Origin of the sequence: Streptomyces sp. NPDC088910, assembly GCF_044749865.1 — a bacterium.
Classification (GTDB): Bacteria; Actinomycetota; Actinomycetes; order Streptomycetales; family Streptomycetaceae; genus Actinacidiphila.
On the sequence record NZ_JBIVIV010000004.1, the window covers coordinates 1 to 461373 of the forward strand.

The 461373-nt window shown below is 72.4% G+C and carries 344 protein-coding genes, 8 tRNA genes, 5 pseudogenes and 1 riboswitch; of the genes and pseudogenes, 250 read left to right on the plus strand and 107 right to left on the minus strand.

The annotated features are described in order from the left end of the window. A pseudogene (locus ACIP4Z_RS11095) lies at positions 1–239 on the plus strand (cation:proton antiporter); the annotation flags it as partial. Between the two features lie 33 nt (positions 240–272). Here ACIP4Z_RS11095 and ACIP4Z_RS11100 read toward each other — a convergent pair. Then, positions 273–671 (minus strand): metalloregulator ArsR/SmtB family transcription factor, encoded by a 399-nt coding sequence (locus ACIP4Z_RS11100; RefSeq protein ID WP_188283553.1) that lies wholly within the window; start codon positions 669–671, stop codon positions 273–275. Positions 672–816: 145 nt separating this feature from the next. Between ACIP4Z_RS11100 and ACIP4Z_RS11105 the strand changes: the two genes are divergently transcribed. Continuing rightward, entirely contained in the window at positions 817–1587 is a 771-nt protein-coding gene (locus ACIP4Z_RS11105) for a hypothetical protein (RefSeq protein ID WP_401306621.1), read from the plus strand. A 42-nt stretch (positions 1588–1629) separates the two neighbouring features. Here ACIP4Z_RS11105 and ACIP4Z_RS11110 read toward each other — a convergent pair whose 3' ends face one another. Next, positions 1630–2067: a Sec-independent protein translocase TatB gene (locus tag ACIP4Z_RS11110; RefSeq protein ID WP_401306624.1), complete on the minus strand. Its 438-nt coding sequence runs from the start codon at positions 2065–2067 to the stop codon at positions 1630–1632. Positions 2068–2248: 181 nt separating this feature from the next. Here ACIP4Z_RS11110 and tatA (ACIP4Z_RS11115) point away from each other — a divergent pair, with 181 nt between their 5' ends. Next, positions 2249–2527 carry a Sec-independent protein translocase subunit TatA gene (gene tatA / locus ACIP4Z_RS11115; protein WP_391048331.1) on the plus strand — a complete coding sequence of 93 codons (279 nt, stop codon included), beginning with the start codon at positions 2249–2251 and terminating at the stop codon, positions 2525–2527. Positions 2528–2589: 62 nt separating this feature from the next. Here the strand turns inward: tatA (ACIP4Z_RS11115) and ACIP4Z_RS11120 are convergent, their stop codons facing one another. Continuing rightward, positions 2590–2841 (minus strand): hypothetical protein, encoded by a 252-nt coding sequence (locus tag ACIP4Z_RS11120; RefSeq protein WP_391048328.1) that lies wholly within the window; start codon positions 2839–2841, stop codon positions 2590–2592. 206 nt (positions 2842–3047) lie between these two features. Here ACIP4Z_RS11120 and ACIP4Z_RS11125 point away from each other — a divergent pair, with 206 nt between their 5' ends. The 5 genes from ACIP4Z_RS11125 (at position 3048) to ACIP4Z_RS11145 (ending at position 9866) form a co-directional block, all read left to right on the plus strand. After that, positions 3048–4706 (plus strand): LCP family protein, encoded by a 1659-nt coding sequence (locus ACIP4Z_RS11125; RefSeq protein ID WP_401306628.1) that lies wholly within the window; start codon positions 3048–3050, stop codon positions 4704–4706. A 152-nt stretch (positions 4707–4858) separates the two neighbouring features. Beyond that, positions 4859–5434: a TerD family protein gene (locus ACIP4Z_RS11130; RefSeq protein WP_188283548.1), complete on the plus strand. Its 576-nt coding sequence runs from the start codon at positions 4859–4861 to the stop codon at positions 5432–5434. Between the two features lie 169 nt (positions 5435–5603). After that, complete coding sequence (locus ACIP4Z_RS11135; protein ID WP_355333158.1) at positions 5604–6449, plus strand: undecaprenyl-diphosphate phosphatase; 846 nt, start codon at positions 5604–5606, stop codon at positions 6447–6449. A gap of 137 nt (positions 6450–6586) precedes the next feature. Beyond that, positions 6587–6782, plus strand: a riboswitch (cobalamin riboswitch). 164 nt (positions 6783–6946) lie between these two features. After that, complete coding sequence (gene metE, locus ACIP4Z_RS11140) at positions 6947–9256, plus strand: 5-methyltetrahydropteroyltriglutamate--homocysteine S-methyltransferase (RefSeq protein WP_401306631.1); 2310 nt, start codon at positions 6947–6949, stop codon at positions 9254–9256. Positions 9257–9512: 256 nt separating this feature from the next. Then, the gene (locus ACIP4Z_RS11145; protein ID WP_401306634.1) at positions 9513–9866 is read left to right on the plus strand and encodes a hypothetical protein; all 354 of its coding nucleotides are present in this window, start codon (positions 9513–9515) and stop codon (positions 9864–9866) included. A gap of 36 nt (positions 9867–9902) precedes the next feature. Here the strand turns inward: ACIP4Z_RS11145 and ACIP4Z_RS11150 are convergent, their stop codons facing one another. The 3 genes from ACIP4Z_RS11150 to ACIP4Z_RS11160 form a co-directional block, all read right to left on the minus strand. Further along, positions 9903–11000: a Gfo/Idh/MocA family oxidoreductase gene (locus ACIP4Z_RS11150; RefSeq protein ID WP_391048319.1), complete on the minus strand. Its 1098-nt coding sequence runs from the start codon at positions 10998–11000 to the stop codon at positions 9903–9905. Further along, on the minus strand, positions 10997–11863 hold the full coding sequence (locus tag ACIP4Z_RS11155; RefSeq protein WP_401306638.1) for an alpha/beta hydrolase: 867 nt from the start codon (positions 11861–11863) through the stop codon (positions 10997–10999). The genes ACIP4Z_RS11150 and ACIP4Z_RS11155 overlap by 4 nt, the downstream gene beginning before the upstream one ends. 138 nt (positions 11864–12001) lie before the next feature. Next, entirely contained in the window at positions 12002–14236 is a 2235-nt protein-coding gene (locus ACIP4Z_RS11160; RefSeq protein WP_401306641.1) for a hypothetical protein, read from the minus strand. A 198-nt stretch (positions 14237–14434) separates the two neighbouring features. Here ACIP4Z_RS11160 and ACIP4Z_RS11165 point away from each other — a divergent pair, with 198 nt between their 5' ends. The 3 genes from ACIP4Z_RS11165 to ACIP4Z_RS11175 all read left to right on the plus strand — a co-directional run bounded on the left by ACIP4Z_RS11165 (position 14435) and on the right by ACIP4Z_RS11175 (position 19837). Next, positions 14435–15463 carry a substrate-binding domain-containing protein gene (locus ACIP4Z_RS11165; protein ID WP_391048314.1) on the plus strand — a complete coding sequence of 343 codons (1029 nt, stop codon included), beginning with the start codon at positions 14435–14437 and terminating at the stop codon, positions 15461–15463. 163 nt (positions 15464–15626) lie between these two features. Beyond that, on the plus strand, positions 15627–18686 hold the full coding sequence (locus ACIP4Z_RS11170) for a glycoside hydrolase family 2 TIM barrel-domain containing protein (protein WP_401306644.1): 3060 nt from the start codon (positions 15627–15629) through the stop codon (positions 18684–18686). An 86-nt stretch (positions 18687–18772) separates the two neighbouring features. After that, positions 18773–19837, plus strand: a complete 1065-nt coding sequence (locus ACIP4Z_RS11175; protein WP_401306647.1) for a LacI family DNA-binding transcriptional regulator — start codon at positions 18773–18775, stop codon at positions 19835–19837. A gap of 60 nt (positions 19838–19897) precedes the next feature. On the opposite strand, the gene ACIP4Z_RS11180 is transcribed toward ACIP4Z_RS11175, so the two are convergent. Further along, on the minus strand, positions 19898–20194 hold the full coding sequence (locus ACIP4Z_RS11180) for a hypothetical protein (RefSeq protein ID WP_401306650.1): 297 nt from the start codon (positions 20192–20194) through the stop codon (positions 19898–19900). Positions 20195–20538: 344 nt separating this feature from the next. Here ACIP4Z_RS11180 and ACIP4Z_RS11185 point away from each other — a divergent pair, with 344 nt between their 5' ends. The 9 genes from ACIP4Z_RS11185 to ACIP4Z_RS11225 all read left to right on the plus strand — a co-directional run bounded on the left by ACIP4Z_RS11185 (position 20539) and on the right by ACIP4Z_RS11225 (position 36380). Next, positions 20539–22797 carry an alpha-galactosidase gene (locus tag ACIP4Z_RS11185; RefSeq protein WP_401306653.1) on the plus strand — a complete coding sequence of 753 codons (2259 nt, stop codon included), beginning with the start codon at positions 20539–20541 and terminating at the stop codon, positions 22795–22797. A 19-nt stretch (positions 22798–22816) separates the two neighbouring features. Next, a complete protein-coding gene (locus ACIP4Z_RS11190; protein WP_401306655.1) occupies positions 22817–25735 on the plus strand; it encodes a hypothetical protein in 2919 nt (972 codons plus the stop codon). A 53-nt stretch (positions 25736–25788) separates the two neighbouring features. Then, positions 25789–27090 carry an enolase C-terminal domain-like protein gene (locus tag ACIP4Z_RS11195; RefSeq protein WP_401306658.1) on the plus strand — a complete coding sequence of 434 codons (1302 nt, stop codon included), beginning with the start codon at positions 25789–25791 and terminating at the stop codon, positions 27088–27090. Positions 27091–27196: 106 nt separating this feature from the next. Then, entirely contained in the window at positions 27197–28540 is a 1344-nt protein-coding gene (locus ACIP4Z_RS11200) for an ABC transporter substrate-binding protein (protein WP_401306661.1), read from the plus strand. A gap of 38 nt (positions 28541–28578) precedes the next feature. Next, on the plus strand, positions 28579–29478 hold the full coding sequence (locus tag ACIP4Z_RS11205; RefSeq protein ID WP_355333125.1) for a sugar ABC transporter permease: 900 nt from the start codon (positions 28579–28581) through the stop codon (positions 29476–29478). Continuing rightward, positions 29475–30434 carry an ABC transporter permease subunit gene (locus tag ACIP4Z_RS11210; RefSeq protein WP_391161104.1) on the plus strand — a complete coding sequence of 320 codons (960 nt, stop codon included), beginning with the start codon at positions 29475–29477 and terminating at the stop codon, positions 30432–30434. The genes ACIP4Z_RS11205 and ACIP4Z_RS11210 overlap by 4 nt, the downstream gene beginning before the upstream one ends. Next, complete coding sequence (locus ACIP4Z_RS11215) at positions 30431–34573, plus strand: hypothetical protein (protein ID WP_401306665.1); 4143 nt, start codon at positions 30431–30433, stop codon at positions 34571–34573. Before ACIP4Z_RS11210 ends, ACIP4Z_RS11215 begins: the two co-directional genes overlap by 4 nt. After that, a complete protein-coding gene (locus ACIP4Z_RS11220; RefSeq protein WP_401306668.1) occupies positions 34567–35439 on the plus strand; it encodes an NAD-dependent epimerase/dehydratase family protein in 873 nt (290 codons plus the stop codon). Before ACIP4Z_RS11215 ends, ACIP4Z_RS11220 begins: the two co-directional genes overlap by 7 nt. A 107-nt stretch (positions 35440–35546) precedes the next feature. Beyond that, entirely contained in the window at positions 35547–36380 is an 834-nt protein-coding gene (locus ACIP4Z_RS11225; RefSeq protein WP_401306671.1) for an SDR family NAD(P)-dependent oxidoreductase, read from the plus strand. A 130-nt stretch (positions 36381–36510) separates the two neighbouring features. Here ACIP4Z_RS11225 and ACIP4Z_RS11230 read toward each other — a convergent pair whose 3' ends face one another. Continuing rightward, the gene (locus ACIP4Z_RS11230) at positions 36511–37590 is read right to left on the minus strand and encodes a phosphotransferase family protein (protein ID WP_401306674.1); all 1080 of its coding nucleotides are present in this window, start codon (positions 37588–37590) and stop codon (positions 36511–36513) included. Between the two features lie 155 nt (positions 37591–37745). On the opposite strand from ACIP4Z_RS11230, the gene ACIP4Z_RS11235 reads away from it, so the two are divergent. The 6 genes from ACIP4Z_RS11235 (at position 37746) to ACIP4Z_RS11260 (ending at position 43888) form a co-directional block, all read left to right on the plus strand. Next, entirely contained in the window at positions 37746–38774 is a 1029-nt protein-coding gene (locus tag ACIP4Z_RS11235) for an ABC transporter ATP-binding protein (protein ID WP_401306677.1), read from the plus strand. Then, a complete protein-coding gene (locus ACIP4Z_RS11240; RefSeq protein WP_401306680.1) occupies positions 38771–39586 on the plus strand; it encodes an ABC transporter permease in 816 nt (271 codons plus the stop codon). Before ACIP4Z_RS11235 ends, ACIP4Z_RS11240 begins: the two co-directional genes overlap by 4 nt. Positions 39587–39762: 176 nt before the next feature. Beyond that, complete coding sequence (locus tag ACIP4Z_RS11245; RefSeq protein ID WP_401306683.1) at positions 39763–41121, plus strand: sensor histidine kinase; 1359 nt, start codon at positions 39763–39765, stop codon at positions 41119–41121. Continuing rightward, positions 41118–41723: a response regulator transcription factor gene (locus ACIP4Z_RS11250; RefSeq protein ID WP_355333104.1), complete on the plus strand. Its 606-nt coding sequence runs from the start codon at positions 41118–41120 to the stop codon at positions 41721–41723. Before ACIP4Z_RS11245 ends, ACIP4Z_RS11250 begins: the two co-directional genes overlap by 4 nt. Positions 41724–41875: 152 nt before the next feature. Beyond that, complete coding sequence (locus ACIP4Z_RS11255; RefSeq protein ID WP_391048284.1) at positions 41876–43006, plus strand: YhjD/YihY/BrkB family envelope integrity protein; 1131 nt, start codon at positions 41876–41878, stop codon at positions 43004–43006. 39 nt (positions 43007–43045) lie between these two features. Then, positions 43046–43888 (plus strand): DUF1206 domain-containing protein, encoded by an 843-nt coding sequence (locus ACIP4Z_RS11260; RefSeq protein ID WP_355333099.1) that lies wholly within the window; start codon positions 43046–43048, stop codon positions 43886–43888. A 79-nt stretch (positions 43889–43967) separates the two neighbouring features. Here ACIP4Z_RS11260 and ACIP4Z_RS11265 read toward each other — a convergent pair whose 3' ends face one another. After that, on the minus strand, positions 43968–44144 hold the full coding sequence (locus tag ACIP4Z_RS11265; protein ID WP_355333097.1) for a hypothetical protein: 177 nt from the start codon (positions 44142–44144) through the stop codon (positions 43968–43970). Positions 44145–44257: 113 nt separating this feature from the next. Between ACIP4Z_RS11265 and ACIP4Z_RS11270 the strand changes: the two genes are divergently transcribed. Then, the gene (locus ACIP4Z_RS11270) at positions 44258–44698 is read left to right on the plus strand and encodes a type II toxin-antitoxin system PemK/MazF family toxin (RefSeq protein WP_401306688.1); all 441 of its coding nucleotides are present in this window, start codon (positions 44258–44260) and stop codon (positions 44696–44698) included. 48 nt (positions 44699–44746) lie between these two features. Here ACIP4Z_RS11270 and ACIP4Z_RS11275 read toward each other — a convergent pair whose 3' ends face one another. The 5 genes from ACIP4Z_RS11275 to ACIP4Z_RS11295 form a co-directional block, all read right to left on the minus strand. After that, entirely contained in the window at positions 44747–45751 is a 1005-nt protein-coding gene (locus tag ACIP4Z_RS11275; RefSeq protein WP_401306691.1) for a YdcF family protein, read from the minus strand. Positions 45752–45817: 66 nt separating this feature from the next. Continuing rightward, the gene (locus ACIP4Z_RS11280; RefSeq protein ID WP_355333091.1) at positions 45818–46483 is read right to left on the minus strand and encodes a response regulator transcription factor; all 666 of its coding nucleotides are present in this window, start codon (positions 46481–46483) and stop codon (positions 45818–45820) included. Continuing rightward, positions 46480–47586, minus strand: a complete 1107-nt coding sequence (locus ACIP4Z_RS11285) for a histidine kinase (RefSeq protein WP_401307274.1) — start codon at positions 47584–47586, stop codon at positions 46480–46482. Before ACIP4Z_RS11285 ends, ACIP4Z_RS11280 begins: the two co-directional genes overlap by 4 nt. Positions 47587–47693: 107 nt before the next feature. After that, positions 47694–48218, minus strand: coding sequence for a hypothetical protein (locus tag ACIP4Z_RS11290; RefSeq protein ID WP_391048280.1), 525 nt, complete (start codon positions 48216–48218; stop codon positions 47694–47696). A gap of 204 nt (positions 48219–48422) precedes the next feature. Beyond that, positions 48423–48507, minus strand: a tRNA-Leu gene (locus ACIP4Z_RS11295). Positions 48508–48752: 245 nt separating this feature from the next. Between ACIP4Z_RS11295 and ACIP4Z_RS11300 the strand changes: the two genes are divergently transcribed. Continuing rightward, on the plus strand, positions 48753–50090 hold the full coding sequence (locus ACIP4Z_RS11300; protein ID WP_355333086.1) for a M20/M25/M40 family metallo-hydrolase: 1338 nt from the start codon (positions 48753–48755) through the stop codon (positions 50088–50090). 146 nt (positions 50091–50236) lie between these two features. Then, positions 50237–50470, plus strand: coding sequence for a chaplin ChpH (gene chpH, locus ACIP4Z_RS11305; RefSeq protein ID WP_355333084.1), 234 nt, complete (start codon positions 50237–50239; stop codon positions 50468–50470). 120 nt (positions 50471–50590) lie between these two features. On the opposite strand, the gene ACIP4Z_RS11310 is transcribed toward chpH, so the two are convergent. Then, positions 50591–50779, minus strand: a complete 189-nt coding sequence (locus tag ACIP4Z_RS11310; RefSeq protein WP_188283518.1) for a DUF5703 family protein — start codon at positions 50777–50779, stop codon at positions 50591–50593. A 47-nt stretch (positions 50780–50826) separates the two neighbouring features. Here ACIP4Z_RS11310 and ACIP4Z_RS11315 point away from each other — a divergent pair, with 47 nt between their 5' ends. Then, complete coding sequence (locus ACIP4Z_RS11315; RefSeq protein WP_391161087.1) at positions 50827–51435, plus strand: hypothetical protein; 609 nt, start codon at positions 50827–50829, stop codon at positions 51433–51435. Positions 51436–51619: 184 nt separating this feature from the next. On the opposite strand, the gene ACIP4Z_RS11320 is transcribed toward ACIP4Z_RS11315, so the two are convergent. Next, positions 51620–53881: a helix-hairpin-helix domain-containing protein gene (locus tag ACIP4Z_RS11320; RefSeq protein ID WP_401307277.1), complete on the minus strand. Its 2262-nt coding sequence runs from the start codon at positions 53879–53881 to the stop codon at positions 51620–51622. Between the two features lie 337 nt (positions 53882–54218). Continuing rightward, positions 54219–55199 (minus strand): aldo/keto reductase, encoded by a 981-nt coding sequence (locus ACIP4Z_RS11325; RefSeq protein ID WP_355333079.1) that lies wholly within the window; start codon positions 55197–55199, stop codon positions 54219–54221. A 248-nt stretch (positions 55200–55447) separates the two neighbouring features. Here ACIP4Z_RS11325 and ACIP4Z_RS11330 point away from each other — a divergent pair, with 248 nt between their 5' ends. Further along, positions 55448–56503: an LLM class F420-dependent oxidoreductase gene (locus tag ACIP4Z_RS11330; protein ID WP_401306699.1), complete on the plus strand. Its 1056-nt coding sequence runs from the start codon at positions 55448–55450 to the stop codon at positions 56501–56503. A gap of 186 nt (positions 56504–56689) precedes the next feature. On the opposite strand, the gene ACIP4Z_RS11335 is transcribed toward ACIP4Z_RS11330, so the two are convergent. Then, positions 56690–57319, minus strand: coding sequence for a hypothetical protein (locus tag ACIP4Z_RS11335; protein WP_355333075.1), 630 nt, complete (start codon positions 57317–57319; stop codon positions 56690–56692). Between the two features lie 194 nt (positions 57320–57513). Here ACIP4Z_RS11335 and ACIP4Z_RS11340 point away from each other — a divergent pair, with 194 nt between their 5' ends. The 5 genes from ACIP4Z_RS11340 (at position 57514) to ACIP4Z_RS11360 (ending at position 64337) form a co-directional block, all read left to right on the plus strand. Further along, on the plus strand, positions 57514–58233 hold the full coding sequence (locus tag ACIP4Z_RS11340) for an MSMEG_4193 family putative phosphomutase (RefSeq protein WP_391048270.1): 720 nt from the start codon (positions 57514–57516) through the stop codon (positions 58231–58233). Positions 58234–58335: 102 nt separating this feature from the next. Then, the gene (locus tag ACIP4Z_RS11345; protein WP_355333071.1) at positions 58336–58926 is read left to right on the plus strand and encodes a DUF3090 domain-containing protein; all 591 of its coding nucleotides are present in this window, start codon (positions 58336–58338) and stop codon (positions 58924–58926) included. After that, entirely contained in the window at positions 58890–59813 is a 924-nt protein-coding gene (locus tag ACIP4Z_RS11350; RefSeq protein ID WP_401306704.1) for an SCO1664 family protein, read from the plus strand. Before ACIP4Z_RS11345 ends, ACIP4Z_RS11350 begins: the two co-directional genes overlap by 37 nt. Positions 59814–59930: 117 nt before the next feature. Further along, positions 59931–61160, plus strand: a complete 1230-nt coding sequence (mshC, locus tag ACIP4Z_RS11355) for a cysteine--1-D-myo-inosityl 2-amino-2-deoxy-alpha-D-glucopyranoside ligase (RefSeq protein ID WP_391161082.1) — start codon at positions 59931–59933, stop codon at positions 61158–61160. A gap of 123 nt (positions 61161–61283) precedes the next feature. Then, positions 61284–64337, plus strand: coding sequence for an NPCBM/NEW2 domain-containing protein (locus ACIP4Z_RS11360; protein WP_401306707.1), 3054 nt, complete (start codon positions 61284–61286; stop codon positions 64335–64337). 59 nt (positions 64338–64396) lie between these two features. On the opposite strand, the gene ACIP4Z_RS11365 is transcribed toward ACIP4Z_RS11360, so the two are convergent. Further along, positions 64397–65512: a PAC2 family protein gene (locus tag ACIP4Z_RS11365; RefSeq protein ID WP_401306710.1), complete on the minus strand. Its 1116-nt coding sequence runs from the start codon at positions 65510–65512 to the stop codon at positions 64397–64399. 281 nt (positions 65513–65793) lie between these two features. On the opposite strand from ACIP4Z_RS11365, the gene ACIP4Z_RS11370 reads away from it, so the two are divergent. From ACIP4Z_RS11370 to ACIP4Z_RS11400, 7 genes are all read left to right on the plus strand, one after another. Next, on the plus strand, positions 65794–67119 hold the full coding sequence (locus ACIP4Z_RS11370) for an L-fuconate dehydratase (protein ID WP_401306713.1): 1326 nt from the start codon (positions 65794–65796) through the stop codon (positions 67117–67119). Then, positions 67116–67925, plus strand: coding sequence for an SDR family oxidoreductase (locus tag ACIP4Z_RS11375; RefSeq protein WP_391048258.1), 810 nt, complete (start codon positions 67116–67118; stop codon positions 67923–67925). The genes ACIP4Z_RS11370 and ACIP4Z_RS11375 overlap by 4 nt, the downstream gene beginning before the upstream one ends. A gap of 143 nt (positions 67926–68068) precedes the next feature. Beyond that, a complete protein-coding gene (locus tag ACIP4Z_RS11380; protein ID WP_355333054.1) occupies positions 68069–69106 on the plus strand; it encodes a sugar ABC transporter substrate-binding protein in 1038 nt (345 codons plus the stop codon). 3 nt (positions 69107–69109) lie between these two features. Further along, positions 69110–70696 (plus strand): sugar ABC transporter ATP-binding protein, encoded by a 1587-nt coding sequence (locus ACIP4Z_RS11385; protein ID WP_401306718.1) that lies wholly within the window; start codon positions 69110–69112, stop codon positions 70694–70696. Beyond that, positions 70693–71730 (plus strand): ABC transporter permease, encoded by a 1038-nt coding sequence (locus ACIP4Z_RS11390; protein WP_188282963.1) that lies wholly within the window; start codon positions 70693–70695, stop codon positions 71728–71730. Before ACIP4Z_RS11385 ends, ACIP4Z_RS11390 begins: the two co-directional genes overlap by 4 nt. 28 nt (positions 71731–71758) lie before the next feature. Further along, positions 71759–72748, plus strand: coding sequence for an aldo/keto reductase (locus tag ACIP4Z_RS11395; RefSeq protein ID WP_401306721.1), 990 nt, complete (start codon positions 71759–71761; stop codon positions 72746–72748). A 4-nt stretch (positions 72749–72752) separates the two neighbouring features. Then, positions 72753–73607, plus strand: a complete 855-nt coding sequence (locus ACIP4Z_RS11400) for an amidohydrolase family protein (RefSeq protein WP_401306724.1) — start codon at positions 72753–72755, stop codon at positions 73605–73607. A 143-nt stretch (positions 73608–73750) separates the two neighbouring features. Here the strand turns inward: ACIP4Z_RS11400 and ACIP4Z_RS11405 are convergent, their stop codons facing one another. Further along, a complete protein-coding gene (locus ACIP4Z_RS11405; RefSeq protein ID WP_355333046.1) occupies positions 73751–74422 on the minus strand; it encodes a FadR/GntR family transcriptional regulator in 672 nt (223 codons plus the stop codon). Positions 74423–74568: 146 nt separating this feature from the next. Beyond that, positions 74569–75414 carry a DUF6597 domain-containing transcriptional factor gene (locus tag ACIP4Z_RS11410; protein WP_401306727.1) on the minus strand — a complete coding sequence of 282 codons (846 nt, stop codon included), beginning with the start codon at positions 75412–75414 and terminating at the stop codon, positions 74569–74571. 146 nt (positions 75415–75560) lie between these two features. On the opposite strand from ACIP4Z_RS11410, the gene ACIP4Z_RS11415 reads away from it, so the two are divergent. Continuing rightward, positions 75561–76136 carry a TIGR03086 family metal-binding protein gene (locus tag ACIP4Z_RS11415; protein ID WP_391161069.1) on the plus strand — a complete coding sequence of 192 codons (576 nt, stop codon included), beginning with the start codon at positions 75561–75563 and terminating at the stop codon, positions 76134–76136. Beyond that, entirely contained in the window at positions 76133–77020 is an 888-nt protein-coding gene (locus ACIP4Z_RS11420; protein ID WP_401306732.1) for a hypothetical protein, read from the plus strand. The genes ACIP4Z_RS11415 and ACIP4Z_RS11420 overlap by 4 nt, the downstream gene beginning before the upstream one ends. Here ACIP4Z_RS11420 and ACIP4Z_RS11425 read toward each other — a convergent pair. From ACIP4Z_RS11425 to ACIP4Z_RS11440, 4 genes are all read right to left on the minus strand, one after another. Next, complete coding sequence (locus ACIP4Z_RS11425; protein WP_355333038.1) at positions 77017–78624, minus strand: glycerol-3-phosphate dehydrogenase/oxidase; 1608 nt, start codon at positions 78622–78624, stop codon at positions 77017–77019. The genes ACIP4Z_RS11420 and ACIP4Z_RS11425 overlap by 4 nt on opposite strands. A gap of 8 nt (positions 78625–78632) precedes the next feature. Continuing rightward, complete coding sequence (gene glpK / locus ACIP4Z_RS11430) at positions 78633–80210, minus strand: glycerol kinase GlpK (RefSeq protein WP_401306735.1); 1578 nt, start codon at positions 80208–80210, stop codon at positions 78633–78635. A gap of 70 nt (positions 80211–80280) precedes the next feature. Then, complete coding sequence (locus ACIP4Z_RS11435) at positions 80281–81069, minus strand: MIP/aquaporin family protein (protein ID WP_401306738.1); 789 nt, start codon at positions 81067–81069, stop codon at positions 80281–80283. Between the two features lie 189 nt (positions 81070–81258). Next, positions 81259–82023, minus strand: a complete 765-nt coding sequence (locus ACIP4Z_RS11440; protein WP_355333031.1) for an IclR family transcriptional regulator — start codon at positions 82021–82023, stop codon at positions 81259–81261. 329 nt (positions 82024–82352) lie between these two features. Here ACIP4Z_RS11440 and metH point away from each other — a divergent pair, with 329 nt between their 5' ends. From metH to ACIP4Z_RS11480, 8 genes are all read left to right on the plus strand, one after another. Further along, positions 82353–85841, plus strand: coding sequence for a methionine synthase (metH, locus tag ACIP4Z_RS11445; RefSeq protein ID WP_355333029.1), 3489 nt, complete (start codon positions 82353–82355; stop codon positions 85839–85841). A 155-nt stretch (positions 85842–85996) separates the two neighbouring features. After that, positions 85997–86698 carry an HAD-IA family hydrolase gene (locus ACIP4Z_RS11450; RefSeq protein ID WP_391129323.1) on the plus strand — a complete coding sequence of 234 codons (702 nt, stop codon included), beginning with the start codon at positions 85997–85999 and terminating at the stop codon, positions 86696–86698. A gap of 332 nt (positions 86699–87030) precedes the next feature. Continuing rightward, entirely contained in the window at positions 87031–88590 is a 1560-nt protein-coding gene (locus ACIP4Z_RS11455) for an ABC transporter substrate-binding protein (protein WP_355333024.1), read from the plus strand. A 115-nt stretch (positions 88591–88705) separates the two neighbouring features. Next, on the plus strand, positions 88706–89725 hold the full coding sequence (locus ACIP4Z_RS11460) for an ABC transporter permease (protein ID WP_223187295.1): 1020 nt from the start codon (positions 88706–88708) through the stop codon (positions 89723–89725). Next, positions 89725–90768, plus strand: coding sequence for an ABC transporter permease (locus tag ACIP4Z_RS11465; RefSeq protein WP_355333020.1), 1044 nt, complete (start codon positions 89725–89727; stop codon positions 90766–90768). Before ACIP4Z_RS11460 ends, ACIP4Z_RS11465 begins: the two co-directional genes overlap by 1 nt. After that, positions 90765–91865: an ABC transporter ATP-binding protein gene (locus ACIP4Z_RS11470; RefSeq protein ID WP_401306745.1), complete on the plus strand. Its 1101-nt coding sequence runs from the start codon at positions 90765–90767 to the stop codon at positions 91863–91865. The genes ACIP4Z_RS11465 and ACIP4Z_RS11470 overlap by 4 nt, the downstream gene beginning before the upstream one ends. Beyond that, positions 91849–93201 (plus strand): oligopeptide/dipeptide ABC transporter ATP-binding protein, encoded by a 1353-nt coding sequence (locus ACIP4Z_RS11475; RefSeq protein WP_401306748.1) that lies wholly within the window; start codon positions 91849–91851, stop codon positions 93199–93201. Before ACIP4Z_RS11470 ends, ACIP4Z_RS11475 begins: the two co-directional genes overlap by 17 nt. A 26-nt stretch (positions 93202–93227) precedes the next feature. Further along, entirely contained in the window at positions 93228–94826 is a 1599-nt protein-coding gene (locus ACIP4Z_RS11480; RefSeq protein WP_355333012.1) for an ABC transporter substrate-binding protein, read from the plus strand. Between the two features lie 113 nt (positions 94827–94939). On the opposite strand, the gene ACIP4Z_RS11485 is transcribed toward ACIP4Z_RS11480, so the two are convergent. Both ACIP4Z_RS11485 and ACIP4Z_RS11490 read right to left on the minus strand, forming a co-directional pair. Then, positions 94940–95611 (minus strand): response regulator, encoded by a 672-nt coding sequence (locus ACIP4Z_RS11485; protein WP_188282977.1) that lies wholly within the window; start codon positions 95609–95611, stop codon positions 94940–94942. A gap of 19 nt (positions 95612–95630) precedes the next feature. Beyond that, positions 95631–96515 carry a RecB family exonuclease gene (locus ACIP4Z_RS11490; RefSeq protein ID WP_401306752.1) on the minus strand — a complete coding sequence of 295 codons (885 nt, stop codon included), beginning with the start codon at positions 96513–96515 and terminating at the stop codon, positions 95631–95633. A gap of 91 nt (positions 96516–96606) precedes the next feature. Between ACIP4Z_RS11490 and ACIP4Z_RS11495 the strand changes: the two genes are divergently transcribed. From ACIP4Z_RS11495 to ACIP4Z_RS11505, 3 genes are all read left to right on the plus strand, one after another. After that, a complete protein-coding gene (locus ACIP4Z_RS11495) occupies positions 96607–97875 on the plus strand; it encodes a site-2 protease family protein (protein ID WP_391161052.1) in 1269 nt (422 codons plus the stop codon). A 100-nt stretch (positions 97876–97975) separates the two neighbouring features. Further along, complete coding sequence (locus tag ACIP4Z_RS11500; RefSeq protein WP_355333006.1) at positions 97976–98896, plus strand: tRNA (adenine-N1)-methyltransferase; 921 nt, start codon at positions 97976–97978, stop codon at positions 98894–98896. Positions 98897–99127: 231 nt separating this feature from the next. After that, positions 99128–99694, plus strand: coding sequence for a hypothetical protein (locus tag ACIP4Z_RS11505; RefSeq protein ID WP_391161047.1), 567 nt, complete (start codon positions 99128–99130; stop codon positions 99692–99694). Positions 99695–99752: 58 nt separating this feature from the next. Here ACIP4Z_RS11505 and ACIP4Z_RS11510 read toward each other — a convergent pair whose 3' ends face one another. Further along, positions 99753–100106, minus strand: coding sequence for a ferredoxin (locus tag ACIP4Z_RS11510; RefSeq protein ID WP_355333001.1), 354 nt, complete (start codon positions 100104–100106; stop codon positions 99753–99755). 236 nt (positions 100107–100342) lie between these two features. Between ACIP4Z_RS11510 and arc the strand changes: the two genes are divergently transcribed. The 5 genes from arc (at position 100343) to prcA (ending at position 105741) form a co-directional block, all read left to right on the plus strand. After that, entirely contained in the window at positions 100343–102109 is a 1767-nt protein-coding gene (arc, locus tag ACIP4Z_RS11515; protein WP_355332999.1) for a proteasome ATPase, read from the plus strand. 93 nt (positions 102110–102202) lie between these two features. Further along, positions 102203–103714, plus strand: a complete 1512-nt coding sequence (gene dop, locus ACIP4Z_RS11520) for a depupylase/deamidase Dop (RefSeq protein WP_355332996.1) — start codon at positions 102203–102205, stop codon at positions 103712–103714. A gap of 144 nt (positions 103715–103858) precedes the next feature. Next, on the plus strand, positions 103859–104077 hold the full coding sequence (locus ACIP4Z_RS11525; protein WP_188282985.1) for a ubiquitin-like protein Pup: 219 nt from the start codon (positions 103859–103861) through the stop codon (positions 104075–104077). Beyond that, positions 104078–104923 (plus strand): proteasome subunit beta, encoded by an 846-nt coding sequence (gene prcB / locus ACIP4Z_RS11530; RefSeq protein ID WP_355332993.1) that lies wholly within the window; start codon positions 104078–104080, stop codon positions 104921–104923. A gap of 71 nt (positions 104924–104994) precedes the next feature. Further along, on the plus strand, positions 104995–105741 hold the full coding sequence (gene prcA, locus ACIP4Z_RS11535) for a proteasome subunit alpha (RefSeq protein ID WP_188282987.1): 747 nt from the start codon (positions 104995–104997) through the stop codon (positions 105739–105741). 58 nt (positions 105742–105799) lie between these two features. On the opposite strand, the gene ACIP4Z_RS11540 is transcribed toward prcA, so the two are convergent. Beyond that, positions 105800–106864 (minus strand): LacI family DNA-binding transcriptional regulator, encoded by a 1065-nt coding sequence (locus ACIP4Z_RS11540; RefSeq protein WP_401306760.1) that lies wholly within the window; start codon positions 106862–106864, stop codon positions 105800–105802. A gap of 132 nt (positions 106865–106996) precedes the next feature. Here ACIP4Z_RS11540 and ACIP4Z_RS11545 point away from each other — a divergent pair, with 132 nt between their 5' ends. From ACIP4Z_RS11545 to ACIP4Z_RS11600, 12 genes are all read left to right on the plus strand, one after another. After that, the gene (locus tag ACIP4Z_RS11545; protein WP_401306763.1) at positions 106997–108253 is read left to right on the plus strand and encodes an MFS transporter; all 1257 of its coding nucleotides are present in this window, start codon (positions 106997–106999) and stop codon (positions 108251–108253) included. Between the two features lie 9 nt (positions 108254–108262). Beyond that, the gene (gene pafA / locus ACIP4Z_RS11550) at positions 108263–109624 is read left to right on the plus strand and encodes a Pup--protein ligase (RefSeq protein ID WP_355332986.1); all 1362 of its coding nucleotides are present in this window, start codon (positions 108263–108265) and stop codon (positions 109622–109624) included. A 205-nt stretch (positions 109625–109829) separates the two neighbouring features. Further along, complete coding sequence (locus tag ACIP4Z_RS11555; RefSeq protein ID WP_355332984.1) at positions 109830–110840, plus strand: FKBP-type peptidyl-prolyl cis-trans isomerase; 1011 nt, start codon at positions 109830–109832, stop codon at positions 110838–110840. Positions 110841–110879: 39 nt separating this feature from the next. Further along, on the plus strand, positions 110880–111251 hold the full coding sequence (locus ACIP4Z_RS11560) for an FKBP-type peptidyl-prolyl cis-trans isomerase (protein ID WP_188282992.1): 372 nt from the start codon (positions 110880–110882) through the stop codon (positions 111249–111251). Positions 111252–111371: 120 nt separating this feature from the next. Beyond that, positions 111372–112310, plus strand: a complete 939-nt coding sequence (locus ACIP4Z_RS11565; RefSeq protein WP_355332982.1) for a WYL domain-containing protein — start codon at positions 111372–111374, stop codon at positions 112308–112310. A gap of 141 nt (positions 112311–112451) precedes the next feature. Next, positions 112452–113378, plus strand: coding sequence for a WYL domain-containing protein (locus tag ACIP4Z_RS11570; RefSeq protein WP_355333585.1), 927 nt, complete (start codon positions 112452–112454; stop codon positions 113376–113378). 12 nt (positions 113379–113390) lie between these two features. Then, complete coding sequence (locus tag ACIP4Z_RS11575) at positions 113391–113645, plus strand: hypothetical protein (RefSeq protein WP_355332980.1); 255 nt, start codon at positions 113391–113393, stop codon at positions 113643–113645. Positions 113646–113772: 127 nt separating this feature from the next. Then, a complete protein-coding gene (locus tag ACIP4Z_RS11580; protein ID WP_355332978.1) occupies positions 113773–113976 on the plus strand; it encodes a hypothetical protein in 204 nt (67 codons plus the stop codon). 247 nt (positions 113977–114223) lie between these two features. Then, positions 114224–114511, plus strand: a complete 288-nt coding sequence (tatA, locus tag ACIP4Z_RS11585) for a Sec-independent protein translocase subunit TatA (RefSeq protein WP_188282996.1) — start codon at positions 114224–114226, stop codon at positions 114509–114511. Positions 114512–114579: 68 nt separating this feature from the next. Next, on the plus strand, positions 114580–115509 hold the full coding sequence (gene tatC, locus ACIP4Z_RS11590) for a twin-arginine translocase subunit TatC (protein WP_355332976.1): 930 nt from the start codon (positions 114580–114582) through the stop codon (positions 115507–115509). An 82-nt stretch (positions 115510–115591) separates the two neighbouring features. Beyond that, positions 115592–116488 (plus strand): diacylglycerol kinase, encoded by an 897-nt coding sequence (locus ACIP4Z_RS11595; protein WP_401306771.1) that lies wholly within the window; start codon positions 115592–115594, stop codon positions 116486–116488. A 142-nt stretch (positions 116489–116630) separates the two neighbouring features. Then, positions 116631–119486 carry a DEAD/DEAH box helicase gene (locus ACIP4Z_RS11600; RefSeq protein WP_355332972.1) on the plus strand — a complete coding sequence of 952 codons (2856 nt, stop codon included), beginning with the start codon at positions 116631–116633 and terminating at the stop codon, positions 119484–119486. A gap of 139 nt (positions 119487–119625) precedes the next feature. Here ACIP4Z_RS11600 and ACIP4Z_RS11605 read toward each other — a convergent pair whose 3' ends face one another. The 5 genes from ACIP4Z_RS11605 to ACIP4Z_RS11625 form a co-directional block, all read right to left on the minus strand. Continuing rightward, positions 119626–120189, minus strand: coding sequence for a hypothetical protein (locus tag ACIP4Z_RS11605; protein ID WP_401306775.1), 564 nt, complete (start codon positions 120187–120189; stop codon positions 119626–119628). 76 nt (positions 120190–120265) lie between these two features. Continuing rightward, positions 120266–121906 carry an allophanate hydrolase gene (gene atzF, locus ACIP4Z_RS11610; RefSeq protein ID WP_401306778.1) on the minus strand — a complete coding sequence of 547 codons (1641 nt, stop codon included), beginning with the start codon at positions 121904–121906 and terminating at the stop codon, positions 120266–120268. Between the two features lie 211 nt (positions 121907–122117). After that, positions 122118–125714 (minus strand): urea carboxylase, encoded by a 3597-nt coding sequence (gene uca / locus ACIP4Z_RS11615; RefSeq protein WP_401306781.1) that lies wholly within the window; start codon positions 125712–125714, stop codon positions 122118–122120. Further along, a complete protein-coding gene (locus ACIP4Z_RS11620) occupies positions 125711–126472 on the minus strand; it encodes an urea amidolyase associated protein UAAP2 (protein WP_401306784.1) in 762 nt (253 codons plus the stop codon). Before ACIP4Z_RS11620 ends, uca begins: the two co-directional genes overlap by 4 nt. Then, complete coding sequence (locus ACIP4Z_RS11625; protein WP_401306787.1) at positions 126469–127338, minus strand: urea amidolyase associated protein UAAP1; 870 nt, start codon at positions 127336–127338, stop codon at positions 126469–126471. Before ACIP4Z_RS11625 ends, ACIP4Z_RS11620 begins: the two co-directional genes overlap by 4 nt. Positions 127339–127571: 233 nt before the next feature. Here ACIP4Z_RS11625 and ACIP4Z_RS11630 point away from each other — a divergent pair, with 233 nt between their 5' ends. Next, positions 127572–128144 (plus strand): TetR/AcrR family transcriptional regulator, encoded by a 573-nt coding sequence (locus ACIP4Z_RS11630; RefSeq protein WP_401307280.1) that lies wholly within the window; start codon positions 127572–127574, stop codon positions 128142–128144. Between the two features lie 42 nt (positions 128145–128186). Here the strand turns inward: ACIP4Z_RS11630 and ACIP4Z_RS11635 are convergent, their stop codons facing one another. Beyond that, positions 128187–128627, minus strand: coding sequence for a VOC family protein (locus ACIP4Z_RS11635; protein WP_391046260.1), 441 nt, complete (start codon positions 128625–128627; stop codon positions 128187–128189). Between the two features lie 189 nt (positions 128628–128816). Between ACIP4Z_RS11635 and ACIP4Z_RS11640 the strand changes: the two are divergent. Together ACIP4Z_RS11640 and ACIP4Z_RS11645 are read left to right on the plus strand one after the other, a co-directional pair. Continuing rightward, positions 128817–129599, plus strand: a pseudogene (locus ACIP4Z_RS11640) (DUF1731 domain-containing protein); the annotation flags it as partial. Between the two features lie 64 nt (positions 129600–129663). Then, positions 129664–130443 (plus strand): SDR family NAD(P)-dependent oxidoreductase, encoded by a 780-nt coding sequence (locus ACIP4Z_RS11645; RefSeq protein ID WP_401306790.1) that lies wholly within the window; start codon positions 129664–129666, stop codon positions 130441–130443. Between the two features lie 67 nt (positions 130444–130510). Here the strand turns inward: ACIP4Z_RS11645 and ACIP4Z_RS11650 are convergent, their stop codons facing one another. Further along, a complete protein-coding gene (locus tag ACIP4Z_RS11650; protein WP_401306793.1) occupies positions 130511–130756 on the minus strand; it encodes a hypothetical protein in 246 nt (81 codons plus the stop codon). 135 nt (positions 130757–130891) lie between these two features. Between ACIP4Z_RS11650 and ACIP4Z_RS11655 the strand changes: the two genes are divergently transcribed. Next, positions 130892–131431, plus strand: coding sequence for a GNAT family N-acetyltransferase (locus ACIP4Z_RS11655; protein WP_401306796.1), 540 nt, complete (start codon positions 130892–130894; stop codon positions 131429–131431). A 79-nt stretch (positions 131432–131510) separates the two neighbouring features. Here ACIP4Z_RS11655 and ACIP4Z_RS11660 read toward each other — a convergent pair whose 3' ends face one another. Continuing rightward, positions 131511–132017, minus strand: coding sequence for a putative immunity protein (locus ACIP4Z_RS11660; protein WP_401306799.1), 507 nt, complete (start codon positions 132015–132017; stop codon positions 131511–131513). Positions 132018–132114: 97 nt separating this feature from the next. Next, positions 132115–133674 (minus strand): amino acid permease, encoded by a 1560-nt coding sequence (locus ACIP4Z_RS11665; protein WP_401306801.1) that lies wholly within the window; start codon positions 133672–133674, stop codon positions 132115–132117. 154 nt (positions 133675–133828) lie between these two features. On the opposite strand from ACIP4Z_RS11665, the pseudogene ACIP4Z_RS11670 reads away from it, so the two are divergent. Then, positions 133829–134158 (plus strand): annotated as a pseudogene (locus ACIP4Z_RS11670) (PadR family transcriptional regulator); the annotation flags it as partial. Further along, positions 134158–134426: pseudogene (locus tag ACIP4Z_RS11675) on the plus strand (ABC transporter permease); the annotation flags it as partial. The pseudogenes ACIP4Z_RS11670 and ACIP4Z_RS11675, both read left to right, overlap by 1 nt. A gap of 282 nt (positions 134427–134708) precedes the next feature. Here ACIP4Z_RS11675 and ACIP4Z_RS11680 read toward each other — a convergent pair. Further along, positions 134709–135647: a siderophore-interacting protein gene (locus tag ACIP4Z_RS11680; protein ID WP_401306804.1), complete on the minus strand. Its 939-nt coding sequence runs from the start codon at positions 135645–135647 to the stop codon at positions 134709–134711. Between the two features lie 362 nt (positions 135648–136009). Between ACIP4Z_RS11680 and ACIP4Z_RS11685 the strand changes: the two genes are divergently transcribed. From ACIP4Z_RS11685 to ACIP4Z_RS11700, 4 genes are all read left to right on the plus strand, one after another. Beyond that, positions 136010–137695 carry a cellulase family glycosylhydrolase gene (locus ACIP4Z_RS11685; protein WP_401307283.1) on the plus strand — a complete coding sequence of 562 codons (1686 nt, stop codon included), beginning with the start codon at positions 136010–136012 and terminating at the stop codon, positions 137693–137695. A 279-nt stretch (positions 137696–137974) separates the two neighbouring features. Continuing rightward, complete coding sequence (locus ACIP4Z_RS11690; RefSeq protein ID WP_401306807.1) at positions 137975–139681, plus strand: nitrate/nitrite transporter; 1707 nt, start codon at positions 137975–137977, stop codon at positions 139679–139681. Positions 139682–139876: 195 nt separating this feature from the next. Then, complete coding sequence (locus ACIP4Z_RS11695; protein ID WP_391046297.1) at positions 139877–140923, plus strand: LuxR C-terminal-related transcriptional regulator; 1047 nt, start codon at positions 139877–139879, stop codon at positions 140921–140923. A gap of 168 nt (positions 140924–141091) precedes the next feature. Next, positions 141092–145273 (plus strand): carboxypeptidase regulatory-like domain-containing protein, encoded by a 4182-nt coding sequence (locus ACIP4Z_RS11700; protein WP_401306811.1) that lies wholly within the window; start codon positions 141092–141094, stop codon positions 145271–145273. Positions 145274–145348: 75 nt separating this feature from the next. On the opposite strand, the gene ACIP4Z_RS11705 is transcribed toward ACIP4Z_RS11700, so the two are convergent. From ACIP4Z_RS11705 to ACIP4Z_RS11715, 3 genes are all read right to left on the minus strand, one after another. Beyond that, positions 145349–146008, minus strand: a complete 660-nt coding sequence (locus ACIP4Z_RS11705) for an alpha-ketoglutarate-dependent dioxygenase AlkB family protein (RefSeq protein ID WP_401306814.1) — start codon at positions 146006–146008, stop codon at positions 145349–145351. Next, on the minus strand, positions 146005–146706 hold the full coding sequence (locus ACIP4Z_RS11710) for a FadR/GntR family transcriptional regulator (RefSeq protein ID WP_401306817.1): 702 nt from the start codon (positions 146704–146706) through the stop codon (positions 146005–146007). Before ACIP4Z_RS11710 ends, ACIP4Z_RS11705 begins: the two co-directional genes overlap by 4 nt. 167 nt (positions 146707–146873) lie before the next feature. Then, entirely contained in the window at positions 146874–147659 is a 786-nt protein-coding gene (locus ACIP4Z_RS11715) for a polysaccharide deacetylase family protein (RefSeq protein ID WP_355332910.1), read from the minus strand. Between the two features lie 429 nt (positions 147660–148088). Here ACIP4Z_RS11715 and ACIP4Z_RS11720 point away from each other — a divergent pair, with 429 nt between their 5' ends. Genes ACIP4Z_RS11720 through ACIP4Z_RS11745 form a run of 6 tightly spaced genes read left to right on the plus strand, consistent with a single transcriptional unit; the run spans position 148089 to position 153659 of the window. Next, the gene (locus ACIP4Z_RS11720; protein WP_401306821.1) at positions 148089–149744 is read left to right on the plus strand and encodes an ATP-binding protein; all 1656 of its coding nucleotides are present in this window, start codon (positions 148089–148091) and stop codon (positions 149742–149744) included. Further along, complete coding sequence (locus tag ACIP4Z_RS11725) at positions 149741–150163, plus strand: roadblock/LC7 domain-containing protein (protein ID WP_355332904.1); 423 nt, start codon at positions 149741–149743, stop codon at positions 150161–150163. Before ACIP4Z_RS11720 ends, ACIP4Z_RS11725 begins: the two co-directional genes overlap by 4 nt. Further along, positions 150160–150525 (plus strand): DUF742 domain-containing protein, encoded by a 366-nt coding sequence (locus ACIP4Z_RS11730; protein ID WP_355332902.1) that lies wholly within the window; start codon positions 150160–150162, stop codon positions 150523–150525. Before ACIP4Z_RS11725 ends, ACIP4Z_RS11730 begins: the two co-directional genes overlap by 4 nt. Then, the gene (locus ACIP4Z_RS11735; protein ID WP_401306826.1) at positions 150500–151126 is read left to right on the plus strand and encodes a GTP-binding protein; all 627 of its coding nucleotides are present in this window, start codon (positions 150500–150502) and stop codon (positions 151124–151126) included. Before ACIP4Z_RS11730 ends, ACIP4Z_RS11735 begins: the two co-directional genes overlap by 26 nt. Further along, on the plus strand, positions 151126–152427 hold the full coding sequence (locus ACIP4Z_RS11740) for a cytochrome P450 (RefSeq protein WP_401306829.1): 1302 nt from the start codon (positions 151126–151128) through the stop codon (positions 152425–152427). The genes ACIP4Z_RS11735 and ACIP4Z_RS11740 overlap by 1 nt, the downstream gene beginning before the upstream one ends. Continuing rightward, complete coding sequence (locus ACIP4Z_RS11745; RefSeq protein ID WP_401306832.1) at positions 152424–153659, plus strand: cytochrome P450; 1236 nt, start codon at positions 152424–152426, stop codon at positions 153657–153659. The genes ACIP4Z_RS11740 and ACIP4Z_RS11745 overlap by 4 nt, the downstream gene beginning before the upstream one ends. Before the next feature lie 76 nt (positions 153660–153735). On the opposite strand, the gene ACIP4Z_RS11750 is transcribed toward ACIP4Z_RS11745, so the two are convergent. Continuing rightward, positions 153736–154674, minus strand: a complete 939-nt coding sequence (locus ACIP4Z_RS11750; RefSeq protein ID WP_355332893.1) for a 5'-3' exonuclease — start codon at positions 154672–154674, stop codon at positions 153736–153738. A gap of 48 nt (positions 154675–154722) precedes the next feature. On the opposite strand from ACIP4Z_RS11750, the gene ACIP4Z_RS11755 reads away from it, so the two are divergent. Continuing rightward, the gene (locus ACIP4Z_RS11755) at positions 154723–155472 is read left to right on the plus strand and encodes a helical backbone metal receptor (RefSeq protein WP_401306835.1); all 750 of its coding nucleotides are present in this window, start codon (positions 154723–154725) and stop codon (positions 155470–155472) included. A 15-nt stretch (positions 155473–155487) separates the two neighbouring features. On the opposite strand, the gene ACIP4Z_RS11760 is transcribed toward ACIP4Z_RS11755, so the two are convergent. Further along, the gene (locus tag ACIP4Z_RS11760) at positions 155488–156609 is read right to left on the minus strand and encodes a TDT family transporter (RefSeq protein ID WP_391046319.1); all 1122 of its coding nucleotides are present in this window, start codon (positions 156607–156609) and stop codon (positions 155488–155490) included. Between the two features lie 70 nt (positions 156610–156679). Here ACIP4Z_RS11760 and ACIP4Z_RS11765 point away from each other — a divergent pair, with 70 nt between their 5' ends. Together ACIP4Z_RS11765 and ACIP4Z_RS11770 are read left to right on the plus strand one after the other, a co-directional pair. Then, on the plus strand, positions 156680–157639 hold the full coding sequence (locus ACIP4Z_RS11765; protein ID WP_391046321.1) for a LysR substrate-binding domain-containing protein: 960 nt from the start codon (positions 156680–156682) through the stop codon (positions 157637–157639). A 148-nt stretch (positions 157640–157787) separates the two neighbouring features. Continuing rightward, the gene (locus tag ACIP4Z_RS11770; protein ID WP_355332884.1) at positions 157788–158780 is read left to right on the plus strand and encodes a DUF2510 domain-containing protein; all 993 of its coding nucleotides are present in this window, start codon (positions 157788–157790) and stop codon (positions 158778–158780) included. Positions 158781–158858: 78 nt separating this feature from the next. On the opposite strand, the gene ACIP4Z_RS11775 is transcribed toward ACIP4Z_RS11770, so the two are convergent. Further along, on the minus strand, positions 158859–160061 hold the full coding sequence (locus ACIP4Z_RS11775) for an amino acid deaminase/aldolase (RefSeq protein WP_355332882.1): 1203 nt from the start codon (positions 160059–160061) through the stop codon (positions 158859–158861). A gap of 165 nt (positions 160062–160226) precedes the next feature. Between ACIP4Z_RS11775 and ACIP4Z_RS11780 the strand changes: the two genes are divergently transcribed. The 4 genes from ACIP4Z_RS11780 (at position 160227) to ACIP4Z_RS11795 (ending at position 164285) form a co-directional block, all read left to right on the plus strand. Continuing rightward, positions 160227–161327, plus strand: a complete 1101-nt coding sequence (locus ACIP4Z_RS11780) for a hypothetical protein (protein WP_401306841.1) — start codon at positions 160227–160229, stop codon at positions 161325–161327. Continuing rightward, positions 161324–162559: a type VII secretion-associated serine protease mycosin gene (mycP, locus tag ACIP4Z_RS11785; RefSeq protein WP_355332876.1), complete on the plus strand. Its 1236-nt coding sequence runs from the start codon at positions 161324–161326 to the stop codon at positions 162557–162559. The genes ACIP4Z_RS11780 and mycP overlap by 4 nt, the downstream gene beginning before the upstream one ends. A 9-nt stretch (positions 162560–162568) precedes the next feature. Further along, on the plus strand, positions 162569–163303 hold the full coding sequence (locus ACIP4Z_RS11790) for an SseB family protein (RefSeq protein WP_355332873.1): 735 nt from the start codon (positions 162569–162571) through the stop codon (positions 163301–163303). Between the two features lie 223 nt (positions 163304–163526). Beyond that, the gene (locus ACIP4Z_RS11795; protein ID WP_355332870.1) at positions 163527–164285 is read left to right on the plus strand and encodes an MIP family channel protein; all 759 of its coding nucleotides are present in this window, start codon (positions 163527–163529) and stop codon (positions 164283–164285) included. A gap of 64 nt (positions 164286–164349) precedes the next feature. On the opposite strand, the gene ACIP4Z_RS11800 is transcribed toward ACIP4Z_RS11795, so the two are convergent. Further along, entirely contained in the window at positions 164350–164703 is a 354-nt protein-coding gene (locus ACIP4Z_RS11800) for a DUF1844 domain-containing protein (RefSeq protein WP_188281368.1), read from the minus strand. A 360-nt stretch (positions 164704–165063) separates the two neighbouring features. Between ACIP4Z_RS11800 and infC the strand changes: the two genes are divergently transcribed. From infC to ACIP4Z_RS11845, 9 genes are all read left to right on the plus strand, one after another. Continuing rightward, positions 165064–165729: a translation initiation factor IF-3 gene (gene infC / locus ACIP4Z_RS11805; RefSeq protein WP_355333576.1), complete on the plus strand. Its 666-nt coding sequence runs from the start codon at positions 165064–165066 to the stop codon at positions 165727–165729. A gap of 110 nt (positions 165730–165839) precedes the next feature. Beyond that, positions 165840–166034 (plus strand): 50S ribosomal protein L35, encoded by a 195-nt coding sequence (gene rpmI / locus ACIP4Z_RS11810; protein WP_327291998.1) that lies wholly within the window; start codon positions 165840–165842, stop codon positions 166032–166034. Between the two features lie 98 nt (positions 166035–166132). Continuing rightward, complete coding sequence (gene rplT / locus ACIP4Z_RS11815; RefSeq protein ID WP_018564305.1) at positions 166133–166516, plus strand: 50S ribosomal protein L20; 384 nt, start codon at positions 166133–166135, stop codon at positions 166514–166516. A 106-nt stretch (positions 166517–166622) separates the two neighbouring features. Next, complete coding sequence (locus tag ACIP4Z_RS11820; protein WP_401306848.1) at positions 166623–167480, plus strand: TrmH family RNA methyltransferase; 858 nt, start codon at positions 166623–166625, stop codon at positions 167478–167480. A 209-nt stretch (positions 167481–167689) separates the two neighbouring features. Further along, on the plus strand, positions 167690–168745 hold the full coding sequence (locus ACIP4Z_RS11825) for an ATP-binding protein (protein WP_355333574.1): 1056 nt from the start codon (positions 167690–167692) through the stop codon (positions 168743–168745). A 186-nt stretch (positions 168746–168931) separates the two neighbouring features. Beyond that, complete coding sequence (gene pheS / locus ACIP4Z_RS11830) at positions 168932–170062, plus strand: phenylalanine--tRNA ligase subunit alpha (protein ID WP_391046334.1); 1131 nt, start codon at positions 168932–168934, stop codon at positions 170060–170062. Beyond that, positions 170062–172587: a phenylalanine--tRNA ligase subunit beta gene (gene pheT, locus ACIP4Z_RS11835; protein ID WP_401306852.1), complete on the plus strand. Its 2526-nt coding sequence runs from the start codon at positions 170062–170064 to the stop codon at positions 172585–172587. The genes pheS and pheT overlap by 1 nt, the downstream gene beginning before the upstream one ends. Before the next feature lie 263 nt (positions 172588–172850). Next, positions 172851–174005 carry a PP2C family protein-serine/threonine phosphatase gene (locus ACIP4Z_RS11840; RefSeq protein ID WP_401306855.1) on the plus strand — a complete coding sequence of 385 codons (1155 nt, stop codon included), beginning with the start codon at positions 172851–172853 and terminating at the stop codon, positions 174003–174005. 60 nt (positions 174006–174065) lie between these two features. Further along, positions 174066–174662 (plus strand): hypothetical protein, encoded by a 597-nt coding sequence (locus ACIP4Z_RS11845; RefSeq protein WP_401306858.1) that lies wholly within the window; start codon positions 174066–174068, stop codon positions 174660–174662. 547 nt (positions 174663–175209) lie between these two features. Here ACIP4Z_RS11845 and ACIP4Z_RS11850 read toward each other — a convergent pair. Beyond that, positions 175210–175848: a TetR/AcrR family transcriptional regulator gene (locus ACIP4Z_RS11850; RefSeq protein ID WP_355332851.1), complete on the minus strand. Its 639-nt coding sequence runs from the start codon at positions 175846–175848 to the stop codon at positions 175210–175212. A gap of 116 nt (positions 175849–175964) precedes the next feature. Here ACIP4Z_RS11850 and ACIP4Z_RS11855 point away from each other — a divergent pair, with 116 nt between their 5' ends. The 9 genes from ACIP4Z_RS11855 to ACIP4Z_RS11895 all read left to right on the plus strand — a co-directional run bounded on the left by ACIP4Z_RS11855 (position 175965) and on the right by ACIP4Z_RS11895 (position 186459). Then, entirely contained in the window at positions 175965–176927 is a 963-nt protein-coding gene (locus tag ACIP4Z_RS11855; protein ID WP_401306861.1) for an ABC transporter permease, read from the plus strand. Positions 176928–177063: 136 nt separating this feature from the next. Further along, positions 177064–177819, plus strand: coding sequence for an ABC transporter ATP-binding protein (locus tag ACIP4Z_RS11860; RefSeq protein WP_401307287.1), 756 nt, complete (start codon positions 177064–177066; stop codon positions 177817–177819). 343 nt (positions 177820–178162) lie between these two features. Continuing rightward, positions 178163–179770 (plus strand): ABC transporter substrate-binding protein, encoded by a 1608-nt coding sequence (locus tag ACIP4Z_RS11865; RefSeq protein WP_391160979.1) that lies wholly within the window; start codon positions 178163–178165, stop codon positions 179768–179770. 4 nt (positions 179771–179774) lie between these two features. Next, positions 179775–180815 carry an ABC transporter permease gene (locus ACIP4Z_RS11870; RefSeq protein WP_355332846.1) on the plus strand — a complete coding sequence of 347 codons (1041 nt, stop codon included), beginning with the start codon at positions 179775–179777 and terminating at the stop codon, positions 180813–180815. Positions 180816–180817: 2 nt separating this feature from the next. Next, positions 180818–182527 carry a dipeptide/oligopeptide/nickel ABC transporter permease/ATP-binding protein gene (locus ACIP4Z_RS11875; protein ID WP_401306865.1) on the plus strand — a complete coding sequence of 570 codons (1710 nt, stop codon included), beginning with the start codon at positions 180818–180820 and terminating at the stop codon, positions 182525–182527. Continuing rightward, positions 182524–183417, plus strand: a complete 894-nt coding sequence (locus ACIP4Z_RS11880) for an ABC transporter ATP-binding protein (RefSeq protein ID WP_401306868.1) — start codon at positions 182524–182526, stop codon at positions 183415–183417. Before ACIP4Z_RS11875 ends, ACIP4Z_RS11880 begins: the two co-directional genes overlap by 4 nt. Positions 183418–183447: 30 nt before the next feature. Further along, on the plus strand, positions 183448–184932 hold the full coding sequence (locus tag ACIP4Z_RS11885) for an amidohydrolase (protein WP_401306870.1): 1485 nt from the start codon (positions 183448–183450) through the stop codon (positions 184930–184932). Positions 184933–184940: 8 nt separating this feature from the next. Next, positions 184941–185807 carry an alpha/beta fold hydrolase gene (locus tag ACIP4Z_RS11890; RefSeq protein ID WP_391046357.1) on the plus strand — a complete coding sequence of 289 codons (867 nt, stop codon included), beginning with the start codon at positions 184941–184943 and terminating at the stop codon, positions 185805–185807. Continuing rightward, positions 185800–186459, plus strand: a complete 660-nt coding sequence (locus ACIP4Z_RS11895; RefSeq protein WP_355332832.1) for an FMN-binding negative transcriptional regulator — start codon at positions 185800–185802, stop codon at positions 186457–186459. Before ACIP4Z_RS11890 ends, ACIP4Z_RS11895 begins: the two co-directional genes overlap by 8 nt. Before the next feature lie 24 nt (positions 186460–186483). Here ACIP4Z_RS11895 and ACIP4Z_RS11900 read toward each other — a convergent pair whose 3' ends face one another. Then, positions 186484–187968 carry a helix-turn-helix domain-containing protein gene (locus tag ACIP4Z_RS11900; protein ID WP_355332829.1) on the minus strand — a complete coding sequence of 495 codons (1485 nt, stop codon included), beginning with the start codon at positions 187966–187968 and terminating at the stop codon, positions 186484–186486. 74 nt (positions 187969–188042) lie between these two features. Here ACIP4Z_RS11900 and ACIP4Z_RS11905 point away from each other — a divergent pair, with 74 nt between their 5' ends. The 3 genes from ACIP4Z_RS11905 to ACIP4Z_RS11915 are packed head-to-tail and all read left to right on the plus strand — an operon-like array spanning position 188043 to position 191916. Further along, the gene (locus ACIP4Z_RS11905; protein WP_391046362.1) at positions 188043–189149 is read left to right on the plus strand and encodes a DUF917 family protein; all 1107 of its coding nucleotides are present in this window, start codon (positions 188043–188045) and stop codon (positions 189147–189149) included. Further along, the gene (locus ACIP4Z_RS11910) at positions 189146–190723 is read left to right on the plus strand and encodes a hydantoinase/oxoprolinase N-terminal domain-containing protein (protein ID WP_391160967.1); all 1578 of its coding nucleotides are present in this window, start codon (positions 189146–189148) and stop codon (positions 190721–190723) included. Before ACIP4Z_RS11905 ends, ACIP4Z_RS11910 begins: the two co-directional genes overlap by 4 nt. Next, positions 190720–191916 (plus strand): M20 family metallopeptidase, encoded by a 1197-nt coding sequence (locus ACIP4Z_RS11915; RefSeq protein WP_401306876.1) that lies wholly within the window; start codon positions 190720–190722, stop codon positions 191914–191916. Before ACIP4Z_RS11910 ends, ACIP4Z_RS11915 begins: the two co-directional genes overlap by 4 nt. Positions 191917–191920: 4 nt before the next feature. Here ACIP4Z_RS11915 and ACIP4Z_RS11920 read toward each other — a convergent pair whose 3' ends face one another. Further along, complete coding sequence (locus ACIP4Z_RS11920; RefSeq protein WP_401306878.1) at positions 191921–192109, minus strand: Lrp/AsnC ligand binding domain-containing protein; 189 nt, start codon at positions 192107–192109, stop codon at positions 191921–191923. On the opposite strand from ACIP4Z_RS11920, the gene rocD reads away from it, so the two are divergent. The 3 genes from rocD to ACIP4Z_RS11935 all read left to right on the plus strand — a co-directional run bounded on the left by rocD (position 192027) and on the right by ACIP4Z_RS11935 (position 195582). Beyond that, complete coding sequence (gene rocD, locus ACIP4Z_RS11925; protein WP_401306880.1) at positions 192027–193328, plus strand: ornithine--oxo-acid transaminase; 1302 nt, start codon at positions 192027–192029, stop codon at positions 193326–193328. The two genes, ACIP4Z_RS11920 and rocD, sit on opposite strands and share 83 nt — an antisense overlap. Before the next feature lie 188 nt (positions 193329–193516). Beyond that, positions 193517–194755 carry a CoA transferase gene (locus ACIP4Z_RS11930; RefSeq protein ID WP_391160958.1) on the plus strand — a complete coding sequence of 413 codons (1239 nt, stop codon included), beginning with the start codon at positions 193517–193519 and terminating at the stop codon, positions 194753–194755. Between the two features lie 2 nt (positions 194756–194757). After that, positions 194758–195582 carry a hypothetical protein gene (locus tag ACIP4Z_RS11935; RefSeq protein WP_401306884.1) on the plus strand — a complete coding sequence of 275 codons (825 nt, stop codon included), beginning with the start codon at positions 194758–194760 and terminating at the stop codon, positions 195580–195582. Here ACIP4Z_RS11935 and ACIP4Z_RS11940 read toward each other — a convergent pair. Next, positions 195579–197531, minus strand: coding sequence for a helix-turn-helix domain-containing protein (locus ACIP4Z_RS11940; RefSeq protein WP_401306887.1), 1953 nt, complete (start codon positions 197529–197531; stop codon positions 195579–195581). The two genes, ACIP4Z_RS11935 and ACIP4Z_RS11940, sit on opposite strands and share 4 nt — an antisense overlap. A 211-nt stretch (positions 197532–197742) precedes the next feature. Between ACIP4Z_RS11940 and ACIP4Z_RS11945 the strand changes: the two genes are divergently transcribed. Together ACIP4Z_RS11945 and ACIP4Z_RS11950 are read left to right on the plus strand one after the other, a co-directional pair. Continuing rightward, on the plus strand, positions 197743–199011 hold the full coding sequence (locus ACIP4Z_RS11945) for a hydroxymethylglutaryl-CoA reductase, degradative (protein WP_401306890.1): 1269 nt from the start codon (positions 197743–197745) through the stop codon (positions 199009–199011). Continuing rightward, the gene (locus tag ACIP4Z_RS11950) at positions 199008–200009 is read left to right on the plus strand and encodes a hydroxymethylglutaryl-CoA lyase (protein WP_401306893.1); all 1002 of its coding nucleotides are present in this window, start codon (positions 199008–199010) and stop codon (positions 200007–200009) included. Before ACIP4Z_RS11945 ends, ACIP4Z_RS11950 begins: the two co-directional genes overlap by 4 nt. A 62-nt stretch (positions 200010–200071) precedes the next feature. Here the strand turns inward: ACIP4Z_RS11950 and ACIP4Z_RS11955 are convergent, their stop codons facing one another. Continuing rightward, positions 200072–200929 carry a 3-hydroxybutyryl-CoA dehydrogenase gene (locus ACIP4Z_RS11955; RefSeq protein WP_355332800.1) on the minus strand — a complete coding sequence of 286 codons (858 nt, stop codon included), beginning with the start codon at positions 200927–200929 and terminating at the stop codon, positions 200072–200074. A 117-nt stretch (positions 200930–201046) separates the two neighbouring features. Next, the gene (locus ACIP4Z_RS11960; protein ID WP_401306896.1) at positions 201047–203797 is read right to left on the minus strand and encodes a cellulose binding domain-containing protein; all 2751 of its coding nucleotides are present in this window, start codon (positions 203795–203797) and stop codon (positions 201047–201049) included. A 259-nt stretch (positions 203798–204056) separates the two neighbouring features. On the opposite strand from ACIP4Z_RS11960, the gene ACIP4Z_RS11965 reads away from it, so the two are divergent. Continuing rightward, entirely contained in the window at positions 204057–205325 is a 1269-nt protein-coding gene (locus tag ACIP4Z_RS11965) for a family 10 glycosylhydrolase (protein ID WP_391161382.1), read from the plus strand. 150 nt (positions 205326–205475) lie between these two features. Here ACIP4Z_RS11965 and ACIP4Z_RS11970 read toward each other — a convergent pair whose 3' ends face one another. Further along, a complete protein-coding gene (locus ACIP4Z_RS11970) occupies positions 205476–207323 on the minus strand; it encodes a helix-turn-helix domain-containing protein (RefSeq protein WP_401306899.1) in 1848 nt (615 codons plus the stop codon). A 238-nt stretch (positions 207324–207561) separates the two neighbouring features. Between ACIP4Z_RS11970 and dnaK the strand changes: the two genes are divergently transcribed. From dnaK to ACIP4Z_RS12010, 8 genes are all read left to right on the plus strand, one after another. Next, on the plus strand, positions 207562–209463 hold the full coding sequence (dnaK, locus tag ACIP4Z_RS11975; RefSeq protein WP_401306902.1) for a molecular chaperone DnaK: 1902 nt from the start codon (positions 207562–207564) through the stop codon (positions 209461–209463). Between the two features lie 9 nt (positions 209464–209472). After that, positions 209473–210072, plus strand: a complete 600-nt coding sequence (locus tag ACIP4Z_RS11980; RefSeq protein ID WP_401306905.1) for a nucleotide exchange factor GrpE — start codon at positions 209473–209475, stop codon at positions 210070–210072. A gap of 7 nt (positions 210073–210079) precedes the next feature. After that, positions 210080–211057, plus strand: coding sequence for a DnaJ C-terminal domain-containing protein (locus ACIP4Z_RS11985; RefSeq protein WP_401306908.1), 978 nt, complete (start codon positions 210080–210082; stop codon positions 211055–211057). Then, positions 211054–211443 carry a chaperone modulator CbpM gene (locus ACIP4Z_RS11990; RefSeq protein WP_391160944.1) on the plus strand — a complete coding sequence of 130 codons (390 nt, stop codon included), beginning with the start codon at positions 211054–211056 and terminating at the stop codon, positions 211441–211443. The genes ACIP4Z_RS11985 and ACIP4Z_RS11990 overlap by 4 nt, the downstream gene beginning before the upstream one ends. Further along, a complete protein-coding gene (gene clpB, locus ACIP4Z_RS11995; protein ID WP_391160942.1) occupies positions 211434–214058 on the plus strand; it encodes an ATP-dependent chaperone ClpB in 2625 nt (874 codons plus the stop codon). Before ACIP4Z_RS11990 ends, clpB begins: the two co-directional genes overlap by 10 nt. After that, on the plus strand, positions 214058–214585 hold the full coding sequence (gene trxA / locus ACIP4Z_RS12000) for a thioredoxin (protein ID WP_355332781.1): 528 nt from the start codon (positions 214058–214060) through the stop codon (positions 214583–214585). Before clpB ends, trxA begins: the two co-directional genes overlap by 1 nt. Further along, a complete protein-coding gene (locus tag ACIP4Z_RS12005; RefSeq protein ID WP_401306912.1) occupies positions 214585–214848 on the plus strand; it encodes a UBP-type zinc finger domain-containing protein in 264 nt (87 codons plus the stop codon). Before trxA ends, ACIP4Z_RS12005 begins: the two co-directional genes overlap by 1 nt. A 105-nt stretch (positions 214849–214953) precedes the next feature. Further along, positions 214954–216630 carry an FAD-dependent oxidoreductase gene (locus ACIP4Z_RS12010; RefSeq protein WP_401307290.1) on the plus strand — a complete coding sequence of 559 codons (1677 nt, stop codon included), beginning with the start codon at positions 214954–214956 and terminating at the stop codon, positions 216628–216630. 134 nt (positions 216631–216764) lie between these two features. Here ACIP4Z_RS12010 and ACIP4Z_RS12015 read toward each other — a convergent pair whose 3' ends face one another. Next, positions 216765–218786 carry a beta-galactosidase gene (locus ACIP4Z_RS12015; RefSeq protein ID WP_401306915.1) on the minus strand — a complete coding sequence of 674 codons (2022 nt, stop codon included), beginning with the start codon at positions 218784–218786 and terminating at the stop codon, positions 216765–216767. 710 nt (positions 218787–219496) lie between these two features. On the opposite strand from ACIP4Z_RS12015, the gene ACIP4Z_RS12020 reads away from it, so the two are divergent. From ACIP4Z_RS12020 to ACIP4Z_RS12065, 10 genes are all read left to right on the plus strand, one after another. After that, the gene (locus ACIP4Z_RS12020) at positions 219497–221158 is read left to right on the plus strand and encodes an ABC transporter substrate-binding protein (RefSeq protein ID WP_401306918.1); all 1662 of its coding nucleotides are present in this window, start codon (positions 219497–219499) and stop codon (positions 221156–221158) included. A gap of 5 nt (positions 221159–221163) precedes the next feature. Further along, complete coding sequence (locus ACIP4Z_RS12025; protein ID WP_391161381.1) at positions 221164–222207, plus strand: ABC transporter permease subunit; 1044 nt, start codon at positions 221164–221166, stop codon at positions 222205–222207. Between the two features lie 6 nt (positions 222208–222213). Next, on the plus strand, positions 222214–223113 hold the full coding sequence (locus tag ACIP4Z_RS12030) for an ABC transporter permease (protein ID WP_401306921.1): 900 nt from the start codon (positions 222214–222216) through the stop codon (positions 223111–223113). Further along, the gene (locus ACIP4Z_RS12035) at positions 223113–224171 is read left to right on the plus strand and encodes an oligopeptide/dipeptide ABC transporter ATP-binding protein (protein WP_391046414.1); all 1059 of its coding nucleotides are present in this window, start codon (positions 223113–223115) and stop codon (positions 224169–224171) included. The genes ACIP4Z_RS12030 and ACIP4Z_RS12035 overlap by 1 nt, the downstream gene beginning before the upstream one ends. After that, on the plus strand, positions 224168–225301 hold the full coding sequence (locus ACIP4Z_RS12040; protein ID WP_401306924.1) for an ABC transporter ATP-binding protein: 1134 nt from the start codon (positions 224168–224170) through the stop codon (positions 225299–225301). Before ACIP4Z_RS12035 ends, ACIP4Z_RS12040 begins: the two co-directional genes overlap by 4 nt. Continuing rightward, complete coding sequence (locus ACIP4Z_RS12045; protein WP_391046419.1) at positions 225301–226341, plus strand: substrate-binding domain-containing protein; 1041 nt, start codon at positions 225301–225303, stop codon at positions 226339–226341. Before ACIP4Z_RS12040 ends, ACIP4Z_RS12045 begins: the two co-directional genes overlap by 1 nt. Positions 226342–226484: 143 nt before the next feature. Then, complete coding sequence (locus ACIP4Z_RS12050; RefSeq protein WP_401306928.1) at positions 226485–228086, plus strand: FAD-dependent oxidoreductase; 1602 nt, start codon at positions 226485–226487, stop codon at positions 228084–228086. Beyond that, complete coding sequence (locus ACIP4Z_RS12055; protein ID WP_401306931.1) at positions 228083–230287, plus strand: glycoside hydrolase family 3 N-terminal domain-containing protein; 2205 nt, start codon at positions 228083–228085, stop codon at positions 230285–230287. Before ACIP4Z_RS12050 ends, ACIP4Z_RS12055 begins: the two co-directional genes overlap by 4 nt. 317 nt (positions 230288–230604) lie before the next feature. Then, complete coding sequence (locus tag ACIP4Z_RS12060) at positions 230605–232296, plus strand: right-handed parallel beta-helix repeat-containing protein (RefSeq protein ID WP_401306934.1); 1692 nt, start codon at positions 230605–230607, stop codon at positions 232294–232296. Between the two features lie 138 nt (positions 232297–232434). Beyond that, positions 232435–234717: an FAD-dependent oxidoreductase gene (locus tag ACIP4Z_RS12065; protein WP_401306937.1), complete on the plus strand. Its 2283-nt coding sequence runs from the start codon at positions 232435–232437 to the stop codon at positions 234715–234717. A 24-nt stretch (positions 234718–234741) separates the two neighbouring features. Here the strand turns inward: ACIP4Z_RS12065 and ACIP4Z_RS12070 are convergent, their stop codons facing one another. Together ACIP4Z_RS12070 and ACIP4Z_RS12075 are read right to left on the minus strand one after the other, a co-directional pair. Further along, positions 234742–234963, minus strand: a complete 222-nt coding sequence (locus ACIP4Z_RS12070; protein ID WP_355332750.1) for a hypothetical protein — start codon at positions 234961–234963, stop codon at positions 234742–234744. 167 nt (positions 234964–235130) lie between these two features. After that, positions 235131–236762 (minus strand): FAD-dependent monooxygenase, encoded by a 1632-nt coding sequence (locus ACIP4Z_RS12075; RefSeq protein WP_401306940.1) that lies wholly within the window; start codon positions 236760–236762, stop codon positions 235131–235133. Between the two features lie 303 nt (positions 236763–237065). On the opposite strand from ACIP4Z_RS12075, the gene ACIP4Z_RS12080 reads away from it, so the two are divergent. The 3 genes from ACIP4Z_RS12080 (at position 237066) to ccrA (ending at position 242262) form a co-directional block, all read left to right on the plus strand. Next, complete coding sequence (locus tag ACIP4Z_RS12080) at positions 237066–237827, plus strand: thioesterase II family protein (RefSeq protein ID WP_401306943.1); 762 nt, start codon at positions 237066–237068, stop codon at positions 237825–237827. A gap of 252 nt (positions 237828–238079) precedes the next feature. Further along, complete coding sequence (locus ACIP4Z_RS12085; protein WP_391160922.1) at positions 238080–240893, plus strand: AAA family ATPase; 2814 nt, start codon at positions 238080–238082, stop codon at positions 240891–240893. Between the two features lie 28 nt (positions 240894–240921). Next, positions 240922–242262, plus strand: coding sequence for a crotonyl-CoA carboxylase/reductase (ccrA, locus tag ACIP4Z_RS12090; RefSeq protein ID WP_355332739.1), 1341 nt, complete (start codon positions 240922–240924; stop codon positions 242260–242262). A 77-nt stretch (positions 242263–242339) separates the two neighbouring features. Here ccrA and ACIP4Z_RS12095 read toward each other — a convergent pair whose 3' ends face one another. Then, positions 242340–242792, minus strand: coding sequence for a nuclear transport factor 2 family protein (locus ACIP4Z_RS12095; protein ID WP_401306948.1), 453 nt, complete (start codon positions 242790–242792; stop codon positions 242340–242342). A gap of 170 nt (positions 242793–242962) precedes the next feature. Further along, positions 242963–244153, minus strand: coding sequence for a cytochrome P450 (locus ACIP4Z_RS12100; protein ID WP_401306951.1), 1191 nt, complete (start codon positions 244151–244153; stop codon positions 242963–242965). Positions 244154–244576: 423 nt separating this feature from the next. Between ACIP4Z_RS12100 and ACIP4Z_RS12105 the strand changes: the two genes are divergently transcribed. The 11 genes and pseudogenes from ACIP4Z_RS12105 to ACIP4Z_RS12155 all read left to right on the plus strand — a co-directional run bounded on the left by ACIP4Z_RS12105 (position 244577) and on the right by ACIP4Z_RS12155 (position 307543). Next, a complete protein-coding gene (locus ACIP4Z_RS12105; protein WP_401306954.1) occupies positions 244577–260080 on the plus strand; it encodes an SDR family NAD(P)-dependent oxidoreductase in 15504 nt (5167 codons plus the stop codon). 88 nt (positions 260081–260168) lie between these two features. Then, positions 260169–277244, plus strand: a pseudogene (locus tag ACIP4Z_RS12110) (SDR family NAD(P)-dependent oxidoreductase); the annotation flags it as partial. A gap of 21 nt (positions 277245–277265) precedes the next feature. Then, entirely contained in the window at positions 277266–280757 is a 3492-nt protein-coding gene (locus ACIP4Z_RS12115) for a type I polyketide synthase (protein WP_401307294.1), read from the plus strand. Positions 280758–280862: 105 nt separating this feature from the next. Next, positions 280863–285881, plus strand: a complete 5019-nt coding sequence (locus ACIP4Z_RS12120; protein ID WP_401307296.1) for a type I polyketide synthase — start codon at positions 280863–280865, stop codon at positions 285879–285881. 61 nt (positions 285882–285942) lie between these two features. Further along, a complete protein-coding gene (locus ACIP4Z_RS12125; RefSeq protein ID WP_401306957.1) occupies positions 285943–291570 on the plus strand; it encodes a type I polyketide synthase in 5628 nt (1875 codons plus the stop codon). A 57-nt stretch (positions 291571–291627) separates the two neighbouring features. Further along, positions 291628–298269 (plus strand): SDR family NAD(P)-dependent oxidoreductase, encoded by a 6642-nt coding sequence (locus ACIP4Z_RS12130; RefSeq protein WP_401307299.1) that lies wholly within the window; start codon positions 291628–291630, stop codon positions 298267–298269. A gap of 294 nt (positions 298270–298563) precedes the next feature. Then, positions 298564–302688 carry a type I polyketide synthase gene (locus tag ACIP4Z_RS12135; RefSeq protein ID WP_401306960.1) on the plus strand — a complete coding sequence of 1375 codons (4125 nt, stop codon included), beginning with the start codon at positions 298564–298566 and terminating at the stop codon, positions 302686–302688. A 216-nt stretch (positions 302689–302904) separates the two neighbouring features. Then, positions 302905–303678 carry an alpha/beta fold hydrolase gene (locus ACIP4Z_RS12140; protein ID WP_355332712.1) on the plus strand — a complete coding sequence of 258 codons (774 nt, stop codon included), beginning with the start codon at positions 302905–302907 and terminating at the stop codon, positions 303676–303678. A 187-nt stretch (positions 303679–303865) separates the two neighbouring features. Next, positions 303866–305329 (plus strand): FAD-dependent oxidoreductase, encoded by a 1464-nt coding sequence (locus ACIP4Z_RS12145; RefSeq protein WP_355332709.1) that lies wholly within the window; start codon positions 303866–303868, stop codon positions 305327–305329. A gap of 59 nt (positions 305330–305388) precedes the next feature. After that, on the plus strand, positions 305389–305940 hold the full coding sequence (locus tag ACIP4Z_RS12150; RefSeq protein ID WP_355332707.1) for a transcriptional regulator: 552 nt from the start codon (positions 305389–305391) through the stop codon (positions 305938–305940). Between the two features lie 10 nt (positions 305941–305950). Continuing rightward, on the plus strand, positions 305951–307543 hold the full coding sequence (locus tag ACIP4Z_RS12155) for a DHA2 family efflux MFS transporter permease subunit (RefSeq protein ID WP_391160909.1): 1593 nt from the start codon (positions 305951–305953) through the stop codon (positions 307541–307543). Between the two features lie 77 nt (positions 307544–307620). Here the strand turns inward: ACIP4Z_RS12155 and ACIP4Z_RS12160 are convergent, their stop codons facing one another. Continuing rightward, positions 307621–308427: a M15 family metallopeptidase gene (locus ACIP4Z_RS12160; RefSeq protein WP_401306966.1), complete on the minus strand. Its 807-nt coding sequence runs from the start codon at positions 308425–308427 to the stop codon at positions 307621–307623. 122 nt (positions 308428–308549) lie between these two features. On the opposite strand from ACIP4Z_RS12160, the gene ACIP4Z_RS12165 reads away from it, so the two are divergent. Further along, positions 308550–309119 (plus strand): dihydrofolate reductase family protein, encoded by a 570-nt coding sequence (locus ACIP4Z_RS12165; protein ID WP_391046467.1) that lies wholly within the window; start codon positions 308550–308552, stop codon positions 309117–309119. Positions 309120–309153: 34 nt separating this feature from the next. Here ACIP4Z_RS12165 and ACIP4Z_RS12170 read toward each other — a convergent pair whose 3' ends face one another. The 8 genes from ACIP4Z_RS12170 to ACIP4Z_RS12205 all read right to left on the minus strand — a co-directional run bounded on the left by ACIP4Z_RS12170 (position 309154) and on the right by ACIP4Z_RS12205 (position 318511). Then, positions 309154–309735, minus strand: coding sequence for a hypothetical protein (locus tag ACIP4Z_RS12170; protein WP_391046469.1), 582 nt, complete (start codon positions 309733–309735; stop codon positions 309154–309156). After that, positions 309732–310598, minus strand: coding sequence for a hypothetical protein (locus tag ACIP4Z_RS12175; protein ID WP_401306970.1), 867 nt, complete (start codon positions 310596–310598; stop codon positions 309732–309734). The genes ACIP4Z_RS12170 and ACIP4Z_RS12175 overlap by 4 nt, the downstream gene beginning before the upstream one ends. Then, positions 310595–312202: an AMP-binding protein gene (locus ACIP4Z_RS12180; protein ID WP_401306973.1), complete on the minus strand. Its 1608-nt coding sequence runs from the start codon at positions 312200–312202 to the stop codon at positions 310595–310597. Before ACIP4Z_RS12180 ends, ACIP4Z_RS12175 begins: the two co-directional genes overlap by 4 nt. Positions 312203–312213: 11 nt before the next feature. Then, positions 312214–312573 carry a DoxX family protein gene (locus ACIP4Z_RS12185; protein WP_188280096.1) on the minus strand — a complete coding sequence of 120 codons (360 nt, stop codon included), beginning with the start codon at positions 312571–312573 and terminating at the stop codon, positions 312214–312216. 179 nt (positions 312574–312752) lie between these two features. Then, positions 312753–313067 carry an acyl carrier protein gene (locus tag ACIP4Z_RS12190; RefSeq protein WP_188280097.1) on the minus strand — a complete coding sequence of 105 codons (315 nt, stop codon included), beginning with the start codon at positions 313065–313067 and terminating at the stop codon, positions 312753–312755. Positions 313068–313118: 51 nt separating this feature from the next. Then, complete coding sequence (locus ACIP4Z_RS12195) at positions 313119–314846, minus strand: acyl-CoA dehydrogenase (RefSeq protein WP_401306976.1); 1728 nt, start codon at positions 314844–314846, stop codon at positions 313119–313121. After that, the gene (locus ACIP4Z_RS12200; protein ID WP_401306979.1) at positions 314843–316768 is read right to left on the minus strand and encodes an acyl-CoA dehydrogenase family protein; all 1926 of its coding nucleotides are present in this window, start codon (positions 316766–316768) and stop codon (positions 314843–314845) included. The genes ACIP4Z_RS12195 and ACIP4Z_RS12200 overlap by 4 nt, the downstream gene beginning before the upstream one ends. A gap of 3 nt (positions 316769–316771) precedes the next feature. Then, positions 316772–318511 carry a fatty acyl-AMP ligase gene (locus tag ACIP4Z_RS12205; RefSeq protein ID WP_401306982.1) on the minus strand — a complete coding sequence of 580 codons (1740 nt, stop codon included), beginning with the start codon at positions 318509–318511 and terminating at the stop codon, positions 316772–316774. Between the two features lie 500 nt (positions 318512–319011). Between ACIP4Z_RS12205 and ACIP4Z_RS12210 the strand changes: the two genes are divergently transcribed. After that, a complete protein-coding gene (locus ACIP4Z_RS12210) occupies positions 319012–319746 on the plus strand; it encodes a hypothetical protein (protein ID WP_355332681.1) in 735 nt (244 codons plus the stop codon). Positions 319747–320356: 610 nt separating this feature from the next. After that, positions 320357–321664, plus strand: coding sequence for a methyltransferase (locus tag ACIP4Z_RS12215; protein ID WP_401306985.1), 1308 nt, complete (start codon positions 320357–320359; stop codon positions 321662–321664). A 105-nt stretch (positions 321665–321769) separates the two neighbouring features. Here ACIP4Z_RS12215 and ACIP4Z_RS12220 read toward each other — a convergent pair whose 3' ends face one another. The 6 genes from ACIP4Z_RS12220 to ACIP4Z_RS12245 form a co-directional block, all read right to left on the minus strand. Further along, positions 321770–321976 (minus strand): hypothetical protein, encoded by a 207-nt coding sequence (locus tag ACIP4Z_RS12220; RefSeq protein WP_391046484.1) that lies wholly within the window; start codon positions 321974–321976, stop codon positions 321770–321772. Between the two features lie 174 nt (positions 321977–322150). Further along, the gene (locus ACIP4Z_RS12225; RefSeq protein WP_401306989.1) at positions 322151–323908 is read right to left on the minus strand and encodes a thiamine pyrophosphate-dependent enzyme; all 1758 of its coding nucleotides are present in this window, start codon (positions 323906–323908) and stop codon (positions 322151–322153) included. A 110-nt stretch (positions 323909–324018) separates the two neighbouring features. Next, positions 324019–325599 (minus strand): glutamate synthase-related protein, encoded by a 1581-nt coding sequence (locus ACIP4Z_RS12230; protein WP_391046486.1) that lies wholly within the window; start codon positions 325597–325599, stop codon positions 324019–324021. A gap of 105 nt (positions 325600–325704) precedes the next feature. Continuing rightward, positions 325705–326841: a glutathione-independent formaldehyde dehydrogenase gene (locus ACIP4Z_RS12235; protein ID WP_401306993.1), complete on the minus strand. Its 1137-nt coding sequence runs from the start codon at positions 326839–326841 to the stop codon at positions 325705–325707. Between the two features lie 173 nt (positions 326842–327014). Next, the gene (locus tag ACIP4Z_RS12240; protein ID WP_401306996.1) at positions 327015–327722 is read right to left on the minus strand and encodes an HAD family hydrolase; all 708 of its coding nucleotides are present in this window, start codon (positions 327720–327722) and stop codon (positions 327015–327017) included. A 45-nt stretch (positions 327723–327767) separates the two neighbouring features. Continuing rightward, positions 327768–328274, minus strand: a complete 507-nt coding sequence (locus ACIP4Z_RS12245) for a DUF6328 family protein (RefSeq protein ID WP_355332664.1) — start codon at positions 328272–328274, stop codon at positions 327768–327770. Between the two features lie 147 nt (positions 328275–328421). On the opposite strand from ACIP4Z_RS12245, the gene ACIP4Z_RS12250 reads away from it, so the two are divergent. Beyond that, positions 328422–329387 carry a TIGR03557 family F420-dependent LLM class oxidoreductase gene (locus ACIP4Z_RS12250; protein ID WP_391046494.1) on the plus strand — a complete coding sequence of 322 codons (966 nt, stop codon included), beginning with the start codon at positions 328422–328424 and terminating at the stop codon, positions 329385–329387. 57 nt (positions 329388–329444) lie between these two features. Here the strand turns inward: ACIP4Z_RS12250 and ACIP4Z_RS12255 are convergent, their stop codons facing one another. Beyond that, positions 329445–329984, minus strand: a complete 540-nt coding sequence (locus ACIP4Z_RS12255) for a GNAT family N-acetyltransferase (protein ID WP_401307000.1) — start codon at positions 329982–329984, stop codon at positions 329445–329447. A 104-nt stretch (positions 329985–330088) separates the two neighbouring features. Here ACIP4Z_RS12255 and argC point away from each other — a divergent pair, with 104 nt between their 5' ends. The 7 genes from argC to argH all read left to right on the plus strand — a co-directional run bounded on the left by argC (position 330089) and on the right by argH (position 337949). Further along, entirely contained in the window at positions 330089–331117 is a 1029-nt protein-coding gene (gene argC / locus ACIP4Z_RS12260) for an N-acetyl-gamma-glutamyl-phosphate reductase (RefSeq protein ID WP_391046499.1), read from the plus strand. 144 nt (positions 331118–331261) lie between these two features. Continuing rightward, positions 331262–332422 (plus strand): bifunctional glutamate N-acetyltransferase/amino-acid acetyltransferase ArgJ, encoded by a 1161-nt coding sequence (argJ, locus tag ACIP4Z_RS12265; RefSeq protein ID WP_391160883.1) that lies wholly within the window; start codon positions 331262–331264, stop codon positions 332420–332422. Further along, positions 332419–333417 carry an acetylglutamate kinase gene (argB, locus tag ACIP4Z_RS12270; RefSeq protein ID WP_391046502.1) on the plus strand — a complete coding sequence of 333 codons (999 nt, stop codon included), beginning with the start codon at positions 332419–332421 and terminating at the stop codon, positions 333415–333417. The genes argJ and argB overlap by 4 nt, the downstream gene beginning before the upstream one ends. Then, a complete protein-coding gene (locus tag ACIP4Z_RS12275) occupies positions 333414–334619 on the plus strand; it encodes an acetylornithine transaminase (protein WP_391046505.1) in 1206 nt (401 codons plus the stop codon). The genes argB and ACIP4Z_RS12275 overlap by 4 nt, the downstream gene beginning before the upstream one ends. Before the next feature lie 16 nt (positions 334620–334635). Next, positions 334636–335169 carry an arginine repressor gene (locus ACIP4Z_RS12280; RefSeq protein ID WP_188280110.1) on the plus strand — a complete coding sequence of 178 codons (534 nt, stop codon included), beginning with the start codon at positions 334636–334638 and terminating at the stop codon, positions 335167–335169. Between the two features lie 114 nt (positions 335170–335283). Further along, complete coding sequence (locus tag ACIP4Z_RS12285; RefSeq protein ID WP_355332643.1) at positions 335284–336480, plus strand: argininosuccinate synthase; 1197 nt, start codon at positions 335284–335286, stop codon at positions 336478–336480. Next, positions 336477–337949: an argininosuccinate lyase gene (gene argH, locus ACIP4Z_RS12290; RefSeq protein ID WP_401307007.1), complete on the plus strand. Its 1473-nt coding sequence runs from the start codon at positions 336477–336479 to the stop codon at positions 337947–337949. The genes ACIP4Z_RS12285 and argH overlap by 4 nt, the downstream gene beginning before the upstream one ends. Before the next feature lie 263 nt (positions 337950–338212). Here argH and ACIP4Z_RS12295 read toward each other — a convergent pair whose 3' ends face one another. Then, entirely contained in the window at positions 338213–338881 is a 669-nt protein-coding gene (locus ACIP4Z_RS12295) for a lysophospholipid acyltransferase family protein (RefSeq protein WP_355332639.1), read from the minus strand. 259 nt (positions 338882–339140) lie between these two features. On the opposite strand from ACIP4Z_RS12295, the gene ACIP4Z_RS12300 reads away from it, so the two are divergent. The 3 genes from ACIP4Z_RS12300 to ACIP4Z_RS12310 all read left to right on the plus strand — a co-directional run bounded on the left by ACIP4Z_RS12300 (position 339141) and on the right by ACIP4Z_RS12310 (position 341720). After that, positions 339141–340322: a glycerophosphodiester phosphodiesterase gene (locus ACIP4Z_RS12300; RefSeq protein WP_355332636.1), complete on the plus strand. Its 1182-nt coding sequence runs from the start codon at positions 339141–339143 to the stop codon at positions 340320–340322. 104 nt (positions 340323–340426) lie between these two features. Then, positions 340427–341008: a sigma-70 family RNA polymerase sigma factor gene (locus ACIP4Z_RS12305; RefSeq protein ID WP_401307011.1), complete on the plus strand. Its 582-nt coding sequence runs from the start codon at positions 340427–340429 to the stop codon at positions 341006–341008. 205 nt (positions 341009–341213) lie between these two features. Then, a complete protein-coding gene (locus ACIP4Z_RS12310; RefSeq protein WP_355332631.1) occupies positions 341214–341720 on the plus strand; it encodes a GNAT family N-acetyltransferase in 507 nt (168 codons plus the stop codon). Between the two features lie 29 nt (positions 341721–341749). On the opposite strand, the gene ACIP4Z_RS12315 is transcribed toward ACIP4Z_RS12310, so the two are convergent. Beyond that, entirely contained in the window at positions 341750–342298 is a 549-nt protein-coding gene (locus tag ACIP4Z_RS12315; protein WP_401307014.1) for a hypothetical protein, read from the minus strand. Further along, the gene (locus tag ACIP4Z_RS12320; protein WP_401307017.1) at positions 342291–342659 is read right to left on the minus strand and encodes a hypothetical protein; all 369 of its coding nucleotides are present in this window, start codon (positions 342657–342659) and stop codon (positions 342291–342293) included. Before ACIP4Z_RS12320 ends, ACIP4Z_RS12315 begins: the two co-directional genes overlap by 8 nt. A 448-nt stretch (positions 342660–343107) precedes the next feature. On the opposite strand from ACIP4Z_RS12320, the gene ACIP4Z_RS12325 reads away from it, so the two are divergent. From ACIP4Z_RS12325 to ACIP4Z_RS12335, 3 genes are all read left to right on the plus strand, one after another. Then, entirely contained in the window at positions 343108–344196 is a 1089-nt protein-coding gene (locus ACIP4Z_RS12325; protein ID WP_401307019.1) for a methionine ABC transporter ATP-binding protein, read from the plus strand. Beyond that, positions 344193–344903 (plus strand): methionine ABC transporter permease, encoded by a 711-nt coding sequence (locus tag ACIP4Z_RS12330; RefSeq protein ID WP_355332624.1) that lies wholly within the window; start codon positions 344193–344195, stop codon positions 344901–344903. The genes ACIP4Z_RS12325 and ACIP4Z_RS12330 overlap by 4 nt, the downstream gene beginning before the upstream one ends. 106 nt (positions 344904–345009) lie before the next feature. After that, positions 345010–345861, plus strand: a complete 852-nt coding sequence (locus ACIP4Z_RS12335; RefSeq protein WP_391126216.1) for a MetQ/NlpA family ABC transporter substrate-binding protein — start codon at positions 345010–345012, stop codon at positions 345859–345861. A 41-nt stretch (positions 345862–345902) separates the two neighbouring features. Here the strand turns inward: ACIP4Z_RS12335 and ACIP4Z_RS12340 are convergent, their stop codons facing one another. Then, positions 345903–346688 carry a methyltransferase domain-containing protein gene (locus ACIP4Z_RS12340; RefSeq protein WP_391126213.1) on the minus strand — a complete coding sequence of 262 codons (786 nt, stop codon included), beginning with the start codon at positions 346686–346688 and terminating at the stop codon, positions 345903–345905. A gap of 185 nt (positions 346689–346873) precedes the next feature. Here ACIP4Z_RS12340 and ACIP4Z_RS12345 point away from each other — a divergent pair, with 185 nt between their 5' ends. The 5 genes from ACIP4Z_RS12345 (at position 346874) to ACIP4Z_RS12365 (ending at position 355195) form a co-directional block, all read left to right on the plus strand. Beyond that, positions 346874–347530, plus strand: coding sequence for a GNAT family N-acetyltransferase (locus tag ACIP4Z_RS12345; protein WP_401307025.1), 657 nt, complete (start codon positions 346874–346876; stop codon positions 347528–347530). A 169-nt stretch (positions 347531–347699) separates the two neighbouring features. Beyond that, positions 347700–348923: a precorrin-6y C5,15-methyltransferase (decarboxylating) subunit CbiE gene (gene cbiE, locus ACIP4Z_RS12350; protein WP_401307028.1), complete on the plus strand. Its 1224-nt coding sequence runs from the start codon at positions 347700–347702 to the stop codon at positions 348921–348923. Between the two features lie 293 nt (positions 348924–349216). Next, positions 349217–352663 carry a nicotinate-nucleotide--dimethylbenzimidazole phosphoribosyltransferase gene (cobT, locus tag ACIP4Z_RS12355; protein ID WP_401307031.1) on the plus strand — a complete coding sequence of 1149 codons (3447 nt, stop codon included), beginning with the start codon at positions 349217–349219 and terminating at the stop codon, positions 352661–352663. 414 nt (positions 352664–353077) lie between these two features. Then, positions 353078–354319: a uroporphyrinogen-III C-methyltransferase gene (gene cobA / locus ACIP4Z_RS12360; RefSeq protein WP_355332608.1), complete on the plus strand. Its 1242-nt coding sequence runs from the start codon at positions 353078–353080 to the stop codon at positions 354317–354319. A gap of 54 nt (positions 354320–354373) precedes the next feature. Further along, positions 354374–355195, plus strand: a complete 822-nt coding sequence (locus tag ACIP4Z_RS12365; RefSeq protein ID WP_355332605.1) for an RNA methyltransferase — start codon at positions 354374–354376, stop codon at positions 355193–355195. 76 nt (positions 355196–355271) lie between these two features. Here the strand turns inward: ACIP4Z_RS12365 and ACIP4Z_RS12370 are convergent, their stop codons facing one another. The 3 genes from ACIP4Z_RS12370 to ACIP4Z_RS12380 all read right to left on the minus strand — a co-directional run bounded on the left by ACIP4Z_RS12370 (position 355272) and on the right by ACIP4Z_RS12380 (position 359422). Beyond that, positions 355272–356417 carry an acyl-CoA dehydrogenase family protein gene (locus ACIP4Z_RS12370; protein WP_401307036.1) on the minus strand — a complete coding sequence of 382 codons (1146 nt, stop codon included), beginning with the start codon at positions 356415–356417 and terminating at the stop codon, positions 355272–355274. Then, on the minus strand, positions 356414–357619 hold the full coding sequence (locus tag ACIP4Z_RS12375; protein ID WP_401307039.1) for an acyl-CoA dehydrogenase family protein: 1206 nt from the start codon (positions 357617–357619) through the stop codon (positions 356414–356416). The genes ACIP4Z_RS12370 and ACIP4Z_RS12375 overlap by 4 nt, the downstream gene beginning before the upstream one ends. Before the next feature lie 462 nt (positions 357620–358081). Then, complete coding sequence (locus tag ACIP4Z_RS12380; protein WP_401307042.1) at positions 358082–359422, minus strand: serine/threonine-protein kinase; 1341 nt, start codon at positions 359420–359422, stop codon at positions 358082–358084. A gap of 241 nt (positions 359423–359663) precedes the next feature. On the opposite strand from ACIP4Z_RS12380, the gene ACIP4Z_RS12385 reads away from it, so the two are divergent. Together ACIP4Z_RS12385 and ACIP4Z_RS12390 are read left to right on the plus strand one after the other, a co-directional pair. Continuing rightward, positions 359664–359897, plus strand: coding sequence for a hypothetical protein (locus ACIP4Z_RS12385; RefSeq protein WP_188285447.1), 234 nt, complete (start codon positions 359664–359666; stop codon positions 359895–359897). 354 nt (positions 359898–360251) lie between these two features. Next, positions 360252–360455: a hypothetical protein gene (locus ACIP4Z_RS12390; protein WP_355332595.1), complete on the plus strand. Its 204-nt coding sequence runs from the start codon at positions 360252–360254 to the stop codon at positions 360453–360455. A gap of 293 nt (positions 360456–360748) precedes the next feature. Here ACIP4Z_RS12390 and ACIP4Z_RS12395 read toward each other — a convergent pair. The 5 genes from ACIP4Z_RS12395 to ACIP4Z_RS12415 all read right to left on the minus strand — a co-directional run bounded on the left by ACIP4Z_RS12395 (position 360749) and on the right by ACIP4Z_RS12415 (position 361217). Continuing rightward, a tRNA-Val gene (locus tag ACIP4Z_RS12395) sits at positions 360749–360820 on the minus strand. A 38-nt stretch (positions 360821–360858) separates the two neighbouring features. Beyond that, positions 360859–360930 (minus strand) — tRNA-Val (locus ACIP4Z_RS12400). 32 nt (positions 360931–360962) lie between these two features. Beyond that, positions 360963–361034: transfer RNA gene (locus ACIP4Z_RS12405), tRNA-Val, on the minus strand. 1 nt (position 361035) lies between these two features. Next, positions 361036–361109: transfer RNA gene (locus ACIP4Z_RS12410), tRNA-Cys, on the minus strand. A 35-nt stretch (positions 361110–361144) separates the two neighbouring features. Then, positions 361145–361217, minus strand: a tRNA-Gly gene (locus tag ACIP4Z_RS12415). 222 nt (positions 361218–361439) lie between these two features. Between ACIP4Z_RS12415 and ACIP4Z_RS12420 the strand changes: the two genes are divergently transcribed. The 3 genes from ACIP4Z_RS12420 (at position 361440) to ACIP4Z_RS12430 (ending at position 364277) form a co-directional block, all read left to right on the plus strand. Then, positions 361440–362519 carry a chorismate-binding protein gene (locus ACIP4Z_RS12420; protein ID WP_401307046.1) on the plus strand — a complete coding sequence of 360 codons (1080 nt, stop codon included), beginning with the start codon at positions 361440–361442 and terminating at the stop codon, positions 362517–362519. After that, on the plus strand, positions 362516–363337 hold the full coding sequence (locus ACIP4Z_RS12425) for an aminodeoxychorismate lyase (protein WP_355332590.1): 822 nt from the start codon (positions 362516–362518) through the stop codon (positions 363335–363337). The genes ACIP4Z_RS12420 and ACIP4Z_RS12425 overlap by 4 nt, the downstream gene beginning before the upstream one ends. A 94-nt stretch (positions 363338–363431) precedes the next feature. Next, entirely contained in the window at positions 363432–364277 is an 846-nt protein-coding gene (locus ACIP4Z_RS12430; protein WP_401307050.1) for a GNAT family N-acetyltransferase, read from the plus strand. A gap of 93 nt (positions 364278–364370) precedes the next feature. Here the strand turns inward: ACIP4Z_RS12430 and ACIP4Z_RS12435 are convergent, their stop codons facing one another. Then, positions 364371–364961, minus strand: a complete 591-nt coding sequence (locus ACIP4Z_RS12435; RefSeq protein WP_391046552.1) for a DsbA family protein — start codon at positions 364959–364961, stop codon at positions 364371–364373. 168 nt (positions 364962–365129) lie between these two features. Here ACIP4Z_RS12435 and ACIP4Z_RS12440 point away from each other — a divergent pair, with 168 nt between their 5' ends. Then, complete coding sequence (locus tag ACIP4Z_RS12440; protein ID WP_391046554.1) at positions 365130–365579, plus strand: hypothetical protein; 450 nt, start codon at positions 365130–365132, stop codon at positions 365577–365579. Between the two features lie 112 nt (positions 365580–365691). Continuing rightward, on the plus strand, positions 365692–365928 hold the full coding sequence (locus ACIP4Z_RS12445) for a hypothetical protein (RefSeq protein WP_355332579.1): 237 nt from the start codon (positions 365692–365694) through the stop codon (positions 365926–365928). A 64-nt stretch (positions 365929–365992) separates the two neighbouring features. Here ACIP4Z_RS12445 and ACIP4Z_RS12450 read toward each other — a convergent pair whose 3' ends face one another. Beyond that, on the minus strand, positions 365993–366550 hold the full coding sequence (locus tag ACIP4Z_RS12450; protein ID WP_355332576.1) for a CGNR zinc finger domain-containing protein: 558 nt from the start codon (positions 366548–366550) through the stop codon (positions 365993–365995). Between the two features lie 303 nt (positions 366551–366853). Further along, positions 366854–367267, minus strand: a complete 414-nt coding sequence (locus ACIP4Z_RS12455) for an SsgA family sporulation/cell division regulator (protein WP_003959770.1) — start codon at positions 367265–367267, stop codon at positions 366854–366856. 189 nt (positions 367268–367456) lie between these two features. On the opposite strand from ACIP4Z_RS12455, the gene ACIP4Z_RS12460 reads away from it, so the two are divergent. The 4 genes from ACIP4Z_RS12460 to ACIP4Z_RS12475 all read left to right on the plus strand — a co-directional run bounded on the left by ACIP4Z_RS12460 (position 367457) and on the right by ACIP4Z_RS12475 (position 368698). Next, the gene (locus ACIP4Z_RS12460) at positions 367457–367870 is read left to right on the plus strand and encodes a TIGR02611 family protein (RefSeq protein ID WP_391160845.1); all 414 of its coding nucleotides are present in this window, start codon (positions 367457–367459) and stop codon (positions 367868–367870) included. 78 nt (positions 367871–367948) lie between these two features. Then, positions 367949–368020, plus strand: a tRNA-Val gene (locus tag ACIP4Z_RS12465). A 97-nt stretch (positions 368021–368117) separates the two neighbouring features. Continuing rightward, the gene (locus ACIP4Z_RS12470) at positions 368118–368588 is read left to right on the plus strand and encodes an SRPBCC family protein (RefSeq protein ID WP_355332571.1); all 471 of its coding nucleotides are present in this window, start codon (positions 368118–368120) and stop codon (positions 368586–368588) included. Positions 368589–368626: 38 nt separating this feature from the next. Beyond that, positions 368627–368698: transfer RNA gene (locus ACIP4Z_RS12475), tRNA-Val, on the plus strand. A 105-nt stretch (positions 368699–368803) separates the two neighbouring features. On the opposite strand, the gene solA is transcribed toward ACIP4Z_RS12475, so the two are convergent. From solA to ACIP4Z_RS12495, 4 genes are read right to left on the minus strand one after another with little or no spacing between them, the layout of a single operon-like run. Next, positions 368804–369940, minus strand: coding sequence for an N-methyl-L-tryptophan oxidase (solA, locus tag ACIP4Z_RS12480; RefSeq protein WP_401307056.1), 1137 nt, complete (start codon positions 369938–369940; stop codon positions 368804–368806). 28 nt (positions 369941–369968) lie between these two features. After that, on the minus strand, positions 369969–370724 hold the full coding sequence (locus ACIP4Z_RS12485; RefSeq protein ID WP_401307301.1) for an amino acid ABC transporter ATP-binding protein: 756 nt from the start codon (positions 370722–370724) through the stop codon (positions 369969–369971). Positions 370725–370744: 20 nt separating this feature from the next. Continuing rightward, positions 370745–371728 carry an amino acid ABC transporter permease gene (locus ACIP4Z_RS12490; protein WP_401307059.1) on the minus strand — a complete coding sequence of 328 codons (984 nt, stop codon included), beginning with the start codon at positions 371726–371728 and terminating at the stop codon, positions 370745–370747. After that, a complete protein-coding gene (locus ACIP4Z_RS12495; RefSeq protein ID WP_401307061.1) occupies positions 371715–372605 on the minus strand; it encodes an ABC transporter substrate-binding protein in 891 nt (296 codons plus the stop codon). Before ACIP4Z_RS12495 ends, ACIP4Z_RS12490 begins: the two co-directional genes overlap by 14 nt. A 364-nt stretch (positions 372606–372969) precedes the next feature. Between ACIP4Z_RS12495 and ACIP4Z_RS12500 the strand changes: the two genes are divergently transcribed. Then, complete coding sequence (locus ACIP4Z_RS12500; RefSeq protein ID WP_401307064.1) at positions 372970–374403, plus strand: hypothetical protein; 1434 nt, start codon at positions 372970–372972, stop codon at positions 374401–374403. A 60-nt stretch (positions 374404–374463) separates the two neighbouring features. Here ACIP4Z_RS12500 and ACIP4Z_RS12505 read toward each other — a convergent pair whose 3' ends face one another. Together ACIP4Z_RS12505 and ACIP4Z_RS12510 are read right to left on the minus strand one after the other, a co-directional pair. Further along, positions 374464–375942, minus strand: a complete 1479-nt coding sequence (locus tag ACIP4Z_RS12505; RefSeq protein WP_401307066.1) for an amidohydrolase — start codon at positions 375940–375942, stop codon at positions 374464–374466. Between the two features lie 104 nt (positions 375943–376046). Continuing rightward, the gene (locus ACIP4Z_RS12510; protein ID WP_401307069.1) at positions 376047–377732 is read right to left on the minus strand and encodes a PucR family transcriptional regulator; all 1686 of its coding nucleotides are present in this window, start codon (positions 377730–377732) and stop codon (positions 376047–376049) included. Between the two features lie 167 nt (positions 377733–377899). Here ACIP4Z_RS12510 and ACIP4Z_RS12515 point away from each other — a divergent pair, with 167 nt between their 5' ends. The 3 genes from ACIP4Z_RS12515 to ACIP4Z_RS12525 all read left to right on the plus strand — a co-directional run bounded on the left by ACIP4Z_RS12515 (position 377900) and on the right by ACIP4Z_RS12525 (position 381880). Beyond that, positions 377900–379105 (plus strand): CaiB/BaiF CoA transferase family protein, encoded by a 1206-nt coding sequence (locus tag ACIP4Z_RS12515; RefSeq protein ID WP_401307072.1) that lies wholly within the window; start codon positions 377900–377902, stop codon positions 379103–379105. A 164-nt stretch (positions 379106–379269) separates the two neighbouring features. After that, complete coding sequence (thrS, locus tag ACIP4Z_RS12520) at positions 379270–381252, plus strand: threonine--tRNA ligase (protein ID WP_391160829.1); 1983 nt, start codon at positions 379270–379272, stop codon at positions 381250–381252. A gap of 70 nt (positions 381253–381322) precedes the next feature. Further along, on the plus strand, positions 381323–381880 hold the full coding sequence (locus ACIP4Z_RS12525) for an HIT domain-containing protein (RefSeq protein WP_188285222.1): 558 nt from the start codon (positions 381323–381325) through the stop codon (positions 381878–381880). Positions 381881–381960: 80 nt separating this feature from the next. Here ACIP4Z_RS12525 and ACIP4Z_RS12530 read toward each other — a convergent pair whose 3' ends face one another. Both ACIP4Z_RS12530 and ACIP4Z_RS12535 read right to left on the minus strand, forming a co-directional pair. Continuing rightward, the gene (locus ACIP4Z_RS12530) at positions 381961–383646 is read right to left on the minus strand and encodes a hypothetical protein (RefSeq protein WP_355332546.1); all 1686 of its coding nucleotides are present in this window, start codon (positions 383644–383646) and stop codon (positions 381961–381963) included. A gap of 183 nt (positions 383647–383829) precedes the next feature. After that, the gene (locus ACIP4Z_RS12535; protein ID WP_401307077.1) at positions 383830–386064 is read right to left on the minus strand and encodes an elongation factor G-like protein EF-G2; all 2235 of its coding nucleotides are present in this window, start codon (positions 386062–386064) and stop codon (positions 383830–383832) included. A 286-nt stretch (positions 386065–386350) separates the two neighbouring features. Between ACIP4Z_RS12535 and pgsA the strand changes: the two genes are divergently transcribed. The 15 genes from pgsA to ACIP4Z_RS12610 all read left to right on the plus strand — a co-directional run bounded on the left by pgsA (position 386351) and on the right by ACIP4Z_RS12610 (position 401967). Then, the gene (gene pgsA, locus ACIP4Z_RS12540) at positions 386351–387019 is read left to right on the plus strand and encodes a phosphatidylinositol phosphate synthase (RefSeq protein ID WP_355332539.1); all 669 of its coding nucleotides are present in this window, start codon (positions 386351–386353) and stop codon (positions 387017–387019) included. Then, the gene (locus ACIP4Z_RS12545) at positions 387016–388164 is read left to right on the plus strand and encodes a phosphatidylinositol mannoside acyltransferase (protein WP_401307080.1); all 1149 of its coding nucleotides are present in this window, start codon (positions 387016–387018) and stop codon (positions 388162–388164) included. The genes pgsA and ACIP4Z_RS12545 overlap by 4 nt, the downstream gene beginning before the upstream one ends. Then, positions 388161–389321 (plus strand): glycosyltransferase family 4 protein, encoded by a 1161-nt coding sequence (locus tag ACIP4Z_RS12550; protein ID WP_355332534.1) that lies wholly within the window; start codon positions 388161–388163, stop codon positions 389319–389321. The genes ACIP4Z_RS12545 and ACIP4Z_RS12550 overlap by 4 nt, the downstream gene beginning before the upstream one ends. Positions 389322–389323: 2 nt before the next feature. Further along, positions 389324–389872, plus strand: coding sequence for a hypothetical protein (locus ACIP4Z_RS12555; RefSeq protein WP_355332532.1), 549 nt, complete (start codon positions 389324–389326; stop codon positions 389870–389872). A gap of 176 nt (positions 389873–390048) precedes the next feature. Next, positions 390049–390957, plus strand: a complete 909-nt coding sequence (gene pdxS, locus ACIP4Z_RS12560) for a pyridoxal 5'-phosphate synthase lyase subunit PdxS (protein ID WP_355332529.1) — start codon at positions 390049–390051, stop codon at positions 390955–390957. Between the two features lie 7 nt (positions 390958–390964). Further along, on the plus strand, positions 390965–391558 hold the full coding sequence (gene pdxT / locus ACIP4Z_RS12565; protein ID WP_355332527.1) for a pyridoxal 5'-phosphate synthase glutaminase subunit PdxT: 594 nt from the start codon (positions 390965–390967) through the stop codon (positions 391556–391558). Between the two features lie 66 nt (positions 391559–391624). Further along, the gene (locus ACIP4Z_RS12570; protein ID WP_188285213.1) at positions 391625–392377 is read left to right on the plus strand and encodes a YebC/PmpR family DNA-binding transcriptional regulator; all 753 of its coding nucleotides are present in this window, start codon (positions 391625–391627) and stop codon (positions 392375–392377) included. Between the two features lie 175 nt (positions 392378–392552). Next, positions 392553–393092, plus strand: a complete 540-nt coding sequence (ruvC, locus tag ACIP4Z_RS12575) for a crossover junction endodeoxyribonuclease RuvC (protein WP_188285212.1) — start codon at positions 392553–392555, stop codon at positions 393090–393092. Continuing rightward, a complete protein-coding gene (ruvA, locus tag ACIP4Z_RS12580; protein ID WP_401307087.1) occupies positions 393089–393700 on the plus strand; it encodes a Holliday junction branch migration protein RuvA in 612 nt (203 codons plus the stop codon). Before ruvC ends, ruvA begins: the two co-directional genes overlap by 4 nt. Before the next feature lie 84 nt (positions 393701–393784). Next, positions 393785–394849 (plus strand): Holliday junction branch migration DNA helicase RuvB, encoded by a 1065-nt coding sequence (gene ruvB, locus ACIP4Z_RS12585; protein ID WP_355332520.1) that lies wholly within the window; start codon positions 393785–393787, stop codon positions 394847–394849. Between the two features lie 163 nt (positions 394850–395012). Beyond that, positions 395013–395486, plus strand: coding sequence for a preprotein translocase subunit YajC (gene yajC, locus ACIP4Z_RS12590; RefSeq protein ID WP_355332517.1), 474 nt, complete (start codon positions 395013–395015; stop codon positions 395484–395486). A gap of 78 nt (positions 395487–395564) precedes the next feature. Beyond that, positions 395565–397331, plus strand: a complete 1767-nt coding sequence (gene secD, locus ACIP4Z_RS12595; protein ID WP_355332515.1) for a protein translocase subunit SecD — start codon at positions 395565–395567, stop codon at positions 397329–397331. Continuing rightward, the gene (secF, locus tag ACIP4Z_RS12600) at positions 397331–398527 is read left to right on the plus strand and encodes a protein translocase subunit SecF (RefSeq protein ID WP_391046599.1); all 1197 of its coding nucleotides are present in this window, start codon (positions 397331–397333) and stop codon (positions 398525–398527) included. Before secD ends, secF begins: the two co-directional genes overlap by 1 nt. Before the next feature lie 169 nt (positions 398528–398696). Beyond that, a complete protein-coding gene (locus tag ACIP4Z_RS12605; protein WP_355332509.1) occupies positions 398697–399257 on the plus strand; it encodes an adenine phosphoribosyltransferase in 561 nt (186 codons plus the stop codon). Between the two features lie 220 nt (positions 399258–399477). Continuing rightward, the gene (locus tag ACIP4Z_RS12610) at positions 399478–401967 is read left to right on the plus strand and encodes a RelA/SpoT family protein (RefSeq protein WP_391046604.1); all 2490 of its coding nucleotides are present in this window, start codon (positions 399478–399480) and stop codon (positions 401965–401967) included. Positions 401968–402071: 104 nt separating this feature from the next. On the opposite strand, the gene ACIP4Z_RS12615 is transcribed toward ACIP4Z_RS12610, so the two are convergent. Further along, complete coding sequence (locus ACIP4Z_RS12615; RefSeq protein WP_188285205.1) at positions 402072–403301, minus strand: DUF349 domain-containing protein; 1230 nt, start codon at positions 403299–403301, stop codon at positions 402072–402074. 143 nt (positions 403302–403444) lie between these two features. Beyond that, the gene (locus tag ACIP4Z_RS12620) at positions 403445–404299 is read right to left on the minus strand and encodes a peptidylprolyl isomerase (protein WP_355332507.1); all 855 of its coding nucleotides are present in this window, start codon (positions 404297–404299) and stop codon (positions 403445–403447) included. Positions 404300–404565: 266 nt separating this feature from the next. Here ACIP4Z_RS12620 and ACIP4Z_RS12625 point away from each other — a divergent pair, with 266 nt between their 5' ends. From ACIP4Z_RS12625 to ACIP4Z_RS12635, 3 genes are all read left to right on the plus strand, one after another. Beyond that, complete coding sequence (locus ACIP4Z_RS12625) at positions 404566–405276, plus strand: MBL fold metallo-hydrolase (RefSeq protein WP_391046608.1); 711 nt, start codon at positions 404566–404568, stop codon at positions 405274–405276. Continuing rightward, the gene (gene hisS / locus ACIP4Z_RS12630; protein ID WP_391046610.1) at positions 405273–406559 is read left to right on the plus strand and encodes a histidine--tRNA ligase; all 1287 of its coding nucleotides are present in this window, start codon (positions 405273–405275) and stop codon (positions 406557–406559) included. Before ACIP4Z_RS12625 ends, hisS begins: the two co-directional genes overlap by 4 nt. A 101-nt stretch (positions 406560–406660) precedes the next feature. Continuing rightward, positions 406661–407311, plus strand: coding sequence for a vitamin K epoxide reductase family protein (locus ACIP4Z_RS12635; RefSeq protein ID WP_401307097.1), 651 nt, complete (start codon positions 406661–406663; stop codon positions 407309–407311). Positions 407312–407336: 25 nt separating this feature from the next. Here the strand turns inward: ACIP4Z_RS12635 and ACIP4Z_RS12640 are convergent, their stop codons facing one another. From ACIP4Z_RS12640 to ACIP4Z_RS12650, 3 genes are read right to left on the minus strand one after another with little or no spacing between them, the layout of a single operon-like run. Beyond that, positions 407337–408167 carry a 3-oxoacyl-ACP reductase gene (locus ACIP4Z_RS12640; protein WP_401307100.1) on the minus strand — a complete coding sequence of 277 codons (831 nt, stop codon included), beginning with the start codon at positions 408165–408167 and terminating at the stop codon, positions 407337–407339. Positions 408168–408173: 6 nt separating this feature from the next. Next, positions 408174–409535, minus strand: coding sequence for an aldehyde dehydrogenase family protein (locus ACIP4Z_RS12645; protein WP_401307103.1), 1362 nt, complete (start codon positions 409533–409535; stop codon positions 408174–408176). An 11-nt stretch (positions 409536–409546) separates the two neighbouring features. After that, entirely contained in the window at positions 409547–410920 is a 1374-nt protein-coding gene (locus ACIP4Z_RS12650) for a glutamine synthetase family protein (protein ID WP_355332496.1), read from the minus strand. 72 nt (positions 410921–410992) lie between these two features. Here ACIP4Z_RS12650 and ACIP4Z_RS12655 point away from each other — a divergent pair, with 72 nt between their 5' ends. From ACIP4Z_RS12655 to ACIP4Z_RS12665, 3 genes are all read left to right on the plus strand, one after another. Further along, positions 410993–411826 (plus strand): FadR/GntR family transcriptional regulator, encoded by an 834-nt coding sequence (locus ACIP4Z_RS12655; RefSeq protein ID WP_401307106.1) that lies wholly within the window; start codon positions 410993–410995, stop codon positions 411824–411826. A 278-nt stretch (positions 411827–412104) separates the two neighbouring features. After that, positions 412105–412827, plus strand: a complete 723-nt coding sequence (locus ACIP4Z_RS12660; protein WP_401307109.1) for a gamma-glutamyl-gamma-aminobutyrate hydrolase family protein — start codon at positions 412105–412107, stop codon at positions 412825–412827. A 9-nt stretch (positions 412828–412836) separates the two neighbouring features. Beyond that, positions 412837–414198: a replication-associated recombination protein A gene (locus tag ACIP4Z_RS12665; protein ID WP_355348717.1), complete on the plus strand. Its 1362-nt coding sequence runs from the start codon at positions 412837–412839 to the stop codon at positions 414196–414198. A gap of 12 nt (positions 414199–414210) precedes the next feature. On the opposite strand, the gene ACIP4Z_RS12670 is transcribed toward ACIP4Z_RS12665, so the two are convergent. Then, on the minus strand, positions 414211–414930 hold the full coding sequence (locus tag ACIP4Z_RS12670; RefSeq protein ID WP_355348848.1) for a DUF2470 domain-containing protein: 720 nt from the start codon (positions 414928–414930) through the stop codon (positions 414211–414213). Between the two features lie 133 nt (positions 414931–415063). Here ACIP4Z_RS12670 and rpsD point away from each other — a divergent pair, with 133 nt between their 5' ends. Continuing rightward, entirely contained in the window at positions 415064–415678 is a 615-nt protein-coding gene (gene rpsD / locus ACIP4Z_RS12675) for a 30S ribosomal protein S4 (protein WP_188285197.1), read from the plus strand. Between the two features lie 182 nt (positions 415679–415860). On the opposite strand, the gene ACIP4Z_RS12680 is transcribed toward rpsD, so the two are convergent. Next, positions 415861–418023 carry a regulator gene (locus ACIP4Z_RS12680; protein WP_355348721.1) on the minus strand — a complete coding sequence of 721 codons (2163 nt, stop codon included), beginning with the start codon at positions 418021–418023 and terminating at the stop codon, positions 415861–415863. A 291-nt stretch (positions 418024–418314) separates the two neighbouring features. Here ACIP4Z_RS12680 and ACIP4Z_RS12685 point away from each other — a divergent pair, with 291 nt between their 5' ends. From ACIP4Z_RS12685 to ACIP4Z_RS12755, 15 genes are all read left to right on the plus strand, one after another. Continuing rightward, positions 418315–418794, plus strand: a complete 480-nt coding sequence (locus ACIP4Z_RS12685; protein ID WP_401307113.1) for a DUF948 domain-containing protein — start codon at positions 418315–418317, stop codon at positions 418792–418794. 6 nt (positions 418795–418800) lie between these two features. Beyond that, positions 418801–419106, plus strand: a complete 306-nt coding sequence (locus ACIP4Z_RS12690; protein ID WP_188285194.1) for a DUF6167 family protein — start codon at positions 418801–418803, stop codon at positions 419104–419106. After that, a complete protein-coding gene (alaS, locus tag ACIP4Z_RS12695) occupies positions 419106–421775 on the plus strand; it encodes an alanine--tRNA ligase (protein WP_391160801.1) in 2670 nt (889 codons plus the stop codon). The genes ACIP4Z_RS12690 and alaS overlap by 1 nt, the downstream gene beginning before the upstream one ends. Before the next feature lie 44 nt (positions 421776–421819). Then, positions 421820–422284 (plus strand): Holliday junction resolvase RuvX, encoded by a 465-nt coding sequence (ruvX, locus tag ACIP4Z_RS12700; RefSeq protein ID WP_355348851.1) that lies wholly within the window; start codon positions 421820–421822, stop codon positions 422282–422284. 102 nt (positions 422285–422386) lie between these two features. Beyond that, positions 422387–424321, plus strand: a complete 1935-nt coding sequence (gene mltG / locus ACIP4Z_RS12705) for an endolytic transglycosylase MltG (protein ID WP_401307117.1) — start codon at positions 422387–422389, stop codon at positions 424319–424321. A gap of 18 nt (positions 424322–424339) precedes the next feature. After that, complete coding sequence (locus ACIP4Z_RS12710) at positions 424340–425188, plus strand: shikimate dehydrogenase (RefSeq protein ID WP_401307120.1); 849 nt, start codon at positions 424340–424342, stop codon at positions 425186–425188. Between the two features lie 136 nt (positions 425189–425324). Next, positions 425325–426509, plus strand: a complete 1185-nt coding sequence (gene aroC, locus ACIP4Z_RS12715; RefSeq protein ID WP_355348737.1) for a chorismate synthase — start codon at positions 425325–425327, stop codon at positions 426507–426509. Continuing rightward, positions 426506–427021: a shikimate kinase gene (locus ACIP4Z_RS12720; RefSeq protein WP_355348740.1), complete on the plus strand. Its 516-nt coding sequence runs from the start codon at positions 426506–426508 to the stop codon at positions 427019–427021. The genes aroC and ACIP4Z_RS12720 overlap by 4 nt, the downstream gene beginning before the upstream one ends. Continuing rightward, positions 427018–428124, plus strand: a complete 1107-nt coding sequence (aroB, locus tag ACIP4Z_RS12725; RefSeq protein WP_355348743.1) for a 3-dehydroquinate synthase — start codon at positions 427018–427020, stop codon at positions 428122–428124. The genes ACIP4Z_RS12720 and aroB overlap by 4 nt, the downstream gene beginning before the upstream one ends. Next, complete coding sequence (gene aroQ / locus ACIP4Z_RS12730; RefSeq protein ID WP_401307125.1) at positions 428121–428561, plus strand: type II 3-dehydroquinate dehydratase; 441 nt, start codon at positions 428121–428123, stop codon at positions 428559–428561. Before aroB ends, aroQ begins: the two co-directional genes overlap by 4 nt. 129 nt (positions 428562–428690) lie before the next feature. Beyond that, the gene (locus tag ACIP4Z_RS12735; RefSeq protein ID WP_188285186.1) at positions 428691–429395 is read left to right on the plus strand and encodes an AAA family ATPase; all 705 of its coding nucleotides are present in this window, start codon (positions 428691–428693) and stop codon (positions 429393–429395) included. A gap of 155 nt (positions 429396–429550) precedes the next feature. Continuing rightward, on the plus strand, positions 429551–430654 hold the full coding sequence (locus ACIP4Z_RS12740) for a M24 family metallopeptidase (RefSeq protein ID WP_401307129.1): 1104 nt from the start codon (positions 429551–429553) through the stop codon (positions 430652–430654). Positions 430655–430709: 55 nt separating this feature from the next. Beyond that, positions 430710–431276 (plus strand): elongation factor P, encoded by a 567-nt coding sequence (efp, locus tag ACIP4Z_RS12745; RefSeq protein WP_188285184.1) that lies wholly within the window; start codon positions 430710–430712, stop codon positions 431274–431276. A gap of 2 nt (positions 431277–431278) precedes the next feature. Further along, positions 431279–431704 (plus strand): transcription antitermination factor NusB, encoded by a 426-nt coding sequence (gene nusB / locus ACIP4Z_RS12750; protein ID WP_188285183.1) that lies wholly within the window; start codon positions 431279–431281, stop codon positions 431702–431704. A gap of 108 nt (positions 431705–431812) precedes the next feature. Further along, the gene (locus ACIP4Z_RS12755; protein ID WP_401307134.1) at positions 431813–433276 is read left to right on the plus strand and encodes a pyridoxal phosphate-dependent decarboxylase family protein; all 1464 of its coding nucleotides are present in this window, start codon (positions 431813–431815) and stop codon (positions 433274–433276) included. Positions 433277–433436: 160 nt separating this feature from the next. On the opposite strand, the gene bldD is transcribed toward ACIP4Z_RS12755, so the two are convergent. Further along, a complete protein-coding gene (gene bldD, locus ACIP4Z_RS12760; RefSeq protein WP_033174517.1) occupies positions 433437–433937 on the minus strand; it encodes a transcriptional regulator BldD in 501 nt (166 codons plus the stop codon). A gap of 185 nt (positions 433938–434122) precedes the next feature. On the opposite strand from bldD, the gene pyrR reads away from it, so the two are divergent. The 14 genes from pyrR to ACIP4Z_RS12830 all read left to right on the plus strand — a co-directional run bounded on the left by pyrR (position 434123) and on the right by ACIP4Z_RS12830 (position 451030). Then, a complete protein-coding gene (gene pyrR, locus ACIP4Z_RS12765; RefSeq protein WP_355348764.1) occupies positions 434123–434788 on the plus strand; it encodes a bifunctional pyr operon transcriptional regulator/uracil phosphoribosyltransferase PyrR in 666 nt (221 codons plus the stop codon). Positions 434789–434868: 80 nt separating this feature from the next. Further along, positions 434869–435879: an aspartate carbamoyltransferase catalytic subunit gene (locus ACIP4Z_RS12770; protein ID WP_355348767.1), complete on the plus strand. Its 1011-nt coding sequence runs from the start codon at positions 434869–434871 to the stop codon at positions 435877–435879. Positions 435880–435881: 2 nt separating this feature from the next. Beyond that, positions 435882–437180, plus strand: coding sequence for a dihydroorotase (locus tag ACIP4Z_RS12775; RefSeq protein WP_401307139.1), 1299 nt, complete (start codon positions 435882–435884; stop codon positions 437178–437180). Next, a complete protein-coding gene (locus ACIP4Z_RS12780) occupies positions 437177–437839 on the plus strand; it encodes a hypothetical protein (RefSeq protein WP_401307142.1) in 663 nt (220 codons plus the stop codon). The genes ACIP4Z_RS12775 and ACIP4Z_RS12780 overlap by 4 nt, the downstream gene beginning before the upstream one ends. Beyond that, on the plus strand, positions 437836–438969 hold the full coding sequence (carA, locus tag ACIP4Z_RS12785; protein ID WP_401307145.1) for a glutamine-hydrolyzing carbamoyl-phosphate synthase small subunit: 1134 nt from the start codon (positions 437836–437838) through the stop codon (positions 438967–438969). The genes ACIP4Z_RS12780 and carA overlap by 4 nt, the downstream gene beginning before the upstream one ends. Then, positions 438962–442279 (plus strand): carbamoyl-phosphate synthase large subunit, encoded by a 3318-nt coding sequence (carB, locus tag ACIP4Z_RS12790; protein WP_355348779.1) that lies wholly within the window; start codon positions 438962–438964, stop codon positions 442277–442279. Before carA ends, carB begins: the two co-directional genes overlap by 8 nt. 84 nt (positions 442280–442363) lie before the next feature. Beyond that, positions 442364–443473 (plus strand): quinone-dependent dihydroorotate dehydrogenase, encoded by a 1110-nt coding sequence (locus ACIP4Z_RS12795; RefSeq protein WP_401307150.1) that lies wholly within the window; start codon positions 442364–442366, stop codon positions 443471–443473. Between the two features lie 17 nt (positions 443474–443490). Next, complete coding sequence (gene pyrF, locus ACIP4Z_RS12800; RefSeq protein WP_391046719.1) at positions 443491–444330, plus strand: orotidine-5'-phosphate decarboxylase; 840 nt, start codon at positions 443491–443493, stop codon at positions 444328–444330. 388 nt (positions 444331–444718) lie between these two features. After that, positions 444719–445042, plus strand: coding sequence for an integration host factor (locus ACIP4Z_RS12805; RefSeq protein ID WP_093712873.1), 324 nt, complete (start codon positions 444719–444721; stop codon positions 445040–445042). Between the two features lie 73 nt (positions 445043–445115). Next, positions 445116–445739 carry a guanylate kinase gene (gmk, locus tag ACIP4Z_RS12810; RefSeq protein WP_355348790.1) on the plus strand — a complete coding sequence of 208 codons (624 nt, stop codon included), beginning with the start codon at positions 445116–445118 and terminating at the stop codon, positions 445737–445739. Between the two features lie 49 nt (positions 445740–445788). Further along, positions 445789–446061, plus strand: coding sequence for a DNA-directed RNA polymerase subunit omega (gene rpoZ, locus ACIP4Z_RS12815; protein ID WP_033174507.1), 273 nt, complete (start codon positions 445789–445791; stop codon positions 446059–446061). Positions 446062–446217: 156 nt separating this feature from the next. Continuing rightward, the gene (gene coaBC / locus ACIP4Z_RS12820; RefSeq protein ID WP_391046660.1) at positions 446218–447444 is read left to right on the plus strand and encodes a bifunctional phosphopantothenoylcysteine decarboxylase/phosphopantothenate--cysteine ligase CoaBC; all 1227 of its coding nucleotides are present in this window, start codon (positions 446218–446220) and stop codon (positions 447442–447444) included. A gap of 145 nt (positions 447445–447589) precedes the next feature. Further along, positions 447590–448807: a methionine adenosyltransferase gene (gene metK, locus ACIP4Z_RS12825; RefSeq protein WP_401307156.1), complete on the plus strand. Its 1218-nt coding sequence runs from the start codon at positions 447590–447592 to the stop codon at positions 448805–448807. An 84-nt stretch (positions 448808–448891) separates the two neighbouring features. Further along, positions 448892–451030: a primosomal protein N' gene (locus ACIP4Z_RS12830; RefSeq protein WP_401307159.1), complete on the plus strand. Its 2139-nt coding sequence runs from the start codon at positions 448892–448894 to the stop codon at positions 451028–451030. A 465-nt stretch (positions 451031–451495) separates the two neighbouring features. Here the strand turns inward: ACIP4Z_RS12830 and ACIP4Z_RS12835 are convergent, their stop codons facing one another. After that, positions 451496–452050, minus strand: a complete 555-nt coding sequence (locus ACIP4Z_RS12835; protein ID WP_355348803.1) for a hypothetical protein — start codon at positions 452048–452050, stop codon at positions 451496–451498. Between the two features lie 280 nt (positions 452051–452330). On the opposite strand from ACIP4Z_RS12835, the gene def reads away from it, so the two are divergent. The 5 genes from def to ACIP4Z_RS12860 all read left to right on the plus strand — a co-directional run bounded on the left by def (position 452331) and on the right by ACIP4Z_RS12860 (position 457184). Further along, on the plus strand, positions 452331–452903 hold the full coding sequence (gene def, locus ACIP4Z_RS12840) for a peptide deformylase (RefSeq protein ID WP_355348806.1): 573 nt from the start codon (positions 452331–452333) through the stop codon (positions 452901–452903). Positions 452904–452995: 92 nt separating this feature from the next. Then, positions 452996–453928 carry a methionyl-tRNA formyltransferase gene (gene fmt / locus ACIP4Z_RS12845; RefSeq protein WP_391160780.1) on the plus strand — a complete coding sequence of 311 codons (933 nt, stop codon included), beginning with the start codon at positions 452996–452998 and terminating at the stop codon, positions 453926–453928. Positions 453929–454035: 107 nt separating this feature from the next. Beyond that, positions 454036–455481: an RsmB/NOP family class I SAM-dependent RNA methyltransferase gene (locus ACIP4Z_RS12850; protein ID WP_401307164.1), complete on the plus strand. Its 1446-nt coding sequence runs from the start codon at positions 454036–454038 to the stop codon at positions 455479–455481. A gap of 141 nt (positions 455482–455622) precedes the next feature. Beyond that, positions 455623–456039 carry a YciI family protein gene (locus tag ACIP4Z_RS12855; RefSeq protein WP_355348815.1) on the plus strand — a complete coding sequence of 139 codons (417 nt, stop codon included), beginning with the start codon at positions 455623–455625 and terminating at the stop codon, positions 456037–456039. Beyond that, the gene (locus tag ACIP4Z_RS12860) at positions 456039–457184 is read left to right on the plus strand and encodes an RNA polymerase sigma factor (protein WP_401307167.1); all 1146 of its coding nucleotides are present in this window, start codon (positions 456039–456041) and stop codon (positions 457182–457184) included. Before ACIP4Z_RS12855 ends, ACIP4Z_RS12860 begins: the two co-directional genes overlap by 1 nt. A 17-nt stretch (positions 457185–457201) precedes the next feature. Here the strand turns inward: ACIP4Z_RS12860 and ACIP4Z_RS12865 are convergent, their stop codons facing one another. After that, the gene (locus ACIP4Z_RS12865; RefSeq protein WP_401307170.1) at positions 457202–459352 is read right to left on the minus strand and encodes an MMPL family transporter; all 2151 of its coding nucleotides are present in this window, start codon (positions 459350–459352) and stop codon (positions 457202–457204) included. A 182-nt stretch (positions 459353–459534) separates the two neighbouring features. Between ACIP4Z_RS12865 and rpe the strand changes: the two genes are divergently transcribed. Next, the gene (gene rpe / locus ACIP4Z_RS12870) at positions 459535–460209 is read left to right on the plus strand and encodes a ribulose-phosphate 3-epimerase (protein WP_355348824.1); all 675 of its coding nucleotides are present in this window, start codon (positions 459535–459537) and stop codon (positions 460207–460209) included. Positions 460210–460347: 138 nt separating this feature from the next. Continuing rightward, positions 460348–461361 (plus strand): sugar-binding domain-containing protein, encoded by a 1014-nt coding sequence (locus ACIP4Z_RS12875; RefSeq protein WP_391160773.1) that lies wholly within the window; start codon positions 460348–460350, stop codon positions 461359–461361. Positions 461362–461373 lie beyond the last annotated feature (12 nt).

Here is a 461373-nt window from a genome sequence, read left to right on the forward strand (position 1 = left end):
TCGGGCCGCTGGCCACCGCGTATGTGCTGATCCTGGTCGTCCTCGGCCCGCTCACCGCCCGCTGGACCGAGCCGATCGCCCGCAAACTCACCGAGTCCATCCGCCGCCCGGAACCCGCGCCCGCCGCTCCCGCGGTCGAGTTGGTCAAGTCGGTGGAGCCGGTCGAGTCGGTGGAGCCGGTGGAGCCGGTCGAGATCGACGTGGACGCGGATGCCGATCCGGCGCCCAGCCGTACGTGACCTCCGCGCGGCAGGGGGCCGGGGCGTGGCCTGTCAGGCCCCCAGCCCGCGGACGTCACGCGAGGGGGCGGAGCGGCGGTCGAGCTGACTGACCATCACCCGCACCACCGTGACGACATCGGGATCGTCCACCAGATAGACCTGCCGTCGGCCCTCGCGCCGTGAGTGCACGAGCCCGGCGAGCTTGAGCTTGGCCAGGTGCTGGCTGACCGCGGGCAGGGTCGCGCCGACCCGCTCGGCCAGCCCCGTGACGTCGCAGTCGCCCTCGGACAGGATCCAGACGATCTGGAGTCGCATGGTCGACGCCAGCAAGCCGAAGGAAGCGGCGGCGTTCTGGAACAACTCCGGGCTGGGGTCGCCGAACTCCGCGGCAGACCTCGTCACGTGAACCTCCCTGACCGCAGCGGCTTTTCCGAGCACCAGAGTACGCATGCGGCGCCCGCGGTCCGCGCCGCTGGCATGATACTCTCAGTCAGTTGCGTAATTATGCAATCATGCAACTGGGATGATTATCCTGATGCGTACGCGCGGGCAGACAAGGTGACGTGCCGCGCGTCGACACACCGGGGCGGGGATGATGGACAGCGGCAAGTGGCCGGACGACATCTACCGGGCTGACTTCGCCCAGGTTCTCGATCAGGCGCTGCGCGGCGAACGCGTCCGGCTCGCGCTCCGCGCCCTGCCGGGCGCGCCCAACACCGAGCAGTTGCGGACGGCCGCCCTGGCCGACGCCGACGCCATCGGTGCCACCGCCGCGCCCGAGTACGAGCGGTACACCGGCCTGCGCGCGCACTCCCGCGGCCGGGTCCGCCCGGTCGTGCGCGCGGTCGGCGGCCCCGGCGTCCTCGCCACCCTGGCCGTCCTGGTCCCGATGCTGAGCGGTATCGCGGCGGCGATCTTCCTGGTGCTGGGGTACGGGATCAGGGCCGTCGCGAGCGGCGTGGGAATCAGCGCCCCGCTGATCGACATCGGCTTCCTGTGCGCGGCGGTCTTCGGCGTCAGCCTGCTGATCGGCCTGGCCGGACTGGCGCTGACCGCCCGGCGCGACGGCGCGGTCACGCGCGAGAGCCGGGACGTGGCCGAGGCCCACGAGGCGTGGCGGCAGGCGCTGCTGGTGCGGGGCGTACTGCCGTATCTGCTCGACCGGTTGGCGCGCGAGGCGGGGGCCGCCGCTCCCCGCGCGGTCGGCCCGCCGCCGGTCGGCGTCGACCTGGTACGCCAACGGCCGCGCCTGGGCTACAGCAGCCCGGGCTTCAGCTCGGGCGACGGCGTGAGCCTGGTGCGACAGCGGCCCCGGCTCGGCTACAGCAGCCCCGGCTTCAGCAGCCCGAACGACGGCGAGCGGTGACAACGGCCTGACCCGCCAAGGCGCTTGATCCCGGCGCCCGTCCTACGTGGCCTCGGTGTCGTACGCGACGGGCTGGTACGCGACCGGCTCGGACCCGTCGGCCGCCCGCGCGGCGACCGGCGCGGCGGACGGCTTCGTGAGGTCCACGCCGTCGCTGAGCGTCCGCGCCGCCTCGCGCAACTCCTCGGCCTCGCCGTCCAGTCGCAGGCTGTCGCGGATCTCGCGCAGGCCGAGCGCGTCGTCGTCGCCGAGCAGATTCTTGGCGATGAACGTCCGCGGGTTCAGGTCCTCGAATTCGAAGTCCTTGAACTCCGGGCCGAGTTCGCGCCGCACCTCCTCCTTGGCGTCGTCGGCGAAGGAGCGCACCGCGCGGATGAGGTCTCTCGCCCGCGTGATCATGTCGGGCAGTTTGTCGCCGAAGACCAGTGTGGCCAGGACGAGCAGCGTCAGCAGCTTGAGCGGGCCGATGTCGAAGATCACCTTCGGTCACCTCCGAGAAGGGTGCGCGCACGGGCGGGGACGGTCCGGACGGGGGCCCGTGCGGGCATTGCGCCTCGGTACCGCTACTCTCATAATTGCGCAATGTAGCAACTGTTGGGGTCCGGGCGGCACATCGCCGTCCGGCGACGGCGGACCGACGCATGTGGAAGCGGAGACGTTGATGCTCAGAAACGGACTGGAGCCCTGGCACCTGCTGGTGGTGGCGCTCGTGGTCATCGTGCTGTTCGGCTCCAAGCGGCTGCCGGACTCCGCGCGGGCGCTGGGCAAGTCGCTCCGCATCCTCAAGAGCGAGACCAAGGCGTTGAAGGACGACCCCGGTCCTGGCACGGCGACGGCCGGGACGAGCGCGGACCCCGCGGTCCGTACGGTCAAGTCCGCGCCTGGCGAGACCGTCGGTGCGCGCCCTGTGCGCGAACCCGAACGCGCGCCGCGGGACTGACTGACCTCCCTCCCGCGGCGCGCCGCGGGCCCGCGTGATCCGGGGCGCGGGCCCGTACGACATCAGGGGCTGGCGTGGTCCCAGCCGTAGCGCAGTGGCTGACCGTGCTTGAGGCGGTAGACGTACAGCGCCTCGACGCGCAGCCCCCGCCCGTCGCCGTCGGCCTCGTCCTCCGCCTGGCATCCGGATGTGACTTGGAGCACGCGGGGCGGGCCTGTCACCCGTACCCGCATGCCGTCCGCCGGGCCTCCGTCGAGATGCGCCCACTCCCAGGCCACAGGTGTCCTTCCGGTTCGTCGTAGCGTTTCTGGCATAGCAGACACTTTAAAGGTTGCGTAAACCAGGAACTGTGTCCGGTGGGGAAGCCGGCCGCGGGTGCGACGCTCACGGATACCCCACAGAGCCATGATTTACCCTTGCCGCGTTGCGCAACCATGAAGCCTTGGGTGAAGCGCCGCTTCACCCGCCGAATCCGGCCGCACCACCCCACGGGGGCCGCCCGGGAGAGGGAGCACGGGAGATGACCGAGCCCTGGAGCGGCCGGGCCGCGGCGCGGGCGGCCGCTCGCGCCGAGAGCGGGCGGTCCCGGCCGTCGGGCCGCGGGGGCAGGCGCGCCAGGCAGGCCGGCCGGGGCCGGCGGTTCCTGAAGATCGGCGGCATATCCCTGGCCGTGCTCCTGCTGGTCACCGCGGGCGGCGGCTACTGGCTCTACCAGCACCTCAACGGCAACATCACCAGCGTGTCCCTGACCGACGGCGCGGGCAAGGACAGCGCGGGCCAGGAGAAGGCCGACGCCTTCGGGCGCACGCCGATCAACATCCTGGTGATGGGCAGCGACGGCCGGACCACCGAGGCCGACTGCAAACTGGGCGGCGGCTGCGCAAAGACCGGCGTCCAGACCGGGGGCAACGCCGATGTCGAGATGGTCGTGCACATCTCCGCCGACCGCTCCAACGCCACCGTGATGAGCATCCCGCGCGACACCCTCACCGACGTGCCCGCCTGCGAGAATCCCAAGACCGGCGCGTCCACCCCTGGCTACCACGGCATGATCAACAGCGCCCTGACGTACGGCCAGGCGTGCCAGGTGGCCACCGTCCACAAGTTGACCGGAATTCCGATCGACCACTTCATCCAGGTCGACTTCTCCGGCGTCGTCAGCATGTCCGACGCCGTGGGCGGGGTGTCGGTCTGTGTGGACGCCGACGTGTACGACACCTACTCGCATCTGAAGCTCTCCCGGGGCACCCACACCCTCAAGGGCGTCGGGGCGCTGGAATTCCTCCGCTCGCGGCACGGCTTCGGCGACGGCAGCGACCTCGGCCGTACGTACGCGCAGCACATCTATCTCAGCTCGCTGATCCGCAAGTTCAAGAGCGCGGGCACCCTCACCAACCCGGCGGCCGTCTACAAGCTCGCCAACGCGGCGACCAAGGCGCTGACCGTCGACACCGGCCTCGGCAGCATCAGCAAGCTGATCGGCCTGGCTTCCGACCTCGACAAGGTCCCGTCCAAGCGGATCACCTTCACCACCATGCAGACCGGGCCCGACCCGACCGACCCCAACCGGGTGGTGGTCGGACCCGGCGCGAAGACGCTGTTCGCCACCATCGCCAACGACCAGTCGCTGACCACCGCCTCGGGCGGCACGTCCGCCGCGGCCTCGGCGACCGCGTCGGCGAGCCCGACCGCGACGTCCGTCCCCGCCTCGGCGATCACCGTGCGGGTGCGCAACGGCACCGGCATCGGGGGCCGCGCGTCCGAGATCGTCGACACCTTGACCGGCAAGGGCTTCAACCCGGCCACCGCGGGCGGCAACGCCCCGGCGCCCGCCGCCACCACGACTTTGACCTACGGCCCCGGCCAGCGGTCCGAGGCGGGGACCGTCGCCCGTACGCTCGGCATCGCGACGTCCCACCTCAAGGAGGGCGCCGTCGCCGGGCTCACCCTCGTGATCGGGGCGGACTGGCCGAGCGGCACCACCTTCCCCGGCGGGAAGTCCTCCGCGCCGCCCGCCGACACCAAGGTGGCGCTGGGCAACTCCCACGCCCAGACCGCCGACGACTCCGACACCTGCGCCAAGGTCAGCCGCTACCGGACCGTCCAGATCAACCGGGTCCCGATGACGCCGACCCAGGCGTACGCCGCCGCCCGTTCCAAGCCCGACTCGGACGACTGACCCGCGCACACACCCGTAACGCTTAAGCTGTTACGCAACCGTGGAACTGTCGTGGCGCGCACGCCGTTGACCTGGCAGACGCGCGCGGACGACGACATACCGGCGATCGACAACCGACTACCGACAACCCCCAAGCAACCGGAGGTAATTTCGTGGGCGTGACTCTGTCCAAGGGCGGCAATGTCTCTTTGAGCAAGGAAGCTCCCGGACTCACCGCGGTCACCGTCGGCCTGGGGTGGGACGTACGGACCACCACGGGCGCCGACTACGACCTGGACGCGTCCGCGCTGCTGTGCGACGTGGGCGGGAAGGTCCTCAGCGACCAGCACTTCGTGTTCTTCAACAACCTCGGCAGCCCCGACGGCTCCGTGGTGCACAGCGGCGACAATCTGACCGGTGGCGGCGACGGCGACGACGAGCAGATCAAGGTCAGCCTCGCCACCGTGCCCCCGCAGGTCGACAAGGTCGTCTTCCCCGTGTCGATCTACGACGCCGAGAAGCGCGGCCAGAGCTTCGGCCAGGTGCGCAACGCGTTCATCCGGATCGTGAACCAGGCCGACGGGCGGGAGCTGGCCAGGTACGACCTGACCGAGGACGCCTCGACCGAGACGGCTATGGTCTTCGGAGAGCTGTACCGCAACGGCGCGGAGTGGAAGTTCCGCGCCATCGGCCAGGGGTACGCCTCGGGCCTGGCGGGCATCGCCACCGACTTCGGCGTCAACATCTGACGTGGGTGCCGGCGTCACCACCTCTGACGCCGGCCGCCGCGTCGGCCGCTGACGTCCTCGGCCGGGCCGGGGCCGCCCGCATTCCCTTCGGGCGGCCCCGGCCCGGACTCCGCACGTCGTCGCCCGCTTCACCCACCCTTCCCTCGAACTCTCCCCGGAGCACCCCGCCGTGTCCTGGTTCACCGCCGCTGTCCTGGGCCTTGTGCAGGGTCTGACCGAATTCCTGCCAGTGTCGTCGAGCGCGCACATACGCGTGGTCTCCGTCCTCGCCGGATGGGACGACCCCGGAGCGGCCTTCACCGCGGTCACCCAACTGGGCACGGAGACCGCCGTGCTGATCTACTTCCGGCGCGACATCGCCACCATCGTCAAGGCGTGGACCGCGTCGCTGTTCCACCCCGAGCGCCGCAAGGACCACGACGCGCGGATGGGCTGGTTCGTGATCGTCGGTACGGTCCCGATCGCCGTCCTGGGCGCGGCATTCCAGCACACCATCGAGAACGGCCTGCGCGACCTGCGGATCACCGGCACCGTCCTGATCCTGTTCGGACTCGTCCTGGCGGTCGCCGACCGCACCCGCGCCGTGCGCCGCCCCAAGCCGATCACCGAGCTGACCTTCCGGCACTCCCTCTGGTACGGCCTGGCGCAGTCGCTCGCCCTGATCCCCGGCGTCTCCCGCTCCGGCGGCACCATCAGCGCCGGACTGTTCCTCGGCTACAGCCGCGAGGCCGCCGCGCGCTACTCGTTCCTGCTGGCCATCCCCGCCGTGCTGGCCTCCGGCGGCCTGGAGCTGTTCAAGCTCGGCAGCGGCCCGGCGCCCGCCTGGGGCCCGACGATGCTGGCGACGGTCATCGCCTTCGCGGTGGGCTACGCGGCCATCGCCTGGTTCCTGAAGTACATCTCCCACCGCAGCTTCACGCCGTTCGTGATCTACCGGGTGCTGCTCGGCGTGGTCATCATCGCGCTGGTGGCGACGGGCGCGGTCGCGGCGGGCGCGGGCGCCACCTCCGGCTAGAGCGCGCACCGGGCCAGGAGCGGGCCAGGGCCGCGTCATGGCCGGCTCAGGACCGGTTCAGGACCGGGGCCGCCGTCCGGAATGTGGTCCGACGTGACCGGAGCGTGGTCCGCGCTCTAGCCTGGCCGGTGCGACAGGTTCGCGTCCGTCAGCCAGGCGGTCGCGTCGTAAGAGGGAACCCGGTGCGAATCCGGGACTGCCCCGCAGCGGTGAGTGGGAACGACCGCCGTCATACGCACTGGGTCCGGACCTGGGAAGCGACGGTCAGTAGGTGTCCGCCTCAGGCGGACGTGCCCGCGAGTCCGAAGACCTGCCCGTCGCCCGTACGCGACCGTTCGCGTACGGATATCCCGGTGACCTCGTGGGCGGGTCGGCGTGCATATCGGACGGACCGGTGCCATTGCGGGGCACTGTGGGTCCGTCGGGTCTGTCACCTCCCTTTCGCGCTCGCGTCCCGTCGCCGGGAGGCCAGGAGTCATCTCGCGAAGGAGATTTCCGTGACAGCGAAGTCCGCAGCCGCGGCAGCACGGGCCACCGTGTACGGCTACCCCCGCCAGGGTGAGAACCGTGAACTGAAGAAGGCCGTCGAGGGCTACTGGAAGGGCCGCGTCACCGCCGACGCCCTCCGGCAGACCGCGGCGGACCTGCGCCGCTCGACCTGGCGGAAGCTGGCCGAGACGGGCGTCCACGAGGTGCCGACCGGCGACTTCTCGTACTACGACCACATGCTGGACACCAGTGTCATGGTCGGCGCCGTCCCCCCGAGGCACCGGTCGGCCGTCACCGCGGACGCGCTCGACGGCTACTTCGCGATGGCCCGCGGCACGCAGGAGGTGGCGCCACTGGAGATGACCAAGTGGTTCGACACGAACTACCACTACCTGGTCCCCGAACTGGGCCCCGACACCGTCTTCACCGCCGACTCCGCCAAGCAGGTCGCCGAGTTCAAGGAAGCCGCCGCGCTCGGCCACACCGCCCGGCCCGTCCTGGTCGGCCCGGTCACGTATCTGCTGCTCGCCAAGCCCGCCCCCGGCGTCGCCGCCGACTTCGAGCCGCTGACGCTGCTCGACCGGCTGCTGCCCGTCTACGCCGAAGTCCTCGCCGACCTGCGCGCCGCGGGCGCCACCTGGGCACAGCTCGACGAGCCCGCGCTCGTCCAGGACCGCACCCCGGCCGAACTGAACGCCGTCGCCCGCGCCTACCGCGACCTCGGCGGCCTCACCGACCGGCCGAAGCTGCTGGTCGCCTCGTACTTCGACCGGCTCGGCGAGGCGCTGCCCGTCCTGGCCAAGGCCCCGGTCGAGGGTCTGGCGCTGGACTTCACCGACGCCGCCGCCGCGAATCTGGACGGCCTCGCCGCCGTCGGCGGACTGCCGGGCAAGCGGCTCGTCGCGGGCGTCGTCAACGGCCGCAACATCTGGATCAACGACTACGAGAAGTCGCTGGCCACCCTCGCCACCCTCCTCGGCTTCGCCGACCGCGTCGACGTGGCCGCGTCCTGCTCGCTGCTGCACGTCCCGCTCGACACCGCGCCCGAACGCGACATCGACCCCCGGATTCTGGGCTGGCTCGCCTTCGCCGCGCAGAAGACCACCGAGATCGTGACGCTCGCCAAGGGCCTGGCCGAGGGCACCGACACCATCGCCGCCGAGATCGCCGCCAACCGCGCCGCCCTGGCCTCCCGCGCCGCCTCCCCGATCACCCGCGACCCGGCCGTACGCGCCAGGAGCGCGGCCGTCACCGACGCCGACGGGCGCCGCTCCCAGCCGTACACCGAGCGCGCCGCCGCCCAGCGCGCCCGGCTCGGCCTGCCGCTGCTGCCGACCACCACCATCGGCTCGTTCCCGCAGACCGACGACCTGCGCGCCGCCCGCGCCGACCTGCGGGCCGGCCGGATCGACACCGCGGGGTACGAGGAGCGGATCAGGGCCGAGATCGGCGAGGTCGTCTCCTTCCAGGAGAGGACCGGCCTCGACGTGCTCGTGCACGGCGAACCCGAACGCAACGACATGGTGCAGTACTTCGCCGAGCAGCTCACCGGCTACCTCGCCACCCGGCACGGCTGGGTGCAGTCCTACGGCACCCGGTACGTGCGCCCGCCGGTCCTGGCCGGGGACATCTCCCGGCCGGAGCCGATGACGGTGCGCTGGACGTCGTACGCCCAGTCGCTCACCGACCGCCCGGTCAAGGGCATGCTCACCGGTCCCGTCACCATGCTGGCCTGGTCCTTCGTCCGCGACGACCAGCCGCTCGGCGACACCGCGCGGCAGGTCGCGCTCGCCCTGCGCGACGAGGTCACCGACCTCGAAGCCGCGGGCACCTGCGTGATCCAAGTCGACGAGCCCGCGCTGCGCGAGACCCTGCCGCTGCGCGCCGCCGACCGGCCCGCGTACCTGGACTGGGCCACCGAGGCGTTCCGGCTCACCACCGGCGCCGTCGCTCCCGGCACCCAGATCCACACCCACATGTGCTACGCCGAGTTCGGCGACATCGTCCAGGCCATCGACGACCTCGACGCCGACGTCATCAGCCTGGAGGCCGCCCGCTCCCACATGCAGGTCGCCACCGAACTGGCCGCGCACGGCTACCCGCGCGAGGCGGGACCCGGCGTGTACGACATCCACTCGCCGCGGGTGCCCGACGCGGCGGAGGCGGCCTCGCTGCTGCGCGAGGGCCTGCTCGCCATCCCCGCCGAGCGGCTGTGGGTCAACCCCGACTGCGGCCTGAAGACCCGCGGCTGGCCCGAGACGAAGGCGTCGCTGGAGAATCTGGTGGCGGCGGCCCGTACGGTGCGCGCCGAGCTGTGAGGCTCCGGCCGACGGCCGCGTGACGCGGCCGGGACGGCCGGGAGGGACGCGCGGAGCCTTCGCCGTCTCTCCCGGCCGGGCGCGCCGCCGCCTGTCCCGGCTCGACGCGGTGTGCGTACGGCGCGTGCGGCGTATGCGACGCGTACGGCGCGTATGGCCCCTACGGCCCGTGTGGCGAGGCCCTCCCGGCTCCCCGCGCGCACGCCGGGCCTACAGTCATGTGCGGTGGTGGTTCGTCGGCGGGGGGAGTACGGCGATGCGCGGCGCGACATGGGGATGGCGGACCGTCCAGGGCCTGTACGTGGCGGTCGTGGCCGTCCTGGCGGTGCTCGGCGCCGTCACCGGGACGAGCCTTCCGTACCTGCTGGCCGTGGCCGTGACCCTGCCCTTCGGGATCGCGGCACTGGTCCTCGTCTACGGCGGCTACGCGCTGCTCAAGGGGGTCGGCGGGCTGTGGGCGTCCACCACGAACGCCGACGGCGACGACGCCGCCTGGCTCAGCGCGGGCAGCGCGACGCTCAACGTCGTCCTCCTGATCGCCGCGGCCCTCGCCAACGTCCTGCTCCTCGAGTACCTGCGCCGCCGGAGCCCGCGCACCGCCCGGCGGTGAGGGCGCGGCGCGCGGGCCGGGGGAGCGCGGGAGCCGTCAGGAAGAGGGCGGGGCGCCCCACCAGGACCGGTGGAAGGGGTCGTCCGCGCCGATCGAGCCCCGCGGGACCGGGCGGCCGGTCGCGGCCGACTTGTAGAGGGCGGTGACGAATTCGGTGGTGCGGCGCGCGTCGGCCGCTGTGTGCTCGGGCGGCTCGCCCCGCCGCATCCGCGCGACCAGGTCCGCGAGCTGCGGCGCCTGGTGCGCGGGCACCTCGGCGCCGATGGTGTCCCAGCCGGGCGTGGACGGCGGCCGGTCGGGCGCGGGGGTGAACGTCCAGTGCTCGTTGCCGTACGCGTACAGGTGGCGCAGCTCCGTACTGGCCCGCGCGCAGTCGATCCGCAGATACGACTCCTGGCGCGCCGACACGACGCTGTTCACGATCGACGCCTGCGCGCCGGAGGCGAAGGCGACATGGGCGAGGGACACGTCCTCCGTCTCGATGTCCCGGTCGACCGTCGCGATCCGCGCGCTCACCTCCGCCCAGTCGGGCATCAGCCACAGCATCAGGTCCATGGCGTGGATGCCCTGCGTGACGGTGGCACCGCCCAGTTCGGTGGCGCGCCGACCGCGCCACGGGGCCGCGTAGTAATCCGCGCCCCGGTACCAGGTGGTCTGGCACAGCGCCAGCAGCGGCGGCCCGAGCACACCGTCGCGCAGCAGACCGCGTACGTGCGCGGCGCCCGACCCCGCCCGCCACTGGAAGACCGGCGCGCAGCAGCGGCCCGTCGCGCGCTCCGCGGCCAGAATCCGGTCGTGGTCGGCCAGCGAACCGCACAGCGGCTTCTCGCAGTAGACCCAGGCACCCGCCTCCAGCGCGGCCACCGTCAGATCGGTGTGGGTGAACGACGGGGAGCAGATCACCACCAGGTCGGGCCGTTCGACGGCCAGCAGTTCCAGCGGGTCGTCGTAACCGCGCGCGATGCCGTGCCGCGCCGCGAAGTCCCCGGCCCGCGCCGGGTCGGAGTCCGCGACCGCCACCAGGTCGAGCTGCCCGGACAGCGCCCGGATCGCGGGGACATGAGCGTCGTCGGCGATGCTGCCCGCGCCGATCAGCGCCGTACGGTACGGAAGGTCTCCGGCCGGCCGGGTCATACGTTGCCCCCCTGGGCCGTCATGCCGCGCGCGAGCCACCGCGCGGTCACCGCGATCGCCTCGGGCTCGTGCTCGGGGGAGTGGAAACCGTGGCCGGCGCCGGGCAGCGGGCGGAATTCCCAGTGCGGGACCGTCGCCGCGACGTCACGGGCGATGTCGAAGGAGACGCAGTCGTCGCGGTCCCCGTGCAGGACGAGGGCGGGCGGGCCGCCCGCGGTGTAGGCGTCGATCGGCCGGTGGGCGGCCAGCTCCGCGAACAGCACCCGGCCCAGGGCGAACCGGCCGCCGATCAGCAGCTCCCCGTGCTCGGCGAGGCCCTTCAGCGGACCCGGTCCGAAGTTCGCCAGCCCCCAGGGGAGTTCGGGTTCGAGGAAGGTCCGGCGCAGGTCGAGGACGGGATTCCACAGCACCAGGCGGGCCAGCCGCCCGCCCAGCCAGGGCATCGACAGGCCGGTGGACACGGCGCCGAAGCTCGCCGCCACCACCGCCAGCGGACCGGGCAACTCCCGCTCGGCGTAGGCCGCGACGGCCGCCAGGTCCAGCATCTCCCCGGCGATCGTCACACCTTGCGGAGCGCCGCCGCTTTTCCCGTGCCCGCGGAAGCTGAACCGCAGCGCGGTCAGGCCCTGTTCGGCCAGCCGCTGGGCGAGCCGTACGAACGCCCCGCCCTCGTCCAGATCCGCGGAGATTCCGTGGACCAGGAGCACCGTGCCCTCGGGGCCCGTTCCGGACCTGGTCCCTGGCCTGCTCCCGGCCCCTGTTCCGGCCCCTGTACCGGGGGCTCCGGACGCGGGGCGGTGCACGACGGCGTCCAGCTCGACGCCGTCCGATGCGACCACCCGCACCCGTTGTCCGTCCGTCACGGAAACTCCCTGTCTGCTCGATGTGTTGACGTCATCCCCACGGACCGACATGTGACGACGTGCAGCGGCTGGTACCGGCGCGCTTCGGCGCGGACGGGCGGCACCCCTCCGGCCGCCCGTCCGCGCACCCGCGCGTCCCTACGGCGTCCAGCGGTACAGCAGCACCTTGTTGAACAGGTCGTCCTCGACCTGGACCAGATAGTCGCCGTTGGACCTGCGGCTCGCGGTGATGCCGTACGGCACGTCGACCCACCCCGTACGTTCCACACCGCCGACGTTGGCGCCGGGCTGCCAGGTCCCGACCGGGCTGGCGTCGGCGGCCCTCCACACCCAGATCTGCCCGCGCGTCGCGATACCGGAGATGAAGATGTAGTCGCCCGCGAAGGCCAGACTCACCATCGTCACGATCGGGTTGGCGGCGGTGTCCCAGGGCAGCAGCAGCGTCCAGGTCGGGGTGCGGTTGCCGGTGCTCCACTTGTCGTAGCGCACCAGGACCTTGCCGCACTCCTTCCAGTGGGCGTTGTCGAAGACCTGGTCAGGGGTGTAGCCGACCATGTACATCACGTCGGTGGCCACGTCGTAGTGCAGACGGCGGACGACGCTGAACGGCGCGGGCAGCGCGATCGTCTCCCGGCTCGCATACGTGTAGACCGGGTTGCCCTGCGCGTCGAAGCCCTGCAACGGGTAGCGGCGCAGGTCGCGGTCGCCGCCCTCCCAGATGTCGCCCCGGTCGTCGACGTACCAGACCCAGCAGTTGCCCGGGGAGTTGCTGCCGTCGCCCGGCTGGATGAACTCCCCGGCCTCGAACGCGCCGTTGCCGCTCAGGTCGCGCCAGATCCACTGACCCGAGGCGGGCTGGTTCGGCGGCCAGTTGGGGTCGTCGCCCGGATCGGCGCCCGACCAGTGCGCCTTGAAGATCGCCCCCGACGGCTTCGCGATCTCGCCCTGGAAGCGGTAGATGAGCAGGTGACCGCAGTACATGCCCGTCACGTACATGTACATCTGCCCGTTGAGCCGCTTCAGGAAGGGCGAGGTGGCGTGGTGGTGATGGCCGGGCAGGAACAGCCGCGCGTCCTGCGGGTAGTTGACGGAGTCGAGGGTGTAGCTGCGCCAGGTCGCGTCGGTGCCGGGCTGCCGCGCGTAGTTGACGGTGTAGTGATTCTGCTTGGTGTAGACCTCGACGCCGTCGGAGGCCGGGTCGAAGTCGGCGGAGTCCACGAAGGCGCTGCCCTGGAGCTGCCACACCACGGCCCCGGCCGCGGTGAACTTCCGCAGCCAGGTGCCGAATTCGTACATCGCGACATAGACGTTGCCCGCGGCGTCGCCGCCGACGCCGACGATGCCGAAGAACTTGTCCGCGGTGACCCGGCCCGGTGTCCCCGCGCCGATGCCGCCCGCCTGGCCGAGGCTGCGGGCCCGGGTGGGCGTACCGGACAGGCCGGTGTACGTGTGGACTTGGCGCAGCGGGCCGTTGTCGCCGACGAGGAGGTCGCCGTGGACGTCCACGGCGAGCGAGGTGGGCAGCCAGTCGGCGGAGGGGCCGCTGATCGTTCCGGCCAGCGCCGCGCCGGTGTTGGAGAAGTGCAGGATCTGCGCCGGGTGCGCGGGGTCGGCGTGCCAGAAGTGGCCGTCGTTGGCGTCGCGCGTGACATTCGCGACCACCCAGATCTCGCCGTTGGCGCCGATCGCCACCGCGCCGGGCTTGTTGACGCTCCAACTGCGCAGCAGCGCACCGCTGGCGGCGTCGAAGACCTTGACGAGGTTGGCCGCCCGGTCGGTGGCGACCACCTGCGTCGCCGAGGCCGCGGCGGCGGCGGGCGAACTGCCCACGGCGTAGGTCAGCGAGGTGGCGGCGCCGTTCAGGCCGAAGCGCGTCAGGCCGTTGCCGACGCTGAGATAGACGTACGAGTCGTTGACCGCCACCGCGTCGCCGTTCGCGCCGTGGCAGTTCCCGATGAGATGGCCGTCCTTGTAGATGCCGGCGTAGTTCCCGCCCTCGTCCCAGAAGCTGACGGTGTAGACGGTGCCGTCCTTGGCGACGGCGATGTTGAAGACGAAGTCCTGCACCCACTCGGTGGCCCCGGAGAAGGTGTTCCCGGTCCAGGAAGTGACCACGTTCGGCAGGGTGTTGGTCGGGATCGCGGTGGCCGCCGGGGGCGCGGCGAGCGGTCCTGACGCGCCGGTGGGCGCGGCGGGCGGCGGGGCGGCGGCCCGCGCCGCGGAGGTGACAGCGGCCGGAAGCGCCACGGCGGCTCCGGCGACGATCGCGGCGTTCCTGCCGTAGGCCAGCATCCGCCGGCGGGAGACGGCGCCGGTACCGCGCGGGATGCGACGGGGTGCGGGGGGATTGTCTGCGGGTTCCTGCTCGCTCATGTTCGGGGTCCTCCGTCGTGGGGCCGACACCTTCGAGCCGGTCTGGCGGTACACGAGTGACCGTTCACTTGACGGGAGGTAAAGCTAGGACTCGCCGCACCCGGCGTCAATGGCGCGTACCTCTTCCGCTCGGCGGCGATCGGTTCTACGATGAGTGACGCGTCATGTGAACGGTCACTGAAGAATCGAGGATGCCCCGTGTCGGACCGGCCGACTCTGCGTACCGTCGCGGCCGAGGCGGGTGTCTCCCACCAGACGGTCTCCCGCGTGATCAACGGCGACCGTACGGTCACCGACGCCGTACGCGACCGGGTGCTGGTCGCCATGCGGACGCTCGACTACCGGCCGAGCGCCGGTGCCCGCGCCCTGGCCAGCGGCCGTACCGAGGTGATCGGCGTCGTCCTGCCGCACAACCCCGGATTCGCCTTCTCCAACGACCACTTGATCCGCCTGGTGCAGGGCGCGGACCAGGAACTGACCTCGCGCGGCTACGGGTTGCTGCTGTCCACCCGCGAGGTGGCCGACGAACCCGCCTCCGCCTACCGCCGGTTCGTCCAGCGCCGCCAGGTCGACGGCCTGCTGGTCGAGGCCGGAACCGGCGGGGAGTCGCTGCCCGCCCTGCGGTCCGCCGGATATCCCACCGTGGTCATCGGCTACACCGCCGAAGACCTCACCTGCGTCCACCCCGACGACGAGGGCGGCGCCTACGCCGTCGCCCAGCACCTGCTGGCCCTCGGCCACCGCCGCATCGGCGTGGTCAACGGCCCCCGGGAGAACCGGCTCGCGATGGCCGCCCGGCTGCGCGGGCTGCACCGCGCCCTGGCCGACGCGCACCGCACTGTCCCCGACGACCTCATGGAGCACGGCGACTTCACCGCCGCGTCCGGCTACGCGGCGGCCGAACGGCTCATGGCCCACCCGGAACCGCCCACCGCGATCTTCGCCTTCAACGACGGCATGGCCCTGGGCGCGCTGCGCTGGCTGCGCGAGCACGGACACGCCCTGCCCGCCGACGTGTCCGTGGCGGGCTTCGACGACACCGAGGCCGCCGACCTCGTCGACCCGACGCTGACCAGCGTCAACCTGCACAGCGTCGACGTGGGCCGGCGCGCCGCACAGATCCTGCTCGACCTGCTGGACGGCCGCCCGCCGGCCCAGCGCGAGAACGTCATGCCCAGCACGCTCAAGGTCCGCGCTTCCACAGCGCCGCCGCGCGCGGCCGGTTGAGCACCCGCCGCCCCGCGCGATCCCGCCCCGCGTCAGCCCCGCTTCGCGCAAGCCCGCCGTACATCGGCCCCGCCCCGCGCGGTCCCGCCGCCTGACGCGTCAGCCCCGACTCGTACACCCCGAGGTGTACGCCCCAGACCCCCGGAAAGGACCGGTCGCACCGATGGACCACGCCCAGAACCGGAGCGAAAGCCCGGACGCCTGCGCCTACGTCGAGGACGTATCACCCGGCAACGGCCGGCTGCGGCCCCGCGCGTCGTTCGACTCCGACGCACCCGCCCTCGACCTGAACGGCGACTGGAGCTTCCGGCTCGGCGACGGTCTCCACGACGTGACCGTGGGCTTCGAGGCCCCGGAGTTCGACGCCGCCGAGTGGACGACCGTCCCCGTGCCCTCGTCCTGGCAGATGGACGGCGTCCCCGGACCCGGCCGCTTCGGCACACCCGCGTACACCAACGTCACCTTCCCGATCCCCGTCGACCCGCCGCGCGTGCCCGACGAGAACCCGACAGGCGAGTACCGCAGGGAGTTCGACGTCGCGGAGGGCTTCGCCGACGGCGGCACTGCGGTGCTCCGCTTCGAGGGCGTCGACTCCGCCTTCGCGGTCTGGCTCAACGGCCGGCCGCTCGGCGACGGCAAGGGCAGCCGGCTGCCCACCGAATTCGACGTCACCGACACCCTGCGGACCGGCCGCAATGTGCTGGCCGTACGGGTCCACCAGTGGTCGTCCGCCAGCTACTTGGAAGACCAGGACATGTGGTGGCTGTCGGGTGTCTTCCGCCCCGTACGGCTGCTGGTCCGGCCGGTCGGCGGCATCGCCGACTTCTTCGTGCACGCCGACTACGACCACCACTCCGGCACCGGCACCCTGCGGGTCGACGTCGACGGCGCGGGCGACGCGCGCCTGAGCGTCCCCGAACTCGGCATCACCGACGCCGATCCCGCCGGTCCGCACACCGCGCCGGGCGTCACTCCCTGGAGCGACGAACAGCCCCGGCTCTACGCGGGCGAACTCGTCACGGCCACCGAACGCGTCCCGCTGCGTATCGGCTTCCGCCGGGTCGTGGTCGAGGACGGCGTCGTCACCGCCAACGGCAGGCCGCTCGTCTTCCGCGGGGTCAACCGGCACGAATGGGACCCGGTCAGGGGCCGCGCGCTGACCCGCGAGACGATGCTCGCCGACGTGCTGCTGATGAAGCGGCACAACATCAACGCCGTGCGGACCAGCCACTATCCGCCCGCCGCCGCCTTCCTCGACCTCTGCGACGAACACGGCCTGTGGGTGGTCGACGAGTGCGACCTGGAGACCCACGGCTTCTCGGAGAACGGCTGGCGCCGCAACCCCTCAGACGAGCCCGAGTGGCGCCCCGCGCTGCTCGACCGGGCCGAGCGGATGGTCGAGCGCGACAAGAACCACCCCAGCGTCGTGATGTGGTCGCTCGGCAACGAGTCCGGCGTCGGCGCGAATCTCGCGGCCATGGCCGAGTGGATCCGCGACCGCGACCCCGACCGGCTGATCCACTACGAGGGCGACTGGGACGACTGCGCCTACACCGACGTGTACTCGGTGATGTACCCCGACTACGCGTTCGTGGCGGCGGTCGCCGCGCGCCAGGAACCGCTCACCGGCGACCCGGCCAACGACGCCCGCAGGCGCGCGATGCCGTTCCTGCTGTGCGAGTACGCCCACGCGATGGGCAACGGCCCCGGCGGACTGCGCCAGTACCAGGAGCTGTTCGAGAGCAGCCCCCGGCTGGCGGGCGGCTTCGTCTGGGAGTGGATCGACCACGGCGTCGCCCAGCGCGACGAGGAGGGCACGCTCTTCTACGCCTACGGAGGCGACTTCGGCGAGCCCGTCCACGACGGCAACTTCGTCGCCGACGGTCTGGTCTTCCCCGACCGCACCCCCTCTCCCGGACTCCTGGAGTACGCGAAGGTCATCGAGCCGGTCAGGATCACCGCCCGCCGCGACGGCGGCGGAGTCGAGATCCGCAATCTGCACCACACGCGGGACACCGGTTACCTGCGCTGGGTCTGGCTGCTCGAAGTCGACGGCGAGCAGGCGGGGGAGGGCGCGTGGGAGGTGCCGGTGACCGGCCCCGGCGACACCCGCCGCGCGGACTGGCCCGACAGCCTGGCCAAGGCGCTCGCCGCGGCGGGACCGGGGGAGCGCTGGGTGACCCTCAGCGCGCAGCTCGGCGCGGACGAGTCGTGGACCGGAGCCGGGCACACCGTCGCCTGGTCCCAGTTCGCCCCGGACGGCAACGGCGCGACCACGCTGACGGCGGGACCCGCGGGCGCGGCTTCCACCACGACCACGCTGACGGCGGGACCCGCGGGCGCGGCTTCCACCACGACCACCCCTCAGGCGCGCCGCCGCGGAACGATCAGCCTCGGCGCCGGACAGTTCGACGCGGCCGACGGACGGCTGCTCCGCCTCGGTGACCTGGCGCTCGAAGGCCCCCGCGTTGACCTGTGGCGGGCCCCGATCGACAACGACGGCCGGTCGCCGCTCCTGGCCGCCTGGCACCGCAGCGGCCTGCACCGGCTCCGGCACAAGGTGCTGGAGATCTCGGCGGGCGGGGCGAGCCTCACGGTGAGGACCAGGATCGCCCCGGCGGGCCTGGACCTCGCGATGCTGGCGGACTACCACTGGACCACCGGGCCCGGGGACCGGCTCGTGCTCACCGTCGACACCCGGCCCGTCGGCATCTGGGAGGTACCGCTGCCCCGGCTCGGCGTCGCGCTGACCCTCCCGGCGGCGCTCGACCGGCTGAGCTGGTTCGGCCTCGGTCCCGGCGAGTCCTACCGGGACAGCGAGGAGGCCGTCCGCGTCGGGCGGTACGCGACCACGGTCGCCGAGGCGCAGACGCCGTACGTGTACCCGCAGGAGAACGGCAACCGGCGGCATGTGCGCTGGGCCCGCCTCACCGGTCCCGAAGGCGACTCCGCGGGGCCCGGTCTGGAGATCACCGGCAGCCCCTGGTTCGACCTGACCGCGCGGCCCTGGTCCACCGCGGCCCTGGCGGCGGCCAGGCACACCGCCGACCTCAGGCCCGACGGCCGTATCCACCTCAATGTCGACCTCGAACACCACGGCCTCGGCAGCGCCTCCTGCGGACACGCGTTGCAGCCCCGGCACCATCTGGCCGCCGTACCGGGCCGCTTCACGCTCGGGTTCGGTCTGACGGAAGGGGAGGCGGCAGCCGATGGCGTAGGGTGATTTCGGCGACCCCGGCGGCGGTATGATCCGAGCGTGAGACAACGTTGGCCCTCCCCTCGGCGCCGCGTCGCCGAGGGGAGCAGCACGTGAGTACACCGAGCCCGAGCGCGGCCCCGCGGCGGCCGACGATGACCGACGTCGCCCGGGAGGCCGACGTCAGTCTCAAAACGGTCTCGCGTGTGGTCAACGGCGTGTCCACCGTCGATCCGGAGATGGCCGAGCGGGTCAGGGCCGCCGTGGTGCGGCTCGGCTTCCGCCGCAACAACATGGCCAGGGACCTGCGCACGCAGTCCACCTCGGCCACGGTCGGCCTGCTCATCGAGGACCTGGCCAACCCGTTCTACGCGGGCATCGCCGCCGCCGCGGCGCAGTGCGCCCTGGAGAACGACACCCTGCTGATCACCGCCAGTTCCGAGGAGGACGCCGAGCGGGAACGCCGACTGCTGTTGCAGATGTGCGAGCGACGCGTCGACGGGCTGCTGGTCGTACCGGCCGGCAGCACCGCCGACCACGTCTACCTGCGCGCGGAGATCGACATGGGCACCCCCACGGTGTTCCTCGACCGGCCGCCCACCAACCTGCGCGCGGACACCGTGCTCATCGACAACGCGGCGGGCGCGCGGTCCGCGATCGAGCACCTGACGGCCCGCGGCCACGAGCGGATCGGCGTGGTCTCGGACTGGCTGAGCATCCACCCCATGGTCGAGCGGCTGTCGGCCGCCGAGACCGCGCTGGAGCGGGCCGGGCTGCCGTACCGCCCCGACCTGATCAGATACGGCCTGCACACCGTGCGCGACACCGAGGCCGCCGTCGAGCGGATGCTCACCGGGCCGCAGCCGCCGACCGCGCTGTTCGCGCTGAACAACCGGCTCACGCTCGGCGTGCTCGGCGCGCTGAACCGGCTCGGCGGCGAGGCCGGCGCGGGCGGCGCGGGCAGCGCCGTCGAAGTGGTGGGCTTCGACGACTTCGAGACCGCCGCGCTGATGGCCCACCCGCTGACCGTGGTGTCCTACGACGCCCGCGCCATCGGCCGGATCGGCGCGGAACTGCTCTTCAGGCGGATCGCGGGGGACAAGTCGCGGCCCCAGACGGTGGTCATCCCCACCACCCTGGTCGAGCACGGTACGGCGCGGCCGGGCGCCGGACGGTGACCGGCGCGGGGGCCCCGCCGAGTCCCGCGCGGGACTGAACCGGGCCGCTGACGGTCCTGTTCAGGCCCCGCCCCCCACGCCCACCCCCGCACTCACCCCCGCGAACGTCCCCGCCGCCACGTAACCGGCGCGGTCCCGTACCGCGACCGCGCCGAGACTCATGCCGGTACGGGCCGCCCCGTGCACCGGTCCCCGGCCGGCGAGGGCGGCGCGCCACAGTGCGCCCAACGGGATGTCCACCCAGTCCAGTTCGCCGACGCGGTGGTCCACGACGGGACCCTCGCCGACCCCGACCCCGGCCCCGGCCCCGCCGGGGACGGAGATGTCCGGCGCGTGCGGGTAAACGGCTTGTGACACGGTCGCTCTCCGGATCTGTGCGCGGGATTTCTCTGTCACTCGCGCGAAAACTCTAGGCAACGTTGTCTCAGGTGGCTAGGGTTCAGCACGACCGCCTGCGGAGGGCGGCCGGGTCGGACCTGCTGCCCCGGTGCTCCTTCCGGTATGCGTGGTTGATCTGTCGACAGCCGTCAGGACGTAGCTGACCAGGCACGAAGGCGCCACCTGTCGGTGAGCGCGCACGGCCGGAGCCGTGGCGCGGGCGTCGTGATCCCTCCAACCCCCTGGGGAACGCCGCTTGTCTCGTCAGGCAACGTTGTCTCAGCTGGTCAGACATGTTTCCCCGACCTCGGAAAGGAGCGGTGATGGCCGACTTCGCCAGTCCGGCGCGGTTGTGGGCCGCACGCGACGCCCTGCGTGTGCGGGGCGCCTCGGTCAGCCTGCTGACGGACGGCGCGCGGCTGAGCGTCGAGCCCGCGGGCGGTCACGTGGCCGGTGCGGACGGGGGCGCCGGGCGTCCCGTGGACGCCGACGTGCTCGAACTGCGCGCCGACGCGGCCACAACGGCCGTACTGCGGCTGGACGTTCCGCTCGGCGACGCGGCGGGTTACTGGCATCCGGGGGCGGGCTGGGACCGGCACCTGGTGGCGGACTGGGCCAACCCCTGGCGCACCGTCGGCCTGGTCGACTCCGCGCCGCTGGGCTGCCTGTACGACACGGCGGGCCGCGCGCTGCTGGCCTTCGCGTCCGACCGGATCGCGGCCACCACGCGGGTCAGATTCGGTGTCGGCGAGGAGTCGGCCCGCTTCGGGGTGTGGCTCTCGATGGACCTCGCGGCGGGGGAGACCTGTCGGATTCGCGTCCAGGCCCCGGGCCGCCCGTGGGCCGAGGCCGTACGGGAGGTGACCGGCGGTCTCGCGGACGCCGCGCCGCTGCCCGTACCCGACGCGGCCCGCGCCCCCGCGTACTCGACCTGGTACTCGATGCACCGCGAGCTGACGGCGGCGGGCGTCGAGGCCGAAGCCGTGCTCGCCGCCGAAATGGGCTGCGGGGTGCTGCTGTTGGACGACGGCTGGCAGCTCCACGCGGACGGTCCCGGCTACTCCGGCAGTGGCGCGTGGACCCCGGACCCGGCCAAATTCCCCGACTTCGCCGCGCATGTGAGGACCGTGCAGGGCCTGGACCTGCGGTACGTGGCCTGGATCGCACCCCTGCTGGTCGGCGAACGCACCCCGGCGTACGAGGAGTTGGCGCGGGTCGCGCCGCACGAGGTGACGCGGCTCGGCTGCCGGGTCCTCGACCCGCGCCGCCCGGCCGCCCGGCGCTTCGCCGTCGACTCCTGCGTCGACCTCGTCCGGCGCTACGGCCTGGACGGGCTCAAGATCGACTTCCTGGACTTCGCGATGGCGTACGCGGCCGAGGAACTCGCGGGCGGGGACCACGCGGCCGAGGTCCACGCGGTCGAGGTCCACGCGGTCGAGGTCCACGCGGTCGAAGTCCACGCGGTCGGAGTTCACAAGGTCGAGGTCCATGGGGCCGACCGGCCGACTGCCGAAGAGGACGCCGCAGAAGAGAACGTCAGGACCGGCCGCGATGACGGCACCGGTGCGGGCCGTGGTGCCTCCACAGACGCCGGTACCGGTGTCGCCACCGCCGCCGGACCTGACACCGGCGGAGGCACCGGCACTGGCACCGGCACCGGCACCGGCACCGGTAAGGACACCTGCCGAGGTGTCACCGCGGAGGCGCCCGCCGATCTCGACGTCGCGGACGTCGCCGATGTGGGCCTGGGCATACGGCTGTTGCTCACCGAACTGCGCGAGCGGCTGCGTGAACTGCGCGGCGACGAGCTGCTGATCGAGCTGCGACAGCCCTACACCGGCCCGGGCATGCGGCGCTTCGGCAACATGCTCCGGGCCGCCGACTGCCCGGCGGACGCCACCGCGAACCGGGTCCGCACGCTGGACACCGGCGTGCTCGCCGGATCGGCGGCGGTCCACTCGGACATGCTGATGTGGGACCCGGCCGCCCCGGCGGAAGCGGCGGCCCGACAGCTGCACTCCGCGCTGTTCTCGGCACCGCAGATCTCCGTCGCGCTGGCCGGACAGAGCGCGGAGCACCGCGCGATGACCGCCTTCTGGCTCGGCGTCCGGCGGACGTACGCCGATGTCCTCGGCCGGGGCGAGATCCGCGCCGGACGCCCCGACCAGCTCCACCAGACGGTGACGGCCGCCCTGGGCCGGCGCGCCGTCATCGCCTGCTACGCCGAACACCACGTCGTCCCGCTCCAGTTGGCGGAGTTCACCGAGGTCGCCCTGGTGAACTCCACCGCCGGGTCGCGCGTGGTCCTGGACATCGAGGACCCCGGCGTCGAGCGGCCGGGCGTGGCGGGCGTGGCGGGCGTGGCGGACATGGCGGGCGAGGCAGGCGGGTCGGGCCTGGACATCGACGCTCCTGGCGTCGCCGGGCCCGGCGTCCGCGTCCGGCTGGACGTCTTCGACGCCTGCGGCAGACCCGCCGCCTCGGGCCCGCGCACGCTCGGCCCCGGACTCACCCCGATCGCCGTCCCGCCCTCCGGCCTGTGCGTCATCCGGCCGGTGGCACCCGAACAATCCCCGCGCTGAACCCTGGAGAGGACCGACCGTGACAGACAGCCACGCCAGATCCGACCGCACCACCCCGGCGACGCCGACCTCGGCGACGGCCACCCCCGCGGAGGTCTCCCGGCGCAAGGTCGTGGGCTACGGAGCAGCCGCCGTCGCGGGCGCCGCCGCCGCGAGCGCCATGGACTGGGGCCTGGCGCCGAGCGCCCGCGCCGCGGCGCCCGAGGGCACGGCGGCAGCCGCCGCGCTGCCCGTGGTCGCCTTCGGATTCTCCGACCCGACCGGCCTCTACCCGGTGACCGGTACGGCGAAGGCCGCCCCCGACCTCCTCGTGGTCTTCAACCCCACGACGGCGCTGAGCGGTTCGGTCACCTGGTCGGTCGCCGCCCGCGCCGGGGCGCCGCTGAACAGCGGCACCACCGCGTTCACCGCCCCGGCCGGTACGCAGACCACCACCACGATCCCGCTGGGCTCGTACGATCCCGACCACTACGCCGTCACGGCCACCGTCACCAACGCCTCCGGTGCCCAACTGCTGTCGCAGACGCTCGGGTTGGGCGTGATCCGGCCGACCGTTGCGGGCCGCAGGCCGAACTCGGCGTTCGGGCTGGGCATCCGCTCGGAGTCGACTCCCGCCATCACCCGGCAGATCGCCCAGCGCATCGGCGTCAAGTGGTGCCGGGGCATCGACGCCGTGCAGCCGGACACCGTCTGCCCGTCCCCCGGCGTCTTCTGGCAGCAGCCGCAGATCGACGCGGCGCGGGCCGAGATCGCCGACTGGCACGCCCACGGCATCGAGGCCCTCGCCGGCATCAACTACAACATGTCGTGGAATGTGCAGCCCGGCCCGGACGGCAAGCCGGTGAAGACCTACCAGAACCGGCCCAAGGACCTGGTCGCGCACGCCGAGATGGTCTACCACTGCATCGCGCCGCTCCAGGACCTGGTCCCCAACTGGGAGGTGTGGAACGAGCCCTGGGTGCACGGCTGGGCGTGGATGACCGGTGACGCCCAGGACTACCGAGACATGTGCAAGCTGATCTGGGACCGGGTGAAGCCCGAGTTCCCCGACGTGAATCTGATCGGCGGCGGCTCGGTCACGTACAACCGCGACATCGTGTACGCGCGGGGCTCCAAGGACACCGGCTACATCGACGGCTCGGTGAACCACGCCTACGGCTACCCCGACGCCACGCAGTACGCGATGACCAAGACGCAGGTCAAGATGGACCGTCTCTGGTCGCGCACCCAGGGCCGCGCCGGGCAGTGGCAGACCGAACTGGGCAACGCCGACGCCAACTTCACCCATCTGCCGGCCGGACAGGCCGGGTACGGCGTGGCCCGCACGGTGGCGCCGACGTACCTGCTGCACATGCTCGCGGGCGCCGAGGAGGACTCGCCGATCCGGATCTTCTGGTTCTCGCTGTCCTACGACAAGACCTACTCCGGCGTCGAGTTCAACATCTACGACATCGCCACGAAGTCCCCCAAGCCCGCCGTCGTCGCCTACGCGACCATGACGAGCCTGCTCGAAGACGCCACGCTGGAAGAGGAGTTGTACCCGAACGCCAAGTCGACGTGGGGCTTCCTGTTCCGCGGCGCCGACGGCAAGGGCCGGGCCGCCGTCTACGCCGACCAGCTCTGGGACGGCACGATGGAGGACCAGAGCGCCGGGTACAACGGCACCGTCACCCTCAACGGCGCGCAGGGCGTGCGGGTCTACGACTACCTCGGCCGCCGCCTCGCCGACGGGGCCTCGTCGTCCGTCACGCTCCAGGTCAAGCCGTGGGAAGTCCTGTACTTCGACAGCGATCTGAGTCCCGAGGCGCTGAAGTCGGTGCTGACCACGGGTGCCGCCTTCGACTACGACACCCCGCTGAAGGTCGAGGTCCAGTCCTTCACCAGGCCGCTGGGCGCGAGCAGCACCATCGACGTCCTGGTGGAGAACGTCTCGCCGCAGACGCAGAACGCGAAGGTCGTGATCACCCCGCCGTCCGGCTGGCAGGTGTCGCTGTCGGTCTCGCCGTGGATCAGCCTCAAGCCCGGCCAGACGAAGACGCTGACCTTCCCCGTGACGTCGTTCACGGCCAACTCCGCGAACCAGTACGAGATCGGCTACGACATCACGGTGCCGCGCGGCTCGGCGCAGGTGCACCAGACCGGGACGCGGAAGGTGCAGCTCACGTATCTGCCGTTCCGTCAGATCACCGTCGGCGGAAGCGCCAGCCAGTGGAACGACGTCGTCCCGGTGACGATGACCAGCACCGGCGCGGCCGGTGACACCAAGACGTACAGCCTCCAGGCCGCCTGGGACGACGACTTCCTGTACTTCAGGGCGCTGATCGAGGACGACGTCCAGCTCTCCAACGTGCCCTTCGCGGCGAACGAGTACCTCTTCCCGTTCAAGGCGGACAGCATCCAGCTCGGCTTCGACGCGGTCGCCCACAAGACCGAGGATCTGCTGGTCGGGGACGCGCACTACGAGAAGTGCCTGCGGTCGCTCTCCCACCTGTACGTCGTCACGCTCGCCACCGGAGGCGTCCCCGAACTGCACCGGCAGCTCGCGCCCGGCACCAACTACCAGACGTACTACCCGACCAACGCGACGCTCCCGACACCGCTGGGCCCGATGGACGCGAAGGCGGACAGCGGCACCGAGGGCCGGGTGCTGGTGTCGCGGGACGACGTCAACAAGGTGACCAGGTACGAGATCGCGCTCGCCTGGAGCCAACTCCCCGAGGTGGCCGCCGCGGTGAAGAGCGCGCAGCCCGGCGCCGTCACCCCGATGTCCTTCGCCTTCCAGGTGACGGACGCGGGAACCGGCGGTCACGGCGCCACGTACTGGACGACCGCTGCGGAGCCGCCCACGTCCGGCTGCTACAACTTCGCGCCGTTCTGGGGCACCGGCGCCCAGTTCACCGGCGGTCGCGTGGACACCCGCTGGGGCATCGGCAGTTGACCGTCCCGCGCACCCCGTAACGCCTCTTCGCACAGAACCAGGAGCACCCTCCCGTGACCGACCACGCCGCCGATTCCGCCGGACCCGTCAAGGAGTCCGTGCCCGCAGAGCCGCCGTGGGCGCAGCCGTCCGGAGTCCGTATCACCGGGGTCAGGACGATCCTGACCGCTCCCGCGGGCACCACGCTCGTCGTGGTGCGGGTCGACACCAGCGAGCCCGGCCTGTACGGACTCGGCTGCGCGACCTTCACGCAGCGGGCGAAGGCGGTCGCCACGGCGGTCGACGAGTACCTGGCGCCGCAGCTCATCGGCCGCGACCCGGCGGACATCACGGACATCGCGTCGACCCTGCACGTCAGCGGCTACTGGCGGTCGGGGCCCGTGCTCAACAACGCGCTGTCCGGCGTGGACATGGCCCTGTGGGACATCAAGGGCAAGCAGGCGGGACTTCCGGTGTGGCAGCTCCTCGGCGGGCGCTGCCGCACCGCGGTCCCGGTGTACGCGCACGCCGCGGGACGGGACGCGGCGGAGGTCACCGACGAGGTGCTGGCCCTGATGGCCGAGGGGTACGGGCACGTCCGCTGCCAGGTCGCCGTGCCCGGCGCGGGCACCTACGGGGCGCCGGCCGCCGCGGCCACGGCCGGCGCCGCCAAGGCGCTGACCCCCAACGCCTGGGACCCGGCGGCCTATCGGCGCACGGTGCGCGGCCTCTTCGAGCACCTGCGGGAGCACGCGGGCTCCGAGGTCGAGCTGATCCACGACGTGCACGAGCGGGTGCACCCCACCGACGCCGTACGGATCGCGGCGGACCTGGAACCGTACGACCTGTTCTATCTGGAGGACCCGGTCGCGCCCGAGGACATCGAGTGGCTGCGCGTCCTGCGCGGACGCTCGGTGACCCCGATCGCGATCGGCGAGCTGTTCACCAACCCGGCCGAGTACCGCCCGGTCGTCATGGAGCGGCTGTGCGACTTCATCCGGGTCCACGTGTCGGCGATCGGCGGCATCACCCCGGCGTGGCGGCTCGCCGCCGCCTGCGAGATGTTCGGCGTGCGCACCGCCTGGCACGGTCCCGGCGACGTCTCGCCGGTCGGGCACGCCGCCAACCTCGCCCTCGACCTGGCCGCCCCCAACTTCGGCATCCAGGAACAGCATCTGTTCGGCCCGGCCGCGCGGGAGGTCTTCCCCGGCTGCCCCGAGATCCGCGACGGCCACCTGTGGCCGAGCGACGCGCCCGGTCTCGGCGTCGACCTCGACGAGCGGCTGGCGCTGAAGTACCCGCCCAAGGGCGCGGCGGAGCCCGGCCAGGCGTGGAAGCCGCCGCGGCGGGCCGACGGCGCGCTCCAGCGCCCCTGACGCGCGCCCGCCCGCCCGGCACCGATCCCGCACCGCACTCGAACCGACCCCGCACCGCCCCCGCATCGCACTCGAACCGAACTCGAAACGAAGGAGCCCCACCCTCATGCGACCCCGTACCTTCGTCACGCTGCTGGCGGCGACCGCCTGCGTGTCGGCCGCGCTCACCGGCTGCGGCTCCTCCTCGTCCGGCGGCGGCGCCACGACCACCCTGACCGTCGCCGAGTGGACCAACCCGGGCGCGATCGAGTTCACGCAGGACCTCAACGCCAAGTTCGAGAAGGCCCATCCGGGCGTGAAGGTCAAGCTCCAGCAGGCGCCGAACAACAACGGCGCCTGGCAGCAGCTCTGGAACAGCCTGCTCCAGTCCAAGTCCGTTGACGTACTGGCCCTTTCCGCGCCCACCCAGGCGGGCTTCGCGCCCAGCTACACCAGCCTCAAGCCCGCGGGCGCCGCCGCGCTGATCGACGCCGGGCAGATGACCGACCTGTCGGCGCAGCCGTTCATGAAGAACTACGACGCGACGGCCCAGGCCGCCGCGGTCGGGCGCAACGGGAAGGTCTACGGCGTCATGGCCGCGCAGTACGCCGCCGCCGGGTCGATCTGGTACAAGAAGGATCTTCTCGACAAGTACCACATGGGTGTGCCCACCACCTTCCAGGAGTTCCTCGACGACTGCGAGACGCTGAAGAAGGCGGGCAAGACCCCGATCTTCGTGGCCGCGAAGGACAACATGCAGGGCGGGGTGTGGCAGGGCTCGGTGAACCAGACCCTCATGCAGGGCCGCCCGGCCTCGGACTCGGTCAAGGTGTCGAGCGAGCGGGCCGACGCGTTCTGGAAGGGCACGCAGTCCTGGACCGACCAGGTCTACAAGGACGCGGCAGGCCGCTACGAGAAGGTCATGAAGTACATCGAGCCCAACGCGGCCGGTGTCGCCCAGCTCACCGCGCCCGGCGTCTGGGCCGCGAAGTCCGACGACTACCCGTTCCTGCTGGACGGTTCGTGGGACGGCGCGCTCATCCAGAAGGCCAACCCCACGCTCAACCTCGGGTTCTTCACCATGCCCGGCACCGACACCCCGGCGGCCAACCGCCTCATGCTCAAGCCCGACCTGACCTGGATGGTCCCGACGACCGCCAAGCACAAGGACCTGGCCATGGAGTGGCTGACGATGTTCTCCGACCCGGAGAACTACAAGGAGTGGCTGACCAAGACCGGCTCCATCTCCACCCAGCCCGCGCTGAAGAACACCGGACTGCCGTGGATGGACTGGCAGAACGCCCACATGGACGACGCCTTCCAGCAGCTCAGCAACCCGTGGGTGCCCGCGGGCGCGCCCGTGGACGCGGGCGGTCCCGACTTCTCCAAGATGACGCCGATCGGCGGCGACAGCGCCGACACGATCCTCAGCCGCTCGGCGAGCGCGTACCGCAAGTCGGTCGGCAACTGACCACCGCCTCCCAGGCACCATGAGAAAGGAGGCGCGGCGTGGCACGCTGTCCCTTCGGAACCCAACGGACGCGGCGGTTCATTCCCTGGGCCAGCATCGCGATTCCGGGAGCGGGCTGGCTGCTGTTCGGGCTCTACCCGTCCCTGGCCACCATCGGATACTCCTTCACCAGGTACTCCGGGCTCCCGGGCACGCCGCTCAACTTCTGCGGACTGTGCAACTACGACGCGGCGTTCACGTCGCTGTCCACCCAACTGTGGAGCGCCGTACGGGTCACGCTGATCTATGTCATCGGCGTGACCGTGCTCCAGAACGCGATCGGGCTCGGACTGGCCCTGCTGCTCAACCGGCCGGGCCGCTCCCTGACCTTCTACCGCGCGCTGATCTTCATGCCGCAGATCTTCTCCGTCACCGTGGTCGGCGCGGTCTTCTCCCTCATGCTCGACCCGTACTCGGGGCCGGTGGAGAAGGTCGTGCACGGCCTGTTCGGCGTCGACTCCGCCTTCCTCGGGTCGAGTTCACTGGCGCTGTGGCTGGTGATGATGGTGAACGTCTGGATGTTCTCCGGCTACTCGATGCTCATCTACATCGCGGGACTGCGGAACATCCCGCGCTCGGTGTACGAGGCCGCGGCGATGGACGGCGCGGGGCGGTTCCGGGTGTTCCGGCATGTGACGTGGCCGCTACTGGCCCCGGCCACCACCGTGAACGTCTTCCTCACCGCCATGGCCACGCTGGGCGAGTACGCGCTGATCATGGTGCTCACCGCGGGCAACTTCGGCACCAAGACCCTGGGGTTGTACATGTTCCAGTCCGCGTTCGGCAGTGACAGCCAACTCGGCTACGGCTCGATGCTGGCGATGATCCAGTTCGTGCTGACCGTCGCGATCGGCGGCGTCCTGCTGTACGGCCTGCGCAGGCGGGAGGTCTCGCTGTGACGACCGCCCGGGCGGCCGGCGCGTCGCCGTCGTCAGCGCCGAGGACCCCCGCGGCCCCCACCCGGCTCCAGCGGCTGATGTCCGCCAGGACGACCAAGGCGGCGGGGCTGAACCTGCTGTGCTTCGCCATCGCGGCCGGTCTGTTCGCCCTGCCGCTGGTCTACGTCCTGCTCCAGGCGTTCAAGACGTACACCGGATTCCTCCAGAACCCCACCGGGATGCCGCATCCGTGGACCACCGAGAGCTTCTCGGCGGCCTGGAACCAGGGGCACTTCGGACGGCAGATGATCAACAGCCTTGTCTACGCGGTCATCCCCGACGTCGTCACGCTGATCCTCGGCGTCTTCCTGGCCTTCCCCATCTCCCGCGGCTACTTCAAATACTCCAACGGGCTGTACACCTTCTTCATCTTCTCCGGCTTCCTGCCCGGCGGCCTGATCCCGCTGTTCATCGAGGCCAGGACGCTGGGCCTGTACAACAGCATGGCCGGCTACCTGATCCTGACCAGCCTGTCCGGCGCCGGGTTCTTCTTCTTCGTCGGCTACATCAAGGGCATCCCGCGCGAGATCGACGAGGCGGCGGCGCTCGACGGCTGCGGCTATATCCGGTTCATCTTCACCATCATCATTCCGCAGATGAAACCGGCCCTGGCCACGTTCGCGATCTTCGGCTTCGTGCACGCCTGGAACAACCTGATCCTGCCGCTGGTGATGCTGTCGGACTCCGCGCTGTGGCCGGTCACCCGGGGGCTGTACTCGTTCTTCGGCGAGTACTCGCAGAACTGGCCGCTGATCGCCGCGGGCACCTTCATCGTCGCGGCGCCCATCATGCTGCTGTTCATCCTGCTCCAGCGCTACCTCGTCGAAGGCGTCGCGGGCGGCGCGGCGTTCGGCACGCAGGGTGTCGCGCCCGGCTCGTCGGGCGCCGGAGGCGCCGAAGTGGGAGGGGGATCGTGACGGCCGCCGTCACGTACTGGCCGGCGGACGGGGACGAGGTGAGGTTCGCGCTCAGCGACCCCCTCGACCACCCCGACTTCGCCTGGCCCCGGACCCTGCTGCACTACCCGGTGCGGTGGGCGACGCCCTCGATACGCGCCGGGCGACTGCGGCTGCTCGACGCGTCCGGCGCGCCGGTGCCCTTCCAACTCGCCGAGACGACCACGGACTCGGAGGGCGACGACGCGTTCCTGACGTCGGCCACCGTCTGCTTCTTCGCCGACCTCGCGCCCGGTGCCCGCCATGAGTTCACCCTGCGCGCGGACGAGACGCTGCCGCCGGCACGGGGCACGGGGCCGGTCGAGGTCACCGAGGACGGCGACGGCATCGTGGTCGACGGCGGAGCCCTGCGGGTCCGGCTGCCGTCCGCCGGCCGGTTCGCCGCCGGGGACATACCAGGGCCGGTCCGGCAGCTCGACCGCGGGCACGGCTGGGTCGGCAGGTCCGTACTGCGCTGCGGCGACGGGCGGCTGGACCACCTCGACGTGCAACTGACCGAGGCCGGACCGCTGTTCGCGACCCACGTCCTCACGTACGTCTTCACCGGCGGCGCCCGCTACACCGCGACCGTCCGGGTGCTGCGGGACTGCGACTTCCTCGAACTGTCCGAGGAGATGGTGTCGTTGGACGAAAGGGCGACCACCACTACTGCGACGGCGACGGCGACGACGGCCATGGCCTGGGAGCTGCACTGGGAGGGCTGCACGCCCACCCACCGGTTCTCCTCCGCCTGGCCGTTCTCGCAGTCCGCCGCCGACCACGCCGACCCCGGTTCGCCCGAGCTGTACCACTGGCTCGGCATCGACGAGTCCGTCGTCGTCGGCGACTGCGGCGAGGACCCGTCCTTCTCCGGGCCGGGCGGCAGGGAGCACCCCGAGACCGACATGGCCTTCACCGTCGGCCCCTACGCCCCGAGCTTCGCGTGGGACATCCGGCCGCACGCCGCCTTCTGGGACGCGGAACAGCGCGACGCCATGGGCGTGTTCGTCCGCGACCACGCCCGGTGGGACGACCGTACGTACTCCTCCTGGGCGTCGGCGGACACCCTCCGCGTCCACTTCCGCCACGACGGCGTCCTGCGCTGGACCTGGCCGCTGCGCACCGGCACCCGCAGTACCGGTATCGCCTTCTACGACCACGAGCGCGACCTGGAGGTGCTGCGCGCGCAGCGGTCGACGGCCTACCAGTCCACGTACGTACGCCATCTCCAGCACTGGCAGGGCACGCTCAGCCTCGACCGGGTCAAGGACTGGACGCTCACCTACACCGGCAAGCGGCCGGAACCGCTGTGCGGGGAAGGGGAGTTCGGCAGCGCGCGGGAATTCGCCGACGCCCTGCTGACCGGCCCCGAGGGACCCCGGCTGATCGCCCACGGGGTCAACGATGTCGCGGGCTACCTCAACATCGGCCAACGCCCGCTCTACGACCGGCTGCTGGACGGCTACGACCGGTTCGCCGGACAGCTCGACGGCGCCGAGCGCGAACGCGTGGACGCCCTGCTCCTGCTGACCGGATACGTCTCGGCGGGCGAGGAGATCGGTCCGCTGCTGCGGATGGCGGGCGGGCACCCGAACTTCATGGCCGACGGCAAGGCGGCGCTGGCCTGCCTGGCCTGGCTCTTCCCCGAGCACGAGGCGGCGGGGGAGTGGCTGGACCAGTTCGAGCGGTTCGCCGAGCTGACCGGTGTGTTCCACACCCGCCCGGCGCTGCCCTCCCGCCGCGCACGGCCCGGCCGGTGGACCGAGAGCCTGGCCACGTACGTGTGGGCGTATCTGCGGCCCCTCGGCCAGGGCAACCACCTGGCCCGGGAGGCCGACGGCCGCAACCGGGCCGTCACCCCCGAACTCGCCGCCCTCGGCGACTGGTTGGTCAACGCGCTGACCGCGCCGGTCGACGTCACCGGCACCGGCGAGCTGCGTCGGCTGCACCCCGCGCAGGGAGCGCACGCCTACTGGCCGCGCCGCCCTCCCATCGAGATGCGGCTGCTCGGCGAGACCCTGCACCGCTACCGCCCGCTGGTCGCCGAACACCTGCTGTGGGGCAGCGACCCCGCCGCCCGACGCCTGGACAGCCCGCACGACGCACCCGACCCCTGGCGCGTCACCGTGCGCACCGAGGGCAACCCCGGCACCAACCCCCGCCTGCGCAGCGCCAAATACACCGGATACGGGATCACCCTGCGCGCCGACGTCGACCGGCCGGGCGAGGTCGCCGTCTTCCTCCAGCAGGTGGACCGCGGCCCCAACTACCGCTGGGGCATCGCCGACGACAACGGGAGCGGCCACCTCTACTACTACGCGGCGGGCGCCTCCTACAGCGGCCACGGCCCCGAGGACGCCGGGGACCGCCGCGTGCCCGACGCGACCTTCGCGACCTCCTGCGCGGTCTGGAAGGACGGCGCCTTCCGCGGCATCGGCTGCCACACCCTCGACCGGCCGATGTACGACCTCGGCGGCGCGCAGTACGCGGAGATCGTCCCCGATCCCGACGGCCCGGTCGGCGACCTGTACCTCGGCCGCAGCGTGCTGCTCGTCGGCACCGACTACCTGGTCACCTACGACTCCTTCGCGCCCAACCAGCGCATCGTGTGGACCTGGTCGGTGCTCACCGAGGCCACCGGGCACGACGCCAACAGCTACCCCCACCTGCCCGAGCGGATGCCGTTCATCCACCTCGTGCGCGGGGTGCGCGAGGACGGCACGGTGGGAGAAGGCGGCGCGGCGGGCCGGGGCGGCGCGGTGCGGGAGGCCGGCGCGCTCGGAGGCGCCTTCGCCACCGACGTCACGCACGGCGTACGCCTCGAAGGCCGCGCCGACGGGGCAAACGGCAACACGCTCGCGGTCGTCAGCCACCGCGACGACCTCGTGGTCGACCCCGCCGCCGACACGCCCTGGGGCACCAGGATCCGCACCCCGCACAGCCTCGACCTCGTCTTCCGGCACCAGTCCGCGAGGCCCTGCGAACCGGCCGCCGTCGAATTCGCCGAGGACGGGCTGCGGTTCACGGGGACGGCGGGCACGATCCGGCTCTTCGACAGCGGACGCCGCGAACTGACGCTCTTTCACGGCAGCGCCATCGGCACGGCGGACATCCTGCTGACCACCGAGGACCGCGACCTGGGCATCAGCCTCGGCTACCTCCGCCCCACGGAGCTGCGCGGCACGTACGACGCGCAGACGGACACCGGGATCACCCTGCGCCTGCCTGCCGGGCTCGACGCCGCGGCGGATTTCTCCGTGGACGGCGCACCGCTGCGCCCGCTCGGCCGGACGCACGACACCGTGCGGCTGGCGCTCCCACGGGGCCGCCACGCATGGGAGTTGACCGCGCGCCGCCCGGAACCGGCGCCGCCGCGGGTGATCCGTACCGAGACCGTCCCCGGCGGCGCCGTCGTGCACTTCACCGCCGTCGCCGCGGCCGACTCCTACCTGCTCGAACTCAGCACGGACGGCGGTCTGACCTGGGCACCGGCCGTCGCCGCCGCCGACAGCCCCGGACTCCTGAGCGGACTGTCCGACGGCGTGAAGTACCACGTCAGGGTCGCCGCGCGGAACACCGACCGGCAGGGCCCTCCCGGCGCCGACTACCCCGTCTACGCGTCCGGCCGGGCGCCGGAGCCGCCGGACGGCCTGAAGGTCAGGCTCAACGACGGCGCGGTGAGCGTCAGTTGGGGCGAGGTGCTGGGCGCCGGACGGTACCGGCTGTACCGGCGGCGCAAGGGCGAGGCCGGCTTCCGCGAGGTCTTCGCGGGCACGGCCTTCGCGTACGTCGACCGTGTGCCCGGTGTCGTACCGGCGACCGGCGATCCGCGCGGGTCGGACGGTGCTCGCGGCGGCGGGAAGCCGGGGCAGGCGCCCGTCCTGGAGTACGCGGTGGCCGCCGAGAACGGAAACGGTACCGGCCCCATGTCGCCCCCCGTCGACACCGACCCCGGCAGCTGGCGGCACTGGAATCCGCCGGTCGACGTCGCCTTCCGCCGTCACCACGCCTACAACCAGCCGCCGTACGCCCCCGCCTGCGCGACCCCGCGGCCCTACGACGAACAGCGCCCGCCCGCCCGACTCCCGCACGATATGGAACCGTTGGAGCGGACATGGTGACGGCGCAGCGCATCCTGATCACCGGGGCCGCGGGCCGCGTCGGCCGGGCGCTGCGCCCGCGCATGGCGCGGCCGGGACGCACGCTCCGGCTCCTGGACATCGCCGAGATCGAGCCGCCGGCGTCGGGCGAGGCCGTGGAGACCGTACGCGCCTCGTTCACCGACCCGGACGCGATCGACGCCGCCTGCCAGGGTGTCGACGCCGTGCTCCACCTCGGGGGACTGGCCGGGGAGGCGCCCTGGGAGCGCATCCGGGAGATCAACATCGACGGCACGCAGCGGGTACTGGAGGCCGTGTGCCGCCAGGGCGTGCCGCGGGTGGTGCTCGCCTCCAGCATCCACGCGGCGGGATTCCGTACGCGGGACGACGCCGTACCCGTACGGGAGGCGGGCGCTGCCGCAGGGGCCCCCGCCCCTGAGCGCGCCGAACTGCCCGCGGACATCGCACCGCGCCCCGACACGTTCTACGGCGCGGGGAAGGCCGCGGTGGAGGCGCTCGGCGCGCTCTACCGGAGCCGCTTCGGCATCGACGTCACCTGCCTGCGGATCGGCGCCTTCCGGCCGCGCCCGCTCGCTCCTGAGGACCTGGCCGCCTGGCTGTCGCCGGACGACGCGGCCCGGCTGGTGGAGGCGTGTCTGCGCGCGGAGCCCGCCGGATTCCGGATGCTGTGGGGCATCTCCCGCAACACCCGCCGGTGGTGGTCCCTCGCGGAAGGGGAGGCCATCGGCTACCGCCCGCGGGACGACGCCGAGGACCACCTGGCCGCGCTCCTGGAGTGCGGGTCCTTCGGTCCCGCGGACTTCGACCCGGCGGCCGACCGCAACTTCCGCGTCGGCGCCAATTTCTGCACTATGCCGCTGGGCTGACGACAAGGGCCTGCCGTCGGCAGCAAGCTCGGACGGCAACAGTTTTCGGTCATCCGGCCGCGCAGGCGCTCCGGTTGGCGAACACCGTGGGACTGGAGAGGGAACGTATGAGTGAGGAACACGCCGGTCGCGTCGCGCTGGTCACGGGCGGATCGAGCGGTATCGGCCGCGCCGCCGCGGAACTGCTGGCCGCGTCGGGCGCCGCTGTCGCCGTCTGCGGTGTGGACGCCGACGACACGGAGAAGACGGCCGCGGCCATCGCGGAGGCGGGCGGCCGGGCACTGCCCGTCGTCGCGGACGTCTCGGACCCCGACGCGGTCGCCGAGGCGGTCGCGCGGACCGTGAGCGAGTACGGCGGCCTCGACGTGCTGGTGACGTCCGCGGGCATCCAGCGCTACGGAACGGTCGCCGACACCGACGAGAAGACCTGGGACGAGGTGTTCGCCGTCAACGTCAAGGGAGTGTTCCTGACCGCCCGCGCCGCCCTGCCCCACCTGCGGCGCAGCGCCTCCGGCGGCTCCGTCGTCGTGGTCTCGTCCGTGCAGTCGCGCGCCGCGCAGTCCAACGTGGCCGCCTACGCGGCGGCGAAGGGCGCGCTGAACGCGCTGGTCCGGTCGATGGCCGTGGACGAGGCCCCCTTCGGGGTACGGGTCAACGCCGTCTGCCCCGGCTCCGTCGACACCCCGATGCTGCGCCACTCGGCGGCACGGTTCAGCGACGGCAGCGACGAAGGGGTGCGGCGACTGCTCGGGGAGTGGGGCCGCAGCCACCCGATAGGGCGCATAGCCCAGCCCCGCGAGGTCGCCGAGGTGATCGCCTTCCTGGCCGGCACCCGCGCCGGATTCGTCACCGGCACGGACATCCCGGTCGACGGCGGCGTCCTCGCGGCCCTGGCCGTCACCCTCCCCCAGGACGCCCCGGAGCCCTCCGCGACAGCCTGACCCCACGGCCGGACCGATAGCGGCGACGAGGGAGCGGGGGCCCTCGTCGGCACGGCGAAGTCGGTCGCCGTGCGCAGCGACCGGCGCCGGGCGGGCCCGTCGGCGTCCCGGCGGAGCGCGAGCCGTTGCTCTACGGCCTGCGGGCGGGCGGCGGTTGAAGGGCGGGCCAGCGGGTGAGCATCGCTTCGCGCATCGCGGGGGCCAGACGGCCGAGAGCCGGCAGGCGGCCCTCTTGGGCGGTCACGCGGCCGACGACGCCGAGCCGGTGGACCAATCGCTGACGGGCCGTCACCGTGCCCCACTCCCAGTCCTGGTGGGGAATCAGGGCCAGGCGGTCGGTGGTCCCGCGCTCGGCCCGCTGCACCAGCGCGTCACCGCGCAGCAGCCAACCGGCGCAGGCGTCGGTGAGATCACCCGGGACATCCGTGCCGGTCGCCCGGCGCCAGGCGTCGCGGTACGCGGCCTCCGCCGCTTCCAGCAGCGGGGGAGCGGGGGCGGTGACGCACCAGCAGGTCGGGAAACCGACGCGCAGATAGGCGAGTTCGACGATTCCGTCGCCCAACGCGGCCTGCTCGAAGTCGATGAATCTGACGCCGTCGTCGGTGTGCATGTCGTTGCCGGGGCACGGGTCGCCGTGCAGCAGAGCGCGGCCCCGCGCCCGTGACGTACGGTCCACGAGGTCGTCCAACTCGCCGCGTACGGCGGGCGGTACGGCGACGCCGAGGGCCTGGGCGAGGGCGAGGAAGGAGTCGACGTCCGTGTGCGCCGGGCCCGACCAGGCGGGGAGTACGTCCGAGCCGACGCTGCCGTCGCCGTCGTCGCCGTCGTCGCCGTCGTCCCCGACGTCCGCATCGCCGCTGGTCGCCGCGTGGAGCCGGGCCAGTGCCCCGGCGTAGTCGACGATCCACTCCTCGCGCGGCGGCCGGTGCTCCACGTACTCCAGCACCAGCACCCGCTCCCGCGCGTCGGTGCCCAGCAGCGTCGGCACGACCGGCGGATCGACCCGGCCCGCGAGCCGCAGCGCGGCCACCTCGCGGGCGTACCTCTCGTCGGCCTCGGGCGCGTCGACAAGTTGCTTGACCACCACGGGAGTTCCGGCCAGCTCGGCCCGCCACACCCGCGAGCGCGGACTGCTCCCCAGCCGGCGGCCCCGCCGGGGCGTCCCCAACTCGTCCCGCAACTTCTCCCCGAGGGGCAGCCGTGACCGCATGGCGGCATCCTCGCACGGGCGGGGACGACACCCGGAGCGATTTACGGCGCGGCGGCCCCGCCCGGTCCGGGGCGGTCCCCGCCCATGACATTCGTCATGAACAGTCATGACAGACCACACGGCCCGAAGCGCCGACGGGCGGACAGCCTTGAGACATGGACACAGTCATCGAAACCACCGGCTTGCGGCGGAGCTACAGCGGCTTCGAGGCCGTACGCGGCGTCGACATCAGCGTGGGGCGGGGCGAGCTGTTCGCTCTGCTGGGGACGAACGGCGCGGGCAAGACCTCGACGCTGGAGATCCTGGAGGGGCAGGCGCCCGCCAGCGCGGGAACCGTACGGGTGCTGGGCGCCGACCCCTACCGCGAGCGTGCCGCGGTGCGGCCCCGCATCGGAGTGATGCTCCAGGAGGGCGGCTTTCCCACCGAGCTGACCGTCGCGGAGACCGTCGACATGTGGGCGGGCTGCACCAGCGGTGCCCGGCCCGTGGCGGAGGCCCTGGAGCTGACGCGGCTGGAGCAGCGGCGCGGGGTCCGGGTCAAGCAGCTCTCCGGCGGCGAGCGGCGCCGCCTCGACCTCACGCTCGCGCTGCTCGGACGCCCGGAGGTGCTCTTCCTCGACGAGCCCACCACCGGTCTCGACGCCCAGTCCCGGCACGACACCTGGGAGCTGATCGGAGAGCTGAAGCGGCAGGGCACCACGGTGCTGCTCACCACGCACTACCTCGAAGAGGCGGAGCAGTTGGCGGACCGGTTGGCCATCATGCACGCGGGCCGGATCGCCAGCACCGGACGCGTCGCGGACGTGGTCGCCGAGCGGCCCGCGCGGATCACCTTCGAACTGCCCTGGGGCCGCTTCCCCGCCGACCTGCCGCCGCTGCGGTCGATCGGCGTCACCGCACACGAGGTCACCGGGCAGAAGATGCGCCTGGAGACCCGCGACCTCCAGCACACCACCACCGAGCTGCTGTGCTGGGCCCGTGACCAGGGCGTCGAACTGACCGGCCTGGACGTCCGTTCCGCGTCACTGGAAGAGGCGTTCATGGACATCGCCAAAGAGCTCGACCACCGGGACGAGCATCCGGACGAGCACCGTGGCGGCGACCGCACAGAGCAGCGATCCGACCGCCGAGCCGACCACCGGGCCACCCACCGGGCCGACGACCACCAGGAGACGACGCGATGACCTCCGCGACCACGACGACCACCGCGCCCACGGACACCGCGCGCCGGTCCCGTAAGAGCACCGAACGCCTGGCCGCGCTCGGCCGCGCCGAACTGATCCTGCTGGTCCGCAGCAAGGCCGCCCTCATGACGGCCCTCGTCCTGCCCGGTGTCATCGCCGTGTCGATGCGCAGCGCCGTGAAGAGCCTGGACCTGGGCGGCACCGGCCTGTCCGTCGCCACCGTGCTGGTGCCGGGCGCCCTCGGCATGGCGCTGTTCTTCGCGATCTACACCAACATGGTCGGCGTGTACGTCACCCGCCGCGAGGGCCTTGTCCTCAAGCGGCTCCGCTCGGGAGAGGTCCGCGACGCCGAGATCCTGACCGGCGGCGCGCTGCCCGCGGTCCTGATGGCGGTCGTGCAGTCCCTGCTGCTCGGCGTCGGACTCGCCGTCCTGCTCGACATGCCCGCCCCCGAGGCACCTCACCTGCTGGTCCTCGGCCTGCTCCTCGGTATCGTGCTGCTGGTCGTGGGCGCCGCGCTCACCGCCGCCTTCACCCAGACGGCTGAGAGCGCCCAACTGACCTTTCTGCCGTTCATGCTGGTGAGCATGGCCGGTTCCGGGATGTTCCTGCCCCGCGACACCCTGCCGGACACGGTGGCGCGCATCGGTGCGTTCCTGCCGTTCACCCCGGTCATGGACCTGTTGCGCGGCGGCTGGACGGGGAATGCGGACGGGACGGACCAGCTCCGGCTCACTCTCACGGCCCTGGTGTGGATCGGCGTGGCCGTGCTCGGCGTACGGAAGTGGTTCCGTTGGGAGCCTCGGCACTGAGCGCTGGGCGTCGGCATTGAGCGCCGAGCCTCGGCGCTGGGCGTCCGCGCGGCCGACGAGAAGGCCGGGCGCGCACGGTGCCGGACTCGTAGGACTCGTAGGACTCGTAGGACTCAAGGATTCGAAGGACCGAAGGACTCAAAGGACTCGAAGGACGTAGGGACGAAGGGGCGACGGTGACTGCGGGAACCACAGGGACCACGACGGGACCCACGGGAACGGCCGGGCTGGCGAGCGTGCAGAGCTGGGTGGAGTGGCTCGGCCACCGGCACGGCACGGACCGCTACCGTCGCTACACCCTGAACTCCCTCTCCTGCTTCGCCCTGTTCGAGGCGGGCCTGTGGACGCTGTGGGTCGTCACGAACGACGTGGGCCCGCTCTGGATCGCGGTCGCGGTCCTGGGCGCTGCCCACGTCGTCGTCCAGGCGCTGCTCTCCCGCGCCGGACTCCGCGCCTACATCGGCCTGGCGCCCCGGCCGTACCTGCTGGCCGCCCTCTACACCGCCGTCACGGTCGCCGCCGTCGCGGTCGGCTGCGTGTTGCAGGCGAAGGACCGCGTCGAGGGGAAGGACCTCGCGCCGTACGTGCTGTGGCTGATGATGTTCTACGCGGGCCCGCCCATGCTGGCGCTGTCTCTGCGGGCGGGTACGGCCCTGGTCTCGGCCGTCACGCTGGGCTCGCTGGTCGCCGTCTTCGCGACCGGACTGCGCGGGGAGTCGCTGGCGGTGGTCGTCGGCGGGACCCTGTTCCTCGTCCCGTTCATGGCCCTCGCCCTGCGGGCCTCCGGCTGGAGCGTGCTCCTGATCGAGGAGCTGGCCGCGGCCCGCGGGACCCAGGCCCGCCTGGCCGTGGCCGAGGAACGCCTGCGCTTCGGCCGCGACCTGCACGACATCCTCGGACGCAACCTCGCCGTGGTGGCGCTGAAGAGCGAACTGGCGGCGAAGCTCGCGGAACGCGGCAGCCCCGAGGCCGTTGACCTGATGTACGAGGTGCAGCGCATCGCGCAGGACAGCCAGCGCGAGATCCGCTCCGTCGTGCGCGGATACCGCACCGCGGACCTGCACACCGAACTCGCGGGGGCCCGCGAGGTCCTGAAGGCCGCCGGGATTCCCTGCCGAATCAGCGACGGTCCCGCCGCCCGCCTCCCGGACGACATCCAGACCGCGCTCGGCTGGGTGATCCGCGAGGCCGTCACCAATGTGCTGCGCCACGCCCAGCACGCCACCCGCTGCGAGGTGTCCCTGCGCGACACCGGCGAGGGCGCTGTCACGCTGGTCGTGGAGAACGACGGCAGCGACCACCGGGGCGGGCGCGGCCACCGCGCGGGGAGCGCGGGAGGCGGCCACGGGCCCGCCACCACGGTGGGCAGCCGCACGGCGGACGCGGCCTCCGCGGACGGGACCACACCCGGCGGAAGCGGTCTCGCCGGACTCGAAGAGCGTCTGACGCAGCTTCAGGGCACACTCACGACCAGCGAACGCTCCGCCGGCGTCTTCCGCCTGACCGTGACCATCCCGTGGGAGGAAACACCATGATCAGGGTCCTGCTCGCCGACGACGAGCACCTCATCCGCGGAGCGCTCGCCTCGCTGCTCGCCCTGGAGGACGACATCCTCGTCGCCGCCGAGGCGGGCTCCGGCGACGAGGCCCTCGCCATGGCACGGGCCCACCGGCCGGACGTCGCCGTCCTCGACCTCCAGATGCCGCGCGGCGACGGAATCAGCGTCGCGGAACACCTGCGCGCCGAACTCCCCGACTGCGCGACGATGATCGTGACCAGCCACGCCGGGGCCGGGGCCCTCAAGCGCGCGCTGAGCGCGGGCGTGCGCGGCTTCGTACCCAAGACCGTCTCCGCGCAGCAGCTCGCCCGCATCATCCGTACCGTGCACGACGGCGGACGCTACGTCGACCAGGAGCTGGCCGCCGACGCCATCACCGCGGGCGACTCCCCGCTGACGCCCCGCGAGGCGGAACTGCTCGCCATGGCCGAGGAGGGGGCGCCCGTCGCCGACATCGCCGCCCGCGCGATGCTCTCGGTCGGCACCGTACGCAACCACCTGTCGTCCGCCGCCACCAAGGTCGGCGCAGAGAATCGCCATGTCGCGGCGCGCCTCGCCCGCGAGCGCGGCTGGCTGTGACCGCACAGCGCACCGGAAACCGCGGGCGGGGGCCGCAGGAGGTCAGGGACCGGTCACCCGCAGAAGACGAAGGTCACCTCCACGGCCCGCCTCCTGACCCATGGTCTGTACCGGCGCTCACGGGGAAACCGCCGTGACAGGGACCAAGCCGCGTGACGTGCGGCGGCAGGCCCGACGACGACGAAGTGGTGGCGATCGTGGGCATGGTCCGAAGATTCGACGCCTATCAGCGCGAGCACACCTGGATCGGGCTGCCGCTGGCGGTGGTGTACAAATTCGGCGAGGACCAGGGCGGCTACCTCACGGCGCTGATCGCCTACTACGCCTTCCTGTCGGTCTTCCCCGTGCTGCTGCTCCTGGTGTCGGTGCTCGGCTTCCTGCTGCACAACGACGCGCACTTCCAGAAGCAGGTCGTCGACTCGGCCCTGCACCAGTTCCCGGTGATCGGCGATCAGATCGGCGAGAACATCCGGTCGTTCCACGGCAACACGCTCGCGGTCGTCACCGGTGTGATCGGCGGCCTGTACGGCGCGCTCGGTGTCGCCCAGGCCGCGCAGAACACCCTGCTGAAGATCTGGGCCGTGCCGCGCCACGACCGGCCGAACCCGCTGCGCTCCCGGCTGCGCAGCCTGCTGGTGGTAGGGGTCTTCGGCGTGGGCCTGGCCGCCACCACCGCGCTGACCTCGCTCGCGTCGGACGCCCGCGCGTTCGGCGTCCACCCCGTCGTCCTGCTGCGGATCGCGGCGACCGTACTGTCCACGGCCGTCAACACCGGCCTGCTCCTTTTCGCGTACCGCTACTTCACGGTCGGCACCGTACGGCTGCGCTCCTCGGCGGGTACGGCGCTGGCCGCCGCGCTGGCCTGGCAGTTCGTGCAGTGGGCGGGCACGTACTACGTCCGGCACGAGCTGCGCGGGGCGACCGCCACGTACGGGCTGTTCGGGATCGTCCTCGGCCTGATCACGTGGATCTACCTGGGCGCGCTGATCTTCGTCCTCACCGCGGAGGTGGCGGCGGTACGGGCCCGGCGGCTCTGGCCGCGCAGCCTGCTCACCCCGTTCACCGACAATGTGGTGCTCAGCCGCGCGGACCGTGAGGTGTACACCTCGTACGCCGCCACGGAGGTCTTCAAGGGCTTCCAGCACGTCGAGGTGAGGTTCGACCCGCCGACCGTGCCCTCGCCCACCGGTACGGCGACGGATACGGCAACCGGTACGCCGCCGCCCGGCGTCGGGCTTCCCGCGCAGGACGGTTCGGGGGACGCGAAGGACGTCGTTCCATAGCGGGTGCCTCAACTCCGCCGATCGGGGAAGTCGGCCTGTGTGAAGACGCAAGCAGCAGCATCGACGGGCCGTCACAACGCCAGACGCGCGGCCGACAGCAAGGCGGTCGCCGTCGCGGGCCGCGCGGGGTTCGCGGCCCGAGGGGTGATCTACATCCTGGTGGGCGCACTGGCGGTGCGCATCGCCTTCTCCGACGCCGGAGGCCAACAGGCCGACCGCGGCGGCGCGCTCGCCGAGATCGCGCACAAGCCGTTCGGGGACGTCCTGTTGTGGCTGCTGGGCATAGCCCTGGCCGGAATGGCCCTGTGGCGGCTGTCGGAAGCGGCCTTCGGACAGGCGGGACCCGACGGCGACAAGCCCACCAAGCGCGCGATGGCCGCGGGCCGCTGCGTCTTCTACGCCTTCGTCTCGTACTCCGTGCTCGCCTACGCGGCCGGTGAGAAGAGCAGCGGCAGCGGGTCGACCGACAAGAGGACCGACGACGTGACGGCCAAGGTCCTCGACTGGCCGGGCGGCCAGTGGATCGTCGCCGTCGCCGGTGTCGCCGTCTTCTGCGTCGGTGTGTGGATCGCGGTCCGTGCCCTCATGCGCAAGTTCCACAAGCACCTGAAGATGGGCCAGATGTCGCGGCGCCAGCGCCAAGCCGTGGACTTCCTCGGCATGTTCGGCGGCACCGCGCGAGGCGTGCTGTTCGCCACGGCCGGCGGATTCGCCGTGGCCGCGGCGGTCAAGCACCAGGCGGGCAAGTCCAAGGGCATGGACGACACGCTGCGCTCGTTCGCCGACACGCCGGTCGGCCCGTGGCTGCTGGTGCTCATCGCGGTCGGCCTGATCGCCTTCGGGCTGTTCTCCTGGGCCAACGCGCGGTGGCGCGAGGTCTGAGCGGCGCCGGAAGGCGGACCGGGCGGGGTGCGCCGGGCGTCCGCGCCCGTGGCGTCGTCAGCTCACAGGTCGCGCGCGCTCACAGCTCGCGGATCTCCTCGGGCGGGCGGCCGACGGCGTCCGCCACCTCGTGCTCGTCGCCGCCCTTGGCGAGGACCGCCGCGCTCTCGGCCTTGAGGTCGATCGCCGCCGCCTGGAGGGCGTCCTCGGCCTCGGCGTAGCGGTGCGCTGCCAGTTCAAGTTTCGCTGTGTCCACAGCGCAAGCATGCCACTACTCACCGCTGTCGCGGCGCACGACCGGGGCAGGTGTCGCACGGTCCTGCCGTCCGTACATTCGTCCGCACACCCGTACACGAAGAGGAGAAGCCGATGAGCACGCCGATGTGGGTCGTCCTGGGCGCCGTGGTCGTCGTGGCGGTGGTGGCCGCCGTGGTGGCGGCCGGACGCGTGCGGCGTAGCGGAGAAGCCCCCGTACGGCGGTCGGGCGGCGCGTCCGGCGGCGGCGCCGCGCCGCGCAGGGGCGAGGTGTGGTGGGCGGACGTGCCGTACGAGGACACGGCCGGCTCGAAGGACCGTCCCTGCCTGGTCGTCTCGGTGCGCGGCGGGACCGCGCGGGTCGCCAAGATCACCTCTCAGCACCACGAGGAGCTGCCCGGAGTCGTACCGCTTCCCGCGGGCACCGTCGACGACGCCCGGGGCCGGCAGAGCTATCTGGAGACCAACGAGCTGCGGCGCGTGCCCGTCTCGGCCTTCCGGCGCCGCGCGGGCGCCCTCGACCCTCAGGTCATGAAGCGGCTGAATCTGCGGTGACGAGCCGCCCGGCGAGCGGCCGTCGCGGACGCGGGGCCCGTCCGGCGGTCAGCTCAGCCACCAGATGAAGAAGCCTCCCGCGAAAACGAGGAGGCAGATGGTGAGATTGGTGCGCCAATACGTCATGAGCATCGCGACGAATTCGCGAATGGTCGCACTCGGCCAGAAATACGCGGCGGTCGGCGCCCCCACGACATGTCCTCTGACGCCCAGCCGCCGCGCGGTCACCGCGGCGCGCAGGACATGGTAATTGTTCGTGACGACGACGCAGCGGTAGTCCGCCTTGTTCCGCTCCATGATGGACTTGCTGAAGCGCAGATTCTCCTCGGTGGTCGTCGACCGGTCCTCGCGTTCGATCAGATCCGCCGGAAAACCCTGCGCCACAAGGTAGTCGGCCATCGCGTGCGACTCCGGCAGCTTCTCGTCCGGGCCCTGTCCGCCGGAGGTGAGCAGCACCGGCCGCCTGCCGCGCGACGAGAGCCTGCGGTGCACCGTACGGGCCCGGTCGAGGCGGCTGGCCAGCAGGGGCGGCACCTTGGTGCCGCCGATGAGCCCCGAGCCGAGAACCACGACGTAGTCGGTCTTGCGGCGGACGGTCAACCATCCGTAGAGCGACCCGTAGACGATGAAACAGAGGAAGAGGAAGACGACATACCCCGCGAGGACGGTGGCCGTCCCCGCGACCACGAGCAGCGCGCGGGTGTGCATCACCACCGCGGTGATCAACAGCGCTATGAGCGCCAGCAGCGCGAACCCGGCCAGCAGGGACAGCAGATTGGCCGGACTTCTGCCCTCTTTCCGCACCATGGCGACGCCGTTGGAAATCAGAAACCACGACATGGCGACCACGCCCACCGCCATGAGCGTCAGCAGCGCCACCCCGAGATCATTGCCCAACGTCGGGTGTTCCCTGCCTATGTCAAACAGCCACGCACCCAGCGCGAAGACGGGTGAAAGCCCGAGCAGAATCGCATTGCTGAACCGACGCCGCTCCCGCAGCACTCCGACACAGAACCCCAGAAAGAACAGCACCGCCGGTACATACGCCCACATGCCCACATGCTAGTGGCCCCCCGTCCCCCCACCCGCCGCCCCACCAGCCCCGGTTCCCCGCCCGGGTCAGGTCAGGCCCGCTTCGATGGCGCGGCGGACGGCGTCGGCGCGGTCCCGGATCGCGGCTTTGGCGAAGAGGTTGTTGATGTGGGTCTTGACGGTGGCCTCGCTGATGAAGAGCTTCTCGGCGATGCCGCGGTTGGGCAGGCCCTGGCCGATCAGCGCGAGCACTTCGCGTTCGCGGGGTGTGAGGTCCTCCGGCAGGGCCTGGCCCACCATCGGGGCCTTGGTCCTGACGGAGGCGAGCAACCGGTTCTGCACCTCGCGGTCGAGCACCGACTGCCCCGCGGCGGCGGCACGGATCGCCCGGATGATGTCCTGGCGCCCCGCGTTCTTCGTCAGATAACCGCGGGCGCCCGCGCTCAGCGCGCCGAGGATCGAGTCGTCGTCGGCGAAGGTGGTCAGTACGACCACCGCCACGTCCGGGTGCTCCTCGCCGAGCCGCCGGGTCGCCTCGATCCCGTCCATCACCGGCATGCGCAGGTCCATCAGCACCACGTCCACCGGCCCGGCGGCGACAGCCGCCAGCACCTGGCTCCCGTCCGCGGCGGACGCGACGACGTCGATGTCCTCGGACAGCCCGAGCACCGCGGCGAGCGGTTCCCGTACGGCGGCCTGGTCGTCGGCGACGACCACCCTCAGCCGCCGCGGCCTCTCGGTCGGTTCGGTCATACCGGAATCACTGCTTCCACCTTCCAGCCGCCCTGGTCGGGACCGGCCGTGACCGGCCCCGCCGTCACCGTCCCGCCCAGCAGGGCGACGCGTTCGCGCATTCCGATCAGCCCCATGCCGCTGCCGACCACCGCGTTCACCTCGCGCGTGGCGGGGCCGTTGCGCACCGCCAGCGTGATCGACGCGGCGGCGTACGTCAGCTCCACACCGACATCGCCGCCGGGAGCGTGCCGGGCGGCGTTGGTCAGCGCCTCCTGGGCGATACGCAGGAGATTCTGGACCACCCGGGCCGGGACCTCACGGGCGGTCCCGGTGACGGTGAGGACATCGCGGTGCCCCGACGACTCCAGCATCGCCGTCAGGCTCTCCAGCAGCGGCAGCGAGTCCTCGCGCAGCGCGTGCACCGTCCACTGCGCTTGTTCGAGACTCTCCCGCACCAGACCGTGGGCCTTGTCGTTGGCCTCCCTGACCTTCTCCAGGTCCCCGGTGTCGAGCAGCGCGTCGGCCAGTTCCAACTGCATGTTGATCCCGGCCAGCGAGTGCGCCAGCACATCGTGCACGTCCCGGGCGATCCGGCTGCGCTCGGTCAGCGCGGCCGTCCGCGCCTCGGCCCGCGCGGCGCGCTCCGCCGACTCGGCCGCCGCGATCACCGCCTGTACGGCCTGGCGCTGGCTGCGGTTGAGTATGCCCACCAGCACCGGAGTGCCGGTGGCCAGACCGAGCACCCAGGGCAGCTCGTCGTGCCCGGGACCGAGACGGAAGTACAGCACCCCGCCGCAGAGCAGACTGCAGATCCCGGCGAGGACGAGAGCCGGTCTGGTCTCCAGCCGGTATCCGATGTGACCGGCGAGGAAGAAGGCGAAGAGATAGCCCGTACCGCTGCGGCTGACACCGATCAGGGCGACCGCCGCGGCGATGCCGACCGTCAGCCACGGGAGCACGAGGCCCTGGGGAATCCTGTCCTCGGGCAGGCGCCGGGCCAGCAGCACCGCCGAGTTGATCACGAGCAGGACGGCGACGACCAGCCCCCGGCCGCTGAAGCCCAGGGGGCGGATCGTCAGGACTCCGGCCACGACGACCCCGAGGGTCATCGCCCACTGCATCCACGGGTCCTGCCCCGGCACCTGCCGCGCCCCCGCCTCCTGGGCCACGGTCTTCCCAGGAGGCGGGGGGCTGTCTGTCGCGGGCACGGGGAGAACATAACGCACGGTCAGGCCCTACGGCTGAGGACGGGCACGGTGCGCGGCGTCATCTGCATCCGGCTCCGTATGAAGATGGTGGCGAGCCGCGTCACGACTTCGGTGAGCGCCATCAGTACGAACGCCGCGACCCACGCCTGATCGCTGGTGATGTGGTGGGCGACGCTGAATTGGGCGACCTGGTGGGCGCCGCCCGCGTGCTCGGTCCACAACTGGAAGCCCATCCGCGCCCCCATGCCGACGACCCACAAGATCGCCGACACGGCGCCGGCCTTGATCAGGACGTGCTCGCCGACGGTCCGGACGCGGGTGTAGATGCCGCCGGCGACGCCGAGCGCGGCGCCCACGCTCATCAGCACCCCGATGAGCACCAGGTCGTTGCCCGCGGTGGGAATGGTGTCCAGGTACGAGTTCGCGACGAAGGCCACGATGCCCAGCGGGATCAGGAAGGTCTTGAGGTCGAGTCGGCCTTCCCGCAGTTGCCGGAAGACGACGAGGAGAAGAGCGATGTCGGTGATCCACTCGGTCGATGTCATGCCCCCAAGACTGCTGCGACCAGGCACGAAGCACCTGGACCCATGGGTGGAACCAAGGGTGGAGATGACTCCCGCCCGGCCCTCCACCCCCACGGCGCCGCCGCGCGCCCGACACCGCAGAGCCCGCGCGCCCGACACCGCAGAGCCCGCGCGCCCGACACCGAAAAGGGCCGCCCGAAGGCGGCCCTGTAAGGAGAGAAGATGTGTCCGAGGGGGGACTTGAACCCCCACGCCCGATAAAGGGCACTAGCACCTCAAGCTAGCGCGTCTGCCATTCCGCCACCCGGACGGGGTGTGTCACCTCGGCCTATGGGCCGTGGCGACGAGGTAAACCATAGCAAAGATCCGGTCACGTCGATCACGGGCGCGGAGTGGGCCGAGGGGGCCGACGAAGGGGCTGTGCGCGGGGCCCGGGGTGAGGGCCCGGAGGGGAGCCTTGGGCGGGGTGGGGGTGTCGGGGGAGGATGGGGGAGGCATCGGCCGCGGTCGCCCGGGTGGTGGGCGGACGCGGCAGGCAACGAGCGAGGAGACAGCGTGAGCGAGTCGGGGCCGGGCAGGGCGGAGAACGGGACGGTCACGGGCGAGGACGAGGTCGTCGACCTGTGCAGTGAGCTGATCCGGATCGACACCAGCAACTACGGCGACCACTCGGGGCCGGGGGAGCGGGCGGCGGCGGAGTACGTCGCGGAGAAGCTTGCCGAGGTGGGCCTCGAACCGCGGATCTTCGAGTCGCACCAGGGCCGGGCGTCCACGGTGGCGCGGATCGAGGGCGAGGACCGCTCGCGGCCCGCGCTGCTGATCCACGGGCACACCGACGTGGTCCCGGCCAACGCGGACGACTGGACGCACCACCCGTTCTCCGGCGAGATCGCCGACGGCTGCGTGTGGGGCCGGGGCGCGGTCGACATGAAGGACATGGACGCGATGACGCTGGCGGTCGTACGCGACCGGCTGCGCAGCGGGCGCAAGCCGCCGCGCGACATCGTGCTCGCCTTCGTCGCGGACGAGGAGGCGGGCGGTGTGTACGGCGCCCGGCACCTGGTCGACAAGCACCCCGACCTCTTCGAGGGCGTGACGGAGGCGATCGGCGAGGTCGGCGGCTTCTCCTTCACCGTCAACGAGAACCTGCGGCTGTACCTGATCGAGACCGCCCAGAAGGGCATGCACTGGATGCGGCTCACGGTGGACGGCACCGCGGGGCACGGCTCGATGACCAACAACGACAACGCGATCACCGAGCTGTGCGAGGCCGTCGGGCGGCTCGGCAGGCACGAGTTCCCGGTCCGCGTCACCAAGTCCGTCCGCGGCTTCCTCGACGAGCTGTCGGACGCCTTCGGGGTGGAGCTGGACCCGGAGGACATGGAGACGACGCTCGCCAAGCTCGGCGGCGTCGCCAAGATGATCGGCACGACCCTGCGGAACACCGCGGCCCCGACGATGCTCGGCGCGGGCTACAAGGTGAACGTGATCCCCGGCCAGGCCACCGCCCACGTCGACGGCCGCTTCCTGCCGGGCTACGAGGAGGAGTTCCTGGCCGACCTCGACCGGATCCTCGGCCCGCGCGTCAAGCGCGAGTCGGTGCACTCCGACAAGGCGCTGGAGACGGACTTCGACGGCTCCCTGGTGGACGCCATGCAGCTCGCCCTCAAGGCGGAGGACCCGATCGCGCGCGCCGTGCCGTACATGCTCTCCGGCGGCACCGACGCGAAGTCCTTCGACGACCTGGGCATCCGCTGCTTCGGCTTCGCGCCGCTCCAGCTCCCGCCGGAGCTGGACTTCGCCGGGATGTTCCACGGTGTTGACGAGCGGGTGCCGGTGGACGGCCTGCGGTTCGGGGTCCGGGTGCTCGATCGTTTCATCGAGAACTGCTGACGGTTCGGCCGCCCGTACGAGTACGGGCGGCCCGGATCGCTGGGACGAGTGAATGATCCAGTGCTTTCGTAGCTCTATTCCTCCGGCTTCGTTACGACGTGTGTGGTCCGCGGCTGGGACCGCACTTGTCAATCAGGAGGAAGAAAATGATCAAGAAGGTCGTAGCCGCTGCGGCTGTCACCGGCGGTCTCGTGCTCGCGGGTGCGGGCATGGCTGTCGCCGACTCCGGCGCCCAGGGCGCCGCTGTGCAGTCGCCCGGTGTGCTGTCCGGCAACCTGATCCAGATCCCCGTGCACGTGCCGGTGAACCTGTGCGGCAACACGGTCTCCGTGATCGGTCTGCTCAACCCGGCCTTCGGCAACTACTGCGTCAACAAGTAGTCCGAAGGCGTTCGGAACCCCTGTGGTCCGAACCGTCGGAACCGGCCCCGGAAGCGCGTATGCCGCGCTCCGGGGCCGGGCCGTGTCTGCGGCGGACCCCGCGTCCCACCATCGCGCGTCTCACCATGTGGCCCGCACCTGGCGGATGATCCGGCGGCGCAACCGCACCCTGCGGCTGCCGTCGGGGTAGAGGCGCACCCGGTCCAGTTCCCAGTGCCCGTACTCGGCCTCGTCCGTGAGCAGTCGTGTCGCGTCCTTGCGGGAGACCCCGCGTGCGACGTACATCTCTCTGAATTCGTATTCCGGCATCGCATCTATTGTGCGGGCAACGCCCCGGTGCGGATAGCGTCTGCCTCATGTCTGATGACGTGCAGCCCACCGTTGCCGAGGTCCGAGCCGCTGTCGAGGCGGTCAAGGCCGCGCTGGACCGCCACCTCGAGGCGATCGAGAACCGTACGGGCGAAGACGATCCCGCCGTCTACGCGGCGTTCGAGTCGCTGGCTTCGGCCGCCGAGTCGTATGACGAGTTGCTGTACGACACCTACGACGAGGTGACTCCCTTCGAGGTGCCCGCGGGCGACTCACTGCCGGAGTACACCGGTCCCGAGGACCCGGAGGCCATCAGTGTGCTGATCCGCCGCGACTACACGATCGTTGAGCCCACCCGGCTGTTCGCGCAGGCCAGAAGGGCCGATGACGGCGACGGCGCGGCGGACGCCACGGTGAACGCGGCGGTCGGGGTGATCTTCGGCGAGTACGAGCCGGACGAGATCGCCCAGCGCCACAAGGAGTTCGGCCTGGAGGAGGGCGACTCCACGGTGTGGGTGTCGGCCGTGCCGGAGGCCGCGGAACCGGGGGAGTGGCTGGACGCGCCCTTCGAGCAGGCCGACCCGCAGCTCGTGATCTGCCGCTTCGACGTGAGCGCCGTCTTCGACGACGAGCTGAGCGTGCTCGACCCGGACTGAGCGGGTCGCCCGAGCGCCAGGAGGGGGCGGACAGCGGGCGCTGTCCGCCCCCAGGCGCGTCCGGAGCCGGTGGACGGCGGGACGGGACCGTACGGGTCCGCCGGGCCGGTGGGCGGCGGCTGAGCCGTACGGAGCCGCCGGGCCGGTGGGCGGCGGCTGAGCCGTACGGGGCCCGCGCCGCCCGTCAGTCGGCGGCCAGCTCCCGCAGCACGGTCACCAGCCGGGTCGTGCGCGGCGCGGCCTGGGGACCGGCCACGGCCTGGGCCAGGCCCTGATCGGCGCCCTGGACGACCGACAGGTGCCGCTCGCCGCGCGCGAACGCCGTGTAGACCCAGGACCGGGTGAGCAGCGGCCCCGCGTCGCCCGGTACGACCACCACGACCGCGGGCCAGCGCATCCCGGCCGCCTGGTGCCCGGTGATCGCCCAGGCGTGCCGTACGGTCGTCGCCACGTCCGCGCGCGGCACCAGCACCGGCCCGTCCTCGCACTCCAGCCGCAGTCCGTCCGGCTCCGCGCCGACGACCGTGCCGGGCAGCGTACGGCCGGGGACCGGCACGTGGACGACGCGGTCGCCGGGGTCGAAACCGGCGAAGCGGCCGGGGCCGGGATTCAGCCGTTCTTTGAGCGCCGCGTTGAGCACGCGGGTGCCGACCGCGCCGCCGTGCCCCGGCGTGATCACCTGGGTCCGCTCCGCCGGTACGCCGATGGCGCGCGGTACGGAGTCGGCGACGAGCTGCACCGTACGGTGCACGGCCTCGCGCGGGTCGCGTACGGGGACGACGACGACCTCCTTGTCCGGGGCCTCGACCGGGGCGAGTTCGCCGATGCCGATGAGCGAGACCAGCTCGCCGATCGGGCCGGGGTCCGGGGTGCGGGAGGCGACCCGCGGGCAGGACTTGGCGGCCAGCATGTCGGCGAAGGCCAGACCGGGGCCCGCCGACCACATCGCGTGCTCGTCGCCGCTGAACACCAGCCGGGCGCCGTCCGGCACCGCCTCCACCAGCGAGGCGGCCTCCTCGATGCCCAACTGCTGGGCGTCGAGCACCGCGAGCAGGTCCAGGGCGAGGGCGCCGTCGCCGGACCTGCCGGGGCCCTGCGTACCGGCCAGCAGTGCCTCGACCGTCACGGCCGCGTCCTCGCCGAGCGCCTCGGCCAGCCGCCGCCTGCCGTTCGCCGTGTACGCGGCGGCGTACGCCCGCAGGCCCGCCGCGCGCGCCGCGGCCACCAGGGCGGTCGGCTCCTCGCGGGCCGCCTCGCCGCCGGAGTGCACGACCAGGCCGCTGCCCGCGGCGGCCCTGATCAGCTCCGCCGCCGACTTCGACGGCGCGCCCGCGGCGGCCTTCTCCCAGTCCGTGCCGTGGTCGCCCTCGAAGGAGCGCAGCAGCCGCACACAGCCGTCCGCCAGGCTCTCCTCCGCCAGCGCGTACCGGTCGAGACCGATCAGCAGCGGTACGTCCGCCGCGCCGTCCTCGCCCTCGTCCTCCTCCTCGCTCGCGGCCTCCGAGGCCGTCGCGGGGTGCGCGGGGTGCTCGGGGAAGACGAGCACCTGGCCGTCGGCCACGGCGGAGGCCACGGCCGCCGCCGGGTCCGGTACGGCGCGGGCCGCCAGCTCCGCCTGTAGCTCTGCCGACCGCAGGGCCGTGTGCCCCTTCTCGGCGGCGCGCTCCAGCAGCCAGCCGACCAGCGCGTTCGCCCGCCGCTCGTCGTCCGGGCGGCACTGCGCGCCGAGCAGCGCGCGGGCGAAGGTGTCCGCCGGTTCCACCCGTACGCCGGGCAGGCCGAGCACCAGCCACGGGTCCTCCCGCAGCGCCTCCCCCGCCCGCTCCCCGAGCGCCCTGGCCGCCGCCTCCGCCAACTCCCCTGGCGCGCCGCCCTCTTCCAGCACGGCCTTCGCCGCCGCGACGGCCGCCGGATCAACGGCCGCCTTCCGCAAGCCGCCCTCGCGCACCCGCGCCCCGGCCGCAGTCGCCCCGCCGCCGGACGCCGCGCCCGCGCCGGCCCGAGGCCGCGCCTCGACACCGGCCGCCGCGCCCGCCCCGGAGGCCGCCGGAGCCTCGCCGTGGCCCTCGCGCCCGTCCTGAGGGCCGTCGGCCCCGGCCGACGCCTGCGGCGCGGCGCCAGGACCTGTGACTCCGCTCTGGGGCGCGTCGGCCCCGGCGGACGGCCGCGGCCCCGTGGCAGGACCCGTGGCTCCCGACGCGGGTCCGTCCGCCCCCGCGTCCGGGGCCGTAACTCCCGTCTCGGACGCCTCCGTTCCGGCCCCTGACGGCTCCTCGGCGCCGTCCTCGTCCCCGCTCCCGTCCGTCGCCTCCACGGACGACTGGGCGTCGTCTGTCGCCTCCGCTTCGGCCTCCGGCGCGCCGTCCGCGCCGTCCGTCCCCGCCGGGGCACCGGCGCCGACCTCCGCCGCCTCCGCGGCCTGCATGGTGGCGGCCTCCGCCGCCATCGCCTCGCGCCGCTTGCGGCGGGCTTCGGCCGCGTCACCGCGCGGCGCGGGCGCCGCCGGATTGTCGCCGCGCTCGATCGAGCGGACGGCGGCGGCCAGCGCGGCCACGTCGGCGACCGGCTTGGCGGCGGCACGGCTCCCCGGCACCGCGGCGGACGCCGTGCCCGTGGGCTGCTCCTGCGGGGCCGTCCGCGAGCCGCCCCCGGAGGACGGGCCGTCGGCGGCGGCCGGTGGGTTCGCCGGGCCTCCGGCGGGGCCGCTCGGCGGCGGGGGAGGTGGGGACTCGGTCACTGCGGCCTCCGTGGGGTGGTGGACCGGCGGGAGGCTTGCGTGCCGTTCAGAGCGTGCTCCAGTCGTGGTCCGGATAGCGGTGCAGGGGTGCTGACACGTCGTCGAGCGCCAGGCAGATCTCTTCCGGAAGCGTAAGCGCCTCCACTGACAACGAGGCGATGAGCTGCTGCGCGTTGCGCGCGCCGAGGATGGGGGCGGCGACACCGGGCCGGTCGCGTACCCAGGCGAGGGCGACGTGCAGCGGGGAGACCGCCAGGCCGTCGGCCGCTATCGCGAGGGCGTCCACGATGAGCCGGGCGGTCTCGTCGAGGTAGGGGGCGACGAAGGCGGCCATGTCGTCGGAGCCGCCGCGCGACTCGGGCGGCGTGCCGTTGCGGTACTTGCCGGTGAGCACACCGCGGCCGAGCGGCGAGGAGGGCAGCAGGCCGACCCCGAGGTCGATCGCGGCGGGCAGCACCTCGCGCTCCACTCCCCGCTGGAGGAGCGAGTACTCCATCTGCGTACTGGCCAGCGGCGTCCGCCCGGGCGCGGCGAGCTGCCACGCGGCGGCCTTGGCGAGCTGCCAGCCGCAGAAGTTGGAGACGCCGACGTACCGCGCGCGGCCGGAACTGACGGCGATGTCCAGCGCCTGGAGCGTCTCCTCCGTGGGCGTACCGGGGTCGAAGGCGTGCACCTGCCAGAGGTCGACGTAGTCCGTGCCCAGCCGCTGCAAGGACGCGTCGAGCGCGGACAGCAGGTGTCCGCGCGAGGCGTCGAACCGCCGGTCGGGGTCCGGCACGCTGCCCGCCTTGGTGGAGATCACCAGATCGGCCCGGGGCACGAGATCCTCGATCAGCCGCCCGAGCAGATACTCGGCGCCGCCGTCGGCGTACACGTCCGCCGTGTCGACCAGGCTGCCCCCGGCGTCCCAGAACGCCTTGAGCTGGTCGGCGGCGTCGCGTTCGCCGGTGTTGCGTCCCCAGGTGAGCGTGCCGAGACCGAGTCGGGACACGCGCAACCCGGTGCGGCCCAGGTGCCTATGCTCCATGGGCGCTGAGATTACTGCCCGCACCGGCCGAATGGGCGGCAGTGACGTACCTGACAGGGCCCCGTGCCGCGGCGGGGCGCTACAGTCCGGAGGTACAACGACGTTACTCGCCAGTATGTCGGCGGACGACGGCGGTGACATGACAGCGCAGACCTGACAGCGAAGACCTGACAGCGACGGACGCGAGAGCGACGGACGCGAGAGCGACGACGCGACAGCGACGACACGGCGGCGGAAAGAGGAGCGGTATGCGGCTCGGGATCAACCTCGGCTACTGGGGCGCCGGGATGGACGCGGACAACCTCGCCGTCGCCCAGGAGGCGGACCGGCTCGGCTACGACGTGTGCTGGGCCGCCGAGGCGTACGGATCCGACGGCCCCACCGTGCTCTCCTGGGTCGCCGCGCAGACCGAGCGGATCGACGTCGGCTCGGCGATCTTCCAGATCCCGGCGCGTGCCCCCGCGATGACGGCGATGACCGCCGCGACCCTGGACTCGCTGTCCGGCGGCCGGTTCCGCCTCGGCCTCGGCGTGTCGGGCCCGCAGGTCTCCGAGGGCTGGTACGGCGTCAAGTTCGACAAGCCGCTCTCCCGCACCCGCGAGTACGTGGAGATCGTCCGCAAGGCGATGTCCCGCGAGCGGCTGAGCTACGAGGGCGAGCACTGGACGCTGCCGCTGCCCGGGGGCCCCGGCAAGCCGATCAAGCTCACCGTGCACCCCGAGCGCGAGCACATCCCGCTCTACATCGCCGCGATCGGCCCGAAGAACCTGGAGCAGACCGGCGAGATCGCCGACGGCGCCCTGCTGATCTTCCCGTCCGCCGCGCACCTGGAGGACACCGCGCTGCGGCACATCAGGGCCGGGCGCGAGAAGGCCGGCCTGACGCTGGACGGCTTCGACGTCAGCCCGACCCTGCCGCTCGCCCTCGGCGAGGACGTCCCGGCGCTGGCCGACATCTTCCGCCCGTACACCGCGCTGTACGTCGGCGGCATGGGCAGCCGCAAGCAGAACTTCTACAACCAGCTCGCGCGGCGCATGGGGTACGAGAAGGAGGCCGCCGAGATCCAGGACAAGTACCTGGCGGGCGACAAGAACGGCGCGGGGGCGGCCGTGCCGCAGGACCTCATCGACTCCACCTGCCTGCTCGGCACGGTCGACCGGATCGCGGACCGGCTGCGCGAGTACGCCGACGCCGGGGTCACCACGCTCAACATCACGCCCGCCGGATTCACGCGGGACGAGCGGATCGCGGGCGTACGGGCGGGCGTCGAGGCGCTGGAGCGGGCCGGGCTCGCGGGGGCGTAAGGCGAGGACGTGACGACGGGTCGGCCCGAAGGGGGCCGGCCACGGCCCCGTGCCGATGTCGGTCCGATGGGCCGGTCATGGCCCCGTGCCGCTCGACGCGCGCGGGGCCCGTGCGCGGCGCCCGCCTCGACGCGGCCCAGCGCCCGTCCTCATGACGGCCCGGCCCGGCCCGGCCCAGCGCCGCGCTCAGCTCGGTACCAGCCGCCCCAACAGCCGCCCGAAGGCGATGAGTCGCGCTATCTGCCCGGCGCCGCCGTCGTCCAGGGACTTGCTGAAACGGAACGCCTCGGGGCGGAATTTGGCGGAGGCGACCGGCAGCGGCGAGTCCGGGTCGGCCTGCACCGCGCTCATCTCGTGCGGCATCGCGGTGGCCAGCACCAGATAGACCCCGCGGTCGATCCGCTGCCCGCCCTCGTCGCGGCCGACCAGGGTGCGCATCCCGACGTGCCCGATCGAGTCCAGCGGCAGCACCTGCACCGACGAGTCCAGTACGGTGCCGCCCGGCGCCTTGTCGTCCGCCAACTCCTCGCTGTGCCACAGGATCAGCCGCCGCCCGTCGCACACCGCGGCCTCCTGCCACACCGAGGTGCCCGCCTCGGTCAGGTCGACCACCCGCTCCAGGGTGAAGCCGCGCACCCGGCGGCGGCCCAGCACACCCTCGATGGCGTCGAGCGCGACGTCCGCGTGCAGGAAATACGCGTCGGCGGCGTCCTCCAGGCGGCCGTACGGAGACCAGTCAGAGCCGGCCGGACCACTCCGGCGCGCGCTCGGACGGCTCCTCGTCGCCTTGCTGAACATCTCCACCTGCTTCGCCATCCCGACTGCTGCCCGAAAACTGAAGGGCCCCCCGACCCCTAGACCTTACCTATGAGGCAAGTCGGCGAGGGCTAGGCCGGGGGCAGTGGATCGCAGGGAATTCAGCGGCCGTGGTGGGGGCTCGGGGGGATCTTCCCCGCCACGGCCGTCACCCAGCACAACGGGTCGGCGGCGGAAGGGTTACGGTGGCGGGCATGCCCACCGTGATCCTTGTCCGGCACGGCCGGTCGACCGCCAACGCCGACGGAGTGCTGGCCGGATGGAGTCCGGGCGTCGCCCTGGACGACACCGGCCGGGCCCAGGCGACCGTGCTCGCCGCCCGACTCGCCGCACTGCCGCTCGCCGCCGTCGTGTGCAGTCCGCTGCAACGCTGCCAGGAGACCGTAGGACCGCTGCTCGACACGCGCCCCGAGCTGCCGCTGCACACCGACGAGCGGGTCGGCGAGTGCCACTACGGCGACTGGACGGGCCGCAAGCTGGCAGAACTGGCGGAGGAGCCCATGTGGGCGACCGTCCAGCGGCACCCCTCGGCGGCCGTCTTCCCCGGTGAGAACGGCGAGTCGCTGCGCGCGATGCAGGCCCGCGCGGTGGACGCCGTACGGGACTGGAACGCCAGGATCGAGGCCGAGCACGGGCCCGACGCGCTGTACCTGGTGTGCTCGCACGGCGACATCATCAAGTCGCTGGCCGCCGACGCGCTCGGCATGCACCTGGACCTCTTCCAGCGGATCAGCACCGACCCCTGCTCGGTGACCGTCATCCGCTACACCCCGTACCGCCCCTTCCTGCTCCGCCTCGGCGACACCGGCGACCTGACCCCGCTGATCCCGCCCCCGCCGCGGGACAAGCCGCACGACAAGGCGCAGGGCAACGAGGACGACGCGGTCGTCGGAGGCTCCACCGGCGCCCTGTGATCAGCTTCCGCAGTAGGGTGGGGGACCGGCAGTGGAACCAGTGAATGCCACCAGAACGCATCGCGCCAAAGCAGCGATTCAGTCGAGATAACGGAGCGGGACGTGCCCCGTCAGGTCTTCTTCTACGAGCAGCCGGACCGTTTCGTGGCCGGGACAGTCGGCCAGCCGGGTCAGCGGACCTTCTTCCTCCAGGCCACCGCGGCGGGCAGGACCACCAGCGTGGCGCTGGAGAAGACGCAGGTCGCGGCGCTCGCCGAGCGGGTGGACGAGCTGCTGGACGAGGTGGTGCGCAGGTCGGGCGGCAACGCCTCGGTGCCCGCCGTCGCCCCCGCGGAACTGGCCGACTCCGCCCCGCTGGACGCCCCCGTCGAGGAGGAGTTCCGGGTCGGCACCATGGCCCTGGCGTGGGACGGCGCCCACGAGCGGATGGTCATCGAGGCGCAGGCGCTGGTCGAGCTGTCCGGTGAGGACGAGGACGACCTGGAGGCGGCCGAGGAAGAGCTGCTCCAGGACGACGAGAACGGCCCGCCGCTGCTGCGCGTCCTGCTGACCGGCGCCCAGGCCCGCTCCTTCGCCAAGCGCGCGCTCGACGTGGTCTCCGCGGGGCGCCCGCCGTGCCCGCTGTGCAGCCTCCCCCTGGACCCGGAAGGACACGTATGCCCGCGTCAGAACGGGTACCGGAGGTCGGCCTGAGCCCCGGCACCGAGGCCCTCGTCCACGGCGAGCTGACCGTGCGCGGCCAGGTGCGCGACGCCTCCAACGCCGTGCTGTTCTGCGAGACCGAGTACGAGGGCCGCGCGCTCGCCTGCGTGTACAAGCCGGTGGCCGGGGAACGCCCGCTGTGGGACTTCCCCGACGGCACCCTGGCCCAGCGCGAGGTGGCCGCGTACCTGGTCTCCGAGGCGACCGGCTGGGGCCTGGTGCCGCCCACCGTGCTGCGCGACGGACCGTACGGCGAGGGCATGGTCCAGCTCTGGATCGACCCGCCGGACCTGACCGCGGACACGGGTACGGATACGGATACGGAAGCCGGCCCCGACGAGGCCCCCGACGCCGCCGCCGACACCAATTCCGACACCAACTCCGACACCGACCCCGCGCAGCCGGAGCTCTTCGGGCTGACCGAGGACACCGAGCCCGCCCCCGGCTGGAAGCCCGTCGTCGAGGCCCGGCTGGAGAACGGCCGCACCGCCCTGCTGGTGCACGCCGACGACATACGCCTGCGCCGCCTGGCTGTGCTGGACGCCGTCATCAACAACGCCGACCGCAAGGGCGGCCACCTGCTCCAGACCGCCGACGGGCGGCTCTACGGCATCGACCACGGAGTGACGTTCCACACCGAGGACAAGCTGCGCACCCTGCTGTGGGGCTGGGCGGGCGAGCCGCTGCCGGACGAGGCCGTGGCCGTACTGCGCAAGCTCCAGGCGGAGCTGTCGGGGGCGCTCGGCGACCGGCTCGCCGAGCTGATCACCCCCGCGGAGACGGCCGCCGTACGGGCCAGGACCGAGCGGCTGCTGCGGTCGGGAGTGCATCCCGAGCCCGGCGGCGAGTGGCCGTCGATCCCCTGGCCGCCGGTCTGAGGCGGGGCGCTCCGGGCCGTCCGGGAGAGCGTTCCGGCAGCGCGCCCGAGCCGCCTCGTCCGGCATTGCCCCAGCTCCGGTTCGTTTGCCAGTCGTCTGCACGGTTAATCTCATGACATGCATGCCTGGCCCGCTTCCGACGTCCCCGCCCTTCCCGGCACTGGACGCGCACTCCGTCTCCACGACACCGCGACCGGTGGGCCGCTGACGATCGATCCGGGCCCGGTGGCCCGGATCTACGTCTGCGGGATCACCCCCTACGACGCCACTCACCTGGGGCACGCGGCCACGTACAACGCGTTCGACCTCGTGCAGCGCGTGTGGCTCGACACGAAGCGCCAGGTGGAGTACGTCCAGAACGTCACGGACATCGACGATCCGCTGCTGGAGCGGGCCAACGCGACCGACGTCGACTGGGTCGAGCTGGCCGAGCGGGAGACCGCGCTGTTCCGCGAGGACATGACCGCGCTGCGGATGCTGCCGCCCGCCCACTACATCGGCGCGGTCGAGGCCATTCCGGGCATCGTCCCGCTGATCGAGCGGCTGCGGGACGCGGGCGCGGCGTACGAACTCGGCGTCGACACGTACTTCTCGATCGCCGCCGACCCCGACTTCGGCAAGGTCTCCGGGCTCGACGCCGCCACGATGCGCGCGCTCTCCGCCGAGCGCGGCGGCGACCCGGACCGGCCGGGCAAGAAGAACCCGCTGGACCCGATGCTGTGGATGGGCGCCCGCGAGGGCGAGCCGAGCTGGGACGGCGGCTCGCTCGGCCCCGGCCGCCCCGGCTGGCACATCGAGTGCGTGGCCATCGCGCTCGACCACCTCGGCATGGGCTTCGACGTCCAGGGCGGCGGCTCCGACCTGGCCTTCCCGCACCACGAGATGGGCGCCTCGCACGCCCAGGCGCTCACCGGCGAGTACCCGTACGCGAAGGCGTACGTGCACGCGGGGATGGTCGCGCTGCACGGCGAGAAGATGTCGAAGTCCAAGGGGAATCTGGTCTTCGTCTCCACGCTGCGCCGCGACGGCGTCGACCCGGCTGCGATCCGGCTCGCGCTGCTCGCCCACCACTACCGCGCCGACTGGGAGTGGACCGACGCCGTGCTCGCCGAGGCGGTCGAGCGGCTCGCGCGCTGGCGGGCCGCCGTCTCCCGGCCGGACGGGCCGTCCGCCGACGCGCTGCTCGAAGAGATCCGCGAGGCGCTGGCCGACGACCTCGACGCGCCGCGCGCCCTGGCCGCCGTGGACCGCTGGGCCGCCGCGCAGGAGTCCGAGGGCGGCACCGAGACCGGCGCGCCCGGCCTGGTGTCGCGCACGGTGGACGCGCTGCTCGGAGTCGCGCTGTAGCCCGCACACCCCAACCGCCCCACCCGTGACCGCCCTTGGACTCACCCGGAGTCCGAGGGCGGTTTCCGTTCCGCTTCCGTTCTGGCCATGGTCCCATGCTCGATTTTGCGCTAAACACGCTTCATGCAAACAAGAGTGCGCACTAGAGTGGCGCTGGTCGGTGCAGCCGTGCTCGGTCTGCTCATGGCCTTCACGGGACCCGGCGGCGCGCAGGCCGCCGCACCCACCGCGACCGCCGAGACCTCTGTGGGGGACGTGACCGGCTTCGACCACGCCGGCGCCGTCTACCGGCTGCACGCGGGTCAGGCCCTGGCCCGGGTCAGCTTCGTGTCGGCCGACACCTTCCGTATCGAACTGGCCCCGGACGGAGCCTTCACCGATCCGACCGGCGACGACATCGTCCTGCCGCAGGGCGCGCCGCCCGCCACGCGCTGGAAGGACGCGGGCGACGCCTACGAGTTGAGCACCTCGGCCGTCACGCTGCGGGCCTACAAGGCGCCGCTGCGCTTCGCCCTCTACCGGGCCGACGGCACCCGGGTCTGGTCCGAGACGAAGCCGCTGAGCTGGACCAAGGACAGCACGACCCAGACCCTCGACCGCGGCGCGGCCGAGCAGTTCTACGGCGGCGGCATGCAGAACGGCCGCGGCAACACCTCGCACCGCGGCCAGACCGTCCAGGTTGGCGTGGACGGCAACTGGAACGACGGCGGGCACCCCAACTCCGTGCCGTTCTACCTCTCCACGGCCGGATACGGCGTCTTCCGCAACACCTACGCGCCCAACACCTACAGCTTCGGCGAGCCGGTGACCGCGAGCGCCGAGGAACAGCGCTTCGACGCCTACTACTTCGCGGGCGACGCCAAGCGGGTGATCGGCGACTACACCAAGCTGACCGGCAAGCCCTTCCTGCCCCCGGTCTACGGCCTGGAGCCGGGCGACTCCGACTGCTACCTGCACAACGCCAACCGCGGCGAACGCCACACCCTCGACGCGCTCGACGTGGCCGCCGACTACACCGCCAACGACATGCCCAACGGCTGGATGCTCGTCAACGACGGCTACGGCTGCGGGTACGAGAACCTGCCGGAGACGTCGGCGGGCCTGGCGAAGCAGGACATGAAGCTCGGCCTGTGGACCGAGGACGGCCTGGACAAGCTCGCCGACCAGGTCAAGGCGGGCCAGCGGGTCGCCAAGCTCGACGTCGCCTGGGTCGGCGACGGCTACAAGCACGCGCTGGACGGCTGCAAGGACGCCTACCGGGGCATCGAGGACAACAGCGACGCCCGCGGCTTCACCTGGGCACCGGAGAGCTGGGCGGGCGCGCAGCGCTGCGGCGTGCAGTGGTCCGGCGACCAGTACGGCACCTGGGACTACATCCGCTGGCAGATCCCGACCTACGCGGGCGCCACGATGTCGGGCCTGGCCTACACCTCGGGCGACATCGACGGCATCTTCGGCGGCAGCGCCGACACGTACACCCGCGACCTGGAGTGGAAGTCCTTCCTGCCCGCCGTCATGACGATGGACGGCTGGGCCGCCAACGACAAGCAGCCCTACCAGTACGGGGAGCCGTACACCTCGATCAACCGCCAGTACCTCAAGCTCAAGGAGTCGCTGCTGCCGTACATGTACAGCTACGCGGCCGAGGCGAACAGGACCGGTGTCGGCGCGGTGCGCCCGCTGGCGCTGGAGTACCCGGACGACCCGGTGGCGGCGACCGACGCGGCGAAGTACGAGTTCCTGTCCGGGCAGGACTTCCTGGTCGCGCCGGTCTACGAGGACTCCGCGGTGCGCGACGGCATCTACCTGCCCAAGGGCGCCTGGACCGACTACTGGACCGGCCGGATCTACCAGGGGCCGACCACGGTCGACGGCTACAGCGCGCCGCTGGGCACCCTGCCGCTGTTCGTCAAGGCCGGGGCCGCCGTGCCGATGTGGCCCGGCATCAGGTCGTACCGGGACCGTACGGCCGACTCCCCGGTGGCCTGGGACGTCTACCCGCAGGGCACCTCGTCCTTCACCCTCTACGAGGACGACGGCGTGACCCGGCAGAGCCGCGCGGGGAAGTACGCGCGGCAGAAGGTCACGGTCACCGCGCCGAAGTCCGGCGCGGGCGAGGTGACGGTGGACGTCGGCGCGAGCGTCGGCGACTTCCAGGGCAAGCAGACCGCCCGGCCGTACGCGTTCACCCTGCACACCGGTGACGCGCCCGGCGCGGTGCTGCTCGACAGCAAGGTGCTGCCCCGGCTGGGCACCGAGGCCGCCTTCGACAAGGCGACGCAGGGCTGGTGGTACGACCCCGCCGACCGCGGGGGAGTGGTCCGGGTGAAGACCGCGACCCGGTCCACCGCGCAGGCGTTCCGGCTGCGGCTGGCGGGCTCCAGCGCGCTCGGCGGACGCGTGCCGGGCTCGGCCGCGGTGGTCTCCGCGCCCGCGGGCCAGGAGACCGGCGCCGGGGTCGCCTCCGACGTCGCCGTGGACCTGACCGCGGGCAAGCTGCCGGTGGTCGGCGCCAAGGTCTCGCTCCGGGCGCCGGACGGCTGGAAGGTGTCGGCGCCGCAGACCGTGCCCGTGCTGACCGCGGGGAACACCAAGCGGCTGCGCTTCTCGGTGACACCGCCCGCCGGGGTCACGGCGGGACAGACCGTGCTCACCGCGCGGGCCGACTACCTGTCGTCGGCGCCCGGCCGGGTCGCCGTCCAGCCGTTCGCGGTCGCGGCGATGCCCGCGCCGCCGACGGCCGACACGTATGCCGGGGATCTGACCTGGCTGACCTCGACCAACGGCTGGGGGCCGCCGGAACGCGACCGCAGCAACGGAGAGTCGGGCGCGGCCGACGGGCACACGCTGACCCTGGACGGGACGACGTACGCCAAGGGCATCGGGGCGCACGCGGCCTCCGACGTCGAGGTGTACCTCGGCGGCCGGTGCTCGGTGTTCACCTCGGACGTGGGCATCGACGACGAGATCGACGGCTACGGCTCGGTGACCTTCTCCGTCGTCGCGGACGGCGTCACGCTGTGGACCTCGCCCGTGCTCACCGGGGCGTCGGCCACCGTGCCGGTGTCGGTACCGGTGACCGGGGCCCGGCACGTCCATCTGAAGATCACCCCGGCGGCGACGTCACTCAGCGGTGACCACGGGGACTGGGCGGGGGCGCGGTTCCACTGCGCGTGACCGGTTGAGGGTGAGGGGGTGCGCGCGGCGCGCCCCCTCACTCCCGTCCGTCGCGCGGTCTACTCCTCGCGGCCGTCCCCGTCCCCGTTTGGGGCGTCCAGGTCGCCTTCCCCGTCCTCGGCGGCGTCGGTCTCCGTGTCGGCGTCGGCTGCGGCCTTGTGGTCGGCCTTGTTGTCGGCCTCGGCCTCGGCTGCGGCGTCCTTGTCGGCGCCGTCGTCCGTATCGGTGTCCGTGCCCGCGCCCGCGCCGCTGTCCGGGTCCAGCCGCGGCGACTGCGCACGGTCCCGGAACTGCGGCACCCCGCCGTCACCCTCGCTCGCGTACTCCCCGGCCTGCGGGTCGCGGCGGCGCAGATAGCGCTCGAACTCCTTGGCGATGGCCTCACCCGACGCCTCGGGCAGCTCCGCGGTGTCCCGCGCCTCCTCCAGCGTCTGGACGTACTCCGCGACCTCGCTGTCCTCGGCGGCGAGCTGGTCCACGCCGACCTGCCAGGCGCGCGCGTCCTCGGGCAGCTCGCCCTGCGGGATGCGCAGGTCGAGCAGGTCCTCGAGGCGGTTGAGCAGCGCCAGGGTGGCCTTGGGGTTGGGCGGCTGCGACACATAGTGCGGCACCGCCGCCCACAGGCTCACCGCGGGGATGCCCGCGTGCGTGCACGCCTCCTGGAGGATGCCGACGATGCCGGTCGGCCCCTCGTAGCGCGACTCCTCCAGATTGAGCGTCGTCGCCAGGTCGGGGTCCGAGGTCACCCCGGTGACCGGGACCGGCCGGGTGTGCGGGGTGTCGCCGAGCAGCGCGCCCAGCACCACGACCATCTCGACGCCCAGCTCGTGGGCGAAGCCCAGGATCTCGTTGCAGAACGAGCGCCAGCGCATGCTGGGCTCGATCCCGCGGACCAGCACCAGGTCGCGGGGCTTGGGCGTCGTGATCCTGACGACCGAGAGCCGGGTCGTGGGCCATACGACCCGCCGTACCCCGGCGTCCATCCAGACCGTGGGGCGGTTCACCTGGAAGTCGTAGTAGTCCTCGGCGTCGAGCGCCGCGAAGACCTCGCCCTTGAACTCCCGGTCCATGTGCCCGACCGCGGTCGAGGCGGCGTCCCCGGCGTCGTTCCAGCCCTCGAACGCGGCCACCATGACCGGGTCGATCAGCTCGGGTACCCCCTCGAGCTCGATCACCCAGCGCCTCCTTCCGACCGGAGGGGAGCGGTGCCGTCCCCGTACCGGCTGCTGTTCCTGCACGTGCGGCACCAGCCTACGGCGTACCGAGGCCGGTGCCGTGGTTCTCGTAGCTGGATGATCCCCAGCGCGGCCCCCGATGAGTCACCGGCAGCGCCACCAGGTGAGACATCCGATCTGTTGCCCACAAAGTTTGGCCCCGCCCCTGGACTTCCGGCCCCGCGCGCCGCTATACATCGGATCATCAAGAAAAGATCCGATGTCTCACGACGGGGGTGTGCATGAGTCCGACCATTACCGAGGTCGACGTGTACGACATCCGCTTTCCGACCTCGGAGCAGCTCGACGGCTCGGACGCCATGAACCCCGACCCCGACTACTCCGCCGCCTACGTCATGCTCCGTACGGACTCGCCCGGCGGCCTGGCGGGCTACGGTCTCTGCTTCACGATCGGGCGCGGCAACGACGTCGTCGCCGCGGCGATCAGGACACTGCGACCCTACGTGGTCGGCCGCTCGGTGGACAGTGTCACGGGTGATCTTGGCGGCTTCTACCGGCTGCTCACCCACGACTCCCAACTGCGCTGGCTCGGCCCGGAGAAGGGCGTGATGCACATGGCCGCCGGGGCGGTGGTCAACGCCGCCTGGGACCTGACCGCCCGCCGGGCCGGACTGCCGGTCTGGGAACTGCTGGCCGGGATGAGCCCGGAACAGCTCGTGGACATGGTCGACTTCCGCTACCTCAGCGACGCCATGACCCGCGATGAGGCGCTGGAGATCCTGCGGCGCGCCGAGCCGGGCCGCGCCGAGCGCGCCGCGGAACTGCGCCGTCGCGGCTACCCCGCCTACACCACGGAACCCGGCTGGATCGGCTACTCCGACGACAAGTTGACCCGGCTGTCGAAGGAGGCCGTCGCCGCGGGCTTCCAGCAGATCAAGCTCAAGGTCGGCGGCGACCTCGACGACGACCTGCGCCGGATGCGGCTGGCCCGCGACGCGGTCGGCCCCGACATCAGGATCGCCGTCGACGCCAACCAGCGCTGGGACGTCTCCGACGCCGTGGACTGGATGCGGGCGCTGGCGCCCTTCGACCCGTACTGGATCGAGGAGCCGACCAGCCCCGACGACGTCCTCGCGCACGCCGCGATCCGCGCGGGCCAGCCGGTGCCGGTCGCGACCGGCGAACACGTCGCCAACCGCGTGGTGTTCAAGCAGCTCCTCCAGGCCGGCGCGGTGGACTTCGTCCAGATCGACGCGGCCCGCGTCGCCGGGGTCAACGAGAACATCGCGATCCTGCTGCTCGCCGCCAAATTCGGCGTCCCGGTCTGCCCGCACGCCGGCGGCGTGGGTCTGTGCGAACTGGTCCAGCACCTGTCGATGTTCGACTACGTCGCCGTCTCCGGCACCTGGGACAACCGGGTGATCGAGTACGTCCCGCACCTGCACGAACACTTCACCGATCCCGTGGTGATGGACCACGGCCGATACCGCGCCCCTGCCGCGCCCGGCTTCTCCGCCCGTATGGTCCCGGAGTCGCTCGCCGACTACCGCTACCCGGACGGCCCGGTGTGGCAGGCGCGACAGGCCCGACAGGAGCTGACCCGATGAGCACCAGCGCCGATCCGACGCACGCCGCCTCCGCCGCCCAGGACCTCGCGGGCCTCACCGCCCTCGTCACCGGCGGCGCCTCCGGGATCGGCGCCGCCACCGCGGCGCTGCTGACCGCCCGCGGCGCGCGCGTCGCCGTACTCGACCGCGACACCGCGGGCGCGCCGAGCGGCACCGTCCCCGTCACCGCCGACGTCACCTCGGACGAGGACGTACGGGCCGCGGTCGGCGCGGCCGTCGCCGAACTCGGCAGCCTGCACATCGTGGTGAGCAACGCCGGGATCGGCGCCATCGGCACCGTCGAGGACAACCCGGACGACGAGTGGCAGCGCGTGCTGGACATCAACGTCCTGGGCATGATGCGGACCGCCCGCGCCGCCCTGCCGCACCTGCGCGAGGCCGCCGCCGCCCGGCCGGGCAGCGCCTCCATCACCCACACCTGCTCGATCGCCGCGACCGCGGGACTGCCGCAGCGGGCGCTGTACAGCGCGAGCAAGGGCGCGGTGCTCGCCCTCACCCTGGCGATGGCCGCCGACCACGTACGCGAGGGCGTACGGGTCAACTGCGTGAACCCCGGAACCGCCGACACCCCTTGGATCGGCCGCCTCCTCGACCAGGCCGAGGACCCGGCCGCCGAGCGCGCGGCACTCGACGCACGCCAGCCCCTGGGACGGCTGGTGTCCGCCGACGAGGTCGCCGCGGCCATCGTCTACCTGGCGAGTCCCGCCGCGGCGAGCGTGACCGGAACCGCGCTCGCCGTCGACGGCGGAATGCAGGGACTGCGCCTGCGCCCCGCCGGAAGCTGAGCCGCCACCCCGGCTTCCGCGCACGGCAGTTGTCCCCAAGCACGTCAGCTCCTCCGCACATCAGCTCCTCCGCACCTCAGGCACCGCCCCCGCACCACATCCTCCGCAGAGCCGACACACAATTCGAAGGGCAGGGCTCGACGATGAGACTGCGCAGAACGACCGTGGCCGCCTGTGCCGCACTGCTCGCGGTCACCGCGCTCGCCGGTTGCAACCGGGGAAGCGACAGCAAGGCGGGCAGCTCCGGCAAGGTCGGCATCGACCTGCCGCGCTCCGACAGCGACTTCTGGAACTCGTACAACAGCTACATAGAAAAGGGCGTCAAGGCCGGTGACGTCTCGGCCCTGCCCCGCACCAACTCGCAGAACGACATCGGCAAGCTCGTCGCGAACGTGCAGAGCTTCGCCAACGAGGGCGCCAAGGCGCTCGTGATGGCACCGCAGGACACCGGCGCCATCGCCTCCACCCTGGAGCAGATGGCCAAGAAGAAGATCCCGGTGATCAGCGTCGACACCCGCCCCGACAAGGGCCCGGTGTACATGGTCGTCCGCGCGGACAACAAGGCGTACGGCACGAAGGCGTGCGAGTACCTGGGCGAACAGCTCAAGGGCAAGGGCAAGATCGCGGAGTTCGAGGGCGACCTGTCCTCGATCAACGGCCGCGACCGCTCGGAGGCGTTCGCCGCCTGCATGAAGAGCAAATTCCCGAACATCAAGGTGATCCCGCTGGTCACCAACTGGGACGGCGCCACCGCCTCGGCCAAGCTCCAGACCACGCTGGCCGCCGACCCGGACCTGAACGGCATCTACATGCAGGCCGGCGGGGTCTTCCTCCAGCCGACCCTCGCGCTGCTCCAGCAGAAGAACCTGCTCAAGCCGCCGGGCACGCCGGGACACATCACGATCATCTCCAACGACGGCATCCCCGAGGAGTTCAAGGCCATCAAGGCCGGGCAGATCGACGCCACCATCTCCCAGCCCGCCGACCTGTACGCGAAGTACGCGCTGTACTACGCCAAGGAGGCACTGGCCGGGAAGACCTTCCAGCCGGGCCCGACCGACCACGACTCCACGATCATCAAGATCCCCAACGGCCTCGAGGACCAGCTCCCCGCCCCGCTGGTCACCAAGGACAACGTGGACGACGCGAGCCTGTGGGCCAACCAGCTCGGGAAGAGCTGACCCATGGCCGAGGCCGTACCGCCCCCCGCGGTCCACGCGGAGGGCATCGTCAAACGGTTCGGGGCCACCGTGGCCCTGGACCGGGTGGGCATCACCGTCGCGGCCGGCGACTCGCACGCGCTCGTCGGCCGCAACGGGGCGGGCAAGTCCACCCTGGTCTCCGTGCTGACCGGGCTGCACGCCCCGGACGCCGGGCGGGTCTCCTTCCTCGGGAAGCCCGCCCCCGCGCCCGGCGACACCGCCGCCTGGCAGTCCAAAGTGGCCTGCGTCTACCAGAAGTCGATGGTCGTCCCCGATCTGACCGTCGCGGAGAATCTGTTCCTGAACAGATTCGGCCGCGGCCGGATCCGCTGGTCCGCGCTGCGCGGCCGGGCCCGCGACCTGCTCGCCGAGTACGGGGTCGACGTCGACCCGACCGCGCGCGCCGGTGATCTCACCGTCGAGCAGGGGCAGTTCGTGGAGATCGCGCGGGCCCTGTCCTTCGGCGCGCGCTTCATCATCCTGGACGAGCCCACCGCGCAGCTCGACGCGGCGGGCATCGAGCGGCTCTTCACCAAGCTGCGCGGCCTCCAACAGCAGGGCGTGGCCTTCCTGTTCATCTCGCACCACCTCCAGGAGGTCTACGACCTGTGCAGCACCGTCACGGTCTACCGTGACGCCCGCCATGTCGTGACCGCGCCCGTCGCCGAGTTGAGCAAGGCGGAACTGGTCGAGGCGATGACCGGGGAGGCGGCGCAGGCCGAACTGGCCTGGCACGCACGGGGGTCGGCCGACGAGTCGGCGTCCAAGGCGCTGTCCACCTCGCTGTCGGTGCCGGTCTCCAAGGTGGCTGCGGACACCGGGGACGCCGTCCTGCGCGCCGAAGGGCTCGTGCTCGACGGCGCCTTCGACAGCATCGACTTCGCCGTACGCCCCGGCGAGGTGCTGGGCCTGGCCGGGGCCACCGCCAGCGGCAACACCGCGCTCGGCGAGACCCTGGTCGGGCTGCGCAAGGCCACCGGCGGCCGGACCCTGGTCGCGGGCAAGGCCGTACGCCCCGGCAGCGTCCCGCACGCGCTCGGCGCCGGGATCGGCTACGTACCCGAGGACCGGCACCGGCAGGGCCTGGTGCTCGGCCGCAGCGTCGCGGAGAACGCCACCCTCACCGTGACCGACCAACTCGGCCCGTACGGCACGGTCCTGCCGTCCAGGACCAGGGAATTCGCACAGCGCATGATCAGCTCGCTGGACATCAAGACCTCGGGACCGGCCCAGCCGGTGGCCGACCTGTCCGGCGGCAACCAGCAGAAGGTCGTCATCGCCCGCGCCCTGGCCCGCGACCCGCGCGTGCTGGTGGCCGTCCGCCCCACCGCGGGCGTGGACGTGAAGTCCAAGGACGCGCTGCTCGGCGTGGTCAGAGGCGTCGCGGACCGCGGCGACGCCGCCGTCATCGTCTCCGACGAACTGGACGACCTGCGGGTCTGCGACCGGGTGATCGCGCTCTTCCACGGGCGGGTGATCGCCGAGTTCGGCAGCGGATGGAGCGACCGGGACCTGGTCTCGGCCATGGAAGGGCTGCCCTCGGGCGGCGACGAGGGAGCCGAGGAATGAGTGACACCAGTCAGTTGACCGCCGATGTGGCGGTACCGGACAAGACCCGGCGGCCGGCGCCGCGTATCCAGCTCACCCGCTACCGGGACCTGTCCCTGCTGCCGGTGATCCTGCTGCTGGGCGTCATCGGCTTCATCGTGTCGCCCACCTTCCTGACCTCCGACAACCTCCTCGGCGTCCTCCAACAGTGCAGCGAGCTGAGCCTGTTGGTGCTCGGCGAGGCGATGATCCTGATCTCCGGCCGGATGGACCTGTCGCTGGAGTCCACCATCGGCGTGGCCCCCGTGATCGCCATGTGGCTGGTGATGCCGAGCACCGGCTCCGCCACCTACCACGGCATCGGACTGCTGCCCGGCTGGTCCTCGATCCCGCTCTGCCTGCTGGTGGGCGTGCTCATCGGCGGCTTCAACGGATTCCTGATCCTGAAACTGCGGGTCAACGGCTTCATCGCCACCCTCGGCATGCTGACCATGCTCCGCGGCCTCCAGGACGGCATATCCCAGGGCAAGTCCATCGTCGAGGTGCCCGCGTCCTTCTCCTACCTCGGCGGCGCGTCCTGGCTCGGCGCCCCGGCCGCGGTCTGGATCTGCCTGGTGCTCTTCGTCCTCGGCGGCCTGGCGCTCGGCTATCTGCGGCACGGCCGGGCGCTCTACGCGATCGGCGGCAACAAGGAGGCGGCCCGCGCGGCCGGTATCCGGGTCGACCTCATCACCTGGGTCGTCCTCGCCGTCGCGGGCCTGCTCGCCGCCTTCGCCGGTGTGCTCTACGTCGGCCACTACGGCGCGATCTCCTCGACCCAGGGCAACGGCTGGATCTTCCAGGTCTTCGCCGCCACCGTGATCGGCGGCGTCAGCCTCAACGGCGGCAAGGGCACCCTCTTCGGCGCCCTGACCGGTGTCGTCGCGCTCCAACTCGTCGTGAACGTCACGACGCTGGGCGGTGTGCCGCCGCTGTGGGACAAGTTCCTCTACGGTGCGATCATCATCGTCGCGCTGATCATCTCCCGCTTCGCGAGCGGCGAGAAGCAGGACTGACCGGATACCCGAGGGAGAGAACGTCACCATGCCCGTACCGGTACTGCCCCGGCTCGGCCTCGGCTGCGCGCCGCTGGGCAACCTCTACCGCGCCGTCACCGAGGAGGAGGCCGAGGCCACCGTGGCCGCCGCCTTCGAGACGGGGGCCGCGGGGCCCGTGTACCTCGACACGGCGCCGCACTACGGTCTCGGCCGGTCCGAGGAACGGCTCGGCCGGGCGCTGGCCGGACGGGACCGCTCCACGTACGTGCTCTCCACCAAGGTCGGCCGCAGGCTGCGCGACCTGCGGCCGGGCGAGGCCCCGGACGGCCAGGGCTTCACCGACTCCCCGGCCCGCGCGCGGGAGTGGGACTACACCGCCGACGGCATCCGCGCCACGCTGGAGGGTTCCCTGGAACGGCTCGGCGTGGACGCCGTCGACATCGTCTATCTGCACGACCCCGAGGACCACCTGCCGGAGATCTACGACACCGGCTTCGCCGCCCTGGCCGACCTGCGCGACCAGGGCGTGGTCAAGGCCATCGGCTTCGGCATGAACTACAGCGACATCCTCGCCCGCCTCGTCGCGGACCTCGATGTCGACGTCGTGCTGTGCGCGGGCCGCTGGACGCTGCTGGAACGCACCGCGCTGGACGACCTGCTGCCGGCCTGCGAACGGCGCGGTACGAAGGTCGTCGTGGGCGGCGTCTACAACTCGGGCCTGCTGGCCGACCCGCGACCCGGCGCACACTACAACTACGTCGAAGCGCCAGCGGAGATCCTGGCCCGCGCCCAGCACATCGCCGCCGTCTGCGCCGAGTTCGACGTCCCGCTGCGCGCCGCCGCGCTGCGCTACCCCTTCGCGCACCCCTCGGTGGTCTCGGCCGTGGTGGGCGCCGCCAACGCCGCCGAGGTGCGCGACAACGCGGAGCTGTTCTCGTACGACATCCCGGACGCGCTCTGGCACGCTCTGGTCGCCCGCGGGCTGCTGGACAAGGACGCGCCGCTGCCGCTCAGGGCTCCCGCCGAGGGGGCCTGACCCGATGCGGATCGACGCCCACCACCATCTGTGGGACCTCGAAAGGCGCCCCCAGCCGTGGCTGACCGGGGCTGAACTCGACCCCATCGCCCGGACGTTCCGCCTCGCGGAACTCCTTCCGCTGCTGGACGCGCACGGGATCGACGCCACTGTGCTCGTCCAGTCCAGCGCCTCGCTCGACGAGACCCGCGAACTCCTCGCCCTCGCCCGCGACTCCGGCGGCCGGGTCGCGGGGGTCGTCGGCTGGGCCGACCTCACCTCGCCCGAACTCCCCGGCACCCTGGCGGCGTTGGCCGCCCTCGGACCCCTGGTCGGCATACGGCACCAGGTCCAGGACGAGGCCGACCCCGGATGGCTGGCGCGCGCCGACGTCAGGTCCGGCCTCGCCGCCGTCGGCGCCGCGGGGCTCGTCTACGACCTGCTCGTCACCGTCGACCAGCTCCCCGCCGCCATCGGCACGGTGCGGGCGCTGCCCGAGGTGCGGTTCGTCCTCGACCACGGGGCCAAGCCGCCGGTCGGCGGCGGAGGCTGGGAGCCGTGGGCCGCCTCCATGACCGAGCTGTCGGCGCTGCCGAACGTCTGGTGCAAGCTCTCCGGGCTCGTCACGGAGGCCGACTGGCACCGGTGGCGGGTCGCCGACGTGCTGCCCTACGCCCGCCATCTCCTGGCCGCCTTCGGGCCCGACCGGCTCCTCTTCGGCTCCGACTGGCCCGTGTGCACCCTCGCCGCCGATTACTCCTCCGTCGTCGCCCTCGCCGAGGCGGCCCTCTCCCCTCTCACCCCCGCCGCCCGCGACGCCGTCCTCGGCCGCAACGCCGTTCGCCTCTACGCCCTGAACCTGCCCCCGTCGGGCCCCTGAGCCAGTGCAGCGCCTGCTCCCGGGGGCGCGGCCCTGGACGGTTCGTTCGCCGGGGCGGCAGGCCGAGTTCTAGGGGCGGAAAGCGAGGCCCCGCGGAGGGCGAACGCACAGGGCTCGCGCCCTCCCCACCCCCGCCCGGAGGGCTAAAGCGTTGAGCGAAGCCACTGCTCCACGCTGGCGACATGCACCGTCGCCCACGAACGGGCAGCCTCGGCGTCGCGGTCGCGCAGGGCGGTGAGAATGGCCCGGTGCTCGTGCAGCGTGCGGCTGACGGCGTCGACCTGGGTGATGCCGCGCCAGACGCGCGCGCGGGTGGTGGGTCCTGACAGGCCGTCGAGCAGCGAGCAGAGCACGGAGTTGCCCGAGCCCTGGACGATGCCGCGGTGGAACTCCAGGTCGGAGGCGACCAGTTCCTCGACGGACGGCTGCGGGCCGAGCGCGTCCAGCTTGCCTTCGAGGGCGTCCAGCTCCTCGACGGAGATGCGGACGGCGGCCATCGCGGTGGCGGCGGGTTCCAGGATGCGGCGGACCGCGAGGAATTCGAGCACGGTGTCGTCGCGGTGGAAGTCCACGACGAAACTGAGGGCTTCGAGCAGGAGCTGCGGGTCGAGGCTGGTGACGTAGGTGCCGTCGCCCTGGCGGACGTCGAGGATGCGGATCAGGGAGAGGGCGCGGACGGCCTCACGCAGGGAGTTGCGGGACAGCCCCAGCTCGGCCGCGAGTTCGCTCTCCTTGGGGAGCCGGTCGCCCGGACGCAGCGCCCCGGAGACGATCATCTCCTTGATCCTCTCGATGGCCTCGTCGGTGACCGCCATCAGCGCCTCCCCTGTCCAGGTCCCGCCGCCGCCAGACCTCCGATGTATGAGGCCCCATTATGGGCCCGGCGCGCCGGAACGCCTAACAACGGCCGGAACCGGGCACAGCCGCCCCCGTACCGGCCGAACCGCCCCCCCGTACGGGCTCAGCGGCTCGCGTACCGGCTCGGCGGCGCGCCGACCGCCGCGGTGAAGTCACGGGTCAGGTGCGCCTGGTCGGCATAGCCCAGGTCGGCGGCGAGCGCGGCCCAGTCGATGTCGGCGCCGCCGTCCGCGCGGGCCGCGGCCTCGTGCAGCCGGGCCCGGCGCAGCACCCACTTGGGGCTCGCCCCCACGTACTCCGCGAAGAGCCGCTGGAGCCGCCGTACGGGCAGGTCCAGCTCGCGGGCCAGCTCGTCCACCCGGAAGAACTGCGGGCCGGCGGTGATCCTCCCGCGCTCATCGGCCGGGGGGACCCCCCTCTCGATTCTCTCGACCAGGTCCGCCACCTCGGCCACCACCGGGTCCTGCCGGGTGTCGGGCAGCAGCTCCAGCAGATACTCCTCGGCCAGCGCCGTCATCGCCGCCAGGTCGTCCAGCGCCAGGATCTCCCGGCTCAGTGCCTCGACGGCCCCGGCCGGGCCGCCCAGCAGACCGGCCGCGGGCACCGCGCGGTCGGCCAGCTCCGCCACCGGCCCGTCGATGAACGGCCGGAAGGCGCCCGGCCGGAATTTCACCCCGAACACCTGGTCGCGCCCGTGCAGCACACGGCTGAACACCCCGCGCTGCACCCCGTACACCAGTGGCTCAGGGGCCTCGAAGACCAGATGGACATTGGGGTGGGCGAGCACCTTCTGCTCGTGGTCCGGCCGCCCCCGCAGGTCCCAGCGCGGATTCCAGTAGAAGTCGACCAGAGCCGCCAGCGCGGGCCGCGGCTGCTGCCGCCGTACTTCGACGCGCCCGCCCGCCGCCTCCGGCCTCAGCACCCCGCGCCCCAGCCCGTGCCCGCTCATGCCCGTCACTGTAAACGCGGCCACCGACAACGGCGCGGGCACGCGCGGGCACGCGGGAGCACCGGCAACGGCGCGGCCACGCGACACGGGCCGGGTGTCGCGTTTCTTCAAGACCGCCGTCCCCGGTCGCGCCTAGCGTCGAGGGCATGAACTTCCACGCACAGATCGCCGACAGTGCCGCGGAGGCCGCCCGGGTCGCCGCCGGGATCACCGACGACCAGCTCACCGGCCCCACGCCCTGTCCCGACTACGACACCCGCACCCTGATCAACCACTGGGTCGCGTACACCGGCCTCGGCATGGAGCTGCGCGCCCGCAAGGAGCCGCACCCCGCCGACCTCGGCGAGCGCGACTTCACCGCGGAGCCCGGCTGGGCCGCCGCCTACGCGCGGCAGCTCGACCGGGCCGCGGACGCCTGGGCCGACCCGGCCGCCTGGGAGGGCGAGCTGGACATGGGCGGCATGGCGATGCCCGCGAAGGACATCGCCGGAATGCTCTTCATGGAGCTGCTGCTGCACGGCTGGGACGTCGCCAAGGCCACCGGGCAGGAGTTCAGGGCCGACGAGAAGTCCGGCGCCCTGCTGCTGGCCGTCGTGCGCGAGCAGGCCGAGATGTTCCGGCAGTACAAGGGCTTCGCGGAACCGGTCGCACCGCCCGCCGGGGCCACCGACTTCGAAACCGCTGTCGCCCTGTCCGGCCGCGACCCATACTGGGCGGCATGATCCAGCACGACCTCATCGCCCGGGTACGGGACATGTGCCGCGCCGACGAACGCCTCGGCGCGGCACTGATGTACGGCTCCTTCGCCGCGGGGGAGGGCGACGCCCACAGCGACGTCGAATTCTGGCTCTTCTTCGACCCGGAGCGGCGCGCGGAAGTGGAACCCGAGCAGTGGTGCCGGGAGATCGCCCCGGCCAATCTGGTGCTGCTCAACGAATTCGGCAGCCATGTCGTGCTCTTCCCGGGCCCGGTGCGCGGCGAATTCCACTTCGCGACCACCGACGACATCCCGACGGTCGCCACCTGGCCCGCGCGCGGCGCCGCCGTCGAGCGGATGGTGGTCGTCGACCGCGAAGGGCTGCTGACGCCCGTGCTCGAAGCGGTGCCCGAGCACCCCGTGCTCCCCGCGGCGCCCGACGAGATCGCCGACCTGTGCGGCCGGTTCGCCAACTGGCTGGTGCTCGCGCTGCACGTCACCGCGCGCGGCGAGCACCTGCGCGCGCGGGACGCGCTCTGGCACGCGGCCCGCCATGTGCTGTGGATGGCCCGGCTCGCCGAGGACAGCACCGCGCACTGGCTGACGCCGTCGCGCGCCGCGGAGGCCGAGCTGCCCGCCCGTACGATCGCGGCCGTGGCAGAGGCCAACCCCGTGAGCCTCTGGCACGAGGGTCGCGACCGCTGGCTGACCCTGCTGCCCAGGACCGGCCGCCCCGCCCCGACCGCCCTGTTCGCCGAACTCGACCGCCTGACCGCCGAGACGGCCCAGCCCGCCGGGACGGCCCAGCCCGCCGGGACGGCCCAGCCCGCCGAGACAACCCAGCCCGCCGGGACGGCCGAGGCCGCCGCGACGGAACCGCCCGCAGGGACGGCGGCCCCCACTTCCTAGTCCCGGCGAAGCACCCGCTCGACCCCTTCCCGCACCTCCGGCGTGTCGAGACCGCGGATGGTCAGCGTCGTCCGCCGCCGCAGCACGTCGTCCGCGTCCTGCGCCCACTCGTGGTCGCGGGCGTAGACGACCTGGGCCCAGATCTCCGGGGCGTCCGGGTGCACGCGCCGGGCCAGCTCCGGGTCCTCGTTGGCCAGCCGCGCGATGTCGAAGGCCAGCGAGCCGTAGTGGGTGGCCAGGTGCCTGGCGGTGTCGGCCGCCATGCGCGGTCCCGGCGCGTCGCCGTCGATCAGCAGCCGGTGGGCGACCGCGTCGGGGCTGGCGAAACCGGGCAGCGGGGCCCGGCGCGGCAGCGACGACATCGGCTCCATGTCGTCGGACAGCGGATGCCCGGGCAGCTCGGCCAGCTTGGTCATCACCGTGCGGCCGATGTGCCGGAAGGTGGTCCACTTGCCGCCCGCCACCGACAGCATGCCGCCGGTCCCCTCGGTGACGACCGTCTCCCGCTTGGCCTTCGAGGTGTCGCCGGGACCGCCGGGCAGCACCCGCAGACCCGCGAAGGAGTACGTGATCAGGTCGCGGGAGAGCTGCTGGTCGCGGACGGAGAAGGCCGCCTCGTCCAGGATCTGCGCGATGTCGGCCTCGGTGACCCGCACATCGGCCGGATCGCCCTCGTACACCTCGTCCGTGGTGCCGAGCAGCAGCATGTCCTCCCAGGGCAGGGCGAAGGTGATGCGGTACTTGTCGATCGGGGTGGCCAGCGCCGCCCGCCACGGCGAGTGCCGCTTGAGCACCAGGTGCGCGCCCTTGGACAGCCGGATCGACGGCGCCGCGGCCGGATCCTCCATCCGCCGCAGGTGGTCCACCCACGGCCCGGTGGCGTTGAGCACCAGCCGCGCGTCGACCCCGAATTCGGTGCCGTCCACGCGGTCGCGCAGATCGGCGCCCGTGACCCGGCCCCGCGTGAAGCGCAGCCCGGTGACCTCGGCGTGGTTGAGCACGGTCGCGCCCGCGTCGACCGCGGCCCGTACCGTCATCAGCGCCATCCGGGCGTCGTTCATCTGCCCGTCCTCGTAGACGGCGACCGCGCGCAGATTGTCGGTCCGCAGCTCGGGCACGTCCCGCGCGGCCTTGGCCGGGCTGATCACATGCCCGACGCCGTCGCGGAAGGCGGACAGCGCCGAGTACGCGAAGACGCCCGCGCCGAGCTTGGCCGCGCCGTGCGGGCCGCCCTTGTAGACCGGCAGATAGAAGGTGAGGGGGTTGGCCAGGTGCGGCGCGATGTCACGGGAGACCGCGCGCCGCTCCAGGTGGTTCTCCGCCACCAGCTTCACCGCGCCGGTCTGGAGGTAGCGCAGGCCGCCGTGGAGCAGCTTGGAGGAGGCGGAGGAGGTGGCCCCGGCGAAGTCACCGGCGTCCACCATGGCCACCCGCAGCCCCGACTGCGCGGCGTGCCAGGCGGTGGTGATGCCGAGGATGCCACCGCCGATCACCAGCAGGTCGTACGTGGCACGGCCGAGCAGATCCCGGGTCTCGGCCCTGCCGGGGTTGGCGCCTGCGGTCGGATGCGAACCCAGGGCGGGAACGCGCTGCGAGGTGGTCATGGGGTGAATCAGTGCTCCTCTGCGGTGCTCTCTTCGAGCCAGCCCATCGTGGCCTGCACGGCCTTGAGCCAGCTCTTGTACTCGCGGTCCCGTTGGGCCGCGTCCATGCGCGGGGTCCACTCGGCGGCGCGCCGCCAGTTGGCCCGCAGTGCCTCGGTGTCGGGCCAGAAGCCGACCGCGAGACCGGCCGCGTAGGCCGCGCCCAGGCAGGTGGTCTCGGCGACCATCGGGCGCACCACGGGCGCGTCCAGGAAGTCGGCCAGGGTCTGCATGAGCAGGTTGTTGGAGGTCATGCCGCCGTCGACCTTGAGGGCGGCCAGTTCGACGCCGGAGTCCTTGGTCATGGCGTCGGCGATCTCCCGCGTCTGCCAGGCCGTCGCCTCCAGCACGGCGCGCGCGATGTGCGCCTTGGTGACGTAACGGGTCAGCCCGGCGATCACCCCGCGCGCGTCGTCGCGCCAGTAGGGGGCGAACAGGCCGGAGAAGGCCGGTACGAAGTAGGCGCCGCCGTTGTCCTCGACGGACGAGGCCAGCGTCTCGATCTCGGCGGCGGTGCTGATCAGCCCCATCTGGTCGCGCATCCACTGCACCAGCGCGCCGGTGACGGCGATCGAGCCCTCCAGCGCGTAGACCGGCGCGTCGTCGCCGATCCGGTAGCCGACGGTGGTGATCAGGCCGTTGTAGGAGTTGACCGGGGTCTCACCGGTGTTCATCAGCATGAAGGTGCCGGTGCCGTAGGTGGACTTGGCCTCGCCCTCGGCGAAGCAGGTCTGCCCGAACAGCGCCGCCTGCTGGTCGCCGAGCGCGGAGGCCACCGGCACGCCGTCCAGCACGCCGCCGACCGTGCTGCCGTACACCTCGGCGGAGGAACGGATCTCCGGCAGTACGGCGGCGGGTACGCCGATCGATTCCAGGATCTTGTGGTCCCAGTCCAGGGTGCGCAGGTTCATCAGCAGGGTGCGGGAGGCGTTGGTGACGTCGGTGACGTGCCGGCCGCCGTCGACACCGCCGGTGAGGTTCCAGATCACCCAGGAGTCCATGGTGCCGAAGAGGATCTCGCCGCGCTCAGCGCGCTTGCGCAGGCCCTCGACGTTGTCCAGCAGCCAGCGGATCTTGGGTCCGGCGAAGTACGAGGCGAGCGGCAGGCCGGTCTCGCGGCGGAAGCGGTCCTGGCCGACGTTGCGGCCCAGTTCGCGGCAGAGCACGTCGGTGCGGGTGTCCTGCCAGACCAGCGCGTTGTGCACCGGCTCACCGGTGTTCTTGTCCCACAGCAGGGTGGTCTCGCGCTGGTTGGTGATGCCGATCGCCTTGACGTCGGCGGCGCTGAAGCCCTCGTTGTCCTGGGCGGCCTTGGCGATGGCGCCCTCGACCACCTCCTGGACATTGGTCCAGATCTCGGCGGCGTCGTGCTCCACCCAGCCCGGCTTGGGGAAGATCTGCTCGTGTTCCTTCTGGTCGACGGCGACGATCCGGCCGTCCCGGTCGAAGACGATGCAGCGGCTCGACGTGGTGCCCTGGTCGATCGCGGCGATGAACGGGCCGGTGCCGTGCGAGTGGGTGCCGGCGGCGGCGGTGGTGTCGGTCACGTGGTGCTCCTCGGGATCTGCGCGGGGGAAGTGGCTGCGGGGGAGTGGGCGTGGCGGTCTCGCGGCGGCCCTACGTGAAGGCGAGCTTGTACAGGCCGCCGGCTATCGCGGCGCCGGCCAGCGGGCCCAGCACCGGGATCCACGCGTAGCTCCAGTCCGAGCCGCCCTTGTTGGGCAGCGGCAGAAGGCTGTGCACGATACGCGGGCCGAGGTCGCGGAACGGGTTGATCGCGTACCCGGTGGGGCCGCCGAGCGACAGGCCGATACCGACGACGAGGAGCGCGGTGAGCAGGATGCCGGTGCCGTTGAGCGCGAGTCCGGTCGTCATGCCCTGGGTGAGGATGAAGAGCACCAGGACGGCGGTGCCGATGACCTCGGTGAGGAGGTTCTGCACCGGGTTCCGTATCTCGGGTCCGGTGGAGAAGATGCCGAGCACGGGTCCCGCGGGCTGCCCCTTGCGGTCGGTCTCCGGGCCCTCGGGGGAGGTCGTGCCCCCGCCGACGATCTCGGGGTCGGTCAAGTGCGCCTGGAACTGGCCCAGGTAGGCCACCCACACCAGGAAGGCGCCGATCATCGCGCCGAGCAACTGCCCCATCAGGTAGAAGGGCACGGTGTGCCACACACCGGTCTTGATCGCCACGCCGAGGGTGACCGCCGGGTTGAGCTGGCCGCCCGAGTAGCCGTTGGCGATGTAGGCGCCGCCGAGCACCGCGAATCCCCAGCCGAAGGAGATGGCGACCCAGCCCGCTCCCCGGGCCTTCGACTTCTTGAGCGTGACGGCGGCGCAGACGCCGCCACCGAGCAGGATGAGCACGGCGGTGCCGAAGGTCTCGCCGATGAAGATATGGCCGTTGGACACAGCGACTCCTTTGTCCAAGTGTCTTTACGTCAGGGCACGGGCGACCCGAATCGCGTCCGGCGTTCGACAATGTCGACCGTACAGCGAATATTTTCTCTCCGGGAGCGGCAGGTCAAGAGGAGTGGACGGTGAACCGCGGAAGAGGGCCGCGCGGGCGCGGCGTCGAGGGCCGGATACGGGCGGGGCGGATCAGAAGCGGGCGGCGCCCAGATCGCGGGAGACGGCGCGGGCGCAGTCCCGTACCGCCGCCACCAGCCGGGCCTGGATGCCGCCCTCGTCGCAGACCCGTTCCACGGCGCCGGTGATGCCCACCGCGCCCACCGGCATCCGCCGCCGGTCGTAGACGGGCGCCGCGACCGAGGCCACGCCCTCCCATGTCTCCTCCAGGTCGGCGGCCCAGCCGCGCGCCCTGGTGAGGTCCAGCAGCGCCTCGAAGTCGGTGATGTCGGTGACGGTGCGCGCGGTGAGCGTCGCCCGCTCGTGCTCGGTCACCTCGTTGTGCGCCACCGGGTCGAAGGCGGACAGCACCTTGCCGAGCGCGGTGCTGTGCAGCGGGTGCATCGCGCCCACCTCCAGCGCCTGGCGGCTGTCGTCCGGCCGGAAGACGTGGTGCACGATCAGTACGCCGTCCTGGTGCAGCACCCCGAGATACGCCGCCTCGCCGCTGGACCTGGCCAGGTCGTCGGTCCACACCAGCGCGCGGGCCCGCAATTCGTGCACGTCCAGATAGCTGTTGCCCAGCCGCAGCAGCTCCGCGCCGAGCTGGTACTTGCCGGAGACCGGCTCCTGTTCGACGAAGCCCTCCTGCTGGAGGGTGCGCAGGATGCCGTGCGCGGTGCCCTTGGCCAGGCCGAGCGACGAGGCCACGTCGGTGAGCCCCAGCCGGCGCTCACCGCCGGCCAGCAGCCGCAAAATCGCCGCCGCGCGTTCCAGCGACTGGATGGGACCTGGCATCGGCGGCACTCCAAGCAGAGGGGGGTGTCATGATCAGCGGTCGACAATGTCGACCGCCATCATCTCAGAGATGATTCTGGCACCACGGTCCGCCCATCGGAATGCCTTCGAGCCCGGACGGTGCGGCCCGCTAGGCTGGCCGGGTGCGCGTCCCGCCGCCCTCCGATGCGTCGGCGCCGACGGGGAACGCATAGCCGACAGCCGTCGCATCCCAGGGAGCACGTTCCATGGCCTCGCTTTCTCCGTCGTCCCCTACGTCTGGTACGTCCGGTTCCTCCCCATCGGGGACGAACACGGCGCCGACGCGTACCTCCCCGACCGCGTCGCCGATGGACGCACCCCGCGCCGCCGCCCTCCGCGAGGCGCTCGCCTCCCGCGTGGTCGTCGCCGACGGCGCCATGGGCACCATGCTCCAGGCGCAGGAGCCGACGCTCGACGACTTCCAGCAGCTCGAAGGCTGCAACGAGATCCTGAACATCACCCGCCCCGACATCGTGCGCTCGGTCCACGAGGCGTACTTCTCGGTCGGCGTGGACTGCGTCGAGACCAACACCTTCGGCGCCAACCACTCCGCGCTCGGCGAGTACGACATCCCCGAGCGGATCCACGAACTGTCGCAGGCCGGCGCCCGCCTGGCCCGCGAGGTCGCCGACGGCTTCGCCGCCGACGGCCGCCCGCGCTGGGTGCTCGGCTCGATGGGCCCCGGCACCAAGCTGCCGACGCTCGGCCACGCCCCGTACGGCGTACTGCGCGACGGCTACGAGGCCAACGCGGCGGGGCTGATCGCGGGCGGCGCCGACGCGCTGATCATCGAGACCACCCAGGACCTGCTCCAGACCAAGGCGGCCGTGATCGCGGCCCACCGCGCGATGGCGTCGGCCGGGGTGAGCCTGCCGCTGATCTGTTCGGTGACCGTGGAGACCACCGGCACCATGCTGCTCGGCTCGGAGATCGGCGCGGCGCTCACCGCGCTCGAACCCCTCGGCATCGACATGATCGGCCTCAACTGCGCGACCGGACCGGCCGAGATGAGCGAGCACCTGCGCTATCTCGCCCGGCACTCGCGTATCCCGCTGTCCGCCATGCCCAACGCGGGCCTGCCGGTGCTCACCAAGGACGGCGCGCACTACCCGCTCACGGCCTCAGAACTGGCCGACGCGCACGAGACGTTCGCCCGCGAGTACGGCCTGTCCCTGGTCGGCGGCTGCTGCGGCACCACGCCCGAGCACCTGCGGCAGCTCGTGGAGCGGGTCGGCGGCCAGGACCTGCACCCGCGCAGGCCGCGCCCCGAGGCGGGCGCCGCCTCCCTCTACCAGACGGTCCCCTTCCGCCAGGACAGCTCGTACCTGGCGATCGGCGAGCGCACCAACGCCAACGGCTCCCGCAAGTTCCGCGACGCGATGCTGGAGGGCCGCTGGGAGGACTGCGTGGAGATGGCCCGCGACCAGATCCGCGAGGGCGCCCACCTGCTCGACCTGTGCGTGGACTACGTGGGCCGGGACGGCGTCGCCGACATGGCCGAGGTCGCCGGGCGCTTCGCCACCGCCTCCACCCTGCCGATCGTGCTCGACTCCACCGAGGTGGACGTCCTGCGGGCGGGACTGGAGAAGCTGGGCGGCCGGGCGGTGCTCAACTCCGTCAACTACGAGGACGGCGACGGCCCCGAGTCCCGGTTCGCCAAGGTGACCGCGCTCGCCCAGGAGCACGGCGCCGCGCTGATCGCGCTCACCATCGACGAGGAGGGCCAGGCCCGTACGGTCGAGAAGAAGGTCGGGATCGCCGAGCGGCTGATCGACGACCTGACCGGCAACTACGGCATCAACGAGTCGGACATCCTGATCGACTGTCTGACCTTCACCATCTGTACCGGCCAGGAGGAGTCCCGCAAGGACGGCGTCGCCACCGTCGAGGCGATCCGCGAGCTGAAGCGCCGCCACCCCGACGTGCAGACCACCCTCGGCCTGTCGAACATCTCCTTCGGCCTCAACCCGGCCGCGCGCGTGGTGCTCAACTCGGTCTTCCTCGACGAGTGCGTCAAGGCGGGCCTGGACTCGGCGATCGTGCACGCCTCCAAGATCCTGCCGATCGCCCGCATCCCCGAGGAGCAGCGCGAGGTCGCGCTCGACCTGATCCACGACCGGCGGCGCGAGGGCTACGACCCGCTGCAACGCCTGATGGAGCTGTTCGACGGCGTCGACAACAAGTCGCTGAAGGCCAGCCGCGCCGAGGAACTGCTGGCGCTGCCGCTGGACGAGCGGCTCCAGCGCCGGATCATCGACGGCGAGAAGAACGGCCTGTCCGCCGACCTGGACGAGGCGCTGGCCGAGCGGCCCGCCCTGGACATCGTCAACGAGACGCTGCTCGCGGGCATGAAGGTGGTCGGCGAGCTGTTCGGCTCGGGCCAGATGCAGCTTCCGTTCGTGCTCCAGTCCGCCGAGGTGATGAAGACCGCGGTGGCGTATCTGGAGCCGCACATGGAGAAGTCGGACGACGAGGGCAAGGGCACCATCGTGCTGGCCACCGTGCGCGGCGACGTCCACGACATCGGCAAGAACCTGGTCGACATCATCTTGTCCAACAACGGCTACAACGTCGTCAACCTCGGCATCAAGCAGCCGGTCTCGGCGATCCTGGACGCCGCGCAGGAGCACCGCGCCGATGTGATCGGCATGTCGGGCCTGCTGGTGAAGTCCACGGTGATCATGAAGGAGAACCTGGAGGAGCTGAACCAGCGCGGCCTGTCCGCCGACTTCCCGGTGATCCTCGGCGGCGCCGCCCTGACCCGCGCCTATGTGGAGCAGGACCTGCACGAGATCTACGAGGGCGAGGTCCGCTACGCCCGCGACGCGTTCGAGGGCCTGCGGCTGATGGACGCGCTGATCGGCGTCAAGCGCGGCGTGCCGGGCGCGGCGCTGCCGGAGCTGAAGCAGCGCCGGGTGCCCAAGCGCGAGCAGCCGGAGCCGGACGGACCGGACAAGGCGGTCAACCTCGGCCAGATCCGCTCCGACGTCGCGGTCGACAACCCCGTCCCCACCCCGCCGTTCTGGGGCAGCCGGGTCGTCAAGGGCATCCAGCTCGCCGACTACGCGTCCTGGCTGGACGAGGGCGCCCTGTTCAAGGGCCAGTGGGGCCTGAAGCAGGCCCGCTCGACCGGTCCGACGTACGAGGAGCTGGTGGAGTCCGAGGGCCGGCCCCGGCTGCGCGGGCTGCTGACCAGGATGCAGTCGGAGGGCCTGCTGGAGGCCGCCGTGACCTACGGCTACTTCCCGTGCGTGTCCAAGGGCGACGACCTGATCGTGCTGCGCGAGGACGGCACCGAGCGGACCCGCTTCACCTTCCCCCGCCAGCGCAGGGGGCGGCAGCTCTGCCTCGCGGACTTCTTCCGGCCCGAGGAGTCCGGTGAGACCGACGTGGTGGGCTTCCAGGTCGTCACCGTCGGCAACCGGGTCTCCGAGGCGGCCAACGAGCTGTTCGCGACCGACTCCTACCGGGACTACCTGGAGCTGCACGGCCTGTCCGTGCAGCTCGCGGAGGCACTCGCGGAGTACTGGCACGCGCGGGTCCGCTCGGAGCTGGGCTTCGCCGGTGAGGACCCGGACGAGGTCGAGGACATGTTCGCGCTGAAGTACCGCGGCGCGCGCTTCTCGCTGGGCTACGGGGCCTGCCCCGACCTGGAGGACCGGGCGAAGATCGCGGACCTGCTGGAGCCGGGCAGGATCGGCGTGGAGCTGTCGGAGGAGTTCCAGCTGCACCCCGAGCAGTCCACCGACGCGATCATCATTCACCACCCGGAGGCCAAGTACTTCAACGCGCGTTGAGCGCGGCTCACCAGCGAGTCGTACACTTGACGGTCCGGCACAGGCCGGTCGCCTTCCCGTCCGCGGGACGCGGCGACCGGCCTTTGTGTCCCCCGGAAACGGGACGGGCCGGCCCGACCGGCACCGGGAACCGCGCGAGCCGAGGAGTGGGGCGTATGACCAGCAGCATCCCTGTCGCCGACACCCGTATGGCGCAAGGCCCCGCCCTCCAGGCGGTGCTCCTCGACATGGACGGCACCTTGGTGGACACCGAGGGCATCTGGTGGGCGGCGGAGAGTGAGGTCTTCGCGGACCTCGGGCACGTGCTGGACGAGGCGCACCGCGAGGTGGTGATCGGCGGCCCGATGGCCCGCAGCGTGGGGCACCTGATCGCCGCCACCGGCGCGGACGCGACGCTGGCCGAGCTGATGCTGGCGGTCAACATCCGCTTCGAGAAGCTGATCGCCCGGGGCGCGCCGCTGATGCCCGGCGCCCGCAGGCTGCTCACCGAGCTGGCCGCGTACGGCGTCCCGACCGCCTTGGTGTCCGCCTCGCACCGGCGGACCATCGATGTGATGCTGCGCACGCTGGGCGCGGAGAACTTCGCCTTCACCGTCGCGGGGGACGAGGTGAGCCGCACCAAGCCGCACCCCGAGCCGTATCTGACCGCCGCCGCCCGGCTGGGCGCGGACCCGGCCGCCTGTGTGGTCGTCGAGGACACCCTGACCGGTGTGGCGTCCGCCGAGGCGGCGGGCTGCCGGGTGGTCGCGGTGCCCTCGCTGGTGCCCGTCGAGGCCGCTCCAGGGCGTACGGTCGTCGGTTCGCTCGAAGAGCTGAGCGTGCCTTTCCTGCGCGCTTTGAATGCGCGCGTTCACTGAGCGTATTTGCTGAATAGGAACCGTCCAGAGGCGTCTCACAGGTCGGAATCCGGCCCCTGGTGATCTATGTCACGCGCGGGGAGGTCGACACCGCGCTGTCCTGCCTGGATGAGATCCGCAGATCGGGACGTGCGGCGCGGCCGAATGTCCGCAATGTTCCGACCGGGGAGGGATCGTACCGCCGTCCGTTTATCGGTGCTCCGAGCCCCGTTATCGGTATGTAATTCCGCCTCAACTTCGCCGTGCTCTAGCGGAGTAGGTCCCTCCGGCTAGTGTCCCTGCTGGTCAATGCCGAATCGAACGACCGGCATTTGAGCAAGGGGATTCACTGGATGTCACGTAACAAGCGTGTCGTCGCCGCAGCCGCCGTGGCCTTCCTGGCCGTCGGTGCGTCCGCGTGTGGTGGCAAGAAGGACAACTCGTCGGCCGGTGGCGGAAAAGGCGCCGTGATCGTCGGAACCATCGACTCGGTGTCGTCACTCGACCCCGCGGGAGCGTACGACTACGGCTCCTGGGAGGTCATCGACAGCGTCTACCAGAAGGTCATGCACTTCCCGACCGGCGGCACCACGCCGGAACCGGACGCGGCCAAGTCGTGCGCCTTCACCGACCCGAAGACGTACGCCTGCACGCTCCAGCCGGGGCTGGTGTTCTCCAACGGCGACAAGCTCACCGCCGCGTCGGTGAAGTTCTCGTTCGACCGCATGGTCGGCATCGCGGCGCCCAACGGCCCGTCCAGCCTGCTCGCCAGCCTGGACAGCACCGAGGCCAAGGGCGACGACCAGGTGGTCTTCCACCTGAAGAACGCCGACTCGACCTTCCCCTCGGTGCTCGCCACCGACGCGGGCGCGATCGTCGACGAGAAGACCTTCCCGAAGGACAAGCTTCTCGACGGCTCGAAGATCATCGGCTCGGGTCCGTACACGCTGGACAAGTACACGCCCAAGCAGCAGGCGTCGTTCCTGGCCAGCAAGACCTACAAGGGCCCGGCCAAGCTCAACAACGGCCAGTTCGTGCTCCAGTACTTCTCCGAGGCGTCCGCGCTCAAGCAGGCCGTCAAGGACGGCACGGTCAACGCGGCCTTCCGCACCCTGTCGCCCACCGACACCGCGGACCTGAAGAAGACCTCCGGCATCCAGGTGCTCGACGGCACCGGCACCGAGAAGCGCTACCTGGTCTTCGACGCCAAGGTGAAGCCGTCCGACCAGAAGGCGGTCCGCCAGGCCGTCGCCCAGGTCATCGACCGCGAGGGCATCGCCAAGGACGCCTACGACGGCACCGTGGCCCCGCTCTACTCCATGGTCGGCAACGGCATCCAGGGCCACACCGAGGCCTTCAAGGACAAGTACGGCGCCCCGGACAAGGCCAAGGCCGCCGCGATACTCAAGGACGCGGGCATCACCGCCCCCGTCGACATCGCGTACGCCTGGACCCCCAGCCACTACGGCGCCGCGGCGGCCGACGAGGCCACCGCGATCAAGCGGCAACTGGAGGCCACCGGCCTGTTCAAGGTGAAGCTCAGCTCCACCGAGTGGCAGCAGTACCAGAAGGACGAGAAGTCCGACACGTACGCCTCGTACATGATCGGCTGGTTCCCCGACCTGCCGGACGCCGACAACGACGTCTCGCCGTTCCTGGGCAAGCAGCCCTTCCTCGGCACCGGCTACGACAACCCGGAGATCCAGCAGCTCCTGGTCAAGGAGCAGGGAACCGACGACGCCAAGGTGCGCGACCAGGCGTTCGCCGACATCCAGAAGATCGTCGCCGACGACGTCCCGATCATCCCGCTCTGGCAGGGCAAGCAGACCGTGGTCATCCGTGACGGCGTGACCGGCGCCGACAAGGCGCTCGACCCGACGATGTTCCGGTTCTACGAGCTCGGCTCCAAGTGACGGACGGCCGGTCCGCGGGGGTGACGCCCCCGCGGACCGGCCGCCGCGGCTGTTCCCCAGCCCGTACCTGAGCCGTACCTGAGCCTGTTCTGTTCCTGAAGAAAGACACACTCAGTTGAGCAACACGAGCAAGCAGTCCGGGTCGCTGCGCCGCTACGTCCTCACCAGGATCGCGCTCGCCGTGCCCATGGTCCTCATCCTGCTGGTCCTGGTCTTCGTCATGATGCGGGTGGCGCCGGGCGACCCCATCTCGGCCTCGCAGGGCGGCAAGCTGAGCGCGGCCGAACTCGCCGCCAGACGCCACGCGGCGGGCTTCGACGCCCCCGTCTACCAGCAGTTCTGGGACTACCTGAAGTCCGTCGGCACCCTGAACTTCGGCACCACGTTCTCCGACCGCCGCAGCGTGCGGGACATCATCGTCGAGAACGGCGGCGCCACCCTCACCCTCACCGCGGGCGCCCTGGTCTTCGCCGCCGTCATCGGCATCCCCGTCGGCCTGCTCGCCGGCCGCTACCGGGACCGCGCGGTCGACGTCACCAGTCGGCTCTTCAGCACCGTCAGCTACGCCGCGCCCGTCTTCGTCACCGCGCCGCTGCTGATGCTCGCCTTCGGCTCCACCTCCGGCCAGGCCTCCCCGCTGGTGCAGCTCAACGTGCCCACCCAGACGCACATCCTCATCGTGGACGCGGTGCTGGCCGGGGACTGGGACGCGGTCGGCGACATCACCCAGCACCTGATCCTGCCGTCGGTCTGCCTCGGCCTGCTCGTGGTCGGCGTCTTCATCCGGATGATCAGGATCAACCTCATCCAGTCGCTCCAGGGCGACTACATCGAGGCCGCCCGCGCCCGCGGCGTCAAGGAACGCCACGTCGTGGCGCGGCACGGCTTCCGCAACGCCCTGGTGCCGGTGATCACGGTCCTCGGCCTCCAGGTCGCCATGCTGCTCGGCGGCGCGGTGCTCACCGAACAGATCTTCAACTGGCCCGGCATCGGCCGCCAGTTGATCGACTACATCAACCAGCGCGACTACGTCGCCGTCCAGGGCATCGTCACCGTCTTCGCCCTGGTCGTCGTCGTGATCAGCATGCTGATCGACTTCGTGAACGCGCTGATCGACCCGAGGGTGCGGTACTGATGGCCCAGACAACCCCCATACCCCCCGGCCCGGCCACCGAGGCCCCGCAGGCACAGCTGCCCGCCCCCAGGTCGACCCGCTTCGGCGGCCTGCGGCGGATCTGGGCGGCGATCCGCGAGGCCCGCGGCGTACCGCGGTTCATGCTCTGGACCGGCGCCCTGATCTCCGCGCTCTTCGTGATCATGGCCGTCTTCGGCCCGCTGATCGCGCCGTACGACTTCGACACGTACCAGTCCGGCGGCACCCGCTTCCCCAAGCAGGGCGCGCCCGACGGCGACCACTGGTTCGGCACCACCGTGCAGAGCCTCGACGTGCTCTCGCGCACCATCTACGGCGCCCGCACCGCGCTGGAGGTGATGGTGCTCGCCGTGGTGTTCTCGCTGATCATCGGCGTCCTGCTGGGCCTGCTCTCCGGCTACTTCGGCGGCTGGCTCGACCGCATCCTGGTGCTCGTGATGGACGCGCTCTTCGCGTTCCCCTACCTGCTGCTGGCGATCGTCGCCGGATTCGTCTTCGCCGGGATCGCGGGCGGCAGCATCATCACCGCCGCCCTGTCGATCACCGTGGTCTACATCCCGCAGTACTTCCGGGTGGTCCGCGCCTCCGCGCTCTCCGCCCGCGAGGCGACCTTCGTCGAGGCCGCCCGCGCGATGGGCGCCAAACCGTCCGTCGTCATCCGCAAGTACCTCTTCGGCAACGTCATCCAGTCGGTGCCCGTCATCACCACGATGAACGCCGCCGACGCCATCGCCACCCTGGCCGGCCTCGGCTTCCTGGGCCTGGGCATCCAGCCCACCGACGCCGCCGAGTGGGGCTACGACCTCTCCCGCGCCATCGACGACGTCAACGCGGGCATGTGGTGGACCTGCCTCTACCCAGGCCTGGCCATGGTCATCGCGATCCTCGGCTTCACCCTGCTCGGCGAGGGACTCAACGACGTCCTCAACCCGACCATGCGCCGCCGCCGGATCTCCAAGGTGCTGCTCCCGCCGCACACCCGCCGCCGCACCGTCATCACCCCCGAAGGGACGGCCGCCAAGTGACCACCGTGACCGAACCCGTCCCCGCCGGGCCCGCACCCGCCGGACCCGTCCTGTCCGTACGCGACCTGCGCGTCTGGTACGGCACCGACCGCGGCCCGGTCCGCGCCGTGGACGGCGTCAGCTTCGACGTACGCCCCGGCGAGACCCTCGGCCTGGTCGGCGAGTCCGGCTGCGGCAAGTCCACCCTCGGCCGCGGCGTCCTCGGCCTCACCCCGGCCGCCGCCGCGGTCGACGGCGAGGTCGTGCTGAACAGCGAGGGCGGCGCGGGCCGCAACCTCACCGAACTGTCCGACCGCGAGATCCAGAAGCTGCGCGGCCCGGAACTCGGCCTGATCTTCCAGGAGCCGATGACCCGGCTCAACCCCCTCATGCGGATCTCCCAGCACTTCGAGGAGGCCCTGCGCACCCACCACAAGAACCTCCCCAAGCGCGAGGTGAAGGCGCGCGCCCTGGAGGCGCTGCGCGGCATGGGCATCCCCGAGAGCCGCTACGAGAACTACCCGCACGAGTTCTCCGGCGGCATGCGGCAGCGCATCATGATCGCGCTCGCGCTGGTGCTGCGGCCCGCGTTCATCGTCGCCGACGAGCCCACCACGGCCCTCGACGTCCTGGTCGAGGCGCAGATCATCAAGATCCTCGCCGACCTCAGGAAGAACTTCGACACCTCACTGGTGCTGATCACGCACAATCTCGGTATCGTCGCCGAAGCGTGCGACCGGGTCGCGGTGATGTACGCCGGCCACATCGTCGAACAGGGCGATGCCCGCGCGGTGTTCGCCGACCCGCAGCACCCGTACACCAAGGAACTGCTCCGCTCGACCATCTCCCTGTCCACCACGGGACTGCACTACATCCCCGGCAGTCCGCCGGATCTGGTGCGACCGCCGGATGGCTGCCGGTTCCATCCGCGCTGTCCGGTGGCGATGGCGGGATGCGCGACGGCGGAGCCGCCCGAGGTGACGCTGCCCTCCGGCGTGCGCAGCGCCTGCTGGCACCAGGCCATCGAGGCCGATCCCTCGCTGGCCGACGAGTTGGGAACGGGCGGGCGCGAGCCGCTCGCCGCGGTGAAGGAGATCAGCGTTGCTGACGAAGCCTGATGTGATGCCCTCCGGCGGCGCCGCCGGGGACGGCGCGGAGGCGCTCGTCGAGGTCGACGACCTCGAAGTCCACTTCGGCCTGCGCGGCAGCCTGCTGGGACGCTTCGGCGGCCGGGCGGCCGGCGCGGTCAAGGCCGTCGACGGCGTGAGCCTCACCCTGCGCAAGGGCGAGGTGCTCGGCCTGGTCGGCGAGTCCGGCTCGGGCAAGACCACCCTCGGCCGCACCCTGATCGGCCTGAACAAGGCCACCGGCGGCTCCATCCGCTACCGCGGCCAGGAGATGGGCGGCCTCGGCGAACGCGCGCTGCGCCCCCTGCGCCGCAAGCTCCAGATGGTCTTCCAGGACCCGCACGCCTCCCTCAACCCGGCGATGGACATCCGCACGGCTGTCGGCCACCCGCTGCGCATCCACCGACTCGTCGACAGCGAGCAGGAGTACGACGCCAGGGTCACCGACGCGCTGGAGCGCGTCGGCCTCACCCCGCCCGAGCGCTACCTCTCCAAGTTCCCCGCCGACCTGTCCGGCGGCCAGAAGCAGCGCGCCGTACTGGCCCGCGCGATCATCGCCGAGCCGGAACTGCTGGTCGCCGACGAACCCATCTCGATGCTCGACATGAGCGTCCGCGCCAAGATCCTCCAGCTCATGCTGGACCTCAAGCGCGACCTGGACCTCACGTACGTCTACGTCACCCACGACCTGGCGAGCGCGAAGTTCTTCTGTGACACCATCGCCATCATGTATCTCGGCCGGATAGTCGAGTACGGCCCGACCGCACAGGTCTTCGCCGACCCGCAGCACCCCTACACCAAGGCCCTGCTCGCGGCCATCCCGGAGCCCGACCCGCGGCTGGCCGTGGAGCGCGAACTGCCGCGCGGCGAGATCCCGGACGCCGCCGCACCGCCCCTGGGCTGCGCCTTTCACCCGCGCTGCCCGGTCGCGGTCGCCGAGTGCGGCTGGGAGGCCCGCGACCTGCGCGCCCTGCTGGAACGCCGCTGGCTGGAGCTGCCCCCGCAGGACAGCACCGCGGAGAAGGCGCTGTTCGCGGACCTCGATTCACTGTCCGCTCCAGGGCTCGGCCACGTATCGATCGCCCCCGGAAGAAGCCACACGGCCGAGGATGTGCTGGAATACCTCCGGCGTCTGCGCGAGGAAGCATCGGCGGCCGAACCGCGTGAGCCCTTCTGGCGCGGAGTGGTCACGATGCGTGCCGAAAGCGGCCGGGTCGTGGTGGAGTTCGCCCCGCCACGCGATCCGCGCCTCAACCTGATTCCGAAGACCGGCGTGCAAGTCGCCTGCCACCTGCACCAGCACGCCGCGAGCGCCCAGGGAACATGAGCGGGAACAAGAGGAGAACGACGACGATGAACCGCAAGCTTCTGGTGCTGCCCGCCCTGCTGGGCGTCATGACACCCCTGATCGCTGGGTGCGGCGGTACCGGCGGGGGGAGCGGCGACAGCGGCAAAGCCATCGTCGTCGGCACCACGGACAGTATCGAGCTGACCAAGGACAACCCGGCCCCCCTCGACCCGGCGACCTCCTACGACAGCGCGACCTGGAACATCTTCTACAACACGTTCCAGATGCTGCTCACCTACCCGCGCGGCAGCACCACCCCGACCCCGGACGCGGCGAAGGAGTGCCACTACAACGACACGTCCGGGCTGACGTACACCTGCACGATGCGCGACGGCCAGAAGTTCTCCAACGGCCACGACCTCACGGCGGAGGACGTCAAGTTCTCCATCGAGCGCATGCAGAAGATCAACTACAAGGTCGGCCCGGCCTCCCTCATATCGGACGTGAAGTCCGTCGAGGCGCCCGACTCCAAGACCGTGATCTTCCACCTGAAGGCCGCCGACGCCACCTTCCCGGCCAAGCTCGCCACCCCGGCCGCCGCGATCGTCGACAGCCGGGTCTACGAGATGGACAAGCCGTACACCGGCTTCAAGCTGGTCGGCTCGGGACCGTACACACTGGACTCCTTCGTCCAGGCCAAGCAGGGCGTGTTCTCCAAGAACTCGCACTACGGCGGCATCCTCAAGCTCAACAACAGCAAGGTCGACCTGAAGCTGTTCGCCGACTCCAAGAAGATGGAGGCGGCGCTCAAGGCCGGCAGCATCGACGTGATGTCGCGCACGCTGAACCCGGACCAGATCAACAACCTGCTCCAGAGCACCGACCCGAACGTGAAGCTGACCGAGGCCCCCGGCGGCGAGGCGCGCTACCTGTTCCTCAACACCGACTCGCCGAACCTCAAGGACGTCGCGGTCCGGCAGGCCATGGCATGGGTCCTGGACCGCCAGGCGATCACCCGTGACGTCTACAAGCGCACCGCCGAGCCGCTGTACTCGGTCGTGCCGCAGGGCATCACCGGTCACATCAACTCGTTCTTCAACAAGTACCAGGTGCCGAGCGTCAGCAACGCCAAGTCGCTGCTGCACCACGCGGGCATCGACGACAAGGTCGAGCTGACCATCAACTACCGCCGTGACACCGGCGGCACGATGAACCAGCCGGAGGCCGAGGAGATCGCCCGGCAGCTCAACGCCAGCGGCCTGTTCACCGTCACGGCCAAGAGCGAGCAGTGGAACGCCTTCCTGTCCAAGGCGTCCTCCCGCGCCTACCAGATCTTCGCGATCAGTTGGCTCCCGGACTTCCCGGACCCCGACAACTACATCGCGCCGTTCTTCGACAAGGACAACTTCCTGAACCTGCCGTACAAGAACAAGCAGATCCAGGACCAGATCCTGCCCGCCACCCGCAAGCAGGCCGAACGGTCCACCGCCAGCGCCGACTTCGCGACCGCCCAGAACCTCATCGCGCAGGACGTGCCGATGCTGCCGCTGTGGCAGGGCAAGCAGTACATCGCGTCGCGCCCCGACATCACCGGTGTCGAGTGGGCGCTCAACTCCTCGACCACCACGCAGTTCTGGGAGCTGGGCCGCGGCGTCTCCGGCTGACCCGGAGACCGGCCGTCCGGTGACGGCGCGACGACGAAAGCGGCCGGCCGCGGTCCCGAACCTCAGGGACCGCGGCCGGCCGCTTCGCGCATGCCGTGCGCCCGCGGGGGACGTCAGCCCGCGCCGGGGCGCACCAGCCCGCTCTCGTACGCGTAGACCGCCGCCTGGACGCGGTCGCGCAGCGCCAGCTTGGTCAGCACATGGCCGACATGGGTCTTGACGGTCGTCTCGCTGACGAACAGCTCGGCGGCGATCTCCGCGTTCGACAACCCGCGGGCCACCAGCTTCAGCACCTCGACCTCGCGCTCGGTCAGCGAGTGCAGCGGCTGCGGCACCGCGTCCTCACCGGACGGCAGCCGGCCCGCGTACTTGTCCAGCAGCCGTCGCGTGATGCTCGGCGCGAGCATCGCCTCACCGGCCGCGACCACCCGGATCGCCTGCACCAGCTCGGCGGCGGGCGCGTCCTTGAGCAGAAAGCCGCTGGCCCCCGCCCGCAGCGCCTCCACCACGTACTCGTCGAGGTCGAAGGTGGTCAGCACCAGCACCTTGGCCGGGCCCGACCGGTCGGGCCCGGTGATCTGCCGGGTCGCCTCCACCCCGTCCATCCGGGGCATCCGGATGTCCATCAGGACCACATCGGGCTGCAACGCCCGCACCTGGTCCAGGGCCTGCTGGCCGTCCCCGGCCTCGCCGACCACGACGAGATCGCCCTCGGCCTCCAGGATCATCCGGAAACCGGTACGCAACAGGGGCTGATCGTCCACCAGCAGGACGCGAATAGCCACGGGTTCTCCTTCGCCTTCGCTAGATCGGGCCATTCTCGCCCACGACAGGCAGCGCACCCGCTATTTCCGCCAGGGGATAGGGCGGGGGAGTCCCCCCGAACTCGGGACAGAACGCCTGGTGGTCGCACCAGCCGCACAGCGGCGTACGGCGCGGGCGCCAGTCCCCGCTGGCCGTCGCCTCCCTGATCGCCTCCCACAGGGCCTGCAACTTGCGCTCGGTGGCCCGCAGATCGCCCTCGGTCGGGTCGTACGTCAGCACGTCCCCGCTGCCCAGGTAGACGAGCTGGAGGCGGCGCGGCACCACACCGCGCAGCCGCCACAGCACCAGCGCGTAGAACTTCATCTGGAACAGCGGCTCCTCCGCGTACTCCGGGCGCGGCGCCTTGCCCGTCTTGTAATCCACCACCCGCAGGTCGCCGCTGGCCGGTGCCACGTCCAGCCGGTCCACGTATCCGCGCAGCGTCAGCCCGGACTCCAGCACCGTCTCCACGTACAGCTCGCGCTCGGCGGGCTCCAGACGCGTCGGGTCCTCCAGGGTGAACCAGCGGTCCACCAGCCGCTCGGCGCTCTCCAGCCACTGCGCCAGCGCCCCCGCGTCCACCGCGTCGTCCGCCGCCCGGAACAGCGACGCCAGCTCGGGGCGGGCCGCCAGCAGCTTCCGCCACTCGCCCGGCACCATCGCCCGGGCCCGCTCGGCCGTACGCTCGGCGGCAGGGGCGTCGAAGAGCCGTTCGAGCACGGCGTGCACCACGGTGCCGCGGGTGGCCGCCTCGCTCGGCTGCTCGGGCAGCCGGTCGATCACCCGCAGCCGGTACAGCAGCGGGCAGCGCATGAAGTCCGCCGCGCGCGACGGGGACAGCGACGACGGCGGTCGCGGCGGGATGCTCTCGGTGCTGGTGCCCATGGCAGACGACCCTACGGCCTGCCACCGACAGTGCGGGTGTCCCGCCCGGAACAGCGGGGCAATAGCATGGCTGCGGAGCCCGTCGTCCCGCATGATCGACTCAGGGTCCGTATCCGAACGAGGGGAACCAGTGAGCGAGAGCGGCCGGCCGCCGTCCAAGAACACCAACATCCCGGGCCGGGACGGCGGCAGCGACAAGCCGCCGCGCGAGCCCGGAGGCGGCATCCTCATGGGCCGCTTCTACGGTGTCCCGATCTACGTCGCCCCGAGCTGGTTCCTGGTCGCCGCCCTGATCACCTGGGTCTTCGGCGGCCAGCTGGAAACCGTGCTGCCCGAGCTGGGCCGCATCCGCTACCTGGTCTCGCTCTTCTTCGCGGTCGCCTTCTACGCCTCCGTGCTCATCCACGAACTGGCCCACACCGTCGCCGCGCTCCGCTTCCGGCTCCCCGTACGGCGGATCCAGCTCCAGTTCTTCGGCGGCGTCTCCGAGATCGAGAAGGAGTCGGAGACACCGGGCCGCGAATTCGTGCTCGCCTTCGTCGGCCCGCTGCTCTCGCTGGTCCTGGCCGGGGTCTTCTTCGGCGGCATGCAGTTCGTGGAGTCCGGCACCGTCCCCGGAGTGCTGCTCGCCGGACTCATGGTCAGCAATCTGATCGTGGCCATCTTCAACTTCCTGCCCGGCCTGCCGCTGGACGGCGGCCGGATGCTGCGCGCCGTGGTCTGGAAGATCAGCGGCAAGCCGATGACCGGCACCGTCGCCGCCGCCTGGGTCGGCCGGGGCCTGGCCATCGCCGTACTGATCGGCCTGCCCCTGCTGTCGTACGCGGGCGGGCTGCGCAACAACGGCGACGGCAGCGGCGCGGACTCGCTCACCGACGCCCTGCTCGCCGCGATCCTGGCCGCCATCATCTGGACCGGCGCGGGCAACAGCCTGCGCATGGCCAGGCTGCGCGAGCGGCTGCCGGGACTGCGCGCCCGCACCCTCACCCGCAGGGCCGTGCCCGTCGCCTCCGACACCCCGCTGTCCGAGGCGCTGCGCCGGGCCAACGAGGCGGGAGCGCGCGCCCTGGTCGTGGTGGACGGCGCGGGAGCCGCGACCGCGCTGGTCCGCGAGTCCGCGATCGTCAACATCCCCGAGCACCGCCGCCCCTGGGTCGCCGTCAGCGGCCTCGCCCAGGACCTCACCCCCGGCATGCGCGTCTCGGCCGAGCTGTCGGGCGAGGAGCTGCTCGACGCCCTGCGGGCCGCCCCCTCCACGGAGTACCTGGTGGTCGAGCCCACCGGCGAGATCTACGGCGTCCTGTCCACCGTGGACGTCGAACGCGCCTTCCTCTCGGCGATGTCCCGGCCCGACGCGTGAACAGGCCGACGCGTGATCGGGCCACGTCGGCGGCCCTGGTGAACGGGCGGCCGGAAGCCGCGTGAACAGGCGGCCGTAAAACAGCCGGTAGGGTGGTCTTATGTCCGAACCGACCGGTGCCGCCCGCCGACGCGGGCCCTTCAAAGTCGGGGACCAGGTCCAGCTCACCGACCCCAAGGGACGCCACTACACCTTCACGCTCGAAGCCGGAAAGCAGTTCCACACCCACAAGGGCGCTTTCCCGCACGACGAGCTGATCGGTGCTCCCGAGGGCAGTGTTGTCCGAACCACGGGAAACGTCGCCTACCTCGCGCTGCGCCCCCTGCTCCCCGACTACGTCCTGTCCATGCCCCGCGGCGCCGCCGTGGTCTACCCCAAGGACGCGGGGCAGATCCTGGCGATGGCCGACATCTTCGCCGGCGCCCGGGTCGTCGAGGCGGGCGTGGGCTCCGGCTCGCTGAGCAGCTTCCTGCTGCGGGCGATCGGCGACCACGGCATGCTGCACAGCTACGAGCGCCGCGCCGACTTCGCCGAGATCGCCACCCAGAACGTGGAGCGCTACTTCGGCGGCCCGCACCCCGCCTGGCAGCTCACCGTCGGCGACCTCCAGGACCACCTCTCGGACACCGACGTGGACCGGGTCATCCTGGACATGCTGGCGCCCTGGGAGTGCCTGGAGCCGGTCGCCAAGGCCCTGGTCCCCGGCGGCATCCTGTGCGCGTACGTGGCCACCACCACGCAGCTCGCCCGTACCGTGGAGGCCATCCGCGAGCACGGCACCTTCAACGAGCCCGCGGCCTGGGAGACCATGGTCCGCACCTGGCACGTCGAGGGACTGGCCGTCCGCCCGGACCACCGGATGATCGGACACACCGGCTTCCTGCTCACCGCCCGCCGCCTCGCGGACGGCGTGGAGCCCCCGCTGCGCCGCCGCAGGCCCGCCAAGGGCGCCTACGGCGAGGACTACACCGGACCCGGCAGCGCGAGCGGCGGCTCCGCCCCGGCCGACGCCGCCTCGTAGCGCCACCCGGTCAACAGCGCCGTTTCGGCCAACTTCACCCGGCCGCCGCCGGTTTGCCCTCCGATGGGCACCGGCGGCGGCTTTTTCGCGGTCCGATTCTCCGGGTCCGTGGGCCTTTCCCCGCACCGCACGCGCGGTACCACGGGCAACTGCCGCCCCGCCGTTCCCCCCTGGTGTGACGTATGGCACCATGCTGGCCACCCCCGCCGTTCGACCCCAGGAGACAGGCGAGTGCAGCCGTCCGCAGGCCCGGCCCTCCCGCACACCCGCACCCGCACGGTGCACTGGATCACCACGGCCGCCGCGCTCGGCGCCATCGTGGCCGCGGGGGCCCTCGTACAGCCCGCGGACGCCTCATCGGGCGGCGCCGAGGCGCCCGCCACCCCGGTGGCCGCGCCGGACCCCCAGGCGGTCACGTACCCGCTGGACTGCGCGGGCGCCCCGGTGGAGGTCCTGAACCACGTGTCCGGCGACCTGGACGGCGACGGGCGGCCCGAGACGGTCGTCGTGGTGCGCTGCCGGGCCGACACCGGCACCCCGCCCAGCGGCGTCTTCGTCCTCGCCGCGCCCGCCACCGCGGGCGGGCGTCCGACGATCGCCGAGACCCTGGTCAGGCCCGCCGACAAGCGGTCCGTCACCGGTTTCCGGCTCCAGGGCCGCACCGTACGGGCCACCGTGCTCGGCTATTCGAGCGACACCACGCCGCGCTGCTGCCCCGACCTGAAGCGGGACTACTCCTGGGAGTGGCGCGACGGCCGCTACGTGGCGCTGCCCGGCCCGGCGAACAACAGCATCTGACCGCGGGCGGCCGTCCGGCCGCACGGGCCCGGAGCCCGCCCCCGGCCGCCCGTCCGGCTCAGTCGGCGTCCGGGCCGTACACCTCGACCCGGTCCGCCGCGCGCCGCACGTGAATGCAGTCGCCCGGGCACTCCTTGGCCGAGTCCACCACATCCCGCAACAGCGGCAGCGGTACGGGTACGGTGGCACCAGGTGTCTGGAGCAGCTCGGCTTCCTCACCCTCCGGAGCCGGACCCTTCACATAGGCCAGCCCGTCGATGTCCAGCTCGAAAATCTCGGGCGCGTACTGCACGCAGATCCCGTCACCGGTGCAGAGGTCCTGGTCGATCCAGACCTCGAGTGCTTCGGCCGTCTCGTTGCCCACGGAAACCCTCGCCTGCCGTTCGTCGTTCAGGAAGCATCGGAAACTCATCAGCAACACCATCAGGAAGCAACAGCCTTCGCAGGGTGTTGACCGGATCGACGATACAACCGGCGGCTTTCCGATGGTGATCGGCGGGTCTCGGTGGGTATCTCACTGGCGGAGGGACGTACGCAAGGGTGAAGATCGGACACACCGCGATCGTCTTTTTGATCTAGGGGTTTACACCCCTACCGGCCCAGGTAGGGTCTGGAAACGTCCAGCTCCCCTTGGAGGAGGTGAGGACCGTGGCGGCCCACGACGACGACTACAACCGTGGCGGCCGACCCGCTCGTGGTTCGGAAGACCCCATGAGCCAGGTCGCCTTTCTTGAGCAGGAGATCGCCGTCCTGCGACGCAAGCTCGCCGATTCTCCGCGGCACACGAGGATTCTCGAGGAGCGGATCGTCGAGCTGCAGACCAACCTGGCAGGTGTGTCCGCGCAGAACGAACGGCTGGCGAACACCCTCCGGGAGGCCCGCGACCAGATCGTGGCCCTCAAGGAGGAAGTCGACCGGCTCGCGCAGCCACCTGCCGGCTTCGGCGTATTCCTTCAGGCCAATGACGACGGCACGGCCGACATCTTCACCGGCGGGCGCAAGCTCCGGGTGAACGTCAGCCCGGCCGTCGACCTCGAAGACCTCAGGCGCGGACAGGAGCTGATGCTCAACGAAGCGCTCAATGTGGTCGAGGCGATGGAGTTCGAGCGCGTCGGCGACATCGTCACCCTCAAGGAGGTCCTGGAGGACGGCGAGCGCGCCCTGGTGATCGGACACACCGACGAGGAGCGGGTGGTACGGCTCGCCGAACCTCTCCTCGACGGCGCCCTGCGGACCGGCGACGCCCTGCTGCTGGAACCGCGCTCCGGCTATGTCTACGAACGGGTCCCCAAGAGCGAGGTCGAAGAGCTCGTCCTCGAAGAGGTGCCCGACATCGACTACCGCCAGATCGGCGGACTCGGCGGCCAGATCGAGCAGATCCGCGACGCGGTGGAGCTGCCCTATCTGCACGCCGAACTCTTCAAGGAGTACGAACTGCGCCCGCCCAAGGGCGTGCTGCTCTACGGCCCTCCCGGCTGCGGAAAGACCCTCATCGCGAAGGCGGTCGCCAACTCGCTGGCGAAGAAGGTCGCCGAGGTCACCGGGCAGCCGCAGGGCAAGAGCTACTTCCTCAACATCAAGGGTCCCGAGCTGCTGAACAAGTACGTCGGCGAGACCGAGCGGCAGATCCGCCTGGTCTTCCAGCGTGCGCGGGAGAAGGCGAGCGAGGGCACCCCCGTCATCGTCTTCTTCGACGAGATGGAATCCCTCTTCCGCACCCGCGGATCCGGTGTCAGCTCGGACGTGGAGAACACCATCGTCCCGCAGCTCCTCGCCGAGATCGACGGTGTGGAGGGCCTGGAGAACGTCATCGTCATCGGCGCGTCCAACCGTGAGGACATGATCGACCCCGCGATCCTGCGGCCCGGCCGCCTGGACGTGAAGATCAAGATCGAGCGTCCCGACGCCGAAGCGGCCAAGGACATCTTCTCGAAGTACCTGGTCGACACCCTGCCGCTGCACACCGAGGACCTCTCGGAGCACGGCGGATCCAAGGCGGGCACCGTGGACGCCATGATCCAGTCGGTGGTCGAGCGGATGTACTCCGAGACGGAGGAGAACCGCTTCCTGGAGGTCACCTACGCCAACGGGGACAAGGAAGTCCTCTACTTCAAGGACTTCAACTCCGGAGCGATGATCCAGAACATCGTCGACCGGGCCAAGAAGATGGCGATCAAGGACTTCCTCGACCACGACCAGCGCGGCCTGCGCGTCTCCCACCTGCTCGCCGCCTGTGTGGACGAGTTCAAGGAGAACGAGGACCTGCCCAATACCACCAACCCCGACGACTGGGCCCGTATCTCCGGCAAGAAGGGCGAGCGGATCGTCTTCATCCGCACCCTGGTGACCGGAAAGCAGGGCGCGGACACCGGACGCTCCATCGACACCGTGGCGAACACGGGACAGTATCTGTAAGCACTACCCTCCGGCTGCGGGTCCCCACAGCGGGTACCCGCAGCCGGTGTGTTTCCGGCTCAGCACGGGCCGGAGCCGGGCAAGGAGGGCCGCATGACCGTACGGCGAGTAATGGGCATCGAGACGGAGTACGGCATCTCGGTCCCCGGCCACCCCAACGCCAATGCCATGCTCACCTCGTCCCAGATCGTCAACGCCTACGCGGCGGCGATGCACCGGGCCAGGCGGGCCCGCTGGGATTTCGAGGAGGAGAACCCGCTGCGGGACGCCCGGGGCTTCGACCTCGCCCGGGACTCGGCCGACTCCACGCAGCTCACCGACGAGGACATCGGCCTGGCCAATGTGATCCTCACCAATGGCGCGCGGCTGTACGTCGACCACGCGCACCCCGAGTACTCCTCGCCCGAGATCACCAATCCGCGGGACGCGGTGCTGTGGGACAAGGCGGGGGAGCGCATCATGGCCGAGGCGGCGCTGCGGGCGGCGCAGCTCCCCGGCGCGCAGCCGATCCACCTCTACAAGAACAACACCGACAACAAGGGCGCGTCCTACGGCACGCACGAGAACTACCTGATGAAGCGGGAGACCCCGTTCTCGGACATCGTGCGGCACCTGACGCCCTTCTTCGTCTCCCGCCAGGTCGTGACCGGCGCGGGCCGGGTCGGCATCGGCCAGGACGGCCGTGAGGACGGCTTCCAGATCAGCCAGCGCGCCGACTACTTCGAGGTCGAGGTGGGCCTGGAGACCACCCTCAAGCGCCCGATCATCAACACCCGCGACGAACCGCACTCCGACGCCGAGAAGTACCGCAGGCTCCATGTGATCATCGGCGACGCGAACCTCTCCGAGATCTCGACCTACCTCAAGCTGGGCACCACCGCGCTGGTGCTCTCCATGATCGAGGACTCCTTCATCAAGGTGGACCTGGCCGTCGATCAGCCGGTCCGCACCCTGCACGAGGTCTCCCACGACCCCGCACTGCGACAGCTCGTCACACTGCGTAACGGCCGGACGCTGACCGCGGTACAGCTCCAGATGGAGTATTTCGAGCTGGCCCGCAAATACGTCGAGGAGCGCTACGGCGTCGACGCGGACCCGCAGACCCGCGATGTGCTGGCCCGCTGGGAGGACGTGCTCAACCGGCTGGAGAACGACCCGATGAGCCTGTCGGGCGAGCTGGACTGGATCGCCAAGCGCGAGCTGCTGGAGGGCTACCGGCGCCGCGACAACCTGGGCTGGGACGCCGCCAGGCTGCACCTGGTCGACCTCCAGTACGCCGACGTACGCCCCGACAAGGGCCTCTACAACCGGCTGGTGGAGCGCGGCCGCATGCGGCGGCTGCTGGACGAGCCCGATGTCGTCAGGGCCGCCACCAAGCCGCCCGAGGACACCAGGGCGTACTTCCGCGGGCGCTGTCTCGAACAGTACGCGGACGACGTCGCCGCCGCCTCCTGGGACTCGGTGATCTTCGATCTGCCCGGCCGGGACTCGCTCCAGCGGGTTCCCACGCTGGAGCCGCTGCGGGGCACCCGCAAGCACGTGAAGGAGCTGCTGGACCGCTGTCGCACGGCGGAGGACCTGGTACGGATCCTTTCCGGCGGCTGATCCGCGGCTGAAACGGTCCAGAACCGGGAAACAACCCAGTGGCACTCGTACGTTGACGTAATCGAGCGCTGATGTCGGGCCCTGCTTGTAGGGTCTGATCTTGTAGGCAGTCAACCGAGCGCACGGAATAGCGGGGTGAGGGACATGGCTACCAAGGACACCGACGGCGGACAGCAGAAGGCGACGCGTTCCACGGAGGAGGTCGAGGAGGTCCAGCAGGACGCCCAGGCGGCCGACGACCTCAAGGAGCGCCAGGAGAAGCTCTCCGACGACGTGGACTCGGTGCTGGACGAGATCGACGACGTACTCGAGGAGAACGCCGAGGACTTCGTGCGCTCCTTCGTGCAGAAGGGCGGCGAGTAGGTGGCAGCCGGCACGTATGGCACCGGACGGCTCCCGGCGGCGTTCCTGACGCCGGGATCCTCCTCCTTCCTGGACTTCCTGGGCGACCACTCGCCGGAGCTGCTGCCGGGCAACCGGTCGCTCCCGCCGGTCAAGGGCGCCGTCGAACTCCCGCACGGCACCACCATCGTGGCCGCCACCTTCAGCGGCGGGGTCATCCTCGCCGGTGACCGGCGGGCCACGATGGGCAATGTCATCGCCCAGCGCGACATCGAGAAGGTCTTCCCCGCCGACGAGTTCTCGGCGGTCGGCATCGCGGGCACCGCGGGCCTCGCGGTGGAGATGGTCAAGCTCTTCCAACTGGAGCTGGAGCACTACGAGAAGATCGAAGGGGCGACGCTGTCCCTGGAGGGCAAGGCCAACCGGCTGTCCACCATGATCCGCGGCAATCTCGGCATGGCGCTCCAAGGGCTGGCCGTCGTCCCGCTCTTCGCCGGATACGACACCGAGCGCGAGAAGGGCCGCATCTTCTCGTACGACGTGACCGGCGGTCGCAGCGAGGACGTGGGCTTCACCGCGACCGGCTCCGGCTCGGTCTACGCCCGCAGCTCGCTGAAGAAGCTCTACCGCAGCGACCTCACCGAGCGTCAGTTGGCCACCGCCGTCATCCAGGCGCTCTACGACGCCGCGGACGACGACTCGGCCACCGGCGGCCCTGACATCACCCGGCGGATCTACCCGATCGTCGCGGTGATCACCGAAGAGGGCTTCCGCAGGCTCAGCGAGGCCGAGGTCTCCGAGATCGCCCGCGCCGTGCTGGACGGACGTCTGGAGCACCCCGACGGCCCGCGGGCCGAAGTGCTCTGAGAGCCGGTCAGTTGAGAACCGGTCAAGCGACGCATCCCTCAGAGCCGACAGCAGAAAGGCACGGTTAGCCGGTGTCCACGCCCTTTTACGTTTCACCTCAGCAGGCCATGGCCGACCGCGCCGAGTACGCCCGCAAGGGCATCGCGCGTGGCCGCAGCGTCGTCGTGCTCCAGTACACCGACGGCATCGTCTTCGTCGCCGAGAACCCGTCCCGCGCACTCCACAAGGTCAGCGAGATCTACGACCGGATCGCCTTCGCGGCGGTCGGGAAGTACAACGAGTTCGAGAATCTGCGGATCGGCGGCGTGCGCTACGCCGATCTGCGCGGATACACCTACGACCGCGAGGACGTGACGGCCCGTGGGCTGGCCAACGTCTACGCGCAGACCCTGGGCACCATCTTCTCCAGCGTGGGGGAGAAGCCCTACGAGGTCGAGCTGATCGTCGCGGAGGTCGGCTCGGCCCCCGAGGACGACCAGATCTACCGGCTGCCGCACGACGGGTCGATCGTCGACGAGCACGGCGCGGTCGCGGTCGGCGGCAACTCCGACCAGATCGGCAGCTACCTCGACCAGCGGCACCGCGACGGCATGACGCTCGCCGAGGCGCTGGCGCTGGCCGTCGAATCCCTCGGCCGCGACAACAACGGCAGCGACCGCCAGCTCACCGCCGAGCAGTTGGAGGTCGCCGTCCTCGACCGCACCCGCCCCCAGCAGCGCAAGTTCAAGCGCATCCTCGGCCGCCAGCTCTCCCGCCTGCTGGAGACCGAGTCCGCCTCGACGGCCACCACGGACGACCCTTCGGACGAGGAGGAGTAGCGCCCCGCAGGCGCGCGGCCCGCCCCCCGCGGGGGGCGGGCGGTGACCTGGCGAGGGATCAGGCCGGCGGGGGGGCCGAGGAGCCGCGGACGACGAGTTCGACGGGGAGTTCCACCGGCCCGACGGAGCCCCCGTCGAGAAGGCTGAGCAGCGCGGTCATACCGCGGTCCCCGACCGCCTCGGCGGGCAGCCGCACGCTGGTCAGCTCGGGATCGAGCGCGGTGGCCAACGCCAGATCGTCGAAGCCGGTGACGGACAGGTCCGCGGGCACCCGGAGCCCCAGGCTCCTGGCGGCCTTGCACGCCCCCGCGGCCAGGATGTCGTCGTCGCACAGCAGGGCGGTGGGCCGGGGGCCCGGCCCGCGCAGAGCGCGCAGGGCGGCGGAGCGACCGGCGTCCACGTCCAGGGAGCAGCGCTCGGAGGTGAGTTCCGCTCCGGGAACCGCGGACAGCTCGGCCGCGACCGTCCGCGTGCGCTCGTGGAAGGTCCAGCTGTCGATGTCGGCCGCGACATGGGCGATCCGCCGGTGCCCGAGCGCGACGAGGTGGCGCACCACCTGCCGGAATCCGTCGCCGACCGCCAGGTCGACCGTGGGGGGACCGCCCGGCGCCGCCGGACCGCTGTCCAGCATCACCAGCGGCAGTTCGCCGCCGCCGATGCCGGTCAGGGCGTCCGCGGCCATCGAGGAGGCGATGACCCCGTCGATGGCCGCCCGGGCGGAGCCGAAGGGGTCGCGGGCCGGTCCGACGCCGTCGGGTGACGGGTAGAGCACCACGCCGAAGCCGTGCTCGGCGGCGACCAGCGCCGCCCCCGTATAGACGCGGGCGAAGTACTCGTTGGTGAGCGCGGGCACCACCATCAGGGCCGTCCGGGTGCGGCCGAGCCGCAGATTGCGGGCGGCGAGATTCGGCCGGTAGCCGAGCCGCCCCGCCGCGTCCCGCACGGCGTGCGCCGTCCGCTCCGACACCCGGCCGTGCCACTTCCCGCCGAGCACGAGCGAGACCGTCGCCTGCGACACTCCGGCCGCCCGCGCGACGTCACGAGAGGTCGGCCGCGTACTCCCCGTCAACCTTCCGCACCCTTCCCGTTCGCTCCTGCGGGTGGACCCGCCGACTGCCGACATGGTACGTATGACCGTAGACGTTATACGTAACACGTGAGCGGTCGCGGCCTTCGGGTCGCGGTGCGGGTCGCGGCCGTGACCCGCCGGTCACGGCGGCGAGGCACCGGGGACCGCCGGGGGAGAGGGGCCGGGATGGCTGGGCAGACCGCGGGATACGGGGACCTGCTGCGTACACGGCACGCCGCACGGCTGCTCGGCGGGACCCTCCTCGGACGGCTGCCCAACGCCATGGCGGCGCTCGCCATCGTGCTCTTCGCGCGCTCCGAGGGCGCCGGATACGGCCTCGCGGGCACCCTGTCCGCGATCTACGGCGCCGCCGTCGCCATCGGGCAGCCGCTGCTCGGCCGGGCCGTCGACCGGCGCGGCCAGCCGCGGGTGATGACCGCCGCCGCGCTGCTGGCCGCGGCGGGCTTCGGACTGCTCGCGGCCGTCGGCCCCGACCCGCTGCCGCTGGCCGTCGCCGCCGTCGTCCTGGCCGGGGTCGCCACACCGCCGCTGGAGGGCGGCCTGCGGGCCCTGTGGGCCTCCGTGCTAGGCGACGAGGAGCGGGTGCAGAAGGCGTACGCGCTGGACGCCGCCGCGCAGGAGGTGCTGTTCACCCTCGGGCCGCTGCTGGTGACCGTCATCGTCTCGGCCGCCTCGCAGGCCGTCGCCCTGATCGTCACCGGCGCGCTCGGCGTCGCGGGCACCCTCGTCGTGGTGACCTCCCGCCCCTCCCGGCAGTGGCGGGCCGTCCCGCACGAGGCCCACTGGCTCGGCGCGCTGCGCTCACCGGGCCTCGCCGTCCTGCTCGGCGCCTTCTTCTTCGTCGGCATCGCCCTCGGCGCCGTCTCGCTGGCCGCCGTGGCCTACGGCGACGCGCACGGCGGCGGCCCGGTCGCCGCGTACGTCCTGGCCGCCAACGGCGCGGGCGCCCTCGTCGGCGGCCTCACCTACGGCGCCCGCGTCTGGTCCGGCGTGCCCGAGCGCCGCCTGCGGCTGCTCTCGGTCGGCCTCGCCCTCTGCTACCCGCCGCTGGCGCTGGTGCCGGGCCTGCCCTGGATGCTGCCGCTGGCCGCGCTCGCCGGACTCTTCCTCGCCCCCGCCCTGGCCTGCGGCTTCCTCGTGGTCGACCGACACGCCCCGGCCGGCACCGTCACCGAGGCGTTCTCCTGGGTGGTGACCTCCGCCGGGGTCGGCGCGGCGCTCGGCACGGCCGCCGCCGGAGTCGCCGCCCAACACGGCGGAACGGCCGCCGGATTCGGGGTCGCGGGCGCGGGCGGCGCGGTCGCGATGCTCGTCCTGCTGTGCACCGGCCGAATCCTGACGCCGCCAAACCTCCGGAGCCCCTCCGAAAAAGATCGAAACGGAGCGGTCGAACCTCGTTTCAGCACCACGCATCAGGCGTAATGTTCAGACATGGACCGCCGCATTTTCGGGCTGGAGAACGAGTACGGCGTCACATGCACGTTCAGGGGACAGCGGCGTCTGTCCCCTGACGAGGTGGCGCGGTACCTCTTCCGCCGTGTCGTGTCATGGGGCCGGAGCAGCAATGTTTTCCTCCGCAACGGTGCCCGCCTCTATCTCGACGTCGGTTCGCACCCGGAGTACGCCACTCCCGAGTGCGACAACGTCACCGAACTCGTCACGCACGACAAGGCCGGCGAACGCATCCTTGAGGGCCTTCTCGTGGACGCCGAACGGCGCCTTCACGAAGAGGGCATCGCAGGCGATGTGTACCTCTTCAAGAACAACACCGACTCGGCCGGCAACTCCTACGGATGTCACGAGAATTACCTGGTCGCCAGGCACGGGGAATTCTCCCGGCTCGCGGACATCCTCATTCCGTTCCTCGTCACCCGGCAGCTTCTGTGCGGCGCGGGGAAGGTGCTCCAGACCCCGCGCGGCGCCGTTTTCTGCGTGAGCCAGCGGGCCGAGCACATCTGGGAGGGTGTCAGCTCCGCCACCACCCGCTCCCGTCCGATCATCAACACCCGCGACGAGCCGCACGCCGACGCCGAGCGCTACCGGCGCCTGCACGTCATCGTCGGCGACTCCAACATGTCCGAGACCACGATGCTGCTCAAGGTCGGCGCCACCGACCTCGTCCTGCGGATGATCGAGGCGGGCACCGTGATGCGCGACCTGACCCTGGAGAACCCGATCCGGGCCATCCGCGAGGTCAGCCACGACATCACCGGCCGCCGCAAGGTCCGGCTCGCCTCGGGCCGCGAGGCGTCCGCCCTGGACATCCAGCAGGAGTACTACTCCAAGGCCGTCGAGTTCTGCGAGCGCCGCGGCATCCGCAGCGGTGTCATCGAGCAGGTCCTGGAGCTGTGGGGCCGCACCCTGGACTCCATCGGCAGCGGCGACCTCGCCCGGATCGGCACCGAGATCGACTGGGTGATGAAGTACCAGCTCATCGAGCGCTACCGGAACCGGGACAACATCACGATGTCCCACCCCCGGGTCGCCCAGATCGACCTCGCCTACCACGACATCCACCGCCGCCGCGGCCTGTACTACCTGCTGGAACGCAAGGGCCAGGCCAAGCGGATCTGCACCGACCTGAAGATCTTCGAGGCCAAGTCGGTGCCCCCGCAGACCACCAGGGCGCGGCTGCGCGGCGACTTCATCCGCCGCGCGCAGGAACAGCGCCGCGACTTCACCGTCGACTGGGTGCACCTGAAGCTCAACGACCAGGCGCAGCGCACCGTGCTGTGCAAGGACCCCTTCCGGTCGGTCGACGACCGGGTGGAGAAGCTCATCGCCGGTATGTAGGCCGGTACGCGAGCCGATATGTCCTACCGGCGGCGTGACATCCCGGTACGACCTGTCGGTTAGACGTACCGGCGCACGCCATGACCCGGCGTCACAGACAGCACACAGGCCCCGTGCAGAACTCGTACGGGGCCTGTGGCACGCCGTAGGGTGTGGGACGGCATCCAGCCGCCGTTCCCGAACCCGATCCGAACCGAGGACATCCGTGCGCCGACGCTCCGTACTGCTCGCCGTGCCCGCGCTCATGCTCACCGCCGCCGGTTGTGGCAGCGACGACAGCAAGAGCAAGAGCGACCCGGCGGCATCCGAATCCCCCTCGACCTCGGGCTCGCCGTCCGCGTCCGCCACGCCCAGCACGAAGATCGTGGCGGGCCCCGTACCGGACATCACCGGCGGCACCAAGTTCGGCGAGAAGCCCACCGTCGCCAAGGGCACCGGCACCCCGTCCACCGACCTGGCCGTCAAGACCGTCATCCAGGGCGACGGCGCCGCCATCGTCGCGGGCGACTACGTCACGACCAACTACCTCGGCCAGATCTGGGACACCGCCAAGGTCTTCGACACCTCCTACGGCCGCGCGCCGTACACCAACGTCATCGGCCAGGGGAAGGTCATCCCCGGCTGGGACAAGGGCCTGGTCGGCCAGAAGGTCAACAGCCGCGTCGAGATGGCGATCCCGCCGGCCCTGGGCTACGGCACCTCGGGCAACTCCCAGGCGGGCATCAAGGGCACCGACACGCTGGTCTTCGTGATCGACGTGCTGGCGACCTACAACGCCAAGAGCTCCGCCAAGGGCAAGGCCGTCCCGCAGAACGACGCGAATCTGCCGAAGGTCGGCACCAACACCGACGGCAAGGCGCCCAGCATCACGGTGCCCAAGGTCAAGGCGCCGACCAAGCTGGTCTCCGAGTACATCCTGGAGGGCGACGGCGCCGCGGTGAAGGCCACCGACACGCTGCTGCTCCAGTACAAGGGCGTGCTGTGGGACGGCGGCAAGGAGTTCGACGCCAGCTACACCGCCGGTCAGCTCGCCGCCTTCCCGCTCGCGCAGCTCATCAAGGGCTGGCAGGAGGGCCTGGTCGGCAAGAAGGCGGGCAGCCGCGTCATGCTGGTGACCCCCGGAGACCTGGCCTACGGCGCCACGCCGCCCAGCGGCAGCAACATCCCGGCCAACGCCACCCTGGTCTTCTCCTTGGACATCCTGGCGATTCTGTAAGACTGTCCAGGTTGCCCGCAACGCACAAGGAGCATTGAAGTGAGCATCGAGAAGCCCGAGATCGACTTCCCGGGCGGCGAGCCGCCGGCCGACCTGGAGATCAAGGACATCTGGGAGGGCGACGGCCCGGTCGCCAAGGCCGGGGACACGGTCTCCGTCCACTACGTCGGCGTGGCCTTCTCCTCCGGCGAGGAGTTCGACGCGAGCTGGAACCGCGGCTCCGCGCTCCAGTTCAAGCTCGGCGTCGGACAGGTCATCGCCGGCTGGGACCAGGGCGTGCAGGGCATGAAGGTCGGCGGTCGCCGCCAGCTCATCATCCCCGCGCACCTCGCCTACGGCGACCGCGGCGCCGGCGCCGCGATCAAGCCCGGCGAGACCCTGATCTTCGTCTGCGACCTCGTCGCCGTCTGATCGGGCCCGTCCGCACAGCCGTCACAGGAGCCCCGGCCTGCCAGGCCGGGGCTCCTCGGCTTTTGTCGCGGGACCTCGGGGCGGTACGGTCGGCGACGAGAGCCGAACGAAGGGTGCGGGATGGCGATTGCCAAGGCTGAGCGGTTGATGAATCTCGCACTGTGCCTGATGAACACCCGGCGGCCGGTCAGCAAACGCGAGCTGCGCAGCTCCATCGAGGCGTACCACGAGGTCACCTCCGACGACTCCTTCAACCGGATGTTCGAACGGGACAAGGACGACCTGCGCGAGCTGGGTCTGGTCATCGACACGGTGGAGAGCATCGACGGCGAGTTCGGCTACCTGGCGCGGCGCGACCGCAACCGGCTGCCCGACATCGCCCTCGATCCCGAGGAGGCCGCCGCGCTCGCGCTGGCCGCCAAGGTCTGGCAGCAGGCCAGATTCGCCGAGGCCGCCAGCGGCGCGCTCCAGAAGCTGCGCGCGGCGGGCGTCCCGTACGAGGACACCCACAGCGCCCTCGAACCGCGCATCCCCACGCCGGAACCCGCCTTCGAGGCCCTGATGCTCGCCACCCGCGAGCGGCGCGCCGTCTCCTTCGAGTACCGCAAGGCCAACGCCGCACGGCCGGAGCCGCGGCAGATCGAGCCGTGGGCGCTGGAGTGCTGGCGCGGCCACTGGTACGTGGCGGGCTGGGACCGCGACCGCGGCGCCGTCCGCGTCTTCCGGCTCTCCCGGATCAGCGGCAAGGTCCGCGCCCGCGGCGCCTTCACCACCGAGGTGCCCGCGCACGTCGACGTCCGCGAGGCGGTGGCCCGCTGGGCGGGCGAGGGCGCCACCGCCACCGCCCGCATCCGGCTGCGCCGCGACAGCGGCTACCCGCTGCGCTCCCGCGCCGTGACGACCACCCCGGTGGACGCCGACTGGGACGAGCTGGAGATCCCCTACGGGCACGGACTCGACGCCTGGCTGGCCGAGTTCGGCCCCGACGTACTCGTCCTGGCGCCCGAGGAGCTGCGCACGGACGTACTGGACCGGCTGCGCGCCGTGGCGAAGGGCTGACGTGGCCGACGTGAGCGACGCACGCGGGGCCGCCGGGCGGCGGACCAGGACGACGGCCGCGGCCTTGCGCCGGGCGGGCACGGAAGCGAAGAACAGGCGGGGGACGGCGGCGTGAGCAACGCGATCGACCAGACGCGCAGGATGCTGTCCCTGGTGACGTATCTGCGGGAGCGGCCCGGAGCACGGGTCAGCGAGGTGGCACGGGCCTTCGGGGTGACCGAGGCCGAGCTGATCGGCGACCTCAATGTGCTGCCGCTGTGCGGCACCAGCTTCCGCGGCGGCGACCTGCTGGACATCGACACCGACGGCGAACGGATCTGGTGGCACAACCCCGGCACCGCGGACGACGTGGCGCAGCCGCTGCGGCTGGCCGCGGACGAGGCCACCGCGCTGCTGGTGGCCGCCCGCGCGGTGGCCAATCTGCCGGGCCTGCGGGACAGCGACCGGCAGGCGCTGCTGCGCGCCGGGGCGAAGCTGGAGGCCGCCGCGGGCGAGGCGGCCGGGGCCAGCGCGCAGCTCTCGGTGACCTTCGAGTCCGAGGGCAGCGTGTTCGCCACCGTGGACCGGGCGATCACCGAGCGGCGGCGGCTGTGGATGCGCTACTACTCGCCCGCCAGGGACGCGCTGACCGAGCGCGAGGTCGACCCGATCCGGCTGTTCGCCGTCGGCCACACCTACTTCGAGGGCTGGTGCCGCCTCTCGGAGGACCGGCGCACCTTCCGGCTGGACCGGGTCGAGGAGATCCGGCTGCTGGACGAGCCGTCCGACCCGCCGCGGCTCCAGCCGCGCGACCTGTCGCAGGGCCTGGTCCAGCCCGCGGGCGACGACCCCGAGGTAGTGATCGAAGTGGGCCCCGGCGGGCGCTGGGTCGCGGAATACTATCCGCACGACAGTGCCGAGGAGCAGCCCGACGGCGGCCTGCGCATCACCTTGCGCACCCCCGACCCCGGGTCGCTGCGGCGGCTCGCGCTGCGGCTCGGCAAGGACGGCCGGATCGTGTCGCCCCCCGAACTGGCGGGGGACGCGCGCGACGCCGCCGTGCTGGCGCTCGCCGCCTACGGGGAGTGAGAGGACATCACGATGACGGCCACGGCGTCCGGCTGCGCGCCCATGACCATGCCCGTGCTCTTCCGCGCGGGCTGCCCGCACTGCCGCACCAGCTTCGAACTGTCCGCGGGAGCGCTGCTGCTGGCGATCGGCGGCTCGGCGCGTACGACCTTCTACTCCTTCACCTGCCCCGAATGCGACACCGCCGTCCGCAAACCGGCGGGGGAGCGGATCGTCGAACTGCTCACGGTCGGCGGGGTCCGCACGATGCGACTCCACGCCCCCTGACGGGTGTTCACGTCGGGCGGCCGCGGCCGGGCCCGGTGCGCACGGGGGTGGTACGGAACAGGCCGGTACGGAACAGGCCGGTACGGGTGGCGTCGGCGCGGAAACGGAACCGGTAGGCTCGCGGCCCATGTGGTGGCTCTATCTCTGCGTCGGCCTGGCGACCGCGGGACTCCTGGTGCTCGGGGTGCTGGCGGTCCGGGTCTTCGCCGCCGTCCAGGAACTGGCCCGGCAGGTGGCCGCGGCCACCGACGCGCTGGCCGCCGCGGGCGACCGTCTGCAGCGCGCCGCCCGCCCGTTGAGCGAGCGTGCCGGGCAGATCTCCAGAAGCTGAGCCTGCCGCGAGGCCGCGAACGCGGGGTACGCTGACCGGGCGGCCCGTACTCACGAGCGCGGCGAGGGTCGCAATCCGGCGGATTCCGGGGCATTCCCCGGTGTTCACCGGTGCACGATACGATCACAGCCAGCGCGGCGGCCGGGCACCTGCCCGAATCGTCGTGCACCTGCGGAAGCGGACGCGCGAGCGCCACGCCCTCGCAGTCACGGAACACGCCGCCCACCGGTGAGAAGGTAGACATTTTATGCTCGGCAATCTCAAGCCCCTAGAGATCGTCCTGATCCTTCTCGTCGTCGTCCTGCTCTTCGGCGCGAAGAAGCTGCCCGACATGGCCCGGTCGCTCGGCAAGTCGGCGCGCATCCTCAAGAGCGAGGCCAAGGCGATGAAGAACGACGACTCCGGCACCGCGGAGTCCACCGCCGCCCCGGCTCCCCAGGAGCAGGCCGCACCCCGCACCATCCAGGCCGCGCCCGGCGACACCACGAGCGCCCGTCCGGTCTCCGAGCCGGCGGACCGCACGCCCCGGGCCTGACCTGACCCTCTGCTGAAGGACGAAGCCGACCGCGAGCCGGGCGGCTGCCGCACGAGACGAGGACGTGGGTGCTCAAGACTGCCCGCAAGCAGGAGAAGGACCCCGAGGGGCGGATGCCCCTCGCGGACCACCTGCGTGAGCTGCGCAACAGGCTGGCCAAGTCCGTCCTGGCGATCCTGGCCGTCACGATCGTGGCGGCGTTCGTCTACAAGGACATCATTCACTTCTTCCAGCACCCGATCCTCAAGTCGGTCGGCTGTGTGGACGGTGCGACGCACCAGAAGAACGGCCAGCCCTGCGCCCAGATGACCGTCAACGGTCTGCTCGGCGGTTTCTCCATCGCGCTGAAGGTCTCGCTGATGGCGGGCATCCTCTGCGCCTCGCCGGTCTGGCTCTACCAGCTCTGGGCGTTCCTCGCGCCCGGCCTGCACCGCAGCGAGAAGCGGTACACCCTCGGCTTCGTCGGCGCGGGTGTCCCGCTCTTCTTCGCCGGTGCCTGGCTGGCCTACGCGATCCTGCCGCAGACCGCCAGGATCATGATCGGCTTCGTGCCGGACGACACCACCAACCTGCTGGCCCTCGACGACTTCCTCGACCTCGTCGTCCGCATGGTGATCGTCTTCGGCCTCGCCTTCGAACTGCCCCTGGTGCTGGTGCTGCTCAACTTCACCGGCATGGTCAGCGGCCGTCGCATGCTCGGCTGGTGGCGCGGCATGGTGATCGGCATCACCGTCTTCGCCGCGGTCGCCACGCCCACCGGCGACCCGCTCACCATGTGCCTGCTGGCCGCGCCGATCGTCTTCCTGTACTTCGTCGCCATGGGCATCTGCTTCTTCAACGACAGCCGCCGCAAGCGCCGACTCGAAGCGAACCCGGACTACGCCCTCGACCCGGACGAGGCGTCCACCCTGGACCACGTCCCGGAGCAGATCGCCGCCGAGCCGTACGAGGACCGGACCGGCGAGCGCGTCGACGACGGCTACGACGACGCGACCTGAGCGCACGACCGCCCGGCCGGCCCCTGACACCGCCGCCCCCCACCGCTACTGGTGGGGGGCGGCTGTCCGGTAGGGTCCGCGCGTGACCAGCGAGATCACCCTCTTCGTCAATCCCGTCGCCGGACGCGGCCGGGGCGCCCGCGCCGCCCAGCCCGCCGCCCACGCGCTCCGCGAAGCCGGTTACGGCGTCCGTACCGTCGTGGGCGAGGACGCGGCCGACGCGCTGGCCCGCGCCCGGCAGGCCGTCGACAGCGGTACGGGGGCGCTGGTCGCGGTCGGCGGTGACGGCATGGTCTCGCTGGCTCTCCAGGCGGTCGCCGGGACCGACACGCCGCTCGGCGTGGTCGCCGTCGGCACCGGCAACGACTTCGCGCGGGTCAACGGCCTGCCGGTCCGGGACGCCGCCGCGGCCGGTACGGGCATCGCCGAGGCGCTGCGGGACGGCCGCAGCCGGGCGCTGGACCTGGGCAGGACCGGGGAGCGCTGGTTCGGCACCGTCCTCGCCTCCGGCTTCGACTCGCGGGTCAACGACCGCGGCAACCGTATGCGCTGGCCCGTCGGCCGCTTCCGCTACGACCTGGCGATGCTCGCGGAGCTGGCGGCGCTGCGGCCGATCCCGTACCGGGTGACCTTCGACGACGCGCCGGAACGGCAGATCGAGGCCACGCTGATAGCCGTCGGCAACGGCTCGTCGTACGGCGGCGGCATGCGGATCTGCGCGGACGCGGTGATGGACGACGGGCTCTTCGACGTGTGCGTGGTCGGCCCGTGCAGCCGCACCACCCTGCTGCGGGTCTTCCCCCGCGTCTACCGGGGCACCCACCCGAGCCACCCGGTCGTCAACGTGCACCGCGCGGCCCGCGTCCGGCTGGACGTCGACCCGGCGCAGGGCGTGACCGGCTACGCGGACGGCGAGCGGATCGGGCCGCTGCCGCTGGTCGCCGAGACGGTGCCGAAGGCCGTACGGCTGCTGGTCTGAGCCGGTTGCCGCGCGGGTGCGCGGTGCCCCATGGGGGGCCTGATCCGGGCGGCGCGGCGGGCCTGATCCTGCCGCTCGACGGGTATAGCGGCAATAAAGATCACGTGCCGTGTCAGTGGTGGCGGGTAGGCTCGGAGCCAAGATGACCGATGAGAAGTCCGCAGATGAGATGGCGCTCGATGAGATGTCGCCCGCCGAGCGCTTCGCCGCCAGCCGTCGCCGCGCAGCGGAGAACGCAACGGCCCTCGCCCAGTTCCGTGAGATGTACGAGTTCGGCCTCGACCCCTTCCAGGTCGAGGCGTGCCAGGCGCTGGAGGCGGGCAGCGGCGTCCTCGTCGCCGCCCCGACCGGCTCGGGCAAGACCATCGTCGGCGAGTTCGCCGTCCACCTCGCCCTCGCCGAGGGCCGCAAGTGCTTCTACACCACGCCCATCAAGGCCCTGTCCAACCAGAAGTACAGCGACCTCGCCAAGCGCTACGGCGCCGAGAAGGTCGGCCTGCTGACCGGTGACAACAGCGTCAACGGCGACGCGCCGGTGATCGTCATGACCACCGAGGTCCTGCGGAACATGCTGTACGCCGGCTCCGCCGCCCTCGACGGCCTCGGCTATGTGGTGATGGACGAGGTGCACTACCTCTCCGACCGCTTCCGCGGTGCCGTCTGGGAAGAGGTGATCATCCACCTCCCGCAGTCCGTCACCCTCGTGTCGCTCTCCGCGACCGTCTCCAACGCCGAGGAGTTCGGCGACTGGCTCGACACCGTCCGCGGCGACACCGAGGTCATCGTCTCCGAGCACCGCCCGGTCCCGCTGTGGCAGCACGTGCTGGCCGGCCGCCGGATGTACGACCTCTTCGAGGAGAAGGCCGGCGCCACCGACGGCAAGGGCCGCCGCGAGGTCAACGCCGATCTGGAACGGCTCGCGCGGATGGAGAACCAGCGCAGCTACCACCCGCGGGCCAAGCGCGGCCGCGAGGCCGACCGCGAGCGGGAGCGGCGCGCCCGCAGCCGGGTGTGGACGCCCAGCCGCGCCGAGGTCATCGACCGGCTGGACAACGAAGGACTGCTCCCCGCCATCACCTTCATCTTCAGCCGCGCGGGCTGCGAGGCCGCCGTCCAGCAGTGCCTCTACGCGGGCCTGCGGCTGAACACCGAGGACAAGCGCGCCCAGGTGCGCGCCATCGTGGAGGAGCGCACCCGCGCCATCCCCGACGAGGATCTGCACGTCCTGGGCTACTTCGAATGGCTCGAGGGCCTGGAGCGCGGCATCGCCGCCCACCACGCGGGCATGCTCCCGACCTTCAAGGAGGTCGTCGAGGAGCTCTTCGTCAAGGGCCTGGTCAAGGCGGTCTTCGCCACCGAGACGCTGGCGCTCGGCATCAACATGCCCGCCCGCTCCGTGGTGCTGGAAAAGCTCGTCAAGTGGAACGGCGAGACCCACGCCGACATCACCCCCGGCGAGTACACCCAGCTCACCGGCCGCGCGGGCCGCCGGGGCATCGACGTCGAGGGCCACGCCGTGGTGCTCTGGCAGCGCGGTTTCGACCCGGGCGCGGTCGCCGGACTCGCGGGCACCCGTACGTATCCGCTGCGGTCGTCCTTCAAGCCGTCGTACAACATGGCGGTCAACCTCGTGGGGCAGTTCGGGCGGCACCGCTCGCGCGAGCTGCTGGAGACGTCCTTCGCGCAGTTCCAGGCCGACCGCTCGGTGGTCGGCATCTCCAAGCAGGTGCAGCGCAACGAGGAAGGGCTCGACGGCTACAAGCAGTCGATGACCTGCCACCTCGGCGACTTCGACGCCTACATGCGGCTGCGGCGGGAGCTGAAGGAACGCGAGTCGGAACTGTCGAGGCAGGGCGCGATGCAGCGCCGCGCCGCGGCCTCCGACGCGCTGGAGAAGCTGAAGCCGGGCGACATCATCCACGTCCCCGCGGGCAAGTACGCCGGGCTCGCGCTGGTCCTCGAACCCGGTGTCCCCGCGGGCCGTTCCAACGGCCACCCGCATCGCAACGAGGAATTCGCCGACGGCCCGCGCCCGTTGGTGCTCACCGCGGAGCGCCAGGTCAAGCGGCTCGGGCAGATAGACTTCCCCGTTCCCGTCGAGGCGCTGGACCGGATGCGGATCCCCAAGTCCTTCAACCCGCGCAGCCCGCAGTCCCGGCGCGACCTCGCCTCCGCGATGCGCTCCAAGGCGGGCACCGCGGGCTGGGCCGCACCCTCACGGCACCGCAAGCAGCGGGCCGCCGCGGCCGACGACACCGAGATCTCCCGGCTGCGTACCGCGATCCGCGCGCACCCCTGTCACGGCTGCGAGGAGCGCGAGGACCACGCCCGCTGGGCCGAGCGCTACCACCGGCTGCGGCGCGACACCCAGCAGTTGGAGCGGCGCATCGAGGGCCGCACCAACACCATCGCCCGCACCTTCGACCGGATCTGCGCGCTGCTCACCGAACTGGGCTATCTCCAGGCCGAGAAGGTCACTCCCGAGGGGCGGCGGCTCGCCCGGCTCTACGGCGAGTTGGACCTGCTCGCCAGCGAATGCCTGCGCGAGGGCGTCTGGGACGGCCTCGGCCCGGCCGAACTGGCGGCCTGCGCCTCGGCGCTGGTCTACGAGACCCGGCAGGCCGACGACGCCGTCGCGCCCAAGCTGCCGACCGGCAACGCGAAGGAAGCCCTCGGCGAGATGGTCCGTATCTGGGGCCGTCTCGACGCGCTGGAGGAGTCCCACCACATCAACCAGGCCGAGGGCGTCGGCCAGCGCGAGCCCGACCTCGGCTTCGCCTGGCCCGCCTACCGCTGGGCCTCGGGCCACGGCCTGGACGCGGTCCTCTCCGACGCCGACATGCCCGCCGGTGACTTCGTCCGCTGGTGCAAGCAGCTCATCGACGTCCTGGGCCAGATCAGCGACGCCGCTCCCGAGGGCAGCCCGGTCCGCCGCAACGCCCGCCGGGCGGTCGACGGGCTGCGACGCGGGGTCGTCGCGTACTCCTCGGTGGGGTGAGCCGCCCCTGCGGCGTGCACCTGTGCGGCCCGGTCCCGGAGGATGACGGGCCGCACGGGCGGCCCGCGCGTTGACTCACGGCATTACGGCATTACGGCATTACGGCCTTACGGCCGCACCGACACACCGACGCCCCGACTCACTGACCGGTGAGCTTGGTGCAGGTCAGGGAGCCGTTGACGGTGATCGACTTCCTGTCGTCGCCGTGGTTGCCCGCGATGACGAGGTCCTTCACCGTCACTTTCCAGGTCCCGGCGCTCTTGGCGGCCGTCACGCTGCCGGACGACCGCTGGGAGTACGAGTCGGTGGCCGTCGGCTGGAGCATCGCCAGCTTCTGGAGGCCCCCGGTCGTCGCGATGAACGACGGGGACTTCGGCGCCGACGCGTCCGTCCTGTCGGGGGCGGTCACCCCGACCAGCTTTCCCGCCACGACCTCGCAGGAGATCGCCGAGGTGAACAGGGCGGTCCCGGTGGTGTCCCCGGTGTACTCCAGCCTGCCGTTGGCGTTCTTCGTCGGCACCGCCGAGGTCGTCGGCGTGGCCGACGGTGTCCCGGCCGAGGCGGACGGTTTGGCGCTCTCGTCGGACGAGTCCGACGACGAACAGCCCGCCAGGGCCGTCCCGGTGAGCGTGACGGTCAGCAGAGCAGTGGTGATTGCGGTGACGCGGCGCATACGGCCGTGGTCCTCCCCGTCGGTGAACAATCCGCACAGTGTACGGAGGGTGCCGCTGGGTGGCGGGGGACGGGTGGGGCGACTTCTCCGCGTCCGCCGTCGAGGTTCATGCCCCGGACCGGTCGGCGAGGTACGCGCGCCAGCCGCCGTAGGCCGTGATGTCCTCGGAACTGTCGAGCGCCGACGGCTCGCACAGGAAGCCGGGGCAACTGGTGCCGTCGGACAACTCGACGCTGCCCAGGGCCATCGGGCGCGGCAGGGCGGCGGTGAGCGTGCCGAGACCGGCGGCGGGCAGTTCCCAGACCTCGGCCTCGACGGCGGCGCCGCCCTTCTCGGTCCGCACCAGACCGGGCTTGGCGGGTTCGGTGTCCAGGGCGTAGAGCCGGTACGCGGGGGCGGTGGTGGTCGTGGCCGTCAACCGGGCTCCGAGCGCGACGAGTTGGTGGTTGAGGGGCTGGCCGCAGAGGTGGGCGCCGACCACGGCGACGCGGAGAGGCGGCTCCAGCAGGGCGGCGACGTCCGCGATCCGGTCGTCGGTGTGCGCGGGGCCGAGCAGCATCACGCCGAAGGGCCGGCCCTCGACGGTGCCTGCCGGGACCGCGACCGCGCAAAGGTCCAGCAGGTTGGCCGAGTTGGTGAAGCGGCCGAGGCGCGCGTTGGCGCCGAGCGGGTCGGCGGCGACCTCGGCGAGTGTCGGGTGCCCCGGTGCGGTCGGCAGCAACAGGGCGTCGGCGTCGCCGAGTCGCGCCATGGCCTCGGTGCGCAGTGCGGCCAGCCGCCGCTGGTCGGTGAAGAGGCGGTGCGCGGGCAGGTCGCGGGCCGCCGTGATGACGGCCGTGACGGTCGGGTCCAGGTCGGGGGCGTCCCGGTGCGCCTCGATGAACTCGCCCACGGCTGACCAGCGTTCGGCGACGAAAGCGCCCTCGTAGAGCAGCGCCGCCGCCCGCGTGAACGGCGTCAGGTCCAGCGTCCGCAGCTCGGCCCCGGCGGCGGCCAGCCGGTCCGCCGCCGCCTCGTAGGCCGCCGCCCATCCGGCGTCCATCTCGCCGAGTTGCGCTCGCGCCGCCACCGCGACCCGCCACGGTCCAGGGCGGCGCGGCGGTGCCTCGCAGCTCGCGAGGAGCGCCATCGCGCGGCGGGCCTCGGGCAGTGTCCTGGCGAAGACGGACACGCAGTCCAGGCTCGCGCACGCCGGTACGACGCCGCGCGTCGACACCAGGCCGCGGGTCGGCTTCACCCCGACGATGCCGTTGAACGCCGCCGGGACACGGCCGGAGCCGGCCGTGTCCGTACCGAGCGCCACGTCCACGAGGCCGAGTGCCACCGCTACGGCCGAGCCCGAACTGGAGCCGCCGCTCACCCGCTCCGGGGTGACGGCGTTGCGCACCGCGCCGTAGGGGCTTCGCGTGCCGACCAGGCCCGTCGCGAACTGGTCCATGTTCGTGCTGCCCAGCACGATCGCGCCCGCCGCGCGCAGGGCCCGCACCGCCGGGGCGTCCTCCCTCGGCGCGTACGCGTACGACGGGCAGCCCGCCGTCGTCTCCAGGCCCGCCACGTCGATGTTCCCCTTCACCGCCAGCAGCCGCCCCGCCAGCGGCAGCGCCTCCCCGGCCGCCCTTCTCTCGTCCACCTCCGCCGCCTCCGCCCGCACCTCCTCCTCCGCGCGCAGCGCGATCCACACCTCCGGGCGGTCCACCTCCGCGATCCGCCGATACGCGGCCCGCACGCGGTCCTGAGCGCTCTCCATGGGCTTCCTCCGTCTGATGTGCGGGTGCGGGTGCGGTGGCAGGGGGCCGCTCATTGCCGCTGGGGCTAGTCCTCAATCGCCGGACGGGCTGATTTTTTGCTTCTGGCATGTCGCACACGCCTGGCCGCATGCGGGGTGAGTTGCGATCGGCGGTGGCGGCACAAATCAGCCCCGCCGGCGATTGAGGCGGCGTGAGCCGGAAGGGGGTGGGTTAGGGGGAGAGGGTCAGGAGGGGGGTGCCGGGGGTGACTTGGTCGCCGGGGGAGACGAGGACTTGGGCGACGGTCCCGCCGGTGGGGGCGGTGACGGGGGACTCCATCTTCATGGCCTCCAGGGTCAGGAGGTGCTGCCCGGCCGCGACGCAGTCGCCGGGGCGGACGGCGATGTGCCAGACGGCGGCGGCGAATTCGGCGTCGACCGTACGGCCGCCGGGCGGCACGGTGACGGCGGCGGGGGCCGGGACGGCGGCGGCCGAGTCGTCGGTGCGGGCGAACTCACCGGCGGCTTCCCACGCGTCGCGCTCTGCGGCGAACGCGGCCCCCTGCCGGGCGCGGAAGGCCGCGATGGACTCCGCGTTGTCGGCGAGGAACCGCTGATGGTCCGCGAGAGCGAAACTCCCGTCCTCCACCCGCAGCGGCAGCCGCCCGGCCGCCATGTCGGCCCGGAGGTCGAGGAGTTCGCCGGCGGAGACGGGATACCACTTGATGCGGTCGAAGAAGCGCAGCAGCCACGGCTGTCGGCGGGCGCGGCTGGACCAGACCTGGATCGTACGCCCGACGAACTGGTAGCCGCCGGGCCCTTCCATGCCGTAGATACAGAGGTAGGCCCCGCCGATGCCGACGGAGTTCTCCGCCGTCCAGGTGCGCGCCGGGTTGTACTTGGTGGTGACGAGCCGGTGGCGCGGGTCGAGCGGCGTGGCGACGGGCGCGCCGAGGTAGACGTCGCCGAGCCCGAGCACGAGGTATTCGGCGTCGAAGACGGTCCGGTACACGTCGTCCACGGAGTCGAGACCGTTGACGCGGCGGATGAACTCGATGTTCCACGGGCACCACGGCGCGTCGTCGCGGACGCCCGCCATGTAGCGCTCGATGGCCTCACGCGTGGCGGGGTCGTCCCAGGACAGCGGCAGGTGCACGGTCCGGCTGGGCACCACGAGCCGGTCGGTGGGCGGCAGTTGCTCCTCGGCCTCGCGCACGGCGTCGAGCAGTTTGGCGGTGGGCAGCGCGCCCGGGTCGGCGTGGATCTGGAGGGAGCGGATGCCGGGTGTGAGGTCGACGACGCCGGGCAGGCGTTGGGCGGCGAGGTGTTCCGCCAGGGCGTGCACCCGCATCCGGAGCGCCAAGTCGAGCTGCATGGGCCCGTATTCGACGAGCAGATTGTCGTCGCCGCTGCGGCGGTACGTCACGGCCGGGCGTGTCGCGGTCGCTTCGGCGCGCCCGAGGACACCCCCGTCGGCGATGACGGGCCGCGATGGCGTCGGCATGGTCGCGGGCGCGCGCCGCAGCCCGGCGGCGGCGTCCTCGCTGACCGGCACGAATCGTACGGTGTCGCCCGGCCGGAGCTGCCCGAGCTTCCAGCGCTGACCGGTCACGACGGTCGCGGGGCACACGAATCCGCCGAGCGAGGGGCCGTCGGGGCCGAGCAGTACGGGCATGTCGCCCGTGTAGTCGACGGCGCCGACCGCGTACGGCGTGTCGTGGATGTTGGACGGGTGCAGTCCCGCCTCGCCGCCGTCGGAGCGCGCCCAGCGCGGCTTCGGGCCGACGAGCCGTACGCCGGTGCGCGCGGAGTTGAAGTGCACGCTCCACTCGGCGGCGTAGAAGTCGCGGATGTCGTCCTCGGTGAAGAACTCCGGCGCGGCGTGCGGGCCCTCGACGGCGCCGATCAGCCACCGCGTCCCCCACTCCGGCCGCAGCGAGGCCGGTACGGGGCCGCTCGCCTCCGTCGTCGTACCGCCGTGCAGGACGTCACCGACGCGCAGCGCCCGGCCGCCGTGGCCGCCGAATCCGCCGAGCGTGAAGGTGGCCGCGCTGCCGAGGAAGCGGGGGACGTCGAGGCCGCCCGCGACCAGCAGATATGTGCGCAGCCCTGCCGCCTCCGGCGCGCCGATGTCGAGCAGCGCGCCCGCCGGTACGGTGACCGGCTCCCAGCGCGGCACCGGGTGTCCGTCGACCGTGACGGTCGCGGGGGCGCCGGTCACGCAGACGGTGGTGGGGTGGCTGAAGCGCAACGCCGGTCCCTGGAGGGTGCATTCGAGGCCGGGCGCGCCCTCGTCGTTGCCGAGCGCTTCGTTGCCGAGCCGGAAGGACAGGTCGTCCATCGGGCCGCACGGCGGAACGCCGACGTGCCACAGACCGGTGCGGCCCGGCCAGTCCTGGACGCTGGTCAGGGTGCCCGCGCGGACCACGTCGATCCGGCGGGTGGGGTCGGTGACCGCGTCGAGGGTCGCGGTGCTGTGCGTCGCGGCGTGCAGCGCCGGATCGGCGACGGCGGCCCGCAGCAGCCCCAGATTGGTCTCGATGCCGTCGATCCTGGTCGCGGCGAGGGCGTCCGCGAGCCGGGAGAGGGCCTGCGCCCGGTCGGCGCCGTGCGCGATCACCTTGGCGAGCATCGGATCGTAGGAGGTGGTGACCTCGGTGCCGGTCTCGATCCAGGCGTCGACGCGGACCCCCGGCGGGAAGACCACCTCGGTGAGCCGTCCCGCGCTCGGCAGGTGGCCGCGCGTGGGGTCCTCGGCGTAGATCCGGGCCTCCACGGCGTGTCCAACTCGCTTTGTCGACAGGTCAATCGGCGTGTCGTCGCCTGTGCTCAGCGGTGTGTCGCCCTGCGCGAGCCGCAGCATCCACTCCACGAGGTCGACGCCGTACGTCTCCTCGGTCACCGGATGCTCCACCTGGAGACGGGTGTTGACCTCCAGGAAGTACGCCTGGCCGCGCGCCGCGTCGTACACGAATTCCACGGTGCCCGCCGAGCGGTAGTCGACCGAGGCGCACAACGCCCGCGCGCTGAGCGCCAGTCGCTCCCGCAGGGCGTCGGGCAGGCCGGGCGCGGGGGCCTCCTCCAGGACCTTCTGGTGGCGGCGCTGGAGCGAGCAGTCGCGGTCGCCGAGGGTCAGGACGCGGCCGTGGCCGTCGCCGAAGACCTGCACCTCGACGTGCCGGGCGCTCTCCACCAGCCGTTCCAGGAAGACGCCCGCCGAGGAGAAGCTGGCCGCCGCTACACGCTGCACCGAGCCCCAGGCGTCGGTGAGTTCGGCGGGGGAGTGGCAGGCGCGCATGCCGATGCCGCCACCGCCGCCGGTCGCCTTGAGCATCACCGGGTAGCCGAGCGACGCGGCGGCCGTCAGCGCGCTGTCCACGTCGGGCAGCAGTCCGGTGCCGGGCAGCAGCGGCACCCCGGCCGCCTCCGCCGCGGCGCGCGCGGTGTGCTTGGCGCCGAAGAGTTCGAGCTGGTCCGGCGTCGGACCGACGAAGGCGAGCCCCGCCGCTTCGCAGCGGCGCGCGAAGTCCGCGTCCTCCGACAGGAATCCGTAGCCGGGGTGGACGGCGCCCGCGCCGGTCTCGCGGGCCGCCGCGAGCACCGCGTCCACGTCCAGATAGCTGGACTTGGCCGGTGCGGGGCCCAGCCGTACGGCGGCGTCGGCCAGGTGTACGTGCGGCGCGGCGCGGTCGGGGTCGGAGAAGACCGCGACCGTGCGCAGCCCCATCCGGCGGGCGGTGCGGATGATCCGGGCGGCGATCTCGCCGCGGTTGGCGACCAGCAGGGTGTCGAAGCGCGTGGGGGCGCGCTTCACGGGCTCGTCGGTCATCGGACCGCCTCTCCGGACGGCGCGCCGACCGTGTCCCCGGCCCGGCCCGGCGTCCTGACCGTCATCAGGACCGGGGTCGGATCGAAGCCGTTGCAGGGGTTGTTGATCTGCGGGCAGTTGGAGACCAGGACCAACACGTCGGTCTCGGCGCGCAGTTCGACCTCAAGGCCGGGCGCGGAGATGCCGTCCACGATGCCGAGGGTGCCGTCCTCCTCGACGGGCACGTTCATGTACCAGTTGACGTTGCTCACCAGGTCGCGCTTGCCGAGGCCGTAACGCGCGCCCTCGGACAGGAAGTTGTCCACGCAGGCGTGCTGCGACCACGTGTGGTGGCCGTAGCGCAGGGTGTTGGACTCCTTGGAGCACGCGCCGCCGATCGTGTCGTGCCGCCCGCAGGTGTCGGCGACCACGGTCATCAGCGGGGTGTGCTCGTTGGACAGCAGCACGCTGCCGGTGGTCAGGAAGAGGTTGCCCTGGGCCTGTACGGTGTCGGGCGCGCTGTAGCGGACGGCGGTGTCGTGGGCGTCGTAGACCAGGAAGTCCACGGCCTGGTTGCCGTGCAGGTCGGTGATGGTGAGGTGGCCGCCCGCCGGGATCACCGTGGACCAGGGTGCCCGCGCCGGTACGGTCACGGAGGTCGCGCCGCCCCGGGGGGACGGGTCCTCGGTACGGTCCTGGCCGCCGGTCCGGTCCGCGCCGTCCGCGCCGTCCGCGTCGTCCGTACGGCCCCGGTCGTCCGTCACCTTCTGGCCGTTCATACGATCCCCCTGGCGGTGAGGTGTTCCGCGGTGTTGAGGAAGGCGCGGCGGCCCTCGGGTGTCGCGTCCCACAGCGGGTCGCCGGGCGCGGTGGCGGCGCCGGGCCGTGCGCGTACCTCCAACGGGCCGCAGGTGTAGGCCGGTCGGGGGTCCAGCGGGTGCGGCACATTGGCCAGCAGTACGGTCAGCGGCTGCTCGGCGCGCAGGGTCACGCTCGTGCCGGGCCCCGCGGAACCGATGAACTCCAGTGCCCCGTCGGGCTCCACGCGCAGTCCCTGGAAGAAGGAGAGCGACGGCGGGAGGTCGCGTGCCCCCAGCCCGTTCTTGGCGGCGGCCAGCAGGAACAGCTCGCGGCCGGCGGGGGAGCGGCCCTGCGCCGAACCGTCCCCGTACCGCGCGGCGTTGCGCGCAGCCGACGACGTACCGCACAGCGTGTCGTGCCGCCCGCTGGTGTCCGAGACCAGGGAGGCGAGGACACGGCCCTGGTCGGACAGCAGGAGGCGGCCCGCGCCGAGATACGCGTTCCACTGGACCTTGACGGTGTCGGCCGCGTTCAGCCGCTCCCAGGGGCGGCCGTCCACGAAGAGCAGGACGTGCGCGCACGCGTCGCCGGTCGGGTCGGCGAGCCGCAGTTCGCTGCCGCGGGCCAGCACCTTGTGGGTGTAGCCGCCGCCCGCCACGGTCTCCGACCACAACAGGCCCTCGGGCGCGGGCACTTGGGGCATCGCGGCGGCGCGGGCCCCTTCCTGGGCGCGGGCGTGCTCCCTGGCCTCGTACGTGGTCCCGGTCGGGCGCGGGGCCCTGCGGGATGTCCTGCGGGCCGTGCTCTGGCCGGTCTTCCTTCCACCGGTCGTCCCTGTCGCCACGGGGCTGCACCTCCGTCGTCTCACGGCTCCTGCTCCACACGAATTTCTGTCGCTCGACAGAAATTAGGCGGCGGTGGCTTCACGGCGATTGCCCGGTTGTTGCCGCCCGGTTACCGGCCCCTCACCGGACTGCCCGCCGTCGTCGTCGCGTCGCCGCGTGCGACGATCGGCGGGTGAGCACGAGCGGAAAACGGGTCGGCAGGCCGCGCGCCCAGCAGCGGCCGGACAGCGGCATGAGCGTGCGCGAGGAACTGCTCGCGGCGGCGGCCGAACTCTTCACCACGCGCGGCTATACCGCCACCACCACGCGGGCGGTCGCCGAGCGGGCCGGGATGCGGCAGGCGTCGATCTACCACTACGTCGGCGGCAAGGAGGATCTGCTCGCCGAACTCCTCGAAGGCACGGTCACCCCGTCCCTCGACCTGGCCCGCGCGCTGCTCGCCGACGACACCCGCCCCGCCGAGGCCCGGCTCTGGGACCTGTGCCGCTACGACGCAGAACTCCTCTGCGCGGGGCCGTACAATCTCGGCGCCCTCTACCTCCTGCCCGAGGTCGCCGCCGAGCGCTTCACCGCCTTCCGCCGCGCCCGCGCCGACCTCAAGGCCGCCTACGCCCGCCTGCTGGCCGCCACCGCCCCGGGGCGCGCGCTGCCCGCCCCCGAACTGGCCCTCCGCACCGACCTGATCTTCGCCCTCATCGAGGGCGTCATCCTCGTGCACCGCTCCACCCCGGGCCGCCCCGTCCCCGCCTTCGCCCGCGCCGCCGCCGACGCGGCCCTGCGCATCGCGGACATCCCCGCTCCCTGAGCCGGGGGACCGCCGAGGAGGTGGCCGAACTGAGCTGCCCGCTCAGCTCAGTTGCTCGGCCAGCCCGACGATGATGCCCTCCGGGCCCCGGACGTAGCAGAGCAGGAAGCTGTCCTCGAACCGGGCGATCTCGCCGAGGACTTCGGCGCCGTGGGGGCGCAGGCGGGCCACGGTGTCCTCGATGTCGTCGACGGCGAACATGACGCGGTGGGTGCCCAGGATGTTGTGGGGCCGGTCGCGCGGTCCGCCGCTGATCGCCTCGGGGCTGCGGTACTTGGCCAGTTCGAGCCGGCTGTGACCGTCCGGGGTCCTGACCATCGCGATGTCGCAGTGGACGCCGTCGAGTCCGGTGCACTGGTCGGCGAAGCGGCCCTTGACCTCGGCCCTGCCCTCCAGCTCCATACCGAGGTCCACGAAGAACGCGATGGCGGCGTCCATGTCCTCGACGACGATGCCGACGTTGTCCATCCGCTGAATGGCCATGCTGGTCTCTCCTTCGTCCTCGCGCGGCCGGTGGCGACCGCCGCTGTCCCTGGGACGGAGCCGGTGGCTCGTTCTCGACATCTCTCGTGCCCGACATCGCTCGCCCTCGACATCGCTCGTTCTCGACATCTCTCGTCCTCGGCATTTTCGGGCAGGGGCCGCGCCGCCGCGCGCCCTGAGCGCACCGGCGTCTCGTGCCGGTACACCGCCGAGAACCGGCAGGCCATGATGGACTCCCGGGTGGATTCGGCGCGGGCGGTCGGAAAGGCGATCGCCGCCGCTGCGCGGCCACCGCGCCTCTGGCTCCAGATGAGTACGGCGACGGTCTACGCCCACCGCTTCGACGCGGCACACGACGAGGCGACCGGAGTGATCGGCGGCTCGGAGGACGGAGTGCCGGACTACTGGGCGTACAGCGTCGCGATCGCCGAGAACTGGGAGCGCGCGCAGACCGAGGCGCCGACCCCCGTGACCCGCAAGGTGGCGCTGCGCTCGGCGATGGTCATGAGCCCGGACCGGGGCGGTGTGTTCGACGTGCTGTCACGACTGGCGCGCCTCGGGCTCGGCGGCCCGGTCGCCGGTGGCGCGCAGTACGTCTCCTGGATCCAGGACGAGGACTTCGTGCGGGCGGTGGAGTTCCTGATCGCGCGCGACGACATCGAGGGGCCGGTGAACCTCGCCTCGCCCGGCCCCCTTCCCCAGCGCGACTTCATGCGGGCGCTGCGCGCGGCCTGGGGCGTCCCGCTGGGGCTGCCCGCGACGCGCTGGATGGCCGAGCTGGGGGCGTTCGCGCTGCGCTCGGACACGGAGCTGCTGCTCAAGAGCCGTCGGGTGGTGCCGGGGCGGCTGCTCGCGGCCGGGTTCACTTTCGCCTGTCCCGAGTGGGGGAGCGCCGCCACGTCCCTCGTGGAGCGGGCCAGGCCGCGGCGCGTTGCCACGAAGCGGGTCCGTGAATCGGGCGATGCCGCGTAACCGGCCACGGGCCTGCGGCTGGCCTGGTCGTTGTCGCCGCGGGCCCGCCGTTTAGGATCCGGGCATGACGTCACAGACCTACCTCTCCGAACTGTTCTCGCTGGAGGGACGGGTCGCCGTGGTGACCGGCGGCAGTTCCGGCATCGGCCGCGCTGTCGCCGGGGCCCTCGCGCACGCGGGGGCGAGCGTCGTGGTCGTGGCGCGCCGGGAGGCGGAGCTGGCCGCGACGGTCGGCGAGCTGGCGGCCGACGGCTGCCGGGCGGCCTGGGTGAGCGCCGACCTGAGTACGCGTGACGGCATGCGCGTGGCCGCCGAGGAGGCGGCCGAGGCGTTCGGCGAACCCGACATCCTCGTCAACTCCGCCGGGATCAACCTGCGGCCCCCGATGGGCGAGTTGGGCGAGGACGTGTGGGACACCACGATGGCGGTCAACCTGGAGGCGCCCTACCTGCTGGGGCAGCGCTTCGGGCCCGGCATGGCGGAGCGCGGCTTCGGGCGGATCATCCACATCACCTCCCAGCAGGCGCACCGGGCCTTCGTCCAGAGCGGCGCCTACGGCGTCTCCAAGGGGGCGCTGGAGTCACTGGCCCGCTCGCAGGCCGAGGCGTGGTCGCCGTACGGCGTCACGTGCAACACCCTGGTGCCCGGATTCGTCATGACCCCCCTCAATGCGCGCCTGTCGTCCGACCCCGAGAAGGTGGCGGCCCTGGCCGCCCGCACGATGGTCGGGCGCAACGGCCTGCCCGAGGACTTCGCGGGCGCGGCGGTCTTCCTCGCGAGCCGCGCCTCCGGCTACGTCACCGGCCAGGCGGTCTTCGTCGACGGCGGATTCTCCGTTCACTGACGGGGCGGGAGGACGGGGTGGGCCCTGGCAGGACGCGGTAGGCCCCGGTGCGAGCGGGTGCGGTCGCTCACGCGCCGGGAGGCCGCACGGGCGGCCACTCTTCGCTGCTCTCCTGCCGGAACAGCCTCCCGGACACATGAAGGGCCTGTTCCGGCAGCCACCCCTCGCAATAGTCCGGGTCGTCACGGAACGCCAGCGCCAGGCGCCGGACATGCAGGCAGGGCCACTGCTCCACGTCGATGCGGAAGAAGCTTGTGAACAGCGAGCCCGGTTCGATGCGCGAGCACGTGACGCAGCCCGTGAACATCACCATCCTCGACGCGAAAGCCGCGTCAAGGCGTCGGCGGAGTTGCGGAGTTGAGCCATTGGCCGCCCAGGGTATCCGGGACGTTCGCGGGAAGAGTCCGGTAACCGTCCCCCTGTCGGCGCCGCCCCATAGGCTTTCGCCATGAGCGACGACACGCGTGTGATACGGATCAGGCCGGGCAGCCCGGCCGACGCACCAGCCGTGTTGGACATGCTCGACTCCGCCGTGGTCTGGATGAACGATCGCGGCAATACCGAGCAGTGGGGCACGACACCGTATTCGAAGAAGCCCGGTGGTGCGGAGCGGGTCGAGCGGTACATGACCGAAGGCGCCCCACATATAGCGGAGTTGGGCGGAGCACCGGTCGGGGCCATGGTGCTGGACTCCGGGCCCAGTCCCCAGATGCCGATCGCCCCGGCCGGGGAACCCGAGCGGTATGTACGGCTGTTGGTCTCCGACCGACGGCACGCCGGTTTCGGCATCGGGGCGACGCTGCTGGCCCATGCCGTGCGGGAGACCCGGCGGGCAGGCGTCGACCTGCTGCGGGTCGACTGCTGGGCGGGCGGCGGCGGCGAACTCGTCGCGTTCTACGAGCGCAACGGATTCGTTCCCACCGATCCTTTCCTGTTCGGGACGTGGCCGGGACAAGTGCTGGCCCGACGGGTCGGCGCGCATCGCTGACCGGGAGAGACGCCGGAATCCCCGTCAAAGGCCGGCCCCGCCCGGCGTTGACGGGCGCTCACGTCCGGGCGTATCGGCGTCACTCGCCTCGGCGCAGGGCATCGTCCAGCGTGCTCATCAGGTGGGCGACGCGACTGCTGCCGCGCGTCGCGGGCGGGTAGCGGCGCAATACGTCGATGAGCACCGGTGTCGCGCGCCGACGCGACCGTTCCAGCAGGGCCTCCGCGACGGCGAGGTCGCCGCCCGCTTCCAGTTCCCCGACACGGGCGGCGCTTGCGCAGGCCCGCAGGATGTGGCCGACCTGAGCGGCCTGGGCGAGAGGGTGCAAATACGCGGCCGACGCGGCGTCCCCGGCGGACCGCGCGGCCAGTCGCGCGGCTTCGGAGGGCGCGGACCGGGCGGCCCGATGGGCGTCGAAGGCGGCGACCCGCTGCGATGCCGTCCGATTGGCGCCGTTGACGAACGCCCGGGCCGCGTCGATCGCCGCCCGCGGACGCGGATCATCGGGAACAGCCCGCTCGAAGACCGGCAGGACCTCCTCCGCGTGCCCCACCACGTAACGCGCCACGACGCGCAGCTCGTCCATCGTCAGATCGAAGTCCCCGGACCCGGTCCGCGCGTTCCTCGCCATATCCCCTCATCGTATCCCCGACCTCCCGCCCCCGGCCCCCCTCAGCCGCCGCTCAGGCCACGCGCCCCCGATGTGCCCTCAGGGTCCGCCAGAGGAAGCCCACCAGCAGCACGGCCAGCAGAAATAGCACGGTGAACCACTGGAAGTACCAGTGGCCGCCGGAGGGGTCGTAGACGGTGGCGCGGGGCCAGGCGAGGTTGACGGTCATGGCGAGGCCGTAGAGGAGGGCGAGGGCGTTGACGGGGAGGCCCCAACGGCCCAGGGAGAACAGGGGGTTGCCGGAGGGGTCGGTGGCCGGGGGGAGGGGGGAGCGCAGGCGGCGCAGGAGTTGGGGGCCTGTGACCATCGCGTAGGCGAGGTAGAGCATGACGATGCAGGTGGTGCCGATGGCGAGAAAGGCGTCGGGGGAGCCGAAGTTGAGCAGCAGGAGGGCCGCGGCGAGGACGCCGACGACGAGGGCGGGGGCGGCGGGCTGGCCGGTGCGGGGGGAGACGCGGGCGAGGGGCCCGGAGAAGGGCAGTGCCCGGTCGCGGGCCATCGAGAAGAGCATCCGGGTGGCCGACGTCTGGATGGCGAGGGTCGCCACGGTGACGGCCACCGCGACGTCACAGAGCAGCGCGCGCCCGACACCGTCGCCCAGCCGGCTGGTGAGCACGTAGGACAGGCCCTCGGTGCCGAGCCGCCCGTCGGTGAGGCTGGGCGCGGCCAGCAGGGCGGCGAGGACGAGGAGCGTGGCCAGGGCGCCGGCCGCGGCGAGCGCGGACAGGATCGTACGGGGCGCGACGCGCTGCGGATCGCGGGTCTCCTCGCTCATCTCGCCCGCGCTGTCGAAGCCGATCATCACGTACGCGGCGGCGATCGAGCTGACGAGCAGCGCCGACGAGCCGCCCCCGCCGTGCACGGTCATCGACGGCGTGCGGTCGGCGTGCGTGAAGAGCAGCGTGACGATGAGCACGGCGCCGATGATCTCGGCGGTCACGCCGACCCGGTTGACCAGCGACATCACCGTGTTGTCGAGGAGGTTGACGACGGTGGTCAGGACGAGCAGCGCGATCCCGAGCAGCGCCGCGTTGGCCGCGCCGTCCGACGAGACCGGTGACGTGTCGGTCCCGATGAGCTGGAAGCCGGACCAGACGGCGGGCAGGACGACCTGGAGGGCGAGCGCTGCGGCGGCCACCACCACGACCTGGCCGATGACCATGATCCAGCCCGCGTACCAGCCGAAGACGGCGTTGCTCAGCCGGGTCGACCACTGGTAGACGGCGCCGGAGATCGGGTAGCGGGCGGCGAGTTCGGCGAAGCAGGCGGCGACGAGGAGTTGGCCGATCAGGACGGCGGGCCAGGTCCAGAAGAAGCGCGGGCCGCCGAAGGAGTAGCCGAAGGCGAAGAACTGGAAGACGGTGGTCAGCACCGAGATGAAGGAGAAACCGGCGGCGAAGGACGCGTACCGGCCGAGGCTGCGGTGCAGTTCCTGGCGGTAGCCGAAGCCCGCGAGCCCCGCGGTGTCGGTGCCCGCGGTGTCGGTGCCCGGCGCGTCGGTGGCCGCCGCGTCGGCGGCGGTGCCGTGGTCCGGCGGGTCTGAGCGGACCTCGGAAGGTGCGGTGGCGGTCATGGGCCTGGCCCCCTGTCACGAATTCCTGTCGGGCGACAGAAATTAGGGACCCGGTGTTTCGCCGGAATGACACGGCCGTGTCGCGCGCGGGCCGAAGTCCTCACCCCGCCTCGCGCGCGGGTGCCTCACCGCGCGGGAGCACCGACGGCCTGCGGAGAAGCACGGCTTCGTGGAGGTCGCGGGGGTCCAGCGGCAGGGCAACCGGCCGGAGCGCACGCTCTACGGGCTCACCGCCGAGGGCCGCACCGAGATGCGCGACTGGCTCGCCGACATGGTGCCCGTGCCCGCCAGGGAGTACCCCGCCTTCGAGTCCGCGCTGTCGCTGATCATGGCGCTGCACCCGGACGAGGTGGCGGAACTGCTCGCCGAGCGGGCCAACACGCCGGAAGTGCACAGCGCGGCCCTGCGCGGCGTCCTGGACAAGCTGGACGGTGAACTGCCCCGGATCTTCGTGGTGGAGACCGAATTCCAGGCCCACATGGTCGCGAGAGCATCATCGGCACCAACATGTTCCTGCTGCTGCCGCTGACTTCCTGTCCTCCGCCTTCATGGCACCCGGCCTGATGCCGTCCTGGATGCGGCACATCGCCGACGTCAACCCGGTCAACTGGGCTCTGGTCGCGGGCCGTTCCGCGATGTCCGCCGACCCCGACCGCGGCGACGTCCTCAGCCGCGGCGGCGGACTGCTCGCCCTGGCCCTGGTCGCGGTGTGGCTGTCGACCCGCACCTTCCGCTCGTACCAGAAGTCGGTCCAGCCCTCCGGCCCGAGCGGCATCAACGGTCCGAGCGGCATCAACGGTCCGAGTGGCGAAGGCGGCTCCCGGCGGCAGCGGTTCGCCCCGCGCGGCGGACGGCCCGCCCCCGGTCACCCACTCGGGCCGAACGGGCGGCGGGCCGCCGCCGCGCGTGTCCACGGCCGGGAGACGTTCCATCCACGGCCGGGGGACGCTCCATCCGCGGCCGGGCGGGCAACGGGTCGGCCCGGCTCCCCGTCCGTCAGGGACGCCCGCCGCGCGCTCACGCCCGCCGCGCGCTCAGCGCCCGGCGCCGCTTTCCTGCTCGCGCTCCACCTGCTCGTTCCACTCCCGCTTGGACGCCTGCCAGCCGTCCTCGTCGGCGCCGCGGCGCCAGTAGCCGGAGATCGACAGGCGCTCGCGGGGGATCGAGCGGTCGAGGCGGAGGTGGCGGCGGAGGTCCTTGACGAAACCGGCCTCGCCGTGGACGAAGACCTGGACGTCACCCGGCGGGAACTCCAGACCGGTGACGGCCTCGACCAGCGCCTCGCCGACCGGCCGGGCACCGCGGTGCAGCCAGACGATCTCGGCGTCGCCCGAGGTGGCCAGCTTCTGCTCCTCCGCCGGGCCCTCGACCTCCACGAAGACCTTCGCCCGTGCCCCCGGCGGCAGTTGCTCGACCGCCGCGGCGACGGCGGGCAGCGCGCTCTCGTCGCCCGCGAGCAGGTGCCAGTCGGCGGCGGGGTCGGGCGCGTAGGCACCGCCGGGGCCCATGAAGTAGATGCCGTCGCCCGGCCGGACACCGGCCGCCCAGGGCCCGGCCAGCCCTTCGTCGCCGTGGTGGACGAAGTCGATCGTCATCTCGGGCGCGACCGGGTCCCAGGCGCGCACGGTGTACGTACGGGTGGTCGGCCACTGCTCGCGCGGCAGGTCGCGGCGGACGGCCTCCATGTCCAGCGGCTCGGGGTACGTGACCCCGGGAGGCGCGAAGACCAGCTTGACGTAATGGTCGGTGTAGTCGCCCACGGGAAGCCCGGCGAGCCCGTCGCCGCCGAGCACCACCCGGATCATGTGCGGGGTGACGCGCTCGGAACGGATCACGCGGGCGTGGTTCAGCCGCGGGGCCCGGCGCGCGGGGCGCTCGGCGGCGGCGGGTGCCGCCCGCTCCTCGGCCCGCGGGCCCTGCGTCGCCGCGCCCGTCTGCTGGTCCGTCGCCCGTCCCACCGGTCGGTCTGCCATGGGCGTGCTCCGCTCTCTCGGTGCTGTGCCGTACTGCGTGGTTCGCGCTGCGCCCGGGCTGTTCCCCCAGGCTTAGTTAGGTAAGCCTAACTGATTACGGGCCAGGTGTCGGCGACCCCGCTCGTATGACTCCAGCACCCCGCTCCGGCACCTCTTCGGTGCAGCCCCCGGCCCCGCCCCCTACCCGGCTTCACTACTTGAAGCCTGTGTTTCCTCTTGACGCCACTCGCGTGTCCTCGCTTCCATACGGTTACGAATGGGAGCGCTCCCACCGGGCTTCCGCCGTCCACCCCCACCACGAACTGAAGCGTTCCGTCCCCCCACCGAGAGGAATCGCCACCGTGGTCCCCTTTCCGGGCTCGCTGAGCCCCCTGAGAAAAACGAACAGGCTGCGGGTCTTTCTGGCCGCCGCCGTCGCGGCGGCGCTGCTCGCGCTGCTCTCCCTCGCCGGACAGACGCACGCCACGGCCGCGGGCGCGCCCGCGGCTCCGGCGGCGGCCGAGGCCGCCACCGGCTACTGGCACACCAGCGGACGCCAGATCCTGGACTCCACGGGCAAGTCAGTCCGCATCGCGGGTGTCAACTGGTTCGGCTTCGAGACCAGCAACTACGTGGCCCACGGCATCTGGTCGCGCGACTACAAGAGCATGATCGACCAGATGAAGCAGCTCGGCTACAACACGATCCGACTGCCGTACAGCGACGACATCTTCAAGGGCACGATGCCCTCCAGCATCAACTACTCCGGCGGCATGAACGCCGATCTCCAGGGCCTCAACTCCCTCGGCGTGATGGACAAGATCGTCAACTACGCCGGTTCCATAGGGCTGCGGGTCATCCTGGACCGGCACCGTCCGGACTCCGGCGGCCAGTCCGCGCTCTGGTACACCGCCGCCGTCCCCGAGTCGACCTGGATCACCAACCTCAAGGCGATGGCGACCCGTTACCTGAACAACCCGGCGGTCGTCGGCATCGACCTGCACAACGAGCCGCACGACCCGGCCTGTTGGGGCTGCGGCGACACCACGATCGACTGGCGTCTTGCGGCCGAGCGCGGCGGCAACGCCGTCCTCGGCGTCAACCCCAATCTGCTGATCTTCGTGGAGGGCGTCCAGACCTTCAACGGGACGTCCGGCTGGTGGGGCGGCAACCTGATGGGCGCGGGGCAGTACCCGGTCGAGCTGAACGTGGCGAACCGGGTGGTCTACTCGGCGCACGACTACGCGACCAGCGTCGCCCAGCAGCCGTGGTTCAGCGACCCGAGCTTCCCGGCGAACATGTCGGCGATCTGGGACAAGTACTGGGGCTATCTGTTCAAGCAGAACATCGCCCCGGTCTGGGTCGGCGAGTTCGGCACCACCCTCCAGTCGACCGTCGACCAGACCTGGCTGCGGACGCTGGTGGACTACCTGCGGCCGACCAGCACCTACGGCGGCGACAGCTTCAGTTGGACCTTCTGGTCGTGGAATCCCAACTCCGGTGACACCGGCGGCATCCTCAACGACGACTGGACGACGGTGAACACCGTCAAGGACGGCTACCTGGCCAGCATCAAGGCGCCCGGCTTCGGCGACTCGGGCGGCACGACCGGCGGCACCGCCAACGGCGGTACGTCGTCGGGCACGTCGAGCGGCACGTCCTCCGGCACGTCCTCCGGCACCTCGTCGGGCACCTCCTCCGGTACGACGACCGGCACGTCGACCGGTACGACCTCCGGCTCCACCGGCGGTCCGACCGGCGGCAGTTCCGGGTGCACGGCCACCTGGCACACCGACAACCAGTGGAGCGGCGGCTTCACCGCCACCGTGACCGTGGCCAACTCCGGTACGGCCGCGACCAAGAGCTGGAAGGTCACCTGGACGTGGCCGGGCGGGCAGCAGGAGACCAGCGGCTGGAACGCGGACATCCACCAGGCCGGAGCGGCGGTGACCGCGGGCAGCCTCGCCTACAACGCCGCGCTCGCCCCGGCCACCACGACCACCTTCGGCCTCCAGGGCACCTCCAGCGGCACCCTCGGCGCACCCGCGCTGACCTGCACCGCCACCTGACGCACCACTGATGTGCCGGCGCTCCCCGCGGGGCGCCACCGACCGGCGGGTCCCGTTCAGGGGCCCGCCGGTCCCCGTTGTGCGCGGGGCCGGCGCGGCCCGCCCCGGCCTTGATGCGACGCGGAATTGACCCCGTGCAGACCCCTAGGCATACCGACCAGTCGGTACTAGCCTCTGGCCACACCTTCGGGGCCGGCCGCACCGCACCCCCGAGGGGCCGCAGCAGTGCCGTCCCCGTGCCACTCCACCCGGTCTCCAAGCATCTCCAGGAGGAGCCGTATGTCCGCCACCCCGACGCCGCTCGACGCCGACAGACCCGGGCCCGACGCCCGGTCCGCAGGCGCCCGTACCGCGCTCAGTCGGCTCTACCGCCGTGACCTGGCCGAATATCCGGCCACCGGGCGTCGTATGGCGTATCTGGCGATCGTGGTGATCACCACGGTCGTGCTGTACTACATGCTCTACATCCAGTACGCGGTCGCCACGTCGATCATCACGCACTTCGACATGACCTACCGCTACTTCGTGTGGGTCTCGGTGATCGGCAACGCGGTAGGCGCCTTCGCCTCGCTGGTGGCCGGGCTCGCCGACCGCTGGGGGCGGGCGAATCTGGTGGTCTACGGGCTGCTCGTCGCGTCGCTGCTGGTCTTCCTCGGACTGCCGAACGCGGGCGGCAAGACTACGTATCTGGTGCTGTTCGCGCTGGTCAGCTTTATCGAGGGCATCGTGCTCGTGGCCACGCCCGCGCTGATCCGCGACTTCTCGCCGCAGGTCGGGCGGGCCACCGCGATGGGCGCCTGGACGATGGGGCCGGTGATCGGCAGCCTCGTCGTCACCACCGTCACCAGCAACACCCTGGACACGTCGAGCTGGCAGGACGAGCTGCGCTACTCCGGCGTCTCCGGTCTGGTGGTCTTCGTGATCGCGCTCTTCGCGCTGCGCGAGCTGTCCCCCGGACTGCGCGACCAGATCATGGTGACGCTGCGGGACCGGGCGCTGGTCGAGGCGCGCGCCAAGGGCATCGACCCGCAGGCCGCGAGGCGCGGCGAGTGGCGGCAGATGCTCCGGCTCGACGTGGCGGGCTCCGCGCTGGCGATCTCGCTCTTCCTGCTGCTGTACTTCGCGGCCGTCGGCAACTTCGTCGTCTACTTCGCGACCACCTACGGCTACACCGAGCAGCGGGCCAACGCGGTCGCGAACTGGTACTGGGCGGCGAACGCCATCGCCCTGGTGGTGATCGGCGTGATCTCCGACCGGCTCAAGGTGCGCAAGCCGTTCATGATCGTGGGCGCGGTCGGTTCCATCGTGGTGACCGCGATCTTCGCCTCCCGCGCCACCCACCCCACCACCGGCTACTACACCTTCGCGTGGCTGTTCATCGGGATCGGCGTCTTCAGCGGCATCGCCTACGGGCCGTGGATGGCGAGCTTCACCGAGACCGTCGAGAAGCACAATCCGGCGGCCACCGCGACGGGCCTGGCGGTGTGGGGCTGGACGATCAGGATCGTGGTCGCGGTCTCGGCCGCCTTCATCCCGGTGCTGGTCACCTCCGTCACCCCGCTGGTCGACCACGGCACCGAGGTCACCGTCGCGCAGCGGCAGGCGGCGCCCGCGCTCGCCGTCGTCAACGCCCATCCCCAACTCTTCGCGGAACTGGGCAAGTACCCGCCGGGCAAGGCGCCCGCGGCCCTCACCCAGCAGGCGGTCCAGGAGGTCGGCCCCGCCGACCTCGCCGTGGTCCAGAAGGCGCAGCCGCAGTTGGCGGTGCTCACTAAGTACGGCGCCAAGGTGCAGAAGGCCGCGCACGACGGCCCCGGCCAGTGGCGTACCTGGTGGTGGATCTGTGTCGGCGGCCAGGTCCTCTTCCTGCCGTTCGTGTTCGTGATGGCCGGTCGCTGGAGTCCCAAGCGGGCCAAGCAGGACGCCGATGAGCACCAGGCGGCGGTGGACCGCGAAATGGCGGCGCTCGCGGCGGAACCCGCCTGAGGCACACGGCACACCCGCGAAATCGCCCGCCGTGCTCAAGAAATGACACAGCGTCAGTCATGCGGGGGTAATGGCCCGGTCATGGGCCCGTCAGGTGCCTCGGCGCCCGGCGGGCCCATGAATGATGTGCGACGGCCATGGCGCGCCTGTGTGAATCGCCGGTCACGGCGGCCTGTGAGGGCTACAGTCCCGATCATGAGCGAACGTCCGTTTGAGGCTCTGGGGTTGAGTGCCGACGCGGACCGGGCCTACCCGTTGCTGGTGGCCACGCGGGGAGTGGCCGATGCGGAACTGGCTCGGCAGATGGGGGTGTCGAGGGCGCGGGCGGAGGAAGCCTGCGGGGAGTTGGCCGGGCGCGGCCTGGCGAAGCTCGGGCGCGACGGGCGCTGGTATCCGGTGCCGCCGCAGAGCACGCTGCTGCCGCTGGTGTCCCGCGCCCAGGAGCAGTTGCGGCGCGGCCGGGAACTGCTCGACCGGCTGGGCGTGGAGTACCAGCGGGTGCACGAGGGCCATCGGGCGGAGGAGATCGTCCGGGTGGTCGAGGGCCAGGCCGCCATCGGCCGCTGGGCGGAACAGCTCCACGCCTCGGCCGTCTCGGAGTTGATGGCCTTCGTCCGTACCGACAAGGACACGGCGGACGACGCCGTCCCCGACCCGCTGGCCTGCGGCTCGGCCGCCGTGCCGGGGATACGCCGCCGGGTGGTCTTCGAGCGGGCGGGCCTGGAGTCGATGGGCCTGGACCCGCTGGCCGCGCTCGACCCGCCGGGTACCCGGCAGCAGGCGTTCGTCCGGGTCACCGACCGGCTGCCGGTCCGGCTGTGCGTCGCCGACCACTCGCTGGCGCTGCTGCCGCTGCCCGCCGACGCGCGGCCACCGGACCCGGTGATGCTGGTGATCCGGCCGAGCGGACTGCTCGACGCGCTGGTCACGCTCTTCGAGTCGGTGTGGGCGGACGCGGTGCCGCTCGGCCGCCCCGACGCCGGACCCTCGCCGGCCCGCGCCGACGCGGGACCGGCCCGCAGCGCCGTCCAACTGCGCATCCTGGCCATGCTGGTGAGCGGCAGCACGGACGCGGCGATGGCCCGCGCCCTGGGTGTCGCGGTGCGGACCGTGCAGCGGCACATCGCGGCGATGCAGCGGGACGCCGGAGTCGACAACCGTATACGGCTGGTCTGGCACGCGGCCCGGCACGGCTGGCTGGACGACGGATACGGACGCGGTGAGGTTGTGCCGTCTGGTTGACGTGAACGCGACGTGCAGTTCCGGTGTGGGTGATGTCAGGTATCCGACAATCACTTCGGGTTCCAGTGGTGCGTGTGAGGCACAGGTATACGCCAGCGGTTCGATCGGACCGCAACCGGCCACGACCTCGTCATGGCACGGTCCCCTCCGGCATCACGGAGTCCCGCCTTGCGCATATTTCCCAGACGGAGCGGAGGTCGGCGCGCCGCTACCGCGGTAGCCGCCCTCGCGTCGGCCACCATCGCCCTGCTCGGCCTTCAACTGCCCGCCGCGGCAACGGCGTCCGCCGCACCCTCCTCCCGGCCCGACGTCGTACGGCAGTGCGGCGACGCCCAGCCGGGTCAATTCCGCTGCTTCGCGCTGCGCCGCACCGACGTGGCCGCGCACAAGGGCATCCAGCCGCTCGCCGCCACCCCGGCCGGCTTCGGTGCCACTGACCTCCAGGACGCGTACAACCTGCCCGCCGACGGCGGCGCGGGCCAGACCATCGCCATCGTCGACGCCTACGACGACCCCACCGCCGAGGCGGACCTGGCGATCTACCGGGCGCAGTACGGCCTGCCCGAGTGCACCACCGCCAACGGCTGCTTCAAGAAGGTCAGCCAGCGCGGCGGCACCGACTACCCGTCACCCGACCCCGACTGGGCGGGCGAGATCTCGCTCGACGTCGACATGGTCTCGGCAGCCGCCCCCAACGCCCACATCCTGCTCGTCGAGGCCGACTCGGCGAACTTCGCGGACCTGGGCGCCGCGGTGGACGAGGCGGTCGCGCTCGGCGCGAAGTACGTCTCCAACTCCTACGGGACCGGCTACAGCAGCACGCCCGGCAGCGGCGAGGACCCGTCCGAGACCACGGACATGGACCCGTACTACAACCACCCGGGTGTCGCGGTGGTCGCCTCCTCCGGCGACGACGGCTTCGGCGTCAGCTACCCGGCGGCCTCGCAGTACGTGACCTCCGTCGGCGGCACCGCGCTCGCCAAGGACACCGGCACCAGCCGCGGTTGGACCGAGTCCGTGTGGAACAACACCTACGGCGGCCCCGGTTCGGGATGCTCGCTCTACGAGCCCAAGCCGGCCTTCCAGACCAACGGCTTCTGTGACAAGCGGTCCGTCGCCGACGTCTCCGCGGTCGCCGACCCGGTCACCGGCGTCTCCGTCTACCAGGGCTACGGCGGCAACGGCTGGGCGGTCTACGGCGGCACCAGCGCCTCCTCCCCGCTGATCGCGGGCGTGTACGCGTCGGCCGGCACCCCGGCCGCGGGCACGTACCCGAACTCCTACCCGTACGCGCAGGCCGGCGCCCTCAACGACGTCACCGCGGGCAACAACGGCACCTGCTCGCCCACCCAGCAGTGCACCGCGGGCCCCGGCTACGACGGCCCGACCGGCCTCGGCACCCCGAACGGCCTGGCGGCCTTCCGCAGCGGCCCGCACGGCGTGCTCACCGGCAAGGTCACCGACCACGCCACCGGGGCGGCCATCGCGGGCGCCAAGGTGACCGCGGGCGACTACAGCGCCACCTCCGACGCGACCGGCGGCTACAAGCTGGACGTCCCGCCGGGCAGTTACGACCTGACCGCCGCCGCCTACGGCTACGCGAGCAAGACCGCGTCCGCCGTCGAACTGGCCGACGGCGCCACCGTCACCACCTCCTTCGCCCTGGACGCGGTGGCCAAGCAGACCGTCGCGGGCAAGGTCACCGACGGCTCGGGCCACGGCTGGCCGCTGTACGCGAAGATCACCGTCGACGGTGTCCCCGGCGCGCCGGTCTACACCGACCCCGTCACCGGTGACTACTCGCTGACGCTCCCCCAGGGCAGCGCGTACACCCTGCACGTCAGCGCCAACTACCCCGGCTACAAGACGGTCGACAAGAGCCTCCAGATCGGCACCGCCGACCAGACGCTCAACGTCCCCGTGCCCGTCGACCCGTCGTCCGACCAGGCGCCCGGCTACGCGGTGCACCTGACCGGCAGCAGCGAGGCGTTCACCTCCACCACCGGACCCCCGGCGGGCTGGTCGGTGACCAACGCGGACAGCACCAACGGCGGTTGGGTCTTCAACGACCCGGGCGCCCGCGGCAACAGGACCGGCGGCAGCGGCGGTTTCGCCAACATCGACAGTGACAACATCGGCCAGGGTCTCAGCCAGGACAGCTCGCTGCTGTCCCCGTCCTACGACCTCACCGACGTCGCCGCCCCGGTGCTCGGCTTCGACACCGACTACAAGGCGTTCAGCAACTCCACCGCCGACGTGGACGTCTCGACCGACGCCGGCGCCACCTGGACCACCGTCTGGCACAAGACGACCACCTCGGTGGCCGGTCCCACGCACGTCGAACTCCCGCTGGCCGACTACGCGGGCAAGAGCGACGTACGGCTGCGCTTCCACTACAAGGGCAACTGGGCCTACTGGTGGCAGCTCGACAACGTTTTCGTCGGCAAGCGCACCTACGACCCGGTCAGCGGCGGCCTGATCGTCGGCAACGTGACCGACAGCAACACCAAGGCGGGCGTCAACGGCGCCACGGTCACCAGCACCGACGCGCCCGACGACCACACCACCACCAACGCCACGCCCGACGACCCGAACCTGGGCGACGGCTTCTTCTGGATGTTCTCGCACCTCACCGGCAAGCACCCGATCACGGCCACCGCGTCGAAGTACACCTCGGCGACCGCGACCGTGAACGTCCCCAGGGACGGCGTCGGTTCGCACAACCTCGCCCTCAAGGCGGGCCAGATCAAGGTCACCCCGGCGAGCATCAGCAAGACCGTCGCCTGGGGCAAGAGCGCGAGCCAGGTCGTGACGGTGAAGAACACCGGTAACGCCCCGGCCACCGTCACCCTCGGCGAGACGCCGGGCGGAGTCGTCCTCCAGAAGGCCGGCGGCGCCCCGCTCAACCTCGTCAAGGGCCACTACTCGCCGCTGTCGCTCACCACGCACGGCGCGAGCGCCAAGAAGGGCGCGCTGTCGCCCGGCGGCAAGGCCACCACCGACGCCGCCGCCAACGCGCAGGGCGCGGCGGGCGACGCCTGGCAGACCATCCCCGACCTGCCCGTACCCACCGGTGACAACGCGGTGGCCGTGCACAACGGGACCGTCTACTCGGCGTTCGGCTTCACCGGCGTGGCCGACACCAGCGACCTGTACGCGTACAGCGCGGACAGCGGCGCCTGGACCAAGCTCGCCTCCGCCGCCGACACCCGTGAGGCCCCGGTCCACGGCGTGATCGGCGACAAGTTCTACGCGGCCGGCGGCTGGGGCGCCAGCGGCAACCCGGACGCCAAGCTGGAAATCTACGACATCGCCTCCAACACCTGGAGCACCGGAGCCAATTCGCCCAAGCCGTACGCGGGCGCGGGCAGCGCGGTGCTCAACGGCAAGCTGTACTCGGTCGGCGGCTGCACCGCCAACGCGTGCGGCACCGCCGACGTCACCTCCTACGACCCGGCGACCAACACGTGGGCCAGCGCCGCCGCCTACCCGGAGCCCATCGCCTGGGAGTCCTGCGGCGCGGTCACCGGCAAGCTCTACTGCTCCGGTGGCACCACGGACGCGGGCAGCACCACTCACGCGTACGTCTACGACCCCGCCGCCGACTCCTGGTCGCCGATCGCGGACCAGCCGACCGACGCGTGGGGCGCCACGTACACCTCGGCCAACGGCGTGCTGCTGGTCAAGGGCGGTGCCATCAACGCGGGCGCCGCGCTGACCAACCAGACGTGGGCCTACCAGCCCACCGACAACACCTGGACGGCGCTGCCCAACGCCAACGCCTCGCTCTACCGCGGCAGCGGCGGTGCCGGCTTCTACTCGGTCGGCGGCCTGGCGGGCCAGACCCCGGCCAAGAACGCGGAAGTGCTCCCCGGCTACGACCAGCCCGACGTCACCGATGTCACCTGGCTGTCGGAGAGCGCCACGTCCGTCACCGTCGCACCCGGCGCCAGCACCACGCTGACCGTCACCCTGGACGCGTCCGTCCCCGAGATCACCCAGCCGGGGACGTACTCGGCCTCGATCGGCCTGGCCAGTGACACGCCGTACAGCATCGCCCCGATCCCCGTGTCGCTGACCGTCAAGCCGCCCGCCACCTGGGGCAAGATCACCGGCACCGTCAGCGGCGGCGGATCGCCGCTGGCCGGGGCCACCGTCCAGATCAACACCTGGGCGACGCACTACACGCTGAAGACCGCCCCCGACGGCACGTACGCCCTGTGGCTGGACGTCCGCAACAACCCGCTCCAGCTCATCGTGGCCAAGGACGGCTGGCAGCCGACCGTGGCCACCGTGAAGATCACGAAGGGAGCGACCGTCACCAGCAACTTCACCTTGCTGAAGGACTGATCGGGACTCCTTCGCAGCAGCGCGCCCCCGTCGCCGGTTCCCACCGGCGGCGGGGGCGCCGCCGTGCGAGGGGCGTCAGTCGGTGAGGCCGGTGACGCGCAGCGTCAGATTGAGGCGTCCGCCGCTCAGCCCGACGGCCGGATCGCCGGTGTGCGGAAGGACTTTGGGCACCCCGTGGAAGGCGTAGCGGGACGGCCCGCCGAAGACGAAGAGGTCACCGGAGGCCAACTCCACGTCGGTGTACGGCTTTCCGCGCGTCTCGGTGTTGCCGAAGCGGAAGACGCAGGTGTCGCCGATGCTCAACGACACCACCGGTGCACCGGACTTCTCGTCCTTGTCCTGATGCATGCCCATCGTGGCGCCCTCGCCGTAGAAGTTCACCAGCACCGTGTCCGGCGCGTACGCCGCCCCCGCGGCCCCGTCCTCGTACGCGTCCGCCACCGCGCGGCGGCCCAACTCGCCGAGCCGCTCGGGGAACGCGGCGACCCGGGCGCCGTTCACGTCGTGCGCGATCCGCGAGTACGCGTACGGGCTCCAGTGCCAGCCCAGACACATCGTGTGCACCGACATGACGCCGCCGCGCGGCAGCCGGGTGCGCCGCATCGGCACCGGGCCGCGCGCCCACGCGCGGCACGCCGCCACCAACTCGGCCTGTTCTTCGGGGGAGAGCCAGCCGGGCACGTGGACGGCGCCGGGCGCGGGCCGCGAGCGCGGCCGGGGGATGAGCGCGTTCACGCCGCGCTCCTGGCCCGCGCCTCGCGCAACAGGCGGGCGATGACGTCGAGTTCGGCCGCGACCAGGCGCTCGGCCGCGTCCGCGTCGCCGTCGAGCACCGCCGCGACCAGCGCTTCGTGACCGCCAGGACCCGCGGTCCCCAGGGCCAACAGGGACTCGCGCAGCGCGGGCGCGAACTCGGCGAACAGATCGGTGAGTACGGGATTGCCGGCCGCGGCCACCAGCGCCGCGTGCAGCGCGAGGTCGGCGTCCACGCGGGCCGCCGGATCGGCGGCGGCCTCCGGCCGGGCGGCGCGTGCGGTGGCCGTGAGCGCCGAGGCCAGCGCTGCGTCGAGCGCCGCCGCGTCCTCGCCGGTACGGCGCCGCGCCGCCAGCCGTACGGCCCGCGTCTCCAGCAGCGCGCGCACCTCGTGGACGTCCGTCGCCGCCGCCCTGCCGAGCTTGGCCGACCACTCCTCGACCGGTTCGGTGGCGATGACGAACACCCCGGCGCCCTGCCGGGTCCGCAGCTGCCCGGCACCGGCCAGGGCGCGTACCGCCTCGCGGACCGTGGACCGGCCGACACCGAGCGAAGCGGCGAGAGCCGTCTCGCCCGGCAGCCTGGCTCCCACCGGCCAGCGTCCCTCGGCGATCTGGTCCCGCAGGCGCTGCGCGGCCTGCTCGACGAGCGGACTGGGGCGCAGTGATCCGACGGTCATCGGCGTCTCACCTCGCAGGTCTCAGGTTCTCTGAGGAGTCGTCCCAAGATCAGTTTACTCGGGGCCACCGGGACGGCGACCCGAGCGGGACGGCGGCCGAAAGCGGGGCTCGATGCACGGGCTCGATGCGCGGGCCGGGTGCACGGGCCCGGTGCGCGGGAGGGGCCTCAGGGCTTGTAGATCTTCCCCGGCTCCGGCTTCGCGGGGGCCATCAGCTCCGGCACGGTCACCAAGGTATAGCCCTCGGCGCGCAGCGAGTCGATGATCCCGGGCACCGCGGGCACCGTCCCCTTGTAGAGGTCGTGCAGCAGGATGATCCCGTCCCGGTGCGCGTCCTTGAGGATGCGCTTGTGGATCAGCGCGGAGTCGGTGGTCGCGTAGTCGCTCGCCGTGTCGTTCCACAGCACCAGCGACAGGCCCAACTCCTTGGAGATCTTGGCGACTTCCTTGTTGGTACGGCCCTGCGGCGGGCGCATCAGCGTCGGCCGCTTGCCGGTCAGCTTCTCGACCGCCGTGTTGAGCCGGTCCAACTCGGTGCGGATCTCGGCCGGTTTGAGATCGGTCAGCCTGCGGTGGGTCCAGGTGTGGTTGCCCAGCACATTCCCGTTCCGCCCCATCTGCGCGACCAGGTCCGGGTACTTGTCCACGTGGTTGTGGCCCAGCAGGAAGAAGGTGACCCGCACCTTCTTCTCGTCGAGGACCTTCAGCAGCGCGGGGGTGTGCTCACTGGGGCCCGCGTCGAAGGTCAGCGCGATGCACTTGGCCTTGCGGCAGTCGACGGCTCCGGCGGGCAGCGCCGCGTCGGCCCCGGCCTTCTTCGCCGCCGCGTTCCGCGCGCTGCGCGGGGACTGCGTGTCATAGGTGGTGCACCCGCTCAGCGCCGTCGCCAGCGCCACCGCCGCCACCGCGGCTCCGGCGCACCGGCGTCGTATGGCTGAGGGCGTTCCTGGCATGGCGGGTCCTCCGGGTCTGTGCGTGGGCGCGCCGCGCGGTGGCTCGGAACGGCACCGCGCGGCTGCGTACGGCTGCTCGGCACGGGGCTCCGCCCGGCCCGCCGCGCGGGCTCGCCGGGCGACATCCGTGCGAAGTCTGTATGTCCGCTCTGTGTCTGCTGAGCGGACGGAGACTCACCCTACACACCCGCTATGTACGGCATGTATAGCGGGGTGTTTCGGCCACGCCGCAGGTGGGACAGGGGTGCCCCGGTGCATGAATGTCCGTTGTGTCGACACTTCGGGCAGAACCGGTCGCCCTCGTGCCATATCGAAAAGGATCTTCGCGCAAAACAGCGCGCGACCGATCGGTTCCAGTGTGTACTGGGCACGGCCCGCCCCCGGGCGGCCCGCCGTCCCGCCGTTCCCTGATCCTCCGAGGCCGATTCGATGATCGAGATACCGGACCTGGCCGTCGCCGGCCTGGCCGCCGGGACCGTGTCCGCCTTAGTGCTCGGCGGCGGCCTGCTGCGCTCCTTACGGCACAGGACCCGGCAGCGCGCGGAGATCGCCGGGCTGCGGTCCCGGCTCGACGAGGCGCGGCAGGAGACCGAACGGGTCACCACGGCCGTCGCCGCCGAGATCGCCCACCTGGCCGCCGCGCGCATCCCCGCCGAGGCCACCCGCGCCGCCCACCCGCACGTCCGGGTGCCGGGACCGCTGCACCCCGGAACCCTCGGCGGCCGGGCCACGGCGGACGCCGAGTCCCCGGACGGCCGACCGCCGCACCCCGACCCCCCGCACCCCGGACCCCCGGCCGCTGAACGCCCGGCCCCCGGACCCCCGCCCGCCGACATCGAAGCCGCCCTGGGGGACGTCCTCACCGCCGTCCTCGCCGCGACCGCCCGGGAGCGCAAGCGGGTCGACGCAGCCGCCCGTGCGGGCATGCGCGGCGCCACCCGCGACATCCAGGCCGGGCTCTACCGCCTCCAGGACGTCCTGCGCGGACTCCAACAGCGTTACGACGAACCCGAGTTGGCCCAGACGCTGTTCGCCCTCGACCACGAGAACGAGCAGTCGCTGCGCCGCGCCCAGGTGACGGCCGTGGTGTGCGGGGCTTGGGTCGGCCTGGCCCGTGAGGAGTCGCACCTGGTCGAGGCGGTGACCGGCGGCCAGTCCCGGCTCGTCGGCTACCACCGCGTCCGGGTCAACAACCACCTCGAACCCGGTACGGCGCTGGTCTCGCACGCCGTCGAGCCCGTCGCCATCATCGTGGCCGAGCTCTTGGACAACGCGCTGCGGCACTCCGCGCCCGACACCGCCGTGGTGGTCAACCTCGAAGCCGTCCACCACGGTGTCTCCGTCACCGTGGACGACGCCGGCGTCGGCATGGCCGCCGACGAGCGGGCGTACGCGCAGAAGATGGTCGCGGGCACCGACCCGATCCTGCTCTCCGACCTCGGCGACCCGCCGCGCATGGGCCTGGCCGCGATCGGCCAGCTCACCCGGCGCTTCGACCTGTCCGTCGACCTCTCCTCGCCGTCGCCCTACGGCGGCGTCCGGGCCGTCCTGCTGGTCAGGAAGCACCTGCTCAGCCATATCGACCCGGTCGAGCAGCCGCCCGCCGCCAGCACGCCGCGCTCCACCCGCCCGGCCGTCGCGGACGACGGCGCGCCCGACCCGGCCCACGCCCGCGCCGGGTCCCCGGCGGACACCGAGCCCGCAGCCGTATCCGCCTCCGCGGCCGTACGCGAGACGGCGGCCGGGCACCAGCGGGCGGCCGAGACGGACGCCGGACCCGGAACGGCACCCGAACGCGAAACCGGACCCGAACCGGACGCCGGACCCGAAACGGGACCCGGACGTAAAACCGGACCCGGGGCCGACAGCGGTACGGGCGCCGACGACACCGCCGCGGAGGTGCTGCCGCAACGGCGACGCAAGGCCCGCGCCGCCCACGGGAGGGCGGCGGAGAACGGGACCGCCGCCGCGCCCGCGGCACCCGCCCGCACACCGGAGGAGGCCGCCGCGGCCCTCGGCGCCCTCCAGGCCGGAACCGCCGCGGCCAGAAACGCCGTCGACACCGAAGGGAACGACCCGCGATGACCAGCCGCGACACCGGCGACACCGCGTGGGTGCTGGATCCGATCCTGGAGATCCCGCATGTCACCGCAGCCGTCCTGCTCACCAGGGACGGTCTCGTCTCCGGGTACTCGGAGGCGCTGTCCCAGGCCACCGCCGAGCGCACCGCAGCGATCACCAGCACCGTCCAGGGCGCCTGCCGTACGGCCGCCGCCGCCTTCGCGGACCGGACAGACGCGCGAATCCGGCAGGTGGTGATCGAGTCCGACCACGGCTACATCCTGGTCGCGCCCACCGAACACGGCACGTGCGTGGCCGCGTTCGGCGGTCCCGAGGTCCGCCTCGACCTGCTCGCCCACCGGGTCCACTCGCAGGTGGCCAGGCTCGGCGAGAAGGCCATGACCGCCGCGCCCCGCGCGGGCGATGGCGGCACCGCGGAATGACCGGCCGCCGGACCGGCCGCCCGCTGGTCCCCGCCTATCTGTCCACCGGCGGGGTGGCGCGGCCGAGCCGGGACAGCCTGGAGCGGCTGTCGGTGCTGACCAGCACCGACGCCGACGGCGCGATTCCCGCCGAACTCCCCGCCGCCCAGCACGCGTTGCTGGAGCTGCTGGACGGCGGATCCCTCACCGTGGTGGAGACGGCGGCCCTGCTGGGGCTGCCCGTCTCCGCCGTCCGGGTACTCGCCGCGGAGCTGACCGACCGGGGGCTGGTCAGCGTCCGTCCGCCCGTACCCGTAGCCGACCTACCGGAACCCGACCTGCTGAAGAGAGTGGCCGATGGCCTCCGCGCCCTCAAGCACTGACCCCCACCGAGGCGACGTACATCTGCCGGACAGCGCCCGCGAGTTGGTGAAGATCCTGGTGGCGGGTCCGTTCGGGGTGGGCAAGACCACGCTGATCGACTCGGTCTCCGAGATCCGCCCGCTGCACACCGAGGAACACCTCAGCGAGGCGTCCGCCGCCGTCGACGACCTCGACGGCGTCCGTGACAAGACCACCACCACCGTCGCCATCGACTTCGGCCGGATCAGCATGGCGGGCGGCGTCGTCCTGTACCTGTTCGGCACCCCGGGGCAGGAACGGTTCCGCTCGCTGTGGGCCGACATCGCGTACGGGGCGCTGGGCGCGCTGGTGCTGGTCGACACCCGCAGGATCAACGACTCCTTCGACGTCCTCGGCCTGGTGGAGGAGACCGGCCTGCCGTACGCCGTCGCGCTCAACACCTTCCCCGACGCGCGGACGTACACCGAGGCCCAGTTGCGGCAGGCGCTCGACCTGGAGCCCGGCACGCCGATGGTGGCGTGCGACGCGCGCGACACCAACTCCTCCATCGACGCGCTGCTCGCGCTGGTGCAGCACCTGATCGACCGCAAGGACGCCGACCCAACGCCCGGAGCCCTCTGATGAATCACCCTCCCGCAGCGCCCTCTCCCGCGCCCGCCGCGCCGTCTTCCTCCCCATCGTCCTCCTCCGCGCCCGCCACCCCCGCCGACACCTTCGCCCGGTCGGCGCCGGTCCGGCTCTGGGAGGACGGCTTCGCTGCCGACCCGCACCGCTACTACGCGGCGCTCAAGGCGCAGGGCCCGCTCGGCTGGGCCGAACTCGCGCCGGGCGTACCGGCGTACGTCGTCACCGACCGGCGCGCCGCGCTCGACCTGCTGCGTGACGCGGAGACCTGGTCGCACGACCCGCGCCCGTGGGAGTCCACGGTCGCCGAGGACGCGCCGATCCTCGGCATGATGCGCTGGCGGCCCAACACCCTTTTCTCCGACGGCGACGCGCACGTCCGCTACCGCCGCGCCTTCGCCGACGCGGTCGACCTGGTGGAACCCGCCGATCTGCGCGAGCGGGTGCACCGCGCGGTGGACATCCTGATCGGCCGCTTCGGACCCGTCGGCCACGCCGACCTCGTCGCCGACTTCGCCCGCCCGCTGATGTCGCTGATCTTCAACAACCTCTTCGGGCTGCCGGACAGCGAGAGCGGCCGACTGGAGGTCGCGCTCGGCAAGATGATGGAGGGCGGCGTCCAAGCGGCCGAGGGCGAGGCCGAGTTCGGGGCGTACGTGCTCGGACTGATCGCCGTTAAGAGCGAGACCCGCGGCCCCGACCTGACGAGCTGGCTGCTGGACCACCCGGAGGACCTGACGGCCGAAGAGGTGACCTGGCAGGTCTTCCTCACCCTCGGCGCGGGCCACGAGCCGACCGCGAATCTGGTCTCCAACGCGCTGTCGCGCATCCTCGGCAACCCCGACTTCTACACCACGCTGACCAGCGGCTCCCGCCCGGTCATGGACGCCGTCGTCGAGGTCCTGCGGTACGAGACGCCGCTGTCCAACTACGGCATCCACTTCGCGCGCGAGCCGCTGAGCTTCCACGGCGTGTGGGTGCGGGCGGCCGTGCCCGTCGTCATCTCCTACGGCGCGCTGGGCCACTTCGCCGAGCAGGAGTCGGGCGGCGCCCACCACCCGGGCGACGCCTCCCACCTGTCCTGGTCGGCGGGCGAGCACTCCTGCCCGGTCAAGCAGCACACCCTGCTCATCGCCACCGAGGCCATCGAACGCCTCACCCAGTGGCTGCCCGACCTGGAACCGACCACCGACCGCGACCGCCTCACCTGGCGGCCGGGCCCGTTCCACCGCTCGCTGACGGCGCTGCCCGTCCGCTTCACCCCGCGCACCCCCGACCAGACCGGAGACCGCGCATGACCGCGCCCGCCGCCCGTGTGGCCATCGACCCGTTCGGCACCGACATCCCCCTGGAGAGCGCCGAGTTACGGGCGCTGGGCCCGGTGGTGCCGGTCGAACTGCCGGGCGGCATCCCGGCCTGGGCGCCCACCGGCTACGACACGCTCAAGTCGCTGATCCTCGACCCGCGGGTCAGCCGCGACCCGCGGCAGCACTGGGCGCTGTGGTCCGAGGTCGGCGACCACCCCGCCTGGGGCTGGGTCCTCGGCTGGGTCGGCGTGGTCAACATGCTCTCCACGTACGGCTCCGACCACGCCCGGCTGCGCAAGCTCGTCGCGCCCAGCTTCACCGCCCGGCGCACCGAGGCGATGCGGGTCCGCGTCGAGACGATCACTCAGGAGCTGCTGAGCGTACCGGAGTTGGCGGCGGCCGACGGCCGGCCGGTCGACCTGCGCGCCGCGTACGCGCACCCGCTGCCGATGCGGATGATCTGCGAACTCTTCGGCGTCCCGGACCACTTGACGGAGGCGACGGGCACGCTGATCGCCGCCATCATGGACACCTCCGACCCGACCCCGGAGCACGGACGGTTCGTCCAGGAGCAGATCGGTGTCGTGCTGCCCGCGCTGATCGGCCACAGGACCGAGCACCCCGGCGACGACATGACCACCGAGCTGATCCGGATGCGCGCCGAGGACGGCGACCGGCTCAGCGACGAGGAGTTGCTCTACACCCTGCTGCTGGTGATCGGCGCCGGGTTCGAGACCACGGTCAACCTCATCGGCAACGCGGTGGTCGCGCTGCTCACACACCCCGGCCAACTCTCCGCCGTACGGGCGGGGGAGATCGGCTGGGACGCGGTCATCGACGAGGTGCTGCGCGTCCACCCCTCGATCGCGGCGCTGCCGCTGCGCTTCGCGGTCAGCGACATCACGGTGGACGGGGTCACCATCCCGGCGGGCGACGCCATCGTCACCACGTACGCCGCCGCCGGCCACGACCCGGCGCACTACGGGCCCACGGCCGCCGAGTTCGACGCGACGCGGGCCGCCGACGACCATCTCGCCTTCGGCATCGGCGTGCACCGCTGCATCGGCGCCCCGCTGGCCCGGATGGAGGCGCGCACCGCCCTCCCGGCCCTCTTCGAGCGCTTCCCCGACCTCCGACTCGCCGTCCCGCAGGACGAGTTGAAGCAGGTGCCGTCCTTCATCGCCTACGGCTGGCAGCGAATCCCGGTCCATCTGCACGGCTGACGCCGCTTGCCGTACGGCCGCACGCGAAGGCCCCCAGCACGTAAGGGCAGCACGTCAAGGCCGCACGTGAGGAGGATCAGCGCGCGCCCTTGGCGGCGAGCGTGTCCAGCAGCCGGGTCAGCGAGCCGCCGAGCCCCCAGCGCTCCGCGAGCGACTCCAGCACCTCGGGGTCGGCGGCCTCGCCCGGCAGCGTCGGATCGAAGTCCGGCAGCGGTACGTCGGCGGCGACGGCCACGACCTTGGGCGCCACGTCGAGATAGGCGGCGGCCTCCACGATGTTGCGCCGCCTGGCCGGGGTCAGCTTGGACATCGGGTCGGTCGCGGCGGCCCGCACACCGGCCAGGTCCCCGTACTCGGTGACGAGTTGGGCCGCCGTCTTCTCGCCGATGCCCTTCACGCCGGGCAGCCCGTCGCTCGGGTCGCCGCGCAGCGCCGCGAAGTCCGCGTACTGCCCGGCCCGCACCCCGTACCGGTCCTGGATGGCCGCCTCGTCGATGACGTCGCAGTCGCCGACGCCCTTGCGGGGGTAGAGCACGCGCACGCCCCGCGCGTCGTCCACGAGCTGGAACAGGTCGCGGTCCCCGGTGACGATCGCCACCGGCGTGCGGGAGGCGGTGGCGAGGGTGCCGATGACGTCGTCCGCCTCGTAACCGGCGACGCCGACCCGGGTGACGCCGATCGCGTCGAGCACCGCCTCGATCACCGGCACCTGCGGGGACAGCGTGTCGGGCACCTCCTCGACGCCCTCGGTGTCCTCGACCACGCGGTGCGCTTTGTACGACGGGATCAGGTCCACCCGCCACTGCGGGCGCCAGTCCGCGTCCATGCAGGCGACCAGCGCGGTGGGGGAGTGGTCGGCGACCAGCCTGGCGATGAAGTCCAGCAGCCCGCGCACCGCGTTCACCGGTGTGCCGTCCGGTGCCTTCACCGATTCGGGCACCCCGAAATAGGCGCGGAAGTACAGGCTCGCGGTGTCGAGCAGGAGCAGTTTGCCGCCGGGCGTGTCGTCAGTCACGGCGCCAGCATCGCACGGGGGTCGGACAGTCCGTCGTACGGTGGGCGGGTGAATCAGGGCCGTTACGCCGTACGCCGGGTGGTCTCGCTGGTGCCGTCGCTGACCGAGGCGGTCGCCGCCACCGCGCCGGAACTGCTGGTCGGCGCGACCGACTGGTGCACCCATCCGGCGGACCTCGACGTGGTGCGGATCGGCGGCACCAAGAACCCCGACGTGCCCGCCGTCGTCGCCCTCGCCCCCGACCTCGTGGTCGCCAACGAGGAGGAGAACCGCGCCCCCGACCTGGCCGCGCTGCGGGCCGCGGGAGTGCGCGTCCTGGTCACCGACGTACGGACGCTGCCCCAGGCGTTCGGCGAGCTGCACCGGATGCTGGTCGACGGCTGCGGGGTGCCGCGCCCGCGGTGGCTGGACGAGGCGGAGGCGGCCTGGCGGGGGATTCCGGCGGCGCCCGCGGTCACGGCGACGGCGGTCGTGCCGATCTGGCGGCGGCCGTGGATGGTGCTCGGCCGCGACACCTTCGCCGGTGACCTGCTGGCCCGGCTCGGCGTGCGCAACGCCTACGCCGGACACGCCGAGCGCTACCCGGCGGTCCCGGTCGAGGAGCTGCGGGCCGTGGGCGCCGACCTCGTCGTCCTCCCCGACGAGCCGTACCGCTTCACCGCCGACGACGGCCCCGAGTCCTTCCCCGGCCTGCCCGCCGCCCTGGTCAGCGGTCGCCATCTCACCTGGTACGGGCCCTCGTTGGTGCGAGCGCCCGCCGTCGTGGGGGCCGCGCTGAGGGCGGCGCGCACGTACTGAGACCGGTCAAACCGGTCACCCCGTGGGCGCCGCCAGCAACCGGCCGCTCACCGTCCCCCGCAGCGTGCCCGCGCCCGCCGCCAGCCAGGCCACGACCAGCGCCGCGTACAGCCCGACCGCCAGCCAGCCCAGCGCGTGCAGACCGGTGTGCCGGGCCAGGCTCGCCGCGCCGGTCACGCAGGTGCCGACCGGGAAGGTGAAGGCCCACCAGGTCATCGCGAACGGCATCCCGCGCCGGGCCGCCCGTACCACCAGGGCCGCCGCCACCGCGAGCCACAGCAGCGCGAAGCCCATCACCGGGACGCCGTACAGCACCGCGAAGCCGCGCAGCGCCGTCGCGTACGGGGCGGGGACGGCGCCGGAGGCCACGTCGGCGCCCTGGCCGACCGCCGTCGTGGACTGCCCGAGCGGACCGAGCACCAGGAAGAGCGTCGGGGTCAGGGCGAGCGGCAGCGGCCCGCGGCGCACCAGGCGCGACCACACCAGCGGCAGCATCGTCAGCGTCGCCAGCAGGCTCAGCCCGAACATCGCGTAACAGCCCAGCAGCAGCGCCTCCCTGGCCTGCACGGCGTCGGCGGGCAGACGCGGGATCAGCGCGGGCCCGGTGGCCGCCGCGACCATCGGCGCCACCACCGGCAGCAGCCACACGGGCGACGCGTCGTCGAGGCCGATGCGGTGTCTGGCCACCATCAGATACGGCACGGCCGCCGCGACCACCAGCGACGACGCCGTCCCGACCGCCCACAGCGCCGCGTCGACCGTGACCGCCGTACGCTCCCCGAGCACGGGCGGCCCGAGCAGCAGCGTGCCCGCGCCGACGGCCAGCAGCGCCATCGGCAGACAGCCGTAGAACGGCGCCACGGCCGGGTCGCGCAGATGGCGCCGCGCCTGGTCGGTGTGCCAGGCCCAGTGCGCGCAGCGGGCCGCGAGGACCGCGACGAGCAGGACCGCGGACAGCGCCCACACCCCGGTGCACACGTCCCGCAGCCAGCGCTGCCCGCCCGGCAGCGCCACCCCGGCGTTCGCCACGATCGCCGTCCCCATGACGGTGGCGTACCAGTTGGGACCGACGTGCCGTACCGCGGGGACACGGGTACGGACCTGGGCGAACGGCTGCGCGGCGTGAACAGTGGCCATGCTCCGACCCTCCCCTCCCGCGGGCCGCCCCGGTAGAGCCCGCGAGGCTATGAGGGCATAACGTGGGCTTATGGCTCAGCCGTCCACCGCGCCGCCCCCACCAGGCACTCCGCTCGCCCGCCGGGTCCCCGACCTCGCCGCCATGGAGCTGCTGCTGGCCGTCGCGCGGCTCGGCAGCCTCGGGCGGGCCGCGCGGGAGCTGGGCATCAGCCAGCCCGCGGCCAGCGGGCGGCTGCGCGGCCTGGAGCGGCAGCTCGGCGTGGCGCTGGTCCGCCGCTCGCCCGGCGGCTCGCGCCTCACCGACGAGGGGGCGCTGGTCAGCGAGTGGGCGCGCAAGGTGCTGGAGGCCGCCGAGGCGTTCGACGCGGGCGCGCGGGCGCTGCGCGGCAGGCGCGACTCCCGGCTCCGGGTCGCGGCCAGCATGACCGTCGCCGAATACCTGCTGCCCGGCTGGCTGATCGCCCTGCACGGCAGCCACCCGGACACGGCCGTCTCGCTCGCCGCGGGCAACTCCGCGGCCGTCGCCCGGCAGGTGCTCGCGGGCACCGCCGACCTCGGCTTCGTCGAGGGCGTGGACGTCCCCGCGGGTCTGGACGCCGTCGTGATCGCGCACGACCTGCTGCTGGTCGTGGTCGCGCCCGCCCACCCCTGGGCCCGCCGCCGCAAGGCGCTGACCGCGGCCGAACTCGCCGCGACCCCGCTCGTCCTGCGCGAGGAGGGCTCCGGCACCCGGCAAGTGCTCGACGCGGGCCTGGCGGGACACGGCGGCCCGGCCGTACCGCTGCTCGAACTCGCCTCGACCACCGCCGTGAAGGCCGCCACCGTCAGCGGCGCGGGGCCCGCGGTGCTCAGCGAACTCGCCGTCGTGGAGGAGCTGGCCGCCCGCCGCCTCGTCCGCGTCCCCGTCGCCGGTCTTGACCTCGGCCGGTCGCTGCGCGCGGTGTGGACGGCGGGCCACCGCCCGGCGGGCCCGGCGCGCGACCTGCTGACGCTGACCCGAGGCAAGAGCGGCAAGAGCGGCAAGCGGTAGGAGCGCCGAGGGGCGAGAGGGACGGGCAGCACGGGGACGGGCGGCCGGGCGGCCGGGCGGCCGGAAATCGCGGTGACAGAACGGGTGTAACCGGGCTGTGACCGACGCCCTTACGGGATTCTCATGCAGGGGCCATAGGGTGACGGCCGTGACGACGACGACCCCGCCCGGCTGGTATCCAGAACCCGGGCACACAGGCAACGGCCCGGCCATGGAACGCTGGTGGGACGGGAGTACGTGGACGGAGTACACCAGGACCGCGCCCGTCCCGGTGGACGCGGTCCAGCAGCCCTACGCGGGCTACCCCGGCACGCCGGGCTATCCGGGCGACGTCGTGGCCGGCGGCCCCGGCGGCGGCGGTCGCCGTACCGGTGCGGTGGTCATCGCGATCGTGGCCGCGCTCGTCCTGATCGGTGGCGTGGTCGCCGGAATCCTGGTCCTGGGCAAGGACGACAAGAGCGACAAGAACGCCTCGCCGACGCCCAGCGCCTCGGCGCCGCACCGAGGCGAGTCCCGGACACCGCGGTCGCCGGGCGGCGGGTCGCCCGACCCCGACTCCCCGGACGGCTCGCAGGGTCCCGACGGCGGCAGCGACGGCAAGGCCGTGGACGGCTACGACGGCATCAGGCTCCCCGTGCTCAACGGCTGGACCGGCACCTCGGGCGCCAACGGCATCGGCGCCAGCGTGGTCACCGGCGGCTACCCGTGCCCCGGCGACGCCACCAAGGACTGCGTGCGCGGCGGCGTCTTCGCCCAGCCCGCCGAGGCGCTCAAGCTCACCGCGACCGGAGCGGAGGCCGCCGCCAAGGCGGACATCGCGCAGAACGCGGCCGACGCGTACAGCACCGACATCTACGGCGCCACGACCTCGCACCAGCAGATCGCGTCGCAGCCGGTCACGGTCGCCGGGCAGAAGGGGTACTTCGTCCGCTGGAAGATCGTCACGAAGTCCGGCACCAGCGGGTACGTGGAGTCCCTCGCCTTCCCCTCGCCCCGCGACCCGAAGAACATCGCGGTCGTCCGCTTCGGCTTCGACATCGGCTCCAAAGCCCCGAGCCTGGCCGTCATGGACCAGATCACCCAGGGCATCAAGGCCGACAGCAGCGGCGGCACCGGCGGCACGGGCGGCACCGGCGTCTGACCCGCGTCCCGCGCGAGGCCGTACGCGACAGGGGGCGGCGCCCGGACCCCGGGTGCCGCCCCCTGCCGCCTTCAGCGGCTACAAGAACGTCTTGCCCTCACCGCGGTACGTCGGCACCGTCGCCGTCACCCGGTCGCCCTCGACCAGGTGCAACTCGGCGAAGCGCTCGCACAGTTCACCGGCCTTCGCGTGCCGGAACCAGACCTTGTCGCCGATCAGCAGGTCGTCCGCGGGCGACCCCAGCAGCGGGGTCTGCACCTCGCCGGGACCCTCCTGCGGGTCGTAGCGCAGCCCCTCCGGCAGATACGGCACCGGCAGCCGGTCGGGCCCGGCCGCGCCGGAGGCCGGGTAGCCGCCGCCGAGCACGGTCACCACGCCGACACCGGGCCTGCGCACCACCGGCTGCGCGAAGAGCGCGGCCGGACGGCCCCGGAAGGACGTGTAGTTGTCGAACAGCCGCGGCACATAGAGCCCGGAACCCGCCGCGATCTCGGTCACCGCGTCCTCGGCCGCGGTGGTCTGCACGCTGCCGGTGCCGCCGCCGTTGACGAATTCCAGCTCCGGCGCGACCGCCCGCACCGCGCGGACCGCCTCCGCGCGCCGCGCCGCCAGCTCCTTGCGGGCCGCCGACTGCATCAGCCGTATGGCCCGCGACCGCAACGGACGGCCCGCGACCGCGTCGCCGACCCCCGCGACATGCCCCTCGTACGCCATGATCCCGGCCAGCCGGAAGCCGGGCCGCGCGGTGACGGTACGGGCCAGCGCCGCCATCCGCTCCGGGTCGTGCAGCGGCGAGCGCAGCGCGCCGATCCGCAGCCGACCGCCCAACTTCCGCAGGCTGGTGTCCATTTCGAGACAGACCCGGACGGTCTCGTCGCCGCCGCCGCGGGCCGCGTCGATCAGGTCGAGGTGCGAGACGTCGTCCACCATCACCGTGACGGCGGCGGCCAGCTTGGGATCGGCGGCCAACTCCGCGAAGCCGTCCCGGTCCGCCGACGGATACGCCAGCAGGATGTCGGTGAAGCCCGCGCGCGCCAGCCACAGCGACTCGGCCAGGGTGAACGACATGATGCCCGCGAAGCCGTCGCGGGCCAGCGCCCGCTCCAGCAACGCCCTGCACCGCACCGACTTGGACGCCACCCGGATCGGTTTGCCGCCCGCGCGGCGCACCAGGTCGTCGGCGTTGGCGTCGAACGCCTCCAGGTCGACGATCGCCACGGGGGCGTCGAGATGGGCGGTGGCCCGGTCGTACCGGGTGCGGTCGGCAGCGCGTTCTGACATGTCATGAAGCTTGCCAGACAGGGGCTACCGGGCGGTAGGGGCGTACGGGGCACGTCCGCCGCCGTGTCACGCGGACGGCTGCCGGACGGCCTGCTGGACCACGACGTCCGGTCGAACCCGTAGAGTGACGCGCAAGCCGTGAGGACATGTCACGAGGGGGCGCCGGTGAGCACTGGAGTGGACAACGGAGGAGGCTCCACGTCCCCGTCGTTCCCCCCGCTCCAACCTCGCCGGGAACAGAGCCCGCAGACTCCGCCGACGGTCCCCCCGCACCCCGAGGGACCTCCGCCGCCCGCGGCCGGACCGCCCCCGGCCGTCCCCCCGCCTCCGGCGCGGCCCCCCGCACCGCCGTACACCCCACCGCCCGCCGCCGCGCCGCGGTTCACGGCGTACGGTCCCGGCGGACACGCGCCCGCCGGATACGACCATGGGCCCGCGCAGGCCGTCGCCCCCGCCGCCCGCGGGGCTTCGGCCCGGATCTGGGCGGCGCTCTGCCTGGTGCTCGGGCTCGGGCTGATCGGCGGGGCGGTCGCCGGGAGCGCGATCAACCACAAGCCGCGGGCGGAGCCGCCGTTGGTGGACGGGAGCGTCAAAGCGTTCGCCGCCGTACGGGAGGTGTGGCGCAGCACGCCGGTCGACGAGCTGTTCCCGCGCACGGTGTCCGCCAACGGCGCGGGTCCCGGCGGGGCCGACCGCGCGTGGACCAGGATCGGCGTCGCCGCGCCCGGCGGCTGCGCCGCCGCCTTCGACCCGCTGCTCCAGCAGGTACTCGCCCCGGTCGGCTGCGCGCGCCTGCTGCGCGCGACCTACGTGGACAGCACGTCGACCTCGGTCACCACGGTGGGCCTGCTGGTCACCACCGCCGAGTCGGCCACCATGCGCGGGTTCAGCGGACGCTGGGCCTCGCAGCACCTCGGCGACCGCGCGGACCTGATCCCGCGTCCGGTGGCCTTCCCCGGCACGGCCGCCGACTCCTTCGGCGTGAAGCAGCGCGGCAGCTGGGACGTGCAGGTCTCCGCCGACCTGCCCTTCGTCGTGTACGCGGTCACCGGCTTCGCCGACGGGCGCACCCTCACCCCGCAGTCCGCCGACAAGGCCACCAAGTCCGGCGCCACCAGCGTGGCCGCCCAGGCCGGCCTCGGCTACGACGCGACCGGCCTGGCCTCGGCCGTCGACGACCGCCTGCACAGCGCGGTGACCGCGTTGCTCAGGCCGTCCAGCGGCCCCGGCGGTCCCGGCGCCACCGGCACGGAGAAGTCCCGATGAGCCGCCCCTCCCGCCCCCCGGCCCGCCGCCTGCTCGGCGCCCTGACCTCGCTCGCCGCGGGCGCCGCGGCCCTCGCCCTGGCCGCCCAGCCCGCCGCCGCCGACGCCGTGCGCAACGCCGACTGGGCGCTGAGCGCCCTGCACGCCGAGAGCGCGTGGCGTACGAGCCAGGGCGCGGGCGTCACGGTCGCGGTGCTCGACACCGGGGTGGACGCGACGCACCCCGACCTGACCGGGCAGGTGCTGACGGGCAAGGACATGGTCGGCTTCGGCGCCGGGCGCGGCGACCGCTCCTGGGCCCGGCACGGCACGGGGATGGCCGCGATCATCGCGGGGCACGGCCACGGTCCCGGCCACGACTCGGGCGTCATGGGCATCGCGCCCAAGGCGAAGATCCTGCCGGTGCGGGTGATCCTGGAGGACAAGGACCCGCAGCGGTCCAAGGCGCGTACGAGCAAGGGCAACGCGCTGCCCGACGGCATCCGGTGGGCGGTCGACCACGGCGCCGACGTCATCAATCTCTCGCTCGGCGACGACAGCGCCACCGCCGCGCCCGTCGCCGCCGAGGACGAGGCGATCCGGTACGCGCTCGGCAAGGGCGTCGTGGTCGTCGCGTCCGCGGGCAACGGCGGCGAGGAGGCCGACCGTTCCTCCTACCCGGCCGCGTACCCCGGAGTGATCGCGGTCGCGGCCGTCGACAGGAACGGGCAGCACGCCGCCTTCTCCACCCGCCGCTGGTACGCGTCCGTCTCCGCGCCCGGCGTCGACGTCGTGATCGCCGACCCGGACCGCACCTATTACGAGGGCTGGGGCACCAGCGCCGCCTCCGCGTACGTCTCCGGCGCCGCCGCCCTCATCAGGTCCGCCGACCCGAGGCTGAGCCCGGCCCAGGTCAAGCGGGTGCTGGAGGACACGACGCGGGACCGGCCCAAGGACGGGCGCAGCGACGAGATGGGCACCGGTCTGATCGACCCGGCCGCCGCGCTGAAGGCCGCCGCGAAGCTGAGGCCCGCGCCCCCCGTACCGGCCGCAGTCGGCTATCCGCGGACGTACTTCAGCCCCGGCCCCGCGCCGCCGGTCCGCGCGCCCGAGCCCGCCCGCTTCCTCGGCGACGGTGTCGCGACCGTCTTCGCCGTGGCCGGAGCCGCCCTGGTCGTGGTCGCCGCGCTGCTGTGGTTCCGCCCCCGCCGCGCGGGACGGCCCGCCCACGGTCTGTCGGCGGACGGCGGATAGGGTTCCGGGGTGGCGCTGAAGAACATCCCCGACCCCGGTTTCTCCGACGACGACGGCTCGGCCGACGCGGCACTGGCCGACGCGTTGACCGGCTACGCGCGGGACCCCGGGACGGAGGCGGCCGTGGTCGCCGCGCTGCACGGGGCCCGGCTGCTGGTGCCGGTGGTCGCGGTGCTCGGCGAGGCCGAGACCGGCGAGGACGGGCTGCGCCGCGAGAAGAGCAGCGACATGGCGGTGCCGACGATCCAGGCGCCGGACGGGCGGCGGGCGCTGCCCGCCTTCACCTCCGTGGCGGCGCTGGCCCGCTGGCGGCCGGAGGCGCGGCCGGTCGCCGTACCGCTGGCGCAGGCCCTCCAGGCGCTCGCGCACGAGGGGGCCGACACGCTGCTGATCGACCTCGCGGGGCCGGTCACGTACGAACTGACCGGACCCGCCCTGCGCGCCGCCGCCCTCGGGCCCGGCCGCGCGGACCCGACCGCCGACCCCGCCGTACGGGAGGCGCTGCGGGCCGCGGTGGCCGCCGAGCCCGGTGTCGTAAGGGCGCACCTGACGCCGGGGACCGACGGCGACGGCACGCTCGGCCTGGTGCTGGCGCCGGACGCCGACGTCCAGGAGACCGGGCGCAGGATCGCCGCCGCGCTGGCCGCCGACGAGGTGCTGCGGGCTGGCCTGGTGCGCGGCCTCGACCTGGCGCTGCTGCCGCCGGGCGCCGTACTGCCGGGCGAGCCGCTGTTCGCGCGCTGAGACCCATGAGCTGAGCCTCGGCGCTGAGACCCATGAGCTGAGACCCATGAGCTGAGACCCGCGCGCTGAACCTCGTGCGTCGAGCCGAAAGCCTACGGGTGGTCGGCGCCGCTCCAGAACGCCGTCCGGACCGGTTCATTTGCCCTAAATGACCCGAGATGTGGATTTCATCAGCAAGGCCGAGAATGGCGTGAGCAGGCTGTGCTCGTCACAAGGAGGTCCGATGGACAAGCGAACAGTGACCTGTGAATTCCTCGGCACGCTCCTGCTGGTCTTCTTCGCCGTGGGGGCCGCCGTGCTGTCCGGCGAGTACATCGGCACCCTCGGTATCGCGCTGGCCTTCGGCTTCGTCCTGCTCGCGCTGGCCTACACCTTCGGCCCCATATCCGGCTGCCACGTCAACCCGGCCGTCACGCTGGGCATGCTGGTCGCCCGGCGGATCACGGTGCGCACCGCCGTCGAGTACTGGATCGCGCAGTTCCTCGGCGCCATCGCGGGCGCCGCGCTGCTCCTGCTGGTCGCCAAGCAGGTGCCGGGTCTCAAGACGCACGGCGCCTTCGGCACCAACGGCTACGGCTACCGGTCCGCGGTCGGCATCAACACCGCGGGTGCCTTCATCGCCGAGGTGGTGCTGACCTTCCTGCTGGTCTTCGTGGTGCTCGCGGTGACCCACCGGGTCGCGGTGGTCGGCTTCGACGGTCTGCCCATCGGTATGGCGCTCGCCGTCATCCACCTGGTCGGCATCCCGCTGACCGGCACGTCGGTGAACCCGGCGCGGAGCCTGGGCCCCGCGCTCTTCGCGGGCAGCCCGGCGCTCTCGCAGCTCTGGCTGTTCATCGTGGCCCCGCTGATCGGCGGCGCCCTCGCCGCCCTGGTCCACCAGGTCACCCACCCGGCGCTGGTCGCCGCCAAGGCCGCGCGGGCCGCCGCCGTCGACGAGGCGCTGGCCGACAAGGGGGACGGCGCGACCGAGGCGTCATGAGGTCCCGCGGGCCGCGCCGCCCGGCACCGGCCGCGCCGGTCCCGGACCCCCTCGGCGGCAGAGGTCAGACGTAGACGGGCCCGGTGTACTTCTCGCCGGGCCCCTGACCCGGCTCGTCCGGCACCAGCGACGCCTCGCGGAAGGCGAGCTGGAGCGACTTGAGCCCGTCGCGCAGCGGGGCCGCGTGGAAGGAGCTGATCTCGGTGGCGCTCGCCGTCACCAGACCGGCCAGCGCCTGGATGAGCTTGCGGGCCTCGTCCAGGTCCTTGTGCTGCGGGCCCTCCTCGGCCAGCCCCAGATTCACCGCGGCGGCGCTCATCAGGTGCACCGCGACCGTGGTGATCACCTCGACGGCGGGCACATCCGCGATGTCGCGGGTGAGGCTGTCGAAGTCCGGGGTCTGTTGTTCGTCGCTCATGCCGCACACGATATGCCCCGTCCGGCGGATTACGGGCTTCGGTCAGCCTTTGGTATGGTGGGAGAACGACCGGCCGGGCACCCGTGTGTCCCGGCCATCAAGTGGAGGCTCCGATCTCCCACCTGGTTGGCCTTTCGGCCGACGGGTCCCCGGTCAGACGGTTTCCGGTCAGCATGACACCACCGGGCACCGTCCGATGCGCCCCGCGGAATAACGCGGCGGTGCTCCCCGGTTGTGAGGAGCCCCGCCTGTGTACCGTACGGGGCGTTTTTTGCGCCTTGGGTACGGGGTCGGAAGAACCAGACAGACTCATGCGCGGCTGTCGGCCAGTCAGCCGCGTGGTGCAACCGAGGAGGCCCCATCAGCGCCGAGCCCCGCATCAACGACCGGATTCGCGTTCCCGAGGTTCGACTTGTCGGTCCCAGCGGCGAGCAGGTCGGCATCGTGCCGCTTGCGAAGGCCCTGGAGCTTGCGCAGGAGTACGACCTCGACCTGGTCGAGGTCGCGGCGACCGCCCGTCCGCCCGTGTGCAAGCTCATGGACTACGGGAAGTTCAAGTACGAGTCGGCCATGAAGGCCCGTGAGGCGCGCAAGAACCAGGCGCACACGGTCATCAAGGAGATGAAGCTCCGGCCGAAGATCGACCCGCACGACTACGACACCAAAAAGGGTCACGTCGTCCGGTTCCTCAAGCAGGGTGACAAGGTCAAGATCACGATCATGTTCCGTGGTCGCGAGCAGTCCCGGCCGGAGCTGGGTTACCGGCTGCTGCAGCGGCTCGCGGAGGACGTCCAGGACCTCGGCTTCATCGAGTCGAACCCGAAGCAGGACGGCCGGAACATGATCATGGTCCTCGGTCCGCACAAGAAGAAGACCGAGGCAATGGCCGAGGCCCGCGAGGCGCAGGCCGCCCGCAAGGCCAGCCGCCTGGGTGAGGCCCCGGCCGACGACGACGACGTCTCCCACGACGAGGCCGTGTCCCACGACGACGTCGAGGTGCCGGACGAGGCCCAGGCCGACGCCTGAGACGAGACGAACACCCCGGAGCCTCCGGCTCCGGGCCGTAATGCAGGACTGACGCTCTCCGTGCGCCCACCGGCGGACGGGAGGGCCAGCGACGAGGAGACTACGGCGCCATGCCGAAGAACAAGACGCACAGCGGTGCGAGCAAGCGCTTCAAGATCACCGGCTCCGGCAAGGTGCTGCGCGAGCGCGCCGGCAAGCGCCACCTGCTTGAGCACAAGCCGTCCAGCAAGACGCGCGCCCTCACCGGCACCGTCGAGGTCGCCAAGTCGGACGCCAAGAAGATCAAGAAGCTTCTCGGCAAGTGACGGCGGTGCCCCGACGGGGGCACGCCGTTCCGATCCGGGACCTCATTCGCTTTCGGACCGTGTGAGCATCACCGCGGTCCCCTAGAAGGAGTTATCAAGTGGCACGCGTCAAGCGGGCAGTCAACGCCCAGAAGAAGCGCCGGGCAATCCTCGAGCAGGCCAGCGGTTACCGCGGTCAGCGTTCGCGCCTGTACCGCAAGGCCAAGGAGCAGGTCACCCACTCCCTGGTCTACAACTACAACGACCGCAAGAAGCGCAAGGGCGACTTCCGTCAGCTCTGGATCCAGCGGATCAACGCCGCTGCCCGCGCCAACGGCATCACCTACAACCGCTTCATCCAGGGCCTGAAGGCCGCCAACGTCGAGGTGGACCGCAAGATCCTCGCCGAGCTGGCCGTCAACGACGCGAACGCCTTCGCGGCGCTGGTCGAGGTCGCCCAGAAGGCGCTGCCTTCCGACGTGAACGCGCCCAAGGCGGCCTGACGCCGACACGCGCCCTGTTCACGGTACGGTTCCGGGCCCGCGGGTGGTTGTCCCCTGCGGGCCTGTGCCATGCCCGCTTCCCCCGGATCCGGAAGGCGAGTCACCCATGCCAGCCCCCGAGCTGACCTCGTTGCGTTCGACGCGCGTCACCGCCGCGCACCGGCTGGCCAAGCGCAGCTTCCGCGGCAAGGAGCGCCGCTTCCTCGCCGAGGGACCGCAGGCCGTACGGGAGGCCATCGCGCACCCCGGCACCGAGGGCGGCAGGACCCTGGTCGAGCTGTACGCCACACCGGAGGCCGCCGAGCGGCACGCCGACATCGTGGCCGCCGCCCGTACCGTCGGCGCGCCCGTACTGACCGCGACCCCCGAGGTGATGGCGGAGATCTCCGACACCGTCACCCCGCAGGGCCTGGTCGGGGTGTGCCGCTTCCTCGACTCGCCGTTCGAGGAGATCCTGCGCGCCGGGCCCCGGCTGGTCGCCGTGCTCGCCAACGTCCGCGACCCCGGCAACGCCGGTACGGTGCTGCGCTGCGCCGACGCCGCGGGCGCCGACGCGGTGGTGCTCACCGACGCGTCCGTGGACCCGTACAACCCCAAGGCCGTACGCGCCTCCGCGGGCAGCCTGTTCCACCTGCCGGTCGCCGTCGGCGTGCCCGTCGACACCGCCGTGGCAGGACTGCGGGCCGCCGGGGTACGGGTGGTGGCCGCCGACGGCGCGGGCGGGCGGGACCTGGACGCCGAGCTGGACGAGGACACCATGAACGGCCCCACCGCCTGGATCTTCGGCAACGAGGCGTGGGGCCTGCCCGAGGAGACCCGCGCGCTGGCCGACGAGGTCGTCCGCGTCCCGATCCACGGCCGCGCCGAAAGCCTCAACCTCGCGACGGCCGCCGCCGTCTGCCTCTACGCCTCCGCGCGGGCGCAGCGCGCGCCCGGAGGGTGCCGCAGCGTCACATCCACCTAGTAGGGTGGCGGCCCGGGGGCCCTGAAAGGGGAGTGGCGGGGATGGATGTGACGGTGCCAGAGGACGAGGCGCGCAGCGCCGTCCTGGGCCGGACCGCGCGCTCTGCGGGACCGCGGACACCGGGGCCCGCGGGCCCCGAAGCGGAATCGCGGGACACCGCGCCGCGCGCCGCCCGCCCGCTCGGCGCGGAACCGTTCGGCGTCGACTCCCTGGGCCTGGACCCGGACGACCTCCCCGACGGCCTGGTGGTCGCCGACGAGCGCGGCCGGGTGATCGCCTTCAACGCCGCCGCCGCCCGGATCACCGCCCTGCACCCGCGTGACGTGCTCGGCAGGTCCGTGGAGCGCGCGCTGCCGCTGGAAGACCTCGAAGGCCGCCGGTGGTGGGCGCTCACCGACCCGTACGGCGGACTGGCCATCAGGGTCGGCCAGCCGGAACGCAATCTGCTGCTGCCCGGCGGACGCGAAGTGCTGGTCGCCGCCCGCTATGTGCGCGAATACCCCACGGGACCGGTGCGCCGTCTGGTGGTCTCGCTGCGCGGCACCGAGGCCCGCCGCCGTACCGAACGCAGCCACGCCGAGCTGATCGCCACCGTCGCGCACGAACTGCGCTCGCCGCTCACCTCGGTCAAGGGCTTCACCGCCACCCTGCTCGCCAAGTGGGAACGCTTCACCGACGATCAGAAGAAACTCATGCTGGAGACCGTCGACGCCGACGCCAACCGGGTCACCCGGCTGATCGCGGAACTCCTCGACATCTCCCGGATCGACTCCGGCCGCCTGGAAGTGCGCCGCCAGCCGGTGGACATGGCGGCGGCCGTGCAGCGGCACGTGGACGGCCATGTCGCCGCGGGCCAGCGGGCCGACCGCTTCCGGGTGCGGGTCACCCAGCCGCTGCCCGCGCTGTGGGCCGACCCCGACAAGGTCGACCAGGTCCTCGGCAATCTGCTGGAAAACGCGGTGCGGCACGGCGAGGGGACTGTCACCATCGACGTAGAGCCCTCGTTCTCCGCGCAGGAGCGGAGCTGCACCGGCACAGCGGTGACCGTGAGCGACGAGGGCCCCGGCATTCCGGAGGAGTCGATGGGCCGCGTCTTCACCCGCTTCTGGCGGGGCAGCAAGCGCGGCGGCACCGGCCTCGGGCTGTACATCGTCAAGGGCATCGTCGAGGCGCACGGCGGCACCATCTCCGTCGGCAGGGCCCCCGGCGGCGGCGCCCAGTTCCGATTTATTCTGCCCGTCGGGGCACCCGCTTTCATGGCCTGACCGGCCGCGCGGGCAGAGCGTTCGCCGGGGATGTCGTCCCGGCGGACCCCCGACGGGCGTGATCAGGCGGTCCACGCGGCGCCGGTAGAATCGGGCTTCGGTATGTGTCCGGTCGGGCAGAGCCTCCACTCGGAGACTCCGTCCTGGGAGGCGCCCCCACCACCATCCACTGCGGAACGGGAAAAGATGTCGGCACCGAACAAGTCGTACGACCCTGTGGAGGTCGAGGCGTTGAAGCCGGAGGAGATCGAGCGGATGCGCGACGCGGCGCTGGCCGCCGTCGCCGCCGCCACCGACCTCGACGCGCTCGCGCACGCGAAGACCGCGCACACCGGCGGCGCCTCGCCGCTGGCGCTCGCCAACCGCGAGATCGGCGCGCTGCCGCCGCAGGCCAAGGCGGAGGCGGGCAAGCGCGTCGGCCAGGCGCGCGGCGCGGTCAACAAGGCGCTGGCCGCCCGGCAGGCCGAGCTGGAGGCGGAGCGCGACGCCCGCGTGCTGGTCGAGGAGGCCGTGGACGTCACGCTGCCCTACGACCGGCGCCCGGTCGGCGCGCGGCACCCGCTCACCACGCTCTCCGAGCGCATCGAGGACATCTTCGTGGCCATGGGCTACGAGGTCGCCGAGGGTCCCGAGGTCGAGAGCGAGTGGTTCAACTTCGACGCCCTCAACTTCCCGCCCGACCACCCCGCCCGCGAGACCCAGGACACCTTCTTCGTCGAGGGCCCCGAAGGCCCCGGCGGCAGCGGCGAGTCCGGCGTGGTGCTGCGCACCCACACCTCCCCGGTGCAGATCCGCGCCCTGCTGGAGCGCGAGCTGCCCGTCTACGTGATCGCGCCGGGCCGCGTCTACCGCTCCGACGAGCTGGACGCCACCCACACCCCGGTCTTCGCGCAGGTCGAACTGCTCGCCGTGGACGAGGGCCTGACCATGGCCGACCTCAAGGGCACCCTCGACCACATGGTGGTCTCGCTGTTCGGCGAGGGCATGACGACGCGGCTGCGGCCCAACCACTTCCCGTTCACCGAGCCGTCCGCCGAGATGGACATGCTCTGCTACGTCTGCCGCGGCGACTCGGTCGGGAACCCCGACCGCCCCTGCCGCACCTGCTCCTCCGAGGGCTGGATCGAGCTGGGCGGCTGCGGCGTCGTCAACCCCAGGGTGCTCACCGCCTGCGGCGTCGACCCGGAGAAGTACAGCGGTTTCGCGTTCGGCTTCGGCATCGAGCGGATGCTGATGTTCCGCCACAGCGTCGAGGACATGCGAGACATCGTCGAGGGTGATGTGCGCTTCACCCTTCCGTTCGGGATGGAGATCTGATGCGGGTCCCGCTTTCTTGGCTGCGGGAGTACGTCGAACTGCCCGCCGGTGAGACCGGCCGCGACGTCCAGGCCAAGCTCATTTCCGCCGGTCTCGAAGTCGAGACCGTCGAACAGCTCGGCGCCGGGCTCAAGGGCCCGCTGGTCGTCGGCAAGGTGCTGACCATCGAGGAGCTGGAGGGCTTCAAGAAGCCGATCCGCTTCTGCACGGTCGACGTCGGCGACGCCAACGGAACCGGCAAGCCGCAGGAGATCGTCTGCGGCGCCCGCAACTTCGCGGTCGGCGACAAGGTCGTCGTGGTGCTGCCAGGCGCCGTGCTGCCCGGCGACTTCGCGATCGCCGCGCGCAAGACGTACGGCCATGTCTCGCACGGCATGATCTGCTCCGCGCAGGAGCTGGGCATGGGCGACGACCACGAGGGCATCATCGTGCTGCCGCCCGAGCACGAGGTGGGCACCGATGCCGTCGAGCTGCTCGAACTGGTCGACGAGGTCCTGGACATCGCCGTCACGCCGGACCGCGGCTACGCGCTGTCGATGCGCGGCGTCGCCCGCGAGGCGGCCATCGCGTACGGTGTCTCGCTGCGCGACCCGGCGCTGATCGACGTGCCCGCGCCCAACGCGTTCGGCTACCCGGTCAAGGTCGCCGACCCGGTCGGCTGCGACCGCTTCACCGCCCGTACGGTCACCGGTCTCGACCCCGAGGCGCGGTCGCCGATCTGGCTCCAGCGCAGGCTCCAGAAGGTCGGCATGCGGCCGATCTCGCTGGCCGTGGACATCACCAACTACGTGATGTTCGAGCTGGGCCAGCCGCTGCACGCCTACGACCGCTCGCGGATCGAAGGGCCGATCGGGGTGCGCCGCGCGCTGCCCGGCGAGAAGCTGACGACGCTGGACGACGTCGAGCGCACGCTGGACCCCGAGGACCTGGTCATCACGGACGACTCCGGGGCGATCGGCCTCGCGGGCGTGATGGGCGGCGCGAACACCGAGATCGCCGCGCCCGCCACCGACCCGGAGACCGGCGTCGTCACCGGCACCACCGAGATCGTCATCGAGGCCGCGCACTTCGCGCCGGTCACCATCGCCCGCACCGCGCGCCGCCACAAGCTCGGCTCCGAGGCGTCCAAGCGGTTCGAGCGCGGCAGCGACCCGCAGGCCACCTCGGCCGCGGCCCAGCGCGCGGTCGACCTGCTGACGGGCCTGGCGGGCGGCACCGCGGACCCCGGCGTCACCGAGGTCGTCTCGCCGTCGGCCCCGCGCACCGTCGCGATGGCCGCCGACCACCCGGACCGCGTCGCGGGCACCGAGTACGGTCGCGAGACCGTCGTCCGCCGCCTCCAGGAGATCGGCTGCGACGTCTACGGCAGCGACGAGCTGATCGTCACCGTGCCGAGCTGGCGTCCCGACCTGGCCTTCCCCAACGACCTCGCCGAAGAGGTCATCCGGCTCGAAGGCTACGAGAATCTGCCGTCGACGCTGCCCAAGCCGCCCGCCGGACGCGGGCTGACCGAGTCGCAGCTCCTGCGCCGCCGGGTCGGCCGGGCCCTGGCCGGCGCCGGATACGTGGAGGCGCCGAGCTACCCCTTCGTCAGCGCCGAGGTCTTCGACCAGCTCGGGCTCGACGCGGACGACCCGCGCCGCCGCACGGTGACCGTCGCCAACCCGCTCTCGGACACCGAGCCCGGTCTGCGCACGACACTGCTGCCCGGTCTGCTGGCCACGCTGCGCCGCAATCTGGGCCGCGGCACGCACGACCTGGCGCTCTTCGAGACCGGTCTGGTCTTCCTGCCGACCGGCGCGGAGAAGGCGCCGCCGCGTCTCGCGGTCGACCGCCGTCCGACGGACGCGGAGATCGCGCGGCTCCAAGAGGCGCTGCCGGACCAGCCCCGCCGGGTCGCCGTCGTGCTCTGCGGTGCCCGCGACCGTAATGGCTGGTGGGGCGCCGGACACCCGGCGACCTGGGCCGACGCGGTCGAGGCGGCCCGTACCGTGGCCCGCGAGGCCGGGGTCGAGCTGAGCGTCCGCCAGGACCAGCACGCCCCCTACCACCCGGGCCGCTGCGCCGCGCTGTACGCGGTGGTCGACGGTCAGGAGACGCTGGTGGGCAACGCGGGGGAGCTGCACCCGCGGGTCACCAAGGCGCTCGGCCTGCCCGAGCGGACCTGCGCGATGGAACTGGACATGGACCAGGTCGAGCGCGCGGGCGGCGACCGGCCCACCGGGCCGCGGGTGTCCACCTTCCCGGTGGCGACCCAGGACGTGGCGCTCGTCGTCGACTCCTCGGTCCCGGCCGCCGACGTCGAGCGCGCGCTGCGCGACGGCGCGGGTGAACTCCTTGAATCGCTCCGGCTGTTCGACATCTTCACCGGCGAGCAGATCGGTGAGGGCCGCAAGTCCCTCGCCTACGCGCTGCGCTTCCGGGCCCCCGACCGCACGCTGACGGCCGAGGAGACCACGGCGGCGCGTGACGCGGCGGTCGCCAGCGCCCACGCCCTCACCGGGGCGGTGCTGCGCGGCGCCTGACGGCGCGCAGGACCCGAGAAGGGGGGCCGTCCCGGACGCACCGGGGCGGCCCCCCTTCGTCTTTCGGGGAGCGCTCAAGGGTTTCGTCGCTCATTCGAGTGATTACCCCGTTCGGCGGGCCACTTGTGCGCGGGGAATGGCCAGAATCGGTCGGGATGCGGGAGCCGGGCATGCGGGCCGCGGCTCCGACGCTGCCGCGACCGCGGCTTCTGGGGGGAGCCGGGCGGATGATCCGAAACCGGGCAGTCCGTGCGCTGCGAAGGGTGCCGTGGGCGCTGGTACCCGCCGTGTGGGTGGCGGTGATGGGCGTGCTCACCTGGCAGTTGTCCGAAGGCGCGGACGTGCTGCCCGCCCTCGCCGTGACTCCCGCGGTGGCCTGCGCGGCGGGCGCCCGGCGGCTCTGGGTGTTCGGCAGCGGGCTGCTTGCGCTCGGCGTGCTGGGCGCGGAACTGGCCGACGACTCCTTCGACGGCTTCGGCCCGGTGCTCGGCGCCGCGGCCACCGTGGTCGCGGTGATAGCCGCGGCGATGTGGACCGCCCGCCGCCGGTCGCTGCTCTGCGACGAGCTGGACCGTACGCGGGAGATCGCCGTCGCCGCCCAGCAGGTGCTGCTGCGGCCGCTGCCGCGCAGAGCGGGCGGCTGGACGGTGGCGGGGGAGTACGTGTCGGCCAGCCGGGGCGCTCACGTCGGCGGCGACTTCTACGAGGTGCTGGCCACGCCGTTCGGGGTGCGGGCGCTCATCGGGGACGCGCGCGGCCACGGCCTGCCCGCGATCGGCATGGTCGCCGCGCTGCTCGGCAGCTTCCGCGAGGCCGCCCATCAGGAACCCGAACTGGCGGGCGTGCTGCGGCGGTTGGACGGGGCCCTGCGACGCCATCTGCGGGAGCGGACCCGCGGTGAGCACCCGGCGGCGGCCGGTGTCCCGCCACAGGATCCGGTCGCCGAGGAATTCGCCACCCTCCAACTCGTCGAGCTCGCCGACGACGGCGCCTACCGGATCGTCAACTGCGGCCACCCGCAGCCGTATCTGCTCGACGCCGCGCCCGGTCCGCTGCCGATCGGCGAACCCCTGCCGCCGCTGGGCCTGTTCGACCCGGCGCGGACGGCCGCACCGGCCGCCACCGGCCATGTGCCGCCCGGCGACGGGCTGTTGCTCTGCACCGACGGCATGCAGGACGCGCGGGACGCCGAGGGCGTCTTCTTCCCGCTGGCCGACGCCCTGGCCGACGCGGCCGACGTACGCCCCGGCACCCCGCTGTCCGGCCGCGCCGTCGCCGCGGACCTGCGCGCCGCCGTCCTGCGGCACGCCGCCGACCGCCCCGCCGACGACGTGGCCCTGCTGGTACTCGTCCGGGACGGTGTACGTCCGGCGGCCCGGCCGCGTACGGCGGCGCTCTCCGGAGTGCCGCGCCGCTGAACGCCCCCTTCCTTGGTAGATATGGGCGGATTGCTCGCCTCTACGAAGGAAGGGGACGGCGTGGTGACAGTGACCGGGCACAGCGCCCCCGCACACGGCGTCGCGCCCGCCGCCGTATCGGCCGCGGAACTCCTGGCCGTCATCGGCCCCGCGGGTCCCGAACGCACCGCGATGCTGGTCGCGCTCGGGCGCGGGCTGCGGCCCGGCGGGCGCAGGACCGGCGTGGCGCGGGTGTACGGCCCCGGGTCCCCCGACCCGTACGACCGCGTCGGTGAACTCCTCGACCTGGCGGCCGTCCACGCGGGCCTGCGTGTCGGTGCCCGGCGCATCCACGAAGCCCTGGCCGCCGCCGGGCTCACCCTGGCCGACCACCCGGACCCGGAGCGGCCGGGCGTCGTCCCCCGCCGCGCCCGCTTCGAACACCTGGAGGTCTGCGACCAGCTTCTCCTGGCCGTCGCCCTGGCCCTCATCCCGGCCCCGGACGTCCTCCTGGTCGACCCCGTCGACCTCGCCGTTCCGGCCGAGGGCCGGATCTGGGCCCGCCTCCGCGGGGTCGCCGCCGCGGGCACCCTCGTGATCGCCGCCGCCCCCACGGCGGACGTGGCGGGCGACCACGCCCACCGCACCGTGGTGCTCCCGCACGGGGAAGCCGTTTGACCTGCCGGTCACCACCGGCACGTGGACGGCCTTCGACCTGCCGGTCACCACCGGCACGTGGACGGCCTTTGACCTGCCGGTCACTACCGGCCCCGGTGGGGCGGTTGCCGCATCCCCCCGACCACCCGCCGGTGATGGGTTTCCCGCGCAGTTCCCCGCGCCCCTTCGGGCGCGCGCCGTAGCCCGGCCGGGTGTTCGCCGACTTCCGGTGCGTTGTGGTTGCTCGCGCAGTTCCCCGCGCCCCTGCGGGCGAGCGCTGTGGGTCTGGCGGGGTGTTTGCCGGGTGCCGGTGCGTTGTGGTTGCTCGCGCAGTTCCCCGCGCCCCTTCGGGCGCGCGCCATTGCCCGGCCGGGTTTTCGCCGGGTGCCGGTGCGTTGTGGTTGCTCGCGCAGGTCCTCGCGCCCCTTCGGGGGCGTGGGTGCTCGGCTGGGTGCGGCGGGTTTTTAGGGGCGCGGGGAACTGCGCGGCCGGCCGCGGCGGTGGTGCGCTGTGCGGACCGGCCTCAGCGGGGCAGGTCCTGTGGGGGTCCGGGCCGGAGACCCGGTAATCACGTGGAAGCCTGGAGCGCAGCGACGACGGCTGAGGTGAGGGCGTCGAGCTGCGCTCGGGAGTAGGCGGCGCGCATGACGGCCAGACGCCAGTAGAGCGGGCCCGCGATGAGGTCGAGGGCGAGCTCGGGATCGGCGCTGGGGGACAGCTCGCCGCGCGCGGCGGCCTGGCGTATGACGGCGACGGTGATCCCGCCCTGGGCCTCACGCAGCGCGGTGCGCAGCGTGTCGGCCAGCTCGGGACTGCGAGCGGCCTCGGCCAGCAGATCGGGGATGATCTGCGCCGCGACCGGATGCCGCAGGGCCCGCGCGCTGACGTCGAGCAGGGCGCGGACGTCCCCGTACAACGTGCCGGTGTCGGGCACGGGAAGGCCCTGCGCGGCGAAGTCGGACACCATGTCGAGGACCAGCGGCAGCTTCGAGCGCCACCGGCGGTACACGGCGGCCTTGCCGACCCCCGCGCGCCGGGCGATGCCCTCCATCGACATGCGCCCGTATCCGACGGCGGCCAGTTCGGCGAAGACGGCCGCCCGGATCGCCTCGGTGACGTCCTCGCGCAGCACGGCGGCGCCCGCCGGGGCGCGGCGCGGACCGCCGGTCGTCGTGGACGGAGAAGCGGCCTCGGCGGAGTCGGTCATGCGAGCGATCCTAACCCGACGTGACGACGGAACGGTTGCGTTCCATCCCGCGACTGCTCTACCGTCGACCGTGACGACGATACGGGCCCGTTCCGTTGTTGCGCAGGTGTCTCCCCATGCCCGTCACCCGAAGGCAGCCGCCCATGCCCGTCGCCTCTCCCGCCGTGATCACCGCCCCGCGCCCACCCGCGCGGCCGGGCCCGCCCGGCCCCGCGGACCTCGCTCCCGCCGCGCTCGCCGCCGCCCACGGCCTGACCGTCAGCGGCGCCCGCCCCGGAATCGTGGAGTACACCCGGCGGCTCTGGGCCCGCCGCCACTTCGTCACCGCCTTCGCCGGCGCCCGGCAGGCCGCCCTCTACAGCGACGCGCGCCTCGGCCAGCTCTGGCAGGTGCTCACCCCGCTGCTCAACGCGGCCGTCTACTTCCTGATCTTCGGACTGCTGCTCGGCGCGGGCCGCGGCGTCACGGACTACATCCCGTTCCTGTGCGCCGGGGTCTTCGTCTTCACCTTCACCCAGTCGGCCGTCCTCGGCGGCGCCCGCTCGCTGACCGACAACATCGGACTCGTCCGCGCCCTGCACTTCCCGCGCGCCTGCCTGCCGATCGCCGCCACCCTGCTCCAGCTCCGGCAGCTCCTGCTCTCCCTCGGCGTGCTCTCGGTCATCGTGGTCGCCGAGGGCATCCCGGTCACCACCCGCTGGCTGCTCGTCGTCCCCGCGCTGGCCCTCCAGTCGCTCTTCAACGCGGGGCTGGCCCTGGGCCTGGCCCGCGTCGGCGCCAGGACCACCGACTTCGCCCAGGTGCTGCCCTTCGTGCTGCGGACCTGGATGTACGTCTCCGGGGTCTTCTACGACCTCTCCCGTTTCACCGTCGGCGCGCCGCACGCCGTCGCGGTGATGCTCAACGTCAACCCCGCCCTGGTATATGTCGGTCTGATGCGTTTCGCGCTGATCGACAGCGTCACCCGCGAACAGCTCCCGCCGCACATCTGGCCGCTCGCGGTCGGCTGGGCGGCCGTGGCCGCCTGCGCCGGGTACGCGTTCTTCTGGTCGTCGGAGGAGGAGTACGGCCGTGGCTGAACCAACGGACGAGGCAACGCAGGAGACCGCGCTGAACGCCGTCCCGAACAGCGCCAGGGGCCTGGCCCCCGAGCTGGCTGCCGCCCTGGACCCGAAGATCGCCCCGGAGGTCGCCCCGCGCCTGGTCCGGCCCCTGGTGCCCACCGTCATCGTCGACGGGCTGCACGTCGTCTACCGGATCTACGGCGCGGGCACCGGCCGGGGCAACGCGACCTCCGCCCTGCACCGGCTGGTTTCCCGCAGGGCCTCGCCGAACGTCCACACCGTGCACGCGGTCAGGGGCGTCACCTTCACGGCCTACCGCGGTGAGGCGATCGGCATCATCGGCTCCAACGGCTCGGGCAAGTCCACCCTGCTCAAGGCCATCGCGGGCCTGCTCCCCGCCGACCGCGGCCGGGTCTACACCGACGGCCAGCCGTCCCTGCTCGGCGTCAACGCCGCCCTGCTCAACGACCTGACCGGCGAGCGCAACGTCATCCTCGGCGGCCTGGCCATGGGCATGTCCCAGGAGGAGGTGCGCGAGCGGTACGACGGCATCGTCGAGTTCTCCGGGATCAACGAGAAGGACGACTTCATCTCGCTGCCGATGCGGACGTACTCCTCCGGCATGGCCGCCCGGCTGCGGTTCTCGATCGCGGCGGCCAAGAACCACGACGTGCTGATGATCGACGAGGCGCTGGCCACCGGTGACCGCGCCTTCCAGAAGCGCTCGGAGGACCGGATCAGGGAGCTGCGCAAGGAGGCGGGCACCGTCTTCCTCGTCAGTCACAACAACAGCTCCATCCGCGACACCTGCGACCGCGTGATCTGGCTGGAGAAGGGCGAGCTGGTGATGGACGGCCCGACCGAAGAGGTCGTCGCCGCCTACGAGGAGCACAGCGGCGGCGGCTGAACCGCTGGTCGCGGCACATGTCGATGCCGTCGGGGCTTGAAGTACGGAGCCCGCTCCTGCATCGTCTCCAGGGAGATCACCGCGCCGGGGCGGCTTTCGAGCGGCCCGTACCCGGCGCGGGTGCGGGGACACCGGTACCCGGACGGCTCGCGGTCACGAGCCGATGTGGTGCCGGCCACTGTGTTCACAGCACAGTGCGCCACGATTCTCTGCGTCGTCGGCACATTGTCGGGTGTATCCGGGCTTTCTAGCCTCGGACCCAGGGCCTCGGAGTACCCGGGGCCGCCCGGCCCCATCGACCAGGCTCCCGTCCCGCACCGCGTCGAACCAAAGGACGACAGCAATGACCAGGAAGCACCTCAAGCCGTCCGTCGCGGTCGCGGCATGTGCGGTCGCGGCCGTAACGCTCGCCGCCTGCGGTTCCGGCTCAGGCTCCGGCGCCAAGGCGAGCGCAGGCCCGACCTCGTACGTCTCCGGCGGCACGTTCAACGTCGGGCTCAACGACGACCCGGGCAGCCTCTCGCCGCTCACCGGGGTCTCGCTCGTGCAGCGCCAGCTCGTGCCGTACGCCTACGAATCGCTCGTCTACACCTCGGGGGACGGCCAGTCCCTGCCGTGGCTCGCGCAGAGCTGGACGCAGACCCCCACCTCCGTGACGTACACCCTCAAGGACGGCGTCACCTGTTCCGACGGCAGCACGTTCACGGCCGCGACGGCCGCGAACAACATCACCTACCAGGCGGACGCCAAGCACGGCACCTTCTGGCACGGCTCCGACGTCACCGCCGACATGAAGGCCACGGCCGAGGGCAACAAGCTCACGATCACCTCGAAGACCAGCAACCCGTTCCTGCTCAGCATGACGGGCGAGGTCGAGATGGTCTGCCAGGGCGGCCTCGACAAGCCCGACTCGCTGAAGAACGCGACCAACGGCACGGCACTGTTCCACCTGACCACCGCCAAGGCGGGCAACGAGTACGTCTACACCAAGCGCACCGACTACACCTGGGGACCCCAGGGCGTCACCAGCAGCACCAAGGGGCTGCCCGACAAGGTCGTCGGGAAGGTCGTGACCGACGAGTCCACGGCGGCGAACCTGCTGCTGTCCGGCGGACTCAACGCGGCAGGCGTGGCGGGCACCGACCGCGACCGCCTCCAGGCCGCCAAGCTGGCGTCCAAGGGCGTGCCGAACCCGATCGGCGAGATGCTCTTCAACGAGCGCTCCAGCCGGCCGACCTCCGACGAGCGCGTGCGCAAGGCGCTCACACTCGCCCTCGACCGCTCCTCGGTCGGCGACCTCGTCACCAACGGCCACTCCGAGGAGATGAAGTCGCTGGTCGTCCAGGCGCCGTTCCTGTGCGTCAAGGGCGGCCCGAAGTGGACGCTGCCCGCCACCGACAAGGCGAAGGCCGGCGCGCTGCTGGACGAGGCCGGGTACCCGGCAGGCTCCGGCGGCAAGCGCTCCAAGGACGGCAAGCCGCTGACCATCCGCTTCCTGTACGACGCGGGCACGCCCAGCCACTCCGCCGCCGCCGAGGAGATCCAGGCCGAGTGGAAGGAGATCGGCGTCGACACCAAGCTCGTCGCCGAGGACCCGACCGGCTGGTCCACCGACCTCTACCAGTCCTACGACTGGGACACCGGCTTCATCCAGCTCGCCCCCAACAAGCCCTCCACGCTCAGCCTGTTCTTCCTCGGCGCCACCAGCGAGAAGGGCGGCTACAACTTCATGGACGTGCGCAACCCCGCGTACGACGACCTGGCCAAGCAGGCGATGACCGCCAAGGACACCACGGCGGCGTGCGACCTGTGGCAGAGCGCGGAGAAGGAACTGATCGACCGGGCCGACGCCTACCCCCTCGCGCAGACCGCGGCGCCGACCTTCTTCAACAAGGCCACCGCCGACGTGCCCTGGGGCATCGCGCCGACGACCATCCGCATGCTGGGCTGACGGCATGACGATCCCTTCGAACGCGGTCACCACCGCCGCGCCCCCCGAGCAGGCCGAACCGGCCGCCGCTCGGGCCGGGCGCCCCCGGCTCCTGGCCGGATCGCCGAGGCTCGAATTCGTCCTGCAACGACTGCGTCGCGCGGCGATCTCGTTCGCCGTCGTGCTGGTGGCGTCGTTCTTCATGGTCCAGCTCGTGCCGGGCGACCCGGTACGAGCGGCCCTGGGGCCCACCGCCCCGCTGTCGACGGTGAACGCGCTGCGCCAGCAGCTCGGCCTCGACCAGTCGCTGTGGGCCCAGTTCACCCACTACGTCACCGCGCTGCTGCACGGCGACCTCGGTACGTCGATCACCTCGCAGCGACCGGTCTCCCAGATCCTCGGCGAGCGGCTGCCCACCACGCTGCTGCTGGCCGTGATCTCCTTCCTCGTCGCCGTCGTCGGCGCGTTCCCGATCGGCGTCGCCACGGCGGTCTCGGCCCGGAGCGGTCGCCGCCGCTTCCTCGACCTCGGGGTGTCGGGACTGCTCGGCATCCTCATCGCGATCCCGAACTTCCTGCTCGCGGTGCTGCTCATCGCGACCCTCGGCGTCGGCCTGCCGCTCTTCCCGCCCGCGGGATGGGGCACGCCCGGCCAGGCGGTGCTGCCCGTGCTCGCGCTGGCCATCGGGCCGCTGGCCTACCTGGCCCGGATCGTGCACATCGAGATGCTGCGCGTGCTGGACGCCCCGTACCTGACCACCGCGCGCAGCAAGCGGCTGCCCGGCCGGCTGCTGTACCTGCGGCACGCGCTGCCCAACATCGTCACCGCCACCCTCACCGCGGGCGGCGTGGTGCTGGTCGGACTCGTCGCGGGCACCGTGCTCGTGGAGACGGTGTTCACCGTGCCCGGCATCGGGTCCACGATCGTCTCCTCGATCACGGCCAAGGACTACCCGCTGATCCAGGGGATCGTGCTCGTGTACGCGCTGCTCGTCCTCGGGGCGAACCTCGTCGTGGACCTCGCCATCGCGGTCCTGGACCCGCGCTCGACGATCGCGGAGGCATGACCATGCTGCGCCGTACCCTCCTCACCCCGCAGGGCATCGCCGTACTCGCCGGTCTCACGCTCGTCGTGCTCGCCGCGGTCGTCGGCCCCTTCGTGTTCGACCACGCGGCCACCACCCGGAACATCGCGGGCCGCCAGGCACCGGTCAGCCTCTCCCACCCCTTCGGCACCGACGAACTCGGCCGCGACCTGTTCGCCCGCACCGTCGTCGCCACCCGCCTGTCGGTGCTGCTGACCCTGGGCGCCGCGGGCATCTCCGTCGCGGGCGGCGTCGTGCTCGGCATCGTCGCCGCGGTGCTGCCGCGCGCGCCGCGCCGCCTGGTCACCGCCTTCATCGACATCCTGTTGTCGTTCCCGTGGCTGCTGCTCGCGCTGTTCTTCTCCGTCATCTGGGGCGCGACGGCGCGCGGCGCGATGTTCGCGATCGGCTTCGCGGGCGTCCCGGTCTTCGCGCGCCTGGTCTCCACCCTCGCCTCGTCGGTCGCCAACACCGACTACGTGCACGCCGCGCGGCTGGTCGGCAGCCCGCCGCTGCGCACCGCGCGGCGGCACGTCCTGCCGAACATCCTGCCGCCGCTGGTCGTCAACATCGCCGCGCACGCGTCGGCCACGCTGCTCTCCTTCGCCGCGCTGTCCTTCCTCGGCCTGGGCGTGCAACCCACGCAGTACGACTGGGGACGGCTGCTCAACGAGGGCTCCAAGCGCATCTACTCGGCGCCCATGGCGGCGATCGGGCCGGGCATCGCGATCGTGCTCACCGGTGTGCTGTTCTCGCTGCTGGGTGAGGTGCTCAGCCAGTCCCGCGCCCGGACCGTGCACGCCGTACGCCCCCGGTCGGACGGCGCGGGCGTCACCCCGGCCGAGGGCGACGCCGTCGCCGAGGTGAAGAACCTGCGGGTCTCCTTCCGCGCCGACGACGGCTCCCTGGTCCAGCGGGTGCACGGCGTGGACCTGACGATCGGACCGGGGGAGGTCGTCGGCATCGTCGGCGAGTCGGGCTCCGGCAAGTCGGTCACCGCCATGGCCCTGGCCGGACTGCTCGGCCCCGAGGCGCTGGTGGAGAGCGAACGCCTGGTCTTCCGCGGCATCGACATGGAACGGCGGCCCAGGGCCGCCGAGCGCCGCAGGCTCGGCCTGGAACAGGCGATGATCTTCCAGGACCCGCTGTCCTCGCTGAACCCGGCCCTCACCGTCGGCCGGCAGCTCACCGAGGCCAGCGAGATCCACGCGGGTGTGGCGCGCGGCGCCGCGACGAAGCGGGCCCTGGACGCCCTCGCCCTGGTGCGCATCCCCGACCCGGAACGGCGGATCCGGCAGTTGCCCCACGAGTTCTCCGGCGGCATGCGGCAGCGCGCCATGATCGCGATGGGCCTGATGGGGACGCCCCGGCTGATCATCGCCGACGAGCCCACGACCGCCCTGGACGTGACGGTGCAGCGGCAGGTGATGCGTGCGCTGCGCGACGCCCGCGAGCGGACCGGCGCCGCGATCCTGCTGATCTCCCACGACATCGCCCTGGTGAGCGGCTTCTGCGACCGCATCGCCGTCATGCGGGACGGCGTGGTGGTCGAATGGCTGGACGCGCGACGGCTGGACGAGGCGCGGCACCCGTACACGCGCGGTCTGATCGCCTGCGTGCCCGACATGACGACCGACAGGACCCGCGCGCTGCCGGTGGTCGGCGTCGCCACACAGGAGGAGGCGACCGCGTGAGCACGCTCGAATTCGACCACGTCACGGTGCGCTTCGGCCACGGCCGGGCCGCCCAGACCGCCGTCGACGACGCCTCGCTCGTCGTCCGCTCCGGCCGGACGCTCGGGCTCGTCGGCGAGTCGGGGTCGGGCAAGTCGACCATGGCGCGGGTTGCCGTAGGACTGGCGCGCGCCGACGCGGGCACCGTACGCCTCGACGGCGTCGACCTCACCGCCCGCTCGCGCGAGGCCAGACTGGCCCGCCGCCGGGTGCAGATGGTCTTCCAGGACCCGCTGGCTGCGCTCGACCCGCGGATGCCCGTGGGCGTCTCCGTCGCGGAGGGCCTGCTCGCCACCGGGCGGCGGCTCAACCGGACCGACCGGGAGACACGGGTCCGCGAACTGCTCGACCTCGTCCACATCGACCCGTCCCGGGCGGGCGACCGACCGGCCCGCTTCTCCGGCGGCCAGCGGCAACGGATCACCATCGCGCGGGCGCTGGCGGCCGAACCCGCCGTACTCGTCGCCGACGAGATCACCTCGGCGCTCGACGTCAGCGTCCAGGGCGTGGTCCTCAATCTGCTGCGCGAGCTCCAGAGCGAACTCCACCTGACCATGCTGTTCATCTCGCACAACCTCGCCGTGGTGCGCTACGTGAGCGACGAGGTCACCGTCATGCGGGCCGGCCGCGTCGTCGAGCACGGGCCCACCGACGCCGTCCTCGCCGACCCCGCCGATCCCTACACCCGCGAACTGCTGCGGTCGATCCCCGTGATGGGAAGGCCGCTCGATCTCGACGACCTCGACGACGCTTCCCTCGACGACACCGCCGACCTCGATGACACCGCCGACCTCGACGCTGCTCCCGACCTCGACACCGGCCTCGACCTCGACGGCACCCCTCGACCCTGAAGACCCCTGAGATCCGGAGGAACACCTGAGATGCGGTCGCCCATGAGCCCCGTGCCCGACCTCGTCCTGCGCCGCGCGCGCATCCCGCGCACCCCGGGGCAGTGGGACCTCGTGCTGCGCGACGGCCTGATCGAGAGCGTCGCGCCGACCGGCGGCGACCTCCCGGCGGCGGCGGCCCTCGACCTCGACGGGCGCTTCGTGCGCCCCGGCCTGTGGGACGCGCACACCCACTTCGACCAGTGGGTCATCCGCAGCCGCCGGGTCGACCTCGCCCCCGCCACGTCCGCCGCGCACGCGGCCACGATCATGCGCGACGCGCTGGCCGCCACCGCGTCCGACCTCCTGGTCGGCTACGGCTTCCGGGACGCGCTGTGGCCCGACGCCCCGAGCCTGGCCGCCCTCGACGCGATATCGGCCGACCGCGGCCTGGTGCTCGTCTCCGGCGACCTGCACTGCGGCTGGCTCAACTCCGCCGCCGCGCGCCGCCTCGGCGTGCGCCCGCCCGAGGACGGCGTGCTGCGCGAGACCGAGTGGATCGGAACGCTCGACGTCCTCGACCGCGACCACCGGCCCGAGGCCGCCGACCACCGGGCCGCGGCCCAGGCCGCAGCGGCCAGGGGCGTCGTCGGGATCGTGGACTTCGAGAACGCCGACATCACCCGCTTCTGGCCCGAGCGGGTCGCCGCCGGAGTGACCGCGCTGCGCGTGGAGGCGTCGGTGTGGCCCGACCGGCTCGACGACGCGATCGGCCGTGGCCTGCGGACCGGCGACCTCCTCGAACCGAGCGGGCTCATCACCATGGGGCGGCTCAAGATCGTGGTCGACGGCTCCCTCAACACCCGTACGGCGCTGTGCTGGGACCCCTATCCGGGGCTGCCCGCCGACCACCCGCACCCGTGCGGGGTGCAGTCCGTCGCACCCGAGCGGGTCGGGGAACTGCTCGCCCGCGCGGACGCGGCGGGCATCGCGGCGGCCGTCCACGCCATCGGCGACCGCGCCAACACCCAGGTGATCGACGCCTTCGAGCGCCTGGGCATACCGGGCACCGTCGAGCACGCCCAGCTCGTGTCCGCCGCCGACTTCGCCCGCTTCGGCCGGCTCGGCCTGGTCGCGAGCGTGCAGCCCGAGCACGCCATGGACGACCGCGACGTCGCCGACACGCACTGGGCGGGCCGCAGCGACCGGGCGTTCGCGTTCCGCTCGCTGCTGGACGCGGGGGCGACCCTCGCGCTCGGCTCCGACGCGCCCGTCTCGCCGCTCGACCCGTGGGTGGCGATCAGCGCCGCCGTCTCGCGCAGCCGCGACGGCCGCGAGCCGTGGCACCCGGACGAGCGGATCACCCGCGAGGCGGCCCTGTCCGCGAGCGCCCGCGGCCGGATGGACGTGACGGCCGGTGACCCGGCCGACCTCGTCGTCCTCGACGAGGACCCGCTGGAGCTGGACGCCGAAGCGCTGCGCACCCTGCCGGTCGCCGCCACCGTGCTGGGCGGCCGGCCCACCTGGACGAACCTGTAGGAGATCCGATGCCCACCCTCATCACACCCGCCGGCATCGAGGTCCATTACGAGACCGACGGCGACCCGGCCGGGCGTCCGCTGGTGCTCGTGCACGGCGGCGGCGCCCAACTCATCGGCTGGCACGACGCGTTCGTGGCGCTGTTGGCCGACGCGGGCTTCTACGTCGTACGCCCGGACAACCGGGACGTCGGGCTCTCCCAGCAGACCGGCGGACCCGACGAGTTCGCCGCCACGTACGACCTCTCCGACATGGCCGACGACGTCGTCGCGCTCCTCGACCACCTCGGCATCGGCCGCGCGCACCTGGCCGGTATGTCGATGGGCGGCTACATCGCGCAGTTGGTCGCGATCGAGCACCCCGGACGGGTCGCGAGCCTGGGCCTGATGTCGACCTCGCCGTCGAGCGAGCCGGAGTTCCTGGTCGGGACGCACGGGGACGGTCGGCCGGTGTCGCGGGCGCCCGAACGGCTGGACCGCGCGGCCTACATCGAGATGTTCGTCGGCGGCCAGCGGAACTACCAGTCGCCGGGCTTCCCCTTCGACGCCGAGGAGTCGGCCGCCCTCGGCGCCCGCTACTACGACCGGGTCTACCGCCCCGACGGCCTGGTGCGGCAGTGGAACGCCATGCTGCGCGGCCCGTTGGAGCGCCGCGACGACCTTCGCGAGGTCACGGTGCCGACGCTGGTCATCCACGGGCGCGGCGACCAGTCACTGCACTGGCGGGCCGCGCTGGCCTTCGCGGAGATCATGCCGCGGGCCGAGGTGCACCTCTACGAGGAGATGGGCCACGACATCCCGCGCGAGCTGTGGCCCGACTTCGTCCGCGCGTTCGCGCGCACGGCGGCGCGAGCGGAGCGGAGCGACCATGCGTGAGACCCCCGAGTACACCGGCGGCGGCCTCGCCTGGGCCGCGGACCTGCTGCGCGGACACCCCTGGGCGACCATGGTGTCCAACGGCGCCGACGGCGCGGGGCCCGTCGTCTCGCACTACCCGTTCCTGATCGAGGAGCCCGAGGAGTCCGGGGCCCCAGAAGACTCCACGGCCCCCGGCGAACTGGTGCTGGTCAGCCATGTCGGCCGCCCCGACGAGGCGCTGCACCGGCTCGGCACCCAGGAGCTGTGCGTGGTCGTCTACGGCCCCAGCGGCTACATCTCGCCGAGCTGGTACGACCTGCCCACCGCCGTACCCACCTGGAACTTCGCCACCGCCCACCTGTACGGCGTGCCCGACATCCTCCCGGACGAGGAGAATCTGGCCGTCCTCGACCGGCTCGTGGCCCACTTCGAGGCGCCCGTGCCCAACCCGTTCCTGATGCGCGGCACGGCGGAGAACGCCGCCTACGCGCAGCGCATCGTGCACGGCACGGTCGGCTTCCGCATGCGGGTCACCCGCGCGGTCACCAAGGAGAAGATGAGCCAGGACAAGCCAGAACCGGTCGTCGCGCGCATCCTCGCGGCCCTCGACGGGGACGGCCCGTACGCGAACCCCGGCCTTGCCGCGCGGATGCGCGCCGTGCGCGACTGACCGCGCCGTGCCCGGCGCCGTCGCTCAGCGGCGGCTGGCGCCGAGCAGCCGCACCCGGCAGGCGAGTTCGACCGCGAAGCGCGTGTCCGGGTCGTCGAGGTCGAGCTGGAGCGTGTCGCGGACCCGCTTGAGCCGGTAGCCGACGGCGTTGGGGTGCAGATTCAGCTCGCGGCCCGCGTGGGCCAGGGAGTTGCGGTGCGACAGGTAGGCGAGCAGCGTCTGCACCGAGATGTGCGCCCGCTCGGGTCCGAGCGCGTCCAGCGGCAGCAGGATGTCCGCCAGCAGGCTGCGGCTGGTCGGGGAGGCGTACACGTCGAGCAGCACCCGGCGCAGGCCCGTCACGTCCGTCAGTTCGACGCTGCCGAGGCGCCCGGCCGCGATCGCGGAACCGGCGGCGATCCGCGCTTCCGCGGCCGACGAACGCAGCCCCGCCGCGCCCGTCTGCGGGGTGCCGAGGCCGAGCGTGTACTCCCACCCGTGCCCGGTCAGGCCGCGCGCGTACTCCTGGAGCCGGACGGCCACCTCCCGCAGCCGCCGCTGGTGGTCGCCCGCGCCGTGCTCCTCGGTGCTGACCAGGAGCAGGTCGTCCTGGACGAACGCGACGTGCCACATCTCGTCCCGGCCGTCGACCAGTTGGAGCGCGAACAGCTCAAGCGCGGGCTGCACGCTTCGCGGAGCCCGCGCCTCGGGGTTGTCGAGGCCGGTCGGGATCAGCCAGGCCGCGACGTGCGAGAGCTGGAGGGGGAGGCCGAGCATCGCGGCCTGGCCGACGAAGCCCTCGACCCGGTGGGACTCGGCGAGCACCAGCTCGACGATGAGGTCCGACCGCGACTGGGTGGGCGCGAAACGGTCGCTGATCTGGCGCTGGGCGGCCCGCGACAGCAGCGAGGCGACGACGGGCAGGGCGATGGCCATCGCCGGGTCCGACCGGTTCCCGACGAGCCGCCCGATCGGCACCTCGCCGACGCAGACCGCGTCGGCCGCCGACCAGGTCACGGTGGCGTCCTCCACCACGGCGAGCTCCGAGCCGAGCATGCGGTTGGCCTCGGCGAGGATGTGCTCGGGCGTCCCGTCCGGTCCCGCCGCGGCCTCGGTGGCCTTCTCGATGGCGTGCGTCGCCCGCATGATCGCCTCGGACGCGCCGCCCGACAGCAGCCGGTCGACCACGAGGGCCAGATCGGCCGACCGCGCGCCGGGAGCGGCGAAGACCGGCACACCGCCGCGGTCGGCGAGCACCCTGGCGGTGTCGGGCAGGGTCAGCTCGGTCGTGAACACGAGCCCCGCGACCTCGCGCGCGCTCGCCTGACGCAGCGCCACGTCCAGCCGGTACGGCGGCGGGTGCTCGGTGCCGGGAACGATGACGAGGGTTCCGGCGGGCACGGTGCCCAGCAGGTCGAGCGGCGAGACGTCCACCCGTACGACGGCGCGCCCGTCCGCGGGCCCGGCGCGGTGCCGGATGCCGAGGCGGTCGCCCTGGGCGGCGAGGTCGGAGACGGTCAGTTGTGCCATCAGCACAGTATGACGCGATTCTCTGGACTCTCGGGCCATAGGTGCGGTCAGGGCGTCGCCATATCGTGAGGCCCATGGTTCACACACCCCTCGACGCGCCCGCCCCTCACAGGGCCTCCGCCGTCGCGGCCTCAGACGTCGCGGCGCTGGCCGCGGGCACAGCGATCTTCGGCACCGGGGGCGGCGGGGCGGTCTACACCTCGCAGATCGTCGCCGAGGAAGCGCTCCGCGCGAACGGCCCGGTGCCCCTGGTCACCGTCGACGATCTCGGCCCCGACGACCTGGTGATCCTCATGTCGGGCATCGGCGCCCCCACCGTGGGCATCGAGATGCTCTCCTCCAACCGCCAGGTCGACCTCCTCGTCCGCGAGGCAGAGGCCGTCGCCGGCCGCCCCATCACCGCCCTCATGGCCGCGGAGATCGGCGGCAGCAACGGCGTCGGGCCGGTGGGCTGGGCCTCCCGCCTCGGGCTGAAGCTGCTCGACGCCGACGGCATGGGCCGGGCCTTCCCCGACGCGGCGATGGTCGCCATGAACGTCGCCGGAGTCCCGTGCGACTTCTCCGTCCTGAGCGACGTGGTCGGCAACGTCTCGGTGCTCAAGACCGTCGACCTGCACTGGCTGGAGCGGCACGCGCGCGCCCTCACCGTCGCCAGCGGCTCCATCTGCCTCGGCGTGCACTACCCCCTCACGGCCGAGACGGCCAAGGGCGCCGTCGTCGAGGGCACGGTCAGCGCCGCCATCCGCGTCGGCCACGCCCTGCTCTCCTCACCCGAGCCGGTCGCCGCCGTGGCCGCGGAGCTCGGCGGCTCGATCCTGCTCACCGGCAAGATCACCGACCTCGACCGCCGCACCGTCGGCGGTTTCTCCCGCGGCTCCGTGACGATCGCCGGTACGGGCACCGACCGCGGCAGGCTCCAGCGCCTGGAGATCCAGAACGAGAACCTGGTCGTCCTGGAGGACGGCGAAGTGCTCGTGAGCGTCCCCGACAACGTCACCATCATCGACGCCGAGACCGGCCACGCGATCACCACCGAGATGCTGCGGTACGGCCAGCGCGTCTCCGTACTCGCCTGGGCCTGCGACCCGATCTGGCGGACACCGCGCGGCCTGGAACTGGCCGGACCGCGGGCGTTCGGATACGAGCTGACCTACACCCCCTTCGAAGGAAGCACCCGATGACGGCCACGCGCGATCTCTCCATCGGCGTCGACGTCGGCGGCACAAACACCGACGCCGTCGCCATCGACAGCACCGGCACCGTGCTCGCCCACACCAAGCAGGCGACGACCGACGACGTCACCGGCGGCATCAGGGCCGGAATCGCCCATGTGCTCACAGCGCTCGGCGAGGACCGGTCACGGGTCTCACGGGTCATGCTCGGCACCACGCACGCCACCAACGCGATCGTCGCCCGGCGGCAGCTCGACCGGGTGGCGACCATCCGGCTCGGCGCCCCGGCGGCGACCGAGTACCCGCCGCTGCTCGGCTGGCCGGGCGATCTCGCCGGGCTCATCCTGGCCGGGTCCGCGATGGTCGGCGGCGGCCACATGGTCGACGGCACGCCGATCGCGCCGCTGGACCGGGACGCCATCCTGCGCTTCCTCGACGGCCTCGACCACTTCGACGCCGTCGCCGTGACCGGCATCTTCAGCCCCTCGATGCCGGACCAGGAACTCGAGGTCGCCGAACTGCTCCGCGCCCACCTCGGCCCCGACGCGCGCGTCTTCCTCAGTCACGACATCGGTCCCACCGGTCTGCTGGAGCGGGAGAACGCCACCGTCCTCAACGCGGCGCTGCACAGCGTGGCCCGCTCGGTCACCGAGGCCCTGGTGACGGTCGTCGACGAGGAAGGGCTCGACGCCGTCACCTTCTTCGCGCAGAACGACGGCACGCTGATGTCGCTGGACTACGCCGCCCGGTACCCGGTGCTCACCATCGGCTCCGGCCCCGCGAACTCCATCCGCGGCGCGGCCTACCTCTCCGGCGCCACCAACGCGATCGTCATCGACGTCGGCGGCACCACCTCGGACCTGGGCGTCGTGGTGAACGGATTCCCCCGCGAGTCCACGCTGCCCCGCGAGATCGGCGGCGTACGGACCAACTTCCGGATGCCCGACATCCTCAGCCTCGGCGTGGGCGGCGGTACGACCATCGACCCGGTGACCGGCGCTGTCGGACCGGGCTCGGTGGGCTACCGGATCGCGACGGAGGGCCTGCTCTTCGGCGGCCGGACGCCGACCCTGACCGACGCGGCGGCCCTCGCGGGGGCCTCGATCGCCGGACGGACCCTCCCCGCCCAGACGGCCGCCAACGAGCAGGCGCTGCGCGCCGCCCTGGAGCGCGCGCACGTGCTGATCGAGGAAGCCGTGGAACGGCTCTCCCTCGGCCGCGCCGACCTGCCGCTCGTGGTGGTCGGCGGCGGCGGCTTCCTCGTACCCGACGACCTGCCGGGCGCCGGTCCCATCGTGCGGCCCGACCACGGCGACGTGGCGAACGCGGTGGGCGCCGCGATCTCGCTCGCCGGAGGCCGCGCCGACCAGATCAGCCCGCTGGAGGACCGGGAGGCGGCCATCGCCCAGGCGTCGGAGGCGGCGATCGCCAAGGCGATCCAGGCGGGCGCCGACCCGCTGGAAGTGGCCGTCGTCGACGTGCTGGAGACCCCCGTCCCCTACAGCGACCGGCCGACCGTGGAAGTGTCGGTCAAGGCCGCGGGACCGCTGGCGCGGCTCGGCGAACGGGCCGCGGCGCGGTGACGGGGTTCACCGCGGGTGACGCGGCGCTCGCCGACCTTGTGGCGCTGCGCCGCGCGCTGCACGCCCACCCCGAGGTCGGCCTCGACCTGCCCCGGACGCAGGCGGCGGTCCTCACCGCGCTGGACGGCCTCGGCCTGGAGATCACCACCGGGGACGGTCTGACGTCGGTGACGGCCGTGCTGCGCGGCGGCCGGCCGGGCCCCGTCGTCCTGCTGCGCTCCGACATGGACGCCCTGCCGGTCCTGGAGGCCACCGGCCTGCCGTTCGCGGCGGCCAACGGCGCCATGCACGCCTGCGGCCACGACCTGCACATGGCGGGCCTGGTCGGCGCCGCCCGGCTCCTCGCGGCCCGCCGCGCGCAGCTGCCCGGCACCGTCGTGTTCATGTTCCAGCCCGGCGAGGAGGGATACGCGGGCGGTCGGCTGATGATCGAGGAAGGCGTCCTGGACGCGGCGGGCGAGCGCCCGGTCGCCGCGTACGCCGTCCATGTCGACTGCGTGACGCCGAAGGGCCGGGCGGTCACCCGGCCGGGTCCGATGATGTCGAGCGTCAGCGCGCTGCACATCCGGGTGACCGGGACCGGGGGCCACGCCGCCTACCCCCACCACGGGTTCGACCCGGTCCCGGTCGCGGCAGAGATCATCCTCGCGACGCAGTCCTTCGTGGCGCGCCGGATACCGGTCGCCGACCCGGCCGTGGTCTCGGTGACCCGTGTCTCCTCCGACTCCGCCGCGGGCAACGTCCTCGCCGCCTCCGTCAGCCTGGAGGCGAACATCCGCGCCCTGTCACCCGCGACGCTCGCGCTGGTGCGTGACGAACTCCCGGCGCTGGCCGTCGCGCTCGGCGAGGCGCACGGCTGCGCGGTCGACACCGAGTACGTCGAGTCGTACCCGGTGACGGTCAACGACCCGGCAGAGACCGAGCGGGTGCTCGCGGTGCTCGACGAGCGCTACGGCGACCGGGTGGTGCGCCTGCCGTTCCCCGGCATGGCCTCGGAGGACTTCGCCTACGTGCTCGAAAAGGTGCCCGGCACGCTGGTCTTCCTCGGCGTACGGCCCGAGGACGGTACGAGCGGTCCGATGCACTCCGATCGGGCGGTCTTCGACGACTCCCGCCTCGACGAACACGCGGCGCTCCTGGCGGAACTGGCATGGCGCCGCCTCGCGGGCCGAGGGGCGCCGCGCCCGCGGTGACCGCTCAGCCGAGCGCGCGCTCGAACAGGCGCGAGAGGACGGTCGCGCTCCGGGTCCGGTAGAGCCGGTCGGTGCGGCGGATCTGCTCGATGGTGTCCTCCAACTCCGCGATGGAGCCCGCCAGGACACGGACCAGGGCGTCCGCGACCCCCGACACGTTCCACACCCCGACACGTTCGAAACAAACGTTCAAGGAGGACATTGTGCACGCAGAGACCACCGTTCCGCAGCGCCGGGTGAGCCGTCTCGCCAACAACTACGCGCCCCTTCCGGTGCGGGCCGAGTCCGCGCGGGGCGTCTGGGTCACGGACGCCTCGGGCAGCCGCTTCCTCGACATGCTCAGCGCCTACTCCGCGATGAACTTCGGCCACGGCAACCCCACCCTGCTCGCGGCGGCCCACGACCAGCTCGCGGCCATGACCCTGATCAGCCGCGCCTACGACCACACCGAGATGGAGCGGTACGCCGCGGCCCTCTGCGACCTGGCCGGCAAGGACATGATGGTGCCGATGAACACCGGCGGGGAGGCCGTCGAGACCGCCATCAAGGTCGCCAGGAAGTGGGCCTACGAGGTCAAGGGCGTCCGCGAGAACCGGGCCGAGATCATCGTGGCCTCCGGCAACTTCCACGGCCGGACGACCACCGTCGTCGGCTTCTCCGACGACCCCGACGCCAGGAACGGATTCGGACCGTTCACCCCGGGCTTCGTGACGGTGCCCTACAACGACGCCGCGGCCCTGGAGGCGGCGATCACCCCCGACACCGCCGCCGTGCTGCTGGAGCCGGTGCAGGGCGAGGCCGGTGTGATCATCCCCGACGCGGGCTATCTGCCCGCGGTGCGCCGGATCTGTGACGAGCGGGGCGTCCTGTTCCTCGCCGACGAGATCCAGTCGGGCCTGGGGCGCACGGGGGAGACCTTCGCCTGCGACCACGTCGGAGTGACGCCCGACGTCTACATCCTGGGCAAGGCGCTCGGCGGCGGCATCGTTCCCGCGTCCGCGGTGGTCGCCGACAGCGACATCCTCGGTGTCCTGCGCCCGGGGCAGCACGGCTCGACCTTCGGCGGCAACCCGCTGGCCTGCCGGATCGGGACCGCCGTCGTCGACCTGCTGAGGACCGGGGAGTACCAGGAGCGCGCCCGGACCCTGGGGGCGCGACTGCGGGACGAGCTGACGCCGTTGGTCGGCCAGGGGCTGGTCTCGGTCCGGACCATCGGGCTGTGGGCGGGGATCGACGTCGACCCCGCGCTCGCCACCGGCCGTACCGTCTGCGAGGAACTGGCCCGGCGCGGCGTCCTCGCGAAGGACACCCACGGCTCCACCGTGCGGCTCTCGCCTCCCCTGGTGATCGAGCCGAGCGAGCTGTCCTGGGGCGTCGCCCAGCTCGCCGACGTCCTGCGGGCGCTGGCGTAAGCGGGTTCCGCCGTCCACGGGACGGCAGTGACGAGGGCCCAGGATCCGGCGGTGGTGATGGACGGTGGGCCCATCGCCGCCGGTCGGCGCCACGGCTATCGTGCGGCGCAGAGGCGGAAACAGACATACGGCACGCGGGCCGTGTCCACGCGGCGGAGCCGACGAGAACGAAGAGGCAGGGGTGCTCGATGCACAGGGACCAGCCGGAGACCGGCGCCGACGGCAGGGCCGCACTGACCGGAGTGGTCGTCGTCGACCTGTCCCACGTCCTGGCGGGACCGTACGCCGCGCAGACGCTGGCCGACCTCGGCGCGACCGTCATCAAGGTCGAGAACCCCGCGAACCCCGATGTCTCGCGCGGCTTCCCGCCGTACCTGCGCTCGGACGACGAGGAGTTCAGCGGGTACTACGGCCAGTACAACCGCGGCAAGCTCGGTGTCTGCCTCGACCTGGCCCGTGACGAAGGCAAGCAGGCCCTCAAGGACCTGGTCGCCCACGCCGACGTCCTCGTCGAGAACTTCCGGCCCGGCACCATGGACAAGCTCGGCCTGGGCTACGAGGTGCTGGCCGGGATCAACCCCCGCCTGGTGTACACGGCCATCTCCGGCTACGGCCAGACGGGCAGCCGCCGCCGCCGTCCGGCCTTCGACAGCACCGCGCAGGCCGCGGGCGGCCTGTGGTCGATGAACGGCTACCCCGACACCCCGCCGGTGCGGGTGGGCGTCACCATCGGGGACCTGTCGGCCACGATGTTCGCCGTCATCGGCACCCTGGCCGCCCTGCGGCACGCCGAGAGCACCGGCGTCGGCCAGCTGGTCGACGTCGCCCAGGTCGACAGCGTCGTCGCCATGACCGAGACGGCCGTCGTCGACTACACCGTCGACCGGAAGGTCGCGGCACCGGCCGGGAACGAGCACGCCTGGGTCAGGCCGTACGAGCTGTTCCCGTGCGCCGACGGGCAGGTGTTCTTCGGCGGCTACACCGACAGGCTCTGGGCGGCCAGTTGCGCGCTGTTCGGCACACCGGAGGCGGCCACGGACCCCGAGATCGACACGATGCGCAAACGCTTCGACAAGGAGACGTACGACCGCCGGGTGAAGCCGCTGGTCACCGGCTGGTTCGCCGGGCGGACCCGGCAGGAACTCGAAGACCTCGCGGGCGATGTCATCCCGCTGACGGCCGTCCGCGACATCGGGGAGGTCGTCGAGGACCCGGGCACCGCCGAGCGGGACATGATCGTCGAGGCCGACTACGGCCCGCTGGGCGCGCTGCGGATGTTCGGCTCGCCCATCAAGCTCAGCGCCACCCCCGCCGTGCCGGGGCGACCGGCCAACAAGGTGGGGGAGCACACCGACGAGGTGCTGCGCCGCTTCGCGGGCTACGACCGGGCGCGGATCGAAGAGCTGCGCGCGGCGAAGGTGATCTGACGATGGGTCAGGAGATCGTCCGTCGCGAGCCGTTGCTGACCGGGCCCGCCGCCGCGTATCGCTCCACCTTCGCGCCCAGCGCCCCTGAGCCGGTCCCCGGCGAGCCGCTGCCCCCGGGCTGGGAGGGGATCTACTTCCCCTTCGACGCGGCCTTCGCCGACCTGCGCCCCGACGGCTCGCCCGGCGGCGACGGCACGGTGCCCGACCCCGGCCTGCCCCGGCGCATGTACGCCGGTGAGGACACCCGCTTCCTGCGGCCCCTGCGCTACGGCGACACGGTCGAGCAGCGCACCGCGCTCGGCGCCGTGACCCGCAAGCGCGGCCGGGCGGGGGAGCTGGTCTTCGCCGACATCGAGCGGAGCTACCTGGTGGACGGCGCCGTCGCGGTCACGAGCACCTGGCACGACGTGTTCCTGCCCGCGAGCGACCCCGCCGCCGCGCCCGCCGACGTACCGGCGGGCGAGGCCGAGCAGTGGGACTGGTCGCGGCGGGCGACCCTGGACAGCCGGCAACTCTTCCGGTACTCGGCGCTGACCTTCAACACCCACCGGGTGCACTACGACCGGGCCTGGGCGCAGGACGTCGAGGGCCTGCCCGACCTGCTGGTGCACGGCCCCCTGATGCGCATGCTCCTGCTCGACTTCGCGACGCGCTCACTGCCCGGCCGCACGGTCCGCGAGTTCTCGATGCGCTCGGTCTCGCCCGCGTTCGTCGACCGGCCGGTGACCCTGGTCGGCCGCGAGGACGCCGACGGCGTACGGGTCCGCGCCCTGGACGCCGACCATCGCGAACTCGCCCGGGGCCGGGTGCGTACGGACACGCTCTAGAGGCGGCGCAGCCGCTCGGCGATCTCGTCCAGGCGGACGGCGAGCGACAGTCGGAAGAACAGCTCGTCGTCGCGCCAGCCCTCGCCCAGGAGCCGGGTCAGCCGTTCGAGCCGCTGGAGGATCGTGTTGGTGTGGAAACCCAGCTCCCGGCCGGTCCTGGTCGGGCTCGACTGGTTGCGCACGAAGGCGCGCAGGGTGGCGAGCAGATCCGTACCGTGCTCGGCGTCGTAGCGCCGTACCGGCCCCACCATCGTGTCGAGATACGCGGTCAGGGCGGCGGGGTCGGGCTCGAAGACGGCCGCGTAGGGGTGGTAGTCCTCGGCCCGCGCCGCGAGGTCGCCCGCCCCCAGCGCCTGGAGCAGCCGGACGGTGCGCTGCGCTGTCACCACCGCCGCGGGCAGGTCGCCGGACGCGGCGGCGCTCACCGACAGGACCGGGACCGACAGCGCCGCGCGCAGCTGGTCGTGGAGCCGCTGGACCGTGACGCCGGGCTGCCGGGACGACAGGGCGACGGCGACATGGCCGCCGTACTCGCCCACCAGCGCCCGGCTGTGCAGCGGACCGAGCAGCGTACGGGTCGCCTGCGGCCGGTGCTCGCCCGGCACGGCGAAGAGCACGAGGGTGTCGAGGTCCTGGACCGGGACGCGCAACCGCTTGGCCCGGCGCACCGCGTCGCGACGGCGGTCGGGCGAGCCGTCCAGCAGATCGGCCAGCAACTCGCCCTGCCTGCGGTGCTCCGCGTCGGACACGGCCTGCCGCTGCATGGCCAGGAGCGTGCCGACCTGCGCCCCCCGCTCGATGGTCCGCAGGTCGACGGAGCTGAGCGGGAAACCGCCCGTACCGAGCAGCACGGCGCCGAAGTAGTACGAGCCGGTCGTCAGGGCGGCGACCGCCCCGATGTCCCCGCCGTCCTCGACCAGGACGCAGCGGCCCGAGTCATGGCTGGCCCGGACGGCCTCGGCGACGGGTGCGCGGCGCAGTTCGTCGGCGGACAGGGCGCGCCCGGCCGTCACGATCACCTCGCCGTACTCGTCCACGACGGCCACCGCGCGGTCCAGGGCCTCGGCGAGCTTCTCCGCGATCGGCGAGAAGTCGCTGTCCTCCAGCACGGACCGGATGAGCTGCTGATGCACCGCGTTGGCGCGGTCCCGCTCGACCAGGTGCTCCCTCAACCGCTCCAGGGCGTCGCGCGCCTCCTCCTGCGAGCGCTGGAGGCGCTGGAGCCGCTGCGCGGTCTGGAGCACCACCGAGGCGTGGTTGGCGAGCGCCGAGAGCAGCGCGACCTGCTCGGGGGTGAAGGCGTGCTCGTCGCGGGTCCCGACGAACAGCACCCCCAGGACGTCCTCGTCGGAGAGCAGCGGCACGCCGAGGAGCGAGACCAGGCCCTCGGCGGCGACCGCCTCGGACAGCGAGTCCTCGTGCCACCCGGCGGAGTCGTCCTCGTAGCGCGTCACCCACTGCGCGGCGCGGGTCTCGACCACGAGGCTGGCCAGTCCGCGGCCGGGCGGCACCACCAGGCGCTGGAAGCGCGGGCTGACCGAGCCCGCCGTCTTGCGGACCCGCAGCGTCAGGCTGGCGGCGTCGAACTCCGACAGATACGTGACGTCGGAGTCCATCATGTCGTGCGCGCGCTCCACCAGCCGGGCCAGCAGCGCGTCGGCGTCCCGCTCCTCGGCCAGCTCCCGGGCGCTGGAGAACAGGGCGGTCAGCTCGTGCTCACGGCGGCGCAGCCGCAGTTGGTCGCGCCGCAGCCGGTACAGCCGCTCCGCGGCGCCCGCCGCGGCACCGCCGGTCACGCCGAGGTCCGCGAGCGCGCCGTCCAGCCGGTAGGGGTCCACCGCCTGTTCGCCGACGGCCGCGTCCAGGACGACCGCCAGCGCCCGCGCGCGGCCTTCCGCCGTACCGCCGTCCGCCGTACTCCGGTCCGCCCGCTCGGCTCCGCTCTCCACCGCGACCGCTCCCTCCGCGCGCCGCGCCGGCCTCTGCCGTCGGCCGCTGTGCGCTGCGCACACTCAGCGTGCCGTACGGCGTGCTGATGGTCCATAGCGGGGGGTTCCGCGCCGTCGTTAGCGTGACCAGCACCCGAGGGACGCGCCCCCGCGCGTCCCTCGGCACCACCGCTCCCGCCCGTGACCGCTTCCGGAGGAAGGCCATGGCATCGTGACCAGCCGTCTGTCGGGTTTCAGGAATCTCTCCGTCGACCAGCGCCGTGCCCGCGCCGCCGAGGCCATGGAGGTGCCCCTCGCCCTGTTCGACGCGCTCTCGCCGGACCGGGGCCTCTCGCTCGACCAGGCCGACCACATGGTCGAGAACGTCGTCGGCGTCCTCGGCCTCCCGGTCGGCATCGCGACCAACTTCGTGGTGAACGGCCGCGACGTCCTCGTCCCCATGGCGACCGAGGAGCCCTCGGTCGTCGCGGCGGCCTCGAACCTCGCCCGGATGACCCGCGACCACGGGGGCTTCCGTACCTCGTCCAGCGTCCCGCTCATGCAGGCGCAGGTGCAGATCCTCGACGTCGCAGACCCGGCGGGCGCGCGGGTGCGGCTGCTGTCCGCGGCCGGGGAACTGATCGCGCTCGCCAACGAACAGGACCCCGCGTTGGTCCGGTTCGGCGGCGGGGCGCGCGAGATCTCCGTGCGGCTGGTGCCCAGCAGGCGGCAGACCTACGTGGTGCTGCACCTCGTGGTCGACGTGCGCGACGCCATGGGCGCGAACGCGGTCAACACCATGGCCGAGGCCATCGCCCCCCGCGCGGCCGAGATCGCCCGCGGGCGGACCCTCCTGCGCATCCTCACCAACAAGGCCGACCTGCGCCTCACCCGTGTCTCGGCGACCTTCGACGCGGGCCTGCTCGGCGGCCCCGCCGTCGTGGAGAACATGCTGGACGCGGCCGAATTCGCCGTCGCCGACCCCTACCGCGCCGCCACCCACAACAAGGGCATCATGAACGGCGTCACCGCCGTCGTCCTGGCGACCGGCAACGACACCCGCGCGGTCGAGGCGGGCGCGCACTCCCACGCGGTCGGTCCTGACGGCCGCTACACCGCGATGTCGCGCTTCGAGAAGAACGCCGACGGCGACCTGGTCGGCACGCTGGAGCTGCCCATGCCGGTCGGACTGGTCGGCGGTGCCACCAAGGTGCACCCCGTGGCGCGGGCCAACGTCACACTGCTCGGGGTGGAGACGGCGAGCGAGCTGGCCGAGATCATCGTGGCCGTCGGCCTGGCCCAGAACGCCGCGGCGGTGCGGGCGCTGGCCACCGAGGGCATCCAGCGCGGCCACATGTCGCTGCACGCGCGCAATGTGGCCGTCACCGCGGGGGCCACCGCCGCCGAGATCGACACGGTCGTCGCGCGGATGGTCGCGGACAGGTCCGTACGCGCGGACGCCGCCGAGCGGATCCTGGCCGAACTGCGGGACCGGCCGTGACCCGGTCACCGGCCGCGCTCGGACTGCCCGTCGCCCACCGGTCGCCAGGACTGCCGGACCGGGTGACGGTCTACGAGGTCGGGGCCCGCGACGGGCTCCAGGCCGAGAAGGCGCGGGTGCCCACCGCGGCCAAGGTCCGGCTGATCCGCGACCTGACCGCCGCCGGGCTGCCCGTGGTCGAGGCGACCAGCTTCGTCTCCCCGCGCTGGATCCCGCAGTTGGCGGACGCCGCCGACGTGCTCGCCGCGCTGCGGGAGGCGGGCGCGGACCTGAGCAGACACCCCGTCCTGGTGCCGAACGACCGCGGTCTTGACCGCGCCCTGGACGCCGGGGCGTCGGCCGTCGCGGTCTTCGTCAGCGCGACCGAGACCTTCGCGCGCCGCAATCTGGCGATGGGCCGCTCGGAGGCGGTCGAGGTCGCGGGAAAGGTGACCGAGCGGGCACTGGCGGCGGGCGTCCGGGTCCGCGGGTATGTCTCGATGGTCTTCGGCGATCCCTGGGAGGGGCCGGTCCGCCCGGAGCGGGTCGCGGAGGTCACCCGGGACCTGGCCGACGCCGGGTGCCACGAGGTGAGCCTCGGCGACACCATCGGCGTCGGCACACCCGGCCATGTGGGCGCGGTCCTGGCAGCGGTCGCCGAAGCGGGTGTGGCCCGCGACCGGATCGCCCTGCACTTCCACGACACCTACGGCCAGGCCCTGGCCAACGTGCACGCGGGACTGCTCGCCGGGGTCACGACCTTCGACGCCTCGGTCGGCGGCATCGGCGGCTGCCCGTACGCGGGCTCCGCCACCGGCAACCTCGCGACGGAGGACCTGCTCTGGATGCTCACCGGTCTCGGCATCGAGACCGGGGTCGACCTGGACGCGGCGATGCGCGCGGGGCTCCGCGTCACCGCGCTCCTCGGCCGGCCGTCCCCGTCACGGGTCGTCCAGGCCCTGGACCGCGACTGGCCGGACGGGGACGGGGACCGGCCGGACGGGGACCGGGACCGCTGAGGCGCGGGCGGTCAGTACGGGCAGGCGGTCAGTGCTGGCGGACGGTCAGCACGGCCGGGCGGTCAGTACTGGTAGAAACCCGCGCCCGTCTTGCGGCCGAGGCGGCCCGCGTCGACCATCCGCTGAAGGATCGGCGGCGCCGCGTACAGCGGCTCCTTGTACTCCGAGTACATCGAGTCGGCGATGGCGGCGACGGTGTCGAGGCCGATCAGGTCCGACAGCTTGAGCGGGCCCATCGGGTGCGCGCAGCCCAGCTCCATGCCGTTGTCGATGTCCTCGCGGGTCGCGATGCCCGACTCGAACATCCGGATCGCGGAGAGCAGATACGGCACCAGGAGCGCGTTGACGACGAAGCCGGAGCGGTCCTGGGCGCGGATGGCGTGCTTGCCGAGCACGTCGGTGACCAGCGCCTCGGTCCGCTTGAGGGTGTCACTGCCGGTGGTGAGCGCCGGGATCAGCTCGACCAGGCGCTGCACCGGGGCGGGGTTGAAGAAGTGGATGCCGATGACCTGGTCGGGCCGCGAGGTCGCCACGGCCAGCTTGACCAGCGGGATCGAGGAGGTGTTGGAGGCCAGGATCGCGTCCTGCCTGCTCACCACCTGGTCGAGCACCCGGAAGATGTCGATCTTGACCTGCTCGTTCTCCACCACGGCCTCGATGACCAGGTCGCGGTCGGCGAACTCGCCCAGGTCGGTGGTGAAGGTCAGCCGGCCCAGCGTCTCGTCGCGCTCAGCCTCGGTGATCTTGCCGCGCTCCGCGGCCTTGCCGAGCGAGTTCGTCAGCCGGGTGCGGCCCAGCTCCAGGGCCTCACCGGTGGTCTCCGCGACCCGGACGTCGAGCCCGGCCTTCGCGCACACCTCCGCGATGCCCGCCCCCATCTGGCCCGCGCCGACCACTCCGACGCGCTGGATGTCACTCACTCGTCAGCCCCTGCCGCTTCCGTGCACCGCTTCCGTGTACCGGACAGACGTTACCTGTGTCCGGTACGCGCGGGACCGGCCGGGTGCCGGTCCCGCGCGTAGCCGAAGGAGCCGGGGTCAGCCCACGGAGCAGGCGGAACCGTTGAGCGAGAAGGCGGCGGGGGAGGTGTTCGTCCCCGGCGCGTTGCCGGTGAAGCCGAAGGTCGCGGAGCCGCCCGCGGGCAGCACCGCCGCGTAGCTCGGCGCGGTGACCGTCACGGCCGCGCCGCTCTGCGTGTAGTTCGCGCTCCACAGCGACGTGATGGTCTGGCCGCCGCCGAAGGACCAGGTCAGCTTCCAGTTGGAGATCGCCGCCGAGCCGTTGTTCTTGACCGTGACCGACGTCTGGAAGCCGCCGGGCCAGGAATTGGTGACGTCGTACGCCACCGAGCAGGCGCCGGAGCCGGGCGGTGTGGTCGGCGGGGTGGTGGGAGGCGTGGTGGGCGGGGTCGTCGGAGGTGTGGTCGGGGGAGTCGTGGGCGGGGTCGTCGGGGGAGTGGTCGGCGCAGTCGTACCGCCGGAGCCGTCCGAGGTGTCGCCGTAGACGATGCCGCGGCCGTTGGTCGCGATGTAGACGCGGCCGTAGACCCGGGGGTCGCCGGTGATCGCGGTGTTGGTCACGCCGTACTGGTGGGCGTTGTCGTTGATCCGCACCCAGTTCGCACCCGCGTCGGTGGAGCGGAAGATGCCGCGGACGCCGCCGATCTTCGCGCTGGTGTAGAGCGCTTGGTAGGCCGCGCCGGGGGCGGCCTTGCCGAAGCCGATGGTGTCGGCCTCCTGCACGTTGGCCAGCTTGGTGAAGCTCGCGCCGGAGTTGGTGGAGTGCCACAGGCCGTACGCGCCGCCCGTGCTGCCGCCCGCCACCCACACGTCGCCCTCGGCGCCGGGCAGCGCCTTGAGCTTGCCCGCCTCCGCGGGCAGCCCGGTGGCCGCCGTCGCGGCGAAGGTCGCTCCGCCGTCGGTGCTCACGTAGAACTTGCCGCCGTAGACGCCGTAGAACTTCTTCGGGTTGACCCGGTCGGAGCCGATGGCCGCGCCGGTCGGGATGCCGGTGGAGTCGGACCAGGAACCGCCGAAGCCGACCGAGTACTTGACGCCGGTACCGGACGGGGCCCACAGGAAGCGGCTGCCGTCGGCCGCCGCGGCGACCGTACCGCCGCCGCTGACCCCGGACGGGTCGGTGCCCGCGAACCAGTTGGCGCCGTTGTCGGTGGAGAAGGCGACGTGCGCGCCGCTGTCCGCGTTGCCGACCCTGACCATGGTGTTGGCGTTGGTGGCCGCGAAGTCCAGGCTCGTGGTGGTGGTGAAGTTGGGCTGGGTGAACATCATCGGGGGCACGGCGGTGAGGTCGGTGTGCCGGAAGCCGCCGATGTCACCGAGCGCGCTGATCAGCGGCGCGCCGGTCGGCGGGCTGATCAGGTCTTGGACCGACGTCTCCTCCAGGCCCCTGGCGTTGGGCTTGACGGTGAACTTCGCCCCGGTGTCCCAGTTGGTGAGGTTGTCGGTGCCGTAGACGGTGGCCCCGGTGCCGTACCACATGCGGTTGGAGTTGAACGGGTCGATCTCCAGCGACTCGGTCATCCAGCCGAGCTTGGGGGTCTCCTCCGGCGGCGACGGGTTGGCGCCCCAGCTCAGCCAAGGCGACGAGGAGACGTCCATGGTGTAGCGGTCGGCGCGGTTGGGGTAACTGGTGAAGTCCCAGGCCCGCGTCCAGGTCGCGCCGTTGTCGGTGCTGCGGAAGATCTGGGTGTCGGCCCACCACGAGCTGTAGCCGGTGACCATGATCGTGCCGGGGTGCTGCCGGTCGACGGTCATACCGCTGTAGCCGAAGTACGTGTCCGCGTCCGACATCGGGCTGATGTTGGTCCACGCGCCCGTCGCGGTCGCGTACCGCCACACCTGGCCCTTGGCGCCGTCGTACGGGCCGCCGGTGTCGCTGGTGGCGAGGTAGAGGTAGCCGTTCACCGCGTCCAGCACGCCCTTGTGCGCGATGTACCCGGTGGGCTGGCCCGCCAGCCGGGACCAGGTGGCGCCGCCGTCGGTCGAGCGGTAGACGGTGTTGGCCTTGTCGGCCACACCCACGTAGACGGTCTGCGTGGCGGAGCCCTTGGTGCCGGTGCGCGGGTCGAAGGTCACCCACACATCGCCCTGGTTGTCGCTCTGGTAGCCGCTGCTGTCGGACGGATCGGCCACGTAGTTCCCGACGTTGGGGAAGGCGGTGACCTTCGCCCAGGTGACACCGGAGTCGGTACTGCGCCACAGCCCGTTGCCGCTGGGCGCGGCGAAGTACAGGACGCTGTCCTTGTTGGGGTCGATGGCCAGCCGCTCGCCCATGCCGCGGCCGGGCATGTTGCCGCCGAGCTTGAACGGCAGCGCGGTCGCCGCCCAGGTCGCGCCGCGGTCGGAAGAGCGCAGGATGGCGCCGTTGTCGGGGTCCCAGGAGTTGGTGTACATGCCGACGGCCGCGTAGACCTTGTCGGGCGCGAGCGCGTCGGTGGCGAGGCTGACCACGCCGTTCCTGTTCCAGTCGGTCCAGCCCACCGAATCCAGTAGCGGCGTCCAGGACTTGGTGGCCTCGTTCCAGCGGTAGGCGCCGCCGATGTCGGTCCGCGCGTAGGCGAGGTTCTTCTCCGACTGGTTGAAGACGATGCCGGGCACGAAGCCGCCGCCGTCGATCCTGACGTTCTTCCAGGAGTACGTGTCCGCGACGGCGGCCGGTGCGGCGGTGGCCGGGGCCGCGGTGGCCGTGGCGGTGACCGCGGCGACCGCGGAGGCGCCGCCTATCAGGGACAGGGCCGCGACGAGCGCGGCGAGTGGTCTGCGGAGCATGGAAAGGCGTCCTCTCCGTACGGACGCGGGCCGCGCCGGGCCCGCGCGTGCGGGTGGTGGGGGGATGGACGGTGGCGCTATACATAGGAGGTGTGGGAGCGCTCCCATGATGTTAGCGCCCGCGCCGACGCCCGAGAAGGGGTCGTCAACGCTCCGTCCCGGCGGGGGCCGCACGAGGGAGTGGACCGAACGGCGGGTTGCCCCGGCGCCGGAAGTCACCCATCATCGGCGGATCATGACGGATGATCAGGAGGCTCGGATGGACCGGCTCACCCGCAGGACCTTCACTGTCGCGGCGGCGGGCGCGCTGGCCGCCGTCATCCCCGGCTCGGCGGCGCGGGCGGCCGAACCCTCCCGCGCCCCCCAGGGCGCACCGGGTCCCGCGGGTCACGGCGGACCCGGTGGTCACGGCCGCGACCTGCGCGGCATGTGGATCGCCTCGGTCGCCAACACCGACTGGCCCTCGGCCCCCGGACTCCCCGCCGACCAGCAACGTCAGGAATTGCTCGACCTGTTGGACACCGCGGTCGAACGGGGGCTCAACGCGGTGGTGTTCCAGGTCCGGCCGACCGCCGACGCCTTCTGGCCGTCGGCGTACGAACCCTGGTCGCGGTACCTGACGGGCACTCAGGGGCAGGACCCCGGCTGGGACCCGCTGGGCACCGCGGTGCGCGAGGCGCACCGCCGCGGCCTGGAACTGCACGCCTGGTTCAACCCGTACCGCGTCTCGATGGACACCGACGTCACCAAGCTCGCCCCCACCCACCCGGCCCGCCTCCACCCCGAGTGGATCGTGCCCTTCGGCGGCAAGCTCTACTACAACCCCGGACTGCCCGAGGTCCGACGTTTCGTGCAGGACGCGATGCTGGACGCCGTCCGCCGCTACCCCATCGACGCCGTCCACTGGGACGACTACTTCTACCCGTACCCGGTCGCCGGCCAGGTCTTCGACGACGACGCCGCCTACGCGCGGTACGGCGCCGGATTCCCCGACCGCGACGCCTGGCGGCGGGACAACACCGACCGCCTGGTGCGCGAGACCGCCGCCAGGATCAAGCGGATCCGGCCGAGCACCCAGTTCGGCATCAGCCCCTTCGGCGTCTGGCGCAACGCCGCCACCGACCCGCTCGGCTCGGCCACCACCGCGGGCGTCCAGACCTACGACGACCTGCACGCGGACACCCGCAAGTGGGTCAGGGAGCAGTGGATCGACTACATCGTTCCGCAGGTCTACTGGAACATCGGCTTCGCGGCGGCCGACTACGCCGCCCTCGTCCCCTGGTGGTCCGACGTCGTCCGTGGCACCAACGTGCGCCTCTACATCGGCGAGGCCCTGTACAAGGTCGGCGTCGCGGGCCAGCCCGACGCCTGGCAGGACCCGGCCGAATTGACCCGCCACCTCGACTTCTGCGCCCGCTACCCGCAGGTCCGCGGCAACATCTACTTCTCCGCCTCGCAGGTCGTCGCCGACCCCTTGGGCGCGATGAGCCTGGTCGCCGCCCGCTACCACCACCGCGGACGCCGCTGACGGCGGGCGGTCGGTCCTTCCTGCCCGGCCACGTCCGTACCGCCTGGCGTCAGCCGCCCCACGGCAGAAGGCCGGCTCAGGCGATGCGGGGCCGCGCCGCAGCGCCGGTCCGGCTCACCAGGGCCGGACCACGGTGTCGGTTTCCGCGTCTCACGGCGAGGGTGCGAGCACATTGCGTATGCGGGTGGCGATGTGCAGGTTGAGGCGCGTCTCGACGTCACCGAGGTCGTGGCCGGTGATCTCGCAGATGCGCTGGAGGCGGTAGCGGACGGTGCTGCGGTGGATGTGGAGTGCCTCGGAGGTCGCGTCGTAGCTGCCGCCGCTCTCCAGATAGCGCGAGAGCGTCGTCACCAGCCCGGTGCGGTGGCGGGAGTCGTAGTCCAGCAGGCGTCCCAGCCATTCGCGGACGAATCGGTCGGCTTCCCGTTCGCCTTCGCCGGTGCCCAGCATGCGGCACAGGCCCAGCTCCTCGAAGCCGGTGCTGCCGTACGGGTCCTGGGAACCGCGGCGGACGGCGAGGGCGCGGACGGCCTCGTCGTAGGAGCGCGGCAGATCGGCGACGACCTCGCAGCGGCCGCCGATGCCGACGGCTCCGGCCCCGGTGCCGAGCTCCTCCGAGACGGCCCTGTACAGCGCGCCTTCCGGGGCACCCCGGTCTTCCCGGGGCTCCAGGACGACCGTGGCCGAGCCACGGGAGCCGACGAGGACGTTCAGGCGCAGCCGCCGGGCCGCCCGCGCCGCCGCGTCGCCGAGCGCGGCCCTGCCGACCGTCCCGGCCCACTCCAGTACGGCGACCCTGTACGGCCGGTGCAGGTCGTGGCCGAGGACCGCCGCCCGGGCGAAGTCGTCGTCGGTCGTCTCGCCCGAAATCAGCCGGTCGACCAGGCCGTGGCGCAGCAGGGGCTCCAACTCGGCCAGCCTGCGCTCGTGCGAGAGCGCGGGGGCCAGCACCAAGGCGGCCTGTTCGAGCGCTGAGCAGTCCGTTTCCGTCGCCCGCCGGTCAGGATCGACCAGCGCGGCCACGCCGAGCACTTCCCCGGCCATTTCGATGGGGACGAGCAGCCGGTCACCGTCGCGGACGGCGCCGGGACGGTGGCGCGCGTCACGGATCAGGGCCTCCCGGTCCCGGTGTCCCGGGGCCGGGCGCGGCCCACTCCCGGGCCGCCCGGAGGGTTCGCCCCCGCCGTGCCCCGCCCAGGCCCGCGGGTTGCCGAAGCGGTCCTCGGTGAGGACCGCGAATCCCGTATGGTCGCGCAGGGCCTCCAGGACTCCCGACTCACCGCTGCCCGAGGCAGCGGCCCGGGAGAGCGCGTGGTCAGCGGCTAGCCGTGCGGCCAGGGCGGAGACGCTCGCGCCGGGGCCGGCAGTCGGCGAGAGGCTCTCTGCCGTCGGCGGCCCTGCGATCCCCGGCCAGTGGTGTGAGCGGGCCCCGACCGGCTCTCCCCGGCGCCGGCTGAGGCGTGCCAGGGCGATCCCGGTCTGCTGCGCGAGCAGATCCGTCAGCGCGGTTTCGTCGGTCGAGGGTGCGGTCGCGCCCCCGACGACGAGATAGCCGAGGCAGTCGTCCCCGTATCGCAGCGCGACGGCCCGCGCCCACCGTCCGTCCGCCCGGTGCAGATTCCGGCTGCGGCCGTCGAGAGCGTCGATCCGCCGGTCGAGCCGATCGGCGGCCACCATCTCCGCGGCTGCCTCGGCCGGGGCCCGGCCGTTCGGCTCCGCACCGGGCTCCCGCGCCACGGTGCTCCCCGGTCGGGCGTCGGCGGAGGCAGCCTCCGGGCGTGGAGGGCAGCGCCGCGCCGCACCATGGTGCACGGCGTACGCCGCTTCGGCGACGAAGGGACCGGCGGCGGCGATCGCCGCCATGGCACCCCACAGCACCTCTCGCTCGTCGTCGCCGTCGAGCATGACCGTCACCAGCCGTAGCAGCGCGTGACGCGCGGCCCCCGGCTGCGGCACGGGGTGAGGCGGGTCGGCGGTCGGAAACGGAAGAGCGTCCATCGCAGGTCCATTCGCGGCTCGAATCAGCCCCCTCTCAACGTACGCCGCTCGGCACGGGCCCTCACCTGCGAGCCGTCGCCGCCCCCCGTCCTCGGGGACCGGAAAGGCGGCGCGGATTGGTCACCCCGGGGCGAGGAAGTCCACCGCGTACTGCGTAAGGCTCGCAGACTGTGCGGGTCCGGCGCCGTGCGCCCGGCGGCCCGCCGGCCGGTTCCGCCTCGCGACGGAGGAGATTCTTATGGCGAAGGCAGTAGGCATCGACCTCGGTACCACCAACTCGGTCATCGCCGTCTGGGAGGGCGGTGAGCCCACCGTCGTCCCGAACGCGGAGGGGGCCAGGACGACCCCGTCGGTGGTCGCCTTCTCCGATGACGGCCAGCGGCTGGTCGGACAGCTCGCGCGGCGGCAGTCGATCCTGAACCCCAAAGGCACCATCACCTCCGCGAAGCGGTTCATCGGACGTCGCTACGACGAGATCTCCGACGAGGCCAAAGCGGTCTCCTTCGACGTGGTCGAGGGGCCCGGCGGGGTGGCCCGCTTCGAGGTGAGCGGCAAGCAGTACGCGCCGGAGGAGATCAGCGCGCAGGTGCTGCGCAAGCTCGCCGACGACGCCGGGAAGTCGCTCGGCGAGAAGGTGACGGAGGCGGTCATCACCGTACCGGCGTACTTCAACGACGCCCAGCGCCAGGCCACCAAGGACGCCGGGAAGATCGCCGGCCTCGAAGTCCTGCGGATCATCAACGAACCGACAGCCGCGGCGCTGGCCTACGGACTCGACAAGCAGGGCCACGAGACGGTCATGGTCTTCGACCTCGGCGGCGGCACGTTCGACGTGAGCCTGCTGGACGTCGGCGACGGCGTCGTGGAGGTCCGCGCCACCGCGGGCGACTCCCATCTGGGCGGCGACGACTTCGACCGCCGACTGGTGGACCACTTGGCGGACGGCTTCCAGGCGTCCGAAGGCATCGACCTGCGTAAGGACCCGCAGGCATTGCAGCGCCTGTTCGAGGCGGCCGAGAAGGCGAAGACGGAGCTGAGTTCGGTCACCCAGACCCAGGTGAGCCTGCCCTTCATCACGGCGGACGCCTCCGGGCCGAAGCACCTCACCGAGACCGTCCGCCGCTCCACCTTCGAGCAGATCACCTCGGACCTGGTGGAGCGCTGCCTGGAACCGGTCAGGACGGCGATGAGCGACGCCAAGGTCACCGACAACGACATCGACGAGGTCATCCTCGTCGGCGGCTCGACCCGCATACCGGCCGTGCAGAACCTGGTCCGCCGGCTGACCGGCGGCAGGGACCCGAACATGAGCGTCAACCCCGACGAGGTGGTGGCGCTGGGCGCCGCCGTCCAGGCAGGCGTGCTCAAGGGCGAGGTCAAGGACGTCCTGCTCCTGGACGTCACCCCCCTGTCGCTGGGCGTCGAGACGGCCGGCGGCGTGATGACCAAGATCATCGACCGGAACACCACCATCCCCGCCCGCCGGTCCGAGACCTTCTCCACCGCCGAGGACAACCAGCCGGCCGTGGACATCGTCGTGCTTCAGGGCGAACGCGAACTGGCGGCCGACAACCGCGTGCTGGGCCGCTTCCGGCTGGAGAACCTGCGGCCGGCCAGGCGTGGGGAGACCCAGATCGAGGTCACCTTCGACATCGACGCCAACGGCATCCTCAAGGTCAGCGCCAAGGACCGGGACACCGGCGCCGAGCAGTCGATCACCATCAGCGAGGGCTCCAACCTCGACCCGTCCGAGGTCGAGCGGATGATCAACGAGGCCGAGAACAACCGCACCAGCGACCAGGCCCTGCGCGAGGCCATCGACGCCCGCAACGAGCTCGACGCCGCCGCCTACCAGGTGGAGCGCCGGCTGGACGACCTCGGCGACGCCGCACCGGAGCACGAGCGCGCCCGCGCCCAACTGCTCACCGACGAGGCGCGTACCGCCGTCAGGGAGGAGGCTCCGGCGGAACGGTCCCGGAGCCTGACCTCCGAACTCCAGCAGATCCACGCGGCGCTGGCCGCCCACGCCGCTGAACCGGGCGGAGCCGGGGGCGGCGGAGCCGAGCCCGGCCAGGGGCCCGGGGGCGACTCCCCGAGGGGCGACGACGACGTCATCGACGCCGAATTCGACAAGAGCTGAGGCGGCGACATGTCGGACCAGGAACAGACGCGTCCCGCCGAGGACCGCTCCCCGCCCGAGTCCGAGCCGACGCCGCCCGAGTCCGAGCCGACGTCGCCCGAGCGGAGTGCCGCACCGCGGACGCCCCCGCGGGCCCCGGAAGCCAGGGAGCGGGAGGCGGAATCCACACGCCGCGGCCCCGGTGCGGAGGAGCTGGAGGACCGGTGGCGGCGAGCCCTCGCCGACCTCGACAATCTCCGTAAGCGCTACGCCCGTGAGCTTCCCCGGGAACGGGAGGCCGAGCGGGCCAAGGTGGCCGCGGCGTTCCTCCCGGTCGTCGACAACCTGGAACTGGCCCTCGCCCACGCGGGCGCCGACGACCGCGGCGCGATCGTCAGCGGAGTCCGGGCGGTACGCGACCAGGCCGTCGAGGTGCTGCGAAGCCTCGGCTACCCCCGCTACGAGGAGACCGGCGTCCCCTTCCACCCCGAGCAGCATGAGGTGGTGTCCGTGGTCGATGAACCCGACACACCTGCGGGCACCGTCGTCCAGGTGCTGCGGCCCGGTTACGGCGACCCCGGTCACCAGCTGCGGCCGGCCGCGGTAGCGGTCAGCCGCAAGCAGGAGTGAGGCCGCCATGGCAGAGGACTACTACGAGGTGCTCGGCGTCCGGCGCGGCGCCGACGCGGCCGAGATCCAGCAGGCGTTCCGTACCCTGGCTCGCCGCTACCACCCGGACGTCAACCGCGATCCGGCCGCCGAGGAGCGCTTCAAGCAGATCAACGAGGCGTACAGCGTGCTCTCCGACCCCGGCACCCGGTCGCGCTACGACCGTTTCGGCCCGGACTTCCGGCAGATCCCGGAGGACTACGACGAGCGCGTCGCGGCCGGCCAGGGCTTCGGCGGCGGAGCCGGCGCGTACCGCGGCAGTCCCTTCGCCGGCACCCGAGGCGACGGCCGGGCAGGCGCCCGGACCTGGACCGAGTCCGACTTCGACGCCTCTGGCGTGGACTTCGAGGATCTCTTCGGAGGCGTGTTCGGCGGCCGGGCGCGCGGCGCCGGGCGGGGCAGCCCGATCCCCGGCGCGGACCAGGAGGCCGAACTCACCCTCAGCGTGGAGGAGGCGTACCGCGGCGGCCGACGGAAGATCACCCTCGGCGGGCCCGGCGGGGAGCGCAGTTACGACGTCACCATCCCGGCGGGCGTCGTCGACGGGCAGCGCATCCGGCTCGCGGGGGAGGGCGGCCGGGGCCGCGGCCCGGGTTCCGCCGGGGACCTCTATCTGGTGGTCCGTATCGCCCGCCATCCCCGCTACCGGCTCGTCGGGCACGACGTCCACGTCGATCTGCCGGTCACCGCCTGGGAGGCCGCGCTGGGGGCGACGGTGCCGGTCTCCGGTCCGGGCGGGACGGTCAAGGCGCATGTGCCGCCCGGCACCTCCACCGGCCGCCGGTTGCGGCTGCGCGGCGAGGGGATGCCACGCCCCAAAGGTTCCCCGGGCCACCTCTACGCCGAAATCCAGGTGATGGTGCCGCCCTCGCCCAGCCCGCGTGAACGTGAGTTGTTCGAGGAACTGGCCGCGGTCTCCTCCTTCGACCCGAGGAAGCAGACATGAGAGCCGAACACCGTTCTCCCGCCGAAGGCGCCGGACAGCCCGGCTCCAGGGCCGCCTATCCGCTGGTGCGCGTCCACCGGACCAGTACCACCCCTTATCAGCTCTCCATGGCCGCGGTGGCCGGCCGCAGTGGACTGCCGCCCGAACTCGTCAGGCGTTTCGTGGCTCTCGGTCTTGTCGACGCCGAGCGTGACGCCCGGGGCCGGCTGTGGTTCCGGGCGAGCGCGCCGTCGGCCCTCGCCCGAGTGCAGCGGCTGCGGGACGGACTGTGTCTCAACTACGCGGCCATCGGCGTCGTCCTGGACATGCTCGACCGCATCGAACGCCTGGAAACCGCACTGCGGCGCAGCGAACGAGCCGCCAAGGAGCCCACACCATGGACATGAATCGCCTCACCCAGAAATCCCAGGAAGCGCTCCAGGAAGCACAGAGCGCCGCGGTCCGTATGGGCCACACCGAGGTCGACGGGGAGCACCTGCTGCTGGCCCTGCTCGATCAGCGCGACGGCCTGACCACCCGTCTGCTGGCCGACGCCGGTGCCGACCCGGCCGCCCTGCGGGCCGCGGTCGAGGCCGATCTCGTCAAACGCCCCCGCACGACGGGGCCGGGCGCCGCCCCCGGCCAGGTGATGGTGACCCAGCGGCTGGCCCGGCTGCTCGACAGCGCCGAGCAGGAGGCCAAGCGGCTCAAGGACGAGTACGTCTCCACCGAGCACATGGTGCTGGCCCTGGTGGACGAAGGGGCGACCAGCGCGGCCGGCCGCCGGCTCGGTGAACAGGGCGTCACCAAGGACTCCTTCCTCACCGCCCTCACCACGGTGCGCGGGAACCAACGGGTCACCTCCGCCACTCCTGAGGACGCCTACGAGGCCCTGGAGAAGTACGGGCGCGACCTCGTCGTGGAGGCCCGCACCGGCCGCCTCGACCCGGTGATCGGCCGGGACGCCGAGATCCGCCGGGTGATCCAGATCCTCAGCCGCAAGAGCAAGAACAACCCCGTCCTGATCGGCGAACCGGGCGTCGGCAAGACCGCCATCGTCGAGGGTCTGGCCCAGCGGATCGTGCGCGGCGACGTGCCGGAAGGGCTGCGGGACAAGACGGTGTTCTCGCTCGACATGGGGTCGCTGGTGGCCGGGGCGAAGTACCGCGGCGAGTTCGAGGAGCGCCTCAAGGCCGTTCTGTCGGAGGTCAAAGGCGCCGAGGGCCGGATCCTGCTGTTCGTGGACGAGCTGCACACCGTCGTCGGGGCCGGCGCCGCCGAGGGCGCGATGGACGCGGGCAACATGCTCAAGCCGATGCTGGCCCGCGGCGAGCTGCACATGATCGGGGCGACCACGCTGGACGAGTACCGCAAGCACATCGAGTCCGACGCCGCCCTGGAGCGCCGCTTCCAGACCGTCCAGGTGGACGAGCCGACCGTCGAGGACGCCATCTCCATCCTGCGCGGCATCCGCGAGCGCCTGGAGATCTTCCACGGCGTCAAGATCCAGGACAACGCCCTGGTCGCCGCGGCCACCCTCAGCCACCGCTACATCAGCGACCGCTTCCTCCCGGACAAGGCCATCGACCTGGTCGACGAGGCATGCGCCCGGCTGCGGACCGAGATCGACTCCATGCCCGCCGAACTCGACGAACTCACCCGGCGGGCGACCCGACTGGAGATCGAGGAGGCCGCGCTGGACCAGGAGACCGACCCGGCCAGCCGCGCCCGCCTGGAGGACCTGCGGCGCGAACTGGCCGACCTGCGCGGTGAGGTGGACGCCAAGCACGCCCAGTGGGAGGCCGAGCGCCAGGCCATCCGCAAGGTCCAGGAACTGCGCCAGGAATTGGAACGCGCCCGGCAGGAGGCCGAGCAGGCCGAACGCGCCTACGACCTCAACCGGGCCGCCCAGCTGCGCTACGGAACCGTCAGCGAACTGGAGCGCCGGCTGACCGCCGAGGAGGAACAGCTCGCCAACAAGCAGGGCGAGAGCCGACTGCTGCGCGAGGTGGTGACCGCCGAGGAGATCGCCGAGATCGTCTCGGCGTGGACCGGTATCCCCGTCACCCGCCTTCAGGAGGGCGAACGGCAGAAGCTGCTCAAGCTGGACGAGATACTGCGCGAGCGCGTCGTGGGCCAGGACGAGGCCGTCCAGCTCGTCGCCGACGCGGTGATACGGGCCCGCTCCGGGGTACGCGACCCGCGGCGGCCGATCGGCTCGTTCATCTTCCTCGGCCCGACCGGTGTCGGGAAGACCGAGCTGGCCAAGACGCTGGCCGCGGCGCTGTTCGACAGCGAGAGCAACATGATCCGCCTCGACATGAGCGAGTACCAGGAACGCCACACCGTCAGCCGCCTGGTCGGCGCGCCCCCCGGATACGTGGGTTACGAGGAGGGCGGCCAGCTCACCGAGGCGGTGCGCCGCAAGCCGTACTCCGTCGTCCTGTTCGACGAGATCGAGAAGGCGCACGCCGACGTCTTCAACACGTTGCTCCAGGTGCTGGACGACGGCCGGATCACTGACGCGCAGGGACGTACCGTCGACTTCCGCAACACCGTGATCATCATGACCTCCAACCTCGGGTCGCAGTACCTGCTCCAGGACGCCACCCAGGCCGGCGAGATCAAGCCCGAGGCGCGGGCGCTGGTGATGACCGAACTCAACGGTCATTTCCGCCCCGAGTTCCTCAACCGCGTCGACGACATCGTCCTCTTCCACCCGCTCGGCATCGCGCAGATCGAGCGCATCGTCGACCTGCTCCTCGACGAACTGCGCGACCGCCTCTCCGAACAGCGCGTCACGCTCGTCCTCACCGAGCCGGCCCGCCACCTGATCGCGGCCGAGGGCTACGACCCGGTCTACGGAGCCAGGCCGCTGCGCCGCTTCATCTCGCACGAGGTCGAGACCAGGATCGGCCGCGCGTTGCTCAGCGGCGAGGCACGCGAAGGCGTGACCATCGTGGTCGACGCCGCGGGCGGCGAACTGACCGTCTCCCTCCAGGACCAGCCGCAGGAGCCGTGATGAGCACCTCTCAGGAAGGCCGCGACGACCGCCCGGCCCGCGACGGCACCACTGGCGCGCAGGCCCGGGTACGGACCGTCGTCTGCGCCAACTGCGGCCGGACCAACCGCGTGCCCGCCGCGGCGGGCGGCAGTCCGCGCTGCGGAAACTGCCGGGCGCCGCTGCCGTGGATCGCCGAAGCGGGCGACGCCGACTTCGGTGAGGTCGCCGAGCAGGCGAGCCTGCCCGTGCTGGTCGACCTGTGGGCCACCTGGTGCGGCCCCTGCCGGATGGTGAGCCCAGCCCTGGAACAGGTCGCCGAGGACCTCGCCGGCCGGATCAAGCTCGTGAAGGTCGACATCGACACGTCACCGGCCCTGGCCAGACGGTTCGAGGTCCAGGCCGTCCCCACCCTGCTGATCCTCGACCACGGCAGGCCCGTCGCCCGCCAGACCGGCGCCGCGCCCGCGAACGCGCTCCGCCAGTGGGTGAACGAGTCGCTGTCGACGTCCCCCGGACCGGCCGATCCCGCGACCAGGAGGCCGTGATGACCACTCTTCCCGACCCGCACCTGTCCATGGTCCGGCCCGTGACGCCCAGGACACCGCAGGGCTGCGAGGACTGTCTGCGCATGGGGACTCCGTGGGTGCACCTGCGGCTGTGCCTGACCTGCGGGCACGTCGGATGCTGCGACTCCTCGCCGATGCGGCACGCCCGTGCCCACGCGGCAGCCGACGGGCACCCGATCGTGCGGTCGTTCCAGCCCGGCGAGGACTGGCGGTGGTGTTTCGTCCACGAGTCGATGGTCTGAGCCGGGCGGGCTCGCACGGCGCCTCCGACACCGCGTCCGCCGCTGTTCCCCTCCTCTGCCGTACGCGTCCACCGCTGTTCCTGACGAAGGAAGCGAACCGTCGTGATGCCGCCCCTGACCCCGACCGCCGACGTTCACGACGCCTACCCGCGGCTGACGGACGACCAGATCGCGCTCCTGGACCCCGCCGGACAGGTGCGGCAGGTCAGGGAGGGGGAACACCTCTTCCGGGCGGGCGAACGCACTGAACAGTTCTTCGTCGTCCTCAGCGGCACGGTGGCCGTGGTCGAAGGCCAAGGCGACCAGGAGCACGTCGTCCAGGTGCACGGTCCGCACAGCTTCCTCGGCGAACTCGGCGTGCTGGAGGGCCAGACCGCCTTCCTCAGCGCGGTGGTGAGAACACCGGGCGAGGTCCTGGCGGTGGGCTCGGCGGCCCTGCGCGATCTGCTCAGCCGCGAACCCGCGCTCGGCGACGTGATCCTGCGCGCCTACCTGCTGCGCCGTACGATGCTGGCCGGCGCGGGCACGGGCTTCCGCATCATCGGCTCCGCCTTCTCCTCCGACACCCGGCGGCTGCTGGAGTTCGCCGCCCGCAACCGCCTCCCGCACCGCTGGTTCGACCTGGAGAAGGACACCGAGGCCGAGGCGCTGCTCACGCGCCTGGGGATCGCTCCGCAGGAGACCCCGATCGTCGTCTGGAACGACCACCGGGTGCTGCGCAATCCCTCCAACGCCGCGCTCGCCCGGGTCATCGGGCTGCGCGCCGGGACCGCCGCGAAGGCCGTCTGCGACCTGGTGGTGGTCGGCGCGGGACCCGGTGGCCTGGCCGCCGCGGTGTACGGCGCCTCCGAGGGACTGTCCACCGTCGTGCTGGACGCCGTGGCGACCGGCGGCCAGGCCGGCACCTCCTCCCGGATCGAGAACTACCTCGGTTTCCCCGCCGGGATCTCCGGCATGGAGCTCGCCGAACGCGCCGTCGTACAGGCCAACCGGTTCGGCGCCCGGATCGACGTCCCCGCCGAGGCCACCGGCCTCGAACAGCGCGACGGGAACAGCGTGGTGCGGCTCGCCGACGGCGGCACGGTCACCGCCGCCAACATCGTGGTGGCCACCGGCGCGCGCTACCGGCGGCTGACCGCCCCCGGTGTCGAGCGGTTCAGAGGACTCGGGGTGCACTACGCCGCCACCGTCTGGGAGGCACGGACCTGTCGGCTCGATCCGGTGGCCGTCGTCGGCGGCGGCAACTCCGCCGGTCAGGCGGCCCTGTTCATGGCACGCGAGTCGCCCGCCGTCCACCTTCTGGTCCGCGGCGACGACCTGGAACACAGCATGTCCCGCTACCTGATCGACCGGATCGAGCGGCACTCCCGGATTCATGTCCGGCCGCATACCGAAGTCCGGGAGGTGACCGGCGAGGACCGGGTCGAATCCCTCGTCGTCGAGGACAACCGCACCCGCGAGCAGCAGACGCTGGCGGTCCGCGCCCTGTTCGTGTTCATCGGCGCGCGCCCCGCCACGTCCTGGCTCGCCGACGCCGTCACCCTGGACCGGCGCGGCTTCATTCCTACCGGGCAGGACGTGGTCCACCTGACAGCGGACCTCTGGAATCCCCTCGCCCGCGCCCCGCTCGCCCTGGAGACGGGTCTGCCGGGCGTCTTCGCCGTCGGCGACGTCCGCAGCGGCTCGGTCAAACGGGTCGCCTCCGCCGTCGGTGAGGGCGCCATGGCCGTCCGCCTGGCGCACGAGCACCTCGGTGAAGTGGGGCCACCCGCCGTCCGCTGACCTCAGCCCATGCCCGCCGCGAGAGGGTGACACGGCATGCCGGGGCCTCGACCGCCGCGGACAGCTCGGACCTGACCCGCGGCACCTCGCGGTGACTCGCCGCACCTCGCGGCACCTCGTGGCAAGGGGACACGTCAGCGAGGACCCGTACCGCCTTCCTCCACCACCGCCACCTCGCCGGCCGGAACGGCGACGACTCCCGGCACGCGGGCGCCGGACAGGAGGTCGGTCCCCGTGGCGGCCACATGCGCGGTCGCCTCGGTGTGGTTGACGACGAAGAGCCAGGACCGCTCCCCGGAAGGCCCGCTTCTGCGGATGACCTCCACGCCGTCGCCGGACCCCTGGGGCGCGGGCGCGCAACCGGCCTGCGCGGCCCACCGGGTAAGCAGGCGCAGGAGGGACGGGACGTCGGGGCGGGTGGCGAGATAGCGGACGTTTCCGCGGCGCAGGACCGCCGGGCCACCGGCCGCGGGCCCGTCGGCGAAGCGGCACTCCACCTCGGTCCCGGCGTCCGGGACGACCCGCTCGGCCCATACGTTCCCGGTCGAGCCGTCGTCCAGGGCGACGGTGGCTCCGGCCGTGAGCGGCAGGTACTCGTCCACGGTCAGGCCGAGCAGATCGCGGAGCGCTCCGGGGTACGGCCCGGGATGGACACGGTCGTCGGGGTCCACCACGCCGCTGAAGGGACCGACGACCAGGTGGCCGCCGCCTTCGACGTACGCCTCCAGGGCGCGCGCCGTCGAAGCGGACAGCGCGTACAGCGAGGGCACGAGCAGAAGCCGGTGCGCACCGGGGGCGGGAACGATGTCGCAGCCCAGACCGGCGGTCCACAGCGCGCGGTGCCAGGTGCGGAGCGCGTCGCCGCAGGTCAGGTCCGAGCTCGGCCGGTCGGGCAGCTCCAGGGCCCACATCGCCTCGTAGTCCAGGAGCAGCGCGACCGGGGCCGGCGGGCAGGTGCTCTCGGCGACGTCGGCCAGACGCGACACGGCGTTGCCGAGGGCGCTGGCCTCCCGCCGGACCCGGGTGTCCTCGCCGCCGTGCGGGAGCATCGCCGAGTGCCATTTCTCCGGGCCGTACGCGGACTGCCGCCACTGGAAGAACAGCGTTCCGTCGGCGCCGCGGGCGAGGTGCGTCAGGGTGTTGCGGGCCATCTCGCCCGGGACTTTGGCGATGTTGCGGGGCTGCCACTGCACCCCGGAGGTGGAGTGCTCCATGAGCAGCCAGGGCCGCCCGCCGGCCAGCCCGCGGGTGAGGTCGGCGGCGAACGCGAGCTCGGCGGCGCGGTGCGGATCCTCGGACCCGAGGTAGTGGTCGTTGGAGACGATGTCGACCTCCCGCGCCCAGCGCCAGTAGTCGCTCCAACGCAGGGCGCTTGCCATGAAGTTGGTGGTGACCGGACGGCCGGGGGAGTGGGCGCGCACGATGTCGCGCTCGGCCCGGAAGCAGGCCAGGTGTTCGGCGTCGCTGAACCGGTAGAAGTCCAGCCACAGGGCGGGCGGGAGGCGGCTGGTGCTGGTGCGCGGCGGGGTCACCTGGCTCCAGTCGCTGTAGGTCATGCCCCAGACGCCGGTGCCCCAGCGGTCGTTGAGGGCGTCCAGGTCGTCGCCGTACGTGGTGCGCAGCCAGGTGCGGAACGCCGTCGCGGAGGTCTCGCACCAGCAGTGCGCGTTGCCGTTGGCGTACTCGTTGTTGACGTGCCACATCACCACCGCGGGATGGTCGCCGTAGCGCTCGGCGAGGCGGCGGGTGACGATCGCGGCGCGCTCCCGGTAGAGCGGTGACGACGGGCAGTACGCCTGCCGCGAGCCGGGCGCCAACCGCCGTCCGTCGGCGGTCACGGGCAGCGACTCCGGGTGAGCGTGCGAGAACCACAGGGGCGGAGCGGCCGTCGGCGTGGCCAGGTCGACGGCGATGCCCGACGCGTGCAGCAGCTCGACGGCCTCGTCGAGGCCGGTGAAGTCGAAGGCGTCCCGCCGGGGCTCGATCCAGGACCAGGCGAAGACGCCGAGCGAGACCAGATTGACCCCCGCCTCGCGCATCAGGCGGACGTCGTCCTTCCACGTCGCCGCGTCCCACTGCTCGGGGTTGTAGTCGGCGCCGTATGCGGGGCGCGGAACACGGCCCCAGACGGAATGCTGCCGGTCGGGTCGCGACATGCGCGGGCTCCTGAATCCTGGAATACGAAAAGGGGTGGGGAATGCGAGGACGAGAGAAACGACGAGAACGGGGACGAGAACGGGGACGAGAGCGGGGACGAGAGCGAGGATGCGTGACGGCGCGCGAGGGCTCGGTGGGCGAACGGGGCCGGTGGAGGCACCGGTCCGGCCCCGCTCGGGTCAGGGGCGTACCGGGTGCCCCGTCCCTCAGCATTGAGCGGCGAATGCGCCCGGCGGCGAACGGACGAGGCACCTGGAAGGGAATGCGAAAGGCGCCGGGGAAAGCGTCGTGAAAACGCGCGGCGCACGTCGTGCCCGGGCGCCGAACGCGAGTGAACGCGCGGCCGGCGCTGCCTGGCCATGACGTCAGGCGCCGGTGAAGTGCGTCGGCCGGTGCGCCAACTTAGAGCGATCACCCAGGGGTGTCAACGCCCGTCGGCGGTCATCCCCGGCGCGCCCGCCGGCCGTACGGGACGGTGGCCGGGAGGGCCCCGGGTGACGTCCCGGGGAGCCGTTCCGCCGTGTCCCAGGCGCCGTTGAGGTGGCTGGAAAATCTTCCCGTCACCGTCTTGACCCCTCCCGGCAACGTGCGTACGTTTCCGGATCATACGTAGAAGCAGAGGCCATGACAGCTCAGCCACTCGTGCTCATACGTATGTGCACCCCCTTTTGTGCGCTGTATCGCCACTCACGAGGAGCAGGAGTCAGCCATGCCCACCAGAAGAGCCTTTATCGCTCGCGCCGCCGGGGCGGCCCTCGCCATACCGCTGGGGGCGAGCGCTTGCAAGAGCGGTACGGCCGCCACGGGCGGTGCGGGCAAGGGCTCGGGCGCGCTGGTCTTCGGGAAGACCGACGGCGGGACGACCTTCATCCGCAACTACAACGTCTTCGGCCCCGCCATCCAGAAGTCGCCCAACGCCGAGATGATCTATGAGCCGTTGGCGCGGGTCGACTACAGCGACGGCGCGAAGGTCAAGCCCTGGCTGGCCAAGAGCCTGGAGTTCGATCCGACGGGCACCACGCTCACCGTGAAGCTGCGCGAGGACGTGACCTTCTCCGACGGCAAGCCCATGACCGCCGACGACGTGCTCTTCTCGCTGAACCTCCCGCTGAAGGACCCCAGTTTCAACCTCGGCGGCACCACGTACGACCGCGTCGCCAAGGTGGACTCCTCGACCGTCACGGTGCACTGGCCGCACGCCGCCTTCAGCGAGCTGAGCCAACTCGCCTCCATCCAGGTCCCGGTGGTGCCCGCGCACATCTGGCAGGGCAAGAACATCAAGAGCTGGTCCAACCCGGACCCGGTCGGCACCGGCCCCTTCACTCTGGACCGGTTCGCGCCCCAGCAGATCACCCTGCGCGCGCGGACCGACTACTGGGGCGGCCGGTTCGCCGTGAAGCAGATCAAGATCATTCCGACCAACGGAGACGCCCTGCGCGCGCAGTTGGTGCGCGGCGACGTGGACTGGGCGCTGGCGGCCTGGGGCAACGGCGAGCAGGAGTACACCGCCAAGGATCCCCGGCACAACCTCTACCAGAAGTACGCGACCGGCGGCGCCTACTCCCTCTTCTACAACACCGCGAAGGCGCCCTTCGACAACGTCCACGTACGGCGGGCGCTGGCGATGACGATTCCCCGCAAGGACATCGTCACCACCCTTGAGCGCCCCGGCACCGAGGCGGGCCCGACGGGGCTGGTGGACCAGATCTACGGGGACGTCATCCTGCCCGAGTACCGGGGCAAGGTGCAGCAGGTCGACGCCGAGGCGGCCAAGAGGGAACTCGCCCTCAGCGGCTACGAGGTCAAGGGCGGCAAGCTCGTCAAGGACGGCAAGTCCTACGCTCCGAAGCTCTCGTTCAACCAGGACTTCGGGTGGGACCCCTACGCGAACATGATGGTCCGCGCTTGGCAGGAGCACCTGGGGATCAAGGTCAAGTCGGTCGGCGCGCCCGGCGCCAACCTCTACGAGCAGCAGCAGACCGGCGAGTTCGACCTCACCATCAGCACCTCGGGCGGAGCGGGCGTCGCCGGTGTCTACAGCGCCCTGAGCAGCCGGGCGTCGCGGCCGCTCGGGCAGACGGCCGCCACCAACTTCGGCCGGTGGAAGGACGCGCCGACCGACGCCGCGATCACCGACCTGCTGTCGTCGGCCGACCCGGCCGTCACCAAGAGCGCGGGCGAGAAGCTGCAACGGATCGTCGCCGAGCAGGTGCCGTACAGCCCGATCTACAACAGCTACTGGTTCGTCCTGATCAACGCCAAGCGCTGGAGCGGCTGGCCCACCCCCGAGCACTTCTCCTACGTGCCCTTCCCCGGCAACGGTCCGGACGCCACCCTCACCCTGCTCAACTTGAAGCAGGCCACCGCGTGACCGCGATCGCCGCCTCCGCCGTACCGGCGGCCGGCCGGTTCCGGATTCCGCGCCGCTGGGGATTCCTGCTGCGCCGACTGGGCTTCTACCTGGCCGCCACCTGGTCGGCGATCACCCTGAACTTCTTCCTGCCCCGGATGATGCCCGGCGATCCGTCGGCCGCGATCGTCGAGAAGCTCCAGACCGTCAGCGGTCAGCAGATGTCGCCGAGCGCCATGGAGTCCATCCAGAAGGTGTTCGGCAATCCGAACGCCGGTATCGGCCGCCAATACCTGGACTACCTCAGCCAGTTGGCGCACCTCGATCTGGGCGTCTCGATCAGCAACTACCCCACCCCGGTCACCAGCCTGCTCCGGCAGGGCCTGCCCTGGACGATGCTGCTGGTCGGCGTCACCACCGTGATCGCGTTCGTCCTGGGCACCGGCATCGGCGCGATGGCGGGCTGGAAGGCGGGCAGCCGGTTCGACACGATCGTCAGCCCGCTGACCACCTTCGTCTCGGCGGTCCCTTACTTCTGGATGGCGCTGATCGGCCTGTGGCTCTTCGCCTTCCAACTGGACTGGTTCCCGCTGGCCGGCGGATACGACGCCGACCTGACGATCGGCTTCTCGCCGTCGTTCGTCCTGAGCGTGCTGCACTACGGAGTGCTCCCGGCGGCGACCATCGTCTTCTCGGCCTTCGGCGGCTGGCTGCTGGGCATGCGCAACATGACGGTCACCACGGTCCGTGAGGACTACGTCCTGCTCGCCCAGGCCAAGGGCCTGTCCGGCCGCCGGGTGATGCTCCGCTACGCCGCCCGCAACGCGGTCCTGCCGAACTTCACCGGCTTCACCCTCGCACTCGGCCACGTCGTCGGCGGCGCCCTGCTCACCGAGGTCGTCTTCAACTACCCGGGCATCGGCTATCTGCTCTACACCTCTCTCCAACAGCGCGACTACCCGGTGATGCAGGGCGTGTTCTTCCTCATCACCCTCACCGTGCTGCTGGCCAACCTCCTGGCGGACTCCGTGTACGTGCTGCTCGACCCGCGCATCAGAGAAGGGGGGTGACCGGCCGTGCGTACCCTCTTCCTCCGCGGCTGGAAAGTCCGCATCGGCCTGGGCATCCTCGTCCTCTTCCTCCTGCTCGCCGTGTTCGGCCCCTGGCTGACGCACAGCCTGCTCGGCCTGGACCCGCGCGCCAACGACACCACCGCCATCTCCCGGTCGCCCGGCGGCGGACATCCGCTGGGCACCAACCAGTACGGGCAGGACATGCTCACCCAGGTCGTGGCCGGTGCCCGCGGCTCGATGTACGTCGGCGTGCTCGGCGCGGTGGTCGGCACGGCGATCGCCATCCTGGTCGGCGTACCGGCCGGGTTCTACGGCGGCAAGATCGACGGCGCCCTGAACTTCCTGACGAATCTCTTCCTCGTCATGCCGACGCTGCCGCTCATCATGATCGTGGCCGGTTACCTCCAGGGCACAGGGCTCACCACGATCGCCCTGATCATCGGCTTCTTCGGCTGGTCGGGCGGCGCGCGCACCCTGCGCGCCCAGGCCATGAGCATCGCCAACCGCGACTTCGTACGCGCCATGCGGATGCTCGGCGAGCGCGGTCGCCGACTGGTCTTCGCCGAAGTGCTGCCGCACCTGACCGGCCTCATCGCGTCGATGTTCCTGCACGCGATGATCGGCGCCGTCATGGCCGAGGCGGGACTGGCCTTCCTCGGCATCTCCGACTCCTCGTCGATCAGTTGGGGGACGATGATCCAAGGAGCGCAGCAGCAGAGCGCGGTCCTGCGCGGCCTGTGGTGGTGGTTCGTGCCGCCCGGCCTGTGCATCGCTCTGATCGGCACCGCGGCGGCGCTGGTCAACTTCGGCATCGACGAACTGGCCAACCCCAAACTGCGCGTCGCCCGCCCGGTGTCCGCCCGGCGCACCAGGCAACTGGCGCGGACGGGAGGCGCGGCCTGATGACCGTCCACACAGAGCCGAAGCACCGGCCGCTGATCCCCGCGGGACAGACCGTCCTCGAAGTCCGCGGCCTGACCGTCGAATACGCCACCGGAGCCGATCCGGTGCGCGCCTGCTCCGACATCTCCTTCACCCTGCGCCGAGGGGAGATCCTCGGCGTCGCCGGAGAGTCCGGCTCGGGGAAATCCACGCTGATCACCGCCCTGACCCGGCTCCAGCGCCCGCCGGCCGTCACCACCGCGGGCGAGATCCTCTTCCACGGCAGGGACGGCGCGCCGCCGGTCGACCTCGCCGCGCTCGACGGCAAGCGGATGCGCCGCTACCGGTGGACGGCCCTGTCCATCGTGCTCCAGTCCGCGATGGACGCGCTGAACCCGGTGATGCGCATCGGCGCCCAGTTCGCCGACGTCCTGCGCGCCCACGACCGCGCGCTGAACAAGCGGGCCGCCTGGGCGCGGGCGGCCGAACTGCTCGGCCTGGTCGGCATCTCCGGGGACCGGATCCGCGATTACCCGCACCAGTTGTCCGGCGGAATGCGTCAGCGGGCCGCCATCGCCCTGGCCCTGGCCTGCGGGCCGGAGTTGGTGGTGATGGACGAGCCCACGACCGCCGTCGACGTGGTCATGCAGCGGCAGATCCTCGCCCAAGTGCTGCGCCTGCGCGCGGAATTGGGCTTTGCCGTCGTCTTCGTCACCCACGACCTGTCGCTGCTGCTGGAGCTGGCCGACCGTATCGCCGTGATGTACGCGGGCCGCATCGTCGAGGTGGGCGAGGCCGCGGCCATCTACGGGGCGCCCAAGCACCCCTACACCCAGGGGCTGCGCGACTCCTTCCCGCCGCTGCACGCCCCGCTGCGCGATCTGCACGGCATCCCCGGCACACCCTCCGACCTGCGCCGTCTGCCGTCGGGCTGCCCGTTCCACCCGCGCTGCGCGCGGCGGACGGACGGGTGCGACGAGCGGCTGCCGCTGCTGCTGCCGGTGGGCCCCGGGCCGGGACACGAAGCGGCGTGCCTGCTCAACGAGACCGACGGCGACAACGGAGGCGAGACCCGATGAGCAAGCACATGACCGAGGCCGTGTCCGGTCCGGACGAAGAGGCCCGCACGCCCGACGCGGCGCACGAAGCGCCGTCGTATGTACTGGAGGCCCTCGACGTCTCCAAGCACTTCACCGCCCGCGGCGCGCTCGGCCGTACCTCCGTCGTCCGCGCGGTCGAGGACGCCACGGTCCGGCTGAAGCCCGGTCAGATCCTGGCGCTGGTGGGGGAGAGCGGCAGCGGGAAGACCACGCTCGCACGGATGCTGGCCCGCTTCCACGAACCGACGCGGGGCGAGATCCTGCTGCGCGGCGAGCCGGTGAGCCGCAGCAGGCGAGGGCGGCGCGCCTACCACTCCGAGGTCCAGATGATCTTCCAGGACCCCTTCGGCTCCCTGAACCCGATGCACCGGGTCCGCTACAACCTCGACCGGGCGCTGCGGCTGCACCACCCGCACCTGTCCGCGGCCGAACGCGAGCAGCGGATGACGCTGCTGCTGGAGAAGGTCAGCCTCACCCCGGCCGCCGAATTCGCCGCGAAGTTCCCGCACGAGCTGTCCGGGGGCCAGCGCCAGCGCGTCGTCATCGCCCGCGCGCTCGCCGTGGAACCCAAAGTGCTGCTCGGGGACGAGCCGATCTCCATGCTCGACGTCTCCATCCGGCTGGAGATGCTCAATCTGCTCCAGCGACTGCGCGCCGAGGACGGCCTGGCGCTGCTGTACATCACGCACGACATCGCCAGCGCCCGCTACCTGTGCGACGAGATCGCCGTGATGTACGCAGGGCAGATGGTGGAGTCGGGACCGAAGGAGGACGTCATCGCGTCCCCCCAGCACCCGTACACCAAGCTGCTCATCGAGTCCTCGCCCGACCCCGAGCGCGGTGTCGGCGACCGCGAGGCGTTCTTCGCGGGCGCCGACGAACTGGGCGAGCCGCCCAGCCTGATCGACCCGCCCGCGGGCTGCCGCTTCCACCCCCGCTGCCCGTTCGCGATGAAGGAGTGCGCCGAGCAGGCCCCACCGGTCACCGACCTCGGCGACGGCCACTGGGCGAAGTGCTGGCTGCACGCCAAGGGCCGGGCCGGGGTGATGGCCGGCACGACACACGCCGCGGCGACCACCGCCCGGCGGGAAGCACTCCAGGGGGCGTGATGACAGGACAACGACGCGGCAGGGCGCCCAACCAGGCGGACGTGGCACGGCTCGCCGGAGTGTCCCAGTCGGCGGTGTCCCGGGTGATCAGCGGTGACGCGGCGACCGCGCGGATCTCGGAGGAGACCCGGCGGCGGGTCTTCGACGCCGTGAAGGAGTTGGGCTACGTCGCCAACCCCGCCGCCCGGGCGATGCGCAATCAGCGCAACAACCTGCTGGGCGTGCACACCTTCGAGCGGGTCTTCCCGCACGCGCGCGAGGACTTCTACTTCGAGTTCCTGCTCGGCATCGAGGAACGCGCGGAGGAGACCGGCTTCGACCTGGTGCTGTTCACCTCCACCGGGGCCGGCGGCGACGGCGAGCGCAAGATCTACCGGGGCGGCACGAACCGGCTGAATCTGGCCGACGGCAGCATCCTGCTCGGTGTGGCGACCGACCGCGGCGAGCTGGCCCGGCTCTGGTACGAGGGGTACACCTTCGTGCACATCGGCCGCCGCGAGGTGCCCGGCGCGGAGATCCCGCAGATCATCCCCGACTACCGGTCGGCCAGCGGACAGATCGTCGAGCGCCTCGCGGACCACGGCCACCGGCGGTTCGGCTACGTGCGCGACTGGCTGGAGCTGGAACCGTACGCCGACCGCCGCACCGGCTACGCCGAGGCCATCGCGCGGCTCGGGCTGACGGACACCTCCCCTGGCCACCTCGGCGCGGCCGACCTCGACCAGGCGTGGCTGGACGAGGTGGCGGACGGCGGCGCGACCGCCGTCGTGGTGGAGAGCGTACGGCTCGCGGAATCGCTGCGTGACGGCCTCGCGAGCCGGGGCCGCAAGATCCCCGAGGACGTCTCGGTCGCCGTACTGGAAGGGGCTTCCGCGGACCTCGCCGGTCAGTGGGCCTCGCTGGAGATCCCCCGCAAGGAGATCGGCCGGATCGCCGTGGACCAGCTGCACGCGATGCTCGACGACCCCGGCAAGCGGGCCGAGAGCGTCCTCGTGCCGTGCCCGCTGGTCCCCGGCGCCACCATCGCGGCGGTGAGCTGACAGGAGCGGCCGCACAGCACGCATCTCACGACAGCGGGCGGCGTCCGTCGATCACGGCTGCCCTGAAGACACCCGGCACGACCACCGAGCCGGAACCGACCGTTCCGACCGGCAGAGACCGGTGACAAGGAGTTCTTGGGCACATGGCAGAGATACGAACAGAGATCCTCGTGGTCGGCGGTGGGCTGGGCGGCGTCGCGGCCGCGCTCACGGCGGCGCGGCTCGGCCGTACGGTGGTGCTCACCGAGCCCACCGACTGGCTCGGCGGGCAGCTCACCGCCCAGGCCGTGCCACCCGACGAGCACCCCTGGATCGAAGGCCCCGCCTGCCCACCCGGCTACGCCGACCTGCGCAGACGCGTGCGCGACTACTACCGCCGCAACTACCCGCTCACGCCCGGGGCGGCGCGGGACCCCCGACTCGATCCGGGTCTCGGCATCGTCAGCCGGATGTGTCACGAACCGCGGGTGGGCGCGGCCGTCATCGAGGAGATGCTGGCCCCCTGGCGGGCCTCCGGCGCGATCACCGTGCTGACCGGGTACGAGCCCGTCGCCGCGCACACCGAGGGCGACCGTGTCGAGGCGGTCACGCTGGCCGGACGGCACGACGACCGCCGGATCACCGTCCACGCCTCCTACGTCGCGGACGCCACCGAACTCGGCGACCTGCTGGAACTGGCCGGTGTGGAACACGTCATCGGCGCCGAGGGCCGCGACGAGACCGGCGAGCCCCACGCGCCCGACACCGCCGACCCCCTCGACCAGCAGGCCGTGTCCTGGTGCTTCGCCCTGGAACACCGGCCGGGCGAGGACCACGTCATCGACCGGCCGGACACCTACGACCACTGGCTCACCACCACCGCGCCCTTCTGGCCGGGACCGCAGCTCTCCCTCACCGACGTCGTTCCGATCACCCTCGAAGAGCGCACCTGGACGCTGATGGGCGCCGACCAGAGCGCGGGGGAGCACTTCGACCTGTGGCAGTTCCGGCGCGTCCTGGCCCGCGAGCAGTTCGCGCCCGGAGCCTTCGCCTCGGACCTCACCGTCGTCAACTGGCCCCAGATCGACTACTGGGAGGCGCCGCTGCTCGGTGTGAGCGCCGAGGCCCGGCAGGCGGCCCTCGCCGCCAGCCGCGACCTGTCGCTGTCCTTCCTGCACTGGCTCCAGACCGAGGCCCCGCGCCCCGACGGCGGCACCGGCTACCCCGGCCTGCGCCCGCGCCCCGATGTCACCGGCACCGCGGACGGCCTGGCCAAGACGCCGTACATCCGCGAATCCCGCCGTATCAAGGCGGAGTTCACCGTCCTCGAACAGCACGTCGGAGTCCAGGCGCGGCCCGAGGGCGCGGGCAGCGAGGTCTTCCACGACAGCGTCGGCCTCGGCAGCTACCGCATCGACCTGCACCCCTCCACCACCGGCCGGACCTACATCGACATCGACTCCTACCCGTTCCAGATCCCGCTGGGCGCGCTGATCCCGGTCCGGGTCGACAATCTGCTGCCCGCCAACAAGAACATCGGCACCACCCACATCACCAACGGCTGCTACCGCCTGCACCCCGTGGAGTGGGCCATCGGCGAGGCCGTCGGCGCTCTGGCCGGATTCTGCCTGGACCGGGCGCTGCCGCCGCGCAAGGTCCGGTCCGACCAGGCGCAACTGGCCGACTACCAAAGGCTGCTGAGCCGTACCCTCGGCATTTCGCTGGCCTGGCCCGAGGCGGTCAGGACCCGGACGGAGGACCGATGAACCAGGGAGAGCCCACGATGCCGAACCCGGCGCGCGCCGACGACCACGAGACCCGTATCGCCGACCTGCTCGGCCGGATGACCGTCGAGGAGAAGTTCGGACAGTTGCAGCAGCTCGCCTGGGCCTGGAACACCGGTCCCGGCGGGGGCGGTACCGGCGCGGTCGAGGCCGCGGCGCGCAAGGGCCTGCTCGGCTCGGTGCTCAACGTGGTCGGCGCCGCGAACAGCAACGCCGTTCAGCGCATCGCGGTGGAGGAGTCCCGGCTCGGCATTCCGCTGGTCTTCGGCCTGGACGTGATCCACGGATTCCACACCACGTTCCCCATTCCGCTGGCCCAGGCGGCGGCCTTCGACCCGGCCGTGACGCGGACCGACGGCGAGGTCTCGGCGGCCGAGGCCCGGTCCAACGGCGTCCACTGGACGTTCTCGCCGATGGTGGACGTCACCCACGAGCCCCGGTGGGGCAGGATCGCCGAGAGCCCCGGCGAGGACCCGTATCTGGCCGCGCGCTACGCGGTGGCCAAGGTGCACGGGTACCAGGGGGACGACCTGTCCGCGCCGGACCGGGTGGCCGCCTGCGCCAAGCACTTCGTGGCGTACGGCGGCGCCGAGGGCGGGCGCGACTACAACACGGTGGACGTCTCCGAGCAGCGGCTGCGCAACCTCTACCTGCCGCCGTTCGAGGCCGCCGTCGCGGCGGGAGCGGCCACCGTCATGGCCGCCTTCAACACCGTCAGCGGCGTTCCCGCGCACGCCGACCCCCGTACGCTGACCGGCGTTCTGAAGGACGGCTGGGGGTTCGACGGGGTCGTGGTCAGCGACTGGACGGGGGTCCAGGAGCTGATCGCGCACGGCAGCGCGGCCGACGAGGCCGACGCCGGGCGGCTGGCGCTGTCGGCGGGTGTGGACCTGGAGATGGTGTCCACCACCTTCGTCGACCACGGCCCGGCCCTGCTGGAGCGCGGCGAGTTGAGCCAGCAGCGGCTGGACGACGCCGTGGCCCGCGTCCTGCGGCTGAAGCTGCGGCTCGGTCTGTTCGAGCGGCCGTACGTCGAGGAGTCCGCAGAGATCACCGCCCCGAGCGCCGCCGCACGGGCCGCCGCCCGCGAGGTGGCGGGCCGCTGCGTGGTGCTGCTGAAGAACGACGGCGGAGCGCTGCCGCTGGACGGGACCGCCATCGGGAGGCTCGCCGTCCTCGGCCCGTTCGCGGACAGCGGCGATCTGCTGGGGACGTGGGCGCTGCCCGGAGCGCCCGAGGCCGTCCCGGTCCTGCGGAGCCTGCGCGAAGCCCTGCCGGACGCGGTTGTCACCCACGCCCCGGGCGTTCCCGCGGACGGCTCCGACGTCTCCGGCCTTCCGGAGGCCGTCGCGACGGCCGCGGCCGCCGACGCCGTCGTCCTGGTGGTGGGTGAGCCCTCCGAGATCAGCGGGGAGGCGGCGGTCCGCAGCGACCTGGGACTTCCCGGCTGCCAGGAGGAGTTGATCAGGGCGGTCGCCGCGACGGGCACGCCGTGCGTGGTGGTGCTCGTGGGCGGGCGGCCGTTGACGATCGGGGACTGGGCGGACCAGGTGCAGGCGGTCGTCATGGCCTGGCACCCCGGCATCGAGGCGGGCCCGGCCGTCGCCGACGTGCTCACCGGGGCCGTCGTCCCGGGCGGCAAGCTCCCCGTGACCTTTCCGCGGACGGTGGGCCAGGTCCCGCTGTACTACAACCACGAGCGCACCGGCCGCCCGTACGACCCGGCCGTGCCGGAGGAGAAGTACGTCTCGAAGTACCTCGACGTCCAGGACGGCCCGCGATTCCCCTTCGGCCACGGCCTGAGCTACACCGACTTCGCCCTCGACGAGCCGACGCTCAGCCGCGAGCGGATCACGGTGCGCGAACTCCTGGCGGGCGAGACGGTCGAGGTCACCGTCCGCGTCCGCAACACCGGCGAGCGCGAAGGGGAGGAGGTCGTCCAGCTCTACGTCCAGGACCCCGTGGCCGCCATCGCCCAGCCGGTCCGCCGCCTGCGGGGCTTCGACCGGGTCCGGCTGGCCGCAGGGGAGGAGCGGACGGTCCGCTTCACCCTCGGCGCCGACGACGTCGGCTTCTGGACGAACGACCCGGCCGGGGTCTTCACCGTGGAGCCGGGCGAGATCCACGTCCACACCGGCAACAGCTCGCGCACCCAAGCGCGCCGGACCTTCCGCATCACCTGACCAAAGCGATACCCGACCATCCCGATACCTGGCCTTCCGGCCCGCCTGACCATCCGGATACCTGACCAGAGCCTCCGCGCAGAGGCGTACCGCCCGCGCGGGCACATCACCTCGACCCACGGAAAGGAGCGCGCACGAGGTCCCGTGGAGCCGGATCCGGGGTCCGCGACGCCGTGAACGTCGCGGCCCGGAAGCGCACACGGACTGCCCGGCACCGCGCCGGTACACGCCGGACGCGGTTGGCCGAGGCATGCCCCCACCACGATTCATCGGCTGCGTGCCTGTGCGTCGACATACGCACGCAGTGAGGGAGAACCATGAGAGCAAAGGCGCTCACACTCGCGATCGTACCTGTCGTCCTCGGCTGTCTGCCCGCCACAACGGTCGTGGCACACGCCGCGACGGCGACGTACTACGTCTCGCCGAGCGGCAGCGACAGCAACACCGGACTGTCACCCGCCCAGGCGTGGAAGACCGTCGCGAAGGTCAACGGCTCCACCTTCCCCCAGGGAAGCTCCGTCTCCTTCGAAGGCGGGCAGGCCTTCACCGGCTGCCTGGTCTTCAACTCCGTCAACGTGCCGTCGTCGTCCGCGTCCACGCCGTTCGTGGTGAACTCCTACGGCACCGGACAGGCCACCCTCACCTCGAACTGCACCGGCGACTACTCGGCGGCCGTGACGGCCGACAACGTCAGCGGCTTCCAGTTGACCGGACTGAAAGTGGTCAACGGCTCCACGACCGCGGCCGGCGTCCTGCTGGAGAACCAGAACGGCACGGCCGCCACCCAGGGGCTGGCGGTGTCCGGCTCCGACATCTCCGGATTCTCCACACCCGCCGGAAGCAGCAGCTCGTTCGGCGGGGAGATCATGATCCTCGGCTACGCGGTCAACGGGCACAGCGGGCCTCTGAACGACGTCCAGATCCGTCACAACAAGCTGCACGGCGCCAGCGTGACCTCACCGGACGGCCCCGGCATCTACGGCTGGGGCTCCGGGGAGAACATCACCGACGTCACGGTCGAGGGCAACACGGTCTACAACCTCGGTATGCCCGCGAAGGATACGGGTGCGGGCATCACCGGCAACGGCTGGGACGGCGCGGTGATCCAGCACAACGTGATCCACGACGTGGGCGCGAACGTGACCTCCTGCGGCGGCGCGAGCGGCATCGAGACGTACACCTCGAACAACGTCACCATCAGGTACAACGAGGTCTACAACGTGCAGCCGTACCCGGCGTTCACGGCCGGGTGCGACTGGGACGGCATCGACCTCGACGGCGGCACGACGAACTCGGTGGTCGAGTACAACTACACCCACCACAACGCCGGCAGCGGCCTGCTCGCCTACACCTCGACCGTCGACTCCAAGGTGTGGGGTCCCAACACCTACCGCTACAACATCTCCGAGAACGACGACTGGGCCAAGATCCAGGGCGGCCTGATGACCGTCGTGCCCAACGCGCCGAAGAACGCGCTGTCGGTCTACGGGAACACCTTCTTCACCAACGTCGCCCAGAGCACCAAGTCCACGGCCAGCGCCTGCTTCAACTTCGGCTACAGTGCGGGCACCTGGGCCGGCGGCTCACTGATCGCGGACAACATCTGCGACATGGGCAACAGGGACCAGTACGGTCACCCCGGCCAGTTCTACTACAACGCCTACGGCCAGACCGGCATGACCCTGTCGCACAACCTGTACTACGCGGCCAGCTCCCCGGCCTGGCGCTGGGGCGGCACCACCTACAGCACCTTCGCCGCGTGGCAGGCCGCGGGAGTGGAGACCGGACCGGTCTTCGGCGACCCGCTGTTCACCTCGCCCGGCACCGGCGGCACCTGCGCCTGGACGCCGTCCTCCGGCGCGGGACCGCAGCCGTGCCCGCAGGCGTACACGCTCGCCTCCGGTTCCCCGGCCGCGGGTTCGGGAGTCGCCGTCTCCGGCAACGGGGGCGTGGACTACTACCAGAACGCGATCCCCGGCGCCCCCAACATCGGCGCCGACGCCGGTTAGCGCTCTGCCCCCGCACCTGCCGGGGCGGCCCGTCGCACGCGATGAGCGGCGGGCCGCCCCGGCGCGGCGAAGTGGCCATCGCACGGCCCGAACTGACGCCACCTCAACCAGCAGATTCCTAAGGAGCGCTGAAACGGCATGACCGCACCGCGCACTCTCCTCACCACCGAACCCGCCCGCGACAGCCGGGACTTCCGCACCGAGCGGCTCAGCGCCGACCTGGTGATCGTCGGCGGCGGAATGGCCGGTACGTGTGCGGCCGTGACCGCCGCGCGGGCCGGGGCGCGGGTCGTCCTGGTCCAGGACCGGCCCGTGCTGGGCGGCAACGCCTCCAGCGAGATACGGCTCTGGGTGCTGGGCGCCACCGCGCACATGTTCAACAACAACCGCTGGTCGCGCGAGGGCGGCGTGCTCGACGAGATCCTCGTGGAGAACATGTTCCGCAACCCCGAGGGCAACGCCGTGCTGTTCGACACCGTGCTCCTGGAGAAGGCGGTCGCCGAGCCGGGCATCACCCTCCTGCTGAACACGGCGGCGACGGCGGTGTCCAAGGACGGCGACCGGATCGCCTCGGTGAGCGCCTTCTGCGCCCAGAACTCCACGCGCTACGAGCTGACGGCCCCGGTGTTCTGTGACGCGTCGGGTGACGGCGTCCTCGGCTACCTGGCCGGCGCCGCCTACCGGATGGGCGCGGAGTCCACCGAGGAGTTCGGCGAACTCTTCGCGCCCGAGGAGTCGTACGGCGGCCTGCTCGGCCAGTCGATCTACTTCTACAGCAAGGACGTCGGACGGCCGGTGACCTTCGTGCCGCCCGGCTACGCGCTCGACGACATCACCGAGATCCCCCGCTGGCGCAGCTTCGACACCACGGTCCAGGGCTGCCGACTGTGGTGGATCGAGTACGGCGGCCGTCTCGACACCGTGCACGACACGGAGGAGATCAAGTGGGAGCTCTGGAAGGTGGTCTACGGCGTCTGGAACCACCTGAAGAACTCCGGTGACTTCCCCGAGGCGAAGACCCTGACGCTGGAGTGGGCCGGGCTGATTCCCGGCAAGCGGGAGAGCCGCCGGTTCGAGGGCCTGTACATGCTCCGCCAGCAGGACATCGTCGACCAGCGCCCCCACGCCGACGCCGTCGCCTCCGGCGGATGGTCCCTCGACCTGCACCCGGCCGACGGCGTGTTCAGCGAGCACGCCGGGAGCAACCACCTGCACGCGCGCGGGGTCTACCAGGTGCCCTACCGCTGCCTGGTCAGCCGTGACGTGAGCAATCTGCTGCTGGCGGGCCGGATCATCAGCGTCTCGCACGTCGCGTTCGCCTCGACCAGGGTGATGGCCACCTGCGCCCAGATCGGACAGGCCGCCGGGATGGCCGCCGCCGTGTGCGCGCGTGACGGCGTACTCCCGGCGGAGCTGACGAAACCCGACCGGATGCCCGCCCTTCAGCGTGAACTCCTGCGTGCCGGGCAGCACATCCCGGACCTGCGGCTCGACGATCCGGACGACCTCGCCGGGCAGGCCGCGCTCACCGCGTCGAGCGAGCTGACCGTGGGGTCGCTCCCCGGCGACGGTCCCGCGGTGCCGCTCGACCACTCGCGCGCCCAACTGCTGCCGCTGGACGCGGGAAAGCTGCCGAGGATGACGCTGACCGTCGACGTGGCCGCCCCCACCACCTTGCGGGTGGAGCTCCGTACCGGCAACCGGCCGGAGGACTACACCCCCGATGTGGTGCTGGCCGCGCGGGAGTTCAGTCTCGACGCCGGCGCCGGGCAGCGGATCGAGGTCGACGTCGAAGCGGCGGTCGACCGGCCGCGGTACGTCTTCCTGACGCTGATCCGCAACGACGACGTGTCGGTGCGGACCACCACCCGGCGCGTCACCGGCCTGCTCTCGGTCCGGCACACGGGCACCCAGGAGGCGGACGACGCCGTCGGCAAGCCGCGCGTGGAGTTCTGGACCCCCGAACGGCGCCCCGGCGGACACAATTTCGCCCTGACGATCGACCCTCCGCTCAGGGCGTGGAGCGTGGAGGGCGTCCGCAACGGCCACGACCGGCCCACGGCGCGGCCCAACGCGTGGGCCGCCGCGTACGAGGACCGCCGTCCCACCGTCCGCCTGCGCTGGCCGGAGACCCGACGCATCGGCCGACTCCACCTGACCTTCGACACCGACGCCGACCACGCCATGGAGTCCGTCCTGTGGGACCACCAGGAGCGCGCGGTGCCGTTCTGCGTACGCGATTACGTCGTCCGCGCCGGGGACCGCGTGGTCGCAGAACGCGCCGACAACCACCAGACCCACAACGTCCTCACCTTCGACACCCCCCTCGAAACGGACGAGCTGTCCGTCGAGGTGGTGTCCACGCACGGCGCCGCCCCCGCCGCGCTCTTCGCCGTCCGCTGCTACGCGGCACCGTCGTGACGCCACCGCGGGGTGGACGATGTCCTACCGCGCGCGGTGCCGCAGGACGCGGAGCTGGGACATCAGCAGGCGGATCAGCGGCGTGCGGTTGCGGTGGCTGTTCTCGTAGCGCAGCACCGTTTCCAGTTCTTCGCGCTGGAGGGAGGGGACGATCCCCTCGATCGTGAGCTTGGGCAGATGTTTGTAGTCCGCGATCGGCAGTGCGCCGGTGGGCGGCGAGCCGGTCTCGTCATCGAATATGTCCAACGAAGTCACCTCTTGGGTCACGTATGCGCGTGCCCGGAGGAGGACCGGGGAAACGGGTGTTCGAGTGGGGATCGTCACACGGGCGTCTCCTCGGCGTGCGCGGGACCTCGCCCGCCCGCCGTCCGGGGCCGCGCGGCCCCGGACGGCGGATGCGCCGTCGCTCCCGGTCAGCGCGCGAGCGCGGCCAGCCGGTCCCGTACTCCGGACATGTCCCAGCCCTGGGAGCGGTGGGAGATGAAGCGGTCGGGCCGGAGCAGGCACAGGCCGGGGCCGGTGGCCGCGAACGCCTGGTGGCAGGCGCCGTGCCGGTCGCCGAGCAGCGACCGGTCGGGGTCGCCCTTCCCGCGGGTCCGGCTCACCGCGACGACGGTGCCGAAGTCCCCGAGCGCCTCGCGGCCCGCCCGCGTCACCTCCGCGATCCGCCGCTCGTCGTCCTCGTACCCGAGGAACACCAGCAGGGCGTGTTCGCTGCCGCGCAGCCGGTGCCGCAGCGTGGTGAAGCCCGTGCCGTCGTGGACGAACGCGTCGGGGGAGAGGTCGCCGGGGCCGGGGCCGCCCGCGCCGGACCTGCGGGCGCGGTCGACCTGCGGGCTGTGCTCGTAGTCGACGAAGAGCTCGGTGACGCCGAGGGCCAGCCGATGCCGTACGGGAGGGGTCCTGCTGATCAGCCGCAGTGCCTGCGCTCGCAGCGTACGGGCGACCGGGGCGTGCGTCGTGGCCACCTTCGTGGCGCGGGTCGTGGCGTGCAGCACCCGGTCCGCCACCGGACGGCGCTCCTGCTCATAGGAGTCCAGCAGCCCCGCGCCCGCCCGCCCCTGCACGACCAGCGCGAGCTTCCAGGCCAGATTGTGCGCGTCCTGGAGGCCGACGTTCATGCCCTGTCCGCCGACCGGGCTGTGGGTGTGCGCCGCGTCCCCCGCCAGCAGGATCCGCCCCTGCCGGTAGTGCTCGGCAAGTGACTCGCGCACCTCGAAACCGCTCAGCCAGTCCACACGGGAGATCGCGCTGCCCCCGTCGGCGCCGCAGAGCGGGGTGCGCTCGGCGAGCAGCCGGTTGAGCATGTCCTCGTCCGGTTCCGGCGCGTCGGAGCCGGACGGGACATCGGCGATGACACGCCAGTGGCCGGGCTTGGGGAGCGGAAGCAGGACGAGGATGCCGTGGCCGCCCAGCCAGGGATGCAGCCGGTCCTGGGGAAGATCCCAGTCGGCCGCGACATCGGCGAGCAGGAAGGCGCGGTGCAGATCCCGGTGGTCGCCGGCGATCCCGGCCGTCCGCCGTACGGTGCTGTGCGCCCCGTCGCAGGCGATCAGCCAGTCGGCGCGAACCGTGCGCTCCGCGCCGTCGGGCATCCGCAGGGTCGCGGTGACGCCGTCCGCGTCCTGACGGCACGTGGTCAGTTCGGTGCCGCGCTCGGCGACCGCGCCCTGCCGCCGCGCGGCCGTCTCCAGTAAATCCGCCACCTCCGGCTGCGGGAGGGAGAGCGCGAAGGGGAACGGCGAGCGGATGCCGTCCAGTTCGAGCGGGATGACGTCGTCCGGGCCGGGATGGACGTCGATACGGCGCAGGATCCGGCCGCGGTCGACCGCCTCCTCGGCGATCCCGAGGTCGTCGAGCACCTCCAGGGTGCGGGCTCCCACCACCAACGCCCTGCTCTGCGTGTTCTCCTCGGTGGACCGCTCGATCAGCCGGACCCCCACACCGCGCCGGACCAGCTCCTCGGCGACCAACAGCCCGGTGGGCCCCGCACCGACCACCAGAACCTGGCAACTCGCGCCGCCGTCAACGGTGTTCGCTTCCATCGATCCTCCGCGAGACCTCATGCGTGTCCTGCCGACACGGCCTGGCCCTCGCCTACCCCGTCCCGCCCTCCGCCCGCGCGGCAAATTCGGCCGGGGCCCGACGCGCCACCGCCGCCGGGCGGGCAGCCGGTCGAGCGGTCCTCGCGGATTGCCGGTTTCGGCCACCCCTGCCTCGCCATTTTCCGTTCATAGGGGTGGCGCTCGCCGGATTAGGGGTTACTGGCGAGTGCGGAGCCGAACTAGTTTCGAAACCGCATGCATGGCACTCCTTGGGCACGTTGGGCGGATTTGTACGAATTGGAGATGTGTGTGAACCGCGAGGCATGGTTCAGCCGCTATCACCCAGCTCCGCCCGGAAGTGAACCCCGCAGACTCGTCTGTTTTCCGCACGCCGGAGGCTCGGCAAGTTTTTACCTCCCCGTTTCCAGCGCGCTGCAACCGGATGTCGAAGTCATCGGGGTGCAGTATCCGGGACGGCAGGAACGCAGGACCGAGCAACCGGTCCAGGACCTGCACGACCTGGCCGACCTGGCCGCCGAGGCGCTGGCCCCCATGGTCGACCGGAGGACCGCGTTCTTCGGCCACAGTATGGGCGCGGTCGTCGCCTACGAAGTGGCCCTGCGGCTGAAACGGAACCATGGGGTGGAGCCGACCCGGCTCTTCGTCTCCGGGCGCCGCGCGCCCTCCGCCCACCGTCCGCTGCCCGATCCGGTCCACCGGCGGGACGACGCCGGCATCGTCGCCGAACTGCGCCGACTCGCCGGTACCCACGCCGATCTGCTCGCCGACGACGAGATCGTGCGCATGATCATGCCCGCGGTCCGCGGTGACTACCGGGCCATCGAGACCTACGCGCCGCGCCCGGCACCGCCGCTGGAATGCCCGGTCACCGCGTTCGTCGGCGACCGCGACCCGCAGGTGGAGATCGCGGAAGCGGAGGCGTGGGCGGGGCACACCACGGGCCCGTTCGACATCGAGGTCTTCCCCGGCGGCCACTTCTACCTGGTGGCCGAGGGGCCGGCGGTGATCGCCGGGTTACGCGACCGGCTCGGCGTGCCGGTGTGACCGATCCGGCGGTGACCGGGTTGGCGGTGACCGGGCCGGCCGTGGCCGGCCCGGATGCGGCCGAGTCGGAGATGGCCGACTTCTTCCGCTTCCTTAACGCGCCGGGGTTGCCCGATCTTCGGAAAGCCGCGATAGAGTCGAATCGGCTTTCGGATACGGTGGGAGTTGGCTGTTTGGGATAGATGAGGATCATCTGTGCCACGGGGTTCACACCCGCAGGCGCTTTGTTGCGTTCCCGGTGTCTTTTGGGTAATGCGAATTGAACGGTTTGAACGGGGGCTGTTCACTGTCGTGGAATTTATTCAGCGTGAAGCGCAGTTAGAGTTTTTGAGCAATTCCTTGCGGGATGTCATGTCCGGCAGCGGGAGAACGGTTCTGGTCGAGGGCGCGATCGCCTGCGGCAAGAGCCAGACCCTGGAATGGGTCATCGACGAGGCGACCAGGTCCGGGGTCACCCTGCTGTGCGCGGCGGGGTCGCCCGCCGAGGCCGGCACCCCCCTGGGCGCCGTCTCCCAACTGATGGACGGCGTGCCGCCGTCGACCGCGCCACCGGTACCGCCCGACGGGGCCACCGACCAGGGAACCGGCCGGTTCGCCCGGCAACTCGCCGCGGCCGTGAAGGACATGGCCGAGCAGGCACCGGTGGTCATCGCCGTCGACGACCTCCAGCACGTCGACGCCGAGTCGCTGCGGTGTCTGCTCCAGCTCGCCCGGCTGACCCGGCGCGGACGTGTCCTGATGGTGCTCACCCAGCCGCTGCACGGCGGACCGCGGGACCCGCAGTTCGCCGTCGAGCTGCTGCGTCAGCCCGAGGTGCACCGGCTGCGGCTGCTGCCCCTGGACCAGGACGGCGTGGCCCAGATCCTGGCCGCGTATACCGATCTGCCCGCCGGAGCGGTCAACGCCGCGGAGCTGTACCGGCTGACCGGCGGCAATCCGCTGCTGCTGCGCGCGTGTCTCGAGGACTGCCACCGCGCGGTGGCCCACTGGCCGCCGGGCATCGCCCCGCCGCTCGCCGGGGAGCTGTTCGGACAGGCGCTGCTGACCTGCCTGCGCCGCGGAGGCGAGGACACCTGGGAGGTGGCCGCCGCCGTCGCGGTGCTGGGCGAGGCGGCCGACACCGAGTCCGTCGGGCGCGTCTCCGAGGCCACCTCCTGGAGCGTCGACGAGGCGTTGCAGGCACTGGAGTCCGCGGGCATCGTGGACGGCCCGCGCTTCCGCGACCCGGTGGCGCTGTCCGTGGTCCGCGACAGCCTGGACGCGGCCGAGAGCGGCCGGTTGCACCGCGAGGTCGCCGGTCTGCTCAGGGACCAGGGCGCCCGCCCCTCGGCGGTGGCCGCGCACCTGCTCGCGGGGGGCGAGGTGCCCGGCTCCTGGGGAGCGGCCGTACTGCGGGAGGCCGCGGAGGCCGCGCTGCACGAGGACGACGCCCCGCTCGCCATCGACTACCTGGAGCTGGCCTGCGCCGGGTGCGACGACGAGCGGGTGCGTACGGACATCAGGCTGCGGCTGGCCGCCGTGCTCTGGCGGATCAACCCCGCCGCGGCCGAGGCCAGGCACCTGCCGGAACTGGTCGCCTCCGCGGCCACCACCCGGCTGCCCGCCCACACCGCCGCCGGTCTCGCCGACCTGCTGATCAGCCACGGCCGCTTCGAGGAGGCCCGCGCCATCCTCGGCGGCCTCAAGGCGAGGGCGTCGTCCGGCCAGTGGGGCGCGGCGCAGGCGGCGCTCGGTCAACTGACGCCCCTGGCCGGGCAGTGGTGCGGCGAGGGCGGCGACCCCGGGGTGCAGGACCACCCGATATCCGCGGACGCGGTGGCGCATCCGTCCCCCGACGGGTCGCTGCGCTGCCCGGTCCTGTCGCCCGACACCGGCGTGGAGACCTCGGCCGAACGCTTTCTGCGGGTGTCCCCGCTGATGGACGTGACGCTGACGCCGATCGTCAACGCCGTGGTGTCGCTGTACTTCGGCGACCGGCTGGAAGCCGCCGACGACGCCTGTCGCAGATTCCAGGAGGAGGCCGACCGGCGGCGGGCGCCGGGCTGGCGGGCGGTGTTCGCCGGCCTGAGGGCCGACATCGCGCTGCGCGGAGGACGGCTGGAGGCCGCCGCGCAGTACGCGCAGGAGTCGCTGAACAGCGTCTCCGCCCACAACGGGAGCTTCTTCGTCGGCGGTCCGCTGGCCGTGCTGATCCTCACGCACACGGCCGCGGGCGACTACACGGCCGCGGCCCGGCGGCTCAACCAGCCGATTCCCGACGCCCTGCTCAAGAGCGTCTACGGTCTCGGATACCTGCGGGCACGCGGCCACTTCTACCTGGCCACCGGCCAACCCGAGGCCGCGCTCACCGACTTCAAGACCGCGGGCCGCTTCGCCGTCCGCTGGGGCGTCGACCGACCGGTGCTGCTGCCCTGGCGCACCGACGCCGCGCAGGCGCTGTGCCGTCTCGAACAGCCCGACCGCGCCGAGCGGTTGATCGTGGACCAGCTGCGGATGCCGGACGCGGTGCACCCGCGGGTGCGCGGCGTCACGCTGCGGCTGCGCGCGCAGAGCGTCGACCTCAAGCTCCGGCCGTCGCTGCTGGCCCGGGCGGTCGAGGACCTGCACCGGTCGGGCGACCGGCTCGAACTGGCCCGCACCGTGGGCGTGCTGGGCGAGACGTACCGCGAACTGGGAGAGACCACACGGTCGATCGCCGTCACCCGCCGGGCCCTGCACCTGGCCCGCGAGTGCGGCGCGGAACCGCTGTGCGCGGAGTCCGGGCAGCGGCTGCGTGAGGGCGAGCGGGAACGGGCCCAGGATCTCGCCCCGGCCGCCGCCGCGCTCGCCGAACCGGTCGCCGCCGACGCGCTGGGCGCGGAGGCCGAGGCGAAGCTCAGCGATTCCGAGAAGCGGGTCGCGGCCCTGGCCGCCTGCGGATACACCAACCGGGAGATCTCGGCGAAGCTGTTCGTGACGATCAGCACCGTCGAGCAGCACCTGACCCGGGTCTACCGCAAGCTCAACATCACCAGGCGGCACCAACTCCCGCTGGAAGTGCACATGCCGACCAACGAGATCGCCTGACCGCCGGGTCACAACGGGAGGACCGCTCATGCAGCAGATCATCGACGCCGTGCGCGCGGGTGCCGGAGCCGAGGACTTCCTCGCGCTCCCGGTGCCGGAGAGCTACCGCGGCGCGGCCGTGCTCCGCGAGGAGACCGACATGTTCGAGGGACTGGAGACCCGCGAGAAGGACCCCGCCAAGTCCCTGCACACCATCGACGTCGCCACCCCGGAACCCGGACCCGGTGAGGTGCTGATCGCCGTGATGGCCAGCGCGATCAACTACAACACGGTCTGGAGCGCGATCTTCGAACCGCTGCCCACGTTCACCTTCCTCGACCGGTACGCGCGCAGCAGCCCCGAGGCGGCGCGCCACGCGCAGCCGTACCACGTCCTCGGCTCCGACGTCGCCGGGGTGGTCCTGCGCACGGGGCCCGGTGTGCGCAACTGGAAGCCGGGTGACCGGGTGGTCGCGCACTGCCTGAGCGTGGAGCTGGAGTCCGCCGACGGGCACGACGACACGATGCTCGACCCCGAGCAGCGGATCTGGGGCTTCGAGACGAACTTCGGCGGCCTCGCGGAGCTGACGCTCGTCAAGTCCAACCAGTTGATGCCCAAACCCGCGCACCTGACGTGGGAGGAGGCAGCGTCGTCCGGGCTGGTCAACTCCACGGCCTACCGCCAGCTCGTCTCGCGCAACGGCGCCTCGCTCAAGCAGGGCGACGTGGTCCTGATCTGGGGCGCGGGCGGCGGCCTCGGCTCGTACGCCACCCAACTGGCCCTGAACGGCGGGGCGGTGCCGGTGTGCGTGGTCTCCGACCCGCGCAAGGCCGAGCTGGTGCGGGCCATGGGCGCGGAGCTGGTCATCGACCGGGCCGCGGAGGGCTACCGGTTCTGGAAGGACCCGCAGACGCCCGACCCGCGCGAGTGGAAGCGGTTCGGCGGCCGGATACGGGAGTTGACCGGCGGCGAGGACCCGGACATCGTGCTGGAGCACCCCGGCCGGGAGACCTTCGGCGCCAGTGTCTTCGTCACCCGCCGCGGCGGCACCGTCGTCACGTGCGCGTCCACCTCCGGATTCCGGCACGAGTACGACAACCGGTACCTGTGGATGTCGCTGAAGCGGATCGTCGGCTCGCACTTCGCCAACTACCGCGAGGCGTGGGAGGCCAACCGCCTCATCACCAAGGCGATGGTGCACCCGACGCTGTCCACGGTCTACCCGCTGGAGGCCACCGGGGAGGCGACCCGCGCCGTCCACCGCAACGAGCACAGCGGGAAGGTGGGCGTGCTGTGCCTGGCGCCCCAGGAGGGGCTCGGCGTGACCGACCCCGAGACGCGTGAGCGGCATCTGCCGGAGATCAACCGGTTCCGTACCCCGGTGGGCTGACAACGGCGGCGGCGCGCACCCGTCGCGGGTGCGCGCCACCGTGTCGCTCCGCCCGGCCGGGGGCGGTCAGCGGTCCGTCACTTCCGGTCGATGAGGGTGACGTCGGAGCTGCCGTACAGCGCCATCATCCGGTCGACCAGGCCGACTTCGTTGACGTGGATCGTCATCACGATGTTCACCCGGATCATCTTCTCCTCCGGGTCCTTGGGCGGGACCGGCGGCAGCAGGCCCGACTCGGTCATCGCGGGACCCGCCAGCGGCAGGTAGTTGAAGGTCGAGACCATCGGCACCGACGCCCACTGGCCGTCCTTGGACGCCACCGGCATGGCCGCGTCCTCGAAGGCGCCGGAGAAGACGGCGGCGGCGGCGCGCTGGCTGAGCGCGTGCAGGCCGTGCTGCTCGCCGTTGCCCACCGGGTCCTCGAAGGTGCAGTCCTCGGCGTAGAGCTGGAGCAGGCCCTCCACATTGCCGTCGTTGATCATCCGACAGTGTTCGAGAATGAGCCACTTGGCCCGTTTCTCGTCGGTCATCGTGGCTGCTCCGATGGTCGGGAGGGCGGTGGGACGGGCGGTCGGGGAAGGGGTGGGACGGGAAGTCGGGAGAGGCGTGGGACGGGCGGTCGGGAGAGCGGTCGGGAAGGCGTTCGGACGGCCGGGCGCAGGGCGAGGTCCGTCGGGACCTGAAGGGGAGGCCACGGCGGTCACGTGTGGACGACCGACACCGGCAGCGACTTCACTCCGAAGAAGTTCCGGTCGTAGAACTCCAGCGGCTCGCTGCGGTCGAGCCGCACGTCCTGGTAATGGTCGAGGAGGAGATTGAGGGCCACCCGCCCCTCCAGCCGGGCCAGCGGCGCACCGATGCAGAAGTGGATGCCCTTGCCGAACGCGACGTGCGCGTTGGGCGTACGGGAGATGTCGAACCGGTCCGGGTCCTCGAACTGCCGCTCGTCGCGGTTGGCCGACGCCAGCCACGGGATGACGATCGACCGCTCGGGGATGACCACACCGCCGATCGGCACGTCCCGGGTGGTGTACCGGCCGGTGATGGTGAACGGCGGCCGGTAGCGCATCACTTCCTCCAGCGCGGCCGGGATCAGCGAGCGGTCGGCGCGCAGCGCGGCGGCTGCCTCCGGGTGCTCCTCGAAGCACAGGATCGCGCTGCTCAGCATCATCGTCGTGGTGATGTGCCCGGCGATCAGCAGCAGCCGGGCGAAGTTGACGGCCTCCTCCGACGACAGCGGCTCGCCGTCCACCTCGCTGGTGGCCATCTTGCTGAGCAGGTCATCACCGGGACGGGACCGCCGCTCCTCCAGCATGCCGTCGAGGTAGTAGTCCATCTCCTCGATCGCGGTCCGCAGGCGCTCGTAGTTCTCCGGCAGGTCGATGCCGACGATCTTGGCGGCGATGATGCGGTCCGCCCAGTGCCGGAAGATCGGCCGGTCCTCGGCCGGTACGCCCAGCAGCTCGGCGATCACGATCACCGGCAGCGGATGGGTCAGATGCCGCACCAGGTCGAAACGGTCCATGCCGTCGGTGGCGCCGAGCAGTTCCCGGCCGATCTCGGCGATCCGCGGCTCCAGTTCGGCCACGGTGCGGGGCGTGAACACCCGGCTGATCCCGCGCCGCAGATGGTGGTGCTCGGGCGGGTCGATCTGGGCCAGGTCACCGCGGGCGATCTCCGCCGCTTTCGGTGACACCGGGGTCGGGTCGGAGGAGAAGTCCTTCTGGTCCGACAGCACCCGCTGCACGTCCGCGTACCGCAGGACGTGCCAACTGCCGTTCTCGTCGCGGAACACCGGATGGTCGTCGCGCATGCGGCGCAGCCACGCGAACAGTTCAGCGCCGCCGTCGGCGGCCGACGGCGGGCTCAGCGACACAGCGGAATCGGTCACGCGAGACTCCCAGCGTATGACGCGCGGCGTGCGGATGCGGCCGTGGCCGGACACTTGTTTCACGCCGCGAATGAGGAATTATTCCGAATTTCATCGCCCGTGGACGGTAACAGCGTGCGGCAGTGGCTCAAACCCCGGAATAGGTATAGGGGGTGGGGGCCGTGTTTTAGGGGGTACCCCCGCGGGGGCAGGGGTCGTGCGGTCAATGACCCCGGTTGACTGGCCAGTTGAACGCTGATGGGATCGATTACCGGTCCACGTCCGTCCTGTCCGCAACCACGGATGACGGCGCGGAGGGCGACAATTCCGAGGCGATCGGGACGCGCACTCCGCATTCCACCGAGGCGGTGGAAAGTCTGGCGTTTTCGTGCGACCTGTATCACCCCCCGGGTCGTGGGATTCCGAAGGAGCTCTGACGTACTGGTGGCGGACACAAATGCCGACCGGAATTCGCTGAACGGACACGGCGGCGACCCCGCCGGGCCGGGCGAACCCATCGCCGTCATCGGGGTCTCCTGCCGACTGCCGGGAGCGGACGACCCGACGGCGTTCTGGGACCTGCTGCGCGGCGGCGCGGACGCCGTGACCGAACTCGCCGCGCCCCGTTGGCCCGTGGAGGGCGACGCGGACGCCGAGCCGGACGCAGATTCGGACGTCGATTCGGACATCGGGCCGGGCGGTCCGGGAGATCCGGGCGGTCCAGGAGATCCGGGCGGTCCGGGCGCGGCCGGTCCGCAGCGCGGCGGCTTCCTGGACGCCGAGCGGATCGAGGGCTTCGACGCGGAGTTCTTCGGCGTCACGCCCCGCGAGGCCGCCCAGATGGACCCCCAGCAGCGGCTCGCGCTCGAACTGGGCTGGGAGGCGCTGGAGGACGCGGGCCTCGCCGCCCTGCACCCCGCCTCCAGGACCGGGACCCCCGAGGCCGCCTCGGCGGCGCACCCGGGGAAGACGGCTCGACAGCCCGTCGCCTACGGGGTGTTCCTCGGCGTCATCGCCGACGACTACGCGACCTTCAGCGCCCGGTCAGGACCGGCCACCGCCCACACCCTCACCGGCCTGCACCGCAGCCTCGTCGCCAACCGCATCTCCTACGCGCTGGGCCTCAACGGCCCGAGCCTGACCGTCGACGCCGGGCAGTCCTCCTCGCTGGTCTCGGTCCACCTCGCCTGCGAGAGCCTGCGCTCCGGCGAGTCGGCGGTCGCCCTGGCCGGCGGCGTGAACCTCAACCTCGTCCCGGAGACCACCGAGCGGATCACCGCCTTCGGCGCGCTCTCTCCCGACGGCCGCTGCTACACCTTCGACGAGCGCGCCAACGGCTACGTCCGCGGCGAGGGCGGCGCGGTCCTGGTCCTCAAGCGGCTGAGCGACGCCGTCGCCGACGGCGACCCGATCCGCTGCGTGCTGCTCGGCAGCGCCGTCAACAACGACGGCGGCGGCCCCGGCCTCACCAGCCCGCACCAGGCGGCGCAGGAAGACCTGCTGCGCAGCGCCTACCGGCAGGCCGGGGTCGCGCCGGACGAGGTGCAGTACGTCGAACTGCACGGCACCGGCACCCGCGTCGGCGACCCGGTCGAGGCCCGCGCGCTCGGTACGGTGCTCGGCGCCGGCCGCGACCCGCGAGCGCCGCTGGCCGTCGGCTCGGTCAAGACCAACGTCGGCCACCTGGAAGGCGCGGCGGGCGTGACCGGCCTGCTCAAGCTGATCCTCAGCGTCCAGCACCGGGCACTGCCGCCGAGCCTCAACTACCGCCGCCCGAACCCGGAGATCGCGCTGGCGGACCTCCGCCTGCGGGTGCAGACCGGGGACGGGGCGACCGCCTGGCCCGACGCCGACCGGCCGCTGCTGGGCGGTGTCTCCTCCTTCGGCATGGGGGGCACCAACTGCCATGTGGTGGTGGGCGAATGGGCCGCGGCCTCGGCCTCCGTCGTCCCCGACGCGGCTGCCCCGGTCGCCGCCCCCGCGAAACGGTCACCGCTCGGTGAACTCGACCTCGTGCCCTGGCCGGTGTCCGCGCGGTCCGCCGCCGCGCTGCGAGGCCAGGCCGAACGCCTGCTCGCCGTCGCCGAATCCGCCGATGCCGAATCCGCCGATGCCGATGCCGATGCCGATGCTCATGCCGGCTCCGGCTCCGGCTCCGGCTCCGACTCCGACTCCGGCTCCGGCTCCGACTCCGCCGACGGCGGCGACCCGTCGAACCTGCGCCCGGTAGGCCGGGCCCTCGCCCTCTCCCGGGCGGCGTTCGAGCACCGCGCTGTCGTCCTCGCGGCCGGACCCGCGGACGCCCGTAACGCCGTCGGCATGCTCGCCACCGGCATGCCCGCGGCCGGTCTCGTGAGCGGCGCGGTGCGCGCCGGAGGCAGCCGGGTGGCCCTGGTGTTCCCGGGCCAGGGCTCGCAGTGGGCGGGCATGGCGATGGAACTGCTCGCCACCTCACCGGTGTTCGCGTCCCGGATGGGGGAGTGCGACACGGCGCTGGCCCCGTATCTCGGCAGCTCGGTGGTCGAGGCGATCCGGGAGGGCGCCCTGGACGACGTGGTCGTCGTCCAGTCGGCGCTGTGGGCGGTGATGGTGTCGCTGGCCGAGGTGTGGCGCGCCGCCGGTGTCGAGCCTGGCGCCGTCATCGGGCACAGCCAGGGCGAGATCGCCGCCGCCTGCGTCGCGGGCGCGCTGTCCGTCGAGGACGGGGCGAAAACGGTCGCGCTGCGGGCGAAGGTGATCGGCGCGTCGCTGTCGGGCCGCGGCGGGATGCTCTCGGTCGGGCTGCCCGTCGGCGCGGTGCTCGAACGCCTCGCCCGCTGGGGCGACCGGCTGTGCGTCGGATCGGTCAACGGGCCTTCTTCCACCGTGGTGTCGGGCGAGCTGGACGCGCTCGCCGAACTGCGCGCCGCCTGCGACGCCGAGGGCATCCGCGCCCGGCGCGTCGACATCGACTACGCGTCGCACTCGGTCCAGGTCGACGCGATCCGGGAGGAGGTGCTGGACGCCCTGGCCGGCATCACCCCGGTGGCGTCCGACGTGCTCTTCTACTCCACGGTCACCGGCGGCCGGCTCGACACCCGGGAGCTGGACGCCGCGTACTGGCTCGCCAACCTCCGCGGGCAGGTGCGGTTCGACGAGACCGTACGCGCGCTGCTGGCGGACGGGTTCGGCTACTTCGTGGAGGCCAGCGCGCACCCCGTGCTGGCGGTGGGCCTGGCCGAGACGTTCGAGGACGCCGGGTTCGACGCGGTCGCGCTCGGCACGCTGCGCAGGAACCAGGGCGGCCAGGAACGCTTCCTGACCTCGCTGGCCGAGGGCTGGGTACGCGGCCTGCCGGTCGACTGGCAGGCCGTGTTCGCCGACACGCCCCCGGCCCAAGTGGCGCTGCCCACCTACGCGTTCCAGCGCCGCCGCCACTGGCTGGACACCGCGACCGGCCGCCGTCGCCGACGCGCGGGAACCGCCGCCGTACCGGCCCACCGCACCATCAGGGACGCCGAGCACGACGGGGACCGGGACTCCGGCGCCGAACCGGCCGCCGCCGCCTCGTCGTTCGCCGCCCGACTGGCCGCGCTGCGCCCGGCCGAGCGGGATTCGACGCTGCTGCGCTTCGTTCTGGCGCACGCGGCGGCGGTCGCGGGACAGCCGTCGCCGGACGCGCTCGACCCCGAACAGACCTTCAAGAACCTCGGGTTCGACTCGCACCTGTCGGTCCAGCTCCGCAACCGCATCGCCGAGCAGGCCGAGGTGGCGATGCCCGCCACCGTCCTCTTCGACCAGCCCACGCCGTCCGCGCTCGCCCGCCACCTGCGCGCCGCCCTGCTCGACGCGGGACCCGCGGGGAACGACACCGCGGCGCCCCCCGCTGACCACCCGGACGCCGACGACTCCCCGATCGCCATCGTCGCCATGGCCTGCCGACTGCCCGGCGGCGTCGACTCGCCCGAGGCGCTGTGGGACGTCGTCGCGGACGGCCGGGACGTCATCGGCGACTTCCCCGACAACCGCGGCTGGGACATCGAGCGCCTCTACGACCCGCAGGCGCGGCGCGCGGCCACCAGCTACGTCCGGCACGGCGGATTCCTCGACGGCGCACCGGACTTCGACGCCGGGCTGTTCGGGATCTCGCCGCGCGAGGCCCTGGCCATGGACCCGCAGCAGCGCCTGCTGCTGGAGACCTCGTGGGAGGCGGTCGAGCGCGCCGGGATGGACCCGCTGTCCCTGCGCGGCACCCGCACCGGCGTCTTCTTCGGCGCGATGTTCCAGGAGTACGGGCCGCAGCTCCAGTACGGCGCGGACGGCGTCGAGGGCCACCGGCTCACCGGCACCCTCACCAGCGTCGCCTCGGGACGGCTGGCCTACACGCTGGGCCTCGAGGGCCCGGCCGTCACCCTGGACACGGCCTGCTCGTCGTCCCTGGTCGCACTGCACTGGGCGGTACGGTCGCTGCGGTCGGGCGAGTGCACGATGGCGATCGCGGGCGGCGTCACGATCATGTCCACGCCCGGCATGTTCGTGGAGCTGAGCCGACAGGGGGCGCTGTCCCCCGACGGCCGCTGCAAGGCGTTCTCCGCCGCCGCGGACGGCACCGGCTGGTCCGAGGGCGTCGGCGTCCTCGTGGTCGAGCGGCTCTCCGACGCGCGCCGCAACGGCCACCAGGTGCTGGCCCTGATCCGCGGCTCCGCCACCAACCAGGACGGCGCGAGCAACGGCCTGACCGCGCCGCACGGCCCCTCGCAGGAGCGGGTGATCCGTGACGCGCTCGCCGACGCGCGGGTCGCCGCCGCCGACGTGGACGTGGTCGAGGCGCACGGCACCGGCACGACGCTCGGCGACCCGATCGAGGCGCAGGCGCTGCTGGCCACCTACGGGCGCAGCCGCCCCGAGGACCGGCCGCTCCGGCTCGGCTCGGTCAAGTCCAACATCGGGCACACCCAGGCCGCGGCGGGCATCGCGGGCGTGATCAAGATCGTGCAGGCCCTGCACCACGAGGAGCTGCCCCGCACTCTGCACGCGGACGTTCCCTCGCCGCACGTCGACTGGTCCGGCGCCGTCACGCTCCTCACCGAACCGGTGGCGTGGAAGCGCGGGGACCGGCCGCGGCGCGCGGGCGTCTCGTCGTTCGGCATCAGCGGCACGAACGCGCACGTGATCCTGGAGGAGGCGGAGGCTCCCGTAAGCGCTCCGGCCGCGCCCGGCGCGTCCGAGGCCGAGGTCGAGGCCGAGTCCGTATCCGCTTCGGCATCCGTATCCGCTTCCGCTTCCGAGGGCGGGGCCGGGGACCCGCGGGCGCTCCCGATCCTCACCGGCGCCCCCGCACCGTGGCCGGTGTCAGGACAGTCGGCCGCCGCGCTGCGCGCCCAGGCCGCCCGTATCCGCGACTGGACGGGCGAGGCCGGGGGAGACGGCCCCGCGAGCACGGGCGACGGCCGGGCCGCCACCGGCCATGCCCTGGCCACCGCCCGCGCCGTACTCGAACACCGGTCCGTCGTGCTCGCCGCCGACCCCGACGGGACCCGTGACGCGCTGACCGCCGTCGCCGTCGGCGCGCCCACCCCCCACGCCGTCGTCGGCGCGGCCGACCTGCGCGGCCGGACCGTGTTCGTCTTCCCCGGCCAGGGCTCCCAGTGGCGCGGCATGGCCGCCGAACTCCTCGACACCTCACCGGTGTTCGCCCGCCGCTTCGCCGAGTGCGAGCGGGAGACGGCCGCCTACGTCGACTGGTCCGCCACCGCTGTGCTGCGCGCCGCCCCGGACGCGCCGCCGCTCGACCGGATCGACGTACTCCAACCGGTGCTGTTCGCCGTCAACGTTTCCCTGGCCGCGATGTGGCGCGCCGCGGGCGTCGAGCCGGCCGCCGTCGTCGGCAGCAGCCAGGGCGAGATCGCCGCGGCCTGCGTCGCGGGCGCCCTCACCCTCGCCGACGCCGTCCGCATCGTCGTCCTGCGCAGCGCGCTCTTCGGCGAGGAACTCGTCGGCAACGGCGCCGTCGCCTCGGTCGCGCTGAGCGCGCAGGCGCTGGAAGAGCGACTGGCCGCGTGGGACGGCCGCCTCACCGCGGCCGGACGCAACGGACCCACCGCGCAGACCGTCGCCGGGGACGAGACCTCGCTCGCCGAATTCGTCGCCGCCTGCAAGGACGAGGGGATCAGGGCCCGCGTCATCGGCTCCACCGTCGCCTCGCACTGCGCCCAGGTCGACCCGCTGCGCGACCGCATCACGCAGATGTTCGCCGACGTCACGCCCGCCGCGGGCGACGTCCCGTTCTACTCGACCGTCACCGGCGGCGCGCTCGACGGACACGGGCTCGACGCCGACTACTGGTTCGAGAACGCCCGCAGGCCGGTCGACTTCGAGACCGCCGTCCACACACTCCTCGACGAGGGCTTCCGGTTCTTCGTCGAGATCAGCGCCCACCCCGTACTCACCCCCGCCATGCAGGAGACGTTCGAGTACGCCGGGACCGACGCCCTCGCCCTCGGCACGCTCCGCCGCGACGAAGGCGGCGCCGACCGCTTCCTCACCTCCGTCGCCGAAGGCTGGGTCCGCGGCCTGCCCGGCGTCGACTGGACCCGCCTGCTGCCCGCGACCGACGGGCGCCGCGTCCACCTGCCCACCTACGCCTTCCAACGGGCGCGGTACTGGCTGGAGTCGGCGGCGGGCGCGGGCGCGGGCGCGGGAACGGACGGCCTCGGCCTGTCCGCCACCGGGCACCCGATGCTGGGCGCGGCCGTACAACTCGCCGACACCGACACCCTGTTGCTCACCGGCCGGATCTCGCTGCGCACCCATCCGTGGCTGGCGGACCACGCCGCTCTCGACACGGTGCTGCTGCCCGGCTCGGCGTTCGCCGAACTGGCCCTGCACGCAGCTGAGTTGACCGGATGCGCCCAGGTCGAGGAACTCACCCTGGAAGCACCGCTGGTCCTCACAGGACAGGACGGCGTGCACCTCCAGCTCACCGTCGGCGCACCGGACACGACCGGCCGCCGCGAACTGCGAATCCACTCACGACCTGACCGCGCCGACGCGCACGACGACTCCGGAAGCGTCGACACCGGCCCCTGGGTCCGGCACGCCGCGGGCGTCCTCGCCTCCGAGGCGCCCGCCGCTCCCGAACCCCTGACCGCCTGGCCCCCGGCCGACGCCCGGCCGGTGCCCGTCGAGGAGTTCTACGCGGACCTGGACGCGACCGGTTACGGCTACGGTCCGGCCTTCCGCCGCGTCCGCGCCGCCTGGCGGTCGGGCCAGCACCTCTACGCCGACGTCGCCCTCGCCGACGAGCAGGCCACCGACGCCGGATCGTACGGCGTCCATCCCGCCCTGCTGGACGCCGCGTTGCACATTTCCCTGGCCCATGTGGACGGCCTGCGGCTGCCGTTCGCCTGGCGCGGGCTCGCCCTGCACGCCGTCCACGCCTCGGCGGTCCGCGTCCGCGTCACTCCCGACGGCCCGGACACCGTCGCCCTGACCCTCGCGGACGCCACCGGCGCGCCCGTCGCGTCCATCGAGGCGCTCACCCTGCTGCCCGTCGGCGAGGCGCAGTTGAGCCCGGCGGGAGGCCCCGCGAACACCCCCGCGGACCAGGCGCTCTTCCGGCTCGACTGGCAGCCCGCCGCGACCGCGGAGCCCGCCGCCGAATGGCTGGCCGTCGGTCCCGGCACGGGCGACGACGGCGTGCCCGACATCGCGGAACTGCTCGCCCGCATCGACGCGGGCGCCATCGAGGCGCCGCCGACGGCACTGGTACGGCTCGGCGGGTGGGGGCACGAGGAGCCGGGCGGCGCGAAGGGTGCGCCGGGCGACGGCGACGGTTACGGGAGCGGGGCTTCGGGTTACGACGGCGGCCCGCCTGTCGGCGCGAACGGTGTCCTCGGCGACGGGAGTGGGACGGCGGCCCACGAGGGCGGGACGCCGGGCCGTACGCCGGTCGACGCTGCACTGCCCGCCCGCGCCCACGCAGCGACCGCCGAGGCGCTGGCCCTGCTCAAGACCTGGCTCGGCGACGAGCGGCTGAGCACGTCGCGCCTGGTCGTGCTGACGCGCGGGGCGGTGGCTGCGGGACCCGACGAAGCCGTCGCCGATCTGGCGACGGCACCCGTCTGGGGCCTGATCCGCAGCGCCCAGTCCGAGCACCCCGGCCGCCTCGTCCTGGTCGACACGGACGACACACCGGCGTCCCGGGACGCACTGGCCACGGCCGTCGCCACCGCCGTCGCGCGGGACGAGGCGCAGATCGCCTTGCGCGCGGGCGAGACACGGCTGCCCCGGCTGGTCCGCGCCACCCCCGCCGCCGCGTCCGAGGCGCCCGGCACCCAGGGCGACCCGCACACCGCCGAGGCCGACCCGCACGGCACGGTCCTGATCACCGGCGGGACCGGCGCCCTCGGCTCGCTGCTGGCCGGTCACCTGGTCACCGAACACGGCGTCCGGCACCTCGTCCTGACCAGCCGACGCGGACCCGACACGGACGGCGCCGCCGACCTCAGGGCCCGGCTCCGCGCCGACGGCGCGGAGACCGTCGACATCGTCGCCTGCGACGCGGCCGACCGAACGGCGCTGGCCGCCCTGCTGGATTCCATTCCCCCCGACCGGCCGCTGACCGGCGTGGTGCACGCGGCCGGTGTGCTCGACGACGGACTCGTGCTGTCCCTCACCGACGACCAACTGTCCCGCGTGCTCACGCCGAAGGTGGACGCGGCGGTCCATCTGCACGAACTGACGCGGCACTTGGACCTGTCGCTGTTCGTGCTGTTCTCCTCCATCGCCGCGACCTTCGGCAACCCCGGCCAGGCCGACTACGCCGCCGCCAACGCCTTCCTCGACGCCCTCGCCGCGCGCCGCCGCGCCGAGGGCCTGCCCGCGCACTCCCTCGCCTGGGGCCTGTGGGAGGAAGTCGGCAGCATGCGCGCCCACTTGGACGACGGCGACCTCGCCTGGCTGCGCGCCTCCGGCGTCCGGCCGCTGGCCGCCGACCTCGGCCTGGCCCTGTTCGACGCGGCCACCGCCACCGACACGTCCTGCCTCGTCCCCGTCTCGCTCGACCTGACCGCCCTGCGCACCGAGGCCGCCCGCGGCTCCCTGCGGCCCGCCTTCCGCAGCCTGGTCCGCGCACGGCGCACCGCCGCCGCTGCCGCACCGGCCGACAGCGCCAGCGACCTGCGGCACCGCCTCACCGGCCTCGACCCGCAGGAACAGGACCGGCTCCTGCTCGATCTGATCCGTGAACAGGCCGCAGCCGTCCTCGCGTTGCCGACACCGGACACGATTTCCGCGCGCCGCAGTTTCAAGGAGTTCGGCTTCGACTCGCTGACCGCCCTGCAACTCCGCAACGCCCTCGCCACGTCCACCGGCCTCCGCCTCCCCGCCACCCTCGTCTTCGACTACCCGACGCCCCAGGCGCTCACCGGCTTCCTCCGCACCCTCGTGCTGGGCGCCGGCCGGCCGGGCCAGCCGGCGGCAACGGACCCGGCCGACGCGGCAGTCCGGGCGTCCGCTCCGGACAGTGACACCGACCCGGTGGTGATTGTGGGGATGGCGTGTCGGTATCCGGGTGGTGTGGGTTCGCCTGAGGAGTTGTGGTCGCTGGTTGCTTCGGGTGGGGATGCGGTGTCGGGGTTCCCGGTGGACCGGGGGTGGGATGTTGAGGGGTTGTTTGATCCGAATCCTGGTGTGGCGGGGCGGAGTTATGCGCGTGAGGGCGGGTTCCTCTATGGCGCGGGTGAGTTCGATGCGGGGTTCTTCGGGGTGTCTCCGCGTGAGGCGTTGTCGATGGATCCGCAGCAGCGGCTGTTGCTGGAGGCGTCGTGGGAGGTGCTGGAGCGGGCGGGTATTGATCCCGGTTCGCTGAAGGGCAGTTCGACGGGTGTCTTCACCGGAGTCATGCACCACGACTACGGCTCCACCGGCGACCGCCCCGAAGAACTGGAGGGCTACGCCGTCACCAGCACGCAGGGCAGCGTCGCCTCCGGCCGGGTCTCGTACACCTTCGGGTTCGAGGGTCCGGCGATGACGGTGGACACGGCGTGCTCGTCGTCGCTGGTCGCGATGCACCTGGCGGCGCAGGCCCTGCGGTCGGGGGAGTGCTCCCTCGCCCTGGCCGGCGGCGTCACCGTCATGGCGACCCCGTGGGTCTTCGTGGAGTTCAGCCGCCAGCGGGGCATGGCGCCCGACGGCCGCAGCAAGGCGTTCTCGGCGGCGGCGGACGGTGCCGGGTGGGGCGAAGGTGTCGGTGTGCTGCTGCTGGAGCGGCTGTCGGACGCGCGGCGCAACGGTCACCGGGTGCTGGCGGTGATGCGGGGCTCCGCGGTGAACCAGGATGGTGCGTCGAACGGGCTGACCGCCCCGAACGGGCCTTCGCAGGAGCGGGTGATCCGGGCCGCCCTGGACAGTGCCGGTCTGACGGCCGCCGATATCGACGCCGTCGAGGCGCACGGGACCGGCACGGCACTGGGCGACCCGATCGAGGCGCAGGCGCTGCTCGCGACCTACGGGCAGGAGCGGGCCGGTGAACTGCCCCTCTGGCTGGGCTCGGTGAAGTCGAACATCGGCCACACGCAGGCCGCCGCCGGGGTCGCGGGCGTCATCAAGATGGTCGAGGCGATGCGCCACGGTGTGCTGCCGCGCACGCTCCACGTGGATGAGCCGACGCCGCACGTCGACTGGACGAGCGGCGCCGTCGAGTTGCTGACCGACTCCCAGGACTGGTCCCGGGGCGACCGCCCGCGCCGGGCCGCCGTCTCGTCGTTCGGCATCAGCGGGACGAACGCGCACGTGATCCTGGAAGAGGCCGAGCCGTCGCGGACCTCCGAGCCCGACGTCGCGCCGGAGGCAGGCCCGTTGGGGTCGCTGACGGTGGTGCCGTGGGTGGTGTCCGCGCGGTCGGCGGACGCGCTGCGCGGCCAGGCCGGACGCCTGGCGTCCTTCGTCGAGGCGGGCGGCGCGGAGAACTCCCCGGCGGACGTCGGCCTCTCCCTCGCGACGTCCCGCACCGCCCTGGAGCAACGGAGCGTGGTGCTGGCCCCCGACATCGCCGAGGCCGTCTCGGGGCTCGGCGCCCTGGCCGACGACACCCCGGCCGCCCGCGTGGTGTCGGGCGCGACGGTGCGGGACCCCGGCCGGGTGGTGTTCGTGTTCCCGGGTCAGGGGTCGCAGTGGGCGGGGATGGCGATGGGGTTGTTGGACTCCTCGCCGGTGTTCGGGGCGCGGTTGGCGGAGTGTGACGCGGCGCTGCGTCCTTACGTGGGGTCGTCGGTGGTGGAGGCGATCCGCGAGGGTGCTCTGGATGATGTGGTCGTTGTTCAGGGGGCGTTGTGGGCGGTGATGGTGTCGCTGGCTGCGGTGTGGCGGTCGGTGGGCGTTGAGCCGGGTGCGGTGATTGGTCACAGTCAGGGTGAGATCGCGGCGGCGTGCGTGGCGGGTGCGTTGTCGGTGGAGGATGCGGCGCGCGTGGTGGCGCTGCGGGCGAAGGCGATTCGCGGGTCGTTGTCGGGGCGTGGCGGGATGGTGTCGGTCGCGCTGCCCGCGCAGGACGTACGGGAGCGGATCGCGCGCTGGGACGGCCGTATCTCGGTCGCGTCCGTGAACGGGCCCTCGTCCACGGTCGTTTCGGGTGAACCTCAAGCCTTGGTTGAGCTGCTGACGGTGTGTGAGGCCGAGGGCGTACGGGCGCGCCGTATCGATGTGGACTACGCGTCGCACTCGGCACAGGTGGACGCCATACGCGGGGAAGTAGTTGAGGCTCTGTCCGGCATCGAACCGGCAACCTCCGATGTCCCGTTCTACTCGACGGTGACCGGCGGCCGTATCGACACGAGCACGCTGGACGCCGACTACTGGGTGACCAACCTCCGCCAGGAAGTCCGCTTCGACGAGACCGTCCGGGCCCTACTGGCGGACGGGTTCGGGTACTTCATCGAGTCCAGCCCCCATCCGGTCCTGGCTGTCGGTCTGGCCGAGACGTTCGAGGACGCGGGCTCCGACGCCGTCGCGCTCGGCACCCTCCGCCGTGACGAGGGCGGCCAGGAACGCTTCCTCACCTCCCTCGCCGAGGGCTGGGTACGCGGCCTCCCCCTCGACTGGCGGTCCGTCTTCGCCGGAACCCCCGCCCACCACGTCGACCTGCCCACGTACGCCTTCCAGCACGAGCGCTACTGGCTGACCGGTGACGGCAGCCGCAGCGGCGATCCCAGCGGGCTCGGGCAGGAGGCCGTCGATCACCCGCTGTTGAGTGCGGTGGTGCGCCTGGCGGATTCGGATCAGGTCGTGTTCACGGGCCGGTTGTCGCTGGCGTCGCACGCGTGGCTGGGCGATCACCGGGTGGAGGGGACCGTGCTGGTGCCGGGCGCGGCCCTGGCCGAATGGGCGTTGCGCGCGGCGGACGAGGTCGGGGCCGGGCGGGTCGAGGAGTTGACGCTCCAGGTGCCGTTGGTGGTGCCGGAGGGCGGCGGCGTACAGGTGCAGGTCTCCGTCGGCGCGCCCGACGCGGACGGACGGCGCGAACTCGGCATCCACTCCCGCGCGGAGACCGCCGCGCCGGGCGACCGGCCCTGGACGCGCAACGCCGCCGGCACGCTGCTCGACGGCAGCCCTGACACCCCGGACACGCTCACCGCGTGGCCGCCGCCGGGCGCCGAGCCGGTGCCGGTCGACGGCTTCTACGAGCGGGCAGCGGCGGCCGGTTACGGCTACGGCCCTGCCTTCCAGGGCCTGCGGGCCGCATGGCGCGACGGCGACGAGCTGTACGCGGAAGTGGCGTTGCCGGAGGCCGCGGCCAAGGACGCGGCCCGATTCGGCATCCATCCCGCCCTGCTCGACGCCGCGATCCAGGCCGTACTGCTGGAGCACCCTCACGGCTCGCCGGTCCGGCTGCCGTTCGTCTGGTCCGATGTCGTGCTGGGCGCGGTCGGCGCGACCTCTGTACGCGTACGGCTGCGGGCCTCGGGACCTGACACGGTGTCAGTGAGGGTGACCGACACCGCAGGCGCCCTGGTCCTGTCGGTGACGTCCCTCGTGCTGCGCGCGGTGTCGGGCGACCAGCTCCGCGGTACCGGCGCGGACCCGGTCGACGGCCTGTTCCGGGTGGACTGGGTCCGCGCGACGCCTACGGAGGCCGACGCGGCGACGGCCGACTGCGTCCTCGTGCCGGGGGCAGCGGGCCTCGCGGCCCTGGCCGCCGCCTCAGAGTCGGTTCCGCCGCTGGTCGGCGTGGCCCTGCCCCCGGTCTCAGTCTCGGATGGCGTGCCGGGTGCGGTGGCGGACGCAGTGACCGGCGTGCTGAGTCTGGTCCAGGAGTGGCTGGCCGAGGAGCGGTTTGCTGGTTCGCGGTTGGTCCTTCTCACCCGTGGCGCGGTGTCCACTCACAGCGGTGAGCCTGTCGCAGATCTCGTCCACGCCCCGGTGTGGGGCCTGGTGCGCAGCGCGCTCGCCGAGAACCCCGGGCGCCTGCTGCTGGTCGACACCGACCACGACGTGGAGACGGCCGCAGATCTCGGTGCGGTGCTCGGTGTCGCGGTGGCGGCGGGTGAGCCGCAGGTGGCGGTGCGTGGTGGTGAGGTGCTGGTGCCGAGGCTGGTGCGGGCGCCTTCCGGTGGCGGGGGTTTGGTGCCGCCCGCCGAGGGCGCGTGGCGACTGGTCGCCTCCGAAGGGACGCTCGACGGGCTCGCCCTGGCCCCCCACCCCGCTGCCGACGCGCCGCTCGCCCCCGGCCAGATCCGGGTCGGTATCCGCGCGGCCGGTGTCAACTTCCGTGACGTCGTGGTCAGTCTGGGCATGGTCGGCACTGAGGAGTCGCTCGGCTGCGAGGGTGCGGGTGTCGTGGTCGAGGTCGGGCCCGGTGTCGCGGGTGTCGTGGTGGGTGACCGGGTGATGGGTCTGCTGCCGGAGTCGTTCGGTCCGTTGGCGGTGGTGGACGAGCGGTTGGTCGTGCGGGTGCCGGAGGGCTGGAGCTTCGAGCAGGCCGCCGCCGTCCCCGCGGTGTTCCTCACGGCGTGGATCGGTCTCGCCGACCTCGGCGAACTGCGGTCCGGGCAACGGGTGTTGATTCACGCGGCGACCGGCGGTGTGGGGATGGCGGCCACGCAGTTGGCCCGGCACTGGGGTGCCGAGGTCTTCGGGACCGCCAGTGAGGGCAAGTGGAACACCCTCCGGGACATGGGCTTTGACGCCGAGCACATCGCGTCCTCCCGGACCCTGGCCTTCGAGGACGCCTTCATGACCGCCACCGGGGGCGACGGAGTCGACGTCGTACTGGACTGCCTGGCACGGGAGTTCGTGGACGCGTCGTTGCGGTTGCTGCCGCGTGGCGGCCGGTTCCTGGAGATGGGCAAGACCGACATCCGCGACCCGGAGGCCGTCGCCGCCGAGCACCCCGGCGTGACCTACCGGGCCTACGACCTGGCGAAGGCGGACCCGCAGCGAGTCGGCGAGATCCTGCGGGAGTTGGCGGGGTTGTTCGCGGAGGGTGTGCTGGAGCCGTTGCCGGTGCGGGTGTGGGACGTACGGCGGGCGGACGAGGCGTTGCGGTTCATGTCGCAGGCGCGGCATGTCGGCAAGGTCGTGCTGCGTCTTCCGCGTGCGGTTGATGACGCTAGTGCGGTGGTGATCACGGGTGGTACGGGTCTGCTGGGCGGGCTGGTGGCCCGGCATTTGGTGGCCTCGTACGGGGTCCGGGATCTGGTGCTGGCCAGCCGACGGGGCGAGGACGCTCCCGGAGCGGCCGAGTTGGTGGCGGAGTTGGTGGCGGCCGGTGCGCGGGTCGAGGTCGTGGCGTGTGATGTCGCGGTCCGGGACGAGGTGGCCGGGCTGCTCGCGCGCTTCGGCGGGGAACGTCCGTTGGGCGGTGTGGTGCACTGCGCGGGCGCGCTGGACGACGGTCTGGTGCCGGACCTGGACGCGGAACGTATCCGGAGTGTGCTGGGCGCGAAGGTGGATGCCGCGTGGCATCTGCATGAGCTGACCCGGGACCTGGACCTGTCGTTGTTCGTGCTGTTCTCGTCGCTCGCGGGCGTGGTGGGCACGGCGGGGCAGGGCAATTACGCGGCGGCGAACACGTTCCTGGACGCTCTGGCCGGTGTGCGCCGTACGAGTGGTGCGGCCGGTGTGTCGATGGCATGGGGACACTGGGCCACCGACTCGGAGCTGACCGGTTCGCTCGATGAGGTCGACCGGGCACGCTTGGCCCGTTCCGGCGTGGTGCCGATGAGCGTCGAGCAGGGAATTGGCCTGTTCGACGCGGCCGTGAACTGGGACACGCCGCTCGCCGTCACGGCCCGCCTCGCGCCCGAGACGGCGGACGAGCAGACCGCGGGAGAAGCCTTCCGCGCTCTCGCGCGCGGCCTGACGAGCCGTACCCCGCAGCGCCGTACCGCCAAAGCCGCTGTCCCTGCGGAGCGTTCGGGCGGCGCGGACCTGGCCGCGCGCCTCGCCGCGCTCGGAGCCGCCGAGCGCAGCGCCGTGCTCGTCGACATGGTGCGCACCAACGTCGCGGCGGTGCTCGGCCACGGATCGTCGGCCGCCGTCGATCCGGCGCGCGCGTTCAAGGAACTGGGCTTCGACTCGCTGACCGGTGTCGAACTGCGCAACCGCCTCGGCACCGCCACCGGACAGCGGCTCGCGGCCACCGTGGTCTTCGACCACCCCACCCCCGACGCCCTCGCCGCGCACCTGCTCGGCACGCTGCTGCCCGACGAACAACCGCCAGGTGCCGATGAACTCCTGGCCGAACTGGCGGCGTTGGAGACCCAGCTCGCCACCGTCGCGGCCGAGGACGTGGACGCGGACCAGCGCGCCGCGGTCGGCCGCCGACTGGAGACACTGCTCGCTTTCTGGCGCGACTCCGGCACCGAAACCGGCTCAGGCACACGCGAGACCGGTGCCGCCGACCGGCTGAAGTCGGCATCCGCCGACGAGGTGCTGGATTTCATCAACAACGAGCTCGGGATCTCCTGAGCGGCCTCGCCCGGCACGGCGGCACGAGCGCCGGGCGGGCCACACGACGCAGGACATCCCGTAACCGCTCGGAGGAGGAACGCCTCGGATGACGAACGACGACAAGCTGGTCGACTACCTGAAGCGCGTCGCGGCCGACCTGCACCAGACCCGGCAGGAGTTGCAGGAGGTCAAGGACCGGGAGAGCGAGCCGATCGCGATCGTCGGCATGGCCTGCCGGTTCCCCGGTCACGTCGGCACACCCGAGGACTTCTGGCGGCTGCTCGACACCGGCGGCGACGCCATCGCCGACTTCCCGTCCGACCGAGGCTGGGACACCGAGGCCCTTTACGACGCGGACCCCGACGCGCCCGGCAAGACGTACCTCCTCAAGGGCGGATTCCTCGACGGGGCAGGGGACTTCGACGCCGAGCTGTTCGGCGTCTCGCCGCGTGAGGCCCTGGGCATGGACCCGCAGCAGCGGCTCGTCCTGGAGTCGTCGTGGGAGGTGCTGGAGCGCGCCGGTATCGACCCCAGCTCGCTCAAGGGCACCAAGACCGGCGTGTTCGTCGGCGCCGCGGGGACCGGCTACCTCACCAACATGCAGCAGGTGCCCGAAGGCGTCGAGGGCTACACCGGCACCGGCTCCTTCATCAGCGTCATCTCCGGCCGCGTCTCGTACTCCCTGGGCCTCGAAGGCCCCGCGCTGACCGTCGACACCGCGTGCTCGTCGTCGCTCGTCGCCCTGCACCTGGCCGTGCAGTCCCTGCGCAACGGCGAGTCCACGCTCGCGCTGGTCGGCGGCGTGGCCGTGATGCCGACACCATGGGTCTTCGTCGACTTCAGCCGACAGCGCGGCCTCGCGCCCGACGGCCGCTGCAAGGCGTTCGCCGCCGGGGCCGACGGCACCGCCTGGTCCGAGGGCGTCGGCATGCTCCTTGTCGAACGGCTCTCCGACGCACGCCGCAACGGCCACAACGTCCTTGCGGTGGTGCGCGGTTCAGCCCTCAACCAGGACGGCGCGAGCAACGGCCTCACCGCGCCGAACGGCCCCTCCCAGCAGCGCGTCATCCGCGCGGCCCTCGCCAACGCCGGTCTGACCGGCGACGAGGTGGACGCGGTCGAGGCACACGGTACGGGTACGACGCTCGGCGATCCGATCGAGGCGCAGGCGCTGCTCGCCACGTACGGCAAGGGCCGCACGGGAGGCCGCCCGCTGTGGCTCGGGTCGGTCAAGTCGAACCTGGGCCACACCGCGCACACCGCAGGCATGGCCGGTGTCATCAAGATGGTGCTGGCCCTCCAGGAGGGGAAGCTGCCGCGCACCCTGCACATCGACGCGCCCACCTCGAACGTCGACTGGTCCGCGGGCGCGGTCCGTCTGCTGGAACAGCCGGTCGACTGGAAGCGCGGGGACCGCCCGCGCCGGGCCGCCGTGTCCTCGTTCGGCATCAGCGGGACGAACGCCCACGTGATCCTGGAAGACGCACCCCCGGCCGACGAACCCGCGTCCGTGGACGAAACGACCTCCGCTCAGGGCCCGTTGGGCGAGCTGGCAGCGGTGCCGTGGGTGGTGTCCGGGCGGTCCGCCGCCGCGCTGCGCGGCCAGGCCGCGAGGCTCGCCGCCTTTGCGGCCGACTCGAACGAGCTGCCCGCCCCGGCGCACATCGGGCGCGCACTTGCCGTTTCCCGCGCGGCACTTGAGCACCGCGCGGTGACCCTCGCCGATAACGTCAAGGCAATGGTGCCGGGGCTGGCGGCCCTGTCGGAGGGCGTTGCGGCCTCGGGTGTGGTGTCCGGTGTGGTGCGTCCGGGCGCGGGTCGGGTGGTGTTCGTGTTCCCGGGTCAGGGGTCGCAGTGGGCGGGGATGGCGATGGAGTTGCTTGCTTCGTCTCCGGTTTTTGCGGCGCGGTTGGCGGAGTGTGACGTGGCCCTGTTGCCTTACGTCGGCTCGTCGGTGGTCGAGGCGATCCGCGACGGCGCTCTGGATGACGTGGTCGTTGTTCAGGGGGCGTTGTGGGCGGTGATGGTGTCGCTGGCCGCGGTGTGGCGTGCTGCCGGTGTCGAGCCGGGTGCGGTCATCGGTCACAGCCAGGGTGAGATCGCGGCGGCTTGTGTGGCGGGTGCTCTTTCGGTGGAGGATGCGGCGCGGGTCGTGGCGCTGCGGGCGAAGGCGATTCGCGGGTCTCTGTCGGGGCGTGGCGGGATGGTGTCGGTCGCGCTGCCCGCGCAGGACGTACGGGAGCGGATCGCGCGGTGGGACGGTCGTATTTCTGTTGCGTCGGTGAACGGGCCTTCGTCCACGGTGGTTTCGGGTGAACCCCTGGCGCTCGCTGAGCTGCTGACGGCGTGTGAGGCCGAGGGTGTACGGGCGCGCCGTATCGATGTGGACTACGCGTCGCACTCGGCACAGGTGGACGCCATACGCGGGGAAGTAGTTGAGGCTCTGTCCGGCATCGAACCGGCAACCTCCGATGTCCCGTTCTACTCGACGGTGACCGGCGGCCGTATCGACACGAGCACGCTGGACGCGGCCTATTGGGTGACCAACCTTCGCCAGGAAGTCCGTTTCGATGAGACGGTCCGGGCCCTACTGGCGGACGGCTTCGGGTACTTCGTGGAGTCCAGCCCGCACCCGGTCCTGGCTGTCGGCTTGGCGGAGACGTTCGAGGACGCGGGCTCCGACGCCGTCGCCCTGGGCACCCTCCGCCGTGACGAGGGCGGCCAGGAAAGGTTCCTGACCTCCCTCGCGGAGGGCTGGGTACGCGGCCTGCCCGTCGACTGGCGGTCCGTCTTCGCCGGAACCCCCGCCCACCACGTCGACCTGCCCACGTACGCCTTCCAGCATCAGCGTTACTGGCTGGAGTCGGGCTCGCTCGGCAGCGCGGACGCCTCGTCGCTGGGGCTCGGGGCGGCCGACCATCCGTTGCTCGGCGCGGCCGTACAACTCGCCGACGAGAACGCTCTGTTGCTGACCGGCCGGATCTCCCTGCGTACGCACGCGTGGCTGGCCGACCACGCCGTGAACGACACCGTACTGCTGCCCGGCGCGGCCTTCGTGGAACTCGCCTTGCGTGCCGGTGAGGAGATCCGCGCCGAGCAGATCGACGAGCTGATCCTTGAGGCGCCGCTGGTGATCCCCGAGGGCGGTGCCGTCCAGCTCCAGGTGGCGGTGGGCGGCCCGGACGCCGACGGACGCCGCGAGATCACGATTCACTCGCGCGGCGAGGACGGCATCGCGGACGACGAACCGTGGACACGGCACGCCGTCGGCGTCCTCAGTACGGAACGGTCCGCTGAAAGCGCCGGGTTGACCGACTGGCCGCCCGCCGGTGCCCGGCCGGTCCCGGTCGAGGACTTCTACGCCCGGGTGGCGGCGGCGGGTTACGGCTACGGTCCGGCGTTCCAGGGCCTGCGCGCCGCGTGGCGGCGGGGCGACGACGTGTACGCCGAGGTCACGCTGCCCGACGCGGCGGCCAAGGACGCCGAACGCTTCGCCCTCCACCCCGCCCTGCTCGACGCGGTCCTGCACGCCGTGTCCCTGCTCGACGGCGGTACGCCGGAGTCGGCGCCGCTGCGGCTGCCCTACGCGTGGGAAGGCGTGGCGCTGTCCGCCGTCGGCGCGAGTCGGCTGCGGCTGCGGGTCCGCCCGCTGGACGGCGGTGCCGTCGCGCTGACGCTCGCCGACGCGGCAGGGGCCCCGGTCGGGGAGGTGCAGTCCGTCGTCCTGCGTGAGACCACCCCCGAGCAGCTCCGGCAGGCCGACGGCACCGCCGGCCGGGACGGCCTCTTCGCCCTGGACTGGACACCGCTGCCCGTTTCCGCCGGTGCCGCCGTCCCCGCGCCGGGACCGGTCCTCACCCTGGGCGGCGCCCAGGACGTCACGGATGTCGCCGCGCTGCTGGCGGGCCTGGACGCGGGCACCCTGGAACCCCCCGCCCATGTGATCACCCGGCTGGGTCCCGGGAACACCCGGTCGGAGGTCGACAGCGAGCTGCCGTCGCGGGTGCGCACCGCCGTCACCGACGCGCTCGCCCTCGTCCAGGCATGGCTCGCCGACGAGCGGCTGAACGCCTCGCGGCTGGTCGTCGTCACCACCCGGGCGGTTTCCACCGGGCCGGACGACGAGGTGGCGGATCTCGTGCACGCACCCGTGTGGGGGCTGCTGCGGACCGCCCAGTCCGAGGCGCCGGACCGCTTCCTCCTGATCGACACCGACGGCACCGCTAGCACCGACGGCACCGCTAGCACCGACGACACCGCTGGCACTGACGGCACCCGTGGCACCAATGCCGCTTCCGGCACCCTGGCCGCCGGTGTCGCCTCCGCCGTCGACCTCGGCGAACCGCAGATCGCGATACGCGACGGCGTGCTCCTCGCGCCCCGTTTCGCCCGCGTCGCCCCGGCCGGGCCCGCGCCGGTGCCGCTGCGCGACGATGGGACCGTGCTCATCACCGGCGGAACCGGCACCCTCGGACGGTTGCTCGCCGAGCATCTGGTCTCGGCGCACGGGGTGCGGCATCTGCTGCTGGTCGGCCGCCGGGGCCGGGCGGCCACGGGCGCACCGGAGTTGGAGCGGCGCTTGCTGGACGCGGGCGCGTCGAGCGTCGAGATCGCGGCTTGTGACGTGGCGGACCGGGCGTCGTTGGCCGCGCTGTTGGAGGCGATTCCCTCCGACCAGCCGCTGACGGGTGTGGTGCACGCGGCCGGTGTGCTCGACGACGGAGTGGTGTCGGCACTGACGCCCGATCAGGTGGCGCGAGTCCTCGCGCCGAAGGTGGACGCGGCGGTGCATCTGCACGAGCTGACACGGCACTTGGACCTGTCGCTGTTCGCGCTGTTCTCCTCGATCGCCGGTGTGCTCGGCAACCCGGGCCAGGCCGGTTACGCGGCGGCCAACGTCTTCCTGGACGCCCTCGCCACGCGCCGCCGCGCCGAGGGACTGCCGGTCACCGACCTGATCTGGGGCTACTGGGCAGAGGCCAGCGAGCTGACGGCCCACCTCGGCGACGCCGACGTGGCCCGCTACCTGCGGATGGGCGTCACGCGGATGTCGCCCGAGCAGGGCCTGGCGCTCTTCGACGCCGCCGCGTCCGCCGACGGCGGCTCCGGGGTCCACGTCGTCAGCCGCCTCGACCTGCGCGCCCTGCGCAGCGCGGCCCGCGCGGGCGAACCCGTCCTCCCGCTCTACCGGGGTCTGGTCCGCGGCCGACCGCGTCGCGCCACCGACGTCGGCGGCGACTCCGGCAGCCTCCTGCGCGCCCTCACCGGCCTGACCGAGGAGGACCAACTCCGCTATCTGCTCGACCTGGTCCGTGGCCGCGCCGCGACAGTCCTCGGATACGCCGACCCGTCCGCCGTCGAACCCGGCCGCAGTTTCAAGGAGTTCGGCTTCGACTCGCTGACCGGCCTGCAACTGCGCAACGCGCTCGCGGCAGCGACGGGCCTGCGGCTTCCGGCGACGCTTGTCTTCGACTATCCGACGCCACGGGCGTTGGCCGGTTTCCTCCGCACGCTGGTGCTCGGTGACGAGCGCACCGGTCCGGTCGCCGCCCGTAGGGGTACGGCGGGTCCCCTGTCGGCGCGTGAGGCGGCCGATCCGGTGGTGATTGTGGGGATGGCGTGCCGGTATCCGGGTGGTGTGGGTTCGCCTGAGGAGTTGTGGTCGCTGGTTGCTTCGGGTGGGGATGCGGTGTCGGGGTTCCCGGTGGACCGGGGGTGGGATGTTGAGGGGTTGTTTGATCCGAATCCTGGTGTGGCGGGGCGGAGTTATGCGCGTGAGGGTGGGTTCCTCTATGGGGCGGGTGAGTTTGATGCGGGGTTCTTCGGGGTGTCTCCGCGTGAGGCGTTGTCGATGGATCCGCAGCAGCGGTTGCTGCTGGAGGCGTCGTGGGAGGTGCTGGAGCGGGCGGGTATTGATCCCGTTTCGCTGAAGGGCAGTTCGACGGGTGTCTTCACCGGGGTCATGCACCACGACTACGCCGTGGGCGCCGATGCCACGGCCAACGACACCGAGGGCTACGCCCTGATGGGCTCGTCCCCGGCCGCCGTGTCCGGCCGCGTGTCGTACACCTTCGGTTTCGAGGGTCCGGCGATGACGGTGGACACGGCGTGCTCGTCGTCGCTGGTCGCGATGCATCTGGCGGCGCAGGCCCTGCGGTCGGGGGAGTGCACCCTCGCCCTGGCCGGCGGCGTCACGGTGATGTCCACGCCCACCCTTTTTGTGGAGTTCAGCCGTCAGCGGGGCATGGCGCCCGACGGCCGGAGCAAGGCGTTCTCGGCAGCAGCGGACGGTGCCGGGTGGGGCGAAGGTGTCGGCGTCTTGCTGCTGGAGCGGCTGTCGGACGCGCGGCGCAACGGTCACCGGGTGCTGGCGGTGATGCGGGGCTCCGCGGTGAACCAGGACGGTGCGTCGAACGGACTGACCGCCCCGAACGGGCCCTCCCAGGAGCGGGTGATCCGGGCCGCGTTGGACAGCGCGGGGCTGACGGCCGCAGATGTCGACGTGGTCGAGGCGCACGGTACGGGGACCACGCTCGGGGACCCGATCGAGGCGCAGGCGCTGCTGGCCACCTATGGCCAAGAGCGTTGCGGCGAGGACCCGTTGTGGCTGGGCTCGGTGAAGTCGAACATCGGCCACACGCAGGCCGCCGCCGGGGTCGCGGGCGTCATCAAGATGGTCGAGGCGATGCGCCATGAGGTGCTGCCCAAAAGCCTTTACGCGGACGAGCCGACGCCGCACGTCGACTGGACGAGCGGCGCGGTCGAATTGCTCGCCGAGGCGATGCCGTGGACCGCCGACACCCACCCGCGCCGCGCGGGGATCTCGGCCTTCGGGGCGAGCGGGACGAACGCGCACGTGATCCTGGAGGAGCCGGGGGGCGACGCTGCGGCCGACACCTCCGCGGAGCCAGAGCGCGAGCCCGAAGTCGGCCCGGAGGCAGGCCCGTTGGGGTCGCTGTCGGTGGTGCCGTGGGTGGTGTCCGCGCGGTCGGCGGACGCACTGCGCGGCCAGGCCGGACGCCTTGCGGCCTTCGCAGGGACGGACGACGCACCTGCCCTCACCTCGGTCGGCCGCGAACTGGCCCTCTCCCGAGCGGCGTTGCCCCACCGGAGCGTGGTCCTGGCCGCCGACGCCGAACACGCCCAGGACGTCCTCGGCGCGCTCGCCGAAGGAGCCCCGGCCGCCCGACTCGTCAGCGGCGCGACGCGATCGGGCGACGGCCGGGTGGCGTTTGTTTTCCCTGGTCAGGGTTCGCAGTGGGCGGGGATGGCGATGGAGTTGCTTGCTTCGTCTCCGGTGTTCGCGGAGCGGTTGGCGGAGTGTGACGCGGCCCTTTTGCCTTACGTCGGCTCGTCGGTGGTGGAGGCGATCCGCGACGGCGCTCTGGATGACGTGGTGGTGGTTCAGGGTGCGTTGTGGGCGGTGATGGTGTCCCTGGCCGAGGTGTGGCGGTCGGTGGGCGTGCGGCCCGGTGCGGTGATCGGTCACAGTCAGGGTGAGATCGCGGCGGCGTGTGTCGCTGGCGCGCTTTCCGTGGAGGATGCGGCGCGGGTCGTGGCGTTGCGGGCGAAGGCCATTCGCGGGACCTTGTCCGGCAACGGTGGGATGGTGTCCGTCGCGCTGCCCGCGCAGGACGTACGGGAGCGGATCGCGCGCTGGGACGGCCGTATCTCCGTTGCCTCGGTGAACGGGCCTTCCTCCACGGTCGTTTCGGGCGAACCTCAAGCGCTCGCTGAGCTGCTGACGGTGTGTGAGGCCGAGGGCGTGCGGGCGCGTCGTATCGATGTGGACTACGCGTCGCACTCGGCACAGGTGGACGCGATCCGTGACGAGGTCGTTGAGGCTCTGTCCGGCATCGAGCCGCAGTCGTCGCAGGTGCCGTTCTACTCGACGGTGACCGGCGGCAGGTTCGATACGGCCGGGCTGGACGCCGACTATTGGGTGACTAACCTCCGTCAGGAGGTCCGTTTCGACGAGACCGTCCGGGCCCTACTGGCGGACGGCTTCGGGTACTTCGTGGAGTCCAGCCCGCACCCCGTCCTCGCCGTCGGTCTCGCCGAGACCTTCGAGGACGCGGGCTCCGACGCCGTCGCCCTGGGCACCCTCCGCCGAGACGAAGGCGGCCAGGAACGCTTCCTGACCTCCCTCGCCGAAGGCTGGGTACGCGGCCTGCCCGTCGACTGGCGGTCCGTCTTCGCCGGTACGCCGGATTCGACGGGTGCCGGGCAACTCGCCCTGCCGACGTACGCTTTCCAGCACGAGCACTACTGGCTGACTGCCGACGCCGCGCGCGCCGGGGACCCGAGCGGGCTCGGGCAGGCCGCTGCGGACCACCCCCTGCTCGGCGCGGTGGTGCGGCTGGCCGGTTCGGATCAGGTGGTGCTCACGGGCCGGTTGTCGCTGGCGTCGCACGCGTGGCTGGGCAATCACCGGGTGGAGGGGACCGTCCTGGTCCCCGGTGCCGCGCTGGCGGAGTGGGCGCTGCGGGCCGCTGACGAGGTCGGGGCCGGGTGCGTAGAGGAGCTGACGCTTCAGGCACCGCTCGTCGTTCCGGAGAGCGGCGGCGTGCAGGTGCAGGTCTCCGTCGGCGCGCCCGACGCGGACGGACGGCGCGAACTCGGCATCCACTCACGGCCCGAAGGGGCGGGGGAGTCGGCGCCCTGGGCTCTGCACGCGGTCGGCACTCTTGCGGTCGCGTCCGACACCGTCGAGGTGACCGGGGACTTGACCGCGTGGCCGCCGCCCGGCGCCGTGCCGGTACCGGTCGAGGACTTCTACGCCGAGGTGGGCGCGTCCGGTTACGGCTACGGTCCGGCGTTCCAAGGGCTGCGCGCCGCGTGGCGGCACGGCGACGACGTCTACGCCGAGGCCGCGCTGCCGGACGAACTCCACCAGGACGCGGCCACGTTCGGCATCCACCCGGCCCTGCTCGACGCGGCCCTGCACGGGATCGTCCTGTTGCGCGGCGGCTCGCCCGCCGAACTCACCTCCCTGCGGCTGCCGTTCGCCTGGACCGACATGGTGCTCGGCGCGGTCGGCGCGACCTCCGTACGCGTACGGCTGCGGCCTGCGGGCGAGGACGCCGCCTCGGTGCTCCTGGCCGATGCCGAGGGGGCTCCCGTCGTATCGGTGGCATCGCTCGCGCTGCGCACGGCGACCGCCGACCAGATCCGCGGCGCCGCCGCGAGTGCGGCAGGCACGGCCGACGGCCTGTACCGCGTGGACTGGGTGCCGGCCGCGCTGTCCGCCGATGGCGGCGCGCCCGATGGATGCGTGTTTCTGGAACGGCTTTCCGACATCGACGCGGCGCACCCGGTTCCGCCGCTGGTCGGCCTGGTGCTGCCCCCGGCGTCAGTCTCCGGTGATGTGCCGGGTGCGGTGGCGGAGGCGGTGACCGGCGTGCTGGGTCTGGTCCAGGAGTGGCTGGCCGAGGAGCGGTTCGCTGATGCGCGGTTGGTTCTCGTCACCCGTGGTGCGGTGTCCACTCACAGCGGTGAGCCTGTCGCTGATCTGGTCCACGCCCCGGTGTGGGGCCTGGTGCGCAGCGCGCTCGCCGAGAATCCCGGGCGTTTCCTGCTGATCGACTCAGACGCCGACGTCGATGTCGATGTCCACCTCGCGTCGGGGGGACAGGCCGCGGTGCGTGACGCGCTCGCCTACGCGGTCGGTGTCGCGGTGGCGGCGGGTGAGCCGCAGGTGGCGGTGCGCGGTGGTGAGGTGCTGGTGCCGAGGCTGGTGCGGGTGCCTGCCGGTGGCGGGGGTTTGGTGCCGCTCGCCGAGGGCGCGTGGCGGCTGGTCGCCTCCGGCGACGGCACGCTCGACGGACTGTCCGTCGAGCCGGACCCGGCCGCCGAGGCGCCGCTCGTCGCCGGTCAGGTGAGGGTCGACGTCCGTGCCGCGGGAGTCAACTTCCGCGATGTGCTGATCAATCTGGGGATGTACCCCGACCCGGACGCGTACCTCGGAACCGAGGGTGCGGGTGTCGTGGTCGAGGTCGGGCCCGGTGTCGCGGGTGTCGTGGTGGGTGACCGGGTGATGGGTCTGCTGCCGGAGTCGTTCGGGCCGTTGGCGGTGGTGGACGAGCGCTTGGTCGTGCGGGTGCCGGAGGGCTGGAGCTTCGAGCAGGCCGCCGCCGTCCCCGTCGTCTTCATGACCGCCTGGTTCGGCCTCGCCGATCTCGGCGAACTCCGGTCCGGACAAAGGGTGTTGATTCACGCCGCTGCCGGTGGTGTGGGGATGGCGGCCACGCAGTTGGCCCGGCACTGGGGTGCCGAGGTCTTCGGGACGGCCAGCGAGGGCAAGTGGGACACGCTCCGGCTGGCGGGTCTCGCCGAGGACCACATCGCCTCGTCCCGCACCCTCGACTTCGAGGACGCGTTCCGGCAGGCCACCGACGGCCACGGCATGGACGTCGTTCTCAACTCGCTGGCGCGGGAGTTCGTGGACGCGTCGTTGCGGTTGCTGCCGCGTGGCGGCCGGTTCCTGGAGATGGGCAAGACCGACATCCGCGACCCGCAGGCCGTCGCCGCCGAGCACCCCGGCGTCACGTACCACCCGTACGCCCTCACCGACATCTCTCCGGACCGACTCGGCGAAATCCTGCGGGAGTTGGCGGGGTTGTTCGCGGAGGGTGTGCTGGAGCCGTTGCCGGTGCGGGTGTGGGACGTACGGCGGGCGGACGAGGCGTTGCGGTTCATGTCGCAGGCGCGGCATGTCGGCAAGGTCGTGCTGAGCCTTCCCCGCCGGGTGGATGCCGCGAGTGCGGTGGTGATCACGGGTGGTACGGGTCTGCTGGGCGGGCTGGTGGCCCGGCATCTGGTGGCCTCGTACGGGGTCCGGGATCTGGTGCTGGCGGGTCGGCGTGGTGCGAACGCGCCTGGTGCGGATGCGCTGGTGGCGGAGTTGGTGGCGGCCGGTGCGCGGGTCGAGGTCGTGGCGTGTGATGTCGCGGTCCGGGACGAGGTGGCCGGGCTGCTCGCGCGCTTCGGCGGGGACCGGCCGTTGGGCGGTGTGGTGCACTGCGCGGGCGCGCTGGACGACGGTCTGGTGCCGGACCTGGACGCGGAACGTATCCGGAGTGTGCTGGGCGCGAAGGTGGATGCGGCGTGGCATCTGCATGAGCTGACCCGGGACCTGGACCTGTCGTTGTTCGTGCTGTTCTCGTCACTCGCGGGCGTGGTGGGCACGGCGGGGCAGGGCAATTACGCGGCGGCGAACACGTTCCTGGACGCTCTGGCGGGTGTGCGCCGTACGAGTGGTGCGGCGGGTGTGTCGATGGCGTGGGGACACTGGGCCACCGACTCCGAGCTGACCGGTTCGCTCGATGAGGTCGACCGGGCACGCCTGGCCCGTAGCGGCGTGGTGCCGATGAGCGTCGAGCAGGGGATCGGCCTGTTCGACGCGGCCGTCGGCTGGGACGTACCGCTCGCCGTCACCGCGCGTCTGACGCCCGGCGACGCCCAGAGCACCGGGGAAGCCTTCCACGCCCTCACCCGTGAACTGACCACCGCGTCCGTCCGCAAGTCCCGTGCCGTGGCGACCAGTTCGGCCCGTGCCGACTCCTCGGCCCTGGTCCGGCGGCTCTCCGCGCTGTCGCCCGCCGAACGGACCGAGGCCCTGCGCGATGTCGTACGCACGCACGTCGCGGCGGTGCTCGGCCACGGATCGCCGGCCGCCGTCGACCCCGAGCGGGCGTTCAAGGAGCTGGGCTTCGACTCGCTGACCGGTGTCGAGCTGCGCAACCGCCTCGGTGCCGCGATCGGGCAGCGGCTCGCGGCCACGGTGGTCTTCGACCACCCGACCCCCGACGCCCTCGCCGCGCATCTGGAGGACGAACTGGGCCTCGGCGCCGCGACCGCCGACGACCGTGCCCCGGCCGGAGTCCTTCCGACGGCGGCCGGGCTCGACGACGATCCCGTCGCCGTCGTCGCCATGACCTGCCGCTTCCCGGGCGGTGCCGATTCGCCCGAGCAGTTGTGGGACCTGGTGGCGTCGGGCACCGACGCGATCTCCGGGTTCCCCACCGACCGGGGTTGGGACCTCGCGGACCTGTACGACCCGGATCCGGCCAGGTCGGGCAAGAGCTACGCCCAGCAGGGCGGTTTCGTGCGAGGTGCGACGGACTTCGACGCCGAGCTGTTCGGCATCTCGCCGCGCGAGGCGCTGGCCATGGACCCGCAGCAGCGGCTCGTACTCGAGGCGGCCTGGGAGGCCGTGGAACGCGCCGGGATCGACGTGGCCACGCTGCGCGGCAGCCGTACCGGTGTGTTCATCGGCGCGGTCGGCACCGGCTACGGCCAGGACCCCGACCTTCAGCAGCGCGTCGAGGGGTACTCGGTCACCGGGAACGTGCTGAGCGTCATCTCCGGCCGCGTCTCGTACGTCCTCGGCCTCGAAGGACCGGCGATGACGGTGGACACGGCCTGTTCGTCGTCGCTGGTCGCCCTGCACCTGGCGGCTCAGGCGCTGCGGGCGGGGGAGTGCTCGCTGGCCCTGGTCGGCGGGGTGACGGTGATGCCGAGCCCGTTCGGCTTCGTGGAGTTCAGCCGCCAGCGCGTGCTGTCGCCCGATGGCCGGTGCAGGGCGTTCGCCGCGGACGCCGACGGCACCGGCTTCTCGGAGGGCGTCGGCATGCTGGTGGTCGAGCGGCTGTCGGAGGCCCGCCGCAACGGCCACCGCGTCCTCGCCGTCATGCGCGGCTCCGCCGTCAACCAGGACGGCGCGAGCAACGGCCTCACCGCGCCGAACGGCCCCTCCCAGCAGCGCGTCATCCGCGCGGCCCTCGCCAACGCCGGTCTGACCGGCGACGAGGTCGACGCGGTCGAGGCGCACGGCACCGGCACCAACCTCGGGGACCCGATCGAGGCGCAGGCGCTGCTCGCCACCTACGGCAGGGACCACGCGCGGGACCAGCCGCTGTGGCTGGGCTCCATCAAGTCCAACATCGGCCACACGCAGGCCGCGGCCGGTGTCGCGGGTCTGATCAAGATGGTCATGGCGATGGGCCACGGCACGCTGCCCAGCACTCTGCACGCCGAGGAGCCCTCGCCCGAGGTGGACTGGTCCTCCGGCAGGCTCCGGCTGCTCAACGCGGCGACGCCGTGGCCCGACCGGGGCCGCCCGCGCCGCGCCGCGGTCTCCTCGTTCGGCATCAGCGGAACGAACGCGCACGTGATCCTGGAAGAGCCGCCCGCTGAGCCGGTCGAGGCGGTCGAACTGGCCGCTCCTGGAAGCGAGTTCGGCGAGAGGGCCGAACCCGGTACGTCCGACGCGCCCGCCGTACCCGCCGCCCCGGCCCCGGCCGCCGTCGTGGGCGACCCGCCCGGCACCGTCGTCCCCTGGGTGCTCTCCGCCAAGTCCGCGGCGGCGCTGCGCGCGCAGGCCGGACGCCTCGCGGCCTTCGTGGCCGACCGGCCCGACACCACGGACGCCGAGATCGGGCACGCGCTGGCGACCACCAGGACCGTCCTGGAACAGCGGGCCGTCGTCCTGGCGGGTGACCGCGTGCAGGCCGCCGCCGCGCTCGGCGGGCTCGCCGACGGTACGCCGACCGCAGGGGCGGTCACCGGCGCCGCCGACGTACGCGGCAGGGTGGCCTTCGTCTTCCCCGGACAGGGCTCGCAGTGGAAGGGCATGGGGGCCGAACTCCTCGACACCTCAGCGGTGTTCGCCGAGCGGTTCGCCCAGTGCGACGCGGCGCTCCGCGTCCACCTGGACTGGTCGGTCACCGACGTCGTGCGCGGAATGCCCGGCGCGCCCTCGCCGGACCTCATCGAGGTTCTGCAACCCGTGCTGTTCGCCGTCAACGTCTCCCTGGTCGAACTGTGGCGGTCGGTCGGTGTCGAACCCGCCGCCGTCGTCGGCAGCAGCCAAGGCGAGATAGCCGCCGCGCTGGTGGCGGGCGCGCTCACCATGGAAGACGCCGCCGAGATCATCGCGCTGCGCAGCGCCCTGTTCGCCGCCGAACTCGTCGGCAACGGCGCGGTCGCCTCGGTCGCGCTGCCCGTCGCCGAGGTCGAGGCGCGAACAGCCGTGTGGGGCGGACGACTTGACATCGCCGGACGCAACGGCCCGACCGCCGTCACCGTGGCCGGCGACACCGAGGCGCTGACGGAATTCGTCGCGGCCTGCGAGGCCGACAACGTCCGAGCCCGCGTCGTCGGGTCGACCGTGGCCTCCCACTGCGCCCAGGTCGAGCCGCTGCGCGAGCGGATCATGGAACTGTTCGCGCACATCACACCGCGCCGCGCCACCGTCCCGTTCTACTCGACCGTCACCGGCGGCCTCGTCGACACGACGACCCTCGACAACGCGTACTGGTACCTCAACGCCCGCCGCCCGGTGGACTTCCAGGCCGCGGTGCTGGCCATGGAGAGCGACGGCTTCCGGTTCTTCGTCGAGGCCAGCGCGCACCCGGTGCTCACCACCGCCATGGCCGCGACCTTCGAGGACGCCGAACGCGACGGCGTCGCGGTCGGCACGCTGCGCCGTGACCAAGGCGGCATGGCGCGCTTCACCACCTCCGTGGCCGAGGGCTTCGTCCGCGGCCTGCCCGGCGTCGACTGGCGGCCCCTGACCCCCGGTTCGGGCGGTACGCCGCTGGCCCTGCCGACGTACGCCTTCCAGCGCCGCCGCTTCTGGCTGGACGACCTGCGGGACCGTACCGCGCCCACCACCAGCGGCACGGGTGACCTCGCCGACGCCGGATTCTGGGCCGCCGTCGAACGCGGCGACCTGGAGCACCTGGCCGGGGAACTCGAACTCGACGCCGGAGAGGACGAGTTGGCGACGGTCCTGCCCGCTCTGTCGTCCTGGCGCCGCCGCAGCCTGGACCGTACGGCCCTGGACCGCTGGCGTTACGGCATCGCCTGGCGCGCCCTGGACACCGCGAACGCCCGTGCGCCGCGCGGGCGGTGGACGATCCTCAGCTTCCCGGACGAGCCGTGGGCCGCCGCGGCGGGCGACGCGCTCGCCGCCGCGGGCACCACGGTCACCCACATCGAGATCCCCGCCGACCGGACCGACCGGGCGGCCCTCGCCGAACTCCTCCGGACGGTCGAGGCCGACGGCGTGCTGTCTCTCCTCGCCCTCGGGGACTCCGAGACCGGCGGTCAGGGGGCGGACGGGTCCGAGACGGGTGTGCCGAAGGCGGGCGGTTCCGAGACGGTTGGCGCCGCCAATGGCGGTGTCGAGGAGGCTGCCGCGCACGAGGTGCCCGGAGCGTCCGCCGTCGACGGCACCGACCCTGCGGTCTCCGACGCCAGCGCGCCCGGCCACGCCCCCGCCGGCTCCGGCACGACCAGTCACGCCCCCGTCAGCTCCACCGCGCTCCGGGGCCACGCCCCCGCCGGGCGCGAGGCCCCGGAACCGGCTGCCGCCGGTCTCTCCCCGGCCGCCCGCGTCACCCTCGCCCTCGCCCAGGCCGCCGCGGACGCCGAACTGACCGGGCGGCTGTGGGCGGCCACCGCGGAGGGCGTCAGGACGGCACCGGGCGACGCGGGGCCCCGCTCCGGCCAGGCCGAGGTCTGGGGCCTGGGCCGGGCCATCGCGCTGGAGCAGCCCCGCCAGTGGGGCGGCCTGGTCGACCTGCCGCCCGTGCCCGACGCGTCCGCCGCCGTCCGGCTCGCCGCCGTCCTCGGCGGACTGCCCGGCCCTGACGGGACCGCCGACCCGGCAGCCGCCGACGCCCTGGCCGTGGACCCAGCGTCCGGCGGCTCCGCGTCCGCCGTCGAGGACCAGGTCGCCGTACGGGCCTCCGGAGTCCACGGGCGGCGGCTCATCCGTACGCCTCTCGGGGCCGCGCACTCCGCACGAGCCGCCGCGTGGCGGCCCGACGGCACCGTTCTGATCACCGGGGGAACGGGCGGGATCGGCGCGCGCGTCGCCCGCAGACTCGCCGCCGAAGGCGCCCCGCACCTGCTGCTCGCGGGCCGCCGCGGCCCCGACGCGCCCGGCGCGGCCGAACTGCGCGCGGAGTTGGAGGCGGCGGGCGCCGCCGTCACGTTCGCCGCGTGCGACGTCGCCGACCGGTCCGAGGTGGCCGCGCTCCTCGCGGGCGTCCCCGCCGACCGGCCGCTGAGCGCGGTCTTCCACGCGGCCGGCGCCCCGCAGACCTACCTGGCCGCCACCGACACCACGGACGAGGACATCACCCGCATCGCCTCGGCCAAGATCGCCGGAGCCCGCCACCTGGACGACCTCCTCGGCGGCACACCGCTCGACGCCTTCGTGCTCTTCTCCTCCAACGCCGGGGTCTGGGGCAGCGGAGGGCAGGCCGTCTACGCCGCCGCCAACGCCCACCTCGACGCGCTCGCCGAGCGGCGCCGCGCGCTCGGCCGTACCGCGACCTCACTGGCCTGGGGCGCCTGGGACGGCGGCGGCATGATGGAGGCCGAGGGCGCCGCCGCCTACATGGAGAGCCGCGGCGTACTGGCCATGGACCCCGAACGAGCCGCCACCGCACTGCTCCAGGCCGTCGCGCACGACGAGACGTTCGTCGCCGTCGCCGATGTCGACTGGGAACGGTTCGTCCTCGGCTTCACCGCGCTGCGCCCCAGCCCGCTGCTCGCCGAACTCCCCGAGGTACAAGCGGCGTTGCGCACCGAGACCGATCAGGCCGACTCCGCCGCCCCGACCACCGCGGGCGCCGAATTCGCCGCCCGGTTGGCGACGCTCTCCGAGCCCGACCAGCTCAAGAACGTCCTCGACCTGGTACGTGACCAAGCAGCCAGCGTCCTCCAGCACGCCGACAACTCCTCGGTACGGGCGGGCCGCACGTTCAAGGATCTCGGCTTCGACTCGCTGACCGCCGTCGAACTGCGCAACCGCCTGTCCACCGCGACCGGCCTGAAGCTGCCCGCGAGCCTGGTGTTCGACCACCCCACGCCCACCGCGCTCGCCCAGCACCTGCGGACCCGCTTCACCACCGGTGCCGCGTCCGCGGCGACCGGTCCCGTGAGCACCGGCGGGACCGGCACCGGATCCGTCCTGGACGAGCTGGACGCCCTCGCGGGCGCGGTCGCCGCTCTGCCCGCCGACGGTGAGGAGACCGCCGAAGTCGTCGGCCGCCTGGAGGAACTGCTGTGGCAGGTACGGCAACGACGCGACGGCCGGGGCGAGATCGAGTCGGCCACCGCGGAGGAGATGTTCGACCTGCTGGACCGCGAACTCGGCAACCCCTGATCCGCCGCACGCGGACGGGACATTCCTGAACCGGAGAGCCTGGAGTCGAAAAGGATGGCAATGGCGGAGAACGAGGCGAAACTGCTCGCGTACCTGAAGCGGGTGACCGGCGACCTGCGCGAGACCCAGCAGCGGCTCCGCGACGCCACCGCCGCCAGGAACGAGCCGATCGCGGTCGTCGGCATGGCCTGCCGCTACCCCGGCGGCGTCGAAACCCCCGACGACCTCTGGCAGTTGGTCGCCGAGGGCGGCGACGCCATCGCCCCGTTCCCCAAGGACCGGGGCTGGGACATCGACGACCGCTACGACGAGGACGCCGCGCGGCCCGGCAGCAACTACGTGCGGGGCGGCGGATTCCTCACCGGAGCAACCGAATTCGACGCGTCGTTCTTCGGCATCTCCCCCCGCGAAGCCCTCGGCATGGACCCGCAGCAACGGCTCCTCCTGCCCTGCACATGGGAACTCTTCGAACGGGCAGGCATTGACCCGCTGTCCGTCAAGGGCAGCCCCACCGGCACGTTCATCGGCTTCAGCTCCGCCGACTACGGCTGGGAACTCCCCGCCATCCCCGAGGAGGTCGAGGGCTACTACGCGACGGGCAACTTCGCCAGCGTGATGTCCGGCCGCGTCGCCTACACCTTTGGGCTCGAAGGCCCGGCGATCAGCGTCGACACGGCCTGCTCGTCGTCGCTGGTCGCCATGCACCTGGCCGCCGGGGCACTGCGCAGCCGCGAATGCTCCCTGGCCGTCGCCGGCGGAGTGACCGTCATGTCCACCGCCATCGGCTACCCCGAGTTCAGCCGCCAGCGCGCCCTGTCCCCTGACGGCCGCTGCCGCGCCTTCGCGGCCTCCGCCGACGGCTTCGGCCCCGCCGAGGGCCTGGGCCTGCTCCTACTGGAACGGCTGTCGGACGCCCGGCGCAACGGCCACCGCGTCCTGGCCCTGATCCGCGGCTCCGCGGTCAACCAGGACGGTGCGAGCAACGGCCTCACCGCCCCCAACGGCCCCTCCCAGGAACGCGTCATCCGCGCCGCGCTGCGCAGCGCCAGGATCGCCGCCGCCGACGTGGACGTGGTCGAGGCGCACGGCACCGGCACCTCCCTGGGCGACCCGATCGAGGCGACCGCCCTGCTCAACACCTACGGCGCGGGACGCGACGGCCAACGGCCGCTGTGGCTCGGCTCGGTGAAGTCCAACATCGGCCACACCTCGGCCGCGGCGGGCGTGGCGGGCGTGATCAAGATGGTGCAGGCCATGCGGCACGGAGTCCTGCCGAGGACCCTGCATGTCGACGAGCCGACACCGCATGTGGACTGGTCCGGCGGCGGGGTGCAACTGCTGACCGAGGAGCGGGAGTGGGTCAGGAGTGACGGACGTGCGCGGCGGGCGGGCGTGTCGGCCTTCGGCATCAGCGGGACGAACGCGCACCTGATCCTAGAGGAGGCCGGTGAGCCGACGGGCGACGCGGGCGGCGTCGGCGGTGCGGCCGGCTCGGCGGACGCGCGCGATCCGCGAGACTCGGGCGACCGGGCCGATACGCCGGAGGCCCGGTCGGAACCCGCGAACGGGCCGCTCGGGCCGCTGGGGTCCACTGTTCCGTGGCCGGTGTCCGCGCGGTCCGCCGCCGCACTGCGCGACCAAGCCGAGCGGCTGCTGGAGTACACGTTGGCCGGCCACGGCCCGGCCGCGCCGGAAATCGGCCTCGCCTTGGCGACGACCCGGGCCGCGTGGGAGCACCGCGCGGTCGTGCTGGACCCGGACCACCCCTCGGCCCTCGGCGCCCTCGCCTCAGGCACCCCCACAGGTTCCACCGTCACGGGCCTGGCCACGGTGGACGACACCGACGGCCGACCGGCCGACCACGTGGTCTTCGTCTTTCCCGGTCAGGGGTCGCAGTGGGCGGGCATGGCGATGGAGTTGCTTGCTTCGTCTCCGGTTTTTGCGGCGCGGTTGGCGGAGTGTGACGCGGCGCTGCGTCCGTATGTCGGTTCGTCGGTGGTGGAGGCGATCCGCGACGGCGCTCTGGATGACGTGGTCGTTGTTCAGGGGGCGTTGTGGGCGGTGATGGTGTCGCTGGCCGCGGTGTGGCGTGCTGCCGGTGTCGAGCCGGGTGCGGTCATCGGTCACAGCCAGGGTGAGATTGCCGCCGCGTGCGTCGCGGGCGCGTTGTCGGTGGAGGATGCGGCGCGGGTCGTGGCGTTGCGGGCGAGGGCGATTCGCGGGTCGTTGTCCGGCAACGGTGGGATGGTGTCGGTCGCCCTCGCGGCGGATGCGGTACGGGAGCGGATCGCGCGGTGGGACGGTCGTATCTCCGTCGCGTCGGTGAACGGGCCCTCGTCCACGGTCGTTTCGGGTGAACCCCTGGCGCTCGCTGAGCTGCTGACGGAGTGTGAGGCCGAGGGCGTACGGGCGCGTCGTATCGATGTGGACTACGCGTCGCACTCGGCGCAGGTGGACGCGATCCGTGATGAGGTCGTCCAGGCCCTGTCCGGCATCGAACCGGCAACCTCCGATGTCCCGTTCTACTCGACGGTGACCGGCGGCCGTATCGACACGAGCACGCTGGACGCCGACTACTGGGTGACCAACCTCCGCCAGGAAGTCCGCTTCGACGAGACCGTCCGGGCCCTACTCGCCGATGACTTCACGTACTTCGTGGAGTCCAGCCCGCACCCCGTTCTCGCAGTCGGGCTCGCCGAGACCTTCGAGGACGCGGGCTCCGACGCCGTCGCCCTGGGCACCCTCCGCCGTGACGAGGGCGGCCAGGAGCGCTTCCTGACCTCCCTCGCCGAAGGCTGGGTACGCGGACTGCCCGTCGACTGGCGATCCGTCTTCGCCGGAACCCCCGCCCACCACGTCGACCTGCCCACGTACGCCTTCCAACCGCGCCGCTACTGGCTGGACATCGACCGCTCCGGCCCCGCCGTCCGCACGACGGCGCGGACCGAGGTGCTGGACGACGGTCCCGATGTCGACCCGGACGGGCTGACCGTGCGGCTGGCGGGACTCGACCGCGAGGAGCGGGAGCGCGTACTGCTCGACCTGTTGCGCGTGGAGGTGGCGACGGTGCTGCGGCACGCCACTCCGGACGACGTCGCGGCCGAACGGGCCTTCAAGGAACTGGGCTTCGACTCGCTGACCGCCGTCGAACTACGCAAGCGGCTGAGCGCGGCCACCGGATTGAAGCTCCCGGCGACTGTCGTCTTCTCCTACCCGACGCCGATCAGCCTGGTCCGCTTCTTGCTGGACGAGATGGAAAGTGCGCCGGTCGACGGTGAACACGCCGAGGTCTTGAACGAGTTGGACGGGATCGCCACGCGGCTCGGCGGTATATCGCCGGACGGCGAGACGCGTGAGCGGATCACCCGGCGTCTGGAGTCGCTGCTCTGGGCGTGGCGCGGAGACGCGGCGACCGGTGCGGAGGCGGGCGCCGACACCGGCGCAATCGCGCTGGACACCGCGTCGGACGACGAGATGTTCGCGCTGATCGACAAACAGTTGGGCACAGGCTGAGCCGCTCCGGTCACCGCTGTCGGACAAACGTCGCAGATCGTCGAAGGAGCGAGGGGAATGGCCACCGGTAACACGGAGGAGAGGCTTCGGGAGTACCTGAAGCGGGTGATGGCCGACTTGGGCGTCACGAAGCAGCGGCTGCGGGAGGCCGAGGCCGCCGCCCAGGAGCCGATCGCGATCGTCGGCATGGCCTGCCGCTACCCGGGCGGTGTGCGATCGCCCGAGGATCTGTGGCGGTTGGTGGACGGCGAGCGTGACGCCATCGGCCCGTTCCCCGACGACCGCGGCTGGGACCTGGCCGGACTCTTCGACCCCGACCCGGAGAGCCGTGGCACCAGTTACGTCACCGAGGGCGGATTCCTCGACGGAGCGGCCGACTTCGACCCCGCGTTCTTCGGCATCACCCCGCGCGAGGCGCTCGGCATGGACCCGCAGCAGCGGCTCATGCTGGAGATCTCCTGGGAGGCGTTCGAGCGTGCGGGCATCGACCCGCGCGCCGTGCGCGAGGAACGGGTCGGCGTCTACACCGGAATCGTCGCCAACGGATACGTCTCGCGGCTGCGGCGCACGCCCGAGCCGGTCGAGGGCTACGTCATCACCGGCACCATGTCGAGCGTCGCCGCCGGGCGGATCGCGTACACGTTCGGTCTCCAAGGGCCCGCGCTCAGCGTCGAGACGGCGTGCTCGTCGTCGCTGGTGGCCCTGCACCTGGCCGTGCAGGCGCTGCGTTCCGGCGACTGCACGATGGCGCTCGCGGGCGGCATCGCGGTCATGCCGACTCCGGACGCCTTCGTGGAGTTCAGCCGCCAGCGCGGCCTGGCGCCCGACGGCCGGATCAAGGCGTTCGCCGCCGCCGCTGACGGCACCAACTGGGCCGAAGGCGCGGGCGCGTTGCTCGTTGAGCGGCTGTCGGACGCGCGCCGCAAAGGCCACCGTGTACTGGCCGTCGTCCGTGGCACCGCGCTCAACCAGGACGGCGCCAGCAACGGACTGTCCGCCCCCAACAACCTCGCTCAGGAACGGGTGATACGCGACGCGCTCGCCGACGCCCGCCTCAGCGCCGCGGACGTGGACGTGGTCGAGGCGCACGGCACCGGCACGACGCTCGGCGACCCCATCGAGGCGCAGGCGCTGCTCGCGACGTACGGGCGGGAGCGGACCGGCGAACGGCCTTTGTGGCTGGGCTCGGTGAAGTCCAATATCGGGCACTCGGGACCCGCGGCGGGCGTGGCGGGTGTGATCAAGATGGTGCAGGCCATGCGGCACGGAGTCCTGCCGAGGACCCTGCATGTCGATGAGCCGACGCCGCACGTGGAGTGGTCCGGCGGCGGGGTGGAGCTGCTGGCGGAGGCGCGCGAGTGGGTCCGGGGCGAGGGGCGTACGCGGCGGGCGGGAGTGTCGGCCTTCGGGATCAGCGGGACGAACGCGCACGTGATCCTTGAGGAGCCGCAGGCCGCAAGCGAGGACATCGCCGAACCCGGCCCCGCCGAGGGCCCGTTGGGATCGCTCAACGTCGTTCCGTGGCCGGTGTCCGCACGGTCGGCCGCAGGGCTGCGCGGGCAGGCGGACCGGTTGGCCGCCGACCTGGCCGCTACCGCCGCAGCCGCGGACATCGGCCTCTCGCTGGCCACCACCCGCTCCGCGATGGAGCACCGCGCGGTGGTCCTGGCCGCGAGCAGCACACAGGCCCTGGACGTACTCGGCGCGCTCGCGGCGGACACGCCCGCCCCCGGCCTGGTGAGCGGAGCGGTTCGCTCCGACGCGGGTCGGGTGGTGTTCGTGTTCCCTGGTCAGGGGTCGCAGTGGGCGGGGATGGCGATGGAGTTGCTTGCTTCGTCTCCGGTGTTCGCGGCGCGGTTGGCGGAGTGCGATGCGGCGCTGCTGCCTTACGTCGGCTCGTCGGTGGTGGAGGCGATTCGTAGCGGGGCTCTGGATGATGTGGTCGTTGTTCAGGGGGCGTTGTGGGCGGTGATGGTGTCGCTGGCCGAGGTGTGGCGTGCTGCCGGTGTCGAGCCGGGTGCGGTGATCGGTCACAGTCAGGGTGAGATCGCTGCCGCGTGCGTGGCGGGTGCCCTTTCCGTGGAGGATGCGGCGCGGGTGGTGGCGTTGCGGGCGAAGGCGATTCGCGGGTCGTTGTCGGGGCGTGGCGGGATGGTGTCGGTCGCGCTTCCCGCGCAGGACGTACGGGAGCTGATCGCGCGCTGGGACGGCCGTATCTCCGTCGCGTCGGTGAACGGGCCCTCGTCCACCGTCGTTTCGGGTGAACCTCAAGCCTTGGTTGAACTGCTGACGGCGTGTGAGGCCGGGGGCGTACGGGCGCGTCGTATCGATGTGGACTACGCCTCGCACTCGGCACAGGTGGACGCCATACGCGACGAGGTCATTGAGGCCCTGTCGGGTATCGAGCCGCAGTCCTCGCAGGTGCCGTTCTACTCCACGGTGACCGGCGGCAAGCTCGACACCACCGCGCTGGATGCGGCGTATTGGGTGACCAACCTCCGCCAGGAAGTCCGTTTCGACGAGACCGTCCGGGCCCTACTGGCGGACGGCATCGGGTACTTCATCGAGTCCAGCCCCCACCCGGTTCTCGCAGTCGGTCTCGCGGAGACCTTCGAGGACGCCGGGTCCGACGCCGTCGCCCTCGGCACCCTCCGCCGTGACGAAGGCGGCCAGGAACGCTTCCTGACCTCTCTCGCGGAGGGTTGGGTACGCGGCCTGCCCGTCGACTGGCGGTCCGTCTTCGCCGGAACTCTCGCCCACCGCGTGGACCTCCCCACCTACGCCTTCCAGCGGCAGCGCTACTGGCTGGAGGACGACGATCCTGAGCGGGCAGCGGCGGCCGGCGCGGCGAACGCCGGGGTGCCCGATGCCGTGGAAGAGGCGTTCTGGGCGGCCGTGGACGGCGGAGACGCCGACACGGTGGCCGGTGAGCTGGGCGTCGTCACCGATCTGCCGCTGCGCGAGGCGCTGCCCGCGCTGTCCACGTGGCGCAGGCGCCGCCGTGACGCGTCGGCGGTCGACGGCTGGCGGTACCGGATCGGCTGGCGGCCGGTCGTGTCCCCGGCGCAGGTACGGCTCACCGGCCGCTGGCTGCTGGTGCTGCCCCCGGCCGACCGGTGTCCCGCCGAATGGGCCGACCTCGCGGACGCGGCCCTGACCGGCCACGGCGCCCAGGTCGAACGGCTGCACCTCGACGCGACCGCTACAGCGGGAAGCGCCGACGCCCTCGCCGCGGAGCTGCGGTCCCGCACCGGCGGCGACACGACCGAGCGGACCACCCCCCTCACCGGCGTCCTGTCCCTGCTCGCGCTGGACGAGACGCCCGATCCCGAGCGGCCGGCGGTCACGGAGGGCCTGGCCGCCACCGTTTCCCTGGTCCAGGCCCTGGTGGCGGTGGCCGAGGAGTCCGGGACGCAGCCGACCCTGTGGTGCGCCACCCGTGGCGCGGTGTCGGTGGCGGCGGGGGACAGGACGGTCTCGGCGGCGCAGGCGCAGATCTGGGGCCTCGGCCGGGTGGTGGCGCTGGAGCACCCATTGCTGTGGGGCGGGCTGCTGGATCTTCCGGCCACGCCGCTCGCGGAGCTGTCCGATGAGGCGACGGTCCGGGTCGGCCGTACCCTCGCCGCCGCCCTCGCCGGGATCGCCGACGAGGACCATGTGGCGCTGCGCCCGGACCTCGGCGGGCTGCTGGGCCGTCGCCTGCTGCGGGCCCCGGCCGCCGACTCGGCCGCCGTCCGCACATGGCTGCCCGAGGGCACCGTGCTGGTCACGGGCGGTACCGGCGGGATCGGCGCGCACATCGCCCGCTGGCTGGCCGGTGGCGGGGCGCCGCACCTGGTGCTGGTCAGCCGTCGCGGGGCGGACGCGCCGGGCGCCGCCGCCCTGGAGAAGGAGCTGGTGCAGGCCGGCGCACGGGTCACCTTCGCCGCCTGCGATGTCGCGGACCGCGACGCGCTCGCCGCCGTACTCGCCGCGATCCCGGCGGAGGAACCGCTGTCGGCCGTGTTCCACGCCGCGGCCGTTCTGGACGACAGCGTGGTGGCACATCTGACCCGTGATCAGATGGAACGGGTGCTGCGCGTCAAGGCCGGTGCGGCGGTGCATCTGCACGAGCTGACGCGGGACATGAACGTGTCGGCGTTCGTGCTCTGTTCGTCCTTCGGAGCGACCTTCGGCATGCCGGGACTCGGCAACTACGCGCCAGGCAACGCGTTCCTGGACGCGCTGGCCGAGCGCCGCCGCGCCGAGGGACTTCCCGCCACCTCCGTGGCATGGGGTACGTGGGCCGGTACCGGTATGGCCGCGGGGGACGTCGGTGCCCGGGGCCGCCTGGAGGGCATCCACGAGATGGCGCCCGCGCTGGCCGTGACCGCCCTCCAACAGGCGCTCGACCGCGACGAGACCGCCCCGGTGGTCATCGACCTGCGCTGGGAGCGGTTCGCGCCCGTCTTCCACGCCAAGCGCCCGACCGCGCTGTTCGCGGAGATCCCCGAGGCGGTCGCCGCACTGCGGTCCGGTGCGGCGGGCGACACGGAAGCCGCGGGGACCGGTGCGGCCACGGCGGGAGAACTGCGGTCCCGGCTGGCGGGCCGCCCGGCGGCGGAACAGGAGCGCGAGCTGGTCGAGTTGGTGCGCGGGCACGCCGCCGCGGTCACCAGCCACGTGACCCTCGACGGCGCCACGGGGGAATCCGTCGACCAGGACCGGCCGTTCCGCGAGCTGGGCTTCGACTCCCTCATGGCGGTCGAACTGCGCAACCGGATCGGTACGGCGACCGGCCTGGCCCTGCCGTCGACGCTCGTCTTCGACTATCCGACGGTCGCGGTCCTCGCCCGCCACCTGCGCGAGGAACTGGGCCTCGGCGGCGAGGACACCGCCGGGACGCCGGGCCTGGCCGAACTCGACCGACTGGAAAGCGCGTTGGCGGCCGGACTGCCCGAGGGACCGGCCCGCGCGAAATTCGTCAAGCGCCTCGAGCGCCTGCTGTGGAAGGTCGGCGACGACGAGGCCGCGGACGACGAGGCACCCGAAGGCCACGGCGGGAGCGCGACGGACGAGGACGCGCTGGGCGCCGCGAGCAACGAGGAGATCTTCGCCCTGATCGACCGTGAGCTGGGCACGTGATGACCCGCTCGTTCTCTGGAAACCCCGCCCGCAGGTCCCCACGATCCCCGGAGTGCACGCGATGACGAACCAGGCCCCGTCCACCGACGAGAAGAAGCTCCGCGACTACCTCAACAAGGTCATGACCGACCTGAGGCGCACGCAGCGGCGGCTCCGGACGGTCGAGGCGCAGAGCCACGAACCCGTCGCGGTCGTCGGCATGGCCTGCCGCTATCCCGGCGGTGTCACCTCCCCCGAGGACCTGTGGGACCTCGTCGCGGGGGAGGGGGACGCGATGACCGGCTTCCCCGGTGACCGCGGCTGGGAGACCGACGACCTGAGGCTGTTCGACCCCGAGGGCGTCGAACTCGCCTGCGAGGGCGGCTTCGTGGACGGCGCGGCCGACTTCGACGCCGAGCTGTTCGGCATCTCGCCGCGCGAGGCGCTGGCCATGGACCCGCAGCAGCGGCTGGTCCTGGAGTCCGCGTACGAGGCGTTCGAGCGGGCCGGTATCGCGCCCGCCGACCTGCGCGGCAGCCGTACCGGCGTGTTCGTCGGCGCGTCCTACACCGGGTACGGCGCCGATGTCGCGCGGATACCCGAGGGCCTTGAGGGCTACACGATGACCGGGTCGGCCAACAGCGTGGTCTCCGGCCGTGTGTCCTACGCCTTCGGCCTGGAGGGCCCGGCGCTGACGGTGGACACCGCGTGCTCGTCGTCGCTGGTCGCCCTGCACCTGGCCGTGCGGTCGCTGCGCGACGGCGAGTCCGAACTCGCCTTGGCCGGGGGCGCGATGGTGATGCCGAGCCCGATGGAGTTCATCGAGTTCAGCCGCCAGCAGATGCTCGCGCCCAACGCCCGGTGCAAGGCGTTCGCCGCCGCCGCGGACGGCACCAGCTTCTCCGAGGGCGCGGGCCTGGTGCTGCTGGAGCGGCTGTCGGACGCCCGCCGCAACGGCCACCGCGTGCTGGCCGTGGTCCGCGGCACCGCGGTCAACCAGGACGGCGCGAGCAACGGCCTGACCGCCCCCAACGGCCCCTCGCAGCGCCGGGTGATCGAGGCCGCGCTCGCCGACGCCCGGCTGACCGGCGACGAGGTCGACGCGGTCGAGGCGCACGGTACGGGTACGACGCTCGGCGACCCGATCGAGGCGCAGGCACTGCTCGCCACCTACGGCAAGGACCGCCCCGCCGACCGGCCGCTGTGGCTCGGTTCGGTCAAGTCGAACATCGGGCACGCGCAGGCCGCCGCGGGCGTCGCGGGCGTGATCAAGATGGTGCAGGCCATGCGGTACGGACTGCTCCCGCGCACCCTGCACGTGGACGCGCCGACCCCCCAGGTCGACTGGTCCAGCGGTACCGTCGAGCTGCTGACCGAGGCCAGGCAGTGGCCGACCGCCGATGACCGGCCGCGCCGCGCGGGCGTCTCCGCCTTCGGCATCAGCGGCACCAACGCGCATGTCGTCCTGGAAGCCGCCACCGACTTCGCCGCGCCGGACGAGGCCGAATCCGCGCCGGACGAAGGCCCGTTGGGCCCGCTGAACGCTGTCCCGTGGCCCGTGTCGGGCCGGTCCGCCGCCGCCCTGCGCGCACAGGCCCGCCGACTGAGCGGATACGCGGGCGACTCCGACGCCCCGGACTTCGCCTCCATCGGCCGGGCGCTCGCCCTCACCCGCGCCGAGCACGAGCACCGCGCCGTCACCGTCGCCACCGACACCAAGTCGGCGCTCAGCGCGCTCGGTTCGCTGTCGGAGGGTGTCCCGGCGCCGGGTGTGGTGTCCGGTGTGGTGCGTCCGGGTTCCGGCCGGGTGGTCTTCGTCTTTCCCGGTCAGGGGTCGCAGTGGGCAGGGATGGCGATGGAGTTGCTTGCCTCGTCTCCGGTGTTCGCGGAGCGGTTGGCTGAGTGTGACGCGGCCCTGCGACCTCACGTCGGTTCGTCGGTGGTGGAGGCGATCCGTGAGGGCGCTCTGGACGATGTGGTGGTGGTTCAGGGGGCGTTGTGGGCGGTGATGGTGTCGCTGGCCGAGGTGTGGCGTGCCGCGGGTGTTGAGCCGGGTGCGGTGATCGGTCACAGCCAGGGGGAGATCGCCGCCGCGTGCGTCGCGGGCGCGTTGTCCGTGGAGGACGCGGCGAAGGTCGTGGCGCTGCGGGCGAAGGCCATTCGCGGAACCTTGTCCGGCAACGGTGGAATGGTGTCGGTCGCGTTGCCCGCGCAGGACGTACGGGAGCTGATCGCGCGCTGGGACGGCCGGATCGGTGTCGCTTCGGTCAACGGACCTTCGTCCACGGTGGTTTCGGGCGAGCCGGAGACGCTGGACGACGTTCTCGCCGCATGCGAGGCCGGGGGCGTACGGGCGCGTCGTATCGATGTGGACTACGCGTCGCACTCGGCACAGGTGGACGCGATCCGTGACGAGGTCGTCCAGGCCCTGTCAGGCATCGAGCCGCGATCGTCGCAGGTGCCGTTCTACTCCACGGTCACCGGTGCCAAGCTCGACACCACCGCGCTCGATGCGGCGTACTGGGTGACCAACCTCCGCCAGGAGGTCCGTTTCGACGAGACCGTCCGGGCTCTGCTCTCCGACGGCTTCGGGTACTTCATCGAGTCCAGCCCCCACCCGGTTCTCGCAGTCGGTCTCGCGGAGACCTTCGAGGACGCGGCATCGGACGCCGTCGCCCTGGGCACCCTCCGCCGCGAAGAGGGCGGCCAGGAACGCTTCCTGACCTCCCTCGCCGAAGGCTGGGTACGCGGCCTGCCCGTCGACTGGCGGTCCGTCTTCGCCGGAACCCCCGCCCACCCCGTGGACCTGCCGACCTACGCCTTCCAGCACCAGCGCTACTGGCTGGAGGGTGACGCCGCGCGCACCGGGGACCCGAGCGGGCTCGGGCAGGAGTCCGTCGATCACCCGCTGCTGTCGGCCGCGGTCCGCGTCGCCGACGAGGACCGGATCGTGCTGACGGGCCGCCTCTCGCTGCGCACCCACCCGTGGCTGGCCGACCACAGTCTGCACGACCGTCCCGTGCTGCCCGGCACCGCCTTCGCCGAACTCGCCCTCTACGCGGGCGAGATGGCGGGCTGCGGCCGGATCGAGACGCTGGAGCTGGCCGTGCCGCTCGCGCTGCGGGGAAAGGCCGCGGTGCACGTCCAGGTGTCCGTCGGCGCGCCCGACGAGGACGGTGGCCGCCCGCTGGCCGTGCACGCCCGCGCCGAGGACGCCGAGCCGGACGCGCCATGGGTCAGGCACGCCACCGGCGTCCTCGTACCCGAGGAACCGGACGCGTCCGGCCCGGCCGACGAACCGGAAGGCTCCGTCTGGCCGCCCAGCGGCGCGCAGCCCGTCAGCCTCGCCTACTTCCACCGCCGGATGGCCGACCTGGGCCAGGTGTACGGCCCGGCGTTCGAGGGCCTGCGCAAGCTGTGGCGAGTCGGCCGCGAGTACTACGCCGAGATCCGGCTGCCCGAGGAACACGCCCGCGACGCGGCCCGGTTCTGCCTTCACCCGGCTCTGCTGGACGCGGCACTGCAACCCGCCCTGGTCAACCGGAACCAGAACGCCCAGTGGACGCGGTGGTCCGGCTTCTCGCTGCGCGCCGCCGGGGCGACCGCGCTCCGCGCCCACCTGCGTCCGACCGGCCAGCCCGACGAGTTCACCGCGACGTTCACCGATCCCGACGGCGGCCCGGTCGCCGTCCTGGACGCCGGGCTGCCGCAGCCGGTGACCGCCGACGAGGTGAACCACTCGGCCGCCGGCCGGCCGGACAGCCTCCACCGCGTGGAGTGGGCGCCTGTTCCCGTCTCCGGTCAGAGCGCCGACTGGCTGCTGCTCGGCCCGGTCGACGACCGGCTCACCGAAGCCCTGGAGGAATCCGGGGCGTACCCGCAGGCGTACGACGATCTCGGCGCGCTCACCGAAGCTCTCGACGCGGGGCTTCCCGCGCCCGAACTCGTCGCCGTCAGCCACGGGTTCGGTCCCCGCGGGCGGGACGACGCCTCGGCGGCCCGTGCCGCCACCGTCGACCTCCTCGCCACGGTCCAGAGCTGGCTCGCCGAGGACCGGCTGGCACCGTCCCGGCTGGTCGTCTTCACCCGGCACGCGGTCGCCGCCCGCGCCGAGGACCGGATCGGCGACCTCGTCGGCGCCGCGCTGTGGGGTCTGATCCGTTCGGCGCAGGCCGCCCACCCCGGCCGGTTCGTCCTGGTCGACGTGGACGACGACCCGGGCTCGCTGGCGCTCTTCCCCACCTCCGTACCCGCCGCTGTCGGCTCCGGTGAACCCCAACTCGCCCTGCGCGCGGGCACGGTCATGGTGCCCCGGCTCGCCCGTGCCACGTCGTCGGCGGCAGGCGGCACCCCGTGGCGGCCCGACGGCACCGTCCTGATCACCGGCGGCACCGGCGCCCTCGGCGGCCTGATCGCCCGTCACTTGGTCCAGCGGCACGGCGTACGTCATCTGCTGCTGGTCGGCCGCCGCGGCGAAGAGGCCCCCGGTGCGGCCGAATTGCGGGATGAGTTGACCGGGTCGGGTGCAGCGACCGTCACCGTCGCCGCGTGCGACGCCGCGGACCGCGACGCGCTCGCCGCCCTTCTCGCGGCCGTCCCCGAGGAACACCCGCTGACCGCCGTCCTGCACTGCGCGGGCGTGCTGTCCGACGCCTCGCTGGAACGGCTCACCGCGCAGGACATCGACCGGGTCTTCGCGCCCAAGGCCGCCGCCGCCCTCCATCTGCACGACCTGACGCGCGACGCCGACCTGTCCGCGTTCGTGCTGTTCTCCTCCGCCTCCGGCGTCCTCGGCAGCATCGCCCAGGCCAACTACGCCGCCGCGAACGCCTTCGTCGACGCCCTCGCCCGGCAGCGCCGCGACCTCGGGCTTCCGGGCCAGTCCCTCGCCTGGGGCCTGTGGGCGCAGAGCAGCGCGATGGGCGCCGACGCCGACGCGGCCAAGGTCGCGCGGGCCGGGGTCCTGCCGCTGTCCGCGCGCCAGGGCACCGACCTGTTCGACGCGGCCGTCACCGATGGCGAGAGCCTGCTCGTCCCCATCCGGCTCGACACCGACGCGCTGCGCGTACGGGCCGCGTCCGGCACGCTCCCCGACCTCCTGCGCGGCCTCGTCCAGGCCGCCGCACCGGCCAGGCGCAAGGTGGAGGCACCGCGCGCGGAGACCGCGGCGGCCGACTGGTCGGCCCGGCTCGCCGGGCTGTCGCAGGCCGAACAACTGCACAGGCTGGAGGAGTTGATCCGCGGCCACGTCGCCTCGGTGCTCGGCCACGGCTCGCCCGAGGCCATCGAGACCGACCGGGCCTTCAAGGAGCTGGGCTTCGACTCCCTGACCGCGCTGGAGCTGCGCAACCGGCTCCAGGCGTCCATCGGTGTCCAGTTGCCCGCCAGCATCGCCTTCGACCACCCGACCATGACCGCCGCGGCCCGCTTCATCCGCGGCCAACTCGCCCCGGGCGAAGCCGCCGAGACCGTCCCGGCCCTCGCCGAACTGGACCGCCTGGAATCGGTGCTGCTGGACCTGCCGGCCGCCGACGACGAGCTGCGGCGGAAGGTCACCGCGCGGCTGCACGCCCTGGCTTCCAAATTGCAGGACGCGCAGGAACCCGGCACCGCCCGGTCCGTCGGCAAGGCCGACGACGACCTCGATCTCGAAGCGGCCACCGATTCCGAGCTGCTCGCCATGCTCGACGACGAACTCGACACCCCGTGACGGCGCCCACCGTACGGCTGTGACCTCACCGAACCCGAACACGAATAGGTGTGACTCCTGATGGACACCACGGTCAGCAGCGCCGGCGCCGGCCAGGTCGGCGAGGACAAGCTCCGCGAGTACCTCAAGCGCGCCACCGCCGACCTGCGCAAGGCGCGGCGCCGGGTCCGCGAGCTGGAGGACCCGCAGCCCATCGCGATCGTGGCGATGGCCTGCCGCTACCCGGGCGGCGTCGAAACCCCCGACGACCTGTGGCAGTTGGTCGCCGAGGACGGCGACGCCATCACCCCGTTCCCCGTCAACCGCGGCTGGGACCTGGACAGCCTCTACGACGCCGACCCCGACGCCGAGGGCAAGAACTACGTGCGCGAGGGCGGATTCCTGCACGACGCGGACCAGTTCGACGCCGACTTCTTCAGCGTCAACGCCCGCGAGGCCCTGATCATGGACCCGCAGCAGCGGCTCATGCTGGAGATCTCCTGGGAGGTGCTGGAGCGCGCGGGCATCGACCCGCTGTCCGTCAAGGGCAGCCGCGGCGGGGTGTTCGTCGGCGCCGCCACCGTCGACTACGTCACCGGCAACCACAAGGTGCCCGAGGGCCTTGAGGGCTACATCGGGGTCGGCTCCTTCGCCAGCGTCGTCTCCGGTCGCGTCTCCTACAGCCTCGGCCTGGAGGGCCCCGCGCTCACTGTCGACACCGCGTGCTCGTCGTCGCTGGTCGCGATGCACCTGGCGGTGCAGGCGCTGCGGTCGGGAGAGTGCTCCTTCGCCCTCGCCGGCGGTGTCGCGGTGATGCCGACACCGCAGGGCTTCATCGCGTTCAGCAGGCAGCGCGCCCTCGCGCCCGACGGCCGCTGCAAGTCCTTCGCGGGGGCGGCCGACGGCTTCGGCCCGTCCGAGGGCGCGGGGGTGCTGCTGCTGGAGCGGCTGTCGGACGCGCGGCGCCAGGGCCACCACGTGCTCGCCGTGCTCCGCGGCTCCGCCCTCAACCAGGACGGCGCCAGCAACGGGCTCACCGCCCCCAACGGCCCGTCCCAGGAGCGCGTCATCCGCGACGCCCTCGCCGACGCACGCCTGTCCGCCGACCAGGTGGACGCGGTCGAGGCCCACGGCACGGGCACCCGGCTCGGCGACCCCATCGAGGCCCAGGCCCTGCTCGCGACCTACGGGCGGAACCGCGCCGACAGCGACGCCCTCAAGCTCGGCTCCATCAAGTCCAACATCGGCCACACCGCCCACGCGGCAGGCGTGGCGGGCGTCATCAAGATGGTTCAGGCGATGCGCAACGGACTGCTGCCGCGCACCCTCCACGTCGATGAGCCGTCCCCCTTCATCGACTGGTCCGGCGGCGGAGTCGAACTTCTCACCGAGCCGCTCGAATGGAAGCGCGCCGACCGGCCGCGCCGGGCCGCCGTGTCCTCCTTCGGGATCAGCGGGACGAACGCGCACGTGATCCTGGAGGAGCCGGAGCACGACGGTGCGCAGGCCGTCGCGGAACCCGAAGTCGGCCCGGACAGGAGCCCGTTGGGGCCGCTGAGGGTCGTCCCGTGGCTCGTGTCCGGGCGGTCGGCGGACGCGCTGCGCGAGCAGGCCGAAAGGCTCGCGCACCACGTCGGCGACAGCTCCCGCCCGGCCGACGTCGGGCTGTCGCTCGCCACGTCACGGGCCGCCCTGGAACACCGCGGCGTGGCGCTCGCCGCAGAGGCGCACCAAGCGCGGGGCCTGCTGGGGTCTGTCGCGGAGGGTGTCGCGGCCTCGGGCGTGGTGTCCGGTGTGGTGCGTCCGGGCTCCGGCCGGGTGGCGTTCGTCTTTCCTGGTCAGGGGTCGCAGTGGGCGGGGATGGCGTTGGGGTTGTTGGGCTCCTCGCCGGTGTTCGGGGCGCGGTTGGCGGAGTGTGACGCGGCGCTGCGTCCTCACGTCGGGTCGTCGGTGGTGGAGGCGATCCGCGAGGGCGTCCTGGATGACGTGGTGGTCGTTCAGGGCGCGTTGTGGGCGGTGATGGTGTCGCTCGCCGAGGTGTGGCGTGCCGCGGGTGTCGAGCCGGGTGCGGTGATCGGTCACAGTCAGGGGGAGATTGCGGCCGCGTGCGTGGCGGGCGCGTTGTCGGTGGAGGACGCGGCGCGGGTGGTGGCGTTGCGTGCGAAGGCCATTCGCGGGACCTTGTCCGGCAACGGCGGAATGGTCTCCGTCGCCCTCCCTGCGGAGGCGGTGCGGGAGCAGATCGCGCGCTTCGAGGGGCGGATATCCGTCGCCTCGGTGAACGGCCCGTCGTCCACGGTCGTCTCCGGTGAGCCGGAGGCGTTGGACGACCTCCTCGCCGGATGCGAGGCCGGGGGCGTACGGGCGCGTCGTATCGATGTCGACTACGCCTCGCACTCGGCACAGGTCGATGCCATACGCGGGGAGGTAGTTGAGGCACTGGACGGCATCGAGCCCCGGTCGTCGCAGATCCCGTTCTACTCCACGGTCACCGGCGGCAAGCTCGAAACGACCGCGCTGGACGCCGACTACTGGGTGACCAACCTCCGCCAAGAGGTCCGTTTCGACGAGACCGTCCGGGCCCTGCTCTCCGACGGCTTCGGGTACTTCGTCGAGTCCAGCCCCCACCCGGTTCTCGCAGTCGGTCTCGCCGAGACCTTCGAGGACGCGGCATCGGACGCCGTCGCCCTGGGCACCCTCCGCCGCGAAGAGGGCGGCCAGGAACGCTTCCTGACCTCCCTCGCCGAAGGCTGGGTACGGGGCCTGCCCGTCGACTGGCGGTCCGTCTTCGCCGGAACCCCCGCCCACCGGGTGGACCTGCCCACGTACGCCTTCCAGCACCAGCGCTACTGGCTCGCCGAGGGCTACAAGAACTCCGGTGACGCCTCCGACCTCGGGCTCGAAGCCGCCGGACACCCGTTGCTGGGGGCCGCGTTGCCGGTCGCGGGCGCGGACCGGCTGCTGCTGACCGGGCGGCTGTCGACCGCCACCCACCCCTGGCTGGCCGACCACCGGGTGGGCGGCCGACTGCTGCTGCCCGGTACCGCTTTCGTGGAACTGGCGCTGCACGCCGCCGACCTCGCGGGCTGCGGCACGGTGGCGGAACTGACCCTCGGCAGCCCGCTGGTGCTGCCCGAACGGGGCAACGTCCAGGTGCAGTTGTCCGTCGCCGCGCCCGACGCGCGGGGCCGCCGCGAACTGGAGGTGCACGCCCGGCCCGAGGGCGGTGAGACCCCCGCGGAGTGGACGCGGCACGCCACCGCCACGCTCGCGCCCGCCGCCGACGCGGCGGACGGCGGTGCCGACGCCGCGCTGGGCGGGACCGCGTGGCCGCCGCCGGGCGCCGTGGCCGCCGACACCGAGGGGATGTACGAGCGGGCGCGGGAGTCCGTCTACGCCTTCGGCCCGGCCTTCCAGGGGCTGCGGTCCGCTTGGCGGCTCGGCGACGCCGTCTACGCCGAGGCCGCGCTGCCGGTCGAACTCCACCAGGACGCGGGCAGGTTCGGCGTCCACCCGGCGCTGTTGGACGCGGCGCTGCACGCCACCGGCTTCGGCGACTTCCTCGATTCCTCGGCCACCTATCTGCCGTTCGCCTGGCGTGATGTGACGCTGCACGCGGTCGGTGCCGGGGCCGTGCGGGTGCGGGTCACGGCGGCCGAGGGGCAGGACAGCCTGCGGCTGACGCTCGCCGACGCGGACGGCGCCCCGGTGCTGTCCGTCGGCTCGCTGGTGATGCGGCCGGTCAGCGCGGCTCAGTTGGACGCGGCGGGTCCGGAAGCCGACGCGGACATCAAGGACGCGCTGTTCCAACTCGACTGGCAGCGGCTCCCGTTGGACGCGGGCGCGCCGACCGGCGCGGGCTGGGCCGTACTCGGCGACGACGTCCACGGTCTGCTGCCCGCGCTGCGCGCGGTGGACGCCGTGGCCGAAGTCCGCACCGGCCCAGTCGAATTGGCCGCCGCGATCGCCGAGGGCGCGCCCGCGCCCGGCCTGGCCCTGCTGTCGTTCGGTACGCCGAAGCCCGGCGGCGACCTCGCGGCCACCACCCGTGACGTCGTCACCGACGCGCTCGCCCTGCTCCAGGAGTGGCTGGCCGACGACCGGCTGCGGGGCACCCGCCTGGCGCTGGTGACCCGGCGGGCGGTCGCCGCGGCCGAGGACGAGGACGTCGAGGACCTGGCGCACGCCGCGCTCTGGGGGCTGCTGCGGTCGGCGCAGGCCGAGAACCCGGGCCGGTTCCTGCTGCTCGACCTCGACGGCCGCGACGAGTCCCGGCTGCGCGTCGGCGCCGCCCTCAACAGCGCGATCGCCGCCGACGAGCAGCAGATCGCGCTGCGCGTCGGGGTGGCCACCGTGCCGCGCCTCGCCCCGACCGACACCACCCGCCTGCTGCGCCCGCCGGCCGGCGCCGCGGCCTGGCGGCTCGACACCACCGCGCCCGGCACCCTGGACGCACTCGCGCTGATTCCGCACCCGGAGGCGCTGGCACCGCTGGAGGAGGGGCAGGTGCGCGTATCGGTCCGCGCGGCCGGTGTGAACTTCCGTGACGTGCTGGTGAGCCTCGGCATGGTGCCGGGCCAGGCCCGGCTCGGCAGCGAGGGCGCGGGCCTGATCACCGAGGTCGGGCCCGGCGTCACCAAGTTGGCCGTCGGAGACCGGGTGATGGGCCTGCTGCACGACCCGTTCGGACCGTGCTCGGTCACCGACCAGCGGCTGGTGGTGCGGATACCGCGCGGCCTGTCCTTCGAGCAGGCGGCGGGCGTGCCCGCGGTGTTCCTGACCGCCTGGTTCGGGCTCGCGGACCTCGCGGGCCTCGCCGAGGGACAGCGGCTGCTGGTGCACGCCGCGACCGGCGGCGTCGGCATGGCTGCGGCCCAACTCGCCCGCTACTGGGGCGCGGAGGTCTTCGCCACGGCCAGCGAGGGCAAGTGGGACACGCTCCACCGGATGGGCTTCGAGGAGTCCCGGATCGCCTCCAGCCGCACCCTGGAGTTCGAGGAGAAGTTCCTCGCGGCCACCCACGGGCACGGCATGGACGTCGTACTCAACTCGCTGGCGCAGGAGTTCATCGACGCCTCACTGCGGCTGCTGCCCGAGGGCGGCACATTCCTGGAACTGGGCAAGACCGATCCGCGCGACGCGGACACGGTCGCCGCCGACCACCCCGGGGTGGCGTACCGCCGCTACGACCTGATCGACGCGGGCGCCGACCGGATCGCGGAGATCCTCGGCAAGCTCGTCGCGCTCTTCGAACGCCGTATCCTGCGCCCGCTGCCGGTCCGCACCTGGGACGTGCGCCGCGCGCCCGAGGCGTTCCGGCTGATGAGCCAGGCCAAGCACACCGGCAAGCTGGTGCTGACCGTGCCCAAGCCGCTCGACCCGGACGGCACGGTGCTGGTCACCGGAGGCACCGGCACCCTCGGCTCGATCGCCGCCCGGCACCTGGTCACCGCATGGGGCGTACGGCACCTGCTGCTGACCAGCCGACGCGGTCCCGACGCCCCCGGCGCCGTACAACTGCGCGCGGAACTCCTGGAGTCGGGCGCCGAGAGCGTCACCGTCACCGCGTGCGACGCGGCGGACCGCGACGCGCTCGCCGCCGTACTGAACGCCGTCCCGGCCGACCGCCCGCTGACCGCCGTCGTGCACACCGCCGGTGTCCTGGACGACGGGATGGTCGGCTCGCTGACCTCCGAACAGGTCGACCGGGTGCTGCGGCCCAAGGTGGACGCGGTGGTCAACCTCGCCGACCTGACAAGGGAGTCGGACCTGGCCGAGGTCGTGCTGTACTCGGCGGGCGCCGGTGTGCTCGGCAACCCCGGACAGGCCAACTACGCCGCCGCGAACGCGTTCCTGGACGCGTACGCCCACCATCGCCGCGCCCACGGGCAGCCCGCGCTCTCCCTGGCCTGGGGTTACTGGTCGGAGGTCAGCGAGCTGACCGGACGGCTTGACGAGCAGCAGGTCGCCCGGATGACCGGCTCCGGTGTGCTGCCGATCGACGCCCGGCGCGGCATGGCCCTGCTCGACGCGGCGCGCGGTACGGGCACGGCCCTGGCCGTCCCGACCCGGCTGCACCTGCCGACGCTGCGCGACCAGGCCGGGCAGGCGCCGGTGCCCGGCATGCTGCGCGCACTGGTCGCGGGCGGCAGGCCCGCGGGACGCCGGGCCGCCGCCCGCTCCACCGCCCCGGTGGAAGCGCGCTCGCTCGCCGCGAAACTGGCCGGACGGCCCGCGGCCGAGCAGCGCGAGCACCTGCTCGATCTGGTCCGCTCGCACGCCTCCGCGGTGCTCGGGCTCAGCGGCACCGACCCGGTCGGGCCGTCGCGGGCCTTCAAGGACCTGGGCGTCGACTCGCTCACCGCGGTGGAGCTGCGCAACCGGCTCAACGCCGCGACCGGCCTGACACTCCCCAGCACCCTGGTCTTCGACTGCCCGTCCCCGTCCGCGCTCGCCGCCCGGCTCCACGAAGAGCTGGTGGAGGGCTCCGCCGATGTCGCGGGACCCCCTTCGGCCGACTCCGAGGAGGCCAGGATCCGCGGACTGCTGGCCACCGTCCCCTTCGCCCGGCTCCGCGCCGCCGGCGTCCTGGACACGCTGCTGCGGCTGGCCGACACACCCGACGCGCCCGAGGAGCCCGAGGCGCGGGAGGAGCGGCGCGAGGCCATCGCCGACATGGACGTCGACGACCTGGTGCGCGCCGCGCTGGGCGAGCGGTGACGGCGTGCGCCCGGTACGTACGGCAGCGGTCGGCACGGCAGCGGTTCGTACAGCAGCGGTCGGTACGGAACCGGACCGTACGGACCGGGCTCGCCCCTCGACCCGCGGTACGGAGCCGGACCGCGAGCCACCGGGGGCTGTGGCAGGAGCGGTACCGGTTCTGAACGCCCGAGCAGCCGCCCGGAGCCGGCCGACGCGAGAGCCGAGCCCGGGGCCCCGGCCCACCGGAGATCACGACACGCGGCGCGAGCGGCGCCGGGCCCCACGGAAGTCCCAGCAGAAACGGAGTCACTGATGGCCATGGAGACCGGACGCATCGTCGAGGCGCTGCGCGCGGCCCTCACCGAGACGGAACGGCTGCGCGAGGAGAACCAGCGGCTGCTGTCGGCGGCCACCGAGCCCCTGGCCGTCGTCGGGATGGCCTGTCGCTTCCCCGGCGGCGCGGACACCCCGGAGAAGCTGTGGGAGGCGCTGGAGTCCGGCCGGGACATGATGACCGACATCCCGGACGACCGCGGGTGGGACCTGGGCATGCTGCTCGGCGACGGCGACACCCCCGGCGCCTCGATCGCCCGCCAGGGCGGCTTCCTCACCGACCTGCCGCGCTTCGATGCCGAGTTCTTCGGCATCTCGCCGCGCGAGGCGCTGGCCATGGACCCGCAGCAGCGGCTCGCCCTGGAGGTGTCCTGGGCGGCGGTCGAGAACGCCAGGATCGACCCGCACTCCCTGAAGGGCAGTGCGACCGGCGTCTTCCTCGGCGTCTCCTACGCGGGCTACGGCACCGACGCCGAGGAGCTGCCGCCGCAGATCATGGGCTACCAGCTCACCGGTAACGCCAGCAGCGTGGCGTCCGGCCGGATCGCATACGTCATGGGCCTGGAGGGGCCCGCGGTCTCCATCGACACCGCCTGCTCCTCGTCGCTGGTCGCGCTGCACCAGGCGTCGCAGGCGCTGCGCTCGGGCGACTGCGCCATGGCCCTGGTCGGCGGCGCCAGCGTGATGCCCACCCCCACCCTCTTCATCGAGTTCACCCACCAGCGCGGACTCGCCGCCGACGGCCGCATCAAGGCGTTCGCCGCCGCCGCCGACGGATTCGCCTGGGCCGAGGGCGCCGGCGCGATCGTCGTGGAACGCCTGTCGGACGCGCGCCGCAACGGCCACCGGGTGCACGCGGTGATCCGCGGCTCCGCGATCAACCAGGACGGTGCCAGCAACGGCCTGGCCGCGCCCAGCAGCCGCGCGCAGGCCAAGGTGATCCGCGCCGCGCTGCGCAACGCCGGGCTGTCCGCGCACGAGGTCGACATCGTGGAGGCGCACGGCTCCGGCACGACGCTCGGCGACCCCATCGAGGCCAGCGCGCTGCTGGCCACGTACGGTCAGGAGCGGCCCGCCGACCAGCCGCTGCGGCTCGGTTCCATCAAGTCCAACTTCGGGCACACCGGGGCCGCCGCGGGCATCGCCGGGGTGCTCAAGATGGTGCTGGCGATCAGCAACGGCGCGATGCCGAAGTCCCTGCACATCGACGCCCCGACGCCCGCCGTCGACTGGGACTCCGGTGCGGTGCGGCTGCTCACCGAGACCATCGCGTGGCCCGAGGCCAAGCCCGCCGACGAGTCGGGGCACCAGCCGCGACCGCGCCGCGGCGCCGTGTCCGGCTTCGGCATCAGCGGCACCAATGTGCACGCGATCTTCGAACAGGCCCCCGCGGAACTCGCGCATCCGGCCCCGCCGACCGGCGTACGCGCTCCTGCGGCGGCCGGTGAAGGGACCGTCGGAGAAGGGACCGCCGATGCCAATGCCGACGCCGCGGCCTCCCCCGCCGTGCCCGTCCTGCTGCCCGTCTCGGGCGACGGCAGCCGCGCGCTGCGCGCCCAGGCCGCCCGGCTCGCGGACCACCTCGCCGACCGGCCCGAGCTCGCGGTGGCCGACGTCGGCTACTCCCTCGCCACCACCCGCGCGGAACTCACCGCCCGCGGCACGGTCCTGGCCGCCGACCGCGAGGAGGCGCTGCGCGGACTGCGGGCGCTCGCCGACGGCGTGCCCGACCCGGACGCGGCCGTCGGGCCGCCGTCCGCGAGCGGTCGCCCGGCCTTCCTCTTCACCGGCCAGGGCGCACAGCGCGCGGGCGCGGGACAGGAGCTGTACGCCACCTTCCCGGCGTACGCGGCGGCCTTCGACGCCGCCTGCGCGGCGCTGGACCCGCACCTCGAACGCCCCTTGCGCGAGCTGGCGTTCGCGGCGCCCGGATCGACGGACGCGGCCCTGCTGGACGAGACCCGGTACACCCAGCCGGTGACCTTCGCCGTCCAGGTCGCGCTGTACCGGCTGCTGGAATCGTGGGGCGTGCGGCCCGGCCACCTCATCGGCCACTCGGTCGGCGAGCTGTCCGCCGCGCACCTGGCCGGGGTGCTGTCGCTGCCCGACGCGGCCGAACTGGTCGCCGCGCGCGGGCGGTTGATGGGCGACCTGCCGCCCGGCGGCGCGATGGCCGCGATCCAGGCGTCCGAGGCCGAACTGGCGACGATGCTCGCCGGACGCGACCACGAGGTGTCGCTCGGCGCGGTCAACGGCCCCCGGGCCGTGGTCGTCTCCGGGGACGAGGCCGCGGTGGACGAACTCGTCGCCCACTGGGCCGAGCGGGGCCGCAAGACCCGGCGACTGGCGATCAGCATCGCCTCCCACTCCACGCGGATGGACCCGATCCTGGACCCCTTCAGGGACCTGGCCGCGACGATGACCTTCGCCGAACCGGAGATCCCCGTGCTCTCCAACGTCACCGGCACGATCGCCGGGCCCGGCGAGCTGACCTCACCGGACTACTGGGCCCGCCACATCCGTTCGGCCGTCCGGTTCCTCGACGGCATGCGGACGATGGCGGCCGCCGGTGTGACCACCTACGTCGAGCTGGGCCCCGACTCCGCGCTCAGCTCCATGGCGCGCGACAGCCTGGGGGATGCCGCCGCGGGCGCCGTCGTCGTCCCGGCGCTGCGCCGCGACCGGCCGGAGGCCCGCACGCTGCTCGCCGCGGTCGCCGCGGTGCAGACCCGCGGCGTCCGGCCCGACTGGGAGGCGGTGTTCGCGGGCACCGGCGCCCGCGTCGTCGACCTGCCCACCTACGCGTTCCAAGGCGCCGGTTACTGGCTCGGCGCTATGGGCGCGACGGGCGCGACGCGCCGGACCGCCACCTTCCCGGCCCCTTCCGTCAGCGCCGCGCCCGCCGCGGAACCGGCGGCGCCGCAGGAGTCCGGCACCTTCCGGGAACGGCTCGCCGGGCTCGGCCCCGACGAGCGGCCGGCCGAACTGCTGGGCGTGGTACGCCTCCAGGTCGCCCGGGTGCTCGGTCACCCGTCGGGCGAGCACGTCGACCCGGACCGCGAACTGTCCACCCTCGGCTTCGACTCGCTGTCCGCCGTCGAACTGTCCACCACGCTCAGCGCCGTCACCGGCATCGCGCTGCCCAGCACCCTGGTCTTCGACCACGCCAGCGTCGACGCGCTCGCCGCCCACCTCGACCGCGAACTCGGCGACACCGCCGCGGGATCCGCCGCCCCGGCCGCGCCCGCCGTGCGCTCGGCCGAGGGCCTGAGCGGCCTGTTCGAACGCGCCGTGGAACTCGGCCGGGGCGAGGAGGCGCACGACCTGCTCGCCCGGTTCGCCGACTACCGCGCCCAGTTCACCACCGCCGCCGAACTGACCCGCCCCCTGCGGACGGTGAAGCTCGCCGACGGCCCGGACGAGCCGCTGCTGATCTGCTTCCCGACCTTCATCTGGCGGCAGAACTTCCACCAGTACGCGCGGTTCGCCGCCGGCCTCGGCGGACGGCGCGCCACCACCGTCGTGGGCCTGCCCGGCTTCGTGTCCGGCGAGGAACTGCCCTTCTCCGTCGACTCGTTGACCGAGGCGCTGGCACAGGCGGCCCAACAGGCCGCCGGGGGACGGCGGTTCGCGGTCCTCGGCTACTCCGGCGGCGGCAACATCGCCGCCGTCACCGCGGCCCGACTGGCGGCGGACGGACACGCCCCGGCCGGACTCGTACTCATCGACACGCCGACCTGGGGCGGCGGGCACGGGCTCGGCGCCGACTGGACGGACACCTTGCAGAATTCGCTGCGTGAGCGCCGGGAGGTCGTGGAGACCTCCGCCGACGACGCGGGCGAGGCATGGCTCACCGCCCGCGCCCGCTACGCCGGGTTCGACTACGGCCTCGACGCCCTCACCGCGCCCACGCTGCTGGTACGGGCGAGCGAACCGATCGGCGGCCACCAGGGCGGTGCGGCCGACGGCTGGCGGGTCGACTGGGCGCTGCCGCACGACACCGTCGACGTGCCGGGCGACCACTTCTCGATGATCGAGGCCGAGCACGCCGCGGCCACCGCGGCGGCCGTGGACGGCTGGCTGTCCGCCCTCGACCCCGACTGACGCGCCCGCGGCGCCGGCCGGAAGGACCTCCGGCCGACGCCGCGCCCGGACCCCGATCCGGCGCGGCGGCCCCGCGCGGGCGCGACGGCAGACCCGGCATCCCGTGGCCCCGCGCGGGCGCCATAGGAGACCCGGCCGCCACCGGCGTCCACCCCCGTACGCCCACCGCTCCATCCGCCGTCGCCGAACCGGCCCGGCGGCGCTGAGGAGGAAACCATGACCGCCTGGGACCTGAAGACCGGTCCGTGGATCACCCGTTACACGCCCGCGGCGCCCGGTCCCGGCGCGGTGCAGCTCGTCTGCCTGCCGCACGCCGGGGGATCGGCGACCTTCTTCAAGCCGCTGAGCGCGCACATGCCGCCCGGCGTGGAGGTGCTGGCCGCCCAGTACCCCGGTCGGCAGGAGCGGCGCAACGAGCCCTGCACCGAGGACATCGGACGCCTCGCCGACGCCGTCGCCGACGCGCTCGGGCACCTGCCCGACACCGCTCCGCTGGCGCTCTTCGGACACAGCATGGGCGCCCTCGTCGGCTGGGAGGTGGCCCGCCGCCTGGAGGCGGGCGGCAGGACCCGCCCCGTGGCGCTGATCGCCTCCGGGCGGGGAGCGCCCGCCGTGCACCGCAACGCACACCTGGGCCGCCGCAGCGACGCCGAACTCGTCGCCGACCTCACCGCGTTGAGCGGCACCGCGGGCGCGCTGCTCGCGGACCCGGGCATCCTCGCCATGGTCCTGCCGGTGCTGCGCGGCGACTACCGCGCGCTGGACGCCTTCGCCTACCGTCCCGGCGTGCCGCTGCGCTGCCCGATCAGCGTGTTCCTCGGCGAGGACGACCCCTGGGCGCGCGGTGCGGACGCCGAGGGATGGCGCCGGGAGACCACGGGCGGGACGTCCTTCCGGCGCTTCCCCGGCGGCCACTTCTACCTGGCCGAGCAGTGGCCCGCCGTGGCCACGGCCGTCGCCGCCTGCCTCGGCCGGGTCCCCGCGTCATGAGCCGGCCGTCTGCCGGGAGACGCCGGGCCGCCCAGGACCCGCCGCCGGGCCCGGCTACGGGCCCCGACCGCCGCCCGTACGCGCGACGACCGGCCGAGGCCGAAGCCCCGGCATGAGTCCCGGCCGAGGCCCCCGCCCCGAGGCGCACCCCAGGGCATCCATCAGGAAAGGAACGTGAGAGGACACCATGGTCGGAACATCCACGGGGCCCACGGGACCCACCGGACCCGTCGCCGGAGGCCGCGCCGTCGTGCTCGGCGCGGGCATGGCCGGAATGCTGGCGGCCGTCGCGCTGCTGCGCCACGTCGACACCGTCACGGTCCTTGACCGGGACCGGCTGCCCGAGGGGCCCGACCCGCGCCGCGGAGTCCCGCAGGCCAAGCACACGCACGTCCTGTGGTCCGGCGGCGCGCGGCTCATGGAATCGCTGCTGCCCGGCACCGTCGACCGGCTGCTCGCCGACGGCGCCCACCGGATCCGGCTGCCCGAGGACCTGGTCTCGCTCACCGCCTACGGCTGGCAACAGCGCATGCCCGAGACGCAGTTCATGATCGCGGCCAGCCGGCCGCTGCTCGACTGGACCGTGCGGGACCAGGCGCTGCGCGACAAGCGGATCACCGTGCTCGCCGACACCGACATCATCGGCCTGCGCGGCGACGCCGACCGGATCACCGGCGTCACCTACAAGCCGCGTACGGGCGGCGGGATGTCGGTCGTCGAGGCGGACATCGTCGTGGACGCCACCGGCCGCGGCTCCCCGATGAAGCGCTGGCTCGGCGTGCTGGGCCTGCCGCCCGTCCAGGAGGACGTCATCGACTCGGGCATGGCCTACGCCACCCGGATCTTCGCCGCACCCGAGGGCGCCCGCGGTCCTTTCCCGCTGGTCAGCGTCTACGCCGATCACCGCGCCGGGGTGCCGGGCCGCAACGGCATCCTGCTGCCGATCGAGCGGGGACGCTGGATGGTCACCCTCTCCGGGACCCGCGGCGCAGAACCGCCCGGCGACGAGGACGGGTTCCGCGACTACCTGGACTCCCTGCGCCACCCGCTGATCTCGCAACTGCTGCGCCACGCAGAGCCGTTGACCCCCGTGCAGGCATCCCGCTCGACGGCCAACCGCCGGCTCTTCTACGAGCGCCTGGTGCGCTGGCCCGACGGGCTCGCGGTCGTCGGCGACGCCGTCGCCGCCTTCAATCCGGTCTACGGACACGGCATGAGCAGCGCCGCGCTGGCCGCCGCCGCCCTCGACCGGACGCTGTCCGAGTGCGGCGGCCTGGTCCCCGGCGCGGCGCAGGCCGTGCAGCGCGCGGTCGGCGCGGTCGTCGACACGCCCTGGATCCTCGCCACGTCGCAGGACGTCTGCTACCCCGACGTGCAGACCAGGTCCGAGGACCCGCGGCTGACCCGCTACGCCGCCGAACGCCGCCGCCAGGCCGACACGATCGGCGAGGCGGCGCTGCTCGACCCCGTCGTCTGCTCCGCCGCGCTGCTGGTCAACACGCTGTCGGGCGAGGCCGACGCGCTCGGCGCACCGGACGTCCAGGCCGCGCTCGCCGCCGTCGTCGGCACGGTCGCGCCCGCGGAACCCACCCTGACCGCCGCCGAGTGGCGCGCCGTGACCGCCGACGACCGTGCGGAAGCCGTATCTTGACGTTACATTGATGACTGAAACGAGTAGCGGGTACAGCAACAACGAGAAGGTTCCGTACGATGGCAGACATGACCGGTCCGGGTCCTGACCCCACACCCCAACCCCTCGGCCAGGGCGGGGAGTCGAGGCCGGGTCCGGACGTCGAGGCGTGGATGGAGCGCGTCACGTCCTGGTTCATGAGCCAGGCCGGGTGGCCGCCGATCATGGGGCGGACGGTGGCCTGGCTCATGGTCAGCGAGCCGCCGGCCCAGACCCCCGCGCAGATCGCGCAGGCGGTCCAGGCCAGCCGGGCGTCCCTGACCACCACGCTGAAACTGCTGACCGAGGCGCGGATGGTGCAGGCCGTCACCCGGGCCGGTCAGCGCTCGACCTACTACCAGATCACCGAGGACGCGTGGTCGGGCGTGCTCAAACGACGGCTGGAGAGTCTGACGTCCTTCGTGGACATCACCGGCGAGGGGCTGGCGCTGTTCCCGGAGGACTCGGAACGGGCCGGGCGCGTGCGGGCGGCCCACCGGCTGTTCGCCTGGCTCGACTCCGAGGCCGACCCCATGTGGAAGCGCTGGGACGCGGTGAACACCGACGGCCCGGCCGATCTCCCCGAGACCTAGGAGCGGCGGAATGAGCAGCACGGAGACCAGGAAATGGTGGGCACTCGGGGCGATCGGGTTAAGCCTGCTGGCCGTCGGCGTCGACTCGACCATCCTCAACGTCGCCGTCCCCACGATCAGCGGTGACCTCGGCGCCTCGACCAGCCAACTCCAGTGGATCGTCGACAGTTTCACGCTGGTCCTGGCCGCGGTCCTGCTGCCCGCGGGCCTGATGGGCGACAAATACGGCCGCAAGAAATTCCTGCTCGCCTCGCTGATCCTGTTCGGCGTGGCCTCGCTCGCCTGCGCCTACTCCAACACGGCGACCGAACTGATCGCCTCCCGCGCGCTGTTGGGCCTGGCGGGCGCCTTCCTCGTGCCGCTGAGCACATCGGTGCTGCTCAACATCTTCGAGAGCGAGGAGGAGCGCACCAAGGCCATCACGGTCGTGGCGATCTCCACCATGCTCGGCCTGCCGCTCGGCCCGATCGTCGGCGGCGCGCTGCTCAACCACTTCTGGTGGGGCTCGGTCTTCCTGGTCAACGTGCCGCTCGTGGCGCTCGGCAGCTTCGCGGTCGCGAAGCTGGTCCCCGAGTCCCGCGGCAGCGCGGGCATCGGCATCGACTACGTCGGCGTCCTCATCTCCAGCCTCGGCCTGACCGCGATCACGTACGGCACGATCGAGGCCGGTGTACGCGGCTGGGGCGACACCGTGGTGGTGCTGGCGATCGTCGGCGGCGCGCTGGCCCTGGTGCTGTTCACCTTCTGGGAGCGCCGGGTCACCGCCGCGGGCGGCAGCCCGCTGGTGGACCTCGAACTGTTCCGCAGCCGCGGCTTCGTGTGGGGCTCGGTCCTCGCCACCGTCGTCAGCTTCGCGATGTTCGGCCTGATCTTCGCCCTCCCGCAGTACTACCAGGCGGTGCTCGGGACCGACGCGCTCGGCACCGGCCTGCGGCTGCTGCCGCTGATCGGCGGCCTGCTGGTCGGCGCCAGCGTCGTCAACAAGCTCCCCGCGCAGCTCGGTCCGCGCGCCGTACCGGCGCTCGGCTTCGTGCTGATGGGCGTCGGCCTGTTCATCGGCATGGCCACCTCGACTACCTCGGGCTACGGGTTCATCGCCATCTGGCTCACGATCATCGGCGCCGGACTCGGCATGTCCCTGACCCGGACGATGGCGGCGGCCCTCAACTCGCTGTCCAAGGAACGCAGCGGCGTCGGGTCGGCGTTCACCCAGGCGGTACGGCAGGTCGGCGGTGCGATCGGTGTGGCCGTGCTCGGCTCCGCGGCCAACTCCACGTACCGCGGCCACCTGGACCTCGGGAAGTCGCCCCAGCAGATCCAGGACGCCGCCGGTCGCAGCCCCGCGGCGGGCGTCGCCGTGGCGGCCAAGCTCAAGAGCCAGGCCGTTCTCGACGCCGTCCGCGACGCGTTCGTCGTCGCGATGCACACCGTGCTGCTGGCCTGCGGCGTCATCGTCGTCGTCGCGGCCGTCCTGGCCCTGGTGTTCCTGCCCAAGCGCGCCGCCCTGCCGCAGGACAGCGACGACACGGCGGCGTCCGCCGCCTCCGAGGGCGGAGACCCGGGCGGCCCGCCGCCCGGCCGCGCCTCCGGCTCCCTCGCCTGACGCCCGACGACTGACGCCCGCCGGAACGGCCCGCCGCCGAGCCCTCAAGGGGCGGCGGCCGGGCCCCGGCTCCGGGGTCAGTTCAGCGACGACCGCGCGACGGGGAAGTCGAAGTAGGTGTCCGGGTAGGGCTCGTGGTCGAGGGTGTAGTGCCACCACTCGACCGGCAGGTTGGTGAAACCGGCGGCTTCCATCGCGTTCTTGAGGGTCAGCCGGTTGGCCAGTTGGACGCCGGTGATCCGCGGGTCCAGGGTGTTCGCGAGGGTGTCGAAGCAGTCGAAGCCGGTCCCCATGTCGATCGAGTTGTCGGGGAAGCGGTCGGCGCGGGCGCCGTAGCACGGGGTCAGCGGCTCGCCGGGGACGTAGGCGCGGGTCTTGGCGGCCGGAAGTCTGACGATGGTGAGGTCCATCGTGCTGCCCCGGCTGTGGCCGGACTTCGCCGCGATGTAGCCGTCGGTGAACAGATCGGCCTTGTTCTCGTCCGGGTAGAACTCGCCTTTCATCTTCTGGTCGTTCAGATCCTCCGCCCACCGGACGAAGTGGTCGACGGCGCGCTGGGGGCGGTAGCAGTCGTAGACCTTCAGCGAATACCCGGTCTTCAGCAGTGCGCGCTGCACCTTGTGGAGTGCCAGTGCCGCCGGGCGGGTGAGGAGGCACATCGGCTGGACGTAACCGTCCACCGGCGCTCCGACGAAGTCGTGCGCAGTGGCGTAACGCATTTCCTGGATGATCGAGCGGTCGACCGAACCGAGGGCGACGAATCCGGGCGGTGCCTTCACGTCGTCCGCGACCGCCGCGGGGGCGGAGAGGGCCAGGGTCGACGCTAAGCTGACCAGCGCGAGGAAAAGCGCGCGCGGCGTCATGGAATGCGCTGTGCGTGACATGCGTGCAGGTATACCAGCCTGGATACGAGCCGATCAACGATGCGAGATTCTTCGGCAATTGCGTGGGGTATGTCGAGATATCGGGTCGTGACTTTCGCATTCGTCACGGAGGAGGACTTCTCATGCGCAAGGTGACCTATTCGATGAACGTCTCACTCGACGGTTACATCGTCGGGCCGGACGGCGACTTCAACTGGACGGAGCCGGACCCGGACGTCTTTCGCTCCTGGATCGACGAGATCCGGCAGATCGACGTCCATCTGCTGGGGCGGCGGTTGTACGAGACGATGCTGTACTGGGAGACCGCCGACCACGATCCGCCGATGGACGCCGCCCAACTCGAATGGGCCGCGCTCTGGAAGCCGCTGCCCAAGGTGGTGTTCTCCACCACGCTGTCGGAGGTGGAGGGTCGCGCCCGGCTGGCCTCCGGCGACCTGGCGGGGGAGATCGAGCGGCTGCGGGCCGAGCCGGGGGACGGCGACATCGCGATCGGCGGCGCGACGCTCGCCGCCCAGGCCGCCGCCGCGGGCCTGATCGACGAGTACCGGGCACGCGTCTACCCGGTACTCGTCGGCGGCGGCGTCCCGTTCTTCCCCCGGGACGAGCACCGGGTGGACCTCGACCTCGTCGAGACCCGCGCGTTCAGCTCCAGCGTGCTCTACCTGCGCTACCGCGTGGCGCGCCGGGCGTGAGCCGCGTCCCGCGTGCGGGAGCGCACCGCGCGGCTCAGCGAGCGGCGTCCCCGGCGAGGGCGCGGTCCGCACCGTGACCCCGCTCCGGTAGCGGCACGCTCATCTCCCGCAGTCCGTCCAGGAGTCCCGCGAGCGCGTCCAGGTCACGCGCGACCCACGACGACACCGACATCACCGCGAGGTTGTCGACCAGCGAGGTCACCGCCACGACCGGCACACCGGCCGAGAACGCGGCCTGCATCTCCATGGCGGTGCCCATGCTGAGCGTGCGGCCCGGCAGGAAGGCGATGCACAGGTCGCAGTCGGCCGCCTCCCGGGTCATCTCGTTGAACGTGGCCCGCAGCGCGGCCAGTTCCGCGGGCAGTGACCCGAGGTCGAGCACCGGGGGAACGTCGCCGATCAGCTTGCCGATCACCGACATCGTCGTCGGGTCGGCGAGCTGACGGGTGACCCCGGTGCTCGGGTCGAAGCACTCCGCCTCGGGGAAACGCGCCCGCACCAGGGCCGCGATCTGCTCGCGATAGCCCTGGTCGTCGATCCGCAGATCGGCGTTGGCCCCCTGGATCGTGCCGGCGATGAAAACGCGCCGAAGCTCCATGCGCTCCCGATTCGTCATGCGTCCTGCAAGGAGTAGCCCGGCAGGTCCGTCCGGTGATCGGCGATCTTCTGATACACCTGCGCGGCCGACACCAGATGCTCCTCGATGTCCGCGCGCCCCAGGCCCGTACTGCGCTCCAGGTCCGCCCAGACCGCCGAGGCGTGCGCGCCGTCGCCGTTGCGGGACGCCACGCCCTGGCCGGACCGCAGCCAGATGTCGGCGGCCGAGAACTCGCGGTCGGCGAAGCCCTTGAGCGGGATGATCGCCTCGGCGGTCACCTCCGCCCCGGCCACCAGCGCCCGGATCGACACGCTGTTCTGCTCGGGGTGGGTGAGCAGCCCCAGCATGTCGGACGAGAAGTCGGCGTACACGAACTCGTTCTCCGAGCGCAGCGTGAAGTGCCTGCTCAGGATGTACGTGTCCTTCTCCACGCTGTACTTGGAGTAGCTCAGCCGAATCCGGTAGCCGTGGTCGGAGGACCGGTACACCGCCGCGAGCCGGCCGGGGTGCCGCCCGCCCCGGGCGTTCAGCCTGACCGGCGCGGCGTCGACCTCGACCGACGAGTGCCCGGCCGCGACCTCCCGCGCGGGGAACCGGATCGGCGTCAGGTGCAGGAGGTACGGGTCGAGCACCACGACGTCGCCGCCGGTCTCGAAGACCGCCGCTATGTGCCGGAGATCCTGGAGGATCTTCGCCTCGGGCGCGCCGAGCGCCGTCGCGCGCTCCGCCACGTAGAGCGTCTGGTAGATGCACGCCAGCCCGTGCCGCGGATCGGGCGCGCTCTTGTGGTACCAGTGCAGGTATTCCGTCCCGCTGTTGTACGGGACGGTCCGCAGCACCGACTCCAGGGCGGTGCCGTACGGATCGCGCGTCGCTGTCACGTGAATCGCTCCTCCAATACGGTGTCGTCGGCGCTTTCCTCGAACACCATCGAGCGCAGTTCCTTGCGGCGCACCTTCCACGTGGACGTCCGCGGAAGGCGGTCCCAGGGGATGAACACCGGGGCCGCGAGCGGTGCCAGACCGCGCGTCACCTCGGCCCACTCCTCGGCGGTGAGGTCCGGTCCGTCGAGGCTGACGACGGGGACGGGACTCTGGTCGCCGCGGGTCAGGACGATCACCTCGACGGCGTTGTCGATCCGGTCCAGCAGCTCGCTCTCCAGCTCCGTGGCGCTCCCGCCCGGAATGGCGTCCACCGCGCGGTCCACGAAGTGGATCCGGCCGAGGGCGTCCCGGTGGCCGACGTCACCGGTGTTCCACCAGGCGCCCTTCCACTTCTCCGCGTAACGGTCGGACTCGCCGACGTAGTCGACGCAGATCGACTTGGCCTTCGCGAACAGCACGCCGACCTCGCCGCGCTTGACCGGCTCGCCGGTCTCGGGGTCCGCGGCCTTGACGCTCACCAGTCCCGGCCAGGGGTTGCCCATCATGTTCATGTTCCCGCCGGAGGCCGCACGGCGGTTGATCTGACCGCGGGTGTAGCCGAAGCCGGCCATCGGGCCGACCTCGCTCTGGCCCCAACTGTGCCCCCACAGCACGAACCGGCGCTCGGAGGCGTTCACGAACGGCCGGGCGATGGAGGGGTGCATCAGGTCGAAGGTGTTCATGTAGTAGCGGACCCGCGCGAACAGCTCCGGCCTGCGCCGTACCAGCGGCACCCAGCGCTGGAAGACGTTCGGGGTGGCCTCGATCGTCGTCGGCCGGGCCCGGTCGAGCACCCGCTCGACGTCGTCGGCCTCGTGGCTGCTGGCGATGACCAGCGCCTTCGGCGCCCACCGGAGCTGCGCCATGGCCCAGGCGTAGGCGCGCGAGTGCGCGAACGATATGGAGCTGAGCGCGATGTCCTTCTGGCCGTTGACGGCGAGCGGCATCGGCAGCAGCTCCAGGCGGGTGCCGGCCCGGCAGGAGTCCGCGGTGTGCGCGACGAGCTTCGGCGTGTTCGTGGTGCCCGAGGTGTGCGTGATCATCATCGGCTCGCTGTCGGCCCGTAGATCGAGGGCCGGGACGGCGCTGCCCCGCAGCCCGTCGATCGTGAGCAGACCGGCTCCCGCGTCGGCGCCGTCGATCAGCACGGTGGTGCCGAACGACCGCAGGTCCACCCCGACGCGGTCGGCCGCCTCCAGTACGTACGAGGAGATCACGGTGACCGAGGGGTCGAGCCGCTTGAGCATCACCGCCAGGTGCTCGGGGTAGTTGGCCCCCGAGATCGTCGCCGCGGTGGCGCCGATCCGCGCGGCCGCGGCGGCCAGCAGGATCATGTCGAAGTGATTGCGCTTGACGACGGCGATCCGGTCGCCCTTGCGCGCGCCCGCCTCGTACAGCCAGGCCGACGCCTCCCGCACCAGTTCGGCCAGCGCGGCGGCGTCGTAGTCCGCGCCGCCGTCGGGGGCGATGTCGAACGGCCGGTCCAGGATCAGCTCGGTGGTGCGGGACTGCTCGACGTGCCAGTCGAACAGCAGCCCCAGGTTCTTCGGCGGCTTCTTCATCCGACGCCTCCTCAGACCGCGAACGAGACGATGAAGGCGGCGACGGCGATGGCCAGGAACCCGAGGCAGTTGACCCAGAACTCCTGCTTCAGGAAGCGCGCCCGGATGTGCGCGAACGACGCGCACAGGAAGTAGACGATCACGCCGACGTTCGCGGCGAAGCCGATGCCGTCGTGCTTGATGCCCACCAACAGGCCCACGATGGCGAGGGTCTTGACGACGATCAGCACCCACCACCAGTCCCGCGGCAGGTTGACTCCGTCGAGGCAGACCTGGATGAACTTCGGCGGGCGCAGCGACATCAGGACATCGGAGGCCAGCAGTACCGCGAGCACGATCTGCGGCCACGACGGGCTGGGGCTGAGGTGCATTCTCGTTTTCCTTTGGTTCGGTCGGCATCTGCGGGGGAGGGGGGACCCTCCGGGCCGGAGCGTCCGGCGGTCGGAAGGCGGGGGTTCGAGCGGATGACGGCTGGTGCGGGCGGACGGCCGCCGGGGCGGGGCGGAAGGTCGACCGCCGGGTTCGCGTGGGCGGCGGCCGGTGTGTTCCGTCAGGCCGGTTCCGACCGCGGCCCGAGCGCGTCGAGCAGGTACGCCACGAGCGCGTCCACGGTCCTGTGGTCCCACGCCACCGTGGGCTCGACGACCAGGTCGAACTCGTCCTCGATGTCACCGCAGAGGCTGAGCGCCGCCACGGAGTCGAGGCCGTAGTCGGTCAGCGGCGCCGTCGGATCGATCTCGTCGGCGGACAGCCGGGTGTAGGCGGCGACGTGGCCGACCAGCCACCCGGCCAGCGACTCGGCCGTGTGCGGCCGCGGTGTGCTGTCGGGGCGGGGCGCCGAACTGCCGGTAGTCGTGTCGGTCACGGGTTCCTCCAGATCCGAGTAGGGGTTCTTGGTACGGGGCGGCGGGCGCCGTCAACCGGCCAGGGCGGTGTCGTATAGATCGAAACCGCGGCGCTCGGTGTGGCGGCGCAGCAACTCCTCCCACACCCGCCCGGCGCAGTCGGGGGGCAGCCCGGCGGGACGGCGGCCCAGTCGCCGGACGAGGCGGTCCAGGGCCGCGGCGGCCCACGCCGGGTCGGCGAGGAAGGAATCCCCGCCCCGCGCCCGTGCCCCGCGCCACACGCCGAGCACCGCGGCACCCGCCAGCACCACCGCGTAGCGGTCCGACAGCGCGAAACTCGCGGGCGAGGCCAGCGCCGTACGGTCCAGCGGCGCGAGCGCGAGGCTCTCCGCCTGGATCAGGCGCAGTTCGTCGGTGAGGTGCAGCGCCAGCGCGCGCACGGCCGCCTCGTGCGGGGTGCCGTCCGGCGCCGTGTCCGCGGCCGCGACCAGCGACGCGCTCAGGCCGTCCCGGTCGCCGGTCAGGGCGAGCCGGTCGAACGGAATCCCCGGCAGATCGGCGCGCGGGTCGAACAGGGCGTCGGGGGCAGGTTCCGTCCTGAACCAGGAACGCCGGGCCAGCCGCGGCAACTGCGGGATGATCGTCGCCTGGCACGCCGCCGCGCCCGCGTGGCCCAGGCTGAGCACCGGCAGGTCCCTCAGGTGCTTCTGGAAGACGCCGAACTCCCCGTCGCGCAGGTAGAACCGGGCGCCCAGCACGACCGAGAGACCGTGGACGGCCTCGCCCAGCAGTGTCGGCACCAGATACTTCACCGCCGAGGCGTAGACGCTCGCCTCGTCCGGCAGCAGGTGCACGGCGCGGGTTCCGACCAGGCAGAGGCAGTCGCTGATGAGCAGGTCCAGGAACGCGCCGCCGAGCGTGGCCCGCGCCTGCGGTATCTCGGCCACCGTCCGCTTGTAGAGGTGCCGTTCCCGCGCGAAGGACACCACCGTGCGCAGCGCCGTGTCCGCCGCGCCCAGCGCCATTCCCGGCAGCGCGCCGCGGGTGAGCTGGAAGGAGCGCAGGGCCACGTCGGCGCCGTGCCCCAACTGCCCGACGAGCGCGTGCTCCGGGACCGGTGCCCGGTCGAAGTCCAGGCCGGACAGCAGGCAGCCGCGTACGCCGACGGTGCCGTAGCGGGGCAGTACGGTCAGCCGCTCGGGCGCCACCTCGGCGCGCTCGACCATCAGCACCGAGTGGCTGCGCGGCCCCCGCGCCGGGTCGGTGCGGCTGAACAGCAGCCATGCCTGGGCCCGTTCGGCGTTGTTGATGACCTGCTTGGCGCCGTGCAGGACGAACGAGCCGTCGGGCCGCACCCGCGCCTCGAACTCGTTGCGCAGGAAGTCGTTGCCGTGCGCGAGTTCGTGGTACGCCACGGAGACCCGGCCGCCGCCCAGCAGGATCTCCGCCAGCCGGGCCCGCTGCCGTGCGTCGCCCTCGGTCCACACGTTGACCGCGGCCATGAACGACGTGACGCCGTAGCCGAGTCCGAGCGCCACGTCCCGCCGGAACACCTCGCGCAGGACCCGTGCCAGCGAGTCGATCCGCTCCAGCCGGCCGCCGAGCGCCGTGGGCACGAACTCGGCGTTGAGGCCGAATGCGTCCAGCAGCTTCTCGCCGTCCGCCGACAGCTCACCGGCCTCGTCGGCCTCCAACAGCCGCGCGTTGCCGACCGGGTTGGCCGGGTCGGCGGGATCGCCGAAGGCGGCGTTGAGTTCGGCGACCCGGGCCGCCACGCGCGCTTCCTGACCGTCCATCATGTCGCGCTCCCCACTGCCGCCGCCGAAGGGGGTGCCGGTGTCGGCGCGTGGCCGGTCGCGGCGGTCCGGTCGGCCTCCCGCGCGGGGCCGTCCGGGCGCAGCGACAGCGGCAGCAGCGAGACCAGCCGTCCCCGCGCGTGCAGGGCGCCCGCCGCGTCGAGCACGTCGTCCAGCGCCTCGGGGTCCGCCGCGTCGGGCACGCCGAGCGCGGTGAGCAGCCGGGCGAGGGCGGCCCGCAGCCACAGGGCGTCCCGCCACAGGGGCGCCGTCGCGCCCGTCTCCGCCTCGACGTGGCTGTGCGTCCACAGGCCGACGCAGGCCGCCGCGGCGAAGCACAGCGCGAAGCGGCGGGCGGCCTCGAAGGCCGCCGGCGGCGTCTCGGCCCGCGCGTCCTGGAACCCGGCCATCTCCGCGTGCACCTCGTCCACGACGGTCAGCAGCCGCCGCGCGGCGCGCAGGGCGGGCTCGACCGCGCGATCGCGCGCGGCGAGGCCGCGCAACTCCTCGACGCAGTCGGGCAGCGCGGCCAGGACACCGCTGCCGTGGCGGGCGATCAGCGAGAGCCGGTCGACGGCGACGGCGGGCAGCGGCGCGGACAGGCGGAAAGCGGTGACCGCTCCCGGCGCGTCCCCGGTACCGCGCTCGTGGGCCCGCACCAGCAAACGGAACTGACTGATCAGCGAGTTCAGGTTGACCAGGGTGTTGCCGTCGAAGAGGCCGACGATCCGGTGGTCCCTGTCCACCTTCTGGAACCGGCCGCCCGCGTAGACGTCCTTGAGGAAGGCGCGGGCGCCGAGCAGCCGGGTCAGCGCGGTGACGACCGCCTCGGTACGGGTCGGCACCAGGTACTTGGTGACCGCCGAGACGACCGAGAGCTCCGCCGGGAGGGTCTGCACCGCGCGGGCCACGACCAGCGTCAGCGCCTCGTCGGCCAGCACGTCGGCGGCGCTCTCCGCCAGGGTCCTGCGCGCCTGCGGCAGTTCGATTAACGACCGGCCGTACAGGCCGCGTTCGGCGGCGAAGTCGAGACCGAGCGTGAGCGCGTGGTCGGCGGCGCCCAGGGAGAGCGCCGCGCACATGGTGCGCGTCAACTGAAGCGCCTTGAGCACCGTCTCCAGGCCGCCCCCCACCTCGCCGACCACGGAGTCGGCGGGGACCCGGGCCCGGTCGAAGGCGATCCCGGAGATGTCCGCGCCGCGGATTCCGTGCGTACGCACCTTGTCCAGGTGCCGGTAGGCGTCGGCGGGCATGTCGCGCTTGTCCACCAGCAGGACGGAGTAGCCACGGGGGCCGCCCGCCGGATCGGTACGGCAGAGCACGGACAGCAGGGCGCCGCGCGTGGCGTTGTTGATCAGCCACTTCTCGCCGCTGAGCAGGTAGCCCGCGGCCGGCGTCCCGGTGGGCGAACCGGTGGGCGCGGTACAGGCGGCCGGTGTCCCGGTGGATGCGGTCCCGGTGGGCGCGGTAACGGCGGCCGGTGCCCCGGTGGACGGCTCCGCGACGACCTCGCCCGCCAGCAGGTCACTGCCGTGGGCGCGCTCGGTCAGCGCGAGAGCGACCGGCAGCCGGGAGGCGATGGCCGCACCGAGCCGACGGGACTGCTCCGCCGAGCCGTTCACCCAGACGCACACCGCGCCCAGATACGTCTTGCCGTGCGCGATCGCCACCGTCAGGTCGCGGCGCGCCACCGTGCGCATGAGCTGCACCAACTGCTCGTAGTCCGTCAGCCGGCCGCCGTGGGCGGCGGGGACGTAGAACTCGTGCAGGCCGAGCCCGTCCAGCAGGTCGCAGAGCGCGGCGGGGAACTCCTCGCGCTCGTCCAGCTCCAGGCTGCGGGCATGGCTGAAGAGCGTGCCCGGCTCCCTCGGATCGCCGAGATCCCATTCCAGCCGCTCGGCGAGGCGGTGAGGTGTGTGGTCCACGGCTCAGCCCGCCGAGGTGACCAGTGGCCCGGCCACGAGGTTGGCCACCTGTTTGTCGAGATCCTGGTGGACCGCGCCCAGCCGGTCCTCCAGCAGCAGCGACCGCATCAAAGTGCGCTGGATCTTGCCGCTGGTGGTCTTGCGCACCGTGGCCGGGCGGACCAGGAGCACACTGCAACTGGCCTGGAATTCGCGGCGGACGTGGGCGCGTACCTCGGCGCACAGCTCCGCCGGGTCCTGCGCGGCGCCGCGGCGGAACTCCTGCACCAGCACGAGGTGTTCCTCGCCGTCGTCCACCGAGAACGCCGCCCCGGCGCCGCCGCGGAAGGCCGGGTGCAGGGACTGCACCTCGCGCTCGACGTCGTGCGGGTAGATGTTCCGCCCGTTGATCAGGATCATTTCCTTCAGGCGGCCGGTCACGTAGAGCTGCCCCGCGTCCAGGACGCCGAGGTCGCCGGTGCGCAGCCAGCCCGGGTCCGAGCCCGCCGCCGACACGATCGCGGCGTCGAAGATCTCGGCGTTGGTGTCGGGACGCTTCCAGTACCCCGACGAGACGCTGGCGCCCTTGACCCAGATCTCGCCGACGCCGCCCTCGGGCTGCTCGCAGCGCTCGTCCGGATCGACGATCTTCACACTGAAGTCGGCCGGGTCGACCACGCCGCTGCCGACCAGGTCGCGGGTGCCGCCGCCCCGCGGTGCGTCGCGCAGCCGCCCCTGCTCCAGGGCCGCCGCGTCCACGGTACGGAAGACGGGGTTCTGGTCCGCCCGCACGCCGGAGATCAGCAGTGTGGTCTCGGCCATGCCGTAGCAGGGGCTGACGGACTCGGGCCGGAAGCCCGCGGGCGCGAAGCGCTCGGTGAACGCGCGCACCGTCTCCGCCCTGATCGGCTCGGCCCCGTTGGAGGCGTGCTGCCACTTGCTCAGGTCCAAGGTGGCCAACTGCTCGTCGGTGACCCGGCGCAGGCACAGGTCGTAGCCGAAGTTGGGGCTGCCGCTCACGGCGACGCCGTACTCGCTGATCATCTGCAACCAGCGCACCGGCCGCATGAGGAAGGAGACCGGGGACATCAGCGCTGTCGAGCCGCCGACGTACAGCGAGTGGAGTATGTGCCCGATCAGGCCCATGTCGTGGTACGCGGGCAGCCAGCACCCCATGCGGCTGTCCTGGTGGGTGCCGAGGACGTGCTGGATGGCGAGTTGATTGGCCATCAGGTTCCCGTGGGAGACCATCACACCCTTGGGCTCGCTGGTGGAGCCGGAGGTGTACTGGAGGAACGCCAGCGAATCAGCGGTGAGTTGAGGACTGGTCCACGCCCGCGCGTCGCCCTGGGCGGGGTCGTCACTGGCCAGGACGGCGACGCCGGTCACGCCCGACTCGCGCAGCCAGGCGCTGACGGCGGGTTCGTTGGCGGAGTCGGTGAGCACCGCGCGGACCTCGGCGTCGCGCACAATGCCGGTGAGCCGGGCGGCCTGGTTGCCCTGGTCGCCGGGAAGCGGCGCCGGCACCGCGACCGAACCCGCGTAGAGGCAGCCGACGAAGGCCGCGACGAAGTCCAGGCCCGAGGGGTAGAGCAGGAGCACTTGTCCTGCGACGGCGCCGTGTTCCTGTAACCAGGAGGCGATCCGCTTGGCCTCGGCGTCCAGCGCCGCGTAGGTCAGCCGCTGCGCCTCGGTGCCCGGCGTGCTGCCGGGCAGGAAGAAGTACGCGTCCTTGTCCGGCAGTTCAGCGGCATGACGCAGCACAAGCTCGGTGAAATGATTCGGCCTTCGCAAGATCGCCCCCGATCTCAATCTCGCCCACGGCTGAACCTCCAGCCGGCAGCGACCAATAGACGTTGTCGCGATCGGACGGCGCACCCCCGTATTCGGGCGCGGTCGATCGCGGCAACGACACTCAAAAATCTATTGCGAATTCACATCGCTCGGCCCGTGGATCCCCGGGAAGCACTGCGCCGAGCTCTGATTCCTACCCCGTGTCATCAGTCAGATCCGTCGTTGAAGACCGACCTATGGCTGACTGGCGGTCGTGACAGTACCAGACGCCCGAGGCGTGCGCGCCGGTAACGACCAAGCTCTCAACGGGACTTCGTCCATAATGTGCGGTTACCTGCGGGGGAGTCGGCGTCGGGTCGCGGCGGAAGTGAGGCGTGGGGTTCCGGAGTCGGCGGCCGGGCGGGACATTCGAAGCCCGGCGCCGCGAAAACCGGTCGAACGCGTGGTCGGCGCGCTGTTACGGTCTGTGTGTGGCGAAACTCAATCAGATCATCGCGGTCGAGAAGGGCGTCAAGTCCAAGGCGCAGCAGGAACTGACGACCGCTCATCACGACTTGCAGAAGCCCGCGTTGCTTTCCGGGATCTCGCGGAGCTATCAGCCGAAGGACGAGGAGGGCGAGCAATTGCCGCCCGAGTCCACCCGGGTGCAGGTCAAGGCCGAGAATGTGCTGCGGGACACCGCCGCGGCGCTCACCCGGCTCTTCGACGTGACCGCCACCAAGGACTGGGCCAACTGCGAGGCGCGCGCCGATGTCACGGTCGACGGCCGCACCGTCGTCAGCGACGTGCCCGTGTCGTATCTGCTCTTCCTGGAGAAGCAGCTCACCGACCTCAACACCTTCGTGCGCAAGCTGCCGGTGCTGGACGCGGCCGAGGGCTGGAATCTGGACGCCTCCACGGACGCCTGGAAGACCGAGCCGGTACGGACGATCCGCACCAAGAAGGTCCCGCGCAACCACGTGAAGGCCGAGGCCACCGAGAAGCACCCGGCCCAGGTCGAGGTGTACTACGAGGACGTGGCGGTCGGTTACTGGACCACGGTGAAGTTCTCCGGCGCGCTCCCCGCCCGTCGGGTGAACGAACTGCTGGACCGGGTCGAGAAGTTGCAGCAGGCGGTGAAGTTCGCCCGCGAGGAGGCCAACGGCACGGAGGTCACCGACCGGCGCGTCGGCGAGGCCGTGTTCGGGTTCCTGTTCGCGCAGTGACCCCCCTAGATCCCCTCCGCCGGAGCGCGGAGGGTGCGCCAGGAGCGCAAAGCTGAAGCTGAAGTTTGTCGTGAACGACGCGGTTCCAGTGGGGGTTCGAGTCCCTCGCCCCGCACCACTCGCGGGGGTAGCCCAAATGGCAGAGGCAGACCGCGATCAATCTCAGACTCTCGCTCCAGACTCAGCAGTCGCCGCCGATCACCGGATCGATCGGCCGCGGGCAAGGTCGTCAGGTGCAGGTTCGAATCCTGTCTGGTCCTCTTTCACGGGCCGGTAGTTCAACGGTAGAACGAGTCGACATCAGATTGACCCGCGGCCTCAAGTGCGCCGGTGTGTGCACGGGGCGGCACTTCGAGGGGCCCGGGGGCTGGACATGCCTCCGGGTCCCGCTCCTTGCCCGCGTGGAGCCCAGCGCCCGGCCCGCGGCGGTGAAGGAGCCGCGCCCCGCCACCTCGGTCAAACCCCCGCGGAAGCGGCTCCGAGGGGGGTCTGAAGGGGGTCCCGAGGGGGCTGAAGGGGGCCCCGAGGGGGGTGGCCCGACCCCCGTCCGACGCCTGACGGCCACCGGTCGACCGCTCAGTGGTGGCGTAGCGGTTAGCCTGTGAGCACCATGATCCGATTCACGACGCCCTGGGGTGACCTCGACCTCACTCGCTTCCCGCAGGACCCGCGCGACCAACTGCGGGCCTGGGACGCCGCCGACGCGTACGCGCTCCGGCATCTCGCGGACATCCGAGCCGACACGAGAGCCGACGCTCGGGCGGACCCGCGGGCCGACGCGCGAGGCGACACCCGCACCGGTCAGCGGGCCGATCCGCCGGGCGACGCCCGCGCCGGCTCCCGTCCCGCCGCGCAGGCGGACGGCGCGGCCGGCGGGCGTACGGCGGCCGGGTCCGTGGACCTGTCGGGGACCGTCGTCGTGGTCGGTGACCGCTGGGGCGCGCTGACCACCGCGCTGGCCGCGCACCGCCCCACCCAGATCTCGGACTCCTTCCTGGCCCAGGAGGCGACCCGCGCGAATCTGCTGCGCAACGCCCCGGAGGAGGCCGACGGCGTCCGGCTGCTGTCCACCCGCGACACCCCGCCGGACCGCGTGGACGTCCTGCTGATCAGGGTCCCCAAGAGCCTCGCGCTGCTGGAGGACCAGCTCCACCGCCTCGCGCCCGCCGTGCACGAGGGCACCGTCGTGGTCGGCACCGGCATGACCACCGAGATCCACACCTCGACGCTCAACCTCTTCGAGCGGATCCTCGGACCGACGCGTACGTCACTGGCCGAGAAGAAGGCGCGGCTGATCTTCTGCGCCCCGGCCGCGGGCCGGACCCGTACCGCCAGCCCCTGGCCGATCACCTACGCGCTGCCGGACGGCATCGGCGCGGTCTCCGGCCGTACGGTCACCAACCACGCGGGCATCTTCTGCGCGGAACGGCTCGACATCGGCACCCGCTTCCTGCTCCAGCACCTCCCCGTGCGGCACGGCCCGGACCGCGTGGTCGACCTCGGCTGCGGAAACGGCGTCGTCGGGACGGCCGCCGCGCTCGCCAACCCCGAGTCCGCCGTGCTGTTCGCCGACGAGTCGCACCAGGCGGTCGCCTCGGCCGAGGCCACCTTCCGCGCCAACGCCGACCCCGCGACCAAGGCGGAGTTCCTGGTCGCCGACGGCCTGACCGGGGTCCCGGCCGAGAGCGCCGACCTCGTCCTCCTCAACCCGCCCTTCCACTCCCACCAGGCCACCACCGACATCACGGCCCGCCGGATGTTCACCGCCGCCCGTACCGTCCTGCGCCCCGGCGGCGAACTCTGGGTGATCGGCAACCGCCACCTCGGCTACCACCTCCGCCTGCGCCGCCTCTTCGGCACCTGCGACATCGTCGCCTCCGACCCCAAATTCGTGATCCTCCGCGCCACCAAGTCCTGACCGCGCCGCGCTCAGAACGGCTTCAAGCTCGTCCAACGACGACATGCGCTGCTCCAAGGCCGGTGCGGCGGTGAGGTGACGCCGCCAACCCGGCGGCGACCGCCGTCAGTCGCTGCCGCTGCCGGACCGGTTCAGGCGTCGGCGCTCCCGCTGTCGCCGGTTCCGCTCGGAGCCGCGCACCAGTTCACCGGCGGCGAGGGTCACCGACGCCACCGCGCGCACCCAGCGGGGCCCGCCGCGACTCGCCCACACCACGCACGCGCACCCGCCGACGACGACCACCAGCACGCCGATCAGCACCAGAGCGATCATGTTCCCCCATCTCCACGTCGGCCGGGCCGGAGTCGGCCGGGCGACACCTCAAAGATCTCACGCGGGAGGCTACTTGGGACGACGGCACGAGGGCACGACGGCGCTTACGGCACACGGTTCGACGGTCTGACGGCTCGATGCCCCGACGACCCCGACCGCGCAACGCCGGTGCCCTCAGTGCGAGTTGTCGCCGGAGCTCCGGACGATCTCCTTCATCTTGGCGACGGCGAAGCCCCAGCCCTGCTCGACGGTGGGCTTGGCGGGAACGGCGATCTCGTCCGGGTTGGTGAGGACGTCCAGGAGCACCGGGCCCGGCGCGGCCAGCGCGGTGCGGACGGCGTCGTCCAACTCGTCGGGGTCGGTGACCCGGATACCCGTCAGGCCCAAGGCGTTTGCGACCGCCGCGAAGTCGGGGTTGTCCAGGACGGTGCCGAACTCCGGCAGCCCCGACTGCTCCTGCTCCAGTTTGACCATGCCCAGCCGGCGGTTGTCGAAGACGACGAGGGTGACCGGCAGGTCATACGTCTTGAGCGTCATGAGGTCGCCGAGCAGCATGCTCAGGCCGCCGTCGCCGCAGAACGCCACGACCTGCCTGCCCCGGTCCAGCATCTGCGCGCCCAGCGCGTGCGGCATGGCGTTGGCCATCGAGCCGAGGTTGTACGAGCCCAGGAGGCGGCGGTCGCCGCGCATCTCCACGAAACGCGACAGCCACACGGTGGCCATGCCCGTATCGGAGGTGAACACCGCGTCGTCGGCGGCGTGGCGGTCGACCGCCGCCGCGAGCGCCTCGGGACGGATGCCGTGCTCGCGGTTGTCCAGGGCGGAGCGGACGCGGCCGATCAGTCCCTTGTCGTGGTCGGGGGCCGCCAGCCGGGCCTGCCCCTCCCGCCAGGACGCGAAGCGCTCCACGGCCTGGTCCAGGTGCTTGCGGTCACGGGCCTTCGCCGACGCGGACGGTGCGGCGTCCAACTGGACCAGCAGGTCCCGTACGGTCGCGCCGACCTCGCCGACGAGGCCGATCTCGACCGGGACGCGGCGGCCGATGTGGGTGGGCTCGGTGTCGACCTGGACCACGGTGCGGCCCTCGGGATACCAGTCGCGGTAAGGGAAGTCGGTGCCCAGCAGAAGAAGGGTGTCGGCGTCCTGGAGTGCGGAGGCCGCCGCGGGGTTGCCGATCAGACCGGTCTGTCCGACCTGGAACGGGTTGTCGCCCTCGAAGCCCTCCTTGGCCTTCAACGTGAGCACCATCGGTGCCGCCAGCCGGTCGGCGAGGGCCATGACCTGGTCGCGGGCGCCCCGGGCGCCGCGGCCGACCAGCAGGGTGACGCGCTCGGCCCGGTCCAGCAGATCGGCGGCGGCGCGGACGGCGTCCTCGTCCGGCCGGGTGCTCGGCGTGGTCAGCGAGAAACGGGCCGGCCGGTCCGTGGACAGTTCCTTCTCCCCGATGTCGCCGGGGACCGACAGCACGGCGACGCCCTTGCGTCCCAGGGCGGTGCGGACCGCGGTCTCCAGCAGCAGCGGCATCTGCTCCGGCGACGTGACGGTGGCCCGGAAGACCGCCACATCGCTGAAGAGCGCGTCGTTGTCGACTTCCTGGAAGTAGTCGCTGCCCAGCTCGGACAGCGGCACTTGACCGGCGATGGCCAGCACCGGGGTGTGGCTCTTGGCCGCGTCGTACAGGCCGTTGAGCAGGTGCACCGAGCCGGGGCCGACCGTGCCCATGCAGACGCCGAGGCCGCCGGTGAGCTGGGACTGCGCGCTCGCGGCGAAGGCCGCAGCCTCCTCGTGCCGACAGCCCACCCACTCCACGCCCTCGGTGGTGCGGATCGCGTCGGTCAGGGGGTTGAGGGCGTCGCCGACGACGCCGAAGACCTGGCGTACGTTCAGTTCGGCCAGGGCGTCCACGATGACGCGGGCAACGGTACGGGCCATGATTCCTCCAGCTCAGACGGTGTGGCGGTGGGGCGGTGTGGCGGTGTGGCGGTGCGCGCTTCGGGGTGCGGCGCGGTGCGCGCGGCGGCCGGTGCGCACCGCGGTACGGCTCAGACGGTGAAGCGGTCGGGGTCCGCGGCGGCCCAGTCGGCGGCCCACGAGGCGGGCGGTTCGGCGAGCAGCTGACCGGGAGCCAGCCACTCGTACAGTTCGTCATAGGAGCGGACGGTGTAGGGGTCGACACGCTGGCGCAGCATGTGCGGGCGCAGCTGCGACGGATCGGTGACGCCCATCGACGCCATGATCTGAAGAGCGCTGGCGACGGTGGACTCCTGGAGCCTGCGCACCCGGACGGACTTGTCGCCGACGTCCAGCGCGCGGGCCCGCCGCGGGTCCTGGGTCGTGACGCCGACGGGGCAGGTGTTGGTGTGGCAGCGCTGCGCCTGGATGCACCCGACGGCGAACATCATGGCGCGGGCGGCGTTGCCGTAGTCCGCGCCCTGGACCATGCGCTTGACGAGGTCGCTGCCGGTGGCGATCTTGCCGCTCGCGCCGATCCTGACCCGGTCCCGCAGACCGGCGCCGACCAGCGCGTTGTGCACGGTGGTCAGGCCCTCGGTGAGCGGGGTGCCGACGTGGTCGGCGAATTCCAGCGGCGCCGCGCCGGTACCGCCCTCGGCGCCGTCCACGATGATGAAGTCCGGCGCGGTGCCCTCCTCGACCATCGCCTTGCAGACGGCCAGGAACTGGCGGCGCGAACCGACGCACAGCTTGAAGCCCGCGGGCTTGCCGCCCGACAGCTCCCGCATCCGGGCGATGAACCGGATCAGCTCACGGGGCGTGCCGAAGACCCGGTGGTACGGCGGGGACACGACGGTCTCGCCCTGCGGGACGTCCCGCACCCGGGCGATCTCGGCGTTGACCTTGGCCCCTGGCAGGACGCCGCCGATACCGGGCTTGGCGCCCTGGGACAGCTTCAGCGACACGCACTTGACGCTGTCGTGGGCGGCCTTGTCGGCGAACTCCCCGGCGTCGAAGTCGCCGTCGTCGGTGCGGCAGCCGAAGTAGCCGGTGCCGATCTCCCAGACCAGGTCGCCGCCGTGCCGCAGGTGGTACTCCGACAGGCCCCCTTCACCGGTGTCGTGCGCGAAACCACCGTCCGCCGCGCCCTTGTTGAGCGCCAGGACCGCCTGGGCCGACAGCGAGCCGAAACTCATCGCCGACACGTTCAGCAGCGCCATGTCGTACGGCTTGGCACAGTCGGGACCGCCGATCCGCACCCGCGGCGGATCGTCCGGTACGGGCCGCGGCGCCATCGACGGCACCAGGAACTCGTGGCCCGAGCGGTAGACGTCGAGTTCGGTGCCGTACGGCTCCTCGGCCGCGGTGCCCTTGGCGCGTTCGTAGACGATGCTGCGGGTGTCGCGGTCGAAGGGGCGGCCGTCGAAATTCCGCTCGACGAAGTACTGCTGGAGCTCCGGGCGGATCTTCTCCAGCAGGTAGCGGGCATGGCCGATCACCGGGTAGTTGCGCAGCACCGAGTGGCGGCGCTGCGTCAGGTCGTACAGGCCGAGCAGCCCCAGCAGGGCCAGGACGGCGGCGGCCGTCCACCACCAGGGGCCGACCGCCACGGCGGCGACCGCCGCCGCGACGGCCACGAGCAGGGTCAGGGCCACGGCACCGGTTCTCATCACGTCGGGCTCCTTGCCCGCCCCGATCCCTCCATGCTGCCCGCCGGGTCAAGCTCCGGTCATCCCCGGCCCATGGTCGCGTCGGGCCGCCTTCGCCGCCTTGCGTCAGGGGTGGAGCAGGACCTTCGTCCAGCCGTCGTCGCGCTTGTCGAAGTGCCGGTAGGCGTCGGGGGCTTCGTCCAGCGGGAGTTCGTGGGAGACCAGGAAGGACGGGTCGGCCCGGCCGGTGACGATCAGATCGCGCAGGGCGCGGTTGTAGCGCAGGACGGGGCACTGGCCGGTGCCCATGTGCTGACCCTTGGTGAAGAAGGTGCCGTAGTCGAAGGCGATCCGGCCGTGCTTGGCGCCCTCCTCGGCGGCTTCCGGGTCCTCGGGCATGTAGACGCCGACCACACCGATGCCGCCGGTGGTACGGACGGCCTTGACCAGGTTGTCCAGGACGAGTTCGGGGTGCTCCTGGCCGGACGGGTCGTGCGCCTGGTAGCCGACGGCTTCGACGCCGCAGTCCGTGCCGCGCCCGTCGGTGGCGTCCAGGATCTGCTCCACGGGGTCGGCCTCGGAGAAGTCGACGGGGGTGGCGCCGATGGACTCGGCCAGGGCGAGGCGGTCGGCCTGCCGGTCGACGACGAAGACCTGGGACGCGCCGCGGATCAGGGCGCTGTGCGCGGCGAGCAGTCCGACGGGTCCCGCGCCGAAGACGGCGACGCTGTCCCCGGCGCGCTGGCCGGCGAGTTCGGTGCCGTGCCAGCCGGTGGGGAAGATGTCGGAGAGCATCGTGAACTTGGCCTCGTGCTCGTCACCCGCGGGCAGTTCGAGCAGGTTGAAGTCGGCGTACGGCACGCGGAGCAGTTCGGCCTGGCCGCCGTCGTACGGGCCCATGTTGGCGTAGCCGTACGCGGCGCCGTCCATGCCCTCGGTGGGGTTGACGCGCTGACAGAAGGCGGTCCAGCCGTTCATGCAGTTGCGACAGCTTCCGCAGGCGATGTTGAACGGCACCGACACCCGGTCGCCGGGCTTGATCCGGGTCACCGCGGGCCCGGTGTCCTCGACGATGCCCATGTTCTCGTGGCCGAGGATCTTGCCCCGCTCGACGGTCGTGCGGCCCTCGTACATGTGCAGGTCGGAGCCGCAGATGTTGGTGGTGGTGATCCGGACCAGCGCGTCGTTGGGCTGCTCGATCCGCGCGTCCGGCGCATCCTCGACGGAGACGTCGTAAGGGCCGTTGTAGACCAGCGCTTTCATGTCGTCGTTCCTTTCGGGAGCGGTCGAAACGGAACAATCACCCACAGAAGTGACAATTCCCTACTGTCCGCGTACCCGCGTCACATGATTGACACGTGTGACGGGGGGCCCGAGAGCGGGAAACTTTCCGCGACGGCGTCGTGACGCCACGCGTACGCCGGCCCGGCGGCCGGTCATCGGGGTGGCGTGGCGAGGACGCTGTCGTCCAGGTGGGTGAGCAGGTCCGCGACGGATTCGTAGACGGTTTCGGCTCCCGCTTCGCTCAGCTCCTGGCGCGTCCAGCCGCCGGTGAGCACGCCGAGGCAGCGCACGCCCGCCTTGGAGGCCGCCTGCGCGTCCCAGGCGGCGTCGCCGACGAAGACCGCGCGCCCGGCCGGGACACCCGCCTTCTCCAGCGCCTGCCGTACGAGGTCGGGGGCGGGTTTGCTGGAGGACACGTCGTCGGAGGTGGTCACGGCGGTGATCGCCTCATCGGCGTCGAGGGCGCGGAGCATCACGTCGGCCTCCTCGCCCTTCGCCGACGAGGCGAGCACGACCTGCCAGCCGCGCGCCGCGCAGGCCCTGAGCAGGTCGGAGGCCCCGGGCAGCGGCACCAGGCGGGACCAGTACTGGGCGTAGAGGGTGTCGTGAGCGGCGCTGATCGTGTCGTCCTCGCCGTGGTCGCGGTCCTCGCCGAGCAGCGCGTCCAGCAAATGGTCACTGCCCATCCCGATCAGCCGGTGGATCCGGGCCGTGCCGACCCGGTGGCCGTGCTGGCTCAGGGCCTCCCACCAGGCGACGGTGTGCAGATAGACCGTGTCCATCAGGGTGCCGTCGACATCGAACAGCACCGCTCCGTCGGCGCGCCGCGTCTCACTGCCGGTGGGCTCTGACTCTGTCATGTCTCGCTTCTTTCCGTGTCCTGCTCCCCTGCGGGAACGTCGAGGTCAGTCGGACCCGTCCGCCGACAGGGCGCGGTGTCGCGCCACCGCGGGGAGGACGAGCCAGGCGAGGCCGAACCATACGACCATTCCCGCCACTATCGGGATCGCGACCGTCGCGCCACCGGCGACACGCAGGACGAGGAGCAAGGCCGTGGCCATGGTGCACACGAGCAGGACGAGACCCACCACGGTCAGACGCGACGCCCACGCGACCGTCTCGGGCTTCAGCCGCTGTCCCGTCAGCATCCGGTGCAGCGAGACGGGCCCCACCAGGGCGCCCGTCGTCGCCGCGCCCAGCATCACGGTCACGATGTACAGCGTGCGCTCGCCGTCGGACAGGTGCGCGAAGCGCTGCTGGAACGGGACCGTCAGCAGGAACCCGAAGAGGATCTGCACACCGGTCTGGACGACCCGCAGTTCCTGGAGCAGCTCGCCCCACTGCCGGTCGGCGCGCTGCTCCGGTGTCTCGTCCCTGCCGGGTGCGGCACTGCCGCCGGTCCCGCTTGTCATCCTGAAGCCACCTGCCCGTGTGCGATCGCGACGTGTCCTGACCGGGGGATCGGTCCCCCCTCTGCCCGTCCGTTACGCCTACCCCCGCACCGCCCCCTCAGCCGAGCGGGAGGTTTCCCGGCCGGGAAGATCGGCTAAACGCCTCGCATGGTGCAATTCGGATACACGATGATGACGGAGCAGGCGGGCCCCCGCGCGCTCGTGGACCATGTGGTCGGCGCCGAGCGGGCCGGATTCGACTTCTCCGTGACCTCGGACCACTACTTCCCCTGGCTCGATTCCCAGGGGCACTCCCCGTACGCCTGGAGCGTGCTGGGAGCCGCGGCCCAGGCCACGTACCGCATCCCGCTCATGACCTACGTGACCTGCCCGACCAAGCGGTACCACCCGGCGGTGATCGCGCAGAAGGCCGCGACGATGCAGTTGCTGTCCGAGGGGCGCTTCCGGCTCGGGCTGGGCTCGGGTGAGCAGCTCAACGAGCACGTGGTCGGCGGTGGGTGGCCCTCCGCGCGGACCAGGGTCGAGATGCTGGAAGAGGCGGTCGGGATCATCCGCGCCCTGCTCGCGGGCGATGTCGTGAACCACCGGGGCGCCCACTTCGAGGTGGACAACGCCAAGCTGTGGGACCTCCCGGACACCCCGCCGCCCCTCGGCATCGCGGTCTCGGGCGAGCGCTCCTGCTCGCTCGCGGGCCGGCTGGCCGATCTGGTGATCGCCACGGAGCCGAAGAGCGAACTGCTCGACGCCTTCGACGCGCACGGCGGTACGGGAAAGCCGAGGGTCGGCCAGCTCCCGGTCTGCTACGACCCGGACACCGACGCCGCCGTCGCCCGGGCCCACGAGCAGTTCCGCTGGTCCGTGGGGCCCTGGCCGGTGAATGCGGAACTGCCGAATCCGGCGGCCTTCGCCGGAGCCAACGAGCACGTGCGCCCCGAGGACATCGCCGAGGCCATTCCCTGCGGCAGCGACCCCGACGTGTTCGCCGAAGCGGTCGCGTCCTACATCGACGCGGGCTTCACCGAGATCGCCCTGATCCAGATCGGCGGCGACCACCAGGAGCCCTTCCTCGACTGGTCGCAGAAGACGCTCCTGCCCGCCCTGCGCGCCCTCTGACTCCGCCGAGGGCCGCGCCGACGTACGGCTCGGCCGCTGCGACCGGGGCCCTCGGTCCTACGCGGATGCCGGGAGCGGCGGGCGCAGGCCCAGCCACTGCTCGGCGTCCCAGGCGTGGAACCGCTCCACCTCGGTGAACCCGAGCTTGGCCGCGAGGCGCATCGAGGCGAGGTTGGCGCTCTGGGTGGCCAGGATCACCGGCTCGCCGGGCAGGACGCCGTCGAACCAGTCGAGCGCCGCCGCGCACGCCTCGGCGGCGTACCCGAGGCCCCACGCCCGCGGCAGGAACAGATAGCCGAGATCGGCCTTCCCCCGGGCGGCCGGGCGGTGGCTCTCCGCCGCTCGCCTGAGCAGGAGCTGGCCGATCATCGCGCCGTCCAGCTCCACGACGAAGCTTCCCGGCCACCGCTCGGGCACCTCGGGCAGCTCGCGCTCCAGCTCGGCACGCCGCCGGGGGCCGCCGAGGTAGGTATGCACCTCCGGCGACGCCAGCAGCTCGATGAACGCCGCCCGGTCACGCGCCTCGGACCCGCGCAGTACGAGCCTCGCGGTCCTGATCGGCTCGGGCGGCCAGACGACGGGCCCCAGGTTCGGCATGCGCGCAGCCTAGCAACGGGGGCAGTGCCGGTAGGCGGGGCGACCGGACCTTTGCATAATACTGCGTTGAAACGTATAGTCATGCCATCGACGAGGAGGGTTCGATGGTGGTGCGGGCAGCGGTGGCCGGGGGCAGCGGGTACGCGGGCGGGGAGGTGCTGCGCCTGCTCGCGGGGCACCCCGAGGTCGAGATCGGGGCGGTGACCGGGAACTCCAACGCCGGGCAGCGGCTCGGCGCGCTTCAGCCGCACCTGCTGCCGCTGGCCGGACGGGTGCTGGAGCCGACCACGGCGGAGGTGCTGGCGGGACACGACGTGGTCTTCCTCGCGCTGCCGCACGGCCAGTCCGCCGCGGTCGCGGCGCAGCTCGGCGACGAGGTGCTGATCGTCGACATGGGCGCCGACTTCCGGCTGGCCGACGCCGCCGACTGGGAGAGGTTCTACGGCAGCCCGCATGCCGGGACCTGGCCGTACGGGCTGCCTGAACTGCCGGGCGCCCGCGCCGCGTTGGAGGGGTCCAAGCGCGTCGCGGTGCCCGGCTGCTACCCGACGGCGGTCTCGCTCGCGCTGTTCCCCGCGTACGCCGCCGCGCTGGTCGAGCCGGAGGCCGTCATCACCGCTGCCTCCGGCACCTCGGGCGCGGGCAAGGCGGCCAAGCCGCATCTGCTCGGCTCCGAGGTGATGGGCTCGATGAGCCCGTACGGAGTCGGCGGCGGCCACCGGCACACGCCGGAGATGATCCAGAACCTCAGCGCGGCGGCCGGCGAGCGGGTCAGTGTGTCCTTCACGCCCACCCTCGCCCCCATGCCGCGCGGCATCCTCGCCACGTGCAGCGCCAAGGCCCGCCCCGGCGTCACCGGCCACGATCTGCGGGCCGCGTACGAGAAGGCCCTCGCCGACGAGCCGTTCGTGCACCTGCTCCCCGAGGGGCAGTGGCCCGCGACCGCCGCCGTCTACGGCTCGAACGCCGTCCAGATCCAGATCGCGTACGACGAGAGCACCCACCGCCTGATCGCGATCAGCGCCATCGACAACCTGACCAAGGGCACCGCCGGCGGCGCGGTGCAGAGCATGAACATCGCCCTGGGACTCCCCGAGGCGACAGGACTCTCCACCATCGGAGTCGCACCGTGACGCGCGGCGCGGCTCTGTGCCGGGCGGGCGGAGAAGGGAACGAGGAGAACCGGTGACCGACGCACGCGAGGCCGCCGGGCGGCAGGCAACGACGATCGGCGCGGGTTCGTGCCGGGCGGGCGGAGAAGGGAACGAGGAGAAGCAGTGAGTGTCACGGCAGCCAAGGGATTCACGGCGGCGGGGATCGCCGCCGGGATCAAGGAGAACGGCAACCCGGACCTGGCCCTCGTGGTCAACACCGGACCGCGCCGCGCCGCCGCGGGCGTCTTCACCTCCAACCGCGTGAAGGCCGCGCCGGTGCTCTGGTCGGAGCAGGTCGTCAAGGGCGGCTCCGTCGCCGCCGTGGTTCTCAACTCCGGTGGCGCCAACGCCTGTACGGGCCCGCAGGGCTTCCAGGACACGCACGCGACCGCGGAGAAGGTCGCCGAGGTCCTCGGCGCCGACGACCACGGCGCGGGCGAGATCGCGGTCGCCTCGACCGGCCTGATCGGTCTGCCGCTCCCGATGGACAAGCTGCTGCCGGGAGTCGAGAAGGCCGCGGCCGAACTGTCCGAGTACGGCGGCGAGAAGGCCGCCATCGCCATCAAGACCACCGACACCGTGCACAAGACGGCCGTCGCGGGCGGCGCGGGCTGGACCGTCGGCGGCATGGCCAAGGGCGCGGGCATGCTCGCACCGGGCCTGGCCACCATGCTGGTCGTCCTCACCACGGACGCCGACGTGGAAGCCCCCGCCCTGGACACGGCGCTGCGCGCCGCCACCCGGCTGACCTTCGACCGGATCGACTCCGACGGCTGCATGTCGACCAACGACACCGTGCTGCTGCTGGCCTCGGGGGCGTCCGGAATCGCCCCGGAGCACGAGGAGTTCGCCGAGGCGGTCCGCGCGGTCTGCGGCGACCTCGCCCGCCAGCTCATCGGCGACGCCGAGGGCGCCTCGAAGGACATCAGGATCGAGGTCGTCAACGCGGCCTCCGAGGACGACGCCGTCGAGGTGGGCCGCTCCATCGCCCGTAACAACCTCCTCAAGTGCGCGATCCACGGCGAGGACCCCAACTGGGGCCGTGTGCTGTCCGCGATCGGCACGACCTCGGCCGCCTTCGAGCCCGACCGGCTCAATGTCGCCATCAACGGCGTGTGGGTGTGCAGGAACGGCTCGGTCGGTGAGGACCGCGACCTGGTCGACATGCGGTTCCGCGAGGTGGTCGTCACGGCGGACCTCGCGGCCGGTACGGAGTCCGCGGTGATCTGGGCGAACGACCTCACCGCCGACTACGTCCACGAGAACAGCGCGTACAGCTCATGACCGACGATGGGAACCCCGGAGCCGCGAAGCCGGAGGGCCGGCCCACCGCGCGCAAGCACACGGCGCTGCCCAAGGCCCAGATCCTCATCGAGGCGCTGCCGTGGCTGACCCGCCACAACGGCAGGGTCGTCGTCATCAAATTCGGCGGAAACGCCATGGTGGACGAGGAGTTGAAGGCCGCCTTCGCGCAGGACGTGGTCTTTCTGCGGCAGGCGGGCCTCAAGCCGGTCGTCGTGCACGGCGGCGGCCCGCAGATCAACGCGCAGCTCGACCGGCACGGCCTGGTCAGCGAGTTCAAGGCCGGGCTGCGGGTGACCACGCCCGAGGCGATGGACGTGGTCCGGATGGTGCTGGCGGGCCAGGTCCAGCGCGAGCTGGTCGGACTGCTCAACCAGCACGGCCCGTTGGCCGTCGGCATGACCGGCGAGGACGCCCACACCATCACCGCCACCCGCCACCGCCCGCGTATCGACGGCGAGTTGGTCGACATCGGCCGGGTCGGCGAGATCACCGCCATCGACACCGGCGCGATCGAGGCGCTGCTGGCCGACGGCCGTATCCCGGTCGTCTCCTCCATCGCGCGCTCCGCCGACGACCACCACGTCTACAACGTCAACGCCGACACGGCCGCCGCCGCCCTGGCCGCCGCGCTGGGCGCCGAGACGCTGATGGTCCTCACCGACGTCGAGGGCCTGTACGAGGACTGGCCGAACAGCGACGACGTCATCAGCCGCCTGACCGCGACGGAGCTGGAGAAGCTGCTGCCCGACCTGTCCAGCGGCATGGTCCCCAAGATGCGGGGCTGCCTGTTCGCCGTGCGCAACGGCGTGAACACCGCCCGCGTCATCGACGGCCGGGTCCAGCACTCGATCCTGCTGGAGATCTTCACCGACGAGGGCATCGGCACGATGGTCGTGCCGGACGACGTCACCGACGCGGCCGGCGCACCGGCCGCGGGCACCGTATCCGACCAGGGAGAAGGAGAAGCGCGGTGAGCGGCAACGAGGGACTGACCCAGCGCTGGCAGGGCTCGCTCATGGACAACTACGGCACCCCGCGCATCCCGCTGGTCCGCGGCGCGGGCGCCAGATTCTGGGACGCCGACGGCAAGGAGTACGTCGACTTCCTCGGCGGCATCGCGGTCAACTCCCTCGGCACCGCGCACCCCGCGGTCGTCGAGGCGGTGACCCGGCAGATCTCCTCGCTCGGCCATGTGTCCAACCTCTTCGTCGCCGAACCGCCCGTCGCGCTCGCCGAGCGGCTGCTCCAGCTCTCCGGCCGCCCCGGCCGGGTCTTCTTCGCCAACTCCGGCGCCGAGGCCAACGAAGCGGCCTTCAAGATCGGCCGGTTGACGGGGCGTCAGCACATGGTCGCCACCGACGGCGCCTTCCACGGCCGCACGATGGGCTCGCTCGCGCTGACCGGCCAGCCCAAGAAGCGCGAGGCGTTCGAGCCGCTGCCCGGCGACGTCACGCACGTGCCGTACGGCGACGCGGACGCGCTGCGGGCGGCCGTCACCACCGACACCGCGCTGGTGATCATCGAGCCGATCCAGGGCGAGAACGGTGTGGTCGTGCCGCCGCCCGGCTACCTCGCCGCCGCCCGCGAGATCACCGCGGCCACCGGCACGCTGCTGGTGCTCGACGAGGTGCAGACCGGCATCGGCAGGACCGGCCACTGGTTCGAGTGCCAGGCACAGGGTGTCGAGCCGGACGTGGTGACCCTGGCCAAGGGGCTCGGCGCGGGCCTGCCGATCGGCGCCGCCCTCGCCTTCGGCCCGGCCGCGGAGCTGATGACGCCCGGCGCCCACGGCACCACCTTCGGCGGCAATCCGGTCGCCTGCGCCGCCGCGCTCGCCGTCCTCGACACGATCGCGGCCGACGGCCTGCTCGACCACGTCAAGCGGCAGGGCGAGAAGCTGCGGCAGGGCGTCGAGGCGCTGCGACACCCGTTGGTCGATCATGTGCGCGGTTCGGGCCTGCTGCTGGGTATCGTGCTCACCGAGCCGCTCTCAGCGCAGATCCAGAAGGCGGCTCAGGATGCCGGGTTCCTGGTCAACGCCGCCGTGCCCGACACGGTACGGCTCGCGCCCCCGCTGATCGTCGGCGACGACGACACGGACGCGTTCCTCCAGGCGCTGCCCGGCGTCCTCGACCAGGTGCACCGGGCCTCCGGGGCGAGCGGAGCCGGAGAATGACGGAGTTGACACGACGATGACCGAGGCGCAGCAGCACAACGGCAGCCAGGCCGTACCGCAGACCCGTACCGCGCGGCACCGCAGGATCGTGGACATCCTCGGCCGCCAGCCGGTCAGGTCGCAGAGCCAGCTCGCCAAGCTGCTCGCCGACGACGGGCTGAGCGTCACCCAGGCGACGCTCAGCCGCGACCTCGACGAACTCGGCGCGGTCAAGATCCGCACCAACGACGGCGAACTCATCTACGCCGTCCCCTCCGAGGGCGGCTTCCGCACCCCGCAGGCCCCGCTCGGCGAGTCCGTCAAGGAAGAGCGCATGCGGCGCCTGGCCGCCGAACTCCTCATCTCCGCCGAGGCGTCCGCCAACCTCGTCGTCGTCCGCACCCCGCCCGGCGCCGCCCAGTTCCTCGCCTCCGCCATGGACCAGGCCGAGGTCTACGACATCCTCGGCACCATCGCGGGCGACGACACCGTCGTCCTGATCAGCCGCGACCCGGCAGGCGGCCAGAAACTCGCCGACCACCTGCTCCGCCTCGCCCAGGGCGAGGCATAGCTCCGGTCCGGCCGGTTATACGGTCTCACACCCCCTCTGACCTGCCGCGTTGACGAAGCATACGGTCGAGTGCATACTTATACCAGTCAGCGTATGCATCGTAAGGAGAGCCCCGTGACCGAGCGCGTCGTACTCGCCTACTCCGGCGGTCTGGACACGTCCGTCGCCATCGGCTGGATCGCCGAGGAGACCGGCGCCGAAGTCATCGCGGTCGCGGTGGACGTCGGCCAGGGCGGCGAGGACCTGGACGTCATCCGCAAGCGGGCGCTCGCCTGCGGGGCGGTCGAGGCCGAGGTCGCGGACGCCAAGGACGAGTTCGCCGACGAGTACTGCCTCCCGGCGATCAAGGCCAACGCCCTCTACATGGACCGGTATCCGCTGGTGTCCGCACTGTCGCGGCCGGCCATCGTGAAGCACCTGGTGGCCGCAGCCAACAAGCACGGCGCCACCACCGTCGCGCACGGCTGCACCGGCAAGGGCAACGACCAGGTGCGGTTCGAGGCGGGCATCTCCTCGCTGGCGCCCGACCTGAGGTGCATCGCGCCGGTCCGCGACTACGCGATGACCCGCGACAAGGCCATCGCCTTCTGCGAGGAGAAGAACCTCCCGATCGCGACCACCAAGAAGTCGCCGTACTCCATCGACCAGAACGTCTTCGGGCGGGCCGTCGAGACCGGCTTCCTGGAGGACATCTGGAACGCGCCGATCGAGGACGTGTACGAGTACACGCAGAATCCGGCCGAGCCGCGCGAGGCCGACGAGGTGGTCATCACCTTCAAGCAGGGCGTCCCGGTGGCCATCGACGGCAAGCCGGTCAGCGTGCTCGAAGCCATCCAGCAGCTCAACGTGCGGGCCGGGGCCCAGGGCATCGGCCGGATCGACATCGTCGAGGACCGGCTGGTCGGCATCAAGTCCCGTGAGATCTACGAGGCGCCGGGCGCCATCGCGCTGATCACCGCGCACCAGGAGCTGGAGAACGTCACCGTCGAGCGCGAACTGGCCCGGTACAAGCGGCAGGTCGAGCAGCGCTGGGGCGAACTGGTCTACGACGGCCTGTGGTTCTCCCCGCTCAAGCGGGCGCTCGACGGCTTCATCGCCGAGGCCAACGAGCACGTCTCCGGCGACATCCGGATGACCATGCACGGCGGCCGGGCCGTCGTCACCGGCCGGAAGTCCGGCGAGTCGCTGTACGACTTCAACCTGGCGACGTACGACACCGGGGACACCTTCGACCAGTCGCTGTCCAAGGGCTTCATCGAGATCTTCGGCATGTCCAGCAAGATCGCCGCGAAGCGGGACCTGACGAAGTGACGGACACGAACACCGGCGGCCCCGGCGGCGGCAACGACAACCTGCGGCTGTGGGGCGGCCGGTTCGCCGACGGCCCCGCCGAGGCGCTGGCCAAGCTCTCCGCCTCCGTGCACTTCGACTTCCGGCTCGCGCCGTACGACATCGCGGGCTCCCGCGCGCACGCCCGGGTGCTGCACAAGGCGGGGCTGCTGACCGCCGACGAGCTGGACCGGATGATCGCCGGACTCGACGCGCTCGAAGCGGACGTGGCCTCCGGCGACTTCGCCGGCACCATCGCCGACGAGGACGTGCACACCGCGCTGGAACGCGGCCTGCTGGAGCGGGTCGGCGCCGACCTCGGCGGCAAGCTGCGGGCCGGGCGCTCGCGCAACGACCAGGTCGCCACGCTCTTCCGGATGTACCTGCGCGACCACGCGCGGACCATCGGCGGGCTCATCGCCGACCTCCAGAGCGCGCTGGTCGGCCTCGCCGAGGCGCACCCGGACACCGCGATGCCCGGCCGCACCCACCTCCAGCACGCCCAGCCCGTGCTCTTCGCACACCACGTGCTCGCCCACGTACAGGCGCTGTCACGGGACGCGGAGCGGCTGCGGCAGTGGGACGACCGCACGGCCGTCTCCCCGTACGGGTCCGGCGCGCTCGCCGGGTCCTCGCTCGGCCTGGACCCGGAGGCCGTCGCCAAGGAACTCGGCTTCCAGCACGGCTCGGTGGGCAACTCCATCGACGGCACGGCGTCCCGCGACTTCGCCGCCGAATTCGCCTTCGTCACCGCGATGATCGGCGTCAACCTCTCCCGGATCGCCGAAGAGGTCATCTTGTGGAACACGAAGGAATTCTCCTTCGTGACCCTGCACGACGCCTTCTCCACCGGCTCGTCGATCATGCCGCAGAAGAAGAACCCCGACATCGCGGAGCTGGCGCGCGGCAAGTCCGGACGGCTCATCGGCAACCTCACCGGACTGATGGCCACGCTCAAGGCGCTGCCGCTCGCGTACAACCGCGACCTCCAGGAGGACAAGGAGCCGCTGTTCGACTCCTGCGACCAACTGGAGGTGCTGCTCCCGGCGTTCACCGGCATGATGGCCACGCTCACCGTCCACCGGGAGCGGATGGAGACCCTGGCACCGGCCGGTTTCTCGCTCGCCACCGACATCGCCGAGTGGCTGGTCAAGCAGGGCGTGCCCTTCCGGGTCGCGCACGAGGTCGCGGGGGAGTGCGTCAAGGTCTGCGAGGCCGAGGGCATCGAACTCGACCAGCTCACCGACGAGCAGTTCGCGAAGATCTCCGCGCATCTGACGCCCGAGGTACGCCATGTCCTCGACGTCCCCGGCGCGTTGGCCTCCCGCAACGGACGCGGCGGCACGGCGCCTTCCGCCGTCGCCGTACAACTCGCCGAGATCAAGGCGGATCTGACGGTGCAGCACACCTGGGCGCACGCCTGGGACGGGGCGGACGGCGACGCCGTCTAATCGCGGTACTGGGCGGCTCGGTGAAACGCGGGCCGATCGGTTTGGTGTTGGGGTCCCGCGCGGCCAGTCCGTTCAGGATGGTGTCGTCGGTCGAGGCCGCGTCGACCTGGCCGGGCTGCATCAGCATCAGGCAGTCCGTCCAGTCGTCGACGCCCGCGATCAGCCGGCCGCGGCGAGCCGCCGAACCGGCCACCGCCAGCCGCGTAACCGGCCCCCGTGAACCCGCCATGTCACGGCGGGCGCCGGGCGCGGCCCCCGCCGTATCAGGCGGCCTTGGCCTTCGTCGCGTAGATGTCCACGTACTCCTGGCCGCCGAGCCGCATGACCTCGCTCATGACCTCGTCGGTCAGGGCGCGCAGCACATAGCGGTCACGGTCCATGCCCTCGTAGCGGGAGAAGGTCAGCGGGGAGCCGAAGCGGATGGTGACCGGGGCGATCCGGGGCATCCCCTTGCCACCGGGCTGCACCTTGTCGGTGCCGACCATCGCGAAGGGCACCACCGGGGCGCCGGTCATCAGGGCCAACCGGGCGATTCCGGTCCGGCCGCGGTACAGACGGCCATCGGGGGAACGGGTGCCCTCGGGGTAGATGCCGAAGATCTTGCCCTCGTCCAGCACGCGGCGGCCGGTCATCAGCGCCGCGACACCGCCGTGGCCGCCGTCCCGGTCCACCGGGATCATGCCGCAGGTGGTGAAGAACCAGGCCATCAACCGGCCCTTGACGCCCTTGCCCGTCACGTACTCGTCCTTGCCGATGAAGTACACCTGCCGGTCCACCACCAGCGACAGGAACATCGAGTCGACGAAGGTGACGTGATTCCCGGCCAGGATCACCGGACCGTCACCGGGGATGCCGTCCACGCCCTCGACCACGGGGCGGTACAGGACGCGCATGAGCACTCCGAGAATCGCCTTGAGCAAGCTGCGGGACATGCGGGACAACGGATCCTCCGGTTCGGACACGCCTGGGCGGGACGGACGGCGGCGGTGCTGCGATGTCGCGGTACGACGGCAGCCTGACCGCAGGACCGGCGGGACCGCGGGACGCCGCACCGTACACAAGGACGATACTTCCGCGCGGGGCCCCGCCGCACGCCGGGTTCACACGTCCGCTACGCAGTGTTGACACGCGTTAGGTGTGTGTTACGGCTGATGTCGACGGGGCGACAGACTTTCACGGCACGATGCGCGCATGACGGATGACCAGCACAAGACCGGCCTCGGCAGGCGCGCTGTCCTGTCCGCGGCGGCACTCGGCGCGGGCGGCGCGGTACTCGGCACGGCCGGTACGGCGCAGGCCCGGGAACAGTCCACCGCCCGGCCCCGGCACGGCGCCCCCGGCCACGGCGGCGCGCCCAAGCTGCCGGTCCCGACCATCGTCGGGCACCGCGGCAGCGCCGGATACCGGCCCGAGCACACCTTCGGCTCCTACGAGTACGCGCTGGAGATCGGCGCGGACGTCGTCGAGCAGGACGTCGTACCCACCAGGGACGGCCACCTCGTCTGCCGCCACGAGCCGGAGATCGGCGGCACCACCGACGTCGCCGACCACCCGGAGTTCGCCGGCCGCAAAACCACCAAGACCATCGACGGCACCCCCACCACCGGCTGGTTCACCGAGGACTTCACCCTCGCCGAACTCAAGCGGCTGCGCGCCGTCGAACGGCTGCCCGCCGTCCGCCAGCGCAACACCGTCTACAACGGCCGCTGGGCGATCCCCACCTTCGAGGAGGTGCTGGCCTGGGCCGACCGCGAGGGCCGCAAGCGCGGCAAGCCGGTCTGGCTGCACACCGAGACCAAGCACCCCACGTACTTCCGCGGCATCGGCCTGCCGCTGGAGGAGCGGCTGATCAAGCTGCTCAAGCAGTACGGCAGGCACCGCGCCGACGCCCCGCAGTTCCTCCAGTCCTTCGAGGCGCAGAGCCTCCAGCGGCTCGGCGCGCTCGGCGGCGCCGCGCCCAAGATCTTCCTGCTCAACGGCCTCACCTCGCGGCCCTGGGACTTCGTCGTCTCCGGCGACAAGCGGACCGTGGCCGACCTCGTCACCCCGGCCGGGCTGCGCTGGATCGCCGGATTCGCCCAGGGCATCGGCCCGACCACCGACGTGATCATCCCGCGCGACGCCTCGGGCAGGCTGCTCCGGCCCACCGCCGTCGTCAAGGACGCGCACAAGGCCGGTCTGGTGCTGCACCCCTTCACCGCGCGCAACGAGAACCAGTTCCTGCCCGCCGACTTCCAGGTCGGCACGGACCCCAACGCGTACGGCGACCCGCTGGCCGCCTTCAAGACGTGGTTCGCGACCGGCATCGACGGCCTGTTCACCGACAACGCCGACACCGCCGTACTGGCCCGCGAGGACTTCTGGACGTCCTGAACCCGGACGTCCTGAACCGCCACCGCCACTCCATGTGGTGAAAACGGCCGCGCCGGGCAACCGTCCGGCGCGGCCGTCTCGTGCCAGCGGATATGCAGATCCCCATGGACCACCCCGACCTGCCCGCGGCCCCGCATGCCGACGACCGCGCCCGCCGTCCCGCGGACGCCCCCGCGGACCCCTACGCGCCGCTCGGGCCGCTGCTGGCCGCCGAGGCCGCGGCCGAGGCGCTGGCCGGCGGCGGTGTCGAGGCCGCCGACCTCGAACAGGCCGTCTGGCTGCGGCTGCTGGAACTGGGCGGCCCGCCGCCCGAGCCGGACCGCTGGGTGCGCCGCGCGGTCCGCGCCGAGGCCCGCGCCCACGCCCGCCGCATCCGCAGCGAACGCCCGTACGGGGACCCGGACGCCGCGGGCCAGCCCGCGCAGGTGCGCGGGGTCGAGGAGTTGGTGCTGGCGGCGGAGCAACACCGTACGGTCCAGGCGGCGGTACGGCGGCTGCCCGGCCGCTGCCCGCAGGTCGTCACGGCCCTGATGTCCCGTTCCGACCCCACTTACCGGGAAATCTCCCGCGAGTTGGGAATCTCACAGGGCAGCATCGGACCGCTGAGGTCGCGCTGCCTCGGCTGTCTTCGGACGATCCTGAATTCGAGGGTTGGATCCCCGGTGAGACGGGGTAATGCACGGTAAACAGTCGGCGGCAGTGGGCACCCTTGGCGCGCCCGTACGAGACTGAACTGGGTGGGGCGCAGGCGGTACCCCACCGAAGGGTTTGTGCGATCATCGGCGCCACGGAGGCGGCGCATATCCGCACCAACTCCGTTCAGGCACTCGTTCCGGGCGCATACCTCACCCTCAAACTGCCCGGACGGATTCGAAGGGGAGGCCTGCGCGCATGGGCATGAGCGTGACCATCTCTACGGCGGAGCACTCGGACGCCGAGAAGATCCTCAAACTCCAGTACCTCTGCTACCAGAGCGAGGCGGAGCTGTACGGCGACTACAGCATCGAACCTCTCACCCAGACCCTGGACGAGCTGCGTGCCGAACTCGCCGGGGGGTGCGTCCTGGTGGCGCGCCTGGGCGACGAGGTCGTCGGCTCGGTACGCGGAGTCGTCGACGACGACGGCACCGCGCGGATCGGGAAACTGATCGTCCACCCGCGACTTCAACGACACGGCCTCGGCGGGCGGCTGCTCAACGCCGTCGAGGAGCGACTGGCGGCCGAGGAGGAGGCCAAGCGCTACCGGCTCTTCACCGGCCACCGCAGCCAGGTCAATCTGCGGATGTACCGCAAGCTCGGTTACGAGCAGGTGGGCGCCGCGGAGCCGGTCAGCCGTCGGCTGAGCCTGGTGACCATGGAGAAGGCCGCCGCCACGGCGGGCTACGCGGCCACGGCCTGAGCCGCGTTCCACGGCGCCTCGCGTACGGATCAGGCCCCGGACCCGGTCTGCTGTTCCTGTGGCCGCCCCGCCTCGCGGGCGGCACGGCGCAGCCACAGCAGACCGGCCACGGGGAGGGCCAGCGGCAGGAAGAGGTAGCCGACCCCGAAGTCCGACCAGACGGTCGCGTCGGGGAAGGCCGAGGAGTCCACGACCGTCAGGGTGCCCACCGCGATCACACCGGCCAGCTCGGCCGAGCAGCACACCAGCGCCACCTTGCGGGCCGCCTCGCCGCCCTTCCACAGCGCGACGGTGATCACCGCGTAGACCACGCCAGCGACGCCCGACAGGACGTACGCCAGCGGTGCCTCGTGGTACTTGGTCGCGATCTGCACGATCGACCGGGACAGCGCCGCGACGGTGAAGACCGCGTAGAGCGAGAGCAGCAGCCGGCCGGGGCCCTGGCCGATCCGCGTCCCCGGCGCGTCCTCGGCCGCCTCGGCCGCGGTGCCGTCCCCCGTGTCCTTCATGCCGTCCGTGCCCTTCGTCAGCGTCTTCGTCCGTGCCCGTGCGCGTGTCGCGCGTGTGCCGTCAGCCATGGCCGGCTCCCCAGATCTCGTTGAGCCGCAGTTCGAGCACGGCCAGCACCACGCCGCCGGCCGCCACGATCGCCGAGCCCCAACGCGTCCGCTCGGCAAGGGACATGAAGGCCGCCGCCGGGATCGTCACGGCCGCGCCCAGCAGATACGGGAGGAAGACCGCCATCCCGTGCTGCGGCCGGTCGCCGCGGGCGAGCTGCACGATCGCGATCACGAGCTGCACCAGCGCGGCCGCGGTGACCACGGCCATCGCGATGAAGTGCCAGTCGTTGGTCGGCTGGTCACGGTACGCGGCGAAACCGCACCACGCCGCGAGCAGCAGCGCCGTGACCGAGACCGTGATGAGGACCGCGTCGAGCATGCGGCGACTCTATTACGGGGCGTGACGCCCGGATCTCCCACCCCTGCCCGCCCGGATCTCCCGTCCCCGCCCGCCCGGCCGCCCGCCGGGGCGGCCCCGTGAGTGTGTCCGCATAATGAACAATCGGACCGGATTTCGGAACGCGGCCACCCGTCTGGTTTACTGGAACGCATGACCACGACGAACAGCCGCAGCCGCGCGACCGAGGCGATCACGCCCGGTGTTCGTTGTGCGTGTCGAATGTGTGACTGACCGAGGGCCCACCTCCACGCCTCGCGCCCCGAAGCGAGTGCCCCGCGTCACGCACCGGCGCAGCGCCCAGAGCGCCGCCGAAATCCTTTGAGGCCCGCCGCCCTTTCCGGTGTGCCGCCGCGTGCCGCGTCCCGAGAAGAACGCCCCCGTGTGCGGTGGTACGTCCGCCGCGCGCTCGACCCCGATGGACGCTCCTGTGATCACCACCACCGACCTGAGAAAGGTCTACCGCTCGCGCGACCGTGAGGTCACCGCCCTGGACGGGGTGGACCTGCGGGTACGCGAAGGCGAGGTCTACGGCGTCGCCGGCCGCAGCGGCGCGGGCAAGAGCACCCTGATCCGCTGCGTGAACCTGCTGGAGCGCCCCACCTCCGGCACCGTCGAGGTGGCGGGCCGCGACCTGACCGCGCTGGCCGGACGCTCCGACCGCGCCCCCGCGGCCCTGCGCGCCGCCCGCGCCGGGATCGGCATGGTCTTCCAGCACTTCAATCTGCTCTCCTCGCGCACCGTGCAGGACAACGTCGAACTCCCGCTGGAGATCCTGGGGATCTCCGGCCGCCAGCGGGCCCGCAAGGCCGGTGAACTCCTCGACCTGGTCGGCCTGTCCGACAAGGCCCGCGCCTACCCCGCGCAGTTGTCCGGCGGCCAGAAGCAGCGCGTCGGCATCGCCCGCGCCCTGGCGGGCGACCCCAAGGTGCTGCTCTCCGACGAGGCCACCTCGGCACTCGACCCGGAGACCACCCGGTCCGTGCTGCGGCTGCTGCGCGACCTCAACCGGCAGCTCGGCCTGACCGTCCTGCTGATCACCCACGAGATGGACGTCGTCAAGCAGGTCTGCGACTCGGCGGCACTCATGAAAGGCGGACGCGTAGTGGAGTCAGGCACCGTGGCCGAACTGCTGGCCACCCCCGGTTCCGAACTGGCCGACGAGCTGTTCCCCGTGGACGGCGACGCGTCGGGCCCCGACCGTACGGTGGTCGACCTCACCTTCCACGGCGACAGCGCGACCCGGCCGGTGATCTCCCGGCTGGCGCGCACGTACAACGTGGACATCTCCATCCTCGGCGCGGCCATGGAGACCTACGACGGACGGCAGATCGGCCGGATGCGGATCGAGCTGCCGGGCCGCTTCGAGGACAACGTGGTGCCGATCGGCTACCTGCGCGAGCAGGGCCTGGACGTCGCCGTCGTCGCCGCCAAGGCCGAGCCGGTCGCGGCAGGAGACACGGCGGGGAACACGGCGGGGGAGAAGGCCCGGAACACGGTCGGGGAGACGGCGAAGTGACCTGGTCCGAGATGCACCCGCTGCTCACGCAGGCGGGTGGCGAGACGCTGCGCATGGTCGCCTGGGCCACGGTCATATCGGTGGCCGCGGGGCTGCCGATCGGTGTCCTGCTGGTCCTCACCGACCGGGGCGGCCTGCTGCGCTGTCTGCCCGTGAACCGCGTCCTCGGCGTCGTCGTGAACATCGGCAGGTCGCTGCCGTTCGTGATCCTGATGATCGCCCTGATGTCCTTCACCCGGGCGATCGTCGGCACCACCATCGGCTGGGAGGCGGCCGTCGTCCCGCTGGCCGTCGGCGCGATCCCGTTCTTCGCCCGGCTGGTCGAGACGGCGGTCCGCGAGGTGGACCACGGCCTGGTGGAGGCCGTCCAGGCGATGGGCGGCAGTACGTGGACGGTGGTCCGCAAGGTGCTGCTGCCGGAGTCGCTCGCCTCACTGATCGCCAGCGCCACCACCACCGTCATCGCGCTGATCGGCTACTCCGCGATGGCCGGGGTGGTCGGCGGCGGCGGGCTCGGCGACCTCGCGCTGCGCTACGGCTACCAGCGCTTCGAGACCGGCTTCATGTGGGTGATCGTCGCCGTGCTCGTCGTCGTGGTCACCCTCGTCCAGCTCGTCGGGGACTTCGCCGCCCGCACCGTCGCCCGCCGCGGCCGGTCCGGCGCGGCCCCCCGGCTGCGCCTGCTGCGCCCGGCGACAGCCTCCTGACCGCCCGACTCTCCCGTCCCGACCCGCTTCTGTCCCCCTGGCACCGCAGCGTCGCGGCGCCGTACCACCCAGCACGACCCGGATAAACCAGAAAGAGGCACTTTTCGTGCGAAAGAACACCACCATCACCGCCGCCGTCCTCGCCGCCGCCGCGCTCTCGCTCGGCCTCACCGCCTGCGGCTCCGACTCCGACTCCAAGGCGAGCGCCAAGGACACCAGCGGCCCGCTCGTGGTCGCGGCCAGCCCCACCCCGCACGCGCAGATCCTCGACTACGTCAAGGACCACCTGGCGAAGAAGGCCGGACTCGACCTCCAGGTCAAGGAGTTCTCCGACTACGTGCTGCCCAACACCGCCACCGAGCAGGGCGAGGTCGGCGCGAACTTCTTCCAGCACAAGCCCTACCTGGACGACTTCAACAAGAAGAACGGCACCCACATCGTGCCCGTCGTCAACGTCGAGCTGGAGCCGCTGGGCCTGTACTCCCACAAGATCACGTCGATCGGCGCGCTCAAGGACGGCGCGAGCGTCGCCGTACCGAACGACACGACGAACGAGGCACGCGCGCTCAAGCTGCTCGCCGACAACGGCCTGATCACCCTCAAGGCGGGCACCGACCAGACCGCGACCCCCGCCGACGTCACGGCCAACCCGAAGCACCTGAAGTTCAAGGAGCTGGAGGCCGCCCAGCTCCCGCGCTCCCTGGACGACGTGGACGCGGGCGTGATCAACGGCAACTACGCGATCCAGGCCGATCTCAGCCCGGCCAAGGACGCGCTGGCGCTGGAGAAGGCGGACGGGAACCCGTACGCCAACTTCCTGGCCGTCAAGAAGGGCAACGAGAACGACCCGCGCGTGAAGAAGCTCGCGGAACTGCTCAACTCGCCCGAGGTGAAGCAGTACATCGAGACGACCTTCAAGGGCTCGGTGATACCGGCCTTCGGCGCCCCGGCGGCCTGACCGCCGCGCACGGGCCCCGCTCCCCCCGAGGGCGCGGGGCCTCAGCCGTGCCGCACCCAGTACACGTCCGTCACGTACGGCATCTCGATCGCGCCGCTGCTGCGCGTCGCGTGGTGCGCCCCCAGCACCGCCTCCAACTCCGCGCGCACCCGCCCCTGGGCGGTCGCGTCGAGGACGGCGATATGGCTGGACGACATCATCCGGTCGACGATGTCCGCGACCGTCGTGGAGTGCGGATTGGGCCAGTGCCGCTCCTCGATCGCCCCCCAGCCGGGCCGCGACTCGAACGGCTTGCGCCAGGCCGCGTCGCCGAGGCCGGAGGACAGCGGCGGGCGGGGCAGATCGCGCGGCGCCAGCCGGAAGTAGATGTCCTGGAAGTCGCGCATCCACGGCTCCGAGGTGTCGAAGGTGTTCCACACCAGCGCCAGCGCGCCGCCCGGCCGCAGCAGCCGCTCCACCTCGGTCAGCGCGGCGGGCTCCTCGAACCAGTGCCAGGACTGCGCCGCCACCACGGCGTCCGCGCAGCCGTCGGGCAGCCCCGTCGTCTCCGCCGTCCCCGCGTTCACCGCGACCGCGGGCAGCAGCTCGGCGAGCCGCTCCCGCATCTCCTTCACCGGCTCCACCGCGAGCACCTCGGCCCCGGTCAGTGCCAGCAGACGGGTGAACTTGCCGGTGCCCGCGCCGAGATCGACCACGGTACGGCCCGCTTCCAGGGGCAACGCGTCCGCCAGCGCGGCGAGCGCGGCGAGCGGATAGGAGGGCCGGGAGCTCTCGTAGACCTCCGCTGCCCGTTGGTAGCCGACTCCTGCTGCGTGGTGCACTGTCACGCGGGCTGACGGTAGCAGGATCGGATGACGTTCACGGATACCCGCCCTGACCGGCATTCGCCCTACTCTGGAAGGGCGTTCGCCGCCGCGCACCCCACTCCCGCCCCGGCGACCCTGCCCGGCCCATGCCGTGCGGGATGCTGCATGCTGTGCAATCCACACATGCCCTGGTTACGGAGCAGCGAATGACGCCCACCTTTCCGGACATCTCCATCAGTACGGAGCGGCTGGTGCTGCGCGCGTACGAGGAGGCCGACATCCCCGCCCTGGCGGAGATGATGAACGACGAGCTGATCATCGCGTGGACCGGCGTACCGCAGCCGTATTCGCAGGACGACGCCCGCGCGTTCGTCACCAGGACCGCGCCCGCCGAGCGCGAGTCCGGCCGCGGCATCGTCCTGGCCGTCACCGAATTCCTCACCCAGCGGCTGGTCGGCACCGTCCACCTGCACAACACCGACTGGCGGATCCGCGGCAGCGAGGTGGGCTACCTCACCGCCGCCTGGGCGCGCGGCGAGGGATACGCCAGCGAATCGGTGCAGGCCGTCTGCCACTGGCTCTTCACCGACCAGCGCTTCGAACGGCTGGAGCTGCGCACCGCGGCCGACAACACCGCCTCCCAGCAGGTCGCGCAGAAGATCGGCTGCGTCAGCGAGGGCGTACTGCGCAACGCGGGCATCGTCCGCAGCCAGACCGAGGACGGCCGCTGGGCCGAGATCCGCACCGACCTGCTGGTGTGGAGCGTGCTGCCCGAGGACCTGGACGAGGGTCCGGGCCAGGCTTCCGGCGACGGCGGATACGACGCCCACGCCGACTTCAGCGCGTACGCCGACTGGCGCTGAGCCCTCCCGCCCACCGGCTCCGAGGACGCCGTGGCGGATACGTGCCCCCTCGCCTCGTCCCCGGGCACCCGGGCCCGGATAGTGTTCTCCCCCCGGGACCGGGGCGCGCCACGCCGCCGTGCCGTGACCTGGTCCGCAGCGATCCGCACAGCCATGGAGGCAGACGACGATGGCCGACCGGGTCACCGTGATCGGATGGGACGGCTCACCTCCGTCCGACGCGGCCCGCGCCGCACTGAACGCCGCCACCCTGGTCGCGGGCACCAAACACCATCTCGCGCTGTCGCACGTCCCCGAGCACGCCGAGCGGATCGTGCTGGGCAGCATCGAGATCGCCGCCCGCAGGATCGCCAAGCACCGCGGCAGCGCCGTCGTACTCGCCGACGGCGACCCCGGCTTCTTCGGCGTCGTCCGCGCGCTGCGGGCGCCGGAACACGGCCTGGAGATCGAGGTCATCCCCGGCGTCTCCGCCGTCGCCACCGCCTTCGCCCGCGCCGGAATGCCCTGGGACGACGCCCGCGTGGTCGTCGCGCACGGCCGCTCCCTGCGCCGCGCGGTCAACGTCTGCCGCGCCTACCCGAAGGTCGCCGTGCTCACCGCGCCCGGCGCGGGCCCGGTCGAACTCTCCCTGCTGCTCACCGGAGTCCACCGCACCTTCGTCATCTGCGAAGCGCTCGGCACCGAGCAGGAACAGGTGACAGTTCTCACCTCCGACAACGTCGCCGACCACATCTGGCGCGATCCGAACGTCGTCCTGGTCGTCGGCGGCACCACCTCCGCCGGTTCGGGAGCGGCCGGTCTCGGCGTACCGTCGGCGGAGCGCGGCGGCTGGATCGCCGGGCGCGACCCCGGATTTCCCGGCCCGGTCCGCGGCTGGGCGCTGCCCTCGTCCGAATACGGCGGCGACACCTCGGCGCATCTGCGCGCCTTCCAACTCGCCCGGCTCGGCCCGCGCACCGGCGACCTCGTGTGGGACATCGGCTCCGCGGACGGCGCCGTCGCCGTCGAGGCCGCGCGCTTCGGCGCCGCCGTCATCGCCGTCGACCGGGACGCCGACGCGTGCGACTGGATCACCGCCACCGGCCGCAGGGCCGGGGTCCAACTCCAGGTCGTACACGGCCCGGCGCCCCAGGTGCTGGACGACCTCCCGGAGCCCGACGCGGTACGGATCGGGTGCGTCGACGCCGAGGTGACCGCCGCCTGCGCGGCCCGCCGCCCGGAGCGGATCGTGACCGGCGCGACCACCCGCGACGAGGCCGAAGCGGTCAGCAGGGCACTGGAGGAAGGCGGTTACGAGGTGGAACGCGCTCTCCTGCAATCCGTCGAACTGGATTCCGAGTGGGCCGAGCGGGAACGCTCGGTGACCTTTGCCCTCTGCGGCACGCGCCGCTGATCTGTGCATGATCAAAAACGCCTGCGCAGAAGGCGTTTGCGCCGGTCGCGGACGTGTGTCGGGGCATCGTACGCGGGGCGTCCCGAGGTGCGGACCACCGGACGGGCCGCCGCGCCGAGCGGGGTAGGCTGGCGGATCGTTGTGCCGTCGTCGTGCGTTGACGGGTCGTCGAGAACCGCGGCGTCCGGCGCTCACGTGCCCGCTGCTCCGCACGCTCGTTCTCTTGCGTGAGGGGGTCGGGCCGCGCGCGGTGCAGCGCTGGAAGGAGCGAAACCGATGGGCGAGGGGCACGCATGACGGACACCGGTCGGATCCCCGGCGAGGGGCTGCCGGAGAACGCAGTCGGGGAAGCGGTTCGCCAGCCGCACTCCGAGCTTCCCGGCACTGCCGTACCGCAGCCGTCCGTCCCCGGCTGGGGCGCGGAACCGCTTCCCGACGAACAGGGCGCACCCGCGTACACCTACCTCGACCAGCCCGCCGCTCCCGGCGCGGGCATCGACGACGAGGACGACGTGCTGCTCATGCCGGGCCCGCAGGGGTCCTGGAGCGACCCGCAGCCGGTGCCGCCGCAGCCCGTACCGGCCCACGCCGACGCGCACGAGGCGGGCGGCCGGGACTCCGGCTCCATCGACTACGCGGCGGTGCTCGCGCCGCAGCCGCTCCCGCAGGGCCTGCCCCAGGACGTCCAGCAGGCCGCCCAGCAGGGCGGCGAGGCGCTGCCCCCGGCCGTGCCGCCCGTGGCCGAGGCCGCGACGCCCGCCGCGGGGAATCCGGCGCCCGGCTACGGCTTCGACACCGGTACCGAGCACGCGGCCCCGGCCGCCGAGTTCGCCGGCCCCGGCGACACGGGCGCGGTCCCGATGCCGTCTGCCGGTGTGCCGCAGCCGGCCGGCGCCCAGGCCGCCCAGACCGCCGCGCCGCGCCGCCCGCTGCACATGGGCCCGCCGATGCCCGACAGCATCGGCGGGGGCGTCTCCGTACGCTCCCTGGCCGACCGCGGGCCCGCGCACGCCCAGGCACCGGCGCAGACCCCGGTACGGGCCTCGGGCCCGCCGACCTCCGGCCCCGAATACCTCGACGTGCCGCAGGACGACACCTCCGGCATCCCGGCCCAGCAGACCGGCGAGGCCGCGGACCGGACTCCCGCCTCCGGTACGGCGGGCGCCGAGCAGGTCGGCGGCTGGCCCGCCGCCCCCGCCGCCTCCCAGCCGTCGCTGATCCCGCACGCCGACAGCGTCGTCCCGCCGCGGCCCGCCGACCCGTTGCGCGCGTTCCTCGCGCCCGATGACGCGCCGGAGGAGACCGCGGCTCCGGCCGCCGCCGCCCCGGTCGCCGCCGTCCCGGCCCAGGCCCCGGCGCCGGTGGCCGTCCCCGAACCCGCCGCGCAGCCCGAACCCGCCGCGCAGCCCGAACCCGCCGCGCAGCCCGAGGCCGTGGCGCAGCCCGTGGCCGTCGAGCCGGTCCGGCCCGTGGCGCCCGCTCAGCCCGCCGCAGCCGAGTACGCGCCCGCTCCCGACCAGCCCGCGCCCGCGGCCCCGGTCGAGCAGGAGGCGCCGCACGTCGCGCCCGAGGAGCAGCCGTCGGCGGCCGTACAGGCTCCGGCGCCGCTGCCCGAGGCCGTACCGGTGGAAGCGGCACCGGCCGAGGCCGCGCCCGTGGAAGCCGTACCCGTGGAGGCCGTCCGGCAGACGCCCGCCGAGGTGACGCCCGCGCCCGCCGCGGCCGAGCCGGTCGCCGTGCCGGAACCGGCGGACGTACCGGAACAGGCCGCTGCTCCGGCGCAGTCGGCCGAGACCGCGCCCGAGGCGACTCCCGAAGCCGAGGCCGCGCCCGTGGAGGCCGTACTCGAGGCCGTACCCGAGGCCGCCCCCGAGGCCGTCGTCGCGGAGCCGGTCGTCGCGGAGCCGGTCGTCGCGGAGCCCGTCGCACCCGAGCCGGTCGCCGCCGCTGTCGCCGAGGCCGAAGAGGCCCAGCCGCTGCCGGTCGCGGTCGTCCCGCAGCAGGGGCCCGCGGCGGAGGCGTACGAGCCCGCCGTCCGGGACGCCGTGCACCGGGTGATCCGCGAACGGCGAGACATCCGCAACGGCTTCCGCTCCGACCCGATCCCGCACGACGTGTTGCTGCGCGTCCTGGAGGCGGCGCACACCGCGCCCAGCGTCGGGCACTCGCAGCCGTGGGACTTCGTCGTCATCAGGTCGGCGAAGACCCGCGAGAAGATGCACGAACTGGCCATGCAGCAGCGGGAGGCGTACGCCAAGTCGCTCCCCAAGGGCCGGGCGCGGCAGTTCCGCGAGCTGAAGATCGAGGCGATCCTCGACACCCCGGTCAACATCGTGGTGACCGCCGACCCCACCCGCGGCGGCCGGCACACCCTCGGCCGCCACACGCAGCCGCAGATGGCGCCGTACTCCTCCGCGCTCGCCGTGGAGAACCTGTGGCTCGCCGCCCGCGCGGAAGGACTCGGCGTCGGCTGGGTCTCCTTCTTCGACGAGCGCCAGATGGTCACCGAGCTCGGCCTGCCCGAGCACCTGGAGGTCGTCGCCTACCTGTGCGTCGGGTACGTCGACGAATTCCCCGACGAGCCCGAGCTGATGCAGGCCGGGTGGTCGCAGCGCCGCCCGCTGTCGTGGGTCGTGCACGACGAGGAGTACGGCAACCGCGCGCTGCCCGGCGAGGAGCCGCACGACCTGCTGGAAGAGACGCTGCGCGGCATCCGCCCGCTGGACGCCAAGGCGCTCGGCGAGGCGTGGGAGCGGCAGAAGCGGATGACGAAACCGGCGGGCGCGCTGGGCATGCTGGAGATCATCTCCGCGCAGCTCAGCGGGCTTTCGCGGCAGTGCCCGCCGCCGATTCCCGAGCCCGCGGCCGTGGCGATCTTCGCCGGTGACCACGGGGTGCACGCCCAGGGCGTCACCGCGTGGCCGCAGGAGGTCACCGCGCAGATGGTGGCCAACTTCCTCGGCGGCGGCGCCGTCTGCAACGCCTTCGCCAACCAGGTCGGCGCCGAGGTCTGCGTCGTGGACGTCGGCGTCGCCTCCGAACTGCCCAGCACCCCGGGGCTGTTGCCGCGCAAGGTCCGCGCGGGCACCGCCGACTTCACCGCGGGGCCCGCGATGACCCGCGAAGAGGCGCTGCGCGCCATCGAGGTCGGCATCGAGACCGCCCGCGACCTCGTCGCCGCGGGCAACAAGGCGCTGCTCACCGGCGAGATGGGCATCGCGAACACCACGACGTCCGCCGCCCTCATCGCCGTCTACACCGGAGTCGACCCCGCCGAGGTCACCGGGCGCGGCACCGGCATCAACGACGAGATGCACGCCCGCAAGGTCGAGGTCGTCCGGCGCGCCCTCGACCTGCACCGGCCCGACCCCGGCGACCCCATCGGTGTCCTCACCGCCATCGGCGGTCTCGAACACGCCGCCATGGTCGGGCTCCTGCTCGGCGCCGCGGCCCTCCGTACCCCCGTCATCCTCGACGGCGTCAGCGCCGGTGCCGCCGCCTTGGTCGCTCGCGCCATCGCCCCCGAGGTGCTCGCCGCCTGCATCGCCGGGCACCGCAGCGCCGAGCCCGGGCATGTCGCCGCGCTCACCACGCTGGGGCTGCGGCCCCTCGTCGACCTCGACCTCCGCCTCGGCGAAGGCACCGGGGCCTTGCTCGCGCTGCCCCTGGTCCAGAGCGCGGCGCGCGTCATGCACGAAGTCGCCACCTTCGACGCGGCGGGCGTCACCGAGAAGGGGTAGCCCCCGCACGGGGTGCCCCCGCTTGAAGCTCAGGCCCTCCCCGGGCCCTGTTCCTCCTCCCCGCAGGGGGGTGCCGCTGACGGCTGCATGCACCCCGGCGGCGCGGTCGTGGCCCCAGGGGGTGCCGCCTGCTGTGGTGTGCACAGTCTCGCGGTGCGTCCTGGCCGAGCGTGCAATTCCCCGCGCCTCCAGGGGGTGCCGCCCGCTGTGGTGTGCACAGTCGCGGTGCGTCGTGGTCGGCCGCGCGGTTCCCCGCGCACCCCAAGAAGGACGGCTCACCCTTCTGCGGAAGAGGACGCGTCCCGGAGGGGCGCGGGGAACCGCGCGGCCGGGCACGGTGGGGCCGACCGGGCCCGGGGCCGAAACGTAGGATCGCCGCACGCAGTGGAAACCGTTGAGAAGGAGCCGGACCGCATGGATCGCAAGGACGCCCCGGCGTACCCCGTAGGGCTGCGCCTCGCCGGACGGCGCGTCGTGGTGGTCGGCGGTGGCCAGGTGGCGCAGCGGCGGCTTCCGGCGCTGGTGTCGGCGGGGGCGGACATCGTGGTGGTGTCGCCGACGGCGACGCCGTCGGTGGAGGCGATGGCCGACGCGGGCGAGCTGCGCTGGGAGCGGCGGCCGTACGAGGACGGGGACCTGGAGGGCGCCTGGTACGCCCTGGTGGCGAGCACCGACGCGGCGGCGAACGCGGCGGCGTCCGCGGAGGCGGAGGCCCGCCGGGTGTGGTGCGTGCGCAGCGACGACGCGGAGGCGGCCACGGCGTGGACGCCCGCGACGGGCCGTTCGGAGGGCGTGACGGTGGCGGTGCTGACCGGCAGGGACCCCCGGCGGTCGGCGGCGGTACGGGACGCGGTCGTCGAGGGGCTGCGGGACGGCACGCTGGTGGCGCCGCACCACCGGACGCGGACGGCGGGCGTGGCGCTGGTCGGCGGCGGCCCCGGCGACCCGGACCTGATCACGGTGCGCGGACGCCGCCTCCTGGCGGAGGCGGACGTGGTGATCGCCGACCGGCTCGGCCCGCGCGACCTGCTGGACGAACTGCCGCCGCACGTCGAGGTGATCGACGCGGCGAAGATCCCGTACGGCCGGGCGATGGCCCAGGAGGCCATCAACAGCGCGCTGATCGAGCACGCCAGGGCGGGCAAGGCCGTGGTCCGCCTCAAGGGCGGCGACCCGTACGTCTTCGGGCGCGGTATGGAGGAGGCCGAGGCGCTGGCCGCCGCCGGTGTCCCGGTCACCGTCGTACCCGGCATCTCCAGCTCCATCAGCGTGCCGGGCGCGGCCGGTATCCCGGTCACGCACCGGGGTGTGGCCCACGAGTTCACGGTGGTCAGCGGCCATGTCGCGCCCGACGACGCGCGCTCGCTGGTCGACTGGACGGCGCTGGCCCGGCTGCGCGGCACCCTCGTGCTGCTGATGGCGGTCGAGCGGATCGGCCCGATCGCGGCGACGCTGGTGGCGGGCGGCCGGTCCGCCGACACACCCGTGGCCGTGGTGCAGGAGGGCACGACGGCCGCGCAGCGCCGGGTGGACGCCACGCTGGCGACCGTCGCGGACGTCGTGGAAGCGGAAGGCGTACGTCCCCCCGCCGTGATCGTGATCGGCGACGTGGTCACCGTGGGCGGCGGCGTCGCACAGGGCCGTACCGGCCGGTGAACGGCTTGTGGATGCGCCGTTGGCAGGTGCCGGAGGACAGGGCAGTATCAGGCTGTGGCTGAGCTCATCACGATCGACGACCCCGACGACCCGCGCCTGCACGACTACACGTCGCTGACCGACGTGGACCTGCGGCGTCGTCGCGAACCCGCCGAAGGTCTCTTCATCGCCGAGGGCGAGAAGGTCATCAGGCGGGCCCGGCACGCCGGTTACCGCATGCGCTCGATGCTGCTGTCCGCCAAGTGGGTGGACGTCATGCGCGATGTCATCGACGAGGTGCCCGCTCCCGTCTACGCCGTCAGCCCCGACCTCGCGGAGCAGGTCACCGGCTACCACGTGCACCGGGGCGCCCTCGCCTCCATGCAGCGCAAGCCGCTGCCGACGGCCGAGGACCTGCTCGCCGCCGCCCCCGCCCAGGGCGCCGGACGCCGCGTCGCGATCTTCGAGGACATCGTCGACCACGCCAACCTCGGCGCCGCCTTCCGCAGCGCCGCCGCCCTCGGCGTGGACGCCGTCTTCCTCTCCCCGCGCTGCGCCGACCCCCTCTACCGGCGCGCCGTCAAGGTCTCCATGGGCGCCGTCCTCCAAGTCCCCTGGACCCGCCTGAGTTCCTGGCCCAAGGACATCGAACGCTTCCGCCAGCAGGGCTTCGTCACCGCGGCGCTCTGCCTCGCCGACAAGTCGATCACCATCAACGAGCTGGCCGCCCGCCGCTACCCCAAACTCGCCCTCATGCTCGGCACCGAGGGCGACGGCCTCTCCGTGGACGCCCTGCGCGCCGCCGACGAGTGGGTCAGCATCCCGATGGCCCCCGGCGTCGACTCCCTCAACGTCGCCGCCGCGTCGGCCGTCGCCTTCTACGCCACGAGGCTGTAGCCGCGCGGGGCGGCGGCCGGGGCCAGGTCTTCAGGCGCGCTGGGGGCACCTCCAGCGCGCCCACGGGCCCGCGTCCTCACGGGCGGGGCGGGAGCCCCACCAAAGAGGCCAGCGCCGCGCGGTGGTACCCCGGTGTGCCGAGGGCGATCTCGTCCGCCTTGGCGCGCTTGAGGTAGAGGTGGAGCGGATGCTCCCACGTCATGCCGATGCCGCCGTGCAGTTGAAGGGCCTCTTCCGCGGCGTGGACGGCCGTGGCGGCGACGTACGACTGCGCGACGGACACGGCGACGGCGGTGTCGGGCGCGCCGGTGGCCAGGGCGTCGGCGGCTGAGCGGGCGGCGGCGCGGGCCGAGACGACCTCGAGCCAGAGGTCGGCGAGCCGGTGCTTGAGCGACTGGAAGGACCCCACCACGCGCCCGAACTGGTGGCGCTCACCGAGGTAGCGGACGGTCTCGTCCAGGCACCACTGGGCGATGCCGAGCTGTTCCGAGGCGAGCAGCCCGGCGCCGGTGAGCAGGGCGCGGTCCAGCGCGGCGGCCGGGTCTGCGGCGGGCAGGAGACGCCCGGCGGCGCCGGAGAGCTCCAGATCGGCGAGCGGCCGGGTGAGGTCGAGGGAGACCGGCCGTACGGTACGGACGTCGGCCGCCGCGACCTCGTAGAGCCCCGGGCCTTCCGGGCCGACGGCGGGGACGACGAGCACGTCCGCGACGAGGGCTTCCACGACGCTGGTGACACGGCCGGTCAGCAGACCGCCCGCGTCGGCGCGTACCGCTGTGGGGAAGGCGCCACCGGGAGCGGCGGACAGCGGGACGGCCAGCGCCGCCGTGGCCGTGCCTGCGGCGAGGCGGCCGAGCAGCGCCGCCGTCCCCGCGTCCTCGGTGTCGCAGCCGAGCAGCGCGGTGGTGGCGAGGACGGCGCTGCCGAGGAAGGGCGTGGGCGCGGCGCCGCCGCCCAGGACTTCGAGGACGACGGCGGCCTCCCGCGCGGTGGCGCCCTGGCCGCCGAGCTTCTCCGGCACCAGCAGCCCGGCGAGGCCGAGTTCGGCGGCGAGCACCCGCCACAGCGCCGGGTCGTACGGTGTGTCGGTCTCGATCGCGGCCAGCACGGCCGTCGGCGGGCAGCGGTCGGCGAGGACGTCGCGCACGGCGGCCCGCAGGTCGTCCTCGACCTCGGAGTAGAGGAGGTCGGCGGGGCCGGGGGAGGGGGCGGAGGCGGCGGTCATCGGGGGAGGTCCTTCCAGGCGGCGTCCTTGTCGGTGCGGGGCTCGGAGGGCAGGCCGAGGACCCGCTCGGCGACGATGTTGCGCAGGATCTCGGAGGTGCCGCCCTCGATCGAGTTCCCCTTGGCCCGCAGATAGCGGTAGCCCGCGTCGCGGCCGTAGAAGTCGACACTGCGCGGCCTGACCATCGTCCAGTCGCCGTAGCGCAGGCCGTCCTCGCCGAGGAGTTCCACCTCAAGGCCGCTGATCTGCTGGTTGAGCCGGGCGAAGGCCAGCTTGAGCCCGGAGCCCTCGGGGCCCGGCGCGCCGGACACGAGCTGCTGGCGGACCCGCTCGGCGGTGAGCCGCGCGACCTCCGCGTCCACCCACAGCCGCATCAGCCGGTCGTGCAGCTCCGGCGTCCGCAGCTCGGGCCGCTCGCGCCAGGTCGCGGCGACGGGGCCCATCATGCCGCCCTCACGCGGCAGGCTCTGCCCGCCGATCGCCACCCGCTCGTTCATGAGCGTGGTCTGCGCGACCCGCCAGCCGTCGCCGACCTCGCCGAGCCGGTGCGCGTCGGGAATCCGCACCCCGCTGAGGAACACCTCGTTGAACTCGGCCTCCCCGGTGATCTGCCGCAGCGGACGCACCTCGACGCCGGGGTCGGTCATGTCGCACACGAAGTACGTGATCCCTCGGTGCTTGGGCACATCCGGGTCGGTACGGGCGATGAGGATCGCCCAGCGCGCGGTGTGGGCGCTCGACGTCCAGACCTTCTGGCCGTCCACGACCCACTCGTCGCCGTCGCGGACCGCCCGCGTCCGCAGCCCGGCCAGGTCCGAGCCCGCGCCCGGTTCGCTGAAGAGCTGGCACCACACCTCCTCGCCGGTCCACAGCGGTCGCAGAAAGCGGGACTTCTGCTCCTCGGTGCCGTACCGCAGGATGGTCGGCGCCGCCATGCCGAGCCCGATGCCGATCCGCCGGGGATCGTTGTCCGGTGCCCCGGCCGCCGTCAGCTCCGCGTCCACCGCCGCCTGCGCCGCCCTCGGCGCGCCCAGGCCCCCGAGGCCCTCGGGGAAGTGCACCCACGCCAGCCCCGCGTCGAACCGCGCCCGCAGGAACTCCAGCGGCTCCGTCCGCCCCGGCTCCCACGCCGCCAGCAGCGCTCTTGCCCGCAGGCGCAGCTCCTCCTCGCCGAGGCCGTCCTTCGCGGTGGTGGTCGTCATACGCCGCGTCCTTCCGATCGCCCGAGCCTACTAAGCAAGCGCTTGGAAACCTAGCCGAAGTCCGCCCACCCACGCCAGCCCCCCTGCGGGGGAGGCTTCACGAGTACGGACGCCCGCGCGAGTGCCACATCCAGTCCCGGAGACAGCCCCGCCCCGCCGTGGCGCCCGCGCCGTTCCCCGCGCCCCGACGTGGGCTGGTCGCGCAGTTCCCCGCGCCCCTTCGGGGCTCGTACCTGCCGTCCTTCACCCGCGCCCCGGCGTGGGCTGGTCGCGCAGTTCCCCGCGCCCCTCAAAAGCCCGCCCCACCCGGCGTCCGCACTGGGGCCCCGTAGGGGCGCGGGGAACTGCGCGACGAGCCACGGCTGGCCGGGACTGTCCGCACGGCCGAAAGTGGCACCCAACCGGGGGAACGGCGCGATCGGCCGTGACGGAAGCCGACATCGGGCCGCCCGGGCGGCAGCCCTAGGGGCCTGAATCCCCGGCGGAAGCCGAGACGGTGACCATGGGCGGGACGCCGAGTCCACGGGAGAGCCGGTGGCACCCCTGGGCGGCGGCGATGATGACGGCCGCGAGAAGGGTGACGATGACGAAGACGAAGACGCGCTGGCGCAACAGGCGCCGCTTCGGGCTGGCACCGGGACGCCGCCCGGTCGGCGTCCGGGCGGCGGGGGTGCGGGTCCCGGAGGACCGGGGGCCGGGCGGCCGAGGCGGCGGCGTACGCGACCCGGAGCGCCCCCCGGACGTGCCGGCGCCGCCCTGCCCCCCGGCACCGGCCCCGGTACCGTGCGGCCCCTGGCCACCGCCCGTACGGCTGCCCCGGCCGGGCGCGGTACCGGGACCCGTACGCCCGTTGGTCGGCCCGCCGGCCGGCCGCCGTTCGGTGTGCTGCTGCGCGTACTCCTCGGCCCTGCGGCCGGTCGGCCGCTCCGGGCGCGGCCCGGCCGCCTTCGGCAGCCCCTCGCGGCGCGGCGCGCCGATCCCGCGGGCCTCGCGGGCGGCGATCTCGGCGAGCCGTTCCGAGAGCTGCACGGTGCTCGGCCGCTCCTCGGGGTCCTTGGCCAGGCACGCGTAGACCAGCGGCGCGAGCGCGTCGGGCACGCCGGTCAGATCCGGCTCCTCGTGCACCACGCGGTACAGCATGACCTCGGAACTGCCCTGCCCGAAGGGCGAGTCGGCGGTCGCCGCGTACGCCAGGGTGGCGCCGAAGGCGAAGACGTCGGTGGCCGGGGTGACCGCGGCGCCGCGCACCTGCTCGGGCGCGAGGAAGCCGGGCGAGCCGACCGCCGTACCGACGTGCGTCAACGTGCTGGCCCCGGTCGCCCAGGCGATGCCGAAGTCGATGATCCGCGGGCCCTTGGGGGACAGCAGGATGTTCGACGGCTTGAGGTCGCGGTGCACGACCCCGGCCTCGTGCACGGCGACCAGCCCCTCGGCGAGGGCCGCGCCGATCGTGGCGACCTCGGCGGCGGGCAGGGTGCCGCCCTCGGCGACCTTGTCGTGCAGGGACGGCCCCGGCACGTACTGGGTGGCGAACCACGGGCGTTCGGCCTCGAGGTCGGCCGCCACCAGCCGGGCCGTGCAGCCGCCGCGGATCCGCCGGGCGGCGGACACCTCACGGGCGAACCGCGAGCGGAACTCCTGATCCTCCGCCAGCTCGGGCCTGATGACCTTCAGCGCGACGCGCTGCCCGCGCTTGTCCGCGCCGAGGTAGACCACGCCCATGCCGCCCGCCCCGAGCCGCCGGTGCAACCGGAACGCGCCGACGACCCGCGGATCCTCGCGCCGGAGCCGCATCATCGCCATGTCCGTCCGTCCCCTGCCTCCGGTGGGGGAGGCCCCACTCCACTGAACTGACCGGCCGCTGGGCCGGCCGCCCACAGCTTACGGACTCAAGTCCCCCCGCGCGCTGATGCCCCGCAGGCGCGCGGGCGCTAATTGTCAGTGCCCGGTGGGATCCTTGAGAGGTGGGAGCGCGCCCGTCCGACGGGTGGTCAGCACCGCGCCCGCTTCGCCAACGGACCGTCTGCCAAGGGGGAATGACGCCGTGAAAGGTGATCGTGTGGAGATAGTCGTCGACGCGGGGGACACCACCCGCACCTATGAGGTCATCGCCACCCGGGCGGGCCGCAGAGTGGAGACGGCGGTGCGCCGAGGTGTCGTGGAAGTGAGTGAAGTCACCCGCAATGGGACGGTGGTCCGCACCGCCCGCTTCATGTCCACCAGGGTTCTCGCCCTGGTGGAGCAGCCGGTACCGCGCGAGGTCGAGCAGGCGGGCTGAGCGCCGCCCCGCCACCGCACCGTCGCCCGACCCCGTCACCGCCCTGTCACCCGCCCGCTACCGACGCGGTCCCGGACCCCTCCTCAGGAAAAGCCGCCCCTCCGGCCCGGTGTCCCCTCCGGGATACCCCTGGTGACCTAGGTCGCCTCCTCCACCCAGGGGAGTATCCGGGCCGCTCGCCGTCATCCTCCGGGAGGCCGGTAAAGGGGTACGAGGGCATGACGACCGGCCGCCGTCGCGCCCTTAATGTTGAGGTCAAGCGGCGGGCGAAGCACTCGTCCCCCGAGGTCAAACGTCCGCCGCCCCAAATCTGACAACAGAAGATCTGACCACACCACACCTCTGGAGAGGGCCATGGCGAACACGGTGGAACGCACCGCGCGTGCCGTGCGCGGCGGCAGGGCGCTGATCGTCGGCGCCCGTCCGACCGGCACCCGGCATCCGCTGGTGGCGGCGGCCATGGTGCTGCCGCTGGCAGCGCTGCTCGCCTACTTCTTCGGTGGAGTGGACGCGGTGGTCACACAAGCGTCGTCCGTAGCCGGCCTGATGGGGCGCTGACACAACGCCCCAGGCCCGGAAGAGCGGTCCGGGCCGGGGACATACCGGTGAACCCCGTGGGGACGGGGGTACGGCGGACGACTGCGTTTGCCCGGGTATCGCGAGATACCCGGGCATTGCGCTTTTCCGGGGCCAGTTGACCCCGATCCCGACGACGGAGGCGGTCCTCCCGCGACCGAGGGGACCCGCACCGCCGAGGGACCCGCACGACCGAGTGGACCCGCACAGCCGAGTGGACCCGCACGACCGAGGGCCGGAAGCTCAATCGCTTCCGGCCCTCGGTGTCCTGCGCGTGGACGATACTGGGATTGAACCAGTGACCCCTTCCGTGTCAGGGAAGTGCTCTCCCGCTGAGCTAATCGTCCTCGGTCGTGCGGGTGACGCGGATGGTGCTGATGACGCGTGCGCGATACTGGGATTGAACCAGTGACCTCTTCCGTGTCAGGGAAGCGCTCTCCCGCTGAGCTAATCGCGCGGGATCTTTCTCCAGGACCCTGTGGGGTCCAGTGGACGATACTGGGATTGAACCAGTGACCTCTTCCGTGTCAGGGAAGCGCTCTCCCGCTGAGCTAATCGTCCTTGGAGGTGGAGACGGGATTTGAACCCGTGTAGACGGCTTTGCAGGCCGTTGCCTCGCCTCTCGGCCACTCCACCAACACAGCGGGGGTTCGGGAAGATCCCCCACGTCGAGCGGACGACGAGATTCGAACTCGCGACCCTCACCTTGGCAAGGTGATGCTCTACCAACTGAGCCACGTCCGCAGGCGCCGTAGCTCCGGGGCACTCTCGTGTCCCGGCGACGTGGTGAACTCTAGCGGATTCCCGGTCAAGCTCAAAAACTGGTTTCCGCAGCGTGCCGGGCCAATGACGGGCGCATGACCGGCGGAGCACCGCGACGGCGCCCCGCCTAGACTCGGCTCCACCTGCCGCCGAGCACCGGTTCGGCCCTCTCGTCGTCCACTCGCCGTCCACCAGGGAAGCCCCGTGCGTGACCTCGCCCCCATGGCCCGCTTCGGCGGCCTCGTCGCCTCCGACCTGCGGGATGTCACCGCGGACCTGAGCGCGCTCGACTCCACGGGCTTCTGGGCGGTCGCCGCCGACTTTGAGGGCCGTACGATCTGCGCCCGCTTCGGCGACGTACGCCGCGACCCCGCCCGTTCCGCACCCCGGACCCGCCCCTGGCGCGGCCCCGACCCCGCCGCGTGGACCTCCTCGCTGGACCGGGCGGCCTATGTGGCCGGGGTGCGCGCGATCCGCGAGCGCATCGCGGCCGGCGAGGTCTACCAGGTCAACCTCTGCCGGGTCCTGACCGCGCCGCTGCCCGAGGCGGAGAGCCGGGGCGGGTACGGCGGCCCGGACATCGACGCGCTGTCCGCGGTCCTGGCCCGCGGCAACCCGGCCCCGTATGCCGGAACGATTCGGCTGCCCGCGCACGGCGTCGAGATCGCCACCGCCTCGCCCGAGTTGTTCCTGCGGCGCGACGGCGCGACGGTCGAGTCGGGGCCGATCAAGGGCACCGCGCGGACCGCGGACGAGCTGCTGCCCAAGGACCACGCGGAGAACGTCATGATCGTCGACCTGGTGCGCAACGACCTCGGCCAGGTCTGCGCCACCGGCTCGGTGACCGTGCCCGCGCTGTGCGCGATCGAGCCGCACCCCGGCCTGGTGCACCTGGTCTCCACCGTCCGCGGCGAGCTGCGCCCCGACGCCGGATGGCCGGAGCTGTTCGCCGCCGCCTTCCCGCCCGGCTCGGTCACCGGCGCGCCCAAGTCGAGCGCGCTGCGGGTGCTCGGCGAGCTGGAGACCGCCCCGCGCGGCCCGTACTGCGGCGGGATCGGCTGGGTCGACGCCGACCGGCGGACCGGTGAACTGGCCGTCGGCATCCGGACGTTCTGGATCGACAGGACGGGCCCCGGCGCCCCTCTGCTGCGCTTCGGCACCGGCGCCGGGATCACCTGGGGTTCGGATCCGGAAGGCGAGTGGGCCGAGACCGAATTGAAGGCGGCCAGGCTGCTGGCGGTAGCGTCGGGAGTCCAGGAGACAAGCGGAGGGATGCTTCGGTGAAGATCTGGGTGGACGGCGGACTGCGGGACACCGCGGACGCCACCGTGTCGGTGTTCGACCACGGACTGACGGTCGGCGACGGCGTGTTCGAGACGCTCAAGGCCGTCGAGGGCCGGCCCTTCGCGGTCACCCGCCACCTGGAGCGGCTCGCCAGGTCCGCCCGCGGCCTCGGCCTGCCGGAGCCCGACCAGGACGAGGTGCGCCGCGCCTGCGACGCCGTGCTCGCCGCGAACCCGATGCCGCTCGGACGGCTGCGGATCACGTACACCGGCGGCCCGTCGCCGCTCGGCTCCGACCGCGGCGACGCGGGCACCACCCTGGTCGTGGCGCTCGGCGAGGCGTCCGTACGCCCCGACACCACCGCCGTCGTCACCGTCCCGTGGGCGCGCAACGAGAAGGGCGCGCTGTCCGGGCTCAAGACCACCTCCTACGGGGAGAACGTCGTCGCTCTCGCGCGGGCGCACGAACACGGCGCCAGCGAGGCGCTGTTCGCCAACACCCGGGGCAGGCTCTGCGAGGGCACCGGGTCCAATGTCTTCGTCGTCCTCGACGGCCGGCTGCTGACCCCGCCGCTGGCGTCCGGCTGCCTTGCCGGGATCACCCGCGAGCTGGTGATCGACTGGACCGGCGCGCAGGAGACCGACCTGCCGCTCGACGTCCTCGACCGGGCGGAGGAGATCTTCCTGACCTCGTCGCTGCGCGATGTGCAGGGCGTGCACCGGACGGACGACCGTCGGCTCTCCGCCGCTCCGGGGCCCGTCACGGCCAAGGCCATGCGGATCTTCGCCGAGCGCGCGGCGGCCGATCCGAACCCGTAGGTCCCCCAAGTCCCGGCACGGCGGCCGCCGGGCGCGGTAGAACGTCACCCGGCACCCCATGCGATCGGTACGGCGACATCCCGGGAGCGCGACCATGACGACGACCCTCAGACCCGCGGGCCCGGAGCGGCGCGCGCCCGACGGCGGTCGCGCCCGCGCCTTCACCGTCTGCGTCAACGGCCGCCCGGTCGGCGGTGTCGAGCTGAGCGCGGAACCGGGGCTCGGCCCCGGCACCGGGCGGATCGCGGCGCTGGCCGTCGACGAGCCGGACCGGCGGCGCGGGCGCGGCACCGTGGCCGCGCTGGCCGCCGAGGAGGTGCTGCGGCTGTGGGGCTGCGCGCGGGCTGAGGTCTCGGTCCCGGCCGCGGCCGAGTACGGGCTGCGGCTGGCCACCGCGCTCGGCTACGTCGAACGCGCCCGCGGCATGCTCAAGCCGCTGCGCGAGCCCGCCCCGCCGCACCCGCTGCCGCCCGGCAGCCGCACCCGCCCGCTGACCGCCGCCGAGTACGGGCCGTGGCGGGCGCACAGCGCGGAGGGGTTCATCGCCTCGCTGGTCGACCGCGGCATGCCGCGCGAGCAGGCGGCGGCCCGCGAGGCCGCCGCCTTCGACCACGTGCTGCCGCGCGGCCGGGACACTCCGGGCGCCGCGCTGTACGCCCTCGCGCACGACGGTGTGACCGTCGGCCGCGTGGCGCTGCGGCTGTACGACGAGGCCGACCGTGCCGCGCCCGCGTGGGTGCTGGCCGTCGAGGTCGACACCGCGCACCGGGGCCGCGGACACGGCCGTACGCTCATGCTCGCCGCCGAGAACGCCTGCCGGGAGGCCGGGGCCCCCGCCGTCGCACTCGACGTCTTCGCGGGCAACGCACCGGCGCTGCGGCTGTACGAGTCGCTGGGCTACGGCACGACGGTGCGGCACCTGACGAAGCCGCTGCTGTAGCCCGGACCCGAGCCCGGACGGTGCCCGCGTCCGACCCCGGACCCGTGCCCGCTGCCCGCGTCTGATCCCGACCCCGATGAGCCCGGTGCCGGTCTAGTCGCGGCCGGGGATCCGGCAGACCTGCCCGTCGTCGCCGGTGGCCGGGCCGGGGCCGGGGACGGCCGAGCCCGCCTCGGCCAGCAGGCGGTCGGCGATGGCGGTGATCCGCTCGCGCAGCCCGTCCTGGCTCTTGCCGCCGTCCAGACGCTCGCCGCCGATCACATACGTGGGCGTGCCGGTGACGCCGATGGCCTTGCCCTCCGCCTCGTCGGAGTCGACGACCAGCAGGTGGCGGCCGTCGATCAGCGCGGTGTCCACCTCGTCGGCGTCCAGGCCGAGATCGCGGGCCACCTCGACCAGCACCGCCTCACCGCGGCTGTCCAGTTCCTCGACCCTGGCCAGCACGGCCTCCGCGTACGGCCAGCCGCTGCCCTGCTCGTACGCCTCCTCGTACGCCTGCGCGGCGGCCAGGGCGTGCGCGTGCTTGGGCAGCGGGAAGTGCCTGAGCTGGATGTCGAGCGTGTCGCCGTACCGCTCGCGCAGCGCGCGGACGTCGTCCAGGGCGGTGCGGCAGTCCGGGCACTGGAGTTCGCACCAGACCTCGAGTACGGGGGGACGCGACACGGCGGGGGAGGGTTGATCCATGGTCCAAGTCTCCCACTCGGGGAGGAGGCACCCCCGAGATCCCCCTGAACCCGGCCCCCCACCGTGGCCTCGCGCGCCCGTGTCGAGGCAGGATGGGAGGACGCGACCTCGTGCGGGCCCTTGGCCGGACCTCACGGGGCCATCCGCAACTGCCGCAGGAGCCTCGGGATGCTGACCACCGCCCTATGCGCCGTCCTGTCCGCCGCGGGCCTGGCCATCGCCGTGCAGACCGCCTACCGCCGACGCTATCTGCGGGCCACCCGCATCGCCGCCGTGTCCCTGCTGCCGGTCGGCCTGGCCATGGCGGGGCTCGTGACCCTCGGCCGCAAGATCGGCACCGCCACCGGCGACTGGGCGGCCGACCTGATCTTCAAGCCCACCGTCTGGCTCGGCTTTGGCGTCATCGGCGTCTCCGTGCTGCTGTACGGCGTCACCCGGCTGATCGCCGCGCGCGTCGGACCCGAGGAGGGGCAGCAGCCCCCGGCGGCCGTGCCCGGCGCCTCCAGCCCCGCGCTGCCCGCCTCCTCCCGCCCGAGCACGAAACGGCGCGCCTCGGCGGACAGCGGTCTGTCCGACTTCGCCGATGTCGAGGAGATCCTCAAGCGGCGCGGTATCTGACCGGAAGGCGTGCACCGCACGGCCCTCTTCGAACGGGTGTGGGGGTCCGAAACACCCCTGGGAGTTGGCGTGTTGGGAGACGAGTGATCGTTCTCTGCGCGATCATCGGCCTGTGCTGCCCACCTCCGGGGATCGTCTCTCCCCTCCGCGGCCGGACCGTGCCGAATCCACTGTCGAGAACGTCGTTCCAGGCCCGCGCGCCGAGGGTCGTGAACCCGCCGCGAGGGCGGGGGAGGGAGAGCCGCAGGGGTGCCTGTACGCCCTCTCGCAGCCCCCGCTGATGCTGTTCCTGTGCGTGATCGGAGGGCTGCTCGGGGCAGGCGCGATCTACGACCTGCTGCTGCTCTGACGCCGCGGGCCGGGGGCGGACGCCCGCGGCGGCGTCCGCGGTCGGCTGTTCGTGCCGCCCGCGCTCAGGCGCTCGCCTCGCGCTGGCGGGCCCGGTAGGCCGCCACATGGAGCCGGTTGCCGCAGGTGCGGCTGTCGCAGTAGCGGCGTGAGCGGTTGCGGGACAGGTCGACGAAGGCCCGGCGGCAGTCGGGCGCGTCGCACCGCCGCAGCCGGTCGCGTTCCCCGGCGACGATGAGGAAGGCCAGCGCCATGCCGCAGTCCGCGGCGAGGTGGTCGGCCAGCGAGGCGCCCGGCGCGAAGTAGTGCACGTGCCAGTCGTAGCCGTCGTGGTCGGTCAGCCGCGGCGTGGTGCCCGCCTCGGCGACCATCGCGTTCAGCATGGTGGCGGCCGTCGCGTTGTCGGCGGCGCCGAAGACGGCGGTGAAGCGGGCGCGTACGGCGTGGACGGCGGTGAGGTCGCGCTCGTCGAGCCGTCCGACCTCGCTGACCTGGTTGCGCTCCACGAAGCCGCGGAGGTCCGCGACGTCCGCGAGCGATTCCCGGCCCTCGATCTGCGGCGCGGTGTTGACGAGGTCGACGACGCTGTCGAGCGCGCACCTGGTGTCATGGTTGATCAGCACGGAACTGCTCCCTGCCGGCGTGATCGGTCGGCTGCGTTCCGGTGACTCTAGCGCGCGAAAGCCGCCGCCGTGGGGGTGCAGGCCCCACGGAGACGGCTGTCGTGCGTGTCTCGTACGCGACGGGTGACGGTGTCGTGCGTGTCGCGGCGAGCGACGTCACGAGCGATGTCATGAGCGAAATCGCGTGCGAAGTCGTGTCGAGATGACAGGCGGCCGGGCCGGGCGCGAGCGTCCGGCTCCGCTGGTCGGGTCCGGGCGTCCCCCCGAGTAGGACGGCCGCGGACTGCGGTGACGGGCTGGGTCTCAGCTCTCCGCGAGGATGTGGGAGAGCTCGGTGTCGAGGTCGAAGTGACGATGCTCGGTGCCCGGCGGAACCGCGGCGTCCGTCCGCTTCAGGAAGGACTCCAGGGCCCGCGCCGGTGCTTCCAGCAGCGCTTCGCCCTCGGGGGAGCTGAGGGCGATGCAGACGACGCCCTGACCGTGGCTGCGGGACGGCCAGACTCTGACGTCTCCGGTGCCGGTGGGGCGGTGCAGCCCCTCGGCGAGCAGGTCGCGGGCGAACACCCATTCGACCGTCTCTTCGGCTCCGGTGTGGAAGGTGGCGTGCACGGCATACGGATCGGCCGTGTCGTACCGCAAGCCCGCGGGTACAGGCAGTGAGGATTCGCTCGACACAACGAGGCGCAGGTGCAGCTCGCAGCTGACCGTGGTGTTCATAAGCGCCAGGGCCTTTCGCTCAGTGTGCGCTCGGGGATTCGCACGTCGGCGAAATCGACATGCCACCTGCGAGGACGTTGTAAACCCCTCTGAGGGGTTTGTGAGGCTTCTGGTACCTCGTCCGGCCTAGTCCCGAGACGGGCCGATCAGCCATTTCGGTGACGAACGCCGGTCGGGTAAATTGTCGGTATGACTGCGGAGAGTGACGAGTTCGATGGAGCCGTGGCCAAGGATTCGCGGCTGGGGTCACGGGCCCCCGGCTTCATCAGGAAGTCACGGCTGCTGCACCAGTCCTGGCGGGTCGGCGTCTTCCTCGTCGGCCTCGCCGTCGTCGCGGGCGGAGTCGTCCTGCTCCCGCTGCCCGGCCCCGGCTGGGTGGTGATCTTCGGCGGCATGGCGATCTGGGCCACCGAGTTCGCCTGGGCCCAGCGCGTCCTGCGCTGGACCCGCCGCAAGGTCGCCGACGCCGCCAGGGCCGCCCTGGACCCCCGCGTACGGCGGCGCAATCTGCTGCTCACCACCGCCGCCGTGCTCGCCCTGGCCGGACTCGCCGGGTGCTACCTGTGGCAGTTCGGCCTCGACACGCCCTGGGCCGACAGCTAGGGCCCGCGCGCCCGTCGCGGGCCCTCGGGAGCCTGGTCCGAGGCCCCTCCCACGTGCGGTAAAGTTGTCCACGCGTCCGGGCGATTAGCTCAGCGGGAGAGCACTTCGTTCACACCGAAGGGGTCACTGGTTCGATCCCAGTATCGCCCACCGGATTCGAGGATCCCGGGGACCGGTTTCCACACCGCTCCCCGGGATCCTTTGCGTTCCCGCGCCGTACGCGGATTCGATCGCGCACACTTGCGGTATGGACTGGAGTCACTACCGATTCCGTAGGACGTGGCAGCTCGACGCGGACCCCGACGCCGTCTACCGGGTGCTGGAACGGCCCGACGACTACCCCGTCTGGTGGCCCCAGATCCGCGAGGTGCGGCAGACCGGCGACACCACCGGCATGCTGCGCTTCCGCTCCCTCCTCCCGTACGACCTCGTCGTCAGCGCCAGATCCGTCCGGCACGACCCGAGTACGCGGGTCCTGGAAGCCGCGATGACCGGCGACCTGGAGGGCTGGTTCCGCTGGACGATCACGCCGGGCGGCCTCCCGGGGACCCGCACCCGGCTGCTCTACGAACAGGAAGTCGTCGTCCGCAAGCCGTTGATGCGGCTGCTCGCCGTCCCCTGCCGCCCGCTCTTCCTCGCCAACCACGCGCTGATGATGCGCGGCGGACGCCACGGGCTGCTCGCGCGGCTCGCCGCCGACGCCGCGCATGTGGTTTGAACGGCGGGCCCGTCGCGCTGTATGGTTCGAGGCGTCCCGGGCGATTAGCTCAGCGGGAGAGCACTTCGTTCACACCGAAGGGGTCACTGGTTCGATCCCAGTATCGCCCACCGAGGCCCACCGGCCTCGAAGTACCGTGACGGCCCGCCGACATCAGTCGGCGGGCCGTTGTGCGTTCCGCGGCGGCCGTCGCGGAACGCCGGCCGGTGAGACCGTCAGGCGGCAGCGCCGGGCGCGGTGAACGCCGAGATGTCGTCGGTGGATTCACCGTCCAGCGCCAATTCGGCGAGGATGCGGCCGATGGCCGGGGTGAACTTGAAGGCGTGGCCCGCGCCGAGGGCGACGATGATGTCGGGGTACCGCGCGAGCGGGCTCAGCACGAATTCCCGGTCGGGCGTGATCGCGTACTGGCAGGTGACGGTGCGCAGCACGTGGCCGCTGGCGGGGATCGTGGCGCCCATGAACGCCGAGAGCTGGTCGAGCAGTTCGGCGGACGGCTCGAAGGTCCGGTCCTCGGGCGTCATCAGGTTGTTCGACACGTCGCGGGCGGCTTTGACGGTGGGTTCGCCGTAGGCGGGGAACCCGTAGAAGCAGTCGGTGTCCTCCCAGATCCACACCGGGAAGCGGTCGGGGTCGAACGCCTCGGCGTCGGCGGGCTTGAAGTACGTGACCTGCTCCTGCATCGTCTCCAGCGGTATCGCGGCGTCCAGCGGGGCGAGCAGCCGGTTCGTCCACGCGTCGGCCGCCAGGACCACCTTCCTCGCCCGCACGGGACCGGCCGCCGTCTCCAGTACGGTGCCCGCGCCGCCCGGCCTCAGCGCCGTCACGGGCGTGCGCGCCCGCAACTCGGCGCCGTGGGCCCGCGCCTGCATCTGGAGCGCGGCCACCGTACGGGAGGCGTTCACGATCCCGGTGTCGGGCGTGTAGACGGTCTCGACGTTCTCGGGGATGTCGAACTGCGGCCACCGCGCCCGGACCTGGTCCGGGTCCAGCAGCTCGTACGGGACGCCGACCTCGGTCAGGCTGCCGGTGAAGTCACCGGCGCTGTAGGGGCCGTCGGCGGGCAGGAAGATCACCCCGCCGGTCACCGTGACCAGCCGCTCGCCCGCGACCTTCTCGAAGTCCGCCCAGTCCTGGTACGCGGACGTGGCGAGCCGGACGTATCTGGTCGCGCCGTAGGACGTCCTGATGATGCGTGAGGTGTCGTGCGACGCGCCCCGTACGTGTCCGAGGTCGAACTGCTCGAACGCGACGGTGCGGACTCCGCGCTTGGCCAGGTGGTACGCGGCGGCGCTGCCGAGGGCGCCCAGGCCGACGACGGCCACGTCGAAGGTCTCCAGCGGGTTGCTCACGGTGCTTCCTTCCGGATTCGATGAGTTGTCATGACAGGACCTTCGCCAGGAAGGAACGGGTGCGTTCGTGCCGCGGACTGCCCAGCACCCGCTCGGGAGGGCCGCTCTCGACGACCACGCCGTCGTCGAGGAAGGCCACGGTGTGGGCGACCTCGCGGGCGAAGCCGATCTCGTGGGTGACCACGATCATGCTCATGCCGTCCGCGGCGAGACCCCGCATCACGTCGAGCACCTCGCCGACCAGCTCCGGGTCGAGCGCGGAGGTGGGCTCGTCGAACAGCATCAGCTTGGGGCGCATGGCGAGCGCCCGTGCGATCGCGACCCGCTGCTGCTGCCCGCCGGACAGCGCCCGCGGGTACGCGTCCGCCTTGTCGGCGAGCCCGACGCGGGTGAGCAGCGCCCGCGCGTGTTCGACGGCCGCCCCGCGCTTCTCCCGGCGGACCCGGAGCGGGGCCTCGATCAGGTTCTCCAGCACCGTCATGTGCGGGAAGAGGTTGAAGTGCTGGAAGACCATGCCGATCTCGCTGCGGCGCTTGGCGGTCTCCGCGTCGCCCAGTTCGTGCAGCCACCCGTTGTGCTCGCGGTAGCCGACCAGGTCGCCGGCGACGCTGATGCTGCCCGCGTCGATCTTCTCCAGATGGTTGACGCAGCGCAGGAACGTGCTCTTGCCCGACCCCGACGGGCCGATGAGACACAGCACCTCGCCCTCCGCGACCGTCAGGTCGATCCCCTGGACGACGCGATTGCCGCCGTAGGACTTGTGCACGCCCACGGCCTCGACCATCGGCCGGGTGGAGACGGCGGTCATGCGCGGCCTCCCTCGGTGCCGGCCGGGCCCGTCGGCGCGGCGGCCCTCGCCCTGCGCGGGACGATCCCGGCCCGCAGCGCCGCCAGCAGCGACGGCTCGGGGGAGTGGGTGTCACCGCGCTTGAAATGCCGTTCGAGGTAGAACTGGCCCGTGCTCAGCACGGTGGTCACCACGAGGTACCAGAGGCTGACGGTGATCAGCAGCGGGATCACCTCGTACGTCCGCGAGTAGATCTCCTGCACCCGGAAGAGGACCTCCGGGATCGCGATGACGCTGACCAGCGACGTCGTCTTGAGCATCGAGATCGTCTGGTTCCCCGTGGGCGGGATGATGACCCGCATGGCCTGGGGGAGCACGACGCGCCGGAAGATCTGGCCCCTGCGCATGCCCAGCGCCTGCGCGGCCTGCGTCTGGCCGGGGTCGACCGACTGGAGCCCGGCCCTGACGATCTCGGACATGTAGGCGCCCTCGTTCAGCCCGAGGCCGAGGATCGCCGCGACATACGGCGTGATCAGCGTGTTCGCCTCACCCGACACCAGCGTCGGGCCGAACGGGACGCCGAGCGACAGCACCGGGTACAGGGCGGCCAGGTTGAACCAGAAGATCAACTGCACCAGCAGCGGCGTGCCGCGGAAGAATCCGGCGTAGGCCAGCGCCGCGGCGGCGACGGACCGGTTCCTGGAATCACGGCAGACCGCGACCAGGACGCCGATGACGATTCCGACGACCATGGCGACGACGGTCAGGACGATCGTCGTGACAAGTCCGTGCACCACCTGCACATCGCGGAAATAGCTGAATACGACGTCCCACTGATAGCGGGGATTCGTGATCAGCGAATTGACGACGAGGGCCGCCAGGGAAATGATGACGAAGGTCGCGATCCACTGTCCGTAATGCCGGGTGCGCGCGACCTTGAGCACGCCGCCGTCCGGGCCGCCGGTTCTTTGCGCGAGCGAGGGCATTTCAGCGTTGGCCATCGGTGTGCACCTCTGACTTCGCGATCTCGCCCTGGTTCACTTTCCACTTGGCAAGGATCTTGCCGTACGTGCCGTCGGATATCAGATTGTTCATCGCGGCGGCGACCGCGGGCGCCAGGGCGGAGCCCTTCGGGAGCGCGTAGCCCCATGTGGTCGGCAGGTAGTTGGCGTTCAGCACGTCGAGCCGGCCGTTGGACTGCCCGGCGATGTAGGACAGCGGGCCGTAGTCGGACATGCTGGCGTCCGCGCGGCGGCTGCTGACCGCGAGCGTGGCGTCGGCCTGGGCGGGGAACACCGAGACGGTGATGGCGGGCTTGCCCGCACGCACGCAGTCCCGGTCGAACGTCGGCATGTAGTTCTCGGCGTAGATGCTGCCCTTCATGACGGCGATGGTGTGTCCGCACATCGTGGCGAGGGTCAGCTTCTCGGGGTTGCCCGCCTCCACGATCAGCGAGGTGCCGCCGGAGTACTCGCTGACGAAGTCGACCTGCTTCAGCCGGGCGGGCGTGATGCTGAGCGCCGCGGCGACCATGTCGTAGCGCTTGGTCTGGAGGCCGGGGATCATCGCGTCGAACTTGACGTCGGCGAACCTCACCTTCAGCCCCAGCACGTCGGCGACGGCCCGCAGAAGCTCGGGTTCCGCGCCTGCCAGGGTCTTGCCGTCCTCGGCGAGCAGCAAGAACGGCGGATAGCCGGGCCCGCTCGCCACGTCGATCCCGCCCTTTCCCGCGATGTCCGAAGGAACCAGTCGCGCGACGCTCTTGTCGTACGTCCCCCGGATAAAATCCTCGCCCACGGAATCGGCGGTCGCGGTGGCATGCGAGGTGCAACCGGCGAGGACGCCGACGGTCAAGGCGAATCCGGCCACTGCTGTCACGGCTGTCGCCGGTCTACCAGTAAGGTGTTTGCTGAACACGTGAGTCGGGCTCCTTGCGGCAGTCGGGAACAACATGCGAGGACCGATACGCCGTTTTCGGTTCTGTGGAAAAGGGAAATCCGGCGGTGCTCAAAACGAGTTGGCTCACTATAAGCACCGCGGAAGTGCTGTCACGCCGCACGATGCGTTTCCGGCAAACCGCGGCACGGCGAATTGACGGTTCTGCGCGAACGCCCTGGCCGGGCGGTCGCCGCGGCGGCGCACCACCGGGCGCGCGGGCGGGCCACTGCTACGGTGCGGGGAACGCACGTCGCCCCGGCCACGACGGAAGGCCCACGCGACACGGATCGTCGAGGACCCGGTGATGACGACACATGTGTTGTCGGGACTGAACGCGGTGCAGCAGGTCGGCAATCGTCCCGACCCCACCCTGCCGATGCCGGTCGGGGAGATCGCCGGACGGTTGGGCACGGTGCTGAGCAGCGCTTCCCGGCTCTGTGGTGAACTGGCGGAACTCGAACTGCTGGAGCGCGGGAGCGCGTACGGGACCTACCGCATCGGACGGCGGGCCATCGAGCTCTCCGGCCGCGCGGCGGCCCCGTTCGCCAGGTCCGTCCGGTCCGCGCTGACGCTCGTCGCGACGCTCACCGGCGAGACCGCGTGCCTGGCCGCACCGACGGCGCAGGGCATGCGGGTGGTCGCCTCGGTCGAGTCGGTGTGGCCCCTGCGCGCGCACGCCAAGGTGGGCGAGTCGGTCGACGACGCCCGGCGCGCGATCGTGCGCGCGGCGCGCCTCGAAGACACCGACGGCCCGTCGCGGGCGCTCCGCGCCGAGTCGACCATCGGCATGGGCGTGGAGATCGCCGTGCCGGTCATGAGCCCCGTCGGCGAATGCGTCGCCGTACTGGCGGCCCGGCTGCCGGTCAGCCGCGCCGCCAAGGTCGTACCGCGGGCGCGCCGTGTGCTCGACGAGGCGCGGCGGCTGCTCGAACGCACGGTGGACGACGAACTGGACCGGCCGAACATCGCGGCCGGAGGTCCGCTCGGCCGCGACGGCAGCCCGCTGGGCCTTGAGGCGGCACTGCGGATCGTGTGGCATCTGTCCGCGGGGCGCGACTCGTTGGCCGGTATCGCGACCGGGACGGGGCTGCGGCCCGACCGGGTCCGCCGCCTGCTGGAGTCGTGCGGCCGGGCGGGAGTCGTCCGCAGGAGCAAGGACGGCGCGCGGTTCGAGGCGAGCTGGGCGGTGCACGGCTGGCATCGCGCCGCGACCCTGCCGATGATCCTCGAAAAGGGCCGGCCGCTCGTGGCCGAAGCGGCGGCGACGACCGGGGTGTGCGCGTTCATCACCGTGCTGAACGGGATGCACAGCCTCACGCTCGTCGAAGAACTCCAGAGCGTCGGCGAGGGGTTGAGCATGACGCCGTGGCTCGGGCGCCTCGCCCCCATCATCGGCTCCGACGGCGGACCGACCCTGGCCTCGGACTTCGAGGCCGACGAGCTGCGCCGGGTCCTGCCGAACAGGCACCCGCCGGAGCAGGTCGAGAAGTTCCTGCGGCGCTTCGCCCGCGCCGGGCGCGACGGCGTGCTGTCGATGAAGTCCATCGACGAACTGGGGATCATCTCCATCTCCGCGCCGGTACGCGACTCCAGCAACTCGGTCGCCGCCGCGGCCTGCCTGGTCGGCTCGACCGACAGCATCAGGCCGCGGACACGGGAACTGGAGGGCGTCGCACGGCGGTTGGGCGCCCGCGTGTCGCGGCTGATCGGCGCCCCCGAGGACGCGCCCGGCCCGTAGGCACGCCGTCGCCGGAAACGCCCGACCGCGGCCGGGCGGGTCCGACGCGGGGGCGGCCCCTCAGACCGACCGGTGCGTGAGTGTGCCGCCGACCATCGTGGTCAGCACCGGCATGGTCCGCAGCGCGGCGCGGTCGAACGCGCGCGGGTCCCCGCCGATGACCACGAGGTCGGCGACGTCGCCGACGGACACCGGGCCCCGGCCCGCGCCGGCCGCCGCGAACGCCACCTCCAGCGGGACGCTCTGCTCGGGGTGCCACGCGGGCCGGTCGTCGTCGGTGCGGAAGACCGCGTCGGCGATGGCCAGCCTCGGGTCCAGCGGGCTGACCGGCGCGTCGGAGCCCAGCTCAAGCCGGGCACCGGCGGCGTGCAGGGAGCGGAAGGCGTAGGCCCGGTCGGTGCGGCCCGGCCAGTGCAGGTCGGCCACGTCCCGGTCGGTCACGGCGTGCTGCGGCTGGACCGACGCGACCACGCCGAGCCGGGCGAAGCGCGGCATGTCCCGCTCGCTCACCAGTTGGGCGTGCTCGATCCTGCCGGGGCACCCGACCCGCTCGAACGCGTCGAGCACCGCGGAGTTCGCCCGGTCGCCGATCGCGTGCACCGCGGGTTCGAGCCCGGCCGCCCAGGCCCTGCCCATCAGCTCGACCAGCTCGTCGAGCGGTACCAGCGACAGCCCGCACGCGTCACCGGCCCCGGCCGGGTGCGGATACGGATCGACGCACCACGCCGTCCTCGTGTTGAGCGACCCGTCGCTGACGATCTTGTACGGCCCGACCCGCACCCGCCCGTGGGTCCCCGCGACGACCTGCCCCGTACGGAGCCCCGCGGCGATGGCGCCGTCCAGCCACGGCGTCCAGACGCCGGCCAGCACCCTCACCGGCACCGCGCCGGACCGGGACCGGCGGCGCCACGCCTCGACGTTGTCCGCGTAGGCGAGGTCGGTCAGGCCGGTGACGCCCAGCGCGGGCAGCGCGGCGACGGACTCCCCGACCCAGGCGTCGAGTTCCTCGGGCGGCACCATCGCCGCCAGCCGCGCCTTGGTCTCGATCGACGCCGTCTCCCGCAGCACCCCCGTGGGGTGCCCGCGCAGGCCGACCAGGTCGAGCGCGGCGCTGCTCAGCCACGTGGTGTGCAGGTCGATGGTGCTGACGGCCACCGCCGCGTCGCCCACCAGCTCGTCCAGGACACGCTTGTGCGGAGCCTCCTCCCACAGCGCGGGCACGATGCCCTGACCCCAGACGATCCCGGTACGGTGCGCCGCGCGCATGCCGTCCCGCATCATGACCGCGGCCTCGCGCGGGCTCCGCGCGGCGCCGAGATCGACGGCGCGCAGATTCCGTACCCACTGCTCGATGTGCACATGGCCGTCGACGAAACCGGGGACGAGGGTGGCGTCGGCGAACGCGATCACCTCGGTGTCCGGCTCGGGCGGGACGCCGCCGACGGCGCCGATCGCCGTGACGCGCCCGTCGCGGACCAGGACGTCGCGAGGTGGGCCGCCGAGGCCGACGCGGACGTGGGCGAGCAGGGTTGATGTCATCTGATTCCTCCGTTCCGCCCCGAACGGTAGAAGGCGCGGGCGCCCCCGCCGTTGTCGTCACGCCACGGGCCCGACCCCGCGGCTTGTCGGTCCCCACAAGGGCCTCAGCCGCGTGCGCCCCGGGGGCCGCGCACGGCGTTGCGCAGTTGGAGCCACGTCACGAGCGTGTCGTCGCCCGCGTCCAGGGCGACCCCGAACATCTCGGTCAGCCTGCGGACCCGGTAGCGGGCGGTGTTCTCGTGGACGCCGAGGGCGCGGGCGGTCGCGGCGACGCTCCCGGCGGACCCCAGATACGCCAGCAGCGTCCCGGCGTAGTCGGTGCCCTGGTCCGCGTCGTGGCGCAGGACGGCGCGCACGGCGGGCAGCCGCAGCACGTCCTCGTCGATCGGCGCCCCGGACCGCAGACAGGCGAGGACGACCTGAGGGCGCACGTCGTGCAGGGTGGCGACACCGCCGTGGGGCGGGTCGGCGCGCGGGTCGAGCAGCGTGTCCACGACCCGCCGGGCGAGCGGCCGGGACCCGGCGACGGCCGCGAGGCCGTCGACGACGGCGCCGAAGCCGACGACCAGTTCCACCCCGGCGGACCTGCGGGCCGCCGTCACCAGGTCCGTGCCCAGCCTGCGCAGCCGCGCGGCCAGCCGCGCCTGGCCCCGGTCGTCCTGGGGCGGGTCGAGCACGGGCAGCAGCAGGACGACGTCGCCCGCCTCCAGCACGGCCGCCGACTCCGGGTGCCAGTGCTCACCGTGCAGCGTGATCAGGTCGCGGACGCGGGCGGCGTCGGCGGCCCGCAGCTCACTGGCGACCGGCCGTACCGTCGCGAGGACGAACGAGGCACGCGCGGGCAGCGCCAGCGCCGCGGCGGCGCTCGCCGCGTCCAGCGAGGAGGCCAGCAGACCGCGGAGCGCGTCGCCGCGCCGCTCCCGCTCGGGGCTGACCGCCTCCCGCGACCGCAGCAGGTGCAAGGCGACGCTGCGGGCGGCGTCCAGCAGCGCGCGTTCCGCGTCGTCCACCAGCTTCGGCCGGTCCGCCAGGACGAAGATGACGCCGAGCACCTGGTGCCCCGCCCGTACGGCGACGGCCATCCGGTCGGCGTACTCCGGACCCGAACTGGCGAACCGCACCGGGCCCTGCGCGGCGATCACGGCCTGGTACTTCCCCGCGTCGCCAGGCCGTTCCGGTGTCCGGCGGCCGAGGATCGCCAACCGCCGGATCTCGTCGATCTCCTGGTCCGGCAGGTTGGAGTACGCCAGGATCCGGCCGTCGACCTCCTCGATCGTGACCGGCCCGCCCAGCGACGCCGCGATCGCGTTGGCCAGGCCGAACAGGTCGCCGATGCCGCCCGCCTCCCCGGGGACGGCGGCCCGAGCGGCACCGGCCGCGGTGACGAACGCGTCCAGGCGCCGCCAGGCCATCTCGTCGGGCGTGCACAGCAGGGCGATGTCCGCCTCGCGGGCGGCCTCGACGGCCCGGCCCAGATCCCGGCCCCACGCCTTCACCACGACCGCGCTCGCGCCCGCGGCGGCGGCCTGCCGTATCCGATCGGTCACCTCGGCGGGATCGGAGCTGCCCCCGGTGAGCAGTACGACAGCCCCCGCCACGTCGTGGATCGGCTCGTCGGGACCGTGGACCACGGGCTCGCCCGCGGGCCGGGCCAACCGCGCCCGGTCACCGCCGACAAGCCGCAGCGTGTGCGGTCCCAGGCTCTCCAGCAGGTCGCGCAGCGTGCCCACGGCCGCCGAGGACGCGGCGGCGGGGGTCACCGACCGCGCGACGCCCTCGCCAGTGTCCATCACCCCAGGCTATCGGCCCTCTTTGTGGCTGAGCACAAGTCGGCGCCGCCGAGTGCGTGGGCAACTCCAGGGCGGCGCCGGGGCCGTCCTGGAGACGATGCCACCGCGCCCCCGGCGCACAAGTGGCCCGGTTCCGGGGCCGAGACCGACGTCTTCGAGGAGACCGCGTGCCGACAGGAGATCGCGTACCGACAGAAGATTCCGGGCCGACGCGATACGCGGCCCCGCGCGGCGGTCCCCTGGCGGGCACCGTCGTGATCGACTGCACGTCGGTGGTGATGGGGCCGTACGCGACCTCGCTGCTGGCCGACCTCGGCGCCGAGGTCGTCAAGGTCGAGCCGCCGGGCGGCGACATCGGGCGCAGGATCGGGCCGACGGCGGCCGACGGTCTCTCGGCCCTGTCGCTCCGGCTGCTGCGCAACAAGACCTCCGTGGTGCTCGACCTGGCGACGGGGGAGGACCGACGCCGCTTCACCGACCTGGTGGCCGGGGCCGACGCGGTGGTGACCAACATCCTGCCGAGCGCCCGCGAACGGCTCGGCCTCGACTACGACGCGCTCGCGCGGGTCCGTCCCGACATCGTGCTCTGCACCGGACAGGCGTACAGCTCCCGCTCCGGCCTGCGTGACGTCTCCGGCTACGACGACACGGTCCAGGCGCTGTCCGGCATGGCCGACAGCTACCGCCTGCGCGGCGGCGAACCGGCGTACTCGCCGTCGATCACGGCCGACAAGACCTGCGGCCTCCTGATGGCGCTCGCGACGGTCTCGGCCCTGTACAGCCGCCTGCGCGACGGCCACGGGCAGTGGGTGGACGTGCCGATGGTCGACAACATGGCCGCGTTCAACCTCGTCGAGCACCTCGCGGGCCACACCTTCGACCCGCCGTGCGGCGACATCGGGTGGGCGCGGTCGCTGGCACCCGCCCGGCGCCCGCATCCGGCCCGCGACGGCTGGGTCTGCGTCATGCCGTACACCGACGCCGACTGGCGGCGCTTCCTCGTGCTCGCCGGGCGCGACGACCTGCTGGACGACCCCCGGTTCGCCACCGCGGGACAGCGCGGCGGCCGGTCGGACGAGGTCCAGGCGGTCATCGCGGACTACGTGTCCGGCCGGACCGTCGCGCGGATCGTGTCGGCGTGCCGGACCGCGAGGATCGCCTGCGCGCCCGTACGCACCCTGGAGTCCCTGGCCGACGACGACTATCTGCGCGAGCGGCGCACCGTGGAGACCCTGGAGCATCCGGCGGTCGGCCGCTACCGGAACGTGCGGCTGCCGCTGGACTTCAGCCGGACACCGCTCGGTGACGACGCCCCGGCACCGCCGCTCGGCGGCCGTCCCCAGGGCCGTCCTCAGGACCGGCCCCAGGGATGAGGACCGCGATGCGGCCGGTCGTCGGGGCTCACGGCACCTCGCGCCGCCACCCCCGCGGGTTATCGCTTCGCGGGCAGCCCTCGCGGCTCGGTACGATTCAGCGGTGCGGCGCCCGCCGCCGCCGAGTCACCACAGCCAGCAGGACCTGAGTCAGGAGCAGACCGGTGTCAGATGTCCGTGTGATCATCAAACGCGATTCCGTTGAGCTGGAAGAGCGGACGGTCACGACGGGCACGACCGCGGCCGAACTGTTCCCCGGCGAGCGGTCCGTGATCGCCGCCCGCGTCGGCGGCGAGCTGAAGGACCTCGCGTACGCCCTCGCCGACGGCGACGAGGTCGAGCCGGTGGACATCACCAGCCAGGACGGCCTCAACATCCTGCGGCACTCCACCGCGCACGTGATGGCGCAGGCCGTGCAGGAGCTGCACCCCGAGGCCAAGCTCGGCATCGGGCCGCCGGTCAAGGACGGCTTCTACTACGACTTCGACGTCGAGAAGCCGTTCACCCCCGACGACCTCAAGGCCGTCGAGAAGAAGATGCAGGAGATCCAGAAGCGCGGCCAGCGCTTCTCGCGCCGGGTCGTGACCGACGAGGCCGCCCGCGAGGAGCTGGCCGACGAGCCGTACAAGCTGGAGCTGATCGGCCTCAAGGGCGGCGCCGCGTCCTCGGACGACGGCGCGGACGTCGAGGTCGGCGCCGGCGAGCTGACCATCTACGACAACCTGGACGCGAAGACCGGCGAGCTGTGCTGGAAGGACCTCTGCCGGGGCCCGCACCTGCCCAGCACCCGCAACATCCCGGCGTTCAAGCTGATGCGCAACGCGGCGGCGTACTGGCGCGGCAGCGAGAAGAACCCGATGCTCCAGCGGATCTACGGCACCGCCTGGCCCACCAAGGAAGAGCTGAAGGCGCATCTGGACTTCCTGGAGGAGGCCGCCAAGCGCGACCACCGCAAGCTGGGCAATGAGCTGGACCTCTTCTCCATCCCCGAGCAGATCGGCTCGGGCCTCGCGGTCTTCCACCCCAAGGGCGGCATCATCCGCCGCACCATGGAGGACTACTCGCGCAGGCGGCACGAGGAGGAGGGGTACGAGTTCGTCTACACCCCGCACGCCACCAAGGGCACCCTGTTCGAGACCTCGGGCCACCTGGACTGGTACGCCGACGGCATGTACCCGCCCATGCAGCTCGACGAGGGCACGGACTACTACCTCAAGCCCATGAACTGCCCGATGCACAATCTGATCTTCGACGCCCGCGGCCGGTCCTACCGCGAACTGCCGCTGCGGCTCTTCGAGTTCGGCACCGTGTACCGGTACGAGAAGTCCGGCGTCGTGCACGGTCTGACCCGGGCCCGCGGCTTCACCCAGGACGACGCGCACATCTACTGCACCAAGGAGCAGATGGCCGACGAGCTGGACACCACGCTCACCTTCGTGCTGAATCTGCTGCGCGACTACGGACTGACCGACTTCTACCTGGAGCTGTCCACCAAGGACCCGGAGAAGTTCGTCGGCTCCGACGAGGTCTGGGAGGAGGCCACCGAGACGCTGCGCAAGGTGGCCGAGAAGCAGGGGCTGCCGCTGGTCCCCGACCCGGGCGGCGCCGCCTTCTACGGGCCGAAGATCTCCGTGCAGTGCAAGGACGCCATCGGCCGCACCTGGCAGATGTCGACCGTGCAGCTCGACTTCAACCTGCCCGAGCGGTTCAACCTGGAGTACACCGGCCCCGACGGGACCAAGCACCGCCCGGTGATGATCCACCGCGCGCTGTTCGGCTCGATCGAGCGGTTCTTCGCCGTGCTGCTCGAGCACTACGCGGGCGCCTTCCCGGCCTGGCTCGCCCCGGTGCAGGCGGTCGGCATCCCGATCGGCGACGCGCACGTGCCGTACCTCCAGGAGTTCGCGGCGGAGGCCAGGCGCAAGGGCCTGCGGGTCGACGTGGACGCGTCCTCCGACCGCATGCAGAAGAAGATCCGCAACCAGCAGAAGCTGAAGGTGCCGTACATGGTCATCGTCGGCGACGAGGACATGTCCGGCGGCACGGTCTCCTTCCGCTACCGCGACGGCTCGCAGAAGAACGGCATTCCGCGCGACGAGGCCATCGCCGAGATGGTGGACGCCGTGGAGCGCCGCATCCAGGTCTGACGGCGCCGACGTCCGCCGCCCGTGAGATCCGGGACTTCCCCCGCAGCACGCGTGCTCCGGGGGAAGTCCTATGCTGAACGGCATGACAAGTGAGCCGGAACAGCAGATCGGAGCGGGGGTGCCGGACGCGTTCCAGCGCCTGTGGACCCCGCACCGGATGGCGTACATCCAGGGCGAGAACAAGCCCACCGGCCCCGGTGCCGGTGACGGATGTCCGTTCTGCGCGGTCCCGGCCGAGTCCGACGAGGACGGCCTCGTCATCGCGCGCGGCGAGCACGTGTACGCGGTGCTCAACCTGTACCCGTACAACAGCGGGCACCTCATGGTGGTGCCCTACCGGCACGTCGCCGACTACACCGAGCTGGACGGCGCCGAGACGGCGGAACTGGCCGTGCTGACCAAGCAGGCGATGACCGCCCTGCGGTCCGCCTCCGGCGCGCAGGGCTTCAACATCGGGATGAACCAGGGCGATGTGGCGGGCGCCGGGATCGCCGCGCACCTGCACCAGCACGTGGTGCCGCGCTGGGGCGGCGACGTCAACTTCATGCCGGTCGTCGGACACACGAAGGTGCTGCCGCAGCTCCTCGCCGACACCCGCAAGATGCTCGCGGACGTCTGGCCCTCCTGACGGACGTCCCGTCGTCCTGAAACGTCCCGTCGCCCTGAACCCCGCATGAGCGGGAGCCGGAGCCGGAGCCCGGACAGGTCCTAGGCGTCGTACGCGTCGGCCTTCCTGGGCTCCACGCTCTGCGACAGCCCGCTCAGCATCATCGAGCGGCTGGTGAAGTGCGAGGTGTCCACGCCGTTCTCGCTCATCACCTGGATCGCGGCGGCGTGCACCGCCCGCAGCACCGGAGTGGCCGCGCGCAGCGCGTCGTCGGCCATGAAGCGGTGCTTCCACGGCTTGTCGGCCCACGTGTGCCGCAGCCCGAACGGCTCGGGCAGCTTCAGCGTGCCGCCGAGGTAGTCCAGCACGGCGGGGAAGCGGGTCAGCGGCGCGCGGGCGGCCAGCCGTACCACCTCGTCCGACTCGATCAGCGGGAGCTGTACGGTCCTGGTCTCCCAGAACTTCACCGGCTTGGTGATCGTCTTCTCCTTCGCGGGCGGCCCGGAGGTGAAGATCCCGTGGATCGGGCCGAGCGCGTGCCCGGTGACCTCGATCCGCAGGGTGTGCGCCAGCACCGTCACCGTCGTCATCAGCGTGATGACGAGATTGCCGTCCCAGAGGGTGAACTGGATGCCCAGATAGTGCCGGTTGCCCTTGCCGAACTGCTGCGTGTTGCAGATCCGCTGGATCTCGAAGTCCTTGACCGAGAACGAGTCGACCTCGGGTCCGGTGGGCCGGGAGATCTTGCCCGCGCCCTCGCCGACCGGCACCACGACCCAGTGCTTTATCGACGGCTTGGGGAAGCCGCCGGTGTGCAGCGGGCCGCGCTCGATCATCCGTAGCTGGTCGTGGATGGCGCGGATGACGTCCCAGCTCCGGAACGGGTGGATCTCGGCCAGCCCCTCGCGCGGGATCAGCTCCTCGGCCATCTGCCAGTTCGCCCACCGGCTGCCCATGCCGAGTATGCCCTTGGGCCCCGCGTAGAAGACGACATTGCTGTTCTGCTCCGCGGACAGCTTGGCCAGGCTCTGCCGCAGCAGCTCCGCGCGGGTCTGGTTGGGGTTGCGCGGCACCGCCTCGGGGATCTTCGCGCCGACCGCGGTGCCCGCGACCAGGCCCGCCCAGCGGCTGCGCAGATCCTTCGCGGTGGCCTCGCAGATCCGCTTCGCCCAGAACCAGCCGATGATCGGCGCGATCATCAGGACGCGGAAATACTGCTGCCAGAAACCGCTGAACGGCGGCCGTACCGCGAGCAGCACGGTGAAGGCGGCGGCCACGGCCAGCACGACGGCCCCGAAGGCCCCCGACTTGTTGCCCCGCGCCTTCAGCGACCCGAGCGACTTGCGCAACTGGAAGGCGCCGAGCCAGAGCAGCACGCCGGGCAGGAACAGCACCCCGCACACGCCCATCACCACGGTCAGCCGGTTGTCGCGCTCCTGCCGAATCCGGTTGGCGGCCAGCGCGTGCTCCACCACGGTCTGCGGCACCACACCGAAGGACTGCACCAGTTCACTGCGCGCCGCGCCCAGCATCCTGACCTGGATGGCGCGGGAGAACGCCTCGCCCAGATTCGGCGCGAACAGCGACAGCCGCGGCGCCTTGACGCTCGCCTCGCTGTTGGCGTCGACCAGCGTCGTCACCGGAGTGTCGCGGTACGCGGCGGACGCCAGCGCCTGGGTCGCACCGGTCTCACCGTCGCTGCCGGTCAGCGGAATCTGCGCACCTGGGCTGAAATCGAACCCGATACCGTCCGTCACCACAGGCCCCCAGTCGCCAGTCCCGTACATCCACCGGTTCACCGGTCCATACGGCTCCGACCGGCCCATTCCCCGCACGGGTGAACGTCACACGTTCGGAGCAGTCTCCAGATTAGCGGCGCGACGGCCCGCGGCGTGGCCGCGAGCCGCCGATTGGCCAGCGGACATGTCCACTTGGCGACTTACCGGCGCTGATTCTCCGTCGCGCGCCCGTCATCTGCCGTGCGCGGTCGCCTCGTCCTTCTCCTCCTGCCGGCGCAGTCTCGTGGCCAGTTGGGCGGGCATCGGCTCGTGCCGCGCGTAGTGCCGGCTGAACCGGCCGGTGCCGTGCGACAGCGACCGCAGATCGACGGCGTAGCGGCCGATCTCGATCTCCGGGACCTCGGCGCGCACCACCGACCGCCCGTCTGCGGCCGGTTCGGTGCCCAGCACCCGGCCGCGCCGCCCCGACAGATCGCTCATCACCGAACCGACGTACGCGTCCGGCACCAGCACGCCGACCTCGCAGACCGGTTCCAGCAGATGGATGGGCGCGCCCGCGGCGGCCTCGCGCAGGGCGAGCGCGCCCGCGGTCTGGAAGGCGGCGTCGGAGGAGTCCACCGAGTGCGCCTTGCCGTCGGTGAGGGTGACCCGGATGTCGACCACCGAGAAGCCGAGCGCGACCCCGCGGGCGGCCTGGGTGCGGACGCCCTTCTCCACCGACGGGATGAACTGCCGCGGCACCGCCCCGCCGATCACCTTGTCCACGAACTCGATGCCGGAGCCGACCGGCAGCGGCTCCACCTGGATGTCGCAGATCGCGAACTGCCCGTGCCCGCCGGACTGTTTGACGTGCCGCCCGCGGGCCGTCACCGGCTCGCCGAAGGTCTCCCGCAGCGACACCTTGTGCGGCACCGCGTCGACCTGCACCCCGTACCGGTTGCGCAGCCGCTCCAGGGCGACGTCGGCGTGCGCCTCGCCCAGGCACCACAGGACGACCTGCCGGGTGTCCGGATTCTGTTCGAGACGCATCGTCGGGTCCTCGGCGACCAGCCGCGCCAGGCCCTGGGAGAGCTTGTCCTCGTCGGCCTTGCTGTGCGCCTCGATGGCGATCGGCAGCAGCGGGTCCGGCATCACCCACGGCTCCATCAGCAGCGGCCCGTCCTTGGCCGAGAGCGTGTCGCCGGTCTCGGCGCGGGTCAGCTTGGCCACGCACACCAGATCGCCCGCGCCCGCCGAGGGCACCGGCCGCTGGTGCTTGCCGAAGGGCGACGACAGCGCCCCGACCCGCTCGTCCACGTCGTGGTCCTCGTGCCCGCGGTCCTCCATGCCGTGGCCCGACACGTGCACCGTCTCGTCCGGCCGCAGGGTGCCGGAGAAGACCCGCACCAGACTGATCCGGCCCACGTACGGGTCCGAGGACGTCTTGACCACCTCGGCGGCCAGCGGCCCCTCCGGGTCGCAGACCAGCGCGGGGCGCCCGCCGCCGTCCGGCGTCGTGACCGGCGGCGCCTCCCGCTCCAGCGGGGTCGGGAAACCGCCGGTGATCAGCTCCAGCAGTTCCACGGTGCCCAGGCCCTGCCGGGCGCCGTCCGCGGCGGGCGCGGCGGCCAGCACCGGGTGGAAGGAGCCGCGCGCCACCGCCCGCTCCAGGTCGTCGACGAGCGTCTTGACGTCCAGTTCCTCGCCGCCGAGGTAGCGGTCCATCAAGGTCTCGTCCTCGCTCTCGGCGATGATCCCCTCGATGAGCCGGTTGCGCGCCTGCTCCACCAGCGGCGCCAGCGCCGCGTCCGGCTCGGCCTCGGCCCGCTCGCCGGACACGTAGTCGTACACCCGCTGCGAGAGCAGCCCCGCCAGGCCCGTCACCGGGGCGTGGCCGTCGGGGCCCGCGGGCCCGTGCACCGGCAGATACAGCGGCAGCACCGAATCGGGGGAGTCGCCGCCCAGCTCCGCCGCGCACTGCGCCGCCATCTCCTCGAAACCGGCCCGCACCGACTCCAGGTGCGTCACCACGACCGCCCGCGGCATCCCGACGGCCGCGCACTCCTCCCACACCATCCGGGTCGCGCCGCCGATGCCCTCGCCGTCCTGCGCGGCCGACACGACGAACAGGGCCGCGTCCGCGGCGCGCAGACCGGCCCTCAACTCCCCGACGAAATCGGCGTATCCGGGAGTGTCCAGCAAATTGACCTTGATCCCGCCCCACTCCACGGGGACGAGCGAGAGCTGTACGGAGCGCTGCTGCCGCTGCTCGATCTCGTCGTGGTCGGACACCGAGCCGCCGTCCTCGACCCGGCCTGCCCGGTTCACCGCGCCGGTGGTCAGCGCCAGCGCCTCCACCAATGTCGTCTTGCCCGATCCGCAATGGCCGACCAGCACCACATTGCGCACGTTCTCGGGGCGGTCGGCCGCCGGTGCCCTTCCGGCGGCTCCTGGCTGTGCGTCTCTCCTGTCCGCTGCACCACCCACGCGTTCTCGCCTCCCGGTCCTCACTGCACGGACCGCGCCCTCGGTGGGGGGCGCGTCACAGGGGCGCCACGGGAGACCGCTCCACGCACAGGCGGCCTCGACGACGCCCGCGGTCTTTCGACCTTCCCACGGCCGTCCGGGTGCGTCCATACGTCGTACGCCGGGCCGCCGCCCCCGCCGCTCCGGCACGGCCTGGGACATCCGGTGCGCGCGGGCTGGCTACGATGGGCCATCCGGCTGCCGCTCCGGCCGCCGTGACACCATCCTCCGACCTGTCGGGAAGGCCATGCTGAACAAGTACGCGCGTGCGTTCTTCACGCGTGTTCTCACGCCGTTCGCCGCATTTCTGCTCCGCAAGGGGGTCAGCCCCGACGCGGTGACCCTGCTCGGCACCGCGGGTGTCATGGCGGGCGCACTGGCCTTCTATCCCAGGGGCGAGTTCTTCTGGGGCACCGTGGTGATCACGCTCTTCGTCTTCTCCGACCTGGTGGACGGCAACATGGCCCGCCAGGCCGGGGTCTCCAGCCGCTGGGGCGCCTTCCTCGACTCGACCCTCGACCGGGTCGCCGACGCGGGCATCTTCGGCGGACTCGCCATGTGGTACGCGGGCCGCGGCGACGACCTCGTGCTGTGCGCGGTGACGATCTTCTGCCTGGCCAGCGGCCAGGTGGTGTCCTACACCAAGGCGCGCGGCGAGGCGATCGGCCTGCCGGTGAACGTCAACGGCCTGGTCGAGCGCGCCGAGCGCCTGGTGATCACGCTGACCCTGTGCGGCTTCGCCGGACTGCACAAATTCGGCGTCCCCGGCATCCAGTACCTGCTGCCGATCGCCCTGTGGGCGGTCGCCGCGGGCAGCCTGGTCACCCTCGTCCAGCGGGTCGTCACCGTACGCCGCGAGTCCGCGGAGGCCGACGCCGCAGCCGCCGCCACCTCGGGGCAGGGGAGCAGCGCGTGAGCGAGGACGCCTCCCGGGCCGCGCGGCTCAGGGGGAGCCTCGCCGACGGGCTCTACGGGCTCGGCTGGAGCGCGGTCAAGACGCTGCCGGAACCGGCCGCCCGAGCGCTCGGCCGCGCCATCGCGGACGTCACGTGGCGGCAGCGCGGCAAGGGCGTCCGACGCCTCGAGGCCAACCTGGTCCGGGTCGTGCCGGACGCCGACGAGGCACGGCTGCGCGCGCTGTCGCGCTCGGTCATGCGGTCCTACCTGCGCTACTGGATGGAGTCCTTCCGGCTCCCGGCCTGGAGCAAGGACCGCATCCGCGGCGGCTTCGACCCCGCCGACGTCCACTACCTGACCGACGGCCTCGCCGCCGGACGCGGCGTCATCCTGGCGCTGCCGCACATGGCCAACTACGACCTGGCCGGCGCCTGGGTGACCACCGCGCTCGACACCCCCTTCACCACCGTCGCCGAGCGCCTGAAGCCCGAGACGCTGTACGACCGCTTCGTCGCCTACCGCGAGAGCCTGGGCATGGAGGTGCTGCCGCACACCGGCGGCGCCGCCTTCGGCACCCTGGCCCGGCGGCTGCGGTCCGGCGGCCTGGTCTGCCTGGTCGCCGACCGCGACCTGTCGGCCAGCGGCGTCGAGGTCGACTTCTTCGGCGAGCGCACCCGGCTGCCCGCGGGCCCGGCCATGCTCGCCCAGCAGACCGGAGCGCTGCTGCTCCCCGTCACCCTCTGGTACGACGAGTCGCCCGTCATGCGCGGCCGCGTCCACCCGCCGGTCGAGGTCCCCGCGACCGGCGACCGTACGTCCAAGACGGCCGCGATGACGCAGCGACTGGCCGACGCGTACGCCTCCGGCATCGCCGAGCACCCCGAGGACTGGCACATGCTGCAACGCCTGTGGCTGTCCGACCTCGAACCCCGCCCCGAACCCCCGGCGGGCGGCGCCGACACGGCGGGGGAGACCGCGGGAGCAACGGCGGAGGGCACGTCCGGCGTCTCCCCGCGGGGCGGCCCGGCCACCGCCGCGGCCGAAGGCGCCGGTAGGGCCGACGGCACGGACGGCGCCCACAGCACGGCCGGCACGGACGGCCCGTCGGGCGCGGGCGGTACGGCCGGCGGCCCACCTGACCACTCCGGAACGGAGAAAACGTGAGGATCGGGATCGTCTGCCCGTACTCCTGGGACGTCCCCGGCGGCGTCCAGTTCCACATCCGCGACCTCGCCGAGCACCTGATCGGCCTCGGCCACGAGGTCTCCGTGCTCGCCCCCGCCGACGACGAGACACCGCTGCCGCCGTACGTGGTGTCGGCGGGCCGCGCCGTGCCGGTCCCGTACAACGGCTCGGTCGCCCGGCTCAACTTCGGCTTCCTGTCCGCCGCCCGGGTCCGCCGCTGGCTGCACGACGGCAACTTCGACGTCATCCACATCCACGAACCCGCCTCGCCCTCGCTCGGCCTGCTGGCCTGCTGGGCGGCGCAGGGCCCGATCGTGGCCACCTTCCACACCTCCAACCCGCGGTCGCGCGCGATGATCGCCGCGTACCCGATCCTGCAACCCGCGCTGGAGAAGATCAGGGCCCGGATCGCGGTCAGCGAGTACGCCCGCCGCACCCTGGTCGAGCACCTGGGCGGCGACGCGGTCGTCATCCCCAACGGCGTCGACGTGGACTTCTTCGCGCGGGCCGAGCCCAAGAAGGAGTGGCAGGGCGGCACGATCGGCTTCATCGGGCGGATCGACGAGCCGCGCAAGGGCCTGCCCGTGCTGATCCGGGCACTGCCGAAGATCCTCGCCGAGCGGCCCGGCACCCGGCTGCTGGTCGCGGGCCGCGGCGACGAGGAGGAGGCCGTCGAGTCGCTGCCCGAGGCGATGCGCGACCGGGTCGAATTCCTCGGCATGGTCAGCGACGAGGACAAGGCGCGGCTGCTGCGCAGCGTCGACGTCTACGTGGCGCCCAACACCGGCGGCGAGTCGTTCGGGATCATCCTGGTCGAGGCGATGTCGGCGGGCGCCGCCGTGCTCGCCAGCGACCTCGACGCCTTCGCGCAGGTCCTCGACCAGGGCGCGGCGGGCGAACTCTTCGCCAACGAGGACGCCGACGCGCTCGCCGCCGCCGCCCTGCGGCTGCTCGGCGACCCCGCCCGCCGTACCGAACTGCGCACCCGCGGCAGCGCCCATGTGCGGCGATTCGACTGGTCGGTGGTCGGCGGTGACATCCTGTCCGTCTACGAGACCGTCACCGACGGCGCCGCGCATGTCGCCGCGGACGAACGCACCAGCCTTCGGGCGAGATTCGGCCTGGCAAGGGACTGACAGTGACCACCATCATCTGGGTCGCGGTCGCGATCGTCGCGATCGGCCTCTACCTGAGCTGGACGGCCGGGCGCCTCGACCGTCTGCACGCCCGGATCGACGCGGCGCGCGCCGCCCTGGACGCGCAACTGCTGCGCCGCGCCTCGGTCGCCCAGGAACTGGCCACGGCCGGTGTGCTGGACCCGGCCGCGTCGATCGTGCTGTACGAGTCCGCGCACGCCGCCCGGCAGGCCGAGCCGGAGCAGCGGGAAGTCGCCGAGAGCGAGCTGAGCCAGGCGCTGCGCGCGGTCTTCTCCGAGCCGGGCGCGGTCGCCGAGATCGGGGAGGCGCCGGGCGGCACCGAGGCGATCAAGGAGCTGACCCAGTCGGTACGGCGGGTGCCGATGGCCCGGCGCTTCCACAACGACGCGGTACGCGCCGCGCGGGCGGTCCGCAGACACCGCGTCGTGCGCTGGTTCCGGCTCGCGGGCCACGCACCCTTCCCGCTGGCCTTCGAGATGGACGACGAGCCGCCGGTGCCGCTCACGGCGGACGGTGCCGGGTCGCACTGAACGCCCCGGCACCACGGAGCGCACCGGCACCCGCCGGACGCACCGATCCGCGCGGGCCACACGGCCACCCGCCGGCCCGCGGGGAGCCACCGCGGCGGAATTGGCCCTTTCCCGCCCCCGGCGACCGGCCGGACCATGGAGAAAAGCCACCGATTTCGTCAGCGAGTGAGGTCACCGTGTCCACCAGCCCCTCCGCCACCACCCCCGAGACCGGCACCGCACGCGTCAAGCGCGGTATGGCCGAGCAGCTCAAGGGCGGCGTGATCATGGATGTCGTCACCCCGGAGCAGGCGAAGATCGCCGAGGACGCGGGCGCCGTCGCCGTCATGGCACTGGAGCGGGTTCCGGCCGACATCCGCGCGCAGGGCGGCGTGGCCCGGATGTCCGACCCGGACATGATCGAGGGCATCATCAACGCGGTGTCCATCCCCGTGATGGCCAAGTCCCGGATCGGCCACTTCGTCGAGGCCCAGGTCCTCCAGGCGCTCGGCGTCGACTACATCGACGAGTCCGAGGTGCTGACCCCCGCCGACGAGGTCAACCACTCCGACAAGTGGGCCTACACCACCCCCTTCGTCTGCGGCGCCACCAACCTCGGCGAGGCCCTGCGCCGGATCGCCGAGGGCGCGGCCATGATCCGCTCCAAGGGCGAGGCCGGCACCGGCAACGTGGTCGAGGCCGTCCGCCACCTGCGCCAGATCAAGGGCGAGATCTCCCGCCTCAAGGGCCTGGACAACAACGAGCTGTACGCCGCCGCCAAGGACCTGCGCGCCCCGTACGAGCTGGTCAAGGAGGTGTCGGTGCTGGGCAAGCTGCCCGTCGTGCTGTTCTCCGCGGGCGGTGTGGCCACCCCGGCCGACGCCGCGCTGATGCGCCAGCTCGGCGCCGAGGGCGTCTTCGTCGGCTCCGGCATCTTCAAGTCCGGCGACCCGGCCAAGCGCGCCGCCGCGATCGTCCGCGCCACCACCTTCTTCGACGACCCGAAGGTCATCGCGGACGCCTCCCGCAACCTCGGCGAGGCCATGGTCGGCATCAACATCGACACCCTCCCGGAGTCCGAGCACTACGCCAACCGCGGCTGGTAAGGCGACGATGACCAGCTCTCCCACCATCGGCGTCCTGGCACTCCAGGGCGACGTCCGGGAGCATCTGACGGCACTGGCCGCGGCGGACGCCGCGGCCGGTCCCGTCCGGCGCCCGGAGGAACTGGCCGGAATCGACGGCCTGGTGATACCCGGCGGCGAGTCCACCACCATCTCCAAGCTCGCCGTGCTCTTCGGCCTGATGGAACCGCTGCGCGAGGCGATCCGCGGCGGCCTGCCGGTCTACGGCACCTGCGCGGGACTGATCATGCTCGCCGACAAGATCCTCGACCCCAGGTCCGGCCAGGAGACCTTCGGCGGCATCGACATGATCGTCCGCCGCAACGCCTTCGGCAGGCAGAACGAGTCCTTCGAAGCGGTCGTCGACGTCACGGGCGTCGAGGGCGGCCCGGTCGAGGGCGTCTTCATCCGCGCGCCGTGGGTCGAGTCGGTGGGTGCGGACGTGGAGGTGCTCGCCGAGTACGGTGGCCACATCGTCGCCGTCCGTCAGCGCAATGTGCTCGCCACGTCGTTCCACCCCGAACTGACCGGCGACCACCGGGTCCATGAATTCTTCGTGGACACTGTGCGCGCGGCGGGCTGACCGGATCCCGGTAGGATCGACGGCGCGACGAAAGACAGCATTTGGTGACGCGAAGGAGACAGTCGGATGTCCGGCCACTCTAAATGGGCTACGACCAAGCACAAGAAGGCCGTGATCGATGCCAAGCGCGGCAAGCTCTTCGCGAAGCTGATCAAGAACATCGAGGTCGCGGCGCGGACCGGTGGCGCCGACCCGGACGGCAACCCGACGCTGTTCGACGCCATCCAGAAGGCGAAGAAGAGCTCGGTACCGAACAAGAACATCGACAGCGCGGTCAAGCGCGGCGCCGGTCTCGAAGCCGGTGGCGCCGACTACCAGACGATCATGTACGAGGGCTACGGTCCCAACGGTGTCGCGGTGCTCATCGAGTGCCTGACCGACAACCGCAACCGCGCCGCGTCCGACGTGCGGGTGGCCATGACCCGCAACGGCGGCTCGATGGCCGATCCGGGCTCGGTGTCGTACCTGTTCAACCGCAAGGGCGTGGTGATCGTCCCCAAGGCTGAGCTGGGCGAGGACGACGTGCTGGACGCGGTGCTCGACGCGGGCGCCGAGGAGGTCAACGACCTCGGTGAGTCCTTCGAGGTGATCAGCGAGGCCACCGACCTGGTGCCGGTCCGCAAGGCGCTCCAGGAGGCCGGGATCGACTACGACTCGGCCGACGCCAACTTCCTGCCCACCATGCAGGTGGAGCTGGACGAGGACGGCGCGCGCAAGATCTTCAAGCTCATCGACGCGCTGGAGGACAGCGACGACGTGCAGAACGTCTTCGCCAACTTCGACGTCTCCGACGAGGTCATGGAGAAGGTCGACGCCTGAGCCGCGCTCAGGCGGTGACGCCGGGGCCGCGCGCGAGCGGACCCTGACGGACGGTCAGCCGGAGGGGCCGACGGGACACACCCCGTCGGCCCCTCCGCTGTTTGTCGGCCCCAACCGATAACCTGCACGAACAGGTTGGCGAAGACGGCGGCTGACGGGCGCGGAAGGGGGCGGCATGCGAGTGCTCGGCGTGGACCCGGGTCTGACCCGGTGCGGCATCGGAGTGGTGGACGGCGTCCCCGGACGCCCGCTGACGATGGTCGGCGTCGGCGTCGTACGCACCCCGGCCGACGCGGAGATCGGCGACCGGCTCGTCCTGATCGAGCGCGGCATCGAGGAGTGGCTCGACGAACACCGCCCGGAGGCGGTCGCCGTGGAGCGGGTCTTCAGCCAGCACAATGTGCGCACCGTGATGGGCACCGCCCAGGCGAGCGCGGTCGCCATGCTGTGCGCCGCCCGCCGCGGCCTGCCCGTCCACCTGCACACCCCCAGCGAGGTCAAGGCCGCCGTCACCGGCAGCGGCCGGGCCGACAAGGCGCAGGTCGGCGCGATGGTGACCCGGCTGCTGCGGCTCGACGCCCCGCCGAAACCGGCCGACGCCGCCGACGCGCTGGCGCTGGCCATCTGTCACATCTGGCGCGGCGCCGCCACCAACCGCCTCCAGCAGGCCATCGCCGCCCACCGCCCCGTACGACCCCAGGAGTCCGCCAAGTGATCGCCTTCGTCAGCGGCCAGGTCGCCGCGCTCGCCCCCGACACCGCGGTCATCGAGGTCGGCGGCGTGGGCATGGCCGTCCAGTGCGCCCCGAACACCCTGGCCGCGCTGCGGATCGGCCAGGCCGCCAAGCTCGCCACCTCCCTGGTGGTCCGCGAGGACTCGCTCACCCTCTACGGCTTCGCGGACGAGGACGAGCGGCAGGTCTTCGAACTGCTCCAGACCGTCAGCGGAGTCGGCCCCAGACTCGCCCAGACGATGCTCGCCGTGCACACCCCGGACGCGTTGCGCTCCGCGGTCGCGGTCGGCGACGAGAAGGCGCTGACCGCGGTGCCCGGCATCGGCAAGAAGGGAGCGCAGCGGCTGCTCCTGGAGCTGAAGGACCGGCTGGGCGAACCGGTCGGCTCCGGCGCGGACCGGGGAATCGGCAGCCCGGTCGGCGACTCCTGGCGCGAGCAGCTGCACGCCGCGCTGCTCAGCCTCGGCTACGCCACCCGCGAGGCCGACGAGGCGGTCGCCGCCGTCACCCCGCAGGCCGAGGCCGAGCGGGAGCCGAACGTCGGCGTGCTGCTGCGCGCGGCCCTCCAGACCCTCAACCGCACCCGCTGACCGCCCTGTTGACGCCGCCGGCCGCACCCGTACCGGTGACGCCGGTCCGTACCGCCGACCCCACACCGACCCGAGAGACCAACCATGAACTGGGACGACGCCACCGACGAGCGGCCGGAGCGACTGGTCGGCGCCACCGCCGACCATGAGGACCAGGCGGTCGAGGCGGCGCTGCGCCCCAAGGACCTGGGGGAGTTCATCGGGCAGGAGCGCGTACGGCAGCAGCTCGACCTGGTGCTCAGGGCCGCCCGCCAGCGCCAGGGCACCGCGGACCACGTCCTGCTCTCCGGCGCCCCCGGCCTCGGCAAGACGACGCTGTCGATGATCATCGCGGCCGAGATGGGCGTGCCCATCCGGATCACCTCGGGACCCGCCATCCAGCACGCGGGCGACCTCGCCGCGATCCTGTCCTCGCTCCAGGAGGGCGAGGTGCTCTTCCTCGACGAGATCCACCGGATGTCACGGCCCGCCGAGGAAATGCTCTACATGGCGATGGAGGACTACCGGGTCGACGTGATCGTCGGCAAGGGCCCCGGCGCGACCGCGATCCCGCTGGAACTGCCGCCCTTCACCCTGGTCGGCGCCACCACCAGGGCCGGACTGCTGCCGCCGCCGCTGCGCGACCGCTTCGGCTTCACCGGCCACATGGAGTTCTACGCTCCCGCCGAACTGGAGAAGGTCATCCGCCGCTCCTCCGGGCTGCTGGACGTCGAGGTCGCCGACGACGGCGCCGCCGAGATCGCCGGACGCTCCCGCGGCACCCCCCGGATCGCCAACCGGCTGCTGCGCCGGGTCCGCGACTACGCCCAGGTCAGGGCGGACGGTGTGATCAGCCGGGAGATCGCCGCCAAGGCGCTGGAGGTCTACGAGGTGGACGAGCGCGGGCTCGACCGGCTGGACCGGGCCGTGCTCCAGGCGCTGCTGAAGCTCTTCGGCGGCGGGCCCGTCGGCCTGTCCACGCTCGCCGTCGCGGTCGGCGAGGAGCGCGAGACCGTCGAGGAGGTCGCCGAGCCGTTCCTCGTCAGGGAGGGCCTGCTGGCCCGGACACCGCGCGGCCGGGTGGCCACGCCCGCGGCCTGGACGCACCTCGGTCTGGTACCACCGCACAATCCCGCCGGACCCGGACAGAGCGGGTTGTTCGGACCGTGACCGCCGATAGACTCGCCCCTTCAGGAACCCCAGTGCCATGCTTGGCGTTGTTCAGGCGGCGAGCCAGCGCTTAGACTCCGCCGACGCCCTTCCTCCGGATCGGCACCCACATCCCGAAACCCAGGCCAGCCCCACGTTGGCCGTGCGAAGGAACGTCCAGACCGTGAGTATCGTCACTCTCCTCCCCTTGGTCCTGATTGTTGGCGTCATGTTCATGATGACGCGCTCGGCCAAGAACAAGCAGCGCCAGGCACTGACCATGCGGAACCAGATGGAGCCCGGATCGGGCGTCCGCACGATCGGTGGCATGTACGCCGTGGTCAAGGAAGTGAACGAGGAGACGGTCCTCCTTGAGCTGACGGACGGGGTGCACGCACACTTCGCGAAGAACGCCATCGGCGCCGTGCTGGCCGAAGAGGAGTTCAACCGGATCGTGCACGGCATCGAGCCGGAGGAGATCGAGCACGACGACACCGAGGACACCGAAGGCGACGTCACCGCCGACGCGGCTTCCGGGGATGCCGCTGCGACGGACGACGTCAAGAAGGACGCCAAGGACTCGGGCGAGCACCGCATCGATCTGAGCAAGACCGAGGACGCGCCGGGGCAGGACGGCCCCGACTCCACGTCCAAGTAAGGGTCCGGCTCTCACAACTTCGTGGCCACCCCATGAGCGTGCAGGCTCAGGGGCGGTAGGACAGGGAGAATCAAGAAGGTGGCAGCAGCCAACAAGGGCCGCAGGCCGTCCCCGGGGAGTCAGGGATACCCCGGGCGCGCTCTGGCCGTGATCGTGATCGCCCTGGTGGCGCTGACCGGAGGAATGTTCCTCTCCGGCAACACCACTCCCCGACTGGGCATCGACCTGGCCGGCGGTGTCAGCATCACGCTGACCGCCAAGGCGGACCAGGGGAACGCGGTCACCAAGTCCAATATGAACACGGCGGTCAGCATCATCAACCGCCGTGTCAACGGACTCGGTGTCTCCGAGGCGGAGGTGCAGACCCAGGGATCGAACAACATCATCGTCAACATCCCCAAGGGCACCAACGCCGCCCAGGCCGAGCAGCAGGTGGGCACCACCGCGCAGCTCGCCTTCCGCCAGGTGCTGACCGCCGCGGACGGCAACCCGGCCACGGCCGCGCCCAAGCCCTCGGCCAGCCCCTCGGCCTCCGGCGGTACGACGCCGAAGCCGAGCGGCACGCCCAGCGCGACGGGCACCCCGAAGGCCACCGGGAGCACCACGTCCAGTCCGCAGGGCCGCGCCGTCACCGACGCGCTGAAGTCGAGTGTGAACAAGGCGCCGACACCGACGCCCACCGCGACGCCCAGCAACCCGGCGACCACGCCCGGCACGGGCGCCGCCGACCTGTCGATCCCCGCCGACCTCCAGGCGAAGCTCGACAAGCTCGACTGCACCGACCCCACGCAGCGCACCGCGGCCAGCAAGGGCACCAAGCCCGGTGACAAGGTCGTCGCCTGCGGTCAGCAGGGCAACCAGTGGATCAAGTACGCGCTCGGCCCGACGCTGATCGACGGCAAGCGCGTCTCCGGCGCCAGCGCGAACTTCGACTCGCAGCAGGGCAACGGCTGGGTCGTCAACCTGACGTTCGACTCCAAGGGCGCCAGCCAGTTCACCAAGGTCACCGGCGACCTCGCCTCCCAGGCCCAGCCGAACAACCAGTTCGCGATCGACCTGGACGGCAACGTCGTCTCGGCCCCGTCGGTCTCCCAGGCCCTGCCCGGCGGCAGCGCCCAGATCTCCGGCAGCTTCACCCAGAAGTCCGCCGAGGACCTGGCGAACGTGCTGAAGTACGGCTCGCTGCCCCTGGCGTTCTCCATCCAGGACACGACCACGGTCTCTCCCGCCCTCGGCGGCGAGCAGCTCCGCGGCGGTCTGATCGCCGGCGCCGTCGGCCTCGTCCTGGTCGTGCTCTACATGTTCGCCTACTACCGCGGACTGAGCCTGGTGGCGCTCGCGAGCCTCGTGGTCTCGGGCGCGCTCACCTACACGATCATGTGTCTGCTCGGTGAGGCGATCGGCTTCGCACTGAACCTGCCCGCGGTCTGTGGTGCCATCGTCGCCATCGGTATCACCGCCGACTCGTTCATCGTCTTCTTCGAACGGATCAGGGACGAGCTCCGTGAGGGCCGCTCGCTGCAACCCGCGGTCGCCCGCGGCTGGCCGCGCGCCCGGCGCACCATCCTGGTTTCGGACTTCGTGTCCTTCCTCGCCGCCGCCGTGCTGTTCACCGTGACGGTCGGCAAGGTCCAGGGCTTCGCGTTCACGCTCGGTCTCACCACCGTGCTCGACGTCGTCGTGGTGTTCCTGTTCACCAAGCCGCTGATGACGATCCTCGCCCGTCGCCCGTTCTTCGCTCAGGGCCACAGGTGGTCCGGTCTCGATCCCAAGGCGCTCGGCGTGAAGGCGCCGCTGCGTCGGAGCGTCCGCCACAACCGGCCCACCGAGACGAAGGAAGCCTGATGTCCAAGCTCAGCAATCTCGGTCACCGGCTGCACCGCGGCGAGATCGCGTACGACTTCGTCGGCCACCGCAAGATCTGGTACGGCGTATCGATCCTGATCACGGTCGTCGCCGCGGTCGGCCTGGTGGTCAACGGCCTCAAGCTCGGCATCGAGTTCTCCGGCGGCGCGGACTTCACCACGGCCAAGACCTCCATCTCGGTCGCGGACGCGCAGAGCAAGATCGAGGGCCACACCGCCGGCCACGACGCGACGATCCAGAAGCTGGGCAGCGGAAAGCTCCGCATCCAGGTCAGCGACATCTCCACCGAGGCGTCCAAGTCCGTCCAGCAGAACATCTCCAAGGAACTGGGCATCCCGCTCAAGGACATCGACGCGCAGATCGTCGGTCCGAGCTGGGGCAAGGAGATCTCCCACAAGGCCCTTCAGGGTCTGATCATCTTCCTGGTGCTGGTGGTCGCCTATCTGGCCATCGCCTTCGAGTGGCGCAAGGCCGTCGCGGCACTGATCGCCCTGCTCCACGACCTCACGATCACGGTCGGTGTCTACGCCATCGTGGGCTTCGAGGTCACACCGGGCACGGTAATCGGTCTGCTCACCATCCTCGGTTACTCCCTCTACGACACCGTCGTCGTCTTCGACGGTCTGAAGGAGTCCACCAAGGACATCACCAAGCAGAACAGGTACACCTACAGCGAGATCGCCAACCGCAGCCTCAACGGCACCCTGGTGCGGTCGATCAACACCACGGTCGTCGCCCTGCTGCCGGTCGGCGCGCTGCTCTTCATCGGTGGCGGCATCCTCGGCGCGGGCATGCTCAACGACATCGCGCTCGCGCTGTTCGTCGGCCTCACCGCCGGTGCGTACTCCTCGATCTTCATCGCGACCCCGATCGTCGCGGACCTCAAGGAGCGCGACCCGGCGATGAAGCAGGTCCGCAAGCGGGTGCTCGCCCGCCGGGCCTCCGACGCCACGAAGGCCGCCGAGGCGGCTGCCCGCGGCGAGGAGCCCGCCGACCCCGAGGACGGGGACGGGGACGACGACGACCAGGCGGAAGCCGCAGCGGCCGGCGCCGGTGTGGTGGGCCCGCGGGCCCAGGGCTCCGCCCCGGGCAGCCGTTCCGGCGGCACCCGCGGCGCGTCCGCCAACCGCGGCACCCGTGGTGGCCGCAACCGCCCCTCGGGCAAGCGGCGCTGACCGTGAATCGCCGCCGCCCGGTCGACACCGACCGGGCGGCGGCGATTTTCCGTTTCCCGAACCACATCGACCGACCCTCGTCGACCGACGAGCGCTCCATGGCCCGAAGCGCCGTGGAACGACAAGCACGTCATGGACCGACGCGACATGAACCGACGAAAGTAGCGCGATGACCACCACGGACGCAGCCTCCGCCGAGCTCAGGGAACTGCTGCTCGGCCGCATCCGCGACGTACCGGACTACCCCCAGCCCGGCGTGATCTTCAAGGACATCACCCCGCTGCTGGCCGACCCCGTCGCCTTCAGCGCCCTGGTGGACGCGCTCGCCGCCCTGTGCGCGCGGCACGGCGCCACCAAGGTCGTCGGCCTCGAAGCCCGCGGCTTCATCCTCGCCGCCCCGGCCGCCGCCCGCGCGGGCCTCGGCTTCGTCCCGGTCCGCAAGGCGGGCAAACTGCCCGGAAAGACCCTGGCGCAGTCGTACGACCTGGAGTACGGCACCGCCGAGATCGAGGTGCAGGTCGACGCCTTCGCCGAGGGCGACCGCGTCCTGGTGATCGACGACGTCCTGGCCACCGGCGGCACCGCGGAAGCCTCGCTTGAGCTGATCCGGCGGACCGGCGCGACCGTCGCGGGCGTGGCCGTCCTGCTGGAGCTGGGCTTCCTCGGCGGCCGGGCGCGGCTGGCCCGGGTCCTGGGAGACGCCCCCCTGGACACCCTCGTCGCGATCTGACGCGCTCCGGGCCGCGTACGGGCTCTCGGGCCGCGTACGGGCTCTCGTACGCCATTCGGGTCGCGGGGCCCGGTTGCGGCCTCCTACGAGCGTCCTGCGGCCCCGTACGGCGTACGCGAGGCCCGTACGGGGCCCTGAGGCGGGCGCCCGGCAGGCTCGGGCGCCCGCCTCTCGCCGCAGGTCGATACCATGGAACTTCTACCCCGCGTGAGGAGTGCTCTTGCCAGACCAGGCCCAGCCACTCGACGCCGCGGGCGGGAAGGAACCGGCCGCGGGTGGCACGGGGACGTCCGCCGACAGCCGGACCGCCGCACCCACCCCCGCTCCCGCGCCCGCCAAGCCCGTCGCGCCAGAACCGGCCGCGCCCGCCGTACGCCCGGTGCGTACGCCCGGCAGCGTCGCGCCGACGCGTCCCGGGGCCTCCTCCAGCCGCGTCCGCGCCCGCCTCGCCCGGCTCGGCGTGCAGCGCTCCAGCCCGTACAACCCGGTGCTCGAACCGCTGCTGCGCGTGGTGCGGGGCAACGACCCGAAGGGCGACAGCGCCCAGCTCCGGCAGATCGAGCGGGCCTACCAGGTCGCCGAGCGCTGGCACCGCGGCCAGAAGCGCAAGAGCGGCGACCCGTACATCACGCACCCGCTGGCCGTCACCACGATCCTCGCCGAACTGGGCATGGACCCCGCCACCTTGATGGCCGGGCTGCTGCACGACACCGTCGAGGACACCGAGTACGGCCTGGACGCGCTGCGCCGCGACTTCGGCGACCAGGTGGCGCTGCTGGTCGACGGCGTCACCAAGCTCGACAAGGTGAAATTCGGTGAGGCCGCGCAGGCCGAGACCGTGCGCAAGATGGTCGTCGCGATGGCCAAGGACCCCCGCGTCCTGGTGATCAAGCTCGCCGACCGGCTGCACAATATGCGCACGATGCGCTATCTCAAGCGCGAGAAGCAGGAGAAGAAGGCCCGCGAGACGCTGGAGATCTACGCCCCGCTGGCGCACCGGCTGGGCATGAACACCATCAAGTGGGAACTGGAGGACCTCGCCTTCGCGATCCTCTACCCCAAGATGTACGACGAGATCGTCCGGCTGGTCGCCGAGCGCGCCCCCAAGCGCGACGAATACCTCGCCGTGGTCACCGACCAGGTCCAGCAGGACCTGCGCGCCGCCCGGATCAAGGCCACCGTCACCGGCCGCCCGAAGCACTACTACAGCGTCTACCAGAAGATGATCGTCCGCGGCCGGGACTTCGCGGAGATCTACGACCTGGTGGGCATCCGCGTCCTGGTCGACACCGTCCGCGACTGCTACGCGGCGCTCGGCACCATCCACGCGCGATGGAATCCGGTCCCCGGCCGGTTCAAGGACTACATCGCGATGCCCAAGTTCAACATGTACCAGTCGCTGCACACGACGGTCATCGGGCCCAGCGGCAAGCCCGTCGAATTGCAGATCCGTACCTTCGACATGCACCGCCGCGCCGAGTACGGCATCGCCGCGCACTGGAAGTACAAGCAGGAGGCGGTGGCGGGCGCCTCCAAGGTGCGCACCGACAGCCCGCGGTCCGACAAGAAGGACGACGCGGTCAACGACATGGCGTGGCTGCGCCAGCTCCTGGACTGGCAGAAGGAGACCGAGGACCCCGGCGAGTTCCTGGAGTCGCTGCGCTTCGACCTCTCGCAGAGCGAGGTCTTCGTCTTCACACCCAAGGGCGACGTGATAGCGCTGCCCGCGGGCGCCACCCCGGTGGACTTCGCGTACGCCGTGCACACCGAGGTCGGCCACCGGACCATAGGCGCCCGTGTCAACGGCCGCCTCGTACCGCTGGAGTCGACACTCGACAACGGCGACACCGTCGAGGTCTTCACCTCCAAGGCCGCGGGAGCCGGGCCGTCCCGCGACTGGCTGGGCTTCGTCAAGTCGCCGCGGGCGCGCAACAAGATCCGCGCGTGGTTCTCCAAGGAGCGCCGCGAGGAAGCGGTCGAGCAGGGCAAGGAAGCCATCGCCCGCGCGATGCGCAAGCAGAATCTGCCGATCCAGCGGGTGCTCACCGGCGACTCGCTGGTCACCCTCGCGCACGAGATGCGCTACCCCGACATCTCCGCGCTCTACGCGGCGATCGGCGAGGGGCACATCACCGCGCAGTCCGTCGTGCAGAAGCTGGTCGACGCGCTCGGCGGCGAAGAGGGCGCCACCGAGGACATCGCGGAGATCACCACCCCCACACAGGGGCGCACCAAGCGGCGGGCCAACGCCGACCCCGGTGTCATCGTCAAGGGCGCCAGCGACGTCTGGGTCAAGCTCTCCCGCTGCTGCACCCCGGTGCCGGGCGACCCGATCATCGGCTTCGTCACCCGCGGCAACGGCGTCTCGGTGCACCGCGCCGACTGCGTCAACGTGGACTCGCTCTCGCAGCAGCCCGAGCGGATGATCGAGGTCGAGTGGGCGCCCACCCAGTCGTCGGTCTTCCTGGTCGCCATCCAGGTCGAGGCCCTCGACCGGTCCCGGCTGCTCTCGGACGTCACCCGCGTGCTGTCCGACCAGCACGTCAACATCCTGTCCGCGGCCGTCCAGACCTCCCGCGACCGCGTCGCCACCTCCCGCTTCACCTTCGAGATGGGCGACCCGAAGCACCTGGGCCACGTCCTGAAGGCGGTACGCGGCGTGGAGGGCGTCTACGACGTCTACCGGGTGACCTCGGGCCGCCAGAGGTAAGCGAGGCCGCGGGCGGGCGGGCACGACCCACGACCGGCCCGCGGACGCCCGACGGCCCCGGCACTCATCATGAGTGCCGGGGCCGTCGGGCGTCCGCGGGCCGGTCAGCCGCCGAACTCGCCCATGCCCTTCAGGGCCGCGTCCAGCAGCGCCTGACGCCCGTCAAGCTCCGACTGGAGCTTGTCCGCCTTCGCGGTGTTCCCCGCGGAGCGCGCCGCGTCGATCTGCTTCTGGAGCTTCTCGACCGCCGCCTGGAGCTGACCGGTCAGACCGGCCGCCCGCGCCCGGACCTCGGGGTTGGTGCGCCGCCACTCGGCTTCCTCGGACTCGGCCAGCGCACGCTCCACCGCGTGCATACGGGCCTCGATCCGCGGCCGCGCGTCCCGCGGCACGTGCCCGATGGCCTCCCAGCGCTCGTTGAGCGAGCGGAAGGCGGCACGCGCCGACTTCAGCTCGGTCACCGGGAGCAGTTTCTCGGCCTCGACGACCAGCTCCTCCTTGAGCGCGAGGTTGTCGCGCTGCTCGGTGTCCCGCTCGGCGAACACCTCGGAGCGGGCGGCGAAGAAGACGTCCTGGGCGCCGCGGAAGCGGTTCCACAGATCGTCCTCGGCCTCGCGCTGCGCACGCCCGGCCGCCTTCCACTCCGTCATCAGCTCGCGGTAGCGGGCCGCGGTGGGCCCCCAGTCCGTCGAGTTCGACAGCGACTGCGCCTCGGTGACCAGCTTCTCCTTCGTCCGCCTGGCCTCCTCGCGCTGCGCGTCGAGCGACGCGAAGTGCGCCTTGCGGCGCTTGGAGAACACCGAACGGGCGTGGCTGAAGCGGTGCCACAGCTCGTCGTCCGCCTTGCGGTCGAGTCGCGGCAGGCCCTTCCAGGTGTCGACCAGGGCGCGCAGCCGCTCGCCCGCGGTCCGCCACTGCTCGCTCTCGGCGAGCTGCTCGGCCTCCGCGACAAGCTGCTCCTTGGCGACCTTCGCCTCTTCGCTCTGCTTCGCCCTGGCCGCCTTGCGCTCCTCGCGCCGGGAGTCCACCAGCGCGACCAGCGCGTCGAGCCGTTCGCCCAGCGCCGCCAGGTCGCCCACCGCGTGCGCCTCGGTCACCGAGACGCGCAGGTGCTCGATCGCGGCCAGCGCGTCCTTGGGCGCGAGATCGGTGGTCCGCACCCGTCGTTCGAGGAGGCCGATCTCCACGACGAGTCCTTCGTACTTGCGCTCGAAGTAGGCGAGCGCCTCCTCAGGAGAACCCGCCTGCCACGAACCGACCTCCTTCTCCCCGTCGGCCGTACGCACGTACACGGTCCCCGTCTCATCGACGCGGCCCCACGGGTCGCTGCTCACAGCGCCTCCTCCACGTGATGCCCGGCCGGCTCACGGCCGGACATCTTCCACAGAATTTCACCGGTTGGGCCGCACGCCCTGACCGGTCCAACGCCAACATAGGCGACCAGCACCCCGGCTGTCCGCATCCGATGCGGGCCCAATCAGGATTTGCTGACGGTCGCCTTGTTGATCACCACGGTCGCGTTCGGCGCGGTGTTGCCCGTCGTCTGGTCGGCGGGCTGGGCGCCCGCGGCGGCGATTTTGTCGAGCACCTTCATACCGGCGGCGTCGATCGTGCCGAACGGCGTGTAGCTCGGAGCCAGCGGGCTGTCCTTGTAGACCAGGAAGAACTGGCTGCCGCCGGTGTGCGCCTGGCCGGTGTTGGCCATGGCCACGGTGCCCGCCGGGTACGTCACGGTCTTCTGCGCGTCGGCCTTGCCGAACGCCGTCAGATTCTCGTCCGGGATCGTGTAGCCGGGGCCGCCGTTGCCCTGCGCGGTCGGGTCGCCGCACTGGAGGACGAAGATGCCCTCGGTGGTCAGCCGGTGGCACTTGGTGTGGTCGAAGAAGCCCTTGTCCGCGAGGAACTTGAAGGAGTTCGTGGTGTCGGGGGCCTTCGCCGCGTCCAGCGCGATCGGGATCGAGCCGCAGGTCGTCTGGAGCGTGAAGGTGTACTTCGCGCTCTTGTCGATCGCCATCTTCGGCTCGGTCTTCCACTGCTCCGTGCCCGGCGCGCCCGCGTCCGCCTTGCCGCACGGGTCCGGCGCCTTCGAGGGGGTCGCCGACGGCGACGCGCTGGCGTTGGCCGCCGCGTCGTCCGTGGACTTCTTCTTGCCGCTGCTGTCGAAGGCGCCCAGGCCCCAGGCGGAACCGCCGCCGATGACGACCACGGCGAGCACGGCGGCGATCACCGAGTTGCGCGTCCGCGACTTGCGGCGCATCTGCACCCGCCGCTGCTGCTGCCGCTCGAACTTCTCCCGGGCGAGCTGCCGCCGCCGCTGATCCTTGGTGACCACTTCGCCGTCTCCCGGTCGTGTCTCGTGAGTGCTGTGCGATGACTGTGTTTCCGCTGTCCACGACCTGTCGGCAGGCCGTGTGCCGCGGTGCGCTCGAACGCGAATACGCGTGCCGCAGATCTTCGCGGCATGCGCGTCCCCCGTCCAGTCCGCACGCGGTCCGATGAAGGCACAATACGAGTTCGCTGCGGCGGTACGGCGGCCGGTAGGCTCGTGAACGGCCGATATCTCCCGCGGCCGACACCGCGGACGACAGAAGGACGAACGTGCTCATTGCCGGGTTCCCCGCCGGGGCCTGGGGCACCAATTGTTATGTGGTCGCCCCCGCCGCGGGTGAGGAGTGCGTGATCGTCGACCCGGGCCACCTCGCGGTCCAGGGCGTCGAGGACACCCTCGCCAAGCACCGACTGAAGCCCGTCGCCGTCATCCTCAGCCACGGCCACATCGACCATGTCGCCTCCGTCGTACCGGTCTGCGGCGCGCACGACGTGCCCGCCTGGATCCACCCCGAGGACCGGTACATGCTCAGCGACCCCGAGAAGGCGCTCGGCCGCGCCATCGGGCAGCCGCTGATGGGGGAGCTGACCATCGGCGAGCCCGACGACGTCAAGGAACTGGCCGACGGCGCCGCGCTGACGGTGGCGGGTCTGGAGTTCTCCGTCGCGCACGCGCCCGGCCATACCAGGGGGTCGGTGACGTTCAGGCTGCCAGAGACCGCCGACATCCCGTCGGTGCTGTTCTCCGGCGACCTGCTCTTCGCCGGCTCCGTCGGACGCACCGACCTGCCCGGCGGCTCCATGGCCGAGCTGTACGAGTCGCTGGCGCGTGTGTGCCTGCCGCTCGACGACTCGACCGTGGTGCTCTCCGGCCACGGCCCCCAGACGACCATCGGCCGCGAGCGCGCCGCCAACCCCTACCTGGGTGAGGTGGCCCGCGGCCCAGGAGCCGGAGACCCGGCTCCGCGACGAGGATTGTGACGGATTCAGTGAGTTCCGCCGTACGCGCCTTCCAGGCCCCCAAGGGCACCTACGACCTGCTGCCGCCCGACTCCGCGGTGTTCCTCGCGGTGCGCGAGGCCATCGCCGCGCCCGCCCGCCGGGCCGGTTACGGCTATGTCGAGACCCCCGGTTTCGAGAACGTCGAACTGTTCTCCCGCGGTGTCGGGGAGTCCACCGACATCGTGACCAAGGAGATGTACACCCTCACCACCAAGGGCGGCAGCGAACTCGCGCTGCGCCCCGAGGGCACCGCCTCCGTCCTGCGCGCGGCCCTCCAGGCCAACCTGCACAAGACGGGGAATCTGCCGGTCAAGCTCTGGTACTCCGGCTCCTACTACCGCTACGAGCGCCCGCAGGCGGGCCGCTACCGGCACTTCTCGCAGGTCGGCGCGGAGGCGATCGGCGCCGAGGACCCGCTGCTCGACGCAGAGCTGATCATCCTGGCGGTGGACGCGTACACCGACCTCGGGCTGCGCGACTTCCGGCTGCTGCTCAACTCGCTCGGCGACCGCGAGTGCCGTCCGGTCTACCGGGCCGCCCTCCAGGACTACCTGCGCGGCCTGGACCTGGACGAGGAGACCCGCGCCCGGATCGAGATCAATCCGCTGCGGGTGCTCGACGACAAGCGCGACTCCGTACAGAAACAGCTCGCCGACGCGCCGCTGATCCGCGACCACCTGTGCGAGGCGTGCAAGGCGTACCACGAGGAGGTGCGCGCGCTGCTGACCGAGGCGGGCGTGGCCTTCGAGGACGACCCCCGGCTGGTGCGCGGCCTGGACTACTACACCCGCACCACCTTCGAATTCGTCCACGACGGGCTCGGCTCGCAGTCCGCGGTCGGCGGCGGCGGGCGCTACGACGGGCTCTCCGAGATGATCGGCGGCCCCGCGCTGCCGTCGGTCGGCTGGGCGCTGGGCGTGGACCGTACGGTGCTCGCGCTGCGCTCGGAGGGCGTGGAACTGGCCCTTCCCGCGGTCACCGACGTCTACGCCGTACCGCTCGGCGACGAGGCGCGGCGGGCGCTGTTCGGCACGGTCACCGCGCTGCGCAGGGCCGGGATCGCCGCGGACTTCGCCTTCGGCGGCAAGGGCATGAAGAACGCGATGAAGTCCGCGAACCGCTCCGGCGCCCGATTCGCGCTCGTCGCGGGGGAGCGGGACCTCGCCGAGGGCGTCGTCCAGCTCAAGGACCTGGGCAGCGGCGAGCAGACGGCGGTCCCGCTCGCCGAGGTGGTCGCGAGCGTCAAGGCGCGGCTCGTTTGACCCTCTTCCGTGTACCAGGGCGTGCAGGACTTATCCAGTCCTGACCGCCCTGGTGCACAATGTTGGGTGCCCGCTCCCCACGACCTAAGAGATCGGCGATCATGACGACTTCCGCGTTGGACGAGACGCGTACGGACGGCGGCGCCGAGGACGAGCGGCGGCCGGCCGACGGCATCGGAGCAGGGCGCGCGTACACCTGGCTGCTGCTGATCTGCGGCCTGCTCGGCACGGTCGCCGCGTTCGTGATCACCGATGACAAGTTCAAGCTGCTGGAAGACCCGAATTACACCCCCGCGTGCAGCCTGAACCCGATCATCTCCTGCGGCAACATCATGAAGAGCGAGCAGGCCCACGCGTTCGGCTTCCCGAACCCGATGATCGGCATGATCGCCTATCCGGTCATGATCTGCGTCGCGATGGGCATCCTGGCCGGCGCCCGCTACCGTCCCTGGTTCTGGCTCGGCCTCCAGGCGGGCACCCTGTTCGGTGTCGGATTCTGCACCTGGCTCCAGTACCAGTCGCTGTACAGCATCGGCTCGCTCTGCCTGTGGTGCAGCCTCGCCTGGGTCGTGACCATCGCCGGGTTCTGGTACACGGCGGTGCACAACGTCAAGCACCGGATCATCAAGGTGCCCGAGGGTGCGCGCACCGCCGTGCTGGAGTTCCACTGGGTCGTGCCGGTGCTCTGGTACGGGGTGCTCATCCTGCTGATCCTGACCCGCTGGTGGTCGTACTGGAAGACGCTGGTCTGAGCGGGTCCGCCGAGCGGCCCGCCCGCTACAGCGGCGTGACGTAGGCGCCGGAGATGCCGCCGTCCACCAGGAACTCGGCGGCGGTGATGAATCCGGCGTCGTCGCTGGCCAGGAACGCCACGGCGGCGGCGATCTCCTCGGCCGCCGCGAACCGCCCCAGCGGAATGTGCACCAGCCGCCGCGCCGCCCGCTCCGGGTCCTTCGCGAACAGCTCGCGCAGCAGCGGGGTGTCCACGGGCCCGGGGCACAGCGCGTTCACCCGGATCCCCTCGCGGGCGAACTGCACGCCCAGCTCCCGCGTCATCGCCAGCACCCCGCCCTTGGACGCGGTGTACGAGATCTGCGAGGTCGCCGCGCCCATCACCGCCACGAACGACGCGGTGTTGATGATCGCCCCCTTGCCCTGCCGCCGCATGTACGGCAGCGCGGCCTTGCAGCACAGGTAGACCGACGTCAGATTGACCTCCTGCACCCGGCGCCACGCGTCCAGCCCGGTGGTGAGGATCGAGTCGTCGTCGGGTGGTGAGATCCCCGCGTTGTTGAAGGCGATGTCGACCGAGCCGTAGGTGTCGTGGGCGGCCTTGAACAGCGCCTCGACCCGCTCCGGGTCGGTCACGTCGGTGGCGACGAAGAGCCCGCCGGTCTCCTCGGCCGCCGCCCGCCCGCTGTCCTGGTCGATGTCGGCGACCACGACCCTGGCCCCTTCCGCGGCGAACCGCCGCGCCGTGGCGAGGCCGATGCCGCTGCCGCCGCCGGTGATGACGGCGGTACGGCCGACGAGGCGGCGGCAGACCGGCTGCTCCGTCCCGGCGGCAGCCGTGCCGGTCACGTCTGTGCTGTCTGTGGTCTCGGGCATACCCTGCTACTCCTCGGTGCCGATGAAGACGTTCTTGGTCTCGGTGAACGCGGTGAGCGCGTCGGGTCCCAGCTCGCGGCCGAGCCCCGACTGCTTGAAGCCGCCGAAGGGCGTCCAATAGCGCACACTGCTGTGTGAGTTGACGGACAGATTCCCCGCCGCGACACCGCGCGCGAGCCGCAGCGCGCGGCCCAGGTCGCGGGTCCACAGCGAGCCGGACAGGCCGTACGGTGTCGCGTTCGCCAGCCGCAGCGCGTCCGCCTCGTCGTCGAAGGGCAGCACGACCGCCACCGGGCCGAAGATCTCCTCGGTGGCCGCTGGCGCGCCGGGGTCGGCCGGGGCGAGCACCGTCGGCGGGTACCAGAAACCGGGGCCCTCGGGCGCGGAACCCCGTGCCACGACCGGCAGTTCGGGCGTGACGTAGCCGCGGACCCGCTCGCGCTGGACCGCCGAGATCAGCGGGCCCATCGCGGTCGCCGGGTCCGCCGGGTCGCCGACCCGCACCGCCCGCACGCCGGAGGCCAGCAAGTCGAGGAAGCGGTCGTAGACCTCGCGCTGCACCAGCAGCCGGGTGCGGGCGCAGCAGTCCTGGCCCGCGTTGTCCAGGAACGCCATCGGGTCCGCGGCGCGCTCCAGATCGGCGTCCGCGAAGACGACGTTGGGGCTCTTGCCGCCCAACTCCAGTGTGAGCCGCTTCACTTGGGCCGCGCACCGCTCCATGATCCGCTTGCCGACCGCCGTGGAGCCGGTGAAGACGATCTTCCGTACGTCGGGGTGGTCGACCAGCCGCGCCCCGGCGACGGGACCCGCGCCGGGCACCACCTGGAACAGGCCCTCGGGCAGCCCGGCGGCCAGGGCGAGTTCGGCCAGCCGCAGGGCGGTCAGCGGGGTGGTCTCCGCGGGCTTGAGCACGACGGCGTTGCCCGCGGCCAGCGCGGGGGCGAAGCCCCAGGCGGCGATCGGCATCGGGAAGTTCCACGGCACGATGACCCCGACCACGCCGAGCGGTTCGTGGAAGGTCAGGTCGAGGCCGCCCGCCACCGGGATCTGACGGCCGCTCAGGCGCTCGACGCCGCCCGCCGCGTACTCCAGCAGGTCCCGGACGTTGCCCGCCTCCCAGCGGGCGTTGCCCACGGTGTGGCCCGCCTCCCGCACCTCCAGCGCGGCCAGTTCCTCCAGGCGCGCGTCGACCTCGGCGGCGAACCGCCGCAGCAGCCGGGCGCGTTCACCCGGCGCGAGCGCCGCCCAGTCCCGCTGGGCCCGCACCGCGGCGGCGACCGCCGCGTCCACGCCCTCCGGGGAGGTCGCCGCGACCGTCGCGACGACCTCCTCGGTGGCGGGGTTGAGTACGTCGTGGCTCTCCTGCATCCCGTCCGCCCTTACATCCGCTCGAAGGAGCGGAACCGCTCCCAGTCCGTGACCGCGGTGTCGAACTGCCGCTGCTCGATCCGCGCCATGTTCGCGTAGTGCGCGACGACCTCGGGGCCGAACACCTCGCGGGCCAGGTCGCTGCCCGACCACAGCTCGGCGGCCTCCCGCAGCGAGCCGGGCACCCGCTCGTACGACTCCGTGTACGCGTTGCCCGTACACGGCTCCGGCAGCTCCAACTCCCGCTCGACGCCGTGCAGTCCGGCCGCGACCATCGCGGCGACCGCCAGATACGGGTTCACGTCGCCGCCCGGCACCCGGTTCTCCAGCCGCAGCGACGGGCCGTGGCCGACCACGCGCAGCGCGCAGGTGCGGTTGTCCCGGCCCCAGGCGACCGCGGTGGGCGCGAAGGAGCCGGGGCGGAACCGCTTGTAGGAGTTGATGTTCGGCGCGAAGAACAGCGAGAACTCCCGCAGGGCGGCGAGCTGTCCGGCCAGGAAGTGCCGCATCAGCGGGGACATCGCGGTGGGGGAGTGGTCCTCGGGGTCGGCCATCGCGGGGGCGCCGTCCGCGTCCCGCAGCGACAGGTGGATATGGCAGGAGTTGCCCTCGCGCTCGTTGAACTTCGCCATGAAGGTGACCGCCATGCCCTCCTGCGAGGCGATCTCCTTGGCGCCGGTCTTGTAGACGCTGTGCTGGTCGCAGGTGGTCAGCGCCTCGTCGTAACGGAACACCACCTCGTGCTGGCCGAGGTTGCACTCGCCCTTCGCGGACTCCGGGACGAGCCCGGCGCCCGCCATCTCGTTGCGGATGCGGCGCAGCAGCGGCTCGACCCGGGCGGTGGCCAGCACCGAGTAGTCGGCGTTGTACTGGTTGGCCGGGGTCAGCCCGCGGTAGCCGCTGTCCCACGCCCGCTCGTAGGTGTCGCGGAAGACCAGGAACTCCAGCTCGGTGCCCGCGTGCGCGGTCAGGCCGTGCCCGGCGAGCCGGTCGAGCTGCTGCCGCAGGATCTGCCGCGGCGAGGCACTGACCGGGCTGCCGTCCTCCCACGTCAGATCGGCCAGCAGCAGCGCGGTGCCGTCCTGCCAGGGGACGCGGCGCAGCGTCGAGGGATCGGGGCGCATCGCGAAGTCGCCGTAGCCCCGCTCCCAGGACGACATCGCGTAGCCGTCCACCGTATTGAGGTCGATGTCGACGGCGAGCAGGTAATTGCACCCCTCCGAGCCGTGCGGCAGCACCTCCTCCAGGAAGAACGGAGCCGCGAACCGCTTGCCCTGGAGCCGCCCCTGCATATCGGTGAAGGCCAGGACGACGGTGTGGATCTCGCCCGCCGCCACCAGCGAGCGGAGCGCGCCGACGGACAGGGCTGGAGTGTGTTCTGCCACAGCGGAACCTCTCGGATCGGTCGGAAGACTTAAGGTATGGCTGTGAACCATTGATGGGAAGGGGGCCTCGCCATGACGGAGCGGATGACGGAACCGATGGCCGATTCGACGGCCGATTCGACGGCCGAGCCGGCGGCCGGGTCAGCGGCCGAGCGGCCGGCGGAGCCCCCGGCGCAGGCCGCCGATCCGCTCGACACGGTGCTGCGCCCGGTGCGCGGCGGCAACGGCTTCGAGGAGGCCGTGGAACGGCTGCTCCAAGTGGTCCGGCTCGGCCTGGTCCCCGCGGGCGGACGGCTGCCACCGGAACGGGAACTCGCCGGGCGGCTGGCGATCAGCCGGGTCACCCTGCGCGAGGCGCTGCGCGTGCTGCACGAGCAGGGTCTGGTCGAGAGCCGCCGCGGTCGCCAGGGCGGCACCTTCGTCCGGCCGAGGCCGCCCGGCGCGGACGGCCCGCCCGTGGACGCGGCGGGCCTGGGCGCGGCAGGTCTGGACGCGGCGGCCCTGGACGACGTGCTCCGCTTCCGCGAGGTGCTGGAGGTGGGCGCCGCCGGGCTCTGCGCCCGCGCTCGCCTCACCGGAGCGGACGCCGACCTGCTGCGGGCCCGGCTGCGCGCCACCGGGGACGCCTCCATCGAGGACTACCGGCGCGCCGACACGCTCCTGCACCTCGCGATAGCCGAGCTGTCCGGCTCCCCCTCGCTGGCCCGCCAGTACGCCGCCGTCCGCGCCCGGGTCAACCAACTCCTGGACGGCATCCCCATGCTGGTCCGCAACATCGAGCACTCCCAGGGCCAGCACGCCGCCCTGGTCGCCGCCGTCCTGGCCGCCGACGAAACGCGGGCGCGGCAGACGATGCGGCAGCACCTCGCGGGCACGGCGTCACTACTGCGGGGCTTTCTGTCCTAGGGCGTGTCCGTAAAGTCTCGTCTGGCTGGCGGCGCCTGGCACGCACGCTCGCTGCGTTGTCGGGCTCATCCGAATAGGCCCACTATGAGGACGGCCTCCCCCAGACTTCGTCCGGGGGCACCCCCACCGCCATTGCCGATCGCACGCACCAGACACCGCCAGCCCCGCCCTCCGGGCGGACGACGAGACTTTACGGACACGCCCTAGCACCGGGGCGGAAGATCGCGCCGGTTAAGGTACGAGTCCGGACCATTGGCCGACGCGGGAGGACGGGGACGGTGCCGAGGACGCTGCTGGTGGGGGTCACCACCTATCTGGAGCGGGCGCGCTGGGGGCTGTGGGACACCTCCGCCGTCCTGCTGCCCGCCGTCTACCCGCGCCTGGTGCAGGCCGCGGGCGCCGTCGCCGTCCTGCTGCCGCCCGACGCGGCCGAGCGCGCACCGGCGGCCGTCGCGCGGATGGACGCGGTGATCGTGGCGGGCGGCCCCGACATCGCGCCCGAGCACTACGGCGCACCACGGCACCCGCGCACCGGGCCGCCCGCACCGGAGCGCGACGGCTGGGAGTCGGCCGTCCTGCGCGCCGCGCTGGACGCGGCCGTCCCCGTCCTCGGGATCTGCCGCGGCATGCAGCTCATGAACGTGCTGTACGGCGGCACGCTCGTCCAGCACCTGCCGGACCGCGTCGGCCACGACGCCCACGCCCCCGGGCCCGGCGTCTTCGGCGAGCACCGCGTCACGCCCGTGCCCGGCACCCTGCTGGCCCGCGTGCTGCCGGGCCCCCAGGACGTGCCCACCTACCACCACCAGGCCGTCGACCGCTTCGGCGACGGTCTCACCGCCGCCGCGCACGCCGACGACGGCACCGTCGAGGCCGTCGAGGCGCCCGGCGAACGCTTCGCCCTCGGCGTGCAGTGGCACCCCGAGAACGGCACCGACCTGCGCCTGGTCCACGCCCTGCTCGCCGCCGCCGCCGACCGGGCTGTCACACCCAGCGCATAGGCTGCCGGAGTGGAGCCAGATCTGTTCACCGCAGCCGCAGAGGACCGTCACGAGCGGGATCCGGGCAGCAGCCCGCTCGCCGTACGGATGCGGCCCCGTACCCTCGACGAGGTCGTCGGCCAGCAGCACCTGCTGCGCCCCGGCTCCCCGCTGCGCCGCCTGGTGGCCGACGGCGGGGGACCGGCGGGCGCGTCCTCGGTGATCCTGTGGGGGCCGCCCGGCACCGGGAAGACCACGCTGGCGTACGTGGTCAGCAAGGCCACCGACAAGCGCTTCGTCGAACTCTCGGCGATCACCGCGGGCGTCAAGGAGGTCCGCGCGGTCATCGAGAGCGCCAAGCGCCAGGCGGGCGGGTACCAGCGCGAGACCGTGCTGTTCCTGGACGAGATCCACCGCTTCAGCAAGGCCCAGCAGGACTCCCTGCTGCCCGCCGTCGAGAACCGCTGGGTCACCCTGATCGCGGCCACCACGGAGAACCCGTACTTCTCGATCATCTCGCCGCTGCTGTCCCGCTCCCTGCTGCTCACCCTCGAACCGCTCACCGACGACGACCTGCGCGGTGTGCTGCGCCGCGCGGTGACCGACGAGCGCGGTCTGGGCGGCGCGGTGACCCTGCCGGACGACGCGGAGGAGCACCTGCTGCGGATCGCCGGCGGCGACGCGCGGCGCGCCCTGACCGCTCTGGAGGCGGGCGCGGGCTCCGCCCTGGACAAGGGCGAGGACACGCTCACCCTGGCCACCCTCGAAGAGTCCGTCGACCGGGCCGCCGTGCGCTACGACCGCGACGGCGACCAGCACTACGACGTGGCCAGCGCCCTCATCAAGTCCATCCGCGGCTCCGACGTGGACGCCGCCCTGCACTACCTCGCCCGCATGATCGACGCGGGCGAGGACCCGCGTTTCATCGCGCGGCGCCTGATGATCTCCGCCAGCGAGGACATCGGCCTCGCCGACCCCACCGCCCTGCCCACCGCCGTCGCCGCCGCCCAGGCCGTCGCCATGATCGGCTTCCCCGAGGCCGCGCTGACCCTCAGCCACGCCACCATCGCGCTGGCGCTCGCGCCGAAGTCCAACGCGGCCACCACCGCGATCGGCGCGGCGCTGGCGGACGTACGGGCGGGCAAGGCCGGACCCGTGCCCGCGCACCTGCGCGACGGCCACTACAAGGGCGCCGCCAAGCTCGGCCACGCCCAGGGGTACGTCTACCCGCACGACGTGCCCGGCGGCATCGCCGCGCAGCAGTACGCGCCGGACGAACTGCGCGACCGCCGCTACTACGAGCCGACCCGGCACGGCACGGAGGCCCGTTACGCGGACGTCCTGGACCGGGTCCGCGCCCGGCTCGCGGGCGAGGCCCCGGCCTCGGACTGACACATCCCCGGATCAGCAGTCGCGGGCCGCGTCGAAGAGGGCGTGCATCGAGCGGCGCAGCCCGTCGCGGTCGCGGACGGGTTCGGGGAAGTCGAAGCGGGCGTCGAAGACGCTGTTGTCGCCGGTGAAGCGCACGCGCAGCCCGAAGCGGTCGAGCGCCAGCGGCACGGCGCTCAGCGTCGGGCGCGAGCCCGCGAAGGCGCCGTCGCAGGACGCCTCGCGGCGGCCGACGAGGGCGCACAGCAGACCCACCTGGGCGCTGTGGGCGGCGGCGAGGTGCTGGAGCAGTTCGCTCTCGTACTCGGCGAGCGGGTCGGCGGCGGCGTCGGCGAACTCGTCGGGCTCGACCAGGGCGGCGCCCCACAGGTCGTCCAGCGAGATCTCGCCGGTCTCCAGGCGGAGCAGTGTCGTACCGGACTCCATCGCGCCGCCGGGGACGGGTGTCAGCCAGCCCGCGACCCAGGCCCTGCCGCGGATCCGGTGCGGCACCGCGACCGGCGCCACATCCGTGATCTCCAGCACAGCCTCGATCTCCTCGCCGCCCGCGGCCCGCACCACGCGCACGGCGGGGGATTCGTCGGGGAACAGCAGGAACACGTCGCCGGTGGGCCCCACGGAGCGGCGCACCGGGGTCATGACGTCGGATCCGGCCGTGGCCAGGCCGGGAATCGTCACGACGGCGGACGAGTTATTCTCGACGAGAGTTCGCGCGCGTTCGGCTGCCGAGGGCAGCCGGGGCGCTTCTTCCACTTCGGGACGCGGCTGACCATGTGCTGGTACGCCAGGCATGGGGTTCCCGGGTCGAAACATGCGTTCTCCTCAGCTAAGGTAAGCCTTACCTAATTTACACGGAGGTTCCACGCACGTGAATCAGTCGCGTCCCAAGGTCAAGAAGTCCCGGGCGCTGGGCATCGCGCTCACCCCCAAGGCGGTCAAGTACTTCGAGGCCCGCCCCTACCCGCCCGGTGAGCACGGTCGCGGTCGCAAGCAGAACAGCGACTACAAGACCCGGCTGCTGGAGAAGCAGCGGCTGCGCGCGCAGTACGACATCAGCGAGCGGCAGATGCAGCGCGCGTACGACCGCGCCAAGAAGGTCTCCGGCAAGCGGACCGGCGAGGCCCTGATCATCGAGCTGGAGCGGCGTCTGGACGCCCTCGTGCTCCGTGCCGGTCTGGCCCGGACGATCTACCAGTCCCGCCAGATGGTCGTGCACGGCCACATCGAGGTCAACGGCCGGAAGGTCGACAAGCCGTCCTTCCGGGTCAGCCCGGACGACGTCGTGACCGTCCGCGAGCGCTCCCGCGAGAAGACGCCGTTCATCGTCGCCCGCGAAGGCGGCTGGGCCGGTGAGGGCGAGGCCCCTCGCTACCTCCAGACCAACCTCCAGGCCCTCGCCTTCCGCCTGGACCGGGACCCCAACCGCAACGAGATCCCCGTCATCTGCGACGAGCAGCTCGTCGTCGAGTACTACGCCCGCTGACCCCCTCCGGGGAGGTCGCCGAGGTGGGGCACCGCGCTCCGTACGGGAGGCGGTCGCCCCCCGGGGCCCCGGTCAACCGGCCGGTGGCAAGCGGCCCCCGGGGCCGGCGGTGACGCCGCCGCCGTCGTGGTCGGTCGTGTAACGCGTCCCTCAGCCGCCGCTGGGAAGTGCCCCCGTCCCCCTCACTCGGGGGCGACCACCTCCGCGGGGGCCGCGCTCCTGGCGGGGGCCTTCCGGGCGGGACGCTCGCGGGTGGCGGCGGCGGGCGACGGGCGGTGGAGGGCGCGGTGGACCGCCGCGTCCAGCCCGAACCGCTCGCCTTCGCTCAGGGCGGCGGCGTAGGCGTCGTCACCCAGCGCCGCCCGCACGCGCGCCTCGCACAGCACGTGCGGGGCGTTGAAGAAGCGGGAGCCGAACAGGCGCAGGCCGACCGAGGCCCACAGGCGCCCCGCGGCGCCCTGGAGGACCGCGGCCTCGTGCGGGGCGCCCTCGTCCTCGGTGATGAGGGCCAGCAGCTCCAGGGCGAGCACCGCGCCGACCAGGTCGCGGAAGGCGTGGTCGATGGCCAGCGCCTCCTCGGCCAGCCGCCGCGCCTCCGCGCGGTCGCCGCCGAGCCAGGCGGCGTAACCGAGGACGTAGAGCGCGTAGGCCAGCGTCCAGCGCTCCCCGTGGTCGTGGCAGATGTCGCGGGCCTCCGCGGCGAGGGTCACCGCCTGGTCCAGGTCGCCCTGGAAGGCCACCGCCATCGCCAACTCGACCTGCGCCATGAGGACGTTGCTGTTGAGTTCGCCGATCCGGCGGTAGCGCAGCAGCGCGTCCCCGATGAACCGCTCGGCCCGCGGCATGTCGTCGGAGACCAGCGCGAGGCAGCCCAGCCGGTGGACCGCGTACGCCATCGCCGTGCCGTTGTCGGCCGCCTCGGCCTCGCTGCGGCACTGCTGGAGCACGTCGAGCGCGGTGACCGAGTCGCCCTGGAGCAGCGTCACATAGCCGTACACCCACATCGCCTTGGCGCGCGCCTCCGAGCGCCCCGCGGCGAGGTCGAGGGCCCGCTCCAGCCAGTGCCTGCCCTCCGCGAGCCGCCCGCAGCCGACCCAGCAGAACCACAAGGTGCCCGCCAGATACTGGCCGACGGCCGGGTCCTCCGGCGGCCGGTCCGCGGCGCCGTCCAGACTGAACTCCAACGCCAGCCGGAGATTGGGCAGTTCGGCCTCGACGCGCGCGGCCACCTCCGACTGCCGGGGGCTGAACCAGTCCAGCTCGCACCAGGTGGCCAGCCCCAGGTACCAGTCGCGGTGCCGCCGCCGCATCCGTACGTCGTCGCCGAGCGCGGCCAGCCAGCCCGCGCCGTACTCGCGGACCGTGTCCAGCATCCGGTAGCGCACCAGACCGTCGGCGCCCTCCTCGCGGCTGAGCACCGACTGGTCGACCAGCGCGGACACCGTCTCCACGATGTCCTCCTCGGCCAGGTCGGGACCCGCGCACACGTACTCCACCGCGTCCAGGTCGAACCGTCCGGCGAAGACCGACAGCCGCGCCCACAGCAGCCGCTGGCCCGGCGTGCACAATTCGTGGCTCCAGCCGATCGCCGTACGCAGCGCGCGGTGCCGGGCGGGCGCGGTGGGGTCGCCGCCGGTCAGCAGCCGGAAGCGGTCGTCGAGCCGTTCGAGCACCTGCTCCACCGACAGCGCCCGCAGCCGGACCGCCGCCAGTTCGAGGGCGAGCGGAAGGCCGTCGAGCCGGGCGCACAGCTCCAGGACGGGACCGCTGTTGGCCGGTGTCACGGTGAAGCCCGGCAGCACGGCCGCGGCGCGCTCGGCGAACAGCCGCACGGCGTCGCTGCGGGCGTCCGGCGCGGGCAGCGGCGCCAGCGGCAGCAGCCGCTCCCCGGTGATGCCCAGCGGCCTGCGGCCGGCCGCCAGCACCCGCAACCCCGGCGCGCGGCGCAGCAACTCCGCGGCGAGGGAGGCCACTTCGGCGTGCACCCGGTCGTAGCCGTCGAAGACCAGCAGCAGCTCGCGGCCGGCCAGCCGCTCGGTCAGCACCGAACGAGTCGAGCGGGTGGTGTGGTCCGCCAGCCGCAGCGCCTCCGCGACCGCGTGGTCCAGCAGCGACGCGTCGCCGAGCCCGGACAGGTCGACCAGCCAGACGCCGCCGAGGAAACGGTCCTGCGCGTGCCTGGCGGCCCGCAGCGCCAGCCGCGTCTTGCCCACCCCGCCGACCCCGGTCACGGTGCTCAGCCGGGACTCCGCCGCCGGCGACAACAGCGCGTCGAGCGCCGCGAGTTCGGACGTCCTGCCGACGAAGCCGGTCAGCTCGGCGGGGAGGTTACCCACAGTCTCCATGGTGTACGGAGCGTACTTGACTGTGCGCGGACCGTACAATCCCGTCGCCGAGTAGTGGTATAACGCCCGCGCTTGCCCGGTTGTGGGACAGCCCCGGCGCGCGCGTAATGCGGTACGGACGCGCAGGCCCGGCGCGATAGGGTCGGAGGCCGATGTCGTGGTGAAAACCAGCCGCGGACCGCGGTCGTGAGGAGCGGCCGAGGAAGCGGTCGCGGGAAGCAGCCGTGAGAAGCGGCCGAAACAGCGCGGCGAAGTGTCCGTGAGATGCCGACGGTGAGGGAGCGGAGCAACGTGTCCGGTGCAGAGGTGGCTGGCCTCATCGTGGCGGTCTTCTGGGCGATCCTGGTGTCGTTCCTGGCCGTCGCGCTGGTCAGGCTCGCCCAGACGCTCAAGCGGACCAGTGAACTCGTGGCAGGCATCACCGAGCAGGCCGTACCGCTGCTCGGCGACGCCTCCGACGCGCTGCGCACCGCCCACAGCCAGCTCGACCGGGTCGACACCATCACCGCGGAGGTCGCCGAGGTGACGGCCAACGCCTCCGCGCTCTCCTCCACCGTCGCGTCGGCCTTCGGCGGACCCCTGGTGAAGGTCGCCGCCTTCAGCTACGGCGTACGGCGCGCGGTCGGCCTGCGGACCTCCGGCGGAGCGGGCGCGGGCGCGGCGGCCAACGGCGCGGCGGGCACCGGCCGCTCCCGTGCCAGGACCGTCAAGGCAGGCAAGGTGCTCCCCGCCGCCCGGCGCGGCGGCCGTCGCAACCGCTCGAAGGACTGAGGCCACATGTTCCGCCGTATGTTCTGGTTCGTCACCGGCGCCGCCACCGGCGTCTGGGCCACCACCAAGGTCAACCGGGCGCTGCGCCGCCTCACGCCGGAGAGCCTCGCGGCGACCGCGGCCGACCGCGCGCTGGAGACCGGCGCGCGGCTGCGGGTGTTCGCCCAGGACGTACGGGCGGGCATGACGCAGCGCGAGAGCGAACTCCAGGACGCGCTCGGCCTCACCGGCAGCGCCCCGCAATCCGAAATCCCGTCCGAACTCCCGGCACCGCGCCGGAGCATTGCGTACAACCGGAAGGACGAACACTGATGGAGTCGGCAGAAATCCGCCGCCGCTGGCTGCGCTTCTTCGAGGAGCGCGGGCACACCGTTGTCCCTTCGGCGTCGCTCATCGCGGACGACCCGACTCTGCTGCTGGTCCCGGCGGGCATGGTCCCGTTCAAGCCGTACTTCCTCGGTGAGGTCAAGCCGCCCTTCGACCGCGCCACCAGCGTGCAGAAGTGCGTCCGCACCCCGGACATCGAAGAGGTCGGCAAGACCACCAGGCACGGCACGTTCTTCCAGATGTGCGGCAACTTCTCCTTCGGCGACTACTTCAAGGAAGGCGCCATCAAGTACGCCTGGGAGCTGCTCACCGGCTCCCTGGAGGACGGTGGCTACGGCCTGGAGGCCGACCGGCTCTGGATCACCGTCTACCAGGAGGACGACGAGGCCGAGCAGATCTGGCGCGACGTCATCGGCGTCCCCGCCGAGCGCATCCAGCGCCTCGGCATGGGCCCCAACTTCTGGTCCATGGGCGTCCCCGGACCCTGCGGCCCCTGCTCCGAGATCAACTACGACCGCGGCCCCGAGTTCGGCGTCGAGGGCGGCCCCGCCGTCAACGACGAGCGGTACGTGGAGATCTGGAACCTGGTCTTCATGCAGTACGTACGCGGCGCCGGTGAGGGCAAGGAGAGCTTCCCGATCCTCGGCGACCTGCCCAGCAAGAACATCGACACCGGCCTCGGCCTCGAACGCCTCGCGATGATCCTGCAGGGCGTGCAGAACATGTACGAGACCGACACCCTGCGCGTCGTCATGGACCGCGCCACCGAACTGACCGGCGTGCGCTACGGCCAGGCCCACGACACCGACGTGTCGCTGCGCGTGGTCGCCGACCACATCCGCACCTCCGTGATGCTGATCGGCGACGGCGTCACCCCGGGCAACGAGGGGCGCGGCTACGTCCTGCGCCGCATCATGCGCCGCGCCATCCGCAATATGCGGCTGATGGGCGCCACCGGACCGGTCGTCGCCGAACTGGCCGACGTCGTCATCAAGACCATGGGCGAGCAGTACCCGGAGCTGATCTCGGACCGCAAGCGGATCGAGACGGTCGCCATCGCCGAGGAGACCGCCTTCCTCAAGGCCCTCAGCGGCGGCACCAACATCCTCGACACCGCCATCACCGAGACCAAGTCGGCCGGCGGCAGCGTGCTCCCCGGCGACAAGGCGTTCCTGCTCCACGACACCTGGGGCTTCCCGATCGACCTCACCCTCGAAATGGCCTCGGAACAGGGCCTGTCGGTGGACGAGGAGGGCTTCCGCCGCCTGATGAAGGAGCAGCGGGACCGCGCCAAGGCCGACGCCCGCGCCAAGAAGACCGGCCACGCCGACCTGTCCGCCTACCGCGAGGTCGCCGACCGCTCCGGCAGCACCGAATTCACCGGCTACACCCAGAACCACAACGAGGCCACCGTCGTCGGCCTGCTGGTCGACGGCGTCCCGTCGCCCGCCGCCACCGAGGGCGACGAGATCGAAGTGGTGCTCGACCGCACCCCGTTCTACGCCGAGGGCGGCGGCCAGCTCGCCGACACCGGCCGCATCCGCGCCGACAACGGCGCGGTGATCGAGATCCGCGACGTCCAGCAGCCGGTGCCCGGCGTCAGCGTGCACAAGGGCGTCGTCCAGGTCGGCGAGGTCACCGTCGGGGCCGGGGTGCTGGCCCAGATCGACCTCGTACGCCGCCGCGCCATCGCCCGCGCCCACAGCGCCACCCACCTGACCCACCAGGCGCTGCGCGACGCCCTCGGCCCGACGGCCGCCCAGGCCGGTTCCGAGAACGCCCCCGGCCGCTTCCGCTTCGACTTCGGCTCCCCGGCCGCCGTCCCCGGCACCGTCCTCACCGACGTCGAGCAGAAGATCAACGAGGTGCTCGCCCGCGAACTGGACGTCACCGCCGAGGTCCTGCCGATCGCCGAGGCCAAGAGGCAGGGCGCCATCGCCGAATTCGGCGAGAAGTACGGCGAGCGGGTCCGGGTCGTCACCATCGGCGACTTCTCCAAGGAGCTGTGCGGCGGCACCCATGTGCACAACACCGCGCAGCTCGGCCTGGTGAAACTGCTCGGCGAGTCCTCGATCGGCTCCGGCGTGCGCCGGGTCGAAGCCCTCGTCGGCGTGGACGCCTACCACTTCCTCGCCCGCGAGCACACGGTCGTCGCCCAGCTCACCGAGCTGGTCAAGGGCCGCCCCGAGGAGCTGCCCGACAAGATCTCCGGGATGCTCGCCAAGCTCAAGGACGCCGAGAAGGAGATCGAGCGCTTCCGCGCGGAGAAGGTCCTCCAGGCCGCCGCAGGGCTCGCCGAGAGCGCCGCCGACATCAAGGGCGTCGCCCTGGTCGCCGGTACCGTCCCCGAGGGCACCGGCGCCGACGACCTGCGCAAGCTCGTCCTCGACGTCCGCCAGCGGATCGGCGGCGGACGCCCCGGCGTCGTCGCCCTCTTCACCGTCGCCAACGGCCGCCCGCTGACCGTCATCGCCACCAACGAGGCCGCCCGCGAGCGCGGCATCAAGGCCGGCGAGCTGGTCCGCACCGCCGCCAAGACCCTCGGCGGCGGAGGCGGCGGCAAGGACGACGTGGCCCAGGGCGGCGGCCAGAACCCGGCCGCGGTCCAGGACGCCGTCGAGGCCGTCCAGCGCCTGGTGGGCGAGAAGGCGTGACGGACGGTTCGCCGGATCCGAGCCGCCCGGGGCGGGAAGGCGGCATGAGGAGGGGCCGGAGGATCGCGGTGGATGTCGGGGACGCCCGCATCGGGGTCGCCTCGTGCGACCCCGACGGAATCCTCGCCACGCCGGTCGAGACGGTGCCCGGCCGGGACGTGCCCGCGGCGCTGCGGCGGCTCGCCGCGATCGTGGCGGAGTACGAGCCGATCGAGGTCGTCGTCGGGCTGCCGCGCTCCCTCAACGGGGGCGAGGGCCCGGCGGCGGCCAAGGTCCGCGGCTTCGCCCAGCATGTGGCGAAAGTCATCTCGCCGGTTCCGGTGCGCCTGGTGGACGAACGCATGAGTACGGTCACGGCCACGCAAGGGCTCCGCGCCTCCGGAGTGAAGGCGAAAAAGGGACGCTCCGTAGTGGATCAGGCTGCCGCGGTCATTATTTTGCAAAGTGCGCTGGAGACCGAACGGGTGTCGGGTAAAGCTCCGGGCGAGAGCGTCGAAGTGGTCATCTGATCGCGATACGGTAACGTCTCGCGCGACACGGCGGCGCCCCTCGGGCGCCGCCCGTTTCACAGGGTCGGCAAGCCGGTTGCAGACCGCGTACCAAGGGGACCGATGACTGACTATGGCCGGGGCGCCGGCTCCGAACCGTGGCATCCCGAGGACCCGCTCTTCGGTGACGGCTACGACCAGGCGCAGCAGCCCTACCCGCCGCAGCAGCAGGTGCCGTACCCGCAGGCGGAGTACGACCCCTACGCCACCGGTCAGCACCAGCAGCAGTACCCGCAGCAGCAGGGCGGCCAGCAGTACCCCCAGACCCCGCAGCAGTACGAGCAGCAGGGGTACCCGCAGCAGCAGCCGCAGCACCCGCAGGGGCAGTACCAGCCCCAGCAGCACCCCCAGCAGCACCCTCAACAGCAGCAGTACCCGCAGGCGCAGTACGACGGCTACGACACCGGCTCCCACTCGGTCGGCGGATACGGCCACCAGGACCCGTATGGCGGGCACCAGCCGCAGGATCCGTACGCGGGCGGCCCGCAGCCCGACTTCTACGGGCAGAACGGCTACCCGCCGCCGCAGCAGCCCCAGTACCGGCAGCAGCCGCAGGCGCCGTTCCAGGGCCAGGGGCCCGGGCAGGGGCCGGGCGGTCCGGGACAGGGCGGTCTGAATCAGGGCGCTCCGGGGCAGGGCCAGCCGCAGGCGCCGCTGCACGGCCAGGGTCAGCCACAGGGCCAGGGCCCGGCGCAGGGCACGCAAGGCGTCCAGGGTGCGCAGGACGGTCACCCGCAGGAGCCGGGCGCGCGCCCGCTGCGGACGGCTCCGGGCAACACCGGCGACTGGGACGCGGGGGAGGACGACGACCCGCGCGAGCACGCCTTCTTCTCCGGCCGCGACGACGACGACGATGACGACGCCCCCGCGACCACCACCACGAGCGGCGGCGGCAGGCGCGCGGGCAAGTCGGCCCCCGCCAAGGGCGGCAAGAAGCGCCGCAGCGGCTGCGCGTGCCTGGTCGTCCTGGTCGTCCTGGGCGGCGGCCTCGGCGGCGTCGGTTACTTCGGCTACAACTTCTACCAGGACCGCTTCGGCCCGGCCCCCGACTACTCGGGCAACGGCGCGGGCGAGGTCCAGGTCGAGATCCCCAAGGGCTCGACGATCACCACCATGGGCAACATCCTCAAGTCCGACGGTGTGGTCAAGAGCGTCGACGCCTTCACCGCCGCGGCCCGCAAGAACCCCAAGGGCCAGTTCATCCAGGCGGGCGTCTACGTCCTCAACAAGCAGATGTCGGCGGCCTCGGCCGTCACGATGATGCTCGACCCCAAGTCCCAGAACGCGATGATCATCGCCGAGGGCATGCGCGACGCGCAGATCTACGACGCCATCGACAAGCGCCTCGGCCTCTCCGCGGGCAGCACGAAGAAGGTCGCGCACGACCAGGCCAAGAACCTCGGACTGCCGGACTGGGCGGACACCAGCTCCAAGGTGAAGGACCCGCTGGAAGGTTTCCTCTTCCCGTCCCGCTACGGCGTCGCCAAGGGCATGAAGCCCGAAGCGCTGCTGCGCGAGATGGTCGGCGAGGCGAAGAAGCAGTACGCCCAGTTCGACATGGTCGCCGAGGCGAAGAAGCAGAATCTCAGCTCGCCGCTGCAACTGCTCACCGTCGCCAGCCTGGTGCAGGCCGAGGGCAAGACCGACGACGACTTCCGCAAGATGGCCAAGGTCGTCTACAACCGGATGGTCCCCACCAACAAGGAGACCTTCGGACTGCTCCAGTTCGACTCGACGTACAACTACATCAAGAACACCAGCGCCACGAACATCAGCCTCGCCAAGATCAAGTCCCTGGACGACCCGTACAACACGTACAAGTACAAGGGCCTGCCGCCGGGGCCGATCGGCAACCCGGGCGTCGACGCGCTGAAGGCGGCGATGAACCCCGACAGCGGGAACTGGTACTACTTCATCTCGCTGGACGGCAAGACGACCAAGTTCACCTCGACGCACGCCGAGTTCCAGAAGCTCTACGACCAGTACAACAGCCAGTAGGACCGGGGCACTTCTTCCGTGGACACGACCGGACACCCGGGCACCCGCCGTGCGGCGGTGCTCGGGTCACCCATCGCGCACTCGCTCTCCCCGGTGCTGCACCGGGCCGCGTTCGAGGCGATGGGCCTCGCCGACGAGTGGCGCTACGACCGCTTCGAGGTCGACGAGGCCGCGCTGCCCGGCTTCATCGGCGGCCTCGACCCCGCCGTCTGGCGCGGTCTGTCGCTGACGATGCCGCTCAAGCGGGCCGTGATCCCGCTGCTGGACGAGATCACCGAGACGGCCGCGTCCGTGGAGGCCGTCAACACGGTCGTGCTCGGCCCCGACGGCCGCCGCAGGGGCGACAACACCGATATCCCCGGCATGCTCGCCGCCCTGCGGGAGCGCGGCATCACCTCCGCGCCGTCCGCGGCGGTCCTCGGCGCCGGGGCCACCGCCTCCTCCGCGCTGGCCGCGCTCGCGCGGCTCGGCACGGCCGAGGTCACCGCGTACGTGCGCGGCCCGGCGCGCGCCGCCGAGATGCGGCAGTGGGGCGACCGCCTCGGTGTCGCCGTGCGCGTCGCCGACTGGGCCGACGCCGCCAAGGCCCTCGACGAGCCGCTGGTCATCGCCACCACCCCGGCCGGCGCCGCCGACCACCTCGCCGCCGCCGTCCCGCCCGCCCCCGGCGCCCTCTTCGACGTCCTCTACGACCCCTGGCCCACCCCGCTGGCCGCCGCCTGGTCCCGCCGCGACGCCCCGGTCGTCGGCGGCCTCGACCTCCTGGTCCACCAGGCCGTCCTCCAGATCGAGCAGTACACCGGCCACGCCCCCGCCCCCCTCGCGGCCATGCGCGCGGCGGGCGAGGCCGCGCTGCCGCGGGGGTGACGGTTCCGGCCGGTCGCTGTCCGCACGGTGGACCGTGTCGGGGCACGGCACGTCGGCGTGGGAGGATCGGGGGACAGGACGGCACGCCGTTGCTCGGGGGCGGCCGGACCGGGACGCGCACATCGAGGGAGCACCGTTGAGCAGGTTGCGCTGGCTGACCGCGGGGGAGTCGCACGGACCCGCACTCGTCGCGACGTTGGAGGGGCTGCCGTCCGGGGTGCCGGTCACCACGGAGTTGGTGGCGGACGCGCTGGCGCGGCGGCGGCTGGGATACGGGCGCGGGGCGCGGATGAAGTTCGAGCGCGACGAGGTGACCTTCCTGGGCGGCGTACGGCACGGCCTCACCATGGGCAGCCCGGTGGCCGTGATGGTGGGCAACACCGAGTGGCCCAAGTGGGAACAGGTCATGTCGGCCGACCCGGTGGACCCGGAGATCCTGGCGGGCCTGGCCCGCAACGCGCCGCTGACCCGGCCGCGACCCGGCCACGCGGACCTGGCGGGAATGCAGAAGTACGACCTGGACGAGGCGCGGCCGGTGCTGGAGCGGGCCAGCGCGCGGGAGACCGCGGCGCGGGTGGCGCTGGGCGCGGTCGCGCGGTCGTACCTGAAGGAGACCGCGGGCATCGAGATCGTCTCGCACGTGGTGGAACTGGCCGGGGCGAAGGCGCCCTACGGCGTGGTGCCGGTGCCCGGCGACGAGGAGCGGCTGGACGCGGACCCGGTGCGCTGCCTGGACGCGGACGCGAGCAAGGCGATGGTCGCGGAGATCGACCAGGCCCACAAGGACGGCGACACGCTCGGCGGCGTCGTGGAAGTGCTGGCGTACGGAGTGCCGGTCGGCCTCGGTTCGCACGTGCACTGGGACCGCAGGCTCGACGCACGGCTGGCCGCCGCGCTGATGGGCATCCAGGCGATCAAGGGCGTCGAGGTCGGCGACGGCTTCGACCTGGCCCGGGTGCCCGGCTCCAAGGCGCACGACGAGATCGTGCCGGGCCCCGACGGCGTCCGGCGCGCCTCCGGCAGGTCCGGCGGCACCGAGGGCGGCATGAGCACCGGAGAGGTGCTGCGGGTCCGCGCCGCGATGAAGCCGATCGCCACCGTGCCCCGCGCACTCGCCACCATCGACGTCACCACCGGCGAGGTCGCCCAGGCCCACCATCAGCGCTCCGACGTGTGCGCGGTGCCCGCGGCGGGCATCGTCGCCGAGGCGATGGTCGCCCTGGTGCTGGCCGACGCGGTCGCCGAGAAGTTCGGCGGCGACTCGGTCGTACAGACCCGGCGCAGCGTCCGCGGCTTCCTCGACAACCTGGCGATCAAGTGACCGGCCCGGCGATCGTCCTCGTCGGCCCGCCCGGAGCGGGCAAGACCACCGTCGGCCGCGCGCTCGCCGACCGGCTGGGCACCACGTACCGCGACACCGACGCCGATGTGGAGGCCGTCGCGGGCAAGCCGATCCCCGAGATCTTCATCGACGACGGCGAGCCGCGCTTCCGCGAGCTGGAACGCGCCGCGGTCCGCACCGCCGTCGCCGAGCACGAGGGCGTGCTGTCGCTGGGCGGCGGCGCCGTCATGGACGGCCCCACCCGCGACCTGCTGGCCGGTCTGCCGGTGGTCTTCCTCGACGTCGGCCTGCACCAGGCCGTCCGCCGCGTCGGCCTGGACGCGCCGCGCCCGCTGCTCGCGGTCAACCCGCGCCAGCAGTGGCGCGAGCTGATGGACGTACGCCGCCCGCTGTACACGGAGATCGCCCGCGCCGTGGTCAGCACCGACGACCGCACCCCCGAGGACGTGGCCGAGGCCGTCCTCGACGCACTCCAACTGAAGGACGCATGAGCGAGAACGACGCGGTGGCGCCCCCCACCCGTATCCAGGTCGGTGCCACGGCGGGCACCGAGGCGTACGAGGTGCTGGTCGGTCACCAGCTCCTCGGCGAACTGCCGGGACTGATCGGGCCCAAGGCGCGCCGGGTGGCCGTCCTGCACCCCGAGGCGCTGGCCGGGACCGGCGAGGCGATCCGTGAGGACCTCGCGGAGCAGGGCTTCGAGGCCATCGCCATCCAGCTCCCGAACGCCGAGGAGGCCAAGACCGCCGAGGTCGCCGCCTACTGCTGGAAGGCGCTCGGCCAGACCGGCTTCACCCGCACCGACGTGATCGTCGGCGTCGGCGGCGGCGCCACCACCGACCTGGCCGGTTTCGTGGCCGCGACCTGGCTGCGCGGAGTGCGCTGGATCGCCGTGCCCACCACCGTGCTCGGCATGGTCGACGCGGCCGTCGGCGGCAAGACCGGCATCAACACCGCGGAGGGCAAGAATCTTGTCGGCGCCTTCCACCCGCCCGCCGGAGTCCTCTGCGACCTCGCCGCGCTCGCCTCGCTGCCGGTCAACGACTACGTCAGCGGCCTCGCCGAGATCATCAAGGCCGGGTTCATCGCCGACCCCGGCATCCTCGATCTGATCGAGTCCGACCCGGCCGCCGCCCGCGGCCCGGAGGGCCCGCACACCGGCGAGCTGATCGAACGCGCCATCCGGGTCAAGGCCGAGGTCGTCTCCGCCGACCTCAAGGAGTCCGGCCTCCGCGAGATCCTCAACTACGGCCACACGCTGGCGCACGCGATCGAGAAGAACGAGCGCTACAACTGGCGGCACGGCGCCGCCGTCTCCGTCGGCATGGTCTTCGCCGCCGAACTCGGCCGCCTGGCCGGGCGGTTGGACGACGCGACCGCCGACCGGCACCGCGCCGTCCTGGAGTCCGTCGGACTGCCGCTGACCTACCGCGGCGACCAGTGGCCGAAGCTGGTGGAGACCATGAAGGTCGACAAGAAGTCCCGCGGCGACATGCTGCGCTTCATCGTCCTCGACGGACTCGCCAAGCCGACCGTGCTGGAGGGCCCCGACCCGGCCGTCCTGCTCGCCGCCTACGGGGAGGTCTCCGCGTGACCACCCGCGTCCTGGTGCTCAACGGCCCCAACCTCGGGCGCCTCGGCTCCCGCGAGCCCGACGTCTACGGCGCGACCTCGTACGCCGGTCTGGTCGAGGAGTGCACCAAGCTCGGCGCCGAGCTGGGCTTCGACGTCGAGGTCCGCGAGACCAACGACGAGGCGGAGCTGATCGGCTGGCTGCACGAGGCGGCCGACGGCCGGATTCCCGTCGTCCTCAACCCCGGCGCCTTCACGCACTACTCCTACGCGCTGCGCGACGCCGCCGCGCAGCGGACCGCGCCGCTGATCGAGGTGCACATCTCCAACCCGTACGCGCGCGAGGCGTTCCGGCACAACTCCGTCGTGGCCGCCGTCGCCTCCGGTACGGTCGCCGGATTCGGCATCGGCTCGTACCGGCTGGCGCTGCGCGCCCTCGCGGAGGACGGCGGCTCCTAGCGGGGCACCCTGGAGGAGCGCGGCTCGTTCACACAACGGCCGTCAGGGGCTGTACCGTTCCGTGTCGAACGGGTTCGTTACCGGCCGGTTCAAGAAGCTGGTCCTCCGTACGGGATGGAGTGGGGCGAGATGCAGCACGCTGTGGGGGCGCCGCAGCCCGGTGGCCCCACCCCGCCCCAGGGGACGGGCGTCAGTACGGGGCACTTCCCGTTGTCGTCGCCCGCGCCCGTGCAGGTCCCGGCGCCGCACGGCAACGGCTCGCTGTCCGGCGCCTCGCACGGCCCGATAGCCGTGCTGCTGATCGGCGCGGCGGGGGCGGGCAAGACGACGATCGCGCGGCACTGGGCCGACCACCGCGGCGCGCCGACCGCGCACATCAGCCTGGACGACGTACGCGAATGGGTGCGGGCCGGTTTCGCCGACCCGCAGGCGGGGTGGAACGAGCACTCCGAGGCGCAGTACCGGCTGGCCCGCCGCACCTGCGGCTTCGCCGCCCGTAATTTCCTGGCCAACGGCGTCTCCTGCATCATCGACGACGCCGTCTTCCCCGACCGCCCCGCCGTCGGCCTCGGCGGCTGGAAGCGGCACGTCGGGCCCGGCCTGCTCCCCGTCGTCCTGCTCCCGGGACTGGACGTCGTCCTGACCCGCAACGCGGAGCGCACCGGCAACCGCCGCCTGTCGGACGAGGAAGTCGCCCGGATCCACGGCCGTATGGCGGGCTGGTACGGCTCGGGCCTGCCCATCATCGACAACTCCCAGCTCGACGTGGTCTCCGCCGCCGCCGCCCTCGACCGCGTCGTGGCCCGCAGCGCCCAGGGCCCGCCCATCTGGTAGCCCGTCCGCACGATCCGGCGGCGGCGGGCGAGCGGCCCGCGTACGGGCTCACGCGGCAGGCGAGCCTTCGGCGGTACGGGCGCGGCCGGCGGCCCGGCGCCACGGGTGGACGCGCTCAGGAAGCCGGGCCGCCGACGCGCCCATACGCTCGCCACATGTCCGAGGTGCACGCAGCACGCAGAGCACGGCTGCGCGACCGGTGCGCGGCGAACGGCGCGTCCGCCGCGCTGGTGACCCGTCCCGCGAACATCCGCTACCTGACCGGCTGCGCGCCGCAGGGCGCGGCGCTGCTGATCGGCCCGGACGACGACGCGCTGGTGCACCTCACACCGCCGCAGGACGACCGCGACGAACCGCTGCCCGGCGACCTGCGCGCGGTGGTGCTGGCGACGCCGGACGGCGACGCGGCGGTGGCCGCCGCCGACCTGGCCCGCGAGCAGCGCGCCGACTCCCTCGCCGTCGAGGAGCACCACCTGACGGTGACCCGGCACCGCGCGATCAGCTCGGTCGTCGGCGCGCTCCCGCTGTCCGACCTCGGCGGCGCCGTCGAACAGCTCCGGCTGGTCAAGGACGAGCACGAGATCGCCAACCTCAGGATCGCCGCGGAGATCGCCGACCAGGCCCTCGGCGAGCTGCTGGAGTCGATCCTGGTCGGCCGCACCGAACGGCACCTCGCCTTGGAGCTGGAGCGCCGCCTGGTCGACCACGGCGCCGAGGGCCCCGCCTTCCGCACCTCCGTCGGCACCGGGCCGAACTCCGGCGCGCCCCGGCACGTGCCGACCGACCGCCGCGTCGAGGAGGGCGACTTCCTGACCGTCCGGCTCGGCGCCCGCTACCGCGGCTACCGCTGCGAAGTCGGCCGTACGTTCGTCATCGGCACCGCTCCAGCAGCCTGGCAGATCGACCTCTACGAGCTGGTGTTCGCCGCCCAGCGGGCCGGCCGCGAGGCGCTCGCACCCGGTGTGGCCTGCCGAGACGTCGACCACGCGACCCGGAGCCCGCTCACCGCCGCCGGCCACGCGGAGGGTCTGGCACAGTGGTCGGGACACGGCGTGGGTCTGGAAATCGACGAGGACCCTCGGCTGTCACCTGCGGCCATGGGTAAACTGGACGCTTGCGTGCCGGTCACCGTCGAACCGGGGGTCCACCTTCCGGGCCGCGGCGGTGTCCGCATCGACGACACACTCGTCGTACGTCCACTGGCGGACGGCGGGCCCGAGCTACTCACCATCACGACCAAGGAACTGCTCGCCCTGTGACGGGCGCGTGCCCTCCTCGGTCCCCGAAGCAGCACTTTCAGGAGATTCCGCAACCGTGGCCACCACGAACGACCTCAAGAACGGCCTCGTGCTCAAGCTCGACAGCGGCCAGCTCTGGACCGTAGTCGAGTTCCAGCACGTCAAGCCCGGCAAGGGCCCCGCCTTCGTGCGCACCAAGCTGAAGCACGTGCTCTCCGGGAAGGTCGTCGACAAGACCTTCAACGCGGGCGTGAAGGTCGAGACCGCCAACGTCGACAAGCGCGGCATGCAGTTCTCCTACAAGGACGGCACCGACTTCGTCTTCATGGACACCGAGACCTACGACCAGATCATCATCGCGCCCGAGACGGTCGGCGACGCCGCCAACTACCTCCTCGAGGGCTTCGAGGCGGTCGTGGCGATGTACGAGGGCTCCGCGCTCTACGTCGAGCTGCCCGCCTCCGTCGAGCTGGTCATCGAGTACACCGAGCCCGGCGTCCAGGGCGACCGCTCCACCGGCGGCTCCAAGCCCGCCCGCCTGGAGACCGGTTACGAGATCGGCGTCCCGCTCTTCATCACCACGGGTGAGAAGGTCAAGGTCGACACCCGTACGGGCGACTACCTCGGCCGGGTGAACAGCTAACCGTGGCTGCCCGGAACAAGGCCCGCAAGCGGGCCTTCCAGATCCTCTTCGAGGCGGAACAGCGGGGCGTCGACCCCAAGACCGCCATGGCGGACTGGATCCGGCTCGCCAGGACCGACGACCGGCAGCCGCCGGTCACCGAGTACACGATGCGGCTCGTCGAGGGCTGTGAGGCGCACGCCGAGCGGATCGACGAACTGCTGTCCAGCTACTCCGTCGGCTGGTCGCTCGACCGGATGCCGGTCGTGGACCGCAATGTGCTGAGGCTCGGCACGTACGAGCTGCTCTGGGAGGACGACGTCCCGGACGCGGTCGTGCTGGACGAGGCGGTGCAGCTCGCCAAGGAGTTCTCCACCGACGAGTCACCGGCCTTCGTCAACGGGCTGCTGGCCCGGCTGATGGAACTGAAGCCGACGCTCAAGCGGTAGGAACCGCGCCCGAGCGCCCGGCCCGTCCTTCCGGGCCCGAAGCAGAAGTTGAACAATATTCTGCTTCGGGCCTGGTGTGTGTCCTGGCGCTGGCCTAGATTCCCGCGCATGGACGAAACGGACGACCGGACCGACGACGCGATCCTGAAGCACCTCGCCGGACTGCGCGCCGCCGACCTGCCCGTGCACGGCGGACGGACGATGGCGTACGTCTACGACGCGGGACTCGACGGGCTCGACGATCTGGCGGCGAGCGCCCAGGCCGCCTTCGCGGGCGTCAACGGCCTCGACATGACCGCCTTCCCCAGCGTGGTCGCGCTGGAGAACGACGTCGTGGGGCGGGCGGCGGCCGTGCTCGGCGGCGGCCCGCGGACGGCGGGCACCTTCACCAGCGGCGGCACCGAGAGCTGCCTGCTGGCCGTCCTCACCGCCCGCGAGCACGCCCGCAGGACGCGCGGCGTCACCGCCCCCGAGATCGTGCTCCCCGTCACCGCGCACGCCGCCTTCCACAAGGCCGCGGCGCTCTTCGGACTCACTGTCGTGAGCGTCCCGGTGGACCCGGAGACCTTCCGGGTGCGGGCCGAGGACATGACAGCCGCCATCGGCCCCCGTACCGCCCTCGTCGTCGTCTCCGCGCCCTCCTACGCGCACGGCGTGCTCGACCCGGTCGCCGAGGTGGCGCGGGCGGCGGCCGAACGCGGCACGCTGTGCCACGTGGACGCCTGCATCGGCGGCTGGTACCTGGCGCACCGGCGGCTGGCCGACGGCATCGCGCCGCCGCCCGCCTTCGACCTCGCGGTGCCCGGCGTCACCTCGCTCTCGGTCGACCTGCACAAGTACGGCTACACGCCCAAGGGCGCCTCCGTGCTGCTCTTCCGGGACGCGGAACTGCGCAGGCACGGCTGGTTCGCGCACGCCTCCTGGCCGGGCTACCCGGTCGTCAACGCGACCTTGCAGGGCACCAAGTCCGCCGGGCCGCTCGCCGCCGCCTGGGCGGTGCTGCGCAGGGTCGGCACCGACGGGTACACCGACCTGTCCCGCCGCGTGCACGCGGCGACCGTACGGCTGGTCGCGGGGATCGGCCGGATCGAGGGGCTGCGGGTGCTCGGCGCCCCCGAGGCGTCGCTGGTGGCCGTCGCCTCCGCCGACCCGGCGCTCGACCCGTTCGTGGTCGCGGACGAGATGCGGCTGCTCGGCTGGTACCTCCAGCCGCAGCCCGCCTTCGGCGGCTCACCGTCCAATGTGCACCTCACGGTCACCGCCGCCGTCGCGGAACCGGACCGGATCGACGAACTCCTCGCCCACCTGGCCGACGCCGTGACCAGGGCCCGCGCGTACGGCCCGACCGCCGTCGACCCCGGACTCGTGGAGTTGGCCGCCGCGCTCGACCCGGACACCCTCGGCCCCGACGAGGTGGCGCTCGCCCTCCAGCTCGCGGGCGTCGGCCCCGGCGGCGCGCTGCCCGACCGCATGGCCCCCGTCCTCGCCGTCCTCCAGGCCCTGCCCCCGCGCCTCACCGAACGCCTGCTGCCCGAGGTCATCTCCCGGATGTACGCGAGCGCCCCGGCCTGACGCCGCCCGCCACCGACCCCGACCCGCCGCACCGGAAAAACCCGGTGCGGCGACCGGAGCGTGCGGCGCCCCGGAACGCGGAGCCGCCCGGTGCGGGCCCCGGGAAGGGGTCCGCACCGGGCGGCGGGACGTTTCTGCACTATTCGGGCGAGCCGGGCGCCTAGCCCTCTTCGTGCTGGACCGCGCGCCGCGCGTCGGCGTCGAGGACGCCCCAGCCGATGAGCTGCTCGGTGAGTACGGACGGCGACTGGTCGTAGATCACGGCCAGGGTGCGGAGGTCGTCCTGGCGGATCGACAGCACCTTGCCGTTGTAGTCGCCGCGCTGGCTCTGGATCGTGGCGGCGTACCGCTGGAGAGGCCCGGCCTTCTCCGGCGGGACCTGGGACAGGCGCTCCAGGTCGAGGACGAGCTTCGGGGGCGGCTCGGCCGCCCCGCCGGGGGTCGTACCCGGCAGCAACTCCTGGACCGGAACTCCGTAGAAGTCCGCAAGCTCGGCGAGTCGCTGCACGGTCACGGCACGGTCGCCGCGCTCGTACGAGCCCACGACCACTGCCTTCCAGCGGCCCTGGGACTTCTCCTCGACGCCGTGCAGGGACAGGCCCTGCTGCGTGCGGATGGCCCGGAGCTTTGCTCCGAGCTGCTTGGCGTAATCGCTGGACATATGGCTCCCCGGACGGAAACTCGGTGACTCACTGTGAGGTTACGCAGCGTAATCCGTGCTCGTCAAGCCGGAAAGGGCCGATCGGTCGCTGACCTGGGCGCTCTGCGCCACCTGATATCGTTGCCGCGTACCCCTGACGTCCTTTAATGCCCGTCCCGTGAGGCGGGGAAGGAGGTCCCCGACCCATGGTCGAAGACCGCAGTACCCCGGAAGACCGCGATACCGCCGAGTGGAACCCCGCGCCCGCCCGTCCGGTGCTCGAAGCACCCGACATCGCGCGCGTCCTCACCCGTATCGCCCACGAGATCGTGGAACGCGCCAAGGGCGCGGACGACGTGGTGCTCCTCGGCATCCCGACCCGCGGCGTCTATCTGGCGCAGCGCCTGGCGGCCAAGCTCGCCGAGATCACCGGCCGCACGACGGCCGTCGGCTCCCTCGACATCACCATGTACCGCGACGACCTGCGGCTGCACCCGGCGCGCGCGCTGGCCCGCACCGAGATCCCGGCCACCGGGATCGACGGCAGGCTCGTCGTCCTCGTCGACGACGTGCTCTTCTCCGGCCGCACCATCCGCGCCGCCCTCGACGCGCTCAACGACATCGGCCGCCCCCGCGCCGTACAGCTCGCGGTCCTGGTCGACCGCGGCCACCGTGAACTGCCGATCAGGGCCGACTACGTCGGCAAGAACCTGCCCACCTCGCTGCGCGAGACCGTCAAGGTCCAGCTCACCGAGGAGGACGGCCGCGACACCGTCCTGCTCGGCCAGAAGGACGACAAGGACCGCGACCGGCGCGACCGCCGTGACCGGGACGACGCGGCGCCGCGCGAGGGCCTCCCGGCGGACGACTAGCGCACCCAGGACAGGACCCCCGCCGGGGTCCTGTGCTTCCGCGCGCCCTGACCCGCCCCAGCACCCCCGGAGTGACCCGCATGAAGCGCCACCTGATCTCGGCCGCCGACCTCAGCCGCGACGACGCCCTCCTCGTACTCGACACCGCCGAGGAAATGGCCCGCGTCGCCGACCGGCCCATCAAGAAACTGCCCACCCTGCGCGGCCGTACCGTCGTCAACCTCTTCTTCGAGGACTCGACGCGGACCCGCATCTCCTTCGAGGCCGCCGCCAAGCGGCTCTCCGCCGACGTCATCAACTTCTCCGCCAAGGGCTCCTCGGTCTCCAAGGGCGAATCCCTCAAGGACACCGCGCTGACCCTGGAGGCGATGGGCGCCGACGCCGTCGTCATCCGGCACGGCTCGTCCGGCGCGCCGCACCGCCTGGCCACCTCCGGCTGGATCAACGGCTCGGTGGTCAACGCGGGCGACGGCACCCACGAACACCCCACGCAGGCACTGCTGGACGCCTTCACCATGCGCCGCCACCTGTCCGGCGTCGGCCGCGACCTGGAGGGCCGCCGCGTCACCATCGTCGGCGACATCCTGCACAGCCGGGTCGCCCGCTCCAACGTGCTGCTGCTCAACACCCTCGGCGCGCGCGTCACCTTGGTCGCCCCGCCGACCCTGCTGCCGATCGGCGTCGAGCAGTGGCCGTGCGAGGTCAGCTACGACCTCGACGCGGTGCTCGCCAAGACCGACGCGCTGATGATGCTGCGCGTGCAGAGCGAGCGGATGAACGCCGCCTTCTTCCCCACCGAGCGCGAGTACACCCGGCGTTACGGCGTGGACGGACTGCGGATGGCGGTGCTGCCCGAGCACGCCATCGTCATGCACCCGGGACCGATGAACCGCGGCATGGAGATCACCGCCGAGGTCGCCGACTCGCCGCGCTGCACCGTCGTGGAGCAGGTCGCCAACGGCGTCAGCACCCGGATGGCCGTGCTGTACCTGCTGCTCGGCGGCTCGGAACCGGCCATCGCCACCACCGCGCCCGTCCCCGAGACCGCACCCGCGACGACCGGCCCCGCCCGTACCGAGGAGAGCAAGTAACCATGAGCAAGATCCTGATCCGTGGCGCGAAGGTACTGGGCGGCGAGCCGCAGGACGTCCTGATCGACGGCGAGACCATCGCCGGGATCGGCGCGGGCCTGTCCGGCGACGGGACCGAGGACGCCACCGTGGTCGACGGCGAGGGCCGGATGGTCCTGCTGCCCGGCCTGGTCGACCTCCACACCCACCTGCGCGAGCCGGGCCGCGAGGACTCCGAGACCGTGCTGACCGGCACCAGGGCCGCCGCGATCGGCGGCTACACCGCCGTGCACGCCATGGCCAACACCTTCCCCGTCGCCGACACCGCGGGCGTCGTCGAGCAGGTCTGGCGGCTCGGCAAGGAGTCCGGCTACTGCGACGTGCAGCCGGTCGGCGCCGTCACCGTCGGCCTGGAGGGCAAGCAGCTCGCCGAACTGGGCGCCATGGCCGACTCGGCCGCCCGGGTACGGGTCTTCTCCGACGACGGCAAGTGCGTGGACGACGCGGTGATCATGCGCCGCGCGCTGGAGTACGTGAAGGCGTTCGACGGCGTCGTCGCCCAGCACGCGCAGGAGCCCCGGCTCACCGAGGGCGCCCAGATGAACGAGGGCACCGTCTCCGGCGAACTGGGCCTGACCGGCTGGCCCGCCGTCGCCGAGGAGTCGATCATCGCCCGCGACATCCTGCTCGCCGCGCACGTCGGCTCCCGCGTGCACATCTGCCACCTGTCCACCGCGGGCTCCGTCGAACTCGTCCGCTGGGCCAAGTCCAAGGGCTGGGACGTCACCGCCGAGGTCACCCCCCACCACCTGCTGCTCACCGACGAGCTGGTGCGTACGTACAACCCGGTCTACAAGGTCAACCCGCCGCTGCGCACCGAGGCGGACGTGCTCGCGCTGCGCGAGGCCCTGGCCGACGGCACCATCGACTGTGTGGCCACCGACCACGCACCGCACCCGCACGAGGACAAGGACTGCGAGTGGGCCGCCGCCGCCATGGGCATGGTGGGCCTGGAGACCGCGCTGTCCGTCGTGCAGCACACCATGGTCGACACCGGACTGCTGGACTGGGCGGGCGTCGCCGACCGCATGTCGGCCAGGCCCGCCGTCATCGGACGGCTCGCGGGCCACGGACGGCCGCTCGCCGAGGGCGAGCCCGCCAACCTCGTCCTGGTCGATCCCGCATACCGTGGGGTGGTCAATCCCGCGGGCTTCGCCTCCCGCAGCCGCAACACCCCCTACGAGGGACGCGAACTGCCGGGCCGGGTGCACGCCACCTTCCTGCGGGGCCAGGCGACGGTCATGGACGGGAAGCTCACGTGACACCTCTGACACTGCTGGCGGCTGGTACGGCGCGGGCCGCGGACAAGCACTCGGCGAAGGTCACCGACTGGACCGACCGGATCGGCTGGATCGTCGGCCTCGCCCTGTTCGTCGGCCTGCTGTACTGGCTGATGCGCCAGGGCTGGCAGTGGCGCCGCACCCTCCAGGGCGGCCTGCCCGCACTCCCGCAGGCCCCCGAGGAGACCGGCGAACCGCTCCTGGAATTCGACGGCCGCTACCACGGCAGCACCACCGCGGGGCAGTGGCTGGACCGGATCGTCGCCCACGGCCTCGGCGTACGCAGCAAAGTGACGCTCACCCTCACCGAGGAGGGCCTGGACGCCGACCGCGTCGGCGCCCCCGGCTTCTTCGTCCCCGCCGCCGCCCTGCGCGGCGCCCGCCTCGACAAGGGCATCGCGGGCAAGGTCCTCACCGAGGGCGGCCTGCTGGTCGTCACCTGGGAGCACGGCGGCACCCTCATCGACTCCGGCTTCCGCGCCGACCAGGCCGCGCAGCACCCGGCCTGGGTCGCGGAGATCAACCGCGTCAGCGGCGGCGAGGACGCCCCCGGCCGACGGGCGGCGGAAGTCGCCTTCGCGGACCACACACCGGGCGTCGGCCCGGCCGAACAACAGGCAAAGAAGGAAGGCGCACAATGACGACCTCCGTCCGGGCGGCCACCGCACCCGCCGTACTCGTCCTGGAGGACGGCCGCACCTTCCGCGGCCGTGCCTACGGGGCGGTGGGGGAGACCTTCGGCGAGGCCGTCTTCTCCACCGGTATGACCGGCTACCAGGAAACGCTCACCGACCCCTCGTACCACCGCCAGGTCGTCGTCATGACCGCCCCGCACGTCGGCAACACCGGCGTCAACGACGAGGACGCCGAGTCGTCCCGCATCTGGGTGTCCGGCTACGTCGTACGCGACCCCGCCCGCACCCCGTCCAACTGGCGCTCGCGGCGCTCGCTCGACGAGGAGCTGACCACCCAGGGCGTGGTCGGCATCAGCGGCATCGACACCCGCGCCCTCACCCGCCACCTGCGCGAACGCGGCGCCATGCGGGTCGGCATCTTCTCCGGCGAGGCACTGGCCGACGACGGCACGCTGCTCGCCAGGGTCCGGCAGGCCCCCGAGATGACCGGCGCCGACCTGTCCGCCGAGGTCGCCACCCGGCAGACCTACGTCGTCCCGGCGATCGGGGAGAAGCGCTTCACCGTCGCCGCCCTCGACCTCGGCATCAAGGGCATGACCCCGCACCGGATGGCCGAGCGCGGCATCGAGGTGCACGTCCTGCCCGCGGACGCGAGCGTCGAGGACGTCTACGCGGTCGCGCCCGACGGCGTCTTCCTGTCCAACGGCCCCGGCGACCCGGCCACCGCCGACCTCACCGTCATCCAGGCCGTCCTGGAGCGCGGGACCCCGCTGTTCGGCATCTGCTTCGGCAACCAGCTCCTCGGCCGGGCGCTCGGCTTCGGCACGTACAAGCTCAAGTACGGCCACCGCGGCATCAACCAGCCGGTGCAGGACCGCGGCACCGGCAAGGTCGAGGTCACCGCGCACAACCACGGCTTCGCCGTGGACGCGCCGCGCGACCGGGTCAGCGACACCCCGTACGGCCGCGCCGAGGTCAGCCATGTCTGCCTCAACGACGACGTGGTGGAGGGTCTGCGGCTGCTCGACCGGCCCGCCTTCAGCGTCCAGTACCACCCGGAGGCGGCGGCGGGACCGCACGACGCCGCCTATCTGTTCGACCGCTTCGTTTCCCTGATGGAGGGCCAGCGTGCCTAAGCGCACCGATATCCAGTCCGTCCTGGTCATCGGCTCCGGCCCGATCGTCATCGGCCAGGCCGCCGAGTTCGACTACTCAGGCACCCAGGCGTGCCGGGTCCTCAAGTCCGAGGGCCTGCGGGTCATCCTCGTCAATTCCAACCCCGCCACGATCATGACCGACCCGGAGATCGCCGACGCCACGTACGTCGAGCCGATCACCCCGGAATTCGTCGAGAAGATCATCGCCAAGGAGCGCCCCGACGCGCTGCTGCCCACCCTCGGCGGCCAGACCGCGCTCAACACCGCGATCTCGCTGCACGACAACGGCGTCCTCACCAAGTACGGCGTCGAGCTGATCGGCGCCAACGTCGAGGCGATCAACAAGGGCGAGGACCGCGACCTGTTCAAGGGCGTCGTCGAGGCCGTCAAGGCGAAGATCGGCTACGGCGACTCCGCCCGCTCGGTGATCTGCCACACCATGGACGACGTGCTCGCCGGCGTCGACACCCTCGGCGGCTACCCCGTCGTCGTCCGCCCCTCCTTCACCATGGGCGGCGCGGGCTCCGGCTTCGCGCACGACGAGGACGAACTGCGCCGCATCGCCGGGCAGGGCCTGACCCTCTCGCCGACCACCGAGGTGCTCCTGGAGGAGTCCATCCTCGGCTGGAAGGAGTACGAGCTGGAGCTGATGCGCGACAAGCACGACAACGTCGTGGTCGTCTGCTCCATCGAGAACTTCGACCCGATGGGCGTGCACACCGGCGACTCCATCACCGTCGCGCCCGCGATGACCCTCACCGACCGCGAGTACCAGATCCTGCGGGACATCGGCATCGCCGTCATCCGCGAGGTCGGCGTCGACACCGGCGGCTGCAACATCCAGTTCGCAGTCAACCCCGAGGACGGCCGGGTCATCGTCATCGAGATGAACCCGCGCGTCTCCCGCTCCTCCGCGCTCGCCTCCAAGGCCACCGGCTTCCCGATCGCGAAGATCGCCGCCCGCCTGGCCGTCGGCTACACGCTCGACGAGATCCCCAACGACATCACCGAGAAGACCCCCGCGTCCTTCGAACCGACGCTGGACTACGTCGTCGTCAAGGTGCCGCGCTTCGCCTTCGAGAAGTTCCCGGCCGCCGACGCCACCCTCACCACCACCATGAAGTCGGTCGGCGAGGCCATGGCCATCGGCCGCAACTTCACCGAGGCGCTCAACAAGGCGCTGCGCTCGCTGGAGAAGAAGGGCTCGCAGTTCGACTTCGTGACCCCGGTCTCCGCCGCGGACAAGGAAGCGCTGCTGGCCACCGCCGCCGTCCCCACCGACGGCCGGATCAACACCGTCATGACCGCGATCCGCGCCGGGGCCACCCCGGAAGAGGTCTTCGACGCCACGAAGATCGACCCCTGGTTCGTGGACCAGCTCTTCCTGATCCACGAGTACGCCGTCGAACTGGCCGCGGCCGACCGCCTCGACCCCGAACTGCTCGCCGACGCCAAGCGGCACGGCTTCTCCGACGCCCAGATCGCCGGCATCCGCTCCCTGCGCGAGGATGTCGTCCGCGAGGTCAGGCACGCGCTCGGCATCCGCCCGGTCTACAAGACCGTCGACACCTGCGCCGCCGAATTCGCCGCCGACACCCCGTACTTCTACTCGTCCTATGACGAGGAGAGCGAGGTCGCGCCGCGCGAGAAGGCCGCCGTGATCATCCTCGGCTCCGGGCCCAACCGGATCGGCCAGGGCATCGAGTTCGACTACTCCTGCGTGCACGCCTCCTTCGCGCTGCACGACGCCGGGTACGAAACCGTGATGGTCAACTGCAACCCGGAGACCGTCTCCACCGACTACGACACCTCCGACCGGCTCTACTTCGAGCCGCTCACCCTGGAGGACGTCCTGGAGATCGTGCACGCCGAGACGCTCGCGGGCCCGGTCGCCGGTGTCATCGTGCAGCTCGGCGGCCAGACCCCGCTCGGCCTGGCGCAGGCACTCAAGGACAACGGGGTGCCGGTCGTCGGCACCTCGCCCGAGGCCATCCACCTCGCCGAGGACCGCGGCGCCTTCGGCCGCGTGCTGGCCGCCGCCGGACTGCCCGCGCCCAAGCACGGCACCGCCGTCACCTTCGACGGCGCCAAGGCCATCGCCGACGAGATCGGCTACCCGGTGCTCGTCCGCCCCTCGTACGTGCTCGGCGGGCGCGGCATGGAGATCGTCTACGACGAGACCCGGCTCGCCTCCTACATCGCCGAGTCCACCGAGATCAGCCCCGACCGCCCCGTGCTCGTCGACCGCTTCCTCGACGACGCCATCGAGATCGACGTGGACGCGCTCTACGACGGCCACGAGCTGTACCTCGGCGGCGTCATGGAGCACATCGAGGAAGCCGGCATCCACTCCGGCGACTCCGCGTGCGCCCTGCCGCCGATCACGCTCGGCGGCCACGACATCAAGCGGCTGCGCGCCTCCACCGAGGCCATCGCCGCCGGAGTCGGCGTACGCGGCCTGATCAACATCCAGTTCGCGCTCGCCGGGGACATCCTCTACGTACTGGAGGCCAACCCGCGCGCCTCCCGTACCGTCCCCTTCACCTCCAAGGCGACCGCGGTGCCGCTGGCCAAGGCCGCCGCGCGGATCTCGCTCGGCGCCACCGTCGCGGAACTGCGCGCCGAGGGCCTGCTGCCGACGACGGGCGACGGCGGTACCCTGCCGCTGGACGCGCCGATCTCCGTCAAGGAAGCGGTGCTGCCCTGGTCGCGGTTCCGCGACATGCAGGGCCGGGGCGTCGACACCATCCTCGGCCCGGAGATGCGCTCCACCGGCGAGGTCATGGGCATCGACGCGGTCTTCGGCACCGCGTACGCCAAGTCCCAGGCCGGAGCGTACGGCGCGCTGCCCACCAAGGGCCGCGCCTTCATCTCGGTCGCCAACCGCGACAAGCGCGCGCTGATCTTCCCGGCCCGCGCGCTGATCGAGCACGGCTTCGAACTGCTGGCCACCTCGGGCACCGCGGAAGTCCTGCGGCGCAACGGCATCGAGGCGCGGGTCGTGCGCAAGCAGAGCGAGGGCGTGGGGCCCGAGGGCGAGCCGACCGTGGTCACCCTCATCCACGAGGGCGAGGTCGACCTCATCGTCAACACCCCCTTCGGCACCGGCGGACGCCTCGACGGCTACGACATCCGCACCGCCGCCGTCGCCCGCGGCATCCCCTGCCTGACCACGGTCCAGGCGCTCGCCGCGGCCGTCCAGGGCATCGACGCCTTGACGCGCGGCGACATCGGGGTGCGCTCCTTGCAGGAGCACGCGCGGCATCTGATCGCGGCGCGCGAGGGGTGAGCTGCGGCCCGGCGCCCGCTGTGCGCGCAGTTCCCCGCGCCCCTTCCGGGGCGCATCCCCCTCCGAGGAGATGACCGCTACACGATGTACCACCTCTTCTTCCGGCTCTTCTTCCGGCGCATGGACGCCGAGAGCGCCCATCACCTGGCCTTCCGGTGGATCCGGCTGGTGGCGCGGGTCCCCGTCCTGCGCACCTTCGTCGCGGCGGCGCTCGCGCCGCGCTACGCGTCGCTGCGTACCGAGGCCCTGGGCCTGCGGATGCACGGGCCGTTCGGGCTGGCGGCCGGGTTCGACAAGAACGCGGTCGCCATCGACGCGATGGCCATGCTCGGCTTCGACCACGTCGAGATCGGCACGGTCACCGCGCAGGGCCAGTCCGGCAATCCGCGGCCCCGGCTGTTCCGGCTGGTCGCCGACAGCGCGCTGATCAACCGGATGGGCTTCAACAACGACGGGTCCGCCGCCGTCGCGGACCGGCTCGCCGCCCGGCGACCGGTCTTCCGTACCACCGTCGGCGTCAACATCGGCAAGACCAAGACGGTCCTGGAGGAGGCGGCGGCGGGCGACTACGTGACGTCCACCGAGCGGCTGGCCGCGCACGCCGACTACCTGGTGGTCAACGTGTCCTCGCCGAACACGCCGGGACTGCGCAATCTCCAGGCGACCGCCGCCCTGCGCCCGCTGCTGACGGCGGTACGCGAGGCCGCCGACCGTACGGTGACCGACCGCCGCGTGCCGCTGCTGGTCAAGATCGCGCCCGACCTGGCGGATGAGGACGTGGACGCCGTCGCCGACCTCGCCGTGGAACTGGGCCTCGACGGCATCATCGCCACCAACACCACCATCGCCAGGGACGGCCTCGGCCTGGCGTCCGACCCCCGGCTGACCGCGGAGACCGGCGGGCTGTCCGGCGCGCCGCTGGGCGACCGCTCCCTGGAGGTGCTGCGCAGGCTTTACGCGCGGGTCGGCGACCGGATCACGCTGGTCGGCGTCGGCGGCATCCGCGACGCGGAGGACGCCTGGCAGCGGATTCTCGCGGGCGCCACCCTGGTGCAGGGCTACAGCGCCTTCATCTACCAGGGCCCCTTCTGGATGCGCGCGGTCCACAAGGGCCTGGCCGCCCGCCTGGCCACCAGCCCGTACGCCACGCTCGCCGACGCCGTCGGCGCCGACACACGGAAGGTGCCGGTATGACCCCGACCCCGCCGCAGGTGGAACTCGAACCCTTCGGCGCGCGGCTGCGCCGGGCCATGGACACCCGCGGACAGCTCTGCGTCGGCATCGACCCGCACGCCGCGCTGCTCACCGCGTGGGGCCTCAACGACGACGTGGCCGGTCTCGAACGCTTCACGATGACCGTGGTCGAGGCGCTGGCCGACCGTACGGCGGTCCTCAAACCGCAGTCGGCGTTCTTCGAGCGCTTCGGCTCGCGCGGTATCGCCGTACTGGAGCGGGCGGTCGCCGAGGCGCGGGCCGCGGGCGTCCTGGTGCTGATGGACGCCAAGCGCGGCGACATCGGCTCGACGATGGCCGCGTACGCCGCCACGTATCTGGACAAGGACTCGCCGCTGTTCTCCGACGCGGTCACGGTCAGCCCCTATCTCGGCTTCGAGTCGCTGCGGCCCGCGCTGGACGCGGCGCGGATCTCGGGGTCCGGGGTCTTCGTCCTCGCCCTGACCTCCAACCCGGAGGGCGCGGAGGTGCAGCGGGCGACGGCGGCGGGCGGCGCGTCCGTCGCGCAGGTGATGCTCGACCACATGGCGGCCGAGAACGCGGGTGTGACGCCGCTGGGTTCGGTCGGCGCGGTGGTCGGCGCGACGCTGTCGGAGGCGGGCGCGGATCTCGACATCAACGGGCCGCTGCTGGCGCCCGGCATCGGGGCGCAGGGCGCCACGCCCGCGGGACTGCCGGCGCTGTTCGGCTCCGCGGTGGCCAATGTGGTGCCCAGCGTCAGCCGGGACGTGCTGCGGCACGGACCCGACGCGGCGGGACTGCGCGAGGCGGCGGCGCGCTTCACCGACGAGGTGCGCGCGGCGGTCTCGGGCGGGTAGCCGTACCGGTCGGGGGTAGGCGGCCCAACGACGGTGCGCGGCAGGGGAGTCCGGGTCCTCCGGGGCCCGGACGGACCCCAAAACGTTGCCCCGGTCGCGCCCCTGATGGGGCCGGTCGCGCGCTGTTTAAACGTCAAAAAGAAGGTTCAGATTCAACCACCGAACGAATTGACGCAGAAACCTGTTCCGCTTTGCCCCAAATATCCCGCTGGATCGAGTCTGACCAGGACTTTTCGTCTGTTCTCGCTGACTTGAGCCGTTCGGACCGCTAGTCTCCGACAGGAGCGGCGACGTTCACTCGCGTCGCTTCTCGCCCCGTAAACGCGGGGGGAGTGTGCTCCACCACACGGTCCATATCCGATTGCTCTACATCCGAGGTGACGTAGGCGTGGCTCTTCCGCCCCTTACCCCTGAACAGCGCGCTGCCGCGCTCGAAAAGGCCGCCGCGGCTCGCCGGGAGCGCGCCGAGGTCAAGAACCGGCTCAAGCACTCCGGCGCCTCTCTGCACGAGGTCATCAAGCAGGGCCAGGAGAACGACGTCATCGGCAAGATGAAGGTCTCCGCTCTCCTGGAGTCCCTGCCCGGCGTCGGCAAGGTGCGCGCCAAGCAGATCATGGAGCGGCTCGGGATCTCCGAGAGCCGTCGCGTCCGTGGTCTGGGCTCGAACCAGATCGCGTCCCTGGAGCGCGAGTTCGGCGGCGCCTCCGCCTGACGGTCCTCGTGCCCCCGGCAAGCTTTGCCCCGCCGCGGCACCAGCACCTCCGGGAACCAGGGATAATCGCTCCATGAGTTCTACAGTCTCCCGGGGGGCGGCCCGCCCCCTCGCTTCGCAGGGGGCCACTCCGGCCCCCCCGGACAGACACCCGCGACTGACCGTGCTCTCCGGCCCCTCAGGGGTCGGCAAGAGCACGGTCGTCGCCCACCTGCGCACGGTGCACCCCGACGTCTGGCTGTCGGTCTCCGCCACCACGCGCAAGCCGCGCCCCGGCGAGCAGCACGGTGTCCAGTACTACTTCGTGGACGACGACGAGTTCGACAAGCTCGTCGCCAACGGCGAACTGCTGGAGTGGGCCGAATTCGCCGGGAACCGCTACGGCACGCCCCGTGCGGCCGTGCTCGACAAGCTCGGCGCGGGCGAGCCCGTGCTGCTGGAGATCGACCTCCAGGGCGCCCGGCTGGTCCGCGAGTCGATGCCCGAGGCGCGCCTGGTCTTCCTCGCGCCGCCGAGCTGGGAGGAACTGGTCCGCCGCCTCACCGGGCGCGGCACCGAATCGCCCGAGGTGATCGAGGAACGGCTGAGCGCGGCCAAGGTCGAACTGGCCGCCGAGGCCGAGTTCGACGTGACCCTTGTCAACACCTCGGTCGAGGCTGTAGCGCGTGAGCTGCTAGCCTTGATGCAGATTGACTGAGCTGACTCAGTCTTTTCCGTTTTCCATCAGTAGTAGGGGTAGGTAGAGCGTGTCCTCTTCCATCACCACGCCCGAGGGCATCATCAATCCTCCGATTGACGAGCTGCTCGAAGCCACCGATTCGAAGTACAGCCTGGTGATCTACGCCGCCAAGCGCGCGCGCCAGATCAACGCGTACTACTCCCAGCTCGGTGAGGGCCTGCTGGAGTACGTCGGCCCGCTCGTGGACACCCACGTGCACGAGAAGCCGCTCTCCATCGCGCTGCGCGAGATCAACGCGGGTCTGCTGACCTCCGAAGCGGTCGAGGCACCCGCGCACTGACGCCAGCACACATCCACACGCGTTTCAGCACGGGCCCGGCGGAGCGACCGCCGGGCCCGTGGTGTGTCATGGGACGTGTCAGGTGACCCGCGCGGAACGGGTCGCGGGACAGGTCGCAGGACGGTTCGGACGACGGATCTCGGGTCGGGAGACACGATGGCGAAACCACAGGTCGTGCTGGGTGTGAGCGGCGGCATCGCCGCCTACAAGGCGTGCGAGCTGCTGCGGCGGCTCACCGAGTCGGGGCACGGCGTGCGGGTGGTGCCCACCGAGTCCGCGCTGCACTTCGTCGGCGAGGCCACCTGGTCGGCGCTGTCCGGCAACCCGGTCTCCACCCGCGTCTGGGACGACGTCCACGAGGTCCCGCACGTACGGATCGGCCAGCACGCCGACCTCGTCGTGGTCGCCCCCGCCACCGCCGACCTGCTCGCCAAGGCCGCCCACGGCCTCGCCGACGACCTGCTCACCAACACCCTGCTGACCGCCCGCTGCCCGGTGGTCTTCGCCCCCGCGATGCACACCGAGATGTGGGAGCACCCGGCCACCCGGGAGAACGTCGCCACCCTGCGGCGCCGGGGCTGCGTCGTCATCGAACCCGCCGTCGGCAGGCTGACCGGCGTCGACACCGGCAAGGGACGGCTGCCCGACCCCGCCGAGATCTACGAGGTCTGCCGCCGCGTGCTGCGCCGGGGACCCGCCGAGCCGGACCTGGCCGGACGCCATGTGGTGATCAGCGCGGGCGGTACCCGTGAACCCCTCGACCCGGTCCGCTACCTCGGCAACCGCTCCTCCGGCAAGCAGGGCTACGCGCTGGCCCGTACCGCCGTGGCGCGCGGCGCCCGGGTCACCCTCCTCGCGGCCAACACCGGGCTCCCCGACCCGGCCGGCGCCGACGTCGTCACCGTCGGCACCGCGGAACAGCTCAGGGAAGCGGTGCTCAAGGCCGCCGCCGACGCCGACGTGGTGGTGATGGCCGCCGCCGTCGCGGACTTCCGCCCCGCGCGGTACGCGGCGGGCAAGATCAAGAAGAAGGACGACCAGGAGCCCGCGCCGATCACCCTGGTCCGCAACGCCGACATCCTCGCCGAGATCTCCGCGCACCGCGCCCGGCCGGGACAGCTCGTCGTCGGCTTCGCCGCCGAGACCGACGACGTCCTCGTCAACGGACGCGCCAAGCTCACCCGAAAGGGTTGTGATCTGCTCGTCGTCAACGAAGTGGGTGACGGCAAGGCGTTCGGCACCGAGGAGAACGAGGCTGTGGTACTGGGCGCCGACGGCAGCGAGACCCCCGTACCGTACGGGCCCAAGGAGGATCTCGCGGACCGGGTGTGGGATCTTGTCGGCGCGAGATTGCCGGAAAGTGACACTCGGGTGGACGCGTGATGACGCGTTCCGCCACGAATCCAAAGGCCGAGATGCCGTGTCACGTCCGCGGCGGCGGACTATAAGCTTGCAGTGGAGTGCCGGGCGCAGCCCTGCGCACTCCGCCCAGATTCAGCCAGCAGCCGCTGCAACCCCAGGGAGCGATGTGTCCCGCCGCCTGTTCACCTCGGAGTCCGTCACCGAGGGACACCCAGACAAGATCGCTGACCAGATCAGCGACACCATCCTCGACGCCCTCCTCAAGGCCGACCCGCACTCCCGGGTCGCCGTCGAGACGCTGATCACCACCGGTCAGGTGCATATCGCGGGCGAGGTCACGACCACCGCCTACGCCGATATCGCCACCCTGGTGCGCAACAAGATCCTGGAGATCGGCTACGACTCCTCCAAGAAGGGCTTCGACGGCGCCTCCTGCGGCGTCTCGGTGTCCATCGGCGCGCAGTCCCCTGACATCGCACAGGGTGTCGACACCGCGTACGAGAAGCGCGTCGCGGGTTCCGCCGCGACCGACGACGACCTGAACAAGCAGGGCGCGGGCGACCAGGGCCTGATGTTCGGCTACGCGTCCGACGAGACGCCCGAGCTGATGCCGCTGCCGATCACGCTCGCCCACCGCCTGTCCAGGCGGCTGACCGAGGTCCGCAAGAACGGCCAGATCCCGTACCTGCGCCCGGACGGCAAGACCCAGGTCACCATCGAGTACGACGGCGACAAGGCCGTCCGCCTCGACACCGTCGTGGTCTCCTCGCAGCACGCCTCCGACATCGACCTGGAGTCGCTGCTCGCGCCCGACATCCGGGAATTCGTCGTCGAGGTCGAGCTGAAGGCCCTGCTCGACGACGGCATCAAGCTCGACACCGACGGCTACAAGCTGCTGGTCAACCCCACCGGCCGCTTCGAGATCGGCGGCCCCATGGGTGACGCCGGGCTCACCGGCCGCAAGATCATCATCGACACCTACGGCGGCATGGCCCGCCACGGCGGCGGCGCCTTCTCGGGCAAGGACCCGTCCAAGGTCGACCGCTCCGCCGCCTACGCCATGCGCTGGGTCGCCAAGAACGTCGTCGCCGCCGGGCTCGCCGCGCGCTGCGAGGTCCAGGTCGCCTACGCCATCGGCAAGGCCGAGCCCGTCGGTCTCTTCGTCGAGACCTTCGGCACCGCGAGCGTCGACGTCGAGAAGATCGAGCAGGCCATCAGCCAGGTCTTCGACCTGCGGCCCGCCGCGATCATCCGCGACCTCGACCTGCTCCGCCCGATCTACGCCCAGACCGCCGCCTACGGCCACTTCGGCCGCGAGCTGGAGGACTTCACCTGGGAGCGGACGGACCGCGTCGACGCCCTGCGCTCGGCCGCCGGGCTCTAAGTCCGTACGGCGCCCCCGCCCCGGTATGGGGGCGCCGTCTCGCGGCGGCGCGAGTGTGTCCGAGGGGTCTGTAAGAATCGCAAGGTGAGCAGCGAGAACGGTCAGGACGCCGAGCCCCCCGCAGGGGAGCAGCTCGCGCTCATTCGGGAGACCGTCAAGAAGGCGAAGGAGCCCAAGGCCAAGCCGCGGACATGGCGCGGGGCGGCCCTCGCCGAAGGGCTGCCGGTGGCACGGGTGCTGGTCGACAAGGGGCTGCTCCACCTGGACCAGTTCTTCGACTACGCGGTGCCGGCGGCCATGGACGAGGAGGCCAGACCCGGCGTACGGGTCAGGGTCCGCTTCGGGGCGCGCGTGGTGAAGGGCAGGAGAGAAGGCGGCTCGCTGCACGACGGCTTCATCGTCGAACGGCGGGCCGAGAGCGACTTCCGCGGCCCCCTCGCCCCGCTCGCGCAAGTGCTGTCGACCGAGCAGGTGCTGACCCCGCCGCTGCTGAAGCTGTGCCGCCAGGTCGCTGACCGGTACGCCGGAGCGCTCGCCGACGTCGTCCAGCTCGCCGTACCGCCCAGGATGGCCCGCGCCGAGCGCGATCCGTCACCGGGTCCGCTGCCGGACCCGGCGGCGCCGGAGCCGGGGAGCTGGCAGCGGTACGCGACGGGCCCCGCGTACCTCCAGGCGCTGGCCCGCGGCGACACGCCCCGCGCGGTCTGGCTCGCGCTGCCCGGACCGCACTGGCCGCGCGAACTGGCGGTGGCCGTCGCCACCACCCTCGCCTCTGGCCGCGGCGCCCTGGCCGTACTGCCCGACGGCCGCTCCGCCGCCCGGGTCGACGCGGCGCTGACCGAACTGCTCGGCCAGGGCCGCCACGTCCTGCTCACCGCCGACGCGGGCCCCGAGGAGCGGTACCGGCGCTGGCTGGCCGTCAGCCGCGGCGCGGTACGGGCCGTCGTCGGCACCCGCGCCGCGATGTTCGCGCCCGTCACCGACCTCGGCCTCGTCGCGCTCTGGGACGACGGCGACTCCAGCCACGCCGAGCCGCACGCCCCGCAGCCGCACGCCCGTGACGTCCTGCTGCTGCGCGCCGCCGAGGAACGGACCGCGTTCCTGCTCGGCGGCCTCACCAGCACCGTCGAGGCGGCCCAGCTCGTGGACAGCGGCTGGGCGCTGCCGCTGGCGGCCGGCCGGGACGAGGTACGGGCGGCGGCGCCGCTGATCCGCACGGTCGGCGACGGCGACCAGGCCAGGGACGAGGCCGCGCGCGCCGCCCGGCTGCCGTCGATCGCCTGGCAGGTCACGCGGGAGGCGCTGGCGCGCGGCCCGGTCCTCGTCCAGGTGCCGCGCCGCGGCTACGTACCCCGGCTCGCCTGCGACAACTGCCGCGAACCCGCCCGGTGCACCGCCTGCGCCGGGCCGCTCGAAGTCCGCGAGCAGGGCGGCACCCCGCACTGCGGCTGGTGCGGGCGGCCCGCCGCCGACTGGCACTGTCCCGAATGCGGCGGCTTCCGGCTGCGCGCCCAGATCGTGGGCGCGCGGCGCACGGCCGAGGAACTGGGGCGCGCCTTCCCCAAAGTGCCGGTACGCACCTCGGGGCGCGACACCGTCCTCGCCTCGGTCGGCGCGGCCCCCGCGCTGGTCATCGCCACCCCCGGCGCCGAACCCGTCGCCGACACCGGCTACGCGGCGGCCCTGCTGCTCGACGGCTGGGCGCTGCTGAACCGGCCCGACCTGCGCGCCGGTGAGGAGGCGCTCCGGCGCTGGGCGCACGCCGCCGCCCTCGTACGGCCCGCGGGCGAGGGCGGCACCGTCGTCATCCTCGGCGAGCCGACCCTGCGGCCCGTCCAGGCCCTCGTCCGCTGGGACCCCGCCGGGCACGCCCTGCGCGAGCTGGCCGAACGCGCCGAGCTGCGCTTTCCGCCGGTCTCCCGGATGGCCTCGGTCGTCGGGCCCCCGGCCGCCGTGGTCGACCTCCTCGACACCTTGCGGCTCCCGCCGGGTACCGACCAGCTCGGGCCCGTGCCCCTGCCCGTCCCCACGCCCGGCCCCGGCCGCACCCGCCGCCACGGGGAGCCGCCGCCCGGCGAGCAGTGGGAACGGCTTCTGCTCCGCGTGCCCCCCGGCACCGGCTCCGCCCTCGCCGCCGCCCTCAAAGAGGCCCAGATCGCTCGCGCCACCCGCGGCGCCTCCGACCCGGTCCACGTCCGCATGGACCCCCCCAACATCGGCTGACCGGCTCCGCCGGGGGTTCCCCACGTTCCCGGTGACCCGGTTGACCGCCCCGAACGGCCTCTGTCCCGCGACGGCTTTCCCGCGCTCCTGGAGGGGGCTGTGCCTGTCGTTTGCGCACGACGGCTCGTCGTGGCTTGTCGCGCAGTTCCCCGCGCCCCTCAAAAGACCGGCGCCACCGCCACGTGCACGACCACGTGCGCTCACCCCACGCGGCCGAGAGCCCCGCCAGGGGCGCGGGGAACTGCGCGACGAGCCACGACGGACCGTCGTGGGAAGCGGACCGCGTGTCCCAGGGCCCTGGGGGGAGGGTGGGGGAAGGCACGGCGAGCCGCGACGGGCCGTCGTGGGGGAAAAGGGGGCAACCCCCTCCCGGAAGCGCGCCGCAGGCGCGCGGTGCCCGACCTGTCGGCGTGGCGGGCGGCGGCGGGACTACGGCGCGGAGGAGGGAGGGGGGAGGGGACGGCGTCAGCCGTTGCGCGGCCCGGGGAAGGACGTGACGGCGTCCTCACGGTCGTCGCGTGGCTCACGCGCTTCCAGCGCCCCCAGCGGAAGCGGGCCCGGCGGAAGCGCCCCCGGCATGGAACGGGCGGCGGGGACGGACGCGAGGGGCGCGGGGCTGCCGGTCACCACCCCGTGCCCGGAGGCGGCCTGCTCGTCGGGTCCGGGAGGCGCGCTGCGGCGCCCGCCGTACCGGCGGTGCACCGCCTGTTTGGTCACGCCGAGCGCGGAGCCGACGGCGTCCCAGGAGAACCCCAGGGAGCGGTCGAACTCCACGGCCGCGGTGACCAGGGTCTCCACGCTGTCGCGCAGCTCCTGAGCGAGCCGGACGGTCGGGGCGGGCGCGCGGCCGTACACGACGAATCCGGCGGTGGGGCCGCTGCGGCGCGGCCGGTAGACGTTGCCCAACTGGGCGGTCAGGGTCCGCAGCGCGTCCACTTGGCGGCGGACCCTTTCGATGTCCCGCACCAGCAGGTGCAGGCTGGCCCGTGCCTGGGCGTCAGGGGTTGCGTGGTCGGGCATCAACAAGCCTCTCCAACCGGCGGTTACTTAAGGAATGGGCCGTGTGCATTGACCCGAATTCGGGCAAACTCTCTTGACCAACGCGCCAGCCGCCCATGGAGTCACGCAGCAAGGGGCGCAGCCCACCCCTCGGGGGGCGCGCGGCCGGGCGCGCACCCCCGCCACGGCGGGCCGAACGCGCCTCTAGAATTGACCCCTGCCCCGTCCCCGGGGCGGTCAGGACGGCCGGCACCCGGCGTCCGGAGCCGCCGCCGTACGCCCGTTCCAGGAGACCGCCGCCGTGTCCGTCAAGCCCATCCGCCTCTTCGGTGACCCGGTGCTGCGCATGACGGCGCAGCCGGTCACGACCTTCGACAAGGAACTGCGCACGCTCGTACAGGACTTGACCGACACCATGCGGGACGCGCCGGGCGCGGGCCTGGCCGCGCCGCAACTGGGCGTCTCCCTGCGGGTGTTCACCTACTTCGTCGAGGGCGAGCTGGGCCACCTGATCAACCCGGAGCTGACGCTCAGCGAGGACGAGCAGGACGGCCCCGAGGGCTGCCTGTCGCTGCCTGGCCTGACGTACGACTGCAAGCGCGCGTACGGCGTCGTCGCCAAGGGCCGCAACATGTACGGCGACCCGGTCACGATCGAGGGCACGCAGCGGCTCGCCCGCTGCATCCAGCACGAGACGGACCACCTGGACGGGGTCATCTTCATCGACCGGCTCGACACCGAGCAGCGCAAGGCCGCGCTCAAGGCGATCCGCGAGGCGACCGAGGGCCCGGACGGCATCTGGCGGGTGCCGGGCGAGAACGGCGTGCCGCAGGTGAAGATCTCGCCGCACGACACCTTCGGCCGCGGGCAGTGACGCCCCCCTGACGGCGGCGCGCCGTCGCGCCGTCGCGCCGTCAGGCCGAAAAGCCCGCCCGTGAACCACCATCGAGAGGCACACCCCGCACGATGAGGCTCGTCTTCGCCGGCACCCCCGAGGTCGCCGTACCCGCACTGGACGCACTGCTGGCCTCCGACCGGCACGAGGTCGTCGCCGTCGTGACCCGGCCCGACGCGACGGCCGGGCGCGGCCGCAAGCTGCTGGCCAGCCCCGTCGCCGAGCGGGCCGCCGAGGCCGGCGTCGAAATCCTCAAGCCCGCGCGCCCCCGCGACGAGGACTTCCTCGCCCGGCTGCGGGAGATCGCCCCCGACGCCTGCCCGGTCGTCGCCTACGGCGCGCTGCTGCCCAAGGCCGCGCTCGACATCCCCGCGCACGGCTGGATCAATCTGCACTTCTCGCTGCTGCCCGCCTGGCGCGGCGCCGCGCCCGTGCAGCACGCGGTCATGGCAGGTGACGAGGTCACCGGCGCGTCCACCTTCCTCATCGAGCAGGGGCTCGACTCCGGGCCCGTCTACGGCGTCCTCACCGAGGAGATCGGCCCGACCGACACCAGCGGCGACCTGCTCACCCGGCTCGGCCGCAGCGGCGCCGGGCTGCTCGTCGCCACCATGGACGGCATCGAGGACGGCCGCCTCGTCGCCCGGCCCCAGCCCGCCGACGGGGTCACCCTCGCGCCCAAGATCACCGTCGAGGACGCCGCCGTCGACTGGACGGCGCCCGCGCTCCGCGTCGACCGCCTCATCCGGGGGTGCACCCCCGCGCCCGGCGCCTGGACCCTGACCTCCGGTGAACGCCTCAAGCTCGGGCCCGTCCGTCCCCAGCCCGACCGCGTCGACCTCGCCCCCGGCGAGCTGGGCGTCGCCAAGAACGCCGTGTACGTCGGGACGGGGAGCCACGCCGTTCTCCTCGGGGAGGTGCAGCCGCAGGGCAAGAAGCGGATGGCCGCCGCCGACTGGGCCCGGGGCGCCCGCATCCCGTCCGGCTCCCGCCTCGGGGCCTAGGGCGGACGCGCACTAGGGCCTGTCCGCAGGGCAGAAGTACGCCCCGCGCCGCAGGCGCTTAGGGTGGACGGCGACCGACCTTCGTAAAAATCGGAGCACTTTCACACGTGAACGAGCAGCCGCGCCGCCGCCCGCAGGGCAAGCCGTACCGCCGACCCCAGCGTGACCCCGTCAGAATCCTGGCGTTCGAGGCGCTGCGGGCGGTGGGGGAGCGGGACGCGTACGCGAATCTGGTGCTGCCCGGCCTGCTGAAGGCGGCGGAGGCGGAGGCGGTGAAGAAGGGCCGGGAGTTCGACCGGCGGGACGCGGCGCTGGCGACGGAGCTGGTGTACGGGACGCTGCGGCGGCAGGGCACGTACGACGCGGTGATCGCGGCCTGCGTGGACCGGCCCTTGCGCGAAGTGGACCCGCCGGTGCTCGACGTGCTGGCGCTGGGCACCCACCAGCTGCTCGGGACCCGTATCCCGACGCACGCGGCGGTGTCGGCGAGCGTCGAGCTGGCCCGGGTGGTGCTCGGCGACGGCCGGGCGAAGTTCGTGAACGCGGTGCTGCGGAAGGTCTCCGCGCACGACCTGGACGAGTGGCTCGAACTGGTCGCGCCGCCGTACGACGAGGACCCCGAGGACCACCTGGCCGTCGTGCACTCGCATCCGCGCTGGGTCGTCTCGGCGCTGTGGGACGCGCTCGGCGGCGGCCGGGCCGGGATCGAGGACCTGCTGGCGGCGGACAACGAGCGGCCCGAGGTGACGCTGGTCGCGCGCCCCGGCCGGTCGACCGCGCGCGAGCTGATGGAGTCGCTGCCGCCGGACACGACGGAGCCCGGCCGCTGGTCGCCGTACGCGGTACGGCTGGCCGAGGGCGGTGACCCGGCGGCCGTGGACGCGGTCCGCGAGGGCCGGGCCGGCGTGCAGGACGAGGGCAGCCAACTCGTCGCCGCCGCGCTGGCCGCCGTCCCGCTCGACGGCCGGGACGCCCGCTGGCTCGACGCCTGCGCGGGCCCCGGCGGCAAGGCCGCGCTCCTCGCGGCCCTCGCGGCCCAGCGCGGCGCGGAACTCGTCGCCGCCGAGAAGCAGCCCCACCGCGCCCGCCTGGTGGCCCGCTCCCTGGCGGGCAACCCCGGCCCGTACCAGGTCGTGGTCGCCGACGGCACCCGCCCCGCCTGGGCCGAGGGCTCCTTCGACCGCGTCCTGGTCGACGTGCCCTGCACCGGCCTCGGCGCGCTCCGCCGCCGGCCCGAGGCCCGCTGGCGACGGCGCGCCGAGGACGTACCCACCTTCGGCCCCCTCCAACGCGGCCTGCTCACCGAGGCCCTGCACGCCGTGCGCGTCGGCGGCGTCGTCGGCTACGCGACCTGCTCCCCGCACCTGGCGGAGACCCGCGCCGTCGTGGACGACATCCTCCGCGACGACCGCGCCCCGGCCGCCGAGCGCATCGACGTACGCCCGCTGCTGCCCGGTGTCCCCGCCCTCGGCGACGGCCCCGACATCCAGCTCTGGCCGCACCTGCACGGCACGGACGCGATGTACCTCGCCCTCCTGCGCCGTACGGCCTGACCGCCCGCCGGGAGCCGGTCGCCCGCGTTCAGCCGCGCGGGCGAAAAACTTCCGGCGGCGATGTCGAGAACCCGCGCACGGCTCCGTCCCCGAGGTGAAGCGCGACCACAATGGGCCGCATCCGCACCGAGGAGAAGCACCATGGCGAAGTATCTGCTGCTCAAGCACTACCGGGGCGCCCCGGCGCCGGTGAACGACGTACCCATGGCGCAATGGACGCCCGAGGAGATCTCGGCGCACGTGACGTACATGAACGACTTCGCGACCCGCCTCGAGGAGACCGGCGAGTACGTCGACAGCCAGGCGCTCGCCCCCGAGGGGACCTTCGTGCGGTACGACGGGGAGGGCCGTCCGCCGGTCACCGACGGGCCGTTCGCCGAGACCAAGGACGTCATCGCCGGGTGGATGGTGATCGACGTCGACAGCTACGAGCGGGCCCTCGAACTGGCAGGGGAGCTGTCGGCCGCGCCCGGCGCCGGGGGGAAGCCGATCCACGAATGGCTGGAGCTGCGTCCGTTCCTCGGCGCCCACCCCACCGTCACGGGGTGCCCCCACTGATGGACGAGGCTCTGGTCAGGAGCCTCACCCCGGCAGTGCTCGCGATCCTCGTCCGGCGCGGAGCCGACTTCGCGGCGGCCGAGGACGCGGTGCAGGACGCACTGGTCGAAGCGGTACGCGTCTGGCCCGACGATCCGCCGCGTGACCCGAAGGGCTGGCTGGTGACGGTGGCCTGGCGGCGGTTCCTCGACGCGACGCGGGCGGACACGGCCCGGCGCAGGCGTGAGGACCGGGTGGACGAGGAACCGGCGAGCGGGCCCGCCTCCGGCGCGGACGACACCCTCCAGCTCTACTTCCTGTGCGCGCACCCGTCGCTGACCGCGTCGTCGGCGGTCGCGCTCACCCTGCGGGCCGTCGGCGGCCTGACCACCCGGCAGATCGCCCAGGCGTATCTGGTGCCCGAGGCGACGATGGCACAGCGCGTCAGCCGGGCCAAACGCACCGTCTCCGGCGTGCGGTTCGACCGGCCGGGCGACGTCGCCACGGTGCTGCGGGTCCTGTACCTGGTCTTCAACGAGGGCTACTCCGGCGATGTCGACCTGTCCGCCGAGGCCGTCCGGCTCACCCGGCAGCTCGCGGCCGTGATCGACCACCCCGAGGTGGCGGGGCTGCTCGCCCTCATGCTGCTGCACCACGCCCGCCGGGCCGCCAGGACCGCGCCCGACGGCAGCCTCGTACCGCTCGCCGAGCAGGACCGCGGCCGGTGGGACACCGGGGCGATCGCCGAGGGCGTCGAGATCCTTCAGACGGCGCTGGCCCGCGGCCGGCTGGGCGAGTTCCAGGCCCAGGCCGCCATCGCGGCGCTCCACGCGGACGCGCCGACGGCCGAGGAGACCGACTGGGCGCAGATCGTCGAGTGGTACGACGAACTGGCGGCCCTGACCGACAGCCCGGTCGTCCGCCTCAACCGGGCGGTGGCAATCGGCGAGGCGGACGGCCCCCGCGCCGGTCTCGCGGCGCTCGCCGCCCTCGACGACACGCTGCCCCGGTACACGGCGGTGGCCGCGTATCTCCACGAGCGCGACGGCGACTTGGCGACGGCGGCCCGGCTCTACGCGCAGGCGGCCCCGAAGGCGCCGAACCTCGCCGAGCGCGACCACCTGACCCGGCAGGCGGCCCGGCTCAACACCCGCCGCGAGCGCTGACGCGCCCGTGTGCGCGGCTAGGGCCTGTCCGCTGGCTGCTCCCGGTCCTCCTCGCGCGCCTGCGCCGGGGCGGCACGGGGCGAGTCGAGCCTGCTCGGCCACCACACCCGGTGGCCCAGGTCGAGGGTGATCGCGGAGACCAGCACCGAGCGGACGACGAAGGTGTCGAGCAGGACGCCGAAGGCGACCGCGAAGCCGATCTCGGCGAAGCCGACCACCGGGAGCGTGCCGAGCACCGCGAAGGTGCCCGCGAGGACGAGCCCGGCCGAGGTGATCACCCCGCCGGTGGCGGCGAGACCGGTACGGACTCCGTCGCGGGTGCCGCGCCGGACGGTCTCCTCCCGGATGCGGGTCATGAGGAAGATGTTGTAGTCGATGCCCAGCGACACCAGGAACACGAAGACGAACAGCGGGAACGCCGTGTCCTCGCCCGCGTATCCGAACACGTGCCGGAAGACCAGCGAGCTGACGCCGAGGGCGGCGCCGAAGGACAGCACCACCGTGGCCATCAGCACCAGCGGCGCCACCAGGGCCCGCAGCAGCAGCGCCAGGATCAGCAGGACGACCAGCAGGATCAGCGGGATCAGCAGCTTGTTGTCGCGGCCCGCCGCCTGATTCGTGTCCTTCTGCACCGCCGTCCCGCCGCCGACCAGGGCGTCCGCGCCGGGGACGCGGTGCAGGGTGTCGCGGGCCAGCCGTACGGTCCGCTGGGCGGCCCCGCTGTCCGCGCGGTCGGCGAGAGTGGCCTCCAGGTAGACCCGGCCGTCCCTCCGCGCGGCCACGCCCGGCGGGGTGCCGACCGAGCCGGGCACGACGCCCTGCACCGAGGCCAGCGCCGTACGCACCTCGTCGGCGGCGCCCGCCCGCGCGATCACCACCAGCGGCTGGCCGCCACCGGCCGGGAAGTAGCGGGACTGCACCTTCTGGCCGACCACGGAGTCCGGGGTGTCGGTGAAGCTGTCCGCGCTGGACAGGCCGGTCGCCTTCAGCGAGAACAGCCCGAGGCCGAGCGCGCCGAGCACGACCACCGTCGTGATCCACACCGACCGCGGCCGGTGGCCGACCGCCGTGCCGATCCGCGACCACACACCGGCCTCGGTCGGCTCCGCGCTGCCCACGTGCGGGATCGCGGGCCAGAACACCCAGCGGCCGAAGATCACCAGCAGGGCGGGGAAGAGCGTGAGCATCGCCAGCAGGGCCACCACGACACCGATCGCGGCGACGGGGCCGAGCCCGGAGGTCGAGTTCATGTCGGCGGCCAGCAGGCACAGCATGCTCAGCGCCACCGTGGCCGCGCTCGCGATGATCGCGGGGCCCGCCCGGTGCAGGGCGAGCGCCATCGCCTCGTGCCGGTCCTCGTGATCGCGCAACTCTTCGCGGTAGCGGGCGACGAGCAGCAGCGCGTAGTCCGTCCCCGCGCCGAACACCAGGACGGTGAGGATGCCCGCGCTCTGGGCGTTGACCACCAGACCGGCATGCTCGGCGAGGAGGTAGATCACCGCCTCCGACGTGAACAGCGCGCCGATCACGGACAGCACCGGCACGAAGAGCAGGCTCAGGCTGCGGTAGGTGATCAGCAGGATCACGACGACGACGGCGAGGGCCGCGTACAGCAGGGTGCCCTCGATCCCGGCGAAGGCGTCGGCGGAGTCCGCGGAGAAGCCGCCGGGGCCCGTGATGTGCGTCCTGAGCCCGTCGTCGCCCTGCCCGACGGTGGACCTGAGCTGCTCGACCGCGTCGGCGATGGTGCTCCAGCCGCTCGGGTCGATGGTGATCGGCACGATGAGCAGCGCGGCGCGCGGCGCGGTCCGCCGGTCGAGCTGCGGTCCGACCGTACGGCTGCCGACGATGCCGTGCGCGGTCAGCGACTTGACCGAGGCGGCGTCCGCGCCGACCTTCGCCACATCCGCGTCGGTCAGGCCGCCGGGCCGGGAGTACACGACGACCGCGGGCGCGCTCTCCGGCACGAACTGCTTCTGGAGCTCCAGCACTCGGGTGGACTCCGCCTTGCTCGGCAGCCAGCTCGCCGAGTCGTTCTTCTGCGCGTCGGTGAGTTTCTGGGCCAGCGGCGAGACCACCACCAGCACGACGATCCACAGGCCGAGCACGACCCACTTGCTCCGCCGCCCGCAGACGACGTGCGCTATCCGTCCCGCTCCGCCCGCCATGAGTGCCCCCCGGGCCCGCTCGTGGTGTCGTCCCCCCGCCGTCCGACGCGACGCCCTGGGAGCGCCGGACCGTGCCGGAGAGTGATCGGCACCAGCATGGCACTGGCGTTCGTGCCGTGTCCGAGGGTTGGCGGGACCGGTGGGTGGGAACACACGTCCTCCGGATCTGGTTTGCTGGACCCATGAGCGTGCAGATCAACCCCAGCATTCTTTCCGCCGACTTCGCGCGGCTCGCCGAGGAGGCGAAGGCGGTCGAGGGCGCCGACTGGCTCCATGTCGACGTGATGGACAGCCACTTCGTGCCGAACCTCACGCTGGGGGTGCCGGTCGTGGAGTCCCTGAGCAGGGCGACGGAGACGCCGCTCGACTGCCACCTGATGATCGAGGACCCGGACCGCTGGGCGCCCGCGTACGTGGAGGCCGGCGCGGGCTCGGTGACCTTCCACGTGGAGGCGGCGGCGGCGCCGGTCCGGCTCGCCAGGGAGATCCGGGCGAAGGGCGCGCGGGCGTCGATGGCGCTCAAGCCCGCCACCCCGGTCGAGCCCTACGAGGACCTGCTGCCGGAACTCGACATGCTGCTGATCATGACGGTCGAGCCGGGCTTCGGCGGCCAGGCGTTCCTCGACATCATGCTGCCGAAGATCCGTCGTACCAGGGCGCTGATCGACCGCTACGGCCTCGACATGTGGCTCCAGGTCGACGGCGGCGTCTCGGCCGAGACCATCGAGCGGTGCGCCGAGGCGGGCGCCGACGTCTTCGTCGCGGGCTCCGCGGTGTACGGCACGGACGACCCCGCCGCCGCGGTCCGCGCGCTGCGCGAGCAGGCCGCCGCGAAGGCCGCGGAAGTGCCCCGGTGACGGGGGCGCCTACCGGGGGTTACCACGGGCGGAAGCGTCATCGCTACGCGCCCGTAACACGGCACGATCTGCGAGGATGAGCGCGGAGCGGATCACATGGGGCAACGCGGATCAGATAGGCGACTGGGGAGAACCGACGTGAGCACAGGCCGCACACAGGTGCGCATGGGCCCCGGCGAGATGGTCCAGGCGGCGGCGATGGCACGTCGCTTCTACCTGGAGGGCAAGTCCAAAATCCAGATCGCCGAGGAGTTCGGGGTCAGCCGCTTCAAGGTGGCCAGGGTCCTGGAGACCGCCCTCGAACGCGACCTGGTGAGAATCGAGATCCGCGTCCCCGCCGAGCTGGACGCCGAGCGCTCCGACGCCCTGCGCGCCCACTACGGCCTGCGGCACGCCGTCGTCGTCGAGACCCCGCCCGACCAGGCGGACGCGCCCGACCCGGAGAATCTGGGCGCCGTCGCCGCCGACCTGCTCGGCGAGCTGGTGGACGACGGCGACGTACTGGGCCTGGCCTGGGGCCGCTCCATCATCACCATGGCCAACGCGCTGGACCGGCTCGCGCCCTGCACCGTCGTCCAGCTCACCGGCGTCTACGACGTCGGCACCACCGAGCGCGGCTCCGTCGAGGCGGTACGCACCGCCGCCGCCGTCTCCGGCGGCGAGGCGCATCCGCTGTACGCGCCGATGGTGCTCGCCGACCCCGCCACCGCCAGCGCCCTGCGCGCCCAGAGCGGCATCGCCGCCGCCATGGGCTACTTCGACAAGGTCACCGTCGCCGTGGTCTCCGTCGGCTCCTGGGAAGCGGGCGTCTCCACCGTCCACGACGCCCTCACCGACGAGGAGCGCGAGCACTACGCGGGCCTCGGCGTCGCCGCCGAGATGTCCTCCCACCTCTTCGACGCCCAGGGCCGCAGGGTCGGCCGCGACCTCGGCGAGCGCTGCATCACCATCGACGCCGACCGGCTCCGCCGGATCCCCGAAGTGCTCGCCATCGCGGGCGGTCGCCGCAAAGCCGCCGCCATCGACGCGGTGCTCCGCTCCGGCCTCGTCACCAGCCTGGTCACCGACACCGCCGCCGCCGACCACCTCCTGCACTCCACCGCCCCCGCCCCCCGCCCCGCCCTCGACCGCGCCGACCCCGACGGCCCCTGACCCCTCAGACTT

Coding starts and splice junctions, on each gene's coding strand:
- ruvX (WP_355348851.1), top strand. CDS start 421,820: ATGAGGAGGGGCCGGAGGATCGCGGTGGATGTCGGGGACGCCCGCATC.
- ACIP4Z_RS12570 (WP_188285213.1), top strand. CDS start 391,625: ATGTCCGGCCACTCTAAATGGGCTACGACCAAGCACAAGAAGGCCGTG.
- ACIP4Z_RS11425 (WP_355333038.1), bottom strand. CDS start 78,624: ATGACCACCTCGCAGCGCGTTCCCGCCCTGGGTTCGCATCCGACCGCA.
- ACIP4Z_RS11495 (WP_391161052.1), top strand. CDS start 96,607: ATGATCGACTCAGGGTCCGTATCCGAACGAGGGGAACCAGTGAGCGAG.
- ACIP4Z_RS12255 (WP_401307000.1), bottom strand. CDS start 329,984: ATGCCGAACCTGGGGCCCGTCGTCTGGCCGCCCGAGCCGATCAGGACC.
- ACIP4Z_RS12390 (WP_355332595.1), top strand. CDS start 360,252: ATGGCGAACACGGTGGAACGCACCGCGCGTGCCGTGCGCGGCGGCAGG.
- ACIP4Z_RS11275 (WP_401306691.1), bottom strand. CDS start 45,751: ATGTGGGCGTATGTACCGGCGGTGCTGTTCTTTCTGGGGTTCTGTGTC.
- ACIP4Z_RS11340 (WP_391048270.1), top strand. CDS start 57,514: ATGCCCACCGTGATCCTTGTCCGGCACGGCCGGTCGACCGCCAACGCC.
- ACIP4Z_RS11280 (WP_355333091.1), bottom strand. CDS start 46,483: ATGACCGAACCGACCGAGAGGCCGCGGCGGCTGAGGGTGGTCGTCGCC.
- ACIP4Z_RS12295 (WP_355332639.1), bottom strand. CDS start 338,881: ATGTCCCGCAGCTTGCTCAAGGCGATTCTCGGAGTGCTCATGCGCGTC.
- ACIP4Z_RS12635 (WP_401307097.1), top strand. CDS start 406,661: ATGACGACTTCCGCGTTGGACGAGACGCGTACGGACGGCGGCGCCGAG.
- ACIP4Z_RS11235 (WP_401306677.1), top strand. CDS start 37,746: ATGGACACAGTCATCGAAACCACCGGCTTGCGGCGGAGCTACAGCGGC.
- carA (WP_401307145.1), top strand. CDS start 437,836: ATGACGACCTCCGTCCGGGCGGCCACCGCACCCGCCGTACTCGTCCTG.
- ACIP4Z_RS11850 (WP_355332851.1), bottom strand. CDS start 175,848: ATGACCGACTCCGCCGAGGCCGCTTCTCCGTCCACGACGACCGGCGGT.
- ACIP4Z_RS12055 (WP_401306931.1), top strand. CDS start 228,083: ATGAACCAGGGAGAGCCCACGATGCCGAACCCGGCGCGCGCCGACGAC.
- ACIP4Z_RS12640 (WP_401307100.1), bottom strand. CDS start 408,167: ATGCCCGAGACCACAGACAGCACAGACGTGACCGGCACGGCTGCCGCC.
- ACIP4Z_RS11230 (WP_401306674.1), bottom strand. CDS start 37,590: ATGCGGTCACGGCTGCCCCTCGGGGAGAAGTTGCGGGACGAGTTGGGG.
- ACIP4Z_RS11665 (WP_401306801.1), bottom strand. CDS start 133,674: ATGACCGCCACCGCACCTTCCGAGGTCCGCTCAGACCCGCCGGACCAC.
- ACIP4Z_RS11405 (WP_355333046.1), bottom strand. CDS start 74,422: ATGGCGGTCACCGACGAGGCCATCGAGAGGATCAAGGAGATGATCGTC.
- ACIP4Z_RS12075 (WP_401306940.1), bottom strand. CDS start 236,762: ATGGAAGCGAACACCGTTGACGGCGGCGCGAGTTGCCAGGTTCTGGTG.
- ACIP4Z_RS11660 (WP_401306799.1), bottom strand. CDS start 132,017: ATGGACGAGCTGCGCGTCGTGGCGCGTTACGTGGTGGGGCACGCGGAG.
- ACIP4Z_RS11465 (WP_355333020.1), top strand. CDS start 89,725: ATGGCCCAGACAACCCCCATACCCCCCGGCCCGGCCACCGAGGCCCCG.
- ACIP4Z_RS12505 (WP_401307066.1), bottom strand. CDS start 375,942: ATGACATCAACCCTGCTCGCCCACGTCCGCGTCGGCCTCGGCGGCCCA.
- ACIP4Z_RS11400 (WP_401306724.1), top strand. CDS start 72,753: ATGCGGATCGACGCCCACCACCATCTGTGGGACCTCGAAAGGCGCCCC.
- ACIP4Z_RS11360 (WP_401306707.1), top strand. CDS start 61,284: ATGCAAACAAGAGTGCGCACTAGAGTGGCGCTGGTCGGTGCAGCCGTG.
- ACIP4Z_RS12865 (WP_401307170.1), bottom strand. CDS start 459,352: ATGGCGGGCGGAGCGGGACGGATAGCGCACGTCGTCTGCGGGCGGCGG.
- ACIP4Z_RS12430 (WP_401307050.1), top strand. CDS start 363,432: ATGACGACGACCCTCAGACCCGCGGGCCCGGAGCGGCGCGCGCCCGAC.
- ACIP4Z_RS11150 (WP_391048319.1), bottom strand. CDS start 11,000: ATGACCCGGCCGGCCGGAGACCTTCCGTACCGTACGGCGCTGATCGGC.
- pheT (WP_401306852.1), top strand. CDS start 170,062: ATGCGGGTCCCGCTTTCTTGGCTGCGGGAGTACGTCGAACTGCCCGCC.
- ACIP4Z_RS11450 (WP_391129323.1), top strand. CDS start 85,997: ATGACCAGCAGCATCCCTGTCGCCGACACCCGTATGGCGCAAGGCCCC.
- ACIP4Z_RS11160 (WP_401306641.1), bottom strand. CDS start 14,236: ATGAGCGAGCAGGAACCCGCAGACAATCCCCCCGCACCCCGTCGCATC.
- ACIP4Z_RS11655 (WP_401306796.1), top strand. CDS start 130,892: ATGAGCGACGACACGCGTGTGATACGGATCAGGCCGGGCAGCCCGGCC.
- ACIP4Z_RS11895 (WP_355332832.1), top strand. CDS start 185,800: ATGCGTGAGACCCCCGAGTACACCGGCGGCGGCCTCGCCTGGGCCGCG.
- ACIP4Z_RS11635 (WP_391046260.1), bottom strand. CDS start 128,627: ATGGCCATTCAGCGGATGGACAACGTCGGCATCGTCGTCGAGGACATG.
- ACIP4Z_RS12605 (WP_355332509.1), top strand. CDS start 398,697: ATGACCACCACGGACGCAGCCTCCGCCGAGCTCAGGGAACTGCTGCTC.
- mshC (WP_391161082.1), top strand. CDS start 59,931: ATGCATGCCTGGCCCGCTTCCGACGTCCCCGCCCTTCCCGGCACTGGA.
- ACIP4Z_RS12525 (WP_188285222.1), top strand. CDS start 381,323: ATGCTGAACGGCATGACAAGTGAGCCGGAACAGCAGATCGGAGCGGGG.
- ACIP4Z_RS12245 (WP_355332664.1), bottom strand. CDS start 328,274: ATGACAAGCGGGACCGGCGGCAGTGCCGCACCCGGCAGGGACGAGACA.
- ACIP4Z_RS11710 (WP_401306817.1), bottom strand. CDS start 146,706: ATGACCGTCGGATCACTGCGCCCCAGTCCGCTCGTCGAGCAGGCCGCG.
- ACIP4Z_RS12490 (WP_401307059.1), bottom strand. CDS start 371,728: ATGGCCAACGCTGAAATGCCCTCGCTCGCGCAAAGAACCGGCGGCCCG.
- ACIP4Z_RS11630 (WP_401307280.1), top strand. CDS start 127,572: ATGAGCGTGCGCGAGGAACTGCTCGCGGCGGCGGCCGAACTCTTCACC.
- ACIP4Z_RS12320 (WP_401307017.1), bottom strand. CDS start 342,659: ATGCTCGACGCGGTCCTCATCACGGTCTCGGTCACGGCGCTGCTGCTC.
- ACIP4Z_RS11410 (WP_401306727.1), bottom strand. CDS start 75,414: ATGAGCGGGCACGGGCTGGGGCGCGGGGTGCTGAGGCCGGAGGCGGCG.
- ACIP4Z_RS12510 (WP_401307069.1), bottom strand. CDS start 377,732: ATGGACACTGGCGAGGGCGTCGCGCGGTCGGTGACCCCCGCCGCCGCG.
- ACIP4Z_RS11600 (WP_355332972.1), top strand. CDS start 116,631: ATGACCGATGAGAAGTCCGCAGATGAGATGGCGCTCGATGAGATGTCG.
- ACIP4Z_RS12530 (WP_355332546.1), bottom strand. CDS start 383,646: ATGTACGGGACTGGCGACTGGGGGCCTGTGGTGACGGACGGTATCGGG.
- ACIP4Z_RS11545 (WP_401306763.1), top strand. CDS start 106,997: ATGGCTGGGCAGACCGCGGGATACGGGGACCTGCTGCGTACACGGCAC.
- ACIP4Z_RS11695 (WP_391046297.1), top strand. CDS start 139,877: ATGAGCGAACGTCCGTTTGAGGCTCTGGGGTTGAGTGCCGACGCGGAC.
- ACIP4Z_RS12305 (WP_401307011.1), top strand. CDS start 340,427: ATGGACCACCCCGACCTGCCCGCGGCCCCGCATGCCGACGACCGCGCC.
- ACIP4Z_RS12010 (WP_401307290.1), top strand. CDS start 214,954: ATGCCGCCCCTGACCCCGACCGCCGACGTTCACGACGCCTACCCGCGG.
- secF (WP_391046599.1), top strand. CDS start 397,331: ATGTCCAAGCTCAGCAATCTCGGTCACCGGCTGCACCGCGGCGAGATC.
- fmt (WP_391160780.1), top strand. CDS start 452,996: ATGAGGCTCGTCTTCGCCGGCACCCCCGAGGTCGCCGTACCCGCACTG.
- ACIP4Z_RS11725 (WP_355332904.1), top strand. CDS start 149,741: ATGACCAGCCGCGACACCGGCGACACCGCGTGGGTGCTGGATCCGATC.
- ACIP4Z_RS11350 (WP_401306704.1), top strand. CDS start 58,890: ATGCCCGCGTCAGAACGGGTACCGGAGGTCGGCCTGAGCCCCGGCACC.
- ACIP4Z_RS12050 (WP_401306928.1), top strand. CDS start 226,485: ATGGCAGAGATACGAACAGAGATCCTCGTGGTCGGCGGTGGGCTGGGC.
- ACIP4Z_RS12095 (WP_401306948.1), bottom strand. CDS start 242,792: ATGACCGACGAGAAACGGGCCAAGTGGCTCATTCTCGAACACTGTCGG.
- ACIP4Z_RS11440 (WP_355333031.1), bottom strand. CDS start 82,023: ATGCCAGGTCCCATCCAGTCGCTGGAACGCGCGGCGGCGATTTTGCGG.
- ACIP4Z_RS12380 (WP_401307042.1), bottom strand. CDS start 359,422: ATGGCGATGATGCGGCTCCGGCGCGAGGATCCGCGGGTCGTCGGCGCG.
- ACIP4Z_RS11865 (WP_391160979.1), top strand. CDS start 178,163: ATGACCAGGAAGCACCTCAAGCCGTCCGTCGCGGTCGCGGCATGTGCG.
- ACIP4Z_RS11380 (WP_355333054.1), top strand. CDS start 68,069: ATGAGACTGCGCAGAACGACCGTGGCCGCCTGTGCCGCACTGCTCGCG.
- ACIP4Z_RS11900 (WP_355332829.1), bottom strand. CDS start 187,968: ATGGCACAACTGACCGTCTCCGACCTCGCCGCCCAGGGCGACCGCCTC.
- ACIP4Z_RS12235 (WP_401306993.1), bottom strand. CDS start 326,841: ATGAAAGCGCTGGTCTACAACGGCCCTTACGACGTCTCCGTCGAGGAT.
- clpB (WP_391160942.1), top strand. CDS start 211,434: ATGGACATGAATCGCCTCACCCAGAAATCCCAGGAAGCGCTCCAGGAA.
- ACIP4Z_RS12740 (WP_401307129.1), top strand. CDS start 429,551: ATGTCCGAGGTGCACGCAGCACGCAGAGCACGGCTGCGCGACCGGTGC.
- ACIP4Z_RS12085 (WP_391160922.1), top strand. CDS start 238,080: ATGCGAATTGAACGGTTTGAACGGGGGCTGTTCACTGTCGTGGAATTT.
- ruvC (WP_188285212.1), top strand. CDS start 392,553: ATGCGAGTGCTCGGCGTGGACCCGGGTCTGACCCGGTGCGGCATCGGA.
- ACIP4Z_RS11510 (WP_355333001.1), bottom strand. CDS start 100,106: ATGAGTTTCCGATGCTTCCTGAACGACGAACGGCAGGCGAGGGTTTCC.
- tatA (WP_188282996.1), top strand. CDS start 114,224: ATGCTCGGCAATCTCAAGCCCCTAGAGATCGTCCTGATCCTTCTCGTC.
- ACIP4Z_RS11740 (WP_401306829.1), top strand. CDS start 151,126: ATGAATCACCCTCCCGCAGCGCCCTCTCCCGCGCCCGCCGCGCCGTCT.
- cobT (WP_401307031.1), top strand. CDS start 349,217: ATGACGGACACCGGTCGGATCCCCGGCGAGGGGCTGCCGGAGAACGCA.
- bldD (WP_033174517.1), bottom strand. CDS start 433,937: ATGTCCAGCGATTACGCCAAGCAGCTCGGAGCAAAGCTCCGGGCCATC.
- ACIP4Z_RS12775 (WP_401307139.1), top strand. CDS start 435,882: ATGAGCAAGATCCTGATCCGTGGCGCGAAGGTACTGGGCGGCGAGCCG.
- ACIP4Z_RS12370 (WP_401307036.1), bottom strand. CDS start 356,417: ATGACCGCCGCCTCCGCCCCCTCCCCCGGCCCCGCCGACCTCCTCTAC.
- ACIP4Z_RS12835 (WP_355348803.1), bottom strand. CDS start 452,050: ATGCCCGACCACGCAACCCCTGACGCCCAGGCACGGGCCAGCCTGCAC.
- ACIP4Z_RS11320 (WP_401307277.1), bottom strand. CDS start 53,881: ATGGCGGCGGAGGCCGCCACCATGCAGGCCGCGGAGGCGGCGGAGGTC.
- ACIP4Z_RS12060 (WP_401306934.1), top strand. CDS start 230,605: ATGAGAGCAAAGGCGCTCACACTCGCGATCGTACCTGTCGTCCTCGGC.
- argC (WP_391046499.1), top strand. CDS start 330,089: ATGGTGGTGCGGGCAGCGGTGGCCGGGGGCAGCGGGTACGCGGGCGGG.
- ACIP4Z_RS11745 (WP_401306832.1), top strand. CDS start 152,424: ATGACCGCGCCCGCCGCCCGTGTGGCCATCGACCCGTTCGGCACCGAC.
- ACIP4Z_RS12150 (WP_355332707.1), top strand. CDS start 305,389: ATGGCAGACATGACCGGTCCGGGTCCTGACCCCACACCCCAACCCCTC.
- pgsA (WP_355332539.1), top strand. CDS start 386,351: ATGCTGAACAAGTACGCGCGTGCGTTCTTCACGCGTGTTCTCACGCCG.
- ACIP4Z_RS12035 (WP_391046414.1), top strand. CDS start 223,113: ATGACCGTCCACACAGAGCCGAAGCACCGGCCGCTGATCCCCGCGGGA.
- ACIP4Z_RS11650 (WP_401306793.1), bottom strand. CDS start 130,756: ATGGTGATGTTCACGGGCTGCGTCACGTGCTCGCGCATCGAACCGGGC.
- ACIP4Z_RS12345 (WP_401307025.1), top strand. CDS start 346,874: ATGACGCCCACCTTTCCGGACATCTCCATCAGTACGGAGCGGCTGGTG.
- ACIP4Z_RS12735 (WP_188285186.1), top strand. CDS start 428,691: ATGCAGCACGCTGTGGGGGCGCCGCAGCCCGGTGGCCCCACCCCGCCC.
- ACIP4Z_RS12225 (WP_401306989.1), bottom strand. CDS start 323,908: ATGGCCCGTACCGTTGCCCGCGTCATCGTGGACGCCCTGGCCGAACTG.
- ACIP4Z_RS11735 (WP_401306826.1), top strand. CDS start 150,500: ATGGCCTCCGCGCCCTCAAGCACTGACCCCCACCGAGGCGACGTACAT.
- ACIP4Z_RS11800 (WP_188281368.1), bottom strand. CDS start 164,703: ATGAGCGACGAACAACAGACCCCGGACTTCGACAGCCTCACCCGCGAC.
- ACIP4Z_RS11570 (WP_355333585.1), top strand. CDS start 112,452: ATGCTGTCCCTGGTGACGTATCTGCGGGAGCGGCCCGGAGCACGGGTC.
- ACIP4Z_RS11480 (WP_355333012.1), top strand. CDS start 93,228: ATGAACCGCAAGCTTCTGGTGCTGCCCGCCCTGCTGGGCGTCATGACA.
- ACIP4Z_RS12215 (WP_401306985.1), top strand. CDS start 320,357: ATGATCCGATTCACGACGCCCTGGGGTGACCTCGACCTCACTCGCTTC.
- pdxT (WP_355332527.1), top strand. CDS start 390,965: ATGACCAGCTCTCCCACCATCGGCGTCCTGGCACTCCAGGGCGACGTC.
- ACIP4Z_RS12040 (WP_401306924.1), top strand. CDS start 224,168: ATGAGCAAGCACATGACCGAGGCCGTGTCCGGTCCGGACGAAGAGGCC.
- ACIP4Z_RS11420 (WP_401306732.1), top strand. CDS start 76,133: ATGATCCAGCACGACCTCATCGCCCGGGTACGGGACATGTGCCGCGCC.
- ACIP4Z_RS11890 (WP_391046357.1), top strand. CDS start 184,941: ATGCCCACCCTCATCACACCCGCCGGCATCGAGGTCCATTACGAGACC.
- ACIP4Z_RS12435 (WP_391046552.1), bottom strand. CDS start 364,961: ATGGATCAACCCTCCCCCGCCGTGTCGCGTCCCCCCGTACTCGAGGTC.
- ACIP4Z_RS11390 (WP_188282963.1), top strand. CDS start 70,693: ATGAGTGACACCAGTCAGTTGACCGCCGATGTGGCGGTACCGGACAAG.
- ACIP4Z_RS11185 (WP_401306653.1), top strand. CDS start 20,539: ATGGCCGACTTCGCCAGTCCGGCGCGGTTGTGGGCCGCACGCGACGCC.
- ACIP4Z_RS11855 (WP_401306861.1), top strand. CDS start 175,965: ATGCCCGTCACCCGAAGGCAGCCGCCCATGCCCGTCGCCTCTCCCGCC.
- ACIP4Z_RS12015 (WP_401306915.1), bottom strand. CDS start 218,786: ATGTCGCGACCCGACCGGCAGCATTCCGTCTGGGGCCGTGTTCCGCGC.
- pheS (WP_391046334.1), top strand. CDS start 168,932: ATGTCGGCACCGAACAAGTCGTACGACCCTGTGGAGGTCGAGGCGTTG.
- ACIP4Z_RS12375 (WP_401307039.1), bottom strand. CDS start 357,619: ATGACGACCACCACCGCGAAGGACGGCCTCGGCGAGGAGGAGCTGCGC.
- ACIP4Z_RS12140 (WP_355332712.1), top strand. CDS start 302,905: ATGACCGCCTGGGACCTGAAGACCGGTCCGTGGATCACCCGTTACACG.
- rpmI (WP_327291998.1), top strand. CDS start 165,840: ATGCCGAAGAACAAGACGCACAGCGGTGCGAGCAAGCGCTTCAAGATC.
- atzF (WP_401306778.1), bottom strand. CDS start 121,906: ATGGAGAGCGCTCAGGACCGCGTGCGGGCCGCGTATCGGCGGATCGCG.
- ACIP4Z_RS12690 (WP_188285194.1), top strand. CDS start 418,801: ATGTTCCGCCGTATGTTCTGGTTCGTCACCGGCGCCGCCACCGGCGTC.
- ACIP4Z_RS11270 (WP_401306688.1), top strand. CDS start 44,258: ATGAGCACGCCGATGTGGGTCGTCCTGGGCGCCGTGGTCGTCGTGGCG.
- ACIP4Z_RS11965 (WP_391161382.1), top strand. CDS start 204,057: ATGGACCGGCTCACCCGCAGGACCTTCACTGTCGCGGCGGCGGGCGCG.
- ACIP4Z_RS11730 (WP_355332902.1), top strand. CDS start 150,160: ATGACCGGCCGCCGGACCGGCCGCCCGCTGGTCCCCGCCTATCTGTCC.
- trxA (WP_355332781.1), top strand. CDS start 214,058: ATGAGCACCTCTCAGGAAGGCCGCGACGACCGCCCGGCCCGCGACGGC.
- ACIP4Z_RS11620 (WP_401306784.1), bottom strand. CDS start 126,472: ATGAACGGCCAGAAGGTGACGGACGACCGGGGCCGTACGGACGACGCG.
- ACIP4Z_RS12170 (WP_391046469.1), bottom strand. CDS start 309,735: ATGACGAATCGGGAGCGCATGGAGCTTCGGCGCGTTTTCATCGCCGGC.
- ACIP4Z_RS12135 (WP_401306960.1), top strand. CDS start 298,564: ATGGCCATGGAGACCGGACGCATCGTCGAGGCGCTGCGCGCGGCCCTC.
- mycP (WP_355332876.1), top strand. CDS start 161,324: ATGAGCCGCCCCTCCCGCCCCCCGGCCCGCCGCCTGCTCGGCGCCCTG.
- ACIP4Z_RS11490 (WP_401306752.1), bottom strand. CDS start 96,515: ATGGGCACCAGCACCGAGAGCATCCCGCCGCGACCGCCGTCGTCGCTG.
- ACIP4Z_RS11715 (WP_355332910.1), bottom strand. CDS start 147,659: ATGCCAGGAACGCCCTCAGCCATACGACGCCGGTGCGCCGGAGCCGCG.
- ACIP4Z_RS11935 (WP_401306884.1), top strand. CDS start 194,758: ATGGGTCAGGAGATCGTCCGTCGCGAGCCGTTGCTGACCGGGCCCGCC.
- ACIP4Z_RS11885 (WP_401306870.1), top strand. CDS start 183,448: ATGCGGTCGCCCATGAGCCCCGTGCCCGACCTCGTCCTGCGCCGCGCG.
- ACIP4Z_RS12045 (WP_391046419.1), top strand. CDS start 225,301: ATGACAGGACAACGACGCGGCAGGGCGCCCAACCAGGCGGACGTGGCA.
- ACIP4Z_RS11575 (WP_355332980.1), top strand. CDS start 113,391: ATGACGGCCACGGCGTCCGGCTGCGCGCCCATGACCATGCCCGTGCTC.
- mltG (WP_401307117.1), top strand. CDS start 422,387: ATGACTGACTATGGCCGGGGCGCCGGCTCCGAACCGTGGCATCCCGAG.
- ACIP4Z_RS12220 (WP_391046484.1), bottom strand. CDS start 321,976: ATGATCGCTCTGGTGCTGATCGGCGTGCTGGTGGTCGTCGTCGGCGGG.
- ACIP4Z_RS11960 (WP_401306896.1), bottom strand. CDS start 203,797: ATGCTCCGCAGACCACTCGCCGCGCTCGTCGCGGCCCTGTCCCTGATA.
- ACIP4Z_RS11875 (WP_401306865.1), top strand. CDS start 180,818: ATGCTGCGCCGTACCCTCCTCACCCCGCAGGGCATCGCCGTACTCGCC.
- ACIP4Z_RS12230 (WP_391046486.1), bottom strand. CDS start 325,599: ATGAGAACCGGTGCCGTGGCCCTGACCCTGCTCGTGGCCGTCGCGGCG.
- ccrA (WP_355332739.1), top strand. CDS start 240,922: ATGCAGCAGATCATCGACGCCGTGCGCGCGGGTGCCGGAGCCGAGGAC.
- ACIP4Z_RS12145 (WP_355332709.1), top strand. CDS start 303,866: ATGGTCGGAACATCCACGGGGCCCACGGGACCCACCGGACCCGTCGCC.
- ACIP4Z_RS11930 (WP_391160958.1), top strand. CDS start 193,517: ATGCACAGGGACCAGCCGGAGACCGGCGCCGACGGCAGGGCCGCACTG.
- ACIP4Z_RS11455 (WP_355333024.1), top strand. CDS start 87,031: ATGTCACGTAACAAGCGTGTCGTCGCCGCAGCCGCCGTGGCCTTCCTG.
- ACIP4Z_RS12180 (WP_401306973.1), bottom strand. CDS start 312,202: ATGAAGAAGCCGCCGAAGAACCTGGGGCTGCTGTTCGACTGGCACGTC.
- ruvB (WP_355332520.1), top strand. CDS start 393,785: ATGAACTGGGACGACGCCACCGACGAGCGGCCGGAGCGACTGGTCGGC.
- ACIP4Z_RS11315 (WP_391161087.1), top strand. CDS start 50,827: ATGTCTGATGACGTGCAGCCCACCGTTGCCGAGGTCCGAGCCGCTGTC.
- aroB (WP_355348743.1), top strand. CDS start 427,018: ATGAGCGAGAACGACGCGGTGGCGCCCCCCACCCGTATCCAGGTCGGT.
- ACIP4Z_RS12280 (WP_188280110.1), top strand. CDS start 334,636: ATGACCGAGGCGCAGCAGCACAACGGCAGCCAGGCCGTACCGCAGACC.
- tatA (WP_391048331.1), top strand. CDS start 2,249: ATGCTCAGAAACGGACTGGAGCCCTGGCACCTGCTGGTGGTGGCGCTC.
- ACIP4Z_RS11100 (WP_188283553.1), bottom strand. CDS start 671: ATGCGTACTCTGGTGCTCGGAAAAGCCGCTGCGGTCAGGGAGGTTCAC.
- ACIP4Z_RS11250 (WP_355333104.1), top strand. CDS start 41,118: ATGATCAGGGTCCTGCTCGCCGACGACGAGCACCTCATCCGCGGAGCG.
- ACIP4Z_RS12250 (WP_391046494.1), top strand. CDS start 328,422: ATGGTGCAATTCGGATACACGATGATGACGGAGCAGGCGGGCCCCCGC.
- rocD (WP_401306880.1), top strand. CDS start 192,027: ATGGAGCCCGCCAGGACACGGACCAGGGCGTCCGCGACCCCCGACACG.
- ACIP4Z_RS12485 (WP_401307301.1), bottom strand. CDS start 370,724: ATGGTCGAGGCCGTGGGCGTGCACAAGTCCTACGGCGGCAATCGCGTC.
- ACIP4Z_RS12005 (WP_401306912.1), top strand. CDS start 214,585: ATGACCACTCTTCCCGACCCGCACCTGTCCATGGTCCGGCCCGTGACG.
- ACIP4Z_RS11415 (WP_391161069.1), top strand. CDS start 75,561: ATGAACTTCCACGCACAGATCGCCGACAGTGCCGCGGAGGCCGCCCGG.
- ACIP4Z_RS12195 (WP_401306976.1), bottom strand. CDS start 314,846: ATGATGGACGGTCAGGAAGCGCGCGTGGCGGCCCGGGTCGCCGAACTC.
- ACIP4Z_RS11145 (WP_401306634.1), top strand. CDS start 9,513: ATGCGCGGCGCGACATGGGGATGGCGGACCGTCCAGGGCCTGTACGTG.
- cobA (WP_355332608.1), top strand. CDS start 353,078: ATGGATCGCAAGGACGCCCCGGCGTACCCCGTAGGGCTGCGCCTCGCC.
- ACIP4Z_RS12470 (WP_355332571.1), top strand. CDS start 368,118: ATGGACTGGAGTCACTACCGATTCCGTAGGACGTGGCAGCTCGACGCG.
- ACIP4Z_RS11105 (WP_401306621.1), top strand. CDS start 817: ATGGACAGCGGCAAGTGGCCGGACGACATCTACCGGGCTGACTTCGCC.
- ACIP4Z_RS12440 (WP_391046554.1), top strand. CDS start 365,130: ATGCTGACCACCGCCCTATGCGCCGTCCTGTCCGCCGCGGGCCTGGCC.
- ACIP4Z_RS11370 (WP_401306713.1), top strand. CDS start 65,794: ATGAGTCCGACCATTACCGAGGTCGACGTGTACGACATCCGCTTTCCG.
- coaBC (WP_391046660.1), top strand. CDS start 446,218: ATGGCGAAACCACAGGTCGTGCTGGGTGTGAGCGGCGGCATCGCCGCC.
- ACIP4Z_RS12655 (WP_401307106.1), top strand. CDS start 410,993: ATGACGGAGCGGATGACGGAACCGATGGCCGATTCGACGGCCGATTCG.
- uca (WP_401306781.1), bottom strand. CDS start 125,714: ATGACCGACGAGCCCGTGAAGCGCGCCCCCACGCGCTTCGACACCCTG.
- ACIP4Z_RS11225 (WP_401306671.1), top strand. CDS start 35,547: ATGAGTGAGGAACACGCCGGTCGCGTCGCGCTGGTCACGGGCGGATCG.
- ACIP4Z_RS12125 (WP_401306957.1), top strand. CDS start 285,943: ATGACGAACCAGGCCCCGTCCACCGACGAGAAGAAGCTCCGCGACTAC.
- ACIP4Z_RS11690 (WP_401306807.1), top strand. CDS start 137,975: ATGTCCGCCACCCCGACGCCGCTCGACGCCGACAGACCCGGGCCCGAC.
- ACIP4Z_RS12155 (WP_391160909.1), top strand. CDS start 305,951: ATGAGCAGCACGGAGACCAGGAAATGGTGGGCACTCGGGGCGATCGGG.
- ACIP4Z_RS11775 (WP_355332882.1), bottom strand. CDS start 160,061: ATGTCAGAACGCGCTGCCGACCGCACCCGGTACGACCGGGCCACCGCC.
- ACIP4Z_RS11335 (WP_355333075.1), bottom strand. CDS start 57,319: ATGGCGAAGCAGGTGGAGATGTTCAGCAAGGCGACGAGGAGCCGTCCG.
- ACIP4Z_RS12855 (WP_355348815.1), top strand. CDS start 455,623: ATGGCGAAGTATCTGCTGCTCAAGCACTACCGGGGCGCCCCGGCGCCG.
- ACIP4Z_RS11395 (WP_401306721.1), top strand. CDS start 71,759: ATGCCCGTACCGGTACTGCCCCGGCTCGGCCTCGGCTGCGCGCCGCTG.
- ACIP4Z_RS11970 (WP_401306899.1), bottom strand. CDS start 207,323: ATGGACGCTCTTCCGTTTCCGACCGCCGACCCGCCTCACCCCGTGCCG.
- ACIP4Z_RS11720 (WP_401306821.1), top strand. CDS start 148,089: ATGATCGAGATACCGGACCTGGCCGTCGCCGGCCTGGCCGCCGGGACC.
- ACIP4Z_RS12065 (WP_401306937.1), top strand. CDS start 232,435: ATGACCGCACCGCGCACTCTCCTCACCACCGAACCCGCCCGCGACAGC.
- dnaK (WP_401306902.1), top strand. CDS start 207,562: ATGGCGAAGGCAGTAGGCATCGACCTCGGTACCACCAACTCGGTCATC.
- ACIP4Z_RS11375 (WP_391048258.1), top strand. CDS start 67,116: ATGAGCACCAGCGCCGATCCGACGCACGCCGCCTCCGCCGCCCAGGAC.
- ACIP4Z_RS11310 (WP_188283518.1), bottom strand. CDS start 50,779: ATGCCGGAATACGAATTCAGAGAGATGTACGTCGCACGCGGGGTCTCC.
- ACIP4Z_RS11125 (WP_401306628.1), top strand. CDS start 3,048: ATGACCGAGCCCTGGAGCGGCCGGGCCGCGGCGCGGGCGGCCGCTCGC.
- ACIP4Z_RS11680 (WP_401306804.1), bottom strand. CDS start 135,647: ATGGCAGACCGACCGGTGGGACGGGCGACGGACCAGCAGACGGGCGCG.
- ACIP4Z_RS12310 (WP_355332631.1), top strand. CDS start 341,214: ATGGGCATGAGCGTGACCATCTCTACGGCGGAGCACTCGGACGCCGAG.
- ACIP4Z_RS12680 (WP_355348721.1), bottom strand. CDS start 418,023: ATGGAGACTGTGGGTAACCTCCCCGCCGAGCTGACCGGCTTCGTCGGC.
- ACIP4Z_RS11200 (WP_401306661.1), top strand. CDS start 27,197: ATGCGACCCCGTACCTTCGTCACGCTGCTGGCGGCGACCGCCTGCGTG.
- rpe (WP_355348824.1), top strand. CDS start 459,535: ATGAGCGTGCAGATCAACCCCAGCATTCTTTCCGCCGACTTCGCGCGG.
- ACIP4Z_RS11500 (WP_355333006.1), top strand. CDS start 97,976: ATGTCCGAACCGACCGGTGCCGCCCGCCGACGCGGGCCCTTCAAAGTC.
- ACIP4Z_RS11645 (WP_401306790.1), top strand. CDS start 129,664: ATGACGTCACAGACCTACCTCTCCGAACTGTTCTCGCTGGAGGGACGG.
- chpH (WP_355333084.1), top strand. CDS start 50,237: ATGATCAAGAAGGTCGTAGCCGCTGCGGCTGTCACCGGCGGTCTCGTG.
- ACIP4Z_RS11980 (WP_401306905.1), top strand. CDS start 209,473: ATGTCGGACCAGGAACAGACGCGTCCCGCCGAGGACCGCTCCCCGCCC.
- ACIP4Z_RS11385 (WP_401306718.1), top strand. CDS start 69,110: ATGGCCGAGGCCGTACCGCCCCCCGCGGTCCACGCGGAGGGCATCGTC.
- ACIP4Z_RS12860 (WP_401307167.1), top strand. CDS start 456,039: ATGGACGAGGCTCTGGTCAGGAGCCTCACCCCGGCAGTGCTCGCGATC.
- ACIP4Z_RS11290 (WP_391048280.1), bottom strand. CDS start 48,218: ATGACATCGACCGAGTGGATCACCGACATCGCTCTTCTCCTCGTCGTC.
- ACIP4Z_RS11240 (WP_401306680.1), top strand. CDS start 38,771: ATGACCTCCGCGACCACGACGACCACCGCGCCCACGGACACCGCGCGC.
- ACIP4Z_RS12080 (WP_401306943.1), top strand. CDS start 237,066: ATGTGTGTGAACCGCGAGGCATGGTTCAGCCGCTATCACCCAGCTCCG.
- ACIP4Z_RS11820 (WP_401306848.1), top strand. CDS start 166,623: ATGCCAGCCCCCGAGCTGACCTCGTTGCGTTCGACGCGCGTCACCGCC.
- pyrR (WP_355348764.1), top strand. CDS start 434,123: ATGGTCGAAGACCGCAGTACCCCGGAAGACCGCGATACCGCCGAGTGG.
- ACIP4Z_RS11910 (WP_391160967.1), top strand. CDS start 189,146: ATGACGGCCACGCGCGATCTCTCCATCGGCGTCGACGTCGGCGGCACA.
- ACIP4Z_RS12315 (WP_401307014.1), bottom strand. CDS start 342,298: ATGGCTGACGGCACACGCGCGACACGCGCACGGGCACGGACGAAGACG.
- ACIP4Z_RS11120 (WP_391048328.1), bottom strand. CDS start 2,841: ATGCCAGAAACGCTACGACGAACCGGAAGGACACCTGTGGCCTGGGAG.
- ACIP4Z_RS12160 (WP_401306966.1), bottom strand. CDS start 308,427: ATGTCACGCACAGCGCATTCCATGACGCCGCGCGCGCTTTTCCTCGCG.
- ACIP4Z_RS11985 (WP_401306908.1), top strand. CDS start 210,080: ATGGCAGAGGACTACTACGAGGTGCTCGGCGTCCGGCGCGGCGCCGAC.
- cbiE (WP_401307028.1), top strand. CDS start 347,700: ATGGCCGACCGGGTCACCGTGATCGGATGGGACGGCTCACCTCCGTCC.
- ACIP4Z_RS12165 (WP_391046467.1), top strand. CDS start 308,550: ATGCGCAAGGTGACCTATTCGATGAACGTCTCACTCGACGGTTACATC.
- ACIP4Z_RS11220 (WP_401306668.1), top strand. CDS start 34,567: ATGGTGACGGCGCAGCGCATCCTGATCACCGGGGCCGCGGGCCGCGTC.
- ACIP4Z_RS12755 (WP_401307134.1), top strand. CDS start 431,813: ATGGACGAAACGGACGACCGGACCGACGACGCGATCCTGAAGCACCTC.
- ACIP4Z_RS11905 (WP_391046362.1), top strand. CDS start 188,043: ATGGTTCACACACCCCTCGACGCGCCCGCCCCTCACAGGGCCTCCGCC.
- alaS (WP_391160801.1), top strand. CDS start 419,106: ATGGAGTCGGCAGAAATCCGCCGCCGCTGGCTGCGCTTCTTCGAGGAG.
- pafA (WP_355332986.1), top strand. CDS start 108,263: ATGGACCGCCGCATTTTCGGGCTGGAGAACGAGTACGGCGTCACATGC.
- ACIP4Z_RS11170 (WP_401306644.1), top strand. CDS start 15,627: ATGGACCACGCCCAGAACCGGAGCGAAAGCCCGGACGCCTGCGCCTAC.
- dop (WP_355332996.1), top strand. CDS start 102,203: ATGACCGTACGGCGAGTAATGGGCATCGAGACGGAGTACGGCATCTCG.
- ACIP4Z_RS12645 (WP_401307103.1), bottom strand. CDS start 409,535: ATGCAGGAGAGCCACGACGTACTCAACCCCGCCACCGAGGAGGTCGTC.
- gmk (WP_355348790.1), top strand. CDS start 445,116: ATGAGTTCTACAGTCTCCCGGGGGGCGGCCCGCCCCCTCGCTTCGCAG.
- ACIP4Z_RS12770 (WP_355348767.1), top strand. CDS start 434,869: ATGAAGCGCCACCTGATCTCGGCCGCCGACCTCAGCCGCGACGACGCC.
- ACIP4Z_RS11870 (WP_355332846.1), top strand. CDS start 179,775: ATGACGATCCCTTCGAACGCGGTCACCACCGCCGCGCCCCCCGAGCAG.
- ACIP4Z_RS11330 (WP_401306699.1), top strand. CDS start 55,448: ATGCGGCTCGGGATCAACCTCGGCTACTGGGGCGCCGGGATGGACGCG.
- ACIP4Z_RS11325 (WP_355333079.1), bottom strand. CDS start 55,199: ATGGAGCATAGGCACCTGGGCCGCACCGGGTTGCGCGTGTCCCGACTC.
- ACIP4Z_RS12300 (WP_355332636.1), top strand. CDS start 339,141: ATGACGGATGACCAGCACAAGACCGGCCTCGGCAGGCGCGCTGTCCTG.
- ACIP4Z_RS11285 (WP_401307274.1), bottom strand. CDS start 47,586: ATGCAGTGGGCGATGACCCTCGGGGTCGTCGTGGCCGGAGTCCTGACG.
- ACIP4Z_RS12795 (WP_401307150.1), top strand. CDS start 442,364: ATGTACCACCTCTTCTTCCGGCTCTTCTTCCGGCGCATGGACGCCGAG.
- ACIP4Z_RS11580 (WP_355332978.1), top strand. CDS start 113,773: ATGTGGTGGCTCTATCTCTGCGTCGGCCTGGCGACCGCGGGACTCCTG.
- ACIP4Z_RS11765 (WP_391046321.1), top strand. CDS start 156,680: ATGGCTCAGCCGTCCACCGCGCCGCCCCCACCAGGCACTCCGCTCGCC.
- ACIP4Z_RS11540 (WP_401306760.1), bottom strand. CDS start 106,864: ATGTCGGCAGTCGGCGGGTCCACCCGCAGGAGCGAACGGGAAGGGTGC.
- ACIP4Z_RS12020 (WP_401306918.1), top strand. CDS start 219,497: ATGCCCACCAGAAGAGCCTTTATCGCTCGCGCCGCCGGGGCGGCCCTC.
- ACIP4Z_RS11760 (WP_391046319.1), bottom strand. CDS start 156,609: ATGGCCACTGTTCACGCCGCGCAGCCGTTCGCCCAGGTCCGTACCCGT.
- ACIP4Z_RS11990 (WP_391160944.1), top strand. CDS start 211,054: ATGAGAGCCGAACACCGTTCTCCCGCCGAAGGCGCCGGACAGCCCGGC.
- ACIP4Z_RS12460 (WP_391160845.1), top strand. CDS start 367,457: ATGACTGCGGAGAGTGACGAGTTCGATGGAGCCGTGGCCAAGGATTCG.
- ACIP4Z_RS12185 (WP_188280096.1), bottom strand. CDS start 312,573: ATGCACCTCAGCCCCAGCCCGTCGTGGCCGCAGATCGTGCTCGCGGTA.
- ACIP4Z_RS12240 (WP_401306996.1), bottom strand. CDS start 327,722: ATGACAGAGTCAGAGCCCACCGGCAGTGAGACGCGGCGCGCCGACGGA.
- ACIP4Z_RS12500 (WP_401307064.1), top strand. CDS start 372,970: ATGACGACACATGTGTTGTCGGGACTGAACGCGGTGCAGCAGGTCGGC.
- ACIP4Z_RS11525 (WP_188282985.1), top strand. CDS start 103,859: ATGGCTACCAAGGACACCGACGGCGGACAGCAGAAGGCGACGCGTTCC.
- metH (WP_355333029.1), top strand. CDS start 82,353: ATGGACGCACCCCGCGCCGCCGCCCTCCGCGAGGCGCTCGCCTCCCGC.
- ACIP4Z_RS11795 (WP_355332870.1), top strand. CDS start 163,527: ATGGACAAGCGAACAGTGACCTGTGAATTCCTCGGCACGCTCCTGCTG.
- ACIP4Z_RS12455 (WP_003959770.1), bottom strand. CDS start 367,267: ATGAACACCACGGTCAGCTGCGAGCTGCACCTGCGCCTCGTTGTGTCG.
- ACIP4Z_RS11565 (WP_355332982.1), top strand. CDS start 111,372: ATGGCGATTGCCAAGGCTGAGCGGTTGATGAATCTCGCACTGTGCCTG.
- argB (WP_391046502.1), top strand. CDS start 332,419: ATGACCGACGATGGGAACCCCGGAGCCGCGAAGCCGGAGGGCCGGCCC.